The organism is Acinetobacter sp. X9 (assembly GCF_054889255.1).
The window spans coordinates 2,881,844-3,343,216 of the sequence record NZ_CM142679.1 but is presented as its reverse complement, the minus strand read 5'-3'; the positions used below and the strand labels follow the sequence as shown (position 1 = coordinate 3,343,216).

The window sequence follows — 461,373 nt, the reverse complement described above, 5'->3', positions numbered from 1 at the left end:
ATCTGATTCAAGCGATTGAATTAGGTTATGACATTGTGAAGTTCTTCCCAGCTCAACAAGCAGGTGGCGTTGAGATGCTAAAAGCATTTTATGGTCCATTTCCAAACTTGCGCTTTTGTCCGACTGGTGGAATTACGGCAGAGTCAGCGCCAGATTTCTTAAAGCAACCTAACGTGGTTTGTGTAGGTGGTTCATGGTTAACACCTAAAGCTACTGTAGCTGCCCAAGACTGGGCTGAAATTACTCGCTTGGCACAAATTGCGAGTCAGTTGAGAGCTTTGTAAATGTAGACAATATTTATAAAAAATGAAGTGCATTCTATGTGCTTTAAAGGCTGTATTGATGTGACCAGTTTGTGCTGGTCACACCTAAATATAAAAATTTAATGTCTTAACAGTAGGAATTACTGTGGTTGAAGACCCTTGTTTAGGCAGTGTGCCTAAATAATTATTCCAAGGAGAAGTGTCCCATGGAGACGGTTCAGGGTGGCATGTTACTGATCTACACTGTAATCGCGATTATTGCTTTAGTGGTCATGATCGCGAAGTTTAGAATTTATCCATTTTTAGTTCTTATTATTGTTTCACTCGGTTTAGCCTTGGCTGTTGGCATGCCAATGGGTGATATTGTTAAGTCTTATGAAGCCGGTACAGGTAAAACCTTAGGTCACCTTGCGATTGTAATCGCACTGGGAACGATGCTCGGTAAAATGATGGCCGAGTCTGGTGGTGCAGAGCGAATAGCAATTACTTTAATTAAGTGGTTTGGTGAGAAAAATATTCACTGGGCCATGATGTTTATTGCCCTTATTGTTGGCCTTCCCGTATTTTTCGAAGTAGGTTTCGTTCTACTCATTCCAATTGCATTCAACATTGCTAAACGGACAGGCAAATCTTTATTAGTTGTTGGCCTGCCAATGGTTGCAGGTTTATCGGTTGTGCATGGCTTAATTCCACCACATCCAGCAGCATTGTTGGCAGTACAGGCTTATCATGCTGATATTGGTAAAACGATTGCTTATAGTCTGATCGTTGGTGTGCCAACAGCTATTGTTGCTGGACCATTGTATGCACTTTGGATTAATAAATACGTTAAATTGCCCGAAAATAATCCGTTAGCGAAGCAGTTTATTGAAGCAGATACGAATAGAACTCGTGAGCTACCAAGCTTTGGGATTACCTTATTCACAATTATGCTGCCTGTAGTATTAATGTTGGTTGGAAGCTGGGCTGATCTGTTCTTTGCACCACAGACTTTCGCAAATGATTTGCTACGTTTTATTGGTACTTCTGATATCGCATTACTCATTGCCGTACTGGTCAGCTTTATTACCTTTGGTACGATGCAGGGCTTTAACCGTGAACAAATTGAAAAATTCTGCGGTGGATGTTTAGCTTCTATTGCAGGGATTATGTTGATTGTAGGTGCTGGTGGTGGTTTTGGCGGCATTTTGCGTGACACTGGTATTTCTAATGAGATTGTCTCTACAGCGTTGAAAGCAAACCTGTCGCCGTTATTGTTGGGTTGGTTTGTTGCAGCATTAATTCGTTTGGCAACAGGTTCTGCAACGGTGGCTATGGCTACAGCGTGTAGCATTGTTGCTCCAATTGCAGCTACGGCTGGTGTCGCAGTTAGACCAGAACTTTTAGTGCTTGCGACGGGTTCAGGTTCATTAGTTTTCTCACATGTAAATGATGCAGGATTCTGGTTAATCAAAGAATATTTCGGTATGACAGTGGGACAGACGCTCAAGACTTGGTCGGTATTGGAAACGATCATTTCAGTGTTGGGTTTATCTTTCACGCTACTGCTTAGCACTATTTTATAATTAAAGGTGAGTAATCCATGATTGTGATTGCAATGGGTGTCTGTGGAACAGGTAAAACCCTAATTGGTGAATTGTTATCAGAGCGTTTGGCTTGTGAGTTTCTTGATGGAGATACGCTTCATTCAGCTGCAAATAAAAGTAAGATGAGCCAAGGCATTCCTTTAACTGATGAAGACCGCTTGCCATGGTTACAGGCAATTCGTCAGGTCATTGAAACCAAACAAAGAGACGGTGAAACAGCTGTATTTACATGCTCATCTTTAAAGCGAATGTATCGCGATATTTTAAGAGGGCAGGATCAGAATGTTAAGTTTGTGTACCTAAAAGGCTCTTATGAGTTATTACAGCAAAGACTGGCAGAACGATCTGGTCATTTTTTTGACCCAGCGTTGCTACAAACACAGCTAGATACGTTGGAAGAACCTGATATGAATGAAGCAATTGCTATTGATATTGCTCTCACACCAGAACAAATCATTGAGCAAGTCATTCAGAAGCTAGGAATGACTGATAATGTGTGTCGGGGGTAAATTCATCTAGAAAGATTATCAATGCTTTAAGTTATTCACCTTGTGATTTACGGTTCAAGCAAGGTGAATACGGATAATAATAGTGATATTGACCCGAAAAAGACCTGATTACAGTGGACAGTTCGGGGATATATAAAAGACATACGAATAATAAGGTATTAAGAAGAATGAATCAGTTAAATAATTTACAGCATAAATTCCCAGTAGAGGACAGTATTCCTGAAAGTGTGCGTCTGCCTTCTCAAATTCATCAGCGTGTCTCACTAGTGGATGGTGAGTTGAGGTTGTGGGCTGGTGCAACCAAGAAAACATTATCTCCAATCTGGATTCAGCAGCCTGACGGTAGCCTACAGCAAGTTGAACTTGGTAGTTATCCAGTCATGGGTGAAAAAGAAAGTGATGAAGCGTTAGAGGCAGCGGTACGAGCTTACAACAATGGTCGTGGCGAATGGCCAATGATGAAGGTTGGTGAGCGCATTGCCTGTATGCAAAATTTTATTCAGCGCATGGTGGAGCAGCGAGATCTGATCATTAAGCTGATCATGTGGGAAATTGGTAAAAGCTTGGCTGATTCAGAGAAAGAGTTTGACCGTACGATTACCTATATGCGTCAAACGATAGATGCTCTGAAAGATCTGGATAATGCTAACTCTCGCTTTGTCATGGCTGAAGGTACGATTGGTCAAATTCGTCGTACCCCACTAGGTGTCGTGTTGTGTATGGGGCCATACAACTACCCACTGAATGAAACTTTTGCGACTCTAATCCCAGCCATGCTGATGGGGAATACGATCATCTTCAAACCACCTCAATTTGGGACATTGTTGTTCGAACCATTACTAGAAGCATTTCGTGACTCATTTCCAAAAGGTGTGATCAATACCATTTATGCACCAGGTTCTTTAGTGGTGCCGCATTTGCTGGCATCTGGGCAAATTAATGTGCTGGCACTGATTGGTTCTAGTAAAGTAGCTGATCACTTGAAGAAGCAACATCCTAAATCTCACCGTCTGCGTGCAATTTTGGGGTTGGATGCGAAGAATGCAGCTATTATTCTGCCGGATGCCGACTTGGATCTGACAGTGAAAGAGTGTCTGCTGGGTGCATTGTCATTTAATGGTCAGCGTTGTACCGCGCTCAAAATGCTGATGGTACATCGCTCGATAGCCGATGAATTTGTTAACCGCTTAACGACTGAATTAGCTAAACTGAAAGTGGGTATGCCATGGGAAAAAGGTGTATTTATTACTCCGTTACCAGGTATGCACCGTACAGCCTACATGACTGACGTCATTGAAGATGCTGTAGCTAAAGGGGCAAAAGTAGTTAATCCGGAAGGCGGTGAATTCTGCAAAACGATGTTCTATCCAGCTGTAGTTTATCCAGTGAGTGAGGGAATGAGGCTGTATCGCGAAGAACAGTTTGGTCCAGTGATACCGGTCTCTGTTTACGATGACATTGAAACTGTGCTGGACTATGTCACTACTTCTGATCATGGTCAGCAGGTGAGTATTTTTGGTAGCAACCCTGAGCAAATTGGTCACTTAGTTGATCCGCTGGTTCATCAGGTTTGTCGTGTGAATATCAACTGTCAATGTCAGCGTGGCCCTGATGTGTTCCCATTTGGTGGTCGTAAAGATTCTGCGGAAGGTACATTGTCTGTGCATGATGCACTTCGAGCATTCTCTATTCGTTCTATGATTGCTGCTAAACAGACAGATGACAGCAAAGGCATGTTGGCCTCTATGGTGTCTGAACACTACTCTAAATTTGTGAATACTGACTTTATTTTCTAATAAATATATGAATAAAAAAACCAGCCTGTGGGCTGGTTTTTATAGTGACTTATAACTTGAATAATAAAAAAACGCCTGAAATTGATCAGGCGTTTTCGTTTGAACCAATAGATTAATTACTGGCGAATTTGACCGTCACCTAACACAATCCATTTTTGAGAAGTTAAGCCTTCTAAGCCAACAGGACCGCGGGCATGGATTTTATCTGTAGAGATACCAATTTCTGCGCCTAAGCCATATTCAAAACCATCAGCAAAACGAGTTGAAGCATTGATTACGACTGAGCTTGAATCTACACGAGCCAAGAACTGACGAGCCAAAGTATAGTTTTCAGTCACAATGGCATCAGTGTGATGTGAACCATATTTGTTGATATGGTCAATTGCTTCATCAATACCGCTAACTACTTTGACAGCAAGAATTGGCCCTAAATATTCAGTATACCAATCTTCTTCTGTTGCAGGTTTTACAGAGGCACCCAAAATACGGCGTGTTTCTGGGCAGCCACGTAATTCAACTTGTTTTTCAGCATACAGTTCGGCAATGCGTGGTAAGAAAACGTCTGCAATTTTTTCATCAACAAGCAGTGTTTCCATCGCATTACAAACACCGTAACGATGTGTTTTTGCATTTAATGTAATTGGTAAAGCTTTTTGCAAGTCGGCCTGTGCTTCAACAAATACATGGCAGTTACCATCAAGATGTTTAATGACAGGAATACGCGCTTCGTTGGTTACGCGCTCAATTAAGCTTTTACCGCCACGTGGAACGATTACATCTACATATTCAGCCATCGTGATGAGGTGACCAACAGCTGCACGGTCAGAAGTTTCAATAACTTGTACTGAATGCTCAGGTAAACCAGCAACTTTTAAACCATGCTTAATTGCTTCTGCGATTGCTTTATTTGACTCGAGTGCTTCTGAACCACCGCGTAAAATAATGGCATTGCCTGATTTAATCGCTAAAGATGCAGCTTCAAGTGTTACGTTTGGACGTGATTCGTAAATCATACCCACTACGCCTAAAGGTACACGCATTTTTCCAATTTGAATGCCTGTGGGGCGATATGCAAGATCCGTAATTTCCCCAATTGGATCGACAAGCGCGATCACATCTTTTAAACCTTGCAACATCCCTTTAAAGCGTGCGGGCGTAAGCTCAAGACGATCAAGTAAGGCACTGTCGAGCTGATTGCTACGACCTTTATCCATGTCGATTTGATTCGCCGCCAAGATTGCTGCCTGATTATTTTCTAAAGCAGTATAAATAGCAGAGAGTGCATGATTTTTTAGTGAGGTTGAAGCACTTGTTAAAACGCGTGAGGCCTCGCGTGCTTGTTGCCCAACTTTTTGCATATATTGTTCAATTGAATCTTGCATAGCATTTTTTAATCATTTACCAATGAGTAAGATAGTAGCAGTCAAATGCGGAACAATGAATGGCTTTTTTTGAAAAATGTGACCATCATAAAAAAACATTTAAATATTTTGCAAACTATTAGCGACTTAAACAAGATGAGCGGTCATTTCAGCGATTGCGTATATTTCAGACAATTGTTTAGAATGGACTTGTGCAATACAAACTAATACAAATTTTAAAGTTTTGTGCATAAAAGATTACGTGTTCAAGAAGGAACTCTTGCAGCATAAAAAAATTACAGCAAGGAGGAAGCAAGGATATGAATTCCATTATTCAAATGGATTCGGAGATCAACCAAGCTTATGCCGGTTTTGGCTTTTTCGATATCTACCATAGAGATAGTTTTAAACAACCTGCTCGTACAACATGGATTGACGGTTGGAAAATTGAATATATGGCAATTGCCGATCCTAAAACGATTCACAAAACACCGATTGTGATTGTTGGTGGTGCTTTCCAGAATTTTAATTCTTATAAATATTGTGTTGAACAATTGTTTGAAAGTGGTCCGGTTATTTTAATTGACTTACCTTCAATGGGTGCAAATCAGCAAATTACTAATCGTGACACAGGAGTATCTGCGGGTACTTTAGAACTTCCTGATTTATCTGAAATGTTAGGACGTTGGTTAGATATCGTTGGAATACAAAAAGTTTCTGTAATGGGAATGTCTTTAGGGTCCGTGATTGCCTCTTGTTTTGCTCATCACCGTCCTGACCTGATGGATCGTATGATTTTGATGGGTGTTATGCAAAAGACCCGAAAAAGTTGGCGAATGATTTTGGAAGAATCCCTCAAACTCATGCAAGAAAACCGCATGGAAGAGTTTGGGCAAGCTGTGATTTTGTATTTAGTTAATCATGCAAAATTAGATAAAACTCGTATGTCACCAACCGCTAAAAAGTTATTTTTTAGACAAATGGCCGAGTTTACGGGGACTGAGCGAGAACGTTATGAAATTAACTGTAATCGCCTTTTGCGGTTAACAGATGTACCTACTCCCGAGTGCAAAACACTGGTAGCAGCAGGGCAGTACGATAGTTTTACTTTGCCTCATGAAAATGCCAATTTTGCTTTGCAATGTCCGGATATGGAATTTGCTCTGATTGCAAACGCTGATCATGTACCGCAACTCCAGCGTCGTAAAGAAACTATGAGTTTGTTCACTTCATTCTTGAAGGGTGAATCTATCCAAAATTTGGATGGTATTATTCCTATGACACGTGAACAAATGCAAAACATGGAGCGCCGAGGTGAAGAACGGATTTCAGTTCTTCATCCTAAAACGAAACTGAGCCACCGTGAATGTAAAACAGAAGTGCCAGTAACGATTGTGGATGTGACTTTCTTTGGGATGTATTTAAAAATGGATGATGTTTCACAGCTTGATTTTGTGAATGACCATCCACGTGATTTGGCACTGCATTTAGAAGATGAAGAAGGTCCTTTCTCGATTGAGTGTTTAATCTTTGAAGCTACTGAACAAGGAATACGTGCTTTATTTAAACATGGCAGTTTTGAGCTTGCTGATCGGTTAAGCCGTTTTATTGCTCGTCAAAAACAAGCAGCTTAATAATATAGTTATAGATGGAAGCTCGTTTATTTCGAGCTTCCATTTTTTATATTTATTATTTTATTTGCGCGTGAATAGTCCAGACTAAATCGCCTAAATGCTCTTCATGGCTATCTTGAGAAACTTGTCCAAAGAAGATTTGTGGCTGTTCAATAGTAACCTGCTCAAATTCTGTATCTTTAAAAAAGTCTTTAACTTCTTGTGGACTTTTGAAATGAAAACTAAATGAACTGCGAGACATGAGTTTAAGTAACTTACTGCTATTCCAGATAATACTGGCGAGTTTGTTCTTAATGGGTTCAGGATATAAGTCGGTTAAATAGTGGAACTTTTTAAAAGTAGCCCCATAGTGGCCAATCGATTGGATCAAGTGTTTTAATAAACCTTTATCAAAATAGTTAATCAAGCCTTCGCTGATTACAACCAATGGGCGGTTAGGGTCAAATACTTCAAATGCTTGTGCAAAAGCTTCTGTAAATAAATCAACTGATAAGATTTCAGGTGCATTTTTTTCAATTTGCTGTAACGCATTTTGTTTGGTTTGTGCCATATCGGGCAAATCAAGCTCCCGATAGGTAATCGAAGGGTAATGTTGCCTAAACCACCAGCCACGTGGCGATAATCCGCATGCTATTTCTAAAACTTGTAAATCAGGATTTTCTTGAATGAGTTGTTCTAAATGATGATCAAGCATGGTGTGGCGCTGTTTGAGCGTCGTGCGCATGCTACCGCCGACATACTTCTCTGCCCAAGATTCTATCGGATGAACCAAATAAGCTAGTGATTTGCCTTTGGTTGTAGCAAGTGCTTCATGAGAAATCCCCATTTGATACCAGATATAGCCTGTATAGTGGGCTGTAAAAGAGATGTGGCGGTGTTTTGAAAGTTGTTGTGTCATTCGTCCTGAGCTCGATTTATTGTTTTTGTGTGGTTTGACTGATGATCGAGACCATCAGTCAAATATACGTTTAACTCAATTTAGATCGAATTTTTAAACACTTCAATGGCTGTTTTGACAGCTTGCCACTCGTCGCCAAGCGACAAGGTTTCACCAATCTGAATTTGTGGGATTTGACCACGCATGCGTTCTAAGCGTTCTTGATTTGGTAGCTCTAAGTTTGCAATACCTTCAAGTGCTGTACATGCTGCACTACGGTCATTACATACCAGCCCCATGTCACACCCAGCCGCTAGAGCAGCCTGAATACGAGCATCTGCGCCACCTGCTACACATGCAGCCTGCATGCTTAAGTCATCAGAGAAAAGTACACCATCAAACTTCAAACGCTTGCGTAGAACTTCTTGAATCCAGAAAGGTGAAAAACCTGCTGGATTTGGATCAACTTGATCATAAATCACATGTGCAGGCATGAGTGCATCTAGCTGAGGCATAAGCTTAATGAAGCTTTGCATATCATGGTTGTAAATTTCGTCATAGCTACGACTGTCGATTGCAGCAGCAACATGAGAGTCAGCTTTTACTGAACCGTGACCCGGGAAGTGCTTGCCTGTATTTGCCATGCCGGCTTTTTTCATACCTTGCATAAATGCGCCTGCAAGCGGGGCAATATCATCAATATTTTTAGAGAAGCCACGGTCACCAATTACATCACTAATAGCATTCAGGTCTAAAACCGGTGCAAAACTGAAATCGATGCCGACTGCAAGAACTTCAGTTGCCATTAACCAGCCGCACTGTTCAGCTAGCTGAAGTGCTTTTTGTGGTTGAGTTAAATACAACTCCCCAAAACGGCCCATGGCTGGTAATAAGGTAAAACCTGATCTTAGGCGCTGAACTCGGCCACCTTCTTGGTCAACAGCAATCAAAATATCTGGGCGAATTTGACGCATATGGTCGGTTAAAGCACGCACTTGTTGTGGAGATTCAATATTTCGTGCAAATAAAATCATGCCACCGACTTGCGGAGCGCGTAATAGTTCAATATCTTCTTGAGTAAGTTCTGTGCCGGCGATGTCCAGCATCAATGCGCCAATCATATTGGTTCCATTTGAATTTTGATTGAAAAACAATAAGCGAATTTTGCAATGTTTTGCTACATTTTGTCAGTACAGAATATGATAAAACTACACGGTATAAACAATTTAGTTGGTTAAGATTTTGAATCTGCTTAGTTCATATCGAAAACAGAGCGTGTAAGATAGGAACACCCAAGGAAGTATTAAAAATTTATGAAACTTCAAACTATAGCTTGTGCAGTAGCGATCGCGACTGGCGGTTTATTCTTCTCTCATACGATGAATGAAGCGAGAGCGGCAACCAATACTGCTGCGGTTTCTCAATCAATCCAGCCAACGCAAGAACAGGCTTTGGTGGCTCGCCAACTGGCAACTTTAGTTGATCGTCAACATTATTTAAATATGCGTTTGGATGCGACCACATCAAATCGTATTCTGGATATGTATTTAGATAGTCTTGATCCAGATCACTCACTATTTTTAGATTCTGAAGTTCAAAATTATAAAAAACTATATGGTTCAAATTTTGGTGCTTCATTAAAAGCGGGGAATTTAACTGGACCGTTTGCAATTCATCAGCAATATCGTGAACGCTTAAAACAATTTTATGAGTTCATGTTAGCTGAGTTAAAACAACAGCAAAATTTAAAGCAGCCGAATAGCTATATTGAAGTTGATCGTGAAAAAGCACCGTATTTTAAAACGACTGCTGAGCAACAAAATCATTGGCGCAAAATGTTGGTTTCACAGTTAATCAACTTAACCATTAGCCGTGAAGAAGAGCAGGCGAAACAAAAAGCGCTTAAAGAAAATCCTTCACTTGCTGATGGTCAAGACTTAACTGGTCCAGAAGATTTAACGCCAGCTCAAACGTTAACTAAACGTTATACGCGTCAGCTTGAAAGAATTAGTCGTGTGAAAAGCGATGACGTCTTGGACAAAACATTAAATGCAATGTTGGCGACCTATGATCCACATAGTAACTATTATCCGCCAATTGATGCGATCGAACTTAATCGCCAAACTACCTTGCAACTAGAAGGTATTGGGGTGTCGATTCGTCCAGAACGTGGCAACGAAGATTACACCAAGATTGAAACCATTGTAGAAGGTGGACCTGCAAGTAAGTCTGGTCAAGTGAAATCAGGAGATCGAATCATTGGTGTCGCCCAAGAAGGCGAGAAAATGGTTGATGTGATTGGCTGGACAAGTTCTGAAATTGTTGGACTCATTCGTGGTAAACGCGGAACAAAAGTCACGCTAAAACTTCTTGGTGCTGGCGCATCAATGAGTCAGGCTCGTAATGTGACTTTAGTACGTGATGTTATTCAAGAAGAAGATGCTGGTGTTCGTTCACGCACAGTTGAAGTGACACGTGATGGCAAAAAGCATGTGTTGGGCGTAATTGAAATTCCATCATTCTATTTTGACTATCGTTCACGTCGTGCAGGTCAACAATACCGTTCAGTTTCTGAAGATACTGCAAATGCTTTTGAAGCGCTAAAAGCGAAGAAAGTAGAAGGTATTATTATTGACTTACGTAATGACCCGGGTGGCTCATTAGAAGAAGTTGCACGTATGTTGGGTCAGGTGATTAAGTCTGGTCCGGTGGTACAAATTCGTGATGGTAATGGCAACGTAAGCGTGTTTGAAGATAACGATGGCGGTCAGCAAATTTATACAGGCCCACTCGCGGTATTGGTGAACTTGGCCTCTGCGTCGGCAAGTGAAATTTACTCTGCTGCCATTCAAGATTATGAGCGCGGTATTATTATTGGTAGTACAACAACTGGTAAGGGTACAGCTCAGGTACAACTTGATACTCTGGCATATGGTCAAGCGACTTTAACTCAGCGTAAGTTCTATCGTATTACAGGTGGTAGTACACAAAATAAAGGTGTAGTGCCAGACATTAAACTCGTCGATATCTATAACGAAGAGTTTGGTGAGCGTAAATCGAAGAATGCGTTGAAGTGGGACACAATTCCTACTGCACCATTTAAGCGCGAAGGTTCTGTTCAGCCATATGTTACGAAGTTGTCTCAATTCTCTGAACAACGTGTTGGCAATGATGCTCAGTTTAAATATCTAAATAAACGTACTGCGATTGCTAAGGTAACAAGTGAGCAAAAACAAGTTGTACTTGATATTGATAAGCGCCGTGCTGAATTACTTGGTCTAGAGAAACAAACTTTAGATGCAGAGAATGAACGCCGTGCTGCAACGGGTCAAAAGCCTTTTGCAAACTGGGAGAGCTATCAAGCTTCATTAGATGCTCTAGCTGAATCTCGAGCTAAAATGAAAGCATCTCAACGTCCAGCGTTACCAGAAGAAGAAACTTTTGTTACTGAAGCTGCTAATGTACTCATGGATTATGCAAAATTGCAAAATCGCTAAGAGTTACTAGGCTTTAAGAAAAAAGCATGCTGTCATCAGTGTGCTTTTTTTATTTTTCATGTCAGTAAACTGTCATGCATTTATCATCAAAATGTCAAAAAAACTGCTTAATCTTTAAGCATGAAAATAAATACATTGATGGATGGCGCTATGCAAAGTTCATACGCGACAGCACTATTAAAACAACAGCAACTTCCTGAAAGCTTCCAATTCTTTTTTAAACAAAAGCAGCAGCTATCTAATGCACATTCATTGCATGATTTGGTGCGCCCACGTTTAAAAATTGCGATTGTGACGGAAACTTGGCCACCCGAAATCAATGGCGTGGCACTATCATTATTACAGTTATGCCAAGGTTTACAAAAACAGGGGCATAAGATTTTACTGATTCGCCCAGAGCAAAAAGCGAAATGTCATGACTTTACGCCAGAGCAAGAATGTCTGGTGATGTCGCAGGCGATTCCAAAATATCCAACTTTACAATTTGGTTGGCCACAATATTTAAAAGTATCGAAAGCTTTTGAAAAGTTTGTGCCAGATGTCGTACACATTGTGACTGAAGGGCCGTTAGGTTTAACCGCTATGCAGGCTGCTAAGGCAAAAGCAATTCCTGTTTCGAGTGGCTTCCATTCACCATTTCAAGACTTTAGTCGTTTCTTCGATTTGGCTTTTTTAGTCAAACCGATTCAAAAATACCTGTGCTGGTTTCACAATAACACTCAAGTAACTTGTGTGCCGAGTAAAGATACTCAAGAAGCATTACGAGGTTTTGGTATTACTTGTCCACTGGTTGTCGTTGGGCGTGGCGTAGATACAACAAGATTTTCACCGAAGCATCGCTCTGAAAATTTGCGAAAACAATGGGATGCTGAGGAGAATACTCGCGTTATGCTTTATGTGGGGCGTTTGTCTCCCGAAAAAGAAGTGCAAGTTCTCATTGAAAGTTATGCGAACCTAAAAACCATTCAGCCACATAAAACTAAATTAGTTATTGTGGGAGATGGCCCAGATTTTGCTCGTTTAAAGTCACTACCTGAAGCGAAGGGTGTTATCTTTACCGGAAGTCTAAGAGGTCAGGATTTGGCGGCTGCCTATGCGAGTGCAGATGTATTCGTATTTGCGAGTCAAGTTGAAACGTTTGGTAACGTAGTTTTAGAGGCAATGGCAAGCGGTTTACCAGTTATAGCGTATGATTATGCATGTGCACATCAATACTTAACACATGGTGTGAATGGCTGGTTAAGCCCACTTGGACAAAAAAACCACTTTATACAACAAATTTATCAGCTTCCTTCGGTACAACAACTTAGAGAAATGGGCGTACAAGCCTGTCATAAAGTACAGCAAAGCGGTTGGCAACTTCCGGTTCAGCAATTGGAGCAGGCATTTTATCAGGTAGTGAAGGAGCCCTCGTTGGACTTCACCTAAGTATCCTAAGATAGGAGAATGACCATGAAATTTAAGAATGCAAAAATAAAAATACTCGATTTAGACTTGAGAGGCTGTTTATATCTGAACAATTTCTCTCACTCACAGCGTGTTGCCCTTTTTTTCAAAATTATCAGTCGTGTTGGTGATGGTCCGTTTTGGTATCTAATGCTGGCAATTGTGTGGGGCATGCAAGGTATCACCTATAGCTTGCAAATTATCTACTTGTTGCTAGGTGGTTCTGTCGGCACAGCAATTTATAAATTTTTAAAACATAAGACAACGCGACCACGTCCTTATCAGGTGCATCAGGTGATTGTGCTTGGTGAAAGACCGCTTGATCACTTTAGTTTTCCATCAGGCCACACACTTCATGCAGTCATGGTGACAATTGTATTGGGTTACATCCAGCCAGTTTTGCTTGCTGCCATGTTCCCATTTATGGTGCTTGTCGCTTTGTCTCGTATGGTACTGGGTCTTCATTATCCAAGTGATGTGATTGTTGGTGCGCTAATTGGTGCAGCGGTCGCGGCTACGATTATTTTTGTGGCGCCATTATTGAACATCGCTTTATAAGCATCGGTAATTTTTATCAGCTTAAGCTATCGATTAAGTTTGTGGATTTGCTAAAGTACACAGTTCGTGATTTAGCAGATTAAACAGATAGGAGCCGCTATGGGCTTACGTTGGACAGATACCATTGATATTGCCATTGAATTGTCAGAAGCACATCCAGAAGTTGATCCGCAATGGATCCGTTTTACCGATTTACATGCATGGGTGTGCGCATTGCCAGACTTCAGTGATGACCCAAATAAATCGACAGAAGGATTGCTAGAAGGCATTCAGATGGCCTGGATAGACGAAGTTCGCTAAAAATAGTAGAAAAATCGCAACTTTTACACATTCAAAGCTGATTATTGCCTATGACATCGGTATAATGCGGCAAATTTTTTTAAAGTTTAAATCTTAAAATAAAGGAGCCACTCATGGCTATTGAACGTACTTTGTCTATCGTAAAACCTGATGCAGTGTCTAAAAACCACATCGGTGAAATTTTTGCTCGTTTTGAAAAAGCGGGTTTAAAAATTGTTGCGACTAAAATGAAACACCTTTCTCAAGCTGATGCTGAAGGTTTCTATGCTGAGCATAAAGAACGTGGTTTCTTTGGTGACTTAGTTGCATTCATGACTTCTGGTCCAGTTGTAGTATCTGTTCTTGAAGGCGAAAATGCAGTTCTTGCACACCGTGAAATCTTAGGCGCTACAAACCCTAAAGAAGCTGCTCCTGGTACGATTCGTGCTGACTTCGCTGTAAGCATCGACGAAAACGCTGCTCACGGTTCTGACTCAGTTGCTTCTGCAGAGCGTGAAATTGCTTACTTCTTTGCTGACAACGAGATCTGCCCACGCACTCGTTAATCGAAAGCATTCAAACCAGATAAGTGGTATACTACTTATCTGGTTTTTTTATTCTCTTAAGAGAATATTGTTTGATTCTTGAACAATATCTTCAGTTTTTTGACATGGTTTAGGTAAATACACATGAGTTCTGCAGTGGTCGTTTCATCTGAAAATCTTGATGGACAGCAGCAATCTTCGTCCACGCCGGTAATCCCTGCTGCCGAAAATAAAGTGAATTTACTCGGCATGTCTCGTCCTGAGTTAGAAAAATTCTTTGAAGATATTGGTGAGAAGAAGTTTCGTGCCGGACAGGTCATGAAATGGATACATCAATACTTTGTTACTGACTTTGCTGAAATGACCAATATTTCAGGCAAATTACGTGCGAAGCTTGAACAGATTTGTGAAATTAAAGCACCTGAAGTGGTTCACCGTCATTACTCAAAAGATGGTACACGTAAGTGGGTGTTTCGCGTAGGTGAGGGTGCAGGTTCTTTAGTTGAAACTGTATTAATTCCTGCCGAAGATAAAACTGGGTTACGTAAAACGCTTTGTATTTCCTCTCAAGTGGGCTGCGCATTAGATTGCTCATTTTGTTCAACAGGTAAACAAGGTTTCCAACGTGATTTAACGCCAGATGAAATTATTGGGCAACTCTGGATGGCAAACTATTCTTATATGGAAGAAGTGCCTGTTGCTGAGCGCGAACGTTCAGTGACCAATGTTGTGATGATGGGCATGGGTGAGCCATTGCTCAACTATGATGCCGTATTAAGCTCAATGCAGATTATGCTTGATGACTTTGCTTATGGCATGTCAAAACGTCGTGTGACTTTATCGACATCAGGTGTTGTACCAAAAATTGATCAGCTTGCGAAAGACATTGATGTGGCTTTAGCCATTTCTTTACATGCGCCAAACGATGAATTACGTAACGAATTAGTACCTATTAATAAAAAATATCCATTGGCTCAATTAATTGCAGCATGTCAGCGTTATATTGCCAAAGATGGTAATGAAAGTACGCGTAAACATGTGACGATTGAATATGTGATGTTAGAAGGCGTGAATGATCAGCCTGAACATGCACAGCAAATGATTAAATTATTAAAAAATTTACCAAGTAAAATTAACTTGATTCCGTTTAACCCGTTCCCGCATGCGCCATATGGTCGCTCAAGCCGAAATCGTATTATCTCGTTCCAAAAAACTTTGTCTGATGCGGGATTTGTGTGTACGATTCGTCAAACGCGTGGTGATGATATTGACGCTGCATGTGGGCAGTTAGTGGGTCAAGTGGCTGACAGAACCCGTCGTGCTGAGCAGTGGCAGAAAAAAGTCACACAGCGACAAGAGATTTTGCGTACACAAGGATAAATTGAGGGCAGGCTTTGAGTATTCCAAAGTTAAAAACGGTCTTATGTATGGGGATTGCAGTTGCATTTCTGGCAGGTGGTTGCCAGACAACGCATACGCAAAAAAAAGACCCAGAGAAAGCGGTAAAGGTGCGTACACAACTTGCTGCTGAACATATCCGTTCGGGTGACTTGGACTCAGCAAAACGAGCTCTTGATCAAGCTTTAAGTGTAGATAGCCGCGATGCTACTGCAAATATGATGATGGGTATTTTGCTACAGCAAGAAGGTAGCAAACCCAATTTAGAAAAAGCAGAACATTATTTTAAACGAGCAATTTCATCTGAACCAGATAATGCTCAAGCACATAATAATTATGGTACTTATTTATATCAAATGGAGCGTTATAATGATGCGGTTGAGCAATTTCGTATTGCTGGCGCAACATTAGGTTATGACCAACGCTATCAGGCATTAGAAAATCTGGGGCGTATTTATTTAAAATTGGGTGATGTTGCGAATGCTGAAAAAACATTCAAACAAGCACTCCTTGCTAACCGCGACTCTTATATTTCAATGTTAGAGTTAGCGGAAATTTTTTATTTGCAGCAGCAGATTCCGGCTGCTACACAAATGTATGAGCAATATGTTCGTACAGTGGGGCAGAAAAATCAGGGTGCAAGAGCACTTTGGATTGGTGTAAGAGTGGCTCGAGCCAATGCGGATAAAATGGGAATGCAAGTGTTAGTAAACCAGTTACGTGCTTTGTTCCCGGAAAGTCCAGAATATCAACGTTATTTGCAATTACAGTATAGTACTGAGGCCGTATGGAAATAAATCCTAATTCACAGCAGCCAACTGGCTCAAGCTTACCGACTTCTGCTTTAGGAAATATTCAACGTCCTGGTGAGTATTTACGTCAAATTCGAGTTGCTCAGAATAAAGAGTTAGGGCAAGTTTCTTCAGATTTAAATATGCCGGTTAAGACCTTGACCGCTTTAGAGCAAGATGACTATAAATCATTGCCGGAAGCGACTTTCATTAAGGGTTATTACCGTTCATATGCAAAATATTTGAATACGGACGCGACGGCAATTATTCAGCGTTTCGATGAGATTTATGCAAATGATACTGGGCTGTTACCAAATCATGCCTTAAATAATTCGCCAATTAAAATCATGGGTAAACTCCCGGGTTCTAATAGTGATCGTAATAAGAAATGGTTAAAGCGCGCACTTCTTGCTGTTGTAATTCTTGCTGTTGTGTCATTGCTTGTTATGGGTGTCCAAAAATGGACTTCAAAGAAAGAAGATGCTGATTTACCTAAAGTAAATCAATCGAATGTTGAAGTTTTACCTATGCAAGGGGCTACAACCTCAACCGTGGGTGACCAATTGATGTTAAACTTTAACCGACCAACTTCTGTTCATATTGTTGATGCAACAGGTAAAGTTTTGGCGACAGGTCGCCAGTCATCAACTTTAAACTTAACTGGTGAGTCTCCATTCCAGATTCGTCTTGATGATGCAACGGCTGTGTCATTAAGTCTAAACCAAGAACAGATTTCATTGTCTCCATATACGGTAAACGGTAAAGCAGAATTCCGTTTATCCCGCTAATACCATGAGTTGAGCGATACAATGATAGAGAACCCAATTAAACGTCGACCAACACGTAAAATCCGTGTTGGTTCGGTGTATGTCGGTGGCGATGCACCTATTAGTGTGCAAAGTATGACAAATACCGAAACTTGCGATGTCGATGCAACCGTTGCTCAAATCGAGCGTTGCGTTGATGCAGGTGCTGATATTATGCGTGTTTCGGTCCCATCTATGGAGGCTGCTGAGGCATTTGGTGCGATCCGTAAACGTGTTTCAGTTCCATTAGTGGCTGATATTCACTTTGACCATAGAATTGCTCTGGCAGTTGCAGACTATGGTGCAGACTGTTTACGTATTAACCCAGGTAATATCGGCTCAGATCAGAAAGTGCGTGAAGTCGTTGCTGCGGCGCGTCATCATGGCATTTCTATGCGTATTGGGGTCAATGCGGGTTCTTTAGAAAAAGATTTACAAAAGAAATATGGTGAGCCTACAGGTGAGGCGTTGCTTGAGTCAGCACTACGTCATATTGATATTTTAGATCGTCTCAACTTCCATGAATTCAAAGTCAGCGTAAAAGCATCAAATGTGTTTTTAACCATGGATGCTTATCGTTTACTTTCAAAGCAAATTGATAACCCATTACATTTAGGTGTGACTGAAGCAGGTATTTACCGTACAGGTACTGTGAAGTCAGCGATTGCCCTTGGTGGATTGTTGATGGAAGGTATTGGCGATACGATGCGTATTTCGCTTGCTGCCGAACCAGAAGATGAAATCAAGATTGGTTTTGATATTTTAAAATCGCTAGGGCTTCGTTCTAACGGTATCAACTTTATTGCTTGCCCAAGTTGCTCTCGCCAAGAATTTAATGTTATTCAGGTAATGCAAGCATTGGAAGAGCGTTTAGAAGATATTCGTACTCCGATGGATGTGTCGGTAATTGGTTGTAAAGTAAACGGCCCAGGTGAAGCAAAAGAAGCTGACATCGGGGTTGTTGGGGCTGCGCCTCGCTCATTGGTTTATCGTAATGGTGAAAAAAGCCATTTAATCGATACCGATCAATTGGTTGATGAAATCGAAACTATGGTTCGTCAACGTGTCCAAGAGCTTGAAGAAGCTAAATCTAAAGAAATTATTCGTAGTTCATCATGAGTTCAATCGTCGCAATCAAAGGTTTTAATGACATCTTGCCAACGCAAACAGTAGCGTGGAGACGTCTCGAGCAACATTTAGCATCTTTAATGGATGCTTATGGATATCAACAAATTCGTTTGCCGATCGTTGAACAAACGGGCTTGTTTAAACGTGCTATTGGTGATGCTACCGATATTGTTGAAAAAGAAATGTATACCTTTTTTGACAAAGGTAATCCACCAGAGTCATTAACCCTACGTCCGGAAGGTACAGCAGGTTGTGTTCGTGCATTGGTTGAACATAATTTGTTGCGCGGTGCTACGCCACGCGTGTGGTATATGGGACCTATGTTCCGTTATGAGAAGCCACAAAAAGGACGCTACCGTCAGTTCCACCAGTTTGGCGTGGAAACTTTCGGTGTTGCGACTCCTGATATTGATGCTGAATTGATTATGTTGACCGCTCGTTTATGGAAACGTATGGGCGTTGCTGATAAGGTTCAGCTTGAGTTAAATACTTTGGGCGAAACTGATGAGCGTACAGAGTATCGTAATGCTTTAGTTGCGTTTTTAAACGAGCATAAAGATGCGTTGGATGAAGACTCACAGCGTCGTTTAACAACAAATCCATTACGTATTTTGGATTCTAAAATTGAATCGACTCAGAAAATTTTAGAAAATGCGCCAAAATTACATGACTTCTTGAAAGAAGAAAGTTTGAATCATTTTAAGCAGTTACAAGATTATTTGACAGCTGCTGGCATCCAATTTGTCATTAATCAAAAATTGGTGCGTGGTCTGGATTACTACAATAAAACCGTTTTTGAATGGACAACAACTGCACTTGGTTCGCAAGGTACTGTATGTGCTGGTGGTCGCTACGACGGTTTAGTTGGTCAGCTAAAAGGTAAGGCCGATCAATCTGTACCTGCTGTTGGTTTTGCGATGGGTATGGAGCGTTTATTGCTTCTACTTGAGCAGGTTGAACAAGCTCAAATTATTCGTGATTGTGAAGTCTTCTTGGTTGCAGAATCTGCTTATCAAACTAAAGCTTTGATTTTAGCAGAACAATTACGTGACCAGTTAGAAGCTGCAAATAGCAGTATTCGAATCAAAACAGGTTCACAAGGCAGCATGAAGAGTCAGATGAAAAAAGCTGATCAGGCTGGAGCTGTTTACGCCATGATTTTAGGTGAGCGTGAATGGGAAGCGCAGCAGCTTGCTATCAAAGAGTTAGCAACAGCTGAGCAGTCTCAAGTTGCGCTGGCTGAGCTTGTACCATTCTTAATCGAAAAATTTACAAAATAAACTGAAACATCTGGAAAAGGACAATCACATGAGCTTAAGTGATGAAGAACAATTCGACAGCTTAAAGTCGTTCGCCAAAAAATATGGTTCTGCCATGATTAGCGGGATTCTCATTGCATTGATTGCCTTTTTTGGGTGGGAATATTGGCAAAAAAGAAATCTTGCGAGCAGCCAGACAGAAACTGCAAAAGTACAGCAGTTAATGGATGAAGCAAATGCAAGTGCTGATAATCCTAATGCTTTAACTTCGTTAACTGCATCGGCAGATAAAATCGTAAAAGATGATATCGATTCTGTTCAGGCGATACAGACTCAGTTCGTATTAGCAAAATTAGCTTATGAAAAACAAGACTATGCTGCTGCTGAAAAAGCATTGAAGAAAGTCGAAAATTCAAAAGTAAAAGATGAAGGTTTGATTCAGGTTGTAAAATTGCGTTTAGCAGATGCACAATTGGCTCAAAACAAATATGATGAAGCACTAAAAACCTTGTCTGGTAACGTCGATCCTGCGTTTAAAGCAACAGTAGAAGAGTTACGTGGTGATATCTTTGTTGCCAAGAAAGATATTGATTCTGCTAAAAAAGCGTATCAGGCAGCATGGGATTCGTTACTGGAACGTAAACAAGAACGACAAATTTTACAAATTAAACTCGAAAGTGTTGGCGTTTTAGTTGAAGATCCACAGATTGAGCGCCCAATTTTGGAAACACAGGTGGAAGAGTCTTAATGAATCAGAAATTCAAACTGCCTTTGGCAATTGCAATCGCATCAGCTGTACTGGTGGGATGTTCTAGCAACAAAGTAAAAGAAGCAAAACCAAATCCACTACCGAAATTGACTGAGTCGAAAAAGACTCTAGTACCCGTGTTTTCGCGCAGTGTTTCTTCTACTGATAAGGCAGATCCGTTACGTTTGCAGCTTGATGCAAGTGAGGGCGTGGTCTTTACACTTGATCCAAAAGGTGAAGTCGCTGCATATCGTGGCAAGCAACGCATTTGGGAGAAAAAAGTCAGCAAATTAGGCTTGAGCTCTGGTGTTGAAGCTGCTGAAGGAATTGTTGTTGTTGGCAATAGTAAAGGTCAACTTTTTGCTTTAGATCAGGCAACAGGTGAACAAAAGTGGACTGCGCAGTTATCTGGTGCACTATTAAGTCCTTCTTTAGTTCAGTCTGGACGCGTTATTACCATTGCTAATGATGGTACTGTATTTGCGCATGATGCTGGTTCAGGCCAACAAGTTTGGGCTTATAAATTACCAAATGTCCAATTTAGTTTACGTGGTCAGGCGTCACCGGTGAGTCTTGACCCGCGTACCGTATTAATCGCATCTGCGAATGCGTATGTTTATGCAATTGATACGATTAGTGGTATTCCACGTTTCCAACGCCGTGTTGCGGTAAGTGAAGGTCGTTCTGATATTCAACGTTTGATTGATATCGATGGTGATCCTACTGTTGCTGGACAGTTTATGGTAACTACAAGTTTCCAAGGGCAAGTGACTGTAACTGATCTAGCTTCGCAACGTGTAGTTTGGAGTGAAGACTCAAGCAGCACGAAGCGTCCAGAAGTTTATGACAATAAAGTATTTGTTTCATCAACTGATGGTAAGTTAACTGCTTATGATTTAACGACAGGCGAACAAGTTTGGCAAAATGATAGTTTATTAAACCGTCATTTAAGTAACCCTGTTGTGTTGGGATCGGACCTTATTGTTGGTGATTTAGATGGCGTATTACATCTTGTTGATCCTGCAACAGGTAAGTTGATTGGTCGTTCAAAAACAAGTGGTGAGGTCAATACATTACGTGTTATTGAGAACCAACTTTACGTTTCGACCAGAAAAGGCGATTTAACTATTTGGCAGAATCGTTAATTTCGTTTGCTTGTGCTAAAATAGCCGCTTAACAAATTACGCTGTTAAAAAATATCGGGGTGTTTGAATTAAATCAGTTCAAAGCCCCGTCTTTTATTATGGTCATATCTGACCTTAAAATATATCTCCTGTATTGTTTCTAATGCTCATGCCATGAGATATGGCTGGTCTTGAATTAAGGTTATTGTATGAAACCCGTTATTGCGCTCATTGGTCGTCCGAATGTCGGAAAATCAACGTTATTTAACCAGATTACCAAGAGTCGTGATGCACTTGTAGCCGACTTCGCGGGTCTGACTCGTGACCGTAAATATGGTGATGCGACTTATCAAAATAAGTCTTTCATTGTTGTTGATACTGGTGGTATCGGTGAGAGTGAAGGCGGTATCGATAACTACATGGCCGAGCAGTCAAAAACAGCGATCAACGAAGCAGATATTATTATTTTTGTGGTTGACGCTCGTGCGGGATTGTTAGCTTCTGATGAGCAAATTGCTCGTGAACTACGTACTTTAGGTAAGAAAATTTATCTTGTTGCGAACAAGGTAGATGGTGTTCATGCCGAAGCAGCTTTGGTTGAGTTCTACAAACTTGGTATGGGTGAACCATTACAAGTTGCCGCTAGCCATGGTCGTGGCGTACAGCAAATGCTGGAAGATGTACTTGCGGAAGTTCCAGAAGATGAAAACCCTGAAGAACATGACAAAGATACTGGCTTACGTTTAGCAATTATTGGTCGTCCTAACGTTGGTAAGTCAACACTGGTAAACCGTTTGCTTGGTGAAGACCGTGTAGTGGCATTTGACCAACCAGGTACAACGCGTGACTCGATTTACATTCCTTTTGAGCGTGAAGGCCGTAAATACACCTTGATTGATACAGCAGGTGTGCGTCGTAAAGGTAAGGTTGATGAAATGATTGAGAAGTTCTCAATTGTTAAAACTTTGCAAGCAATGAAAGATGCACATGTTGTCGTAGTTGTAGTTGATGCGCGTGAAGGTATTGTTGAGCAAGACTTGCATTTAATTGGCTATGCGCTTGAAGCTGGTCGTGCCATGGTTATTGCCATCAACAAATGGGATAACATGTCTGAATATGACCGCAAGCAATGTAAGCTTGATGTTGAACGTCGTTTTGACTTTATTCCATGGGCAAAAATCCATTTAATTTCTGCTTTACATGGAACTGGGGTAGGTGATTTATATCCTTCTATCCACCGTGCTTATGAGTCTGCAAACTTAAAAGTATCACCAGCTAAATTGACTCAAATTTTGAGTGATGCGACAGAAGCTCATCAACCACCAATGATTAGCGGTCGTCGTATTAAAATGCGTTATGCACATATGGGTGGTCAGAATCCACCGACTATTGTGATCCATGGTAATAAGGTTGATAAGACACCTGCCGATTATCGTCGTTATTTAGAAAACGTGTTCCGTAAAGTATATAAACTTGAAGGTACACCAGTTCGTATTGACTTTAAAACTTCTGAAAACCCGTTTGAAGGTCGTAAGAGTCAGGTTGATGAACGTACTGCTGCACGTCGCCGTCGTTATATTCAGAAATTTAAGAAAGCAGAGAAAAAATTTAACCGTTAAGTTTTTTACTGTTCAAAAACCCAAAGTTTTCTTTGGGTTTTTTTTGCAAATAAATGAGCTACTCCGAAGAGTTGTGAAAAAGTGTGAGTGATAAACGTAATTTTTTGTAAATTTTATAACGAATGCTATAATCAGCATCTTTATAAAATAATTTATATTTCGACAGAATAACGCGGCTTAGGGTTCATTTTTTAGCATGGTAACATTACATCTTGCTCAGCTTATATTTACACATGCTCAGCCTTCCTATGCGGCTCTCGACTGCATCCCAGCTATGCAGCGTAGACGTTTATCACCATTGGCTAAACTTGCTTTAAATAGTGCGCTTGGCGCATTAAATGGTAGTAAAGTCGATTATATAGTTTGGGTATCACGATATGGTGACGAGTCTAAAACGTTGAATATCTTGCAAGACGTTTTAAGTGAGCAAACACCATCACCTACACAATTCTCAACGTCTGTTCATAATGCAATTTCTGGGCTTTATTCTATTTTGTGTCAGGATGACACGCCCTCTACCAGCTTAAGCTGTTCATGGACTGAAAGTTTGATTGAGGCCTACGCTCTTTTAAAGTCAATGAAAGATATCCAGCGAGTATTAGTCGTTGCCTATGATGAACCCTTACCCAAAATTTATGCTGAGGCAGTCGATTTCCCTGCCTATGCGATGGCTGCTGTCATTACTTTAGAGCAACCTAATTTACAAATTACTGCGTGGACGCATACAGATGAAGCAGATGCTCCTGCTTTTGCTCATTTTTGGCAGGATGCTGACCAGTTAATATCTGCATTTGGGTGGAACAAATGCTAAATCTTAAAAATCTGAAACAAAAGGGTAATTATTGTTGGCGTGTAGCTGCAACTGGTTTTAGTTTTGCCAGTTTCGGGCTGGGCGGTATGGCAATTGCCACCGTCATTGCACCTGTGCTGAATGCCACGACCTCTGATTCTGAAAAGCGACAGCAACGTGCGCAAAATGTGATTAAACATAGTTTCAAAGGCTTTACCGACATGATGGTCAAACTTGGCATCATGACTTATTCGGTAGAGGGGCTGGAAAAACTACAAAATAGTCGCCAAGAGCTGGTAATTGCCAATCATCCGACTTTGATTGATGTTGTAGTACTAATTGGTATGATGCAGCAGGCTAATTGTGTCGTGAAGCAGTCTCTTTGGTCGAACCCATTTACCAAAGGACCCGTACAAAGCGCAGGTTATATTTTAAATGCAGGTTCTCAGCAGTTTGTTGAAGACTGTGTAAAGCGTCTAAAAGAAAATAATGCGGCTTCTCTTTTAATTTTTCCCGAAGGAACACGCACTGAAAAAGGGATGGCCCTAAACGAGTTCCAGCGAGGCGCAGCCAATATTGCCATTCGTGCAAATGTACCAATTCGCCCAGTAATTATTACCTGCACACCATCAACATTAACCAAGAATGAAAAATGGTATCACGTACCATCTCAACCATTTCATATCGAGGTCAAGGTATTAGATGCTGTGCAAGTATCAGATCTGTTAGATGATTTAACAGTAGGACCTAAACAAGTTCGTCAGTTAAGTCGTAGTTTTTATAAAATTTTTGATGAAGAGTTATCTTGAAATGAGCAATCTTGCTGATGAACTAAAGCAAATGATTATTGATGTTCTAGCACTAGAAGATATTACTATTGCCGATATTGATACAGAAGCTCCATTATTTGGAGAAGGTTTAGGATTAGACTCGATTGATGCACTTGAGTTGGGACTGGCTTTGAAAAAGCGTTACAACATTCATTTAAATGCAGAATCGGATGAAACCAAACAGCATTTTAAGTCAATCCAGAGCTTGGTTGCTTTAGTTGAAGCACAACAGAAGTCATAAGGAGCGTGATGATGTTATCTCAAGAGCAAGTACTAACTAAACTCCGCGAATGGATGGAAGATTTGTTTGAGATTGAACCAGAGACTGTTCAACTCGATTCGAACCTTTATTCTGATCTTGATGTGGACAGTATTGATGCGGTTGATTTAGTTGTAAAAATTAAAGAGTTAACAGGCAAGCAAGTAAAACCTGAAGACTTTAAAAATGTGAGAACCGTACTTGATGTGGTGACGGTTATTCAGAATATGACTGCTGAATGAAGTTTATTCTTAAAGGGATAATGACGGCACTTTTTGTGCTGTATCCCTTTATTGTGGGCTGGAGTTTGAGTCACGGCCAATTTGTCTGGGTGAGTGCTTTACTCATCGGGTTAGGTGTGATCAGACTTTTTAGCAAAGGCAACTCGTTATTATGGCCATTAACGGGTTTTGCCATCGTTTGCGGTAGCCTGAGTTTATTGTCACATGACCATGCTTGGCTAAAGCTATATCCAGTGGGTATGAGTTTAGGTGCATTAATTATTTTTGCGCTGACGCTCATTAAGCCGCCGTCTATGATTGAGCGCTTTGCCCGACTCGTTGAACCTGATTTACCTGCTTCTGGCGTACAGTGGACCAGACAGGTCACCAAAGTTTGGTGTGTTTTCTTTTTTTGTAATGCATTGATTGCTTTAAGCACTGTGCTTTTTACCTCAACTCAGGTTTGGGTCATTTATAATGGCTTTATTTCTTATGTGCTGATGGGCATTTTGTTCCTTGGTGAATTTATTTTGCGTAAGCGACATCAGCGTTTACATTCTTCAAATCATTAATTAAAAACTATGTATTGCCATTTTCAGAAATTCATCGATTCAGCTCAGCCACTTTGTATAGACGGTACTCTAAACTCGACCAGTTTTAATCAATTTTGGCAAGATGTGGCGGTACAAGCTGCTGCAATTGCTCAAATGGAAAATCTAACTTGGGCTTTATGGGAAGCAGATAGTTATGAATTTCTGGTTTTATTCTTTGCTGCTTTGTTAGCGAAAAAACAAATACTTTTGCCACCCAATCGAGTGCGTGAATTAGAACAGGATTTTGCAGCCCAACAGATTTATTTTTTAAAGCGTCAAGAAATTGGAGAAGTTGTTCCTTTATCTTTAACCTTAGATGATACTTTTTTAGAGCAGGCTCAACTCTATTTTTATACGTCGGGTTCAACTGGGGAACCTAAAAAAATTCCAAGAACACTTAGACAATTACTTAACGAAGTCCAAGGGTTGAGTCAGAGTTTTAGCTTTGATGAACATGCAACTGCGATTGCAACAGTTAGTCATCAACATATTTATGGATTACTGTTTAAATTATTACTACCACTTGCTACAGGTCGAAGTTTTTATAATCCTCAAATGGCATTCCCTGAAGATGTGGTACAAGCCCAAAAACAATTAGAAACAATGGGGTTAAGCAATTATTTGATCTCAAGTCCTGCTTTATTAAAACGCTGGACAACCGATGTTGTTTTACAACACTGCCAGATGGTCTTTAGTTCCGGGGGCAAACTAGAAAGTGGTGTTCGCCCTTTACTAAATCGTCCGATTATTGAAGTTTTGGGAAGTTCGGAAACTGGCGGGATTGCCCATCGCGCTAAAGATGAAGATGCTTGGACTTCATTTAGTAATGTGGCTATTCGTATTGAAGACCAACAGCTTATGGTCAAGAGTAATCATGCCTTCGAGAATGATTGGATTACCACAGGTGATGGTGCGGCATGGACAGATGCAACATGTCAGCTCTTTAAGCTGCTGGGGCGTACAGATCGAATTGTAAAACTTGAAGAAAAGCGTTTAAGTCTAGATGCGATCGAGCAAAGCATCCAAGCTTTAGATGTCGTAAAGCAATGCCATGTATTGGTATTTGAACATGAGCAACGCCAAATGTTGGGTTGTATTGTCGTTCTAACAGAACAAGCTCGTGAACAGTTACAGCAACAGGGTAAATCAGCTTTTGTTAACCATTTAAAACAACAGTTGAAAGACGGCTTGGAAACGATTGCGATTCCACGTCAGTGGCGGTTCTTAAGTCAGTTACCACAAAATACTCAGTCCAAACTCAATAAAAACTATTTGAAAACTCTATTTAAGCCTATGTTGCAACCCGTGGTGCTGTCACAGTCTCAAAATTCAGATGACTACATTTGGGAATTAGAATTTCCACCTGAGTTGGCTTGTTTTAAAGGGCATTTCCCAACACAACCCATTTATCCTGGGGTTGGGCAAATAGGCTTTTTACAACAATTTGCTAAATCAATTTGGTCTGATTTGAACTGGTGTCAGGGATATGAGCAGTTAAAATTCCAAAACCTGATTCGTCCTTATGCTGTAGTACAACTCAAGTTTTCACGAAAAGATCACAAAGTGAGTTTTGAACTACACGATTCAGAACAAATTCTGGCTTCAGGGCGATTATTATTTGCTTTGCAAACGGAAGTAGAGGGTTAAAATGCAGACCAATTACGGCTTTGTTGTTCCGGTTTATAACCATCCACATTATTTAGCAGATTTAATTTCTTATCTGGACAGTTTCCATCTACCGATTGTTTTGGTCAATGATGGAAGTGATGATGCTTGTAGCCAAATTTTAAAAGGATTGGCAGAGCAATATTCTCAAATTCATCTTATTGAACATGATGTGAATAGGGGTAAGGGACAAGCCGTAATGACTGGTTTGCGTGCAGCCTATGAGCTTGGTTTAAGCCATGCATTACAACTCGATGCCGATGGTCAACACTGCTGGGATGACATTCCAAAATTTATTGAGCAGTCTCACCAGCATCCCGATGCAATGGTGATTGGTCAGCCATACTTTGATGCCTCTATTCCTAAAAAACGCTTATATGGCCGTTACATTACTCATTTTTGGGTGTGGTTAAATAGCTTATCTTTTGAAATTAAAGATAGCATGTGCGGGTTTCGCGTATATCCGCTCGAGAGCACAATCAAGGTATTGAATAGTGCTAAATTTCAGCCACGTATGGGCTTTGATAGTGAAATTTTAGTACGTTTAAAATGGGAAAATACCCCTTTTATTAATGTACCAACGCCTGTGGTTTATCCAGAGCAGGGTATTTCTCATTTTCATGCTTGGCGAGATAACTTAGGGCTAAGCAAAGCGCATGCAACCTTGTTTATGGGCATGCTGATTCGCTTACCGAAGCTATTAAAACAAAAGCTGCAAGGTTGATTATGACAGATTCAGCTTCACCAAAATGGAACGACATTAAAGAGCGAGGTGGCATGTTGCCCCTTATGCTGATGTTGTGGTTTTACCGTTTTGGTGGACGTTGGTTATGCAAGTTGGTGATGTATTTTGTCATTATGTGGTATTGGTTATTTGCAGCCACAGCAAGACAGGCTTCTTTACTCTATTTACAAAAACTGCATCATTTTGCTGGATCACAGTCGCCGTTTAACCACCAACCAAATTGGACAAATAGCTACGCGCATTTCATGCAATTTGGTGAATGTATTTTAGATAAGATTGAGGGCTGGCTAGGTAATATTCCTGAGCAGGAACTGCAAGTTTTTGGACATGAAAACTTCTCTGAGCATTATCAAAAAGGCGCTCTAATTGTTGTTTCTCACTTTGGCAATATTGAATTGCTTCGGGCAATTAAGTCAGAGCATCCACAGAAAATTAATGTGCTGGTTTATCAAAAGCACGCGACAAAATTTAATGAGTTTTTGAAAAAAATAAATGATAAGGCAGATGTTTGTCTTTTATCAGTTGATGAGCTGGGTATTGAAACTGCCATGCTATTGCAAGACAAAATGCAGCAAGGTGAATGGGTTATTGTGGCGGCAGATCGAGTGCCTGTGCAGTCAGATCGTATACAGCATGTTGATTTTTTAGGAGAGTCAGCAGCTTTCCCGCAGGGTGCATGGATTTTAGCAAATTTACTCAAAGTGCCTGTTATTGCGGTGTTTTGTTATCGAGTACAACAGCAGTTTCAAGTGCATATTCATTCAATTGCCGAGCAAATTAATTTACCGCGTGCTAACCGTATTGAAAGTATGCAAACCATCACTAAAACGTATGTTGCCGTACTAGAACAGCATTGTCTGCGTGCGCCTTATCAATGGTTTAATTTTTATAATTTTTGGACGAAATAACATGCGTGTGTTAACCGTAGGTGAACAACCACTGAGTATTGAAGATGTCGTTTCTGTAGCCAGAGGCGAATGTCAGGTTGCTTTACCTGAAACGTCTGAGTGGCGTGAACTAATTCAGAAAGGCGCTGATTTTCTAGATCAACTCCTTGAAGAAGAAGGGGTTATCTACGGTGTGACTACGGGTTATGGTGACTCATGTTTGGTTGAAGTGCCATTACATCAGGTCAATGAACTACCGCTGCATCTTTCACGTTTTCATGGTTGTGGTTTAGGTGAAAATTTAGATGTCATCACTGCACGTGCAGTAGTTGTGACACGTTTATGTTCGTTAGCTCGTGGTTATTCTGGTGTGTCGATAGCATTACTTGAGCGCTTGGTATGGTTGCTGAACGAAAATGTAATTCCTGTCATTCCCTCTGAAGGTTCAGTCGGGGCAAGCGGGGACTTAACGCCGTTGTCTTATATTGCGGGAACTTTAGTCGGCGAGCGTGATGTGTATGTTGATGGGAATATTGTTCCAGTTGCTCATGTGTATGCTGAAAAAGGATTGCAGCCTTTAACGCTCAGACCTAAAGAAGGTTTGGCGCTCATGAACGGCACAGCGGTGATGACAGCAATTGCTTGTTTGAACTTTAAAAAAGCAGAGCAGATAGCACTTGCAAGTACTCTAATTACTGCTCTAAATGTATTGGCTTTGGAAGGTAATCCTAGTCATTTTGATGAAGTCCTGTTTGCACAGAAGCCCCATCCGGGACAGCAGCAAATTGCCAAGCAATTACGTGATTGGCTGAATAGTGAAGTACAAACAGCACATCAAAGCCCACGTTTGCAAGACCGTTATTCGCTTCGTTGTGCACCACACATTATTGGTGTATTTGAAGACTCAAAAGTATGGTTGCGTCAGTTTATTGAAAATGAGCTGAATTCAAGTAACGACAATCCACTAATTGATCCTGTAGGGATGCGTGTATTACATGGCGGTCATTTTTACGGTGGGCACATTGCACAAGCAATGGATAGCTTGAAAATTATGATCGCTAATATTGCTGATTTGATGGACAGACAGATTGCACAGCTAGTCGATCATAAAATGAATCATGGTTTACCACGTAATTTAACGGGTGCAACGGCTGAACGTTTACCATTGAATCATGGTTTTAAAGCGGTACAAATTGGGGTGTCGGCGTGGACGGCTGAAGCCTTGAAAAATACTTTGGCAGCTTCAATTTTTTCACGCTCAACTGAATGTCATAACCAAGACAAAGTCAGCATGGGTACCATTGCTGCACGTGATGCGAGCCGTGTAATTACCTTAACACAGCAAGTTATTGCAGCTCTTTGCTGTGCGAGTGTGCAGGCGATTCATCTGAAAGGTTTAACTACACAGTTAAGTCCAACATTGCAGGCATTTATGCAATGGACCTTACAAAGCTTTGCATTTGTCGAAGAAGACCGACCATTACAAACCGAATTACAACAGATTGTTGATCGTTTAGACCAACTTGAATTGTTTAATCAACCAGAATTTATGGGATAAGGTGAGCCAATGCATGCAGATGTAATCATTGAAATTCCATTTCATGATGTCGATACCATGAATGTGGTTTGGCATGGACACTATTTAAAATATTTTGAGATTGCGCGCTGTAAATTGCTCGATCAATTTCATTACAACTATATGCAGATGAAAGAATCTGGCTATGCATGGCCTGTGATTGAAAGCCATGTTCGTTATGCATACGGTATTGAGTTTGAACAAAAGATTCGGGTTCGGGCCATTTTAAAAGAATGGGAAAACCGTTTAAAAATTGATTATTTGATTTTTGATGCTGAGTCTGGGAAACGTTTAACTAAAGGTTATACCACACAGGTGGCGGTGAATATTGAAGCTCGTGAAATGTGTTTTCAATCGCCACAGGTTTTGTTTGATCGCTTGAATGCATGGTCTGAGTTTCAACCGAAGAGGAATGCGTGATGTCTCAATTCATCAAAACTTTAGGTTTAGGTACTGCTGTTTGGATGAGCAGTTTAAGTGCGGTCTATGCAGCGCCAACACAGATCACTCAAATTTTTCAGCAACTATCACAATCTCCTACGGTTCGTGCTGATTTTGAACAGCAAAAAAAATTGCCATCGTTGAATAAAACTTTTGTATCGAACGGTTCTTTGTTGTTCTCAAAATCTTATGGTGTAGCGTGGCAAATCAAACGGCCTGTGCAAGCAGATTTGATTGTTACCCCAACCAAATTGGTACAGAAAACTCAGCGTACATTTAGCCAAATACAAGTTGATCAATCGCCATATAGTTCGGTCGCGACTTTATTCTTACAGCTCATGTCTGGTAATGAACAGGCTTTGGCAAAGAATTTTAATGTGGTAAGTGCGAATTATAGTCCAGCGGGTTGGAGTATGAGCTTAACTCCGAAAAGTAGCTTGTTTAAAAAGTTATTTGTGCGTGTTGATGCTCAAGGTCAACAGTACGTTAACCAAATCGTGATTACCGAGAAAGCGAATAATTTAACGACCATTCGCTTTAGTCACCAGACTTCTCAACCGACGACTCTAACGGCTGCTGAGCATGCGATTTTCCAACTGGCAAAATAAGTTCACCGCGCTTTGGTTAATTGCTCTGCTACTGATCGCGGTGGGGCTTGGCGTGACGTGGCTGAATAAAGATATTCATATCCAAACCAATATTTTTGCGTTATTGCCTAAAGTTCAGCAAGACCCAGAACTTGCACGTACTCAGCAGTACATGAATGAGCAACTCAACAATAAAGTATTTGTGGTGGTAGATGCCAAAGATGAAGCTGCGATACAACAAGCGACTCATTTCTTAACAGCGCAGGCCAAGCAAAGCCAGTTGTGGCAACCGCTGAAGCCACAACTTGATTTTGATCAATTTGCAAAACAGTTGTATCAACATCGAGCAGGATTGTTGAGTGCTCAAGATCAAGCCTTATTGCAAAAAAAGGATTATGCTGCGCTGACTGAACAAAGTCTGATGCAGATGATGAGTCCAGGTATGCCTGTCACTGCTGAGTCACTTAAGCAAGATCCGCTATTATTGTTCCCTCGTTATGCCATGCAGTTGGCAACCCCGTCACAGCAAGATATTGAAATGGAGCAGGGCTTTGCCACAATTCATCATGAGCAAGGCATTTCTCGGCTTTTCGTATTACAGCTAACGCAAAGTCCATACAATATTGATTATCAAGAACAGACCTCTACTTGGATTGAACAAACTAAGCAAAAACTAGCGGCAATGGGATTAAAATCTCATTGGACTGGAACTATTTTATTTTCAAATTTTGGGACCCAATCGGCTAAACAGGAAATCTCAACCATTGGTGTTGGCTCAACATTAGGCTTAATCTTTCTGGTTTGGTTTGGCTTTCGCTCACTGCGGCCTTTGGCGACCGAATTTATTGCCGTTTCGACTGGAAGCTTTGTGGCGTTTGCGGTCACACATTGGATGTTTGGTGAAATTCACCTGATGACGTTAGTCTTTGGTGCGAGTCTGATAGGTGTCTGTGTTGATTTTTCATTTTATTTTATGGCAATGCAATCGCAGCATAGAAAGCTTGGTGGTTTTCAAATTTTAAAACCTCTATTACCAAGTTTGTTTATGGGCTTAATGACCACATTAGTTGCATACATCTTTTTGAGTTTTACTCCATTTCCTGGGTTCAAGCAGATTGCGGTCTTTTCAATTGTAGGATTAACTGCGGCGTGGATCAGTAGTGTACTGCTATTACCAAGATTACCTGCGCTCAATGCTCAGCCTGCTATACAAGCACTATCGTGGATTGGACAAGCACGGTTATGGTTTCAACAGTGTGCCAAAGTTCGTTATGGCTTGATTGCAGTCATTTTAGCAGTAGGTACTTCGAGTCTTTTCTATCTTAAAAGTAACGATGATATTCGTAACTTACAAGGTATGGACGCGAGCTTAAAACAGCAGGACCAAGCTGTTCGTAAGCAATTTGGCCAGCAGCAAAGTAGTGATTATTTTGTGGTGCGTGCAGCATCTGCAAATGAAATGCAGCAACAAGAGCAGCAACTGATAGGGCAATTACAACAGTTGCAAAAAAACGGAAAAATCAGTGCATTTCAAGCTTTAGGTCAATGGATTCCACCATTGGCAGAGCAGCAAAATAATCTACAACTATTAAGAAATATTCCAAAAGCGACTTTGCAGCAATATGCACAAAGTATGGGCCTAAATGTCACTGATGTTTTACAGTGGCAACAGCAACTAGCGGCACAACCGTTATTAGATTTTTCAGTATTTAAAGATCACCCTTTAGCTTTTTTACAACCTCAAGCCAATGAGCGATTAGTCATGGTGACAGGGGCAAAACAGCCTGAAGTGTTAAAGCAGCTTCAGAATGAACATATACATTTCCAACAACCGATTACCGAAATGTCGCAAATGTTTGCTGAACATCGAGTGCAGGCTCAACATCTTCTGATTTATGCCTTAATTGGCCTGGCAGTTGGTTTGGCGCTTATTTATGGACTAAGTTCGATTGTGCCTTTGGTCCTGCCAGTCAGCTTGGCTTTACTAAGCACTTTTGCTGTTCAGGCATGGTTAGGTGTCGAAATTAACCTGTTTAGTATTATGGCGACTTTTCTGATTATCGGGATTGGCGTCGACTATGCAATATTTTATCGACATGGACATGATCACCCACAAGTAGTTGGAATGGCTTTATTTTTATGTATGATGTCGACCTTACTCGGCTTTGGATTACTTTCATTTAGCCATACTTACGCAATTCATTGTTTTGGTTTAACGGTTTTATTCGGGGTTATTTTCTCGTTTATCTATGCGACTTTGTTAACGCCCGCAGATGAAAAACATATCGTGAATTTACAAGACCATTCATAATTTGAATAAATTAAAAAGGAAGTTGTGCTATGAGCACTATAGAAAAAATTGACGTCGTGATTATTGGGGCTGGGCCATCAGGTAGTTCTGCTGCTGCACTTCTTCGAAAAAAGGGCTATACCGTTACGGTCATTGAAAAACAGCATTTCCCTCGTTTTTCGATTGGTGAGTCATTGTTACCGCAGTCTATGGCGTTTTTAGAAGAGGCTGGTTTATTAGAAACAGTCCGTGAGCATGTTGAGCAATATGCTTTTCAATTTAAAAATGGGGCAGCTTTTCTACGTGGCAAACAGCGTAGTTTTTATGACTTTACAGAAAAATTTACGGATGGTCCGGGAACAACTTGGCAAGTTCGCCGTGCAGATTTTGACAATTTGCTAGCAAAGCAGGCTCAAGTTTATGGCGCAGATATACGCTTTGGACATGAAGTCTTAGATGTTGATGTTGCATCTGAACAGCCTGTACTTACAGTAATCGATGAAGAACAACAGCGTTATCAGATTCAAACTAAATTTTTGTTAGATGCGAGCGGCTTTGGTCGGATTCTGCCAAAATTATTAGATTTAGAGAGCCCATCAAATTTTCCGGTACGACGTGCGCTGTTTACCCATATTGAAGACGGAATTACAGATGACCCAGAGTTTGATCGTAATAAAATTTTAATTACTGTCCATGAAAAAGATCACCGTGCATGGTATTGGCTGATTCCATTTGCAGATGGACGAGCTTCTTTCGGTGTGGTGGCAGAACAAGACTTTTTTGATAAATACACGGTCAAAAATACTGAAGATAATGAACCTGAGGCAATGTTTAAGCGCATTTTGGCTGATGAAGCAAGCTTGTCACATGTCTTGCGCCGTGCAAAGTTTGATACACCAGTGCGGACCTTGGTGGGCTACTCAGCGAATGTAAAACATTTGGCAGACCGCAATTATGCGCTATTAGGTAATGCGGGTGAGTTTCTTGATCCAGTCTTTTCATCAGGTGTAACGATTGCTCTTAAATCTTCCAGTTTGGCTGTTCCTTTGGTTGAACGAGTTTTGCAAGGTCAGCAAGTCGACTGGTTAGAAGAATATGAAAAACCATTACGCCGTGGTATTCAGGTGTTTCGTGCCTATGTTGAATCATGGTACGAAGGTGAGTTCCAAGATGTGGTGTTTTCGCAAAATCAGAATGAAGGCATTCGCCGTATGATTTCTTCATTATTGGCTGGTTACGCGTGGGATGAACAAAACCCGATCCATAAAAATGCCAAGCGTAGACTTACCACTTTGGCAGAATATTGTCGTGAAGGCTTGGCGCAAGAACAGGTACTTGAGGGATAACCATGCAACGCAAATGGGCAACGATATTACTCAGTAGCTTTATATTTTTAAATGGTTGTCAGATCATGCCACATGCCAAAGGGCTGCAAAGTCCACTGTGGCAGGCTCAGACTTATCAAAGGCAAGATCAGGTTGAGGTTCAGTGGAAGCAGCAAAGTTTTAGCTTCTTGCTATATCAACAGCAAAAGGGCGCTGTACTAGATATGGTTGCTTTGAGCCTAACAGGTCAACAATTATTTAAGTTACAGTTTGATGGGCATCGAGTTCATGTTGAGCAGCGTATTGATCAAATGCGTTTATTGCCTTTTGAGTTTGTGGTACGTGATCTTTTGTTTGCGACATATCCTCAATTTTCACAGTTAGGGCAGCAAGCCGTAGAGATGAAACAACAAGCTGGCATGCGGGTTATTTATATCGAAAAGCAGCCTGTGTTAAAACTTAAACAGGGACAAGGAAGCATTGAATTGATTAATGAACAAGTCCCTTATACCATGACGCTGAGTTCGATTGAGAACACCTTGCAGACAGAAGAAAGCCCTACGCCATGAAACATTTACCTTCAGCAAATGCAGCTCCAATGGCAGTAGGCATACAATTTAGTGTTGGTTTATCTGCATTAGGCAGCGAACTTAATCAAATTAAACAGGCATTACAACAGCCGCAGCAAACCTTGAGTTTGCGAGATGATTTAATCGCTGATCGTGATGTTTGGGTGGGACAATATACGCATCCATTATGTTCGAGCGTACCTGATACTTTACAGTCTGTAGATTCACGTAATCTACGCTTTGCATTAACCGCATTATCTGAAATTGAAACAGAGTTAAAAGCCTATACGGCATCCTTTGAAAATAAACGTTTGGCGATTGTGGTGGGCACATCGACTTCTGGTATTGCAGATAATGAACTCTTACTTAAGCAATATTTTCAAGGGCAAACAGATCTATCGATATCACACTATCCCCAAGAAATGAGCTGTTTAGCGAAAGCATTACAGCAGTACTTAGGATGGGAAGGGCCAGCATATACGATTTCAACAGCTTGTTCTTCAAGCGCTAAAGCATTAGCCGCAGGGCAGAGATTACTTCACGCAGATTTAGCCGATGTTGTGTTAGTCGGTGGCGTCGATACCTTGTGTAAGTTGACTCTAAATGGGTTTAATAGCCTAGAAAGTTTATCTGAACATATTTGCCAACCCTGCGGTCTAAACCGTGATGGTATTAATATTGGTGAAGCCGCTGCGTTTTTTGTACTAAGTAAAGAACAAGCACCTGTCATGTTAATGGGGGCGGGTGAGTCCATGGATGCATGGCACATTTCAGCCCCGCACCCTGAAGGTAAAGGTGCCGCTTTAGCTATGCAACGTGCATTAGATATGGCACATATTTCCGCTCAAGAGGTGGGTTATATCAATTTGCATGGAACAGCAACTCCACAAAATGATGCAATGGAAATTAAGGCTGTAAGACAAGTTTTTGGGAATTACCAAGTTGCTTTAAGTAGTACAAAACATAAAACGGGACATTGTCTCGGTGCAGCGGGTGCCATAGAAGCTTTTGTTTGTGAGCAAGTTTTAAAAGATCAAAGTTGGTTGCCTTTACATCAAAGTGTTGAGATTGATCCAGATTTGGCTGACCAAAACTATGTGCAAAATGCCGAACTAAAACAGCCCATCCGCTATATCATGAGTAATTCTTTCGCTTTTGGGGGAAGTAATATTAGTCTTGTTTTTGGAGTGAAGCCCTAGTGAAACTAGATGCAATTCAATATATTCCTCATGAGCAACCGATGGTATTTATTGACCATTTAACCGAGGTTGCGGAAGGGCGAGCGCAAGCAGAACTCACGATTACGCCAGAGCTGATGTTTTGTGAAGCAGAAGGATTGCCGACATGGGCAAGTATTGAAATTATGGCACAAACAATTAGTGCTTATTCAGGCTGGCAAGGTAAGCAGTCAAAACAAGCACCAAAAGTCGGTTTTTTATTGGGAACGCGTAAGTTAAATTTACCGATCCCTTATTTCGCCTTGGGTTCTCGATTGATCATTCAAATAGAGCAACAATATTTTCATGAAGGCCTTGGGCAATTTTCCTGTGAAATTCAATATGCTGAGCACTGCATTCAGGCAACGTTAAGTGTATTTGAGCCAACAGAATCACCATTTGAATAACCACAAAGAATTAGGAATACATTGTGACAAGACGAATTTTAGTAACGGGTTCAAGTCGAGGAATTGGGAAAGCGATTGCATTACAGCTGGCAAAGGCTGGTTTTGATGTAACTGTACATGCACGTTCTCGTCAGGCAGAGGCTGAGCAAGTCGTACAAGAGATTCAAGCCTTAGGTCAAAATAGCCATTATTTAATGTTTGATGTAAATGAGCGCCAGACGGTTCAACAAATTCTAGAACAAGACGTAGAGCAGCATGGCGCTTTTTATGGGGTTGTATTAAATGCAGGTCTTACTCATGATGGTGCTTTTCCTGCGTTAACAGATCAAGATTGGGATGAAGTAATTTCGACTTCCTTAGACGGTTTCTATAATGTTTTAAAACCACTTATCATGCCAATGATTCACTTACGCAAAGGTGGCCGTATTGTCACTTTATCTTCTGTGTCTGGAATTATGGGTAATCGTGGACAGGTCAACTACAGTGCTGCAAAAGCAGGTCTAATTGGTGCGACCAAGGCTTTGGCACTCGAATTGGCGAAGCGAAAAATTACTGTGAACTGTGTAGCCCCTGGACTGATTGAAACCGAAATGGTGACAGATGAAGTCAAAGAAAATGCGCTTAAAATGATTCCGTTGCAACGCATGGGACAGGTTGATGAAGTGGCGAGCGTAGTGAAATTCTTGTGCTCAGATGAAGCCTCGTATGTAACCCGACAGGTGATCTCTGTAAATGGAGGACTCATCTGATGAAACGTGTAGTTGTGACAGGAATGGCAGGCATTACCTCTTTAGGTGAAACTGCCGATGACATCTTTGCGCGATTTGAAGCTGCTAAAAGCGGTATTCGCTACATGCCGGAGTGGGAGCAATATGTTGACCTTCGGACCAAGCTTGCTGGGCCTGTTGAAACATTTCATGTTCCAAAACATTTTAACCGTAAGGTTACCCGTGGGATGGGGCGTGTAGCGCTCATGTCTGTGGTTTGTGCCGAAACTGCTTTACAAAATGCTGGGTTGCTTGGGCATGAAATTTTATCTAGTGGCGAAGCGGGTGTTGCCTTTGGTTCTTCTGCGGGTAGCGTAGACGCCGTGGGTGAGTTTGCAAGTATGTTGCTTCACCAGAGCATGAGTAAGATTAATGCCACCACTTATATTCGCATGATGGCCCACACCAGTGCAGTGAACATGACCGTATATTTTGGCCTAAAAGGATTAACTTTACCTACCTCAAGTGCATGTACCTCTGGTTCCATGGCAATTGGGCAAGCGTATGAAGCAATCAAATATGGCAAACAACAGGTCATGATTGCGGGTGGTGCAGAGGAACTCAGTGCGGCAGGTGCGGCAGTTTTTGATGTATTGTTCGCGACCAGTGGAATGAATGATCAACCTGAAAAAACACCACGTCCTTTTGATGCTAAACGAGATGGATTGGTGATTGGTGAAGGGGCAGGGTGTTTAATTCTCGAAGAATATGAACATGCCAAAGCCCGAGGTGCTCATATTTATGCAGAAGTGATTGGTTATGGTAGCAATACCGATGGTCAACATGTCACTCGTCCTGAGTCAGAAATGATGGGGCGTTGTATGGAGTTAGCGCTTAAAGATGCATCTGTAGAGGCTAAAGACATTGCTTATGTGAATGCGCATGGTACCTCAACTGATCAGGGCGATGTGGCAGAGAGCCAAGCCACTGCAAAAGTTTTAGGCTATAAACCAATCAGCTCTTTAAAGAGTTATTTTGGACATACGCTGGGGGCGTGTGGGGCTATTGAAGCTTGGTTAAGCATCGAAATGATGAATCGTGGCCGTTTTATTCCAACTTTAAATCTAGATGAAATCGACCCGCTATGTGGTGAACTAGATTATATCGTTCAGCAGCCGAGAAATTTGGATGCTGACATTATTATGAGCAATAACTTTGCTTTTGGCGGAATTAATACTTCGCTTATTTTTAAACGTGTTAAACAATAAGGAACACAACAATGTTAAATAAAAAACTTTTATTTGTAGCAATGCTAAGTGCGGGTTTTACTGCCACTGTTCAGGCTGGAGATGAAGTACATCAGTTAAATTTTAAAGAAGCTGTAGACCGTGCAGTTGCCGATGGGACTCTGGATGGTTCTGTAAAGTTTTATTTAAAGGGTACAAAGTCTGGTGGTAAAGTTATTCAAAAAGATGCTGTGACCAATAAAAAGACCAATGGTTTTGGTAAGTCGGCAGCAACGTCTTGTGACTGGGTTTTACGTTCAGCACTGATCCAAATGCAAAACAATGCTAAAGCACAAGGGGCAAACGCCGTTACCAATATTGTGAGCTATTTTAAAGCCAATGAAACAACGAGTACGACAACTTACGATTGCTATAAAGGCACCATGATGGCGGGTGTTGCTTTAAAAGGCGATGTCGTTAAATTCTAATAATTTTAAGTAAGGTTGAGATAATGTCTAAGCGCAAAATTGAAGTCTATACACAGGCATTATCTCAGCTTCTTTTAAAGTCTAAACAAGATTTTCCAGACTTCCGTTCATTTAATCATTATAAAAAACAACAAATACAGAGTGTCAGAAATCGACTGATTGCAGAGAAACTACAATTCAATTCAATGGAATTGGAGTTTGCCAAGCATGAACATGGCAAACCTTATTTATTGAATCACACTTTGCATTTTAATCATTCACATAGTCAACAATTCTACGCTTTAGCCATGAGTGAACGGGTTAAAGATATTGGCATAGATGTTGAGGAACTAGATCGAAATGTACGCTTAGACGCTTTAGCAAAACATGCCTTTCATCCCGATGAATATGAAACATGGCTAAGCTTAGAACAAAATAGAGAATATTGGTTCAAAGTCTGGACGACAAAAGAAGCCGTTTTAAAAGCTTCAGGATTAGGTATACGTTTAGATTTAAATACACTAAATACTCAGGCACATCCTACCGATCATGGTGGGGTCTGTTCTCACCCACTTAATGGGACATTTGCCTACCAAAACTTTGTGTTCGGTAATATGATCTTAACAGTCGCATGGCGTTCAGAGTTATCTTGCCGTGGTTTTCAGTTTCCGTCTATTCAGCTTCACTCACTTGATCTTTAATAATCTAAATAGCACACATAAAAAAAACCGCGTAATACGCGGTTTTTTTATTAAAAGGAGAAGCTAAAAAATTAAGCTTGACCTTCAACAGCAGCAGCTTGAGCACGTTGCATGTTAGCTTCAAACTCGGCATCAAAGTTGATTGGAGTAAGAAGTAACTGTGGGAAGCTACCTTTAGTTACTAAATCATTTACAGCTTCACGTAAGAACGGGAACAAAATATTTGGGCAGTATGCGCCTAAAATATAAGGTAAACGCTCTTCTTCAATGTTGTCGATCAAGAAAATACCTGATTGAGTTACATCTACAATGAACGCTGTTTCGTTGTCGTTATCGGCTTGTACCACAACTTTTAAAGAAACTTCAAAGTGAGTCGGGTCAATCTTTTCTGCAGCAGAAGACAGATTGATATTAAGTTCAGGTTGCCATTGTTTTGTGAAAACCTGCGCCCCAGGAACCTCAAAAGAAATATCTTTTGTATAAATACGCTCTAAAGCTAATTGTGGTTGAACTTGTTGTTCTTCGCTCATTGTTTTTTCCTTAATATGGATGCGATGTTAAGCCAATAATTCGTCGAGTTTACCTTCACGCTCTAAAGCATAAAGTTGGTCAAAACCACCGATAAACTGATCGTTAATGAAAATTTGTGGGACAGTACGATGATTTGTGCGTTGCATTAATTCAACACGTACTTCTGGTGCTTCAACAGAAAGATTTACTTCTTTATAAGCAACACCTTTACGCTCAAGTAACTGTTTAGCACGAACACAATACGGGCATACAGAAGTTGAGTAAACAATGACATTTGCAGCCATGATAATTCTCCTTAAGCTTTTGGTTTGCTTTTAACAAGAGGTAAGCCTTGTGCTTTCCAGTTACTAATACCACCATCAAGACGATAGCTATCGTGGTGAGCAACTTTTTGCAAAGCACTTCCAGCAACTTGCCCCAAGTTGCAAATAAATACCAGTGGACGGTCACTTGCTTTTAATTCGTCAGCATGACTTGCGATTTGGCTATACGGAATATTGCGACTGCCACTAATGTGACCTTCGCGGAAATCTTTGCTATCGCGTAAGTCAATCAAAAGAGCATTTTTCGCTTTCACTAAAATACCAAGCGACTGTGGAGAAATTTTACGACCATTACGTTGACCTTCAAAAATGAAGAACAACACGATCAAGACTCCGAGCGTACCAAACAAAATGGGGTGATTCCCCATAAACTCTAACCAGCGTTCCACAAGTCACCTAAAAAAATTAAAAAACAAAATTGACCTAGAGTATAGCGTATATAGATGGTGATCAAAATCACCACTTCAAGGGCAAATAGGGCAGAAAATCAGTTTTTTTGCTGCGCTTCTTGAATCTCATCGATTAAACGCAAAAAGCTATCTAAACGTCGTGGCAAAATTTCACCCGCTTCAACGGCCTGTTTAAGCCCACAATTCTTTTCATGAGTATGTGTGCAATTACGAAATTGGCAAGATCCTAGATGTGCGGCAATGTCAGGAAAGCCCATACGAATTTTTTCTAAATCGAGATGCCAAAGCCCAAACTCACGAATTCCCGGAGAATCAATTAAGGCACCATTTTTACCGAAGTTGATTAAGCGCGTAGAGGTTGTCGTGTGTTGTCCAAGTGCAGAGTTTTCAGAAATAACATTAGTTTTTTGCTCTGCATCTGGAATGAGCACATTAATTAAAGAGCTTTTTCCTACACCTGATTGCCCTACAAATGCGACAGTTTCACCATCTAAACGCTCAGATAAAGCAGAGATATCTCCCTTCTTAGACTGACAAATCATCACTTCATAACCCAACGTTTTATATTCTTCTAATAGGGTGAGAATTGGGTCATTTTCAGTGAGTAAATCAGATTTATTGAGGACCAAAAGAGCAGGAATGTTAGCGTCTGCACAAGCAACTAAATATCGATCAATTAACGTTGGAGCTGGTTCAGGAAGCGGTGAAAATACAATCACAATCAAACTGATATTTGCTGCCACTGGTTTAACTTTGTGATAGCGGTCAGGGCGGGTAAGTAAAGATGTACGTGGGTGAATGGCTGTAATAATGCCTAAACCCGTATTTGGATCTGCCTGCCATTTAACACGATCACCAGTTACAAGTAACTCAAGATTAGTTCGAGTATGGCAACGCCAAACGCTATTGAGTTCGATCGGCTTCCAGAATGGTTCTGGTTCTCCTTCGGCAACTTGTGGTTTTTCTGGGTGATGCTCAGGTACAGAGAGGGCTTGTACTTCAAGTTGACGGCCATAGTGTTGTACAACGAGTCCATCTAGATCCTGTGAAGTATCGATCTCTTCTTGGCGAGTTTTATGCTGTTTTTCAATACGACGTTGCTGCTGTTCAGTTAAACGACGCTTACGAATTAAAGCCATTCATATCCCAAAAAAACCATTGTTTGAAGACCGCAAAAATAGCATGAAGCGGCTATAGAATTACAGCGCGGAAGCAAGAAATTTGCTACTATTGATGTTTTTACGGCATTTTAGAACGTACATTCATGAGCAGTACTTTAAATACACGATTAATTTGGATTGATCTGGAAATGACCGGATTAGATACCGATAATGACCAAATTATTGAAATCGCAACAATTATTACAGATGATCATTTAAATGTACTTGCCGAAGGTCCTGTTTTGGCTATTCATCAACCTGATCGTATTTTAAATGCAATGGATGAATGGAACACTCGTCAACATGGGCAGTCTGGTCTGATTGAACGAGTTCGTCGCAGTAAATTAACAGCTCGTGATGCTGAGTTACAAACTTTAGAATTCCTAAAAAAATGGGTGAATCCAAAAGTTTCCCCAATGTGCGGTAACTCAATCTGTCAGGACCGCCGTTTCTTACACCGTCTTATGCCTGAACTTGAGCAGTATTTCCACTATCGTAATCTTGATGTATCTACGGTAAAAGAGCTTTCAAAACGCTGGCGTCCTGAAATTATGAGTGGCCTGAAAAAGAATGCATCACATTTGGCAATGGATGATATTCGTGACTCAATTTCAGAGTTAAAATATTACCGCGAATATTTCTTTATTATGAATACAGATGGTAAAGATTGATTACGTTGTAGATGTGATATGAAAGGGAGGCTTAGGCCTCCTTTTTTATTGCATAAAGGACATTGTTACAATAATGCCGATCGCCTGATTTGGCTTTCATATTCATTTTGCTTAAAATGATGTTTTAAATTTTAATTATAAAAAGAGAGCATTTATGCAAAGTAATAACCCGATACTGACGCGCGTTGAAACGGTCAGTGACTATAGTCAACCGATGACTGTGCAAGGTGCGATTCAAAAATCTGTTATGTTGACAGTCATTGCAGCTGCTGTGGGTGTCGCTTTATTTTTCTATGCAGCCTTTACTGCAAATGTTGGTATTGCTTACGCGGCTTCAATTGTGGGTGCAATTGGTGGCTTGGTTTTAGCTTTAATTACAACGTTTAAACCAACGACCGCGCCAACATTGGCAATTCCGTATGCCTTATTTGAAGGGGCTTTTTTAGGTGGTATTTCGTTTACTTTCCAGTTGAAATACCCAGGTGTTCCACTTCAGGCTTTATTAGCAACTTTCGTTACGACTTTGGTGATGTTTGGTTTATATAAATTCCAAATTATCCGCGCAACTGAAAAGTTTAAGTCAGTTGTAATCTCTGCATCTTTAGCGATCTTTATTGTATTTATTGTGCAGATGGTCATGCGTTTAGCATTTGGTTCAAGTGTTCCTTATATTTTTGAAAGTAACTGGTTAGGCATTGGTTTTGCTGCATTCGTCGCAGTCATTGCTTCGCTTAATCTGATTTTAGATTTTGATTTAATCGAAACTAATGCAGCATATCGTGCACCAAAATTCATGGAATGGTTGTGTGGTATCGCATTACTTGCAACTTTAGTATGGATGTATATTTCTTTCTTACGTTTACTGGGCTTACTGTCTGACGACTAAGATTGCATTCATCTAGAAGTCGCTCCTCATCAGGAGCGATTTTTTTTTCGTGCGATTTTTGAAAAAAGATGCATTATGCAATTTCGAAAACCGCCGAATATTGGCATTATGCTTGAAATTGTTTTGAGTGAGATCGGCATGACACAAGGACTTTTAGCAGGTAAGCGCTTTTTGATTGCAGGCGTTGCTAGTAAATTATCAATTGCTTTTGGTATTGCACAAGCATTACACCGTGAAGGTGCAGAGCTTGCGTTTACTTATCCAAACGAAAAATTAAAAAAACGTGTGGATGAATTTGCTGAGCAATTCGGTTCTAAGCTTGTGTTTCCATGTGATGTTGCTGTTGATGCTGAAATTGATAATGCATTTGCAGAACTTGCAAAACATTGGGACGGCGTAGATGGTGTTGTGCACTCAATTGGCTTTGCACCTGCACACACGCTTGATGGTGACTTCACTGACGTGACTGACCGTGACGGTTTTAAAGTTGCTCATGACATCAGTGCATACAGCTTTATTGCAATGGCTCGTGCTGCAAAACCTTTATTACAAGCTCGCCAAGGTTGTTTGTTGACTTTGACTTACCAAGGTTCTGAGCGCGTTATGCCTAACTATAACGTTATGGGTATGGCAAAAGCTTCTTTAGAAGCTGGTGTTCGTTACTTGGCATCAAGCCTTGGTGTTGATGGTATCCGTGTAAACGCGATTTCTGCGGGTCCAATCCGTACTTTGGCTGCTTCTGGTATTAAATCTTTCCGTAAAATGTTAGATGCCAATGAAAAAGTTGCGCCGTTAAAGCGTAACGTAACGATTGAAGAAGTAGGTAACGCAGCATTATTCCTATGCTCACCTTGGGCTTCAGGTATTACTGGTGAAATTCTATATGTAGATGCTGGTTTCAATACTGTAGGTATGAGCCAATCTATGATGGATGATGAATAATTAGATTTATCTAATTAGTATAATAAAGCCGCTTTAATAGCGGCTTTATTCTTATTATCACTAAGTTTTTGAATAGGGGGGCCATTCGAAAAGGATTTTTACAGCATTAAGCCCAGTATCGCTAAAGAGTATATCTAGTAATTTTAGTTGGATGAAAAACTCTATCTTAATCAATCTTGTATAAATTTATCCTGATATTTATAATTCGATCATATCTGCGATTTGATAACCGAGATTAGTGATTCTAAATATTTCACCTTTATAGCCGCGATCTTCAATTAAATTTTCATCTTTTAGTTCTTGAAGAGCTGATTTCCAACGGGCAACCTCTCTTGGTTGTTGTGATGAAATCAAATTTTTACCATTAGTTTGAATGTCTTCACCCCCTATATATCTTAGAGACATAATAGTACCGTTGCTATCGAGACTTGCTTCTTTAAGTAATATACGAGCCTCGTTTGATAAAGTTGGAAGTGAAGTTTTAGATTTTATCACTTCAGTTTGATGTAGTAACGATTCGCTTATTTCGAATTTAAATAAAGAGTGTTCATTAATTTTAAGTTGAAGATGGCGATAAAATTTGTCTTTGAAGTCAGATTGGCTATCATAACTTTGATATAAGCCACGAGTTTGACAACTTTTTTTAAACTTACTTAATTCAGCATATTGATTTGGGTCAACTGTGTCCATTACAACAGGCTGACTGGAAAAATAAAGCATCGCTGGTTTATCAGTGGATATATGTTTTTCGATTTCCTCAACAGTGCCGCTAGCATATTCTGTGGTAGGTGTTCCAATACGTGTCCAAAAAACACCAATAAGGAAGTCACATTTATCTAAAACTTGGTTATTTATGATTTCTTGAGGAGATGCCCCCATTTCAGGAGATGAATGAGATTCCCATCCAACAGGTAATAAAACAATATTTCGTGATTTTGAATGGACAGCATTCCACTCATATATTACGTCACGAATGATAGTCCTTTCAGATGCAACATCTCCAGGAGAGGCTATCATTACATTGAATACTTTAGCTTCATAACTCATAGTTTGAACTCTTTTTGTAAATATGACTAATTGGATTTTCTATCTTATTTGGATTTATTTTATTCAGTATATAAAGCAGTGATATTAACGTTAATATATAAAATTTGATTAGCAAAATCAAAATACTATCAGCTCATCGAAAATGAACTGATAGTATTGAGTAAAACAATAGCATCTAGAGTACTACAAGTTACTGAGGAAGTTCTTTTACAGGTGAACCACCTAAAGCTTGCATGAGGGTGACATACGCGTTGTATTGGCTTTGCTTGGTTTCAACGAGGCTTAACCGTGCAGTACGTGTGGTTTGCTGAGCATCAAGAAGTGTTTTTAATGCGACAGCACCATAACGGTAACGGACTTCGGTTAAACGTTCAGTTTTTTCTGCAAGTTCAACATTACGCTCCTGTAACACTACTTGTTTGTCGAGTTCTGTACGACTCGATAAAGCATTTTCTACATCAGCAAAAGCCTGATAAAGCGTTTGACGATATTGAATAATCGCTTTTTCATAATCCAGATTGCTAATCGCGATATCTTTCTTCATATCGTTATATTGCAAAAACGGTAAGCTTAAACTTGCACCAAGCGTGAGAGCAGGGTTACGTAATAACTCCGTTAACGATGTGCTGCTTGAGCCTAGACTGCTGGTTAAGCTAATCGAAGGGTAGTAGCTCGCCTTAGTAGCATCTTTAGTTGCTAATGCTTTTCTTAAGCGTAGCTCACTTGCTTGCAAATCAGGGCGTCGCGATAAAATATCTGCAGGTAAACCAGCACCAATGGCAGGAAGAGCAGTGCGTGGTAAACGCTTTGGCTCTTGAATATTTAATTGCTGTAATGGTTCATGCAATAACACTGCAATAGCTGTTCGTGTTTCAACCAGTTGTTGTTCAATCTGGCTTAAGCTTGCTTTTTGGCTTTGTACTGATTGTTCTGCTTGAGTCAGATCTACACCTGAAACAGCACCAGCTTTATATTGAATCTGAACTAAGTCATAAAGCTTTTGAGAGGTTGCGAGACTTTGCTGAGCAGTCGCATAACGTTCATTTAAATAACCCAGTTGCCAATAGAGTTTGGCAGTGGTTGCAATTAAACTTTGCCCCGTGGCTTGTAAGTCTTGTTCAGTTGCTAAAGCTTCCCATTTACTTGCTTCGGTTTGGCGTGCAAGCTTGCCAAATAAATCAAGCTCATAGCTTACGCCAGCGTTCATTGATAGACCTTTAGCACTATCATCTCCCGAATTTAAATCGAAAGAATGCCCTGTAGAAACACTTGAACTGGTTCGTAAGTCTTGTTTGTTAGCGGTTAAGTCAGCTTGTAGACGGGCTTGCTTTAGAGCAATACCTGCAACTGCTAAATCACTATTACGTTCTAATACATTACTTACAAGTTGATTGAGCTGTGCATCGTTAAAGAGTGTCCACCAACGGTCAGAATATTGATTGGCAGACATGGTTTTTGTTTTTGCTGTGTCATACTGAAAACTACCCGGAACTTGTACTGCAGGTGTTTCATAAGGTGTTTTTACTACAGCTGCACATCCGACAAGAGAACCTGTGAGAAGAAGTGCTGTGCTGAGTTTAGTCATAGAGAAAGACATGCAATTTTCCTTATTCTCGAGATAGTGCGGCAACAGGGTCAAGTTTCGCGGCATTCTTGGCTGGTAAGAAACCGAATACGACACCAATCAGTGTTGAACAGACAAAGGCTGCAATAATAGAGGTGCTTGAATAAGCCACACTAAAGTTACCACCAGCAAATTTATTAATAAGTTGCCCAAGGCCAAGCGATAGTAAGACGCCAAGCACACCACCAATTAAACACACCAAAATTGCTTCAATCAGGAATTGCTGCAAAATATCACTTTGACGAGCACCTACGGCCATACGTACACCAATTTCTTGAGTACGTTCGGTCACCGAAACCAACATAATATTCATGACCCCGATACCACCAACGACCAATGAAATTACGGCAATTGCTGAAACGAGAAGGGTCATTGTGCTGGTTGTTTTCTCGATGGTTTGGCGGATACTATCACTGTTCATAGTGAAAATATCTTGTGCACCATGGCGCTGGGTTAATAAATTCACAATTGCATTTTCTGCGGCAGCAGTTGAATATTTGTCATTAATACGAACCACAATATTACGTACATTAGATTGTCCTAACATACGGCTCATCACGGTTGTATAAGGCATATAGACATTTAGCGTGTCATCTGAGCCCATACCGCTTGTTTGCGGTTCTACAACACCAATAATACGAGCAGGTACACTACCGAGCAGTACCACTTGACCGATTGGGTTGGTACCGTCACTAAAGAACTGTTTTTGAGTATTGGTATCAATGACCACATCCTGTGAGCGATCACGGACACTACGTTGATCAAAAGTTTGTCCATCTTTAAAGACCAAACCTTTCACATCGAAATAATCGTTACTCACACCATTAATGGTCGCATTAGCTTCATTTTGTTGATAACGCATGGTTTTGGATGTACTAACGATTGGGCTGACTGCACTAACATACGGTTGAGTCATTAACGCATCGGCATCGGCAGGCACCAAGGTTTTAAAACTTGCAGTTTTAGAGTTGTCACCAAAACCACGGCCCTGAAACACGGTAATTGTATTTGTTCCCAGACTGCTAATATTACTTAAAATTTGCTGTTGAGAGCCTTTACCTAGCGCGACAACCGTAACAACCGATGCAATACCAATAATGATCCCAAGCATGGTTAAAAAAGTACGCATGCGGTGGGCATTCATAGACAGTAAAGCCATTTGGAAGGCTTCTGATAAACGGTCTAAAGTAGAACGCCATGCAGAAATACTTTTGCCTTTCTTCTGTTTACCTTGTAAAGCAGGAGCGGCATCAGGATCAGTCTTGATTGGTTCGGCTGCTTGATCAGGAACATTAGGGCGGTCACTAATAATCTCTCCGTCACTAATCTCGATAATACGAGTCGCATTTTTTGCAACTTGCATATCATGGGTGACTAAAATAATAGTGTGACCTGCGGCATTGAGTTCACGCAAAATACGCATCACCTCAACACCACTATGAGAGTCAAGCGCCCCTGTTGGTTCATCTGCTAGAATAACGTCACCGCCATTCATCAGCGCACGGGCAATAGAAACACGTTGCTGCTGACCACCAGAAAGTTGGCTTGGTCTATTGAGTGTTTTTGTGCCCAACCCTAATTCAGTCAGTAGAGCGGTTGCACGTTGTTTACGCTCAGAAGGCGTAACACCAGCATAAACAGCTGGAACTTCTACGTTACCTTCGGCAGATAAGTCGCCCAGTAAGTGATAGCGCTGGAAAATAAAACCAAAATATTCACGGCGTAGTCGAGCCAGCTGATCTGGCTCAAGTTTACCTGTTTCTTGTCCATTAACCTTGTAACTACCACTCGTAGGTCGGTCCAAACAACCCAGAATATTCATGAGGGTTGATTTACCAGAACCAGATTGACCGACAATGGCAACTAGTTCACCTTCATAAATGGTCAGATCAATGCCTTTTAAAATTTGTATCGTGCTTTCGCCAGCAGGGAATTCCCGGACTAGATTGCTGACTTCAAGCAAAGCTTGTTTTGTCATGCTTACATTCCCATTGGGCCACTACGGCGACGGTTATTACTACTATTTGCTGATGCAGCAGAAGTATCTGCACTATCAGCAATGACAACTTGATCACCTTGTTTTAAGCCCGCAAGAACTTGCGCATTTACACGGTTGTTAATGCCAACCAAAATTTGAGTTGGTTTAGTTGTGCCATCAGCTTGTAATACACGTACAACACTTAACGTTAATTTACCTTGTTCAATTAACTGTTTTTGTTCAGCAGTCAAGTTTAGGCGTTGTAGACGAGCACCATTACCTTGAGATTTTTTAGCTGCTTCAGGTGAAGAACTTGATTTATCAGATGCTTGGCCTGATTTTCTTTGACCTGAAAATTGTTTAGAACTCAGTGCTGATGATGGAACGAGCAGGGCATTTTTAGCTGAGTTTAATACGATATAAACTTGTGCAGTCATATCAATACGCAATTTACCATCGGTATTTGGCACATCGAATAAGGCATTGTAGTAAACAGCCGAACTGGTTGTTGAGCTTGTTGTACTTGTTGATTCGCTTGAAATTGAGTCAGGAGCAGGCTCAATTTGACGTAAAGTTGCGTAGCGCTTAGTTTCATCACCTAAGGTTGTAAAGTAAACCTGTTGTCCTTTTTCAACTTTCATAATGTCAGCTTCACTGACTTGCGCCTTAATCGTCATGTTTTGTAATTTTGCAATTTTGACAATTGTTGGCGCGCTTTGGTTTGCGTTTACAGTTTGACCTTCTTCAGTCACAATCGCGACAACCGTACCATCAGTTGGAGCAACAATACGTGTGTAACCAATATTGGTTTGTGCCGTAGATTTTGTGACTTTTGCAGATTCGATTTGTGCATCTAATGCTTTAATTTGCGCCTGAGCTGTTTTATAGCTTGCCTCAGCCGATTCTAAATCTGCACGAGGCGTTGCATCTTGCGCATACATTTGTTGCTGACGGCGGTATTCAAGTTGTTTTTCATTTAAAGAAGCAACTTGTTGAAGGCGCTGCGCTTCTAAATTTTTAATATTCGCATCAGAAGTTTTTAAACTATTTTCTTGGGTGGTTGAGTCAATTTGTGCGATAAGTTGACCTTGTTTGACTTGATCGCCCAACTGTACATACATCTTTTTGACCTGACCAGATACCTGTGCACCGACACTAATCAGTTTGGTTGCATCAAGTGTACCTGTTGCAAGGACATTATTTTCAATATCTCCGCGTGTTACCTCAGCAGTAATATATTGAGGTTGCTGCTCTTTAGGCTTTAAAAATTTCCAAGCTAATACAGCAATAATGGCTATACAGACGATGATAATAACAAGTTTGATTGGCTTTATTTTTGGCATGGCGAGAGGTCGAAAAGTCTAAAATTTAATTTAGTATAAAAGCGAAATGAGGATAAAACGTGAATTTTTATGATATTTCAGGAATGAAGAAAAATGATTCGGCCGAATTATTGTATAAATAGTGTTTTCCCACATAATTCAGCAATAGCCTGCTGCATTAAATGTTGGGCATTTTCATTCGACATTCCTTTAATTGCCGCATCAACTTGCAATAGAAGGGTAGACCAGCCTAAAAACTGTTGAGGATTTAATCTTCTTAAAGCTTGTTGATATAAACCAACCTTTGTTTTCCAGATACCAAGTTGTAATGCATTATGAGGCTGCTCAAATAATTGCATCAGTAAACGCATTTCTTTGCTTAGTGTCCATAAAATCAGACTTTCTGGTTCGCCAGCAGCAATTAAATATTGAAAAATTTTAATAGATTGAGCGAGATTACCTTCTAACAGTGCGTCACTTAAATCGTAAGTGGTGTAACGAGACTGATCTTGTAAACAAGCATACAACTGTTCAATTTGAATCAGTTGTTGGTCTGGAAAAGTATCTCTTACACGCATCAAGCTATTCTTAGCTGCGAGCAGATTATGCTCATGATGCTGCATGAGCCACTGCCATGCGTCATTATCGAGTTGAATTTCAAGTTTCTCTGCTTCAGCAGATAAAATTCTTTGACGGTCTTGCGGATAGTTTGCCGTTAGGGCAACGACAACACCATTTGCTTCCACAACTTGGAAAAAAGCAGACTTTAAGCTACTACTATCTTGCTTAGGTAAAACAATTAAAAGCAGGTTAGTTTCATTATGTTGAATATAACTTTTAAGTTGTTTTAGCCCATTTGCGTCAGGCTTTATATTGCCATGTACTTCAATGGCAAGCTGCTGAGAAAATAAAGATAAGCTGTTAAGAGCGTTAAAAACATTTTTCCAGTCGCTTACACTACTAATATCGTAGCGCTGTCTTTCAACTTCTTGTTGTTGCCAACTTTTACGAAAAGCATCTAATAAATTTTGTTCCAGCAAAGGTTCTTGGCCATGTAAAATCCATGCACCCCGTGCTTCCGGAATGCGTTTTAAGGCTTGTAAATAGTCAATTTTCATTGCTGGTAAAAATAAAGATTAAGGCTGAGCTTTTGGTAAACGGTTTGCTGAAATCTGACGAGTAATTTGCTGTGCAATGTCATCAATCACAATACGTTGTAAATAAGATTCTTGCTGATTTTCGGTGTTAACCGTTGCAAGATCATACTGATAACTACGAGATGCAGTTAATGAACGTGGTTCAGTAATTTTATTACCCTGACGGTCTTCAATCTGGAAGGTTACGGTTAAGCGTAATAATACTTCTGTTAGTTTTCCATTTAAAAGCTGACGACGTGGTGTGTACTCTAAAACACGGAGTACGTAGGCATCATTATCATTGCTGAATTGAACACCATTTGCAGCTAAATAAACTTTTAACTGGGTTTCTAAATCATCAGTTTTAGCTGGTAACTCAAGGCTTAATTTTTTATAAACAAGCGGAGTTGCAGTCGGGTTGGTTCCTTTTAAATGAAATCCACACCCGACTAAGCCTGCACTAAGGCCTAAGGTCAAAACAACAGCGGCTAAACGTTTGGCAAAGTGCATGCTTGATCCTCTCATTAATAACTTTAATTAAACCACGAGGTTAACTAATTTATTTGGAACCACAATTTCTTTCTTTGTTGGTCCTGTTAAGAATTGTTGAACTTCTGGAAGGGCTTTAGCTTGAGCTAATAGATCTTCTTTAGAAATATCAACAGAAACTTCAAGTTTACCGCGAAGTTTACCGTTAACCTGTACAACAATCGTTTGCGTATTACGAGTTAATGCAGAGGCATCGACTTCAGGGAATGTTGCTTCTGTTACATCCGTACCAAACTGAGCCAATAATGTTTGACTTAAGTGCGGTGCAAATGGAGCAAGTAAAGTTAACAGTGTGGTGATCGCTTCACGTTCTACAGCAACGTCGTTGTCATCTTTTGCTTCAAACTTGTTGCTCGCATTTAACAATTCCATCAAAGCAGCAATCGCAGTATTGAATGCATGACGACGTTCGATATCATCACTTACTTTTTGAATAGTTTCGTGAGTTTTGCGACGTAAATCTTGAGCATCTTTAGACAAGTTAGCAGTATCAATCGTAGAAGCTTGATTGCCTTTTTCAAGGAAGCTTGCTACAAGGCGCCACACACGTTTTAAGAAACGGTTTGCACCTTCAACACCTGCATCAGACCATTCTAAAGATTGATCTGGTGGAGCAGCGAACATCATAAATACACGTGCTGTGTCTGCGCCGTATTGATCAATAATCGCTTGTGGGTCGATACCATTGTTTTTCGACTTAGACATTTTTTCTTGTCCGCCGATCACAACTTCTTGACCGTCACCTGAATATTTTGCAGAAAGAATACGACCTTTTTCATCGCGCTCTAACTCAATATCAGCTGGGTTAAACCAAGTTTTCTTACCATTTTCTGCTTCACGGTAGAACGTGTCTGCAAGCACCATGCCTTGAGTTAACAAGTTGGTAAATGGTTCATTACCTTGTACAACGCCTTCATCACGCATTAATTTGTGGAAGAAACGTGCATAAAGTAAGTGAAGAATCGCGTGCTCAACACCACCAATGTATTGGTTCACAGGAAGCCAGTTTTGAGCTGCTTCAGGTTTAACCATACCACCAGTGAAGTCTGGAGACGCATAGCGTGCATAGTACCAAGATGACTCTACGAAAGTATCTAAAGTATCTGTTTCACGACGTGCATCGCCGCCACAACAAGGACATTTAGTTTCATAGAATTCAGGCATTTTATTAAGCGGGTTGCCTGAACCATCTGGTACAACGTCTGTTGGTAATACAACAGGAAGTTGATCTTCAGGTACTGTGACTTGACCACAAGTATCACAGTTAATCATTGGAATTGGGCAACCCCAGTAACGTTGACGAGATACACCCCAGTCACGTAAACGGAATTGAACTTTAGAATTTGCTAAATTTTGTGGTTCTAATTTTGCAAGGAATGCATCAAAAGCAGCTTGGAATTCTAAACCGTCAAACTCGCCAGAGTTAACAAGTTTACCTTCTTTAGAACCGTACCATTCTTGCCACTCAGTTGCAGAGTAGTCTGCATCGTCAGCGCCTTTGGCATCAATTACTTGCTTAATAGGCAAGTTGAACTTGTTTGCAAATTCGAAGTCACGTTCGTCATGTGCCGGCACAGCCATGACTGCGCCAGAACCATAAGACATTAATACGTAGTTTGCGATCCAGACAGGAAGCTCTTCACCAGTTACAGGATGTTTTACAAACAAACCTGTCGCCATGCCTTTTTTCTCGGCTGTTGCCAAGTCTGCTTCTGCAACTGAACCCATGCGGCACTCTTCAATAAATGCAGCCAATTCAGAGTTGTTTTCAGCAGCTTTAAGCGCAAGAGGGTGTTCTGCTGCAACGGCAACATATGTCACGCCCATAAGCGTGTCAGCACGTGTTGTATAAACAGTTAAGCCATCAGCATAAATTCCGGTATTGGCAGATGGGAAAGTAATTTCCATGCCTGTAGAGCGACCAATCCAGTTACGTTGCATGGTCAACACTTGTTGAGGCCAACCGTCTTGTAGGGTGTCTAGGTCATCTAATAATTCTTGTGCATAGTCAGTAATACGGAAGTAGTACATTGGAATATCGCGTTTTTCAACCAATGCACCAGAACGCCATCCGCGACCATTTTCAACTTGTTCGTTTGCTAAAACAGTTTGGTCAACTGGATCCCAGTTTACTGTTGAAAGTTTACGGTAGATCAGGCCTTTTTTATAAAGCTGAACAAATAACCATTGTTCCCAGTGATAATACTCTGGTGTACAAGTTGCAAATTCACGATCCCAATCTACAGATAGACCTAATTTTTTTAATTGGTCACGCATGTAGGCAATGTTTTCAAATGTCCATTTTGCCGGAGCAACTTTATGGGCAATTGCTGCGTTTTCCGCAGGTAAACCGAATGCATCCCAACCCATAGGTTGTAATACAGTTTCACCTTTTAAACGGTAAAAACGGCTAATCACATCGCCAATTGTATAGTTACGCACATGCCCCATATGCAGCTTGCCGCTTGGGTAAGGAAACATTGACAGGATGTAACGATGTTTACCTTCGACAGTGTCGGCAACTTTAAAGACTTTACGATTTTCCCAATCTTGTTGAACTGATGGTTCAATCGTGTTTGCTTGATATTCGGGGTCAATGTGAGAAATAGTCATAGACGTAAGCTATACAACAAAAATTGATATTAAAGATTGTTGCACAGCATAGCGCAAAATCGACAAAAATGCAGTTTTGGGATGGATTTATTTTCCGTTAAAAATTAAACAAGAATAAACCTGAAAAAAGCGGGGTAATCATAAAAAAAGAAAAGTGGAAAAATCAAATAAGATGAAAAAATAGTCAGTTAAAAAATAATCATAGAAAAGTGTTTCTTTAATCTTGACTTTAGTGAATTAAACAACAAAAATGCTTCCTTTAGTTTTATATGCGATTATTTGATCACCCTTCGAATAACCGTCATGTTTTGTAATAGACATTCTCTCTAGCCGAGAGATTGATTTTACTTAAAGTATGTATATCCAGACATACTTTATTAATGTTAAAAAAGCTTATACGGCTGAAAAACAGAAATTTTTCTATTGCAACGAAAACTAGACAATATGTGTGCTATAACAGTGCAGACAATTCAATGAATGAAACACTATTTGTGCCTTCCATAAATAGTGATAAAGATTTTAGGGTGAATCACGTTGGAACTTTTATCTGGTGGTGAAATGCTCGTTCGTGCTCTTGCGGACGAAGGCGTTGAACATGTTTTTGGTTATCCAGGCGGCGCTGTATTACATATTTATGATGCGCTATTTCAACAAGACAAAATTAATCATTACCTCGTACGTCATGAACAAGCTGCTGGTCATATGGCAGATGCTTACTCGCGTGCCACAGGTAAGACTGGCGTAGTACTGGTCACTTCTGGACCTGGCGCAACTAATACTGTGACTCCAATTGCAACAGCTTATATGGACTCAATCCCAATGGTGATTTTGTCTGGCCAGGTTGCATCACATCTTATTGGTGAAGACGCTTTCCAAGAAACTGATATGGTGGGTATTTCACGTCCTATCGTGAAACACAGCTTCCAAGTTCGTCATGCAAGCGAAATTCCTGCAATTATCAAAAAAGCATTTTATATCGCAGCAAGTGGTCGCCCTGGTCCAGTTGTAGTCGATATTCCTAAAGATGCGACAAATCCTGCAGAAAAATTTGCGTACGAATATCCTGAAAAAGTGAAGATGCGTTCTTATCAGCCACCTTCACGTGGTCATTCTGGCCAAATTCGTAAAGCGATTGATGAGCTTTTAAGTGCAAAACGCCCTGTAATTTATACGGGTGGTGGTGTTGTTCAAGGTAATGCATCGGCATTATTGACTGAACTCGCGCATTTACTAGGTTATCCGGTGACTAACACACTTATGGGCCTTGGTGGCTTCCCTGGTGATGATCCACAATTCGTGGGCATGTTAGGCATGCACGGTACTTATGAAGCAAATATGGCGATGCATAATGCTGATGTCATTCTTGCAATTGGTGCGCGTTTTGATGACCGAGTAACCAATAACCCAGCAAAATTCTGTGTGAATGCTAAAGTTATTCATATTGATATTGATCCGGCGAGCATTTCAAAAACAATTATGGCGCACATTCCAATTGTAGGGGCAGTTGAGCCTGTACTTCAGGAAATGTTGACGCAATTGAAACAATTAAATGTGTCTAAGCCAAACCCTAAAGCAATTGCTGCGTGGTGGGATCAAATTAATGAATGGCGTAAAGTTCATGGCTTAAAGTTTGAAACCCCGACCGATGGCACAATGAAGCCACAGCAAGTTGTTGAAGCTTTATATAAAGTCACTAACGGTGACGCCATCATTACTTCAGATGTGGGCCAACACCAAATGTTTGGTGCGTTGTATTACAAATACAAACGTCCACGTCAATGGATTAACTCAGGCGGATTGGGCACCATGGGCGTAGGTTTACCTTATGCAATGGCTGCGAAGCTCGCTTTCCCAGATCAACAAGTTGTTTGTATTACTGGTGAAGCTTCAATTCAAATGTGTATTCAAGAGCTTTCGACGTGTAAGCAATACGGCATGAATGTGAAGATCTTGTGCTTGAATAACCGTGCTTTAGGTATGGTGAAGCAGTGGCAAGATATGAACTATGAAGGTCGTCACTCAAGCTCATACGTTGAATCATTGCCTGATTTTGGCAAGTTAATGGAAGCTTATGGTCACGTTGGTATTCAGATTGATCATGCTGATGAACTAGAGTCGAAGCTTGCTGAAGCAATGGCGATTAATGATAAATGTGTATTCATTAATGTCATGGTTGATCGCACGGAACATGTTTATCCAATGCTGATTGCAGGTCAGTCTATGAAGGATATGTGGTTAGGTAAAGGGGAGCGTACATAATGAGACATATTATTTCTGTACTCGTTGAAAACGAAGCTGGTGCGCTTTCTCGCCTTGTTGGTTTATTTAGCCAACGTGGATATAACATTGAAACACTGAATGTTGCGCCAACCGAAGATCCAACTTTGTCACGCTTAACATTAACAACTTATGGTGATGACCATAAGATTGAACAGATTACAAAGCAGCTCAATAAACTTGTTGAAGTTGTAAAAGTAGTTGATTTATCAGAAGGTTCACATATTGAGCGTGAACTGATGTTGATTAAAGTAAAAGCGTTAGGTGCTTCACGTGCTGAAATTAAGCGAACAGCGGATATTTTCCGTGCGCAGATTGTAGACGTGACACCAACGACCTATACCATTCAAATAGCAGGGACAACTGAAAAATTAGATGGTTTTATCGATGCGCTTGCAGAAAACACTATTCTAGAAGTCGTTCGTTCAGGTGTATCTGGTATCGCCCGTGGCGAAAAAGTATTAGCCATTTAATTTTTTAAAAAGTATTTTAGCGGAGAACACAAATGCAAATTTTTTACGATAAAGACTGTGACTTATCAATCATCCAAGGCAAGAAAGTAGCGATTATTGGTTACGGTTCTCAAGGTCATGCTCATGCACTTAACCTTAAAGACTCAGGCGTAGACGTAACCGTAGGTTTACGTGCAGATTCAGCTTCTTGGAAGAAAGCTGAAAATGCAGGTCTTAAAGTTGCAGAAGTTCCTGCTGCTGTTAAGCAAGCTGACCTCGTAATGATTTTGACTCCAGATGAATTTCAATCACAACTTTACCGTGACGTGATTGAGCCAAACATCAAAGAAGGCGCGACTCTTGCATTTGCTCATGGTTTCTCTGTTCTTTACAACCAAGTTGTTCCACGTAAAGATTTAGACGTAATCATGGTTGCTCCAAAAGCACCAGGTCACACTGTACGTTCAGAGTTCCAACGTGGTTCAGGTGTTCCTGACCTAATTGCAATCCACCAAGATGCTTCTGGTAATGCACGTAACGTTGCTCTTTCTTACGCTTCTGGCGTAGGTGGCGGCCGTACAGGTATTATCGAAACTTCATTCCGTGAAGAAACTGAAACTGACTTATTCGGTGAGCAAGCAGTTCTTTGTGGTGGTGCGGTTGAATTAGTAAAAATGGGCTTCGAAACTTTAGTTGAAGCTGGTTATGCACCAGAAATGGCTTACTTCGAATGTTTACACGAACTTAAATTGATCGTTGACTTAATGTTCGAGGGTGGTATTGCTGACATGAACTACTCAGTATCTAACAATGCTGAGTACGGCGAATATGTAACTGGTGTTGAAGTAATCAACGAACAATCTCGTGAAGCAATGCGTAATGCATTGAAACGTATTCAATCTGGTGAGTACGCGAAGATGTTCATCCAAGAAGGTGCGTTAAACTACCCATCTATGACTGCTCGTCGTCGTCAAAATGCTGCACATGGTATTGAAGTAACTGGTAATAAGTTGCGTGCAATGATGCCATGGATTCAAGCAAACAAAATCGTAGACAAAGAAAAGAACTAATTTTCTTTATCTAACGTTTTAAAAGAACCCTGCTTTAAGCAGGGTTCTTTATTTATACTATTTTATTTGAATATGAAAATTGCGATTAGGTCAACTTGATTAGATTAAATAAATTCTATATTTTTCATATAATTGGCTGCTTAATTTTTATTTACTTTATTGATTTATAAAGTAAAAAATACTTGACCAAAAGATAGATAATGTTATTGTTTATAACTGACTGAATAAGTCAAATTTACTAAAATTTCTTTAACATGTTTAATTGTATTTTGGGCAATGAGTTGAACAAAATAAAAAAAAGTATTGAATAATCATGGAAGTCCAATATGGGTCATGTTGATTACGATAGCACATTGATCGTCGGCTCTTTTATTGCAGCTGGCTTCATTTGTTATATTGTAATTTCCATGGAGCAGCTAATATTCAAGCAAGTCTATAAGAAATTTGAGTCCTTAATTTTATTTATTAATGGATTGCTACTCGCCTTAGCAATTAACATCGTCCATATTGTTGGTATACAAGCTTATCATCTGTTTGATGCAGCTCACTCTAATATTCCTTTAATTGCAATATCTTATGCTATTAGTGCATTGTTATCTTGCATTGCGATGTGGTTGACTTCGCGTTTTACGCTCCCTTTATTTAGACTCATTTTGAGCTCGATTATTATGGGAATCGGAATTTCAGCTTCATATTACATTAGCATGTTGGGCTGGAATATTAATGTTTATAAAAAAGATTACACTTCGTTTTTACTCTTATTTTCTGTATTAATTGCAATGAGTGGTTCAGGGCTAGCATTTTTATTAGCCTATAAATTAAAAGACACGGAACGATATCGCTTAACTTTAAAAATCGCATTTTCTGCTATGATGACCTTAAGTATTATGGGGATGCACTACACAGCGCTTATTGCAACAAATATTACTGATAAATTTGTTAGCCAATATCAGGCTGAGCATGACTTATTATTATTTACAATTATTCTAGTCACCTGTTTGGTACTCGTAGCAAGTTTTATTGTTGCAATGTTAGAGCAACGTCTTACTCAACAGAATTTAGAGCTGCGTAAGGCAAATAAAGAATTAGCTAACCTATCTATACAAGACAATTTAACCAAATTACCTAACCGCCTTTATTTAGTGGATTATGCTGAAGTATTACTTTCAGATCATCGATACAAAGACCAGAAAATTGCTTTCTTATACATTGATTTAGATCGATTTAAATCGGTGAATGATGCATTTGGACATCATGTGGGTGATCAATTACTTATTCAGATGGCGAACCGCTTACATTGGCAACTCAATGAGAAGTGTAAACTGCTTAGAATTGGCGGTGATGAGTTTTTACTTATTGCCGAAAATACAAATGCCGATGAAGCAGTTATTTTGGCTGAGAAAGTTTTACAGCTGATTCAAGAGAGTTATCAGATTTCTGGTAAAGAAATTAATATTTCTGCAAGCTTAGGAGTGGCACTATTTCCTGAGCACGGACAAAATGTTCAGGACTTACTCATGAACGCTGATGCCGCGATGCTCATGTCTAAAGAACAAGGCCGAAATACTTACACCATCTTTAGTTATTCAACCCATCAACAAGAAACGAGAAGTCAGTCAAAACTGATCAATGATCTTTATAAGGCTGTAGAAGAAAAGCAGTTCATCCTATATTACCAACCAAAATTTAATACGAATCTTGAGGTCTGTGGCGTTGAAGCATTAATCCGTTGGAATCATCCAGCTTTAGGAATACTCACACCGCATATGTTCATAGAAGGTGCAGAAAAAACGGGTTTGATCATTCCCATGGGATATTGGGCACTTGAGCAAGCTTGCCTGCAAATTCAAGAGTGGGAACGCAGTAACACCCCATTTTATCCAGTCGCAGTAAACCTATCTGCACTACAGTTCGAAAATAAAAAATTATTTAGTACACTCGAAGCATTATTGAAAAAATATCAAATTCAACCTCATCACTTAATTGTTGAGATTACTGAATCAACTGCAATGCGACATATTGATTTAAGTATTCGAGCTTGTGAGCGACTACGTGATATGGGCATTCGAGTCGCAATTGATGATTTTGGAACAGGCCATTCAAGCTTTTTATATTTAAAAGATTTACCTGTAGATGAACTTAAAATTGATCGTGGTTTTATTGTAGATTTAAAACCGGGGTCAAAAGAAGAAGTCATTTTAGAAAGTATTATTCATTTGGCCAAAAAGTTAGGTTTAACCGTAACAGCGGAAGGGGTAGAGACTCAGCAGCAAGTTGAGATTTTAACCCGTTTAGGTTGTCAGCAATTTCAGGGTTATTTATTAGGAATGCCTGTTCACGTCGATCAACTGATTGAATCTCAAGGTGCTCACTTCGCTTAATCTTTTCTATATCGATTTTTAAACCTAACATTTCCTTTTAATTTTATCTTTAAAGAACAATTAATTAAAATAAATTTATCTTCTAAAACATACCTATATATTTGTAGTAGTGAATAGTATTAGTTTCTCAGTTAGTTGAGTATTTTACATATAATAATTTATGAATATATACTGCAAGTATAAAGTAATACTAATAAGTTTATTGTTTGGGATATAAATTTCAATGTTTATAATTGATTAATATAATTTATTATTAAGTTTGTATAATAAATTTTTATTTTTTATAAAATATAGTTATTTAAATTTTTAAATATTTTAAGAGGTAGAAATCGTGGTGGAGTTTGGTTTATGCTCCACCGAATTAAAATATTGTTTATTTTTTTTAAAATGTAGAGTTCTAGCTGATTTATAGGTTATGCAGTTTCGAACTCTTGAACTGCTTCAAATTTAATAATCTTTTTAATATAAGACCATGTTTTTTTGGAGTTAATTTGTGATTTATTTATTGTGCCATCAATAATAATGCCATCAATAATGTTAAGAAAAAGACTAGTAAGTGTATGAGTATCTTTGATTTCTAATTCTAGAAATATTGTGAAAACCAATTTGTAAATCCACTCTCGATATTTATTCACTTGATCTTTAAGAGAGGGATACAATTGCATGACCTCAATGGTTGCTTTTTTAAATAAACAACCATTGAAATCATCTGTATTGATCCAGTCAATATACCAGTTAAAAATACTTTTAAGTTTAATTAATGGATCATCAATATTGCTAACTATTTGAAATAAAGAAGCTTGGACTTCTAGGTTTCTTTGGCGAAGACATTCTTCAATTAAATTTTCTTTAGAAGAAAAGTACTTATAAAAAGTCATTTTTGCAACGCCTGATTCAGCAATAATACAGTCAACTCCAATAGAGGTATAGCTTTTCTGATTAAAGAGGGAGGTGGCTGTTGTTATAATATTTTCTCTTTTTGACATCGGTTTTCCTGTCACAAATATTTTTGATTAACTTTGCTATTGTAAAGTATGAAAGCTTAAAGAAATTTTCTCTAATCATATTTAAAAAATTATATTTATTCAATATCTTGATTTGTAGTTAAAAATAAAAACAAATATTTCTAATTGGCAATATTTTACTTTTTTTAAAAATTATTAATTAATTCGTTGATTTGTTGAGTTAACAAACATAATATAAAATTGTTAAGTTTTGGTTTGTGTAATTTATTTTAGCAATTGAATGCAAAATTTAAATAAAAATAAGGCCTATAACTTAACTATAAGAACAAACTTTTTACTGAGAATGATTATGTCAAAAAAATTTGAAGACTTTAATAATCCAAGAGAAAAAGCATTGCAAGGGATGAGAAATAGTATTCCTACAAAACAATGGGAAGAAAATTTAAAATTTCTCGAACAGTTAAGAAGTAAAATTGCGGAATTACCCGTTTCTAAACATCCTGCAATTGAGGTATTAAATAATGGGTATCTCGATAAGGCGAGTTTAATTCATATTCATTTAGAATATCGTCATGCGATTGTACAAATTTTTACTGATGCTTTATTAAAGGCTCAATTTTTAACAAAACAATTGGAACCTAAACTCCACTCTGGTGCGAAGATGTATCCACGGGTATTATTAAGTTTAAATATACTTGATGAGTTTGGTTTCCGTCCTGGTTTAGGTAAAGATAATTATTATCTAGGGAATCCTGAATATGCTCACTATCCATTATATGAAGATTTACTTAATGATTATGGTTTAACAGAGCTTGATCGTCGTAACTTTAAACCATCAAAAATTTCAGATCAGGTTAGATCATTTTTAGAATCTTCTTATGATAGTTATATTAATGTCGTAGCATTATTAGCTGTTGCAGAAGAAGAAGTCATTCTTTTTAGTCCTCCATTACGTCAAGCAACCAAATTCGTAAATATCGATGTTGAAGGCGGTGGTTACTACCATGTACATGGTGTATCTACGGATGAAACATCTGAGGCCGCTGATGACGATCATGAAGATGACTTGTGGTTTGCATTAGCACAAGCAATTACAAAAGATGATTATGAAAGCTTAACCAAGCTATGTATTGATTACTGTGCTTTATGGAATGAGTTCTGGGATGCACAAATTGCCGATGTTCAATTCATTGAAGAAAAGAAATTGGCGTAAAGATTCTATTAAGTCTTGATCAAGCCCCATCTTAAACAGGTGGGCTTTTTTAATTGTAAAATTTCTAAGGAGCTAAACTACATTCTCAAAAAAGATCTAAAAAGTTTGTGAATAACTCATGGCTTATCAACAATCATTAAACAGTTCTATAAATCTGCTACAATTACGCCAATTTTTATTTTGATCGACTTTAGGTCTTTGGCACTGCAATCTCCGCAGTAGGTGTATTTCATGAGTTTTAAAGATGAGTTAGCGGCACAGGTTGCTCAACGCCGCACATTTGCCATCATTTCCCACCCCGATGCCGGTAAAACGACCATGACAGAGAAATTACTGTTATGGGGTAAAGCAATTCAGGTTGCAGGGATGGTAAAAAGCCGTAAATCTGACCGCGCAGCTACATCTGACTGGATGGAAATGGAAAAAGAGCGTGGAATTTCCATTACCACTTCTGTTATGCAGTTTCCTTATAAAGGTCACACCATTAACTTACTTGATACACCGGGACATGAAGACTTCTCTGAAGATACTTATCGTACCCTAACTGCAGTTGACTCTGCATTAATGGTGATTGATGGTGCAAAAGGTGTCGAAGAACGTACCATCAAATTGATGGAAGTTTGTCGTATGCGTGACACTCCGATCATTTCATTTGTAAACAAGATGGACCGTGAGATTCGTGAACCACTTGAGTTGCTGGATGAAATTGAGAACGTCCTCAATATTCGCTGTGTACCAATTACATGGCCATTAGGGATGGGACGTGATTTTGCTGGTGTATACAACATTCTTGAAAACAAATTGTATGTCTACAAAGCAGGCTTCGGCTCAACTATTACCGATATTGAAGTACGCGATGGTTATGACCATGCAGATATCCGTGAAAAAGTAGGTGAGCTGGCTTGGGCATCTTTTGAAGAGTCACTTGAGCTCGTACAAATGGCGAATGAACCTTTAGACCGCGAATTATTTTTACAAGGTAAACAAACTCCAGTTCTATTTGGTACAGCATTAGGTAACTTTGGTGTTGACCACGTGTTAGACGCATTTATGAATTGGGCACCAGAACCTAAAGCACATCCAACACAAGAGCGTGTTGTCGATGCTAAAGAAGAAGGTTTTTCTGGTTTCGTCTTTAAAATTCAAGCCAACATGGATCCGAAACACCGTGACCGTATTGCCTTTATGCGTATTTGCTCAGGTAAGTACGAGAAAGGTTTGAAAATGAATCATGTACGTATTGGTAAAGATGTTCGTATTAGTGATGCATTGACATTCCTTGCGGGTGAGCGTGAACATCTAGAAGAAGCGTGGCCAGGTGATATTATTGGTTTGCATAACCACGGCACAATTCAAATTGGTGATACTTTCACAAGTGGTGAAAATCTACATTTCACAGGTATTCCTCACTTCGCACCAGAGATGTTCCGTCGTGTGCGTTTGAAAGATCCATTAAAGTCAAAACAATTGCAAAAAGGTTTGAAAGAGTTGTCTGAAGAAGGCGCAACTCAGGTATTTATGCCACAAATTAGCAATGACTTGATTGTGGGCGCAGTTGGTGTGCTTCAGTTTGATGTGGTTGCTTACCGTCTGAAAGAAGAATATAAAGTTGACTGCGTGTATGAGCCTGTAAGTGTTAATACGGTTCGTTGGATTCATTGTGATGATGACAAGATTCTCAATGAATTTAAGAAAAAAGCACATGATCAGCTTTCTATCGATGGTGGTGGTCACTTAACTTATCTTGCACCAAGTCGTGTCAACTTGCAGATTATGCAAGAGCGTTGGCCTGATATTCAGTTCCGTAACACACGTGAACACTAATCTTTAAGATTTGACAGACAGCTTCGAACAGAAGCTGTTTTGTTTTGAAAAATAAGAAAGGATGATGAAATGAATTTGAATAGAAAGACAGTTATTGCACTTTTAGTTGCGGTAATCATATTACTTTTAGCTATTTGCCTTTTTGTCTGGAAAAGCTTTCAACCTTCATTATCTTCTCAAATGAAATCAGCTTCTACCCAAAATCAAAATATAGAGAAAGCGGAAGTACTACCATTTCTAAACTTGCAACAAGTAAAAGCTGATTATGCTTTGCCATTTTGTGAGAAGAAAAATTGTATTGATGTCGATATTCAAACAATAAAGACTCAAGATGCATGGCTAAATGAATGGATCGCGAAAAGTCAGGCTAAAGTAATTCAAGATCAAATTGATTTGAAAAAAGACTTAAGTTTGCAGCAAGCCATTAATGCTTATGTTAAAAAGTCTGATGAATGGCAAGATAAATATTCAAAGAATCGGGCTTATGAATTGCATCTTCATACCCGTATTGCATCGCAGCGTAACCAATATGTTTTATTGCAATTAGGACTTGATACCAAGCAGGAAGAGCTCACGATTAAAGACCGTTATTACTTTTTTGTGGCCGACCGAAAACTGCATAAGAGCTTAACTTTGTTAGATGTTTTACAAAAAGATCAACAAACTACTGTGCATCAAATGGTGCAGGTGGCCTATCAAGACTGGTTAAAAAAGCAGACTGCTGACATAAAGAAAGAAGCACCAAAAACTTTATATTGGGGGCAGGCAGATTGGTTCTTTGATGGTGAAGGCGTTGGTTTACATTATCAGGCCAACCAGATTACTAAAGAAGCGCCACAGCTCGATATTTATTTATCTAAAGAACAGACCAAAAAAATATTACAACCCGAGGTTTATGAACAAATGTTTTAAGATGGTAGCAGAATTTGCAACCTCAATTTATATGCGCTAATTTCTTAGAAAGGCATAGCGTAATCTCCTTAGAATAAAAGGCAAAATATGATGTTATCTTCTAAAGCTTCACTGCGATTAACTTTGCTTGCTTCTGCTATATTTTTGGCAGCATGCCAACCTAAAGCTGATCCTAAGGATTCTCAAGAGCAGCAGAAATCAACTGTTCAGGAACAAAAGCCAGTAGAGTTGACTTTGAAGGGTGAAACAATTCCTAGTAAGGTGGTTTTACCTGATTGTGATGGTAAAACTTGTCCAGAATTTACGGTAGAGCGTTTACAGAGTAATTTTCCTTTTATTGACAAAATTATAGATCAACAAATCTTAACTACATTAAATCAAATTTTAGAAATTGCTGAACCTGATGCTAATAGTAAGCAAACGGAACAAAAAGCAGAAGCTTCAGCGGCAGCGGGTGCAGAGCAAAAAAATAGCTTTGATGTACAGGTGCAGCGCTACGCAAATTCATTTATTGATCTAGATAATGAGTTAAAAGCTTTAAGTAGTAATCATCAGATTAATCTTTTAGTTAAACCTAAGATTTTGCAGGCTCAAGGTAAAGTTGTAACTGTAGTGCTTAATAGTAGTAGCTATTTAGGTGGGGCTCATGGCTCTGCTGCACAGCATTATTATAATTTTGATTTAAAAGAGCAAAAGCAAATTAAGCTTGAAGATTTATTACGTCCTCAGCAAAAAGCAGCTTTAGAGAAGTTAGCCCATGAAGCCTTTAAGACATGGGTGACGGACTCTAAATTGGCTGATAATGTTGCTGACTATGAACAAGCATGGCCATTTAAATTATCTAATAACTTCTTATTGGGTGAGCAAGGTTTAATCCTTCAATACGGTGAATATGAAATTGGACCATACGTGGTTGGACTCCCTCGATTAGTCATTCCTTATGACCAATTGCAAGATGTGTTGAAAGAAGAATATTTGCCACAGCCTAAAGCCAAACCAGCTTCGGCACCAGTTGCAAAAAGTAGTGGCTAATGCATTTGTTTGATACCCATACCCATTTCGATGTTGCCGATTTTGATGAAGATCGGCAGCAATTAGCACTCGAGGCTAAAAAAGTGGGTGTAGATGCTTTGGTTTTAATTGGGTTTGTGCAGTCACGTTTTGATGAGTTGGTGCAGACTCATCATCAGTTAAAAAGTTGGGAAAATGTGCCTACTTCTTATTTAGCACCAGGCTTACACCCATTTTATATTGAGCAGCATCAACCAGAGCATCTTTCTCATCTTGAACAAATCTTGCAGCAAGAAAACTGCGTGGCTGTAGGTGAAATTGGCTTAGATACTTTCTTGAAAGAACATAAGCAGCCAGATGTATATGCAAAGCAAAAACAATATTTTGCAGCTCAGTTAGAGCTTGCAACCCAATACCAAAAACCAGTGTTACTCCACATTCGAAAAGCGCATGGTGATGTGCTTGCTATATTAAAAGCTCAAAAATTTAAATTTGGCGGAATTGCTCATGCCTTTAGTGGTGGAGTAGAAGAGGCAAAGGGTCTTATTAAGCTTGGTTTTAAAATTGGTGTGACGGGGCAGATCACCAACCCGAATGCGAAAAAACTTCATACGGTTGTGCAGGCTATAGGTGCAGAGCACTTGGTGATTGAAACAGATTGTCCAGATATGACACCGCTTTGTTGTCAAACCTCAACAGAACAGCGAACTCGTAATACCCCTGTTAATTTACCTTACGTTCTACAAAGTTTGGCCGAAAATTTAAACATGCCTGAGTCAGATTTAGCTGAGTTACTGTGGAAAAACTCTCAGTCTGCTTTGAAATTATCGTAATAAAAATCAAAGATTAGAAATAGTAACTAAAACAAAACACAGCGATTAGAAAAGAAGCTTAAAGTAAGAAAACAACATGTAAAAACGTGAAAAATAACATTGCCAGACATGGGAGGATAACCCAATGGCTAAGTATAGCAATATCAATAGTTTTAATGCTTTACAGACGCTAACAGTAGGTTCCAGCAATTATCAGATTTTTAGCTTAACCCAAGCAGAGAAAACGCTAGGGGATATTGCCAAACTGCCGAAATCTTTAAAAGTATTATTGGAAAACTTATTACGGTTTGAAGATCAGCATAGCGTTAAAACGGAACACATCCATGCTTTAGCAGAATGGCTAAAAACCCGTACCTCGGATCAAGAAATTCAATATCGACCTGCACGGGTTTTAATGCAAGATTTTACGGGTGTACCAGCGGTCGTCGATTTAGCTGCAATGCGAGCAGCGATGGCGCAAGCGGGTGGTGACCTTGAAAAAATTAATCCATTATCTCCTGTAGACTTAGTCATTGACCACTCTGTCATGGTTGATTATTTTGCCGATGATCAGGCGTTTGAAGAAAACGTACAAATCGAGATGCAACGTAATGGTGAGCGATATCAATTTTTACGTTGGGGGCAGTCTGCATTTAATAACTTTAGTGTAGTGCCACCGGGTACGGGAATTTGTCATCAGGTCAATTTAGAATACTTGGCTCAAGCGGTGTGGCTAGGGGAAGATAACGGTCAAACTTTTGCTTTTCCAGATACTTTAGTGGGTACAGACTCACATACCACCATGATTAATGGTTTAGGTGTTTTAGGTTGGGGGGTAGGGGGGATTGAGGCCGAAGCGGCTATGTTGGGCCAACCGATTTCGATGCTTATTCCTGAGGTCATTGGTTTTAAACTCACAGGAAAATTACCAGAAGGGATTACGGCAACTGATTTGGTGCTGACCATTACTCAAATGCTTCGTCAGAAAGGGGTAGTGGGTAAATTTGTAGAGTTCTATGGAGATGGTTTAGCCGATTTACCACTGGCTGACCGAGCGACCATTGCCAACATGGCACCAGAGTATGGTGCGACTTGTGGCTTCTTTCCGATTGATGAAGTGACATTGGGATATTTGAAATTAACTGGTCGTCAAAGTGATCGTATTGAACTGGTTGAAGCGTATAGCAAAGCACAAGGCTTATGGCGTAACCCTGGTGATGAACCTGTTTTTACAGATACTTTAAGTTTAGATATGAGCACGGTTCAGGCAAGTCTAGCTGGTCCAAAACGTCCACAGGACAAAGTTCTTTTATCTGATGTGCCGAAAACCTTTAATGCTTTAATGGAGTTAACGCTAAAACCGGCTAAAGAAGCTAAAGAACGTTTAGAAAATGAAGGCGGTGGTGGCACAGCCGTAGAGGCAAAAAAAGCAAATATCCAGCATGAAAGTCCGTCATGTGTGATTGAAGGAAAAGAGTATCCATTAACTCATGGTGATGTTGTTATTTCAGCGATTACCTCTTGTACCAATACTTCTAACCCAAGTGTAATGCTAGCCGCAGGTTTGCTTGCAAAAAAAGCGATTGAAAAAGGCTTGCAGCGTAAACCATGGGTGAAAAGTTCACTTGCACCAGGCTCGAAGGTGGTGACGGATTATTTGCTGGCTGCTGGGCTTACACCGTATTTAGATGAGTTGGGCTATAACTTGGTGGGATATGGTTGTACAACCTGTATTGGTAACTCAGGTCCACTACCCGAACCAGTTGAAGAAGCAATCCAATGCCATGATTTAAATGTTGCATCTGTACTTTCTGGTAATCGTAATTTTGAAGGACGCGTACACCCATTAGTTAAGACAAACTGGCTTGCTTCGCCACCTTTGGTAGTCGCTTATGGTCTTGTGGGTAATATTCGTACTGATTTAACTACGCAACCTATTGGGCAGGGTAAAGATGGACAACCTGTTTACTTAAAAGATATCTGGCCAAGTCAGGCAGAAATTGATGCTGTCTTACAGAAAGTAAATACAGACATGTTCCATAAAGAATATGCTGCGGTCTTTGATGGTGATGAAAGCTGGCAAGCGATTCAGATTCCAAAAAGTAAAACCTATGAATGGGCTGATGATTCGACTTATATTCGCCACCCGCCGTTCTTTGAGGGTATTGGCGAACCTCCAAAACCAATTAAGAATATTGAACAGGCACGTATCTTGGCAGTACTTGGTGACTCGGTAACAACTGATCATATTTCACCGGCAGGTAATATCAAAAAAGACAGTCCGGCTGGCCGATATTTGCAAGAGCAAGGTGTTGAACCAAAAGACTTTAACTCTTATGGTTCTCGACGCGGTAATCACGAAGTCATGATGCGAGGTACTTTTGCCAATATTCGTATTAAAAACGAGATGCTAGGTGGTGAAGAGGGTGGTAATACCATTCATGTGCCAAGTGGTGAAAAGCTTGCTATTTATGATGCAGCAATGCGTTATCAACAAGAACATACACCGCTTGTGATTATTGCTGGTAAAGAATATGGAACAGGATCTTCACGTGATTGGGCTGCTAAAGGAACAAACTTATTAGGCGTGAAGGCTGTCATTGCCGAAAGTTTTGAGCGTATTCACCGTTCAAACTTGGTAGGTATGGGGGTGTTGCCCTTACAGTTTATTGATGGGCAAACTCGACAATCTCTTAACTTAACTGGTCATGAGGTGATATCAATTCGAGGTTTGTCGGATGGCATAGAGCCTCATCAAATTCTTGAAGTTGATGTAAAAGGGTCAAATGGAGTAGCGAGTCATTTTAATGTGTTGTGTCGAATTGATACGTTAAATGAAGTTGAGTACTTTAAGGCGGGTGGTATTTTGCATTATGTACTGCGGAATTTGATTGCTTCATAAATTGCCTAAGCTTGTACAGCCTTGTAATGAATGTGTATGAGCTAATGTTGGGTGTATAGTCATATCCTTGCTTTTTAAGGATAATGAGCTGTGATTAAAACAGCGCAAGGCAAAAATCCTTTGTCGGGCTGACGGTATGTCCTTATACCGCAGCCCAACTGAGCGGCATCCATGCCGCCTGTCACACTAGTAAACAATAGTTTAAATCTTAAGCCGTATAATTTGATTAATAATCATAAGACTTGTCGTAAGCTTAAATATTACAGTCTCAAGTTTTCTTTGATCTAAAATACACTTTCTTCTGAAAAGCAGTAAAATACTCTCCGTGTTTTATATCCCCTCAAAGAGTAGCAATGACCGATCTCCAACAAGATGAATATGACCGCCGTTTTGCAGGTGTAGCCAAAATTTATGGTGATTCATCGTTCCAGCACTATGAAAAAAGTCATGTGATGGTGATTGGTATTGGTGGTGTCGGCAGTTGGGCAGTAGAGGCTTTAGCACGTACAGGTATTGGCGAGATCACATTAGTCGATATGGACGTGGTTGCAGCATCAAATGTAAACCGTCAGTTACCTGCCATGACCTCAACTCTGGGCTGTGAAAAAGTTGAAATTATGGCGGAGCGTTGTCGCCAAATTAACCCACGTATTAAAGTTAATATTATTGATGACTTCTTAGCGCCTGAAAATGTCAAAGAGCTTTTAAACCCTGTACCAGACATTGTTTTGGACTGCATCGATGACGTTAAAGCAAAACTGGCTTTAATGCTTCATTGTCGTTTTAATAAAATTCCTTTAATAGTGTCGGGTGGAGCAGGTGGTAAGCTCGATCCACTTAAAATCCGCGTGGCGGATCTATCAAAAACAGAACAAGACCCAATGTTAGCGAAGCTACGGAGTCAGCTTCGCGCTCGAGGCATTTGTAAAAAGCCAAAAGAGAAATTTGGTATTACCTGTATTTACTCAATCGATAATCCATTTTCTAGTGCAGATGTTTGCCCATCGGCTGGGTTGCGCTGTGGTGGCTATGGTTCAGCGGTAGTGGTGACTTCAAGCTTTGCTATGATTGCTGTGGCTGAAGTTTTGAAAAAGCTTGATTTAAAGAAAGCCTAATTTAAATATTGAAAAGGCATGTGCTTATGTGAGTGCATGCCTTTTTATTTTTGAGAGAAACTATTTAATCATACAGCTCTCTATTGTCTTGCTGGGGTTGTGTAGGTAGCTGCTGATCATAAAATTTAAAGCACCATAAAATTAGAATAACGATGATGCATATTGCGAAACCTTTTAAATACTTCATAAAGAATTCAATCAAGTGAATGGTCTTAATAAAATTCTAGTCAAGGATATTCATCTAATCTAATATAGAAAATAGACCAAATGATCTAATTTTGAGATGGTTATGCTCACATTAAAACAATTCCAATATTTTATAAAAATTGTTGAAGAAGGGAGCTTTACCGCTGCTTCAGAGAAACTATTCATTGCTCAGTCTGCTTTAAGTCGGCAAATGAAGTTGTTAGAAGAAGAAATTGGTTTTCAGTTGTTTGATCGCACGGATAAAAGGGCAAAACTCACGGCAGCGGGAGAAGTGTTTTATAAGAAAATAAAAGATAATTTGCTCTACTTAAATGAAATCATTGATCTCGCCAAGAGTGTTTCGGAAGGGAAAAACCGCCAGATTAAAATTGCTCATTCGAGCAGTATTATTATGGATGATAAAAAGATTCAGATATTAAAAGAAATTAGCTTAACGCAAGAAATAAATTTTGAGATAAATACCTTGTCATCTGAGCATCAGATTTTGGCTTTACTGAATGGGGAAATTGATATTGGTTTGATTAGACCGCCAGTTCTGCATAGCCTTGAAGAAATAACGACCTTGAAACTATATGAGCAGCCATTATTTGCAGCTGTTTATATTGATCACCCTAAATTTAAAGAAACACAAAGTATCCAGATAAAAGATTTAAAAGATGAATATTTTGTTTCGACTCCACATCCTAAGCGGGGAGGTTTGAGTTATTTAGTTTCAAACTTGTGTATAGGGGCTGGCTTCTGGCCTAAAGCAGCGACGATCCAATCACGTAAGCTAAACCAATTACAGTTAGTTGCTGCAAACTTGGGTATTAGCATTGTTCCCCAAGAGTTTGAGCAAATATTACCCCAAAATGTAAAGTTGATTCCTCTAGAAAATAAGAATCTTTTATCTGAAGTGGTTTTAGCTTACAGAACTAACCAGAGTGATCTGATTCAACCTTATGTTGAGCAGATCTACCATCTGCTGGAAGTGTGAGCTGAAGTAATTATTGTGGCCCAATATGTTCACTAATAGAAAATGTATATTCCGTATCACCTTCTAATTGACGTTCCTGAGATAGGATGTCCATTTTGGGGCGCTTATGTTGGTAAAATTCCAAATTGATACAACCACTATTGTTAATCTCATAGTGAATATAGTAACGATTTGGCTCTAGAAAAAATGTTACTTCTTCAAATGAGTGCAAAGATAAAATTTTCTTCTTGTCGTGATAAATCACAGAAGGACAGTCTAGTATTCCATTTAAATATTGTTTTCGTATCACATGGATTCGAGCTTGAGGAGTCGTCTCTTTTAATAAATATTGAGGTTGGTAAATCCGTTTTTCGGGTACTTTTTTAAAAACTTCTATAATGTTTGTATCAGAGGCGGCATAAGTCATGCTAAACGATGTCAGTAAGTAAAAGCTCAGCAGTATTCTTTTCATAAAGTTCCATCATTATTTTTGATAATTACAATATGAAAATAAAGCAAAAAAGAAGCCAAGCTGGGTTTAAAACACTCGTTTGATCAGTTGTTTGAAAAAATTAAAGCAATTGAATATCTAGTTCTTAGGTAGATTACCCTAATCTATAGTAAGTATAAGTTACGCTGTCATCTTTATAGACGTCATAGCTATTTTGTTTGAAGTCAGAGACCCATTCACTTCCAGTATATCCTGCGATGTGTCCATAAACGTGGTTGCGGGTTCTGTGAATGATGTAAATGTCACCTTCTTGAGGTTCGTCGAAGGCTGGATCAATTTGTTTATAGCCAATCTTTTTGAGGGTATCGCCCCAATCTGAAGCTGCGATTGGGTGGTTTTCAACATTAGCACCAGCAGATTCGAGTGCAAGACGGATACTACGTGCGCATCTAGCTTTACTGCGTCTAGAAGTAACGCTTTCTAATTTTTCTACAAACTTTTCTACATCGATCGGTGGGTTGGTTGAAGTTTGAGTTTGATGATTATTGGGTTTCATGGTGAAAGGATAAGGGAGGCTTGGTGCGCTGTGCGATACAACAATGGCTGCCTGATTTGAATCCTGATACATGTAATTATCAGCTACTTGTCCGTCATAAATAATCATCGTGAAATCTCTACCGTGCTACCCATATCCATATTAAAAAAATCACCACCTACCTGTGGCGTTCAGAGATACTAATAGGCATATCTTAAAAGTTTTGTTTATGTTATGTAATAACGTATCTTTCTTCCAAGGGTGGCTGCCTTGGTGCGAAAAGCTACTTAGCAAAAGAGGTGATTAAAAATAGTGAAATTTAAATTATTGATATTATTATAAATAAACAATAAATCAGAACTTAAATTTGAATATTTTGCTTCAACATTTGCGAATATACTCAAAATCTAAGTCTCTGATTTAAAATGCCACATTTTCTTACAATTTAAGAAGTCGTTGTCAACTTAAACCTGCTGCTCTTTTACATACTCTTCAGTGCGAATCATAGCTGCTCGCATGTTCTGAATTGCATTTTCAACATCAACTAAAGTTTTTGCGTTTCCGCCACTTAGCGCCTGACGCCATTTACGAGCACCCGGTAAGTTTTGGAATAAACCTAAAATATGACGTGTAATGATTGAAAGGGGAGCACCTTCAGCCATGCGTTGCTCAATATAAGGCAGCATTTGTTCCATAATATCGAATCGATCTGGTGCTTCTAAATTCCAAAGTTGGCCGAACTCAGCAAGTAGGTAAGGGTTATGGTAGGCTTCACGGCCAATCATGACACCATCAACATGTTGTAAATGAGCTTGAGTTTCGGCAAAAGTTTTAATTCCGCCGTTAATTTCAATGGTTAGGTGCGGACGTTCTTGCTTTAAGCGGTATACATCTTCGTAGCGTAAAGGAGGAACTTCTCGATTTTCTTTTGGAGATAGACCTTTCAAAATAGCGATACGAGCATGCACAACGAAATATGTACAACCTGTTGCAGCGACAGTATCTACGAAATTTAGCATTTCTTCGTAAGACTGCATGTCATCGATACCAATACGGTGTTTGACTGTTACAGGAATCTTTACTGCTTTTTGCATATTGTGAATGCATTCAGCAACCAAGTCTGGCTCTGCCATTAAACATGCACCGATTTTATTGTTCTGTACGCGGTCACTTGGGCAGCCTACATTGAGGTTGACTTCGTCATAACCCCAGTCTTCAGCCATTTTTGTGCAAGTTGCAAGCTCTTGTGGGTTTGAACCGCCAAGTTGTAATACGATCGGGTGTTCTTGAGCGTTATAGTCTAAATGACGTTTTGCATCGCCAAATAAAATCGCGCCTGTAGTCACCATTTCGGTGTATAGCACAACGTTTGGGTTAAACAAGCGTGCAAAGAATCGGTAGTCCTTTGTAGTCCAGTCCATCATGGGTGCGACAGAAATACGAGGTTGTAACGATTGAAGTGATTGCATAACCAATAGCCCAAAAGTCGCTAAATTAATGAAAGGGCAGCATTATACGAGGTTTATGCTTGAATCGACAGAGGCATTTAACCGAGTAATTTATAACCACCCTTGTGTTGAATATAGGAAGATGATTTATAACAAGTTACCTTATAGGGAAACCATTTTCTTTTTTTGTAAGATCGTATTAATTACAATTAGTAGTTAGTTTAAAATAAGGCCAATAACTATCCAATTGGGAAAATTGATTTCTAATAAATTTGATTTAATTAAAAGAACAAGACACTTAATCAGCTATATAATTAACTATAATTTTTAGCACAAATTTATATATTTCATAGTAAATTTCTGACATTCAAATGCTTGCTCATATGTTAACAAGGTAGAAAAGAAGCCTATAAACTAATTACTGTTGTCCTAACAAATTAATTATTAAACTAAAAATGCAAAATTTGATCAATGTGCGCAGCATAAATTACAGTATTTGTGTAATATAAAGACCTTTATGTCTATTTTTATAATTTAGATTTAATAAATTTATGATTGTGATCGAATTATCACATAGTTTATTCGCTAAAGCGGTAATTCATTCAGTCTTAATTTCGATTTTTTATTAGACTCAAGAAATTAATAAAATTGAGCTAAATCAGCTACAAAATATAAAATTTAAGGGGAAAGATTAATGCAACAACTCATGACGGGTGCAAATCTGGCTTTGAGCTGCTCGCAAATTTATCTGAGATTTAAAACGGTATTACCATCTGATATAGGTTTGGATGTAACAGCCTATTTATTAAATTCTCAAGGTAAGGTTCGTGGTGATGCAGATATGATTTTTTATGGTCAAAAGCAGACACCAAACTGTAGTGTTAAATTGAATGAGACAACAAATAATATGTCCTATTTCGCTCAATTTAACATTAATACCCAAATATTAGATTGTGATATCAATAAGATCGCTGTGTGCGCTACGGTTGATGGTGAAGGCACATTTAATGTAATTCAGGATATTCAAGTTGAATTATGGGAAAATGATCAACTCACAGCTACAGCAACTATAAAAAGCACTGAAAAAACAGAAAAAGCGCTGATTCTGACCGAAGTTTATCGTTATAAAGATCAATGGAAGTTTCGTTTTGTGAATCAAGGATTCAATGGTGGTTTAAAACCTCTATCTGAATATTTTGGGGTTGAAATTAGTGATCACCCTACGATATCGGCACCACCAATATCAGTCCCTCTGCCGAAAATTAATTTAAGTAAAATTACTTTGGATAAAAGTAATAATAAAATTAATTTAGAAAAACAGGCGCATGGTTTTGGGGAAATTAAAATTAACCTGAATTGGAATCAGCGTTCTCAACAGGCTCAATCCAGTAGTTTCTTTAAAAAACTTCTTAATCAGAATCATGGAGTTGATCTGGATTTAGGTTGTCTATTTGAAATGCAAGATGGTACTAAATCAGTTATTCAGGCATTAGGCGATCGATTTGGTGATTTTGATCAATACCCATTTATCCAGCTCTCCGCAGATGATCGTACTGGTGCATTAAAAGAAGGCGAATGGCTCCAAATTAATGGAGAGTATTGGCAACAAATTCGTCGAGTGGTGTTATTTGCTTTTATTTACGATGGTGTACCAAATTGGGCTGAAACTGATGCAGTTGCGACGATTTATGTTCCTAATCAACCTCCAATTGAAATTCGTTTAACTGAAGGGCAGCCTTTAGGTATGTGCGGTATTCTGGAATTGATAAATCAAAGTGGTGATATTCAAGTCCAACGCCATGTGAGTTACGTTGCAGGTCATCGAGAATTGGACCAAGCATTCAGTTTTGGTTTGCGTTGGGTTGTGGGCAGTAAATAACCTTCATATTTAGATTACAGCTTAATCAAGAAAAACTTTTTATATACAAATAATTAATGATATGAGTTTTTGGTTTAGACGGGGAGAAAATACAAAATGGCTATTAGTTTAAATAAAGGTGGAAACTTATCTTTAAGTAAAACAGATCCTAATTTGGTTCGAATCCTGATTGGATTAGGATGGGATGAGCGTGTAACCGATGGCGCTGCGTTTGATTTAGATGCGAGTGCATTCTTATTAACGGTTAGTGGTAAGGTCCGCGGCGATCATGATTTTATTTTTTATAATCAACTTAAATCACAAGATGATTCAGTAGAACATACAGGTGATAACCGCTCTGGTCTGGGGGATGGAGATGATGAAACTTTACTAGTTAATCTTTCAAAAGTTGCTCCTGAAGTTGAAAAAATCGCAATTACCGTAACCATTCATGATGCTCAGGCAAGAAGTCAAAATTTTGGTCAAATTACCAATGCATTTATTCGAATAGTAAACCAAGACACGCAAGTCGAATTAGTACGTTTTGATTTGGCAGAAGATTATTCAACTGAAACCGCAATGGTATTTGGAGAAGTCTATCGTCATAACGGTGAGTGGAAGTTTAGAGCCGTAGGTCAAGGGTACTCAGGTGGGTTAGCTGCAATGTGTCAACAATATGGTATTCAAACTGGCTAAGATTATCATTTTAATAAATAAATGATGAATACTTTTTAGTTCTTTATAAAAGGAAAGAAATGAAACATTTTCGGTTCTCAATTTTTTTTACAGTGATCTGTTTGGGGGTGTCAGCATGGTGGGGGCTTACGCATGGTCCGAATGCTGGTTTTTCAATGATGCTTAAAGCCGTATTGATTACAGGTGTATTGGCAGTAATGGAAGTTTCTTTATCTTTTGATAATGCTGTCATTAATGCATCAATATTACGGAACTGGGATGAATTTTGGAAAAAGATTTTTCTTACAGTAGGGATTTTGGTTGCTGTATTTGGTATGCGCTTAGTTTTCCCCTTACTGATTGTTGGCGTAACTGCTGACATGGGAATGATTGAAGTTGCTAAGTTAGCATTAAATGATCCCAAAGCGTATTCAGAGAAATTGTTAGCTCATCATGCCGAAATTTCAGCTTTTGGCGGTATGTTCTTGCTATTGGTATTTTTAAATTTCTTGTTTGATGATGGCAAAGATACACATTGGTTCCATTGGTTAGAAGTGCATTTATCTAATTTAGCTAATATCCCTGCAATGTCGGTATTTGTTTCATTAATTGCTCTACTTATCATGTTTGCATTTGTTCCTGCAGAGGAGAAACTAGTTGTAATTGTCGCTGGTATTTGGGGCATCGTGGTCTACATTGGTGTTCAAGTCATTGGTCATTTATTGGAAAGCAGTGGTGATAACTCAGATGAGAAACAAATAGAAAACAAGTCAAGTAATCTTGTTAAAGCTGGTATTGGTGGCTTTCTTTATCTTGAAGTGTTAGATGCTTCATTTAGTTTTGACGGTGTTATTGGTGCATTTGCGATCACAAATGATGTTGTCGTTATTATGCTGGGTTTAGCAATTGGGGCCATGTTTGTCCGTTCAATGACTATTTATTTAGTTGAAAAAGGCACCTTGGAAGCCTTTATCTATTTAGAACATGGAGCGCATTATGCCATCGGAGCCTTAGCGGCAATTATGTTGTACACAGGAACTGGTGGCCATGTTCCTGAAGTTGTAACAGGTTTAATTGGTATTGCCTTCATTGCATGGGCGGTACTATCTTCAATCGCTTACACTAAAAATCAAACACAAACTTCATAAGAACTTTTAGATAGATCATCTATAGGGTGATTATCAATTTAATCATATAAACAATGAGTTGAAATTTAAAAGGAGTAACTCAAATGGCAATTAGCTTAACCAAAGGTGGTAACGTTAGTTTAACAAAAGAAGCACCTGGTATTACCAAAACAACTGTGGGTTTAGGCTGGAATCCTCGTGTGACTGATGGCGTAGCTTTTGACCTTGATGCAATTGCATTTTTAGTCAATGAAAATGGTAAGGTTCGTGCTGATAATGACTTTATTTTCTTTAATAATTTAAAATCATCTGATGGCTCTGTAGTTCACAATGGCGATAACCGCACAGGTGAAGGTCATGGGGATGACGAAACTTTAAGTGTGGACTTGAGCATGGTTCCTGCTGATGTTTCAAAAGTGATTTTTGCTGTCACAATTTATGATGGTCAAACTCGAAACCAAAACTTTGGTCAAGTTGCTAATGCTTACATCCGTGTAAGTAACAATGCTGGTGGTAGCGAAATTGCACGTTATGACTTATCTGAAGACAGTAGCACTGAAACGGCTATGATCTTTGGTGAGCTGTATAAGCATGGTAGTGAATGGAAATTCCGTGCAATTGGTCAAGGTTTTGCTGGTGGTTTAGGACCATTAGCTGCCTCGTATGGTGTTGCTGTTTAATGAATAATTGAAAGATAGTGCTTAGACACTATCTTTCTTTTTTCTATATTTATAAATGATAGAAATAGGTTATTTCTTTATATGTTAAGTCTAGTTTGTGAATAAAAATAAAATTAAATGATGTTTTTAGGGTGTCTTCTTTTTTATATGTATGTTCAATATCAAGCGAATTTTGAGTTAGATAACATTACTTCTGTGGTTGATCCACAGTATCGTTCAAGTGATATATGACATTTTATAATCAATTTGAAATACCGTGCCAAACAGTCATTCACTTTAGAATCTTAATAAGCCTAGTCATTTTAAAGTTGTTAGAAATTAAAAAAGGATCAATAAAATGGCACATTTTAGTTTAGTGGGGTCACCAGAACCATTCTTACATGTTGCAATGCACCGTGGGGATCGGATCTATTGTGAAAGCAATGCAATGGTCATGATGGAAGATGCTCTGGAGTTGAAGGGGCGGCTACAGGGAGGCTTAATGCAATCCTTATTACGTCGTTTTGCGAATGATGAGTCTTTATTCCAACAGCATATCGAAGCTGTGCGCGGAGATGGCGACTGTTTATTATCTGCATCACTAGATGGTGATATGCAAATTCTCGATGTTGGGGCAACCCAATACATATTAAGTGATGGTGCATTTGTTGCTGCACATGATTCAGTTCATGTCAAAGCAAGATTAAATAGCAGTCTTGGTGGAGCTTTTTTGGGGAGTACTGGCGGTTTTCTTGTCATGGAAACCAGTGGGCAGGGACAGGTGGTAGTTTCTGGTTGTGGAACTTTGTTTGAGATAGAAGTAGGACCGAATAAAGAGGTTGTTATTGATAATGGCCATGTAGTCTGTTGGGATTCGCGTTTAAATTATCAACTATCTGTTTCAACTTCCCAAAATAATGGTTTTCTTGGCAATTTGGTGAATAGTGTAACCAGTGGAGAAGGCATGGTATTGCGTTTTTCAGGCACTGGAAAAGTCATCATTTGTTCGAGGAACCGAGATAATTTTTTGCAATGGTTGATGTCAAAGTTAAATCGTCATCAGTCTAATTAAAAAGTAATTATTTTATAATCTTAAGAGAGATCCATAACATGGCAATTAATTTAGAAAAAGGCCAAAAAATCAGTTTGCAAAAAGCAGATGGTAGTAGTCTTCAACAAGTTTTCTTAGGGGTGGGTTGGGATATTGCAAAAAGTAAAGGATTTTTAGGTTTTGGCGGTGGTAGTAATATCGACCTTGATGCTTCTGTAATTTTGTTTGATGAAAATAAAAAAATGCTCGATGTCGTGTACTTTGGGCAACTACAAAGTAAAGATGGCAGCATTCGACATTCTGGGGACAATCTAACTGGAGCGGGGCGTGGTGATGATGAAGTAATTCGAGTCAACCTTAATCAAATCCCTCGACACGTAAAATCTTTGGTATTTACTGTTAATAGTTTCCGAGGTCAAACTTTTGAGAAAGTTGAAAATGCATTCTGCCGCTTGGTTGATCAATCAAGTAATCAGGAAATTGCAAGTTATAAACTTTCCTCACAAGGGGCGCATACTGGTCTAATTATTGCAAAAATTTATCGCCATAATGATGCATGGAAAATGCATGCAATTGGTGAAAATGCACATGGTCGGACTTTCAAAGATATTGCTCCTTATGTTTTACCTCATATTTAATTTTTAGTTTTTTAAGTCATACTTCCACCATTGTTCAAAGCAATGGTGGATTATAGAAAGATGATTTATAAAAAGTTACCTTATTGGGACACCATTTTCTTTTTTTGTAAGATCGTATCGAACATGCTAAATAAAATACAAAGAACGACTAGCCCAATCCCTGCAACACATGTCATAGTCCATCCGCCATGATTCCAAGCAAAAATCCCTAAGGCAGAGCCACCAGCTCCTCCAATAAAATAAGTCGTCATATAGATGGCATTAATACGAGATTTAGCATCTGGACGTAAACGGAAAATAATGCTCTGGTTGCTGGTATGAACGAGCGCGAGTGCTAATTGAATTAAAGCAAAGCCAATAACATAACTAGAAAGGAGGGTTTGTCCGAAATAGAAACAAAGCCAGCTCACCAAAAACAGTCCACAACCCATCCAAGTGAGTAATCGTGTGTAGCCTTGGTCGGCATATTTACCAATATAGCGTGTTGATAATGCCCCAAAGATACCGACTAGTGGGACTAGTCCGATAAATAGATCGGGCAAATGGTGTGCCGAAGTCAAAAGTAAGGCGATGGTGGAATACAGGATACTTACTGCGGCAAAGGCGAAAGCACCTGTAAGCGCTCTTAATAATAGTCGCTTTTCCTCTTTTAAGAGTTGAGCCATGGAAACAAATATTTGTCCATAATTCATTTTCATACGCAAGACATAAGGCAAGCGACTTTTTAAAGTAAATGCCAACAGAAGCATTAATACGCCGCTGACCACATAGACTACTTTCCAGTGGAAAAGGTTGGAAAATAAGCCCGCTAGACTGGTAGAGAGTAAAATTCCGACCAATAAGCCACTCATTAAAAAACCAATGATCTCGCCAGTTTTTTCGGGCTTTACGGTCATTGTGGCAAGTGGGATGAGGACTTGGGCAGCAACAGAAAACAATCCCGCTAAAACTGTACCAATCCACAACATGGGTAAGTTCACAGCAAAAGCAGATGTAAATAGACCAACTGCGCAAAGCACCATCAAAAACGGAATAGCTTTGGCTTTATTGACAATATCACCCAATGGGACAATAAAGAGTAAACCGAGAGCATAAGACACCTGAGCAAATGTCACTGTTAAAGCGGCTTGTGCTTGAGTTACAGCAAACTCTTGCTGGATAGAGTGAATTAGAGGCTGACAATAATAATTCACACCTGCACATAAACCGCATGCTGCTGCCATCAACCAAAGCAAAGGTTTATTTTGACTGATATCTTCAGGGGTAGACATGACGTTCTCTCAGTTTTATTGGGTGTATGCCGTTGCTTCAACTTCAATAAGCATGTGTTCTAGCGCAAGGCGCGGCACAGGAATAAGTGTACAGGCAGGAAAAAGATGATTTTTCCATAAATTTTGCATAATTTTAATCAAAATTTGATGTTTTTCGACCGAGTGGTCAACAACTAAAACTCTCAATACAGCAATATTGCTAAGCTCTGCATTGGCTGCTTTTAAAGCATGTTGAATATTATCAAAAACTTGGTTCGCTTGTTCTTCAAAACTTGGGCTTAATTCACCTTGGGAATTTTCGCCTCCTTGACCTGCTACATGAATAATATTCTTAAAGCTTTCCACTACAGCAACATGACTATAAGCGTTTGGCGTTGGGTTATATAAAGTTGATGGATTTATGATTTTAAAAGTTTCTTGACTCATTGGAACTCAACCGTTCATTAAAATTTAGATGAGTATCCAACCTCAACTTAAGTTGAGGTCAAGAGAATTTAATGTTTTAGTCTTTTCTTTCTGAGTGTAATCATCATGACACCGACAATATTAAGAAGGCAGCCGATCCATTGCCACATATTGAGATGTTCATTTAAAAAAGCAACGGCAAGCAAAATCGTTAAAACTGGTCCGATCGAAGCAATCATTGCAGATTGAGAGGCACCTAATCGTTCAATGCTTTGCATGAGCATAACGGTGGGTAAAACGGTAACTAAAAAGCCTAAGCCAATGCCATACCAAATTACACTAGAGGGGAGTTGTAATAGAAGTTGAATAGGTTGAGGTGTACTTAGTGCGTAATGAGTTAATGTACCGATACAAGCCACAGTTAAGGCTAACCCTGTGAAATTCCAAGAGCCAAATTTCTTAATGAGAGGTGGTGTCAGCAACAAATAGCCGGCGAAAGCCACGGCACTTGCAAATACGAAACTTGTCCCTAACCAGAAGTTGCCCTGAATTGGTGCGTTGTTGTGCTCCTGAAGCATAACCAGCACGGTTCCACCATAACTAAGAAAAATGGCAAAGAAACTTTTTACATCTAATTTTTGTTTGTAGAGTAAGCTTGATACAATGACTGTAAGCGTGGGATATAAAAATAGAATAATTCGTTCTAAAGAGGCGCTAATAAACATGAGGCCCATGAAATCGAGCCAACTTGCAAAATAGTAGCCTAATAGACCGGCAAAAATTAAAATTAGCCAATCCTTCTTTTTTATGCCCTGATTATGATGCCTGTTAAACCAGCAAATTAATAGAAAGAACGGTAAAGCGCTTAACATACGTAAAGCCATCAGGACCGTACCGTCTACTAATGGAGAAAGGGCATAAGTCTGTTTAATAAAGATTGCTTTTGTACTGAATAGAAACGCAGAGCAAAGAGCAAAAAAAGACCCGATTTGAAACGAAGATAAAGAAATTTTCATATACAGGACTGTATAAGAGAGACTATTGTCTGCAAAAAAAGAAAAACCTTCCCATATTACACCTCTAAATAAATATCGTGAATCATCAGTTCAAAATATGGGTATTTATTAAATAAATAGTGGGTGGTATTTTAAAAAAGTTCAATTAGAATCCAAATTCTGTACAAAGAATACACATGGGGGAAACATTGCAGCTTGCAATGTTTTTGACAATGAGAAATTAGCTTGAGGAACGCTCATGCAGATCGGAATCCCAACCGAAACTGTCGTCGGTGAAAATCGTGTAGCTGCTACGCCAGAGACAGTAAAGAAGTTGATTAGCGCTGGTCATAGCGTTGTGATTGAACGTGGTGCTGGTGTAAAGGCTGCGTACATTGACAGTGCTTATGAACAGGTCGGTGCAACCATTACGGATGATGCCTATACGGGTAGTCAAATTATTTTGAAAGTTCGCGCACCACAGGGCGGGGAAATTCAGAAACTTGCAGCAAATACTGCTGTTGTAGCAATGTTTGATCCTTATCGTAATACCGAGCTAGATCAGTTTGCGAATCAACAAGTGTCTGCTTTTGCTTTAGAACTGCTTCCTCGTACGCTTTCTCGTGCACAAAACATGGATGTGTTGTCTTCTCAAGCAAACTTAGCTGGTTATAAGTCAGTTTTACTTGCTGCTGCTGAATATCAACGCATGTTCCCAATGCTTATGACTGCAGCGGGTACTGTAAAGCCTGCGCGTGTTGTGATCATGGGTGTTGGGGTTGCTGGTCTTCAAGCGATTGCAACTGCAAAACGTTTAGGTGCAATTGTTGAAGCGACAGACTTACGTCCTACAGCTAAAGATCAAGTTGAGTCTTTAGGTGGTAAATGGTTAGACGTCCCAATGTCTGAAGAAGAGAAACAACGTGCAGCAGATGCCGCTAAAAATGGTTATGGATGGATGCCGGGTGAGCAATACATCAAAGACCAAGCTGCGATTGTAGATAAAGCTGTTTCTAATGCTGATATCGTGATTACTACTGCATTGTTACCAGGTCGTGATGCGCCGCGTCTGATTAAAGCTGAAACTGTTGCCAAGATGAAACCGGGCTCTGTCATTTTAGATATGGCTGTTGAAACTGGTGGTAACGTTGAAGGCTCTAAAGTTGGTGAGACTGTGTTTACAGAAAATGGCGTGAAAATTTTGGGTGTTCCAAATATTCCGGCAACTGTAGCAACAGAAGCTTCTGCATTGTATGCGCGTAACGTTTTTAATTTCGTAGAAACCTTATTCGACAAAGAGAAAAACTTTGCGATTAATCAGGAAGACGAAATCCAAAAAGCCCTATTGGTCACTCATGGCGGTCAAGTACTGCTTAAGCGTGGTTAAGGAGATTTCTCATGGTTGAAACTATTACAATTTTCGTCCTTGCCATCTTCGTAGGTTATTACGTGGTTTGGGGTGTTACGCCAGCTTTGCATACACCACTTATGGCAGTAACTAATGCGTTGTCATCTATTATTGTGGTAGGTGCGATGTTGCAAACTGTAGGTCTGCCAGTTTTAGGTGTAGATGCTAACGTTGCATTTCAAAGTGTGAATGTGGTGAGCGTACTCGGTGCGATTGCAGTATTTTTGGCAAGCATTAATATTTTCGGTGGCTTTGCAGTAACTGCACGCATGCTGGAAATGTTCAAGCCTAAGCAAAAGAAATAAGAGGGCTTTGACATGGAATTTATTCAAGCAAATGCAAACTGGTTGTACCTTGTTGGCGCAATCCTCTTTATCTTGACGCTTCGTGGCTTATCTGGTCCTAAAACAGCAATTCAAGGTAACCGTTACGGTATGATCGCAATGGCGATAGCAGTTGTAACAACCTTCTTTGTTGCGAATAACCCAGTTATTTGGATGATCGTTGGGGCAATGGTGTTAGGTGCAATCGTGGGTATTGCGCGTGCACGTACAGTGCCAATGACTCAAATGCCGGAAACTGTTGCGCTTATGCACTCATTGGTGGGTTTGGCTGCGGTATTAATTGCGATTGCTGCAATTTTACATAACAACCAACTTACTGAACTATTCGCTCAAAATGAGGCGGCTTTAACAGCAGCTGGCGTGCAGCATGCACACATGAGTAAGGTTCATTTATTTGAATTGTTTGTTGGTTGTTTCGTTGGTGCGATTACCTTTACTGCATCTGTGTTTGCGTATGGTAAATTGGCTGCGAAAAAATGGGCTAAAACAATTTCTGGTGCATGGGTTAAACCTGTTCAAGCACTTATCTTTGTTGCGATGTTGGCTTGTGGTTTCTACTTCTTTACAACTGGCAACATGACTGCTTTCTGGGCAATGACAGCACTTGCACTTGCATTTGGTTGGGTTTGGATTGCACCAGTGGGTGGTGGTGATATGCCTGTAGTGGTATCACTTCTTAACTCATTCTCTGGTTGGGCAGCGGCAGGTATTGGTTTTACTCTTGAAAACAACATGTTGATCGTTGCGGGTTCGCTTGTAGGTTCATCTGGTGCGATTCTGTCGTACATCATGTGTAAAGCAATGAACCGTTCGATCATCAATGTATTGTTTGGTGGAGCAATGGGTGGTGCAGCAGTTGCATCTGCAGATAAAGGTGAACAAGTTCAACGTAACTACCGTTCAGGTTCTGCTGATGATGCTGGCTTCTTAATGTCAAATGCGGACAGCGTTGTAATTGTACCGGGTTATGGTATGGCGCAAGGTCGTGCTCAAAATGCGGTAAAAGAGTTGTGTGAACTTTTGAAAGAACAGGGTGTAACGGTTCGCTTTGCAATCCATCCGGTTGCAGGTCGTATGCCTGGTCATATGAACGTACTACTTGCTGAAGCGGACGTAGCATATGAAGACATTTTGGAAATGGATGAGATCAACTCAGACTTCCCTGCAACTGACGTAGTACTTGTAATTGGTGCAAACGACGTTGTAAACCCAGCTGCAAAAGATGATCCAAGCTCACCAATTTATGGTATGCCGATTCTTGAAGCTCATAAAGCGCGTACAATCATGGTGATTAAGCGTTCTATGGCAACTGGTTATGCTGGTCTAGACAACGATTTGTTCTATAATGAAAAAACAATGATGATCTTTGGTGATGCTAAGAAAGTTGTTGAAGATATGACAAAAGCAATTAATGGTACAGGCCACTAAGTTGCTTTGAAATAAAAAAACCACCTTCGGGTGGTTTTTTTATTTGAGCTGGTTTTTTAAAGAAATTTTTCTACAAGATCCATCGATTGTTGATACAGGTCACGTGCCAGTTGCTGATTTTTAGCATGTGATGATTTCCAGTCTGGCATATGTGCACTCACATATTCACCATTACGGTTCTGCCATGCATCTCCAGTTGCCATTTCTGTAATGAGTTTTGCTGGAACTGAGGTTGGGACTAAGCCTAATTTCATCGCCGCATAGACAGGTTTGGGTAAGTCGCGATAAATATCAGAAGCGACACCGCCCGGATGTAATGCATTATTGGTAATTGAACTTCCGGCTAACTGTTCTGCTAATGCATTGCTGAATAGCAAATTCGCAAGCTTTGATTGACCATAATAGAACAGGGGATTGTAAAAGCCTTCTGCGCGAAATTTATTGGGTTTAATTGAACCAACCCAGTGAGCAATAGATGCAAGATGGATAATGCGCGCTTTATGAGATTGTTGTAAAACTGGGAGTAGTTTTTGAGTTAATAAAAAATGGCCTAAATAATTAACCCCAAATTGTTGCTCAAAGCCTTCACTGGTTAACTGTTTGGTTTTGGCAAATAAACCTGCATTATTAATAAGTACATCAAGGTTGCCATAGCGATCAGCAATTTCATCGGCAGCTTTTCTAGCTAATTCAAGACTATTTAAGTCGAGAGAAACGACATCGACTTGTCCTTGGTTAAGTGAGCGTAGTTTGTTTTGTGCCTCTTGCGCTTTTTGAGGATTTCGACATGCCAAAATCACATGTTGCTCTTGTTTAACAAGTTGTTCTGCTGTTGCGAAACCTATGCCTGTATTGGCACCAGTAATTAATATCTTCACTTTCTGTACTCCGGTTATGCTATTTATTGGTGGGGACTTCAAGAATTTGTATAGTGCTGTAAATTTGACAATTTGTCATGTCAAATTTAGATATATGTGATGATTGGTGTTTTGGGGAATAGGTGCGGGTATTTGAAATTAATTAAAGTTGCTGTTATATAAATAAAAAAAGCGGCTCAAAAGAGCCGCTTTTTTTAAAAGCAAAATTTTAAGCAACCGACTCTGGAGCGGTACGCCATAAGCTTTCTAAATCATAGAATTTACGAGCTGTTGGTAGCATTACGTGTACTACAACAAAGCCGAGATCAATTAAGATCCATTCTGCATCTCGTTCACCTTCAACGCCAATCGGGCGGAAACCGGCTTTTCGAGCTTCTTCTGCAACATTGTCAGCAAGTGCTTTGACATGGCGAGTAGAAGTGCCACTTGCAATTACAATAGCATCAGCGACATTGCTAATTGAGCTAACATCTAACTGGAGAATATCTTTTGCTTTTACATCAACTAAAGCGTCGTGGACGACTTTGAGGCAAGCTTGTACGTCTTTATTTGAGGTGTTCATTGCGAAATCGTGAGAATTAGACACGCTGGGCGATGGTTCTAAATTCATATAGGGTATATTTTCCTGACAATTACTCACTATCTAATATAGTGGTTTTCGTACTAAATTTCAAACAGAAGTCGTAACAGTTTATATATTTACATCATCAGAAAAGTATTTTTTCTTCCATGTAAACGACTGATTTGAACCATTTTCAGGTTTATATTCCGCTGCAATATAGTTCTGATATGAACTTTGCTTTAACCAAGAAAAAATTTGTTCATAAGGAATTTGAGCTGTATCAGGCTCATGGCGGCCCGGACAGTCCGCAAATTGAATATGTCCAATTAAGTTAATATTCTCTTGCAAACCCTCAAGTACATCTTCACCCATCATGGCCATGTGATAGCAGTCATATTGCATTTTGAGGGCAGGGTGATTGACTGCTTCTAGCATTTCTTGGCCCTGCGCAATGTTCTGCACCAAAAAGCGAGGCATATCCGTGCCATTAATCATTTCAAAAACGGGTTCTATATCATGTTCACTGAGTAAGTTGCAGGCAAGTTTTAAATTGGCTGCTAGTGTTTTTAAACAAGGAAGCAAGTCTGCATCTAGTGGTTGTTTGCCCGCTAAAATATTAACACGAGGAACGTTTAAAGCCGTGGCATAGCTAATAGCCAATTCTAATGCCTCATGGAAAGCTGTTTCTTGGCCAGGAATGCCTGCTAAACCGTTTCCACCTTGCATAAGATCACCGGTAGGCACATTAATTAAACAAAGGTTGAGGTTATAGCGTTCGAGTTGAGTTTGAATATCTGCAATAGACAATTCATAAGGGAATTGAATTTCGACATATTCAAAGCCCTGAGCATGGGCCAGAGCAAAGCGTTCAATTAAAGGAACTTCGGTAAAAATCATGGATAAATTGATTGCAAGACGACCCATACTCAAACTCCGTTTATTTTTGCTCTATTAATTGAATCATAGTAGCTAAATCTTTCTCGGCAAAGCCATTTTTTTGGTGAGTTTGTAGCTGTAATAGAGCTTTTTGTGCAACTGGGATATCTAAATTAACATTGTTAGCCAATGTTACTGCGTTGTTAAGATCCTTTGATAATGTTTGAACTTTCCACTGAACAGGTTCAAAGGTATGAGTTGCCATACGTGGGGTGAGAATTTGAAAAGGTTTTGAATCTGCAAATCCACCTGCTAAGGCTGGAGCGAGCAAAGTCGTATCTACACCCGCTCGATCTGCAAGCGCAACAGCTTCTGCAATAAGAGCACTGTTGGCTGCAACAATGAGTTGATTGCAGATTTTGGTGGCTTGGCCAGTTCCTGTGTCTCCCATTCGTGTTACACGTTGAGATAAGACATTATAAACAGGCGTTAATTCTGTAATGATTTGAGCATCACCACCTGCAAAAATAACAAGCGTGCCTTGTTCAGCACCAGCGGTTCCACCCGATACAGGTGAATCAATCCAAGTAACGTCATGCGCGGAAGCTGCTTGAGCAAGCATTTTTGTTGCAGTAACAGATAAGCTTGAGAAATCAACAATTACCTGTTTAGCTTTTAAGTTCGGCTGAATTTGTTTAAATACTGCCTCTACGGCTTTGTCATCTGCTAGACAGATTAAAATAACAGGATATTCGCCAATATTTATAAGATCTAGAGGCTGTGCGCCGATATCAATCAGTTCTTCACATGCAGAAAAGGTTCGATTCCAAACCGCAACTTGAAAGCCAGCTTGAATAAGGCGGGTTGCCATGCGGCTCCCCATAAGCCCTATACCTAAAAAAGCAATAGGGGTGTTGCGATCAAAATTCATAATCTAAGCTCTTTATTTATATTGGCGTGGTAAAAAATTAACTTCTGGATGTTTGTCTTTTTTACGAGCAAGTTTGCTATTTTTACCAAGTAATAATTTAAGTTGCCAGATTTTTTCTAGACGCAATGACTTTTCAGGTTGGTGTTCCATTGCATCAAGTACACGTTTTGCAGCAGTGAGAGCATCAGGTGAGCGTTGTAACATTTCAGTGGCAATTTCATTTGCTTTTTCTAGTGGAGAGTTGCTTAAATGAGTCACAAGACCAATTTCTTTTGCATAATTCCCATCAAAAACACGGGCTGTTAAGGTGAGTTCTTTTGCAAGGTCAACACCAATTAAGCCTTTCAATGAGCGAGTAAGTCCCATATCTGGAACTAAGCCCCAACGGCTTTCCATAATCGACATTTTAGTGTCTGGATGAGAAATGCGAATATCAGCTGCTAAGGCAAGTTGCATTCCGGCACCAAAACAATATCCTTCAAGAGCTGCAATCACAGGTACAGGTAAATTTTGCCAAATCAGGAATGCTTTCTGGAAGAGGCTTTGGCCAGGTTTAACAAGCTCCCAAATGGCAAAAGCGGAGTTTTTCGGATTATTCAGATCAGATAAATCAATTCCAGCACTAAAAACTTGTGCTTCCCCTGTCAAAATCACACAGCGGATATCTCTATCTTTTTTAATGGCTTTTGCTGTTGAAACGAGTTCTTTGAGAAGGGCAAAACTCATGGCGTTACGTTTATCAGGACGGTTTAGATAAACTGTTGCAATGCCATTATTCTTTTCAATACGTAAAAGTGCCATGAAATTCCCGCTTATTTTTTTATCGATAAGCGGAGCATAACATGGCTGTAATTTGGAAACATGACAGCTCAGTCATACCATTTGGTAGATATGCTAGTCAGGAATCACCAAGATTTGGTGGGCTGCACTTTCCACTTCTTTAACAACAAGTCCTAACTCATCAAAGCGTCTCATAACTTCTTCAATAAATCCTTCATCGGCTATACGGCGTTCTTTGCGTAGTGTTGAAATAAATTGCTCAAAATCACCTGTCACTTGTTGCAGTTTTGGAGTACCTACATAGCGGGTAGCACCATAAAGACGATGTAAAACATGCTCAAGTTGAGGGAAGTCTTCAAGCTCGATGAGCTGCTGCATTTCGTCTAGCTCAGTTGGGAAACTATCAACTAACATTTTAAGTAAATCTTGAGCAAGATCTTCTTTATTTGCTGCAAGCTGCAAACTTTGTTGCCAGTTTAGAATTTCTGGGTCTAATGCTTCTGCAACGACATGATGGTCTTTATCTAGAGCTTTTGATGTAAAGTTGTTTTTGGTCCATTGCGTTAAAATTTGGATAATTTGTTCCATTTGAATTGGCTTGGTAACATAGTCATTCATGCCTACTTTGAGGAGTTTTTGCTTTTCATCAGCAAGGGCATGCGCTGTTAATGCAATAATTGGAAGCTGCATTTCACCATCTAAAGTCGACTCTAATGAGCGAATAGCGCGAGTTGTATCAATACCTGACATAACAGGCATTTGAATATCCATGAATACTAGATCAAATGGTTTGAGTTTCTGATCGATTCGCTCTTGAATCAGATTAAGCGCTTCTTGACCGCTGAGAGCTTTAGTTGTTCTAACGTTGAGTTCGCCTAGCAAGGCTTCTAAAACAATTAAGTTAGGTAAATGGTCATCGACTGCCAGAATGTGTAAACCTTGACCATTAAAATCTTGTTGCTCCTCTTCAAAAATAGGCTGATCATTTAATAATTGAATGAGTCCGCTTCGACTTAATGGTTGATATAAAGGGCGAGCACGATATTCATTGAGCATATTTGGCTCAAGTGTCATTTGATAGCCATAGACTGCCAAATTGCCTTGATAACGACTACGGATTTCTTTTAATAACGCTTCAGTATCGCCGCTGTGATCAACAATGAGCCATGTATTATCTTTTTGATCAAGATGTTTTAAACGACTAAATAAGTCCAGAATCGATTGTGTCTCGATATGAGGAACATGATAGTTCTCAAGGTAATAACGTAAAACACTTGCTGTAGCAGGGTGGGCAAGATAAGACACCACTTGTAAATGTTCAAAGTGCGGGTGTTCAATCTCGTAATCTTCATCTACTACAAATTGTGCGGTAAACCAGAAGGTTGAACCTTTTTCTGTTGGAGCACGTTCCTGATTGTCCTCAAAGCCAATTTGGCCATGCATGAGATGAACGAGCTGTTTAGAGATCGCAAGACCTAAACCTGTACCACCAAATTGACGTGTAACGGATGCATCACCTTGCGAGAATGATTCAAATAATTTTTTACGATCTGTACCGCTTAAACCAATACCACTGTCTTGAACACTAAAATGAAGTAGGCACTGTCCGATATCATCATGCTCCATACGAACACGAACAATAATTTCGCCATCTGGAGTGAACTTAATCGCATTCGAAATCAAGTTAGTCAGAATTTGTTTGAAGCGTAAAGCATCACCAATCACTTGTTGTGGAATATTGTCGGCATAGTAAAAAGCCATAGCGATATGCTTTTGGGCAGCCAGTGGAGACAGCATATCCATGACGTCAAAGACGGCTTCTTCTAAATCAAACGGCGCTGTTTCGAGCTCTAATTTACCAGCATCAATTTTTGAGAAATCTAATACATCATTAATTAATGCCAATAAATGGGCTGATGACTTGCGAATAGTTTGCAGGTAAAGATTTTGTTCGTTATTTAGGTTTTGTTGACGAAGTAATAAATGAATAAAGCCATCAATACTGTTTAAAGGCGTTCGAAGCTCATGACTAATATTGGCAAGAAAAACCGATTTGGCTTGGTTTGAAGAAATCGCTTGGTCACGTGCTTGACGATAGGTAATGTTTTGAACTTCTAAGGTATCTAGCGTTCTGCGTAAGTCTTCTTCGGTTTGTTCGGTGTGTTCTTTTAACTCTAAAAAGCTAAAGTGCAATCGTTTAACAACGTTTGCAATATCACGCTGTAATAAGCGCAATTCACCCGTACTGTTAATGACCATATGCTGGTCCAACGTGTCTGCATTTAAACGTTGCAACTGCATGCGAATTTCGTACATCGGTGCAATCCACCGACGCGAATAAAAATTCAAGCAAAGTAAAAGTAACAGTAAGGTCATTAAGCCAGTAATGACGAGGGCAATCAAAATACGGTAACGTGCCAATTCTAGTGGCTGATTATCCATTTCAATCACAAGCCAGACAGGTGCTTTTCCGGGTGTGTCGCTAATCCGCTGTCCATAAATATTGTTGTGGTTATAAGAGATTGGACCAAAAAAATTATTTTTTTCAGTAAAGTTTGGCCAATAACGATTGTCTCGATAACCGATACTTAAATAAGTCTGACCATTGCTATCAATTAACGCAGCACGTTTTAGATTTTTTTCATTAAACATGCTTTGCATGATGTGCTGAGCATGGTCATATTCATCGGGCTGTAGTTCAACTAGGTGGTATAAATCTAGTGCGATTTGATTATAGCGGGCTAAAATTGCTGAGGCATGATGTAGCTGTTGTTGTTTTACTGAATGCGAGGTTTCAGTTAAAACCAGAAAAGCACCAACACACGTTAAAATCATAATGGGCACAAAAATAAGAGCAATCAATTGCCCATATGCGTGATTCAGACGTAAGCGTTTCGATAAGGTTTTATTGAAATTAGACATGGCTACATCAGATTTATCTCTCTGTACGGCATCTTATCACGCTTTATTTTAAAACAGACGGCATTTTATAAATGACCGAGCTTTAATCGCTTTCATGAAAAAGCATATTGAAATGGGTGCAGTACCGAGCATTTTTTCATACAATAGGCCCACCTCGATATAGGTGTTGATCATGAGTAATACACAACCTGATTTTTTAGCTGACGAATTTTTGTTAGATCACTATGTAGGTAAGACACCTCTAGTTCGTTTGCAGCGCTTGGCGTGTCACACGCAGGCAACGGTTTTAGCAAAATTGGAAGGTAATAATCCGGCAGGTTCTGTAAAAGACCGTCCAGCATATAACATGATTATGCAGGCAGAAAAACGTGGTCAAATTAAGCCAGAAGATACCTTAATTGAGGCAACCAGTGGAAACACGGGTATTGCTTTGGCTATGGTTGCGGCAATGCGCGGCTATAAAATGAAACTTATTATGCCGAACAATATGAGCCAAGAGCGTAAAGACGCAATGTTGGCTTATGGCGCAGAGCTGATTGAAGTGACACCACAGCAAGGAATGGAAGGTGCACGTGATTTAGCCTTACAAATGGAAAAAGAGGGTAAGGGGCACGTTTTAAATCAGTTTGGTAATCCTGATAATGTTGAAGCTCATTATCTAACGACTGGTCCTGAAATTTGGAAACAAACAGGTGGAAAAATTACCCATTTTGTGAGTTCAATGGGCACAACCGGTACCATTATGGGTGTTTCTAAATATTTAAAAGAACAAAACCCAGATATTCAAATTGTTGGTTTACAGCCTGCAGACGGATCAAGTATTGCCGGTATTCGCCGTTGGCCAAAAGAATACTTGCCTACTATTTTTGATAGTAGCCGTGTGGATCGTATTATTGATATTCCACAAATTGAAGCTGAAAAAACTATGCGTAAATTAGCTCGTATGGAAGGTGTTAGTGCTGGTACATCTTCAGGCGGTGCAGTTTGGGCATCAATCAAAATTGCAGAAGAAAATCCGGATGCTGTTATTGTTTGCATTATCTGTGACCGTGGCGATCGCTACTTGTCTACAGGTCTGTTTTCAGTACAGGACGATAACTCATAATTGAGAGAAATAATGCGTTTCCCTACCTTAGTTTTTGATATTGAAACTTTAACTGATTTAAAAGCGGGTGCGCATTTATATCATCTTGATTTACCTGAGGCCGATGTAGAGCAAGCATTGACGAAAATCCGTCGCCAAGAATCTGGTATGGACTTTCAGCGTTTGCCTTTACATGAAATTGTTTGTATTTCTGGCTTATGGATCGATGAGTCTGGTTTTCGATTATTTTCTTTTAGTCGAGAACAATATTCTGAAGCAGAAATTTTACAGAAATTTTTATCTATTTTTGATAAGCGCCATCCGACTCTAGTAAGCTGGAATGGTTCACAATTTGATTTACCAGTTATCCTATTTCGCGCTATGTATCATGGGCTATCTGCCCCCGGTCTGTTTGATCAAGGCGAGATTGATAGCCAGAAGCGTTTTAATAATTACCAAAACCGTTATCACCATCGCCATATAGACTTAATGGACGTTATGGCAATGTTTAATGGCCGTAATTTTCAAAAGCTTGACGATATTGCCTGTATTTTAGGTTTGCCGGGTAAGCGTGGTGAGTCGGGTTATCATGTGCCTGAATATGTTCGTAATCAACAGTGGTTAAAATTAACGAGCTATTGTGAAGGGGATGTGCTCAATACGTGGTTTATTTATTTGCGTTGGTTAGTACTAAAAGGCCAATTAAATGCAGATGAACATAACCATTGGATTAGTTCGAGTATTGAATATTTACAGACCATGCCACAGCAGGCTGATTTCCTTGAAGTATGGGAACGCACTTCAAAACATACTGAATTTACTTCTCACTATTTTAATTCTTCAGATTTTTAGGTTCATTCTTTGAAACAACAAGCCAAATCTCGCAACCTTCAACAACCAGAATATATTTTTCAGGTTGAAACACTTTCTCATGAGGGGCGGGGAATTGCGCATTATGGTTCTCATCCAGATCATCCGGCAGATAAGCATGGCAAAAAAGTTTTTATTCGTTATGCATTGCCAGGAGAAACTGTAAAAGCTCGGATTACCCATCAAGCGAAGCGTCTTGAAGAAGCTGAAATGTTGCAGTTGTTAGGAGAACCTTCATCATATCGTATCGAAGCAATTTGTCCTCATTATGGGATCTGTGGTGGATGTAGCATGCAGCATATTCACCCTGATGAACAAATCCGTTTAAAACAAAGTGTACTTCAGTCACATTTACAACATTTTGCAGGTATTCAGCCTGAACAGTGGTTAGAACCGATTCGATCTTTACAAAGCGATTATCGTCGTCGTGCTCGAATCGGTGTGCGCTATTTGCCAAAACCAGATCGCTTAATTATGGGTTTTCGCGAACATCATAGTAATCGTCTAACTTCGATTCATAGCTGTAGTGTTTTGGATAAAAACTTATCAAATAGTCTGCCTGAGTTACGCACTTTACTCCAAAGTCTAAAAGGCAAAGCACATATTGGTCATGTAGAATTAGCAAAAGGTGATCATGAAGTTTCTTTATTGGTTCGTCATGTAGAAAAATTAAACAATTTTGATGTCAACCAATTAAAGCAATTTGCGTTACACAAAGGGTGGCAATTGTATTTGCAACCTAAAGGTCCGGAAAGTATTCATCGTATTGATGATGAACAAGGTGCTTTACGTTTACATTATGCCTTGGAGAGGTTTAATGTAAATTTTGCTTTTTCGCCATTGGATTTTACTCAGGTCAATGCCACAGTAAATCAACAGATGGTTCAATTGGCATGTGAATTGCTTCAGTTGCAACCAGGTGAAAAGGTACTTGATCTATTTTGCGGTTTGGGCAATTTCTCACTCCCGTTAGCACGATGTGTTGGTGAGAGTGGTCAGGTTGTCGGTGTTGAAGGGAGTGAAGAAATGGTGCAGCGAGCAACAGCTAATGCGAAATGCAATAGTTTGGTGCAAGCAACCTTCTTTTCACAAGATTTAACAAAAGATTTTTCGCATCATTCTTGGGCAAATCAAGGATTTGATGCATTATTGATTGATCCTCCTCGTGCTGGTGCATATGAAATTATGCAGTATGTATCAAATTTTGGAGCAAAAAGAATCGTTTATGTATCATGTAATCCAGCTACACTGGCAAGGGATGCGGGTGTTTTGGTCCAATATGGTTACCAGTTAAAAAAAGCAGCAGTGATGGACATGTTTACGCATACCGAACATGTTGAATCCATTGCACTATTTGAAAAAATTCAAGAGATAAACGATTAAAAACATGAGTTACATATTGAGGAGAATGGTATGGTCACAGTACGTGAACAGTTACCTGAACAACTAACCGAGTTGTCAGAGGAAACGACTGTAGAGCATGCCGCCGAAACGCAAATCGGTTTAGCCTCATGGTTGGATCGGGTGCGTGAAATATTAGATGGGGCGGAGCTTGAACAACTTGAAAAAGTCGCTCATTTAACCCTGCAAAAAGAGTTAGATTCAACGGTTAATCATCGTTCCAATACTTTTGCTACAGGCGTTGGAATGGCCGATATTCTGGCACATCTTCACGTAGATGAAGATACTTTATCAGCAGCAATGCTTTATCGTAGTGTGCGTGAAGGCATTACCGATATAGAAGAAGTAAAACAGAAATTCGGAGAGCAAGTTTACAACCTTGTCAAAGGTACTTTGGCAATGGGTAAACTCTCAGAACTTATTGAAAAAAATAAACGGTTAGAAGATCACTTTAATAATAATCAACGAGAACATCTAAGCGGCATTTATAAAATGCTGATTTCGGTGACCGAAGATGTTCGTGTTGTTTTAATTAAACTTGCTGAACGTACTTATTCTTTGCGAGAGCTTGCAAATTCCTCTCGTGAACGCCAAGAACGTGTAGCGCGTGAAATCCTTACTATTTATTCGCCGTTGGCACATCGACTCGGTATTGCTCAGCTTAAATGGGAACTTGAAGATCTAGCGTTTCGCTATTTGGCTCCAGATCGTTATAAAGAGATTGCTTCATTACTCAATGAAAAGCGTTTAGAGCGTGAGCATTATATTCAGTTCGTCATTGACCGTTTGAAAAATGAGTTAGCGTCTTACGGCATTGAAGCTGAAATTACAGGGCGTGCAAAACACATTTATTCGATTTATCGAAAAATGAAGAGCAAAAACCTGAGCTTCGACCAACTTTATGACATTCGTGCCTTACGTGTGTTGGTCAATAGTGTGCCAGAGTGCTACCACTCTTTAGGTATCGTACATCAAATCTGGCGTCATATTCCGCACCAGTTTGATGACTATATTACCAACCCGAAAGCCAATGGTTATCGTTCTTTGCATACGGCTGTAATTGCTGAAAATAAATCTCTTGAAGTGCAAATTCGTACTCATGAGATGCATGATGAAGCAGAGTTAGGCGTATGTTCACACTTTAACTATAAAGAAGGTTCAAAGAATACCGACCATTCTTTTAACCATCGTTTGCATTCGTTACGTGCTGTTTTAGAACACTATCAAGAACGTAATGAAACGACGGTACATCAAAACGAAGATGAAACAGAAGGCTTTGACCAGTTACAAGACTTTGAAGGCTTTGAGAAGATTTATGTTTTCAGTCGTGATGGTGATATTAAAGAGTTGCCGCGTGGTTCCACAGTTTTAGATTTTGCCTATCATGTGCATACAGAAGTAGGGAATAAGTGTTATGCAGCGCGGGTCAACCAGCGTTATGTGCCACTTACCTATACTTTAAAAACGGGTGAGCAGGTTGAAATTTTAACTAAAAAAGATCGTGAACCAAACCGTGACTGGTTGGTGAACTCTCTGGGTTATATCAAAACCTCTCGTGCACGTGACAAGTTGCGTCATTGGTTTAGACAGCAAGACCGTAGTAAGAATCTTGAAGTAGGCCGAGAACTGCTTAATAAAGAGTTGGCTCGTCTTGCGATTCACCCAAAAAGTATCGACCTAAATGATTATTCATCACATTTTAATGTGAAGACTGGCGACGACATTTTGGTGAATCTGGTCAGTGGCGATATTAGCTTACATGCCCTGATTAATCAGGTGAACCGCCAAATGCATCTAGATCAGGATGAGCCTGAACTAGTACTTAAACCAACATTAAATCCACGTGCCAGCCATACGCTATCAGCACATGGCATTTTAATTGATGGTTTAGATAATGTAGAGCTGCACATCGCTCAGTGCTGTCAGCCAGTGCATGGTGAATCAATCGCTGGATATATTACTTTGAACCGTGGTGTCAGCATCCATAAAGTCATTTGCTCTGACTATCAGCGTATGATTAAGCAAGAGCCAGAGCGTGCTGTTGAAGCTGATTGGGAAATGCAGCCAACACGCGGTCAAAGCGTTCAGATTGTGGTGGAAGCTTATGATCGTCGTGGTCTGCTTAAAGACTTAACTCAAGTGATTTTCTCTGACCAAATCAATATTCGTCAGGTCAATACAATTTCTGAGGCAGATGGTATTGCTAATATGAAGTTGCTCATTGAGGTTAAAGGTTTAGCGCAGCTTTCACGTTTATTGGCTCGCCTAGAGCAGCAACCTGGAATCATTAGTGCACGACGCATGATTCAAGGTGTTTAATAAATTAAATAAAAAGGCTGTCAAATGACAGCCTTTTTATTTACCAGCGAATTGGTTTTTCGCTAGAACCTGAAGGAAGATCTGCATCTGATAATGGTGAAGAATTTACCTCATTATCAAAACTATCTTCGTTTTGAGAGTAATGATTTGATTTCAAAGATAAACCACGCAATACATCATTAACGACTTGATCTGCGAAAATTTCGGTACTAGAAGGTGGGGTATCTTGTGTGACTAAATTGCCAACATTTGCTTGTGGTGGTTGCTTAATAGAACCAGCTGCTGCAATTTTGCCTGTATTTACTTCAATTACACGCCAGTTTAATTTAATCGCATCACGTTCGGCTGGAACTGCGCCGTAAAAAGATTGACCTTGAACCGTGCGGGCTTCATTAATTCTACCAACAAGAATATAGTCTGCACCCACTTTTTGGGCAATTCTTGCCATTTCGGATGGCGCACCATCCCAAGCGAGGAATGCATTTTCGCTTGCCATCTCTTCAATATAATCTCGACTTACTAAACTTAGTTGTCGTGAATTTGCCATTTGCGTACCAATTAGATCCGCTACTTCCTGCACAAACTCATATGGGTCTTCACCCGATGCTAAGTTAAATTTTGACTCAACTACTTGAAAAGGAAAAACTGCGATTCTTCGTAAATGTTGATCAGCTACATTTGATTGATATTTACTAATATAAGCTCGAACGCGGGCTTTATAATTTTTACCTGAACCAGAAACACTAAGCACTTGAAAACGGTTAATTGCACCTGAAGACTCTGTTTGTACACTGAACACAGGTGAGCTTTTGCCTTGATATGACCAGTGGTGATCTGTCATAACCATATTAACTTCTTCAGCCATCCCCATTTGTGAACTTACTTTTGTTCCATTCACAGATTGAGCTGCTGTCAATAAAGCTTCTGCAATAGCTTGTTGCTGGGTTGGTCCACTACCTGAAGCTTCTTTCATCACTTCTTGTAACGCGGCAAAACTTGAGGTGGCAGTAAGACTTAATAGTACTGCGCAAAATATTTTTCTCATAAAGGCTCTTTTTATTCATAGAGCATAGCAATTAATAATTGCCATGCTATAAAGGATTATTTAGAAAAGCTTATAAGCCGAATGTAGATTTTTTTGCAGATTTGCGAATTTCTTTTTCACTGGTCCATTCAACGATTCCAGTTTTTAAATTCAGTAGTTTTAAAGTGAATTTATAGTAAACATCACTCTTGCCGCCCGAGTTTTTAACGATGCTAGATAAATTACCATTCAGCATATACTCAGCACCAATCTGTGAACCAGATTTTACTGCAGTACGTTTATCTACCATTCCGCTACGTTGTTGATACGCCATCTGGTCGGCTACTGCACCCACAGAAGTCATGTCTACAAAGCGGAATTTTCCTGAATTGATTAGACGGTTTTGAATTGTATCGGTAATAGACTCTGTATCGATATGTTCTTGAGATTTGTTTTTAATTTTGTCAACAAATAAAACAGGACGACGATTTTTGGTCATATCAATAATTGGTGGGAAGGCAAGCATGTCATCCACCATTTTTGTCGCAATTTGCTGTAAGTCCGTAGAACCAAAATCTTTTGTTAAAGTTTCAACAGATTGCGCATCACCATAGCTAACGGTTTGTGAAGCACAACCAGAAAAAAGTGCAGCGCTACTCATTGCTGTAATTATGAATAGTGATTTAATTTTCATTAAAATGTCCTGTATCTATCTTTAAATAATATTGTGAATTTAGGTTTAAAAACTTAATCTTTTTTCATGTAAATCAATACATCGACTGCACTAGGGTTAGGTGCAACTGACTGAACAGTTTTAACTTCACGACCTTGTAAGCTAATAGGTTTCCAAATTGCGCCTTCTGGATTAATTTCAGTTCCTTCCGCATCAAACCATACAACTTTGTATTGGAAGTCTTGGGCATAGAACCAACCATTTTTCAATGCAAGTGAAGCGCGTTTGATGTCACCTAAAGTCGTCATGTTGATTCGACTAACACCAATACGGGTAGCTAAAACAGGGTTGCTGGTCTGTGTACGAACAGTACTTTTGCCTGTTACGCTATCTGTTTTCGTTTGCATAGCATTTGGAGCTGTACAACCTGTAAAAAACGCAGATGCAATTGAGAGTAGGCTCAAATAAATTACGGCCTTTTTCATTTTGAATATCCTTTAATCATTAATGAGTAATAGCAAAACTATCGGTTAAAATTTCTTGATTTGCTTCTATGCCATGAATAAACACAGTTTGATTTGGCTTCACATCAATATTGAGTTCTTGAGTCATATAGCCATTTTTTAGTTGGATAGTATGAGTGCCTGTTGGCAAAGTGAGACGAGCAACTTGAGCATTACTTGGTAGAGTATTCCACGCACGAACATCGGCTTTTTCAGAAGCTGTGTTGTAGATGTTCCCAGCAATTTGACCAATAGCCCCTAGGTGATTCCCAAGTTCTTTTTGGACCATATATTTTGCTGTTGTGCGCGCAATTTGCGATGTCATATTGGCAGCTACATTTTCTTTTAGGGTTTTTACAGCTAATGCACCTATATCAGTTAAGGTAGAGGTGTTAGTCATAGGTCTACCATTTACAAGTACCTGAAGACTAGTAGGGCTTTTATAAGTAGAGGGGTTGTAGCTAGCAAATGAAATATTGATCAAGCCGTTTGGAGTAGGCAATGCAAATGTATTGGGTATTTTTTGAGGTACTAGGCCTTGCTCTAAGAAAATTACAACTGGATATTGTTGAGATTTTTTACCTGAAGAGATGTCTAAGCGTTTAACATCATTTTTAATGAAGTCATTAGGCTGCAATTCATAAGCTTTTTTGAAGTCAACGAGGGCATCGTTTTCTTCTCCTAATGCTTCCCAAAGAGTGGCTGCCATGTAAAATGCATAAGCATTTTGATATGTATTTTTAACTTTCCCAGCAATTGTATCTAGGCCAGCAAAAGCTTCGTCAAAGTTCTGATTATGATCGGAACCAGCTTTTTCTTTAGCTTTTTCAGCTTCCTTCGTGTGGGCGAGTTCAATTTCACGCTGAATACGTTGGGCGATACGCATTTCTACACCAGCGCTTTCTGGATTATTGAGAGCCATAAAGTTTATGGCTTGATAAACATGCGCTAAAACTTGCTCATATTCTGGGATTTTGTAAGGAATAACACTGTCATTACTCACAAGTGAGAGAGCTTTAAATCCGAGCTCTGAGGCACTAATTTTTGCTTTATTATTTCTTTGTTCTAATAGTACAAATGCAGCTTCAAAGGATTTCTTACTTTCTTCATATTGATGATTAGCTTGTTGTAAACGACCTTTTTCAAGTAGGTAGAGTGCAGCATCGCTCCCTTTAGCTTTTTTATCTAAAAATTTATGAGTTTCTTCTGGAATGGGTTGCGTGAGGTTTGCACGGAAGCTCTGAGCGGTTTGATTGTAGTCATCAAAAAAGCCAGCTTGAGCAGTAGGTAAAACACTGCTAAATAGAATAGCCAGAAAAGTTTTTTTGTGTCGTTGTGATTGCTTAATTATTGAAAAATCTGTCACAAAAAATACTCACAAGTTTACAAAAATAAACGAACTATAATTTTGTAAAGTGAGTATTTCAATAATTTTATTAACTATTAGTTTTATTTGTTCTATTGAAGAGTAAACGCAAAGCCTTATCTAATATAGCGTTAAAGGGTTTTGAAGCTTTATATTTTAAGTGTTTGTTTGTTTGATAAATAATCTAATTAAGTTTTTATAATAATTTTAATCTTAGCTTTTAAGTTTTATTTATCGCTTTAATCATAATTAATTGGATTCTTAAATTTAAATAATTGATATGTTTATTTTTTTTAATATTCATCTTTTTTATTTGAAGGTTTTTTAATTAATATATGATGGTATTTATTTTATCGGGGTTTAAAGTTTAGAATAACTTAAAAAAAACAGTGTTTTTCGATTGTTGTATTATAAGTATATATTAAATTGTTTTGGTAAAAAGCTGTCAAATGACAGCCTTTTTACTGCAAATTACTTTCTAGATAAATAAATATTGGTGAGTCGATTTAGAAATTGTGGGCTCAACGTTGAGAGTTGATAAAGCAGTTTGGTTTTTATACCCACTGGAGTGTGGGTGGGCGTCCAAAAATGAGCTTTTTTCTCTACAAGCGTAAGCACCTGCTCAGCAATATCATTTGGGGTTAAATCTATCCCCATATTCTGAATGGTGCCTGCATCCATATTGTTAACCATTGCAGTTTGGACAAATAGCGGCATCACATCTAAAACGCGAATACCATATTTTTTCCATTCCACATCTAAACCTTCAGTAATTCCGCGAACTGCAAATTTACTAGCTGAATAAGAAATCAAATCAGCTTGCCCATAAATTGCAGAGGCTGAAGAGAGGTTGATAACGCGTGCAAAAGACGCTTGCTTTAAGTAGGGTAGAGCAGCGTGACAACCATTGATTACGCCGTTTACATTAATATTTATTGTTCTTTGGTGAGCTTTAATATCAGTCGTTTCAAACGCGCCAGAATATAAAATACCTGCATTATTTACCAAAATATTAAGTTCACCAGCCCATTCGGTAAATTCTTTTAATATGTGTTGCCACTGGCTGTAATCACTTACATCTAGATAGCCGGCACGGGCATTTGGCCCTAAGTCATTTGCTAGTTCCTGAGCAAGCGATTCATTAATATCATAAATGCCTACTTTATATCCTTGTTTGTAGAATACGCGTGCAATTTCAGCCCCAATACCTTGAGCGGCACCACTAATCAGAATACTGTATCTCATCTTTTTTCTCTTTGTCAGTACAATAGTGCGACTGATTTAATCGCTTTGATTTTGATCATAACAAATTAAAATCTTAGTTTGACTGACCGACTTTTTAAACTTGAGGGTTACCATGGATAAATTGCTTAAAATCATGCAAGAGTTACGTGAAAAATGTCCGTGGGATCAACAACAAACCCCAATGTCACTGACTAAATATGCGATTGAAGAGGCGTATGAAGTCGAGGCGGCCATCCGTCAAGGTGATATTAATGAAATTAGAAATGAACTAGGCGATTTGTTATTGCAAGTTGTGTTTCAATCACAAATGTTTAGTGAGCAAGGCGCTTTTAACTTTCAAGATGTTGTTGAGGCAATAAGTGAAAAGTTAATACGCCGTCATCCCCATGTTTTTCAGGCAGATCAATTTAATAATTTAAGCCCAGAACAAGTAAGTGAGCTTTGGAAACAAATTAAGCAACAAGAAAAACAAGGCAAGCCGCAATCAAGATTAGATGAAATTAAACATGGGCCAGCCTTGTTACAAGCACAAGAAATTCAAGCAAATGTCGCTAAGGTTGGGTTTGATTTCGAAACGGTAGAAGATGCTTATGAAAAACTAGAAGAAGAGTTGGATGAGTTTAAGCAGGCCCTAAAAAATCAAAATATTGATGAAATTCAAGACGAATTTGGAGATTGCCTGTTTTCATTAGTCAATGTTGGACGTAAACTTGCGATTTCAAGTGAAACATCACTTTTATCGACAATACATAAATTTAGAAGCCGTTTTACTTTTATTGAAGATCAAGCGCAAAAACAGCAAAGAACATTAGAGGACATGACCTTGTCTGAAATGGATGAATTGTGGAATCAGGGAAAGCGGCAGTTAAAGTTAGGGGAAAAAACACATGCAGCTCAGCATGAATCTTTGGAAGAATAAGCATAACATTTTCATTGTTTTATTTTGGAGCCTGATTTCTTCAATCTTTGTTCAGGCTCAATCTTTTGATCAAAATTTTAAGGAGTGGAAGGCTAAACAGCAGATGTATGATCAGAAGTTGAGCATGCAACAAGCCTCTCATTCTAATAGTCCAAAAAGCTCAGTTATGACTGATTCGTCAGGGCAAATACACTTGAATCAAGCCAATATTGATGAGCTTCAAAAGCTAAAAGGGATTGGTGAGAAAAAGGCACAAGCGATTATAGAATACCGACAAAAGAATGGTGGCTTTAAAAATATTGATGAATTTAAAAACGTAAAGGGTATTGGTCCAGCCATTTTTGAAAAGAATAAAACGCGTTTGACTTTATAAATCATCTGTCTGTCAATTATCATTTCATGCGCAAACTACAGAGAATCAAATTGCCCTTTGTGTGCGTTAGAGCTATGATTAGCGACAACTTGTTATTTACGTCCTGACGTAGGAGACAGCGTCTTTTGCAAACCTTGCGAGCGTCAAAATGTGGTTTGTCCACAGCCCAACTTCCTTCTTCGATTTTAGATGTGATCGATAGCCTGACTAAAGCTGGCTATGAAGCTTATATTGTTGGGGGTGGTGTCCGTGATTTAATGCTAGGGCTTAATCCTAAAGATTTCGATGCAGTCACTAATGCAACACCTTCCCAGATTAAAGAAGTTTTTGGTCGACGTTGTCGAATCATTGGCCGTCGATTTGAATTAGCACATGTCTATTCAGGGCGTGAGCTTATTGAAGTTGCAACTTTCCGTGCTCCTCCAAAAAAAGCAGTCACCAGTGCTTCAGGCATGATTTTACGTGACAATAACTGGGGAACCATCGAACAAGACTTTGCTCGCCGTGACTTTTCAATCAATACGCTATATTACCAACCGCGTAAGAGTATTGTGCTTGATTTCTGCAAAGCAATTGATGATGTAAAAAATAAAACTCTACGTTTATTGGGCGATCCGGCACAGCGCTTCGAAGAAGACCCAGTGCGTATGCTGCGAACTCTACGTTTTGCAGCCAAGTTAAATTTCAAAATTGACTCAGATATTCTCAATATATTTGATGCAGAGATGACGCAACTATTGCGTGACGTCTCTCCACATCGTTTATATGATGAATCTCAGAAGCTCTTTACAATGGGACATTTGGCGCGTGTTTTGCCAATGTTGATTGAGTTTGGTGTTTGGAAACAACTCTTTGCCGATATTCAGCCTAACCTCACTCCATTTATTTTAAGAGCAGCAAAGAATACAGATCAGCGTATTCAAGTGGGTAAAACAATCAACCCTGCATTTTTCTATGCAGTCTTATTGTGGCAACCATTTTTAGAGCGTTGTGAATTTTATTTATCTAAAGGTGTGGTACCAGCTGAAGCGCGTGCACAAGCTGGTTTAGATGTCTTAAAACGTCAGGCAACACGCACTGTGATTCCTCGTTTTGCAGAAACTTTTATTCGTGAAGTTTGGGAAATGCAGACCCGTTTGCTTAATCCGAAACCACAGCAAATTGAAGCATTGGCTGGACATGCGCGTTTCCGTGCTGGTTTTGACTTCTTGTTACTTCGTGAAAAGTCAGGTGATGACACAACCCAGGGAATGGGAAGCTGGTGGGAAGCATACCAAGAAATGTCGAATGACGAAAAAGAAGCTGCAATTAGCCAGTACAATCGTCAGAAAGCTAGAAACCGTCGTAAAGCCGTTGCTGAACCTGTTGAAAACAATAAAGTTGAGACAGAAATCGAACCTTTGGTTGATATTCCTGAACCACGCAGCCGTCGTGGGAAAAAAGAACGTGCTCGACAAGAACAATCGATGGGTCGTTTCGTTGAAAAAGCCTCTGCTTCAGAAGCTGGGTTGATGGGCGACCATCCGATTTTGAAGCGTAAGCGAGTACAACGCGATTTAAGCCAAGTTATTTTTGGGCCAACGCAATGACAACGAAGACCTATATTGGTTTAGGAAGTAATTTGGGTGATTCGCGCCAAATCTTATCTGAAGCCATTGCTAAGCTTAAAACTTTAGGTGGAGTGAAAGTTTCTAAACTTTATCAAAGTCCACCTATGGGTCCTCAAGATCAACCAAATTATTTAAATGCAGTTGCAGAGCTAAATACGGATCTCATGCCTTTAGATTTGTTAGACCAGTTACAGCGATTTGAGCAAGAAGCTGGTCGTGTACGTCTTCGTCGTTGGGGAGAGCGTACCTTAGATCTGGATTTGCTTATATATGGTGATGAAAAAATTCAAAATGAGCGCTTAACTGTGCCACACATTGGAATTCTAGAGCGAGATTTCGTTGTAATTCCTTTATTAGATTTAGACGCTGATTTACATATTAACGATCAGCCACTTAAAAATTTAGAACTCATACAGCAGCCCACGCTGACTGTACTTGCTGATGAGTCTTGGGCTTAAAACCTGACTTATTACGTTCTGCAAACTCCTGTAGAGGATACCATCATGATTAGTCTAAATGACTTAAGAAAATTTAAAGCCGAAGGACGTAAGTTCTCTTGTCTAACTTGTTACGATGCGAGTATGGCAAAAGCAATGGAACTTGCTGAAATTGATACAATCTTAATTGGTGATTCTCTTGGAATGGCAATTCAAGGTCGTGACTCAACTTTACCTGTAACTGTTGAGGACATGGCTTATCATACGGCGGCGGTGCGTCGCGGTAACCAGCATGCTTTGATTATGACTGACTTACCATTTATGAGTTATGCCACCTTAAATGATGCTTTGCAAAACGCAAGAACAGTTATGCAAGCTGGTGCCCAGATGATCAAAATCGAAGGCGGCGCTTGGCTAAGTGAAACTGTACAAGTGTTAACTCGTAATGGTGTACCTGTGTGCGTACATTTAGGTTTAACTCCTCAATCTGTACACGTATTTGGCGGTTACAAATTACAAGCTAAAACACGTGAAGCAGCTGATCAACTTATTGCTGACTGTACGGCAGTGGTTGAAGCTGGCGCAGCAGTTCTATTGCTTGAATGTGTTCCTGCTCAGTTGGGACAAGAAATTGCTGAACTATTTCCAAATACACCTGTGATTGGTATTGGTGCGGGTAATGCGACTGATGGTCAGGTACTTGTAGTACAGGACATGTTGGGTTTAACTTTTGGTCGAGTTGCGCGTTTTGTCCGTAACTTTATGAAAGAACAATCTGGCGAAACAGCAATCCTAGACGCTTTTAAAGCTTTTCATACTGCTGTGCAGGATCAGTCATTTCCAGCCAAAGAACATACTTTCCACGTTGAGCTGTAATTCATGAAAACAGAAACCACCATACAAGGTCTTGCAGCTTCTTTAAATCCTGCTAGAGCTGCGCGTAAAATTATTGGTTTTGTCCCAACAATGGGAAATCTACATGAAGGACATCTCACACTTGTTCGTGAAGCGAAAAAGTTATGTGATGTTGTGGTTGTTAGTATCTTCGTAAATCCAACTCAATTTGGACCGGGTGAAGATTTTGACAACTATCCTCGTACTTTAGAACAAGATAGTCGTCTATTAGCCGATGTTGGTTGTGACATTGTTTTTGCACCATCAGTTGAGCAAATGTACGGTACTCAGCCACGTTTAACCAATATAAGTGTTAGCCAAATTACTGATGCTTTATGTGGTAGTTCACGTCCTGGGCATTTTGATGGCGTAGCTTTGGTGGTCACCAAACTCTTTAATATTGTGCAACCTAACTATGCTTTCTTTGGTCAAAAAGATTACCAACAGTTAGCAGTGATTCGTCAGTTTGTACAAGACTTAAATATCCCCCTCGAAGTAATTGGTGTGCCAATTGTTCGTGCAGCAGATGGCTTGGCTCTTAGTTCAAGAAATGGTTATTTAAGTCCAGAGCAACGTCAGGTCGCTCCGGTTATTTATCAGAGTTTAAAGCAAGCTGAGCAGCATTTACATCAAGGCAAAGATCTACAACAAGTTTTAGAAGATATCAAAACTCAGTTGACAGATAATGGGTTTGTTGTGGATTATGTCGAAGCTCGTCAGTCAAATCTGTTACCTGCTACTCAGTTTGATCGTGATATTGTGTTATTCATCGCGGCAAAATTGGGTGCAACTCGTTTGATTGATAATTTAGAAGTTGCCTTTACACCTCAATAAACAGATCAAAGGACAGCCATGCCATGAAGCGTATACTTATCGTGACAGGACAGTCTGGTTCAGGAAAATCTTCGGCGCTCCAAGTTTTAGAAGATTTGGGCTATTACTGTATTGATAATTTGCCTTTGGCATTGCTGCCCGAAATTGTAGCAAAGCTAGATCATGAAAATAATCTAGAGCAGTTGGCATTAGGTGTGGATGTTCGAAGCACTCGTGCAGATATGCAAGAGTTCGATCATGTTTTTGAGCAACTACAAAAACATGGCACAGTTGATGTGATTTATTTGACTACGCAAGATCAGGATTTGATCGCACGTTTTAGTGCATCGCGTCGCCCGCATCCATTGGCCAATCGTTTTAAAAGTCTGTTGCAATGTATTCATGAAGAAAAGCAGTTACTGCTGCCAATTCAGTTCCGCGCTACGGTTCATATTGATACAACGGATAAAAGTGTTCATGATCTAAAGCATATTTTACTGTCTAAATTGGGGCAGTCAGATAAGCTCATCGTGATATTGCAGTCATTTGGATATAAACATGGCATTCCTTTAGATGCTGATTATGTTTTTGATGTACGGCATTTACCAAATCCGCATTGGGATTTAGAATTGAGACGTTTTTCTGGTTTGGATGAGCCAGTAAGACAATTTTTAGAAGAAAGTCCGCAAGCAAACGAAATGTTTGATGATATTCTTCACTTCTTAAAAAAATGGCTTCCAGCATTTGCTGAAGGACATCGTCACTATATGACGATTTCTATCGGTTGTACTGGTGGTCAACATCGTTCCGTTTATATCGTAGATAGACTAAAACAAGCACTTGAGGCAGAATGGTCTGTTCAGGTCTTACACAGAGAAATGAAGCACTGGTCATGATAGACACAACTGTTGATGTAATTAATAAACTCGGTTTACATGCTCGTGCATCAGGAAAACTGATAGAGGTCACTACAAAATTTCGTTCGTCGATCCAAATTGGAAAAGGCGATCATTTAGTAGATGCAAAAAATATTATGTCTTTGCTGATGTTAGGTGCAGGTAAAGGGACCACTTTGCGATTGGTCATTGATGGTACCGACGAAGAGCAGGCATTAAATGAAGTACAGGCGTTATTCGCCGCAAAATTTTATGAGGCAGATTAATCGTGGCACGTCGTCCCCAACGTTATACTGAAGAAGATTTTGGCTCTTTAGAAGGACGTGCTAGTAAAACAGAACAGAAAAAAGCAGTTCAACGTATGGCTGCTTTAGGTGAGCAATTAGCACAACTTTCTGTTAAACAGATTCAAAAACTCCCAGTTGATGAACGTTTAATTGATGCGTTAATGGAAGTACAGAACATTAGTTCTTTTGAAGCTCGTCGTCGTCAGTTTCAACGTATTGGTAAATTATTGCGTAATGAAGATGAGACCGTTATTTTGTCTTATTTAACTCCGCAGCAAGGCGCAAAAAAGCAGGCGCAATTGATGCGTTGGGTTGATCGTATGATCGAACAAGGCGACCCTGCAATTAATGAATTTAGTAAAATTTATAATGCTTCGGAACGTCACACATTGCGTCAGCATGTGTTGAGAATCAACCGTGATAAGAGTCAACAAGTGAGTGAAGCAGAGCTTGAGGCATCAAAAGGTAAATTTGTGAACTATGTACAGCAAATTGCTTTATTGTCTGATCAAGGCTAAATACTCTTCCATAAAAAGCGACGCTCAAGGCGTCGCTTTTTTTATTTATACATTTTCAGCCCGTTCTTTTGCCCATTCACGTAAGATAAATTTCTGTAATTTACCTGTCGATGTTTTTGGAATTTCTGTAATAACCACATCTTTAGGCACTTTAAAGCGCGCTAATTCTTTTTGGCAATGTGCAATAATTTCTTCAGGTGTTGCTGTAGTACCCATCTTTAATTCAATAAATGCGCATGGTACTTCTTGCCAACGTGCATCGGGTTTAGCGACTACCGCAGCGGTTAATACAGCAGGGTGTTTATACAACACATCTTCTACTTCTAAAGATGAAATGTTTTCTCCACCTGAAATAATGATGTCTTTCGAACGATCAGTAATTTTTGCATAACCATCTGGGTGGCAAACGGCTAGGTCACCTGTGTGAAACCATCCGCCAGCAAAGGCTTCTTGAGTTGCTTTAGGGTTCTTTAAATAGCCTTTCATGACAATATTGCCACGGAACATGATTTCTCCCATGGTTTGACCATCATTAGGCACAGGTTCCATAGTCTCGGGGTCTAACACACGCATGCTGTCTTGCAACGGGTAGGGTACACCTTGACGGGAATGAAGTTGGGCTTGTTCAGCAATTGATAGCTCATTCCATCCGGATTGAGAAGCGCATAGAGCAGAAGGTCCATAAGTTTCTGTTAAGCCATATACATGGTTTACGTTAATCCCCATGTTTCGCATCCCTTCAATAATGGCAACAGGGGGAGCTGCCCCAGCAACCATGACTTCAACATGGTGATCAAAGCTGGTTTGTTTTTCTTTAGGTAAGTTAAGAATCATTGAAAGAACAATAGGCGCACCACAGAAATAATCAACTTTGTGTTCTGCAATCAATTGCATGACTAATTCAGGATCGACTTTGCGTAAACAAATATTGGTTCCACCACTTGCTGCTATGCTCCATGCAAAACACCAGCCATTACAATGAAAGAGGGGTAGTGTCCATAAATACACAGCACGTGGTTTCATTCCACAAGCCAAGATATTGCTTGCAGCATTAAGATAAGCCCCGCGATGATGATAGACCACACCTTTAGGATTACCTGTAGTTCCAGATGTGTAATTTAAGCTAATCGCATCCCATTCATCTTCTGGTAAATGCCAAGAGAAGTTAATGTCGCCTTGAGCGATCCATTCTTCATATTCAAAGGAACCCAAAAACTGATTTTCACCTTCGTATTCCGTATCAGCTACATCAATCACAACAATGTGTTGATTCGGAATAAGTGAGAGGGCCTCTCTTGCTAAATTCACAAATTCAGGGTCAACCAACAGTACTTTACTTTCAGCATGTTCCAACATGAAAGCGATTGTTTTTGCATCTAAACGTGTATTGAGAGTATTAAGTACCGCACCAGCCATAGGAACTGCGAAATGCGCTTCAATCATGGCTGGAATATTTGGCAATAAGACAGATACCGTATCATTTTTCTCAATTCCCAGTTGCTTGAGCTGAGATGCAAATTGACAGCAGCGCTGATAAGTTTCTTTCCATGAAATTTGACGCTTACCATGAATAATCGAAGCTTGATCTGGGTAAATATAAGCCGCACGCTCTAGGTAGCGTAGAGGTGACAATGCAACAAAGTTTGCGGGTGTGCGTGGTAACTCATCATAAGCACTAACCATGTGAAACAACTCCGTGTTCTATTTTTAATTCATTCTTTGAACATATGATTTAATATTAATCAAAGCATCTATGCTTTAGTCTTAAAGAGCGATACCCTCCAGTCAAAAAATGAGCAGAAATGCTATTTTCTTCATCTTAAACCACTTGTGTTAAACATGTTTAAAAATCATCTCAATATATTTTTTAAGTCATTTATTGCTGTTTACGCGATAAGCAAAATGTATTTATGATTTTATGGACTCAAAGGTTTTCACATTGCTTGAACAAGTGTAAAATCTTTCAGGTTTTTTAACTTTGATTTACACCGTTTTTATATTTTGAGGTTCGCCTCGATCATAATCTCGCGGTGAAATGCTCCTTCGTATAGGGCATCACTCCTTAAGGATTTTTTTATGCCAATTATCACATTGCCAAATGGCGATCAAAAGAGTTTTGATCACGCTGTATCTGTTATGGAAGTTGCCCAAAGTATTGGGCCTGGTCTAGCAAAAAATACTGTTGCTGGCCGTGTAAATGATCGCTTAGTTGATGCATGTGACTTAATTACCGAAGATTCGACCTTACAAATTATCACTCCAAAAGATGAGGAAGGTCTTGAAATTATTCGCCACTCTTGTGCACACCTTGTAGGGCATGCTGTTAAACAGCTTTTCCCGGAAGCCAAGATGGTGATTGGTCCAGTCATTGAAGAAGGTTTTTACTACGACATCTGGATGCCACGTCCTTTTACCTTGGATGATATGGCAGCTATCGAAGAGCGTATGAAAAAGCTCATCGATCAAGATTACGATGTCGTTAAAAAAATGACACCACGTGATGAAGTTATTGCTGAATTTACTGCGCGTGGCGAAGAATACAAATTACGCTTGATTGCAGACATGCCTGAAGAAACACAAATGGGCTTGTACTACCATCAAGATTATTTGGATATGTGTCGTGGTCCGCACGTACCGAATACCAAATTCTTAAAATCGTTCAAGCTCACTAAAATCTCTGGTGCATACTGGCGTGGTGATGCGAAGAACGAACAGCTTCAACGTATTTATGGTACAGCTTGGGCAGACAAAAAACAGCTCGCTGCATACATCAAACGTATCGAAGAAGCTGAAAAGCGTGACCATCGTAAAATTGGTAAAGCTTTAGACTTGTTCCATATGCAAGAAGAAGCACCGGGTATGGTGTTCTGGCATCCAAATGGCTGGACTATTTACCAAGTACTTGAACAATACATGCGTAAAGTTCAGCAAGACAACGGTTACCTTGAGATTAAAACACCACAAATTGTAGATTTTACACTGTGGGAAAAATCAGGTCATGCGGCGAACTATGCTGACAACATGTTTACAACTCATTCTGAGAATCGTAACTATGCAGTTAAGCCAATGAACTGCCCATGCCACGTGCAAGTGTTCAACCAAGGTTTGAAGTCTTACCGTGATCTACCGATTCGTTTAGCAGAGTTTGGTTCTTGTCATCGTAACGAACCATCAGGTTCTTTACACGGCATTATGCGTGTACGTGGCTTTACACAAGATGACGCACATATTTTCTGTACTAAAGAACAGATCGGTCAAGAAGTTGCTGACTTTATTAAGCTGACTTTAGAAGTTTATAAAGATTTTGGCTTTGAAGAAGTGCAAATGAAACTTTCTACACGTCCAGAAAAACGTGTCGGTGATGATGCACTTTGGGATATGGCTGAAAAATCTTTAGCAGATGCTTTAGATGCAGCGGGTCTGGAATGGGAATTACAACCTGGTGAAGGTGCGTTCTACGGTCCTAAAATTGAATTCTCATTGAAAGACTGTCTCGGACGTGTATGGCAGTGTGGTACTATTCAGTGTGACTTCAACTTGCCAGAACGCTTAGATGCATCTTATGTGACTGAAGACAATGATCGTGATCAGCCTGTGATGTTGCATCGTGCAATTCTTGGCAGTTTTGAGCGTTTTATTGGTATACTAATTGAACATTACGCTGGTTTCATGCCACCTTGGTTGTCGCCGTTACAAGCATGTGTCATGAATATTACCGACTCTCAAGCTGAAGCTTGTGGGAAAGTCGTAGCAAAACTCAAAGAAAATGGCCTTCGTGCTATTTCTGACTTGAGAAATGAAAAAATCGGATTTAAGATTCGTGAGCGTACTCTAGAGCGTATTCCTTACCTATTAGTTCTTGGTGATCGAGAAGTTGAAGAAGGTACAGTGAATGTGCGTACCCGCTCAGGAAAAAATTTAGGTACTATGTCAGTAGATGCATTCATTGACTTAGTGAAGTCTGCCGTCGCCGAACGTGGCCGGTATATTGTGGAGTAAGAAAGATTAAACAGCCTGACCGTAACCAACAACAAGGTGCAAAAAGCAACCGTCCAGCAATTAACGACGAGATCCGTGCAAAAGAAGTACGCCTCGTTGGTGCTGATGGTGAGCAAAAAGGAATTGTTTCATTAAATGAAGCACTGCGCGCTGCTGAAGAGGCAGATCTTGACCTAGTTGAGATCGTTGCAAACGCCGAGCCGCCTGTTTGTAAAATTATGGATTACAACAAGCACTTGTTTGACCTTAAGCAGAAGCAAAAAGATGCGAAGAAAAAACAGCATCAAGTGCAAGTGAAGGAAATCAAACTGCGCCCTGCAACTGATGTTGGTGATTATCAAGTTAAGCTTCGTGCTATTTTGAAATTCCTTGAAGAAGGAAACAAAGTGAAAATCACTTTACGTTTCCGTGGTCGTGAAATGGCTCACCAACAACTTGGCTTAGCTCAATTACAAAAAATTGAAGCAGATGTCGCTGAGTTTGGGGTTGTGGAACAAGCACCTAAAATGGAAGGCCGTCAAATGGGTATGTTACTTGGACCGAAAAAGAAAAAGTAATACTCAAAAAAAGCACTGCAAAAGCAGTGCTTTTTTATATCTTCATCATAATAAAAAAAGATGATTTAATTTTCTCTGTTCAGTTTTATTTAAGACAATTGCTATATCTTTTAAAAGAAATTCAATTCTTGAATTTTATGTATTTTTTAGTGTTGGAAATCTCATTGTCCCTCTTAAAACATGCTATAACGCAAGACGCAGTCATGATAACGATGAATAGGAAAATAGAATGATTGATCTATATTATTGGGGAACTCCCAATGGACATAAAATCACAATTGCCTTAGAAGAAATGGGACTGGACTACACTCTTTACCCAATCAATATTTTAGAAAATGATCAATTTCAACCAGACTTTCTGAGAATTTCTCCAAATAATAAAATTCCGGCAATTGTTGACCAAGATGGACCTCGTGGTGAGCCAATTTCAATATTTGAATCAGGTGCGATCCTGCAATATCTAGGTCGAAAAACTGGATTATTTTATCCAACTGATGAGCAAGAGCGAGTTGAAGTTGAACAATGGCTCATGTGGCAAATGGGTGGGCTAGGGCCTATGCTAGGGCAGAATCATCATTTTAACCGCTTTGCACCAGAAAAAATTCCATACGCTATAGACCGCTATGTAAATGAGACTAAGCGCTTATATGGTGTGCTGAATAAGCAGCTTATTGGTCAGAAGTTTGTTGCGGGTGAATACTCGATTGCTGATATGGCAATTTTACCTTGGATTTTGCGCTATGAATGGCAAGGTATTCAGCTAGAGGATTATCCTTATGTGCAAGAATACATTGTCCACTTGACGGCACGTCCTGCGGTACAAAAAGCGCTATCAATTAAAGTCATCTAACTTTTATTGGTCGCGTAATGAATAAAGTGAAAGGTGATTTGGTCTAATTTAATATGCTAAGTTACTTTTTACTTTTTTTGAGCGCGTTTGGGGCTGCTACATTATTACCGTTACAATCAGAAGCTGTGCTCGCCACCTTATTATTAAAAAAAGAATATTCTGCTTTCCTTCTAATTTCTATCGCCACTTTCGGAAATGTACTGGGCTCGTGTGTGAATTGGTGGCTTGGTTTAAAAATAGAGCAGTTTAAACACAAAAAGTGGTTCCCAGTTTCTGAAAAACGTTTAGAACAAGCTCAGCGTTTTTATCATAAATATGGGTTTTACTCGCTGCTTCTAAGTTGGACACCTGTGATTGGTGACCCAATTACTTTAGCTGCAGGTTTATTCAAAGAAAATTTTTGGCGCTTTTTAATTATAGTTTTGATTGCTAAAGCAGGACGCTATATTTTTATTTATTGGGTGATTACAGATTTTATTTAAAATAAAAGCATCCGAAGATGCTTTTAATAAAATGGTCTAACTAGTCTTCTGAGCTTTTGGTAATATCGACTTTAAATAGATCATTGGTTTTTAGCCAACAAAATGTCACCACTGCAAGTGTCATACAACCACCAAAAATAGTTGCTGCAATCGTTCCTAAATATTTCGCTGCTAAACCTGACTCAAATGCACCAAGCTCATTACTTGATGAAACGAACATTCCGTTTACAGCAGCAACGCGACCACGCATATTTTCTGGCGGAAAAATTTGCAAAATGGTTTGTCTAACCACAACTGAAATACTGTCACAAGCGCCTGTCATAGCCAACGCAAATAGTGATAACCACATGTTATTTGAGAAAGCGAAAAGAATCGTGAAAACACCAAATCCTGCAACAGCAAGTAGCATGTTACGCCATGCATGCTGAGTTGGTGGAAAGCGAGTCAAAGCAATCATAGTGACGAGCGCTCCAATAGATGGCGCCGCACGTAAATATCCCAGTCCTTCTGGACCGACTTTTAAGATATCTTCTGCAAAAATTGGTAATAATGCGATGACTCCACCAAATAAAACAGAAGCTAAATCAAGAGAAATTGCCCAAAGAACAATTTTAGTTTTCCAGATAAAACGGAAACCATCTCCTAAACTTTCTAAAACATTAGCAGTTTCAATTTTAGGAAAACTACGCTTATGCAATAGGTTAATTAAGATAAAACAAATACCAAGTAAAACCGCAACACTAAATAGACTTGTTTCTCGGCCTAAATAGGCAAGCATGAAACCACCAAGCATTGGCCCGATAATTACACCACTTTGCCAACCGATTGTCGTCCATGTTGCACCATTTGCGTACAGTTCACGAGGAATCAAAAATGGTTTTAAAGACGTTGCAGAGGGATTATAAAACCCACGTATAGTGCCTAAGCCAAAAATAACAGCATAAATACCCCAAGAAAGGAAATTTACGCTGATATGACCTAGACCATGCAGATGGAACAACGACCAAAGAACTAAAGGAAGAGGAACCGAGAAAAATAAACAGATCTTCATAATAATCTGTTTATTAAATCTATCTGCAAAATAGCCACCCCAAAGAGAAAGAGCAATAAAAGGAATGGCTTCTGCGAGTCCAATTAAACCTAGAGTCAGAGGGTCTTTGGTGATTTGATAGAGTGAATAGGCAACAATAATTTCTTGAATCAGGATTGCTAAAGTTAAGCAAAATTGATTAATCGTAACAATTGAGAAATCTCTGTAACGTAAGGCAGCAAATGCATCATGTTTCTGCATTAGGAATATCGTATGTTGATAATTTGATCGTATTATAAATGGAAAAAAGCACAGGCGCTTTATTTATTATTGATATTGCTGACACTGTGAAAGGTGAAAAAGTCTTTCTTTGCACTCATAAAAACAGTAACTAATAGTTTTAATTTTGCTCAGGTTGCTATAAAATACGCGCTTCCTTACCTGCAGGTCGATTTTGCAATGGTGCAATCGCGCCGAACAGGTGCCTAAAAGAGGTTACTATGGCTAAGTTAAAAACTCGCCGTGGTGCAGCTAAACGCTTCAAAGCGACTGCAAACGGTTTTAAGCGTAAACAAGCGTTCAAGCGCCACATCTTGACCAAAAAATCTGCTAAACGTATCCGTCAATTACGCGGCTGTGTAATGGTTCATGTTTCTGACATGAATTCAGTTCGTCGTATGTGCCCATACATCTAAGGAGATTATAAATGGCTCGTGTAAAACGTGGTGTAGTGGCTCATCGTCGTCACAAAAAAATTCTTGCTCGCGCTAAAGGTTACTACGGTGCTCGTTCACGCGTTTACCGCGTAGCGTTCCAAGCGGTAATCAAAGCTGGTCAATACGCTTACCGTGACCGCCGTCAAAAGAAACGTCAATTCCGTGCTCTATGGATTGCGCGTATCAATGCTGGTGCTCGTCAAAACGGTTTGTCTTACAGCCGTATGATCGATGGCTTGAAAAAAGCTCAAGTGATCATCGACCGTCGCGTATTAGCTGACATCGCTATGCATGATGCAGTAGCATTTGCTGCTTTAGCTGAAAAAGCTAAAGGCGCATTAGCTGCATAAGCTTAGAGATTCAAAGAAAGACCGCTTTTTAGCGGTCTTTTTTATTATTTATCTAAAGTCCAAAATAATAAGCCAAAGCACAAATAATAATCGTTAGAATAACCAGTTTAATAACACCTGAACCAGTGCCTTTATGGTGCTGAGACTTGAGATGCTGTGGATTTTCATTTGATTGCTCGAATGGCGAGGCTTTAACTGCAGGTACCATCTGAGCTGTCTGATAATGGTTGGCAACTTTCACAATAAGCTTGGCAAACAAATCATCAGTTTTTTGTGTAAAGTTTCTTAAATTAATGAGTTGCTCTTGGTCTAGTTCTTCTCCTAAAGGATCATTTGCAAGGCGTTTCTTTTGTTCTAAATAATTGGCTAATGCTTGTGTACGAGATAAAAGTTGATGAGCGTAATCTGCGGGATAATTCTCTGGAATTAATGCAAGTTTTGGCTCTAAGCTTTTAATATTTGTACCATCAAAAAGAGCATTTTGAAGTTCTGGCTCCTCAAAGCCTGTCGCATACTTGCTACGGAATAATTCACTATCCATAAAGTCAGCTATTTCTTGCCATGGCGGATTTTTTAAATCAGCTTCAATTTTTTTTGATAATTTTTCATTTAATTCAAAACGCCAGAAAGTTTCTAAACGAAGCTCACAGGTTTGTGAGGCAGGGGCTTCAAACTCATTATCATTGTTATACCATTCGGCAAGCTCATGGCCAAAAATCCAAGCAAATTTCTTATCATTTTGATGACTCACAATAAAATGAGTATAAGGTAAGAGCTCGACATTGCTATTTGGATTTTGTTCTTCATTGAGAAGGCTTGATAAATGTAAGCTGAGCTTTGAGGTACCTTGTTTTTTTAATGCTTCTAGCCAAACTTGAAAGTGTTGAGCGAGTAAATGCTGAGAAGCTAAGTCACGAAACTGAAAACTATGGTGGTCAAAAATATGATGTTGTCGCCATTGGGTAAAGCTTAAATTCTGACGGAGGTATTCATTACCATACGTCACAAGCGTAAGTTGTTGTTTCCAAATTTGATTGAGCGCCATAATAGTTGATCTCATTGACGATGCTACTATCTTATACGTTTTATCTTTTTGTTGCCTAATACATTTTTCATGATGGATAAACTTCATCAATTCGATGAAAAACTGTTAGAATGCAGTGTTTTATTATATTTTTTAAATTTGTTGCTTTGAGAGTTAATATGTCACTGGAAGCCCTGACCACAGAAGCGCTTGCTGCCATTGCAGCAGCTCAAGACCTTGTTGCACTTGATCAGGTGCGTGTGCAATTTACAGGGAAAAAAAGCCAGCTTGCAGAACAATCGAAAGCATTAGGGAAAATGGACCCTGAAGAACGTAAAGTACAAGGTGCTGCGATTCATGCTGTTCGAGAAACAATTAATACTGCATTAACAGAGCGTCAAGCGGCACTACAACAGGCAGCACTTGCACAAAAGCTAGCAAGTGAAACGATTGATATTACATTGCCGGGCCGTGGTCAACGTATTGGTACAGTTCATCCTGTTACTCAGGTACAAGAGCGAATTTGTCAGTTCTTCACTAAAGCTGGTTTTACAGTTGCAACTGGTCCAGAAGTTGAAGATGACTATCACAATTTCGAAGCATTAAATATTCCTGGTCACCATCCAGCACGTGCTATGCACGATACTTTCTACTTTGATGCTACTCACCTACTACGTACGCATACCTCTGGGGTACAGATTCGTACAATGGAGACGAGTGAGCCGCCAATTCGTATCGTATGTCCTGGCCGTGTTTACCGTTGTGATTCGGATCAAACGCATTCGCCAATGTTCCATCAGATCGAAGGCTTATATGTTGCTGAGAACACCAGCTTTGCTGAATTAAAAGGTTTATTGATTAACCTACTGAATGAATTTTTTGAGAAAGATTTAAAAGTACGTTTCCGCCCATCATATTTCCCATTTACAGAGCCTAGTGCAGAAGTAGATATCATGGATGAGCGTGGACGTTGGTTAGAAGTATTAGGCTGTGGCATGGTACATCCAAATGTATTGCGTGCTGCGGGTATTGATCCTGATAAATACAAAGGCTTTGCTTTTGGTTTAGGGGTAGAGCGTTTTGCAATGTTGCGTTATGGCATTAATGATTTGCGTATGTTCTATCAAAATGATGTGCGTTTCTTACGCCAATTTGCCTAACAATTTTTCAGGATTAAAAAAGGTTTATAAAGATGAAGATTAGCGAAAATTGGCTACGCACATGGGTTAACCCAGCAATTGATAGTGAGACATTGTCTGATCAGTTGACTATGCTTGGTCTTGAAGTTGATGAACTTGCACCTGTTGCTAAGCCATTTACTGGCGTCGTGGTCGGCGAAGTTTTAACAGTTGAGCAGCATCCAGATGCAGATCGTTTGCGTGTAACGACAGTTAATATTGGTTCGGGCGAGCCTTTACAAATTGTTTGTGGGGCACCGAATGTTCGTGCTGGCATGAAAGCTCCAGTTGCAACGATTGGTGCTGTATTACCAGGTGATTTCAAAATCAAAAAAGGTAAACTTCGTGGAGTTGAGTCACAAGGCATGCTTTGTGGTGCTTCTGAAATTGATCTTGAAGATAAAATCGATGGTTTGCTTGAGTTACCTGCCGATGCTCCAGTAGGGATAAACATCCGTGAATACTTAAAACTCGATGATAACGTCATCGATATCAGTATTACACCAAACCGTGGTGACTGTTTCAGTATCCGTGGTATCGCTCGTGAGATTGCAGTAATTAACCAACTGCAAATGAATGAACCTGATATTAAATCAGTTGACGCGACAATTGCTGATGAGAAGAAAGTAGTGATCAGCACTGAAGGTGCTCCACGCTATTTAGGACGTGTAATTAAAAACGTTAATGTAAAAGCTGCTACTCCTGAGTGGATGGAGCAGGCTTTAGCTCGTTCAGGAATTCGCACGCACAGTATTTTGGTTGATGTGACGAACTATGTCCTTATGGAACTGGGTCAGCCAATGCATGCTTTCGATTTAGCTAAAATCGAAGGAACTGTACATGTGCGTCAAGCTCAGCCACAAGAAAAACTACAACTTCTTAATGATCAAGAAGTTGAGTTGCAAGAAGATATAATGGTGATTGCTGATGACCAGAAAGCTTTGGCAATTGCCGGAATTATGGGTGGTTTAGCATCAAGCGTAACTGATGACACAACTGACATTTTCCTAGAAAGTGCATTCTTCGCGCCACTTGCTATTGCTGGACGTGCTCGCCGTTTTGGCTTGCATACCGATTCTTCGCAGCGTTATGAACGTGGTGTGGATTTTGAATTACCGTTAATTGCGATGAACCGTGCTTCACAGCTTATTCAAGAGTTAGCGGGTGGTGAGTTTGGTCCAATTACTGTAGCTGAAAAAACTGAAATTTTACCAAAGCGTGAAGCAATTGAACTGAAACAAGCTCAGGTAGACCAATTGTTGGGATATCAAGTGACGGCTGATTTCATTGCAGATGCTTTAACTCGACTAGGATGTGAAGTAACCGTTAAAGCTGAAGGTGAGTGGAGCGTAGTGCCTCCATCACATCGCTATGACATGGCTATTTATCAAGACTTAATTGAAGAAGTGGCACGTATTGATGGTTATGACAATATCCAAATTAGCTTACCAAGCATGGATGTTCAATTAGCTAAATATCAAGACCGATTTGAAATTGCAGAGTTACGCCAAACTATCGTGACTTTAGGCTATCAAGAAGCAATTAGTTTTAGCTTTGCTGATGCAAAACTTGAAAAACAATTGAACCCGCAAGTAAACCCGTTAATGCTAGCAAATCCAATTTCAAGTGATTTGGCTGCGATGCGTAGTACTTTGCTTTCAAGTTTAATCCCGTGCGTACAATATAATCTCAACCGTCAACAAAGTCGTGTTCGTTTCTTTGAATTAGGACTTCGTTTTGATTATCAAGATGCTAAGAGTATTGAAGATCTAAAACAGATTCCAACTTTAGCTCTAGTGGCCGTTGGCTCGCAACAACCAGAATCTTGGCATGTGAAGCCTCAACCAATGGATTTCTTTGACTTCAAGGGAGAGATTGAAGAGATTTTAGCTGCTGGTCGTGTCAAAGTTGAATATGTACGTTCAGAGCGTGAATGGTTGCATCCAGGGCAGTCTGCTGAAATTTTAGTTGATGGGCAATCAATTGGTTACTTAGGCCGTCTACACCCATCTTTAGAAAATGAGCTAGATTTAAGCACAACTTGGGTTGCTGAACTTGATCAAATAGCCGTTTTGCAATCTTATGTATCTAATTTTACAGAATTATCACGTTTTCCTTCGATTAGACGTGATATTGCGCTTTTAATCTCTGATAATATAAATGTTAGAGATATTCAGCAGTTAATCGAAAAAACTGGTGGAGAGCTTTTAGACTCTACATGGTTATTCGATGTGTATACGGGGCAGGGTGTCGAAGAAGGTAAGCGCTCATTGGCGTTTGCATTATTATGGCAACATCCTTCACGTACGCTTGAAGATGCTGAAATTAAATCTGGTATGGACAATATAATCCAAGTGTTGGAAAACACTTATCAAGCGACATTGAGGGCCTCATGACAGCATTAACTAAAGCAGACATGGCTGATCATTTAAGTGAGTTAACCAGCTTAAATCGCCGTGAAGCAAAACAAATGGTCGAGTTGTTCTTCGACGAGATTAGCCAAGCGCTTATTGCAGGGGAGCAGGTTAAGCTTTCTGGTTTTGGTAATTTCGAATTAAGAGATAAACGCGAACGCCCAGGACGTAACCCTAAGACAGGTGAAGAAATTCCAATTTCAGCACGTAGGGTAGTGACCTTCAGAGCGGGGCAGAAGTTTAGACAACGCGTTGGAAATGAGCAGATCGATTGATCTGCTTTTTTTATTTATAATTTTAAATAAACCTAGAATAAATTTTGCTTATTATTAGAAAAGTATGTTTAATCATTCATATATAAAATTTAGGCATAAAAAAAGAGGACAAAATGTCCTCTTTTTTATCTAATCTAAAATATAGATTAGTGTGCAGCAGAAGCAGCAGCTTCAGAAGCAGCAGGTGCAGAAGCAGCAGCAGCAGCAGAAGCTTCAGATGCAGCAGCATCAACAGCTTGAGAAGCAGCAGTAGAAGCTTCAGAAGCAGCAGCAGTAGCTTCAGAAGCAGCAGCTACAGCTTCAGAAGCAGCAGCAGGAGCTTCTTCTTTCTTAGAACAACCAACGAAAGCTAAAGTAGCAGCAACAGCAGCAGCAACAGCGAATTTTTTGAATAACATGGCATCACTCTCACAAAAAAGATTTGAGATTAAAAAAACCTAAGTTGGACTGTTTTGCTTTTATTATTCCTAAAACGTAGCTAGGTAACAACGCATGGAGCAGTCTAACTGGTCTGCCGCTATGCTATCACTGCAAATGCTGAAATACTACTGTCGTCTATCAAAAAAACGTATGAAAAAGAGAAAAACAGACTGTTTTTTAACAGAAAAAAACAATTAATCAGCTCGTATATATTGGAAAAGGTAGAGGTAAGCTACTAAAAAGACTAAGCTTTTTTATGCAAAAATATTTATTATCAAAAGCTTATAAATAATTTTACATAAAAATAAGCAAAATGTATTTTTGTGTAAAGCTTGTCAACCAAATAAAAAGCCACTCAAAAGAGTGGCTTTTTTGAAGGCTTAATTAGTTAAGTTGAAGCTTTACGTTTCATTTGATCAAAGAAATCATCATTTGTTTTGGTTTCTTTCATACGGTCAAGTAAGAATTCCATTGCTGCCAACTCATCCATAGGGTGAAGTAGCTTACGGAGGATCCATACTTTACGTAATTTATCTTCATCCATTAAACGCTCTTCACGACGTGTGCCAGATTTTTTGATATTCATAGCAGGGAAGACACGTTTTTCAGCAATACGGCGATCAAGCGTAATCTCTTGGTTACCTGTACCTTTGAATTCTTCATAAATTACGTCATCCATTTTACTGCCTGTTTCAATCAAAGCAGTAGAGATGATCGTAAGTGAACCACCTTCTTCGATATTACGCGCAGCACCGAAGAAACGTTTAGGGCGCTCTAATGCATGAGCGTCTACACCACCAGTTAACACTTTGCCTGATGACGGGATTACTGTGTTGTAAGCACGTGCAAGGCGAGTAATAGAGTCAAGAAGAATCACAACATCTTTTTTATGTTCAACAAGACGTTTAGCTTTTTCAATTACCATTTCTGCAACTTGTACATGGCGAGCCGGTGCTTCATCAAATGTTGAGGCAATAACTTCACCGCGAACAGTACGCTCCATTTCAGTTACTTCTTCTGGACGTTCGTCAATTAATAGAACAATCAAGAATACTTCTGGATTGTTTCTAACAATCGATTGAGCAATATTTTGAAGTAACATTGTTTTACCCGCTTTCGGCGGTGCAACAATAATAGAACGTTGGCCTTTACCAATTGGCGCAACTAAATCAACGACACGAGCAGTTAAGTCTTCTGTCGTACCATTACCTAATTCCATAACCAATTGTTCGGTCGGGAAAAGGGGAGTTAAGTTTTCAAATAAAATTTTATTTCGAGAATTTTCTGGCGTGTCATAGTTAATCTGGTTAACTTTGAGCAACGCAAAATAACGCTCACCTTCTTTTGGAGGGCGAATAGTACCTGTGATGGTATCACCTGTACGCAAGTTAAAGCGTCGGATCTGTGAAGGACTCACATAAATATCATCCGGACCTGCTAAATACGAACCTGCGGCAGAACGCAAAAAACCAAAACCATCAGAGAGAATTTCGAGAACGCCGTCACCAAAAATTTCTTCGCCATTCATTGCATGGCGTTTCAAAATGGCAAAAATAATATCTTGCTTTCTGTTACGAGCCATACCTTCCAGGCCCATAAATTCAGCAATTTTAATTAGTTCGCCGATTGGTTTTTTCTTGAGTTCAGTTAAATTCATAAGGGTCAGAATTAGGAAAGAGTAGAGTGTGGTTTAAAAAGGAGAAAAATCGCTCGCATACAAAAAAGATTATCGCAATTGTATTTACACAATAACAATTCAGAAGTCTGATTAATTGTTTCGAAGAGAAATGTGAAAAAACAATTTCTGTTGCCGAGTGGCGATCTTTATGTTTGTGTCTTGTAAGAAGCCGGACGAAGATGATTCCCTTCAGTGCCTCTTGAGCATGCAATATAAGCCAGCCTAGCTAATTTGTCAATTTATAGGCGAAAAAAATACGCTATAAAAAAGTATAGCGTATTTTCTTTTTTAGCATTTTGACTTAAACATTTTCATCAATAAAGCTAACAAGTTTAGAGCGAGGTACAGCACCAATTTGTTGAGCTACAACTTCACCATTTTTGAAAAGTAGTAAAGCAGGAATGTTACGGATGTTGTATTTCACTGCTGTATCTTCGCAAGAAGTCACATCAACTTTAACAATTTTTACTTTACCAGCATATTCACTTGATAGGTCTTCAAGAACAGGTGCGATTGCTTTACAAGGTGCACACCATCCTGCCCAGAAGTCAACAAGTACAGGGGTTTCAGCATCTAAAACATCTGCTTGGAAGTTATCATCAGTTGTATTTACAATAGTCGCAGACATGGTACGGCTCCAATTTTTAGAAAAAAGTGCTATTACAGGAGAAATTATCTCTATCAGTATTACATAGCTACTTAGTTCAATGTAAGGGTTTGGTGCTATTATTCAAGGCTTAACTAAATTTGTCTAATGGATGCTCACGATATTCATCATCGACTTGTACAATCAACTAATAAATAGAAAAATTTAAATCACAGCTAATTGTTGATGAAAATGGCTTTTCAATTGCATTCTTGTGAATTACTCTAGGCGTGAATTGTTATGGGTTTAGTTCAATAATGTCTGATTTTCTGATTGATGAAGAATTACTTGCCGCCATAGATATGGGGTCGAACAGTTTTCACCTTGCAATTGCACGGGTAGATCATGGCGAAGTTAAAAAAGTTGCTTCGATGTCAGAAAAAGTACAGCTCGCAGCTGGTTTAGATGAGAATAAAAACCTAACAGAAGCCGCTCAGCAACGAGGCTTAGCCTGCTTGGCTCGTTTTGTTGGAAGATTAAGTTCTGTTCAACCGAATCGCTTACGAATTGTAGCGACCAATGCTTTGCGTCAGGCAAAAAATGGTCATGAATTTATTCAAAAAGCGGCAGAAATTTTACCTAAACCTATCGAAATTATTGCTGGACGAGAAGAAGCACGCCTGATTTATCTTGGCGTATCGCATACCATGGCAAATGGTGGTCGACGTTTGGTTGTAGATATTGGTGGTGGTTCTACTGAGTTCATTATTGGTGAAGAGTTTGAGCCTATTTATACAGAGTCATTGCAAATGGGATGCGTGGCTTATACAAAAGCTTACTTTGCCGATGGCGAAATCACACAAAAAGCCTTTGATAAAGCAGTAGTTGCTGCCCGTAAAGAACTTTCAGCTATTGCAACAACGTATAAAATGGAAGGTTGGGATACTGTAGTTGGTTCTAGTGGAACGATTAAAGCTTGCCGCCAAATTATGGTAAATATGGGCTTGAGTGATGAACAAGAAAACGTCACTCGAGAAGGCTTATATAAACTCAAAGATAAATTACTTAAGTTTAAAAATATTTCTGAAATTGATTTTGAAGGGTTAAGAGAAGACCGACGAGCAGTTTTGCCAGCCGGATTGGCAATTTTGTACGCAGTTTTCGAAGTTTTAGAAATTGATCGTTTGGCATATTCTGATGGTGCATTACGTGAAGGAGTCATGTATGACCTATTAGGTCGTTTTAAACATGAAGATATCCGTGATCGTAGTGTACAGGCTTTGATGGGGCGTTATAACGCAGATCCAAAACAAGCAGAACGGGTTGTAAATACAGCACAGCAATTATTTGATGGTGTTGCGGAATCTCTTAATTTAACGAGTGAAGACAGTGACTTACTGCGTCGAGCTGCCTATTTGCATGAAATTGGTTTAGCGATTAGTCATGGTGGGTATCACCGTCATGGTGCTTATTTATTGCAGCATTCTGATATTCCAGGCTTCTCACAAATTGATCAAAATCACCTTTCACATTTGGTCGCTCACCACCGTCGTAAATTGCGAAATGATGTAAAAAATGAAATTTTGAAGGCTGGTGGTAATAAATTACTTTATCTATGTTTATTACTTCGCCTAGCAGTTTTACTCAACCATAGTCGAAGTGATCAGATGCTTCCTGCCATTGAACTGACCATCATAAATGATCAACAATGGCAACTTAGTGTTTCTGGTGATGCCAAACAATGGCCATTGTTAGTTGCCGACTTGCATGATGAGCAAGAGCAGTTTAAGCATTGGGACATTGAATTGAATATTCAGTCGGAAAAATTTATCGATTAAAGGGATAATATTCGACCTATGAAAAAAGCTACTCAGTCCAAAGCGTGGACAACGGTTCAAATTGCACGTCATCCTGATCGTCCGCAGTTTCTAGATTATGTCGGTGAAATCTTTACAGAGTTTGATGCCTTGCATGGTGATCGTTTGTTTGGTGACGATGGTGCGATGGTAGGTGGTCTTGCTCGTTTTGATGGTCAACCTGTGATGGTTATTGGCCAACACCGTGGTCGTAGTACCCGTGAAAAATTAAAGCACAACTTCGGTATGGCTAACCCAGAAGGTTACCGTAAATCTCAACGCCTATTAGATATGGCAGAGCGCTTTAACCTTCCGGTCTTCACATTTATTGATACTATGGGTGCTTATCCAGGTGTTGGTGCTGAAGAGCGTGGACAAGCTGAAGCAATTGCAACTAGCCTTGCTCAACTTTCAAGTTTGAAAGTTCCTGTTGTCGCAACAGTACTTGGTGAAGGCGGTTCTGGTGGTGCTTTAGGTATTGGTGTTGCTGACCGAGTAATTATGTTGTCGCATAGTATTTATTCTGTGATTTCACCAGAAGGCTGTGCATCTATTTTGTGGAAAACTGCTGAAAAAGCGGCTCAAGCAAGTGAAGCTTTAGGTTTGACAGCAGATAAATTACAATCTCTAGGTATTGTTGAATATGTAGTAGATGAAGGCGAAGGTGCTCATTTAGACCCTGAGCAAGTCATGCAAAACCTAAAAGTAGTTTTGAAGCAAGCTTTGGATGAGTTGCTACCAATGGATGCAAATGAACGATGCGAAGCACGTTATCAACGTTTAATGAAGTTTGGCAGCGAAAATTTAGGCATTGCGTCTTAAAACAGGCTCAAGAGTTTTCAGAAAATAGTACTTTTCTTATTGGATGTAGTGGTGGCATGGATTCAATGCTGCTACTACATTTGATGTCTCAAATTTTCCCTCATAAGATCCGAATAATTTACATAGATCATCAACTGCAATCAAAAAGCGCAGAGTGGGGCGAACTCGTTGCTAAACAAGCGACTCATTTAAATATTCCTTATACCATTCAAAAAGTTCAAGTTACTGACGGTAATTTGGAAGCTCAAGCACGTCAAGCGCGTTATCAAGCTTATCTACAACATTTACAAGCCAATGAAATTTTAGTGCTCGCTCATCATCAGCAAGATCAGGCTGAAACGGTAATATTGCGTTTATTGTCGGGTGCAGGTGTTGATGGGCTTGCTGCTATGCAGTCTATTGATCATCGTGTTGATATGACAATTTGGCGCCCTTTTTTGGATTTAACCCGTGAGCAGATTGCCGAGTGGACTACTCAACTTGAAATTGAGTATGTAGATGATCCTACAAATTACGATATCCATTATGATCGGGCATGGTCGCGTGAAGAACTTTGGCCATTTTTACAAAAACGATTTCCAAAAATGCAGCAAGCACTTAGTCGTACTAGCTATTTGATGCAAGACGCTTCAGAAATTTTAGAAGAAGTTTTAAAAGTTGATTTGCAAAATTGTGGTACGGACGAATGTTTGGATTTAACTCGGCTATTAAAACTATCTTCTGCTCGACAGCGCCAATTGCTTTCAGTTTGGATGAAAGGTGATGGACAATATCGGCCTGCATTTGAAATGGTTGAGCGTTTAAAAAATGAAGTAATTGATTCAAAATCTGATGCACAAGCGGCATTACACTGGAACCAGTTTTATTATGTTCGTTATCAACATCATCTTTATAGGTTGAGTAAGCAAGTTTTTCTTGCTGACAAATTAAACCCAGTTGAAACCGAGACAGAGCATTATTTTCAACTAGGGAAAATAGTGCACTGTGCTTCAGGATATTTTCAAATTACTCAAAAAAATATGGGTTTGTCTGCATCTTTATTAAATAAAAAATTAAAAATTATTCGACGCCAAGGTGGTGAAAAGGTCCATTTATATGGTCGTGTTGGGCAATGGCCATTAAAAAAAGCAATTCAAGAAGCACATATTTTGCCTTGGCTTCGTCATACAATTCAAATATTAGTCATAGATAATGTTATGCTTGGGGTTTTTACACCGAAAGGATTTTGGTTGGCTCAGTCTCCGTATTGTGAGCAAGGAGGATGGCAACCAGATTTAATTTCTTATTCTTGTAATCTGGTAAATGGCGAAGATGGTTATGACAAGTGCAGTAAATAGTAATATCTGTTTTATTGGTGGTGGTAATATGGCCCAAGCTTTGATTGGTGGGCTCATTTCAAGAGGTTTACCGCCAACACGTATTACCGTTTCAGATCCTGTTGAGCAAATACGTCAATTATTGCAAGAAAAAGAAGTCCATGTGACACAGGATAATGTAGCTGCAATTAAAAATGCTGATGTCGTTGTACTGGCAGTAAAACCACAAGTTTTGGCGACTGTTTTACGTCCTTTAAAAGGACTGTTATCAGATAAATTGGTTATTTCAATTATTGCTGGTGCTGAAATCCAAACGATATCAAACTTAATTGATAGCAATCGAATTGTTCGAGTTATGCCAAATACGCCAGCTCTAGTTCAGACGGGTGCACATGGTATCTATGCAAATGATGTAGTAGGTACTTCGGATCGTGAATTAACAAGTCAGATTTTAGCAGCCACAGGCTTAACAATTTGGGTAAACTCCGAAGCTCAAATTGATGCGGTAACAGCGGTTTCTGGCTCAGGTCCTGCATATTTCTTCTACCTCATGGAAAGTATGATCCGTGCGGGTAAAAATTTAGGACTTGATGAAAAAGTTGCAACTGCGTTGACTCTTCAAACGGCATTAGGTGCAGCTCAAATGGCAATTACGAGTTCAAACACTCCTTCTGAACTTCGTAAGAATGTGACATCGCCAAATGGCACAACTCAAGCTGCACTTGAAGTTTTTGACCGTGCACAAATCTCCCAAAATATTCAATCTGCATTGGCTGCTGCACAGAAGCGTAGTCAAGAATTGGCTCAAGAATTGAGTGACAGTGCGAAATAGCTTAAATAGGATAAGACAACTATGGGTGCAAATTCTGCGCTAATTTTTGGAATTTTAATTAATGTCGCGATTTTATTGGTCTTTTTCCGTTTTTTAATGCAATTGGCGGCAGTAAGTCCTTATAATCCTGTGGTTTTATCGACCGTAAAGGCGACTAAAATTGTTGATATTTTTGGCCGAATTTTTCCGACGGTCGCAAAAGGCCGATTTAATTTAGCTGCGTTGGTTCTTTTAATTATTTTATATTTGCTGAAAATTTTTGGCGTGATGTATCTTTCTGGTTCTATGCCAAATAGTCCGGTTCACTTAGTGATTCTGACATTTGTGACGATGATTCAGGACCTAATTCGTTTCTGCCGTTATTTAATTTTCGCGACAATTATTTTGAGTTGGGTGGTTATGTTCACTCAATCGCGTTCACCTTATATTGAAGTGATTCAAGATTTAGCTGAACCATTACTCGCGCCATTCCGTCGTTTATTGCCTAATATGGGAATGATTGACTTATCTCCAATTTTGGCGTTTTTGGCGCTTTATATTGCCGAGATATTAATGAATGAAGTTGCAAAAGTTCTTTTAACGGGGCTTTAAGTTAACGCAAAAAAAGGGCTGTTAATACAGCCCTTTTTTTATTTCTACTAATTAATGGGCATCATCCCAGTTTTGCCCTTGCCCAACTTCAACAACTAAAGGCACAGAAATTTTTACTACAGATTCCATGACAGTCGCGATTTGCTTAGAGAGCTCTTCGGCAATGTTTTGATCTGCTTCAAATACTAATTCATCGTGTACTTGAAGTAGTAGTTTGGCTTGATCTTTTGGCAAGATTTTATCGACTTCAATCATTGCGAGTTTAATGATATCAGCAGCACTACCTTGTAACGGTGCATTAATTGCAGCACGTTCGGCAGCCTTACGTACCATTACATTTCGTGCATCAATATCTGGTGTATAAAGACGACGACCTAAAATAGTTTCAACAAAACCTTGCTCTGATGCAACTTGACGTGTGCGTTGCATATATTCATAGATGCCAGGATAGCGCTGGAAGTATTGTTTGATATAGTTTTGTGACTCTTGACGTGTGAAACCTAACTGACGAATTAAACCAAACTCAGACATACCATACAGTAGACCAAAGTTTACTGCCTTAGCTTGACGACGTTGATCATTGGTCACATCTTCAATTGCAATGCCCAATACTTCTGCCGCAGTACGGCGGTGAACGTCTTGTCCATGCTGGAATGCGTGTACTAATGCTTCATCTTGAGAAAAATGAGCCATTAAACGAAGTTCAATTTGTGAGTAATCGGCTGCTAGTAAAACTCGTCCTTCTGGTGCAATGAATGCCTTACGAATTTGACGCCCAATTTGTCTACGAATTGGAATATTCTGTAAGTTAGGATCAGAAGAGGAGAGACGACCTGTTGCTGTGAGCGCTTGGTGATAACTCGTATGTACACGATGCGTGTCATTGTGAGATTGCTCAACTAAACGGTCAGTATAGGTACTTTTTAGCTTTGCTAAACCGCGATGCTCTAGAATAATTTCTGCTAAAGGATGTTCAATTTTTTCTAAAACACTTTCACTGGTGCTGTATTGCCCAGTTGCGGTTTTTTTACCGCCTTTAATTCCTAATTTATCAAATAGTATTTCGCCTACTTGTTTAGGCGAAGCAATATTAAAAGTTTCATCTGCAATTTCCATCGCTTGATTTTCAAGCCCTTCCATCGTTTTTGCAAATTCAACGCTTAATTTATCTAAGAAGGCATGATCTAGACGAATACCATCTTCTTCCATATCCGATAAAATACGGGCAACTGGCATTTCGATGTTATATAAAATATTTTCTAGCTCAGGGAATGGCTTAAGTTTGTTTGAAAGCACTTCATATAAACGATAAGTCACATGTGCATCTTCTGCAGCATAGTGAGCAGCAACTTCAATCTCAATTTGATTGAAAGTCTTTTGTTTGGCACCCTTACCAGCAATTTGTTCAAAAGTGGTGGTTAAGTGGCTTAAGTAGACACGAGCTACGTCATCCATGCCGTGACGAGTGGCTGCTGCATTCAATACATAAGATGCAAGCATGCTATCGAAATACCAGCCTTTAAGTTCTATGCCATGATTGGCAAAGATATGGGCATCATATTTAAGGTGATGCCCAATTTTTTTAACTGCTTCATTTTCTAGCACAGGCTTAATTTGAGCCAGAATTTGATCACGATCCAGTTGTTGTGGCGCATTTTCATAATTATGCGCTAATGGAACATAGTAGGCATCTTTCGCATCAAATGCGATTGAAAAACCAACCATCTCTGCAATACGGTAATCAAGGCTTGTAGTTTCTGTATCAATAGCAAAATGATCGGCATTTTGCATGCGTTGCCAGAGCTGATCCCATGCTTCTTGGGTTAAAACAGTGTGATAATTTGCAGTTCCAAGCTGGTCATCTTGACTGGTTAAGCTTGCTTGATCTTCAGTTTCTATAGATTCAGCAGGTTTAACTTCATTTTGAACAATAGTCTGTGAAGCTTGTTGTTTATAGCTTGAGCTATTTGGATTGTTTGGATGATCAAGTGACTGTAATTGGTTTCTAAACTCAAGCTCAGTATAAAGATTACGTAGAGCCTCAACATTTGGATCAGTAAGCTTTAACTCATGCCAATCGAGTTCTAAAGGAAGATCACAGACGATACTAGCTAACTGGTGGTCAAGCTTAATATTGTCTAAGTTATCTTTAATATTTTGGCTAAGTTTGCCTTTAAGTTGGTCTGCATTGGCAATAATATTGTCTAAAGTGCCATATTCAGTTAGTAACTTAGCTGCTGTTTTTGCGCCTACGCCAGGTACACCCATGATGCCATCAGACGCATCGCCCATAAGGGTTAAGTAATCAATAATTTGATTTGGCCAAACACCAAATTTTTCAAATACCCCGTCGGTATCCATTACGCGGTCTTTGAAGCTGTCTTCTAATTTTACATGGTCATTGACGAGCTGAGCCATGTCTTTATCTCCGGTTGAGATAAGTACATGATGGCCTTCGAGTACGGCACGTTTAGCGAGCGTACCGATAATGTCATCTGCTTCTGCACCCGGAAGACTATATAAAGGAATTCCTTGAGCTTTAATCAATGCATGCAAATATGGAATCTGTTGAGATAACTCTTCCGGCATGGTTGGGCGATCACCTTTATAAATAGGTGAAAGCTTGTGGCGGAAAGTTGGCTCAGGCGTATCAAAAATGACGGCCATATGTGTTGGCTGCATACGGCGCATTAATTTTTGAATGGCAGAAATTGCCCCACGTATTGCATTGGTATGTAACCCTGTAGAGGTCGTCAATGGTGGTAATGCATGATATGCACGAAATAAAAAATAGGACCCATCAACCAAGACAAATGGTGGCATTGAACAATTCCTTAATCTGAATTACGGGTATTTTACGTGAAAACGGCTATGAATGCAGGTTTATGATTTTTGCAGTATTTTGTATGTATAAATATACGCTTGTATTGGCTTGAAGTAAGATGACCTGTAATGAAGGTGTCATATTGCTAAGCCCATGTATAAAAAAGACAAACAGGGAATGATCATTGTTTTGATCGCTTTGACTTTGTTTTTAGCCATTTCAATTGGTTTTAAATTTCAGAGTGCTGTTATTGCTTTATCTATTGCACTTACTGTCATTCTAGTTCAATTACTGTCAAATCTGCATGAGCGTTTAACTCATTTAGAACAGCAGTTTTCTCGGCAGAAAACGCCACTTTATTCTATTCACATGCAAAGAACAGTGATTTATGCAGCCGCCTTGGTTGCATTAGTTGCTTATATAAATCATTGGATGTGGATTGCTGGTGGGGCTTTACTGGTTTTATTGCTATGTTTGATTCAAACCATCAGTGCATTTCATACTCGACTATTATACCTCGAGTCAGCAAAACAAACTGTTCATGTAAATGAGACCATACAAACAGAAGTTATAAATCCTGTAATAGAACAAGTTAGTTCCAATAATACAGACACGCTAGTCCCAGCAGAAACGGCACCTTTAAATCAAACAGAACAATCAGCTCATGTACAGACTGCATGGTGGCAACCAGCCGTGGATTGGATGATTCATGGCAATCCAATCTTAAGAGTTGCTGTTGCTGTGCTTATGGTTGGGGTCGTGTTGCTATTGCGTTTTGCAAGCGAGCATTGGCAACTTAGTTTAGGCGTGAAACTTGGATTTATTGCGATTGCTGGAGGTGTGTTAACGGCATTTGGGTATACATTGCAAAAGAAAAATCAGCTTTTTGCTGTGGCATTGCAAGGTGTCGGGCTGGCTGTTGTATTCCTGACACTTGTGTTCTCACATCATTTTGGTGTAATTGCCAACCTAACTACAGCGAGTATCCTGTTTACGATTTTATTAGCTATTACGGTATTCCTGAGCTTAAAACAACAAGCTATTTATTTGGCAATATTAGCACTTGGTATGGCTTATGCGGCTCCTTTAGTTATTCCGCAATATCGCCCTGATGTAACCTTCTTATTTAGCTATTACTTAGTAATTAATTTAGCAGTTGCTGCGGTTAATTTTATTCAGCCTTGGAAAATCTTAAATCAAATAGCTTTTTTTGCCACAATGTTTATTGGTGGTAGTGCAATCGCATTTTATGCAGAACCCGCAAAATTTAATACATTAGACTGGATTTTGTGGTGCCATATCGCACTGTTTATTTGGCTTAGTGTTCGTTATAGCCAAAATATATCTCGGACGTCAGCAAGTGAAAAACAAGAAGGTATTCGTTTACCTCCGCTGTTAGATGTGGGTCTTATTTTTAGTGTGCCTGTGCTGGGCTTTACGCTACATGCTTACTTAGTACATGAGTCTACACAAGCGTTGACGATTGGTGCTGCTGTCTTGGTAGGTACATATGCGCTATTAACTTTTTGGATTAAAAAAACTCATCCACAGCTTTCGGTCCTTGCAAAAAGCTTTTTCATTCTCGCGGTTGCGTTTTTTGCCTTAATTTTCCCGCTTGCAAAAGGAGCACATTGGACAGCAATTGGTTGGGTTGCTCAAGGTACGGCTTTAATTGTGTGGGGAGTAACTGAGCGCTACCGTTTAAGCCGATATATTGGTGTAGTTTTAGTTTTACTTAGCTCTATTGCACTGTTTTATCAAGTGTGGGCAAATGAAGAGTTCCCAACGCTAAGCACAAGCATCTATGCAATTGCTCAATTTATTTCTGCCTTTTATTTATTGCAATACAACAGTAAAGAGCAACGCTATTTTAGCGCAAGCATGTTTAGTAGCATTTTCTTGTGTTTAGGGATGTATGCAGGTGCTGTAGCTGGTGTAGAAATAATGACATGGTATCATCATTCTTTGAGTCCATATTTGATGTTCGCCGTAGTTCTAATAGCAATATTTAGTGCAATCGTTCACTATAAACTTCGTGTGCAATGGCAAAGTTTGCAGTTAATTTTAATTAGCCTGTTACTGTTGTTAGTTTTGGGTGAAGCGTTTGCGAGTCAAGTGTTTACGTTGTTTAAATGGGTAGACTCATTACAACAAACTACTTTCTTAGTCGCTACCATTATTCTAAGTGCCTTATTTCTTATGGCTCAACCGCAGTCGGATGAGTCTGGGTACTTAAATGTCTGGGCTGGTTTAAGCTGGTTGGCGTTAGCAATAGTTGGTTTGGTGATCTTTCCAAAAATGCCAGTTGTTGCTCTGGCTTTTATCCCTGTGGTTTATTCGCTTTGGGCGTATAAGACTCATAAAACTACATTGTTGCATCAAATTCCGGTTTGGTGTTTAAGCTTAATTTGGTTGCTAGTTGTGAGCGTTGATCGCCACTCTGCTGAGCATCTTTATTTTGTTCCTTTATTTAACTTAACTGATTTTCTTTCTATTTTAGTATTTGCAAGTCTGCTCTTTATTATTTATCAACATGCTTTTGATCAAGATAAATCATTAGAGTGGACTTTTAAAATTACAACAATTTTAGCTGGGTTATTGGTATTCAGTAGTGTGGTCGTTAGGGGCTTACATCATTATTGGGGAACGCCACTATGGGGCTTAGCAATTTGGACGAATGGTGAAGTGCAGTTAAGTTTGACATTGCTTTGGGTCATTTTGGCATTTGTATTAACTACATTCTCAAGCCGTAAAATGATTCGTCAACTCTGGTTTGTAGGTGCTGCGCTTTTAGGTATTGTGGTATTAAAGTTGATTTTGCTTGATCTATCACAAAGTGCGACATTAACTCGAGTCATTTCGTTTATTGGGGCAGGTGGAGTAATGTTAATTATTGCTTATATTGCGCCATTACCCCCGTCGTCTACCGCACAGAAGAATCAAGAGCCTAAGCTTTAGGCTCTCGTTTTAATTCTTTTTGATTGCTATATTGATCGATATCATCTTCAGCAAAAACAGTAGATGGTCGATCAATCAATCCCATTTTTGGAACAGGAATTTCGATCTGATTGTCTAAAAATCCATTTCGAATTCGTTCTTGCATCTCATCCCGAACTTTTAAAGAGTTTTCTTGTCGACACCACATTGCAAATAAAAGTTCAATCGATGATTCCCTGAATGCGGTAACCGTAACTGCGGGTTTTGGATCATCCAATACGAGTGGATAATGGGCTGCCACATCGAGTAGAACTTCACGTACTTTAATAATATCTTCGTGAAAGTTGATTGCGAGTGTAATTGGAATACGCCGTATAGGATATTTAGATAAGTTGTGTACAGGCGCACGAATAAGTTGTTCATTCGGCAAACGAATATAGACATTGTCGAGTGTAAGTAACTTGACTGAGAGCAAATCAATTGAAATGACTTCGCCTTCAATGGTATTACCACGAATGAGAGTAATCTGGATCGTATCGCCGACTTCAAATGAACCTTCACCAATCAAAAATAAACCACTAATCAAGTTGCTGGCAGATGTTTGCGATGCAAAACCGAGTGCTACAGTTAAAATACCTGCTGCACCGAGGAATACACTAAGTTTGAACCCTGCTTCTTTCAAACTTGTCATAATGAAGAGTAGGAAAATAAAATAAAAAATACCACGGCGCCATACAAGGCGTTGGTGAGCATTAAAACGTGAGCCAATGGTTCTAATAAATGTATTTGAAATAATACGAGCAAGTACAAATCCAATAAAACACAGCACAACAGCGACTAAAATTTCGCTAATACGTTCGGTATTGATATTGGTAAATATACTTGTGAGGCTATCAGCGATATCTTTTGGAATATTTGAATCAGCCATATAAACCTCTTAAAAGAATGAATCAAACATATTGAATAATGCTCCACCAGGTGAACGTGGTGGGTGAACATAGGTGACTTCACCAGCAAGAGGTGGTGTACGGTTTTCAATACGAATGCGTGCGGGACGGTCAGAGCCTTCATAATAAACTTTAATTTGAGAAGTCCATAAACGACCTGTACTTTCACTATAAAAAAGAGGCAGAGCGGTAACTGGCACATTCATACGATCAAAGCGTAATTGATGATTACTGGTGTTGTGAAAGTCAATTGGAGTAACAGCACGGAAAGCACGTGGTGTTAATAGATTCAAATCAGTACGTCCATCCACGGAAGTGGCATAACAGATTTCACCTTGCTGTGCATTAGGACCAAACCACGTATCTTTAGGCTGAATCACAGGAATCTCAAACAAAGGTTCATGCTGACTTTCAACTAAGCCTGCAATCCATAATGGTGTGCTTATATATAGAGTCCCACGTTGACCAGCTGGAATATAAATAGGATCGACAGGTTTAATAACCACAGAACGATCTGCCAGACGTGGCATCAGTAAAAATTCTGGGTTGGTCTTTCGAAACATGTATCGTTCTACTTGAACATTATGTGGAAAGGCAAAATGTGGATCGGCAATTGGGTGCCAATCTTGCTCATTATCATCTTGGAGAGACGGACGATAATATTCGATGCGCCATTCTTTTATGCCACGTGTTAAACGAAAGAGCATTGAACCGAATTGCCATGCTTTGGACTGGTTAATTTCAAAGTGCTGTTCACCCCACCATTTTAAAGAATTCTGGGGGTGAGGCTGATATTCATTATTTTCAAACAAGACGCAAAATTCCTCTACCGAGTTGTTAAACAGACTTCACGCTGTAATCTGCTTAGAGTACACTCAAAATCATCTTACTCATCATTATAAATTGTGATGCAAATATTGAAACAAATACAAGTTCCATATAGTTTTGCCAAGCGTCATGGTGTTTTATTTCGTTATGACGGTGATCAGGTATTTATTATTAGACGTCAAAATACTGAAAAAATTGCATTGCAGGAAGCAAGACGCATCTTGGGTAAGCCAGCTCATTATCAATTATGTACTGAACAAGAATTTAATACGCTCTTAAGTACGAGTTATGCAGGTGATACAGGGGAGTCACAACAAGTTGCGGCTGGTTTAGAAGATCATCCGGATTTATTGAGTTTGGCCGATCAGGTTCCTGAAACAGAAGACTTGATGGACCAGGAAGATGACGCGCCTATTGTGCGTCTGATCAATGCACTTCTCTCTGAGGCAATTCGAGTAGGGGCTTCTGATATTCATATTGAAGCTTTTGAAAAGAAACTATCTGTACGATTACGTGTAGATGGACAATTGCGTGAGATTGTACAACCACGCCGTGAGTTAGCGCCTTTATTAGTCTCGCGTATTAAAGTTATGGCGAAGCTCGATATTGCCGAAAAACGTGTACCACAAGATGGACGTATTTCTTTACGTCTTGCTGGTCGTGAAGTGGATGTGCGTGTTTCAACTTTGCCATCGTCGCATGGTGAAAGGGTCGTTATGCGGTTGCTTGATAAACAAGCGGGCCGACTCAACATGACTCACTTGGGTTTAATGGCTAGTGACTATGAGCGTTTAACTCAGTTAGTGCATCGTCCCCACGGTATTATTTTGGTCACAGGACCTACAGGTTCGGGGAAAACGACCACCTTATACGCAGCCTTGTCTGATCTAAATGACAATACTCGTAATATCTTAACTGCTGAAGATCCAATCGAATATCAACTCGAAGGCATTGGTCAAACTCAAGTGAATACCAAAGTGGATATGACATTTGCTCGTGCTTTAAAAGCAATGTTACGTCAAGATCCTGATGTGGTGATGGTGGGGGAGATTCGTGATCTGGAAACTGCTGAAATTGCAGTTCAAGCATCTTTAACAGGTCATTTGGTTTTATCAACACTGCATACCAATACCGCTATTGGTGCGGTTACTCGACTTAAAGATATGGGAATTGAGCCCTTCTTATTATCAAGCTCTTTAATTGGGGTGATTGCTCAACGCTTAGTTCGTACTTTATGTCCACATTGTATGACATGGCGTGAAGCTGATACTTTTGAAAAACAGGTTTTTCAACATATTAATAATGAACCGTTGCTGCAGTTACCTGAAGCCAAAGGGTGTGATCATTGTTCACATTTAGGTTTTAATGGACGTACAGCGATTTATGAAATCGTACCAGTTGATGAACCTATGCGCCGTCTAATTCATGGTAACGCAGCTGAATATGAATTAGAAAATCATGCTCGTGAGTATTCAGGTTCTATTCGTGATGATGGTTTGCGCAAAGTACTTGCAGGTAAAACTACACTCGAAGAAGTGCTTCGTGTAACCAATGAGGCAAGTGAAGCATAATATGTAAGATAAAAAATGCCCGATTTGATTCGGGCATTTTTTTTATATTAAAACTTATTCAGTTACAATATTAAAGGTTACATCAATATTGTTGCGAGTTGCATTTGAATATGGGCAAACAATATGAGCTGCTGCAACTAACTTTTCAGCTTCTTCACGGTCCATACCCACTAAGTAAACATTTAAAGTTACTTCGATGCTAAAACCTGTAGGAATTGGACCAATACCTACTTCACCTTCTACATAAGCGTCTTTGCTAATGTTAAATTTATCGCGGTTTGCAACAAATTTTAAAGCACCTAAAAAGCATGCTGAATAACCAGCTGCGAATAGTTGCTCTGGATTTGTTACAGCACCACCAGCACCACCCATTTCTTTAGGTACACCAAGCTGTACATCTAATACGCCGTCTGATGAAGTCGCACGGCCATCACGACCACCGGTTGCTTTAGCTTTTGCACGATAAACAACTTTTTCTAATGACATCGTTTTTATTCCTAAAATAAATTGAATACAAATATATCGTACACGACTTAATTATTTTGACAAGTATATTTTTTAAAAAAATTGCTGTTTATTTGACTAAGTTTGTACGGAGTTTAGTAAGTTGATCTTTAAGACCTAGTAGTGTTGTCATATCACATGAACTTGCTTCTAATACGCCTGCTGGAATATGAATTGCTTGATCTTTTAATTTTTTTCCTTCATCGCTCAGCGTAATAATCACTTGTCTCTCATCTTGACTTGAACGGGTACGACGAAGTAAATGCGAGGCTTCTAACTTTTTCAAGATAGGTGTGAGAGTAGATGATTCTAAAAAAAGTTTAGCTCCAATTTCTGAAACAGTCACTTCATCCTGTTCCCACAACACTAACATAACTAAATATTGGGGATAGGTGATACCCAAAGGCGCTAGTAGTTTTCTGTAGAGCTGATTAAGCGCTAAATTTGTTGAATAAATGAGGAAACATAATTGATTCTCAAGCTTTAAGTTTTGACAGTCTTGGTCCATATCTTCCTCAAAGAAACTAATATTGCTTTTGTAGTATATCGCGTTCTATTCAGTTTCTTAAATGTTCATAAGAATAGGTTATGAATAAAGTAAATTAAGGGATATAAAAAATGGAATAATTACATCAATTATTCCATAAGATAAAAATATTCTAGATGAAAGTGTTTACCACAAATCGGCAATCTTTTTCATTAAACGCGCACGATATTTAGCGGTAGGATTATTTGCATTGCGTTGTTGCTCTTGTTCATAAAAATCTTGCCATGCAGTAATCATTTCAAGCGTTGTTCCTTGTTTTTTAATCACCGAAACATCTGCTGGCTGAATATTTTCTAAACGTTGTCTTGCACCTTCTGCGCCTGTACCCCAGCCAATAATTCTTTGGCCAAAAGCAGGCAAGGGGATATTTTTAGGAGTTGCTGGAAGAATATCTGAGTTGAGCTGTGCAGCAGGCGAAACAAAATGGTTTGTTGTACCAGACTCTGCATAACAATGAATATTTGCCCCCAAGCAAAAAATGCTAAATAAGTATTTCCACATGAATAATTAAACTTTTAATAATGAATCAATTTACGGTGAGTCATCAGAGGCATTGAAGAGCGGACGAGTTCTTGTGCTGTTAAATCAAAGGGTACAGTGATTAAACCACTCCCTTTATATCCAATCATACTTAAAATTTGGCCACGACTATCTGTTGCCCCAGAGTGTCCCCAGGTTTGTCGTTTTTCACCATGCCAGCCCTGTTGTGCTGCGCCTAAAACATAACATTGGCTATCCATTGCCCGAGCTTGTAGTAAAAGCTGCCAGTGCATTTGTCCAGTTGTATAAGTAAATGCAGCAGGAGCAGTAAGAATATGAGCGCCTTGTTGTCTCAGAGTTAGAGCAAGCTCTGGAAAACGTAAGTCATAACATACCATTAAGCCAATATTGCCAAAAGGGGTAGATGTGACTACTACGTCTGTTCCAGGTTCAAAGAAACGAGACTCTTGATAACCACCGACAGCATCACCCACTTGTACATCAAATAAATGGATCTTGTCATAACGTGCTTCTGTACGCTCAGGGCTAATACAAAGACTAACCGTCCGGACTCGACCATCTTGAATGGTAGATCCATCTGGACGAAATGGACATGGTAAGGTACCGGCCACAATCCAGATTTGATATTGATGTGCTAGTTTCTCAAGCCGTTGTTGAATAGACTCAAATTGCTCAGCTGTTTCGCGTTGTTTTCCAGCTGCAAAACATACAAAGTTTTCGGGGAAAACAATCAGGCTAGCATTTTGCGCCTTACTTTGTTGAATCAACGACTCAATGACTTGAAAATTATTTTCAATATCATCTTGAGAGTTCATTTGAGCAACAGAAATAAGGGTCATATTCTAATCCGGCTTAATGTTTAAAGTCAGGCATTTTGCTTATCTGATACCTGTTCAAGCGTATCTTGTTCTTTCTGTAACTGCTTCACAAGTGGCTCAAACATATTCTGATTATTTGCATTGAGTTTCATCAATGTCTTATGTGCATCCAGAACTGTTCTTAGCATTGCATTATGAGTGATCTGTTCATCAGTTAACGTTAGTGTGCAAACGTTAGGATCGCCACAGTAATTCAAAATGACAAAAACCTGCCCTAGCCCCATACTGTTGGCTAAGGTTGTGATATCTGGATTGGTAGATAGCATCACAGCTTGAATATGATGAGTTTGTTTAAGCTTTAAACCTAGCTTAGCCAGGATGCCTAACACCGTACTATCAATAAATGTTGTTTGGGTTAAATCAACGATTGCACCAACAACATTCTCTTGCTGTTCAATTCTGTTTAAAAGTTTGTCTAGACTTATACAAGAATGGGCTCGCACTTCACCAATAAGTTTGAAAATATGCGTTCCATTTAAACTTGCATATTCAACATGACCTGTTGACATATAAATGCCATTTTCAGAGAAGGATAGAAAAATTATCACATAGTGCCATCGCAGACTCAAGAGTCCTTAAGTCGTATATTATGTAATTAATTGATTCGTAAATTAATTCATTCGACAAAGACTAAAAATGGCAATGTCATCAGCCACATGATCGGGTGCTTGGAATGATTGATTTTGCAAATGATGAACCAATTGTTGGAACTGATCATTTAAGCCGCCATCAAAAGGTTCAAGGGCCCCATCTGAGCAAACAATGAAGCGTGCTTGGTGATTTAATGTACAAACATGCTCTTCAACTTCGAGTTCATCAGTCAAGCCTAATGGGAAGCTACTTGTTGTTAGAATTTTTGGAGCTTGATTGGGTTCAAAAATGATAGGAGGAGGGTAGTGCCCAGCACTTGACCAACGAAGTGTATGTGTTTCAAGGTTTAAAATACCCACCACAATCGTAATGTGCTTTTCAATATTCTCTTGAACTAACATGCCATTTAATTTTTTTATTAATTGCCTTGGGGTTTTAGAGCGGCCATGGAAAGCTGCCATCCAAGATGTTAATAAACTACTGGTTACACCATGTCCTGAAACATCGGCAAGATAAAATAAAACTTCCTTATCATTTAATTTCCAGTAGTCATACCAATCACCGGAGAGATAAGCTGAGGGTTGGAAGAAAGTTTCGACTTGATAATTTAATAAATCAATTGGATTAGGCAGTAATCGTTTTTGCAGTTCAGCAGCCGAAGGTAAGTCACGACTATCTTGGTTACGCTTATATTGAGCATCAATTCTTGATAATGCTTTATTTAAATCGGTAGGTAGTTGATTCCATACCCAACCTGCAAGAGCACCCGCTTCCCAAGCTTGAGCTAAAGCGCTACCTTCATGTTCAAAAGCAATGACAATGGTGGGTAAATTCCATTTATATGTTAGGAAATCTTGTACATCTGCTATTGCAATGATGGTTGGATCATATAAATCTAAATCATCTATGTTAATGACTTGTAAGCCTGGCAATTTATCCAAAGCTTGCTCTAAATAAGGGATAGAGCGTGTCGGTTTAATAAAATACATAGAAGAGATGGTAGTCCTTTTATATGATCACTTTATTCATCATAGAGTATGTATGATCAAAATCAAGGTATTGCCGAACTCTTAATCCGAGCAATACCTCGATTTCATCTTTTAAGGGTTTTGATTCTCATCTGGCGTATCTTCTGAGTCATCATCAATGAAAGATACATCAGCTGAGTCACCCTTTTTCTCTGCAATTTGGAATGCTTTACGTTGGAGGTATAAATCTCGAATCATGGCGTATTGATCACCTTGTAAGGTCTGATCTAGATCCAGATATTGAGCGCGCGTATCAACCGCTTGTAACATATTACTTGACCAATAAAGACCCTCTTGATCATCCATAACATATTTTTGTGGACGTGCTTGGGCGTCTACTGCTAAACCAAAACCATCACGTAAGGTACTTGGCCCGAAAAAAGGCAACATTAGGAATGGGCCAGAAGGAACACCATAGTAACCGAGAGTTACACCAAAATTCTCTTCTTCAGTCGGTAAACCTAAACGGCTGGCAGGGTCAGCTAAACCAAGAGTAGTTAACGTATTAATTGTAAAGCGACCTAGGGTTTTTGCCGCACGACCAGGGCGACCTTGAATAAGCTGGTTAACAGCATTCCAAGGTTCTCCAAGATTTTTACGGAACTGACGATAAGAACCACGGACATCTTCTGGAGTCTTTTCTCTATATTGCACAGCAACTGGGCGTAAAAAATTTCGATCCAACATGTCGTTAAATGAGTAAATTGGACGATTTAATGATTGTAATGGGTCTTTTACAGGATCTGGTTGTGCTGCATTCGCATTAATTTTTAAATCTTTAACTTTAATATTTTTTAAATCTTTAATAATTTGTGAGCGCGTATGAGTCGGTGCTGTTTCTTCTAGTGAGCTCGCATTAGAAGATTCACTTATAGTATTTTCTTGAGCATATAAAGAGGTACAAACACCTACAGATAATACGCTTAGTAAAATTAAATTAGAATAATTCATATAATTCCTTAACCGCCAGCCAGGCTAATACTTAAATGTGCAGTTGGGTGGAGATATGTTTTAATACAAAATTGATAACCTATTATCAATGTAAAATTGATCAAATAATATAGATAAAATGCTAAAAAGCTTAAAAAGTATCCGGTTGATGATATTGATTTAAAAAAAGGGTTGCAAAGGGAATTTAATGGTCTATAATGCACATCCATCGGCGGTGATGCAGATAGAAACTTGTTGAAAAACAGTTACTTGGAATTGAGTTGGTTGCTTTAAGTGATGAATTTGATGGTAAGTTGGTTTGAGAGATAAGTTTTAAAAATATCGAAATTACCTGTTGACTTTTAAGAGATTAAGAGTAATATAGCCGACCTAGCTTGCTGGTGACGAACCAGGAAGAAGATCATTAAGAGAATTGAAGAACAACTTGTGTGGATTTTTACTGATTGATTAATCGAAATAATTTTCATTGATTGATTGGTTTAAATTACTCGAAGTTTATTTGAGCGAAATTTAAGTCAGTAATTGATGAGCCAGAATTGGTACCTTGTCTTTAAATAAGGTACAAAATGATTTTAACTGAAGAGTTTGATCATGGCTCAGATTGAACGCTGGCGGCAGGCTTAACACATGCAAGTCGAGCGGAGAGAGGTAGCTTGCTACTGATCTTAGCGGCGGACGGGTGAGTAATGCTTAGGAATCTGCCTATTAGTGGGGGACAACATTTCGAAAGGAATGCTAATACCGCATACGTCCTACGGGAGAAAGCAGGGGATCTTCGGACCTTGCGCTAATAGATGAGCCTAAGTCGGATTAGCTAGTTGGTGGGGTAAAGGCCTACCAAGGCGACGATCTGTAGCGGGTCTGAGAGGATGATCCGCCACACTGGGACTGAGACACGGCCCAGACTCCTACGGGAGGCAGCAGTGGGGAATATTGGACAATGGGCGCAAGCCTGATCCAGCCATGCCGCGTGTGTGAAGAAGGCCTTATGGTTGTAAAGCACTTTAAGCGAGGAGGAGGCTACTTTAGTTAATACCTAGAGATAGTGGACGTTACTCGCAGAATAAGCACCGGCTAACTCTGTGCCAGCAGCCGCGGTAATACAGAGGGTGCAAGCGTTAATCGGATTTACTGGGCGTAAAGCGCGCGTAGGCGGCTAATTAAGTCAAATGTGAAATCCCCGAGCTTAACTTGGGAATTGCATTCGATACTGGTTAGCTAGAGTGTGGGAGAGGATGGTAGAATTCCAGGTGTAGCGGTGAAATGCGTAGAGATCTGGAGGAATACCGATGGCGAAGGCAGCCATCTGGCCTAACACTGACGCTGAGGTGCGAAAGCATGGGGAGCAAACAGGATTAGATACCCTGGTAGTCCATGCCGTAAACGATGTCTACTAGCCGTTGGGGCCTTTGAGGCTTTAGTGGCGCAGCTAACGCGATAAGTAGACCGCCTGGGGAGTACGGTCGCAAGACTAAAACTCAAATGAATTGACGGGGGCCCGCACAAGCGGTGGAGCATGTGGTTTAATTCGATGCAACGCGAAGAACCTTACCTGGCCTTGACATAGTAAGAACTTTCCAGAGATGGATTGGTGCCTTCGGGAACTTACATACAGGTGCTGCATGGCTGTCGTCAGCTCGTGTCGTGAGATGTTGGGTTAAGTCCCGCAACGAGCGCAACCCTTTTCCTTATTTGCCAGCGAGTAATGTCGGGAACTTTAAGGATACTGCCAGTGACAAACTGGAGGAAGGCGGGGACGACGTCAAGTCATCATGGCCCTTACGGCCAGGGCTACACACGTGCTACAATGGTCGGTACAAAGGGTTGCTACCTAGCGATAGGATGCTAATCTCAAAAAGCCGATCGTAGTCCGGATTGGAGTCTGCAACTCGACTCCATGAAGTCGGAATCGCTAGTAATCGCGGATCAGAATGCCGCGGTGAATACGTTCCCGGGCCTTGTACACACCGCCCGTCACACCATGGGAGTTTGTTGCACCAGAAGTAGCTAGCCTAACTGCAAAGAGGGCGGTTACCACGGTGTGGCCGATGACTGGGGTGAAGTCGTAACAAGGTAGCCGTAGGGGAACCTGCGGCTGGATCACCTCCTTAACGAAAGATTGACGATTGGTAAGAATCCACAACAAGTTGTTCTTCATAGATGTATCTGAGGGTCTGTAGCTCAGTTGGTTAGAGCACACGCTTGATAAGCGTGGGGTCACAAGTTCAAGTCTTGTCAGACCCACCATGACTTTGACTGGTTGAAGTTATAGATAAAAGATACATGACTGATGATGTAAGCTGGGGACTTAGCTTAGTTGGTAGAGCGCCTGCTTTGCACGCAGGAGGTCAGGAGTTCGACTCTCCTAGTCTCCACCAGAACTTAAGAGAAGTTCGGATTACAGAAATTAGTAAATAGAGATTTAGATCTTGGTTTATTAACTTCTGTGATTTAAGTATCACGGTATTAAGCATGACCTGACGAAGGCGTGTTTATTCATTAACAGATTGGCAAAATTGAGTCTGAAATAAATTGTTCACTCAAGAGTTTGGATTAAGCAATTAATCTAAATGAATTGAGAACTAGCAAATTAACTGAATCAAGCGTTTTGGTATGTGAATTTAGATTGAAGCTGTACAGTGTTTAAGTACACAGACAACAGATAGTAGCGATGAAGAATCGCACGGACAACACTCACTTGTAGGTGTTGACGACTGTTTGGGGTTGTATAGTCAAGTAATTAAGTGCATGTGGTGGATGCCTTGGCAGTCAGAGGCGATGAAAGACGTGATAGCCTGCGAAAAGCTCCGGGGAGGCGGCAAATATCCTTTGATCCGGAGATTTCTGAATGGGGGAACCCACCTACTTTAAGGTAGGTATTGCAACATGAATACATAGTGTTGCAAGGCGAACGAGGGGAAGTGAAACATCTCAGTACCCTTAGGAAAAGAAATCAATTGAGATTCCCTCAGTAGCGGCGAGCGAACGGGGATCAGCCCATTAAGTTATGTGTGTTTTAGTGGAACGCTCTGGGAAGTGCGAACGTAGAGGGTGATATTCCCGTACACGAAAGGGCACACATAATGATGACGAGTAGGGCGAGGCACGTGAAACCTTGTCTGAATATGGGGGGACCATCCTCCAAGGCTAAATACTCCTGACTGACCGATAGTGAACCAGTACCGTGAGGGAAAGGCGAAAAGAACCCCTGTGAGGGGAGTGAAATAGATCCTGAAACCGCATGCATACAAGCAGTGGGAGCACCTTCGTGGTGTGACTGCGTACCTTTTGTATAATGGGTCAGCGACTTATATTCAGTAGCAAGGTTAACCGTATAGGGGAGCCGTAGGGAAACCGAGTCTTAATAGGGCGTTTAGTTGCTGGGTATAGACCCGAAACCAGGCGATCTATCCATGAGCAGGTTGAAGGTTGGGTAACACTAACTGGAGGACCGAACCCACTGTCGTTGAAAAGCCAGGGGATGACTTGTGGATAGGGGTGAAAGGCTAATCAAGCCTGGTGATAGCTGGTTCTCCCCGAAAGCTATTTAGGTAGCGCCTCGGACGAATACCATAGGGGGTAGAGCACTGTTTCGGCTAGGGGGTCATCCCGACTTACCAAACCGATGCAAACTCCGAATACCTATGAGTACTATCCGGGAGACAGACTGCGGGTGCTAACGTCCGTAGTCAAGAGGAAAACAATCCAGACCGCCAGCTAAGGCCCCAAAATCATAGTTAAGTGGGAAACGATGTGGGAAGGCATAGACAGCTAGGAGGTTGGCTTAGAAGCAGCCACCCTTTAAAGAAAGCGTAATAGCTCACTAGTCGAGTCGGCCTGCGCGGAAGATGTAACGGGGCTAAAACTATGTGCCGAAGCTGCGGATTTGACATTAGTCAAGTGGTAGGGGAGCGTTCTGTAAGCCGATGAAGGTGTATTGAGAAGTATGCTGGAGGTATCAGAAGTGCGAATGCTGACGTGAGTAACGACAAAACGGGTGAAAAACCCGTTCGCCGAAAGACCAAGGGTTCCAGTCCAACGTTAATCGGGGCTGGGTGAGTCGACCCCTAAGGCGAGGCCGAAAGGCGTAGTCGATGGGAAATTGGTTAATATTCCAATACTTCTGTGTAATGCGATGAGAGGACGGAGAAGGTTAAGTCAGCCTGGCGTTGGTTGTCCAGGTGGAAGGATGTAGGTATGTATCTTAGGCAAATCCGGGGTACTCTATACTGAGATCCGATAGCAAGCTGTACTTGTACAGTGAAGTGGCTGATACCATGCTTCCAGGAAAAGTCTCTAAGCTTCAGTTACACAGGAATCGTACCCGAAACCGACACAGGTGGTCAGGTCGAGTAGACCAAGGCGCTTGAGAGAACTCTGCTGAAGGAACTAGGCAAAATGGTACCGTAACTTCGGGAGAAGGTACGCTGTTGTTGGTGATGGAACTTGCTTCCTGAGCTGACGACAGCCGCAGAAACCAGGCCGCTGCAACTGTTTATTAAAAACATAGCACTCTGCAAACACGAAAGTGGACGTATAGGGTGTGATGCCTGCCCGGTGCTGGAAGGTTAATTGATGGGGTTAGCGTAAGCGAAGCTCTTGATCGAAGCCCCAGTAAACGGCGGCCGTAACTATAACGGTCCTAAGGTAGCGAAATTCCTTGTCGGGTAAGTTCCGACCTGCACGAATGGCATAATGATGGCGGCGCTGTCTCCAGCAGAGGCTCAGTGAAATCGAAATCGCTGTGAAGATGCAGTGTACCCGCGGCTAGACGGAAAGACCCCGTGAACCTTTACTGCAGCTTGACACTGAACTTTGACCTTACTTGTGTAGGATAGGTGGGAGGCTTTGAAGTTGGAACGCTAGTTCCAATGGAGCCGTCCTTGAAATACCACCCTGGTAATGTTGAGGTTCTAACTCTGTCCCGTTATCCGGGACGAGGACCGTGTCTGGTGGGTAGTTTGACTGGGGCGGTCTCCTCCTAAAGAGTAACGGAGGAGTACGAAGGTGCGCTCAGCGTGGTCGGAAATCACGCGTAGAGTATAAAGGCAAAAGCGCGCTTAACTGCGAGACCCACAAGTCGAGCAGGTACGAAAGTAGGTCTTAGTGATCCGGTGGTTCTGTATGGAAGGGCCATCGCTCAACGGATAAAAGGTACTCTGGGGATAACAGGCTGATACCGCCCAAGAGTTCATATCGACGGCGGTGTTTGGCACCTCGATGTCGGCTCATCTCATCCTGGGGCTGAAGCAGGTCCCAAGGGTATGGCTGTTCGCCATTTAAAGAGGTACGCGAGCTGGGTTTAGAACGTCGTGAGACAGTTCGGTCCCTATCTACCGTGGGCGCTGGAAATTTGAGAGGATCTGCTCCTAGTACGAGAGGACCAGAGTGGACGAACCTCTGGTGTACCGGTTGTGACGCCAGTCGCATCGCCGGGTAGCTATGTTCGGAAGGGATAACCGCTGAAAGCATCTAAGCGGGAAGCCTACCTCAAGATAAGATTTCCCTAGGAATTTATTCCTCTAAAGAGCCGTTCGAGACTAGGACGTTGATAGGTTGGATGTGGAAGCATAGTGATATGTGAAGCTGACCAATACTAATTGCTCGTGAGGCTTGACTATACAACACCCAAGCAGTTGTATATGAAGCATCAATCGATTCATAAATATGCAAAGCAACTTGATTTAGTTAAACACTTAGCTAAAATGAACAACGAAAAATCAGATTCAATCAGCCCATCTGTAAAGATTTGGAAAACGCAACGTATCACACAGTGAATAAAACGAAGCAAGTATCCATAAACAGTTGTGCTGGCGACCATAGCAAGAGTGAACCACCTGATCCCTTCCCGAACTCAGAAGTGAAACCTCTTAGCGCTGATGGTAGTGTGGGGTTACCCATGTGAGAGTAAGTCATCGCCAGCTCATTATTACAAACACCCCCATTCCAATGAATGGGGGTGTTTTTTTATCGTGATAAAAAATATATGTGTGGGGAATAAATATAAAATAGTAAGCTATGAGTTGAAATCTTAAAATTTAATAGAAAAAAACTATACAATCGAAGAGTAATCAATTAGACAAAATTAAAAGAGGGCTAGTTCCTCCTAATTAACTTTTTATAACAAGATTTCGTGTCTGACTTTGTATGAGAACCATGTTTGATAGAATTAATTTAATAAGATTATTTTTATAATTGGAAAAATCTCTTTTTTCTTCTACAAATTTCAGTTGGATATGTATAACAAATGGAGACTATATGTTATAAATATTGAATAGGCATGATTTTTGCTTGTTTTATGGAAAATGAAATATATGAAATTATCTGTTGGATTGAAAGTAGCGAATTCTCTATCGTTAACACCTCAATTGCAGCAGGCGATTCGTTTGTTACAACTCTCTAGTTTAGAGCTTGAACAGGAAATTCAGATTCAACTAGATAGTAATCCTTTACTTGAAAAAATAGAAGAAGAATCACTAACGGAGAGTCTGGCTGCATTAGAAAATAAAGAATCAGATGACTTAACGACTGAGCTAAATGCAGACCATTTGCCTGATGATTTACCCGTTGATACTGAGTGGGATGATGTTTATACCCATCAATCAACAGCTTTGGCTACTCCAGAATTTGAAGAACGAGAGGATAATCGCCAAGTTCAATTATCGCTAAAGGAACATATTCTAGAACAAGTTAATCTTTTGCATTTTTCTAAAATAGATCAATTAATTGCTTATTGTATTGTTGATGCATTAGATGATAAAGGGTTTTTAGATGCTGAAATTGAAGAAATAATTTTAGCGGCACAACAATTATTGAATGAAATGGATATTGAGGAAGAGATCGAAGAAGATGAGGTTTTAGTTGTCTTAAAACACATTCAACGACTTGATCCTTTAGGGATTGGTTCGCGTAATTTAGCGGAATGTTTAAAAATACAGCTAGAGTTTCTGCCCAAAGATGTTGAATATCTAAATGAGGCAAAAAATCTATTACAGTATTATGAGCTTTTGATAGCCAATGATCTTAATAAATTACTCAAACAAACTGGTTTAACGAAAGACCAATTAAAGTTTGCAATCAATCTTTTAAAAACGTTAAAACCTTATCCTGGTATGGATTTTGATAAGCAAGAATCTGATTATCAAATTCCCGATGTAGTAGTTTCAAAAAAAGATTTACATTGGCAGGTTCAGCTAAACCCAGATGTACTTCCTAAATTAAGAATTAATTCTTTTTACTCTAGTATGATTCGTAGAGCAGATCAGAGTGAGGATAATTTATATTTACGTAACCAGATGCTTGAGGCGAAAAACTTTATTAAAAGTATTGATGAAAGGCATAAAACGTTATTAAAAGTAGCTTCTTGTATCGTAGAGCATCAAAAAGCTTTTTTGGAAATAGGCCCGGAAGCGATGAAGCCGCTAGTTCTTCGAGACGTGGCAGAAGAAGTCGAATTGCATGAATCTACAGTTTCTCGTGTAACTACAAATAAATATATGCTTACGCCTCGTGGTCTATTTGAGTTGAAATATTTTTTCTCTAGCCATGTAGGAACAACAGCAGGGGGAGAGGCATCTTCCACCGCAATTCGGGCAATGATTAAGAAACTAGTCGCCAACGAAAATCCACGTAAGCCTTTGTCAGATAATGTAATTGCTACATTGTTAAAGGATGAGGGAATTGAAGTGGCTCGAAGAACGGTCGCAAAATATCGAGAATCGTTACATATTCCTTCGTCGTCTGAAAGAAAAGTCTTGATCTGAATTTTGAAGTATGGCTATTCTAGAGATTCATTATAACGAAATAATGAAATTTCATTTTCACCAAGAGAGTAACTAAAATGGTTTAATTGTTCTAAGTTTTCTTTTTGATAGCATTAAATCGTTTTAGTTCTTCTTTAGATAACCTAAAAAAGGTGAGGGATAGAATTATGCAAATAACGATTCGTGGACATCATTTAGCAATTACACCAGCTATAGAAGAAAATATTAAATCAAAATTTAATCAGTTAACAAAACACTTAGATCAGGTGAATAGTATGCAGATTAAATTAACAAAAGATCATCAAATTGATAAGCGCTCTCATAAAGGTAGTTCGAACCATGTTGCAGAGGCTATTGTAAGATTGCCGGGAATTGAGTTGTTTGCTCAGGCAACTGCTGATGATATGTATACTTCAATTAAAAAACTAACTGAAAAATTAAAAAAACAATTATTAAAATATCGGAAAATGCAGTGCACTTATTCGCAAGTTGCTGTTTCTATTTAATAAGTTTTATATAATTGAAAGAGGCTTGAAACATAGCCTCTTTTTTATTGATAAAATATAAACACGTACTGAATTCTTTGAAAAAGTTATAGTAAAATACTTCGTTTTACACCTTAGGTTGTGTCAGAGGTCTTTGCAATGAATAGTGAACAGCTCACTCAAATTTTAAAAGAAGCTTTCCCTGAAGCGGAAGTAGCGGTGAGCGGACAGGCCGGAAAATTTGACCTCCGTATTGTGGATGATCAATTTGACGGTAAGCGTACTGTTGCTCGCCAACAATTAGTTTATGCACCATTAAATACTTATATTGCAAGTGGCGAAGTTCACGCGGTGACAATTCGTGCAATGACCAAAGATGAATGGCGTAAAGCAAGCCTTTTCGGAGCTTAAATATTAATGGATAAATTTTTAATTACGGGTGGTGTTAAGCTCGACGGGGAAGTGCGCATTTCTGGGGCTAAAAATGCAGCTTTACCATTACTTGCTGCAACTATTCTTGCAGACTCTCCAATTACGATCACTAATGTTCCAAATCTTAAAGACGTAAATACTTTGGTCAAGTTGATTGGTGGGTTAGGGGTTACAATCAGCTATGAAAATGACACAGTAAAAGCTGATACCTCTACTTTAGATAATCAGTTTGCTCCTTATGAACTAGTAAAAACGATGCGTGCCTCAATTTTGGTTTTAGGACCATTATTAGCACGTTACGGTAATGCAAAAGTTTCTTTACCTGGTGGTTGTGCAATTGGATCACGTCCAGTTGATCAACATTTAAAAGCTTTAGAAGCTTTAGGTGCACATATTGAAGTTGAAAATGGTTATGTCCATGCTTCAGTTGAAGGTCGTTTAAAAGGTGGTGAAGTTGTTTTTGATATGGTTACCGTTGGCGGTACTGAAAACATCTTGATGGCTGCTGCACTAGCTGATGGTGTTACGACAATTCGTAATGCAGCTCGTGAACCTGAAATCACTGACCTTGCTCAAATGCTCATTAAAATGGGTGCTAAGATTGAAGGACTTGATACTGATACTCTTGTTGTAACAGGCGTAGAAAGTTTGCATGGCTGTGAATATGCCGTTGTAGCTGATCGTATCGAAACGGGTTCTTATTTGGCCGCTGCTGCAATTACGGGTGGTCGTGTCAAAACTACACATACCGATCCTGCATTACTTGAATCTGTTTTAGATAAGTTTGAAGAAATGGGTGCTGAAGTCACTCGTGGTGATGATTGGATCGAACTTGATATGTTAGGCAAACGCCCTAAAGCCGTAAGTTTTAGAACTTTGCCACATCCAGAGTTTCCAACAGATATGCAAGCTCAGCTTATGGCGGTAAACGCTATTGGTCGTGGATTTGCAACTATCTCTGAAACGATTTTTGAAAATCGTTTTATGCATGTTCCTGAATTGTCACGTATGGGCGCTAATATTCAGGTTGAAGGTCATGATGCTGTCGTAACTGGAGTAGAAACTTTACAGGCTGCACCTGTAATGGCAACGGATTTGCGTGCTTCGTTCTCTTTAGTTTTAGCAGCTTTAGTTGCAGAGGGAGATACCTTAATTGACCGTATCTACCATATTGACCGTGGTTATGAGCATGTCGAAGAGAAACTTCAAGGTTTAGGTGCCAAAATTAAGCGAGTAAGTTAATGAATGATGTAAGAAACGATGATCCTAATTTTGATGTGATGGGCAATTTTGATCATGGTTTGACCTTGGCACTCAGTAAAGGCCGCATCTTAAAAGAGACGTTACCTTTACTAGCTACTGCGGGTATTAATTTGCTCGAAGATCCGGAAAAGTCCCGTAAACTGATTTTTCCTACTACGCATAAGCGAGTACGTATTTTAATTCTACGTGCATCTGATGTACCTACCTATGTAGAGAATGGCGCAGCAGATCTAGGTGTAGCAGGTAAAGATGTGTTGATGGAACACGGTGCTCAGCATGTATATGAGCTACTTGACCTGAAAATCGCTAAGTGTAAATTGATGACTGCTGGTAAAGTGGGGATGGAGCGTCCAAAAGGCCGTTTAAAAATTGCCACGAAATATGTCAATCTTACACGTCAATATTATGCAAGCCTAGGTGAGCAAGTCGATGTGATCAAGCTCTATGGTTCTATGGAGCTAGCGCCTTTGGTCGGTTTGGGCGATTACATTGTGGATGTTGTTGATACGGGTAATACGCTAAGAGCGAATGGTCTTGAGCCATTAGAGGAGATTTGCAAAGTCTCTTCACGTTTAATTGTAAATAAAGCCAGTTTTAAACGTAAGCAAACTCTATTAAACCCAATCATTTCACAGCTCGAGCAAGCTGTTCAATCACGTTAAAAGCAATTTCCCATCATGCTTTTGTGATAGTTGCTTCAGATGATGCCCACAAGCGCTTAGAAAAAGAGTAAACTTGTTTTTTCTTTTTCGCCTTGTGGGTAAATTGATGCGACGTTTATCGACTCAAGATCAGAACTTCAAACAGGTTTTTGCTGAGCTTTTAGCATTTGAAACCGTGAGTGATCTTAATTTAGTGCAAACAGTAGATCAAATTATTGCTGATGTTCGTCAGCATGGTGATGATTATGTTTTAAAGCTTACTCAACAGTTCGATCGACATCCTGCGCATCAATTTTCAGATTTAGAGTTATCTCAACAACAGCTTAAAACTGCTTTTGATAATTTAAGCCCAGAAATTCGCGATGCTCTTCAGTTAGCAGCAACTCGTATTCGTACATTTCATGAAGTTCAGAAACAAGATAGCTGGACTTATGTAGATGATTTGGGCAATACATTAGGGCAAAAAGTCACGCCTCTAGACCGTGTGGGTATTTATGTGCCAGGTGGTTTAGCATCTTATCCGTCTTCAGTTTTAATGAACGCTGTGCCAGCCCACGTTGCTGGTGTACCTGAAATTATTATGGTTGTTCCTGCGCCAAACGGTGAATTAAATCCATTGGTTCTCGCGGCGGCTTACCTTGCGGGAGTTAGTCGAGTATTCACTATTGGGGGGGCGCAAGCAGTAGCGGCTCTTGCTTATGGTACTCAGACCATTCCACCTGTAGATAAAATCACTGGTCCGGGGAATCGTTTTGTAGCAGCTGCTAAACGTGCTGTGTTTGGTCAAGTCGGCATCGATATGATTGCCGGACCTTCTGAAATTTTAGTATATGCAGAAGGTGAGAATAATGCAGATTGGTTGGCTATGGATGTTTTATCACAAGCTGAACATGACACTGTGGCTCAAGCTATTTTTATAACTCCAGATGAAGCTTTGTTTAATGCAGTCGAGTTGGCAATTGAAAAGCATTTAAATGAATTGCCAAAGGCAGATATTGCAAGAACTTCGATTGAAAACCGTGGTGCTTTGGTATTAGTTAAAGACCGCGCAGAAGCAATTGAGTTAATTAATCAGGTTGCACCAGAGCATTTGGAACTGTGCTTAGATGATGCAGAAGCAATGAGTGAAGAGATTCGTCATGCTGGAGCAATTTTCATGGGACGTTATACACCTGAAGCAATCGGTGACTATTGCGCGGGTCCAAACCATGTATTGCCGACATCTGGAACTGCCCGTTTTTCTTCTCCTTTAGGCGTTTATGATTTCCAAAAACGTTCAAGCTTGATTATGTGTTCAAAAGATGGGGTTAAAACGTTAGCTAAAACAGCCGACATATTAGCTGTCCAAGAGAACTTAGATGCCCATGCACGCTCAGCTCGCTATCGTTATCAATAAGCTTATAAACCTTGTAGTTTTTTTAATTATTACTCAGGGCTGATTTTCAGCCCTTTTTTGAGATAAGACTATGACTGTATCTACAGCACAAATGCGCTTTTGGAGTCCAGAAGTTCGTGAATTAGAACCTTATGTTCCGGGTGAGCAACCTAAAATTCAGAATTTATTGAAACTCAATACGAATGAAAATCCATATCCGCCATCACCAAAAGTAGTTGAAGCGGTTCAAGCTGTTTTAACTCATCAAGCTGATGCATTACGTTTATATCCCGATCCAGATGCTACAGCTTTAAAGCAAGCAATTGCTAAACAACAGAATATTGAAGTATCTCAAGTTTTCGTTGGCAATGGCTCTGATGAAGTACTTGCTCATATTTTTAAAGCATTTTTTCTTCAAGACGAACCGATTCTTTATCCAGATATCACTTATAGCTTTTATCCAGTTTATAGTCAGTTCTTTGGAACAAAAACTAAAGAAATTCCGCTCAATGAAAATTTTGAGATTGAAGTTAAAGATTACGCGCAACCAAATGGTGGGGTTATTATTACCAACCCTAATGCTCCAACAAGTATTGCACTAGGCTTAGCCGAAATTGAACAAATTTTAAAAGCTAATCCAGATCGGGTGGTTGTCATTGATGAAGCTTATGTTGATTTCGGTGCAGAATCAGCGGTGAGTTTAGTAAATCGCTATGAAAATCTAGTTGTGTGCCAAACAACTTCAAAATCTCGCTCTCTTGCGGGTTTACGCGTTGGCTTTGCGATTGCTCAGTCTCATTTAATTGCGGCTCTTGAAGCTGTCAAAAATAGTTTTAACTCATATCCTATTGACCGTTTTGCAATTGCAGCCGCGGTAGCTTCTTTTGAAGATCAGGCTTATTTTGAGGAACAATGTCAAAAAGTTATTTCTAGTCGTGAAAAATTAGTCGATAACTTAACTGCTTTGGACTTTAAAGTTTTACCTTCTAAAGCAAACTTTATTTTTGCTTCTCACTCATCGCATGATGCAGGTCAGCTTGCCCAGCAATTGCGTGAACAAGGTATTATCGTGCGCTATTTCAATAAGCCTCGTATTAATCAATTCTTGCGAATTACTGTAGGAACTGATGAGCAAAATGAGCGTTTAGTACAGACATTAAAAGAAGATATTCTCTAAATTTTACTCTGCTGTGCTGTTCATCAAGTTCAGCATCGCAGAGACTTTATCAAGACTTTCTTGATATTCTGCTTCTGCATTTGATGCAATTGTAATACCTCCACCAGCCCATAAAGAAAGCTGATTCTGATATTGTTGGAAACTGCGGATAAGAATATTCCAGCGACCTGTTCCATCAAAATTGAAATACCCTAATGTCCCGCAATATGCACCTCTTGCTTCTTCTTCCAACTCTTCAATAATTTGCATTGCCCGAATTTTTGGGGCACCTGTGATTGAGCCTCCGGGTAAGGCTGAAAGCAACATTTGCATAGGATTGATATCGTCTTTAAGGGTCGCAACGATCTCACTTACCATGTGATGTACTTGATTAAAACTTTCAATCTCGAATAGTTTTGTCGTTTTTACAGATCCTGTATTGGCATAAATGCTCAAATCATTACGTAATAAATCGACAATCATCACGTTTTCAGCTTGGTCTTTTTGAGAGTTTTTTAAAGTTTGTTTAGAAATATAATCTTTTTCTATATTTTCATAGCGAGGCATTGTGCCTTTAATAGGTCTAGTTTTAATTTGTTTATTTTGATTAAATTCGATGAAAAGCTCGGGAGAGCAACTTAATAACTCAAAATCATCTAATTTTAAATAACCTGCATATGGAGCATTTGTAAGTTTCCATAGATCTTTAGCTTTATTTAATAAGGATCCTGAAAATTTAGCTTTAAACTCTTGGGTTAAATTAATTTGATAGCAGTCTCCAGCCTTAATATATTCTTGTATTTTATAGAAAGCATCGAGGTACTGTTTTTTAGACCATCTTGGTTGAATGGTGGTTTTTAATTCAAATATATTTTTAGAGTTATTAGAAATAAAATTATGTATTTTATTTTCAATATATGAGAATAGATCAAGAGCATCTACTTCATCACTAAAAAAATACCAGTCATTATCTATATATTTTAAAAAAGAACGATATTGGCCTATGAATAAAGAAGGTTGTATATGATTTTTACCATTAATAAATTGATGCGCACTGAAATCATAACTGATAAAGCCAATATACCCCCCCATAAAACTTGTTATAGTCTGAATATTATTTTTTGAATTAACTTCTTTAAACCGAATAAAATCTATTAATTGGTTTGGTTTTGATATATTTTTATATTCATTAAAATTTTGACGCTCAAATTCTAAATAATTTTCATCTTGAATTAGAATATATTGTTGAGGGAGAAATCCAACAATTGGATTGTTATTATCATTTAAATAAATAAGCCCATTTAATCCGTCTAATTTTTTTAAAATATCGGCAGCATTTTTACCATGTAAAGAGATTTTTTTCTTTAACTGAGACATTTTTAAATAAGAGACAGTGGTTAAGGAGAGAGTAATTAGTTTACTACAAGTTGTAGTTCATCAGTAGAAAGTCTTTTAACTGATAATCTTTTTTGCTGATAAAATGAACGAAAATTTAACTTAGGATTTATGGTTTTTAGCAGGGTTTATTAAGAAAAACTTGAGCGTACCGTTTGTCGGGTAGTTGGCAAAAAATGCACAACACTAGTTGAACAAAAATTAACGTAGATGTAATTTAGTAATTGCTAAGCAAAACTACTCAAGGATTGGAAGTTTCGGTTGCCATATAAAGAAAAATGCAACTTGAGACAATGAGAGTGGTTAAGTCAAAAAATAAATGCTCTTGGGAGAGTGCTCAATGAAAATGTTTACTAAACTTGCTTTAGTTTCTTCTTTAGCTATCAGCGCAAATGCAATGGCAATGCAGTCAATGGACGATGCTGCGCTTAGTGCTGCTACAGGTCAAGATGGTATTAATATCGGTATTGCTTTAGGTACTGACGGTATTAATATCAGTAAACTATATTTACATGATAATGATGGTTTGGGTACTGCAACAGGAATTGTAGGTGCATCAGGTACTGCGGGTGCGATCGCAATTAATGGTATCACTCTTAAACAAACAGGTACTGATCCACTTTTAAATTTAGCAATTGACACGAATGGTGCTTCTGGTACTAACGGTGCTTTCTTAAACGTTGCGGCAACGGTTGGTGCTGTTGATGTGCATGTTGGCTCAATTGGTGTGGGTACTTCTGGTACTGTAAATGAAACTACAGCAACTCGTGGTATCACTGAAACAGCGCCAACAGAAATCATTACTGGTTTAGATTTGTCTTTAGGTAAAATTACTGCAAATATTCAGTTAGGTGCCGCTCCTCAAGGTGCAATGATTAAAGTGAATTCAAGTTTGCAGGGTGGCTTAAATATCTCTAATCTTGGTATTAAAGATGCTGCTGGCGGTGGTACCATCAAACTTGACAAAATCATGGTACGTGGCGCTAATGCTACAGGTGATCTAGATGTAAATGCTGGTATTTCTGTAAAAACAACAGGACTAGAAATTAAAAACAACAGTACTCAAGCAATGAATGTATATTTACAAGGTGTACATTTGGGTACAGCTGCTTCAATTGGTGATGTCGAAGTTCAAGGCTTAAATGTTGCTAACTCTACAATTACAATTTCTGGACACTAATTTTAAAAGTCAAAAAACAAAAGCGCGTTTAATACGCGCTTTTTTTATTAAATGAAAAAAGAGGTTTTAATATAATATAATTGTTTAATTTAAAAATATTATATGAATATTATATATCTAGATAAGAAATTAATCGAAGTGAGAATTAATTAACAATTTAAATAGAGTAAAACTATACATTCATCAAAAAGATTAAAAAAAAGCTGTTTTTTACAGAAAAAAAAGGTATCTTCAACACACAGGGATGTAGAGCTATTGCTCTAAGAATAAAATGAATAAGGCCAGTTAGGCCACCAGTTAGACCAAGTGCTTATGTTAGAGATTGCTTTAGGCTCGGCATTGATATATTACTTTGCGACAGAAGCCTTCGAAATAGAAAAAAAGCCACCGGGAACTGTTTATTATACAGAAACCGCCGATTCACGTAATTTATCTTTTCGCCGTAGTCATATTGAACCAGTCACGATTAAACCAGCTGTAGAAGATCAGTTCAGAGGTATTGTTCGTCAAGCTTATGACTATAGTTGTGGTTCAGCTGCTCTTACTACACTTTTAAATGGTTATGTGGGGACGAGTTTGACTGAACAGCAGACCATGAGTGGTCTACTACAGTACGGCGAATATCAACGTATTATTGAGCGTCGAAGTTTCTCATTACTTGATATGAAGCGTTTCGTTACTGCAATTGGTTTAGAGAGTGGCGGTTATCGGGGAGAGTTTTCTGATTTAGTTAAACTTGGTCAACCTGCAATCGTTCCTATTTCATATGCTGGTTTTAAACATTTCGTCGTATATAAAGCTTATAAAGATGGAAGAGTATATGTAGCTGATCCTGCTTTAGGAAATATCAGCTTTGATGAAAATCGTTTTAAAGAAATCTGGGACAATAATACTTTATTTGTTATTTCTGTTCCTGAATCTCAGCGTAAAGATCTATTAGCATTAAAAGAAGCTGATATGCGTCATGTAGAAGATGCAACAGTCAATCGGTATGCTTTTGTTGATGTGCAGTATCCAACATTTAATTATGACCGTTTAGCAAACAAAGCTTCAACGATGCGTCGCGTCTTGGATAATGATAACCATTCTCCAACATATAATCAGCCGATAGAAACTTATATGCGTCTTTATTACAAGCGTAAATAGTCAAATTTTAATTTAGTAAAATAAATAGATTGGGTGGGAAGAAATATGAATAATCGATGGATGAAGATGAGTGTGTTGGCATTAAGTTTAATTGCCATTACAGATACACTTTATGCAGATGATCAAGTTGCAGAAGCGAGTACACAAAATAGTGTAGCTGTTCCTGAGGTGAGTACAAAGCCAGAAGTAATGCCAACAACAAATTCAGTGCAAGAACAGAAAACAGCTCCGACCACAGAGGGGGGAATCACTGAATCTGCACCTACATCAGCTACTCCAGAAGCAAATCAAGCAGCTACTGCTTTACAGAAAAAAGAAGGTGATGCGAGTCAAGAAACAAATTTACAAGAAGTATTTACTTCAAATGAGCGTCAATACTCATTAATTAAAAAAGGGGTTATTTCTTCTTATTATGACCTTGATTATACATATTATCGTGATACTCGAATTGACTTAGCTTTATCGGATAATTCTTCTCAACTCAATCGTTTACGTGTAGAAGAAGATGCAAACCACACTTTAACAAATAGTTTTACTTTTCAATATGGTGTTCTTGATAACTTAACTCTTTCAGCAACTTTACCTTTTGTTGCAAAGTCTGAAATTATTAAAGATAAAACTACTGCTGGTTTGGGTGATATTGCTTTGGGTGCTCGTTGGGAACCATTTCCTTTAAAGCAAGGACGTTTACCATTAGTTCTTTTTGGTAGCCTATCCACCAAAACGGGTGACAGTCCGTATGAGATAGGCTTAGATGAGCTCTCTACGGGTAAAGGTTATTACTCTGTAGGAGTAGGAGCAAGTACTCGTAAGTATATCGATCCCGTCGTTTTATTCGCTTCTGCATCTGCCAATTATGGTTTTAAAGAAACAGGCCTTGATCAGGCACGTGGAGGAGGAAAAAACGGAAGAAGAATTCTAACTTCATTTGATCCTGGCATTAGCGGTGGTTTCTCATTTGGTTTCGCCTACTCGTTTAACTACGATGTATCTTTAACGATGTCTTATCAGCAAAGTTTCAACATGGATGCTGAGTTTGAATTTGATAATGGTAACGAATCTTACACTTCACCAGATCAAAGTAGCGCAATGCTCTCATTTGCTCTAGGTGTACGTGTATCACCTGAAACGATTGTCAATGGTACGGTGGGTATTGGTTTAACAGAAGATGCACCAGATATTTCGCTTGGTCTATCTTTCCCGTTAGATATTTTAGGTTTTGGCAAAAAGCAAAAATAAGGAGATATTAAGGTGAAATATCCTAAATTATGTCCTTTAACGGCGGCAATTGTAATCTCCGGTTTTTCTAGCTTTGCCAATGCTCAATTAGGACAAAACCTAGCTGTTGATATTCGCTCACTCTCAATGGGGAATGCTGTAACTGCAGATCCTCCTGGCATTAGTGCAGTTCACTTTAACCCAGCAGCTTTAGCTAAAATTGACGGCTTGCAGACAGATGTACAAGGAATTTTAGCGAACTTTGATATTCAAAGAGAATACTCTGCACCACCTGGATATAACGTTTTCGGTTATTCAGATGACCCTATTGTATGTAATGATAGACCGGAGGTTTCCGTTGGTATCTGTACCGATTTCAAAGGACCTGTACGCGGTGATGTGGAATATGCCAGCTTATATGTACCCATTCTTAAAAAAATGGTTGATTTAGGTGCTGGTTATCCATTAGTTGCTCCTACAGCTGGTATAGCTTATAAACCACCAGGCTCGAAAGTCACCTATGCAACAGCAATGTATGCACCATTAGTTGCAGGTTTTGGTGCGGAAAATGGTAACCCAAGTAATTATATGGGGCAACAAGTTGCTGTAGAGCGTATTACATATTTATCTCCGTCTTTTGGTTATCAGGTAAATGACCATTTATCAATTGGTGCTTCAGTGGGTATGTCCTACAACGCGATAGCCCTAAACACTGATCTACGTTTCCCCAATGAAATGATTGGTGTACTAAGGATGGTTGATGAAGTAGTTTGTAGACCATTTAAAAATAATAAGGAATTTTTTACCGATCTAATATTATTAGGTATTTGTAATACTCAAGAAGGAATGAATCCATTTAACAAAATGGGTGCATTACAGGTTTCATTAGAGCAATCATTGAGTCCTAGCTATAACTTGGGATTGCTTTGGGAACCAACTGATGATTTTAGTTTCGGTATGGTCTATCAAAGTTCAGCTAAAATGCGATTGAAAGGTAAGTACCTAATAGATAATGCAAAAGCTCCACAGCAGCTTATTGCTGCACTTAATTCATCAACTACTGGTAGTGTTGCCTCAGGAGTCTTACAGTTACCTGGATATATCCCAAATATAGAATCTGGTTTAGTAGCAATGGATTTGGAATACCCTGCCCATTTTCAAGCAGGGATTAAATATAAATTACTGCCAGATTTACAAGTGAATTTTGATGTAGGTTGGACAGACTATTCCGCATGGGATAAATTTAAATTTGAATTTGACCGTCAGATTTCACTACTTCAAGTGGCGAGAATTCTATCTAATGAGGTAACTCCAGAATCTTTAGCATTGCCATTAAAGTTTACTTCACCTTGGAGTTGGGGGATTGGGCTAGAGTATTCTGCTACAGATCGGTTGAAATTGCGTGCTGGTTATGAACCACGTGCTAGTGCTATCCCTGATGACAAACGTAATACAATGGTCCCGATTAATAATGCACAATTGTTTGGTCTGGGAGTTGGATATCGTTTCGATACCGATACGGATTTAGATCTTTCAGTTGGTTTCTTACGCAGTCGAGACAACATACCAGCCTGTACAAGTACTTTATCTAATAAATGCGGTGTCGATAATATCTTATTAAACCCTTATGCCGGTTTAGATGTTAAAACAAATACTAAAGTTACAGTGCTTGGTTTGAGTTATAGAACAAAATGGTAAGACAATATAAATGGATGTTTCGCCCTAAACTTGCTGTCTCAATATTAAGTATTGTGATGGCAAGTATTTCTTTATCTTATGCAGATGGTTTTTATACGATTATAGGTCCAGATGGTCGTCCTATGATCGTGCCTAGTAAAAATATTGAGCAAAAAAAAGAGTCTATTTCTAAAATAGAAATAAATCCTCAAAATTCACTTAATGAGGCTGTGATTATCCCAGATCCAATAATTATTAAAGAGAAAGAGTACAGAGATTTACCGAAAAAAATAGAACAGCAAAAACAAAAGAAATTAAATACTGCACCGACTGCACCGACTGCACCGACTGCACCGACTGCACCGACTGCACCGACTGCACCGACTGCACCGACTGCACCGACTGCACCGACTGCACCGACTGCACCGACTGCACCGACTGCACCGACTGCACCCAAAGATACTAGCGAAAGTGCTATAAGTGTTAGCGAATTAAGTATCCCTGTGAAGAAAACGAAATCTCTTGAAACAGAAAAATCCCAATCAGTTCCTAATGATGAATGGAAGAAAAAGCTCACTTTAGTTCCACCACCAATAAAAAGTTCTTCTCAAGCTCCATCCTCGTCAGACTCTTTAAAAGATAAGTCTAAGTTTACAACGATTGATAATGTTGAATATGTAAATAATGAGTATCTTGAAGATCAGGAATTCAATATAGAGGGTAAAAAACGGTTTTATCTTATGCCGGATGGCCTAGGGCGAACTGAATCAATAGAACGGAAAAAAGGTGTTAGTCGGTCAACATTAGATCAGCTTTTTAATCGACACTCTCAAGATGAGCAAAGCGCTGTTGTATTAGCTTCAACATATATGCGCTTATCCTCAGAAGAATTAGAGAGGGCTTTTGAACAAGATAAATGTTTTGTTAAAGGTTATACTAAATTAATTAAGACCCTTAGTATAAATAAAGAAGTAAATTTGTGGCCGCGGAAGCCATTAAAAGAAAAATTTGAATACGAGGTCGTCAAACTAGATCCTTCTGTTCAAAATTTAAAGTTTCTATCATTTGCTGCTAGTAATGAAAATCCCCTATATTACTGGCCTTTAGTCATCTTTTTGGATGATAAAGGCTGTATCTTAGAGGGTGTAAGTGGATTCAAAAGCAGATCTTATCCTTCTACGATATTACAGCATGCATCAATTCAAGGTGTTTTAAAAGTACCTCCTTCAGCAAAATATATCATGATGACACCTTTATCCTCTGCGGTAGATGTTGAAGAAAAAGAGTTAACAAATCAGGGACAAATTCAAATTTCGGTATTACGTTAAAAAATAAGTAGGATAGCTAATGAATAAAAAAGTTTTCTGGCCTTTTGCACTGACTACATTAGCACTGATGCTAAATGGTTGTGGTGGTGGTGGTTCCAATATTAATGAAGATCCGAATTCAGGTGGTAATAATGGAAACCTAACTTCTGGTAGTTGCAAACCAAGTGTAAGTGGTAACTCGACTAGAGATTCAAATTGCTTTGAGTTTGCATTGGATTATCCAGTTGAAGGAATTAATTTTGATTGTAGTACGGCCCTCGGGCAGCATTTTGTCACTACCCTTTCACAGGGGACCGTGACGGGTACATGTAAAGTTGGTGATACTGCACGTTTCTATTTACAAGGTAAGAGCGATAAACAGATTTTCTTAGGTAGTGTGAAGCTTGATACAATAGGAAAATATACTGCTTTTGTGAATAATGGAAGTCAAAAAACATCATTACCTGTGTATTTAAGACTATTAGATTTAGCAAGTGGGATAACAGGTAAAACACCTGCGACTTTAGATAAAAATGATGAAACAATTAAAGTTGCAATTGCTTTGGTAAAAATATTCCAAAGTATTGGTTTTGAAAAAGGTGATAATCTGATTGGAGATATACAGCCTATAGAAATTACAGATGAGAAAAAGGATCTACTTACTAAGCTCTCTCAAAGCGTAACAGCAGCAGATTTTCAAAGTGGGGCGTATGCGAGTCTTTTAAAACCTTGGCTAGATGTCAGTCCAATCTCAGATGATGAAGCATATAAATTAGTAGTGCAAACAACTAATTTAAGTAATGCGGGAACTTATGAAGCTACAGATATTCTCGATGTTTTCCTATTTAGAGGATGTAATCTTAACTCATATGAAGAGTGTGAAAAAAATTCCTCTACTGCCTTGCGTGATAGTGTAAATTCAATGTACTTAGTGACAGACCGTCAAGGTTATACATTCGGTTATGGCTTACAATGGAATGGTGTTAGAAAGGATTTAACAGATCCTTTAAATCTTGTACGAAAAGTTAAACCAGTCAAAATGAATGTTAATGCCCAAAATACTTGGCTTCATCCAATCAGCAGAGAAATTCAATCAACTACACCTCTTCGTTTAAGTCTATCGGATAATCCAAATGAAGACATACAAATTTATCAAGGCAAATTATTTAATGATTATGCTATTGCAGGAAATGAATTTGTATATAAAACCTTGACGAATCTGAATACTGGAAATCCTCAACATTATGGCCGTTGGCGGCAAACTCTGGGTGGAGAAAACTATAATGGGGGAGTAGATATTTATAAAGGAAATAAGATTAGTTTTTTAGAAAGTAGTGTTTTTAAAACTGCTGGGAATGTTAAAACTGGAGAAAATTATATTTTTCCACTCTATGCAAATTTAACTTTTAATTTTGCGCAAACAGCGGCACAGCCTGTAAATTTAGGTATTGTTATTGATGAACATGGCGATATCCGAACTGATATTAAACCAAATGCCACAACTACTGATATGTCAGGGCAATGTGCCACAGTTACAGGCAACAATTTAATTGATAGTTTGGGTGTACAGCAATACCGTATTGGTACGACTGCTGCGACACTAAATGATCCGACAAACTCTGATCGCTCAGTTTATATTCGTATGATGTTAGCAAATCCAAAATTTTCGAATATTGATGGTGCGATGATTGGATTGACTTTCATTGGACCATCAGCAGGAACTGCAAAACTGAATTTATTTAATTTACTGGCAAATAAAGTAGATAATAATAGTATTAATCTTAATAATGGAGCAAAAGGGCTGGCTAGTTGGTATAACGCTCATGCAGCTGCACAAGCGAGTTATAATGCAATTGATAAAGTAATTCCAGCACCAACTGATGAAGAGAAAGCATTAGCACAACGTATTGTTGGTACAGTAACAATCAAATTAGCAGATCAGTCTATTCCAGCATGTAAAGCAATCAAAATTAAATCTTAATTAAACAAAATAAAAAGACCGCTATGCGGTCTTTTTTATGATTCAAGTGATTAACCTGTATGGTCTAAACGAGTCCCCAAAGTTTCAAGATGTGTTGGAAAAACTTGTTTCTTACGATCTTCAAAATAATGTCTTAATGTATGTTCGACACTAGGGAAGGCTAGTTCTGCCCATGGAATTTCATGCTCTTCAAACAACCGACTTTCGATGCTTTCTTCACCAGCACCAAAAATGCCATCTTTCAGCTGTGCTTTGAAAAGAACATAAATTTGACCAATACGCGGAATATTGTACATACAGTAAAGTTGTTCTATTTCTATCTCGGCTTCTGCTTCTTCACGAGTTTCACGTGCTGCACCTTGTTCCATGGTTTCAAATAATTCCATATAGCCAGCAGGTAATGTCCACAATCCATAACGAGGTTCAATCGCACGACGACAGAGTAATATTTTGTCTTCCCATAACGCTAAGGCACCGCAGATTACTTTGGGGTTTTCATAGTGAATATTTCCACAATGAGTACAAACACGGCGTACTTTATGATCACCTAAAGGAATTTTTTGTTCGGTTTTATGCCCACACGCTACACAGAAACTCATAATTATCATCGAGTATAGAGATGACTCAGCATAACTGAATTTTTAGACTTACGCATCAACTCTATTCCCTAAGTTTGATTTTCAGATATGATGCAAAGAGAGATAGAATAATAGGTGAATGGTATGGAAGAGCACTTGCTAACACAAAAGTTACAGCAAAGATTGCGCTTTTCCACCCGCATACAAGAAGCACAAGCAGCAGTACTGATTGCAATTACGAATGAGAATGATCCAAAGGTACTGCTTACACGCCGTTCAATACATATGAACAACCATGCGGGGGAAGTTTCTTTTCCGGGTGGAAAGCGTGATCCTAGTGATACTAGCAATATTGTTGTAGCGTTAAGAGAAGCTCAGGAAGAGACAGCTTTAAATCCGTTTGATGTACAGTTGTTAGGTGATTTGCCGATGCAGCGTGCAAGAAGCGGTTTGTCTGTAAAACCGATCGTTGGGCTTATTCCTCCTGAGGTCACTTTAATACCTCAGCCTACCGAAATTGATCGAATTTTCTTTGTCCCATTACAGCAACTTATCGAGACGCGTCCAACACCTTATGAAGTTCGATATGCTCATCAGTCTTTATATTTTCCAAGCTTACAGATTGATAATGAAATTATTTGGGGGTTAACTGCTCGTATGTTAGTTGCTCTGTTTAAATATGGACTAGGTTATCAAAAAGATTGGCCATTTTTACTTAACTCACCAACCTTTGGAATGCCAAAGTTTTCTCATAAAAAATAAAGATCAGGATTGATAAATTATGATGTATAGCTATCAAGGACAGCACCCAAAAGCCTTACATGAGCCATGGGATGGCTGGGTTGCTCCAACTGCAACGCTTATTGGGCAAGTAGAACTAGGCCGTCAGGTCAGTATTTGGTTTGGTGCAGTAGTTCGTGCTGATAACTGTGTAGTTCGAATTGGTGATTTTTCTAATATTCAAGAAAATTCTGTCTTACATACTGATGCTGGACTTGAGTTAAATATTGGTGAATATGTCACAGTCGGTCATAAAGTCATGCTGCATGGTTGTACGATTGGTGATAATAGTTTGATTGGTATGAACGCCGTAATTTTAAATCAGGCGGTGATTGGTAAAAATTGTATTATCGGTGCTAATGCTTTAATTCCTGAAGGGAAGATGATTCCAGATAATTCAGTAGTGATGGGTTCACCAGGCAAAATTGTCAAAACTTTAGATGAAGATGGGGCAGCGAAAATACGCTTGAGCGCATTACATTATGCTGAACACTTTAAGAGCTATGCAGATTTAAAAGAGTTTCACTTTTAAAATCTTTTAATAAGTTATTTTCTATGCCAAGCACAAGCTTGGCATTTTTATTTAGAGATAGAACAACTCGCCTATCAGAGCCGAGTGGGGTATCATAACCCTCGTTTTTAATCTGATTTAATACTAAGGTTGTGCATGAAATTGCTGGCGTTGGAAACTGCAAACGAGCAATGTTCCATTTCATTAATCGATGAAACCCAAGAACTGTTTTTTCAACTCGATACGCGGGCGAAAGCACAAACCCAGACCATTTTGCCTATGATTGAGCAGGGGCTACAACAAACAGGTCTTGAAGTTGCTGGTTTGGATGCGATTGCCTTTAGCCGTGGGCCAGGTTCTTTTAGTGGTGTTCGAATTAATGCTGCTGTTGCTCAGGCTTTAGCTTGGTCACAAGATTTACCAGTAATTCCCGTTTCTACATTGCAAGCTTTAGCACAAGCGGCATACCGACTTGAAGGTTTGGAGCAGGTGACTGCGGTGCTCGATGCACGTATGAACGAAGTTTACATTGCAAGTTTTGTTCTAGATGAACAAGGAATTATGCAGTGTATTGATGAAGAAAAATTAATGAGCTATGAGTCAGCAGCTGCTTATGCAAAACATTGCTTAATTGGTTCGGGCGCAAAGTTACTTCAAGCTGATGCAGAGCATCAAACAATCACTGCAACTGCACAGGATATTGCTTCTATTGCACGTGTCTATGCTGCACAAAAGCAATGGGTGGATGCCGAGCATGCTTTGCCAGTTTATTTACGTGATGATGCGTGGAAAAAGATAGCGGATCAGGGTAAAGCAAAATAAAGGCAGTACTCATGCATATATATTTTGAAGAAGATTTTCAAGAACAAGCACAGCACTACCAAGCTGTGCTTTGTTCTAGAGGGGTGACTGTCGATTTACAGCCAATTGAAAAGCTGAATGCGCGGTTTTTACGCTTCAATCCTGAAATTGCCCTTTGTGTAGATGAAAACGGATTATGGTTATCTGCTAATGGCATGAAAATGCAACCCGACTGGAAAGCTGAAATTCCACGTTTAAAACGTGCAAGTCTTAAATCGGAAATGATTGCCCGTGCTTGTCAGTTAGGTGAAAAGCCAGTACTGGTTGATGCAACAGCGGGTTTAGGCCATGACAGCTTACTTATGGCTTATCTAGGTGCCCAAATCCAGCTCGTTGAGCGCCATCCGATTTTATTTACTTTACTTGAAGATTCAAAAGCTCAGGCGGAACATGATCCATTTTTAAGTCAATTTATGGATCGTATTCAACTGATCTTTGCTGACTCTGGAAGCTATTTACAGCAATTACATCAAGAAGTAAAAACGGTTGATGTAGTCTATCTTGACCCGATGTTCCCACAGCGCGACCAGAATCAACAAGCAATTAAAAAACAAGCTCAAGTCAAAAAACAAATGCAGCTTTTACATCTTCTTTTACCCGAAGATGGTGAGATGGATTTGGGGGATAATTTGCTAGTTTTGGCACAGAGAGTTGCTAAACGTGTAGTCGTTAAGCGGCCACGCCATGCTATTTTCTTGGCAAATCAAGAGCCAGCTCATCAATGGCAAGGGGATGCTTGTCGTTTTGATGCGTATTTTCAGTAGGCTTATGTAAGGTTAGGTTTTATTGCTTGAATAATGCACAAATATATGTGATATAGTTCAAAAGCATGATTGCTAAAATTCTTAGCAGGCATACACTTAAGATGCCTGTCAAAAACGAAATTTTTGAAAACCTTTTATGATTGATCTTAAACCCTCCATTAACTTTTGGCATGATTTTAAAAGCAACCAAATTGCCGGAATGTGGCTGTTTTTGGGGTCAAGACGTTCTTTACAGATTGTACATCCATCTATTCTTCAGCTTATTGTTTGGGGAATTTTAGGAGGATGTACCAACTCTCTTTATAGCTGGCTTGTAGCTGGTCAAATCGGTGATTTTAATTCACAAGGTTTAATTGGTTATGCACTTTGGCCATTCATTGCCTTAATTGTTGGTATTTTCTTATCACAGCGAACTAACCAACCTCGCTTAATGCTAGTACCTGCTTTATTGTGGTTGGTTCTAGATACGAATATCTTATTAATTCAATGTTTAATTCAGTATTTGGGGTCTAACGGTTATCTCAACTTTATTCCCGATGCTATTTATAACGGAATATTGCCGAGCTTATTTGTAGCTTTATTCGTGTGGCAAAGTTTAGCAGTAATTTGGGTTTTCTCACGTGAACTCAAGTGGCCTTGGTGGGAGCGTGCACTCGTCATGGTTGCGACTATTGCAACGATGGTAGTTTGGCAACTTTCTGTAAAAGATCAACCGATTTGGAAAGTAGAAGAGTCTGCACCAACGTTTGCTGAAGATGCTTTTTATGCGCAAAGTAAACTTTTAAATGATTCTTTAGAGCAAGTTCAATATGGTGAGCTCGCCAAAAGCCATTGGTATTTTCTAGGTGTTGCTGGCGATAGTTATCAAGATGTTTTTAAATCGGAAGTGGTCCGTATTAAAGAACAGTTTGATACACGTTTCGGAACGATTGGTCGTTCGATGATGTTAGTCAATAATCCAGACACCCGCACAGAAATTCCAATTGCCTCTAAAACCAGTATTGAACTGGCGCTACGCCGTATGGGCCAGCAAATGAACCGTGATAGTGATGTCTTATTTCTATATATGACTTCACACGGTGAACAAAATCACTTCGAAATTGAAAATGCGCCATTAGATTTAGGGCAAGTAGACCCAAAATGGTTGCGTGAAACACTGGATAAATCCGGTATTCGCTGGCGTGTGATTGTTATCTCAGCCTGTTATTCAGGAAGCTTTATTCCTGCTTTACAGTCTCCTGATACCTTAATTATTACTGCATCGGCTGCTGATAAAACTTCTTTTGGGTGTAATAACGAAGCTGACTATACCTATTTTGGTCGAGCTTTCTTTGATTTGGCTATGCGAGAGCAATCGTCGATGAAAGATTCATTTAACACAGCTAAGCAAACAGTAACCAAATGGGAAGTGGCTCAAGGTGTTGAACCTTCAGAACCTCAGTGGATGATCGGTAAAAATATGGAACTTATGCTACCTCAATTGGAAAAGTATCTATTTCCTCAGCAAAATACGGGTAGTGTAGATATTGCTCAAACAAAAACAGAGGCTAAAAACGATGCAACTCCTGCAAAAAAACCGCTGCTTTGAGGGTGAGCAGCGCATATATCAATTTGAATCTTCTTATTTAAAAGGACCTGCTAAGTTTGGTGTTTATTTACCACCGGCAGCTTTAGAGGGTAAAGCTTGCTCAACTCTGTTTTACTTAGCGGGTTTAACGTGCACTGAAGAAACTTTTGCCATTAAAGCCCATGCTCAGCATATGGCAGCACAACTTAGTCTTATATTGATTACGCCAGATACTTCTCCTCGTGGAGAACAGGTTGCGGCAGGGGATCATTGGGATATAGGTCAAGGCGCAGGCTTTTATATTAATGCCACAGAAGAACCTTGGTCTGAGCATTATCAAATGGAAAGTTATTTAATTAATGAGCTATATCCACTCATTTTAAAAAGCTTTCCTGTAAACGCTCAACAAGTTGGTATCTTTGGGCACTCAATGGGTGGCCACGGCGCATTGACTTTAGCTTTTAAATATCCTGAAAAGTTTAAGTCGGTATCTGCTTTTGCTCCTATCTGTGCACCAACTGAATGTGCATGGGGAGACAAAGCCTTTAGCCATTATTTGGGTGCAGACCGCGAAAGCTGGTTGGCTCATGATGCCACAGCTTTAGTCTCAAAGAATGGTGCAATATTTAGCGAAATTTTGGTGGATCAGGGATTGGATGACCAATTTTATGAACAACTTCACCCTGAAAAATTTAAGCAAGCATGTTTAAAAGCAGGACAGCCTTTAACTTTAAGACAACATGCTGGCTATGACCATGGTTATTATTTTATTCAAACCTTTATGGATGAGCACTTACAGTTCCATGCAATCCAATTAGAAAAGGTCGCTGGCTAATTAGTGTCGCCACTCCACCTGAAACTCTTGTTGAGCCATACGGTTTAGATGATCAAGAACAACTTTTTCTAAGTGGTTGTGGTCATCTAACTGGCTATCAATAGCAACGTTTAACTGCTCTGTTTCTGGTGCAAGTGTAATCGTTGCTGTAGGCATTAAGATTTTAAAATCTTGTTCAGTTTCTTGTACTTCAAACTTGTGCTTCCAATGATTAACTAGACGTTTTGCAATGCGTTTTCCATCGTTTGTTAATAGATGAGTTGTGCTTTTCATTATCAATCCTCACATTGGTTTAATGTACCTTAACAAATTCGTTTCGCCGTTAGCATTCTATTGTTGCAACGTTACGTTGCAAGTTTGAAATGTTGTCATTTAAGCAAGGAAGGGCGGGCCAACTAGGTTCTTTTTTGTTATAATTTTCAGCCTCTCCTTAAATTTTTAGCCAGGTCATCCATCTATGTCCAAGCCTTATTTGATTGCTCCTTCTATTTTATCTGCCGATTTTGCTCGTTTAGGCGAAGATGTAGACAAAGTGTTAGCCGCAGGTGCAGATGTAGTGCATTTTGACGTTATGGATAATCACTATGTTCCAAATTTAACTTTTGGTGCAGGTGTATGTAAGGCTTTAAAAAACTATGGGATTACAGCTCCTGTTGATGTGCATCTAATGGTATCTCCAGTTGATCGTATTATTGGCGATTTCTTAGAAGCAGGCGCAGATATTATTACCTTCCACCCAGAAGCATCTCACCACATTGACCGTTCATTACAGCTTATTAAATCTGGTGGTGCTAAAGCAGGTTTGGTTTTCAACCCAGCAACGCCATTGCATTATCTAGATTATGTACTTGATAAAGTTGATCAAATTTTAATAATGAGTGTAAACCCTGGTTTTGGTGGACAAAAGTTCATTCCGATGACATTAGAAAAATTGCGTGAAGCTCGTAAAATTATCGATGCAAGTGGTCGTGATATTCGTTTAGAAGTTGATGGTGGTGTTGGCCCTGCAAATATCCGTGAAATTGCAGAAGCTGGTGCAGATATGTTTGTTGCGGGTTCCGCAATTTTTGGTCAACCCGATTATAAAGTTGTGATTGACCAAATGCGTGCAGAGCTTGCGAAAGCGGGCAGTGTAGACGCTTAAAAAGCATGTTGAACTGAGAATAAGCTTGTGGATAACTTTGTTTATAACTATATGGATAACTATGTTGATAACCGTATGGATAAGATGTTGGTAAAATAAACAAAATTAGATCAACCGTTTATTCTCTAAGCGAAATGTATGAAAAAAGAACGTTTTGGCGTTCTTTTTTTATGCGTGTTGAATATTTTATTATCTGATTTTTTATTAAGCTTTGCTAAAAAATAACCTGTGCAAAAAACGATACGGCTCTGTGTGAAAATTTTTTAGAGATAGATAAGTATAAAACTGTAAAAGTGTCATGAAAAATAAAGCTAAATTTGCTTTAATAAGATTTTAGTAAGAGATTTAGATAATTAATGACGATAAAAATTTTAGCGGTAGATATGGATGGGACTTTTCTTAATTCTAAGAAGCTGTACAACAAAGCACGTTTTTTAAAACAGTACGAACAACTTAAACAAAATAATATTCATTTCGTGGTTGCCAGTGGTAACCAACTCGCAAAGCTGATTACCTATTTTCCAGAAATTAGTCATGAAATTGCTTTTATTGCAGAAAATGGCGCGCATGTTGTAGATGCAGGGCAAGAAATAGCTTTTGCTCATTTAAGTCACCAACAATATATTGAGATTTTAAAAGCGATTGACTCCTCATATACCTCAACCATGGTGATCTGCGGGAAACAGAGTGCTTACGTGCATAGCAGCATGAACGCAGAGGACTATGCCAAAGTCGCTAGATACTTTGAAAAGCTAACAGTTATTGATGATTTTTATGCACTAGATGACTTGGTGTGTAAAATTACTTTTACTGCTCAGGAAAACGAAAGCTTTGCAATTTTTGAACATTTTCAGAAAAAAAGTTTTGTTGCAGATAAAGTATTAGTGCCCGTTTCAAGTGGTTTTGGTTTTATTGATTTGATTCTTCCAGACCAGCATAAAGCACATGGTTTGAAGCTATTGCTACAAAAATGGCAGGTTGAATCTGATCAAGTGGTTGCGATTGGTGATAACAATAATGATATTCAGATGATCAAAGCTGTCGGCTATGGATTTGCGGTTGAAAATGCAGTTGAAGCTTTGAAAGCAGTAGCCCCTTATACAACGGTAAGTAATGAACAAGAGGGTGCACTAGATGTGATTGATTTAGTCCTTCAGCATCAACCACCATTTGCTTAATTACTTTAAAACAAACAGTTAAGATTGAAAATTGTATCTATTTAAAAACTTGGTTATGCTAATGGGGTTAAGATTACTAACCGGCTCTAGGCGATAAACCACAATGGCTCTACAACACTTACGCAAGTATGCTTGGTTTGTGTTCCTAATGACTTTGGTCATTGGGTGGAGTGGTGTGTCTGTTGCTCAGACGCCTATGCAGCATGATCTTCACACTATGCCGTGTCATAGTGAAAAAACTTCGCATAAGAATATGCATGTTCAAACAGATGATCAGACTGTATGTCATCAAAATATGACACAGTCTCTTAACTCACATGGTGAGCATTGTCAGGACTGTAACCCAATTCATTGTCAAATTGTGAATTTGGCATTACAGCAAGCTGTACCAGATATTGACTCGCAATTTATTCCAATCTCGTCTCAATTTAGCAGTATTTATCAGGCTCAACATTTAGCCGGATACTGGCAAGAAATTTTACGTCCTCCAAAAGCTTAATCCTTTCTTACTTATATTTTTAGTTCAAAGGATTACAGCAATGTCTCATAAAACAATTAGCAGCCTCGTCGCTGTATTTGGTCTATTGGTTTCACCATGGACCCTCGCGGCAATTAAGGAATATCACCTTAATATTAATGAACAACAGGTCAATGTTACCGGTCAGCCGCTCAAACGAATTACCGTAAATGGAAAATTTACAGCACCACTTCTTGAGTTTGAAGAAGGGGATGAGGCTGTTATTCATGTTCATAACCAATTAAAGAATCAAGATACATCTTTGCATTGGCATGGGTTGTTACTACCAGGGTTAATGGATGGCGTACCGGGTTTCAATGGTTTTAAAGGAATCGCGCCAAACGGAGATTTTGTTTACCGCTTTAAAGTGAAACAAAACGGCACTTATTGGTATCACGCGCATAGTAAAGGCCAAGAGCAAGATGGTTTATATGGCCCGCTCGTGATTTATCCAAAAGGGAAAATACCCGTAGCTGCACATGAAAAAACTGATCGTGATTATGTGGTGATGCTTTCAGATTTTCATCATTCTTCTAGCGATAGCATTATGAAGAATTTGAAGAAATCTGCTGAGTATTATCAAAACCGCCGTGAAACCGTATCTGATGTTTTGAAGCAAGTTAAAACACAAGGCTTAAAAGTAACTTGGCAAGATCGTTCGATGTGGAATCAGATGCGGATGTTAAAAACCGATATGTCTGATGTGACGGGTTATACCTTCTTGGTTAATGGCAAGACACCTCAGCAAAACTGGACAGGTAATTTTAAAGCTGGCGATAAGGTTCGATTACGGTTTATTAACGCATCCGCAATGTCATTTTTTGATGTCAGAATTCCAAATTTGAAAATGACAGTTGTAAGTGCAGACGGGCAGTCAGTTAAGCCTGTTGCAATTGACGAGTTTCGTATTGGTACAGCCGAAACCTACGATGTCATTATAGAACCTACGCAATCAAATTATCAGATTGAAGCAGAGTCTATTGACCGCAGTGGTTTCGCTATCGGTACTTTGCACAATGAAAATACGCAAGCTGTAGGGCCAATTCAAATGCCGCAGCCGCGTCCACGTGCTTTGTTAACCATGGAAGATATGGGCATGAGTCATGGCAATGGGGCAAGTGATGAACATGCTGGCCATCAAATGAACATGCAACATGATATGTCGGCTATGCCTGAAATGAAAAAAGAAGCGAACCATGCTAATCATGATTCTACAATGATGAATATGGATCATGACATGAAAAATAAGTCATCTAGCGAACATGATCATTCCATGATGCAAATGAAGCATGACATGTCAGCGATGCCTGAAATGAAGCATGATATGCAGGCAATGTCAGCTAGCGAGCATGATCACGCTATGATGAATATGAATCATGAGATGCCTGCGCAATCTGAGAATAAGCCTAAAAAGGATGAACCCGTTTATGGCTGGGCAAATGCTTCGACACCAGCGGGTATGAAAGCACTGCAATATAGTGATTTGCAATCTTTAACACCTCAGCCAGACACGCGTGCACCAGAACGTGAATTAGTTATTCATTTAGGTGGCAACATGGAGCGTTATATCTGGACCATTAATGGCAAAAAATTTAGCGAAGCTGAGCCATTACAAGTTAAGTATGGCGAACGTATTCGCTTGAAGTTTGTGAATGACAGCATGATGGCCCACCCAATGCATTTACATGGGATGTTTATGCAATTAGAAAATGGCCAACAAGCTGAAAACTTACCAAATAAACATACTCTTATTGTTCCACCAGGAAAAACCGTTACTGCGTTATTGACAGCTGATGCCTTAGGCGAATGGGCGATTCATTGCCATTTGCTCTACCACATGAGTGCGGGAATGATGAATAAGTTGATTGTGGCTCAAGTGAATGATGGACAACAACCTGCTCAAGCTCAACCATCTGTTCAATCTGAAAATGAGAAAGGAGCTAGTCATGCGCATCACTAAGTTATTTTCTCAAATGATATATTGCGGTGCTTTCTCGAGCATATCAGTATTTACTTTTGCTCAAGAGCCTTTAACTCATGATCATTTACGCGAACACGGTGGTCAGATCTATCAAGCAACCACGATTGATACGGGATGGACTCAAAATGAAGAAGGAGAAGGTAGTTTTTCTTCTGAATTAGAAACTTGGGTGGGAACGGATGAAAATAAATTGTTCATTAAAGCCCACGTTGAAAAAGCAGAGTCAGAAGATGCTAATTATGGCGGTTCAGTACTTTATAGTCGAAATGTAGCTGACTATTGGGATGTACAGGTTGGGGTAAACTACGAGCGTTTGCAACGGGAAGATGAAAAGCAAGATCGTTGGGCAGGTGTCGTGGGTTTACATGGCATGGCACCTTACTTTTTTGAAACCGATGCATATCTTTATGCAGGTGAAGACCAGCTATGGAAGTTAAGTTTAGAAACAGAAAGGGACTTACTCTTTACCCAAAAGTTAATTGGTAAACCTTATTTAAAAGCAGATGTCGTTTTGCAAGATGAATCTCGCTATGCAAGTAAAACAGGTTTATCAAGTTTACAAGCTGGTTTTCAAACCCGTTATGAAATCAACAAAAAGGTCATGCCATTTGTTGATGTTGGTTACGGCTATGAAAAGGGTTTAAAACAAACTGCTTGGCAAACTGGAACCGACTCCGAACATGGTTGGTATTATGGGGCTGGGTTAACACTAAAATTCTAATTGCCGAACAAAAAGTAAGCTTAAACATATGCCATTGGTTTATACTAATGGCATTGTTTTTTGTGTCAGTTATGGTGCAAAGATGGCTTTAGAAAAACAAGAGAATCAAATACATTTAAGTAAAAATAGCTCTAACTGCGAATGCTCAAGCATGTCGTCTCAGGAGTGTTTCACACCTAGTGAACCTGTGACTAAAAAGAGTCAATGGGTAAGTTATTATCATATTCCTCGTATGGACTGTGTAGCCGAAGAGCAAATGGTGCGGATGGCTTTAGCCTCTTACACTGACGATATTCAAGAACTTCATTTTGATTTGCCTGCACGCCATTTAGCGATTTATCACAGTCTTCAAGCTGAAAGGATTACTCAAAGTTTACAGCGTTTGGGACTAGGAGCCGAGTTACAACAAACACAGCCACATTATGAACCTGTTGAAAAACCTAAAAAGGTTCGACCAAGTACTTCAACGAATGCAGCACAAAAACAAGTTTTACAATGGTTGTTACTGATTAATGGGGTCATGTTTGTTATTGAGTTGATGGCAGGCATTATTGCTTCATCGACAGGGTTAATCGCTGATTCGCTCGATATGTTTGCCGATGCTGCAATTTATGGCATTGCTTTATTTGTGGTGGGTAAAAATCTAAATGCGCAATTAAAGGCTGCGCATCTTTCAGGGTGGTTGCAGTTTGGCTTAGCCATGATTGTGTTAGTTGATGTACTGAGCCGTTTTATTTATGGCAGTGAACCTGTTTCAATTCTCATGATTTTAATTGGCGGATTAGCTCTTGCGTCCAACATTAGTTGTCTTTATTTAATGAGAGACCATAAGGAGAGCGGGGCACACATGAAGGCGAGTTATATCTTTTCTGCAAATGATGTCATCGTCAACTTGGGTGTCATTGTCGCTGGAATATTGGTTGCCATTACAGGTTCGCGTTATCCTGATTTAATGATTGGATTGATTATTGTTTTGTTTGTTTTAAATGGTGCACGAAAAATTTTACAGTTAAAAAATGAATAATATTTTCTGATAGAGGCAAGCTTGTGTCAGGGTTTGCCTTCATTTTTTATTTTAAAGTAAACTGAGTCCTCACATAAAGGAGGAACGACCTCCCCCATAATGGGACATCATGTCGGGACGACCTGACGCTATAAAAATTAGTGAATGTTATGGCTTGGGCTATTTTAATTTTAGCAGGTGTATTTGAAATCATTTGGGCATATTCTATGAAAATGTCCGAAGGTTTTACACGATTAACCCCTAGTGTTATTACCGTAGTTTTTATGATTTTGAGTGTGGTTCTACTTTCAATTTCAATGAAAACTTTACCTCTTGGCACTGCCTATACGGTTTGGACAGGAATTGGCGCAATTGGGTCATTTCTAGTCGGTATTTTCTTTCTTCATGAGCCTGTTGGCGCTATGCGAATGATTGCCGCTGTATTAATTGTGTCAGGTTTGGTTTTAATGAAAATTTCATCGCCGTCTTAAGAGAATAAAACTATGTTGCTGTCTTATAAGTATATCAATTCGCCTGTTGGGCAATTAAAGCTAGTTGCGAATGAAAATGCTTTGGTGGCAGTGCTCTGGGACAATGAAAATCCAAAACGTGTTCGACTGGCTGAGCTGGTCGAACAACTTGAACATCCAGTTTTATTAAAGACCGAACGACAATTACAAGAATATTTTGAAGGTAAACGCCGAGAGTTTACATTGCCACTAGATTTCGAAGGAACCGCATTTCAAAAGTTGGTCTGGTCTGCTTTACTGACCATCCCTTATGGGGAAACAAGAAGTTATAAAGATATTGCACTCCAAATTGGCAATGAAAAAGCGGTGAGAGCAGTGGGCGCGGCAAACGGTAAAAACCCAATTTCCATTATTGCACCTTGTCACCGAGTCATTGGTGCTAGTGGAGCTTTAGTTGGTTTTGCTGGTGGGCTTGATAAGAAAGATATTTTATTAAAACTAGAGCAACAATGAGCCGTTTTTGCGCTCGATTTTTTTAGTCTTTTCTACTAAGCTGTCCACTATGATATTTCATAAGGTCGGTGCTTCACTGCATTGCTTTTTTGAAATATTGATCTTATTCATAACAAACTTTGGATGTTCTAAAAATGGCTGTCGGTGACGTAACAATGCCACAAATGTATGTGGTAAAAGGTGTAAAAATTGGCTCAACAGAAGCATATGTACGTTACCAAAACCGACGAGATTTAGTCATTTTTGAGTTTGCAGAAGGCTCAAATGTTGCTGGTGTATTTACTCAAAATGCATTTTGTGCAGCACCTGTTCATGTCTCTAAAGCTCATCTTGCCGAAGGTAATCCGCGCTATTTAGTGATTAACACAGGTAATGCCAATGCGGGTACTGGACCTACAGGTTTGAAAAACGCTCAAGATACTTGCGCGAAGTTAGCGGAGCTTGCAGGAGTTAATAGCTCTGAAGTACTTCCATTTTCTACAGGTGTGATTGGTGAGCAGCTTCCAATGGAGCGTTTACTTGCTGGTCTTCAGCCTGCATTAAATAGCGTACAAGATGCTGCTTGGAATGATGCTGCAACTGGCATTATGACAACAGATACTGTGCCTAAAGGCGCATCTGAACAATTTGAACTTGATGGCATTACTTATACCATGACAGGTATTAGTAAAGGCGCCGGAATGATTCGCCCGAATATGGCAACCATGTTAAGTTTCGTGGCAACAGATGCACCTATTAGCCGTGATTTAGTACAAAAGCTACTAAAGACAACAGTTGAGCATTCATTTAACCGTATTACGATTGATGGCGATACTTCGACCAATGACTCTTGTATTTTTGTAGCAACAGGTCAGGCGGGTGGCGCTGAAATCACATCGGACAGCGATGCACGCTACGCTAAAGTGTTAGAAGTTCTTGCTCGTGTAATGAATCGTTTAGCCCAGTTAATTGTCCGTGATGGTGAAGGTGCGACGAAATTTATTACTGTTGCTGTAGAAGGCGGCGCAAATACTCAAGAATGTTGTGACATTGCATATAGCATTGCGCATTCACCACTTGTCAAAACTGCACTTTTTGCATCGGACCCGAACTGGGGACGTATTTTAGCTGCGATTGGCTATGCAGGCGTTAAAGACTTAGACGTGTCTAAAATTCAAGTGTGGTTAGACGACGTGCAAATCTGTAAAGATGGCGGCGCAGCTGAGGACTATACCGAAGAAGCGGGTGCGCGTGTTATGGCTCAAACCGAAATTACCATTCGTGTTGATTTAGGACGTGGTCAGGCCAAAGACACGGTATATACCTGTGACTTATCTTACGACTATGTCAAAATTAATGCTGATTACCGTTCTTAAATATCAGTTATAATCAAGCCTCGACAAAGAGGCTTTTTTATTAGCCCCATCTTTTGATATTAAATGATTCAATCCGTAAATCATTTAAGCAGTAACGTTATATGCGAGCAGGTATGCCAGCATGAAGGATAGAGAAGACGTTTTATGAGTGATGCGACTTTAATTGCCAACGATGCAAAAAACATTGTACAAGCGCATTTAGACCGTTTAGGTGAGCCAAAAGACAATCGCTTAAGTGAAGAAGCAAAACAACAAAAGTTTGCACAGATCGAAGCAGAGCTCAAAAAACGTGATGCTGTCCTTGTTGCTCATTACTATTGCGACCCTGAAGTACAAGAACTTGCCGAAAAAACAGGTGGATGCGTTTCTGACTCTTTAGAAATGGCCCGTTTCGGACGAGATCATGCTGCCTCTACACTGGTTGTGGCTGGTGTTAAGTTTATGGGAGAAACAGCAAAAATCTTGTCTCCTGAAAAAACAATTTTAATGCCGACACTTGAAGCAACCTGCTCACTCGATTTGGGCTGTCCTGTCGATGAGTTCACGGCATTTTGTGATCAGCACCCTGACCATACCGTAGTTGTTTATGCCAACACATCGGCTGCTGTTAAAGCACGTGCCGATTGGGTCGTGACTTCGAGCTGTGCTGTTGAAATTGTTGAACATCTAGACAGCTTAGGCGAAAAAATTATTTGGGCGCCAGATCAGCACTTAGGTCGCTATATTCAGAAAAAAACTGGTGCAGATATGTTGCTTTGGGATGGCGCATGTATTGTGCATGAAGAATTCCGCGCACGTGGTATTGCCAACATGAAAGCACTGTACCCAGACGCTGCTGTATTGGTACACCCAGAATCGCCAGAGTCGGTTGTAGAAATTGCAGATGCGGTAGGTAGTACGTCTCAACTCATTAAAGCTGCGCAGACTTTGCCAAACGAAAGACTCATTGTGGCAACAGACCGCGGTATTTTCTACAAAATGCAGCAAGCTGTACCGAATAAGATTTTAGTTGAAGCGCCAACAGCGGGTGAGGGGGCAACTTGTCGTTCATGTGCCCACTGTCCTTGGATGGCAATGAATGAACTTGACGGAATTTTAGAAGTTTTACAAAAAGGTGATCAGGAAATACACGTCGATCCAGCGCTTGCTGAACGTGCCAAAATGCCTTTAGATCGAATGTTAGCCTTTAGCGCATCGTTAAAACGTTAAAAAACCTCAAAATGCTTGTTAAATATACATTTGATAAGGATTTTTAACTTTTTTTGAGAATAGGTGTTGACGTCTGAGGGCGTCGCGCCTAGAATGCACACCGTACCGCACGATGTGCGATACAGCAAAAGCTGAGATAGATCGGAGCATAGCACAGCCTGGTAGTGCACCTGGTTTGGGACCAGGGGGTCGTAGGTTCGAATCCTACTGCTCCGACCACTTAAAATAATATTTTAAGATCGGCGAAGTATCGCATGATAAGCATCATCGGTTAAGCGCCTGTAGCTCAGTTGGATAGAGCATCCGCCTTCTAAGCGGATGGTCACAGGTTCGAATCCTGTCAGGCGCGCCATTTGGTAGCTTGGTACATAGAACTTATTTGATGGTGGATGTAGCTCAGTTGGTAGAGCCCTGGATTGTGATTCCAGTTGTCGCGGGTTCGAATCCCGTCATTCACCCCAATTTCGGAGCATAGCACAGCCTGGTAGTGCACCTGGTTTGGGACCAGGGGGTCGTAGGTTCGAATCCTACTGCTCCGACCATATTTAAAAGCATTCAAGCTTTAAAAATATCTCAAATATTGAAAAGAATTTCTTCTAGTCTTACAGATAGAAGGAATTTTTTTGTTTTTATATATTTAAATTTTAATTCATACACACTCCAATATTTGAACTTATTTATATAAGCTCTGTTATTGATATTTCTGCCTTAACTCATCTTTTTCTTGATCTGATAAAAATGCGATTTTAAGTCCATTTTCTTGAGCTGTATAAATTTGCTCAGGGCTTAAACCTGCTAGTGGGGCAGCAGTTAAATATTCATGCTGTATCTCAATGCCTTCAACTGCTGGGTCATCTGTATTAATGGTGGCAAGCACACCATGTTCTAAAAAAGTCTTTAATGGGTGTTCTGCTAAAGAAGGCACTGTGTTGGTTTGAATGTTCGAAGTCAGGCAAGATTCAATACCAATCTCATGTTTAGCCAAATAATCTAAAAGTTTTAAATCTTGAACTGCTTTAACACCATGTCCAATTCGTTCAGCACCTAATTCTTCAATGGCTTGCCAAATACTTTCGGGACCAGCAGCTTCGCCTGCATGTACTGTAATATGCCAACCTGCATCACGCGCTTTTTTAAAATGCTCAATAAATAAATTGCCCGGAAAACCAAGTTCATCTCCAGCAAGATCCAGTGCTTTAATATCATTTTTATGGGCGAGTAGGGCATTTAATTCTTTTTCGCATGCTTCCTGACCAAAAGTACGGCTCATAATACCAATTAAATTTGCTTTTACCCCGTAAGTTTGACTGCCTTCTTTTACACCAGCAATCACAGCTTCAACTACGCCTTCAAGTGGGAGCTGATGGGTCATTCCCATATAACCTGGTGAAAAACGTAGTTCTACATAGTCTAGGCCTTGTTGTGCTGCATCTTGCATGTTTTCAAAAGCAATACGTTTGCAGGCATCTAGGCTCGCTAATACTTTTACACCCCAATCGAGCTTAGATAAAAAACTTAATAAGTCTGGTTGGTTATCCATCACTTGTACGTGGGGTCGTAAAGATTCAATGTCGTAAGCAGGTAAATCTAAATTGTATTGTTGCCCCAAGTCTAAAATGGTTTGAATGCGGATGTTGCCATCAAGGTGGCGGTGTATATCTGTAAGGGGGAGCGTTTTTGTAATCATAGACTTCTTCTTATCTGTTGCTATTAATTCATCATGCCTGTTTAGGACTGCTGATAAAAGTTTGGATTTGCTATGTTTTTGTGAAAAGCGTTGAGTTGAGTTTTTTGAACTTACTATATTTGTATAAGTTTTAATTTTGATGACATTGTTCTGGCCTAAGAAGACAACGCAGTCTGTGTAAGATACGAGCACCAAGATTTTTATTGTTTTTAATTTCGCTGAGCCTATTTTTTTGTTGACTCTTCAAGAGTGGATTGGCTGAAGAATGGTCATTGGTATTTTGGCTTTTACTTGTAAATATGAATAAAGGCTTGCTAAAGACCAAACTGATAAAGCGATTAATTTATCTGTAGAAATCTATTTCTGGCAAGTAAATGAAAAAGAAGAAATAGGAAGCACTCAAATGAAGTCGGTACTTTGTCATCAAGCAAAACTACAAGTGGTGGACCAACCAAAATTAACCCCTGCTAAAGGACAGGTTTTATTGGAAGTGGTGCGATGTGGGATCTGTGGCTCTGATTTGCATATGCAGCATCACTGCGACCACATGCATGATTTGGCTGCACGTGTCGGGTTTAATGGTTTAGCGAAGTCTACAGACCCATTTGTATTGGGACATGAGTTTTGCGGCAAGGTTTTAGACTATGGCCCAAAAACACGTCACAAATTTAAAGCCGATACACTTGTTTGTGCAATGCCGCTTTTAAATGTAGATCAGCATGGTTATTTGTCTACAGGGCTTTCTCCAAATGCATCTGGTGGCTATGCAGAGCAAGTGCTGGCTCAGTCGAGCTTGATGTTTGAAGTACCTAACGGTCTAGATGCAGATAGTGCTGCCATGACTGAACCTATGGCGGTTGCATTGCATGCCGTTCGCCGTAGTCGTGTAAAAACTGGTGAACCTGCGATTGTGATTGGCTGTGGCCCTGTTGGGCTAGGTGTCATATTAATGCTTAAAGCAGCTGGGGTTAAAACTGTAGTTGCTAGCGACTTTTCACCAAACCGCCGTAAGCTTGCCGAGCAATGCGGTGCAGATATTGTGGTAGATCCTAAAGAGACGTCACCATTTGCTAACTGGAAAGAGTTTGGTTTGCTTGGCAATGTTTCTGATGCCATTAACATGGGCATGGGGCTGTTTGATAAGTTGCAAGCGACACGCTTACCGTGGTGGCATGGATGGCGCATGATTGATAAGTTAGGTGCTCTGCCAAAACGTCCTGTTATTTTTGAGTGCGTGGGCGTACCGGGTGTTTTACAGCAGATTATTGAAGGTGCACCTTTATTTTCCCGAATCGTCGGGGTGGGGGTATGCATGCAAAGTGACAAAATCGAACCCGCACTTGCAATTAATAAAGAGTTAGAAATTCAGTTCGTATTGGGCTATACACCGCTTGAGTTTCGAGATGCGCTACACATGATTGCAGAAGGTAAAGTGAATTGCTCACCGCTCATTACCGGTGTTGTTGGCCTAGAAGGGGTTACGAGTGCATTTGAAGCATTACGTGATCCTGAACAGCATGCCAAAATCTTGATTGATCCGAAGCGTAGTGGTTCAGATATTCAATTGATGAGTCATTAATTCAAAGTCATTTACGCTTAACTAAAAAGATTGTGATCTCATCAATCACAATCTTTTTTGAGTATAGTTCGCAATATTGAGCATAAATAAAACCTGCTGAGCTAATTTGTATTGCTCTTTAGTTGTTCTAGTTCTTGGTAAATCCACTCAACAAATTTTTGAATAGTCGGTGAGATATCTTGGCTCGAATGAATGAGATAGTACTTTCGGCTGCCTTTTAGTTTCTTATTGGAAACAATCACCAGTTCCTTTTTTTGTAGTTCAGACTCAATCAACATTTGTGGAATTAGAGCCATTCCCATGTCATGACTGGCGGCAACCGCAAGCATTGAAAATAACTCATGGCGTTGTCCATCAAAAGGTTTCGGGTGCTGCATCTGATGGGTTAGAAACCATTCTTGCCAAATGCTAGGCCGAGTGGTTTGTTGTAGTAGGGGAATGTTTAGTAAATCCTCGCAGCTTAAATCATAGGTATTTTCATTAATCATCACAGCATCTGGAAAATACTTCTCGATGAGCGTTAGTGAGCACACAGGTACAATTTCTTCATCCATTAAATAATGTGCTTGTATGCCGGGCCAGTGATCAATTTGCTGCTGCGTACCTGCAAAAATAGCAGCGTCAAAAATATTGTCATTAAATAAAAAGGGCTTGGTACTGGTTTCTAAGTGAACCGTAATTTCAGGGTGTTTTTGATTTAAAAGATGGAGCTTGGGTAACAACCAGCGCGTTGCAAAGGTAGGTACTACACCTAACTTTAGTGTGCCACCTAAACCTTTATGAGAAATCACATCGGCTGTACATTTCTCTAGTCCTAACAAGTAAGGTTTAATGCTTTTAAAATACTGCTGACCTGCAATGGTGAGTTCAACACCATGCCGAGTACGTATAAAGAGTTCAACGCCCAAGAAATCTTCTAACTGCTGAATTTGGCGCGAGACTGCACTTTGGGTAATACATAACTCTTGGGCAGCATAGGTATAACTTAGATGTTTTGCTGCACTTTCAAAGCAAATCAGGCCCTGAATGGATGGGATACTTCTTCGCATAAATAAATCCTTTTATTTGTCGTCATATTTCAAAACAGCATATGACCTAAATGCAGAGAGCAGAGTTTAGTATAAAAATAAGCCATTTTTAATGAAATACAACGAATTAAATATCTAAATTTAATGCATCTTATTTTAAATATGCGTAAGTCGCATATCTGCATGAACATTTATCGTTTGATTACTTCATTTTTCACGCATAACATCGAGTTAAATAAAGAAGATCAAATCAAGCAGAGGATGCGATGAATCACATGGTGACAACAAAAAAAGCAAAAGTTCAATTTAACTGGCAAGACCCATTTTTAATTGAGCAACAGCTTACCGAAGATGAGCGCATGATTCGTGATGCAGCTCATGCCTATTGCCAAGAACGTTTGCAACCACGTGTACTTGAACAATTCCGTCATGAAACAACAGATCCATCTATTTTTCGTGAAATGGGAGAGCTTGGCTTACTGGGGCCAACCATTCCTGAGCAATATGGCGGCGCGGGTTTGAACTATGTGAGTTATGGTTTGGTCGCACGTGAAATTGAATATGTCGATTCGGGTTACCGCTCTATGGCGAGCGTGCAAAGCTCATTGGTCATGGTTCCGATTCATGAATTTGGTACCGAAGAGCAAAAGCAAAAGTATTTACCTAAACTAGCTACGGGTGAATATATTGGTTGTTTTGGTTTGACAGAACCTGATCATGGCTCAGACCCGGGCAGTATGATTACCCGTGCTAAAAAAGTTGATGGTGGTTACCGTTTGACTGGCGCAAAAATGTGGATTACCAATAGTCCAATTGCCGATGTATTTGTAGTCTGGGCAAAAGAAGTTTCTGCTGAAGGCAATGTCGGTGATATTCGCGGCTTTATTTTAGAAAAGGGCTGGGAAGGTCTATCTGCACCTGCCATTCATGGCAAGGTTGGTTTACGTGCATCGATTACAGGTGAAATCGTGATGGATAACGTATTTGTACCTGAAGAGAATGCGTTCCCTGAAATTCGAGGTTTAAAAGGCCCATTTACCTGTCTAAATAGCGCCCGTTATGGTATTGCATGGGGCGCAATGGGTGCTGCCGAGTTCTGCTGGCATACTGCACATCAATACACCATGGACCGCAAACAATTTGGTCGTCCGTTGGCTGCAAATCAGTTGATTCAAAAGAAACTGGCAGATATGCAAACTGAAATTGCATTAGGCTTGCAAGTAGCTTTACGTTTTGGCCGTATGAAAGATGAAGGTATTGCATCAGTTGAAGGGACATCTTTAATTAAGCGTAATAACTGTGGAAAGGCGCTTGATATCGCTCGTATGGCGCGCGACATGATGGGTGGAAACGGCATTAGCGATGAGTTTGGTGTGGCACGTCATTTGGTTAATCTTGAAGTTGTAAATACCTATGAAGGTACACATGACGTTCATGCCTTGATTTTAGGTCGTGCACAAACAGGCATAGCCGCATTTAGTAACTAACTCATTCATTTGTAACAGATCGAGGTGTTCTTTCGAGAGCACCTTTAGGGATTTTTACGCAAAAATTTATGGAAAATGACAAGATTCATCGTAAGGATACTCATGTGAAGATGTGCCTCTGTGTACTTAAAATTAAACGTAAGATGATGAAAATATAGAAGATTAAGTCATACAGAAAACATAAGTAGGCTACCGATGACTCATTTGGGAAAATGAGGAACTAAAGATGAACAATGACGTTCAAGTAATATCGAAAGAATTAAGAAATACATTTCCAAGCAATCTTGGAACATATGAAAAGATCGGACCGAATACATGGAAATGGGCGTTGTTATTTGCCTATTTTGCAATGGTGGTCGATGGCATTGATATTATGCTGCTGTCTTATAGCTTGACCAGTTTAAAGGCAGAGTTTGGTTTAAGTACCTTTCGAGCGGGTGCCTTAGGCAGTGCTTCTTTAGCAGGTATGGGTATTGGCGGTATTTTGGGTGGTTGGGCATGTGACAAGTTTGGTCGTGTACGAACCATTGCCAACTCTGTAACCTTCTTTTCGGTAGCGACCTGTTTATTGGGCTTTACGCAAAGCTTCGAGCAATTTATGGCTTTACGTTTTATTGGTGCTTTGGGTATTGGAGCACTCTATATGGCTTGTAATACCTTAATGGCTGAATATGTGCCGACAACTTACCGTACAACGGTCTTGGGCACATTACAGACGGGTCAGACCGTAGGTTATATTGCTGCGACGTTATTAGCTGGTGCAATTATTCCAGATCATGGCTGGCGTGTTTTGTTCTTCCTGACCGTAGTGCCTGCTTTTGTTAATATTTTCCTGCAACGATTTGTGCCAGAGCCAAAATCTTGGCAGCTCACCAAAATTGAAAGCTTACAAGGCAATAGTCAACCTAAAGAAAGAGTGGTGGCTGAAAAGCCGAAAAGTGGCAGTATTTATAAGCAAATTTTTAATAACTTTAAGCACCGTAAGATGTTTCTGTTGTGGATGACCACAGCATTCTTCTTGCAATTCGGTTATTACGGTATTAACAACTGGATGCCAAGTTATTTAGAAACAGAAGTGCATATGAACTTTAAAAATTTAACCAGTTATATGGTGGGTTCATATACCGCAATGATTCTAGGAAAAATTTTAGCAGGGTATCTTGCAGACAAATTTAACCGCCGTGCTGTTTTTGTGTTTGGCACAATTGCCAGCGCCGTGTTCTTGCCAATCATTATTTTCTTTAACACCCCTGACAATATTTTGTATTTATTGATCACCTTTGGCTTCTTATATGGCATTCCATATGGTGTGAACGCGACTTATATGGCTGAAAGTTTTTCAACCGATGTGCGCGGAACAGCCATTGGCGGTGCTTATAACATTGGTCGTGTCGGGGCAGCGATTGCACCAGCCACGATTGGTTTCTTAGCATCGGGTGGAACTTTTACCATGGCCTTTATTGTGATGGGCGCTGCGTATTTTGTGGCGGGTGTATTGCCGGGATTATTTATTAAAGATCGTCAGTACGATCCGCAAAAACAATCATAAACAATGACAAGAAGGTGCGTTGAGTACCTTCTAAAAAGATAAGGGTATCGTTATGGGTGCATTACAAGGAATTCGGGTTTTAGATTTAAGTCGTGTACTTGCAGGGCCTTGGTGTGGGCAAATCTTGGCAGACCTTGGCGCGGAAGTGATTAAAATTGAACGTCCTCGAGTCGGTGATGACACCCGTATGTGGGGCCCACCATGGATGCCCGATCAAGACGGAAACATGACTCGTGAATCTGGTTATTTCCAGTGTACCAACCGCAATAAATATTCGGTTGCGGTAGACATAACCACACCTGAAGGTCAGGCTCTAATTTATGAAATTGCCAAGACTGCCGATGTCGTCATTGAAAATTATAAGACAGGCTCTTTGGCTAAATATGGTTTGGACTACGCTTCGTTAAGTGAGTTAAACCCAAATATTATTTATTGTTCGATTACGGGTTTTGGACAAGATGGTCCACGTGCAGAAGAGCCCGGCTATGATTTTATTATTCAGGGTATGTCAGGCTTAATGAGCATTACTGGTGAGCCTGATGATGTGGCAGGTGGTGGTGCGCAAAAGGTTGGAGTGGCTGTTGTAGATATTCAAACTGGTCTATATTCCACCATTGCCATTCAAGCGGCACTGATTGCACGCTCACACACGGGACGCGGTCAGTATATTGATATGTCTTTACTTGATGTACAGGTCGCGGCACTGGCAAATCAGGGAATGAATTATTTAGCTTCAGGGAAAGCCCCACAACGCATGGGTAATCAACACCCAAGTATTGTGCCGTATCAAACTTTTAAGGCTAAAGATAAAGAATTTATTATTGCGTGTGGTAACGACAAACAGTTTAAAGATTTGTGTATTGCGATTGGTTATCCAGAGTTACTCGAAAATGAAAAGTTTGTGCGCAACCAAGACCGCGTAAAATATCGAAATGAACTGATTCCTTTATTGTCGAAGCACTTTTTGCAGAAAACTGCCAAAGAATGGGTTGAGATGATTCATGCTTTAAAAGTACCCGTAGGTGTTATCAACTCTATTGAAGATGCCTTGGCTGAACCACAAATACTACATCGCAATTTGGTGGTAAACATTCCTCATCGTTTAAATGAAAACTTTCAAACGATTGGTTCACCCATCAAACTGTCTGATACTCCCGTTGAATATCATCATGCACCACCAGAACTAGGCGAACATACCGCTCAAATCCTATCGAGATTTAAAACAGTAGAAGAACTCGCCGCGTTAAAAGAGAAAGGCATTATTGATGGGAAAATTGCTTAAGCTATTGTGGTTTTTAATGTGATTCAATTTAAATGGAAACTGTGATTTGCAATAAATCACAGTTTCTCATTAGAAAATAAGACTCTTAATATTTAAAAATAAGCGGCAGCTCTGGTCTGAAATCATGACTCATTCCTTGAAGTTCATGATCAAAACTAATTTCCATTAAGTGTTCCGATCCATCAGTCACTTCAAAATTATCAAGTGTATTGAACAGTAATGAAGTAGGGTGCTTTTCAAGGTTTGGAATAGAAACCTTAATCGCGGTGATTTCTGATAAATCTTTGCTATGCACAAGTGGTTGTTGTTTGTCTTTTACAGCAAGGTCTGGTCGTGAAGCAAATGAAAGGAAGAACCACATTGGCTCAGATACAACAGAGTCTTTGGCAACATTTACTTCTAAGCTGGCTGGTAAATAGCTTGGCTTGTAAACCCAATTAGGAAATTTTGCGCCGTTATCATCTTTATTTTTAGGTCTAAAGCAAATTCCAAAAGGGGATGCGATATTATCTTGAGCACTGAGTCGTTCAAAAAGCAGAGTTGGTTTGGTGAGATCGCTTGAGGCTTCTTCTGGATTATTTAAAAAGATTAACTCAATAAAGCTATTTTTAAAGAAAAATCGTCTGTTTTCGGTACCTTGACCGGGATGCTTATTGGATGAACCTTCTGTTAGACCGAATTTTTTTAAAGTTTCAGCTTCGGGAGCGCCTGATTGTACACAAATAAAAATATGGTCCACTTCCATTTTAAGTTCTCATGCTAATGTTTATGAATATTAAATAATTGATTAATAGAGTTTTTAATGTTTGTCGCAAGTGTTTCATCGAAACCATCGACTAAAAAGCGGCTAATTAGCCCTTCAATCACCGTATAGATCAGCTCAGATAAAGCTTCACCATTGGGTATATTGCAGTTTTGTGCAATCAATACTTTAATCCATTGTTTATGGGCTTTAGAAATAGAAATAATGTCTTGATCATCTTGGTTAGATTCAGCGACAGCTCTTACAAATAAACAGCCCTTAAAAAAATCTTGTCTAAACCAGTTAGTGTGCCAATCCAGAATTTTATTGATGGCCTCTAACCCTGTTGCATCTCCCACATAGCCCAAAAGGCTTTGCTTGAATCGCTCATCACGTGCAACGAGCACAGACTTAACCAGTTGATTTTTATTTTTATAGTACGTGTACATGGTGGTTTTAGAGCAGCCAGATTCATCGCGAATCAGGTCAACGCCAACCCCGACAAAACTATTTTCATTAAATAACTTCTCGGCTGTATCTAATATTTTTAAGGCAGATTTTGACATGTGTCTTTTCCAAAAAATAAAATAGTACAGATCTGTACTATTTGAAATTTTATCTATATGCTTTTTAAAAAGCAATGTCTGTTTAAGGAATAAAACCATGTTCTCGATCTTTTATGGCAAAGAAAAACTGGCTCCGTCGCCCACTAAAGTTGATGTCTTAAGAAGCCTTGTTGGGGGGACGCTCAGTATTTTTATACTGTTGTGGTTGAGTAAGCTCACACACAATATCTTTATCATGGCCCCGTTTGGTGCAACCTGTGTATTGCTCTATACCGTGTCGCAGTCACCTTTGGCACAGCCCAGAAATATTATATTTGGGCATCTTATCTCGGCTTTTGTGGGTTTGTTTTTTCTAAAATTTGTCGGTGTTTCCATTTTTACAATTGCTTTTTCAGTGGGCTGTGCCATTGCACTCATGCAAGTGTTTAAATGCATTCATCCACCTGCTGGGGCCAATCCTTTGGTTATTTTGCTCACTGCAAGCAGCATACATTACGAGTGGAGTTTCTTAATTTTCCCTGTTTTGGTCGGTGCAGTGTCTTTAGTTTTAGTGGCGATGCTCATTAATAATATTAAAGCGAGTACGAAGTGGCCAATGTATGGCTTGGGAATTTTAAATAGTAAAAAGTAGGAAAGGTATGAAGTGTTTTGAGCTTAAAAATAATGAAAGTATTCACTATGCCAAGATAGTGAATACTTTTGAATGAAATTATGACTTCTTAGAAATACGTTCTTCGATGGCAAATTTGAGTAAAGAAGCGCTGCGGTAAAAACCGTGTGCGAACTTTCCAAATGGCATGGTAATAAAGAAGGACATGACTGTAGCTAAATGGAAAATCAATAAAAGTGCCATGTAAGGGGTATTACGAAATGCCATGAGTGCTAGCCCTGAAGCGCTAACGATAAGTAGAAGGAAAATAAAGCCTCGATCTACAGGTTTTTGCTCACGGTCACCATGCAACGGATGACGTTTAAGATTTAAATAGAGCAGGCCAGATGGTCCAACAACTAAGCCAATTCCACCCAAAGTGCCTAAAATCACAGGTAAGCTTAGGTAGGGATAAGGTGCGTGTAGGTCAAGAAAATAGTGATATAAAGTCGCTACACCTGTAGCTGCAAAGCAGAGCATAAAGCCATAAAAAGTCAGGTGATGGAACACACGGCGGATTTGTGTATAACGATCATCTTGCTCATTACAGCCTTTGCCATGTCCACCATCTAAATATTTAAGTGTTAATACGTTTTGGGTGGCTTGAACTAGGTCTGGTTTCTCAACTTTGCCATGAATGACTTTAGACGTCTGTCGCCAAAATTTACTAATCCCAATGCCGAGCAGAACAATCGCAACTGTAAAGGTCGCTCCAAACAGTAGCGCTAAAAAGTTATGCGGGAAAATCGCATAGAAATTACCTTGATAGCCTGCAAACAGGTCGGTGCCTTTGTACCACACCACAGCTAGCATGCATAAAAAGAAAATAAGTGTTAAAGCCGAGACAAAAGGAATACCTACAGACTTATAAAGTCGACCTAAAGGCTGAGGGGTCGCAAACTCTTGATAAGTTTCTAAACGTACTTGTGCCATCGCTTTAGGAATGTTTACGCCAAACTCATGCGGTGGTGCATATTGGCAAGCGTGTAAACAAGCACCACAGTTATGGCAGAGGTTTGCGAGGTAGTGAATATCGGCTTGGTTAAACTCAAGACGTTTGGTCATAGCCGCAAATACAGCGCAAAAAGACTCACAGTAGCGACAAGCATTACAAATCTGTAGGGCTCTTTGGACTTCTTGCTCGTGGTCTGAGAGCTGAACAACTGGAATTAGGGCTTTGCTATTAGCATTCATGTTCAACTCCTTGTGAAAGTGCATAGCGGGCGGCATTTTTTCCGGCAATTCGCCCAAATGTCGTTCCGATCGACATACCAACGCCTGCGGTATAACCCTGACCAAGTACGTTACCTGCCATCATTTCACCTGCGACAAACAGGTTGCGGCTTGGCTTATTGTTAAAACGTACAGCAGCATCATCTTCGACTTTTAAACCTAAATAGGTAAAGGTAATGCCGGGTTTAAGGGCATAGGCATAGAAGGGTGGCTGGTCGAGAGGAACGGCCCAATGAGTTTTGTTGGGAACAATATTTTCGGTGGTACAGTCATCTAAAACAGTATGGTTAAAGGTGCCTTGCACACAGGCTTGATTAAATTCTTCTACTGTATGGCACAAGGTTTTGGCATCTAGCCCGATTTTTTCGGCTAACTCTTGAATGCTATTTGCTTTTACACCAGCAAATACAGGGGGCATAAAGCGACCAATGGCTTTTGAATCAATAATCGAATAAGCAATTTGCTGGGGTTGTTTAGCAACAAGACGGCCCCAAATCGCATAACGTTTTGGCCAGAAGTCTTCGCCTTCATCATAAAAACGTTCGGCTTTGTTATTGACCACAATTCCCAAGGAAACGCAGTCAATACGAGTACATATACCACCGTCATATAAGGGTGCACGTGCATCTACGGCGACACAGTGCGATTGCGATGGGTCACCAATAATATCGGCACCTTGATCTATCATAAATTTAAGCAAGTTGCCTTGATTAAAGCGGGTACCACGAATAATGAAATTATCGGCAGGCCATTCGCCGTTTTCATTTTGTCCCCATGCTTCTCTTAGCCACTCCAAATTTGACTCAAAACCACCTGCGGCCAATACACAGCTTTTTGCTTTAAACACACGTCCATCTTCAGCAATTGCAGCTTCAAAATGTCCTTGATTTAACTTTAGATCTTTAATTTTTGTGTTGTATAAAATTTCGATACCAAGCTCTTGGGCACTACGGTAATACGCATTAATGAGGGCTTTACCACCACCCATAAAAAAAGCATTAGTACGTGCAACATGCAAAGCACCTGATAACGGCGGCTGAAAATTCACACCATGTTTACGCATCCAGTCGCGGCAGGTCGCCGTGCTACGAATGACCAGACGGGCTAAGTGCTCATTGGTTTTGCCTGCAGTCACTTTAAGTAGGTCTTGCCAATATTCTTCTTCGGGGTAGGCATCGACCAATACGTCTTGAGGAGCGTCATGCATGCAGCGAAGGTTACGAGTGTGTTGTGAGTTACCACCACGCCATTCTTTAGGTGCTGCCTCTATGACAAGCACAGAAGCGCCGCTTTCTTTTGCCGTGAGCGCGGCACACAGTGCGGCATTCCCACCACCAATTACAATCACATCATGCATGGATTTCTCCCTTTCTCAGCTAGGGCTAATGTAGCTTTAAAAGGAAAGGTGAAGTGAGAGGCTAAGCTTGAATGGGTGTTTAGTAAAAATAAACACTAAGCGCTTAAGTATTTATGAGTTCCGCACCGGGCCAGCGCTTTTCATTAATCAAGTTGCTTACACAGGCGCGAATCACTACTTTGGTGGCTAAAGTAGCAGGTGAGATTTCTTCTTCAGAGAGGCTAATTAAATAGTTAATGCGTTCAATGGCAGGTTCTACAACGCGTAGCAAACACAAGTCTTGCCTTGAGTTTAATGATGCACCCGCAGGTTGGATGGTTGCCATTTCGAGTTGGTTAATGCTTTCCATTAACAAATGCAGCCCATCAATTTCATATGCCACTTTAAGCTGATGAATTTTCTGTTCGAGCAACAAGCGCAGTCCATGTCGTTGACTCGGTAAAATCAGGGGGAGTTCTTTAAGCTGTGAATGATTAATGGTCTGAGTGTCGATACAGCTTTCAAGCGCGTACTGACTCAGCACTTCTTTAGGCGAGATTAAAAACATCTGTTCTTTGACTAAAGGTTGTATGGCCCACTGTGGGTCGACATCGTCACTAAAGATGATGGCAACATCGAGCTGCCTTGCATTAACTAAAGCTTTTAAGTCACCCGATAACCCTTCAATTAGACGGACTTTAATGTCGGGGTAACGGTTTCTCATGAGTTTTAAAAAGTGTGTGCCAATAACTGCTGCAACACTCGGCGAAAAACCGACGGTGACGTGGCCACTTAAACGTGAAGAATGCGCAGAGTCTACGGCATGGTCTAGGTGTCTAAGTGCCAGTTGCACTTGTTGAAAAAAAGCTAAGCCCGCAGGGGTGGGAACCGTACCCAAAGCGGTACGTTGTAAAAGGCGAATAGAAAGCTCGCTTTCTAATTTTGAGATTTGCTGGCTTAATGCAGAAGTTCCAATATCGAGATTTTTTGCAGCTTTACCCAAGCTTCCTGACTCGATCACTGCAATAAAATACTTTAATTGTTTCAGTTCCACGGCAAATACTACATTAACCTTTATGGATTAATTCTACACTGGTTTGTCGCTATAGTTTTTACTCTATTGCTTTGAGTAAACTGGCAATAGAGTAAAGGCAACATCACCTCAAGATGTTGCCTTTTAGAGCTTTTATTCTTTAACCTGCTCAAGACCCTGTTCTTCAATAATTTGTGTTGCTTGTGGCGATTTCACAAATTTAATTAACTCTTTTGCGACTTTTGCATGTTCCGAGTTTTTACCAATGCCTGCCGCAAATACCGTCACTTTTTGATACGGTGCAGGGATTGGACCGACTAATTCAACTTGACCATATTTGCCAGTAAAAGGTTTGATTTCACTAATTTGCTGGAAACCAATATCAAACTGGCCTTCAGCGATACGTTTTGCAACGCGGTCGCCTACCACTTTTTCTGCCTTACTCGAAATTACTTTGTACTCGACAGGCGGGAAGCTTGGGAAAACATCTTTTTCAAGATGCGTACCGCTCGCACTTGCTGAATAGCCGATGTGCTTGGCATTTAATAAAACTTTTTCAAATTTTTCTGCAGAGCTAATATCTGGTTTTGGTGCACCTTTAGGTACAGCCATACCAATGCTTGAATTCACTAAAGCACTTTGTGAATTGGGGTCTACATAACCCTTTTCTGCGAGCTTGCTCAGTTCAGGAGCAGCCAAGACCACCACGTCAAAACGTTCACCACGATCGAGTCGATTTGGAATTGCAGTTGGTGATGCACCCATTGATGAACCAGACGAGAGATGCACGGTATGGCCTGTTTGTTTTTCAAATAATGGAATGAGTTTTTCCATAGATGAATAAAAACCACCTGAGCTAATTACTTCGATAGTATCTGCGTTAGCAAGAGTTGAGCCTAAGCCAGCACCAGCTAGGCAAATGGTCATGAAGATAGGGGACTTTTTCATAGTATCTCGCTTTAATGACAGGAGAACACAGTACGGAGACGTAAGATCTGCCGTACTGTTCATTAAAATTTCAGGTTAAGTCGTTGTTGTTTTAAGCGCTAATTTTTGCAGGTTCAGCAATCGCGTCAGTATTTTTCTGTTTAGAACCGCGGCATAGATACAAGCTTGAGATGAGGCTACAGACCGCAGCAAGCATGAGCCAGAAAGCAGGGGTACTTGGGTTGCCTGTGTTTTCGACAAGGAAGGTACAAGCCATTGGGGTCATACCACCAAAAATAGCGGCTGCAAGGCTAAACGCTAAAGAGAAACCAACTGTACGTACACGTTTCGGCATCACTTCTGCAAGCGTTGCGACCATGGTTCCGTTGTACATACCAAAGAAGAACGAGAAGTAAGCAAGCGTAATTAGAAGGTTCGAGAAGCTAATGTTGCTCACTAACCAACTTAAAACAGGATAACTTGTAAAGAGAGCAAGTGTGGTAATGCCGACTAGTACTGGACGGCGACCAATTTTGTCTGAAAGCAAACCACCCATTGGTAACCAGAAGAAATTAGACAAACCAACAAAAACGGTTGCTAAGAGGCTGTCTGTTACTGACATTTCTAAAGTACGTTTTGCATACACTGTGGTGTAAACCGTAATAAAGTAGAAAGTGGTCGTAGTCATCGCACTCATCATCATACCTGCAAGTACGATGCGCCAGTTGCTTGCCAGTGTGCTGAAAATTTCTTTGGTCGATGGATGAGTCTTTTGCGCTTTAAAGTCTTCAGTTTCCTCTAAAGTACGACGGAACAAGAAGATTAACGGAATAATCAAACAACCGATTAAGAACGGAATACGCCAGCCCCATTCACCCACTTGAGCAGTAGTTAAAATGGTGTTGAGCCAGTAGCCAAGTAATGCAGCAAACACAACAGCAACTTGTTGGCTGCCAGACTGCCAGCTTGTGATAAACCCGCGGTTTTTATCCGTTGCAATCTCTGCGAGATAAATAGATACACCGCCAGATTCAACACCTGCCGAGAAGCCTTGTAATAGACGTCCAATCACCACCAAAATCGGAGCAATAATACCTATGGTTTCGTAACCCGGTACAAAGGTAATTAAGATGGTTCCGATGGCCATAAGACTTAAAGTAACAATAAGACCCTTACGTCGACCAACTCTGTCGACATAAGCGCCCAAGAAAATAGCGCCGAGAGGACGCATAAGAAAGCCCGCAGCAAACACGGTAAATGTCATCATTAAAGAGACATATTCATTTTCAGAGTGGAAAAATTTTGCCGCGATATAAGTGGCATAGAAACCAAAAAGAAAAAAGTCGTACTGCTCTAAAAAGTTGCCACTCGTTACATTTAATATTTTTTTAAAAGTAGCCCTACGGTTATTCACGACATCCATTGGAGACCTCCTTGGCCTGACAAAATGGAAACATTCACGATTTTCGAGGCTGGACCTAAATTGATTCAATCAATAAATCTAAAGAGCAAATGGGTTAGAAATGAGATTTAGCGAGGTCCTTTGCAGAAAATGTGATGCCTTGTTTCCAGTTCAAACTACACATCTATATTTCGACAAGCGGAAAACCACTTATCATTCGGACGAAAATGTAATCTCAAAAAGCAGGAGGGAGTGAGAGGGCAAAATTAATTAGGTATTTAATAAAATTAATGACTCTTTATAAAATAATTTCAGAACATGGCCAAATCTGGTTTTGAATCAAATCTTTCACGCAAGCCTTAATGGCTGACTTTGCAGCAAGTGCGGCAGGTGATAATTCTTCTTCGGCAAGGCTTACCAAGTAATTGATTCGTTCAACTTCAGGGTCTACTAACTTGAGTAATTGAAGCTTATGTTTGTACTCTTGTAGACAAGCGCTGCCTGGGCGGACACTGGCAAGGTCGAGATGAATTAGACTATCCATGAGTAAGTGTAGGCCATCAATTTCATAGACGACGTTAAGCTGACCAATCTTGTGCTCAAGCAACTTTCTTAAACTATGGCGCTGACGTGGTAGTACTAAAGGAAGATCTCCAATTTGTTGAGACTGAATAACGCCACTTTTGATGCAGTCGGCAAGACCGTATTTTTCAAGCACTTCCTTGCGTGCCATTAAATACATTTGCTCGCGTACCAAAGGCTGTATTGACCACTGTTTATCAATTTCATTGGTAAAAATAATCGCGATATCGAGCTGACGCGAGTTAATAGATTGAATCAGATTACCTGATAGCGTTTCCACAATCTCTAAACGAATGTCTGGGTAACGTTCAGACATTAGTTTCATTAAAGGGATACCAATCAAAGCAGTAATCGTCGGTGGAAAGCCAAGGCTGACATGTCCAGACAGTCGTGCAGAATGAGCAGCATCTACCGCGAAGTTCACTTGACGTAAAATAAGTTGAGAATGTTTTAAAAAGGCGAGACCTGCTGGAGTAGGGGTTACACCAAAGGCATTACGCTGTAATAGGCGAATGCTTAGCTCTTGTTCTAATTTACTAATTTGCTGGCTAATAGCAGAAGCACCCACATCGAGTTTTTGGGCAGCTTTACCAATACTACCTGCTTCAACCACAGTTAAAAAATATTTTATTTGTTTGATTTCCATAATAAATGTGTTCGCTCATCATCCTTGATTTAATTTGTACAGATATGAAGGATTGGGAAATCTATCATGCGCTTTAATATTAACAGCAATCCATAAAAAAGATCTTTAATTTGATATTCTAAAAATAATAAAACTATCTTTTTCAACTTTAATATTAAAATTTCTCCTCTAACTTTTAATTATTATTACGATAAATTGACCCTTAAATTTTCAGTCTCTCCCATGCTCTTTTCTTAGAATTTCAACCTATTTAATTTTACTAATGCCCCCTTTAATTTATTGGTATCACGATGTTTTCTTGATCTGTGCTTTAATCTTTTCAAATGAGAAAAGGAGAGCATTAAATGCATGATGCATTAAAAAATATGATGGATTTACAAATGATGAAGAAGAGTAACTGATTCAATAACTATTGGAAAAATATATGAGTATTTCGCTCATTTGATCAGAAGGGAAGATTGGGTAAACAGGGTTATTGATTTGAACATTAAACGTTACCCATAGCATGGATATGCAAAAGACAACACAATGGATTATTTTTTACTATCTTATTGTTATTCATCAGTATTATTTAACCGTAGCATTTCAGGATATTTTTGCAAAGGTTTTAATTCTCATTATAGATCTGGTGATTGTCCTAACTTTCCCTCTCCTTAGCTATTTCTTTCAGTCGATTGATTCGTAATTTTTATAGTAACGCTGCATTACAGAAGTTCGCTGTGAAAAGCGCATTTCAAACATAAGACCAAAACTAAAAACCGATAAGCATGATCGTGCCAAGGAGGTCGATTATGGAGATTGGTAAAAATCAAAATATGAATAGAGCAAACGTTATAAGGATGTATGTAACATGAAAAATTTAACTTTACTCGCATTAACATGCGTCAGTGTGACAATGGCTGGGTGTGGTTCAGGAAATGCTTCTAAAGAGGCGGGTCAGCCAAAACGTCCGGAATGTATAGCCCCAGCTAAGCCGGGTGGCGGGTTTGATATGACCTGTAAATTGATTCAATCTGGCTTTAAACAAACAGACCAGCTCAAAGATCCAATACGCGTAACCTATATGCCGGGTGGGGTAGGTGCCGTAGCCTATAACAAAATCGTAAACAGTGATCCTGCGAATAATAATGCCGTGGTTGCATTTTCCACTGGTTCACTCTTGAACTTAGCACAAGGAAAATTCGGACACTTCACTGAAAAAGATGTGAAATGGTTGTCTGGGGTCGCCGTCGATTATGGTCTGGTTTCGGTACATAAAGACTCGCCATTGAAAAACCTTGATGACTTGATGAAAGCACTCCGAGAAAACCCAAAAGCACTGAGCTTTGGTGGTGCCGGAAGTGTGGGTGGTCAAGACTGGATGCAAACAGCAATGTTGGCAAAAAAAGCAGGTATTAGTCCTGCCGATTTAAGATTTGTTGCACTTGAAGGCGGTGGGGAAGTGCTGACTTCATTATTGGGGCAGCATATTCAAGTTGGGGTGGGCAATATTAGTGAAGTAAGTTCATACCTAGAGTCTGGCGATATTCGGGTATTGGCAGTTTTTGCTAACAAGCGTTTAGATGGGAAGTTCTCAAAATTACCTACTGCAAAAGAGCAAGGCTATGACATTGAGTGGCCAGTGATTCGTGGTTTCTATATGGGTCCAAAGGTCAGTGATGAAGCTTATGGTTGGTGGAAAAATGCCTTCGATAAAATGATGGCTAACCAGAAATTTGACACAGTCCGTGAAAATCAGGATCTACTCCCATTTCAGCTGACAGGTGAAGAACTCAAAGCTTATGTTTATAAACAGACCGCGGAAATGCGGCAGTTATCGCAAGAATATAAATTATCACAATAACAAATCGACTGGGTTGAGAAGCTATTTTTCAGCTCAGTTTTTTTCTGAGGATAGATGATGAAATCTGAACGGATTCTTACCGCCATTATTACGGTTTGTGGGTTATTTTTGTTGATTTATGCGAGCAATTTTGAAGCCCCAATTTCCTACGATCCAGTGGGCCCTAAAGCTTTTCCTATTTTATTAATGGGCTTAATTACAGCGAGTGCAGCGTATCTCACTATTCGACCGGCCATTATGTTTGAACCCGTTGAGTTGGGATGGACAAAACATCTAGTCGTTAAGTTAGCGTTATGTGCGGTGGCTTTAACGCTATACGCATTAGTTTTTGAATGGCTCGGCTTTATTGTTGCAACCCTGTTGATGACCATTGCAGTGGGCAAACTTTTCCATGGCAAAACCATACCGGTTTTGGTGACAGGTTTGGTACTTAGCATGAGTACCTACTATATGTTTGACCGTTTCTTGGATGTGCCATTACCACTTGGATTTTTTGGTTAAGGATGACCCGATATGGATGTATTAAGTTTTTTAATGATGGGGTTTGAGGTTGCTTTACAACCACAGAATCTTTTAATTGCTTTGATTGGCGCATTTATTGGAACGATTGTTGGCTTATTACCGGGTTTAGGTCCAATTAATGGTGTGGCAATTTTATTGCCGTTTGCTTACGCTTTAGGTTTACCTGTAGATAGTGCCTTGATTTTATTGGCAGCAGTTTATTTGGGCTGTGAATATGGCGGACGTATTTCAGCGATTCTGTTAAACGTACCCGGAGATGCTGGAGCCATTATGACCACGTTAGATGGTTATCCATTGGCACAGCAAGGAAAGGCAGGAATCGCATTGTCTTTGTCATCGGTCAGTTCCTTTGTTGGAAGTACTGTTGCTTTTATTGGGATTGTATTGTTTGCACCTATATTGGCGAAATGGGCAATTGCGTTTGGTCCCGCTGAATATTTTGCTCTGATGGTCTTTGCAATTGTTTGTTTAACTGGTCTGGTCAGTACGCAGCCTTTTAAAACCTTAATTATGGCACTCATGGGCTTAGCACTTTCAACTGTGGGAATGGATGCAATTACAGGTGTATATCGCTTTACCTTTAACAGTGTGGGTTTAAGTGACGGAATTGCTTTTACTACTTTGGTTATTGGCCTATTTAGTGTAAGCGAAATCCTATTAATGCTCGAACGTACGACAATTGGTCAAGTTGCCTTAAAACAAGGAAAACGTTCTCTTTTTAATCTTAAAGAGTTCATTTTCTCGTTAGTTGCTATTATCCGCAGTTCAGTGATTGGTTTCTTCTTGGGTATTCTCCCAGGAGCAGGTGCAACCGTTGCAAGTGCAATGGCCTATACCACTGAGCGAAAAATGGCAAAGGATAGTAGCAAGTTTGGTAAAGGTGACTTACGTGGGCTTGCTGCACCAGAAAGTGCGAATAACGCAGCGGCTTGTGGTTCATTTGTACCCATGTTGACACTAGGTGTGCCGGGTTCGGGGACGACTGCGGTCATGATGGGCGCGTTGCTTATGTACAACATCGCACCAGGTCCGCAGTTATTTGTTCAGCAACCTGTATTGGTGTGGTCGCTGATTGCATCGCTTATGGTGGGTAATATCATTCTGTTGGTATTGAACTTGCCATTGGTAGGCTTCTTTGCCCGCATGCTGAGTATTCCTAATTACATTCTGATCCCGATCATCGCAAGTGTGAGTTTTGTTGGTGTATATGCTATTCATAGCAATATCTTTGACTTGCTGTTATGTATGGGCTTAGGTGTATGTGGATATATTCTCAGAAAATTTGATTTTCCCTTAGCTCCACTGATTCTTGGTTTTGTACTTGGCGAATTAATGGAATCTAATCTGCGCCGTGCACTTTCAATTTCTCAAGGGGAACTTAATGTCTTATGGAGCAGTAACATTAGTATAGGACTTTGGATCATGTCAGGATTATTATTGATCTTGCCAATCGTTCGTAAATACTTGTTTATCAAAAAGCAACAAGCTTAATAGGACAGCAATAATAGTCAGCATTGGTTGGCTATTATTGCTCTGAATTATGGAAAAAATAAGCTCAAATCTCAAAGGATTAGCAATTGCTCTGGTCGGAGCTTTAATTGCCAAATATTTGCATATTCCCTTGCCTTGGTTGCTTGGACCTTTATTGACGGCCTTATTGTTCGGTAGTGTTGGTCATCCACTTGCCTGTGATCCCCAGTGGCGACGCATAGGACAGGTCATTATTGGTATGGCTTTAGGCCTATACTTTTCACCAGCTTTAGTACAGGCAGTGGCAGCATATTGGGGCTTTATCCTCATAGGTTTGGCATGGTCACTTGTATTGGGTACGTTGCTGGCTGGATTGCAATATCGAGTTAATGCCTTGGATTGGGCAACTGCATGGTTTTCTTCTGCGATTGGCAGTGCCAGTGAAATGGTGAATATTGCAGAACGATATCAAGCTCAAGTCGATAAAGTCGTTGCTGCCCATAGTTTGAGAATTGTGATTTTGGTTGTGCTGGTTCCAATTTTTATGGAGCTTTATTTTCATGTCGAATGGACTGGTTTAAAGATACCAGTGTCGGATCAATTTAGCTTTTTTCAGGTCATCTTACTGTTTTGTCTGGCCCTGTTTGTGGGTCAGGTTTTTCAATTTTTTAATCTTTTGAATGCTTGGATTTTGGGGCCACTCGCCATTATTGGGTTATTGTCATTTTGTGGAATACTTCAGATGAAATTGCCTGAATGGTTTACTGCCTTTGGTCAAGTTTGTATTGGCTGGTCACTAGGTAGCAAATTTCCATTTAGCTTTTTAAGGAAAAATAAAAAATTTATTGGAATCACACTGATCTTCAATCTACTGGCTTTAGCGTTATCGATCAGCGTTGCTTTATTACTGGTTAATTTAAGTCATACAGAAAAACAAATCTTGATTTTAGGGCTTTCACCGGGAGGCATCGCAGAAATGTCACTGATGGCTAAAGCTCTCGGACTCGCAGTACCCATCGTCGTTTCCTTTCAACTCTCAAGATTAATTTTCGTCATTCTCACTACACGCTTTTTTTATCAATACAGTCTGCAATTGTTTTTTAAATCTAAAAAGTAAGACCTCCTATGCGGCTGAAGAGGATGTTTAGGTGGGGAATATCTACGGTTAGTGCTTACATGGTTAAGTCATGTAATGTCTTAATCTATTGACCAAAATAAGCTAAAGCGATGCTTAGTATTTATTATCGCTTTAGCAATCAAGTCCCTCTACTGAAACTTAGTAAAAAGCAAAATCACGCCTAAGACACATAAAATAGAGCCAATCACCTTATTAATCTGTACTTGTTTGGCTAACATTTTCTGTCTCAGTAGCATGGATGAAAACAGCACCGCCACCAGTGAAAACCATACAAAATGGGCCAAAGACATAAAAAAGCCATAAGCCAAAAGTATGGTTTTAGGCGTGGTTAAACTCACAATTTGCGTATAGGTACTAATCACAAATAGCGTGGTTTTTGGGTTGAGGGCGTTGGTAAAAAAGCCGTATTTTATGGCTTGCAAAGTACCTATAGTGTTTAAAGCCGCAGTGTCTAAAACTGGTTTTTGAGTAAAAGTTTTATAGCCAATGTAGATCAGGTAAAGCGCACCAATGTACTTAACAATATTCAAAATTTGTGGCGTATAAGTCATCACAAAGGCAACGGCAACTAACGTATAGGTCACATGCACCAACACGCCAAGCGATATTCCCAGTGAAGTGAACACACCTATTTTTCTGCCGTACAGATAACTATTTTTGGTGACAATCGCAAAGTCAGCTCCGGGACTTACCACTGCCAAAATCGTAATGAGAATAACCGCAATGAACTCTGCCATTATCTTGCACCCTCACTGAAAATGAGGGGGTTGATCAGTACTTTTTGGAATGTATTTGAGAGGAGAACTGTTTTATTGAGAGCTGCTATTCTTTTCGTTAGAAAGATTAGGGCTTTACATTTGTGAAGATAGATATAGATATTCAATATATTTTTCATCATCTAAAATAGGGTTTAATCAAGATGATTTTTATTTTGAACAGAAATCTAAAAATAAAAATCGATAAAAACGACTACACATTTATGAGTTTTTGGAATGTTTGAAAGAATATCACTGAATTCACTAAAATTTTTCTATTTTGTGGCGAAGTATGGCAGTGTGACTTTAGCTGCAAAGAAATTATTTGTGACGCAAAGTGCGGTCAGTAAACAGATTTATAATTTAGAAGAAGCTTTAAATACGACTTTATTCGAACGAAAAAACAAAACACTTGTGATGACCGAGCAGGGTGAAACTTTATTGAGTTGTTGCCATCAGGTGTTTGGTCAACTCGATGAATGTTTGATTCAACTCAGCCAGCCTAAAATTCACAACAAACAATTGGTTTTGTCATGTGAACCGACGCTTTCCATGAAATGGCTCATTCCACGGTTATCAAAATTTAAAAAGCTCGGTCATGATTTTGAGGTTGTGTTACTCACTGCAGGCGGTGTGGTCGACTTTGAAAAAGATAATATTGATATCGCAATTCGCCGAAATGATTTTGATTGGGGAGAGCATATCTATAGCGAAAAAATTGCCGATGAATATATCGCTCTAGTTCAAGCAACCAAGCCATCAGAAACAACCGACCTACTGATCTCGACCTCTAGACCCAATTTTTTCAAAAGCATGAGTCGCATTGTTGAATTAAAGCAGAGTTTAAAAGGCTACGCTAAAGTTGAACTCGAACATTTTTATCTATGTTTAGAAGGCTGTTTGGCGGGACTTGGCGCAACGGTCATCTCAATTTATATGATTGAAAAAGAGCTTGAGTGGAACTTACTGAAAAAAATTTCACCTGTTGTGCAAGATAATTCAGCCTATTTTTTACTTTCTCATAGCGCTTTTGAGGAAGATTCACGTAAAACCATATTTTTAGAATGGCTAAAAGCAGAGATGAATGAAAGTCAGCACACATTACTTTAGGTTGATTCTTTTTAATTTAAATTTTTACCATTAAGTATTTGAAAATAATAATTAATATTTGAAATGATTAAGGTGCTGTGTGAGCGTTGCATATTGAATTTCTGCTGTCTAAAATTCCCGAAGATGAAAAAAATTTAACTTCATACTTATTTATTAAACCCTAAACATGAATTTCACTCAGTTTGTAATGAGACTAAATCATTTTTATTCATGTTCTGATTGCGGTATAAATCTATTCATGCTCTGAAGCGCTCCAGTAATTCACTTTGATAAGACCATAAGGCACAAAACTGACAAGTCTGGAAAGTTTAAAAAGAGCAAAAAGTTTTTATTTAGGTTTTATCTCAGAAATTAGGGTACTGATCACAATGAGTAAAGAATTTACATTTACGATTAAGAGTATTTGTTTCGATGAGAACTATCGTCCAGCAGACAATACACGTATTACAACCAACTTTGCTAACTTAGCAAGAGGGATGAGCCGCGAAGAGAATTTGCGCAATACATTGCAGATGATTGACAATCGTTTCAATGCCTTAGCTCATTGGGACAACCCTAAAGGCGACCGCTATGGCGTTGAACTCGAAATCATTTCAGTTGAAATGAACATTGATGCCGAAAACCGTACCAGCGGGCTTCCTTTAATCGAAATATTGAAAACCAATATTGTTGATAAGAAAACCAATGAACGCATCGAAGGTATTGTAGGCAACAACTTCTCGTCTTATGTACGTGACTATGACTTTAGTGTGCTGTTGTTAGACCACAACAAAAATAAGTCGACTTTTAGCACGCCAGAAAAGTTTGGTGAATTGCACGGTAACTTGTTTAAGAGCTTTATTAACTCTGAAACTTACAAAGCCAACTTTAAAAAGGCACCTGTGATTTGCTTAAGCGTTTCGACGACTAAAGAGTACCACCGTACTGAAAATGAACATCCTGTTTTAGGTGTTGAATACAAGCAAGAAGACTATTCATTAACTGATGAATATTTCCAAAAAATGGGCTTAAAAGTTCGCTACTTCATGCCGCCAAATAGTGTTGCGCCGTTAGCGTTCTATTTTACAGGCGATTTGTTGAGTGATTACACCAACCTTGAGTTGATTAGTACCATTAGTACGATGGAAACATTCCAAAAGATTTACCGTCCTGAAATTTACAACGCAAATTCAGTGGCTGGAAAATCTTATCAACCAAGCTTGAAACACGAAGATTATTCACTTACTCGAATTGTGTATGACCGTGAAGAACGTAGCCGTTTGGCTATTGAGCAGGGGAAGTTTGTTGAAGAGCAATTTATCAAACCATACCAAGCGATTCTTGAGCAGTGGTCTGCTAATTACGCTCCTAATTAATCAATATACGGGTCATTGATCATGAAAAAATTATTACCAACTTCAACTGCTGGCAGCTTACCTAAACCGTCTTGGCTTGCAGAACCTGAAAAGCTTTGGTCGCCTTGGAAACTTGAAAACGAAGGTTTAGCCGAAGGTAAAAAAGACGCGTTACGTTTGGCGTTGCACGAACAACAACTTGCTGGCATCGACATTGTGAGCGATGGCGAACAAACCCGCCAACACTTTGTGACCACGTTTATTGAACACTTAAATGGCGTAGATTTTGAGAAGCGCGAAACAGTTCGTATTCGTGACCGTTACGATGCAAGCGTACCATCTGTTGTAGGGGCGGTGTCTCGTCAAAAGCCTGTGTTTGTTGAAGATGCGAAGTTTTTACGTCAGCAAACCAATCAACCAATTAAGTGGGCATTACCTGGCCCAATGACTATGATTGATACACTTTACGATGGTCACTACAAGAGTCGTGAAAAACTTGCTTGGGAATTTGCCAAAATCTTGAACCAAGAAGCGCGTGAGCTAGAAGCTGCTGGTGTAGACATTATTCAGTTTGACGAACCTGCATTTAACGTATTCTTTGACGAAGTAAATGACTGGGGCATCGCGACTTTAGAGCGTGCAATTGAAGGTCTAAAATGTGAAACTGCGGTGCACATTTGCTACGGTTACGGTATTAAAGCCAACACTGATTGGAAAAAGACACTTGGTTCAGAATGGCGTCAATACGAAGAAGCTTTCCCGAAACTTCAAACGTCTAACATTGATATCATCTCGTTAGAATGTCACAACTCACATGTGCCTATCGATTTACTCGAACTCATTCGCGGTAAAAAAGTAATGGTCGGCGCAATTGATGTCGCATCTAACCAGATTGAAACACCAGAAGAAGTGGCTAACACACTTCGTAAAGCACTTCAGTTTGTAGATGCTGACAAGCTTTACCCTTGCACAAACTGCGGCATGGCACCTCTTTCTCGTGAAGTGGCACGTGGCAAGTTAAATGCTTTAAGTGCAGGTGCAGAAATCGTTCGCCGAGAACTGACTGGTTATGATCTTACTGCTTAATATTTACCAATAAGTGGTATAAAGGGTTACTTTTTTGATGACAGTTGATAATCAAACAAGTGACCCTCATTTTACTTACTACATGTCGCTCTAATCAGAACGCATGTCGATAGTACCTTCCTGATGGAGTTGGGCGGTATAGCAAACACACAGGATAAGGTACGGTTCAATTTAGGAATAATGTCATGGTTCAAGCAACAGACTTTAGAAATGCAATGTCTTTACTCACAAGTGCAGTTAGTGTTGTGACTACGGCAGGCATGTCTGGCCGTTTTGGATTTACTGCCTCTGCTGTTTGTAGTGTGACAGACACACCACCGACATTATTGGTCTGTATGAACCAATCTGCGAGTTCGCATGCACATTTCCTAGATAACAAAATCTTAACTGTGAATGTGTTAGGCGCGCATCACGAACATATTTCAAAGGCATTTTCATCTAAGCTCACACCAGAAGAGCGCTTTAAACATGGCGCATGGATTGAGTTAGAAACGGGTTCACCTGTGTTGGATGATGCTTTGGTAAGTTTCGATTGTGAGATTGAGCAAATTCAACAAGTCGGCACACACACAATTTTTATATGTCCGATTGTGGCAATTAAACAAAGCCAACATGACCAGAGTTTGGTTTATTTTAACCGTGCTTATCACCAAGTGGGACAGACCGAGATTGTCTAAACTCACGCGTTTAGTTGTTTCTGCAATAGCGAAATGAGGGCCTAGAAACAAGCCTATTTACAAGTTGTTTCACCGGGTTCAGGCTCTCGAATTTCTAGCTTATTGTTATGTTCTACTACACAAATACGTGTATCGAAAGTTTTGTATGTATCCAAAGTAATGTCATAAACCACATTCTTTTCAAATTCTTTTAAAGGAATTTTTACACAATCCTTTTCTTCTATTGGTAACGGACCGCTTGGGTAAAACTTCTCATAAGAACTTTTATATGCGTTTTTGTTGTCAACTTTCCCCATATAAATCAAAAAACTATTATCAGTAGGATAAGAGGTTTTTGGAGGTTTATTGGTAAAGGCACATACATAATCTTGATGTAGTGTAACCTCTAATGGAAGAGGGCCTTGGCTACAACCATTCAATAAACACCCAGTGGTTAATATTAAAATGGACTTTGAAGATAGTCTTATCATTTATGTTCTCGTAAAGTTCTAAAAAATATTCAAATTCAAAAAGTAAAATTTATGAGGTTTAGCTTACCGTATCTGACTCTTTTTAAAAAATTAATAAATACAATTAAATATAATATCTAAAATAATAATTAAGTTAATCTAATGAAAAACAATAAGAAATTTAAATACTTGTCATAAAAGCTACATTGACACCACTAAACTCTCAGATTATGCTTTGCGTGCTGGCCACATTGCCAGTCGGTTTTAGCAGACCGTTCTTTGAGGACATTGAAAAAACACGTTTTTTTGATGTAGACCCACTCGTCTCCCTTTTTGTAGAGGTAGGACGGAAGGGGGACACCTTCGGGTGTGCTGGGTTCTCGAAGCCAGTCTGCTAACCCTCTTTCGTTCTGCCACCATAATTCCAAATGAATGCTTTGGCAGAACTCCCAAAATCAGGAGTTGGCTATGCACATCCATCATTTTTTGGCCCTCAGTGCCAAAAGCTATAACGACACAGCTTAAAAATTTACAGCAGCTTGAACGCCATAAGGTTTTCAGGCTTTAGTCATTTTTACTTAAAACTTAGCAAAACAAAACTTGAGATGTGCCAAGCACCGTCTTACGGCTTTGCTGTGCCTTTTTTTCTCCCAGAAAGGGCACAGGCTTTTTATCTCATTTAGAAACAACAAGAATTTATAACGGTAAAACTATGCCAACTTTAGAAAGATCTTCCAAAAAATTACAGGTTATTCAAACCGCCATCCAACTCTTTACCACGCATGGATTTCATAGTGCAGGCGTAGACCTGATTATCAAAAAATCTAAAATTCAAAAAGCCACGTTTTATAACTACTTTCACTCAAAAGAACGCCTTGTTGAAATGTGCCTAATCTTTCAAAAAAGCCGACTCAAAGAAGAAGTTCTGGCAATTGTCTACTCACACCGCTACCCAAGCGCAGCCGATAAACTTAAAGAAATTGTACGTTTACATGTCGATGTGAATAGCCTTTACCATCTTTTGTTTAAAGCGATTTTTGAATTAAAACTGCTTTATCCACGGGCTTACCGCATGGCAGTTGAATATCGAAAATGGCTACTGAAAGAAATTTTTGATTTGGTCTTTAGTCTAGAAACTAACAAACCCAAACCTGATGCCAACATGGTTTTAAACTTAATTGATGGCTTGATGCTACAGGTTTTAAGCTCTAATCGTTTGGATGAAAGGGATGTGGTGTTGGAGCGGTTTTGGGGGAGATAGAAGTTCTATTTTTAGGTGAAAGTCAATTTTAAATTGGGAAGAACTATATGGATTTAATTAACTTAAAAAGCATGAGGTAAGATTTTATAACATCATTTATAGAATATAGTCTTATTTGTGATAAATTAAAAAATTGGTTATATAAACAACATTTTACAAAATATTATAAGAGAAATATATGTTTGATTTTTCTTCTATAAAATCTATTGATGCAAGTGGACCAAGAGGTGCATTTGAAGAGCTAGTGTGTCAGATAGCGCAATTTGAAAAATTCTGTGACTCAAATACATTTAGAAGAGTTGAAGGTGCTGGTGGGGATGGTGGGATTGAGGCATATTGGTTACTAGAGAACGGAGAAAAAATTGGATATCAAGCGAAATACTTTCTTAAGAGTGGTGAGATTAGTTGGCCTCAAATCGATGGATCGGTAGAAGAAGCTTTTAGCAATCATCCTGAGTTAACTAAATATGTTATTGCTGTTGCATGTGATTTGACTGATGTAACAAGTAAAAGAGGAAAAACGGGATGGGAACATTGGGATACTTGGAGAAAACAATGGACTGATAAATATAAAAAGCTTTCTGGAGAATCAGTTGAATTCGAGATATGGACCGCAAGTGAACTATCTAGTCGATTAAAGCAGCCAGAATATACAGGGTTAGTTAAATATTTTTTTGGAAAAACCTCTTTAACTCCTGAATGGTTTAAAAATAAATTAAATGAATCTCTAGCTACTCTAGATGAACGTTACACACCAGAACACCATGTTAAGGTTGAAATTGAGATGGTATTTCAAGCCCTTTCAAGGTCTGAAATGATTTTTGATCAAGTTTATGCTTTTAAAGAAAAAATAGAAAATTGGGAGTTTTTAACCCAAGTTTTATATAAGGTAAATAATTTTACATTTGATGAGAAATTAATAACTGAAATTTATAAGCACAAGAATGAGTTTCTAAAAATTTTCGATGAAATAAATGTATTGGAATATAACCACTGGGATATAAATAAGTGGTCTAATTTAACCTCCAATTTTTTATACCTAGTAGAGCAATTAGAAAATATATTTGGATATAACTATAAGCATGAAAACTCTTATAATTTAAGACAAATTTATCAAAATCTTAGTGTTCTAGATGGAATTTTAAATGACTTTAATACTTTAATTAATAATAAATACTTTAAATGTGTCAACAGTAATGTCGCATTAATCTATGGATCAGCAGGGACGGGAAAAAGTCATCTTTTAGGAAAAAGGACATTAAGTGCACTTCAAGAAAATCATCCAGCTATTCTTTTTTTAGGCCAAGATTTTAACAATGAAGCTTTAGGTATACAGATTTCAAAAATATTAGAATTACCTAATTTTACTTTAGATGATTTTTTATCAGCAATGGATGTAGCTGGAAAAGTTAATCGCAAAAAATCACTCATTATAATTGACGCAATTAATGAAGGTGTTGGGTGTAATTTTTGGTTAAATAATTTATCTATATTTTTTAATAAGTTAAAAAAATATAATAATGTATGTTGTGTTGTTTCATGTAGAAAAGAGTATTTTCACTTAGCAGTATCTGAAAATTTAAGAAAAAGTTATCCTACTTTTGAAATAAGAGGATTTTCTACTTATGAAGAACAAGTCAGGGCAGCTAAAATATATTTAGATAAGTTTAATATTGCTAGACCAAGTACTCCTTGGTTAGCTCCTGAATTTGTTAATCCATTATTTTTAAGATCACTTTGTAATTCATTAAAGCAAAATAACCAAACAGAAATTCCTACTGGATTACAGGGCTCTTCTAAATTACTTAGATATTATTTAGAGAGTATTGCTAAATACATAGAAAATAAGGAGTCAATAACTAGTAGTTTATGGCAATTGTTCGGTCGAACTCTTAAAAACTTAGCAGGCCAAATGTTTTTAATGCGCCGTGATTATTTATCGATTGATGAATGTCATCACTTAATCAATCAAAATTTTCATCAAATCATTTTAAGAACTGAAAGTTCATGGTTAGATGTATTTTTAAATAATGGCCTCTTAAGAAATGATCCTAATCCCAATAAATTAGATGAATTTGATAACGATCATGTAGTTAGATTTACTTTTCAACGCTTTCAAGATCATTTCATGGCTGAGAAATTTATAGAAAGCCAAATAAATCCTAATAAGATGTTTGAGCATCCCGACAATCAATTCCTTTTTGAAAATGGAGTAATAAATTGGAGTTGGAGAGGACTATTTTCTGCTTTAGCATTTATCTTACCTGAAAAGCATCAAATAGAATTAGTTGATGTTCTTCCTTCTAGTGTGAATAGTGATTGGTGGGATGAATGGGATATCCAAGAATCTTTCGTTGAAAGTATTCAATGGCGTTCAAGAGATGCTTTTTTTGATAGATCACGTGAACTATTCAATAAACTCACTTATCAAGATTCAACAGATGTTTTAATCAAAATATCTACATCTGTTCATCCGTGGAATGCTGAGTTTTTGAACTCAAAGTTACTACCATTGAACATGCCTGAAAGGGATTCTTTTTGGACGGTATGGGTTAATCAACAATCTAGTGAAAGTGACTCTACAATTGGGATCCTATTAGAGTGGTGTCTAAAGGGGCAACAAAGCGGTATCAAAACTGATAATCAGTATTTTGCAGGTATAGTTCTATGTTGGTTGTTTACTTCAAGTAATAGACCAATTCGTGACAATGCAACAAAATCTTTAACACAACTACTTCGCGTAAATTCTGAGTTATTTACAAAGCTTTTAGAAAATTTTATCAAGGTTGATGATCTTTATATTCTCGAAAGACTTTTAGCCGCAGCATATGGTGCTTGTTGTATTGATAAAGATAAAGATGTAATTAACTTATACTCAAGAAAAGTTTTTGATTTAATTTTTCTCAATAATACTCCACCTTTTGGGACACTTCTTCGAGATTATGCTTTAGGTATCATTGAGTTGGGGAATTATCTGGCCTGTCTTGATGATGATATAGATTTGAAAATTGCGAGACCTCCTTACCAATCGCCAAAACCCAAATTTAATATTACTAAAAGTAAGATTGAAAGATTAGCAAGCCATGCAGGTGATAATGCTATCCTGTGGTCGGCTGGCCATAGTATGGGGGATTTTGCAAATTATGAAATTTGGCCAAGAATTCGTGATTTTATTAAAGTTCCCTTAACTAAAAAAGTCCCTTTAACTAATCGTCAGAAAATATCAAGTTTTAGTAATACTATTGAAAGCTTAGGGGGGGAAGTCTCAAAAGAGTTTAAAGAATTACAACGCATACTTAATCCCTATACCTATGGAATTTTAAGCTATAAGGATTTTTTAGAAAAGTCTTCCTCTCCCTCTGTGGAAGAGTTAGAAAAATGGGAAATAGATCAGAAACGCCAAAAAGATAAGTTTTTAAAGTTATTAGATGGTCAGTTAAAAAGTGAAGCATTAGAAATAATTCCTTTGTTATCTAGTAAGGAGAGAGACCCTTTAGAGGAAAGAGGATTTGATAAAAATCTAGTTTGTAGTTGGGTGGCTTATAGAGCTTATAGATATGGTTGGACTGCTAAAATTTTTCCTCGAGATAGAAGTATGGGGGAGCAGTCAAGACAACGTGCTTTGACAGAAAGAATAGGGAAAAAATATCAATGGTTGGCACTAGAAGAATTACTTTCCCGATTAGCTGATAATTTTTGGATAAATGAAGATTATTCGGAGAGTAGACCAACGGTATATGTCAATCCATTGTCTTTAGGATTTCAAAGAGATATTGATCCGACAATATTATTTAACTTTCAAAAAGTAGATAGTAGAAAAATTGAAAATATTTCTGAATTTTCACCTCATATAGCTTTAGAAGATATTGAGGAAGAAGACTTGCTAGAATTTCCTTTTAACAAAGATCTAGCCTTAGGTATTAATAAATTGCCCATTAGACAGTCAGAAGATGGTGAAAATTGGTTAGCACTTTATGAGTATCAAGCAGTAAAAGAAAAATATCCGGAAGGAATTGGTCAACATGGCTTGCGACGTGAAGAGTTTAGATTTCTTGTGACTGTTTTGGTGGATAAATCTCAAGCTAGTTCAGTAGCTAATTTTATTATCAACAAAGGTATTAATGGTATTGATACTTATCTTCCAGATGTAACAGACCAAGGCTATTTTTTAGAAAACCCTTGGCGAAATACATGGGACCAAAACAGATTTGAAACTTCTTCACGGAATGTACCAGAAAATGCCAGTTATACTCGATTTTTAAACAACTTTATTTGGGAATCTCATTTAGATTCATCTTTACCAGATGGTATGAATTTAAATTTACCTACGCCTTGGATTTGTCATGAACTAAATCTTAATTTTAATAGAAGTTCATTAACATGGAATGATCCTGAAGGAAATATAATTATAAGGAATATTAATATTGGGACGAATATTTGTACTTTATTAAATTATAAAGTTGCCGAAAAACTCTTTACTACTGATAAAACTTTTATATCTATCTATCTCTCTGAACGCGGAGCTTGGTTAAACGGAAGTAATAATAATGTTTCATGGGTAAGAGTTGAGGGTGTATGTTGGAAAAATGGAAAAAGAATTTTCGAGAAAACTAAAGTTGAAAATCATAGAAAACCAAACAAATAAAAATTAAATTATTTAATTCAGGAAAATAAAAATCCGACATTCAGTCGGTTTTTTATTTTTACAGGGATTAGATGTATTTTGTAAAATAGTAAATTAAATACGTTAGCCTAATACACTATTTTTACTTAATAGACAGTTAACCTAATTTCAAAAAAATCATTGAGTAAGCTAATCCCTCAGCTATATCCTTTACTAGCTGTAAAAAACTAGACATATTCTTCTCAACTTCTATAAAGAACCTTCATACTCCACATACCCATCTTCAATTGCTGGAATAATTTCGACAAATTCAAAGTAGGGTACTGTACAAAATTCAGAGTCTCGAATCGCATCAATCACAAAATAATAATCTTGCAGAGATGTCGTCTCAAACACAGCAATATCACTCGCTTTAGTACTAAACGCTTCAACGTCATACCAGCGAACTTTTACAGTCGGGTACTTCTCAAAAATAGGTTCAAGCTTTTGTGTACTAAACTCAGCCCGCTTTTCACGTGGTAAAGCCAACCAAGCAGGCAAAGCTCTTAAATGAATAAAAAAAGTATAGGTTCTAGACATAACCACTCCATGACTGGGCCGAGTTGTAGTTCAAGTGAAAAGACAGCATTTACTTGTCATATCAACGTGACTCAGTCAGTATATGAGTGATTACTCACATTAAATACTCGCATTTCGGCTCATGTCAGAAACCTTCCCAGACCCACGAAAACGCCCGCGTCAAGCACGTTCAGTGGCTACTTTTGAAGCTATTTTAGAGGCGGCTGCTCGCATTTTAGAGTCTTTAGGCTTTGCTGGATTTAACACAAATGCCGTAGCTGAACTTGCTGGCGTAAGCATTGGTAGCCTATATCAATACTTTCCATCTAAAGATGCCTTAATCGTTGAGTTAATTCGACGTGAGCGCGCCAAGCTTTCAAATTGTATTGTTGAAGTTATACAGCAAAATGATGCCGCAGACTTAAAAGAAAAATTAAAACTCGTTATACAGGCTGCTGTACAACATCAATTGAACCGTCCGCAGTTGGCACGAACTCTAGAGTTTGCTTCCGAACTCATTGGAAAAGATATTGAGGAAAGTGAGCTTCAACAAGAGCTTGAGACCATAATTTCTGACCTGTTTATACGCTCTGGCATTTCACATGCACAGATAGCCGCACAAGATGTAATTGCCTTAAGTAAAGGAATGATTAACGCGGCAGGCATAGCAGGGGAAAGTGATTTAAACCATTTACAACAGCGAGTTGAAAAGGCTGTGTTTGGTTATTTGGGTTTGTATTAAAGATTGTCATTTTATAAATGTATAGATATGAAAAAGGGCTGCTATGAGCAATCTTTCTTACAACACGTGTTGTACTAAATCATCACGTGACACATAAGTTGACATTTATGCTTATTACAAACTAAAGAGTTAGATAGCTAAGCGACAATCAGTTTCATGAAAATACGACAAATAAGCTGATATTTTTTAGGAAAATGACATATAAGATGACATTTTGATAAGTGACATATTTTGAAGCTCAATATAGTATTAGACATTGATTCTTATGATGAATTGGATAGGATGCTTCTAAAAGTTTTTTAATTTGCATAATAAGAATAATAGGAGAAAAAATGAAAAGAGGTTATTTTAATAATAAGATTAAGGATAGCATTTTTTTTAAAGAGAATTCAAAGAAGTGGGCTTTATCAATAGAGTATTCGACACCTATTTGGTATGACTTGATAATGGATGAGTGTGAAGATTATAAAGAGTTTTATAAAAAAATATTAAACGACCAAGTTGAAGCCTCAAAAGATTGTAATGAAAAAGAGTTTATTTACTTTTTCACATCTAGACCTAAAGTTAGATTTGATCTCTCACGGAAAATTAAAATTGGAAAGAATGTTGGTGAAATATTCTTAAATTTGATTATCAATTTTTCAGAAAAAAGAAAAGTTAAGGTTAATATTGATCACGATTATTGGCGAGCCTTCAAGAAAATAGTTATTAATGAAAGCTTTATAACTTTTAAGTTTGATGAAGAAGTTGAAATAACATGGCCAATTCATATTTTTTTATATGAATATAATGTCGAATTAGGTCTTGAAAGTGAAGTGCATTATATAGGGAAAACAAAAGACCCCGTAAGTCGTACAATAACTAGAGAGCATCGTGGTTATTCAGATATGCTTTATTATTTGTTGAATTTAAAAGAAAAGAGAGATATTTTTCTGAATGTTTTAATTTTTAAAGTATCAGTTTATTCTCCTCCACGTAATAGTATAGGAATAGTTTCAACAAACTCCGTACTTGATCATATTTCAAAGGAGTTGGAAATATTTGTTATTGAATATTGCCTAATTTATTATTTTAAACCATTAATTCAAAAAGGTGATATGGATACTTCTTGGAGTAAGTTTGTTAATTATTTTAGGATTTTCCAGAAAGAAGGAATAAACGCTTTATACTTTAAATTAGAGATGGAAGAAAGTACAGAATATAATAATTGGGGTACACCTAATTTAGCTGCCAAGAAAAGCCATTACTTTTCTTGGCAATTAAATGAAAGTGGACTTCAGATGGAAAGATTTTATGAAAGTAAAGATTTAAATGAGGAGGTTTTTAAAGATTTTTTTGTTTAGATATTAATTTTATTATAATTTTTTTGCTTTTAATAAACATCTTCGACCTTCCACATATAGGAATTTTGAACATACGACAAGTATAGCTGAAATACCAAGAATTGTGAGAAAGTCAGGGATGGTTAGTGATTTTTTAGTTAAAATAGTTAATAAAGCAGTTAGAATAAAGTATGTTGTTGTTGTTAGTGATGAAATAAACCATATAGAACTTTCAATGTAAATTCCAAATTTCTTTACTGAAGCAGGTATTTTTTTTGACCACGGCTCAATATCTTCTGGTAGTTGAAGAGATTTCTGTAGAGTAGAAAATAAATTTTTTAAAAAAATTAAGATTGAATTTAAACAGGTTTTTATATATCTGCGATTGTTTAATTTTTTTGATATTAAATCATCAATTTTTATTGTGATATTTATAATCTGATAAATGCTGGTGAACCAAACTACAAGCCATATAGGTGAATAAATTGTAAATAGAATGTTTGGTATATTTTTTAATATTTCAATTTGCATATTTTATTTCCTTTGTTCATGGTTAGTATTATGGTGATTATATTTTTTTATCTTTTAAAGGTTTATTTTGTGATTCTAACTGTAAGCTAATTCTTATATTTTTTAATGAATTACTATTTTGGCGCAGGATGGTGGGATACCTATTAGGATTAATATAATAAATTAAAGTCTATATATCATTTTGAAGAATATGTGTGGATAGGCCGACAGATATTTTGCAGAACAAGGTTATTTTTGAGAAGAAAGATGAAATTCTGAGTAATAAAAAAACCGCTATAGATAGCGGTTTTTTTATTTAGCAGATGCTTAAACTTACCAGCTTAACGCACCACCAGTTTGGTAGTCAGTTACGCGAGTTTCGAAGAAGTTCTTCTCTTTACGTAAGTCCATCATCTCAGACATCCACGCAAATGGATTCGTTACACCAGCAAATTGCTCTGGTAAACCTAACTGAGATAAACGACGGTTACAGATGAATTTCAAGTATTCTTCCATCATGCTTGCGTTCATACCCAATACACCGCGTGGCATTGTGTCACGTGCATATTCGATTTCAAGCATCGTACCTTCAACAATCATTTGAACCACTTCTTGTTGGAACTCGGCAGTCCAAAGGTGAGGGTTCTCAATCTTGATTTGGTTAATCATGTCGATACCAAAGTTCAAGTGCATAGATTCATCACGTAAGATGTATTGGAATTGCTCAGCAACACCGTTCATCTTGTTACGACGACCCATACTCAAAATTTGAGTAAAGCCACAGTAGAAGAAGATCCCTTCAAGAACACAGTAGAATGCGATCAAGTTACGAAGTAAACGCTGATCGTTTTCAGGTGTGCCTGTGTGGAAATTAGGATCAGTTAAAGATTGAGTATATTTCAAGCCCCAAGCTGCTTTACGTGCAACAGATGGAACTTCACGGTACATGTTGAAGACTTCGCCTTCGTCCATACCCAAAGATTCGATACAGTATTGGTAAGCGTGAGTGTGAATCGCTTCTTCAAACGCTTGACGCAAGATGTACTGACGGCATTCAGGGTTAGTAATGTGACGGTAAATCGCCAATACCAAGTTGTTTGCAACCAAAGAGTCTGCGGTCGAGAAGAAACCTAAAGAACGCATAACAATAGTACGCTCATCTTCAGTTAAGCCATTTTCAGACTTCCAAAGCGCGATGTCATGGTTCATGTTAACTTCTTGAGGCATCCAGTGGTTTGCACACCCGTCAAGATATTTCTGCCAAGCCCATTCATATTTGAATGGTACAAGTTGGTTCAAGTCCGCACGACAGTTAATCATGGCTTTGTCGTCAACTTGAACACGTTGAGCACCCATTTCTAGCTCTTCAAGGCCAGGGGCAACGTCTAAATGTTCTAGGGCTTGAGCGGCTCTAGCCACTGTATCGGAGGCAACTGTTGGTCGCACGGAATGGGTTCCAGCGGATTGTGGAGCTGCCACGCTCGGCGATGATGGCTGCGCAGTAGATACATTCTGCGAATCTGACGCTTTTTCCGATTGGACGGGCGCAGACTTGTGTTCAGGTGTAGTCGGTTTTTGCGAATCATCTTCAAAATCGTCCCAACTAAGGATAGACATTTTTGTTCTCTCTTCGTTGTATATATCTATATTTGACATCTCTTAAACGAAGATGTCCCTACTATACGCTTTTAATGTGTAAACAAAATTAAGTTTTATTGATGCATGACCAAATTTTGGGCCTTTGGTCTCTACTCACTACAACTTATTTTGTTTACGCTGCTGCTTACGTATTGTGATAAATGCGTAAACCATCGGCATATAAAAGAAAATAAAGGCAAAGATTAAAACTCCAACACCAAGCATATAGTTATGGCTGAGATGAGAAAGCATAATCTTTACCTCTTTTAAGATTGCTCTTTAGTGAAAAGAGCAATCTTATTAAATGTTATTGGCAAGCTTCACAATCAGGGTTATCGATTGAACAAGCCATTGGTACAGGAGCTGCTTGAGTAAAGCCTTCTTCTTCAACCGCTGCTTCTGGTTTCTTCGCTTCTACAACAGGGGCAGCAACCGCCGCGGCTTCAACAGTCGCAGGTTTAACTGCGTTTAAAGCACCTGTGTTGATTGTAGATTTTTCAGCAGAAGTTGCACCTAAAGCTCGGAGGTAATAAGTCGTCTTAAGACCACGTAACCATGCCATCTTGTAAGTGATGTCAAGTTTCTTACCATTTGCACCAGAGATGTAAAGGTTAAGCGACTGAGCTTGATCAATCCATTTTTGACGACGTGATGCAGCATCAACGATCCAACGTGTATCCACTTCAAACGCAGTAGCAAAGATTGCTTTTAATTCTTCAGGAATACGAGCAATTTTTTGTACTGAACCTTCAAAGTGTTTAAGGTCATTCACCATTACTGTGTCCCAAAGACCGCGTTCTTTTAATGCACGAACAAGGTATGGGTTAATAACAGTGAACTCACCAGACAAGTTAGATTTCACATATAAGTTTTGGAATGTTGGCTCAATAGACTGAGAAACACCACAAATGTTAGAGATAGTTGCAGTTGGAGCAATCGCCATCACGTTTGAGTTACGCATACCGTCTTTTTGAACTTTGGCACGTAAAGTGTCCCAGTCTAAACGTTGAGTACGGTCAACTTCGAACATGCGCTCTGGACGAGACTTCGCAACAATTTCTAAAGAGTCGATTGGAAGGATACCTTGATCCCACAATGAACCTTTGAATGTTGAGTAAGCACCACGTTCAACAGCCAAGTTGCTTGAAGTTTCAATCGCGTAGTAGCTAATTACTTCCATTGATTCATCAGCAAAATCAACAGCAGCGTCTGAACCGTAAGCAATACCCATTTCATATAGAGCATCTTGGAAGCCCATGATACCCATACCCACAGGGCGGTGTTTCAAGTTCGAGTTTTTCGCTTGTGGTACAGCGTAGTAGTTAATGTCGATCACGTTATCGAGCATACGTACAGCTGTTTTAATTGTGCGAGCTAATTTCTCACGGTCTAACACACCACCTTGAACGTGTTGTACAAGGTTGATCGAACCTAAGTTACATACTGCAATTTCGTCTTGATTTGTGTTCAAGGTAATTTCAGTACATAAGTTAGATGAGTGAACTACACCAACGTGTTGTTGTGGTGAACGTAAGTTACATACATCTTTGAATGTGATCCACGGGTGGCCAGTTTCAAACAACATAGAAAGCATTTTGCGCCATAAGTCTTTAGCACGTACTTTCTTGTGTAGCATGTTAGTTTCTTTCGCTACAGACTCATAGTAAGCATAACGCTCAGCAAATTCAGCACCAGTTAAGTCGTGCAAGTCTGGAGTTTCAGAAGGGGTAAATAATGTCCATTCACCATCTTCAAATACACGTTGCATAAACAAGTCTGGAACCCAGTTCGCAGTGTTCATGTCGTGAGTACGGCGACGGTCATCACCTGTGTTTTTACGAAGCTCTAAGAACTCTTCGATATCTAAGTGCCAAGTTTCTAGGTATGCACACACAGCACCTTTACGCTTACCACCTTGGTTTACTGCAACAGCTGTATCGTTCGCAACTTTCAAGAATGGAACAACACCCTGAGACTTACCGTTAGTACCTTTAATATAAGAGTTCAAGGCACGTACAGGTGTCCAGTCATTACCTAAACCACCAGCCCATTTAGAAAGCATTGCGTTGTCACGCATCGCGCCATAAATGTCATAAAGGTCATCGCCAATTGTTGTTAAATAACAACTTGAAAGCTGTGGACGTAATGTACCTGAGTTAAACAGGGTAGGCGTAGAAGCCATGTAGTCGAAGCTAGACAATAAGTTATAGAACTCAATTGCACGCTCTTCTTTATCTTGCTCATTGAGTGCAAGACCCATCGACACACGCATGAAGAATAATTGTGGTAATTCGAAGCGAACGCCGTTTGAGTGAATGAAGTAACGGTCAAATAAAGTCTGTAAACCTAAGTAGGTGAACTGATTAGAACGTTCTGGCTGAATTGCTGCTGATAATTTTTCTAAGTCGAAGTCAAGCAAGTCAGGTGAAAGCAAATCAAGCTCAACACCTTTTTTCAAGAATGCTTCAAGTGCATTGTTTTCTGGTGTATCTGTTGATAAGCCTAAGAACGTTAAACCAGTGCTCACTAATTCGTTACAAAGCAAACGTGCAGTCACGTAAGTGTAGTTAGGTTCTTGTTCAATACGGGTACGTGTTGCCATCATCATTGTTGTGGCAATATCACTTTCTTTTACGCCGTTATATAAGTTTTTAACGGTTTCATCGACAATGGCTTGAACGTCAATACCTTCCAAACCTTCAGCTGCCTTAGAAACAGTTGCTTGCAATGCACTTAAATCAAGTGGCTGAAGCTGACCGTTTTTGTCGGTAACTTGTAAAGTAGGGTGGTGGTTTGAGTTCGTTTGCTGACGAGCGCTAGCACGTTGTTCACGGTAAATCACATAAGCGCGGGCAACCTTTTGTTCCCCAGTACGCATTAAAGCAAGTTCTACTTGATCTTGAATTTCTTCAATATGGATCGTACCGCCCGATGGTAAACGGCGAGTAAAAGTATTTAAGACCATTTCCGTCAACTGGGTAATACGGTCGTGAATACGGCTAGAATCCGAACTCTGTTGACCTTCCACAGCAAGAAAAGCTTTACCAATCGCAACTGAAATTTTCTCTGCATCAAATGCAGCAACATCTCCAGTGCGCTTAATCACCTGAATTTGACCGGGAGTCGAAGTAATTACGCTCATGCCAGCATAGCTCCATTGTCACTTTTGTTATGTTCATAGACCGTTTGAACCGAGCAAAAAACATGCCACGATATTTGAGGGATAAACACAAGACTTAGTAGTTAAAGTTTATTTTCAACACAAGATACGGGATTTTTCATAGCAGATCAATCTTGACTTTTTAGTAATTTTTTATCTGTATGATTTGATGGGAGATAGCATAGCAAAGCTGTTAAAAAACACTTATAGATAACTTTGTGGATAACTCAAAAAAACAAACACTTAAATAAATTTAAACTAAACAGAGAAATAATTTGTTTAATATTCATACATTGGAAATATGAATAGAATATGAAATTTAATAACAATAAATAAATCTTAAAAACACGTGAAAATTCAAAGGCTAATAAAATGCAACAAAATACGATGGTCATGTATCAGTTTGGTGAACGCCTACTTGTTTACAATGTAAACGTGTGTATATTGCAAATGATAAACGAATGTATCTGCAAGATTTTTAAGATGCATGAAACGAGATTTATAGGGGCAATGATATGAGCCAAGAAGAAAAGTTACCAAAGATTCTGATCGTTGAAGATGACGAGCGCTTAGCGCGATTAACTCAAGAATATTTAATTCGCAACGGCTTGGAAGTTGGTGTAGAAACTGATGGTAACCGTGCAATTCGTCGTATTATTAGTGAACAACCAGATCTAGTAGTTTTGGATGTCATGTTGCCGGGTGCCGATGGCTTAACAGTTTGCCGTGAAGTTCGTCCACATTACCATCAACCGATTCTGATGTTGACTGCACGTACAGAAGACATGGATCAGGTACTTGGTTTGGAAATGGGCGCAGATGACTATGTTGCTAAACCGGTTCAACCACGTGTTCTTTTAGCGCGTATCCGTGCACTATTACGTCGCACAGATAAAACTGTAGAAGATGAAGTTGCTCAACGTATCGAGTTCGATGACCTTGTAATTGATAATGGCGGTCGTTCTGTAACGCTAAATGGTGAACTTGTTGACTTCACTAGCGCAGAATATGACCTATTATGGTTGCTTGCATCAAATGCTGGTCGTATCTTATCGCGTGAAGATATCTTCGAACGTTTACGTGGTATCGAATACGATGGTCAGGACCGTTCAATCGACGTCCGTATTTCACGTATTCGTCCAAAAATTGGTGATGATCCTGAAAATCCAAAGCGTATTAAAACAGTACGTAGTAAAGGTTACTTGTTCGTTAAAGAAACCAATGGGTTATAAGATCTGAATAAACTTCCTATAAGGTTGGTCGAGTGTTTAAACACAGTATATTCCTGCGAATATATGCGGGACTGGTAATTCTTGTTGTTTTGGTTGCTGTCTTTGGTTATTTGCTTGTACAAATTATCAATTATCAACGGGCACAAGAATACCGAGAATCTTTAACTGATGGTATCTCTTATGTCATTAGTGAGGGAGTCGCTCGACAACCGGGGAAACAACAGAAAATAGACTGGGTTTCAGATGCGTCAGATTTATTGGAACTTCCAATTTATTATACTGATGCAAGTAAGGTTGAGTTATCTCGTACCGAGAAAAAACGAATCGAAGCTCAAAAATCTGTTGTCCGTTACGATGCCAGTAATAGTATTGCGTATATCATTATTGGCTTACGTGATGATCCTCAGCACTTTTTATCTATAAAAGTCGACAAAATTACGGAGCGCCAAATGAAGGCTCTCCCTATTTTTGTACTGGATTATCTAATGTTTTATCCGGGGCAAGAACAAGAATATCTTGCCAAGATTCAAAAGCATTTCTCTTACCCAATTAATATCTACAATATTCAAGACGTTAATCTGGACTCTGAACAAATTGGTCGTTTACGCCAAGACCAAAGCGTCATGTTGTACAAAGACAGTGCGACAGTACGCGGTACAACCATTTCAATCGTCTCTCCAATTCCGAATCAGCCTACACGGGTTCTCGTGCTTGGACCAGTTCCGATGTTTAACTGGATGCCTTTGCAACTTTCAGCAGGGATTACTTTATTTAGCTTATTTTTGCTGAGTCTAGGTGTCTATGGGTTGATCTTGCCGCTAGAGCGTAAAATTCGCCAAGTACGTTATGCATTAAACCGTATGAAGTCTGGTGATTTGTCATTGCGTGTTCCTATTGAGGGAAGTGACGAAATGGCAAACTTGGCATCAAGTTATAACAACATGTCTGACCATATTCAGCGTTTAATCGAGGCTCAACGTGAGTTAATGAGAGCTGTATCTCATGAGCTTAGAACGCCTGTGGCTCGTATTCGCTTTGGTACAGAAATGTTGGCTGAAGAAGATGATTACAACCATCGTATGCATCAGGTCGATATGATTGATAAAGATATTGAAGCACTCAATACTTTAATTGATGAAATCATGACTTATGCAAAACTAGAGCAGGGTACGCCTTCACTAGATTTCGATGAAATTACTTTATTTGATGTGTTGGATCAGGTTGCTGTAGAAACTGAAGCTTTAAAAACGCAAAAAGAAATTGAACTGGTTGCTCCTCCACTTTATGTAAAAGTAGATGCAGAGCGTCGTTATTTACATCGTGTTGTTCAAAACTTAGTAGGTAACGCGGTTCGTTATTGCGATAATAAAGTTCGAATTACCGGTGGCATTCACAGCGATGGTATGGCCTTTGTGTGTGTTGAAGATGATGGTGCTGGTATTCCTGAACAAGACCGTCAAAGAGTATTTGAAGCTTTTGCCCGTCTAGACGATAGCCGTACACGTGCGTCGGGTGGTTATGGTTTAGGATTGTCTATCGTAAGCCGTATTGCCTATTGGTTTGGTGGTGAAATTAAAGTGGATGAAAGCCCAACCTTGGGTGGCGCTCGTTTTATTATGACATGGCCAGCAAAACGCTTTAAACAGCCTCCTTTAAAAGCCAATAAAAAAGCACCTTCATAAGGTGCTTTTTTATTGATCTATTTATAGTTGAGTCGCATCTGGTTCCAAAATAGGTTTTCCGCTTCTTAAGCTGGTTAACGCATCGGAATTAAAATCGATCAGTAACGAATTGTTTTTTGCATCAATCTGATATTTTTGAATAAGAGGTTGATCTCCATTAAGTGTTTCTATTTTATATTCATCTGCAATATGCAAAATACCTTCTAGGTTTGTTGTCGTTGACGCAAAATCCTGTCTAAATATTTCATAGACATCCCGCAAGTCAAAAATTGCATTGTTGGCATCTGGATGTTTGTGAATATAGCTTTCTATATGTCGCACCAGTAATTGTGCAAACAAGTAGTAGTTTGGTTTATGCGTATATTCTAGAGTCATGCATTTTTCTCCTTATTATCTGTTATTAGCATACATGGCAAAACACAGGTTATTGTATAAAATTCATTACACTAGATGATGAAATGAAAAAATTATAAAGAGATAAACACTCGATTACGTCCTTGGCGTTTTGCTTGATATAAAGCGTCATCTGCTTCTTTAAATAAACTTTCAATCGCTCGATGGGACGATGGGGAATATAAGCTTATCCCAATACTCACCTGTATAAAAATTGGTAATTTCCCATAAATATAAATCGGTTGCTGACTAATTTTAATTCGAATCTGTTCAGCCAGTTCAAATGCACTTTCCTTGGTGGTATCTGCAATAAAAATGGCAAACTCTTCACCTCCAAAGCGACCTAATAAATCATGAGGATGTAAAATATTTTGAATCGTGGTGACACAAGTTTGTAGCGCCCGATCACCGATTTGATGACCATAGTTGTCGTTAACTTGCTTAAAGTGGTCGACATCAAGCATGAAAAAAGCTGAGGTCTTATTTTCTTTTTGTACTTTTTCTTGAAGTAATCTGACCGACTGTAAAAACTGGCGTCGAGTCAGACTTGATGTCAGTTCATCATGTGCAATGGCGTGTTGAAGTTTTTGAATTAACTCTGAATGCAAAACACTAATACTAGAAACCGTAAGTGGGGCAATCGTCATCATAATTAACCCAATTCGGATTGAGATCGTATTACTGAAATATTCGTTTGGATAGAGCAAAAGGTAATGTCCAGAGACATGATAAATAATATAAGCACTGGTAAAGCTAGTAATGAGTGCAACAACAATAGGTTTATAGCGAATAGCACACCAGATCAGTGCAGCAATCGGGTAGAGGAGTGAACCCGGGCCAGAGTCATAATAGCTAGCAGCAATCGAAATAAGCACAGCGCCAAAAGGTAAAAGGTCGGTTGGTTGTAGGCCACGATTTCTTGAAAAGTAATGCTTAACCTGACTATATTGAGGAATGTTCAATATGATAGGTAAAAGAAGCAAGGCATTTTGCAGTTCTGAAGTGAACCAGTAACCAAACTCATCCAACAAGCCACCAATCATAAATTTGGTATTAAACATAGGCACGAAAGTTGCTGCAAACAATGCACCTACTACGCTACCTATTCCGCATAATCCAAATAAAAAAAGGTAGGAATAACCGCGATAGGCCGCCTTAATATGTTGATTAAAAAACATATAGAGCGCAAACGTAGTAACAACATAAAGAAAGTTTGATGTTGTTAAAACAAGTGTGAGAGCAAATGGAGTGCCCTGAAATAAGTCGGCAATCACATATCCTATATAGGCACCTAAAAATGCGCTTGGTCGGCGTGTGATTGGGAAACGAATAAGCAACCCGAGCAAAACCGAATTGGCAGGCCAAAAGAATGCAAGAAAACTTAAAGGGCGAGATGCGATGCCAATGAAACAACATGTCGCAATAATGAAGCTAAATAGGAGCAAAAATTTTAAAAAGGAGAGAAATGAAAATTCACGAAGTGAGTATGGCATCAGCTGCCCTTAATGATAAATACTCTTATCCAAGAGTAATAAAATATTATGCATGATTAAACATTCATCATAATTCAGAGGAGAAGCTGAATACAATAAAAAACAAACTAATATTATAAAAAAGTAAGTTATAAAAAGTTAATAAGCGCTTCAATTGTGTAAATATTCTAAAATTAAAAAATGAAAAAAATCATCATAAATAAAGAAACAATTAAATAAACCGATTATGTGCGGTGAAACCCCCCTTACAACACATAGATGAATAGTTTTGTCTAGAAAATCATCCGAAAGACTAAGACGCTTCAACTAGCATGGGAAATTAGAAATCAGGTACAATTGGCGGGATTAATTTTGTGTTTGGTGTATTTGAAGGCCAATACATACATTCTTTGTTAAATAATAGGCCTGCCAGGAGTTATCCCCGCATGAGTGCCATTACTCCATACGACTGGGCGATTATCGCCTTCGTGATCGGCGTTACATTTCTTTGCGTCTTTATGCTCACAGTTCCCTTACTCCTCGGGGGAAAATCGTGGGGACGTGCTAAGCAAGAGCAGTTTGAATCAGGTGTCGTGAGTGCTGGTGGCGCTCGCATTCGCCTGTCTGCAAAGTTCTATTTAGTTGCAATTTTCTTTGTTGTCTTCGACTTAGAGGCACTTTACCTCTATGCATGGTCTACTTCTGTGCGTGAAGTAGGGTGGTTGGGATATACCACTGTAGTGATCTTTGTCGTTGATTTATTGATTGCGCTTGTTTATGCCTTCTCTGTAGGTGCTTTAAGTTGGTCACCAGCAGATCGCCGTAAATCAGCAGGTGAAGCGGTTAAAATCGGTTCACCAACAATGAACATTGCTGAAATTACACGCTTTAATTCTATTGAAGAGCTCGTAACTGACCCTACAGGCCAGATTCCAGCTCAATCATCAGGTCGTGTTAAGTCAAAAACTACACCTGCATTGTCATCTGAAAAGGAGTAAGTCGGGATGAAATATACTCTGACCCGCGCGAATCCGGATGCTGATCAATACCCATTGCAAGAACGTCAAATTGTGACGGATCCGCTTGAAGAGGAAGTGAATAAAAACGTATTCATGACTCGTTTAGAGGATGTCTTGCATACAGCAGTAAACTGGGGACGTAAAAACTCTTTGTGGCCATTTAACTTTGGTACCTCATGTTGTTACGTCGAATATGCAACGACCTTAACAGGTGTGCATGACTTGTCACGTTTCGGTGCAGAGGTTATCCGTGCTTCACCTCGTCAGGCTGACTTGATGATTGTTGCAGGTACCTGTTTCGTAAAAATGGCACCAGTTATTCAGCGTCTGTATGAACAGATGTTAGAGCCTAAATGGGTCATTTCGATGGGTGCTTGTGCAAACTCTGGAGGTATGTACGACATCTATTCAGTAGTACAAGGTGTAGACAAAATTATTCCTGTTGACGTGTACGTCCCAGGTTGTCCGCCTCGTCCTGAAGCATTAATTCAAGCTTTAATGCTTTTACAAGACCAGATTCAATTAGAGCGACGCCCGCTTTCTGCCGTGATCGGTGATGATCTTCAGCCAGTATATAAGCCAAAGATGATGCCAGAACGTGACCGTAAGAATGCAGAGCGTATTGCCGTTAAAAACTTACGCTCTATGGATGAGATTAAATAATTTTTTGACGGTGTTTTGACATATCTAACTGATATGTTCATCGAGAAAATTGACAGAATTTGTATTAAATAGGAAGCCAAGCCAATGGCTGAAACTGACATTGCTATGCCAGAGTCAACAGCAGTTGATTCACGCCCAGCATTTGCAATCGTAGAAGAGCTCAAAACCAAATTTGGTGAGAACTTTTACGTGCAGGCGACTTTTGAAGAGTTTCCAACAGTCTGGGTCGAGCGCGCACGCGTGCAAGAAGTCCTTATGTTCCTGCGTAAAGTGGAACGTCCGTATGTAATGCTGTTTGACTTATCTGCGATGGATGAACGTTTACGTGTTCATCGTGATGGTTTACCAGCATCTGACTTCACTGTGTTCTATCATTTATTATCGCTTGAGCGTAATAGTGACATTCGTATCAAGGTTGCCTTGAACGAAAATGATCTAAACATTCCGACAGCGACAAATATCTGGCCAAATGCCAACTGGTATGAACGTGAAGCTTACGATATGTTCGGTATCAATTTCGAAGGGCATCCAATGCTCCGTCGTATTTTGTTGCCAACCTATTGGGAAGGTCATCCGCTTCGTAAAGAATATTCAGCACGTGCGACAGAATATACGCCGTACATGCAAGACAAAGCGAAACAAGACTTTGAACAAGAGCACTTACGTTTTGTACCTGAAGACTGGGGTCTTAAGCGTGGTAACGCTGATGAAGACTTCATGTTCTTGAACTTGGGTCCTAACCATCCATCTGCACATGGTGCGTTCCGTGTTGTATTGCAGTTAGATGGCGAAGAAGTGAAGGACTGTGTACCTGATATCGGTTATCACCACCGTGGTGTGGAAAAGATGGCTGAACGTCAAACATGGCATTCTTTCATTCCTTATACTGACCGTGTTGACTACTTAGGTGGTTGTGCTCAAAACATGCCGTATGTGATGGCTGTAGAGCAAATGGCAGGTATTAAAGTTCCTGAGCGTGCGCAAGTGATTCGTGTCATGTTGAACGAATTGTTCCGTATTAATAACCACTTGTTATTCTGTGGTACGGCAATTCAGGATGCCGGTGGTATGACACCAGTATTCTATATGTTCGCAGACCGTCAAAAAGTTTACGACATTGTCGAAGCAATCACGGGTTACCGTATGCATCCAGCATGGTTCCGTATTGGCGGTACAGCACACGATCTTCCAAACAACTGGCAAAAGCTTGTTAAAGAATTGCTAGAGTGGATGCCTAAACGCTTAAACGAATATTACACAGCGGCTTTGAAAAACTCTGTGTTTATTGGTCGTACGCGTAATGTTGCACAATACGATGCCAAATCTGCACTCGCATGGGGTGTAACTGGTACTGGTTTACGCGCAACAGGTATCGATTTTGACGTACGTAAATATCGTCCATACAGCGGCTATGAAAACTTCGATTTTGATGTGCCGGTTGAGTATGAAGGCGATGCATACGCACGTGTGCTTGTTCACTTCCGTGAAATTACCGAGTCGCTAAAAATTATTCAACAGTGCTTGGATAACATGCCTTCTGGTCCATACAAGGCGGATCATCCATTGGCTGTTCCACCACCGAAAGATAAGACATTACAAGATATTGAAACCTTGATTACGCACTTCTTGAGCGTTTCATGGGGTCCTGTCATGCCAGCGGGCGAGTCATCATTTATGACTGAAGTGGTTAAAGGCGCAAGTACTTACTACTTGACTTCAGATAAAGCGACCATGAGTTATCGTACTCGTATTCGTACACCGACGTTTACTCACTTACAGCAAATGCCTTCAGTGATTAACGGAAGTTTAGTATCTGACTTAATCATTTATCTGGCGACCATTGACGTGGTTATGGCTGACGTGGATCGCTAAGAGGTAACACATAATGATGATTTTGACTGATAAAAAACCACGTGTGAATGTCGAAGGGATTTTGACTGCGGAAGAAATTCACGAAATCGAACATCACATTGGTCACTATCCATACCCTCGTGCAGCCTCTTTGGATGCATTGAAGTGTGTACAGCGCCGTAATGGTTGGGTAGATGACGCTCAAATGAATGCCATCGCACAGTTGTTGTCGATGAGTGTTGCTGATTTGGAAGGTGTTGCAACATTTTACAACCGTATCTATCGCCATCCGGTAGGTCGTCACGTAATTTTGCTTTGCGACTCAATTGCTTGCTTCTTAATGGGTGCAGAAACACTTGCTGAAGCATTCCAGCGTGAATTAGGAATTCAGTATGGTCAAACGACACCAGATGGTCGTTTTACACTGCTTCCAATTTGCTGCCTAGGCAACTGCGACAAAGGCCCAACTTTAATGATTGATGAAGATACTCACGGTTTAGTCGAAGTGACATCAATTAAACAGTTATTGGAGAAGTATGTATGAATACTGAACCAAAACCAATTTATGGCGACGGTAATCCAGAAACTCATCCGCTTACTTGGCGTTTAAGTAAACAAGAAGCGGTACGTAGTGCTGATGATTACGAAGCACTTGAAGGTTATGCTGGCTTTAAAAAAGCACTGGGCATGAAACCTGCTGAAGTGTTAGACGTCATTAAAGCTGCAACTGTAAAAGGTCGTGGTGGTGCGGGTTTCCCAGCAGGTATTAAATGGTCATTGATGGCACCAAATGATGGTGGTCCACGTTATTTGATCTGTAATGCCGACGAAATGGAACCAGGTACCTTTAAAGACCGTTTGTTGATGGAAAAACTTCCACATCAATTGATCGAAGGGATGTTAATTGCGGGTTATACCTTAGAAGCAACTCAAGGTTATATCTTTATCCGTGGTGAATACATCGAAGCTGCTCAATATCTAAATGAAGCGTTAGAACAGATTCGTGCTAAAGGTTATTTAGGCGAAAATATCTTAGGTTCTGGCTGGAATTTTGATCTGCATGTACATACGGGTGCAGGGCGTTATATCTGTGGTGAAGAAACTGCATTGATTAACTCGCTTGAAGGCCGTCGTGCTAACCCACGTACTAAGCCACCGTTCCCGCAAGTTGCAGGAGCATGGGGCCGTCCGACGATTGTGAACAACGTTGAAACTTATAACAACTTGCCAGCAATCATGCTTCGTGGACCAGAGTGGTATATCGGTTTATCAGCTGGTAAATCAAAAGATCCAGGCACTAAAATTTATGGTGCATCGGGTAAAGTTAAATTCCCGGGTCTTTGGGAATTGCCATTTGGTACAACTGCGCGTGAAGTGATTGAAGATCATGCCGGTGGTATGCGTGAGGGCTTAAAGCTCAAAGCATGGTTACCAGGTGGTGCTTCAACTGACTTTTTACCAGCAGATACCATTGATTTACCAATGGATGCAGACACGATTATGAAAGCAGGTTCTCGTTTGGGAACATGTTTGTTAATGGTGGTAGATGAAACTCAATGTATGGTATCGCTCACTCGTAACTTAGAAGAGTTCTTTGCGCGTGAATCATGTGGTTTCTGTACACCATGTCGTGATGGTTTGCCATGGGCTGTTAAAGCGCTTAAAGCACTTGAATCAGGCGAAGGTAAGAAAGAAGATATCGACCATTTACAAGAACTAACTCGTAAATTATGGATCGGTAAAACTTTCTGTGCCCACGCACCAGGTGCGATGGAGCCGCTTATGGGCGCACTCAAACATTTCCGTGGTGAGTTTGAAGCGAAAGTGACGAATCGTCCTGTCGTGCAAACCAGCAACGTAGAACAAGCTTAAGGAATTCGACTATGGCTACAATTCATGTCGATGGAAAATCGTATGAAGTCAACGGCTCGGAAAACTTGCTACAAGCATGTTTGAGTCTGGGCATCGACATCCCATATTTTTGTTGGCATCCATCCTTAGGTTCGGTTGGTTCTTGCCGTCAATGTGCTGTTACGCAATATGCGAATCCAGAAGATACGCGTGGTCGTTTAGTCATGTCTTGCATGACACCAGCATCTGACAATACCTATATCTCAATTGAAGACAAAGAAGCAACGGATTTCCGTGCATCTATTGTTGAATTTTTGATGACCAACCACCCACACGACTGTCCAGTTTGTGAAGAGGGTGGTCACTGTCATTTACAAGATATGACTGTAATGACAGGTCATGACCGTCGTCGCTATCGTTTTACAAAACGTACGCATTACAACCAAGAACTTGGCTCATTCATTGCGCATGAAATGAACCGCTGTATTGCTTGTTACCGTTGTGTTCGTTACTACAAAGACTATGCGGGCGGTACAGATTTTGGCGTATATGCCAATGCATCTCGTGTTTACTTTGGTCGTCCGGAATCAGGTACTTTAGAGTCTGAATTCTCTGGTAACTTGACTGAAGTATGTCCAACAGGTGTATTCACTGATAAGACTCATTCAGAGCGTTATAACCGTAAGTGGGATATGCAGTATGCACCAAGCGTGTGTCAAGGCTGCTCTTCTGGCTGTAACATTTCTCCGGGTGAACGTTATGGTGAAATCCGTCGCGTAGAAAACCGTTTTAATGGTTCGGTTAACCAGTACTTCCTTTGTGACAAAGGTCGTTTTGGCACAGGTTATGTAAACCGTGCAGACCGTCCACGTCAGCCTCAGTTCCGTAATGGTGAAACTGTTGCAACTGTTTCTGTCGACCAAGCTCTAGATCAAGCGATTGCTAAGCTTCAAGGCAAGAAAGTTTTGGGTATTGGTTCTCCTCGCGCAAGCTTGGAATCGAACTATGCATTACGTGAGCTTGTAGGTCAGGCAAATTATTCAACTGGTATTGCACAAAAAGAGCAAAAGCTTGTTGAACTTGCTGCATCTATTATGCAAACCGAGGGTATTTACAACCCGAATATGCGTGAAATTGAAAGCTACGATGCTGTTCTGATCTTAGGTGAAGACCTAACTCAAACTGCACCTCGCATGGCATTGTCTGTTCGCCAAGCCGCGAAAAACAAAGCACGCGAAATGGCTGCAAAAACACGTACACCTGACTGGTTAGCTGAGCCTGTACAACGTATTGGGCAAGAAGCAAAATCTCCGGTTTACATTTTAGCTGCAACACAAACTCGTCTTGCTGACGTTGCAACTGGTGAAGTGGTTGCTTCTCCAAATGACATTGCACGTTTAGGCTTTGCAGTTGCTGCGGCAGTGAATGGTGAAGTTGTAAATGGTTTAGATGAAGATGCAAAAGCATTTGCTCAAACCATTGCTGACACTCTAAAAGCAGCAAACAAACCATTAATTATTGCGGGTACAAGCTTACAAGATGCTTCTATTATGGAAGCTGCAGCACAGTTGACTCAGAACCTAGGTTCTAAAGCTGGTTTAAGTCTTGTAGTTCCTGAAGTGAACTCTATGGGCTTGGCATTGTTCGGTGGTTTAAGCCTTGAACAAGCATTTGCTCAAGACTACGACACACTTGTTATTGTTGAAAATGACTTGTTCCGTCGCTTACCAGCTGCACAAGTACAAGCTGCATTAGATAAAGCTGAAACAGTAATCGTGCTTGATCACAGTGAAACTGAAACTGTAAAACAGGCTGATATCGTTCTTTCAGCAGCAAGCTTTGCAGAGGGTGATGGTACTGTTGTAAGCCAAGAAGGTCGTGCACAGCGTTTCTATCAAGTTTACGATCCAAGCTACTACAAACCTGAATACGCAATTAAAGAATCATGGCGTTGGTTACATGCCATTGAAACTGGCATTAAAGGTAAGGCTGTAGATTGGACATTACTTGACGATGTAATTGAAAGCATCGTGAAAAATGTACCAGTACTCGAAGCTATCCAAGACGTTGCGCCTGATGCAGGTTACCGTGTACATGGCTTGAAAATCGCGCGTGAACCACGTCGTTATTCAGGTCGTACAGCAATGCGTGCGCCGTTATCGGTTCATGAACCTAAACAGCCTACTGATCCAGATTCAGCATTAACATTCTCAATGGAAGGTTATGTTGGTCCGCAAAAAGCATCATCTTTAGTACCGTTTGCATGGGCTCCGGGTTGGAACTCCCCGCAATCTTGGAACAAATACCAAGATGAAGTCGGTGGTCACTTAAAAGGTGGTGATTCTGGTGTTCGTTTATTCGATCGCTTGGCAAAACGTCCTGCACGTAGCTACGTTGCTCCAGTGCCAGTAGTTGCAAATCCTGAAAGTTTCCGCTTAGTTCCAATGCACCATATTTTTGGTTCTGGCGAATTCACCATTAAAACACCTGCAATGGAAACTCGTATTCCTGAAGCTGTGTTTGCAGTGGGCGAACAAGATGCAACTCGTTTGAACCTTCAAGAAGGTCAACGCATTACAGTAAAAGCAGGCGAAACAACTGTAAGCTTGCCTGTACAAGTAATTGAATATTTACCTACAGGTTATATTGGTTACCCAGTTGGTTTAGCACCAATGGTGTCACTAGCTGAGCCTGTTTCAGTGGCTTTAGGAGTGTAATTCATGAATCAAGAAATTATACGTCAAACGCCACTTTGGGCTGAGAACTGGCCGATTGCTTACGCTGTCGTTCAAGCAGTTGTAATTTTGCTTGTTGTTGTTTTAGTTGCAGCATTGATGTCTTTTATTGAGCGTCGTTTACTTGCTTGGTGGCAAGACCGTTATGGTCCAAACCGTGTTGGTCCTGGCGGTATGTTCCAGATCGTTGCCGACATGCTCAAGATCATGTTCAAAGAAGACTGGACCCCAAAATTTGCTGACAAACTTACATTCCGTTTAGCACCAGCTGTTGCAATGGCAACAGCGGTTCTTTCGTTCATGGTAATCCCGGTGAGTCCTTCACTGGGTGTTGCCGACATGAGTATCGGTTTGTTGTTCTTCATGGCGATGGCTGGTATTGCAGTCTATGCAGTATTGTTTGGTGGTTGGGCTTCAAATAACAAATACTCGTTGCTTGGTGGTTTACGTTCAGCTGCTCAAACCATTTCTTATGAAGTGTTCTTGGGTATTTCATTGATGGGTGTGGTTGCAATTGCAGGCTCATTTAACCTTCGTGAAATTGTTGAAGCACAACGTGATGTTTGGTTTGTCATTCCGCAATTCTTAGGTTTCTTGATCTTTGTGGTTGCTGGTGTTGCGGTAACTCACCGTCATCCATTTGACCAACCAGAAGCAGAACAAGAATTGGCAGAAGGTTACCATGTTGAATATGGCGGTATGAAATGGGGTATGTTCTTCGTTGCTGAATATGTCAACGTGGTACTGATCTCTGCATTGATCGTGACTTTATTCTTTGGTGGCTGGTTAGCGCCATTCAATTTAGAAATTCCATTTGTTCCACCAGTATTCTGGTTTGTGATTAAAACAGCATTCTTTGTAATGATGTTCGTATTGGCACGTGGTTCTTTAATGCGTCCACGTTATGACCAAGTCATGAACTTTGGTTGGAAAATTTGTTTGCCATTGGCGTTGGTCAACTTGTTAGTGACTGGTGCTGTGATTCTGATGAATCAGGCCTAGGACAGCAGGGAGTACAAAATGTATAAATTTCTAGCTGGATTCGGATCAATTGTACGTACGTTACTCATGGTGTTTAGCCATGCAACGCGTAAACGTGACACGATTTTATATCCAGAAGTTCCGGCTGAACAGATTGTGCCGCCACGCTTTCGTGGTCGTATTGTATTAACGCGTGACCCTGATGGGGAAGAGCGTTGCGTAGCATGTAACCTATGTGCAGTTGCATGTCCGGTTGGCTGTATCTCACTACAAAAAGCAGAAACAGAAGATGGTCGTTGGTACCCAGAGTTTTTCCGTATCAACTTCTCGCGTTGTATTTTCTGCGGTATGTGTGAAGAAGCTTGTCCAACAACTGCGATTCAGCTCACACCAGACTTCGAGTTAGGCGAATATGTACGTCAAGACCTTGTTTATGAGAAAGAAAACTTACTCATTTCAGGTCCAGGCAAATACCCAGATTACAACTTCTACCGTGTAACGGGTATGGCAATTAACGGTAAAGAGAAAGGTCAAGCACAAAAAGAAAGTGCACCAATCGATGTACGGAGTCTATTACCATGATGTGGCCGTTTTATTTGATGGCACTCGTGGCCATCGTTTCTACGGTTCGTGTAGTGACTAACACGAACCCTGTACACGCTCTACTTAGTCTAATTGTTTCATTGCTTGCTGTTGCAGGTATTTTCATGATCGTGGGGGCGCCTTTTGCAGGTGCTCTTGAAATCATCGTTTATGCCGGAGCAATTATGGTTCTGTTTGTCTTCGTGGTGATGATGCTTAACTTAGGTCAACACACCGTTGAACAAGAACGTAAATGGCTTTCTTCAGATGCTTGGGCATATCCAGCACTCATGAGTTTCTTACTCGGCTTGCTTTTAGTTTGGATGCTTGGTGGTGAATACACCACTATTTCAGCACCGCTTGGGGCACAAGTGATTGGACCAAAAGTAGTTGGTCAAGCACTCTTTACTCACTATTTATTATTGGTTGAAGTTGCCGCGATGTTATTGCTAGCAGCCCTTGTTGCAGCATACCACTTAGGTAAACGTGAACCAGGTGCAGAAGAGGAAAAAGAATAATGGGCCAGATTCCTTTAGAACATGGTTTGATTGTTGCAACCATCCTTTTTGCACTCGGTTTTTACGGTGTAATGGTGCGACGCAACCTATTATTTATGTTAATGAGCCTTGAAATCATGATGAATGCTGCAGCATTGGCATTTGTTCTTGCGGGTAGCGTATGGGCACAACCAGATGGGCAAGTGATGTTCATCTTGATTTTGACCCTTGCAGCAGCAGAGGCATGTATCGGTCTTGCGATTGTCCTTCAGTTCTATCATCGCTTCCATCATTTGGATGTGGATGCTGCTAGTGAGATGCGCGGATGAGTTATTTATATCTAACAGTATTATTTCCGCTAATCGGTTTTATTTTATTGGCGGCAGGACGAGACAAACTCTCTGAAAATGTTGCAGCAGTTATTGGTGTAGGTTCTGTCGGTTTATCTGCATTATTTGCACTCATTGCTGGCATGGCATTTACCACGAGTGGTCAGCAAGTTTTTGTTCAAAACTTGTGGACATGGTTCAATGTTGGCGGTTTTGCGCCGGGCATTAGCTTACATTTAGATGGTTTATCTTTACTCATGATGGGCATGATCACGGGTGTTGGTTTCTTAATCCACATCTTTGCATCATGGTACATGCGTGGTGAAGAGGGTTATGCGCGTTTCTTCTCGTATTTCAACCTGTTTGTTGCAAGCATGCTTGTGCTTGTATTGGGTGACAACTTGGCGTTGTTATTCTTAGGTTGGGAAGGTGTAGGTCTTTGCTCTTACTTGCTAATCGGTTTCTATTATGCAAACCCTGCAAATGGTTGGGCTGCGATCAAAGCGTTTACAGTGACCCGCGTTGGTGACGTATTCTTGCTTATTGCTTTATTCTTGCTTTACCAACAATTTGGTACGCTGAATACTCAGTACATCGTTGAACACGCAGCAGAAGTAATGACGAAGAGTTCGTCACTTACCATCTGGACTGCATTAATGTTGTTCTTGGGTGCTGCTGGTAAGTCTGCTCAAATTCCATTGCAAACATGGTTGGCAGATGCGATGGCAGGTCCAACACCTGTTTCTGCATTAATCCACGCAGCAACAATGGTAACGGCTGGTGTGTACTTATGCTGCCGTCTATTCAGCGTATTTGAACTTGCTCCTGAAGTGATGCAATTCATTTCGGTAACTGGCGCGGTAACTTTGTTAGTTGCAGGTTTTGCTGCACTCGTTCAAACAGATATCAAACGTATCTTGGCTTACTCAACAATGAGTCAGCTTGGCTATATGTTTATGGCTGTAGGTGCGGAAGCTTATCAAGCTGGCTTGTTCCACATGTTGGCTCACGCATTCTTTAAGGCATTATTATTCTTGTCTTCTGGTGCGGTTATTTTGGCTTATCACCACGAGCAAAATATTTTCAAAATGGGTGGTTTGTTCAAACGTAACAAATTCCTGTTTGCTTGTTTCGCGATTGGTGGCGGTGCATTAGCAGCGATTCCATTCTTGACTATTGGCTTCTTCTCTAAAGATGCGATTCTTGGTGAAGTTTGGGTACAAGGTCAATCAGTTGCTTTATATCACACCTTATATTGGGTGGGTGTAGCAGGTGCATTCCTGACTTCAATCTATACATTCCGTTTAATCTGGGTTGTATTCTTTGGTCAAGAAAACACGCCTTACCATGAAATTAAAGGTGCAACTTACTGGGCTCCACTGGGTATTCTAGCTGTATTGTCTACTTTTGTTGGTGCGGTATTAAAAGCACCAGTAGCAGGTATTCTGAATACTGCAAAAATTCCTGAATTCCATGTCGCTGAACAATTTGTGGAAGGCATGCATGGGGCAGAGCACTTAGCAGTAGGTATTGCACTAGTTGGTCTAGTTGTTGGTATAGCATTATTTACATTTGCTTATGGTGCAGTGAAATCATTCGCTCAAACAAGTTTGGGTTCAGGTTTGGCACATATTTGCCGTACCGCTTTTGGTTTTGATGCATTGTATGACATCGTTTTTGTTAAACCTTATTTATTCTTCGCCAAAATCTTTGGCCGTGATCCGATTGACGGTTTGTGGTTAGTTCTTCCTGCACTCGTGAAAGGCGGAAACAGTTTTACAAGCTCACGTCAAACAGGTTCATTGCGTGAATACGCATCAAGCATGTCACTCGGTGTAGTGGTGTTATTGATGATCTTGATCGTTATTCAGGTAGTGGGGAAATAAAATGGAAAACAATTTAATTTTACCCGCGCTGATCCTTGTTCCGTTCATTGCCGGTTTTATTTGTTGGTTAGTCGATAAGCTCGACAAAACTTTGCCACGCTGGATTGCCTTAATTGGTATGCTCATTACTTTGGGCCTAGGTCTTGCACTTTGGCAAAGTGGAACTTATAGCTACGAGTTGGGTTCTAAAATCCCAACTTGGTCTGCTGAGTTCTATTTACCGTGGATTCAATCACTCGGTATTGGCATTCACTTAGCTGTGGATGGTTTATCTTTACTCATGGTGTTATTAACAGCGTTACTTGGTGTACTTGCTGTTGGTTGTTCATGGGGCGAGATTCAAAAGAACGTTGGTTTCTTCCACTTAAACCTATTATGGAGTTTAGGTGGCGTTATCGGTGTATTCTTAGCGATTGACTTGTTCTTGTTCTTCTTCTTCTGGGAGATGATGCTTGTACCAATCTACTTCTTGATTGCGTTATGGGGTCATAAAGGTTCAAACGGTCGTTCACGTGTTTACGCTGCTACTAAGTTCTTCCTTTACACGCAGATTGCCGGTCTAGTGATGTTAATCGGTATCCTAGGTCTTGTAGTTTATGGCTACATGATGACAGGCATGATCGGTTTCGATTACAACTATTTATTAGCTGTAGCTAACCATTTACCTGCAGGCCTAGCGTATGGATTCATGATCTGTTTCTTCATCGGTTTTGCGGTGAAGTTACCAGTATTCCCATTACATGGTTGGTTGCCAGATGCGCATGCTCAAGCTCCTACAGCAGGTTCTGTAGACTTAGCAGGTATCTTGATTAAAACAGCTGCGTATGGCTTGCTTCGTTTTGTTATTCCATTCTTCCCGACAGCTTCTGCACAGTTTGCAGACATTGCGATTATTTTCGGTTTGATTGGTATTTTCTACGGCGCATGGTGTGCTTACCAGCAAACTGACATGAAACGTTTACTTGCGTATACGTCGATTTCACACATGGGCTTTATCTTACTTGCAATCTATGCAGGTAATATTTTGACCTTCCAAGGTCTAATGATCATGATGTTGGCACACGGTTTGTCATCAGCTGCATTGTTCATTATGTCTGGTCAAATCTACGAACGTTTACATACACGTGATTTACGTTTAATGGGTGGTCTTCGTGGCCAGCTTCAGTACTTGCCATTTTTCTTGATGTTCTTCGTTGCTGCTCTTGTAGGTGTACCAGGTTTAGGTAACTTTATTGGTGAATTCCTGATTTTGATGGGTTCATTTAATAAATATCCTGTCTTCACGATTCTTGCTTCTATCAGCCTTGTATTTGCAGGTTTATATGGCTTGATCTTGATTCACCGTGCTTTATTTGGTGAACCAAATCCTGAACAAAAGCAACATTACACTAGTCCATTGAAAGACTTATCTGCTCGTGAAGTTGGTATTTTGATGATTTGTGCGATTGGTCTCGTTTGGCTTGGTATCTACCCACAAACATTCTTGGATGTATCTCATTCAAGCATGCAGTGGTTGGTCAATAGTTATGTGCCAGTACAAGAAGTCGTTGAAACTGTTCAGCAAACAGCTACTCAACTTGACCATGTGGAGATCCAATAATCATGAACTTCACAGTATCATTCTCTACGCTTATGCCTTTAGCTCCGGTGATGATTGTTGCTTTGACAACAATCGTCGTCATGTTGTTAATTTCTATTAAGCGTAATCATAATTTAATCGCAACAGCTTCTGTTGTTGGTTTAAACCTTGCTGCACTTTATATTTTATTTGCAGTATTTGGCGGTAAGTTTGTACCGGCAAATGTGATGGGCATGTTTATGGTTGATCCATTTACCATGTTCTATCAATTTATGATTTTGATTGCGGCATTGGCATGTTGTACTTTGTCTCATGCTTACATCGAAACTTATAAAGACAACCGCGAAGAGTTATATCTTTTGTTACTTGCTTCAGTAGCAGGTGCAATGTTGATGGTTGCAAGCTCTCACTATGCATCGTTCTTCATTAGCCTTGAGTTAATGTCGATTCCTGTATATGGCTTACTTGCTTATACTTATCAACGTAGTAACTCACTTGAAGCGGGTATTAAATACCTTGTACTTTCAGCAACAGCTTCTGCAATGTTGTTGATGGGTATGGCATATATCTATGCATATACAGGTTCGCTTTCATTCTATGATTCTGTACAGGCATTATTTGAAGCAATCAAACAGCCAATGGTGTTATTAGGTTTAGCACTTATTATCTTTGCTGTTGCATTTAAATTATCGCTTGCGCCGTTCCATAAATGGACACCGGATGTATATGCAGGTGCACCAGCGCCAATGGCAACTTTCTTAGCGACTGCTGCTAAAGTTGCAACAATTGGTTTGTTCGTACGCTATATGCTTGCTTCAGGCGCAATGATGGTGAACTCGTTAGTAACTATTTTGACGATCATTGCTGTATTGTCGATTTTAGTTGGTAACTTACTCGCTGTTCGTCAAGTTAACTTAAAACGTATTCTTGGTTATTCATCTATTGCTCACTTTGGTTATTTGTTAATTGCTTTAATTAGCATGACTTATGCGAGCTTGGGTAGCGTAACTGTATATGTGGTGTCTTATGTATTAACAACTATTGGTGCCTTTGGTGCAGTAGCGTTAATGTCTAGCCCATATAACAACGTAGATGAAGCACAAAGCCTTGCAGACTACCGTGGTTTATTCTGGCGTCGTCCAGTACTTACAGCAACTTTAACAGTCATGATGTTGTCTTTGGCTGGTATTCCATTAACAGCAGGCTTCATTGGTAAGTTCTTGGTGGTAATGGCTGCTGTAACAACTCAACACTGGTTCTTAGCTGCAATGATTATTGTGGGTAGTGGTATCGGTTTGTACTATTACTTACGTGTGATGGTTGTAATGTACATGACACCACCGGAAACTCCTCGTATTGATGCAGATGCTCATTGGGGACAAAAAGTGGGTGGTTTAATGGTATTAGCTGCTGCTGCATTAGTTATTATTTTGGGTGTTTATCCAGATCCAATGATTAATTTGGCATTAAAAGCAGAAATTTTATCTCCATTACATTTCATGCTTTCACAACAGTAATTCTGGTGTACAAAAAAGCCTCCAAATCTGGAGGCTTTTTTTTATTGAGCGTTAAAAAAAGATTATAATAAATACGTTTTTATATTTTTAGGTAACATCTGTGGCCATTCAAGAAATTCGTCACCCACTTATTCGTCATAAATTAGGCTTGTTACGCCGTGCTGACATCAGTACTAAGAATTTCCGTGAGCTTGCTCAGGAAGTGACTATGTTGTTGACTTATGAAGCAACAAAAGATTTACCAGTTGTGGATTGTGAAATTGATGGATGGGCTGGAACTGTTACTACTCAGCGTATTGCTGGTAAAAAAATAACGATTGTCCCGATTTTACGTGCTGGAATTGGTATGTTAGATGGCGTACTTAATCTAATTCCAAGCGCAAAAGTGAGTGTTTTAGGTCTTGAGCGTAATGAAGAAACATTAGAAGTTCGCACGTATTACAAAAAATTAGTTCCAGATGTGGCTAATCGTCTTGCGATGATTATTGACCCAATGCTAGCAACTGGTAATTCGTTAGTTGCTGCTATTGATGTGTTAAAGGCAAGTGGTTGTAAAGATATCCGTGTTATGGTGTTGGTTGCTGCTCCTGAAGGTGTTGCTAAAGTTGAAGCAGCTCATCCGGATGTACAAATTTATACGGCATCTATTGATAATGGCTTAAATGAACAAGGTTATATTGTTCCTGGCTTGGGTGATGCTGGCGATAAAATTTTTGGTAGTGTACAAAAAGATTAATTTTTTGAAATAGCATTAAAAAGAGACTTCATTCAACCGTATAATTTTAAAAACGGGATCGTGAGTCTCTTTTTTATTTATTGCAATGACTGGATTGGAAAAGTAGGGGAAAGATCATGAAGCAAGAGTTTTATACTGGAAGGGTAAAACAATATAACGCTGATAAAGGGTTTGGTTTTATTGAGACCACTGAAGGAGATATTTTCTTTCATATTTCTGATTTCCCTGCGTCAGAGGGCGAACCGAAAAGAAATGAAAAAGTGAGATTTCTTGCTGCAGATAATCAGGGCAAATTTAAAGCGATCAAAATTGAGCGTGTTGACCCGAATCCTGCGAAAACCAAGAAAAATAAAATTGCGGATCACAATAAAGCGATCACAAGCGAATTGCTATCAAATTTTCGACGCTAATCAATGAAAAGATCAGGTTTTAAACCTGATCTTCACAGAATTGTAAGAATGCTTTGAGGCCTGGACCCTGATATTTTTGACGGTGTACCAGCATATAAAGCGGACGGGTAAGCTGCCAGAATGGTGTATCTAAAATTACTAATTGTCCCTTTTCAATTAAAGGTTCAATGGCAAGTTTAGAAATACATGACATACCTAAACCACCAGCAACAATTTTTAAAATTGCTTCATTGTGACCTAGGGTTAAGCGAATATTCGCGTCTGGCAGATCTTGCAATATCGCATTATCAAACACTTCACGAGTTCCTGAGCCTTCTTCACGTAAAATCCATTCGACTTGAAGAAAATCATGCGCTGTTAGAGGTCTATTTAAACGTGCTAAAGGGTGATTTGGGGCACAGCAAACTGCAAGCTCATCATCACGCCAATGAATACATTGGAGTTGAGGTAAGTGACATGAGCCTTCAATTAAAGCTAAATCAAGTTGGAATTGATTGACTGCTTCAATCATTTGGCGTGTATTGCCCACTTGTAATTGCAAATGCGCTTTAGGGTGATGCTGTAAAAAGTTTGCCATTAAATCTGGCATGAGGTAATCACTAATCGTTAAAGTGGCCCCAATACGTAAATCAATGCTTTGCAATTCACCTTTTGCAGCTTGCTCAAAAGCTTCACAGCGACCTAATATTTCTAATGCTTGAGGCAATAGAAAACGACCTAAATCATTAAGCTGTAATCGTTTACCTAAACGATCAAATAGAGGCGCACCAAGACCATCCTCTAAATCGGCTAAAGCCATACTTGCTGCACTTTGCGTCAGTCTGACCGCATCACTCGCTTTGGTGACAGTTCCTTCTTGAGCGACTGCTACAAAAACAGCCAACTGGCGTAATGTCATGCGCATGTTTAAAAAGCCTTAACGTTTAAAAGTATTCATTATTTCGGCTGTCATGCTAACATGAGCGCACTATTTCATGCCACGTTGAAATCATGTCAATTGAAAAATTTAGCGTAGAAAAAGTTTTATCTGTACACCGGTGGACTCCAACTCTTTTCAGTTTCACCATGACTCGCCCTGCACATTTTAAATTTACTGCTGGGCAATTTGCACGTATTGGGCTAAAAGTTGGAGAAGAACTCGTTGTTCGTGCTTATTCGGTAGTCTCATCACCATTTGATGAAACGCTTGAGTTTTTTTCGATTGTGGTACCAGACGGTGCATTTACGTCAAATCTTCAACATTTAAAGGTAGGAGATGAGCTGTATTTAGAAAAAATACCTTATGGTTATTTGACTTTAGCTCGCTATCAACAACCTTTACCACATGATTTATGGTTATTGGCAACGGGTACAGGATTAGCTCCATTTTTATCTATGCTACAAGACTTCGATACATGGTCTAAATATCAAAAAATTAATTTGGTCTACAGTGTCCGTACCGCAGCTGAGTTAGCTTATGTTGATCGTATTCAAGAGATTGCTGAAACTTTTGGGGAAGGACATAACGGATTTAAATTTATTCCGATTATTACTCGAGATCCATCTGCGCCATTGCATGATCGTTTGCCGATTCTAATTGAAAATGGTGAATTAGAAAAATCTGCTGGTATAGAACTGAACCCTAACACGAGCCACGTCATGCTTTGCGGAAATCCGCAAATGGTAGATGACACGAAAGAGGCTTTAAAACGCCGTGGTTTGACGATGAATCGTCGAGGTGAGGGAAATATTGCGGTAGAAAATTACTGGTAATAAATTGCGGTGAAAACAACTTTATAATTAATTTTATGGATATGTTTATTAGTGGACAAACATATCCATAAATTCGCGAATTTCTGAAATTGCGCTGTCTACATCGGTTGAAAGCCAAGTTGGCTCAAAAAGACCCGCATAATGTTCCAAACGATCTTGTGGAACGACTAAGCGAACAGGACAGTCTTCTTCTAGTAAGCGCCAAGGTAAAATTGGAACATCATTGTCTAGAAAAATATTGATATTACGAATATCAACAATCATGGCATTAATGCAGTCAGGAAATGGCATGACGGAAAATTCTTCAGTACGGCGACGAAAATACTCTAAATCACCCCATTTGAGTTCATAACTTGGTTTATTAAATTCAATAATACCAATGAGATGTTCGTCTCTCGTCTGATGTATATAACATTGATGTGTGACGTCAGTGTCGAGATCAAGTGTTACGTTTTGCTGACGATACATCATAAAATAGAGCAGCTTTAAAACAAGGGGGCTTATTATAGCCTATTTTATAAAAAGTAAGCGCTAAAACATATTGTATTACAAATAGAACATTAAAGAAGCTCGAGCATAACTCGTTATTATTTTTAAATGGCTAAATATTTTTGCCTAAATTTTATACTGTTTTTATTATTTTAATAGTAGAGTTTTGCAACCGCAGACACCTTAGCATAATGCTTTTTCACACAATGCAACAAACCAAATTGCTATGATGATTATAAAGTTAATGATAAAAGAAGAGGGGAAAGAAGATGCATGATTTTTCAAAACCACCTCATGTGACGAGTCCTGAAGAAACTGCGAAAAAAAGAAGATTGCCAGTTTACATTTTAATTATTGTTGGGCTTTTTCTTATTGCACTCATCGTCTACATGGTTACTGATCACAGCAAAACACCTAAAGAAGAAGCAGCTTTTCAACATGAGGCTATACCACATGTTCTTGAGAGTCCTTCAGATTTAAATATCTATAAAGGGTAATAAGCTAACCAGTATATCTTGATAAAAAGCCTTTAGAATGTGACCTGAAGGCTTTTTTTGCAACCTTTTGCATCAATTTGTTGTATTTATGCAGAAGTGTGTTGATTACAAAATATTCAAAACATAAGGTGAGATAGACCGCATTTATTGTCATTTTTAACAACGAAAAGTGTTTTTCATAATTGATGGCACTGAAAAGAACATAACAATTGAGGACATAACAATATGAATGAATTTTTTGATGGGCCTCGCGGCGCTCAGTTTGATGCGATGTATTACTGGGATCAGTTTCATCCTATTTTAGCTGCAATCGTCATCTTACTAGTTGGCTGGATAATCGCTTTATTAGTTGCGGCAGGTGTAAAAAAACTTCTGCAAAAAGTAAATACCAATGCAAAATTATCTTCAGCAACTGGACGTGCTCCAAACATAGAAGGCCTTATTTCAAAAGTCGTATTCTGGTTTATTCTAATCTTAGCTGTGGTCGCAGCTCTCAATGTACTTAACATTAGTGGAGTTAGTGGCCCGTTCAGTAATATGGTAAATCAGGTACTCGTCTATATTCCAAATATTATTGCTGCTGTTGTGGTGGGTTTTATTGGTTGGATCGTTGCTCGACTGGTGCGAGCAGGGGTGACCAATGTTTTATCCCGAACTCAACTCGATGATAAGTTAAGCAGTGAAGTGGGTGTAGGTGGAATTAGCCAGAATATTGGTGAAATTCTTTACTGGCTTGTATTGTTACTTTTCCTTCCGATTGTTCTTTCAATATTAGGATTAACAGGCTTACTGATTCCAGTTCAAAATATGGTAAATGATGCCGTAGCATTCTTGCCAAATATCTTTATTGCTGGTGTTATCGTTTTTGTTGGTTATATCTTGGCAAAAATTGTACGCGGTATTGTTGAAGGTTTAGTAAATAGCTTAGGTGTTCAGGCTCAAGCTGAAAAAATTGGTCTTTTCAAAAGCTCTAACGTAGGCAAATTCTTAGGTTCATTTGTTTTCGCAATCATCATTATTACAACATTGATTGTAGCGTTTGAAGCTTTAGGCATTGAGACAATTTCTCAGCCAGCAACAGCAATGCTTAATGAGATCTTGCAGGCGATTCCAAACATTATTGCTGCTGGTTTAATTCTACTGGTTGCTTATATTGTTTCTCGTTTTGTTGGCCGCTTAGTTGCTGAATTAATTGCAGGTACAGGTGTTGATGAAATTCCTGCAAAGTTAGATGTACAACGCTTTTTAGGTCAAACTAAAGTTTCTAATGCAGTTGGCTGGCTAATTGTATTCTTTACTATGCTATTTGCAGTTTCTGAAGCTGCGGATCGTCTTGGTTTCGATCAAATTAGTGGTCTAATCGCAATGTTTATCCATTTCGGTGCAAACATTCTATTGGGCGCTGTAATCTTGGTTATTGGTTTCTGGCTTGCCAATGTTGTGGCGAACGTGGTTCAACGCGGCGAATATAATAGCTCGCGTTGGTTAGGTAGTTTAGTTCGTGTGTTAATTATTGGTCTCGTACTTGCGCTTGGTTTAAGAGCGATGGGTATTGCAGATTCAATCGTTAATCTTGCATTTGGTTTGACTCTAGGCGCAGTTGCAGTTGCTTTCGCTCTTGCATTTGGTTTAGGTGGTCGCCAACCAGCAGAAAGACTGTTGAGTGATTTGTTAGATAAAGCTAAAAAAGAAGCGAATGAACCGAATCCGCTTTATCAACCACCGTCTACTACCACAACGAGCAGCCCATCTGCTGGTAGCTCATCTGCAACTACGAGTTCGTCAACATCTACAGTTGCACCAACGACTACAACTTCACCGTCAACAGTTTCATCTGATGCAAAACCTGCTGACTCTGCACAAGTAAATCCAGCAGAACCACCAGTAAACAAACCGTTTGGATCTACTGGAGAAAATGACGAAATTTAGTAAGTAAAACTAATTTTCAGATAAACCGTACAAAAAATCTTTGATTTTTGTGATAAGTTCGACCACTCTATATTGAGTGGTCGAACTTTTTTTGGGCCATTATAAAAAGAAATAAGTGAGGAAAATACGATGAAGAAACCAGGTCGTTTTTTAGCACCGATTGTCATTGCGGGAATTACCGTAGGTTTTTTAGCAAGTGCTTATAAATTTGTGTTTAACAAATCTAATTCATCAAAACAGGCAACAACTCATACGCGTAATTCTGAAAAATCTTCAAATGATTCGAAAGCGTCAAATTAGCTTATTCATCATTTAAACGTATTGTGCTGCTGCATAAGCGGAAGACCAAGCCCATTGGAAGTTATAGCCTCCTAAATGGCCAGTTACATCAAGTACTTCGCCAATAAAAAATAATCCTTTTTGCTTTTTACTTTCCATGGTTTTGGAAGATACTTCGGTTGTATCAATTCCACCTAAAGTAACTTCGGCAGTACGATACCCTTCTGTACCTGATGGTTTGACAGTAAAGCCGTGTAACTGTTCGGCAATATGATCTAGCTGTGCATCACTGATATTACCAATCGCTGTTTCGCTCTGCTCTGACCATATAAGTTGTTGTAGCTCTTGGATAATACTTTTCGCAGTAAACTCACTAAGAAGGGTGCGCAATAGAACTTTAGGTTGTGCTTTCTTTTTATCTTTTAAATAAGTTGCTAAATCTTGGCTTGGGAAAAAGTCAATTTTAAAACTTTCGCCAGTATTCCAATAGTTTGAAAGCTGTAGGGAACTTGGTCCACTCAAGCCGCGATGCGTAAACAATAATGCTTCAGTAAAACTATTTTTCGAGTTACTTAGAGTCACATCTAAAGCATTGCCACTTAGGCGTGTAGTAACTTCTTTAATATGATCTGAAAAAGTAAATGGGACTAATCCTGCGCGAGTTGGATAAACTTGATGTCCAAACTTTTGTGCCAGTTCATAGCCAAATCCAGAACCACCCAAAGTTGGAATGGATAAACCACCTGTAGCAACCACTAATGACTCACAGCTAAATCGGCCTTGGTTTGTGTGTACAGTAAAACCGCCTTTTTCTAATGGATCAATCTGTACAGCTTCACATTGAGTTCGGATATCAACGTTATTGGTTTTATCACATTCACTCACTAGCATCTCTAAAATTTCTTTAGCGCCGTTTAGCGTGAATAATTGCCCGTGTTTCCGTTCTTCATAAGCAATTTTATAATCACATACCAGCCCAATAAAGTCCCAGTTGCTATAACGTGACAGGGCAGAAATAACGAAGTGCGAATTATGAGAAATATAGTTGTCAGGCTCTACATACAGGTTGGTAAAGTTACACTTGCCGCCGCCCGACATTAAAATCTTTTTACCAATTTTATTGGCTTTTTCTAAAACTAAAACCGAGCGCCCTCGTTTAGCAGCATGTGCAGCCAACATGAGTCCAGAAGCACCTGCACCTAAGACAATGACATCGACATGACTGTTAGACATAAGAGATTCTCGATTAATCGTGAAAATTTAAAAGGGGCATATACTATCATGCCGAGCCTTAGTCATGCTAAAGACATTTACTGCTATGCGGAGTAATGTGCACTAAAAGCTAATAAGTTATTGATGTGATTTATTTCTTATATCTGCCTGTAAACCACCAGAATGAATTGCCAGAATGCGAGTTCCTTCAGAAAAGTAATTATTCTTTATAAGATCAAACAGACCAAACATCATCTTTCCCGTATAGATCGGTTCAAGTGGTACCGCATGCTGCTCTTCAAAACTTTCTATAAACGCCAATAACTCGGGTGAAGTTTTTGCATACCCACCACAGCAGTATGCATCTGTCACAGACCAGTTCTGTTTTTTGGTCCACTGCCGAATTTCTTGTTGTAAAAAGTCACCTTTTAAAGCCGAAAATCCTAAGACTTTTTGATCGGCTGAACTCCTTTCAATAAGACCCGAAATCGTTCCGCCAGTTCCTACTGCACAGCAAATCACATCATAGTTTTGCAAATCGCTTTGACTGATAATTTCCTGACAACCTTGAACTGCCAGTTCATTGGTACCGCCTTCAGGAATAATGAAAGTTTCAGGAAATTGGTGCTGTAATTGTTGAAGATAGTTTGCATCTTCTCGTAAGCGATATTCATTGCGTGAGACAAAATGTAGATGCATTCCTAAACTTTGAGCTTTTGCTAAGGTTGGATTCAGAGGTTTGTCAGCTAACTCTTCACCACGAATAATTCCAATACTTCTTAAGCCAAAAAGATGAGCTGCATACGCAGTTGCGGCAATATGGTTGGAATAAGCGCCACCAAAAGTCAAAATGCTCGATAAACCTTGTTGTTTTGCGGCAAGCAAATTGTATTTTAATTTGAAAAATTTATTACCTGAGATTTGGGGATGAATTAAATCTAGCCGCTTAATGTCGAGATGAACTAAAGAGGGGAGTTCAATGTGCTGATAGGAAACAGGTTGGGCAATGTGATCAAACATTAGAAATTGAGAAAAATAATGATTGATCACATTGTAGCTTTTTAAAGAGGTTTTTAAAAAGCTGATTAAGAGCTTGTATCGACAGAAGTAATTACTGACATGCCAGGGCGTAAGTGTTCCATTCCTTCTTGATTTGGATCTATGGTGATACGCACGGCAATTCTTTGAACCACTTTGGTAAAGTTTCCTGTTGCATTGTCAGGCTTTAACACACTGAACTCGGAACCCGCAGCTGGTGAGATCTGCTCAACATGTCCTGTAAATTTTTTGTGTTTCATGGCATCGACTGTAAACCACGCTTTTTGTCCAACTCGCATATTGGCAATTTGGGTTTCTTTAAAGTTGGCAATCACCCAAGTTTGCTGTGGAATCAGATAGAGTAACTGTGATCCTGCGGCCACATATTGCCCAACACGAGGGTTCACCTCACCAAGTTGACCATCCATTGGAGCAACAATAACGCTATAGTCTTTGGTAGTTTGTGCCTGATCTAGTTGTGCCTTAGCACTGGAAACTTGTGCTTCTAAGCCAGCTTCTGCAACCTGCGCCGTTTTAAGTGCTTCTTTGGCAACTAAAACATTGGCTTCTGCCTGCTTCAGTGCTGCAAGGTTATTTTCAGCATCTGCTGCGGCTTTATCTTGCTCAGATTTAGATGCTGCTCCACTATTTCCTAACTGTTGATATCGTCTAAGTTGTGCTAAAGAAAGCTCATATTGAGCCCTAACTTGTTCAACTTTAGCCTGTGCAGCCACAATATCAGCTTGTTTTTGAGCAATAGACTGTGTCTGATTGGCTAAAGTATTTTTAGCTTGTTCAACTCCAGAAGCCGCTTGCGCTACTTTTTGGTCGTAAGTGGTTGCATCAATATGCATTAATACTTGACCCTTTTTAACGTGGTCAAAGTCCTTAACTAATACATCTTTAACATAGCCATTAATTTGCGACGATAAAATCGTTGTTTTACCTTTAACATAACTATTGTCAGTTTGCTGAACGCTTGTTGCGAAAGGTCCGATTCTCCATGCCCACAAAATCACTAAAATACCGACAATGAGCACAACTAGCATCCATAATAAAGTTGAGCGTTTTGTGGGAATCAGTTTACTCGCAGGTGCCGGTTCATTAGATGGAGCGGGAGCTGCTTGAGGTGGAGCTTGTTCTGGCTTGTTTTGATCATCTGACATATATCAATCTCAATTTCTATTTCATCAATAAAGAAGCCATTAAGGACGGCTAATTCCTCTGCGTTGTAGATATTTGCTACGTGCAATATTAAATCCACCCCACAAGAGGAGTGCGATAGCAAAAATACCGTTTAATGCAATAACGTCATTGTAGGCACGTACTTGCGCTTCACGAGTGACCACTTGATTAAGTGAACGCATGGATTGAGCTGTTTGTAATACTGGGTCAGTAGTCGTAACTGATGCGCTGCGTTGATATGTAGAGAGCCTTTGAGCAACTAGAGGGTCTGCTTGTTCTAAATCTTTAATAATCTCGACTTGATAGTTCTGCGTGCGGTGTTGTTGATAGGTCGAGAAGAAAGAAGACCCCACAAGACCACCAAAGGTTTGAGTTGCAGAGAACAGCACAATAAAAGTCACCACATACGAAGGGCCTTTAGCCAATGTTTGCGCAAAGCCAATCAGGAGCAATGGTCCAATAAATAAACCACCTGCAAAGCCTACTAAAAACTGACTTGCAAAGAAGTTAACAGGTCGGACATCACTGGTTAAGTGATAATCTAATCCACACGCGACTAAAATTAAAAATTCTGCAAAAAGTAAGTGGAAGATAATCCGTTCGCGTGAAAAAGTCAGTGCGCTAAAAAGTGTTCCGCTTAAAATCCCTATCAATATGACCACATAGAGTGGAACAAATTGGTCAGGACCCATTCCCATGGTTTTTAAGAAATTAACAGCTGCGTAGCTTTGTTCTGACATTAAAAGTCGAATAGCAAAGGCACCAAAAATGAAGCGTAGGGTCGAAGCGGCACCTAACCAGCGTGTCATAATTAATGGATTGGCACGATAGTGTTCATAGAGCAACCCCAAAACAACTAAACTAAAACCTGCAATTAAGACGTAAGCAAGCCATTCACTGTTAAACCACCATAAAATTGGACCTTGCGTGAGCACAATACACAAGCAGGCAAAACCTGGAGCCAATAAAGCAAATGTAAAGAAATCCTGCTTCTCAAAAACATAAATTCTTAAGCTTCGCGGTAATTTCAATGAAACGACCATGGCTAAACAACAAAGTGCTAAGCCGAGCTCAAAGGTATATAGAACAGACCAACTGTCTGTATTTACAAGAAATGGAGAAATAATCCAGGCGAGGGGAACACCTAACTGCTGAAAACCAAAGGCAATATATATACCTTTTGCCATGTCTGCTTTTTTAAAAGCTTGCATGGTGTAATACATACCTAAAGAGCTTAATGGCGCACCAGCTAAACCTGCCACAACTCGAGCGAATAGTGCCATTTCATAGGTATGCACAAAAATATGTAATACCAAAACCGCAATAAAAATCACGAGTCCTATTTCTGAAAACACTCTCAAACCATACTGTTGCCGGGCTTTAAATAAAATCAGGTTTGAACTGACATTTGCCATGACATAAGCAGCAGGCAACCAAGCCGCTTCGGAAGGAGTTAGACCATACTCACCTTGGATTAAAGGTAAATTTGCCGTAATAAAACCATTACTTAAGCTTGCCGAAAGGGCGATAAATAAACCAATAAAAAAGTAAATAAACCGCTTAGGTACAGAGTGTGCAATAGCTGCTGGTGAACCAGGTAAAGTCGGTTGCTCTTCTGGGGTCCAGTCGGGTGGTGTTTCTAAGTAACGAGGCGTTTTACTCATTCTATCCCTCGAATTTTTTGTATTTGAATACCATGAAATAGTAATTCAATTGCTCGTTTTGCTAAGCGAGTCTGTTCTTCTGGCTCATGTCCTTGAAATGAAGAACCCAACATTGCTGTGACCATTGCATAGTCATCGGCGGTCAGATCAGCTCGGCACAATTTTTGTTCTATCGCATTTTCAATCAGTGGGTTAAGTGCATTATTTCGCCGTTCATAAATTTTTAACATAATTGGATCTTGTCGATCAATCACTCTCCAAAAATCTTGCAAAATTGCGAGTTTGGGAAGTTGCCCAATATGTCCTTCAATTAAACGAAATAAACCATCCTCGAATTGTTGAAAATGAGCTGCTTTTTGCTCTAGCTGTGTAATCGCACGTTCTAAAAGTGCACTAATTAAAGCTTTTCGATCACAAAAGTTACGGTAGAACGTCGCTCTGCCTACACCAGCGTGGTCAATCACAACTTGTAAGGGAACATTAATACCATGAATACGAAAACATTCTTCGGCTGCATTGAGTAATTCATCCCGATTATGGGCAGCAATTTTTTGACGTTTACTCATGTCATCGGTTTGGGGGAGTTCTAAAGGTTATATATTTAACGGACATTTTTGTCCGTTGTGAAGATTTAAATTGTAAAAACATGAAAATTCAATTTTCATCATTTATATCTTCGCCATTTTTATATGTGTCACAAAAAGCTGTTAGAATACCGCGCAATTGCGTGATGCTAGGTCAATACAATGTTTGAGTCCCTTATTCCTCTTTTTTCAATTGCGATGGCATTGATGCTTGGAGCAATAAGTCCTGGGCCAAGCTTTATTTATGTTGCACAAAATTCAATTTCTAAATCACGTAAACATGGGTTGTTTACCGCTTTAGGGACGGGGACAGGTGCAGCACTTTTTGGTCTATTAGCAGTTATGGGATTGCAAGCAGTTTTATTAGCGGTGCCTTCTGCTTATCTAATTTTAAAAATTGGTGGTGGTCTATATTTACTTTGGCTGGCCTTTAAAATTATTAAACATGCTAAAGAACCAATTGCGGTGGAAAACGATGGCAAATCGAAAATGACCTATAAACAGGCATATCGATATGGCTTAATTACCCAGTTAAGTAATCCAAAAATCGCAGTTGTATTAGCCAGCGTATTTACGGCTTTACTACCAAAAGAAATCCCAAATTATTACTATGTGGCATTACCAGTGATTTGTTTTATGATTGATGCTGGATGGTATTCATGTGTTGCGATGCTGTTATCTTCAGAGAAGCCTCGAAAAATGTACTTAAAAGCAAAAACAGGGGTGGATCGAGTTGCTGGAAGTATTGTGACTTTATTGGGTTTAAAATTAATTTTCTTCAAATGATTATTCTTTAATTAAAATATCTACAAAATCCAAAGCCAGCTGTTTATAGTCTGGCTTTATTTTCGCGTAAAATATATACAAATTGAAATATCTTTTTTAGCACTTAAATACTTTAAAAGTGGTAACTTAATAAATAAAACAAAAAGAAATGAGGATCACGTTATGAAAAAACTAATGGTGAGCATTTCTGTAGTTTTTCTCATCTTAACTACAGGATGTGAGATGAGAACGATGAGTAAGCAACAACCGGCAAATGAGCGGGCCATGAGTATTGCTGGTTCTCCAGTTCACGAAAAGGACTATAAGATTTCCGATTTACATGCCAACAATCATGAGCAATCTAATTATTAAGTTACTTGCTGGATGTGCAACTTACTGTATTTTGAATATGGTAAATGCATGTGAGCCTGCTTCTTTAGATTGGGAGCTTTTTCAAGAGAAATATGATTTAAATCATGATGGCATGTATAGCCTAAAAGAGTTTCAACGTGTTGAAGACTTTTATCCCTATAACTGGCCGAGTGATAAGCGTTTTCAAGGTGAAAACAAGCAGACAGAGCTATTTCATTATTTAGATGAAAATAAGAATGGCTATTTAACAAATGAAGAGTTGGGAAATATACACGTTTTATTTAATAACCCTTGCGAAGGGTGGCCGTGGTCCTAATTTAGTAAGCCTCTTTTAAACCTATTCAAAGTCCTTAAAAACAAAAAAGCTCCCAATTTAGGGAGCTTTTTTTGAAAGCAGATTAAGAAACTTTATCGCCAGGTTTCGCACCGCTGTCTGGAGAAATAATGAAAATACCTTCACCATTTCCGGCAGCAAGTACCATGCCGTTTGAAATACCAAAACGCATTTTTCGTGGTGCAAGGTTAGCAACCATAACAACCAATTTACCTTTTAGGTCTTCTGGTGTGTATTGACTACGAATACCACTAAATACATTGCGTGGTTCAGCTTCACCAACGTCTAAAGTAAGTTGTAGTAGTTTATCTGAACCTTCAACTGTACCTGCTTCAATGACCTGAGCAACACGCAAGTCAACTTTTAAGAAGTCTTCGATACCGATAATTTCAGCTTCACCCACTGCTGGAGCAGGGGCAGCTTTTTTCTCGGCAACTTTGTCCTTTTTCGCCGTTGCTTTAGTTGCTTCTGAAGCAGAAGCACCTAAAGACTCTTTAGAAGCATCAACCATAGCTGCAACAGCTTTTGGATCAACACGCTGCATAAGCGGTTGGAACTGCGCAATCTCATGGCTTACAAGAATTTGTTTGCGTGACTCGAAATCGAAACTTTCAAGTTTTAAGAAATCTTGAACTTGTTGAGCTAAAGTTGGCAGAACTGGAGCCAAGTACACCGCTAATTGACGGAATAAGTTGATACCCACAGAGCAGACGTCAAGAACTTGTTGCTGTTGACCTTCTTGTTTAGCAAGTGCCCAAGGCTTTTTCTCATCAATATATTGGTTTGCACGGTCAGCTAGTGCCATAATTTCACGGATCGCCGTAGAGAATTCACGTGCTTCATATGCAGCAGCGATTGAATCGCCAGCATCAATAAAACTTTGTACTAAATCAGTTTCTGCACATTGAGCAGATAACGTATTGTTAAAGCTGCTGTTAATGAATTTCGCACAACGGCTAGCAATATTAACGACTTTACCGACTAAGTCTGAATTTACTTTTTGAACAAAGTCATCAAGATTTAAGTCAGAGTCTTCAACTTTATCTGAAAGCTTAGATGCAAAGTAGTAGCGTAAATATTCTGGGTTTAAATGCTGTAAGTAAGTCTCGGCCTTAATGAAAGTACCACGTGACTTAGACATTTTTTGTCCATTTACAGTCAAGAAACCATTTACAAAAAGACCAGTTGGAGTGCGATAGTTCGCACCTTCAAGCATTGCAGGCCAGAATAAAGCATGGAAATAAACAATGTCTTTCCCAATAAAATGATAAACATCGTTTTGACTGTCTTTTTTCCAGAAATCATCAAAGTTTAAATCGGGGCGTTTAGTTTTGATGTAGTTTTCAAAACTAGACATATAACCAATTGGGGCATCTACCCATACGTAGAAATATTTATTTGGTGCGTCTGGAATTTCAAAGCCAAAATATGGTGCATCACGAGAAATATCCCAGTCTGCTAAACCAGCTTCAAACCATTCATCTAACTTGTTCGCAATTGAAAGAGGTAAACGACCTTCATCACGCGTCCATTTTTGTAAATATTCAGAGAAGTTTGGAAGCTTGAAGAAATAGTGATCTGATGATTTTTCAACTGGTGTTGCGCCACTTAATGTTGAACGTGGATTAAGTAACTCAGTTGCATTATAAGTCGTACCACACACTTCACATGAGTCGCCGTATTGATCTTCTGACTTACATTTTGGGCATGTACCTTTAATGAAACGGTCAGACAAGAACATCCCTTTTTCTGGGTCAAATAATTGAGTTACAGGACGGACTGCAATATTTCCAGCTTCACGGTTTTTAATGTAGATATCTGTTGAACGTGCTTTGTTTGCATCGCTATGCGTTGAATCGTAATGATCGAAATGTACGCCAAAACCGTCAAAATCACGGATGTGTTCTTTTTGAACATTCGCAATTTGCTCTTCTGGGCTAATACCATTTGCTTCGGCACGTAGCATAATTGCTGTACCGTGAGCATCATCCGCACATACATAAGTCACATCATGACCCATTGCTCGCATGGCACGAACCCAGATATCTGCCTGGATGTAACCGAGTAAATGACCCATATGAATTGGACCATTAGCATAAGGGAGGGCATTAGTGACTAAAATTTTACGCACGGATTTCATTCTCTCATTCGTATTTATAAGGTGGAAGATTTTAACTGATGCACGGAGATAAGCAAAGATTAATAATCTCCAGCTTGGCATAAGCGATTTCTATTAAAATGGATTTTGGTCAGGCATGGTTTCTCTTTAGAACAGATAAACAAATCAAAAAATATTTGAATCTTCCTGTATTGTCTTTGTTTCAAATTGCAGTTACGGTCAGAAAATAAGCCATAACGATGTATAACTAATAACTTATTCAGGTAATTTTTTAATTAACTATGAGGATAACAACGATGACTACAGAAAATAAATTAGATGAATTAAAGGCAAAAGCGGCTGATGCAAAAGTACAAGGTGAAAAAGCTTTGGACGATTTAAAGGAAAATGTAAAAGAGAAGCAAGCTGCTGGTAAAGAAGCAGTTGAAGATAAGGTAGACCAATTAAAGGCAAAAGCAGCTGATGCGAAAGTACAAGGTGAAAAAGCTTTGGACGATTTAAAGGAAAATGTAAAAGAGAAGCAAGCTTCTGGTAAAGAGGCTCTTGAAGAAAAAGCAACTGATTTAAAAGGTAAACTTGAGGATGCTCAGCATAGTCTACAAGATAAGTTTGATCACTTGCGTACAGAAGCAGCTCATAAACTTGACGATGCTAAAGCCAAAGCTGCGGAATTAAAGGAAGAGGCTGCTACAAAATTGGATGAGTTGAAAACACAAGCAACCGCAAAACTTGATGAGTTGAAGAAAACTGCAACCGATAAACTCAATAAATTAAAGAATCATGATTCTGCTGAATAAGCTGATTTAAACTAAAATCTGCACTCCTTACCTAAAAGATGAGATCTGAAGTGAGTAATTATTCATCCCAAGGTGAGCGAGTGTGGAGCAATACTGTTACACTATCTCCATTAAGCTGTAATGATCTGTTTTTGGAGTAAACAATATGTCTTGGCTTTCTTCATTAAAGTCCGTTTTTTCACCCGCACAAGAAGTGAAAGAAGATGAAATCCAAACCGTACTCCAAAATTATTTATTACCGCATTCAAAAGATGCTTTAAAGGAGCGCATTAGTCAGCTTCAAGTTCAGGGTCGTATATTACAACTCACTATAAATACATTTCCTGATGAAAAAGAGCATTTGCAGCAAATCCATGATGATTTAGCTGGTGCATTAGAAAAGTGCGGTATTGAAGAACTTAATTTACACGTGGTGCAACAGAAGCGCCCTACACAAGAAAGTTCAAATTTACCTCCTGTGCTTGATGCCTCGCCGAAATCAGAACCAGATCCAAATAATCCACCGATTCAAAAAGCCGCTCCGCAACAGAGAGATGTTCCACTTCATCCTCGCATTAAGAATGTTATTTTAGTTTCATCTGGTAAAGGTGGGGTGGGTAAATCGACAACTACGGTTAATTTGGCGCTTGCCTTACAAAAAATGGGACTTAAGGTTGGGGTATTAGATGCTGACATCTATGGTCCAAGTATTCCCACAATGCTAGGAAACGCTGGCAAAACTCCACTTATTGAAAGTGAAAATTTTGTACCTTTAGATGCTTATGGTATGGCTGTGCTTTCTATTGGACATTTAACTGGTGATAACAACACACCTGTTGCATGGCGTGGACCAAAGGCAACAGGCGCTTTAATGCAACTGTTTAATCAAACGCTTTGGCCTGATTTAGATGTACTCATGATTGATATGCCACCAGGTACTGGTGATATTCAGCTTACGCTTGCACAGCGTATTCCGGTTACAGGCTCCATCATTGTGACTACTCCACAAAATGTTGCCTTGCTTGATGCGACCAAAGGAATTGAATTATTTAATAAAGTGGGTATTCCAGTATTAGGTGTTGTCGAAAACATGTCGACTCATATTTGCTCAAACTGTGGTCATGAAGAGCAAATTTTTGGTATCGGTGGTGGTGATAAGCTTTCCGAGCAATACCATATTCCATTGTTAGGCCGTTTGCCTCTAAATGCTCAAATACGTGAACATGCTGATCAGGGTAAACCGAGCGTTGTGGCAATGGATGATGCGGCTGATAGTTATATTGAGATTGCTAAAGCAGTCTGGCAGCAGATTGAAAAAATCCCTCAACGCACACGTGATGATAAGCGTATTTTCTAATTTATTAAAACCCGGCTTTAAGTCGGGTTTTTTATCATCTGATTAAAATAAAAAATTAAATTACTGAATCCTAATAACAAAGCTGAACTTGAAATTGGCATGTAGATTGCTACCTTACACTTTTTAAAAAGAAAGGTTAAAAAATGCAATTTAAGTATAGTTTGGGCGTAATCAGTTTATGTAGCGCTTTATTTTTAGTTGGATGTAACGATGACAACTCATCTGTTTCACAAACACCAACAGTTCAGGAACAAAAACAGAAGTTACAGCCGATCATTATTCAGGGTGCTTTGCCAGTAGAATCGGAAAAAATGGCTTCAAAATTAGAGAATAAGACTATTGAAGAAATTGGTGGGTGGAAATTCTGGAAGGGTACCTATAACGGTTATCCAATGATTATTTCTAAAACTCGCATGGGTATGAGTAACTCTGCTGCAGCAACTGCTCTAGCGATTGAGCGTTATAAACCGATTGCGATCATTAATCAGGGAACCTCAGGTGGACATGATCCTGATTTGCACGTTTACGATATTGTTTTAGGAAAATATACAACCAATATTGGTGCATTTAGAACACCTAAACAGCCAGTGGGCGGTGGTTCAGACTCACTCACATGGGTTGAGGCTTTTGATGTTTTGCCAACTCAAGAATCAAATCCAGAACCGATTGCAATACGCAAATTTGAAGGTGACCAAGAGTTGTTAATGGCAGCACATAAAGTCCGTTATGATAAAGGTGATGTGGTTGAAGGAACGATTGGTTCAGCAGATGTCTGGAATAATGAGCTAGATCGTATTCAATTTTTCCATCAACGTTATGGTACTTCTGTTGAAGAAATGGAAGCGGCTTCTGTTGCACAAATTGCAAGCCAGTTTAATGTTCCTTTCCTAGGCATTCGAATCTTATCTAATAATATTACCAATAACGGAGCTTATGACCCTGGTACAGGAGAGGCTTGCCAAGAATATGTGCTTAGTGTGGCCGAAGAATATATGAAATCAAAACTACCGAAATAATGATTTAAACTTATGCAAGAAGAGTGAAGCTTTTATAAAACCTCTTCTTGCTTCTTTTGATGATGTCTACTTTTCCAGTTTTTAACAACCATCCAGCGCCAGAAAATTTCTGTGCATATATATAAAATAACCGCAAATACAAAAGCTTCTACAACAAGTCCAGTCATCAAGATTTTCGCAAGACTAAAATCAATGTGGCCATGGCCGAAATGAGTAATCCAACGAGAAATCTGATGCAATACACCTAGCAGCATTTCTTTGTTAATCATATGCACATGAAAAATATGAGCACCAAACCAAAATCCAATATATAGAATAGGAACTAATGTAAGCGGGTTACTTAACCAAGCGAGCATCAAGCTAATTGGTAAATTTACTTCAAATAGTAATACCGCCATCACAATAAATACGCTGTGAAAAGGAATAGGCAGTAAACCAAAAAAAGTTCCAACAAAAACAGCTCGGGTGATTGATTTTCGATTGACATACCAAAGCACAGGATTAAGGGTCTTTTTACCAAAAATCCTTAGAAATTTCATATTTGAAACTTTCTCGGGGGAGGGAAGCCAAGATTGAAAAAAATGCTTTGCCATAATCATTAAGGGTAGTAAAGCGCGATGCTCTATATAAAAAATCAGAAACAATATATGAATTGAAACTTATTAAAAGCTTAAAATTTAAACTTACCATTACTATATATTTTTTATTATAAAGACTTTTGATGGAAAAATAGACTTAAAATAAAAATACTTATGTTACTTAATGCGTAATCTATTTGAAAAGCATCACAACTGACCGTAAAGTTTTCTTCTCTAATTTTTGAAATAATTTTATAAATATTTGTTTTTATATACTTTATTTTAATTTTGAAAATAATTTGAAATACTTTGTCTTACAATTACCTTTTGCCTTGTGACAGGATATCTATTAATCTGAGATGACTATATTGTGAGGTCATTCAATGATTTCATGGCTTTTTATTGGCTTAGTAGCCACAATTTTACTTACTCCAGGCCCAACCAATACACTACTCGCTTCTTCAGGGGTACAAGTGGGTTTAAGGAAGTCAGTAAAACTTATTCCAGCAGAAGTTTTGGGTTATGTCATCTCTATTTCTGCATGGGGAATGCTGATTGGAAAAGTGTCTAGCACACTACCAATTCTGCCGCCTATTCTAAAGCTATTGAGCGCTTGCTATATTATTTTCTTAGCCATCAAGTTATGGCATACGGCAAATCAAGAAGTTGAATTAAATCAGCCAACGATTCGTGCTCGTGAGTTATTCTGCGCCACTTTATTAAACCCAAAAGCATTACTGTTTGCCTCAGCAATTTTCCCAGTAGCTGCATGGAGTAATTTTCATATTTATTTAATTCATATGATGGCTTACTTGGCACTTATTACCCCAATTGCATTGTTCTGGATTTTTTTGGGATCGGTTTTAGCATCTAAGAAAGTGGGTTGGTTAAATCAAACTAACTTGCAAAAAACTGCCTCGCTTGTTTTGGTCAGCTTTTCAATTCCAATTAGTTATTCTGCTTTACTGAACCTTTAAATGTACCGCTGAGCTATTCTTATTTGTTTGAGTAGCTTTGTGTTGTTTTCATAATTGGTTTTTTAAGTTAAAGTACGTCGAAATCAATGAATTTACCTTTTGGATAGAAAATACATGGCCATTAAGTCTGATCGTTGGATTCGCGAAATGAGCGAAAAACACGGCATGATTGAACCTTATGCAGAGAATCAAGTCCGTTTTGATAAAAATGGTGAAAAGTTGATTTCCTACGGGGTCTCTAGCTATGGTTATGATGTACGCTGTGCCCGTGAATTCAAGGTTTTTACAAACGTACATTCTGCAATTGTCGATCCAAAGAATTTTGATGACAAAAGTTTTATCGATATTGAGTCTGACGTTTGTATTATTCCGCCAAACTCATTTGCTCTAGCGCGTACAATTGAATATTTCCGTATACCTCGCAATGTGTTAACAGTGTGCTTAGGTAAATCGACCTACGCTCGTTGCGGTATTATTGTAAATGTGACTCCATTAGAACCTGAATGGGAAGGTCACGTTACGTTAGAATTTTCAAATACGACAAATTTACCTGCACGTATTTATGCTGGGGAAGGCGTAGCACAAATGCTATTCTTTGAAAGTGATGAAGTATGTGAAACCTCTTATAAAGATCGTGGTGGTAAATACCAAGGTCAAACAGGTGTTACGCTTCCCAAAACCTAATGTTTCCTCGATGAAAAGATTTTAAAAATAATGGGTCACTGAGGTGGCCCAATTTTATAAATAAAATTTTTATGAGAAGCGTTTATCGGAATTATGATAAACGACAGTTTCCTTTTGTAGAAAATGATATAAAATGATCAATAATTGATTTGTTTTTTTGTTCTGCATCACAGAATTTAAAAGCAAATATGATTGATATAGGCTCTCTTTGATAATGTTTAGTTAAATACATTATCAAATGTAGATAGGCCAAATAAAAAGAAATTAAACAGGATTAAGCCCCCACGGATACGGAGGTCGGCCATGCGACAGTTTACGTCACTTCGAGTAGCACTTTTGACACTCGGAAGCTTATGTTTTTCTTCAGCTTACGCTGCTTCTACACTAGTCCCTATGTCAGATTCGGAACTATCAGCAACTCGGGGCCAAGCCTTGATGAGTATGTCTTATATTGCGCCTACGGACTCTGCAAACTTAGAAAAATTGCGTGATAGTAATAGCAATGTGGGTTTTTATAAATTAGGTTTAGATGCTGATGTCGAAATTAATACTAATATACGCAAGCTTCAATTAGGGTGTGGCGGTGTTAATGGTACTGGAGCATGTGATATTGATATTGATAACTTAAGTTTGAGTGGTATTTCTGATACAAATGATGGCCGCGCTAGTTCATCTGCAAAAATAACTAATCCATTTATTGAATTTGCAATTAAAAATCCTAATAGTACTTCGTTACGCGAAGTAACTGGGATGCGAGTAAGTGCAGAGGCTATCGAAGGTTTATTAACTTTTGGTACTGAAAATGGACCAACTAAAAGTGGTATTAATTCTTTAAGTGGTTATATGGAGGTTGCTCAAGCTGGAGGTACAGTTAAAGTAAATCCTGTAAGTGGTTTGAGACCAGCTGATGTGAATAATACTCAAATTTCTGGTGAAGCTTGTGGGTATCTAGCTTGTGTACCTTTTAAGACATATGACTATACATTGAATTTAACGACAGATGCAGCTGGCAACTCAACTGATAAATTGACTGGTACTTTAGTTCTACCTCAGCAAACAATTACTGGTAAACGTATTTCTGTAGCGCCATTAAAAGCCACAGCAACGGTAAGTGGTATTAATGTATCAGGTAATATTAAGGCTATGGCGGCAGGAATTTTAAATTTAGATAAATCTGTTACAGGTTCTATTAATAATTTAACTGTGAATGTTGATATTTCAGAAGATTTGGGATTTTTCCACAAAGCTAACTTAAATGGTTCCCCTGTTTCATTATCGCTTCAGGGAAATGATATACGTTGGCCTGGTTCTAAATCGATAGCGCAGCGAGGCTGGTGGTTAGAACTTTCAAATCCAATTGATATTGGAGATATTACTCCGGTCGATTCTGTAAGTATTGCAAATAAAACAATTGAAGAGACTTTAGCACTTGTAAGTGAGAAATTAAGTACGGGTACAAGAGGCGATACAAAAGTAGACTGCGGTGCTGTAGGTCTTTTAAGTTGTATTGGTGGTAGCACGATTAATATTGGCAACTTAAATTTAGCAGGTGCAACTCCAGTACAGATGTCATTAAGCAATTTGGTTTTAAAAAATCAAAGTTTCGCACCTAACTGTCATGGAGCAAATGTAAAATTTTGCTAAAAGTTTAAACTATTTCATTCATCGGAAATTTAGATTTTTATGCCTTTTTTTTTGCATTTGTGCAAATATTGCACATAATGGAAATGTGGAAAAGTTGGCAATATCTTTTAGATTTGTCTCTTTGCATAAGGTGAAAAGGAGAAATTCACCTGACCTCAAGGATTGTTAAAGAAAAATAAATATGGTGCACGGCATCGTATAAAACAGGAAGGTCAAGATGACTACACTTAATTATACGGTAAGGTTTCAAAAAACCGTTTTGGCAAGTTTAATTGGGCTTTGTATAAGCCAACCTAGTTTCGCGCTCGAAGAACTTTCTGATGCGGGCTTAAGTGAAACTACAGGTGAAGGTATTGCTATCTTGCCACAGAATACTTATATGGTATTTCGTGGTGCAGGTGCAAATGAAACCTCAAGTCAGATTTTAACTGATCGTACTAAAGATACAGGTTATATCAATTACGTACCTGTTGGTCCTTTAAGTATGACAGCTGCTGATACTAATAAAAATGGTTCGATTGATTCTGGCGACCGTGCAGTAGGTAAAGCTGATATTTTTCTTTATGGCTTGGCACTTTCTAAATCTGATAATGATATAAATACTCGCCTTGCTTCTACTGATGCAGCTGCTGCAATCTCAAGCTGGGGTACTGCTGTTAACCCTTGGATTTTCAAAGTTGCGACTGAAAACTCAGTGCCGAATTTTAGTGCTAATAATTGTACAGGTGCGACTGATCCAACATGTCAGGTAACTTACTTAGCTTTAGAAGCCCCTTTATATGAAGTCGGAACGAAGGATTCTGCAGGTATTGACGCTTATAAGCTAAAACTAGGCTTATGGACAGATATTTTTGTCCGAAATCCCAATAAAATAAATGGTGCGTCAGATCAATTTAATTATGGTGATGCAAATGGTTTGATCGGCACAAGTACAGATGCAAGCCGTGCAAACCGTCTTCGTTTACAAGGAGTGTGGAATAACTTTAGTTTAAACGGCAGTCGTTTACAGCTTTTCCAGACACTAGGTGGAGCGACATCTGCAGGAGGAATGAGCCCCTTCTACAATAATACTTTAGGCTTTGCTGGAGTAGTACGTTTAAATAGTGGGGATGCCTCTAATTTAAGAGCAACGATTACTTCAAATACTCCTACATCAGCAGTTGGACCATGGGTAAATCGCTATAGCACCCAATATACTGGGGCACCAAGTAATAACTCGCCAAGTTCAGACTGGTTATATCGTATTCGTAGCCAGACTACGACTGTTACATCAACTGGTTCATGGACTGCACCAACTGACAATGCAATGAGTAATGTGTTACGTTTAAGCACACGTGAATCTGGTACTGGGCAGGGTAATTTGGTAACCCCTGCAATTAATGGGGGAATTGCCCCAACTTTTGATGCGAATGAAGGTTTATACCTCTATAACCCGAATATTAACCTTGTGTTGGGCTCTTTATATCAACCATTGGTTTTAAGCTCGGATGGTAAAAACTTTAGTTTAGAACTAGCTCGTATTCCGAATAAACCTGAAATTTATAAGAAAATCTATACTGACTATACTGGAACTGATAGTAGTTATCTCGGTTCTACTTGTAATATTTATCAATGTGGCACTAATTTAACATTGGGTGGTAAAAGTTATCAGGGTTCTAGCGCAACGCATAGTAGTATTTCAATAGGATCGACTGTTTATAATGCGGCGAATAATACCTTAGAGGCATTTAAAGGGAATAGTACTCAAGATGCAGTCGGCATTTCATTTGGAAAATTGCCAACAGGTACAGTTGCCGCTACCACACAAACTAAAAACTTTTATCAACTACAAAATCAAGAACGTCGAGCGGGTAGTTATACATGTAGTTTAATTTTTACTTGTTATGATACTTGGCAATATCGTACAGCAACAGGCTGGACTGGAAATGCGGGTTCAGGATTAAAATTTGATTCTCAAGGAGCGAATTGGGCTAATATTGATAGTACTTCTTATTATAACCCGACAGTAAATAATACAGGTTATACCACTACAGATGCGGGTAATGGTGCACAATATGTTGTACCAAATGGTACGCCTTTACCTGATGCACTTTATAACAATGGACGTTGGTCTACAACCACGCCTAATGCTGACTTGAATACATATAAATTATCCAGTTCACAAATTAGTTCTTCGATTAGTAATAACATGGGTTCTGCTGTCATTGACGGTGTTTTAATCCAACACTTGAAACTGACAACTAAAGGTCTATAAGAGGAGGAGAATGCTATGAAAAAAATAAGTACTTTAATCCTCGCTCTTTGTGCAACGGTCACTCATGCAGAGCTACAAACTTTAGATAATGAAGCATTACAGGCCATAAATGGTCAAGCGGGTGCTGATTTATCTTTAATGCTCAATTTAAACCAAACAGCTAACGGTGTATTTGACAATGGTAGTGGTGGTGTCTGTGAGAGCGTAGAGTTTTGCCATCTTGGCTTGGCAATTAATAAGCGTTTTGTACAAGCAGATGCAACGAAACCAAGTGGTTGGGCCGAAAATAGTGATAGTGGTAATAAACTTTGGCTCGTATTTAAAGGCGTACAAGGTACTTTAAATATTCAAAAGATGGGTTTGGATGGCGCTGATTTAAAGTATTTGGATAAAAATAATACTGAAATGATTAAGCCTGCTATTCAGCTTAGTTTTAGTGCGGCACAGCCAATTTTAATTCGTAACTTTGGTTTTAATGCTTTATCAATTGAGCAAGATAACTTTACCAGCTCAACAACAGCGCAAGGTTCCAGTGCAAATATGTATGATTATGCATATTTCAAAAAACCAACTTATGCAGCGACTGCTAATAGTGCAAACCAGCAAGTTGCTACTGCAACACCATCGGCGTATGACCATGGACGTGAAACTGGTTTTATGGGCTTGATGATGAATGGGAATTTGGCTATCCAAGGAAAAGTCATGGTCTTTAGCTGTGATGGCAGCCATCCTCGTTGTTAAGGGTTAATGTAGATTTCAAAGGAACTGAAGTGATGAAAAAAAATAAAGAAAATCACAGCTCAAAGTTTATTTTAAACGCATTAACAACCAGCATATTGTTAGTGAGCGGACATGTTTTTGCGTTAGAAGCTTTAACTGATGCTGACTTGAGTGCTGTTAATGGACAAGATGGGATTTCGATTCAAACGACGTTTAATGAAATCAATATTGATAATGCTTACTGGGATGACCATGCAGGTACACCTATTAGTGCAGATCAGGTCTTAAGAGCTCAAGCGAGCGGGATAAAAGTACAAAAAAGTAATGCATCTAGTCAGCCTTTAAATACAAATTACCGTTTAGATGTAGGGAGTAACCCAACTACGGGTAAAACTGGACTCGACTTTTCTATGCAAAGCAGTCCATCACTTATTACTGTAAATAGCGTTAAAGTTTGTAATAGTTCAGCTACATGCTCGCCAACTTTAGGGCAGTTGGCTATTCAAACGACCTCTCCTTTAAATTTGGCACTTACAACCCAAGATGGGCTATTTAATGCAAATAGCCAGTCAAGCATGACGCTTGGTATTAATAATGCCAATATTTATCTAGGGCAAGTGGATGCACGCAGTCAGCTAAATCAATTAATTTTAAGAAATTTTAACTTTAATTTTGTTGGTAAAGGGGCCATGTTGATTGACCCAACGCGTGGCGTGGTTTTACAGACGAATACTGGAACTAACGTTGCTAGTGTAGGGCAAACTCCAAATAGTACCTATGGCTATGTTGATTTTAACCGTGTAGCAGATTCAGCTTCTGGTCTAACAGCAGGCACATATGTAGATAGTAGTGGAAAAGTAACTAATTCAGGCCTGAATATTGAGGTCATGTTAAGTTCTAATGTCGATAAAACTAACCCTTATGCTTTAGATGCAACCAATAGCCCCCAAAATGCGAAAGGCTTGATTCGTTTAGGTGCTAGCGGACGTATGGTAAATAGTTATTTACAAGTCCGTGGTATGGATGGTACGTCAGATAGCACAATATTAGGCACTGCAAATACCGCTACGGGCACGGGCTCAAGTAATAGTATTTTAGGTAACTCTGGAATTGCCTTTCGTATGAAGGGGGAGTTCACTAAAGATAATGATTCGATGTTAGGTTCAGATGGCAAAGCAACTACCTTAGAAATTGGTGGAGCAGGTTTAAATGCTTATGGTTTTGAGTTCGGTAATTTAACGGGGCTTAATTCAGCTACACGCGGTTATTTTGATAGTGGAAATATTTATTTAAATCTTGCTGATACAAAAACGTTATTGATGCCAAACAACGCGACTTTAAATGCAATTCGTTTAGGGTCGGGTACTTTAACGACAGCTGCGGATTATCAACATAACATTCACCGTGATACGGTCACTAATCCGTTTAGCTTAATTCTTGCGATGCGTGGAGCAGAGTTTCAAGCATTTTCAAGACGAGGTCGTTTTACGACAAGTGCAAATGTTGCTGCTGCCAATCAGTTTGCAGACAATGGTGCAAATAACCAGTGGGGCTTGGCATTACCTTTTTATAACTTAAATGCCAATGCTGCTGTATATGGTTTAGATGCGCCGGCAAATAGTGCTTATTACTATACAAAAGATGCAAATGATAAGCCTGTTCGAAATGTCGTGGCCCCATCTGGAACGACTTCGCGTTTGGGTTTTGGTATTGCTGCTGGAACTACGGGACGTGATGCGACTGGAACCAAAACAACCTCAATTTTATTAATTGATGGCTCTCCAAATGCTAATAATGGTGGTAGTCCTACTGATTATTACATGGGCTTACGTAATATCGATATGTTCCTCAAAGGTAATGGAAGTATTGGTTTAGAAAATGGCAGTCTTAATATTAGTTTAAAAGAGATGCTACTTGCTTTATCAACAGAAATTGCAGCTGGTTATTTACCAGGGGCTAAATATAAAACTTGTCCAGCGACAGGTTCATGCACTTCACCTATCGATAATTTTGCCAAAAATAATGATGTGTTATTTGGTCTAAAACTCCGTTTAGGTGGCGATCTTAACTTATCAATTGTGCCAAATAGTTCAATTGCTAATGGTAGTGCTTTAACAGTACTCGGCGATTTCACTATGCCTGCCACAGCAACTGGAAATACAGTCCAAATTAGTGATCCAATTGATGGTTCTGCCATTGGTTTTGATAATATTACCGGAAAGTTAGCGTTTAATACTGCTTTGGTAGTGGGTAAAGATACAACAAGTGGTTTAGGTAAAGTTGGCGTAAATACGGCTGTTTATTTTAACCCGGATAAGAGTATTGATGGCGCATTACGTGTCAAGGATATTAATTTCTATCCGCCTTCAACAGGAGCTGGAGCACGTTTAGGTGAGCTTGCGATTACGGGGGGGCGTTTAAATAGTAACTTTAGTATTGTGCCTAGAAATGGGGCCTTTAACTGATGAATAAAAGTGACGATTATCGTCACTTTTTTATAGAAATTTTATTTTAGTGTGATTGGATTTGCATTCGTCGGGTTATAGAGATAATTGCTTTGTACTTGAATATTATTCTGATAGTCTGAACAAATAATAAGCGTTTGTCTCTTAAGGATTAGAGCGACATGAAGAATAAAAATATAGGGTTCTGGCTGCTACTTGCCAGTAGTTCAAGTGTTTTTGCAATGCAGCCTTTGGATGATCAAAGCCTTGCAGCAGCGACGGGCCAAAATGGCTTAACTTTAGGAATTCAGGCCGATAAAGTTAAATTTAACCAGGTCGCACTCATTGATACTAACGGTATTACTTCAACTTCTTATAACAGTAAGGCTGGTTTTGTCATTGCTGGAAACTCTACTAATCCAGTTCCTGGTATAGAGTTTATTAAAGCCGCTGTATCGGGTAATCCTTCTTTTAATATTGCAATGGACGCAGATGCTGGGGGTGGAAATCCTTTTTTAAATTTAGCTATATCTATGGGGAATGATGTAAACGGAATTCGACTTTTACCTTTTTCAGTTTATTTAGCCCCAAGTACATCTTTATCTAGCCCATCCGATTATGCATTAACAAGTTATGCACCAAAATCAATTTTTAGTTCGGGAACGACAGTAAATACGGGTGTAAAAGAAATCATTCGCTCTAGTGGAAATCTTGATATTAACTTTGTACAAACCAATAAACCCCGTTTAAACATTCAACTGGGTCATGCGGCCCAGTCTGTTATGGTTAAATTTGGTGGGGCAATTCAATCTATTTGTTCTGCTGCTACGGGTTGTCCAATTACTTTAGTGTCCGATAATACAGGTGCTACATTTGGGTTTAAGTTTGCAGGAACAAATACCTCAACTGGTTTTGTATTAGATGGTTTTTATGCAGGAGTTGATCCAACTGGATTAACTTTTGGGAATACAGGCGCATCTAGCAAATTTGATGCTTCACTTAATAATGTCACTTTAGGGAATATGGGTACTCAAAATACAACAACGTTTAATAATTTATCTAATGGTTCTATGGGGAGTTTTGGTGTCACTGGCGTTTCTGTAACTGACTTTAAAATGAAAGTAAGCGGCTTTTAAAAAAGAATAATAGCTTAACCTGAAATACGAAAGAGGGCAGTTGTGAAAACAATCGCCCTCTTTTTTAAGGTTATAGCGAGTTAAATAGTATCTGATCTGGTGTGTGCTAATTGTTGAACAATTTCATCTAAAGCTTTAATACGTTTCACTTGGTCCCATAATTCTTTCGCTTGAGGATAGGCTTTGGTCATCATGCCTAACCACTGCTTATAACGACCAACCATCCCAATTTCTGTTTTTGCTTGACCATTTAAAAAGCGAATTTGTAAATCAACAAGTTGTTCCCAACTAAATAACGCTTCATCCATATTTTGGCGAATGCATTGGGTTAAATCTGGAGTCGTTACCGCACCACGGCCAATCATTAAGTCTTCACAACCAGACTGTTGCTGACAAGCTCTAGCATCAGCATTGGTCCAGATTTCACCGTTAGCAATGACATTAATTTTTAAAGCTTCTTTAATAGGTAGAATTTTTTCCCAATAAGCTGGTGGCGTATAGCCATCTGCTTTAGTTCGAGCGTGTACAGTTAACCAGCTTGCACCTGCATCTTCAACAGCGTGGGCATTTTCCATCGTATGGTTTTCATCGAGGTAACCTAAACGCATTTTTGCTGAAACAGGAATATGAGCAGGTACCGCATCTCTCACTGCTTTAATCAGCAGATGTACCACGTCTGGTTCATCAAGAAGGACTGAACCACCACGATGTCGATTAACGGTTTTTGCAGGGCAACCAAAATTAAGGTCGATTGCAGGTGCACCCAATTCAACAACTTTTGCTGCATTTGCTGCCAGCATATCTGGATTATTACCTAGAAACTGAACATGAACAGGGGTACCGGCTGCCGTTTTACCATCATTTTTTAGTTCAGGACAAAAACTATAATAGATGTGGTCTGGCAAAATACTGTCTGTAACGCGAATAAATTCGGTCACACACCAGTCGAAATCACCAACAGATGTGAGTGTATCCCGCATGATCGGGTCAGTTAAACCTTCCATTGGAGCGAGTATGAGTTTCACAGTCTGTGTCACCTGAGTAAAACGAAAACAGCGTTATACGGGATATGCATAACGCTGTCTAGTATCGATTAAATTTTAATTTCTCTAGCGCCCTAAGATCATCTCAAGTACAAATTTACTGCCGATAAATCCGATCGCTAAAAGTACAAAACCCATTAAGGTAAAACGAATTGCTTTTTGGCCTCTCCAGCCAAGTTTGTAATGGCCGATCAGTAATGAGCCATAGATAAACCAAGAAATAATACTAAATACGGTTTTATGAGCGAGATGCTGAGCAAAGAAGCTATCAATTGTTAAAAAACCAAATGTAAGCGCAATCGTTAATAAAATAAAACCAGTAATGATCAGATCAAATAATAAAGATTCCATCGCCTGAATTGGCGGGAGTAAGTTGACCCAGAAACGTTTTTTTTGTTTCTTTTTAAGTTCACGATTTTGGAACCACATTAAAATCGCATGTATGGTTGCCATCAGTAAAACTGCATAGGCAGAAAGCGAAAGAATGATATGAGTATCAAGTCCTAACGAATGCTGTTCAATAAATTGATCTGGTCGACTAAAGGCAAACCCTAAAATAAGACCAATAGCTGCGACAGGAATGCCTAACAAATTTAACGGCAGAATAGGGCGAAAAGTACTAAAAATTAAGCTTAACAATAACATAAGCCCCGATGTAAAAGACATCAGGTTAAATACATCGTAGTTAATTCCTGCTGGTGTAAGCATGGCATCGCATAAAACTGTGCCGTGCAGTACTAATGCCAAGATAGTAACAAAAGCAAATAACCATGAGTTTGGTTCACGTTTTGACATTAAACGAATAAACAGATACCAGAAAGAAGTGGTATATGCGATGAGTGCCAAAATTGTATAAACCAAGGGGAGGCTAATCATGTCAAACCTTTTTCAGGATTAATTCATCTATATAAGATATAAATTCGCTGCGAACTAAAGTATCCTATAGCATTCTATGCATAAATTTTCTATTTCGAGAAAGATTTTTTTGCAACTAGCCATTTTAAGCGGATTTTGCAATGTTTGATACCTTAACAGAACGACTCACACAGAGTTTAAGAAATGTTACTGGCTCAGGGCAGCTGACCGAAGACAATATTAAAGATACCTTACGTGAAGTACGTATGGCACTTCTTGAAGCCGATGTCGCGTTACCTGTAACTCGTGAATTTATCGCGAAAGTTAAGGAAGAGGCATTGGGCCAAGAAGTGATGACTCAGTTATCACCAGGCCAGGCATTTGTAAAAATTGTCTATGACGAACTCACCAAGATGATGGGTGAGGCGAATGAAACACTTGATTTAAGTGCGAAACCTCCTGTTGTAGTATTACTTGCTGGTTTACAAGGTGCAGGTAAAACCACAACTGCTGCCAAGCTGGCACGTTTCTTAAAAGAACGTCAAAAGAAAAAAGTAATGACTGTTTCTGCCGACGTTTACCGTCCGGCAGCAATTAAACAGTTAGAAACTGTTTCAAATGAAGTTGGTGCAGGCTTTATTCCTTCAGATCCTTCTGAAAAGCCAATTGATATTGTTAATCGTGCAATTGAACAGGCAAAAATCCAGTTTGCTGATGTATTGATTGTCGATACGGCAGGCCGTCTACATGTCGATGCAGACATGATGGACGAAATTAAAGAATTACATGCAGCAGTTAAGCCGACTGAAACTTTGTTTGTGGTTGATGCCATGACAGGTCAGGATGCTGCAAATACAGCAAAAGCATTTAATGATGCTTTAGCACTTACTGGCGTGATTCTTACTAAAACTGATGGTGATGCACGTGGTGGTGCAGCGCTTTCTGTGCGTGCCATTACTGGTAAGCCAATCAAGTTCTTGGGTATGGGCGAGAAGCTTGATGCCTTAGAACCATTCCATCCGGATCGTGTTGCTCAACGTATTTTAGGCATGGGTGACGTACTTTCTTTAGTCGAAGAAGTTGAACGTAAAATCGACAAAGAAAAAGCCGAAAAAATGGCGAAAAAATTGCAAAAAGGCGGTAGCTTCAACTTTGAAGATATGCTGATGCAATTTGAACAAATGAAAAAAATGGGCGGCATGATGGGCTTCTTAGACAAGTTGCCTGGCATGAGCGGTGCAGGAATTCAGCAAGCAATTGAGCAAGCGAACCCTGAAAAACAAGTTAAGAAGATGGAAGCTATTATCCAGTCAATGACTGTTAAAGAGCGCCGTAATCCGGACTTAATGAACCCAAGTCGTAAAAAACGTATTGCAGCAGGTTGCGGTATGGATGTTGCTGAAGTGAATAAACTTATCAAGCAACAAGCACAAATGGCCAAAATGATGAAGAAGTTTGCCAATCCATCTGGTATGAGCAAAATGATGCGTTCATTAGGCAATATGCAAAAGCAATTTGGCGGTGGCGGTGGCGGAATGGGTCCACTGTTTGGTAACAACGACCAAAAGAAATAAATCTATAAAATAAAAGGCGCATATAGCGCCTTTTATTTTGTTCTGTATTTTAGTCTTTAGGATAATGGGCAATATATTGCTGTAATCCTTTGAGTAAAAGATCGGTTTCTACCACAGGCTCATATTTTTGTAAGAACTTGGCAAATAGTGTTGCATCACCACCAGTCAGCAGTAGCTTTTTAGGAGATTGCTGCATAATATTTTCAATGGTACTAATCAGGCCTAATAAAATACCGTGATGTACTGCATCTACAGTGTTATTGCCCGGATTTAGGTTATCAAAAGCTGAGTCTGGAATTTTAATACCCTTGGTATTTTGAATAAGAGCATCTCGCTGCAAATACAAATTAGGCAGGATGTAACCTCCTAAATGCTGTTTACCTTGAGTTAGGTCAATTGTGAGCGCTGTTCCGCAACCAATAATGCAATAGTTTTCATCTGTCTGAGCTACAGCTAACACTTGTAACCAGCGGTCAATTCCAAGCTGGCTCGGAACTTCATAACCACACTGTAAGCCTGCATATTCAGAGTGAACTTTCGCAAAAACTACTGGAATTTCAAGCCATTTTAAAATCTGCTGAATACGTTGATTATTCTCGGTATCGAGTACCGAAGAAATCCCGATTCGATGCAGGCCTTGATGCTTAAAGTGTTGAATTAACCCAAGTAATAAATCGGCAGGAGACTGTAAATGTAGCTCAGCTGCATGTTCAATAGTTTGCTGATTTTCAGTAATCCAATACTTTAAACGGGTGTTCCCGATATCAAGCCATAAACTTTTCATGGAAGAACACCTGTTTATTGATTCACTTGCGGTCTTAAGCGACCTTGATAAAACTGTTGAGGTTCAGGAGTTTCAAGAATTACTGCACCTTCATTGGAGATTCCAACAAAACGACCATGTACCAGTCCCTGACTATGTTCGAACTGAACTAGCTGATTAATCCATGCCGCGTGATGGTTAAAACGTCCCGCTAAATTGTAGCAGCCATGATCAAACCAGCGAGCAGCATTTTGAATGGCAACATAAAGCTCTGAAATTAACTCAAGACGACCCATTTGATCTAGACCTAAATCCTCTAAAGAGGTAATTGGTTGATCACTATCAGTCACTGGTGGTGTTTTTAAATTAATCCCTACACCTACAATAGCCTGATGCTGAGACAGTGGTTCGACTAAAATTCCACCCCATTTACCCTGAGCACTATATAAATCGTTTGGCCATTTCACTTGCAGATTAAGAGCTTGTAACTGGGGGATTTGCAAAATATTCAGAGCAACTTCAAGTGCTAAGCGACCATCTAAGGGTGTTCGAGTTTGCACCAATGTGCTTAAATAAATGTTTCCTTCAGGTGAAATCCATTGCCGTTGATGTTGACCTCGCCCTTGAGTTTGTTGAGCACTGCAAACCAAGCCCGTTGTAATGCCTTTTTGGGCAATTTCACGAATATCATCATTGGTCGAAGTTGTGGTTGCTTTTAATAAAACCACTTCTGGAAGCTGGTTTTTTGCGCTTAAAAGTTGTTGTAGTTGGCGAGTCTCTAAATCCATGTTGAATATGAGCAGAGTGGTAAAACATTTATGGAGTTAATCATATATTTACTCATTGGCGCAATTGCTGGTTTTACTGCCGGATTGTTTGGAGTCGGTGGTGGACTAATTATTGTACCAATCCTCTATGTGGTTTTTACCCAGTTACACTATGATCCAGCGTTAATCATGCATATTGCAGTCGGAACATCGCTTGCAACCATTATTGTGACGTCTTTTAGTTCTGTTTCAGCTCATCATAAAAAGGGTGCAGTACTTTGGCCTGTTTTTCGTAATTTAGCGCCTGGACTGGTGTTGGGCTCATTTTTAGGGGCGGGTATTGCTGACCTGATGTCTGGCCAGCATTTGCAACTTCTTATTGGTATTTTTGCGGTTGTGATGGCCTATAGGATGTTTAAAGGAGCACATGTAGTTGTTGATCCAACGCGTCAGCTCCCTTCAACCCCTATGCAATTCATGGCGGGTGGAGGCATTGGTATTGCCTCTGCAATTTTTGGAATTGGGGGAGGAAGTTTAACCGTTCCATACTTAAACCGTCATGGCGTGGTCATGCAAAAAGCAGTCGCGACTTCTGCCGCTTGCGGTTTACCAATTGCGGTTGCTGGAGCGATTGGCTTTATGTGGTTTGGTGCAAAAGAACAAATCTCAGTGCCTAACACGATTGGTTATGTACATATCTATGCGTTTATTGGCATTAGTGTCATGAGTTTTGTCACAGCGAAGTTTGGAGCAAAGGTTGCTCATGCGTTGTCGCCGCAGATGTTAAAAAAATGTTTTGCTTGCCTGTTAGTGGTGGTAGGCAGTTATTTTATTTATAAAGGCATTATGCACTAGAGACTAAAATCTTAAATTTATAAGACAGTGGTGTAAAAGCTTGAATTTTTAGGAATTCGAGCTTTTTTTATTCATAGAATATAAGAGCGCTCCAAGCTTTTATTCATCTGATTTTGGTGTTGTTTTTAAATGAGTTGGCTTAAAATGCAATAAAATTGTCAGACAATGACATAGTTTTTAATCGATGGGATCAGTTAAAAACAAGGATGCGAAAGAAAAGCATGGATTAATGCATATAAAAAGTAGCGGGTGATTTATGAATCTCGAAGAGACAGAAAGTCTTTCTGAGCAAATTGTCAAATATATTAGCGAACAGATCATTAGTGGCGAGCTAGTAGAAGGCGAACGTATTCAAGAACTACGTATTGCCAAAGAACTTGACGTTAGCCGAGGATCAGTTCGTGAAGCATTGTTATTATTAGAGCGTACTCATTTAATTGAGATATTTCCACGCCGTGGGGCAATTGTTTCAGAAATGTCTGCACAACAAGTTAAAGCGTTGTTTGATACAAATATGATGTTATTGGGGCATATTGTACAACGCATGAGCGAAACATGGCGTGCGCATGAAGCAGATCAATTACAGTTGCTATTAGAGCAACTTCTTGAGCATGTCAAAGCAGGTGATATCGAAAAATTTTATGATGGGGTCTTCCAATATCTAGCTGAACAGCAAGATATGGTGGGTAATCCTTATCTAATGAAATTTTATAAAGAGTTATTACCATCATTACGTCGTAGTTATTTTTTGACCTTAAATACCTCTAAGAGGGAACTACAAGAAGCATTTGCATTATTTAAACTCGTGACTGATGCAATTTTAATCCGAAAATCACAACAAGCCGCTTTATTTATGGAAGATTTTTGTCGACACTTACGTAACCTTGTGTTGGAATCGCTGACACGAATGAAACAGATTGAATTGGCTTGGGCAAGACGCTCACGCCGCTAGTTAGGGCATTATGCGTTTAAGCAGTTTAAAACTTTCCGGCTTTAAATCTTTTGCAGATAGTACAACCTTAAATTTTAAGGCGAACCGCACAGCAGTGGTTGGTCCAAATGGTTGTGGCAAATCCAATGTAATCGATGCAATCCGCTGGGTGATGGGGGAGTCAAACGCTCGTCAGCTCCGTGGTGGTAGCATGCAAGATGTTATTTTTACGGGGACTTCCAAACGTAAGCCCGTTGGTGTGGCCAGTGTTGAGCTACGCTTTGATAATACTTATGGAAAGTTAGGTGGATCGTATAATGCTTATAATGAGTTAGCTGTTCGCCGTCAGGTCACTCGTGAAGGTAAGTCAGAATATTTCTTGAATGGTACACGTTGTCGCCGCCGTGATATTACCGATATTTTCTTGGGAACAGGCTTAGGACCACGTTCATATGCGGTCATTGAGCAAGGCATGATTAACCGCTTAGTTGATGCCAAGCCTGAAGAAATGCGTGTGTTCATTGAGGAAGCCGCGGGTGTTTCTCGTTATCAGGCTCGTCGCCGTGAAACTTTGCAGCATCTTGAACATACAGAGCAAAATCTTTCACGCTTAGACGATATTGCACTAGAGTTAAAATCGCAGCTTAAAACGCTTAAACGCCAGTCAGAAGCAGCAGTTCAATATAAAACGTTAGAAAGCCAGATTCGGACCCTAAAAATTGAAATTTTGTCCTTTCAGGCAGATAAAAGTGTACGCCTACAAGAAGAATATACCGTTCAAATGAATGAACTGGGTGAAACTTTTAAATTGGTTCGCTCAGAATTAAGTACAATTGAACATGATTTAGAAGCAACCAGTGCTTTATTTCAGAGACTTATTCAGCAATCTTCACCGCTACAACAAGAATGGCAACAAGCTGAAAAGAAACTATCTGAGCTGAAAATGACTCTTGAACAAAAACAGAGTCTATACCAGCAAAATAGTACCACTCTCGTTCAGTTAGAGCAGCAAAGATTCCAAACTAAAGAACGTTTACAGCTTTCTGAATTGCAACTCGAAACACTGAATAATCAGCTAGAAGAACAAACAGAAGCTTTAACTAGAGTCGAGCATACAGCGACGGAGGCTGAACAAAACTTTGCTGATTTACAATCTCAGCAAAAACAAGCACAACAACAGTTTGAACAAATAAAAGCTCAGGTTGAAAAACAACAGCAGCAAAAAATGCAGATGTCAGCTCAAATTGAACAGTTGGGTAAAAATGTTCAGCGCATTGAGCAGCAAAAAGAAACTTTGCAACATCAAGCAAACCAAATTCAATCGCATGTTCATGAAGATGAGCAGGGTGAGCTTGAGCAACTGCAACAACAGTTGCGTAGTGAAATTTCGACGCTTGAAACTGAAATTGAGCAATATGTGCAGCATATTGAACAAGCTCAACAAGCGCATCAGGTAAATAAAAACCAGCAGCAAACACTAAAAACAGAAATCCAAGTTTTATTATCAGAGCAGAAAAACTTAAGCCAGCTTGTTGCTAAACAAAGTCCAAAGCAAAACCAAGATACGTTACGTTTAATGCAAGCTCTAGAGTTAACAGAGCAGGGCAAACCGCATGCGCAGATTGTTGAGAAGTTTTTAGCAAAATGGTTACAAGCTCATATTCTTGAGACCGAACAAGTCTTTCAAGAAGGAGTTGCCCGCCAGTTAAAACCTTCAGAGCAAATAAGTAAATTTAAAGGGAACTTGGCTTGTTTAAATGAGTGGATTGCATCGCCACAACTATCAATCTTTTCAAATGTAGCGATTGCACAAGATTTGACTCAAGCTTTAAATGAGCAAAAGCAATTGCAACATGGTCAGTCTGTTTTGACTTTAGATGGCTATCATGTCGGGCAGGATTGGGTGATTGCTCTTATGTATGATGACGAAAGCCAAAGTGCACAAGGTATGCTGAGCCACCGTATTCGTCTAGACGAAATTGAACAAGCTCTTGAAAAGCAACAACCTGAATTACAAACATTAGATCAAATCGTAGTTCAGCAAAAAGATGAGTTAGCGCACTTACAGTCAGGTGTGCAGCACAAACAGCAAGTTGTGAAACAAAAGCAAAAAGACTTACAACAGCTTGATGTGCAAATTGCCAAGCAACAAACCGCAGCACAAGCATTTTTACTGCAAAAACAGCAATTAAAAGATCAACTTGGTCAGTTAGACATGCAGCTTGAAGAAGATGCAATGCAAAAAGACGATCTTGAAATTGATTTGCATGCATTAGCAATCAAGCTTGAAACCATTTTACCTGACTATAAAACTTTGCAATTTCGGGTAGAAGAATTAACGGAACAGCTAGACGAAAAGCAACAAGCCCTGCAACATCAGCAACAAGAACGTGAAATTTTACGCCGTAATAGTACTCAGACTACTCAACAGGTTGAGTTGCTTGAAAAAGATATCTCGTTCTTGCAAAGTCAATATCAGCAAATTGCAGCTCAAATGGAGCAAGCGAAAAAGTTTGTTGACCCTATTCAATTAGAGCTACCGAATCTTGAGTCAGAGTTTCAGCAACAATTTGCTCAAACTGAAAAGTTGCAAAAGAACTGGAATGAATGGCAGCTTGAACTCAATAGTGTGCAGGAAAAACAGCAGACTTTGACCGATCAGCGTCATCAATATCAACAAAAAGATGAGCAGCTTAGAGAACAACTTGAACAGAAACGATTGGCATGGCAAGCAGCCAAGTCAGATCGTGAGCATTATCAAGAGCAGCTTAAAGAGCTAAATGCCGAACTCCAAAAAGGCTTACAAATAGATTTAACCGAGCACCAGCAGAAACTGGAAAAAGTACAGAAACAGTTTGAAAAAATTGGAGCGGTTAACCTTGCCGCTTCACAAGAGTTTGAAGAAGTTTCTCAGCGTTTTGATGAGCTGAGTCACCAGATTCAAGATTTGGAAAATACGGTAACTCAACTAAAAGATGCGATGAAAAGCATTGACCAAGAAACCCGTAAGCTGTTTATGACAACTTTTGATCAAATCAATCAGGAGTTGCAAAACCTGTTTCCAAAGGTTTTTAATGGTGGTGAGGCGAGTTTAAGTCTTGAAGATGATTGGCAATCTGGTGTTAAACTGATGGCAAGGCCACCGGGTAAGAAAAATAGTTCTCTAGCATTACTTTCCGGTGGAGAAAAGGCTTTAACAGCGTTAGCATTAGTATTTGCGATTTTTAGATTAAATCCGGCACCGTTTTGTGTACTAGATGAAGTGGACGCACCACTTGATGATGCGAATGTTCAGAGATATTGTAATTTGGTAAAAGAACTTTCTGAACATGTACAATTCATTTACATTACACATAATAAGCTGGCGATGACCATGGCAACTGATTTGTTGGGTGTGACCATGCCTGAACCGGGTACATCAAAATTAGTCACTGTCGATTTAGAACAGGCAAAAGAATACGGGTTAGTTTCGGAGTCATAGAATGGAAATCAATACGATTATTGGCATCGTTGTTGCCATTATAATTATGCTAATTGGCTTAAAAATGATTTTAAAAAAGCCAAACCATGCTGAACCCTCATTAGACAGTGATTTGCATATTAACCCTGATAGTAATCAACCGGTTATACCTAGGCACGTGAGAGATCAGCTTGAGAAAACTGAAGCTGAATCTGTAGCGGTGACTAGTGCAGAGCGAGTAGAACCGACTTTAAGCGAAGCTGCGCCGTCTCAAGTACCTGAAACAAAACAGTCAGAAATTGAGACCGTAGAACCCGCTAAAGCAATTCAAACTGAACAAACTCAAGCAGTTGTTGAAAACGCTTCTGTAGAAGAAATTAAATCTGAACAAACAGTACCAAGCTCTACCATTCATAAAGATGGTTCAGTTGAGTTGGTTGATACAGTTTCTGTTAAACCGGAAGCTGAAGCTTTAGCAAAAGAAAATCTGGAAGCTGAAAGCGAAAAAACTGAGCCTGAGTTGAGTTTAAACCCGAATATTGAAACTGCCGAAATTGCTGAGTTTGAAGGCGAGAGTAATATTCTGGATGTGCATTTACATGAACAGCAACGTTATGATGATGAAAGTGCATTAGCGATGGCTGAACAGATTATTGCGCTAAATGTGTATCCAAACCCTCGTCGTGCATTGTCTGGCGATAAAGCGCTTAAAGTGCTGTTAAAATATGGTTTACGCTATGGTGAAATGTCTTGCTTCCATCGTTATGAAAATACCGATGAGCCAAGTGTACTCATGTTCTCTGTATTACGTATGACAGACAATGGACCAGCTGGGTTTGATCTTGAAACGCTATCTACTGAACAAGTTCAAGGGTTAGCATTTTTCCTTGCGCTTCCAAACAGTAAAGCCGTGACTGGTTTTGACATGATGGCGAGTATTGCAGGTTTAATCGCTCGTGAAATTGATGGCAAAGTTTACGATGAGAATAATCTTGAATTTACGCCACAGTTAAAAGAGCACTGGCGTCATCATGTGATTGATTATCGTCCGGCACAGGCGACCGCCTAGTTTTAATTTTTTACATTCGTTGCGATAATTGCAACATATCTAGTCGCAGCTCAGGGTGGAGAAATTTCCACCCTTTTTTATGGTGAATAACATAATGGCAACAACTTCCGTGATCGAACAGATGCGTCAGCTTATTCAACTGATTGCAAAGCATAACCATGCCTACTATGTCATGGATCAGCCGACAATCTCGGATAGTGAATATGATCATTTATTTCACCAGTTAAAAGCTTTAGAAGAGCAATATCCTGACCTTGTTCAATCAGATTCACCGACTACAAAAGTAGGTGGACAAGCACTCTCTAAATTTCAAAGTGTGACTCATGTAGTTCCGATGCTTTCTTTGGGGAATGTTTTTAATCAGGAAGACTTATTCGCATTTGCACGCCGTGTTGAAGAGCGTTTGCCTAATCAAAAAGTACAATACGAAGTCGAACTAAAACTTGATGGTCTTGCGATTTCTCTTTGGTATGAAAATGGTGTGTTAATACGTGGCGTTACACGTGGTGACGGAGAAACCGGGGAGGACATTACCCAGAACGTTAAAACGATTCGTAATTTGCCTAAAGTGTTACATTCAGATCACTTTGAAATTCCACGTTTGCTGGAAGTTCGTGGTGAAGTACTTATGCCAAAGTCTGGTTTTGAAAAACTCAATGCTGAACAGGAAGCCAAAGGCGATAAAACATTTGCGAATCCGCGTAATGCAGCAGCTGGTAGTTTAAGACAGCTCGATCCTAATATTGCTGCGGCTCGACCTTTAGCATTTTATGCTTACGGCATCGCTCAATGTGAACCTAATCATGGCTTAACTACCATGCATGACAGTCTGCAATGGCTCACAAAACTTGGATTTGAAATTGCTGAACGTCAATATCTGTGTAATTCAATTCAAGAAGTACAGCATCGTTATGAGCAAATCCAGCAAGAGCGTTCGGATTTACAAGTTGAAATTGATGGGATGGTTGTAAAGGTTGATGACTTAAAGCAACAGCAACAACTTGGTTTTTTAAGTCGTGAACCACGCTGGGCAACTGCTTATAAATTCCCTGCACAAGCTGCATTAACTACGGTTGATCAGATTGATTGGCAAGTAGGGCGTACCGGTACTTTGACTCCAGTAGCGCGTTTAAACCCTGTATTTGTGGGGGGGGTTACGGTTTCCAATGTAACTTTACACAATATTGGTGAAATCCATCGTCTTGATGTACGTGTTGGTGACACGGTGAGTGTTTATCGTACTGGCGATGTTATTCCTAAAGTAGAAAAAGTTTGGCCAGAGTTCCGTCCTGTTGATGCCGAAATTGTACATTTACCTGAAAACTGTCCTGTTTGTGCTTCACCAGTTGTAATGCCTGAAGGGGAAGCTTTAGCACGTTGTTCTGGTGGACTGTACTGTGCTGCACAGCGTATTGAAGCGATTCGTCACTTCGTATCACGTAAAGCTCTGGATATTGAAGGCCTAGGCGATCGTTGGGTAGAGTCTTTATTACACCTCGATTTGCTCAAAGATGTTGCCGATATTTACCATTTGCACGAACACCGAGAAACTTTACTCGGGATTGAAAAAATGGGCGAAAAATCGGTACAAAATCTGATTGATGCGATTGAAGCTAGTAAAAAGACAACGCTTGCGCGTTTTATTTATGCTTTAGGAATTCGTGGAGTAGGTGAAACAACAGCTCGGATGTTAGCCAATACTTTCCAAACTTTGGAAGCGCTTAAAGCTGCTGATGTTGAAGCTTTAAAGAAAACACCAGATGTTGGTGATATTACTGCAGAATGGATTGCTGACTTTTTCTTGGCACCGCACAACATTGAAGTGCTTGATCGCTTAATTGCTGCGGGTATTCATTGGGATGCACCGACTGCACCAACACGACAGCCATTAAATGGCGAAAGCTGGGTGTTAACGGGCACATTAGAGCAAATGACGCGTGATCAGGCAACTCAAATGCTACAAGCATTAGGTGCGCGTGTAAGCGGTAGTGTATCGAGTAAAACCAAATGTGTTGTTGCGGGTGAGAAGGCTGGTTCGAAATTAGAAAAAGCAGCAAAACTAGGTATTGCTGTTATGAATGAGACTGATTTCTTATCACTTATGGCGAGCTACGGGCAGACTTTAAGCGAATAGATCTACCGAAATAAGAACCATTGATTTTAGTTACAAATTTATAAATTGATGGTTTGAGCCATATTTTAACGCTTGTCTGAACTTATAAATTGGACAAGCGTTTCTTTTTGCAGAGGAAATTTAAATAACTTAAACTGCAAATGCGTATGTTTCTCATTTTAATTTGATAAAAATCATAAACTTAACCATTTTTTGTTTTGCAATCACTTTTAAGATTGCCCATAATAGTTCTCATACGATAGGAGATTTATTATGCGTGGCAATCCAGAAGTCATAGACTATTTAAATATGCTCATTGGCGGAGAATTGGCTGCCCGTGATCAATATCTAATCCATTCTCGTATGTATGAAGATTGGGGTTTAAATAAAATTTATGAACGTATTGATCATGAGATGCAAGAAGAAGCTTCTCATGCTGATGCGATCATTCGCCGTGTATTGTTTTTAGGTGCTAAGCCAAATATGCACCGTGAAGATATCAATGTTGGTACAGACGTTGTATCTTGCTTAAAAGCTGATTTGGCGCTTGAATATCATGTTCGTGAAAAGTTAGCGACAGGTATCAAACTTTGCGAAGAGAAGGGCGATTACATTAGCCGTGATATGTTGCGTCAACAATTATCAGATACTGAAGAAGACCATACATACTGGTTAGAAAAGCAATTACGTTTAATTGAGTTGATTGGCTTACAAAACTATATTCAATCTCAAATTTAATAAAAAGACCCAGCTAAGGCTGGGTTTTTTTTATTGCTTCATTTTAATGAAATGAAGTCTTGACTTGGATGTTAATTTTGTCAAACTGAACATATTCAAAGTCTTACTATATAAGGCTTTGGCAGTTACAAAAAAGTCAGAAAAATTGTATCGCACCCCCTGTTTTTTTTATGAAATTGTTTATAATTTCGCCAATAAAACCCTTGCCTAGAAATTTAATGAGGCAAGGGTTTTTCTATGGAAAATCGGTTGGTATGGATCGCCAATGATTTTATGGTGAGTTCGCGAAATATGTTATTTACCAAACCTGCTGTTTTAGATACAGCTACTCTCCTAAGCACACAGCGTCTTGCAACACGACTAAGCTTTTTTAGCTTAGGTTTTGCGACTGCAGCTTGGGCACCTCTTATTCCTTTTGCACAGCAGCGTTTAAACCTAAATCATGCCGATTTTGGTTTACTTTTGCTTTGTATGGGTATTGGGTCAATGATTGCTATGCCTGCGACTGGTGCTTTAGTAAAGCGCTGGGGATGTCGTCCGTTAATTGCTTTGGCATTGATGTTGTTAATGGTTTTATTGCCTAGCCTTACGATGTGGAGCAGCATTGTGACGATGGCCGTAGCATTGTTTATTTTTGGATCGGCGGCAGGATGTCTTGGAGTAGCTATCAATTTACAGGCAGTAGTTGTTGAAAAACATAGTGTGCGAGCTCTTATGTCTAGTTTCCATGGAATGTGCAGTCTTGGTGGCTTAACGGGCGCTATGCTTGTGACAGCATTATTGGCAGTAGGGCTTTCACCCTTAATGAGTACGTTATCAGTCGTTATGATTTTGCTTGTTATTGGTGGCGTTGCGATTCCATCTTGTTTAACGTCTTTTGAACAGGATGAAAAGCCACTTGAAGATACCACTCAAGCGCCCAAAAAACTTTATCGTCCTGATGGCATTATTCTGCTTATTGGTATGATGTGTTTTATCGCCTTTTTATCAGAAGGTGCAGCAATGGACTGGGGTGGTATTTATTTAACAAGTAAATATCAGCTTAATCCTGCTTTTGCTGGTTTAGCTTACACTTTCTTTGCGCTTAGCATGACGACTGGTCGTTTTGCAGGTCATATCTTGCTTAAGCAATGGGGTGAAAAAAATATTGTGACTTATAGTGCAATTGGAGCCGCTATTGGTATGGCTGTTATTGTAACGGCACCAGTGTGGCAAGTGGTTGTATTGGGTTATGCACTGTTAGGATTAGGTTGTTCTAATATTGTACCAGTGATGTTTTCTCGTGTTGGTCGACAAAACAATATGCCTAAAGCAGCAGCACTTTCTTTAGTATCAACAATTGCCTATACCGGTTCATTAAGTGGACCAGCTTTAATCGGTTTAATTGGGGAATGGACTGGTTTAAGTACAGTTTTAACAGGCGTCGCTGTATTACTATTTATTATTGCTTTACTTAACCGCTTTACATTAGTAAAGACAAATTAATTTATAAATAATAATCACCAAATAGCGAACATCGAGAAATTGAATTTCTCGATGTTCTTTTATTCAGATTTATAAAACCTGATAAATAGATTGATAATTATCTTGTAATAATCGCTGAGGCTTCATTAGTAAAGTTGGTGTCTTTTCTAAATCATCCAAGAAATTATTTCGCCAATTGGTAAGATCAGATGATGTTAATCCCTCTATCAATTGTTGATAACGATTAATACGCTCAGCTTTAGACATTTCTAAAGCCATTTTTAAAGTATCCATCATTGCCGCTCTATCTTGTGGGTCAACAATCAAGGCTTGAGACATCTGCTCAGCAGCACCAGCATATTTAGATAAAATGAGCACACCTGGATTTTCTGGGTCTTGAGCCGCAATATATTCTTTAGCTACTAGATTCATCCCATCACGTAGTGAACTGATCCAACAAATATCTGAATGACGATAAATGTGCATGAGATTATGGTGTTGTACCGTGTCATAGCAGCAATCTACAGGTCTCCAGTCTTCATGCGCAAACTCTTCGTTAATTAACTCCAGCTTGGTTTTAAAACGTTGATATAAGCGTTGATAAGCTGGAATATCGGTACGAGAAGGGATCGCCACTTGAAGATGTCGAACTAAGCCATGATATTCAGGGCTGGTTTCCAAAAAGGTTGCAAATGCATTAAATCTTTCGAGTAAACCTTTTGAATAATCAATACGATCAACTCCAATAATAGTTTTTTGACGTGGTATTTCTTCAAAATTAAACACCGAAGAGGTAGCCAAATCTTGCTGGGCTTGTTTTTGTATAAGTTCAGGCTGAACACCAATTGGGTATGATTTAATTAATATTTGACGTTTTTTATAGCTAATACTGTTGCTTTGAATTTTTTGAGCTTCGAGTAAATTCAGACAAGTCTGCATGCAGGCATTTTGGTCAATCTGAGTTTGTAAGCCAATAACATCATATTGACTCAAGTCTTGAATTAACTCACGGGCTACCGGAATTTTGTGCCAGATATTCAGACTGGCAAAAGGAATATGTAAGAAGAAACCAATTTTGTTTTGCATGCCTAATTCACGGCAATAGCGAGCCACACTAAAAAAGTGGTAATCGTGCACCCAAATAAGATCTTCAGGCTGAGCAAGCTCTTTTAGCTTTTGAGCAAATAAGCGATTAACCTTTTGATAGGTATTATATTCTTCTGCATCATATTCAATCAGATCATCTCTATGATGCATTGCTGGCCACAAAACTTTGTTAGCGAAACCACAATAATATTGGGCATATTGCTGATGAGTGAGGGGGCAGGTAATGTAGTCAATTCCTTGAGAATAAGCCTGCTCAAATTCTGGCGCTTCGCTATCGGTAATTTGCTGCCCATTCCAGCCTAACCAGATGCCGTTACTATCATTTAGTGCATCTTGTACAGCTACAGCAAGACCACCTGCTGAAGCTTTACCCGATGGCATACTTATTCTGTTCGATAATACGATTAATTTAGACATAATTTTTCTCCATTCTGATTTTGGCTATTTTTGACATATAAGCTTTTTATTCTGTTTTGAAATAAAAGAAGAAAATCCGCGACATTATCAATATCTTTTAATCTATATTTTGCTTGTGTTTCACCCAGACCTACTTTAATACTAAGGCCAGATTGCTGATTAATGTAAGTGAAACCAGATTCATCTGTTAAATCATCACCTATAAAAATAGGTAGTACAGCAGATAAATCAAGATGATTTAATATAGTTTCAATTGCTATACCTTTATCAGCTTGGTTTGGAATTAATTCAACAACAAATTTCCCTCTATTTATTTTTAAGTGGGGGTAATTTAAATTAATTCTCTGCATAATATTAATAGCTTTATTTTCTAAATTAGGATTTTTACGATAATGTAAGGCAATAGAATATCCTTTATCCTCAATTAATAATTCGGGATATTTATCACAATTTTTGGTAATATCTTGTTTTAAATTTTTGAAGTTAATACTGCTTAAATCTGGTCGAATATAATTTCCTGAATCAAAATAAATATCTAAACCATGTAAACCAGCAATTGGAACTTCAATAGGATGTAGTAGTTTGCTTGCTGTATCTACATCACGACCTGTTATAGCAATAACAGGTATATTTAATTTAGTAATTTTTTTTATAACGTCTAATGTAGTTTGTGGAATAAAACTATGCTCAGGATTAATTTGAAAGGGTGCTAATGTGCCATCAATATCCAAAAACAAGCAGTAATTTTTATCTAAAGATAAGTTATTTATAATATCGTAGGGTGTAACAAAAGATGTATTTTTTTCTCTCCCATCAGATATTGTGCTTTGACTGTTCATATTAGCCTTCCTAATACTTTTTGATCAATAATTAATCTTCTAGCATTAAAATGAATTGGTGAGTCATTTTTTTTAATAAAAAAACATAAGTATTAACATTAATTACATTGCATAATGGATTTATAGGCGAAGTGTGGAGTATGTTGTTTTTTGATTGGCTTCAATGTTTAGATAATTAAATTTTTGTATATTTACTATGAATAATGCGGGTCTTACTTATCAATATATTTCAGAATATTAACTCATTATAAATGCTTAATTCTATGCTCTAAAATTTACCCTTTATATTGATTTTAAAAGATATTTTAAATCGATATTATTATATAATCTTTATAAAATCGGCTTTGGACAGGCATATGAAGTTACAAAATAAAATTTTATTAATTACAGGTTGGGGAGTAGGAGTGGAGCCTTTGCAGTCCCTTAAATTGCAATTGGAAAAAGCTGGCTATCAAACACAACTTATTAATATTTTTAATATTTTAGATGGTAAGTATCGTGCCCAGCTTGATTTAGTTGCTGAGGTTGATGTAGTAATAGGTTGGTCTTTAGGTGGACAGTTAGCAACTCAACTGGTTAATACTTTTTATGAACAAACAGGGCAAACTAAAACTTTAATTACGCTCGCTTCAAATCCTTGTTTTGTTACCAACGATAATTGGCAGACTGCTATGCCTGCTGATGTGTTTAGTCAATTTAAGACTTCTTTTTTACAAAACCCGCAAGCCACTTTAAAGCGTTTTTATTATTTAATTACACTCGGTTCCTCTCAGGCTAAACAAGATTGGATAAGCATGCAAAACATAGCAAATCCGCCTTCAAGTGAATTGCTATCAGAAGGTTTGCAAATGCTTGAGCAACTAAATTTGGTAAATAACTTAAAAAACTATCTAGGTCCGCAGCTTCATGTATTTGCCGAGCAAGATAATGTCATTCCTTGCAAAATTATTGAAAATTTCAAGGATATCGCGACAGAAAACATGAGTTATAAAGTATTAGAAGGCGCTACTCATGCTTTTCCATACCTAGAAGTAGATCGAACAATTGAAGAAATCTGCCAATTTTTAACAATTCATCAGCAAAGTTAATAAGCTTTGGTTGATCTCGCAATTTTCTTTCATTCTTAACAGGTTTAACATGTGCTAAATGAAAGATTTAATTGCTGTAAAAGGGTATAGAGGATGACCGATAATTTTGATTTGGAACATATTTGGCATCCATATACCTCAATGACCCAACCTTTACCAACGTTTAAGGTTAAACGTGCTTATGGGGCAACGATTGAACTAGATGATGGTAAGACTTTAATTGATGGTATGTCGTCATGGTGGTGTGCAATTCACGGCTATAATCACCCTGAACTCAATCAGGCAGTGACAGATCAATTACAGAACATGTCGCATATCATGTTTGGTGGTTTAACTCACGATCCTGCAATTGAACTTGGAAAAATTCTTTTAAAAATTACGCCGCCAAGTCTCGATAAAATTTTCTATGCAGATTCAGGTTCGGTAGCCGTTGAAGTTGCTTTGAAAATGGCTGTGCAATTCTGGACAGCACAAGGCCAACCACAAAAAACAAATTTTATTACTACACGTTCCGGTTATCACGGTGATACATGGAATGCGATGTCTGTTTGTGATCCTGTTACAGGTATGCATCAGATTTTTGGTACAAGTTTACCGAACCGTCTTTTTGTAGCAGCTCCGCAAACCAAATTTCATGAAGAGTGGAACCAAGAAGATATTGCTGAGCTAGAACAAGCTATTCAGCAAAATCATGAAAACCTTGCTGCACTGATTATTGAGCCGATTGTTCAAGGTGCAGGGGGGATGCGTTTTTATCATCCTGAATATTTACGTCAGGCGAAAGCACTTTGTGAACAATATAATCTGTTATTAATTTTTGATGAAATTGCGACTGGTTTTGGTCGTACGGGTAAGCTTTTTGCTTGGGAACATGCACAAGTTGAGCCAGACATTATGTGTATAGGTAAAGGACTAACAGGCGGCTACATGACGTTATCTGCTACCTTAACGACAAAGCATGTTGCAGAAACCATTAGTCGCGGTGAGGCTGGGGTATTTATGCACGGCCCAACTTTTATGGCCAATCCACTTGCTTGCGCGGTCGCTTTAAAAAGTACTCAATTATTAATTGAGCAAGATTGGCAGGCCAATATTGAGCGTATTGAGCAACAGCTTAGCCAATATTTAAAGCCTTTAAGTCAGCTTGATTATGTTGCCGATGTGCGAGTGCTGGGGGCAATTGGTGTAGTAGAACTCACCTTTAATGTTGATATGAAAACCTTACAGCAACAATTTGTAGACCGCGGAATCTGGATCCGTCCTTTTGGAAAATTAGTTTATGTGATGCCACCGTATGTCATCACGCATCAAGAGTTAAGCGATTTGCTCGAACAATTGGTTGAAGTTGTTCAAACGATGCAGGGAGCGAATTAAGATGTCATTGCTTGATCATTTTTCTGCCGAATTGGATGAGTTAAAGCAACAAGGTAACTTTAGACAATTTACCCAAAATGTGCAGCACGGACGTTTTATTACGATTCAAAATAAAACGATGCTCAACTTAGCTTCAAATGACTATCTTGGGTTGGCGGCTGATATCAATCTTCGTCAAGAGTTTTTAGATAGCTTTCCAATCGAGCGTAGCTATTTTAGTTCTTCATCTTCACGTCTATTAACGGGAAATTTTGAGGAATATGAACAATTAGAAAATAGCCTAAGTCAAGCATTTAGCGGTCGAGCGGCACTATTATTTAATAGTGGCTACCATATGAATATTGGTATTTTGCCAGCTGTTGCTGATAGTAAAACTTTAATATTGGCGGATAAGTTAGTTCATGCCAGTATGATTGACGGTATACGTTTGTCTGGCGCTCAGTATGTGCGTTATCGACATAATGATTTACAACACTTGGAACAACTCCTCCAGAAATATCATGATGATGACAAGATTGAACGAATCATTGTGGTCACAGAAAGTATTTTTAGTATGGACGGTGATGAGACGGATTTAGCCGCTTTAGTTCAGCTAAAAAAACGTTTTGCTAAAACTATGTTATATGTCGATGAAGCGCATTCAATTGGGGTTCGTGGTCAGCAAGGCTTAGGATGTGCTGAACAATATAATGTGATTCAGGAAATTGATTTTCTGGTCGGTACATTAGGCAAAGCATTAGCGGCGGTCGGTGGTTACATTATTTGTGATCCAATTATTAAAGATTATCTCATTAATAAAATGCGCCCACTTATTTTTAGTACTGCACAGCCTCCGATTGTTATGGCATGGGCAAACTTTATTTTTCAAAAAGTATTAGTCTCTCAATCTCAGCGTGAGCACTTAAAAAATATTAGCCAATATCTTCAACAAGCTGTTGTGCAAAAGGGTTATGTAAGCCCATCGACCAGCCATATTATTCCAGTCATTGTTGGAGAAAGTCAGGCTGCGATCGATAAAGCGAAATACGTTCAGGAAAGTGGTTTTTATGCTATGCCTGTGCGTCCACCAACAGTACCTAAAAACAGTTCGCGTTTGCGTATTTCTTTAACGTCAATGGTGCAGCAACATGAACTTGAAGAATTGGTGAGTTTTCTGTGAGTTTGAATAAAAACTTAGTTGCCCAGCGTTTTGCCAAAGCAGGGCAAAGCTATTCAGAACATGCAATTGTTCAAAAACAGATTTGCCAAAATTTAACAGGTTTAGTTCAGCAGTTCTGCCCACGTACGATGTCGCGTGTCTTTGAAATTGGTTGTGGTTCTGGCAATTTAACTCATCTTCTTACTACATATTTTCAGTTTGAAGAGTTAATTTTGAATGATCTATATGCAGATGTGCAGCAACACTTTAGTCATCAAGAAAATTTAAAATGGTTGATTGGGGATGTTGAAACTTTAGATTTTCCCCAGCAGCTCGATATGATTGTTTCAGGTTCAGCTTTACAGTGGATGCAAGATTTACCGCACTTGCTCAAACGTTGTAATGAAGCTTTAACTGAGCGAGGTTGGTTATGCTTTTCAACATTCGGCTCTCAGAATTTAATAGAAATTAAAGAGCTAACAGGACAAGGTTTAAGTTATTGGTCAGTTGAAAATTGGAATAGTGCCTTAACTCAGGCTGGTTTTGAGATTTTGCATTTGTCAGAGTCAGAAACGCAACTCTATTTCGATTCACCTAAAGACGTGTTACAGCATTTAAAAGCAACAGGTGTAACAGCAACTGCTCAGCATCGTTGGACTAAGCAAACTTTACAACAGTTTTATCAAGATTATGATCGGTTTAAGTATGCCGAAGGATATTCCCTAACGTATCATCCGATTTATTGTATTGCTCGGAGAATGAAGTAAATGAGTGGCCAGATCTATTTTGTGAGTGGGATTGATACCGAAATTGGTAAAACCTACGCGACAGGTTTTTTAGCAAAATTATGGACTGAGCAGGGTAAAAAAGTGATTACCCAAAAACTCATTCAAACAGGTAATGCTGATATTTCTGAGGATATTGAAAAGCATCGTGAAATTATGGGGCAGGGCTGGTTCCAAGAAGATCATGACAAGCTAACCATGCCTGAAATCTTCAGTTATCCTGCTTCACCTCATCTTGCAACACGTCTTGATAACCGAGAAATTGATTTTCCAAAAATTGAAGATGCGACCAAAACATTGGCGGAGCGTTTTGAAATCGTATTGTTGGAAGGTGCGGGAGGTTTAATGGTGCCATTAACCACTAGTCTGCTGACCATTGATTACGTCGCTCAGCATCAGTTTCCCGTTATTTTAGTAACATCGGGCCGTTTAGGAAGTATTAACCATACTTTGCTTAGTCTTGAAGCACTTAAGTCTCGTGGACTGAAGTTGCATGCCTTGGTTTATAACCTAAAAGATGAATCAAAAGATCCATTAATTTCTCAAGATACTTCAAATTATTTGAAAGATTATTTAGCTATTCATTTTCCTGAAGCTGAATGGATTGAACTGGCAAAAATGAATTAAGTTAAACGGCTATAAAAAACCGCTCTAATTTGAGCGGTCTTTTTACATCTTTTTAATAGCTTAGAATTTCTTCGAACCGCGGTTAAAACCAGTCGATTTACGTTGATTCCCTGTGTTAACAGGAGCTTCTTTTTCATCATCACGACGTTGTTGACGTAAGTATCCGCCACGACGTGCTGCCATTGGTTTTTCAGTCATACGATCAGTACGACGTTTTGCCATACCAAATAAACCTGTACCTTGACGTGGTTTTAACTCAACCGATTTGGCTAAGTTGTCGATGTCAGTTTTGTCGAGTTCCATCCAGCGACCAGTACGTAATTCGCGCGGTAAAATAACTGTACCGTAGCGTGTACGTAATAAACGGCTGACTTTAAGATCTTGCGATTCAAAAATACGACGTACTTCGCGGTTACGACCTTCTTTTACTACAACTTGGTACCAGCGGTTAATACCTTCACCACCAATTTCAGAGAATGATTCGAATTTGGCAGGGCCATCTTCGAGCTCTACTCCGTTGAGCATGTTTTGGCGTAGTTTTGGCGTTACTTCACCCATTACTCGAACAGCATATTCACGTTCGATTTCATTAGATGGGTGCATTAAGCGGTTAGCAAGTTCACCATCATTTGTGAATAGTAATAAACCAGTACTGTTAATATCCAGACGACCTACCATGACCCAGCGGTCATTGGCAATTTGTGGTAAATGATCAAATACGGTTGGGCGTTTTTCAGGGTCATTACGTGAACAGATTTCACCCTCAGGCTTATAATAAATCAGTACGCGACGACGAATTTCGTCTTCAATCTGAAACTGAACTTTACGGCCATCAATGCGTAATTCATCGCCTGGTTCAATGCGCTCACCGACTTGGGCAACACGACCGTTTACACTCACGCGTCCTGCGGCAATAACCTCTTCCATATATCGGCGGGAACCTAATCCGATTCGCGCTAATACTTTTTGCAATTTTTCACTCATGACAGCACAACCTTAGACATAATGATCAACAGTCCACCTCTTTATGATTTCGGTGCATTTGCATCGAGAGCCATAAAGGCTTCCTTGGCGTTCTGTAGGGGAGGCAATTGGCCTAGAGAGGCTAGACCAAAAGCATTCAGAAACTGAGGCGTTGTAATTAGCAACGCAGGTCTTCCGGGTAAATCTCTAAAACCGGCTTCTTTAATCCAGTTCCAGTCAAATAGTGTTCTAAGAATCTGACTATTATTAGATACACCACGAATTTGTTCAATATCAGCTCGGGTAACCGGTTGATGATAAGCAATGACAGCCAGGGTTTCTAGTAATGAAGGCGACAGTTTTGTTGGTCGCTCTGGCCAAATTTGCGCAATAATACTACGATATTTAGATCTTACCTGAAAGCGAAACCCTTGTGCTGTTTCAATCAGCTCAATAGACCGACCATGTTGCAATAGCGCGAGCTGTTGCAAAAGCTGACGAAGCTGTTGTTTATTATATTGATTGTTAAATGCTTCTTTTAAGCGGGCAATTGAAACAGGCGCTTCACTGGCAAAGATAATTGCTTCAAGTTGTAGTAAGACTTCATGATGTATGTCAGCTAATGACAAATCACTATTATTTTGTTCAAAACTACTCATATTGAAGATCCTTGAATTGCTAACGGGGCTTCAATACCAGTGGCAATAATTTTAATTTTCTGTTGGCGAGTCAATTCTAAAACTGCCATAAATGTAACAACCATTCCCATACGACCTTGCTGGGGATTGAGTAATTCTTTAAAACTTAACACGTCACCAGACTCTAATTTCTCTTCAATATATGCAATACGTTCTTCGAGTAAAACAGGTTCTTGAGCGACAACATGGGTAATAGGTTCGGGGCGATTAAATACACAGAACAACGCATCATGTAGCGCTGAGATATCGTAACCTTCATAAACAGGAGAGATATGTCCCAAGCTTACATTGGCACTAAATGTATCGCGTTCAAGAATTGGCATTTGACCTAAACGCTCAGCTGCTTGCTTAATGCGTAGATAGGTTTCAAGACGATCAATAAGCTCCTGCTTAGGATCTTTTTCAATGCTTATAATTGTAGGTTTTGGTAGAAGTAGGCGAGATTTTAGGTCAGCTAATAGAGCAGCCATCACCATATAATCTGCTGTCAACTCGATATTTAAAGACTTCATACTATCCATATAGGCTAAATATTGAGTCGCTATAGGAGCAATATCGAGTTGAATTAAATCGAAGCCATTTTTCTGAATCAGATAAATTAAAAAATCTAATGGACCTTCAAACCGCTCGAGCAAAATCTCAAATGCAGCTGGAGGTATATAGAGATCTTCTGGAATTTTGTCATGCCACTCATCTAAAACACGGATGTGTGGAGCGTCTTCCATGGATTGATGAAGTGATTGATTCATTACGATTATAAGCCACGCGAATTTTCAAAAGCATGAGACTTGTTATTCAAGTCCTAGACAGCTGTAAGTAGAAGAACAGCAGATAGTGAAAATCATTCTAAATGAATTGTGTCTTTTAATAAATTACTTAACGACTAAAGTGTAAAAAAAATCCAAAATAAATAAAGAGTATTTTTTTGAGTGATAATACTTTTTTTTAAACTATTGGTAAAAAAGTAAGTGCTTATTCAAAAGCACTTACATCGCCAACACCACGGCGGATAATTTCAGGATGTTCGCCCGATAAATCAACGATACTTGTACTGGTCAAGGTACCAAAACCACCGTCAATAAATACATCAATTCGTTTATCTAACTGATTTTCAATATCATAAGGGTCATCTAGAGGGTCTTCTTGACCCGGTAAAATTAATGTACTGGTGAGTAGCGGCTCACCAAGTTCTTGTAATAAAGCCTGACAAATCGGGTTGCTTGGAATACGTAAACCAATCGTTTTCTTTTTAGGGTGCATCAATCTACGAGGAACTTCACTTGTTGCAGGTAAAATGAACGTAGTAATAGCTGGTGTGTTCGCTTTCAATAAACGATATGTCGCATTATCAACTTTTGCATAAGTTGCAATATCAGATAAGTCACAGCACATAATGGCATATTGATGTTTAGGTCCTAAGCCACGAATCTGTGCAATACGTTCCATGGCATTTTTATTACCGATTTGACACCCAATTGCATAGGCAGCATCGGTAGGGTAGACCACAACATCTCCTGCTCGGATACGTTCAACCGCTTGGGAAATGAGGCGTTGCTGTGGATTTTCAGGATGTACATGTAAATGCATCATATTTTAGAGACTCCATCACGCCAGTGTTAAAAATAATTATTAGGCTTTTTAAATAACCTAGGCAAGCAATTAACGTAGTTTTTTTGTCAATTAATCAAGGAGTTCACGTTTAAATTCATTTAATTGTAAAGGTGTACCTGAACGTGTGCATTGGCAAATAAAACCAATAAATGCTGCTGCGTCACGGGGTAGCTTAGCTTCACCCGAAAAGTAACGTTGCACTTGAGCATAAACATTATCTTTAAATAGTTTGCCATCTCCGCTATCACCTGTAAGGTTATCGAGAGATACTCTAAATTTTCTGCCAAAAGATTGTGCAAATAACCATTCAATGGCTTGAGGCTTAATTTCTACTTGTTCAAATAAACTTTGCTGTTCTTGGGTACGACCATCAGGGGCATACCAATATCCTAAATCTGGTAATAGACGTCTTTTTTCACCTGCAATAGACCAATGACTAATTTCATGCAAAGCACTATTAAAGAAACCGTGAGCAAATTGGATCTTGGCTGGTTCTTTATTTGTCGCTGGGAAATATTCAGGTTCAAAATCACCACGAACTAATGTCACATTATGGTGGGAAAACCAGTGATTAAAGTGTAAAATAAGCCAATCAACTTGCTCAGACTCCGATTTTGAGCTTGACCATGGTGAGAGTTGCACTAGGTCAGGTACAAAGGTTTTCTGATGAGTTGAATGGGTGCAAACGAGTAATGAAGTGTTAACTTCAGGTTGCGGCTGCAACAGGTGCATTGCTTAATTTACCCCGAGTTCTGTCTAAAGAAGTGCAAAATTGTATCTTAATCTTTGACAGAGTACCGATGAATTTGTAGAATTGCCGCCTTAATTATGTCAGCAAATACCTTTCCGGCACAGATTGAGCCGTTTAAATGGGCTGAACAAGGCTTTACATGGTCAGGTCAACTGCCCTTGTCTCGCTTTGCTCGTATCGCTCGTGAAGCTGTTGGATCAATTGATAACCAATTGATCAACATAGACTGTAAGCTATCAATGGATGCATATCATCGCATTGTGTGGATGGACGGTCACATGGACACGAAAGTTCCAATGGAGTGCCAACGTTGTTTGGAACCTGTTGAAATGCCTCTTGTCTTAGACTTCCATATTGCATTAGTGGATGATGAGTCACTGATAGAGCGCTTGGATGAGGATGCTGATTTCATCGTTTTAGGTGAAAGTGAGTCTTCGACAAAAGGCGATTATGATACGCCTGCCTCGATTAACTTACTCGCATTACTAGAAGATGAACTGTTATTGTTGATGCCTTTATCTCCCAAGCATGATGCTTGTGAACATAAACATCAACCTACCATTCAGAATGTTGTCGAAGAAAAACGGGATAATCCGTTTGATGTTTTGGCAGGTTTGAAGGGTAAACTTAACTCATAATTTGTGTTATAATTATGAGATAAGACAACTGAATTTGTTCTGATCCATTTTTTCGATCTTTGTAAGGAGCCATCATGGCCGTTCAGCAAAACCGTAAAAGTCGCTCTCGCCGTGACATGCGCCGTTCACATGACGCTTTAACCGAGAATGCATTAACAGTAGACCAAGCAACTGGTGAAACTCATCGTCGTCACCACGTGACTAAAGACGGTTTCTACCGTGGTCGTCAATTATTCGCTAAAGCAGCTGATGCTGAATAATTGCATGATATGCATTAAGCGTGATGCTTAAGTATAGAAAAAATGGGAGCGAAAGCTCCCTTTTTTTGTTGTTTTTCGCAATTATAAATATATAAATAACGTGTTAAATTTCCGCTCCAGAAATGAGTGAAAACCCAAAAAAGGATTTCTTATGTCTGCTAAACGTCTTGAACAAGTAGCTTTAGCCACAAAAACTGCATTTGTGTTTCCTGGTCAAGGTTCACAAAAAGTCGGTATGCTTGCTGAACTAGCAGAACAGTTTAGTGGGGTCGGGCAAACTTTTGCAGAAGCTTCAGATGCTCTTGGATTTGATCTTTGGCATATTGCGCAAAGTGGCGAAGGTCTCGACCAAACAGAAAATACCCAACCTGTGTTATTAACTGCCAGTATCGCTTTATGGCGTGTATGGCTTGATTTAGGTGGTCTGGCACCTAAATACCTTGCAGGACATTCACTAGGTGAATACAGTGCATTGGTAGCTGCAGGCTCTATGAGCTTGGCAGATGCTGTTAAATTAGTTAACTTGCGTGGCAAGCTCATGCAAAGTGCTGTACCTCAGGGTCAAGGGGCTATGGCTGCAATCCTTGGTTTGGCTGATGAGAAAGTGGTTGAACTTTGTCAAACCGTGAGTGCATCAGGTGAAGGTTCTGTAGAAGCTGCAAACTATAATTCACAAGGTCAAGTTGTGATTGCAGGAAGTACAGCTTCTGTACAAGAAGTTATGGCTTTGGCAAAAGAGCAGTCAGCTAAAGCAATTGCTTTACCAGTGTCAGTTCCTTCTCATTGTTCGTTGATGAAACCTGCCGCTGAGAAATTTGCAGAAGCTTTGGAACAAACTGCCATTGAGCTACCTACCATTCCTGTAATACAAAATGTCAACGCGGGAATAGCTACCGATGTTGCTCAATTGCGTCAGGCATTAACTGCACAATTGTACCAATCAGTACAATGGACACGTACCATGCAGTCTCTACAAGACCAAGGTATTCAATACATTGTTGAGTGTGGTCCAGGTACAGTATTGAGTAACCTCGCAAAGCGTTTACCAAATATTGAAAAAGCTTTTTCTATTGATAGTAAGAGCAAAATGGAAGATGCCCTAAATGCTGTTTTAGTGGCAGAAGGAAAAATTGCATGACACAAGAACGCAAAGTTGCATTAGTGACGGGCGCGAGTCGGGGTATTGGCGCTGCCATTGCCCAGCAACTTATTCAAGACGGTTATTTTGTTGTAGGTACTGCGACTTCTGAATCTGGTGCACAAAAGTTAAGTGATAGCTTTGGTGAACAAGGTGCAGGTTTGGCACTCGACGTGCGTAATCTCGATGAGATTGAAGCAGTCGTTTCTCATATTGAACAGAACTATGGTCCTGTACTTGTTTTAGTTAACAATGCAGGTATTACGAAAGACAATTTGTTGCTTCGTATGTCTGAAGATGATTGGGATGACATTCTCAACATTCACCTTAAAGCAGTTTATCGTTTATCTAAACGTGTGCTTAAGGGTATGACGAAGGCACGTTTTGGTCGAATTATTAATATCAGTTCTGTTGTAGCTCACTTTGCAAACCCAGGCCAAGCGAACTATTCCGCTGCTAAAGCAGGTATTGAAGCATTCAGCCGTAGCCTTGCAAAAGAGATGGGTAGCCGCCAAATTACTGTAAACAGTGTGGCGCCAGGCTTTATTGCAACAGAAATGACAGATGCACTTAGTGAAGACATTCGCAAAAAAATGAGTGATCAAGTGGCTTTAAATCGCTTAGGTGAGCCACAAGATATCGCAAATGCGGTGAGTTTCCTTGCAAGTGATAAAGCAGGTTACATTACCGGTACGGTATTACATGTAAATGGTGGTTTATACATGGCCTAACGCCGATGTATAAACTTTTAAAAATTTTTATATTCAATTAAACTAGTGGCAAATTAAACGCCACAAGCAATGAGGAGAATTCCTGTGAGCGATATCGAACAACGCGTTAAACAAGCGGTTGCAGAACAACTTGGTCTTAAAGCTGAAGAGATTAAAAACGAAGCATCTTTTATGGATGACTTAGGTGCTGACTCTTTAGATTTAGTTGAACTTGTTATGTCTTTCGAAAACGACTTCGACATCACTATTCCTGATGAAGATTCTAACGAAATCACTACAGTTCAATCTGCAATTGACTATGTAACTAAAAAACTTGGTTAATTCGCATATTGCTGAATAAAAAGAAGGCCACCGTAAGGTGGCTTTTTTTATTTTAGAAAAAAATTAAGAGATACATATTTTTACAAGATCAACCTCAATTGATAGCAGAGGTATAACTTTTTTGAAGTATAACAATAAAGGTCAGTTTAATGACTTTACTATAAACAATAATATGAGGACTAAAAGATGGGTCTTTTTGATTTTGTAAAAGGTATTGGCAAGAAAAATACCGCACCAGCAGAACCACAACCAGCTCCAGCAACACCAGCAGAGCCTTCTGCACAAGAAGTTGCAAATAAATTATTAGGTTTAATTAAAAGTTTGGGCTTAGGGGTAGAAGGCTTATCTGTAACCTATAACGGTACTACTGATACTGCAATTATTAAAGGGCAGGTAAAAAGCCAAGCAGATAAAGAGAAAATTATTCTTATTGTTGGAAACATTGATCATGTGGCTCAAGTAGATGACCAGATGACAGTGGCAACTCCTGAACCAGAAAGTAAATTTTATACAGTGAAATCTGGTGACAACCTTTCAAAAATTGCGAAAGAAGTTTACGGTGATGCAAATCAATATCCAAAAATCTTTGAAGCAAATAAACCAATGTTAAAAGATCCTGATGAGATTTTCCCGGGGCAAGTTTTACGTATTCCTCAATAATCGAGGTTAATAAAAAAGGCGCTTTAAGCGCCTTTTTTGTGCTTTTAAAAACGCTTTGGAATCTTTTGTCCGTTTGGTACAGGGATGTCTGCATTTTTTAAAACACCGAATAACCATGTTTCAGCATGCTGTACTGCAATTTTTAAAGAATCACCTAAAGCTAAACGGCCAGCGATAAAGCTAGCTAAAGAACAACCTGAGCCGTGATATTCACCTTCAAGGCGAGGACAGCTACTACTCGCTGCTAGTTCACCATCGATATATAAACTATTTTTAATATGATCTGGTGTATCTTCGTGTCCACCTTTCACTAGAACAGCTTTAGCACCCATTTCAAAAAGCTTTTGAGTGGCTTGATCTAAATCAGTAATACCTGTTAGAGCACGTAATTCAACGGTATTTGGAGTAATAATTGTGGCTAGAGGAATAAGTTCAACGAACGCTTTAACGAGAGTTGCCTGATCACCTAAAGAGCCGCCACTGTTTGCGACTAAAACAGGATCAAGTACATATTGATAGTCAGGATGAGCACGTAAAAATTCAGCTAGTGCCGCAATATTATCTGTTGTGCCAAGCATGCCTGACTTAACACATTTAATGGGTAAGTCACCTACAACTGCATTTGCTTGTGCTAATAAGAGTTCTTTTGAGGTTGCTTCGAAGCCAAATACTTGTTGTGAGTTCTGAATGGTGAGGGCAGTACATGCAATTGCTGCATGGGCACCACTTTGTCCAATTGCTTCGATATCGGCTTGTAAACCTGCACCACCTGAAGGGTCTAAACCCGAGAAACAAAGTACGGTTGGACGCACGGTTATTTCCTTTTCAATTTAAATTTACGTTAGTATAAGAGAGTTTGATTAAACTCTCGACCAATTGAATTAAATACTTTACTGGGTTAGTGATTGAATGGCTATAAAACATATTTTGATTGATTTAGATGGAACCTTAACAGACCCAAAAGTTGGAATCCATACTTCAATTCGCTATGCAATGGAGAAATTAGGCTATCCATTGGCTGCCGATTTAGATATTGACTGGACAATTGGCCCACCACTAAAGCCATCACTCGCAAAATTATTAGCTACTCAAGATGATGCTTTAGCTGAACAAGCTTTACTTGCTTATCGCGAGCGTTTTTCGGTGGTTGGCCTGTTCGAAAATGAAGTATATCCATCTGTTGCAAAAACGCTTAGCGCTTTAAAAAAAGAAGGATATCGTTTATTTGTTGCAACTGCTAAACCAACGATTTATGCAAAACGTATCTTGGACCATTTTGAATTAAGCCAATACTTTGTACATATCTATGGGAGTGAGTTAACGGGTGAGCGCACTAATAAAGCTGATCTTATCCATTATATTCTTGAGCATGAGCAACTAAATCCTGAAGAGTGTTTAATGGTCGGTGACCGTCAATATGACGTTTTGGGTGCTCGTCATAACGGTATTGAGGCGGTAGCGGTGACGTATGGTTACGGAACAGCAGAGGAACTTGCTCAAGCACAGCCAAAAGCAATGATTAAGCAATTCTCTGAACTTTTAGACTATGTTGAAGAACTGGCAACACAAAAGAAAGTTTCTTAAATATACGTAAGTTTTAATTTGAAGGTTTGGCTTTGATCTAAAGCCAAACCTTTTTTATTTAAATACCATGTTGCTGGCGGTATTGAACAAGTTCTTCAATCGTAATCACCGTTAAGTGATGAGTTTGAGCATATGCTAAAACTTGAATGCCCGATGCCATCGTGCCATCTGGATTGGTTAATTCACATAATACGCCAGCGGGTTTAAGCCCAGCTAGTCTTGCTAGATCAATTGTTCCCTCAGTATGACCTCGACGAGTAAGGACTCCACCATTACGTGCACGTAATGGGAAAACGTGACCCGGACGATTTAAGTCACTTGCAACAGCACCATCTTTAATAGCGGTTTGAATAGTTGTTACACGGTCTTTAGCAGAAACACCAGTGGTAACGCCTTGAGCTGCCTCAATGGTCACTGTAAAAGCGGTATGAAACTGGCTCGAGTTTTGAGAAACCATTGGTGGTAGTTCTAGATGGTCTGCTAGCTCTTCTGTAAGGCATAAACATACGATACCCGAGCCATCACGAATCATGCGTGCCATTGTTTCTACCGTTAAAGTTTCGGCTGCAACAATTAAATCTGCTTCATTTTCGCGATCAAAGTCGTCCATAACCAAGACAGGCTTGCCTTGACGGATATCTTCTAATGCTTGTTGAATGCGTTGCTCAGCAGGAGAGAGGGCTGAGAAAAAAAGTTCTGGTTGAATTAAGCTAGACATAATGAAACGCTCTCGTAAAAATACGGTTGAACATTTCAGGACTGATGTAAAAACAGGCTGGCACTGAAATAAAACGGATTTATCCCAGTTCGTCGTCTTCTTTCATCCGGACTATACCGTCGGCTTTGGAGTTTCACCAAATCTGCTCAAATTACACAATTTAAGCTCGTGGGCTTGTTAATCTATTTATAAAAATTAACTTTACCACCGGTGGGGAATTGCACCCCGCCCTGAAGCGATGGGTTTTATTATAGCGCGCTTGATAGAATTGGCTAGATGCTTTTATAGAATGCTAAGTTTCTTTATGAATAAGCATTTTCATAAATCGAAATAGGCTTTTTAACAAGAGCTTACTTGTTGATATGAAAATGGAATGCTATGTTTTTTATAGAAAATTATAAATAAAATAGGTGTTTCATGCAGATAAGAGACTATTATCCTCTAACCAATAGCTCATTTATTCAGCATCTCCATATTTTCAGTTATGTATTTATGGCAGTAAGTATCCTTTATTTAATTGCTGCCAACTGGTTTATGCTTCCAAACAGTATTCAACTCGCGATCCCGCCCGTTATATTAGTTGTCACAGCTTGGTTCAGCATAAAAGATACATTAAGTGATGGGGTTAGGCAGACCTTACATAGCGTTAGTGGTTTGATGATAGGTTTAAGCTTGGCTGTAATTGGACAGGTTTATCAAACTGGTGCAGACAGTTATTTGCTTTTTTTAATTTGGACATTGCTTTTACTGCCGTGGTTATATCGACCGAATATTGGAATCTTTGCTTTAATTTGTATTACCAGTCAACTTACACTTTTTTTATTTTTTAAACAGACTTTCTGGTCTGAAAAGTTTCCTTATTTATATTTAATCGCTCTAAATTTATTAAGCCTTATTGAGTTTTGGGTATGTATAAAGAAATATCGTGCTTTACGATTTGTCTTTATCGCTTGGTTCGCCGTTATTTCGATTATTGGAATGATTCAATATTTATCGAATGAGAATATTCCTTATCTAATTTCTGCCTTCTTTTCCGGAATAGTCGTTTTTTATTATTTCTTCAAAAAAGATGATCAGCTATGTGCTAGTTTGATGGCAGCTGTTCTTGGTGTGACTGCAACGATATGGCTTGTAGATGGGATTAATAACCTATTTAAAGACTCTAATGAGTTCATATTTTTATTGATTGCAGGCATTATTTTTATTTGGTTTGCGCTGATCAGCTATCTTTTAATAAAAATTTTTCGTCAAAGTCGCTTTTATGTCATTCCATTGGCAATTGGTGCTTGGCTTGCTGGCTTGTCACTTGCAGCTTTTACGCTGGTGTTTTGGGAAGCTATTTCTTTAGTTGTTGGAGTTGTTTTTGTTGGATTGGCGTTTATTCTTTTAAAGAAATCACAAAGCTATTTCTTTCGGCAATTTGCCTATTGTTTGTTTATCAGTGGGCAGACCGCTTTCTTGTTTCATCTTGGTTCAGAAACAGATCAAATTCTATGGGTTTTAATTGCACAGATTTTTATTCTATGTATTAGTTATTTTCTTAAACCACATTGGTTCTTCATTTTAATTCAAATGCTTGCTACGTATGGCATAGCTTTTATCTATTTGCTACAACTGGACCATTCATTATGGTCAATACATTCTACTCAGACTTATTTAAATTTAACTTTGCTCAGTTACTTGGTTTTTAGTTTGGTGCTCTTACCTAAGAGAGAATCAATAGCCCTATACGAGCGTAGTATTTTTTTATGCGTGCTGGTCGTAATTCTTGTAGCTTCTTTTTTCAATACTTTTATGGGGTTGGTACCAGAAAATTCGATAGATCAGCAGTTATGGGTTTTATATTTGCTACCTGTTGTCTGGTTACTTTGCTTTAGTGTTCTTCATTTATATCGACAACTTAAGGCACTCACTTTTTTCGCCTTTTTAATATTTGGTGTGTTCCTTATTGTGTTGGGATATTTTGAAATTTTCATCCTGCTTATTATTTTAACGTGGGCATTAAAAAAGAAAGATTATATTGTGTATGGAGTGAGCTTAACAGTATTCGTTTTTGTGTTCTGGCAGCTCTATTACAACCTACAAATAACTTTTCTAGCTAAGAGTGCATCTATTTTTATTTCGGGTATTGTTTTGTTGGCTCTGTCTTGGTTACTTCAATGTGAAAATAAAAATGATCTTGTTAAAGGAGAGAAAGAATGAAAAAGTATTTTTCTCTTATTCTTGCATTAGCCACCATATTATTTTTTGCAGGTTTAGTGGCGGAAAATGAATGGCATTTGCACCATAGTAAAAGTATTTTCATCGAGCTTAAGCCAGTTGATCCTCGTTCAATTTTACAAGGTGACTATATGGCACTGGCTTATGAATTACATTTACAATCTCTTAAAGCTGTTGCAGGAAGTGAAGGTGAGGCTCTGGAACAGGTGATTTTTAATCGCTCTTCCGTTCCCGCAAAAATTATTTTGGATTCACAAAATCGCGTAGTTCGTACCATTTTAGATATCAATAATTCATTTGCTGGGCAGAGGTTAATTTTAAAAAATCCTGAAAATCGTTTGCAGGCTTTATATCCTGCCTCTCGCAGTTTCTTGTTTGCAGAAGGCTTGGCTCAATGTTATGAAAAAGCCAAATATGCTGAATTTAAGGTAAATCCTGAAGGAGAGGCGATATTGTTCGAATTACGAGGAGAGCAGCTTCAACCATTAAATTGTGAAAAACAAAAGAACTGGTGGGAAGGAACTATTAAGGATTTATAAAATAATAAAAGCCCGTCAATGCGGGCTTTTTATTCTTAAAATAAATTAGGCAACTTGAACAGGAATGCAATTCGCTGTGTGGTTGACTGTATTATTTGGATTAGCATATACCAAACGTGGTTTATGAATATTTGCTTCAGCTTCAGTAAAATCACCAAATGTAGCAATAATTACTAAATCGCCAACGTCTGCTTGATGTGCAGCACCGCCGTTTACTGAAATAATTCCAGAGTTATCTTCACCACGAATCGCATAAGTTGTGAAGCGTTTGCCATTGGTTACATTCCAAACATGAATTTCTTCATATTCACGAATACCAGCTAAGTCCATCAATACGCCATCAATTGCACAAGAACCTTCATAGTGAAGTTCAGCATGGGTTACAACTGCACGGTGAATTTTGCATTTTAATAAACGAGATAGCATGGCTAGCGTCTCCTGAGTAGACCTAAGATGTAGATCTTATGGTGAAATCTTTAGCTTTAGCGGTTGGCAAAGTGGCTGATGCGCATTTTGCTCCTAAAAAAGCAAGATAGCAAGCATGATTGTTCAACAATTTAAGTGGGTTTATATGCATTAATTTGATTCATGGCCTGTGGAACTTGTCCTTGAACAAGTAGCTTCACTTTAGAAAGGGCATGATCAATTGCTGCATCCATCAGACTTTGTTCACTACTTGGTGCTTTTCCAAGTACGTGACCTGAAACTTTCTCTTTCGAGCCAGGATGTCCGATACCAATACGTAAACGGTGAAAATTTGGACCAATATGAGGGACAATGTCACGTAAACCGTTATGACCACCGTGTCCACCGCCTGTTTTAAGACGAATTACACCTGGGTTCATATCAAGTTCATCATGAGCAATCAAAATTGCTTCGGGAGCAATTTGATAAAATTTTGCAAATGGAACTACACTTTGTCCAGAACGGTTCATAAATGTAGTGGGTAGAAGTAGACGGACATCGTGTCCTTCTATATTACCACGTCCACTGATTCCGTGAAATTTCGGATCATTTTTTAATGTAATGCCATATTTGTCTGCAAGCTGTTCAATGAACCAAAAACCTGCATTATGGCGGGTTTGGGCATATTCTGAACCAGGATTGCCCAAACCAACAATTAGCGAAATATTTGACACTAATCTACGCCTTTAAACACTTATGCGCGTTTGAAGTCAGCGTGCATAGGAGTGTTTTTAGATGGGTGACGTTGTAACGCTTGGATTTTAACGTTTTCAACTTTGTCGCCCACTTTGATTTCTACAACTTCTTCAAAGAAAGCATTGCTTTCTAAAGCTTTTACAAGCTCACGAAGTTCTAAAGTAACAGTTACAGGCTCAGCGTTGCCACCATAAATGATAGCTGGAATTAAAGCTTCGCGACGAAGGCGGCGGCTCGCACCTTTCCCTTGTTTGTCTTCAGCACGCGCTTGAGCGTTTAATACGAAGTTTGCCATGAGTAAATCCTCATTAAAGTTTAAAAGACTAAACTTGCGACCAGTTTAGTGATAGAAAACCCCAGCCAAGGCTAGGGTTTATAAAAAGCTGCAATATTATAAACTATCGAACATTGCACTGATAGACTCTTCGTTATTAATACGACGAATCGTTTCAGCAACCATGCTAGCAACAGAAACCTGACGGATCTTGCCTAAGGTCAATGCTTCTTCAGAAAGAGGAATGGTATCAGTCACAACCAGTTCATCAATAACTGAATTACGTAAGTTTTCAATAGCCTTTCCTGATAGTACAGGGTGAGTTGCGTATGCAACTACACGACGTGCACCAAATTGCTTAAGCGCATCAGCTGCTTTACACAATGTACCAGCAGTATCGACCATATCGTCTACGATAACGCAATCACGATCTTTTACGTCACCAATTAAGTGCATAACTTGCGACTCATTGGCTTTTTGACGACGTTTATCAATAATTGCTAAATCGATGTCACCCATCTGTTTGGCAACAGCACGAGCACGTACTACACCACCAACGTCAGGAGAAACCACCATAAGGTTGTCATGTTGTTGTTGACGTAAGTCAGCAAGCAAAGCAGGAGTACCGTAGATGTTGTCGACTGGAATATCGAAGAAACCTTGAATTTGGTCAGCATGTAAGTCGATCATCACAACACGGTCAATACCAACAGTGGTAAGCATGTCTGCGACAACTTTAGCTGTAATCGGCACACGTGCAGAACGTGGACGACGGTCTTGGCGAGCATAACCAAAATAAGGGATAACAGCGGTAATACGACCAGCACTTGCACGACGCAAAGCATCTGCCATAACCAAGATTTCCATAAGGTTATCATTGGTAGGGGCACAAGTAGGCTGAACGATAAATACGTCTTTACCACGAACATTTTCAGTAATTTCTACTGAAATTTCTCCATCAGAAAAGTGACCGACTGATGCAGCACCTAGAGGGATATGTAAGTGACTTACGACTTTTTGAGCGAACTGTGGATGAGCATTTCCACTAAAAACGACAAGATTGGGCATGAAGCACCCTTGGCGGTTGGTATGTAATGAAATAGATGGCAGGGGCGGCTGGATTCGAACCAACGGATGCCGAGATCAAAACCCGGTGCCTTACCACTTGGCGACGCCCCTAATGCGGCAGAACTTTAATATTTTTGCAATGCAATGTCAAGATTAATCAACAAAAAGCATAGCAATTAAGTCTGTCTTTAAAATAAGAGAATGGCAGGGGCGGCTGGATTCGAACCAACGGATGCCGAGATCAAAACCCGGTGCCTTACCACTTGGCGACGCCCCTAAATTCGATGATATATGATGGCAGGGGCGGCTGGATTCGAACCAACGGATGCCGAGATCAAAACCCGGTGCCTTACCACTTGGCGACGCCCCTAATATAATCATCATTACAGGTGAGGTTGGCAGGGGCGGCTGGATTCGAACCAACGGATGCCGAGATCAAAACCCGGTGCCTTACCACTTGGCGACGCCCCTAACATGTAACCTTAAAATGATTAAGAGGAGATTCTTTTAAACTATTTACCAAGTAAGATTTACATGGTGAATGCTTAAGAATTTCATCAATATTCATTTCATTCGTTACTTCAATAAAAACACAAGCACCTGTACCTGTAAGCTTTGCTTGACCAAATTGATCTAAATATTGCATTGCTTCTTCTACTTCAGGGTATAACTGTCGAGCCAGTGGCTCAAAGTTATTTCCAAAATTAGAAGGTTCTAACTGATAGGCGCAAAATTTAGTGGTCTTAGAGTCTCTTGTCAATGTTTTTTGTGAAAAAAGCAATTGAGTGCTGATAAAACAATCAGGTTTTAAAATAATGAACTGTTTTTGATCTAAGTCTATGAATGATAAATGTTCACCGATGCCTTCAGCCCATGCATTTTTACCATAAATAAAAATTGGAACATCAGCACCGAGCTTAACACCGTAGTTCGCAAGTTGTTCTTGCTCTAGACCACATTCCCATAATTGATTTAACACAATAAGCGTTGTGGCGGCATTAGATGAACCGCCGCCTAGACCCGCACCCATTGGAATATTTTTTTCAATTTTGATGTGCAAGCCACAAAATTTTTTCGCATGTGGTTTTAGTATTTGAGCTGCCCGATAAATCAAGTTTTCTTCAGCTCGAACTTCATTTAACCCATCGATTTTGATTTCTTCGCCCAAAGTCGGTGTAAAGATCATCCAATCATATAAATCAATCAGTTGGAAAATGGTTTGTAACTCATGGTAACCATTTTCACGTCGGCCTGTAATATGTAAAAACAGGTTGAGCTTAGCAGGGGAAGGAACTCGAATCATAGATTTATATAATTAGACTTAGCGGTTTTGGATGACCATTGTAATACGGTTTTCTTTATCTTCAGCAAGAGCTTGCTTTAAAACCAGTTTGTTCGGCAAATTTTGTTCACCATCGTAACTGAAATTAACCGTCCAGCCATCTTCAACCAGTTGGCTCACTCGATTTGCAGCGTCTTTAGTAATTTGAGCATTTAGCGTTGCTGGTTTGGCTAAAATCCAGCTCGTTAAGTGCGTAATTGGTGCTTGCCAACCCGTTGCACGTTCTAAAAGTTCTTCTGGAGAGGCTGCGCTAATAAGTCCTGTTTTAGAGCTGTTTAAAGTTACTTCGCCCGGTTTACCCTGAATTTGGGTTTTTCCAACGCCTAAAATACCGCTTAATTCGATATCAAAATTATCTTGCTGTTGAAGCCAGGTAAAAAAAGCACTACCGGTTTGCTGTGGTGTACGAACCCCTATCTTACCTTGCAAATTAAAGTGTTTTTCGTCTTGAACTTGTTGGGTAACCGCAGGTTTTGGTTGAGTAAAATGCTGACAACCGGTTAGAAATAATACACTTGATCCACAGATCGCTGTGCACAGTTGGGCAAATTTGCTCATATATTTAACTCTTTTTTGCAGATGTAGGTAAAATTAACGCATCAAGCTGTTGTAATTGTGGATCATTGGCATGTTTTTGTTTCAGTTGTTGTAACACTGCGCTAAATTGCGTGAGTGACCCTTGCATATACAAAGCTTTAGCATAACGAACGCCAATATTTATATTATGGCTAAGTTCATACGCTTTGCCTAAGGCTTCCGCCGCAGCTTCATAATCGTTCTGTAAAAATGCAATATAGCCTAGCGTATCAAGAATTGAGGCCTGTTCAGGCGCATATTCTAATGCTTGCTCTGCATACTGACGTGCTTCTTTTAAACGGCGGTTTTGCAGTGCCAGTGTATAAGCATATGCATTTAGATACGTTGGGCTGTTGGGTTCAAGTTGTAATAATTGTTTTAATGTTTTGTCCAGCTTGTCACGGTCCGTATATGGATCAAGTAATAAAACTTCCGCATAAATTAGTTCTGGGTCGTCGGGTAGGTTTTTAATTGCTTCATCTAATAGATTTAGTGCAGCTTTTTTATTGCCCATTTTCTTTAAGATTTCAGCTTGGGCTTGATATAAGAAACTTGCATGTTGAGGATAATTTACTCGTTCTTGAGTAAGGAACCGTAAAGCATCGTGTAAGTTTTCTTGTTTATCATATATTGCGATCAAATTTCGTCTCGATACCACATATAAACTGCCATCAACTAAACGATAGTATGCTTTTGCAGTTTCATAATGCTGTTTACGCTCTGCATTAATGGCTAAGTAGTAATACGCTTCATTTTGGTATTTTGCCGAGTTTCGTAGGTCAACAAGATATTGTTCTGCTTTGTCATATTGCTTTAAATCAATACTCGTTAAGCCTGCAATAAATAAGGCTTCTTCAGCTTTAGGGTTGGTTTCTATAATCTTTTCAAGTTTTTCTAACGCAAGCTGAGATTGGTTAATTTGTATGAGATAGCGGATTTCAGCTAATCGAATATCTAAATTTTTCTTATTTTTACGACTCGACTTTGCATACCATTTAAGCGCACCTTCTTGATCGCTGAGAGCAATAAGTAAGTTTGCTTTCATTAAAATAAAGCTCGTTACTTTAGGGCGTCGACGTAATGCTTTGTTAATGTTGGTTAGCGCAGTTTGTAATTGGCCATTTTGAGCTTCTAAATTGGCGATGAGTGCTAAAATAGAAGGGTTATCTTTTTCTGCGCTAGAACGTAAAGCTGTTAATAATACTTCTCGATCTTGCGCATTTTCTGGAGCAATGCTAGCTAAAATTTGTTCTAAATCGGCAGTGGGATCTATCTTTAAAATTTTATCTAATGTCTCAGCAGCAAGCTGATATTCGTGCGTTTTTAAAGCAATGTGTGACAAATAAAATAAAGCTGGTACATCTTTAGGCTCTTGAGCTACCCAATGAGTAGCAATATTTAACGCAGCTTGTAAATCATTATATTCAAGCGCAACGTCTAAAGCTCTCTGCTTAATTGATGTAGAGTTGCTTTTAATTGCGAGCACTGTGTAATTATGCAAAGCGTTTGGAATATCGTCATAAGCTAGAGCAAATTCAGCGACCATCGTTTGCTCTAGTGCCTGATCAAATGAATGCACGGCATAGGTCTCTTGCACAGGACGTGCATAGACATACGAGGACATGCTACCTAACAACAAGAATGTGGTAGAATACTGTCTTATCGAAGCACCGTTAAAATTAATACGGCTATTCATTTGACGCAATTTTTATTGATCCAAAGTAATGCTTTTTATGACACCGATGTTGCACAATAGCATAAATTTAGCGAAATGATGATCTGATATGTCTTTCTTTGCATTGGGTGTCAACCATCAAACAGCTTCTGTAGAACTCCGCGAACAAATTGCTTTCAATGCAGAGCGATTAAGTCGTTTGCTTGCCGAACAACGCCATCACCAAAACTTAAAGGATTTGGTGGTCGTCTCGACCTGTAACCGTACAGAAGTTTATGCCATGGCAGAAAACGCCGAAAGCCTTCTAAAATGGTTAGCCGATGCCAATAATATTGATGTAAAGCAGTTAATTCATCATGTTTATCGTTACGAGAATACGCAGGCCATTACACATTTAATGCGAGTGGCGAGTGGTCTAGACTCTCTCATGCTTGGTGAGCCACAAATTTTAGGGCAGGTTAAAAGCGCTTTGGCATTGTCTAAAGAAGCTCAAACAGTCTCTCCTGAATTAAATAGGGTTTTTGAATACGCTTTCTATGCTGCCAAACGTGTACGTTCCGAAACTGCGGTAGGTAGTCATGCTGTTTCAATGGGTTATGCGGTTGCACAACTGGCTTTACAGGTTTTTAGTAAGCCTGAAAAACTTACCGTAATGGTTGTTGCTGCGGGTGAAATGAATAGCTTGGTTGCTAAGCACTTGGCTGAAATGGGTGTAGCGAAGATTATTATTTGTAATCGTAGCCGTGAGCGTGCTGACCAGCTGGCTCAGGAGATTGCACATCAGGTTGAAGTTGAAATTATTGAGTTTTCAGCATTAGCAGAAAATTTATATCGTGCTGATGTCGTGTCGAGCTGTACTGGTAGTTTATATCAAGTTATTGCTTATTCTGATGTTAAGGCCGCATTGAAAAAACGTCGCTACCAACAAATGTTAATGGTTGATTTAGCGGTACCACGTGATATAGATCCTAAAGTTGAAGCACTTGATGGGGTCTATTTATATGGTGTTGATGATTTACAAAGTGTGATTGATGAGAACCTTGCCCAACGTCGTCAGGCGGCTGTTGAAGCAGAGGTCATGGTTAATCAATTAGCTACTCAGCTTATTACGCATCAAAAGGTTAAAGAGGCGGGTAGTACAATTCATGCTTACCGCCAGCACAGTGAAGAGATTAGTCAACAAGAGCTTACACATGCGTTAGAAGCTTTGCATCATGGTGAGAATGCCGAACAGGTGTTACAGCAATTTGCTCACCGTTTGACGCAAAAACTTATGCATCCCACATCTATCTTGTTACGTGAAGCTGCTAAAGCAGAAAATCCTGATTATTTTGAATGGTTACAACAGCATTTACAGGATGTATTTGATCATGAGCGTAAGCCAAAACATTAAGACAGCAACTTTAAGCTAATTTGTTTTGTTAATTCATTCAATTGTTGTCTTAGATTTCTTGATTCAATTAAAGAAATCGGTGATTTCAGCTTCTGACGTAAATATCTTTCTTGCAGACTTAGCGAATATTCTTTAGCTAACTTATCAGCTACTTCAGGTGCCTGTGTTAATGCCTGAATATTTGTTCTTTGCATAATATCGGCGATTTCATGACAGTAACTACTACACGCACCAAGCACATAATAAGTTGCCAACTCTTGATCATCCGGTAAATCATCAAAAATACGATTTAAGATTGCCAGTACTTTGGCTAATAATTCATCTTGGTGAATATAAGCCCGTAATCCTTCAAAATGAATATAAAGAAAAGGATGATGCATTAAAATTGCAATCGCAAAGTCTTCATCTTTTGTATGGATGTTAAATGAGAGCGAGGCATCGTGGCTGATTTGTGGGGTAAAACGTTTACCTAGTCCGAGTTTTTCACGGAAAGATTGAGTAAGTAAGTAACGGAAAGAACCTTGTTTTGGCAATAACTCGGTGAGTTCTCTGAGTTCTCCCATGACTAAGCTTTTCCCTTCAGGCGTACTGATATCGTGTTGACCTGTTAAGTGCGCAAACACGAAATCGGACAGAAGAGGGGCTTGTTGTAATAGTTTTTGGAAATTCTCGAGTCCTTCTCGACGGATGAGAGAGTCGGGGTCGTGATCATTGGGTAGAACAAAAAATTTAAGTTCACGACCATCATTGAGAAGGGGTAAAGCAATTTCTAAAGTTCTACGTGCAGCTTTTTGACCTGCTGCATCGCCATCAAAAGCAATCGTAATACGACTATTTTGTTTGAATAGAATATTAAGGTGCTCAGTATTACTTGCGGTCCCTAACGTTGCCACAGCTCCAGTAATGCCATATTGCTGAAGCGCAATGACATCCATATAACCTTCGACCATTAACCAATCACTGGATTTAAGCTTTCTTCCTTCATAAAGTCCGTAAAGTAGCTGATTTTTATGAAAGACTTCTGAGTCTGGCGAGTTAATGTACTTAGGTTTAATTTCGTCATTTAAGGCACGCCCACCAAAACCAACCACTCGGCCTTTAGGGTCGCGAATTGGGAAAATGACGCGGTCACGTAACAAATCAAAATCACGCCCATTATCACTTGAGCGGATAAGTCCGAGTTGTTTTAAACCGTCAATATCATAAGGAAAAGCTTTTTCTAGATGTTGCCAGTCTTCTGGAGCATAGCCTAAGCGCCAAAATTGAATCGTCTGATTGGTTAGTCCACGCTGTTTAAAGTAATTTTTTGCCTTTTGACTATGAGGTAATTGTTGTTCATAGAACTGAGCAACATTTTCCAGTAAGTCATATAAATTACCTTCTTGAACTGGTTCATCAAAGCTAAACGGCTGTTCGAACTGAGCAAAAGGGTCATCAAAAAATACTGGTTCAAGTGTGTTGTAGCTTTCATCCGATGGCCGCTGTGGAGTTACAAGTTCTGCCGTATTTGTTTTAGTAACGGGTGGCTTTGTAACCTGACGGGTATAAGATAGTTTTTTATTTTCAGTATTATCTTTAGGTAATTCAATTCCGGTACTACTCGATAACTCTTTCATTACCTCAATAAAGTTTCGGTTATCGATATCCATAAGAAAACGGATTGCATTTCCGTTAGCCTGACAACCAAAGCAGTGATAATACTGCTTGTCACGGTAAACATGGAATGATGGCGTTTTTTCTTGATGAAAAGGGCAACAGCCGGAATATGTACGTCCGGTTTTTTTCAATTTCACACGTTGACCAATCAGATCGACAATATCTGTGCGATCTAGAATTTGATCAATCGTATGTTGTGGAATTGCCATAATTCAGATAACCGTATTAAAACTTGATGAGACAGTGAGTCAGAATATTCTGACATGATGAATCGAGATATGCCCAATAAATATTTTAATATTTTATAAAAACAAACAGGCAAGTGATATCACTTGCCTGTTTGTTGATGTTTTTTAAAGCTTAAACTTATTGAGCAGCGTCATCCGCACCTTGTGTTGCCTCATCTGATTGAACATCAGTTGAAGCTTCAGTAGAGGTTACAGCTGGTGCAACAGTTGTATTTTCTGCTGCTTGTGACTCAGGTTTGTCTAATAAACCGAAGCTTAAACGGTTTGTCCAACTACGTTCAGACTTAGGAGCTTCAACAGGTGTTTGTTCTGGTGCTTCAGTTTCTTCTTTATCTGAATTACCAATTAAACCAAAACTAACACGGTTGAGGAAACCACGTTTTGGAGCTTCTGCTTCAGTTGTGCTCTCTGGCGTTGCAGCAGTCGATTCACGACCGAAAATACCTAAAGTTGCACGGTTGATCCAGTTACCTTCTTTACGAGCAGCACGCATGTTAACTGTGCCGTCTTTTTTCACCAAGCTTGGATAATTAAGTTTTAAAACTTCAATATATTGTTGCGAAGTAGCTTTATCACCTAACTTGTCATAGCTATATGCCAAAGTGGCTAAAGCTTCTGGAATTTGAGGTGTTTGTGGATAGTGTTCAATCACCCATTGCGAACGTTCTGCAGCGGCGATCCAAGCTTTACGCTTAACGTTGAAGCGAGCGGCAGTCATTTCATTTTCAGCAAGTTCTTGCCCAATGAATTTCATACGCTGAGCAGCATCAACAGAATATTGGCTACTTGGGAAACGACGAATTAAATCAACAAAGTTTTGATACGCAACTTTTAAATAACTCACATCACGATGTGACTGTTGCAAAGAGGTATAACGCATCAAACTGTCGTAGTTTTGCTCCATATTGGCAACAGCACGAACATAATAAGCATAATCCACATTTGGATGTTGAGGATTTAAACGAATAAAACGTTCTGCTAAGGCAATGGTGCCTTCATAATCTTTTTGTTTAAATTTCGAATATAGAAGTTCAAGTTGTGCTTGTTGAGCGTATTGTCCAGTCGGATAATAAGTATCGATTGCCTCTAAAGACTTGGTCGCATCAAGATATTGACCACGGTCAAGCGACTTTTGGGCCTTTTCGAAGTAAGCTTGTTCACTAGATTGAGGGCCAGTATCGACCACTTCTTTTTTACTTGGATTGCTGCTACAGCCCACAAATGCAGACGCTACGCCTAAAGATAAGGCAAGCATCGTAATTTTATAACGTGGTAGCGACATAAAAACTCCTCTGTTATGTTGGGCAATGAGCTACAATTGCGCTATTAAACCACTTTTATCTCAATGATCAAATGACTTCAGCACAATCTTCAAACACAAACTTCTCTGAAACCGACTTCAATTTACTTGAAGATTCTGAGGATGCAGATAACCATACTTCTGATACAACTGCAACACGTTTATCGTTGCAAGTTCAGCTAGATGAAACCTATCTGGGACAACGTATCGATCAGGTAGCAGCCTTGGTATGGAGCGAGTTTTCACGTGAAAAGCTCAAGCAATGGTTGAAAGATGGCCATCTGTTGGTGAATGGTAACATTGTCAAGCCTAAACACCGTTGTGAAGGAACTGAGCTGCTTACGCTCGAAGTAGAGCTCGAAGCCCAGACGACGAGTCAACCTGAAAATATTCCACTTAATATTGTCTATGAAGACGATGATATTTTAGTTATTAATAAGCCGGTAGGCATGGTAGTACATCCAGGAGCAGGCAATAGTTCTGGAACTTTAGTGAATGCTTTGCTTTACCATTTCCCAAAATTGGCAGAACTTTCGCGCGCTGGTTTAGTACACCGTATTGATAAAGATACCAGCGGTTTACTGGTGGTTGCTAAAACTCTAGAGGCCCAATTTTCTTTAAGTAAACAGTTGGCAAATAAAACGGTTTACCGTGTATATGATTTGGTTGTTTATGGAAATATTATTGCTGGCGGCACGATTGATGAACCAATCAAACGCCACCCAGTTGATCGTGTAAAAATGGCAATTTTACCGGGTGGGCGAGATGCAGTAACTCATTACAATGTAAAAGAACGTTTTAAAGATTTTACCCGTGTACAAGCTCGCCTTGAAACAGGACGAACACATCAGATCCGTGTGCATTTTAGTTACATTGGTTATGGCTTAGTTGGTGATCAGGTTTATATGAACCGTGTGCGTGTGCCAGCTGGTGCATCTGAGCTGCTCATTGAAACTTTACGTGGTTTTAAACGTCAGGCATTGCACGCAGCTAAATTGGGCTTAAAACACCCTCGTACTGGTGAAGAAATGCTATTTGAAGCGCCGTGGCCTGAAGATTTCACACATTTAGTGAATGTGTTACGTTCAGAAAACGCTGCATATTAAGGACGTGCATATGGAATTTGTTCAAGGTTTACCTCAAGGCGTATTTGTAGGGCAGACACGTGTTCAGCATCCTTTGGCATTGCCAACAGGTCAGGTTGAGTTATCTGGCTTTAATCTGGCTTTACATGTCAAAGATGAGCCACAGCGTGTTCAACAGCATCGAATGATATTGTTAGATGAGTTTGCGAAATTTGGTGTTAAAAAAATGACATGGATGACCCAAACGCATAGTACGATTTGCCATACTGTAAATGAACAAATTCCTTTTAAAGCTTTAATCGGCGATGGTTTGGTCACCCAAACAAAAGGTCATGCTTTAATGATGATGACGGCTGATTGTTTACCTGTCGTGTTGGGAAATGCCGAAGGAACCGAAGTCGCTAATTTGCATGCTGGTTGGCGTGGTTTAGCAGGTGGCATTATTGAAAATACAGTTACGGCTATGCAAAATCCTCCAACTTGGGCATGGTTAGGAGCTGCAATTAGTCAACCTTGTTTTGAAATTGGGGCTGAAGTAAAAGCTGCCTTTTGTGATAAATATCCAGAGTTGGAAACAGCTTTTGTTGAAGGCGTGGCTCCAAATAAATTTCATGCAGACTTATATGCTATTGCATGCTTTATTTTGCAAAGTCTAGGTGTGCAACAAGTCTTGGGCGGAGATCAATGCTCTTATCAACAGGATGAAGAGTATTTTTCTTATCGTCGTGATGCGAAGACAGGGCGTATGGCTACGTTTGTTTTTATGTAAGTTTTGATCACCGCCTTAAATGACTCTCTTATTTTATATTCATTAAAAAATAAGAGAGTTTTTTATTTAACTCGAAAATATTTCTATAGTATGCGGTAGTGAAAGCCTTATATTTCATATTTATAGATGAAGGTTTAGCAAGCGTTAATAAAATGATAAAATAGAAAAAATCGCTCAAAATTTTAAACTTATGTCTTTGCCTGAAAAACATCTCTCTATTGTCTACCACAGTCCATATGGTCATACCGCGAAGGTAGCTTCCGCTATTGCTGCTGGTGCAGAGGTGATGGGTGTAAAAGTACATTTAATGAATATTGAACATATTGATTGGGATGCACTTGATGCATCGCATGGTATTATTTTTGGTTCACCTACCTATATGGGAAGTATGACGGCCGACTTTAAAAAGTTTATGGACAGTACTTCTAAACGTTGGAAAAATCGTTTATGGCAAGGCAAGCTTGCAGCTGGCTTTGCAAACTCAGGTGGTCTAAGCGGCGATAAATTGGCTGTATTACAACAATTAAATATTTTTGCGATGCAACATGGCATGCTTTGGTCAGGTTTACCTTTAATGACGACTGGGCATAGTGAAAAAGATTTAAATCGATTATCGAGCTGTTTAGGTTTAATGACGCAGTCAGATAATGCACCTGTTGAAATTACTCCTCCACAAGGCGATTTAGATACAGCTAAATGGTTTGGCGAATATATTGCTGGACTCTTATATAGATTAAATTAATAAAATTCAAAATGTAAAAAAGCCTCTAAAGAAGAGGCTTTTTATTTAATTACTTATGAAATATACGAGCTTTATCACGCTGCCAATCGCGATCTTTTTCAGTCGCACGTTTGTCGTGAAGCTGTTTACCCTTCACAAGTGCGATTTCAAGTTTAACCAAGTGACCTTTCCAGTAACATGCCAAAGGAACACATGAGTAACCTTTTTGGTTAACTGAACCTGTTAGCTTTTCTAGTTCTCGGCGTGATAATAATAATTTACGTGTACGTGTAGCTTCAGGTACTACATGAGTAGATGCTGAAAGGAGCGGTTGAATTTGTGCACCAAATAAAAACGCTTCACCATTCTTAAAAATGACATAACTTTCTGTCAAACTCATGCGACCAGCACGTAAAGACTTTACTTCCCAACCTAGTAAAGACATACCAGCTTCAAATTTTTCTTCGATAAAATAATCATGGCGGGCACGTTTGTTTTGTGCGATGGTTCCGCCATTATGTTTCTTTACTACTGTTGCTTTCGCCATAATTCAAACTTCCACAATTATGCCTATTGTGCCGTAAACTGATGCCAAGGTGAAGTTTTTTCCTACACGTCAATATTTCGCCTGATGTATAACTTTTGCTAAAATAGGTTCACAATACAATTAGAGTACTAGCGGATGTCTAAAACGCGTGTAATTTATCCTGGAACATTTGACCCCATCACGAATGGACATGTTGATTTAGTTACTAGAGCATCAAGAATGTTTGATGAGGTTGTAGTAGCAATTGCAATTGGACATCATAAAAACCCTTTGTTTAGTCTAGAAGAGAGAGTTGAACTGGCCCAAACTTCATTAAGCCATTTATCAAATGTTGAATTTGTCGGCTTTGATGGGCTGCTAGTTAATTTTTTCAAAGAGCAGAAGGCAACAGCAGTACTTCGTGGTTTAAGAGCAGTTTCTGATTTTGAATATGAATTTCAACTTGCCAATATGAACCGTCAACTTGACCCACATTTTGAAGCAGTATTTTTAACGCCATCTGAGCAGTATTCATTTATTTCTTCGACATTGATTCGGGAAATTGCTCGTTTAAAAGGGGATGTAACCAAGTTTGTTCCGCAAGCTGTGGTTGAGGCCTTTGAACGTAAACATCAACAAGGTTGGTAAAGTGTCGTTATATATCACCGATGAATGCATAAACTGTGATGTTTGTGAACCAGTTTGCCCAAATGAAGCTATTTTCATGGGTGAAGTGATTTACGAAATTCATCCAGATTTATGCACTGAATGCGTTGGTCATCATGACCAGCCGCAATGTCAGTTATTTTGTCCAGTAGACTGTATTCCTAAAGATCCGCAGCATGTTGAAACGGAAGAACAGCTATTAGACAAATATAAAAGATTAATTGCTCAAAAAAGCACAAGCAATTAGTAAATAAATTTGTTAATATGCGCCCCTGAGGTGAGCTGGATGGTCGCTGCTGTGGAGGTCTTCGTGACTGAAGCAGGGGAGGAAAGTCCGGGCTTCATAGGGCAGGGTGCCAGGTAACGCCTGGGCGGTGAAAGCCGACGGAAAGTGCAGCAGAGAGTAGACCGCCTCATTCGTGAGGTAAGGGTGAAAGGGTGCGGTAAGAGCGCACCGCGTGTCTGGTAACAGTTCACGGCATGGTAAACCCCACCAGAAGCAAGACCAAATAGGAATCCTGAGGTACGGCCCGTACTGGATTCGGGTAGGTCGCTTGAGCGTATGAGTGATTGTACGCCTAGAGGAATGACCATCCTCGACAGAACCCGGCTTATAGGCTCACTTCACCTCATTTTATTTAAAATTTTTCTTGACGTGCGTTAAAGAAGTTAAGATAATGCGCGCACAGTTTTCGGCTATGTAGCTCAGTTGGTTAGAGCACCGCACTCATAATGCGGGGGTCACAAGTTCAAGTCTCGTCATAGCCACCATTTTATAGACCACGCTCCTGCGTGGTCTTTTTTTATGCTCATTTTTTGATTAAACACAGTTTGTGAAGACCGACTTTATAGTTGTGGCATTGTTTGTCTAGACCAATTTCTTCATGTTCTTATAACACTTAACAAGGATGTTGAAGACATGAAAAGGTCATTATTATTTTTAGGAATTTTAAGTTTAACTGCGGGAGTAGAGGCTTCTGCGGCTGATTTGAGTTGGGGAGATCCAACTTTAGATTCGGGTCAATTTAAAGTGTCTGGCGCAGTACGTTCTCGTTATTTACATAAAGATTATGTGGTTGATGCAAATGAAGGGTCCCAAAATGATGATTGGCGGTTAACTGATATTAAATTAGTATTAGGTTATGAAAATCCAGATTGGATTGCAGGTGCGGATGCCCGTTGTTATCAATATGATCGCTTGTGTGATGCGATTTTTCTAAAAAAAGCTTGGGTAGGTTATAAATTATCTGATCAGCAGAGAATCACGGCAGGTTTGCAACCCGTTGATTTTGGCTTTGGCGAATTTTGGGGAAGTAGCTATTACGAAACTCTTTTAAATACTGTCGGTTTAGAAGATATCGATAATCTGGGGATTAAATATAAATTTGCAGATGATAAATATAATTTGACCCTAGGATTCTATCCCACTGATGGCGGAAATTATAAGGGAACTTCAAAGGACTCAAGCAGATACAGTGGTAACTTTGTGGAAGCTGATGATTTAACCACAGGTACTAATATCGAAGAAAAGAATATGTGGATTGCTCGAGGATCTAGAAAATTTGAGCTTGATAAAGCTCAAAAATTTTCGACCGAGTTAGGTGGTTCAGTTTGGTATTCTGATTTAGAAAATAAAAGAACAGACGAAGATGGACACCGCAAATCATGGAACGTTTTTGCTCAAACACAATATCAAGCATGGCAATGGATGTTCTTAGCGGGCAAGCAAGATGTCACGAATGGCGACGATTTATTCCCTAATAGTTCAACGATTGGTGCGTTCGACTATCCATATCAAGTTGCTAATAAAGGCAAATATCTGGTCAATGAAATCAACTATACCTTTGCTCAGCCATTTCACAAACTTGAAAATATTAAACCTTATATCTCTCATAGCCGCTTCTTTAAAGATGAGAATGGTTATAAAGACTCTGAACGCTTAATTGCAGGGGTTTATTTTAATTACAAAGCCATTGGTATTCAGGGTGAATACATTATGAGTAAAAATGATCCAATGGTTGGTGGTGGGGCTGATGGCCTTGCACAAGGTAGCAGTAATGATTGGGATAAATTATTTTATCTTTCAATCGGATATTATTTTTAAAATTTAAAAGCGATTTATTGCCCTAAGTGAATACACTTCACTTAGGGCTTTTTTATAGAAAGACTTTTTCAGGTGGTGGATCTCGTTTGACAGCTGGTGAAATGAGTTGTCCACGACTTAGGTTTTGTACATGCTGTAAACGATTGAGCAATTCGTTTTGAATAAACAAAATGCAGGTTTGTAATTTAGATGAGCTTTTGAGTCGTGATGGATAAACTGCCCAAACATCTGCATCTTGCCAATATTCGGGCAAAATGTGTTGGAGTTGACCTGTAATTAATTCATCTGCAACATCCCAAATTGATCGGAAAATAATCCCGTGGCCTTCTATGGCAAGTTGATGAATAATTTCGCCGTTATTCGAAACAAAACGTGGTTTGATATGCACTGAGACATCTTCAGAAGCATGCCTAAATTTCCATAACACAGATGATTGATCGCGTTCACTAATTGTCAAACAATCATGTGTTTGCAAATCTTCAATGCTGTCTGGTACGCCGTGTTTAAGTAAATAACTCGGCGCCGCACATAAAATCCGAAAATTGGAAGCTAACTTCTTCGCAATCATATTTGGTGCAATTTCATTACCAATTCTAATATCCAAATCAATACTGTGTTGAATCAGGTCTTTGGTATTGTCGATGGTGTCAAAATGAATTTGGAGCTTTGGATAAAGCATCATTAATTTAGACAGAATTGGTGCAATATGCTTTCTGCCAAAACCAAAGCTACTAATAATATCCATACGACCCGTGGGTGTACTGAGTGGGTTGTTCACTAGTTCACAGACTTCATCAAATTCTTCAAGAATATTTGAAACTCTCTCAAGAATGAGTTTGCCATCTTCTGTCAGGCTAACATGACGTGTGCTGCGATGAAAAAGTTTGCAGCTTAAGGTGTTTTCTAAAATATTAATTCGCTTGCTAATAAAAGCTGGCGATGTCCCGAGTTCCTCAGCAGATTCGACAAAACTTTTTAGTTTGGCGACTGTGCAAAAAACCTTTAAATCCGATAGGTTAGGTAGATTATTCACGATCCGTGTCCATTGGAGTGATAGTTCTGTTGTTGATCATTTTTGCTTAAAACATCATGTTTAAGCCATACAAGGATATTAGTCGAAGGTGTGAAGGAAGCTTATGGCAAAAAGATATAAAGTTGCCACGATTGCAGGCGATGGCATTGGTTTAGAAGTTCTACCAGAAGGCATTAAGGTTGTAAAGGCAGCAGCAGAGAAGCATGGTATTGAGCTTCAGTTAGATGCTTTCGATTGGGCAAGCTGCGATTACTACCTTGAGCACGGCAAAATGATGCCAGATGACTGGTTTGAAACTTTGCAGGGCTACGATGCAATTTATTTTGGCGCTGTAGGCTGGCCAGATAAAGTACCTGACCATATTTCACTTTGGGGGTCGTTGCTCCAGTTCCGTCGCGGTTTTGACCAATATGTGAATTTACGTCCAGTGCGCTTAATGCCGGGTGTTAAATGTCCCTTAGTAGGTAAAAAACCAGGCGATATCGACTTCTACGTGGTCCGTGAAAACAGTGAAGGTGAATATTCAGCCATTGGTGGTAAGGCTTTTGAAGGAACAGATCGAGAGTTTGTTTTACAAGAAGCTGTATTTACGCGTCATGGTGTAGATCGCATTTTGCGTTATGCATTTGAGTTTGCAAATCAGCGTGACGCGAAAAAAATTACAGCAGCGACCAAGTCTAATGGTATTGCGGTCAGCATGCCCTATTGGGATGAACGTGTGGATGCGATGGCAAAACAATATCCACAAATTCAGGCTGATAAGCAGCACGTTGATATTTTAGCAGCTCGTTTTGTTTTACAACCTGAACGCTTTGATGTGGTTGTTGCATCGAATTTATTTGGCGACATTCTTTCCGATTTAGGCCCTGCATGTACAGGAACTATTGGTTTGGCTGCTTCGGCAAATTTAAACCCAGAAAGAAAATTCCCATCATTGTTTGAACCTGTACATGGTTCAGCACCAGATATTTACGGTAAACAAATTGCCAATCCAATCGCTGCGATTTGGTCGGGTGCCATGATGTTCGAATTCTTTGGTGAAGAAGACGAACGTTGCATTCAAGCAGGTCAGGACATTATGCAGGCGATTGAGCATGTATTAATTAATGGGCCAAAGACAGCCGATATCGGCGGTCAGGCAAAAACTTATGAGGTAGGAGATGCAATTGCATCGTGTGTAGCCCAAATTAAAATGGACGTGTTCGCTATGGAATAACGCCATCCAAAAATGGATGTATGGATATGGATAATCAAAACACAAAAATTTATACGGATAAAGTTCTTGCTGTAACCAGTTTACTGTTTGTATTTATTTCAGTTGCTGGTTTGGCGATTTATTCGCAAGAGTCGATCAAGATCGCTGCAACATGGATGCAGTGGACGACATCGGTATTTACCACCCCAGTATTACTGTTTGCTTTTTTAGCCATTATTTTTACTTTTGGTCTAGCTTTTAGTAAATACGGCAAAATCAAACTAGGTGAAGGAAAGCCTCAATACACCACGATGTCATGGATTTTTATGTTCATCTTGTCAGGTATCGGGTCTTCTACATTGTACTGGGGCTTTTTGGATTGGGCTTACTATTATCAAACTCCGGGTTTGAGCTTACCGCCTGAGTCAGCAGAAGCATTGAAATATAGCGTGGCTTACTCGTTTTTTCACTCAGGTTTAAGTGCATGGGCAATTTATGCTTTGGCATCAATTTCTTTGTGCTACAGCTACCATGTTAGAAAAAACAAAGGCTTAAGTTTGGCTTCAGTGATTGAAGCGGTAACAGGCTTTAAATCAACAGGTGTGGTTGGGCGTTTAGTCGACTTAATGTTCTTGCTTTGCATGTTTGGTGCATTAACGATTTCGTTGGTACTCACTGCTGTGACATTTACCAATATTTTGTCTCAGCTCACAGGTATCCCAAATACTTTTATGACTAAGGTCATCATTATTTTGGGTGTTTCGGTTCTGTTTGCACTTAGTTCGTATGTAGGTATGGATAAAGGCATGCAACGTTTAAGTCACATGGTGTGTTTAGGCGTGGTGTTATTTGCGATTTATGTACTGTGCTTTGGTCCAACTCAATTCATTTTGAATAATTCATTAATGAGTTTCGGGTTAATGGCAACCAACTTTGTTGATATGAGTCTGTTTACCGACCCAATGGGCGATGGCAAGTTTACTCGTGAATGGACTGTTTTCTACTGGTTATGGTGGATTTCATATGCACCGGGTGTGGCACTCTTTGTAACGCGTGTTTCTAAAGGCCGTACTATTAAAGAAGTGATCTTTGCCATGGTGATTGGCGGCAGTGTTGGTCTTTGGTTTATCTTTGGTGTGTTTGAAAACTACAGCGTTTATAGCTTTATTCATGGGGCTGTAAATGTACCGCAAATCTTAAGCCAACAGGGTGGTGAGGTTGCAATTGGACAATTGCTCAGCCTATTACCTGCTGGAAAGCTGATGATGTGGATTTTTCTCGGCATTATGGTGGTGTTCTTGGCAGCACATATGGATGCGGTCGGATATGCAGTTTCAGCAACATGTACACGCGGTTTAAGTGAAGGGCAAGATCCATCGCCAAATGCCCGTCTGTTCTGGTGTGTCATGCTGACTTTGGTTCCGATTGCCATGATCTTTAGTAAAGCACCTTTAGACACCATGAAAACGGCAACTATTGTGACGGCTTTACCATTCATCGTGATTATTCTGATTCAGACCTATGGCTTAGTGAAATGGTTGATTCAGGATTATGCCAAAGTCCCATCACATTTAATTGAGCAACAAGGTTATGATGATGCGGAAATTGGTTTAAACCAGGCTCAAGATGAACATGCAAAACGGATGCAGCTAGAGCTTGCAAGCTCAATCAAACTGGACAGAAAAACCAGCTAGAGGGAACGGTAATGACTACATGTGAACAGACTACGTATGCCTTAAGTGAAGAAATGCAAAGCCTTGTGTATTGGAGCAGCATTTATTCACCAGCAGATGCAGATATTGACTCAGTCCGCGCGGCCTATGACGCGATGTGTCGACACTACACTTTGCCTCGTGATGGCAAGATTGAAGTCGAAGATAGAGTTGTTGCAAATGCGGAGCATTCAGTGCCTGTTCGCATCTATTCACCAAAAACTAACCGACCTGAAGCTGGTTGGCCATGTGTATTGTATTTACATGGTGGCGGTTGGATGGTGGGTGGCCTCGATTCACATGAGTTTATTACCAGTTATTTATGTCAGGACTTAAATGCAGTTGTCATTGGTGTGGATTACCGCATGGCACCAGAGCATCGCTTTCCGGCAGCTTTTGAAGATTGTTTAGCAGTTTATCAATGGCTTAAAGAGTATGGTTCTGATTGGCAGATTGATAGCGGAAATATCGTTCTAGCAGGCGATAGCGCAGGCGGTAACTTAGCAGCTGCCCTAGCAGTGCATCTACAGCATAGTGGTTTGCAAGCTCAAGGTCTGGCATTGGTTTATCCGTGTTTAACTACAGCGCTTGATACACCAGCCGCACAAAAGCATGCACATGCGCCGTTACTCACAACGGAAGATATGCATTTTTATTTAAAGGAATATGCACCTAACTCTCAAGATTGGCAGGATTTACGTCTAGCACCTTTATTGGCAACTGATTTTTCAGATATGCCTACAAGTTTTGTCACGGTTGCAGAGTATGACCCTTTAAGTGATGACGGTTATTTCTTTACTCAAAAATTGGAACAAGCAGGTATCCCTAACGAGTTCCATTTAGGCAAAGGTTTATTGCATGGCAGTTTACGTCTTATGCGTGATTGTCCTGAAGTTCAACAGTTATATCAAAACATGCTGAGTGCGATACGCCGCATGTTTGGCAGTGTCGAAAAGATATCAATTTAATATCGAGTCATTTGGACGAAAAGAATTTAATGGAGTAAAACATGAGTGCAGTTGAAAAATTACCTGAAGATTTTTGTGCAAACCCAGATGTTGCATGGACTTTCCCTAAAGTTTTCTATACTTCATCGCAAGTTTTTGAGCATGAGAAAGAAGCAATCTTTGCTAAAAGCTGGATTTGTGTTGCACATGGCAGTGAATTGGCACAACCGAATGATTATATTACCCGTAAAGTAATTGGTGAAAATATTGTCATCATTCGTGGTAAAGATAGCGTTTTACGTGCTTTTTATAATGTATGTCCGCACCGTGGTCACGAACTTTTAAGTGGCAGTGGTAAAGCAAAAAATGTAATTACCTGCCCATACCATGCTTGGACTTTTAAGCTAGACGGTAGCTTAGCCTTGGCGCGTAACTGTGACCACGTTGAATCTTTCGATAAAGAAAACTCAAGCATGGTGCCTTTAAAAGTTGAGGAATATGCAGGATTTGTTTTCATTAACATGGATGAAAATGCGACTTGTGTAGAAGACCAACTTCCGGAATTTGCTGAGCGTTTAAATCAAGCATGTAGCGTAATTAAAGATTTGAAACTGGCAGCACGTTTTGTGACAGAAACTCCAGCAAACTGGAAAGTGATTGTTGATAACTATCTAGAGTGCTATCACTGTGGACCAGCGCATCCAGGTTTTGCTGACTCCGTACAAGTTGATAAATATTGGCATACCACACATCAAAACTGGACACTACAGTACGGTTTTGCACGTTCATCTGAGAAGTCATTCAAGCTTGATCCATCAGTAACAGATCCTGAGTTTCATGGTTTCTGGACTTGGCCTTGCACGATGTTCAACGTACCACCGGGCAGCAATTTCATGACGGTGATCTATGAGTTTCCAGTAGATGCAGAAACGACTTTGCAGCATTACGATATTTACTTCACGAACGAAGAGCTCACTCAAGATCAGAAAGATTTGATTGAGTGGTATCGTAATGTATTCCGTCCTGAAGATTTGAACTTGGTCGAAAGCGTACAACGTGGTTTGAAATCACGTGGTTATCGTGGTCAAGGCCGTATTATGACTGATAAGCAACGCTCAGGGATTAGTGAGCATGGTATTGCCTACTTCCAACATCTTGTAGCGCAGCATCACAAATAAAACAAATGGATTTATTCAGGTGTAAAGATGACTTACACCTGATTCTTCAGTTAGGAAGATGATATGTCGAGTTTACAAAGTACTGAATTATTTCAGCAACAAGCCTACATTAATGGGCAATGGTTAGCTGCACAGTCAAATGCAACAGTTCCAGTGACTAACCCAGCTACAGGCGAAGAAATTGGCACAATTCCAAATATGGGAGCGGCTGAGGCGACTCAAGCAGTCGAGGCTGCTTATACTGCATTACAGAGTTGGAAAGCTTTAACGGCTCAAAACCGTGCAGATATTTTATTGGCTTGGTACAAACTGGTTCTCGATCATACTGATGAACTTGCTCTCATTATGACTATTGAACAAGGTAAACCTTTGGCAGAAGCGAAAGGTGAGGTGCGTTATGCTGCATCATTTATTCAATGGTTTGCCGAAGAAGGCAAGCGTATTTATGGTGATGTGATTCCAACCGTCAATAACCAGCAGCGTTTTATTATTAGTAAAGAACCTGTGGGTGTGGTGGCTGCGATTACGCCGTGGAATTTCCCAATCGCCATGATTACCCGTAAAGCAGCACCGGCTTTAGCAGCTGGATGTACGGTCGTGATTAAGCCAGCGAATGAAACGCCTTATTGTGCTTTAGCGATTGCGAAGCTTGCAGAAAAAGCAGGTATTCCGGCTGGTGTGATTAACGTCGTTACAGGTAAATCACAAGAAATTGGTTCGGTATTTACTTCACATGAAAAAGTGAAAAAATTGACCTTTACTGGCTCAACTCCAGTAGGGCGTTTATTGATGCAGCAGTGCTCAAGTACCATTAAAAAATTAGCGCTTGAGTTGGGCGGAAATGCTCCACTGATTGTGTTTGATGACGCCGATTTAGATAAAGCTGTACAAGGTGCGATTTTTGCCAAGTTCCGTAATGCAGGCCAGACCTGTGTTTGTGCTAACCGCATTTATGTACATGACAATATTTATCAAGCTTTTGCCGAGAAGTTTGTACAAGAAGTACAAAAGTTTAAAGTTGGTAATGGGCTAGAAGATGGTGTTCAAATTGGCCCATTAATTAATGAAAAAGCAGTGTTAAAAGCACAGCAATTGATTGATGATGCAGTCAGTAAAGGTGCTAAGGTTGCTTGCGGCGGGAAACAACATGCTTTGGGACAAACCTTTTATGAGCCATCAGTTCTAACGAACGTTGACCGTACAATGGAAATTATCCAAGAAGAAATTTTTGGTCCAGTTGCGCCCCTTATTCGCTTTACAGATGAAGCAGACGTCGTGGCTCAGGCAAATGACACCATTTTCGGTTTGGCAGCTTACGTTTACAGCGAAAATATTTCACGTTTATGGCGAGTGTCAGAACAACTTGAATATGGAATGGTCGGTATGAATGCCACAGCAATTTCAAATGAAGTTGTACCATTTGGTGGTGTAAAACAATCAGGCGTCGGGCGTGAAGGCTCAAAGTATGGTCTTGAAGAGTTCATGACCATTAAATACATGTGTTTAGGGCTTTAAGGATAAGCCCTAACAACAAGAATATGCGGTAAAAGAAGGATTCTAATATGGCTAGTCATTATGAAATGTTCCCGGCAGTTGTTACTCATGTGGAGCAGCTAACCCCTTTAATCAAACGGTTTACGTTCAAACGTCAAGATGGGCAGAACTTTCCTCGATTTAGTGGGGGAAGCCATATTATTGTCAAAATGAATGAGCAACTTTCAAATGCTTACTCATTGATGAGTTGTACGCAAGATCTATCGACTTACCAAGTCTGTGTTCGTAAAGATGTGGAAGGTAAGGGTGGTTCGGTTTTTATGCATGATCAATGTAATGAAGGCTGTGAAATTCAGATTTCAGAACCAAAAAATTTATTTCCATTAGCGGAAACAGGCAATAAACATATTTTAATCGCAGGTGGTATTGGTATTACACCATTCTTGCCACAAATGGATGAGCTTGCAGCACGCGGTGCTGAGTTTGAGCTACATTATGCTTATCGCTCACCTGAACACGCGGCTTTATTAGATGAGTTAAAACAGAAACATCCTGATCATGTGTTTAGTTATGTTGACTCAGAAGGTTGCGCATTAAATTTGGATGAACTGATTTCATCACAACCTAAAGGCACGCATGTCTATGTCTGTGGACCGAAACCCATGATTGATGCTGTGATTGATTGCTGTAATAAGCATCGTTACCGCGATGAGTATATCCACTGGGAACAATTTGCTTCAACAGTTCCAGAAGATGGTGAAGCGTTTACGGTAGTACTTGCTAAGTCTAATCAGGAAATTGAAGTACAAAGTAACCAGACTATTTTACAAGCCATCGAGACATTAAATATTGATGTGGAATGTCTATGCCGAGAAGGGGTTTGTGGTACATGTGAAACCGCTATCTTAGAAGGTGAAGCAGATCACTTTGATCAATACTTAAGTGATGCAGAAAAGGCTTCACAAAAGAGTATGATGATTTGTGTGTCGAGAGCTAAAGGTAAAAAACTAGTATTAGATCTTTAATATATTTCTGTGGCCGATCAATTGTTTAAAGTAAAAAATGCTAAAAAAAAGAACAAATAATGATGATCTGAATCTTATTTGTTCAATTGATGGGCATTAAGGGTTTTTACCTATTGACCTGCTATACAGAACTATAGATAATGCGCACACAGTTTACGGCTATGTAGCTCAGTTGGTTAGAGCACCGCACTCATAATGCGGGGGTCACAAGTTCAAGTCTCGTCATAGCCACCATTTTAAAAACCACGCTCCTGCGTGGTTTCTTTTTATCTATTTTTTACTCATTAAAATGTTTTTCAATCATATCGAGTGTTTTTGAGCTTTGATAAAAAGGAGCTAAAAGCGCTTGAAGTAATGGTTCTAAAATACCGTGTTCATTAAAGGCATCCATAACCTTCGGATAAAAACGTAAAGCTTCTGTTTGTAAGTCGCTTTCGGTTAATCCAATCTCACTTAATACTTCAAATAAACTCTGATCTTTATAAAAGTCATAAAAAACTTCGACACCATACAAAATCAGATCTTGCATAAATTGTGACTGGCGTAATTCTTTCCAGTATTCGTAAATTAAAACAAAAAACTCTTCAACATCGAGAGGAGTGAGCTGTTTCATAAATTCATACATTTTTTTATGTCTAATATCTTCCCAAACATGACGTACTAGGCTTTCTAAATCTTCACTCGATAAAAGACTTAATTCTGTAAGTTGCTCATGAATAAAACTGGCAATCCAAGTTTCAAGTTTATGCTCGAGGCGTTGTTGTTGTAAAAAAGAGAATTTTTTGAGCTTATGTTGCCATTCAAAATGGTAGTCATCTATTCTAGATGCAGTTAGAAGTTTTGGTAATTTTTGTTCTAGAGTTGAGGTTGCAATATATTGGCAAAGCTGTTGTACAGAAGGGCTAGTTCTTAAAAACTGATTGAGATAATGAGGAATATGCTCCATTTCTAAAAATTTAGAAAGCCACATTTCAAATTGGTGGTCAGAGACCAAGTCTTGTAACTGAATTGGAGACTTCATAGCAGATAAATAAATACGCTGCGCGATTTCCCCAATAAACTCAAGTAAACCGGCACCTAGCTGCATTTCAAAAGCATAGCGTTTCACAACGGCTTGTAGTTGTTCTAAATCAACAACCTCATGTAGCTTGATTTCGTCAGCATGTTGCATAAATAACTGAATGAACTGCTGGAAATAAATAGGTGAGTTTTCTATAGATAATTGTTTTTTGAAAAATTCCACCTGCTCAAGCAAAAGTGCTTGAGCAAGTGCTGTAGTTTTTGATGAGTTTTTCTGCTCAGTCATTCGCTGTCCAACCGTTGACAATCGGATAACGTCGTTCGCGACTAAATGCACGAGAGGTAATTCTCGGGCCAATCGCACCTTGACGACGTTTGTATTCATTACGATCAACTAAACGGATGACTTTTTCAACAACTTCTTTATCAAAACCTTTGGCAATAATATCGGCCTGACCTAAATCTTCTTCAATGTATGCGTAAAGGATGGCATCTAATACATCATATGCTGGTAAAGAGTCTTGGTCTTTTTGATCTGGGCGAAGTTCTGCAGAAGGTGGGCGGGTAATCACACGCTCAGGAATCACAGGGGTTTCGCTTAAGCTGTTACGGTATTTTGCTAATTCAAATACGATAGTTTTATAAACATCTTTTAGAACCGCAAAGCCACCAACCATATCGCCATAAAGCGTACAGTAGCCAACTGAAAGTTCAGATTTATTTCCTGTAGAAAGGACTAAATTACCAAACTTGTTTGATAAGCCCATAAGCAATGTGCCACGAGCACGCGCTTGTAAATTTTCTTCCGTTGCGTCAGCTGGTGAATTACCAAAGAAAGGATACAAGGTTTGCATGAAGCTATTTACGATTGAGTGAATTTCAGCAATACCGAAAGTCACACCCATACGGCGAGCTTGTTCAGCCGCATCTTCTACACTAATTTGAGAAGTATAAGTATAAGGCATCATTACAGCTTGCACTTTTTCTGCACCGATTGCATCAACAGCAATCGCAAGTGTAAGGGCAGAGTCGATACCACCAGAAAGACCCAGAATCACACCTGGGAAGCCTGAGCGCTCTACATAGTCACGAGTTGCCATGACTAAACCTTGATAGATTTCTGCAAATGTTTCTAATGCAGGAGCAGATTCAGTGACTTTAAATAACTTTGTATCACGATCAAATTCAGCAATATAAATGTCTTCTTTAAAGCTTGGTGCTTGTAAAGCAATTTCACCATTTTGATTGCTGACAAAACTTGTACCATCAAAAATTAAATCGTCTTGTCCGCCCACTTGGTTAACGTAAACAATATTTAGATGAAGTTGTTTGGCAAGTTCACTTAAGGTCTGTATACGGTGTTGTGGTTTGCCGACTTCATATGGTGATGAGTTGAGTACAAGAACTGTATCAACATTTAATTGGCTCAACTGTTTAACCGTATTAATTGACCAGATATCTTCACAGATTAATACACCAAACTTATGCCCAAGATATTCAAAAACTAAGTGCTGATGGCCTTTTTGGAAATAGCGTTTTTCATCAAAGACGCCATAGTTTGGTAAATTGTGTTTGTTAAAAACACCCAAAACTTGACCGTCTTTCATGACAGCAGCAGAATTATAACGTTGACCATCTTCTGTCTGGTTTACGAACCCGAAAACCATAACAATATCTTTAACTTCGGCAAGTTGTGCAAAAGCCTTTTGCATACGTTTATTTAAATTTGGACGTAACAATAGATCTTCAGCTGGATAACCAATAACAGAAAGCTCGGGAAAAATAATCAGGTCAGCGTCTTGTTTTTTCGCCTGATTTACTTGCTCAATCATCTTTTGGGTGTTTGAGTCAATATTGCCAATATGCGGAGAAAACTGAGCAAGGGCAACTTTAAAACTTTTCATTCAAACCTAATCCTAGATCATAACGAATATAGATACACACAGTGTTGATTTTTATGGATATAATTTTTCAACGATGTGTATGATACGATAGTAAACAATTAAAATAGTAAACAAAAATGTCAAGATCAATAATATATACCAATCCCATATTTTCTGCGTAAAAATAACGAGATTTTCTGTATAGAATAGAAACAGGCTTCATTATTTTTATTGTTTGTATACTGCCTTATCACAAGCTAATTTGGAATAAGTCTGTTCTATTTTTTTCAATAATTTGAATTGAATAAGCGCACTTTTATAGTTTAGATAAGTATTTCTGATTTATAAGAATTCTCATTTACATTACGCAAAAAATGTTACGTTCAAAGCGAGATTGATTATTTAGTTACAAATGAAGTCGAGGTGAACAGATAATATTTGGGATTTTTCCAGAGCAAATGTCGCGCGCAATTTCGCCTTGCTGTTCAATATTATACGTACTAAATACCTTGTCAGGGTGATAGGTATATTTGTAGGGATTGTAACTTTTAAAGCTGAGGTAATAGGCTGATTGTAATAAAGCACCTTTAAAGAGTACATGAATGCCTTTTTGATATTGCATGACGTGTGTGAGTTCGTGAATGAAAATACCCTGCATAAACTTAGACTCTAGAGCGTAATTTTCACTGTAATCAGCAGGATTGACATAAATATTCCCATTGGGAGCCATAAAAATACCGCAACTCTGCCAAGGGAGGTAGCGCGTAGCAATAATTTTAGGCCGTTCACAATCAAGCATGTCACCGAAAACCATTTGCGCTAATATTTTTTCTTGAGCAGTCAAATGTCTAATCGGATATTTTTTTAAGTGACGGAAAATAAAAAGGGTAATAAGAATAAATGGTGTATGGATTAAGCGTTTAAAGGCATTAAAAGTTAGCATAGCTTTGCCATTAAATGAGTTCATCTATTTCTTTAGCATAGTATAGATCATGTGTTGCTAAATAAAGAGGTAGGGTATTGATTAATTTTATAGTTCTGTTTTGAAAAATATAATTGTTTGAATAGATTGTGCATTTTATTAGGATGAATAAAAGAATTCTTGGATAAGAAAAGCAAAAGCCCCAGTTAAAACTGAGGCTTTACAACAACTAAAATCACAACAGCAAATAAAATTAAGGTTGGCATTTCATTAAAGAATCGCCAGAACTTGTGTGATTTATAGTGAGCATTTCCGATGAGCTTTTTACGATAATAGCCACATACCAAATGATAAATCACTAATAAAGCCACTAATCCAACTTTGAGGTAAAACCAAGTCGCTTGATGGTAATGTCGAGTTGCATCACCCCACTCTACAAGGAAATGGGCGGTAATTAATGTAGCAATCATCGAAGGCCACATAATTCCACGATACAACTTGCGTTCCATTACCTCAAAGCGTTGATGACTTGCAGCATCTTCACTCATAGCATGATAAACATATAGACGTGGTAAGTAGAACAAAGCAGCGAACCAGCAAACCACGGCAATAATATGTAATGCTTTTACCCACAAAAAAGCATCAGAAGGTGCATCCATCGATAATCCTAGGTGGGATTATGCATCCCACTTCTTGAAAATAAGGCAAGCGTTAACACCGCCAAAGCCAAAACTGTTACTCATTACAGTATTCAATTTTGCATCACGTTTTTCAAGTACGATATCGAAAGGTTTTGCGCCTTCATCAAGTTCAGTCACGTTGATGTTTGGTGCAATAAAGTCATTTTGCATCATTAGCACAGAGTAAATAGCTTCCTGTACACCAGCCGCACCCAAGCTATGACCTGTCATAGATTTGGTTGAGCTAAGAGGAGGTACGTTACCTTCACCAAATGCACGTTCCATTGCTTTAAGTTCTGTAATGTCACCCGCTGGTGTAGAAGTACCATGTGTATTTACATAGTCAATTTTCTCTACGCCATGTTGCTTAGCTTCTTCAAGTGCCATTAATACACAACGTGTAGCACCTTCACCACTTGGAGCAACCATGTCCGCGCCATCACTGTTCGCAGCATAACCTACTACTTCAGCTAAAATGTTCGCACCACGTGCTTGCGCGTGCTCAAGTGATTCAAGTACTACGAAACCACCACCGCCAGCAATAACGAAGCCGTCACGGTCTGCTGAATATGGGCGAGATGCTGTTTCTGGAGAGTCGTTATATTTCGAGCAAAGTGCGCCCATTGCATCAAACAATAAACTTTGAGACCAGTGATCTTCTTCACCGCCACCAGCAAGCATAAGGTCTTGTTTGCCAAGTTGAATTAAGTTGTACGCATAACCAATTGCATCTGCAGAAGTTGCGCAAGCACTTGTAATAGTATGTGAAATACCTTGTAGCTTAAATGCAACACCTACGTTTGCGGTAATGGTGTTTGACATGTTACGTGGCACGAAGAATGGACCCACTTTACGTGCGCCTTTAGTCTCTAATAATTCTGTCATTTCAACAACAGAAGCAGTTGAGCCACCACCTGAACCACCTGCAATACCATAACGTGGATTACCAGCAAGTTGTTCAGGAGTAAGGCCTGCATGTTCAACTGCAGCTACAGCAGCGTTGTATGCATACATCGCACATACGCCCATGAAGCGTTTTAATTTACGGTCGATATTATCAAAGTCTTGTTCTGCAGCAGCGCTGACATGACTTTTAAAATTGAGTTCAGCATAAGTTGGGTTAAAACGTGTCCCGGAGATTCCATTTTGAAGTGAATGAGTAACTGCTTCTAAAGAGTTACCGATACATGAGTTAATACCCATACCAGTGATTACAACACGTTTCATCTACAGGTCCCTTTATGGTGATATTTAAGAGTCTATCGTGTTCAACAGCTATGAAAATGAATAGGAGAATATAGCTGTAAGAAAACGGGACTCATGTTTTTCGTTGTTAACATGATAGCAGAAAGGATTTTTATTTCTTATGGCAAATCTTTATGACAATTTTACATTTAAAAAAAATAACCAAATACATAGTATGTTGCATTTGGGGTTAACTAAAATACACACATTCAAGTTGAGATAAATCCACATTCCACCTAGTATTTATCTCTAATTAGATAAATTAAAAAATCGAGGTACTTGATGACAAAATTTAATAATAATCAATCTGACAATTTGTTTTCTCAGGTCTTCGGAGTGGCTAAAAAGCTCAGTTCTACAGGATTGAGTATCTTGCAACAGAACCAATCAGGTGACGTCAGTAAGGTAATTGAACCAGTCCCAACTGGAAAAACTGTTGAAGGTAGATCGAGAACAAAAAGCCCATTTGAAGTTGAGCAATATGAAAGTCCTCAACAAATGCTAAGAGAACATTTACCAAAAGTCACACGTCAGGTATTTGGTCGACATTTTAAAAAAGTAAATGGTGTTGCTACATTTCTTTCGCCAGATTGGGATGAAAAAATCTCAGGCCATTTATTTAATTGGTTAAATGACTTTAGTTCAAAAAGTACCTTAACTGAAAAAATCCTAGAAGAAGCCGGTGCTAAAGATTTATTTGAATTAACTAAAGATACAGGTCGTTCTCAACGTCTAAGTCAGGCACTTATAGAACAAAACAAGCTCATTGCGACTGTACAAGGTGCAATTACAGGTGTATCAGGTGTTGTTGGTGCAGCTGTAGATATTCCAGTTTCATTAGTTTTGGTTTTAAGAACTATTTACCAGACAGGAAGGTCACATGGCTTTGATCTGCTGGAGGTAGCAGACCAAGATGTTGTTGAGTTTATTTTTAAAGAAGTTGACATTAGCCTGATCGCAGAGAAACAAACTCTCTTGTTGGCTTTAAAAACATTACGAAATATGTTGGAAACTCAAGATATTCATCAATTTCAGCAAGTATTAGGTTCAACCACAGATATAGATACTTTAAAGAACTGGTTAATAGATGAAGAAGGGGAGTTTAAATGGGAATGGTTAAATCGTATTCCTAAACTTTCAGCTTTTGGTAAGTTTACCCCAGTTGCAGGCGCTGTTTTAAGTGCAGTATATAGCTGGAAATTACAAGAAGATGTAGGACATAAAGCTCAGGCAATTTTTGGAGCTGCAAGGCATTATTTAAACGAACATCCAAGTGAGCATTTATCTCCGTTACAGGCTTATTATGCTGCGGTTACACTCATTCAAAAAGCAAGCCCAAGACTTTTAAATGTAGGCGAAGATGGCAACATTCATGCTGCTCATCATCATAAAGTAGAAAATCACGAGGTAATCTCGAAAGTATCTATTGTGTTAAAACCTACAGAAAGCGAAAAAAGTGAAGAGAAAGTTCAGGAAAATGTTCATAAGGGCTTAGAAGAACTTGCTGATAAACATGTGACAGAACATGAGCATACTGAGCAAAAGCCTGCTCTAACACCAGAGGATGATGACGAGATATTGGAAGATAAAAAATACTCTTAACAATACGCTTACAAAGTGAAGGTTTAAAAAGTAAAAATAGCCTCTATTTAAATTTGTAAATCGTGCTGTCAAACATTGATATGGTCAACATTTGGTAAGTATTGCCGTGTTGACCATTTTTGCATCTTGGCTTACAATTATGTGCCCTTAAAAAGAGGTATTTTCTTTTTAAGGTTTTTTAATAACGGGAGAATTGCCATATGGCAACAACGAATCAGTTGATCCGTAAGGGTCGTACGACTTTGGTTGAAAAATCCAAAGTTCCTGCGTTGAAGGCTTGTCCACAACGTCGTGGTGTTTGTACACGTGTTTATACAACTACACCTAAAAAACCTAACTCAGCTATGCGTAAGGTTTGCCGTGTTCGCTTAACTTCAGGTTTTGAAGTATCTAGCTACATCGGTGGTGAAGGCCATAACTTACAAGAGCACAGTGTTGTTCTTATCCGTGGTGGTCGTGTTAAAGACTTACCGGGTGTACGTTACCATACCGTTCGTGGTTCATTAGACTGTGCTGGTGTTAAAGATCGTAATCAATCACGTTCTAAATACGGTACTAAGCGTCCTAAGAAGTAATTCTAGGAAACTAGTCGAATAAGCCCTTTAGCGTTTCGCTTGTTTGAATTCTTCATAGATTTGTAATTCAAGCGACGTATAGTAAGGCCAGCGTCGTGTACATGACACTTGTACAAACTGCTGGATCATCCTGAAGTGTCATATTATTAGGTGTATTAAAATGCCAAGACGTCGCGTAGTCGCTGCTCGTGAGATCCTTCCAGATCCAAAATTTAGCAGCCAAACAATCGCTAAATTCATGAACCACGTAATGCAAGATGGTAAAAAATCTATTGCAGAAAGTATCGTTTACGGTGCTTTAGAACGCGTTCAAGAAAAAAACAAAGTAGACCCAGTTGAATTTTTCGAGACTACTCTTGAAAAAGTTCGTCCTATGGTTGAAGTAAAAGCACGCCGTGTTGGTGGTGCTACTTATCAAGTACCTATGGAAGTGCGCCCATCCCGTCGTACTGCCTTAGCTATGCGTTGGTTAGTAGATGCTGCTGCTAAGCGTTCTGAAAAAACGATGGCTTTACGTCTTGCTGGTGAGTTGCTTGATGCAGCTGAAGGTAAAGGTGCAGCAATCAAAAAACGTGAAGATGTGCACCGTATGGCTGAAGCTAACAAAGCCTTCTCTCACTACCGTTTCTAAGCGGATAAAACAGGCCTTATTCAGGAGAATATTCATGCGTACAGCAGCTCGATTCAACATTGCTCTCTATCAAAGTGGGGGCTTTGCAGGTATTTAAGTTGCCTGTTTGGATATTCGCGCGCATCAATTTAATTGGTGCGTCCTGTTTTAAATATAACATTTAGGAATGTAGACATCATGGCTCGCCAAACCCCAATTACTCGTTACCGTAACATCGGTATTTCTGCGCACATTGACGCAGGTAAAACAACTACAACTGAACGTATTTTGTTCTACACAGGTGTATCTCACAAAATTGGTGAAGTACACGACGGTGCAGCAACAATGGACTGGATGGAACAAGAGCAAGAGCGTGGTATTACAATTACCTCTGCTGCTACGACTTGTTTCTGGTCTGGTATGGGTAACCAATTCGAACAACACCGTATCAACGTAATTGACACCCCGGGACACGTAGACTTCACAATCGAAGTTGAACGTTCTATGCGTGTTCTTGACGGTGCGTGCATGGTTTACTGTGCTGTAGGTGGTGTACAACCTCAGTCTGAAACTGTATGGCGTCAAGCGAACAAATATAAAGTGCCTCGTTTAGCATTCGTGAACAAGATGGACCGTACTGGTGCAAACTTCTTCCGTGCTGTTGAGCAAGTTAAAACTCGTTTAGGTGGTAATCCTGTTCCTATCGTTGTGCCAATTGGCGCTGAAGATACATTCCAGGGTGTTGTTGACCTTATCGAAATGAAAGCGATTATCTGGGATGAAGCATCTCAAGGTATGAAGTTTGAATATGCTGATATCCCAGCTGACCTAGTTGATACGTCTAACGAATGGCGTACAAAAATGGTTGAAGCTGCGGCTGAAGCTTCTGAAGAATTAATGGACAAGTACCTAGAAGAAGGTGATCTTTCTAAAGAAGACATCATCGCTGGTTTACGTGCTCGTACATTAGCTTCTGAAATTCAAGTAATGCTTTGTGGTTCTGCGTTCAAGAACAAAGGTGTTCAACGTATGTTGGATGCTGTAATTGAATTCTTACCATCACCTACAGAAGTTAAAGCGATCGAAGGTATCCTTGACGACAAAGACGAAACTAAAGCGTCTCGTGAAGCATCTGACGAAGCTCCGTTCTCTGCGCTTGCGTTCAAAATCATGAACGACAAATTCGTAGGTAACTTAACATTCGTACGTGTTTACTCTGGTGTTCTTAAACAAGGTGATCCGGTTTATAACCCAGTTAAAGCTAAGCGTGAACGTATCGGTCGTATCGTGCAAATGCATGCGAACGAACGTCAAGATCTTGATGAAATCCGTGCAGGTGATATCGCAGCGTGTGTAGGTCTTAAAGACGTTACAACTGGTGATACATTATGTGATGAGAAAAACATCATTACTCTTGAGCGTATGGAATTCCCAGAGCCAGTAATTTCATTGGCTGTTGAACCAAAAACTAAAGCAGACCAAGAAAAAATGTCTATCGCTTTAGGTCGTTTGGCTAAAGAAGATCCATCGTTCCGTGTTCGTACAGACGAAGAATCTGGTCAGACAATTATTGCTGGTATGGGTGAACTTCACCTTGACATCATTGTTGACCGTATGAAGCGTGAATTCGGTGTTGAAGCTAACATTGGTAAACCAATGGTTGCTTACCGTGAAACGATCAAAAAGTCTGTTGAACAAGAAGGTAAGTTCGTACGTCAAACTGGTGGTAAAGGTAAGTTTGGTCACGTATATGTACGTCTTGAACCGCTTGATGTTGAAGAAGCTGGTAAAGAATACCAATTCGTTGAAGAAGTTGTTGGTGGTGTAGTACCTAAAGAATTCTTTGGCGCGGTTGACAAAGGTATTCAAGAACGTATGAAGAATGGTGTATTGGCTGGTTACCCTGTTGTTGGTATTAAAGCGACATTATTCGACGGTTCTTACCATGACGTCGACTCTGACGAATTATCGTTCAAAATGGCAGGTTCTTATGCCTTCCGTGATGGTTTCATGAAAGCGGATCCTATCCTTCTTGAACCTATCATGAAAGTTGAAGTAGAAACTCCAGAAGACTACATGGGCGATATCATGGGTGACTTAAACCGTCGTCGTGGTATGGTTCAAGGTATGGACGATCTTCCTGGTGGAACAAAAGCAATTCGTGCAGAAGTTCCTCTTGCTGAGATGTTTGGTTACGCGACTCAAATGCGTTCTATGTCTCAAGGTCGTGCGACTTACTCTATGGAATTTGCTAAATATGCTGAAACTCCACGTAACGTGGCTGAAGGCATCATCGCTAAATTCCAAGCTGGCGGTAAAAAAGGTGACGACGAGTAATCTTTCGATTACTATAAGCCCAAACTAATTTCTTAGTTAAAAACCAAGTGCTCATGGGGTGACCCTCCATGAGTAGTTTATAAAGGAAGATCATCATGGCTAAAGCCAAGTTTGAACGTAATAAGCCACACGTAAACGTGGGCACAATCGGTCACGTTGACCATGGTAAAACAACTTTAACTGCTGCGATTGCAACAATTTGTGCAAAAACTTACGGCGGTGAAGCGAAAGATTACTCACAAATCGACTCAGCACCTGAAGAAAAAGCACGTGGTATTACAATTAATACTTCACACGTAGAATACGATTCTCCAATTCGTCACTACGCGCACGTTGACTGCCCGGGCCACGCCGATTACGTTAAAAACATGATTACTGGTGCTGCTCAGATGGACGGCGCGATCCTTGTGTGTGCTGCGACTGACGGTCCAATGCCACAAACTCGTGAACACATCCTTCTTTCTCGTCAGGTTGGTGTACCTTACATCATCGTATTCTTAAACAAGTGTGACCTTGTTGATGATGAAGAATTACTTGAATTAGTAGAAATGGAAGTTCGTGAACTTCTTTCTACTTATGACTTCCCTGGTGATGACACTCCAGTTATCCGTGGTTCTGCGCTTAAAGCGTTGGAAGGCGATGCTGGTCAATATGGTGAGTCTTCAGTTCTTGCTCTTGTTGAAGCGCTTGACTCTTACATTCCAGAACCAGAACGTGCTATCGACAAAGCATTCTTAATGCCAATCGAAGACGTATTCTCAATTTCTGGTCGTGGTACTGTAGTAACAGGCCGTGTAGAAGCTGGTATCGTTAAAGTTGGTGAAGAAGTAGAGATCGTTGGTATTAAAGATACAGTTAAAACAACTGTAACTGGCGTAGAAATGTTCCGTAAACTTCTTGACGAAGGCCGTGCAGGTGAGAACTGTGGTATCTTACTTCGTGGTACTAAGCGTGAAGACGTACAACGTGGTCAAGTACTTGCTAAACCAGGTACAATCAAGCCGCACACTAAATTCGACGCAGAAGTATACGTACTTTCTAAAGAAGAAGGTGGTCGTCACACTCCATTCTTAAATGGTTACCGTCCACAGTTCTACTTCCGTACAACTGACGTAACTGGTGCAATCCAATTACAAGACGGCGTTGAAATGGTTATGCCAGGCGACAACGTTGAAATGTCAGTAGAATTAATCCACCCAATCGCAATGGACCCAGGTCTACGTTTTGCGATCCGTGAAGGTGGTCGTACTGTAGGTGCTGGTGTTGTTGCGAAAGTAACTGCATAATCACTTTCAGTGAAAAAAAGCGCTCTTTTTAGAGCGCTTTTTTTATATTTAATTGTCTAACAATCACTATAAAGGCTGGCCCTAACTGATATTTCAATGTCCTTATTTCCCCTTAATCCTTTTTATTAAATTTGTATGATAAGAATCAAGAAAACGAACAATAAAGTTTGAGTAACTAGGGTTACTTACTAAGGAGCTTTGGGTATGAATGCTAAAGTGAATATTACGAATCGTGCAGGTGCAAGCTTTCCAGTACGTCGTATGAATTTTGACTTTAATGATGTACCAGAATATTGGATGAATGGTTCTGCTGGACTCACACACTTTATGACTGCATTGTCAGCACTGTTTCCCGCTGGTGAGAAATTCTTTATAGATAGTGTAAGAGCAGTACGTTATCACCCAGCTATTAAAGATGATGAAGCGCTCCAAAAAGAAATTAGTGCTTTCATTGGGCAAGAAGCAATGCATACTCAAGAGCATGTAAACTTCAATGCTTCTGCTCAAAAGTTTGGTCATGATGTAGAAACGTTAGAGAAGTTTACCGATACGGCAATTCAAACAGCCATTAAAACTTTTGTAAAACTTGTCAAACCTTTCGGTATGACAAAAGAAATGGTTGACTTGACTGCTACAACGGCTCTTGAGCATTTTACCGCTACTATTGCGTCGCAATTATTGGTCAATAAGCACATTCAAGAGCTTATGACAGATGAGACAATGTCAACAATGTGGTATTGGCATGCGATTGAAGAAAATGAGCATAAAGCCGTAGCTTATGATGTGTACGAAGGTGTGTTTGGTAAAGGCATAAAAGCTTATGCGTTACGAACCAGTTCTTTAGTGTTTGCTATGACTTTAATCTTTTTGATTCAGTCATCCTTTGTGCTTCGTTTATTAAAGCAAGATAACAAGTTGAATTTAGATGAACTATTAGTAATTTATAAATACGGATATAGCCCATCTAAAGGTATTATTAGTGGTATGGCTAAAGAAATGTTAGCTTACTTTAAACCTGGCTTTCATCCAAATGATCTAGATACCGTTGGACTATTGAAAACATGGAAAGCAAAATTAGGTTTATAGATTTAATTCATGATTTATAAAGGGCCGATAGTAGCCCTTTTTTATTTTTCTATAACTATATTAAAGAGATCGTGGAGCAAATATTGCACCTTTATGTGTCTATGAATGACCTCATCTGATATTTCTCTGTCCTCATCTGCACTTAATTGGTACATCGAAAGACGTATGATTATAAATATTAAGAAAATAAATAAAGTTATATGTGAATTAGCTATTCACTTAAAAGGAGTCTGAGATGAATGCTAAGGTAAATATTTCCAATCGTGCTGGCGCTAGTTTCCCTGTGCGTCGTATGGATTTTGAATTTGCTCAGGTCCCACGTTATTGGGCAAATTATGATGCAGCATTAACACATTTTATGACAGCATTATCGGCCCTTTTTCCAGAAGGTGAGCAGTTCTTTGTAAATAGTACGCGTGCTGTTCGAAATGATCCAAAGCTTGCTGATTCAGATCTTCAAAAAGAAATTAGTGCTTTTATTGGTCAAGAAGCGATGCACTCCAAAGAGCATTTAGCATTTAATGCTTCAGCACAGGCTTATGGTTATGATGTGCGTCATATGGAAAAGCAAACAGGAAAAGTCATTAAGATGGGTACAGCTGTTGTAACCAAATTAATGAAACCTTTTGGCTATACCAAAGAAATGATTGATTTGACTGGAACATGTGCACTAGAACATTTTACATCGACCATTGCAGCTGAACTTTTACAAAACCCTGAAATTCAGGCCATGTTCCAAGACGACACTATGTATCATTTGTGGATGTGGCATGCAGTTGAAGAAAATGAACATAAAGCTGTCGCATTTGATGTGTATACCAGTATGTATGGACAAGGTCCGAAAGCTTATTTTATGCGTTCAACAGCCTTAATTATTGCAATGGCATTAATCTTCGCAACGCAGTCTTATTTTACTGCTAAGTTACTTAAAACTGATGATAAATTAACTTGGAAAGATACGAAGTACATGCTTAAGTTCATGTATGGTCGTAAAGGTTTTATGACTCGTCAAATTCCAGAGTTACTTGATTTTTTAAGACCAAAATTTCATCCAAATGATTCGGATACCACAGCATTGCTAGCAACTTGGCGTGAAAAATTAGGTCTTTAAAAAATACAGAAAAAAGGGACAACTCAATTGTCCTTTTTTTTGCTCGTTTTTTCGTGGGAAGTTTTTATAATACGCACTACTTTAGAATCTTCATTGCGTTGAAACTCATGATTCGTATTATGCAAAACACTGATGTGGATATTGTCGTTCAAATTGAAAAATCAGTACAAACACATCCGTGGTCAAGACAGCAATTTATTGAATCTTTGAATTCTTATCAATGTACAGTGATTGAGTCACAAAACAGAGTGGTTGGGTTTTGTATTTTACAGCCTGTTTTAGATGAAGCTAATTTGTTACTCATGGCAGTTGACCCTAAAATGCAAGGGCAGGGTTTAGGATATGAGTTATTAAGTGCATCAATTGAAAAATTAGAAAATCAGCCAGTACAAATCTTTTTAGAAGTTCGTGAAAGTAATAAAGCCGCTATTGGTTTATATGAAAAAACAGGCTTTCACCAAATTGATCTGCGTCGCAATTATTATCCTACCCAAGATGGTGGGCGGGAACATGCGGTCATTATGGTAAAAACCTGTACAGATGATTTCGCATCTTTATTTAATGATTAAATTATTCCATTCAGAAGGTAACGTAGTCATAAGAGATGTACCTAGCTGTTGAATTTCTTCTGGTGATAATGACCTGTTTAAACGGCGCCATTGCCCATCGAGCAGAAGTTCTAAAGGGGTATATTGCGATTTATAGTTCATTTTGGCTGAATGAGGCACCCAATAGCCTAAGTAGAGATATTCTAAACCGAGCGATTTCACATATTCAATTTGGTTAAGAATAGAGTAAACACCAAGTGATCTACGATGCTCATCGGGATCAAAGAATGTATAGACAGCCGATAGTCCATCATCCATTAAATCACAAGTAGAAACGCTAATGAGCCGATTGTCTTTCCAAAGCTCAAGAAAAAAACTATCTGTGCAGCTATGTACTAAAAACTTTTCAAACTGATCTAAGCTCGGCGGAAACATATCACCATCTGCATGGCGTTCATTAATATAGCGTTCGTATAAATCATAATGAATTTGGGCTGCTTGTCGCGTAGGCAGAACAGTCATGGTGAGATCTTGATTTCGTTTCCATGCTTTTTTTTGCATGCTGTTCATTTGGAAATCGGCAACTGGAACACGACAAGACAAACATTGTCGACATAAGTGACATTCAGGGCGATAAACAAAGTCGCCACTACGGCGAAAGCCTAAACGAGAAAGTTCTGAAAGAGTGACCACATCAATCCGATGGATGGGGTCTAAAAATACCATGCGTGCAGATTTATTTTCTAAGTAGCTGCAATCATGAGGTGGAGTAATATAATACTGCAGATCATTTAAAAGGGACTTCGGGTGATATGATTTCATGATTGGTCCCTCCTGTTATCATTCCATTAATTTTGCATCTAATGCTATTGTTTTACTTGAAAATACACGTTCTTGATACTTTTTCCAATTGATAGAGGGGTGAATAATTACATCTTGTAACGATTTTAAGTAGTCTTGACGAGAAAGTGTACTGGCTCCCAGACTAATTAGGTGACTATTGACGAGTTGGCAGTCTATCCATGGTAGCTGATTTTCTTGTCCTATGAGCATTAATGTATAAAAAGCCATTTTTGAAACATCGGTTTCATTGCTAAACATTGACTCACCGAAACACCCTTTACCAATCGTAACACCATATAAACCTCCTACAAGATCCTCTTGTTGCCATACTTCAATACTGTAACCATAACCAGCATTAAACATCTCACAGTAGCCTTGAATAATATCTTCACTAATCCATGTTTCGTCTGCATAACTTCTTGGCAAAGAGCAAGAGCGAATAACTTGTTCAAAGGCATGATTAACAGTAATTGCATAGTCATGTTTTTTCATATTTCTCAGTAATGACTTGCTGGGCTTGTAGTTTTGGGGGTAAATCACGCAACGAGGTTCTGGGCTCCACCAACAAATCGGCTCATCTTCATTAAACCAAGGAAAAAGACCATGGGTGTAAGCTTCAAATAGTGTAGAAGGGGAGAGGTCTGCTCCAATACAAATTAAACCATGCCCATCTGGGTCAGCTTCAATCGGGTCAGGAAAAATGAATTGAGAAAGTGGAAGTGTATTCATAAAAATAAAATAAGATGAGCTTTAAGGTTATGCTATAAAAATTAATATATGTCAGCTAGTCATTATTCTAAAAAAACAGCCGTTATGAGAACGGCTGTTTTTAAACTCTAGAAATCTATTAATTAAAGATTATCTAGATATTTTTCAGCATCTAGAGCCGCCATACAGCCAGACCCAGCAGAAGTAATTGCTTGGCGATAAATGCTGTCAGCGACGTCACCAGCAGCAAAAACACCAGCTACAGAAGTTGCTGTTGCATTACCAGACGTGCCACTTTGTACTTGGATGTAGCCATCACGTAAGTTTAATTGGCCTTCAAACATTCCAGTGTTTGGCTTGTGGCCAATTGCTACGAATAGACCATGAACCTCTACGTCTTGCTTAGAGTCATCTTGAGTTGATTTAAGGCGAACACTGGTTACACCAGTATTGTCACCCAATACTTCTTCAACTTCGTGATTCCAAATAATGCTGATTTTGCCTTCTTTTTCTTTGGCAAATAAGTGATCTTGCAAAATCTTTTCAGAACGTAAAGTATCACGGCGATGTACTAACGTTACATGTGAAGCAATATTTGATAAATAAAGTGCTTCTTCAACAGCAGTGTTACCACCACCAACAACCATTACTTTTTGGTTTTTGTAGAAGAAACCATCACATGTTGCACATGCGCTTACGCCTTGACCCATAAAGTTTTGTTCAGACTCTAGACCAAGATATTGAGCTGTAGCACCAGTTGCAATAATTAAAGCGTCACATGTGTACTCTTCCATGTCACCTTTTAAAACGAAAGGACGTACATTTAAGTCCACTTCGTTAATATGGTCATAGACGAGTTCTGTACCAAAGCGTTCAGCATGTGCTTGCATACGATCCATTAATGCAGGACCTGTTAAACCTTCAGGATCGCCCGGCCAGTTGTCAACTTCGGTTGTTGTTGTAAGTTGCCCACCTAGTTGTAAACCTGCAATTAAAGTAGGTTTAAGGTTTGCACGCGCTGCATATACTGCTGCACTATAGCCCGCAGGGCCAGAACCGAGAATAATTAACCGAGAATGACGAGCACTCATTGAGGGTATCCTTATTTATTTCGAGAATTTTGAAAATTATACGTGAATTTGCCGATCAATAGCGTTAAATCAATGTGGATAATATTGATCAGGTCAATCGAATTAAGTTATATAACAATATAGAAGTGCCTTATGTTAACAACAACTGTAAAGAATCATGCACCTTTTTTGTAAGAACAGGTGCATAATATAAAGTTCATTCGTTGAAGATCTAAAATGTAGTTCTTCACATCTCTAAACCAATAATTAAATGGGTTACAGGACAGTATATGACTGCGGTGTCAAGTGTTTATGCACAGCGCTTATTGATGACATTATTCTTGGTTTCTTTTGGTATTTATATGTTTCTGGCAACAGTAACATATACACCATTTGACCCGGGCTGGATGCATATTTCCAGTGATACTCAGCAAGTATCCAATGCAAGTGGTATTGCTGGCGCATGGATTGCAGATTTGCTGTTTGGTTTTTTAGGATGGGCAAGTTTGCTTATTCCAATTTTCCTTTTCATTGAAGCAATTCAGGTTTGGTGGCCACGTAGTTTCCTAAACCGCCCATTTCGTTATGCTGCACAATTCTTCTTAATTCTAGTTGTATCTAGCTTACTTTATTTACATTGGAATGTGCCGGCAGATACTTTAGATAATGCAGCTGGGGGAATTATTGGTTATGAGTTAGGTCAAAGCCTATCTCAATTGTTAACAATTTACGGTGCGACCTTATTTTTACTGGTTTTCGGGGTGGTGTTGTTTACTCTTGCATTTGGGGTGCAATGGAGTAAAACATGGGTTACGCTCAAAGCGACACCAAGTTATTTACAAGATTTATTTTATAAGAACGTATCTCCGAATGAATCGGATTATGACTTAACAACTCAACCTGCCAACAAAGCAGCCGCGGTTAAAGTTGCTGATAATGCAGAGACGAATGCGAATGCTTCAGATGAGAAAGAAGCATCAGTTCAATCTGAATCAACTCAACCGCAATCTACCACAACGCGACATGATGCGGTTGCTGAGCGCTTATTTGCAGATGTGCTAGCGAAAGAGCAGAGCCGACCTGAACCTGTTGCAGATACACCAGTTGCAAATACTCAGAACTTTGAGCATACGCTTGAACAGGCCCATAAACTTGAACGAGATAGCCAACGTTTAGTTGCGACTGGCGAAGTATGGCGTGCTTTACAGCGTGATGATGCGAGTCATAAGCAAGAAATTGATGCGCTTTTAAGAGCTGCTGATGATTCGACAGAGACAGAGCAAGTTCCTACTCATGAGCAATTTCAGCAAACAATTTCTCAAGTAAATCAAAATCAACCATCATCTAAACAAGACTTACATGGTCTTGATTGGAATGATGATGAGATTTTTGATGAGTTGCTTGCCGCGGTTCCAAACAGTAAAACTGCAACAGATGTGCATACACCATTTGTTCAAGATCACCATGTAGAAGCCGAACCAACTTCGCAATCTGTTAATATTGCGAATGAAACATCTTCAAATATTTCAAATTTAAATCAATCACCTAAAAATTTAGCAAACGAACAAGTCTTTGAAGATTTTGATGATTTATTAATAGATGAAGACATTGCTCCAGCTGAACCTGTAAGAGCAAGTAGTTATGCGCAATCTTCAGCATTTGTAAAAGCTCCTATCCAAACGACTATTCAGGCCGACAAACTTTCAAAAGAAGAGTTTATCGAAGCTTGGCAGGAGACTGCTGGAAAACCGCAGGAAAATGCTGATTTTGATGAAGACGATTTCGATTTTGATGCACCGTTAACAGATGCATCAGGTCGCCCAATGTCTCGTGCAATGCAAGTTGCTAAGAAGCGTTTGGATTTGCCAACTTTACCGGGCCTTGACCTACTTGATAAGGTCGATCCAAATAAGAAAGTCAACTTTACTGAAGAACAACTTTCACGTTTGTCTGAATTGCTTGAAATTAAATTGCAAGAATTTAACGTTAAAGCACAGGTGGTAGAGGCTCAACCAGGACCAGTTGTGACTCGCTTTGAGTTAGATTTGGCGCCGGGTGTTAAAGCTTCTAAGGTAACGAATATCTCACGTGACTTGGCACGTTCAATGTCGATGGCATCCGTACGTGTGGTCGAAGTTATTCCTGGTAAACCATACATTGGTATTGAAGTGCCAAACAGTGCCCGTGAAATGGTACGTTTGATTGAGTTATTGGAAACACCAACATATCGCGACCCAAGTGCATTAATTAGTATGGCGATGGGTAAAGATATTTCAGGTAATCCTGTACTCACTGATTTAGCGAAAGCACCACATATGTTGGTTGCTGGTACGACAGGTTCTGGTAAATCGGTTGCGGTCAACTCGATGATTTTATCGATGTTACTTAAATATACGCCTGACCAATTACGTTTAATTTTAATCGATCCAAAACAATTAGAACTTGCAAACTATAATGATATTCCACATTTATTAACTCCAGTCGTTACTGACATGAAAGATGCGGTAAGTGCTTTGAACTGGTGTGTGAATGAAATGGAACGTCGTTATAAGCTTATGTCGTTCTTAAAAATTCGTAAATTAAGTGACTACAACCGTAAAGTTGAAGAAGCGATTGCGAATGGTGAAGACTTAATTGATCCGACTTGGAAACCAAGTGATTCTGCGACACAAGAACGTGCACCTCGTTTAACGCCATTACCATCTATTGTCATTGTTGCGGATGAGTTCGCCGACATGATTATGCAAGTGGGTAAAAAAGCAGAAGAAATGATTACCCGTTTGGCGCAAAAATCTCGTGCTGCTGGTATTCACCTCTTGCTTGCAACTCAACGCCCATCTGTTGATGTTATTACCGGTTTGATTAAAGCCAATATTCCAACGCGTGTAGCACTACGTGTAAACAGTAAAATTGACTCACGTACTATTTTGGATGCTGGTGGTGCAGAAGACTTGTTAGGTCATGGTGATATGCTGTTCTTAGGCCCTGGTAAAATTGAGCCGGAACGTGTGCATGGTGCTTTCATTAGTGATGATGAAGTAAACCGTATTTGTGATGCTTGGCGTGAACGTGGCGAGCCAGATTATATTGATGAAATCTTGACTCCATTTGATGAAGAGCCAGCGTCACGTGGCTTTGAAGAGGGTGAGGGCGGTTCTGACCGAGATGCTCTTTATGATCAATGTGTGTCATTCGTATTAGAAACTCGAAAAGCGTCTACATCTTCGCTACAGCGTAAATTTAGCCTTGGTTATAACCGTGCTGCTCGTATTATTGATCAAATGGAAGAGAACGGCATTGTGAGCTCAATGGGTCCTAATGGTAAACGGGATATTCTAGTTTAAGACAATACAATTTAAGCCTCTTCGGAGGCTTTTTTATAACTTAAATAAAAGTGAACCTATTTATAAGTGACTTAAAGATTTTATCGTTTAGTAAAAAGTGCTAATGTATTTTCCCTAAATAAATAACAATGAATTAAATCAGGAGAAAGACATGTTATTAGCTCTGATTACGTTAGCCTTTATTCACTTTTGTGCACTTATCACTCCTGGGCCTGATTTTTTTCTTGTATCTCAAACCGCCATTAGTCGATCTCGTAAAGACGCTATGCTGGTCGTTGCTGGTATAACGGCAGGTGTTATGTTTTGGGCGTGCTTGGCACTGATGGGGCTAAATCTTATCTTTGAAAAAATGGCTTGGTTAAAGCAAGGTTTGCTCATTGCTGGTGGCTTATATCTATGTTGGTTGGGCTATCAGATGCTACGTTCAGCTTTTTCAAAAAATCAGCAAGAGGGCAATGTTGCTGTTGAACTTCCCAAAGCACCTTACTTATTTTTTATTAAAGGTTTGATAACCAATTTATCAAATCCGAAAGCTGTTATTTATTTTGGTAGTGTTTTCTCTTTATTTTTAGCTAATCCTCAACTTGATCAAGTTCACTGGCTACTCTTTATTATTGTCACAGTCGAGACAATTTTATGGTTCTGCTTTGTGACTTTTATTTTCTCGTTACCAAGTTTTAGAGCAGCTTATCGTAATTTTTCAAAATGGATTGATGGTATTTCGGGTGGTATTTTTACCGTATTTGGTATTTTCCTGATTGGTAATCGATAAGTTTAGATAAGAAAAAAGCCTCTTTAAGAGGCTTTTTATTTTAAGCAAACTTTGCTAGAACTTCTAAAAATGGTGCTGATTGACGCGGAAACTTAGCAATTACATCATGGATGCGTTGGCCTTCAGGGTCTTTGGCATTAATATCGCGTCCGTCCGCAATAAATTGCTTTAAAAGACGCTCATAGTCTGTTGGGCGCATATGTTTGAATGCATGGTAGAGCACATGAAAATCTGCATTCACACCACTTGGAGGAAGTTGGTTGAGGTAGGCAAAAACACGCTCATCGGACCATTCTTCATTGAAAGTTGCTGGCTGTGATAATGCCATGACAATCTCCTCATTTTAAAAAAGGCAAAATAACTTGCGTTATTTTGCCTTGATTCTGATTTATTGAATAGTCAGAAATAGAATTATCGTTCTTCAGGTAAATTGATATTCATTTCTAACATTTCGATATTAGCTTCAGAGCGAACTTGCATTTGGATATGCTGTTCACCTACACCGCTAACATAACGACTAACCACTTGCATGATTTCTTTTTTCATCTGATCAATTTTGTCTTGGCTTAAACGGCGGCCTAAACCTTGTTCAGAAGCAACAATAACTTTCAAACGATCTTTGGCAGTTTGAGCACTTGATGGTTTTTCTTCGCTGCTAAATAATTTACTCCAGAATCCTGCCATATCTACGCTCCAAATAGTCGTGCTAACCAGCCTTTAGGTTGAGCTGTGATGTGTCGATAAGGACGGTCTTCGCCAAGGAAGCGTGCAACCAAATCATCATACCCCTGACCAGCTTTAGTTTCTGAATACAGAATAACTGGCTTACCTTCGTTTGATGCTTGTAATACACTTGGACATTCTGGAATAACACCTAATGTCGGTACGCGTAAAATATCTTTAGAAATATCATCAATTGTCAGCATTTCCTGACGGTCAGCACGTTCTGGGTTAAAACGTGTAATACATAAATGTTTACGTATACGCCCTTCGTTGTGTTCAACTTTCTTGGTTTTGCTATCTAACATACCAATAATACGGTCAGAGTCACGTACTGAAGAGATTTCAGGGTTTGTTACAATGATTGCTTCATCTGCATGATACATGGCTAAAATTGCGCCACGCTCGATCCCTGCAGGTGAGTCACAAATGATGTAATCAAACTCTTGAGATAACTCATCAATAACTCGAGCAACACCTTCGTCGCTCAACGCATCTTTATCACGTGTTTGTGAAGCCGGTAAAATATAAAGGTTTTCGATATCTTTATCGCGAATAAGGGCTTGTTGCAGACGTGCTTCATTATTAATAACATTAACGAAATCATATACAACACGACGCTCACAACCCATAATCAAATCAAGGTTACGTAAGCCTACATCAAAATCAATCACAACAGTTTTATGACCACGAAGGGCTAAACCTGTTGCAAAAGATGCGCTCGTTGTAGTTTTACCTACACCACCTTTGCCTGATGTTACGACAACAATTTTGGCCACCGAATCCACTCCTATTATGGTCATACACCCTTAAAAGGGCTGTTTTTTGGTGATTTGCTTAATAAATTAAAGTTCTAGAGCTTCAAATTCAAGCTCTTGCTTTTCATTTAAATAAATATGTACTGGTTTTTTTACCACATGTTTAGGGATATCATCTGCGACACAATACGTTCCGGCAATGGAAACGAGCTCAGCCTCTAAAGATTGGCAAAAAATGCGTGCAGCTGCGTGCCCGCCCGCACCAGCAATGACTCTACCACGAACTGTGCCATAAATATGTATATTTCCTGAAGCGATCACCTCGGAACCACTATTCATGCCAGCCTTTAAAATAATATCGCCGTTATCTTGTACAAGGGATTGGCCTGTACGCAAAATTTCATCATGATAAGAGGTAATATGAGCGACCGCTATCTTGTTTAGTGGTTTTTTTGTTTCTGCTGAAGACGAGGCAGGAGCTGTAGCAGGTTTTTCCACAATAGCCACTTGTTCAGCTGTCGCTTTAATGCGTTGTAATGGTTGATCTGCCGGTAAAACAGGGAATTGAATAGCGCGAGCCTCATCTCCTAAAATACCGTCGATTACCGCCATTGGTTGTAAACCCAAGCTCACCAGAAGTTGAATCAATGCAATTAACTCTTGCTCAACTGTACTGTCAATAATCACTAAAGTTCCTTGATAGGAACCTTCATTTAAAATATTTGATAATTGCTGGCGGATCACATCATGATCATTGGTATCGAAGGTTATCCTGCTAAAGTTAACCATTCTGCCGGTAATCCGTATATCAGCCATAAGTCTTCCTTCAAGGCGTTAAACGAGCTGTAATATCGTTAAGTTTATTGTAAATAGGGCAAATGCTAGAACAATTCGTGCCAATTCTCTAGCGTGATTCATAAAAAATTAAATAAATGCTTATTCTTTGATTCGATCATACTCCGCAAGGGTTTGTTGCCATTGTTTGACCTTGACTTGTTTACGTACAGACTCCAGTGTCTCGAACACGACAGATTCAACCAATTGCTCAAGCTGACGATTATTAATATTGATTTCACTTACTCTTTGAGAAATTAATTGATAAGTAGGGTTCGGACTATTTGGTGAGCCCTCAATTAAAGGTTCAATTAAACCTGCACTAATATTTTCACCTAATCTTTGACCAATGCTTTGAATTTGCTGTTCAATGCGGCCCCCGACTAAAGGAATTAATCGTAATAATTGAGTTAGCTCAGGCGTATCAATAATGGCTTGATCTACAATTTTGCCCACACCTTTTGTAATGGCAGGTTTTTGTTCTTTTAAAGCGGTGGCTAAAGATTCTTGTAATAATGCAGTTAGAGCAACAGTAAATTGCTCACGATGATGATTAACCAAGTCGTGAATAATCTGTTTATGGCTAGAACTTGTTTCAAGTTCATATCTAATACCATCAATCACGGTAATTACAACGCGGTCAGATAATTCTTCCATTACGACGCGATAATAAAATAGCCCAGTTTTCCGCCAGCTTTCCGGAACAACTGGATAGCCCAACTCATGTAAACGGTAAGCAATAATCCCAGCGCGGAATAAACGTAAAAAACGGAGCTGAGGAATAATAGCTAAAATTTCATACCAGTGAATAAAAGGAAAAAAGAACCAACGCTTATGGTGCTTATTGATGATCGCAATAGCCCAGCGTACAAGCAGCTCAATAATTAAAAAACCAATAAACCAAGCTTCTGACGTAATCACCCAAGGATGTAGTGAAGTACGATAAAAGCTGAGTACTTGGGGCAAGTGAATATGTTCAAAGAACCATGCCCCAATACTGCTCATTAAAAAGAAATTAGTCGCAAGACAGAACAAGTTAAAAATGATAATAAACACCATAAAGATGTCGTAGACCAAAAACAGCTTAAATGAAAGGCTGTTTGGGTCTACATGATGGTATTTCGTTTTTTTCCCAGAACTGTTTTGCATAATAACGGGTGCTTTCTTAAATATTTGCAGTGGTATATTGAGACTTCATTTGCTCAATAAGTTGATCTTTTTCGGTCCAAATGTCATGAACCCATTGCTGAAAACGTTCACGATAAGCCGCATCATCTTCATAATTGCCGCCAAGTACCCAGTCTGGAATTTCAATTTTACGTAAGTTAACCGCAATTTTAGAAACATCCCCAAGCCAGAAATCGCTATATCCCGGTACGCCATCAGGATAGACGATGGTCATATCAACTAGGGCATCGATTTTGTCACCCAAGATGTTTAATGCAAGCGCCAAGCCACCTGCTTTGGGTTTAAGTAAATGCTTATATGGCGATTTTTGCTGGTCATGTTTTTCTTGAGTAAAACGAGTACCTTCCAAATAATTTAATAGGGTGAAGGGCTGACTTAAAAGCTGCTCACAAGCTTTACGTGCTTCCATCATGTCACGGTCTTTAAGTTCAGGATTCTTCGCGATCTGTTCTTTAGTGTGACGCTTCATCATTGGGAAGCCTAAAATTTTAAATGCTTGCCCAACAAAAGGAATAAAGATGAGTTCCCATTTAGTAAAGAAACGGGTAAGGGGCATACGGGTTAAACCAAAATATTGATTTACAGTCGTGTCTACCCAACTTTGATGATTACAGGTCATTAAATAACGACCTTGCATATTCAGATCAAGTCCTTCATCAATGGTAATGTCCCATTTTAGATTGGGTAGAACATGGTCAATGAGCCAATTATTTACCCCTAACCAGCTATTTGTAATTTGAATATTAGTTTCATCTATTTTTGATGATTTTTTTAATAGTTTGGTCAGACCTAATGCAAGAACAGGAGGACCATGAAAAAAAGTACTTCCTGTAATGACTGTACCTACAGTGAGTCCACGTGTAATTTTTTTTAGCGCAGATTGTTTATTGGGTGCAGTTGACATATAAAAGACCCCGAATGTCTCAAATCCATAGAAAAGTTGTTCAACTATAACTGTCATAATATGAAATACAACGTTATCTTAGACAACAATGAAGAAATTGTGATGAGCTAGCATCTTAAAGTGCATCAAAATATTACAAAAACATAACTAAACTGTTTATTATTAACAAAATATCAATGTTTTATACTTCCTTTTTGTTTCATTATTCATTCAGACAACAAAACACACAAAGTGAGGAGGCATGCAATGCGTGCATTAGTTATTTCAACAGTGGTAGGGGCAGCAGTAGTTCTTTCTGGTTGTCAAACAACTGGTAATAATCTTGGTGGCGTTGAATACGATAAAGCCGCATTAGGTACTTTAATTGGTGCAGCAGCTGGTTATGGTATTTCTAAATCAAATGCAAACTCTAGCCGTCAAAACAACCGTGCTGCGGCAATTGGTGCAGTTCTTGGTGCTGCTGGTGGTGTATACCTTGACCAAAAAGAGAAAAAATTACGTCAACAAATGGCGGGTACTGGTGTAGACGTTGGCCGTAACCCAGATGGTTCTGTTCAATTGATCATGCCTGGTAGCATTACTTTTGATACAAACAAATCAAACATCAAGCCAAACTTCTACGCAACTTTGAACAAAGTGGCTCAAACTTTGGCTGAAGATAACAAGAGTGCAATTCTTGTAACTGGTTATACTGATAACACTGGTAATGACTCTATCAACATTCCATTATCACAAGCACGCGCTCAATCAGTACGTAGTTATTTAGCTAGCCAAGGCGTATCTGCTAGCCGTATCGACGCGCAAGGTTATGGTTCATCTAACCCGATCGCAGATAACTCAACTGCATCTGGCCGTGAACAAAACCGCCGTGTAGAAATCAGCATTTATGCTAAACAATAAGATCTAGTTTATTGTTTCAAAAACCACCTTCGGGTGGTTTTTTTATGGGTGCAGTACAAGAAATAATCACGACATTCTGCGGCGCATAAATTGCATTATTAGACATCATTTATACATATCCGTAGATTTACTATTGGGATTCTAAAAAAGAGATGACTATAATCATGCTCGAAAAATTAAGAGGTAATACACGATGTCATCTGCCAGTCAATTGAACAACAAGCAAGAAGAAGCCATGAAATATACTCAGGGCCCTTTATTGGTGCTTGCTGGCGCTGGTTCAGGTAAAACATCGGTTATTACGCGTAAAATTGCCTATTTGGTGCAACATTGCCGTATTCCTGCACATCGTATAACCGCGATGACCTTCACAAACAAAGCTGCGCGTGAAATGAAAGAGCGTGTGACCAAGCTTTTGTCGCGTGAAGAAGCAAAAGGTTTATCCGTCTCTACCTTCCATACTTTTGGTTTAAACCTTTTACGTTTAGAACTTAAAAATTTACCTTTAAAAGCTAATTTTTCGATTTTAGATGCAGACGACTGTAAACGTATTTTGATGGATCTCATGCATCGCGATAATTTATCGGGTGCAGAGAGTAAAGAATTAATTGCCAAGGCAATGAAGAAAATTTCAGATTGGAAAAACGATCTGATTTTGCCGGAACAAGCACATTCGACTTGTGAAACACCAGAAGATGTCCAGTTTGCACATCTCTATCAACTTTATGAACGTAATCTACGTGCCTACAATGCTGTCGATTTTGATGACCTCATTGTTATGCCAACACGTTTATTGCAAGAAAATGCAGAAGTACGTGACAAATGGCAAAACCGCGTTCGCTATTTATTGGTTGATGAGTATCAAGATACCAATACGGCTCAGTATATTTTGGTCAAACTTTTAGTTGGGGTAATGGGGCAGTTTACCGCGGTAGGTGATGATGACCAGTCGATTTACGCATGGCGTGGCGCTAAGCCTGAAAATATGGCATTGCTTAAACAAGATTTCCCAAATCTACATATTATTAAGCTTGAGCAAAATTACCGTTCGACCAGCCGTATTTTAAAAGCAGCAAACTGTGTGATTCAAAATAACCCACATATTTTTGACAAAAAATTGTGGAGTGATAAAGGGCATGGGGAAGTCATCCGAATCATTACATGTCGTAATGATGACGATGAAGCAGAGCGCGTGGTAAAAGACTTACTGACTCATAAGCTAATGAACGGTAAGAACTGGAAAGATTATGCTGTGTTGTATCGCGGAAACTTTCAGGCACGTGTGTTAGAAACCCAGCTTCGTCAAATGCAAATTCCCTATAAACTCTCTGGCGGTACATCGTTCTTCGCGCGTGCAGAAATTAAAGACGTGATGAGTTATTTGCGTCTTATTATTAACCCAGAAGACGATAGTGCTTTCTTACGAATTATTAATACGCCTAAACGTGCGATTGGCCCTGTTACTCTAGAGAAACTAGGTTTATTCTCACAAGAAAATAATTTGTCTTTACTCGGTGCTTCTGCTGACCAGCGTTTAAGCATGGTGCTTCCTAAAAAGGCAGAAACACAGCTTCATGAGTTTGCTGACTTTATTGCGACATTTACTCGTGAATTGTTAGAAGATGATGAGCCAGTGCCTAAAGTTCGTCAAATGATGAATGAAGCAGGTTATATGGATTACGTTCGAGAACAGTCAGCAACACCTGCACAAGAGAAAAGTAAGCTCGATAACATCGAGAACTTATTTACCAGCATTCAAAATCTGATTAATCGTGCTGAAGATGTTGATGAAAAGAATATTGAAAGTGTTATCCGAAAACTAGTTTTGCTCGATCTGTTAGAACAGCAGCAGGAAGAAGAAGATACAGACAAAGTTAACCTTCTTACTTTGCATGCAGCAAAAGGTCTGGAATTCCCATATGTGTACATTATGGGACTTGAAGAAGAACTATTGCCTCACAAGAACTCGATTGCAGCAGAAACCATTGAGGAAGAGCGCCGTCTCATGTACGTGGGAATTACACGTGCACGCCAAGGTTTAACGTTAACTTTAGCGGAACAGCGCAAAAATGGCGGACAGATGAAACAAATGACGCCTAGCCGTTTCCTTGATGAGCTTCCACAAGATGAGCTCGAGTGGTTAGGGCGTAAAAAGAAAATTGCGGCTAATGTTGACCCTAAAGAACAGGCTCAACAATATCTGGCAAATTTAAAAGCTTTATTAAAGCGTTAATTTTTTTAATTTTTAGGAAATCCCATGAAAGTTCAAGTGAAATTGCTCGATCCGCGTTTAGGTAAAGAATGGCCTTTACCTTCATATGCAACAGCAGGTTCAGCGGGTTTAGATTTACGTGCCTGTTTAGATGAAGCAATTGATATTGAACCAGGACAAACTGTTTTAGTTAAAACAGGTATGGCAATTTATATTCATGATGTAAATTTTGCTGGTTTAATTTTACCGCGTTCAGGTTTAGGTCATAAACACGGTATCGTGCTTGGCAACTTAGTTGGTTTGATTGATTCGGATTATCAAGGTGAATTGATGGTTTCAGTTTGGAACCGTGGTCAAACTACATTCCGTTTAGAACCAGGTGAGCGCTTGGCACAGTACGTTTTAGTGCCAGTCGTACAAGCTGAATTTGAGCAAGTAGAAGAATTTGAAGAAACTTTACGTGGCGCTGGTGGCTTTGGTCATACAGGTAAACAGTAAGTTTTTCTAAAATATTAACGAAAATCAAACGCCTGTTGAACAGGCGTTTCTTTTTATATCTTGAATGTTACAATGGATTATATTACAACACGCTTTACTCATATTCTTTTAACTTTTTTAGCAAACAAACCTTTCAAAAATTTTGAATAATCTATGTTTTTGCGATAGATCGAATTGATCTTTAAATAGAAGATACGCTATGAATGTAAGACACTCATTTCCAAAAAGTATTTTTCGTGCTTACGATATTAGAGGCAAACTTTCTTACTTAACCACGGACGTTGTCCGTTCAATTGCCTACGGATTGGCACAACAATACAAACAAGCAAAACAAACTCAATTAGTGATTGGCTATGATGCCCGTCTCACAAGCCCAGCCTATGCACACTTAATTGAAGAAATTTTAATAGAACAAGGTTTAAAAGTGACCAATATTGGTTGCTGTTCATCACCAATGATGTACTACATTGCACGAGATTTTGGTGGCAATGGCATTATGGTGACAGCAAGTCATAACCCAAAATCTGATAATGGTATTAAGTGGATTTTAAAAGGCGAACCGCCGTCTCCGGAAATGATTCAACAGGTGGGTGAAGAAGCCCAAACTTATGTACCAAGCCATTCAATTTCTGTACTTGAGTTAACCTTACCGCAATTTAAAGCTGAATTTTGCCAGCAATACCAACAAGCCATTTTTAAAGATATTCAGTTAAAACGTCCTTTAAAAGTTGTTTTAGATGGTTTGCATGGTTCAGCTGGGCATTGTTCAAAACTAATCTTAGAAAAAATGGGTTGTGAAGTCATTGCTTTACGCACTAATCCAAATGGAGAGTTTCCAGATCACGCACCAGATCCATCACATGCAGCTCATTTGATTAGCTTGCGAAAAGCCGTGGTCGAGCAGCAGGCTGATATTGGTATTGCTTTGGATGGTGATGGAGACCGCGTTGTTTTAGTTGATGAAAAAGCACAGATATTGACCGCAGACCGCTTATTATCGCTTTTTGCCCAAATGTGCCTTGAGCAGCACCCAGAGCAAGAAATTGTTTTTGATGTGAAATGTTCGCGTATGGTTCAAGAAACTGTCGAGAAACTCGGCGGAAAAGCAAAAATGATCCGCACGGGAAGTAGTTTCCTAAGGGCTTATTTATCTCAGTCGAATGGACGTGCCATTTTTGGTGGAGAATATGCAGGTCATTATGTGTTTAATGATGGCCGTGGTTTTGGCTACGACGATGGTTTGTATGCTGCATTACGTGTAATGGAGTATTTTACCCAATCTAATGCCGCTACAATTTCTGAATTATTTGCTCCATATCCAGAAAGATGTTGTACAGAAGATACCTATATTGGTACTTATCAGTCTGATCCAAAGTATGTATTACAAGATATTGAGATTTTAAGTCATCGCTTAGGGGCACGTATTAGTAAAATTGATGGCGTACGTCTTGATTTTGATGATGGTTTTGGCATTATTCGAGCATCAAATACTGGTGAATACTTTACAGTACGATTTGATGCAGATAATCCTTTACGATTAAAGGAAATCCAGCAAAAATTTGTAGATATGTTGCAAGAACACTATCCGCAAATTGCACAAGAACTTTCAGAGGCCTAAGTAAGGAGAGGCGTAATGCCACAACATCAGCATATCGGTGTCGACAAAGCAAAAATCTTGATTGAAGCTTTGCCGTATATTCAACGTTTTACTGGTAAAACGCTGGTGGTGAAATACGGTGGCAACGCAATGACTGATCCGGAGCTTGAAAGTTCATTTGCCCGAGACATCGTTTTACTTAAAACTGTAGGATTAAATCCGATTGTTGTTCACGGTGGTGGGCCACAAGTGGATTCATTCTTAAAGCAGTTAGGCCGTGAATCTGACCGTATTGACGGTATGCGTGTAACTGATGCTGCAACCATGGAAGTGGTTGAAATGGTGTTGGGCGGCAGTGTAAATAAATCAATCGTTAACCTGATTAATAAACACGGTGGACGTGCGATTGGTTTAACGGGTAAAGATGGTAATTTACTTCGTGCCCGCAAATTGCTTATGGAAAAGCAAGAAGAAGATGGTTCTATCAAACATATCGACTTGGGTATGGTTGGTGAAGTGTCAGGCGTTAAAACAGATGTATTGGAAATGTTCACCCAAAGTGACTTTATTCCAGTTATTGCGCCATTAGGTGTAGATGAAGAAGGCAATACTTATAATATTAACGCTGATTTAGTTGCAGGTAAGGTTGCAGAAGCATTAGGCGCTGAAAAATTAATTTTGCTCACCAATATTAGCGGTGTGCTTGATGAAAATAAAAATCTGTTAACTGGCCTTACGACACAAGAAGTTGATCGCCTCATTGAAACAGGTGTGATCTATGGCGGTATGATTCCTAAGGTAGGCTGTGCGCTTGATGCTGTTAAAGGCGGCGTTGTGAGTGCGCATATTGTTGACGGTCGCGTGCCACATGCAACATTACTTGAAATCTTCACTGATCATGGTGTTGGAACGCTGATTTCTAACCGCACTAAAACAGCTTAAGAAATCCGTTATTCTCAATAAAAAGATCATCCTAGGTGGTCTTTTTTTATACCATCTTGATTTGGTCATTTTTTTGTCATGAGCTTTGACTAGTGTAGGGGGTGTCACTAGGAGCGTTCATTATGCTGGAAAAATTTAATCAATATCGCCAAACCTGGACTTTACCTTTAAATCGTCATAAAGCAATAAATCAGACGCAATTTCGTTTTGAGTGGGTTGATAATTTAAAAGAATTACAAGATGTACAACGGTTTCGTGCACAGCAATTTAGTCAACAATTCGGAATCAAGTTTGAAGATAACTTAGACCAAGATATTTACGATTTTGGTTGTGAACATGCGGTCTTGCGTGAAAAGTGGACTGGAGAAATTGTAGCGTATACGCGTCTAAAACTATTTCAAGGCCATGAAATAGCACAGAGTTATAGTGCACATGAGTTTGATATTGTTCCTCAGCTTTCCCATCTTCCAAATGTGTTAGAAATAGGCCGTACTTGTGTACATCCTCGCTTTCGTAATGGTAAAGCGTTATCTATGCTGTGGTTAAACCTTGCACCGAAAGTGCTATGGTCAATGCGTGCTAAATATTTAATGGGCTGTGTCAGCATTCATTTACAAGATAATTTGGCTAGAGCGTACTACACGCATCGCCAGATTCAGCAGTTACCAGAAAGTAAAACGATTGATATCCGTTCGAAAAAAATCTATGAACCTGAATATCCTGAGTTTAGCTTCCCACAAGATGAACGTATGCCAAAGCTATTCCAAATGTATCTGAGCATGCAGTCAAAACTATCGAAACAGGCTTTTTTTGATGAAGAGTTTAACTGTTTGGATTATTTTGTATTTCTTGAGGTGAATAAAGTCGCGACCTCATTTGTGATGAATAAAATGGTGCAGCGTTAATCATATTTCCTATTTTGTAATAGCCAGCACATATTGAGATTTGCAAGCACTTTTACTCTCATGCACAATAGAGCAGATGGGGTAATTAGAAGTAGTTTAAAAAGCGATATGTGCCAGCTATTAGGAATGAATTGTGCAACACCAACGGATATTACTTTTTCCTTCCGTGGTTTTTCACAACGGGCAGGAATTACCTCAGATCATAGTGATGGATTTGGCATCGCATTTTTCGAAGATAAGGCATGCCGTTTATTCGTTGATAACCAATCGGCAGTTGAGTCTCCAATTGCCGATCTCGTTCGTAATTATCCTATTAAATCACGTAATGTGATCGCACATATCCGCAAAGCTACTCAAGGTAAAATCACTTTAGAAAACTCTCATCCCTTTATTCGAGAGTTGTGGGGGCGACACTGGATTTTTGCCCATAATGGTGATTTACATGATTTTAATCCGCCGTTAAGTGGACGTTTCACACCAGTAGGTAATACCGATAGTGAGCGTGCATTTTGTTATTTGCTCGATCAACTCGTTGAAGCTTTTGGTTATGAAGAGCCGAGTCTTGAACAAATCTTTGAAGTATTAGAAAAAATTTCTCCACAAATTGCGGAATACGGCACATTTAATTATTGTCTATCTAATGGCAAAGCATTATTTAGTTATGCTATTACTAAATTACATTGGCTCGTTCGTGAATATCCATTTAATCATGCTCATTTAATTGACTTAGATGTTGAAGTCGATTTTAGTCAGGTAACCACCCCAGAAGACCGTGTGGCAGTAATAACAACTGAACCTTTAACACATAATGAAAATTGGACAGCGTACCAACCTGGTGAAATGATTTTATTTCAACATGGTCAACCAATTAAAAAGGCTATTACCTTTGTAGAAAGATTAAAGTGCGAACAGGAAAATCCTGAACTTAAACGTATTACGCGTGCAGATCAGTATTAATATAAAATACATTTAAAATATATGAATAAGGATATTTATATATTTTTATCATTTAACAATTAAATAGTTTGTTTAAAAAATACTTTATTATTTTAGTTGGTTAATTTTAATTAAATATTTTAAAAACAATAACTTGAGTTGAATATAATTTTTATATGCTAAAGCCGACAAAATAGGTTTGTTTTTATTTATATTCTTTAAATATATCATGGAGTTTATGCAACGATCATTAATCATCATTGGGGAGATGTATGAAAATGAAATGGGCTTCAGAATATAATACGGGTATTGATGTTATTGATGAGCAACATAAACGAATACTTGATTATATTAATGAAATTGATGATGTAAAAGATGACGAAGACAGACGTCGTATTAAAGATGTTCTAGACAATATTATCGATTATACACAATCACATTTTACTTTCGAAGAAAGTTTGCAAGAGGAAGCTGATTATAAATATCGTGTACCTCATAAACGTGTACATGATTTGTTTATTAAAAAAATAGAGCTATATCGTGAACGTTTTGAAATGGGTCACACGATTGAAGCAGAATTACAAGAAATTTTGGCTAAATGGTTAATTAATCATATTCAACATGATGATGCCGATTATGTAGGAGCAGTAAAAGAAAATATGATGGGAATTATTAGAGAAAAAGAAAAGAAAAAAGGGAAAAACTGGTTTGCTCGGTTTTTCTCATAACCTGAAATAAAAATAACTCATAATTTCAGTTAGCGCGGCAAACTATCGTTTCGGTAGTTTGCTTTTTTTATTGAGCAAACTTTGATTTTCAAGCATGACACGGGCAAAATATCTCTAGTCTTTTTCAAGGAATGCATAATGCAGGACATACCTATGTCACGATGGTTATCGCCCCTGATGGCGTTTTGCTTATCTTTCATCATTATGGCGACATTGGCACCCACAATGGGAATCCAGATTGATCGTCAACTCGATTTCTGGTTATTGTGGTTAGGCACAATGTTGTTATTGGCACTACCAGTTTGTTATTTGGAAATTGCTTTAGCAAAACGGTCGAAGACTACAGCCTTAAATGCTTTATCAAGTTTAACTCGTGAAGCAGATAGTTCCCCAAAATGGCGTTTGGTTGGCTGGCTTGCGGTTATTTTTATTCCATTTTTAGCTGGTAATGTATTAAGTACAACTGGCAATTTACTGACTACACAACTTAATAATAGTGTTTCAGGGCAACTTGTTTTTGCTGGCCTTGCTGTTGTGGCCCTCATTTTATCCTTTATTCCACGTCAGATTTTAATCTTACTGATGACGATTGGTGTAATTGCTTCTCTTGTTTTAGCTAACGCGATGGGAACGACTTTACAGCCTTGGCACTGGACCAATGTTGAGTTTAAAGAATGGGGTAATGCGACTGTACTTGCACTTGTTGCAAGTGGATTAGGCTTAGGGCTTTACTGGCAAAATAGTGTAGGTGCTGTTCAGTCGCAAGAAGGCGCAACGAAAACTGTTCTTCCAATTTGGTTAGCTCAGTTAATTGCTGTGATTGCCTTTGGTTTCTTTTCTTTACAAGCACAGCTTCCTGTTTTTACTTGGATCTTTACCGCAGTAATGACCACAGCGTTATTTGTGCAATTGGCTAGAGAGCAGCTTGCTCAGCGTCAGCTTATGCCTATTTTACAGTGGGTGATTATTGTTGTAGCGATTGCTGTTTGGGCTGTGCCTGAGCTTCATAACATCTTTACGCTGATTTTGATGCTTTGGGGATTACTCATTTGCCTGATCTATGCCATTTTTGCTGGCTGGATTATGAAAATTAGCCATTTGCGTAAATCTATGAATTTTAGCAATGAGTTGTTTTATAACTTATGGCGCATTGCGGTACGTATTGTATTGCCGCTTTCAATTGTGATTGCCATGATTGCGGTAATTGGACAAATTATCTGATGGAAAAAGCTCAGCAAGTGTGGGTTGCTTATGCAGCTCCAGAGCAACAGTTTTTAGTTGCTATTCCATTTGAAGCTGGTATGACTGCATTACAAGCAGTTGAGACGAGTGGTTTGCAGACACAGTTCAGTTTGCCTGAGCCATTACAACTTGGCATCTTTGGTGCAAAAGTTGAAGCACATACGATTTTGCAAGCTGGTGATCGAGTTGAGGTTTATCGACCTTTAACGATCAATCCCAAAGATATACGTCGTAAACGCGCTGAGAAAAACCCTGTGGGGCGATATATTAAAAGTAATCGCTTTAAGCAATAAGCCCCATAAACAAAACCCCTCAAAGTATTTCACTTGAGGGGTTTATTTTTATTAGAAAAAACGATTATAGTGGTGGTGCAGTTAAAATCGCTTCTTTAGAAGCAGGTAAACCTGGTTGCGATTCTGGAATAGTTTCTAAACCTTCAATTTTAGTTACAGTACCAGTTCCATCAAAGTAAATTTTTAAATGCTGACCATGTGCTGCGGGGATTTTAGCTTTTTTAGCATAAGTTCCCGGGATATAGTTGTAAATGTAGTCCCAACGTAGAGGATTTAGAGGATCAGTCACTGTTGGACTACCAAGCAAAAAACGCACTTGCTGGAAATTCATGCCGACTTGTACTTGAGAGGCTTGAGCTTTGGTCAATGGAGTCCCTTGAGGAATATCAACCTTATACACACCAAAGATTGAACAACCAGCAAGGAGTGAAGTGACTAATAACGTCAGCACGAGTTTTTGCATTTTGCTACACTATCCCAATAAATTATGATGCATTTGATCAAAGGATAGATCATACTTCATCTAAATTCTATTGCCTATTCCAACTTGAGATTTGTTGAGAGACCTTTTTTCATGCCTATTTCCAATCAAGATTTGCGCAAAGCTGGACTTAAAGTTACCCTTCCTCGAATTAAGATTTTGGAATTATTAGAAAATTCAAAACAACATCATCTTAGCGCTGAAGATATTTACAAGACTTTGTTAGAACAAGGGGAAGATGTCGGCCTTGCGACAGTTTACCGTGTGTTAACACAATTTGAAGCTGCGGGTATCATTCAGCGCCACCATTTTGAAAACAATCATTCTGTTTTTGAAATTATGCAAGAAGATCACCACGATCATTTGGTTTGCCATAATTGCAACAAAGTTATTGAATTTACTAATGATATTATCGAGAAAGAACAGCATGCTGTAGCAGAGCAACATGGGTTTACCTTAACGGGTCACTCATTAAATCTCTACGGTTACTGTAACGAACCTGAATGTCAGGAAGTGCTGCGCAAGAAATAATCGTTTTCACACAAAGAAAACAAATAAAAAAGGAAGGTTACGTTTAACCTTCCTTTTTTTATGAAGAAATTACTGTCGGTCGAAGGTTAAATGCTGATTTGTGCCTGCAATTTGATCAGGACTTTCTTCAGCAAGCTTAATTGTTAAACGTAAATCGTTTGGTGAGTCGGCATGTTTTAATGCATCTTTGTAGGTAATTTGGCCTGACTTATAAAGATCAAACAGTGCTTGGTCAAAAGTTTGCATACCGAGTTCACGTGAGCGTTTCATTAAATCTTTAATTTCATGAATTTCGCCTTTGCGAATATAGTCTGAAATTAGTGGTGAGTTAATGAGAATCTCAATCGCTGCACGGCGCGAATTACCATCAGGCGTTGGAATAAGTTGCTGTGCAATCATGGCCTTTAAGTTAAGTGATAAATCCATGTAGAGCTGGCTATGACGGTCACTTTCAAAGAAGTGAATAATACGGTCAAGTGCTTGGTTGGCGTTGTTCGCATGCATTGTGGCTAATACAAGGTGACCTGTTTCGGCGAAGCCAATCGCGTAGTCCATAACTTCACGAGAGCGAATCTCACCAATCAAGATTACATCGGGTGCTTGTCGCAAAGTATTCTTTAAGGCAATTTCAAATGAGTCTGTATCAATTCCGACTTCACGTTGAGTAATGATGCAGCCAGCGTGTTCATGAATAAACTCAATCGGGTCTTCAATGGTAATGATATGACCTTTAGAGTTATGGTTCCGATAGCTAATCATTGAAGCCAAAGATGTCGATTTACCTGTACCTGTTGCCCCTACAAAAATAATGATGCCGCGTTTGGTCATCGATAAATCTTTAAGCACAGGTGGTAATTGCAAGTCATCAATTGAAGGAATTTTAGTTTCAATTCGACGTAATACCATGCCTGGCATGTCGCGTTGCTGAAAAGCACTGACACGAAAGCGGGCAGTTTTATCACGGTTCATAATCGCAAAGTTACATTCACGAGTCTCAGCAAATTCTTTGCGTTGTTTTTCACTCATGATGGAATGTAATAGTTGTCCAATAATTTCGCCTGAAAGACTATTTTTTGAAATGGGAACAATTTGCCCGTTAATCTTCATCGATGGTGCAACGCCATCTGTAATAAAGAGGTCGGATGATTTTTTTTCAACCATGAGGTTGAGTAGGTCATTAAAATCCATATTTATTCTCTAGTTATTTTTATAGGAATGATTCTGGCTGTTTAGCAGCAGTACGAGCCGTTTGTGGGCTGATCACACCGCGAGACACCAGATTTTTTAAGCTTTGGTCGAGGGTGGTCATGCCATGATTTGCGCCAGTCTGAATAGCTGAGTACATTTGCGCGACTTTATTTTCACGAATTAGGTTACGAATGGCAGGAATACCAATCATGATTTCATGAGCTGCGACACGTCCGCCGCCATTCTTTTTAAGCAGGGTTTGTGAAATTACAGCCTGTAATGATTCAGAGAGCATGGCACGAACCATATCTTTTTCTTCGGCAGGGAATACGTCAATCACACGGTCAATGGTTTTCGCAGCAGAAGTGGTATGCAGCGTGCCAAACACCAAATGACCTGTTTCGGCAGCGGTAAGCGCTAAACGAATAGTCTCAAGGTCACGCATCTCACCGACCAAAATAATATCTGGGTCTTCACGCAGTGCTGAACGTAGCGCCTCATTAAAGCCGTGTGTATCACGATGCACTTCACGTTGGTTAATCAAACATTTCTTAGATTGGTGTACAAATTCGATAGGGTCTTCAACCGTTAGAATGTGGTCATAACGATTTTCGTTGATGTAGTCCATCATCGCTGCAAGCGTCGTTGATTTACCCGAACCTGTTGGACCTGTCACCAGTACAATCCCGCGAGGATAGTCACAAATGTCTTTAAAGATTTGTCCTAAGCCTAAATCTTCCATGGTGAGTACTTTGGACGGAATGGTACGAAACACTGCACCCGCACCACGGTTTTGGTTAAATGCGTTTACACGGAAACGAGCAACGTTGGGCACTTCAAAAGAAAAGTCGGTTTCGAGTTTTTCTTCGTAGTCACGACGCTGTTTATCATTCATGATGTCGTAGACCAAACGATGAACATCTTTATGATCTAGAGCAGGTAAGTTAATGCGACGGACTTCACCATCAACGCGAATCATTGGTGGCATGCCAGCAGATAGGTGTAAATCGGACGCGCCATTTTTCACAGAGAAGGCGAGTAGCTCTGTAATATCCATAATTTCCCCAAGTAAATCAAAATATGTCATTATTTTGTAGAATAATATACGGCTTTCACCGAGGCTTACCAACACCTCGCTTTAGGTGAAAAGCAAAAAAGTTTTTTGAAAATGAGAACCTTGTCAATGAATTACCTGCAAGATGCGCGTCAGCACGTATTACAGCAAATCCAAAGTGCTTGTGAACATGCTCAACGTGCGCCTGAAACTGTGCAACTTTTAGCCGTATCAAAAACACATCCAAGTGAAAGTTTGCGTGAAATGTATGCAGCAGGACAAAGAGCATTTGGCGAAAACTATTTGCAAGAAGCTTTGGAAAAAATCGAAGCTTTACACGACTTAGACATTGAATGGCATTTTATTGGTCATGTTCAACGCAACAAGACGAAGCATTTGGCCGAGAAATTTGATTGGGTACATGGTGTAGATCGTTTAATTATTGCCGAGCGCCTATCTAACCAGCGTGGTGATGATCAATCTGCGCTTAATATTTGTTTGCAAGTGAATATTGATGGGCAAGACAGTAAAGATGGCTGTGTACCAGATGAAGTTGCCGAGTTAGTTGGTCAAATGAGTCAACTACCGAAAATCAGGTTACGTGGCTTAATGGTCATTCCAGCGCCTGACAATACTGCCGCTTTTGCAGATGCTAAAGCCTTGTTTGATGCTGTGAAAGACCAACATACGCACCCAGAAGACTGGGACACTTTAAGTATGGGAATGTCGAGTGATTTAGATGCTGCAATTGCGGCTGGTTCAACTATGGTACGTGTAGGAACGGCGTTGTTTGGTGCTAGAGACTATTCTCAAAAAGGGTGATGTAAGCTTTATCTTACAGAAATTGCGGCCTTTTGCGGCTATGGCAGACAATGCTTTTTTCGTATTATGAACTCATCAGGAAACAGGATGTTTCTAAGAATAACAATAAACAGTGATGAATGGATGCATACAGGTACGACAGGAGTTATACCAACGCAGAATCTAAAAAAGCCCCGACAGGATGTCGGGGCTTTTTAGTTTTAACCTACTATTTCAATGGTACTTGCACCTGCACCGAGTGGTTTTACCTGAATTTGTACAGGAATACGCTCATGCATTTCTTGAATGTGTGAGATGAGAATGACTTGGCGTCCCTGATTTTGCAATTGGTCTAAAGCATTCATCACCATGTGCAAAGATGAGGCGTCTAAAGTACCAAAGCCTTCATCAATAAACAGCGATTCAATTTTCATTGAACCCGAGGCCATATTGGCAATCGCTAAAGACAACGCAAGGGCAGTTAAGAACGACTCACCGCCAGATAAAGAAGCAACAGAGCGGGTTTCTCCATCCATGTCATGGTCAATAATCGCAAGACTTAGAGACTGATCTAGGCGTTTTAGTGTATAGCGTTGAGACAGCATTGCCAGTTGCTGGTTGGCATGTTCCACTAAAATATCTAGGTGATATTGCTGGGCATAGTCGCGGAACTCTTTACCTTTTGCATCACCAATCAAGCCTGAAATTTTGCTCCAGCGATGTTCTTCTTGCTGAATATTTTGAATTTGCTCGGCGTATTGTTGCTGTTTAGCCAGATTTTGCTGGTGCACTTCGAGCTTAAGCTTAAGCCGATCACGTACTTCAAGCTGGGCTTTAAGCTCTGCAATATTGTCTTGAATAAGGCTAACAAGCTTTTCATATTCAATATCTGGCTGAGTGTGTAAGTGCTCGCTTAATTGCTCTTGCATGGTCTTAAGGGCAGAAGAGGCTTCACTTAATAAACGCTCGGCATGATTAAGACGGTTACGAATATCTTGCTCTTGGGCTGAATTAATCTGTATGAGCGCCGTAAGATCAGTTGCCTGAAAATCAGCATGGGCTTTTAACCAGTTTTGAATTTGCCCATCAATTTGCTGCTGGTACTCCGCAGTGTGTTGATGTTGATGCTTGAGCTGATCGAGCGCCTGTTTTTGCTGCTCAAAGTGCTGTCTGGTTTGTTCAAAACGTTGTTTAGCCTCGTGATACGCCGTTTGTTGTTGCTGACGTTTAACGTCATGCTCAATTAGCCATTCGTGTGGTTTAATATCGGTACGGCCCGTCATTTGTTGAATGAGCGACACCGCTTTTTCATTATTTTGTTGGCCTTTAAGCGTAATCTCTTTGAGATTTTGATCGATCTCATCAATTTGCTTGGCCATTTGTTCAAAGTTAGCAGTCAACATTTTAAGTTCTTGTTGCTGCTGTTCAAAACGCAGTGAAAGCTGTTCTTGTTGCTCAAGCTGCTTAGCGCGTGCATCAAGAATAGTCCAAGTCTGCTTAGCCGTTTGGCTACTCGACTGCTGCCATGCGTGCTGTTCGGCTTCAGATAAACACTCAAGAATATGTTGAACTTGTTGTTGCCATTGCTGTGCCGTATTGAGCAAGCTTTCATTGCGCTGAATAGATTGAACCAGTTGATTGTGATGTCTAATCGCTTGGGTTAAACGTAAGTTTTCTGAGTCAAATGAACTTATGGCAGTTTGCGCGGCTTGTCTAAGCTCATTAAGTGTTTGCAAGATTTGTTCAGGAGCTTGATTAAGCTCAATATGTAACTGATTGAGCTTAAACGTTTGCTCAAGCTCTTGCTGCAAGCTTGATTGTTTTGTTTGAAGTTGAGCTAGATATTTCTGAACTTGCTCAAGCTCGGCACGGCATTGGGTAAGTGAATGTTGCTGGGTTTGCCATGCATTAAATTTAGTTTGCTCGAGTGCAACAGCTTGCTGCTCTTGTTGTTGCTGCAAATCGAACAAGGCCTTGGAGACTGCACTGTCATCAACACGATAGGGATGATGTGTACTTCCGCACACTAGACAAGCTTCACCTTCTTTAAGATTGGCACGTAACTGCTCAATATTTTCAGTGTGTAGTAAACGCTGCTGTTGCAGGATGTGCTGTAACTTTTCACGTTCAGTTTTTGCTGTTTGGTAGTCTTGTTCAGCTAACTGGCAAACGGTTTTAAGCTGTTCTTCTTGCGCGGAGGTTTGAGTATGTTTTTCGTTGAATTGTTGAAGCTCAGCATATAGCTCATGATAAATTTTTATTTTTTGCTGAATCAGATCTAACTGAGTGATTTGAGCAAGTTTCTGATCTTTATCTTTACGCTGTTGCTCAAGTTTTAACTCAATTTGTTCAACTGTGCCGAGTGAAGCTGTGAGTTGTTCGAGTTCACTTTTAGCTTCCGATAATTTTTGGCGGGCAAGGGTAGGATTGCCAAGCTGTTGTTCAATTGCTTCGTAATTTTGAATAAATTGCCCAAGCTGATGTAGATGTGCTGAAAGGCCTTTGTCTAATACAGCATATTGCTGAGTCTGAGTAAGCTGCTGTTGTAGATGAACTTGGTTCTGCTCAAGCTGTGTAATATGCTGTTGCACAATGTTTTGCTGCTGTTGCAATGGACCGAGTTTTTGCTCAAATACATTTTTCTTTTCTTTGCACTTTTTATATTCATCGGCAATAAAAGCACGTTCTTGAATGGACTGTCGAACTTGATTTAAAGCTTGTTGATGTTGCTGCTCAAAATCGAGTGTCTGTTTGAGCTGTTGTTCTGCAACTTGATATTGTTTTTGTCCCGTTTCAAAAATTTGTACTAAATCATTAAACTTGGTTTGTGCTTGCTGAATTTGCGGCTCAAGTTGTTGTAGGGCTTGTAAATTTTGAGCTTGCTGAAAAACTTGTGGGCGTATTTCAGAGAAAACTTCGAGTCGTTTTAATTGCTCACGCTCACCAGCCAATTGTTGATGATGATTTTGCTGGGTTTGAAACTGTTGTTGTTTAGCTTGAACTTCTTGTTCAAGTTTTGCTTTACGTTCAAACCATTGTTGCTGTTTGTCTAAAACATTTTTTTGTTGTTCTAACTGTTGATGGTTTTGCTCGGCTTGCTGATATTGTTCGGTAAAAGCCGCAATATCTTCATCAGACAAAATTTCGATATGGCCTAAAAACTCTTCAAGCTGTTTACGCTGCTTTGCAATATCAGCCGTTTTGCGAAAAGCCAGTTCACCAATTTTAGCGAAAATGCTGGAGTTGGTCAGGTACTCGAGTAACTCACCGCGTTCACTGTCTCGTGCTTTTAAAAACGCGGTCACCTCTGACTGAGCAAGTAGTACAGCACGAGTAAACTGTTCAAAAGAAAGCTGGGTAATTTGTTTAACTTTTTCATCAACCGCTTTGGCTTTGTCGGCAAGTACTACACCATCTGTTAGACATTTTAAATGGCGTTGTACGCTTTGTAATTTACCATTTGGGTTTTCACGCGCACGCTTAATTTCCCAGCGTGCCAAATAGCGTTTTTGATCTTGTGCAATAAAGCAAAGCTCAGCAAAACCATGTCCTGTACCACGGCGTAAGACAGTTAAAGGTGAGTTAGTGAGTAACTCAGAACCATCGACATCTTTTAATTTGCCGTCGCTGTCTTTAAGGCGAGGAACCCGATTAAACAAAGCCAGACACATCGCATCTAAAATGGTTGACTTACCTGCGCCTGTTTTTCCTACAATTGCAATAAGACCTGCATGGGCGAGAGGTGCGCTTTCAAAATCAATAAAGTGTTCATCAGAAAGAGATGCCAGATTTTTTATTCGAATGGATAAAATTTTCATGACATATCCTTAAGGTGTTGCATCATTTTCAAGATGTTTTTGTGCTTCTTGTACTAGACTTAGAAAATCTTTTAAGACCGAATCATCGGAGCTGTAACCTTGTTTTTCCCAAATATTTTGAAAGAGCTTTTCTGGTGTTGGCGGTTCAAGTGCGATTTGCTGAGTGGTATTTGAATCAGCCGCATCTTTATTCACATATTGACGTGAAATACGTACTAAACGATAGCGGTCAGGGGGTAAGGCCGCTTCAAACTGCTGACGTAAATTAGGCTGCGGCGGCGTTAAACTATAATATTCAATATCGACATATTCACGGTGGTCAATATTTTCAATCACGCCGTGAGGCAAGGCTTTGAGTTGTTGCAGCACTTCGTTTAACTCACCACGAATGCGGTGCAATTGTATGCAACGTGGAATTTCGACAGCTTCAAATTGTAAACGGTTGTCTGTCTCTTGAGCTGGGTCAACTTTGACCTCAACTACTTGGTGCTTATAGTTAATTTCACTAAAAGAAAGCGGAATGGGTGAACCGCTATAACGAATGTGTGGCTGACCTACTTTTTGTGGTTTATGTAGATGTCCTAAAGCGACATAGTCGACAGCATCTTCAAATAAAGTCGTTGAAAGTGCCTCTTCGTTACCAATAATAATTGGGCGTTCAGAGTCAGATGTTTCCCCATCTTGCATATGAGCATGTGACATCAAAATTAGGGCTTGGTCTGGTGTCTTGCGACGTTTGGCTTCAGCAATGAGCTGCTGGTGCAGATAGGCAATCGCATTTTTGCTATTGGTGGTATGTTCGTTAAAGCCCGTAATTTCGGCCGAACGTAAAAAAGGCAGGGCAAGGCACCACGCCACAATCTCTTGATTTTGATTATAAATAGGTAAAAGTAGTCGATCGAGATCTAGAGTTTTATTTTCATTCCAGCGAACCACACCCACAGTTTTTGCATTGTATTTTTCTAAAAGCGGTTCAACCTGTTCAATACGATAGCCTGAGTCATGATTACCTGCAATCATGAGTGTTTGCATGTGCGGTGCAATACGATGTGCATCTGCTAAAAATTGGTAGAGTTGTTTTTGTGCTTGTGAACCCGGGTTAATGACATCAAAAATATCGCCAGCAATAAGCAGGGCATGTGGTTGTTTTTCTTGAATTTGAGTGAGCAACCAACTTAAAAATTGTTGGTGTTCGTAGTGTCGTGAGTGATTATAAAAAAACTGCCCCAAATGCCAGTCAGAAGTATGTAGAAAATGTACGGACATAGAAACAGACATCAAGCCAAAATAAACACAGATACGTTAGCATAAATTGGCAGGAGATTTTATCAAGACATTTTAAAGTGCTCGTTATTTAAGCTCGCAATGAAACCTGAATTAAATTGTTCACTTTAAACGCTGCTTTGTTACTATCAGGTCAAACCATGAACTTTGAGAACAAAATGGCTATTCATAAATACGAAGTAAAAATACAGTGGGAAGGCAATACGGGTACAGGCACTTCATCTTATCGTTCTTATAAACGAGACTTTAGTATTCAGCATCCGCAAAAGGCCACAATTCAAGGTTCATCAGACCCTGCCTATTTCGGCGATGTGACCAGATGGAACCCTGAAGATTTATTGGTTGCATCAGCTTCAGCTTGCCATAAACTTTGGTATTTACATCTGTGTGCAGTCAACCATATTCATGTGCTGAGTTATGTCGACAAAGCACTTGGCTTTATGGAAGATGCAGATCCAGTTAAACGTGGTCACTTTACCCAAATTATTTTAAGACCAAAGATTGTTTTGGAAAAAGGTGCCGATCAAGAGCTTGCAGCAAAACTGCATGAAGAAGCACATCACGAATGCATGATTGCCAATTCGGTAAATTTTCCAATTACATGTGAAGCCAGCTTTAGCTTTGCCGAATAATTAATATGAAATAGCCACCGTTAAAAAGGCGGTGGCTATACATTAAAAAATAATTAAAGTGGTTAAATAAAATCTTTAAGCTGCATTTTCATCGACTTGAAAAATACCAAAAACGTTGTGGTCTAAATCGACAAAATAGCCATGCCAAGCACGACCAGGAATAGCGAATTTATCCATCGCCACAATACCACCTTGCGCTAAAATTTTTGCAGCCACTTCATCAAAGTTTTCCACCTGAACCGAACAGGTAAATGCATTGGTGCCATATTCCATTGGAGGTGTTTGAGCGGGGCGTTTTAATAGTCCCCCCATAATTGAAGGCGTTTCGATACGGTAATATTCAATTGGTAGGCTTTCATCGAGTTTAAATTGCCAACCAAACACAGCTTGATAAAACTGTGCATCGCGGGCAGGGTTTGAAGACTGGATTTCAAAATAGGCAATAGTGTTCATATTATTTAAATCATATTTTTATGGTGTAAAAAGTATAGGCATAGCCTTTATAGGCACGAAAGCACTATTGTGTATGGTGAGCGTAAAATAAATGAAAGTGCTAGAAAATAAAAACCGACGATTCGAGTGATGAGAGAATCGTCGGTCAAAAACTTCATCAAGGGTTTCGGCTGCTAACAAAACCTAATCCGAAGGAAGGAAAGAGTCGTAATGAAAGGTCACCGAAACAATTTTGCGGATGCCGTGCAAAGGAAGTATTCGGTTGCTGCGACCTTATTACCCTATATAACGTCAAGAGATTCGAATTGGTTGACAGAAAAATGAAAAAAAATCGAAAAAAATTTATAATTATTTTTTGAACCCATAAATTAGGCAAAAATATGACCAAATTACGTTCTTACTTTCTCTGGTTTTTTGCTTTATGCATTGTGCTCACCTTAATTGTAGGTGTGGTTGCAGCACTATTACCAGCGAGTGTAGGTGGTATTTTAACAGCCGTTCCATATTTAGGCGCAATGATTTTTGTCTTATTTAAATTTTTAAAGAAAGAACGCCGTGCCCCAACTGTACCAGAAAAAAAGAAATTTACTTTGGGTTTTACCCTGATTTTTTGGGGCTATAACTTGTGTGGTGTTTTATTTGGTCTGTTTTTATTTGCCAGAAAAGACCCTGAGATTTTGCAGAACTTTATGCTTTACCTCAAACAGCCTCAGTTTTTAAGCATTATGGTGATTATGCTTTTAATGTTAGCTATTCCGCTTTATTTAATTACCTACTGGTTTTATGGCAAGCAGGCACAGCGAATGGCTGACAAAATGTTTAACGTGTAATAGATCACTACGAAAACTCATACGATTAAATATAAATGAGTCTTATACAATTAAATAAAACTTGAATCCTCAGCTTAGGAGGAAATATGAATAAGAATGTATTAATCACGGGTGCCAGTGGTTTTATTGGCACGCATTTAATTAAGTTCCTGCTGCAAAAAAATTATAACGTGATTGCTGTGACACGGCAGGCTGGAAAGGCATCTGACCATCCTGCCTTGCAGTGGGTGCAAAAGTTTGAAGATATTTCGACACGTCAAATTGACTATGTGGTGAATTTGGCAGGCGCAAATATTGGTGAGAAACGCTGGACCGAGTCACGTAAAAAACAACTCATTGAAAGCCGTGTAAATACGACCCGAAAACTGTATGCATGGCTCAAGCAGTCTGAAATTTTTCCGGAAGTAATTGTGTCTGGTTCTGCAATTGGTTATTACGGAATAGATGATCAAGAAAAGTGGGCAGAAGTGTGTACTGAACAAAGTTCACCACAGCCTATTTTTATGTCCGAGCTTTGCCAAGAGTGGGAGCGAGCAGCTTTAGCAGATCCTCAACAAAATACTAAAATTATTCGCTTAGGTGTGGTGTTTGGGCAGGGCGGTGGCATTTTGCCTAAAATGTTGCTTCCTATTCGACTCAATTTAGTCGGTCAAATTGGTCACGGTCGTCAGCCTGTGGTTTGGGTACATATTGAAGATGTATTAAACGCAATTGAGTTTATATTTAAACATCCTCAATCTGCTCAAATTCACAATGTCGTGGCACCAGAAAATGTGACTCAAAAGGTATTTGTTGAACAAGCTGCTGCGGTACTCAATAAGAAACCATTGTTGTCAGCACCAAGCACGGTTTTTCGCTGTTTGTTAGCGGAACAGTCGCAATTGATTTTGAATGGGCAATACGTTAAACCGGCTACCTTACAAGCAGAAGGATTTGTGTTTACTTATCCTCAGTTAAAAATGGCTTTAGAAAATATACTCGCCTCAGGCTAAGATTTTATTTTGCAAACGCTCTGGAGAATATGCTTTGGCATCAACTAATGTCGGTTGACCCAGCATAAGTTGACGGAGCAATTGCGCAGAACCTGCACCCATACACAAACCATTTCTAAAGTGACCAAAGTTTGCCCATAGGTTGTCCATTTCAGGCATTTTGCCAATGTATGGAACGCCATTTGGTGAACTTGGTCTGAGGCCTGCCCAACGATGTACGATCGGGAAATCGGCCAGTTCAGGCACCATTTCTAAACATGCTTCTAAAATATTGTGCTGAGTCGTTTCATCGGTAGAGGTGTCAAAACCACGATGTGCCATGCTTGATCCACACACAATATGACCGTCCATACGTGGAATCAAATACATGACTCGATTCATACACATGGTCGGTAGCCAGTGAGCAGGGGTTTTAAATAACAGCATCTGACCTTGAACAGGTTCGACTGGAATATCGAGTTGTAATTGTGAGTTCCAGTAATGGCTCCAAGCGCCCGAAGTTATTACAAAATGGTCTGCTGTATGTTTTCGACCATCTTCAGTTTGGAGCGCTTGTATCACATCGCCCTGTTGAATCAGTTTTTTAACAGCAGTGTGTTCGAAAAACTCAACTTTTGGATGTTGTTTTAAATAGCGAATCAGTGACTGTAAAACGCGTGGGTTGCGAATATTAGACAGTTCAGGGAAATAAATGGCTTCTTGAAACTGATCGGAAATATGTGGATTAACTTGCTCTAGCGCATCTCGCTGTAAATATTCACAGCGCTGCATCGGTTCTTGATGCTGCTCGGCGTAGGAAAGTCCAACGTCAAAATCTTCTTCATCAAAAATCAGCATGCCTGTGTCATGAATTTCAAAATCAATCCCTGTAACAGGGTAGAGCTTTTGGTTCCATGCTTGATAAGAGGCTTTGCCAAATTGAGCAAGTTGGTTCACTGCATGCACATAGCGCCACGGGTACATCGGAGAGAGAATACCTCCGCCAGCCCAAGAGGCTGCTTGACCCGCTTGTTGTTGATCAAAAATGCTGATGGTACAGCCTTGTTCAACCAACTCCAGCGCAGACATTAATCCACTTATGCCCGCACCAATGATTGCAATATGCATGCAGTGTTATCCTTTCTCTGCGAACTTAGTTCATTTCCTTGAGTTTTTCGGCAGCGGTTTCTGCAAAGTAAGTCCAGATTCCGTCTGCACCAGCGCGGCGGCAGCACATGAGTGATTCTAAAATGACTGAGTCTGATAACCAGCCATTTTGAATTGCGCCAGCTAACATCGCGTATTCGCCACTCACTTGGTAAATGAATGTAGGAACACCAAAGGTATCTTTCACTTCACGTACCACATCCAGATATGGCATGCCCGGTTTTACAATCACCATGTCGGCGCCTTCTTGAATATCAAGTGCGATTTCATGTAAAGCTTCGGCACGGTTGGCAAAGTCCATCTGGTAGTTATATTTATTACCACCTTTTAGGTTGGATGCAGAGCCAACAGCATCGCGGAATGGGCCATAGAAGCTAGACGCATATTTCGCAGAGTAGGCCATAATGTTGGTATAGATGTGACCATTAGCTTCTAAAGCCTGACGAATTGCGCCAATACGGCCATCCATCATGTCACTTGGTGCAATTACTTCGGCACCTGCTTCTGCGTGACTTAAGGCTTGTTTAATCAAGCATTCTACAGTCTCGTCATTTAGCACATAGCCTGTTTCATCAATAATGCCGTCTTGACCATGAGTCGTGTATGGGTCGAGGGCACCATCGGTAATTAACACCATTTCTGGTAATTCTTTTTTAAGCAAACGACAAGTGGTTTGTACTAAACCATCTTCACGCCATGCAGCTTCTGCGGTGAGGCTTTTATCTTCTTGCGGGGTAACTGGAAAAAGAGCCAGTTTTGATACGCCCAATTCCAGAAGTCTTTCAGCTTTTTTCAGTAACAAATCTGCCGACAAACGCTGAATGTTCGGCATACTTGGAATATCTTGGGTCTGATTTTGTCCCGGTAATACAAATACTGGATAAATCAAGTGATTGGTAGTGAGCTGTGTTTCGCTGACCATCGCACGCAACTGGTCATTTTTACGGATACGGCGCATGCGAGTGGCTGGAAATGCAGGACGATTGAACGTATAAGTCATAACAATCTCGATGTTCGGTATTACACTAGGATAGGTTGGCGGATATTCCATTACTGTCAACCGACTGCTGTATTGTAGCCCCATAATGCTGTATTTGTACAAAATTATGGGCGTTTATCATGCTTTTAAATTTAGGCAACATATGAGTGAAGAAAAGAAAAATTGGACTGGGAACATCCATTTAGGTGCAAAAACAGACCTGACTGTGGTTCTCAACCAATTATGTAAGGCGTTTAATAGCTCTCCTTTTTTTAAGCATAGTGGAATGATTATGCGTGTGGTGGACGGGCACATTGAAGGCTATATTGAGATGCAACCCAACCTGATTGGCAATTTGGCATTTCAGATTTTGCATGGCGGTGTTGCTGCAACTTTGCTCGATAGTATTGGTGGAATTGTGGCAATGGAACACCTCTATCGCCGCTCAACTCCCGAAACTTTAACTGAAACCATTAAGCAAGTGTCGCGTTTGGCAACAGTCGACATGCGTGTAGATTATTTAGCACCGGGGCGTGGTAAATATTTTATTGCACGTGCCGAAGTATTACGTTTAGGTCGTAAGGGCTGCACCATGCGCATGACCATGGTCAATGATGAAGATAAAGCGATTGCTGCCGGCATTGCTTCATATGCCTATTAAGCAATGAATTGAACCCTTTGAAAGCGCCAAGTGCGCTTTTTTTAGTGTATAAAAAGCAGAAATTTTTACAAAAACTTTGAGATAAACATTAATTTAATTAGAACGAACGCATGAGTTATAAATTTTTATTCTCATATTATGAGGTTTTAGCGTTAAAATTAGCTCCTTTGACAATGCGGTATGTCTTGTTTATAGAAAAATAAAAACTCTATAACAAGGTGTAGTGCGAGATTGATGGCAAAGCCAACTCATCTTTAGGAACATACCATGACTGATGCACAAAGCAATGTACAAGAAACAGTGCCAACAACATCTGCCTCGGATGAAAACAATCAAAACAAGCGCAAAAAATTTCTTGGTTTTTTTGCGCTGATTTTGTTGATCGCCGCTATTTTGTATGCAATCTGGGCATTATTTTTAAATAATTCCGTGAGTACGGATAATGCCTATGTCGGTGCAGAAACCGCGCAAATTACTTCAATGGTAAGCGGACAGGTCGCTCAGGTTGTCGTAAAAGATACCCAAACGGTACATCGTGGTGACGTGCTGGTTCGTATTGATGACCGTGATGCCAAAATTGCATTAGCTCAAGCTGAGGCAGAACTTGCCAAAGCAAAACGCCAATACAAACAAACTGCGGCAAACAGTAGTTCTTTAAACTCTCAAGTTGTGGTGCGTGCTGACGAAATTAACAGTGCCAAAGCACAAGTTGCTCAAGCACAGGCAGACTATGACAAAGCTGCTTTAGAACTCAACCGCCGTGCACAGCTTGCTGCCTCTGGTGCAGTGTCTAAAGAAGAACTGACTAAAGCACAAAGTGCAGTTGAAACAGCCAAAGCAGGGCTAGAGCTTGCTAAAGCTGGTTTAGCGCAAGCCTCTTCGAGCCGTAAAGCTGCCGAAAGTACTTTAGCTGCAAATGAAGCGTTAATTCAGGGTGTAAGCGAAACTTCGACACCTGATGTACAAGTTGCACAAGCACATGTTGAACAAGCTCAGCTTGATTTGGAACGTACCGTGATTCGTGCGCCAGTCGATGGTGTGGTTACGCGTCGTAATATTCAAGTCGGTCAACGTGTTGCACCGGGCACCAGCATGATGATGATTGTGCCGCTCAATGATTTATATGTAGATGCGAACTTCAAAGAAAGTCAGTTGAAAAAAGTCCGTCCGGGTCAGGAAGTCACGCTGACTTCAGATTTATATGGTGATGACGTTGAATATCACGGCAAAGTGATGGGCTTCTCTGGTGGTACAGGCTCTGCCTTTGCCTTAATTCCGGCTCAAAACGCAACAGGAAACTGGATTAAAGTGGTTCAACGCTTACCGGTTCGTATTGCACTTGACCCAAAAGAACTTGCTGAACACCCACTGCGTGTTGGCTTGTCGATGGAAGCAAAAGTCGACTTATCTGCGAAGTAAACGCTTATGAAAACGCAAACACCTTTTGCCGAACTAAGCGGTGGCCGTTTAATACTGGCAGCGTTTGTTATTGCCTTGTCGAACTTTATGGTCGTGCTCGATACGACCATTGCCAACGTATCTGTACCGCACATTACCGGTAACCTTGCCGTTTCAAGTACACAAGGGACATGGGTTGTTACGTCGTATGCTGTTGCAGAAGCGATTTGTGTACCTTTAACAGGTTGGCTTGCAGGTCGCTTTGGAACCGTTCGGGTTTTTATTTTTGGCCTGATTGGTTTTACCATTTTTTCTTTTCTGTGCGGCCTAGCAAACTCGTTAGGGATGCTGGTATTTTTCCGTATTGGACAAGGTCTTTGCGGTGGCCCACTCATGCCACTCAGCCAAACCTTGCTGATGCGTATTTTCCCTCAAGAAAAACATGCGCAGGCGATGGGCCTATGGGCCATGACTACCGTCGTTGGACCAATTTTAGGACCAATTTTGGGTGGTCTGATTAGTGATAATCTGTCTTGGCACTGGATTTTCTTTATTAACTTACCGGTTGGTATTATTTGTGTTTTAGCGGCAATGCGCTTGTTAAGAGTGGCTGAAACAGAAACGGTTTCTTTAAGAATCGACACGGTCGGTTTAGGTCTGTTAATTCTGTGGATTGGTGCGCTACAGCTCATGCTTGACTTAGGGCACGAACGAGATTGGTTTAACAGCACCAGCATTATCGTTTTGGCTTTAACTGCCGCCATTGGCTTTGTGGTGTTCCTCATATGGGAGCTCACCGACAAACACCCCGTCGTAGATGTGAAAGTCTTTAGGCATAGGGGCTTTGCTATTTCGGTACTGGCCTTGTCGCTCGGCTTTGGAGCATTCTTTGGCAGCATTGTACTGATTCCGCAGTGGCTGCAAATGAACCTTTCCTACACTGCGACATGGGCCGGATATTTAACCGCAACCATGGGCTTTGGTAGTTTGACCATGTCACCGATTGTGGCAAAGCTCTCGACCAAACATGACCCACGCGCACTGGCAAGTTTTGGTTTGATTTTGTTGGGTGCTGTTACCTTAATGCGAGCATTCTGGACCACAGATGCCGACTTTATGGCGTTGGCTTGGCCGCAAATCTTACAAGGTTTTGCTGTGCCATTTTTCTTTATTCCACTGTCGAATATTGCACTCGGTTCGGTACTCCAGCAAGAAATTGCATCCGCTGCGGGTCTTATGAACTTCTTAAGAACCATGGCAGGGGCGATTGGTGCTTCAATTGCAGTGACCGTGTGGGACGACCATGCCAAAGTTGCACGCAGTGAAATGGTGTCAAACCTTCATACGACTGAAGTGCAAAACACACTTTTGCAAAATGGTTTTACGGCTGACTCGACCTTAGGAATTATTTCAAACCTTGTCGATAAAGAAGCGATTACCATGTCGGCAAACCATGTATTTTTGCTATTTGCGATGGTGTTTGTCTTTGCGGGACTTGTCATTTGGCTGTGTCCAAAACCCAAACAGGTCAGCGGTATGCCTTCTCACTAAGCACCAAAAAGCATCTCTTCGGAGGTGCTTTTTTTAGGCCAACTACAAAATGAGTGAGTTTATAAATAGGAAATTTTGCCTGTATTTAAAGAAATAAAGCATGTCAGAATTGGGCAAATCAGTTATAAAAGAGTGTGATAACAAGCAAGGAGACATCGCACAGAGCACAAAATAAACACCCTCAATCATTTAATAATATTAAAACTTTATTTTTATCAAAGATTAAAAAACTGAAGACCTGAAAACAAAGAAGCTTGCATGGCAATTGCATGGATAGGCAGGCGTATATATTGGAGTTATCACGTGAATAAAAGATATTCATTTTTGTTCAGTAGTTTATTAGCAGTCGGTTTATTACAAGGATGTGGAGATGATTCCTCGTCAGATCAGCCCAAGGATGATTCAAATACAACCCCACCCAATTTAATTGTAGATAATGACCCGACCAGTTGTAGCAAACTGGCACAAGACGGTTCAAGCGTGGTGGTCGGTTCAAACCAAAATGGTGACCCAGCCGCGCCAGAGGGTGCATCGGGTTATAGACTCGGTAACACGGTTAAATACGCAGATAAATATATGGTGGTGGCAAACACACCACTTGCGGTAAAAGCGGGCTGTGATGTTTTAAGAGCAGGCGGTAGTGCAGTCGATGCAGCCGTAGCAGTACAAGCCGTGCTTGGTTTGGTCGAGCCACAGTCGAGTACCATTGCTGGTAGCGGTTTTATGATGTATTACGATGCCAAAACCAAACAAGTCACTGCCTATGATGGTCGTGAAACCGCACCTGCTGCAGCCAACGAATTTTATTTAATTCGCCAAGATATATATGACCCCAATTCACCTCCGCCTGTACCAAGTGCGCGCCGTAGTGGTCGCTCGATTGGCGTGCCGGGTGTGATGCGTTTGCTTGAACAAGCACAAAAAGAGCATGGCAAGCTTGAATGGAAACAGCTTTTTGGTGAAGCGATTAGTTTGGCTGACAACGGTTTCCGCATACCGGGGCGTTTGGCAGATGCCATTGCAAGTAATGCAAACAGCTTAGCGCTTGATGCAAATGCAATGGCAACCTATTTTCATTCAGATGGTTCACCACGTAAAGTCGGTGAGACCATGACTAATAAGGCTTATGTAAAAACCCTAGAAGCCCTTGCTGTACAAGGGGCAAATGCGTTGCACACTGGTCCAATTGCCCAAGCGATTGTGGAAAAAGCTGCACAACCATTTGGGGATGACCCAGCAAAAACTCCAATTACCCCAAGCTTAATGACCTTGCAGGATTTATCGAACTATCAGGTGAAAAAACGCGACCCGATTTGTACGACGTACCGTGACCGTTACTATGTATGTACCATGCCACCTCCATCTTCGGGAGGGATTGCAGTTGCACAGACGCTAGGTATTTTAGAAAACTTTGATATGTCGCTTTATCCACCTAAAAACCCTGAAAATGAAGGCGGTGTGCCCGATGTGATGGGCGTACATTTTGTGTCTGAAGCAGAGCGTTTGGCCTACGCCGACCGTGACAAATATGTGGCAGACACCGACTTTGTCGCTTTACCAGCACAGGGTATACCAAGTTTTATTGATAAAAATTACCTGAAACAACGTGCCGCACTGATTAACCCGAACCAGAGTATGGGCGTTGCACCAGCAGGTAATTTCAATACAGCAGCAGGTGTGGATACCACTGTTGAACATGGCACAACTCAGTTCACGATTGTAGATGCCTATGGCAATGTGGTTTCAATGACATCGACTGTTGAATCGAGCATGGGTTCTTTCCACATGGTGGATGGTTTCTTGCTGTCAAACCAGTTAACTGACTTTAGCGCGAACCCTTATGACAGCACTGGGGCGCTAGTTGCCAACCGTGTAGAAGGCGGCAAACGCCCACGTAGTACTATGGCACCAACCTTAGTGTTTAAAGGCACCACGCCAGATGAGTTTTATATGGCAACAGGTTCACCAGGTGGCGGTACCATCATTCAATATGTGGTTAAAACATTGGTGGGAGCATTGGACTGGAACTTAAATGCACAGCAGGCCACTTCACTTGTTAACTTTGGTGCGACCAATAGTAAAAACACCAATGTAGATAGCTCGAATGTGCAGCTTTCTTTAGTTGACCTGATTGAAGGTTTAAAAGCAAAAGGGCATGGCATCTCTAACACTGCGCAAACCAGTGGTATTTCAACGATTATGAAAGTAAATATAAATAATCAAAGTAAATACGCAGGTGGGGTAGACCCACGCCGTGAAGGGATTGTCTTAGGTAATGGAGCCTTATAGACCACACTTTAAAAAAAGCTGTCATTTTTGGCAGCTTTTTTATGAGGGGCCTTGAAAAAAACAAAAGGCTCTCCATTATTTAAATATGTTCATCAGTAGCAGACTGTTGATAAATTGCACAGCATTTTATTTTAGTTATGCTATGATGTTCAGACATTCATGGGGATGTTATTGGCTTCGACGCCGGTGATGAAACTCATAGATGCATGCCGAGAGCGCATTTTCTCTCGTAAATAAAATTTGCATTTTAATAGTCGCAAACGACGAAACTTACGCTCTAGCTGCCTAAGGGCAGTTTGTCCGCTTCCTAGAATACTTGTGGTTTAGGAACCCGACCGTAGCGCACGCACACAAGTCCGTATAGAGTCAAGCCTCGGGGCTTTATACCAAACTTAGAGGATCGCAACTTGTACCCTGTTCGTCGGGTCACTTGGTGTTAAAACAATAGACGATATCTAAGCATGTAGTATTCTCGAGCGTAGTGCTGGCGGACGCGGGTTCAACTCCCGCCATCTCCACCAAAATTCGTGAAAAGCCCTGGAACGTAAGTTTCGGGGTTTTTTATTGGAAAATATTTTATTAAAAAAATTTAAAGTAAGTACAATGCGATTCTTATTTTCTTGAATATAAAAACTTTAATTAGGTGTGTAATGCAAAATAATTTCGTTCAACAACTTCATACATTACCAGAGATTTTTGAGGGGAATTTTTTTTGTATCCCAGACTATCAGCGAGGGTATGCATGGGATGAAAAGCAGATTGATGAATTATTGAAAGATATTGATCATCTTCTTTTGGATACTTCAGCCGTTAGGCACTATACAGGTACACTTGTTTTATCACTGAATAAAGATCAGTCTAATCAATATCATATTGTAGATGGGCAACAGCGATTGACTACCTTAGTTATTTTTTTTAAATGTATTTCTCTAGTTGCTGATAAAGTTGAAAAAGAAAGAATTACCGTCAAATATCTAATACGAGGTGCTATAGGAAATGACCAATTTGTATTAAAGCTAAATACGGATACTCGGAAATTTTTTGAAAAAGTAGTATTGGCTGATGCTAATTTGGAAAATTGCCCAATTACATTAGAGTCACATGAGCGGCTATTAAACGCTCGTAATTTGATTGTCAAATGGTTAGATCAACAGACGTCTTCAGGGGTTTCCATTGAGCAGATTCTAAATATTTTAGAAGATAGATTAGGATTTTTAGTTTACTCACCAGTAGAAGATGCCGAAACAGGTATCATGTTTGAAGTTATTAATAACAGAGGCAAACAGCTCAGCGAATTAGAGAAAGTTAAAAATTATTTAATCTATTGTTCTATAAAGCTCTCAGCTTTGTCATTAAGAGATGAAATTACAGAACATTGGTCTGATATTTTACAATCATTGAATAAAGCCAAGAAAACATCACCAGCTGAAGAAAGTTCATTTTTAAGATATTGTTTAGTCGTTTTTTTTAAAATGAATAAAACTGATAGTCAATATGGGTATGATGTTCTTAAGGATAGAATAAAAATAGATCAATTTTTGCAGTCCAGTGAAAAGAAAAAACAAACAATAACCAAACTACAAGAGTTTATTCAGTTTTTAAAATTAGCTGCAAAGTGGTATGAACACCTTTATGCTCCTAATTATGTCGGTTTAGACAAGACCATAAAACCACTTATTGAAAACATTAGAGCTCAAAATGTCCATGCTTCAATCATGCCTTTATTCCTAGCACTGGTACTAAAAAATAAAGGAAAAGGAGAGATTCTTGAACGTCATCTTCAATTATTGGAAAAATTAAATTTTCGAGTCTACATTGCAAACGGTATGACATCGAGAAAAGATACAGGTCAGGGTGACTTATATCAGTATGCGAGTAGATACTACTATGGGAATTTGTTAGACAGCTCTATTGCAGTGGAAAATAGAGTAGTTGGAAAAACAACACTAACAAATGATGACCAAGCATTGGAATATTTACTGGTTAGTTTTACTCAAAAACGTGCGCATGATGGTTGGTTCGAAGCCTCATTTTATTTGGATGGTAAGAGTTCTTTTGATTTTTATGGGTGGAGAGGACTTCGCTACTTTTTAATGAACTATGAATCTTTTTTACAACCTAATAAGACTATCAATATAGATAAGATTTTAAAGAGTAGATCATCTGGTAAAACCAATGATTATTTGTCGGTAGAGCATTTGTGGGCGACAGAGAATAGAAATTTTGAGGGGCAAAATTGTAGAGAAGTTGATCGTTATCAAAAAAGAAGACTTGGCAATTTCGTTTTACTTGAACTCCGTTTAAATATTCAAGGTACTAATGATGATGCATGGATCAAAGCAGATCGATATCTTGAAGGGTTTGAACAAGAAGCTCCAACAGATTTATATCATGTACGACTAGCAGGAAAAAGTGTTCGGAAAACCTTTAACATTATGAGTGATGTCAAGAAAACCATTAATTATTATTCTGATTTTTATAGTGAAATTATTGCTGAACAGGAAGAGCGTTACATTAAGTTTGCGATGAAAAGATGGTCGTTAAAGGGGTATATTGGTTATAAAAGACATCACGAAGAATTGGAAAATTAAAAATTTTTATTTTGCAGTACGATAAAAAGTGCAAAATATATTTGCATTAACAAAGGAAGCATCGTATAGTAACTTCATGCAGTAAAGAGCTCAGTACGAGCTCTACTGCATGATTTGAAAAGTTGAGATTTGGCGATCAGATAACTTTTCAAAACAAAACTCGCTAATCACAGGAGACTTTGTTAAACAGATTATATCTGAAAAATAACAAAGTACTCCAAGTTTATTAAAAGGAAAAACTATGGAGACGAAATTAAAAAATATTGCTGAAATTTATACAGGCTTTACTCAACGCCCTCCTGAAAAATCAGTAAATACTTTTGATTTAAAAACGATTCAAATTAAAGATTTAACCAAGGAGCAAGTCATCATTTTAGATGATCAACTGGTTGATCTTGAGTGGTCTTATGATTCGAAGCCACAATATTTAAAGCATAATTCACTCATTGTTGTTGCACGTGGAGAACCACGAGTATATGTATTCAAAGGTCAGCAAGTGGATCAGGTTGCTGTGAGTAACCAATTTATTGTAGTGAATTTGAATGTTGATAACATCAAACCCGAATTTTTAGCTTGGTACTTTAATCATTCACAAGCAATGCGATCTTATTTTGAAATGAATAGTCGAGGATCATTGCTCATGATGCTCAGTATTTCGACTTTAAAAGAAGCGGAAATAGTTATTCCTTCTATGTTTCAACAAGAAGAGATTCTTCGACTTGCCGAAGAAGCACACAATGAAGCTTTAATATTCAAACAATTGACAGCTTTAAGAGCTGAATACAATCAAGCGAAGAGCGAACAAATTTTAGTGCAAGCCCAAGTGGCGCAATAAACCGAATTTTTGGAATTGGAGAAATGAAATGTCAAATGAAGTAAATCAACACCCACAGCACTCTAAACTTGTTGGATTAGTTTGGAGTATCGCTAATATTATTCGTGGACCTTATCGTCCACCGCAGTATCGTCGTGTGATGTTGCCGTTAATTGTATTAGGGCGTTTTGATGCAATTCTTGCACCGTATGCAGATGAGATGAAAGCAAGCTATGAAAAAGCTGTGGCGAATTTGCAGGATAAAGCCCCGAATGTCTTTTTACAAAAGCAGTTGAGCCAAATTGCGGATAAAGATCGTAAGCAAAATCTTTATAACATCAGTGGTTTTAATCTACAAAAACTGTTGGATGATCCAGATCAATTTACGGCAAATTTAACAAAGTATATTGATGGTTTTTCACCTAAAGCAAAGGATATTTTTGCCAAGTTTGAATTTGCTAAAGAAATTGAAAAACTTGATGATGCCAACCGTCTATATAAAGTCTTCCAAGAATTTCGTAATGGTTTGGTAGAGTCAGGTTTAAGCCTTGCACCTAGTAGCGTGAGTAACTTACAAATGGGCTACCTATTTGAAGAGTTAGTACGTAAATTTAATGAACAGGCAAATGAGGAAGCAGGGGATCACTTTACTCCTCGTGAAGTGATTGAATTAATGGTGAACTTAATCTTTGAAGAAGATCAGGACGAACTTGTTAAAGCAGGCGTACACCGCAGTATTTACGACCCTACGGCAGGTACAGGTGGGATGTTATCGGAGTCTGAAAAATTTCTTAAGAAATACAATGACAGGATTAGTCTTGATATGTATGGGCAGGAATATAACCCTGAGTCATATGCGATTTGTTGCTCTGATTTATTGATTAAAGATGAACCTGCTGAAAATATTGTTTATGGTGATACGCTTGGTGTGAAAAATGCCAAAGAAAAAGATGGTTATGTCCCGCATGATGGTCATGCAGATAAAGACTTTCACTATATGTTTTCAAATCCTCCTTTTGGTGTGGAATGGAAAAACCAAAAAGACTTTATTGATGACGAAGAGAAGCAAGGATTTTCAGGTCGCTTTGGAGCAGGCTTACCACGGATCAATGATGGATCGTTGTTGTTTGCTCAACACATGATTTCTAAAATGAAAGCTTCGCCTGAAGATGGTGGTGAAGGTTCACGTATTGCCGTGGTATTTAATGGTTCGCCATTATTTACAGGTGATGCAGGCAGTGGTGAAAGTAATATTCGTCGTTGGATTATCGAAAATGATTGGCTTGAAGCGATTATCGCTTTACCTGATCAGATGTTCTATAACACAGGTATTTATACTTATGTTTGGATTATTTCGAACAAAAAATCTGAACAGCGTAAAGGTAAAGTACAGCTCATTGATGGTACAGCACATTATCAAAAGATGGCGAAGAGCTTAGGCAACAAGCGTAATGAATTATCTAAAGCACATATTGCTGAACTGACTAAGTTTTATTCGAAATTTAAAGATCAAGACACGAGTGCATTGATTCAAAACAAAGCTGGTGAGGCAAAGGTGTGTTCAAAGATTTTTAATAATCAAGATTTTGGTTATTTAAAGCTGACTGTTGAACGCCCATTACGTTTGAACTTTATGATTTCTGCTGAACGTATTGCTTTGTTAGATGAACAATCTGCATTTGAAAACTTGGCAAAGAGTAAGAAAGTAAAAGATACTGCTGAAATTTCGAAGGAAGAGCAAACAGGTCGTTTACAACAGGAAGAGATTAAAAAGGTACTTATTGCAAAAATTTCTGATCAGGTTTGGAAAAACCGAGATGCGTTCTTAAAAGTACTCGATCCAATTCTAAAAGGATTAACCTTTAAACTTGGCGCACCTGTGAAGAAAGCGATTTTAGAAGCTTTATCTGAGCGTGATCAAACTGCCGATATATGTAAAGACACTAAAGGTAATATCGAGCCTGATACTCAGTTGCGTGATACAGAGCTTGTTTCATTCCCTGACAATTTGACTTTACCTTTGCCTGTGAACTATGACAAAGAGCCTGACTTATCTAAGTTATTGCCATTGGTTAAAGCGCATTGTGACGCTTATTTAAAAGCGGAAGTTTTACCGCATGTGGCCGATGCATGGATTGATTATAGTAAAACTAAAGTAGGTTATGAAATTCCAATTAACCGTCATTTTTACGTATATGAACCACCACGCCCATTGGAAGAAATTAAGGCGGAGATTGTTCAGCTTGAGCAGGAGATTATGCAGATGTTAGGAGGTTTGTCTGCATGAGTCAGTTACCACGTTACGAAAGTTATAAGGATAGTGGCGTACAATGGTTAGGGGAAATCCCTAACCATTGGAAAGCTACACGTATCAAGTTTTTAGGGGATATTGTTTTAGGATTAACCTACTCTCCCGAAGATGTAACCACAAGTGAAAGCGGGACTTTAGTTTTAAGGTCTTCTAATGTACAAAATGGGATGCTAAAACTAGATGATAATGTCTATGTGGAAAAAAGCATTCCCAAAAAAATGGTAACAACAGATCAAGATATTTTAATCTGTTCTCGAAATGGTAGTCGTGCATTAATTGGTAAGTGTGCATTAATTGAAGGCGAAGGTGTCGGGCAAGCTTTTGGTGCATTTATGACAGTACTTCGATCACCATATCGAAAGTATTTATATTATGTTCTTAGTTCGGATCTTTTTAAATTTCAAATTGGTAGCTTTTTAACTTCTACAATTAATCAACTTACTACTTACGCTTTAGGTAATTTTGAAATTGCATTTCCACCATTGGAAGAGCAAAAAGTTATTACTGACTACCTAGATAAAAGTCTCGCCCAAGTTGATGCACTGATTGCCAAGCAAGAAACCTTATTGGAAAAATTGGCTGAACAACGTGTGGCTTTGATTTCTCATGCGATGACTAAGGGCTTAAATCCTGATGTGGAAATGAAAGAGAGTGCTATTAGCACATTAGGTGAAATTCCTTTACATTGGGGAATCATCAAAAATAAATTTATTTTTGATTTTTCCAAAGGCTTGACTATCACAAAAGAGAATTTAGTTGATGAGGGGATTCCTTGTGTGAGTTATGGTGAGGTGCATTCTAAATTTGGTTTTGAAGTTGATCCTAATAAGCATCAATTAAAATGTGTACCTGAAACTTATATAGAAAGTGATGAAAATTCTTTACTTAAGTATGGTGACTTCATTTTTGCGGATACATCTGAAGATGTGAAAGGGTCAGGTAATTTTACCTATTTAAATAGCAATATTCCTACTTTTGCTGGCTACCATACGATTATTGCTAAAATGAGTAAGCTTAATAATCCAAGATTTTTAGCTTATATACTTGATACTGAAGAGCACCGTAATCAGATTCGTATGCTGATTAAAGGTGTAAAAGTATTTAGTATCACTCAAGCGATTTTGAAAAATACTTTTGTATGGTTACCACCAATTGAAGAACAAAATCAGATAGTTGATTATTTAGATCAAGAGGTTGAGAAATATCAACAAATTGGTCAAAGATATGAATTAACAATCAAAAGATTAAAAGAATACCGTTCAACCCTAATTACCCAAGTAGTTACAGGGAAGATCGATGTCCGAAATCTTAAAGTAAACTAAAAAAACATTGGGTCGTATTTTTTTGGGGGAAATGCCATGCATAGCGAATATTATTTTGAACAAGCCATCGAACAAAGCTTAACAACGGATGGAGGCTATGAAAAAGGTAACCCGAAAGACTATGACTCAAGAATTGCTCTATTTCCTAAAGATGTCGTTGCCTTTATTCAGGCAACACAACCAAAAACTTGGGAAAAAATTCATAATTCGTGTAAGGAAGAAACGGAAACTCGTATTGTTAATGATTTAGCACATGCCTTAGATACCGAAGGTGCATTGTCAGTTTTACGCCAAGGCTTTAAATGCTTTGGTAAAAAAATAAAAATGGCATACTTTGCACCCAATACTAGTATTAATAAAACTACCCAAGAACAATATGATGCCAATGTCCTTAAATGTACACGTCAGCTCCATACGGAATTTAATGAAATTCCAGATATGGTACTTTCATTGAATGGGATTCCATTGATCACGCTTGAACTTAAAAATGAGTTTTCAGCATCGGGTTGGAATGTTGAAGATGCCAAAATTCAATTCAAGAAAGATCGCAATGCAAAAGGACGTTTATTTGAATTTAAAAAACGTACTCTGGTTCATTTTGCAGTAGATACGTGTGAAGTCTATATGACAACGAAGTTGGATGGTGAAAATACCTTCTTTCTTCCTTTTAATAAAGGATTTATAAATGAAAAAGGTGAAATAGAAGCTGGAAATCCAACAGTAAATGGCGATGTAAAAACACACTATCTATGGACTGAAACCTTAGCTCGCCATAGCTTTATGGAAATTTTTGCTCGTTTTATGCATTTGAGTATAGAAACTAAAAAAATTAGAACTGAGTCAGGTTTTCGATATATCGAAAAAGAAACTATGATTTTCCCACGATACCATCAATTAGATGCTGTGCGTAAACTCACAAAACACAGTAAAGCCAATGGTTCAGGTCATAACTATTTAGTTTGGCATTCAGCAGGTTCAGGTAAATCAAATACTATTGCCTGGCTCGCCCATCAATTAGCATCGATGCACAATGCTGATGATCAGAAAGTTTTTAATTCAATTATTGTGATTACTGACCGTATTGTACTTGATCGTCAATTACAAGAAACGATTGCACAGTTTGAGCATAAAGATGGTGTGGTACAAAAGATTGATGAGAATACATTACAGCTTACCAATGCATTAGCTTCAAATGTACCAATCATAATTACCACAATCCAAAAATTTCCATACATTATGCAGTCAATTCGCACCCAAGCGAAAAAAGGAATTAATGTTGATTTAAGCACAGAGGGTAAGCGTTTCGCTGTTATCGTTGATGAGGCTCATAGTTCACAAACTGGCGAAACAGCAATGGAATTACGTAAAATTTTAAATAAGGATGGGATTGAATCTGCGATTGCTCAAGAATTTTTAGATGATGACGAAGAAGATGAAAGCGAATTAACTGATGATGTGAAAAAGCGTTTATTTGCAGAAGCCTCAAAGCGTAGTCGCCAACCCAATTTAAGTTTTTTTGCATTTACTGCTACGCCTAAATGGAAAACGCTAGCTTGCTTTGATGAAGCGGGTGATAGCGGAGAAGCTCCATTTCATCATTACAGTATGAAACAAGCAATTCAGGAAGGCTTTATTTTAGATGTCTTGGCAAACTACACCACTTATGGGCAGTACTATAAATTAATCAAAATTGCTGACAATGATCCTGAACTGGCAAAAAATAAAACTAAAGCTTTAATGGCACGTTTTGTTTCAATGCATCCGAGCGTGATTGCTCAGAAAGTAGAAATCATCGTAGAACATTTTAGAACAGTCACGATGCATCGAATTGGTGGTCGTGCCAAAGCTATGGTTGTTACGAATTCCCGTGAACAAGCAGTACGTTATAAATTGGCGTTTGATGAGTATATTAAAGAAAATAAATACACTGGAATTAAGTCTTTAGTTGCATTTTCAGGGAAACTTGAAGTTGATGGGTTGGAATATACCGAACCCAAAATGAATGGTTTTAAAGAAACAGAGCTTCCAGATCAATTTGATACTGATGATTATCAAGTGCTATTGGTCGCTGAAAAGTATCAAACAGGTTTTGATCAGCCTTTACTACACAGCATGTTTGTAGATAAGAAGTTATCTGGAATTCAAGCGGTACAAACTTTATCTCGTTTGAACCGCTGTGCTTATGGCAAAGAAGATACTTTCGTGTTGGACTTTGTGAATACTCATGAGGATATTTATAAAGCATTTAAGCCATATTACGAGTTGACTGAACTAGGTGATATTCCAGACGAGCAAAAGTTGAATAAGCTTGGGCATGATTTAGACCAATGGAAATTTTATTTCGAAGCAGATTTAAATGAGTTTGCAAATATTTGGTTTAAGGATCGGAGCAAGCTAACAGGGCATGAGCATAAGCAGTTGAATAGTATCATTGATCGTGCTGTTGATAAATATAAGAAAATTCATCCTGAAGATCTTGTACATCAACAAGCACAACAAAAGCTATTTAAAAGCCAATTACAAAGCTATTTAAATTTATATCTGTTTGTCTCACAAATCATGGACTTTACAGATTCAGAACATGAGCAACGTTATGCGTATTTAAAAGCTTTACTACAAAAGTTGCCTAAAGGTTCTAAGGAAAATGAAGTCGATTTATCTAAAATTGTTGAACTTCAGTTTTATCGATTGCAGAAAATAAGTGAGAATAGTATCGATTTGGGGCAGGGTGAAACGAATGCCTTAAAAGGTTCAACGGATGTTGGAACAGGACAGGCAGAATCTACGGATAATGTATCGCATTTGATTGATGAGTTAAATGAGGCATTCGGTACAGACTTTACAATAGCTGATCAATTGTTCTTTGATCAGATTGAGCAAGCAGCTATCGAAAATGAAGAAATTGTACAGGCAGTGAATGCAAACTCTTTAGATAGTTTTACTGAGTATCTATCTGGGAAGTTAATTGACCTCTTCCTTACTCGACTTGCTGGGAATGAAGAAGTTTGTAATAAAGTAATGAGTACAGAAGAATTAAGGAAAAAAGTCGCTAAACGATTGGCAAAACATATTTATGTTCGTACTAAGAAGAATATTTCATAGTAAGGAAAGAGAAATGGGGCAAGGTAAAAGTGTTAAATTGTTTTTGGCTGATGGAACACCTAATGGGATTTTAACAGCCGAAATTATTAACTGGACAGGACATGTGCTTTCTGCCCCTCGTAGTAAATTAGCTGAGTTGATCCAGCGTGATGAATGTACAAAAACAGGTATATATTTCCTCATTAGCCATGATCCAGAAAATCCATTATATCCAAGAGTGTATATTGGGGAGTCGGATGATGTGGCTAATCGTTTAAAACAACATAACCGAACAGAAGAGAGTGGGGGAAAAGATTTCTGGGAAAAGGTTTGTCTAATTACAAGTAAAGACCAAAATCTAACTAAAGCTCATATCAAATATCTTGAAAGTCGTCTGATGGATATTGCTAAACAGAATGGACAATGTCAGCTCGAAAATAGTACAGCACATAGTTATAGCCGTTTACCAGAGTCGGATATTGCTGATATGGAGTTTTTTTTAGAGCAAATACAAATTGTTTTGCCTGTATTAGGCTACGATTTCCTCAAAGATTTAAAAAGACCTAGCTATCAACAATACTTATCAAAAACGCATAGTTTTGTAGAACCTGAGATTGATAAAACAGCAAACTTTTATTTATCTAGCCGTGAAGTAGATGCTAAAGCACAAGAGATAGACGGAGAGTTTTTTGTTTTAAAAGGCTCACAAGTTCGAAAAGAGGTTTCTCAACCTAACTATACATATATGAAGAATTTACGTCCTACGTTATTTGAAAAAGGGATAATTGATCCTGAAGGTTTTGTCTTTACTCAAGATTATATGTTTACTAGTCCTTCTGCTGCATCCGCAGTTATACTTGGGAGAGCTTCTAATGGAAGAACAGCATGGAGAGAAGTAAACACAAATTTAACATATGCTGAGTGGCAACAAAAACAAGTAGATAGTGCATAAATTTAGATATTAGAAAAGTTTAATTTAATTAATTTTTGCTAATTACCAGTCCTTTTTAACACACAGAACTTTACTTTTATATTGATCTGAAGTGATACAAGTATATTGCAATATGCAAGGGACACAGGTATTCAAAAGGAGGCAATTAGCTAACAATATGTGAAGACATACTCTGAAATTTGGGGAAATTTCAAAAGATGATTACTCCGCTGGGGAGCGGTTTAAGAAAAGGGTAATCATCGATTCTTAAATAATTTATAAGATTTGGTTAGATCAAATGAACAACTTAATAACGAGATGTGTAAATAATCTGGGGCAGTGGAATGAAGTTGCGCTGACAGTGACTAAAGCTATAGTTGCAATAGGAGTGTTGTGTTTAGTTGCATATCTTTTAACAATTGGCTATATCCCATCGGAAATTAGCTTTGGTGATACACTGATTTTTTTACTAATTTTTGTCGCATGTTCAATTGTTTATAGTATTTTGAGCATGGTCTTGTTTTTATTTGGCATGTCTTTAATGCCAATAATATACTTCATATTAAAATTAGCTAATAAATACTTACCACCTCATGAACAATTCAGAGATGACTTACCCTTTCCAAAGATTAGTATTAGTACATTCTGTGTATCACTTTATTTCATATATATACTTAATGGTTTATTTTTAGCATATTGGCAAGTAAGTCTTTATGTGGGTATTACGGCAAGTTTGATAGCTTTTCTTTATTATGCTTTTTACGTTAATCGCCGAGATATCCATATTTTCACTAAAAAGTTCAAAAACATAGAGGAAATTCTTGAGGACACTGAGGCAAGTGAGCATCTAAAAACATTTGCAAAAGAAAAGCTAAAAAGATTAGAAACCTCTAAAAAAAATTGCTTACAAATGGCTCTTTTTCTTATCGCGATTCCTATAGTTTATATGTTCCCATTTGCTGATATTGGTAAGCTGTTTCTTCATTACACTATGCAAAATACTGGTGTAAGAATAGAAAAGGCGACGTTATACATCAAGGCCCCTTATGCCAATTTAATTGAATTACCAAAAATGACCACTAAAGAACTAAGCCAAAACCAAATTTTTATTTTTAAGGATATGAAAGTTCCATTTCAAGGAATCGGCAAAAACACTTTAGTCTCTTACAAAGTGAAAGATATTGAAAAGCAATTAGTGATTCCTAATGAATATATTACTGTAGAGCGAACTCAGAAGGTCGATAAGTAAAGTTATATCTCAGTCATTATTAATCAATTGGTTTCCTACCCCCAAGGCCCCCATGCCACAACAGAACTTTAATTTTTTGCGCTGATTTAAAGTCATCCACCGTTGCGGCACAGAGATAAGGGAGCTAAGCCAAACGCTTAACCCATGTCTTTTTTATCGCACCGCCGCATTACACTAAAAAAAGTAGGGGCAAAGTCCTGTGGGAGAGCAGGACTTTGCAAACTGACATGTTCTAACCGTTGCATGAGCTGAGGCGAATACACTTGTTCAAGCCGTTGGTAAATACAGTCGCAACTGGCTTGGGTGTGCCCACCCGACAGGCAAATTTTTTCAAAATCCTGCTGCGTGCGAAGGTCACAACCCGAAACGCTGTAATCGCCGACAACGAGGCCTAGAACCAAAATAGTTTTATAAAATTTCATATTATTCTCGTGATGATTTGGGGATATCTCAATGAGAAAAAATAAACCGTTATATTTTAAGTTTTAAAATCATTTTTAAAGGCAATAGTTAACCCGCCTATAAAAGCAATAAAATAAAATGACTTAAATTTTAAAATAAAAATAATTTATAGATTTAAAACTTTAGATAATAGAAAACCTAAATTTTAAATAAATAAAAAGTTTATAAGGGAGAGGGGATAAGTTTATATCGTGGCATGGTCAACTCCTTAAAATGTATGGAGCTCTACCACCAAAAATCACCGTCAATTGATTATGGTGGTAGAACGAAAGGGGGTTAGCAGACTGGGATCCAAGGAACCAGCACGCGCGAGCGCGTCCCCCTCCCGTCCTACCGCAAAGAAAAGGGACGCAAGGGTCTAACGACTTATAGTGGAACTATAACCCGCCATGGATCTACGGTCTGCTAAAACCGACTGGCAATGTAGGCCAGCGGGACCATAATAATCATAAGTTTTTAATAGGTCAATTCAATTTAAATAAAATATTATAAAAATTTTAAATATAAATTTATATTTTAATTAAACTCAAAAGTTAATATCTCTAAAGCTATAAATTAATAAAAATAATAAAGCTAAACTAAACGTTTAGCCTGCTCTTAAAATGTATAACGGTAATTAATAAATACACGGTGTTGGTCCCAATCTTTACGGGTCATACCATTTATTTTTTCACCTAGGTTTGCATTTTCAAACTTTGACTCATAATGCAAAAATGAATAACGCACATCTAAGTTTTTCACCCACGGCAAGGCATAACTCACCGTAAAGTCAAAGTATCGCTCTTTACCTTCAATATCACTGCTGATATTACTTTGGTGAGCACCAAAGCCATAAATGTACTTCGCCTCGGTTTTCAAACCTTTCACGTAGTCTTTCCAGTTATATTTCAAGCGAAGGGCAACAGCGGTTTCATCGTTATTGGTAAAGTCAGGGCCAATGGTTGCAGAGGTCGGAAACGGGTTAGTGCCGTGATCTTGCGTTAAAACCGAATTACGGGCGGAGTGCACGGCAAAGTTATCTTCAATCCAAAAACCATCAAACTTTGAAACGGCAATGCCACCTTCGAGGTTATTTCTGGCCACATTTACATCGACAAAATAACCATTGCCACGGTTGTTAATGTCTTGGCCTTTGACACAGTCCAGCTCGGTTTCGGCACCGCATTTAAAAAGCTTACCATCATCACGCGAGAAAAAAGCACCTGTGTTGAATGTCCATACAAGGCCATGCAAGGGCAACTTATATTGAGCAATCACCCCATACTTTTTTAAATAATCTTTGCTATTTAAATACTCGGCATTCACGCTCCAGTTGTTGTACTGATATTTGGCACCCAGTAAACCGACATAATCAATGCGCTCGTCATTTTCAGTGACCAGTTTTTCAAATGAGTCCATGCTGCGCGGTTTCCAGCGGTCATAGTAAGCAATGTAAGTCTGTAGCTGATCATTCAGTTGAAACTGACCACTTGCCCTTGAAAAAGTGTCAGGCACTGCGCGGTTATTGGTGCTTTTAAGTAACAGCGAGTCTTGCAATTGGCGACCTAATTTAATTTCCCCTTTATCGCCGAGTTTTGCCTTGATATAGAGCTGCCCTAAAGTTGCAAAGTTTTGGTCGAGCTTGCCGTTATTTTCGACCTCTAAAAGCTGAGCGCTAGGCTTGCCAGAGTCAAATAACTTGGTGACTGCATAGAGTGAGCTATCCACCCCAAGCCAGTCCCACATGTACGGAGACTGATAATTTAACTCAAGCCCTAAGGCACTTTGTTCATATTCACTCGATGAAGGCGAAGGGTTAGCAAGTGTGGGGTGGGCAGTGCCTTCATCATTCCAGTAACGGGTGTTGAGTTTTAATTCTAACTTGCCAAATTCTTGAGGAAGCTCTGCATACGCATTGCTTACACTGCCTAAACCAATACAGCCCCATAGCAAATATTTATTCATTTTAAATTCCTTTTTTAAGCATGAATAAGCCCTTTGCCTAACGCTGGGTTAGGCAAGCTTTTTATGAAATGGATGAATTAAGGAGAGAGTTTTTCGAGCACTTGGCCTTTGGTTTCAATGGCAAACAAGAAGGTTACAAGCCCACCAATCAGCGCCACAACGGCAAGCACACTAAACACATATTGAATGCCGTAACCACCAACCACGAGGCCCACCATAACAGGCCCAATTGCAGAGCCGGCACGAAGCCAAGCAGTACTAAAACCAATGCCCATCGCACGTAGGCGAGTAGGGTAAAGTTCAGCAGCGTAAAGGTATAAAGAGAATGAAATCGTCTGCAAAATGGCATAGCTAATCGTTGCGAAAATTACAACTTCCATTGCCGATTTTGCGCCTAAAACCGAGAGGCTCATGAGTGGAATAATCGCCAAGAAAAACGCTGCACTGTACCAAGGACGGCGGCCGACTTTATCAATCATTAACGCACAGATAATAGAGGCAATCACACCCACGCCTGAAGTAATCCAGCCATAACCTAAACTGGTTTGCAGTGACAGGCCAAAGTGTTGTTTGTAAAGAGATGGCAGCCAAGTCACCATGGCATTGTTCACCATATATACGCAAAACCACATGCCCCACAGGGTAAAGGTACGTTTACGGTAAATGCCACGGAACAGCTCACGCCAGTCGGTTTTTGCCATGCCTTGCGGATTAATTTCTTTAACCACAGGTTCAGCCAAAGTTTTACCGCTTTTAATGGCACCGTCTTCAAAGCTTTTAACCACTTGATCGGCTTCTTTAAAACGACCTTTTGAAGCAAGCCAGCGAGGTGACTCAGGCAAGAAAAACCGTAAAGGAATGACCAGTAAAGATGGAACTAGGCCCACAATAAACATGACTTTCCAGCCGTAAATTGGCATCAGAAAAAATGCCGCCATGCCTGCAAACATAAGACCGAGAGGGAATAAAACTTCATAGAGCAAGAAAAACTTACCACGCTTTTCTGCACCAATAAACTCATTAATATAGGCACTCGCAACAGGTACTTCGCCGCCTGTTCCCACACCTTGTAAGAAACGGAAAATTAACAGCGACATTCCGCTCCACGCAAACAGACAAGAAATGTCCATTGCCACAAACAGTAAAATGGTAAAAGACAGCACTTTTAAACGACCGACTTTTTCGGCAAGAGAACCAAAGAAGATCGCACCGACCAGTTGCCCGACATAGCCCGCGGCAATGATCGCCCCGACATAGGCAGGCGTCAGGTGCCATTCGGTAATGAGTTGGGGTAAAGCAAAGGCAATCGCAAGAACAGTATAAGCGTCAAAAAAGGTCGCGATACCAATGGTAATTCGCATAAATTGCAATCGTCCAGTGACGGGTAGTCGTTCAAGTCTTGCAATAATTTCCGCATTTTTTTGATGATGACTAATTTGTTCTACATCCGCTAGATTTGTCATCTTCTATCTCCTTATTACTACATTCCTCGTAGTTTTGTTGTTCTATTTCGCACTACCTGTTCACCACAGTTTGCATGCTTTTTATTATTATTTTTAAGAGACATGCCCGATGTTTGGCCTCAGGCAGCGTACAGGAAAAAAAGGCTAGCGTACATGCTAGCCCGAATAGAATTTAAGCAACGGCTTGGGTTAAATTGACCTTGCCAATTCCGGCTTGACGCATCGCATCATGAATTTCTTGCTCAGCACCATCTGCAAGTGGAAGCAGTGGCGAACGCACAGTGGCATGGTCCAAAATTCCGCGAGCAACCAGTGCATGTTTAAGCGCGACCGTGCCTTCCATGTGTGAACCACGGTGATAAACGTTGAGAGTCACTGGTAATAATTGATCGTGAATAGCACGTGCTTTGGCATAATCTTTAGCTTTGCCTGCTTTAATCATTTCAATTAAAAGTTCAGGAGCAATGTTGCCATAGCCAACCAAAGCGCCGTCTACATCAAACATGGTGTGAAGCAAATATTCATCGTGGCACGTCAACACTTGTAAGTCTGGGCGTTCACGGCGAATAATCGGAATTTCGACATCCCAGCGGCGCATATTACGCACACCATTTTTCATGGCAAATACGCCTGGCTGTGCAGAAATATCGAGTAGAGTCTCTAGGTCGTAAGTGGCCTTTGTTGCATCTGGATATTGGAATAAAATAGATGGTAAACCACTTTCTTCATAAATCGCTTTATAGCGGTCTTGCGGTGCGCCTTTTTGATAGCCAAAACGCAACCAGCCATGTGAAGGGTAAATCAAACCTGCCGAAGCACCCGCACTCACTGCACGTTTTGCTTCTTCTGCTGCAACCGAAGTACCTTCGAGTGTAATCCCTGCGATTACCGGAATTTTGTCATCTACCGATTTAACAAAGCTTTCGATGACCTGCATTTGTTCTTTTTGCGACAAGAATGTTCCTTCACCTGCATGCCCAAGAACAACCAAGCCTTTCACACCATCAATACTGCCTAACCATGAACCTAAACGTTGAATTGCATTATGGTCTACTTGTCCGTCACGGGTAAAAGGAGTTACAGGTGCTGGGGTTAATCCACGTAAATCTAAACTCATAATCGTACTTCCTATACAGTGTAATTAAATATTCTCTGGTTCTTAATCTGACTTAAATCGTGTTGTAGAGAACATGATTGGAGTATAGAAATAGGTGAGCTATGTAGGAATTACCAATTCTTGAATTTCAGTTATACTGAAAATGTATAGCTCAAAATGCTGCTTATTTACGATTTAGGAAGAATCGATGAATTATGAATTATGGAAAATATTTTTAGATGCGGTGGAACTCGGTAGCTTAAGCAAAGTCGCGATGCTGCATAACACCAACCAACCGCAAATTAGTCGGCAAATGAATGAACTTGAAGCGCAGTGTGGTGGCCGTTTGTTTAACCGAACCGGACGCGGCGTCGAACTCACCGATTTAGGCCAGCATTTACTTCCTAAAATTCGTTCATGGCTAAACGTGACCGACCAACTGAATAATGAAATTTTGCACTCGACCGATACCCCGATCGGGACGGTTCGTATTGCCAGTTTGCCGTCTACTGCACATCCGTTGTTATCGACCCTGTATAAAGTGCTTCAAGAGAAATATCCCCTAATTAAACTGTCGGTGCGTGAAGGGCAAGGCGTGCATTTAGAAAAATGGCTTGAAGATGGCAGCGTCGATTTAGCTATTCTCTATCGGTTTAACCCAACGCCTAAACAGGGCGATGTTTATCTTAGCCAAGCCGATACTTACTTGGTCGGCTGCGAAGGTGATGCGCTTACTCAGGCAAAAGAAGTCGAATTTAAAGAAGTAAGTGAGTTACCGCTAGTCACGTTTTGCAGGCCAAGTAACTGGCGCAATTTTTTAGACCACATGGCCTATGAAAATGGGGTAGAACTAAATATTGTGTTTGAAGCTGACTCGATTAGTTTGCAAACCCATTTGGTTTCCGAGTCTCGCATGTATACCATGCTGGGGCCACAAGCGTTAAAGAAGGCTAGCCAATACACCTCAATTCAAGCTGCGAAAATTATTAACCCCGCACTCAAGCGTTATATTTCTTTGTCTATTTCTAAGCACGGCTATTTAACGCCTGCGTGTAAGGCAGTGATGGAAGAAATTAGGAATTTGGCTGATTTGCTTTAATCAACCCATAACTTTATGACTGGCACTGTTGCATAGTACGCCTCATGGATTTTATAAAATCACGTGGTATCTCAGGGCTTTGTAAACTCAAACTTCCAAGTTTATGCATGAGCTTAGGGGAGTATTGACGTTCTAAACGATGATAAATGCATGTACAGCTTGCACGGCTATGACCAGCCGCAATACATTTCAAATAGAAATCACGATGAGGACTGTTTTTTTGACCCGCGAAGGCAACAGATACAAATAATAATCCGCCTAAAAAAACTAAAAAATTATAAAGTGACATATATCTACTCGTGATTGTTGTTATTGATTATCCATATTTTGGCATAACTTTTTCAGATCCAAAACCAGTTGATGTCAACTAGCGGCTTCATCATAGTTAGAACAGTTTTGGAGGTCAAATTGATTTGACATTAAAATTTCTAACTGAATACGTCATGTAGGTTTTAGAAATGTATAAATATTATTAAGTAAAAATAATATGTCTTACACATCATAATTATAAATAAGACAAGAAAATTATTTTAAAATAACTTTTAAATACAAAAATATTATTCTATTTATTCTGTTGATTATATTTAAGTTTATTAAAAATCTATAAGCTTCTTTGTTTGAGTGCATTGTATCTATTTGTTAAAATAAAATGGATCATTTGTGGTTAAAATAACAGTGTTAAATAATATCTTTGATTTCTTAGACAAAATTGGTTTTGCTTCACAAAAACGGGCACTGCATATTTATCTTGCCAATCCTGAAATAAATAGTCAGGTTTTTTTACAACGTATTGATGGTTTTCATGCAATTAATGAAGGTCTCTCTGCGGAGCTTATTTGTTTATCAACGGATCCTTATATTTCTTTAAAGAAGTTTATAGGTTGTCAGGTTGCAGTAGAACAAGTAACAGATTCGGGTAAATTATTTAGAACAACAGGAATTATCACAGGGGCGAGTCAAGGGCAAAGCGATGGCGCTCTTTGTCTATATAAACTGACTATGCAAGATGCGACCAGTTTATGGCACAAACGACGTAATAGTCGGGTGTTTATGAACAAAAGTGCGGTAGAAATAATTGAGATTATTTTTAAAGAATGGCAAAACAAAAGCCCCTTATTTGCCGCTAGTTTACAAATAGATAGCAGTGGCTTAACGAAGAATTATGATGTTCGCCCTTTTTCTATGCAGTCAAATGAAAGTGATTATGCATATTTAACCCGTCTTATGCGGGAAGAAGGTATCAACTGGTTAATTGATGAATCAGAGGCTATGGTTTTGAGCAATAGCCAGACGATTGAGCCTCAAAAATTACGTCTTATTGATCATAATCACGAGTATAAAATCTTAGAGCGCCGAGCTATTCGCTATCATAGAAGCAATGCAACTGAACAAAATGACAGTATTACCAGTTTTATTGCACAAAGACAGTTGCAACCCACGGCAATCCATCTTCAACGTTGGCAAGCAGATAATTTAAATCAAGAAGATGCAAGTGGCAGTGTTTTAAGTGCACATCAACATAGTTCACAGCGTGATAATGAAAGTTTAAGTCTTGAACAGGCATGGACAATGTCACCTGCTTGGATTGCGGATCTAAATGGAGAAGATCAGGCAACTACTTCAAGCAATAGTCAGATTGAAAAACTAAATAAACAATTAAATCAATATCAAGCTTTACAGGCAAAATATTTTATTGCTCAAAGTAGTGTACGAGATGCTCAAGTTGGCTATTGGTTTCAGTTAAATGAACACCCTGAACTTGAAAGAAATCATGAAATTTCTGATAAAGAATTTTTGATTTTAAGTAAGCGGTTTTATAACCAGAATAATCTGCCTAAAGATATACGTGATCAAGTTGAGCAACTATTAAGTTTGAGCCATTGGCAAGTCAGTCATGATCGAGCGCAAGAAAGACAAGCCAATGAACTCATGGTTGTACGCCGCTATATTGATATTGTTCCAGAGTTTGAGCCATTAATACATCGCCCCTCGGCCCATGTGCAACGAGCCAAAGTAGTGGGTTTAGATGGAGAAGAAATTCATGTAGATGAATGGGGCCGTATCAAGGTTCGTTTTTTATTTACCCGTACCGATGATCATCAACATGATGGAGGTGCAGGAAGTAATGACAATGATACTGACTCGGCTTGGGTGGATGTATTAACGCCATGGGCAGGGGAAGGATACGGTGCTCGCTTTTTGCCACGAGTGGGTGAAATCGTTGTAATAGACTTTTTTGATGGAAATATTGATCGTCCATTTGTTACAGGCCGAATTCATGAAGGGCAACGGTCACCCACAAAATTTGATATTAAAGGTCAGCTACCCGATACCAAAAAGTTAAGTGGTATTCGCTCTAAAGAGGTAGGTGGGTCTGGATTTAACCAACTTCGTTTTGATGATACGACTGGGCAAATTAGTACTCAACTCCACAGTAGTCATGGGGCGAGTCAGTTAAATCTAGGTAACTTAAGTCATCCTAAAGACAGCGCTACAAGCGAAGGTCGGGGAGAAGGCTTTGAACTTAGAACTGATCAATGGGGAGCTGTACGCGCAGGTGACGGTTTACTGATTTCAACATATAAACAAAAAAATGCAGCTCATGATGCGCTTAATATAGAGCAGACAATTGCTGATTTAAAAACACATAAAGAATGGAATACAGTTCTAGAAGATAATGTAAAAGAACATAAAGTCATGGCATTAGATGCTTTAGCGACATTGACAAAAAGTATTGAGGCTTTAGAGGCAGCAGGTAAAGAGACAGAAGTACAAACGTTAAAAGAAGCGATTATTATTCTAACGAGTCCAGCAGATATTACCTTAAACTCATCTAAAAATATTCTTCTTCAAAGTCAGTCAAATACTCATATTTCAGCTAAAGAAAATATTAATTTGATGAGTGATCAAAATACGGTTTTAGCAAGTCAAAAGAAACTAAGTCTTTTTTCTTATGAAGACCTTATGCAAATTATTAGTGCCAAAGGAAAGTTAGAAATACAAACTCATGAAAAATCAATTGAAATGATTGCGAATGAGGTTGTTAAAATTTTGTCTGTTAAATCCAATATTGAACTCACTTCGCCAGAAGAAATTACTTTAACTGCTAAAGAATCCCAAATCAAAATCAATGGAAGTGGTGTATTTATTACCACTACTGGAAAATTTGAGGTTAAAGCAGGGCAGCATGTCTTTTTGAGTGGTGCAAAGGCTGACTTACCAAAACTAACGTGGTCATTTAAAGAGAAAACTGCAAGTTGTATGAAGAACGCGAGTGAATCACATGAAGCCTTCATTGGTTTTGAGGGATAGTCATGGAAATTTTTACTCAATCGCCAGATTTTTTGGAAAATATATTTGCACCTACAGAAGAGATTGATGAAAGCTTTTATTATTTTTTAATTGATAGTAGTTCTTTTTCAGGTGTGGATAGCTTTTGTAAGGATTTTCCATTTGATGGCGGGCAGAAAATAAACCTCTACTCAGATTTTTCTGAAAATCTACAAGAAAATGGAGCACTACTTTATTCTTTTACTCACGAAGAATGTATTAAAAATATTGAGCTAATTAAAAACATTAGAGACCAAGGTGGGCTAAATTTCTTCAATTCTTATTTTGAAATTGAACAAATTAAAGAACATCTTGATGAACTTATGGAAATTAAGCAACCTAATGGAAAAAGTGCTTTATTTCGATTTCAAGACAATTTTGCTTTTCATGCAACGGTAAGTGTATTAAATGAATTGAAATGGAGAAAAATATTATCCTTTAAAATTAACTATTGGATTTGGCAAAATATTGATAATACTTTTCATCGTTTAGATAATTTTCCAACCAATCACTCCATTCTTACTACATTAAGTTTTTCAGAAGATGAGTTTAAAGACATCAATATTAACCTTAAGCCAATGCGATTAATGCCTCTATTAAAAGAATATGATGAAAATTTAAAAGAGTTACCTTTTTATCAGCTCTATGAAATAGCAATAAACTTGCTTAAAGAGGCTAAAAAACAACAGTTGATCAGTTTTGAAGATGAAATTTTATTTAGTACTTTATATCACAAATTTGGAACATTCCTTCTTGCTGAAGGGCCTTTTAAAAAAGCTTTAAATAAAACTCAAATGACAGCAATGAGTTTTCAAAAAACGACTGATGAAATTGATTTAGAAGAGCTAGACGATTGGTATAAAAGATATCAAGAAGTTCAAGTCTAAATATATTTATTACAGAGATAATACATTGATAAACCCTTTAAAAATATTATGTTGTGCAGCCATACTCCCACTCATGGTTGCCTGTCAGGCCGAAACGGTCGATTTAACATTTATGGTTTATAACTATAGTACTGAGGGGCTTGGAGAAATTCAAGTCAACGGTCAGGGTAGTACGATTGCTGATGCGGCTGAACGTTTAGGTAGTATTGGGGAAGCAGGAACTGCTTGTTGTGTTCATTTACTGGCAAACAGTGATGCTGCCGATGTAAGCTTTTATACGGATATGGGTGAAGGCTACAAGCAGTACCATATTAAAGTTCCCGTAGAAAACCTCAAAGACACTCCCCAATCATATGCAGTTTTACATTATTTCCCAAATAATACAGGGGTAATAGAGGTTTCAATGCGTAGACCAAGTTTCCGTAAGGATTTATTTGATAAAGCACTGGGGAATAAAGCAAAAAATATTCAGTTAGATTCTCCAACAATGTGGAGTACGATTCCTGAAAATGAAGCAGCCCGAATAGAGTATCCAGATTAAATATGACAAATTGGAATGAAATAATGAAGAATATTTTTAAATTAGTGCTGTCAGCAGCAATACTTCCGCTCATGGTTGCCTGTCAAGCCGAAACGGTCGATTTAACATTTATGGTTTATAACTATAGTACGGAGGGGCTTGGCGAAATTCAGGTCAATGGTAAAGGAAGTACTATTGCTGATGGAGCAGAACGATTAGGTAGTGTAGGTGGTTCAGGATCAGCTTGTTGTGTTCATTTAGTGGCAAACAGTAATACTGCCGATGTAAGTTTTTATACCGATCGGGGGGATGGCTATAAACAGTACCATATTAAAGTTCCTGTAGAAAACCTGAAAGACACTCCACGTTCATATGCAGTTTTACATTATTTTCCAAATAATACTGGGGTCATAGAAGTGACTATGCGTTGGCCAAGTTTTAGAAAAGATTTATTTGATAAAGCACTTGGGGATAAAGCAAAAAAAGTGACTTTAAGTTCACCTCAGATGTGGAACAAGATTCCTGAGAATGAAGCAGCCCGTATCCAATTTCCTGATTAAAAAATTTTAAAATATCAAGACAACGACTATGACTCAAGCAATACAAAATGAAACTCGTTCTGTTAGAGATATGCTTATAGCAGCTAAAGTTTTAGCAAAAGATGGTAAGGCTACAGAAAGCCCATGCAAAACTTGTCGCGTACCAGTTTGGGTTAGTTTCTTTTTTGATGGTACAGGAAATAATAAAGATGCTGATGCAGCAACTTTAAATCAGACCAATGTTGTGGCCCTTTTTGAAGCACACAAACAAGAACCAGAAAAAGGAATACAAAAATTTTATTATGAAGGTTTAGGTACTCAGTATAAGTTTGATAAATATTCAGTAGTGGACACAGGCAAAATCGCTGCTGCTGCACGAGGGTTACAGGGTAAAAAAATTGATATTACTGATGCTGAGTGGCGTAAACAAGGTTACAGTGAAAGTGGAAAGGGTATACAAGGAGCTTTGGGTTTAGGTGTTGCATTAGGTATACAACAACGCTTACAGAAAGCTATTTTTGAGTTAGTCGATTATTTAGAAAGAATTTATCAAAAAAATGGTATTACTGAAATTAATCTTTCTGCTTTTGGGTTCTCACGTGGTGCAACAGAAGCTCGTATTTTTATGAACTGGTTACAGCATGCACCGAATGTAACTACCCAAGGAGCAGGCAGTGGTAAAAAATTGTTTTATAGAGGTAAACCTATAAAAATAAAGTTTTTAGGCATTTTTGACACAGTAGAGTCAATTGGTAATGCTGGGCAAAATAAAAATCCTGAGTTATATAGAACACGTATTGAAGACTATATAGAGCATAGTATGCACTTGGTCGCGTCTCTTGAAATGCGGCAGTCTTTTCCTTTAACTCCCACAGGTAAACCTACGGCAAATACTGTAAAAGGGCTTATTCATGACCAAAAGGTTTACCCTGGTGTACATTCTAATGTGGGAGGCGGTTATATGCCTATGGAACAGGCACGTATTTTAGGTTTGTCTCGTATTACTTTACATGCTATGTATAACCGTGCCTGTGCTTATGGATTAAAATTTTTTACCCTGAATGAATTAAGTGCTTCCAAGCAACGTAAAATAGTTTTTACAAGATTTTATGCTTTTGATTCCAAATGGCAACAAGATTTAAATAATTTTATGGGATATGTCAAAGGAGGAACCTCTTTTGAACAGCAAATGCAGAGCCAAATAGCGTTATATCATCAATGGATACGCGAAGGTGGATATGCTCGTTTTATTCATCGTAAAACGAGAGAGCGAATAGGGCGAAAAGAAAAAATTACTGCCATAACAAAACTCAATGATGGCTTGTTTGAAAATATTCGTCAGGCCCTAAATGTTTATGTACCAGAAGGCGCAAGACCGTATGATGTGATAAAAGGCAGAGATCGCAAAAGTACTTTACCAAAAGAAGTGATTTACTATTTTGAAAATTATGTTTGTGATTCAGTAGGCGGTTTTATTGCTGAGGCCAGTGACTTCCAAGCAATTCTCAATGATGGTAAAGCACCTAATTATTTTATCCCTAGAGGAATTGTTCGACCTACTTAATCCAATAAAGCAATTTGTATTATTCCTAAACAAGAAATACCGCAAAATCAGTTTATTGATGCTTATAAACAAGCTCAACAGACAGATAACTTTTTAAATGCATCTTAGTGATGCATTTAAAATACCTTAGCTTTAAAAATAAAAAGTCCAATTGCATTGTATCTTTTTTAAATACACTCTGACTTAAAATGAACAGCTAGGTTTTTACATAAAGATCTGTTGTTATTAAAGATCGAAATTTATATTAAATTTCTGACAAAAATTTCTAATTAAAAAACCAATATTTGATAGGAAGTGTAATGCCTGATACCTCAATGCAACAAGAGAAACAAAGTACATGGGCGATATGTCGAGATCCTGTTTTACTCACTATGGTGGGTGGGGCAATTGATACTATTGGTTTTATTGCATTGTTTGGCTTTTTCACCGCGCATGTGACGGGAAACTTAGTGTTGGCAGGGGCAGCATGGGTTAAAGGTGGCTCGGGTTTATGGATTAAGCTCGCAGCAATTCCACTATTTATTTTGACTGTTGTCATTACCAAATTGTTGATTGACCGCAGTCAGGCCAAGCACAAAACGCTGTCTTATTTATTTTTATTTGAAGCAATTTTTCTATGTGCCTTTATGGTGGCAGGGCTTTACTTCGAGCCATTTAAAAATCCAGATGCACTAACAGTTGCAGTAACAGGAGGACTGGGCTTAATTGCTTTAGCTATTCGTAATACTTCAAGCAAAACCCTTATTAAAAATATTAGCCCAAGCACCATGATGACAGGCAACACTACCCAGCTTGGGATTGATATTGCCAACTTACTTAAAAACAATAATGCAGCTAATCGGGCAAGTTTTCTAAAAAGTGCCAGTATTGTAATTGGTTTTGTGATTGGTGCTTTCTTGGGAGCGATCCTCTATGTCTATTTTGATTTCTGGAGTGTAGCGCCGTTTATCTTACCCATTTTGTATTTCTCTTATTTAGCTTCACAGCAAAAGTTCAACCAAGCTTGATTTAAAAAAATAACAAATTAGCCTGAATTAAAATGAGTTCAGGCTTTTTTTTGAAATAAAGGAAGACGAAAGCGGAGTCGAAATTGTTCGTTCACTGCTTTACAGGCATAATGACCAGATGGGGAATACATTCGATTAAGGAAGGCACAATGACAAAGTCTTACCATTATTCATTCATAACAATAATGGCTTTGCTCAGTGGTTGTCAGGTCATTCATTTAAAAGAAAGTAATTTAAGCAATGCTTTAAAAAGTAAGAATGAAAGTATTCTGACCGACGGTACCTTAAGTCATCAAACCCAAAACTTACTGTATTTGGTCAAAGAAGATGAAAAAACTTGCCTACAAAATTTTGATGATTGTTTAAAGAAAATTCAGAGCCTGTCCGAAAATAGTAGCCGAGAAGAACGCTATGCTGCGCTGAGTGAAATTTACTTGGCAAAAGCTTTAGATGTCGGGCGTAGTAGCCAGTGTCATGTTATTAATAAAAGTAACAGTTGCGTTGAGCAAGAGTTAGCGCTGTTCGATAAAAGCTTACGCTATAGTTATGTCTATTTATTTGACTCTGAAGAGTCGCCGTTCGATCGGGTATTTGACCATCGCCAAAATCAGGTACGTATTTTTTATAACGTCGCCTTGTCAAAACTCATGACCACGTATTTTAATCATTTAAATACGCATCGTTTTCCACCACTGCTGAAAGCAGATGGGCATGAGTACCATGTCAATTTTGACCACGCGTTAGATGTACAAAAAATTGAAGTCGATACTTTTCGCTCCAGCTATAACATGAACTTTTCTGGTTTTAATACCGTTAACCGTAAGGATGGTTTGGGGGCAGAGTTTATTGTTGGGCGTAAAGAAAATGATGTAAATCACGGCTTCATTTTAGACCCCGATAATTTTTATGCTCACCAAGCCAACCCTAATATTCATTTACCACGCTTCTTTCCAGCCACTGCTATTGCATACCCAAAACAAAAAGCCACAGCCGATCAGGTCATTGCTGGGGCAGAGTTAGAAATTTCAATGTTCGATCCATATCGACAAGACCGTGTAAAAATTGAAGGTGTGGACTATCCACTGACTGCAAACTATTCGGCTCCTTATGGGCTTTGGTTGTCGAAATATAATTTAGGTGCGGCAGGTTATTGGTCTTTAATTAATAAAGAAGCCAATTTAATCATGCCGCATTTATATATGCTGGAGCCCTTTAACCCGAATAAGAAAATTATTGTGTTTGTTCATGGTTTAGCAAGTAGCCCAGAGGCATGGGTGAGCCTAACCAATGACATTATGGGCGATGCTGAATTAAGGAAAAACTATCAGGTTTGGCAGGTGTTTTATTCAACCAATATGCCGATTTTTGAAAGTCGTTTTCAGATTTATTCATTGTTGAATCAGGCTTTTCAAACCATTGCGAAAGACAGTTATGCGGCACACGATGCAGTGTTGGTCGGACATAGTATGGGCGGCGTGATTAGCCGTTTATTGGTGAGTAATGCTGATGTTTCAGAGCAAGCCATGCAAAAAATGAATGAAGCGCAGTTAAATCGTTTAAAAGAAAATCCGATCATTCGTGAGCGTTTTCAGTTCAAGGCTTTGCCATATTTTAATCGAGTTGTTTTTGTTTCGGCACCGCATCATGGTACAGACTACGCTGATCGATGGTTTACCCAAATTGCCCGCCGTATTATTCGTTTACCGGCTGACTTTTTTATTGCGGTCGAAATGAGAGATGAGAAAAATACCAAACTCAGAAAAGGCTTAATTGAAAATGGGGCGAGTAATTTAAGTCGCTCTTCTAACTTTATGCAGTTGACTCAAGCCATTCAACCATCGCCCCAAGTGGTCTATCACTCGATTATGGGCAATATTAACGGGACAACAGAAAAGTTAAAAAGCAGTGATGGGATTGTGCCTTATCAAAGTTCACATTTGGGGGGGGAGCAGTCAGAGCTGATTATTAAAGGTGGCCATTCAATTCAAAATAGCCCAGAGGCAATTTTAGAATTACGCCGTATTTTACGATTGCATTTAAAGCAGTCGCAGCCTTCAAAATAGAAATTTTTGTTTTTAGAAAACCACTGCTGAACTAGGTCAACAGTGGTTGAAATAATTAATTTAACTGATTTTGTTTGAGCGATTTTTTATGCTCAAAGTAGCTGATTGAAAAAATAACCAAGCCGACCAAATACAACACACCAGACAACAGCAGTAAGTCTAAACCTGCTGCATAGAGTAACCAAAGTGCATAGATTGAAGCGACACTTGCAATCGCAATATGCGGTGTGCGTTTATGGCGAATGGATTCTTTAAGGTAAAAAGCTGACACCAGAAAATAAGGCAGCAAAATCATGACCGATGAAATCAATAAAAGTTGAGTGTAATTTTTATTGAAAAAATACACGGCAATTAAAGACCCTTGTACCACAAGCGTCGTCAACCAAAGTGATGAAATCGGTACATTATTTTGATTATTCTTTAAAAATAATTTCGGGAAAGCACCATTTTTTGCAGCTAAAAAGGGAATTTCAGTGGCAAATAAGGTCCAGCTTAAATAAGATGATGCAACCGAAATAATCAAGCCGATGGTAATAATGATGGTACCCGGCAAGCCGATCAGTTGCTGTAAAATGGTCGCCATAGATGGGTTATGCATGCCTGCAAGCGCTTCGCGACTTGCCACACCATAAGCCAACACTGTCACCATCACGTAAAAACTTAATGCCAGCAAAACACCTAAAATAGTGGCTTTACCAATATCATGACGTTTTTTTGCACGCGATGATAAAACTACAGCACCTTCAATACCGGTAAATACCCAAAGGGTAATCAGCATCAGGTCTTTCACTTGCTGCCAAAGTGGAACTTGCAAAGAAAAGTCATGTAAGTTGAGTTTGAATAAATCAAACTTAAAGGCAATGAAGGTAAAGAAGATGAAAACCACCATTGGAATAATTTTGGCAATGGTTGCCAGTAAATTCACAATCGCAGCTTCTTTAATGCCTCGACTCACTAACCAGTGCACCAGCCATACAAAAATGCTTGAGCCAATCAGTGAATAGAGCGTATTACCTTCACCAAAAATAATATGGTCTTTGCTGTCGGTAAACATGCCGACGCCTGAAAAGGCAATCACCACATAACCGACAATACCAATGGTAGTACATAACCAATAGCCCCACGCCGAGCAAAACCCGATCAGGTTTCCAAAGCCTTCGCGTGCATAGTTATAAATACCGCCGTCAAGGTCTGGTCGTTGACGCGTTAAATGCAACAATGAGAGAGCCAAGAAAATAATGCCGACTCCGGTAATGAGCCATGCAACAAGAAGGGCAGAGCCGTTGGCGACTTGAGCCATATTTTGGGGAAGACTAAATACGCCTGACCCCACCATAGAACTAAAGACCAGCGCTGTAAGAGACAATAATCCGATTTTGGCAGCAGACATGGCATTTATTCTTTAAAAAATTGAGAAAGTTCAGCAATGTGTTCTGGTCCGATACCACAACAACCACCCACTAAACTTGCACCTGCTTGCTGCCATTGTTTAGCAAAACCAAGATAAGCTGGAGCGTCTAAGTCTTTACGAATTTCATCCAGACCATCATTGGCAGTAGCACTTTCATCTTGCGGTGGGAAAGCATTGGCATAAGCACCAATTTGTACAGACTCAGGAATAAGTCCTTTAATTTCATTAATTGCTTGCAAGATCACTTCAGGTTGGCAGCAGTTAAACAACACTGCTTTGGCATTTGATTGTTTGATGAACTCAGCCACTTGTTGCATATTTTCGCCTGAACGAAGTAATGCTTGTTCTTGTTTAATCTCATCTTGCAGCGTAAATGACACCCAATAGTCTTTACCATCTTGTGGCAATAATGCATGGACTGTTTCAACTTCTTTTAAGCAAGATTGGGTTTCAGCGAGCCAGAAATCTACTTCTGGTGCCAATGTGTTAATGATCGGCTCAGCAAGGTTTTTAGCTTGTTCAGGTTGGAACAAGTCTGCACGGTAAGAGCCAAATAACGGCGGTAAGCAGCCTGCGATTTTGACATTTTTGCCGCTTTCTTTAACTGCATTTTTTGCTTGTTCAATTGCAACTTGAATTAAACGCACGCCGTCAGTTTCAAAGCGTTCTTGTCCAATATGAAAAGGCACAACAGCATAGTTATTAGTCGTAATAACTTCTGAACCCGCGTTAATAAAATCGAGATGTACTTCTTTTACTGTTTCTGGTGCTTCAATGAGTGCAAGCGCAGACCACTCTGGTTGACGAAACGGAGCGCCACGACGGGCCAATTCACGGCCTAAACCGCCATCTAAAATCTTCATAAATTACAACATAAAGGGAGAAAAAATATTTGAGTTAATCTAGCGTGTAGATGGATTGTGTTCAATCGCGAATATGCTCGATATATTTCTAAATAAATTAGATTGTTATGAATATTTTTTCTTAAGAGGATTTCTGTAGACGATGTTCAGTTTTACTGATGAACTTCACGTGAAAAAGATGAGGTATTTATTTGAACACATTGAATAAAAAATGATCTTATAACGCGCCAAATTGCTGCCAACTTTCGCCAGTGTGCTGCGTTTTATAATACGCTTTAAGTTGTTCAAGTTGCATAAAATGTATGCCTGACCAAATCAATAAACTAATGAATAATAAAACCTTAGATAAGCTGCGAACTTTTTCTAGGCGAGCAAAAGCTAACAGTACAAAAAATAAGGCAGGTAAAAATATAAAGAATTGAGCAGGGGAGAAAAATAAATGAGCTGTACTGAAATATAACGCCGCTGCACTGATGAGCAGATTTAAAACAGAACATAGCTTTTGATATTTACCGAGCTTAAATGCATACGCGGTGATGGCAAGTAGTACGGCTGAGCTGATGTAAATTGCTGTACCACCAATCATCCATATATAAAAACCGCTTAGGAAAAGATAAGCCAGCAACAAAAAAAGCACGAGCTTAAAACCAAATGACAAAAGGCGAGGTGATGATCTTAAAGGCGTCATAGCGAATCTAAATATCTCAGCTGAGGTCTTAAAAAACAAAAGGACGAATCGAAATTCATCCTTTTGGAATTTTATTTATACATCGTCAAACTTAGTTTGCTTTTGCAACTGGGGCAGCAGCAGTTTCATCGTTTGCAGCTTTGAACGGAGATGTATAGTTCAAGCCAAGCGTAGAACTTGTGTACTGGCGAACTTTATCGAGTAACACAGGATCTTTGCTTAAGTCTTGTTTATAAGACACTACAATTTCATGAAGCTTCTGGTTCCACTTACCTTCAGTTTGCTGAGGGAAAGCTTTTTCAAGCAAGTTAAGCATAATGTATGGAGAAGTCGAAGCACCCGGAGACGCGCCTAACAATGCAGTTACAGCACCATCTTTAGACGCAAAGATTTCTGTACCGAATTGAAGCGTTGCAGGTTTACCCGGTTCTTTTTTGATGATCTGAACACGTTGACCACCTTGGCTTAAACGCCAGTCTTCAGCTTTTGCATCTGGGTAGTACTTACGAAGTTCATTGAGACGGTCTTCATCTGACATCATGACTTGGCTAACCAAGTATTTAACAAGATCAAGGTTCTCTAAACCAACAGTCGTCATTGGTAAAACGTTGTTTTTGTTGGTTGATGCAAGTAAATCAAGCTGAGAACCATTTTTCAGGAACTTGTTTGAATACGTTGCAAATGGTCCAAACAATACATATTTTTTACCGTCGATATAACGTGTATCAATATGTGGTACAGACATTGGAGGCGCACCAAGTTCAGCACGGCCATATACTTTCGCTGTGTGTTCAGCAGTAATTTTTGGGTTGTCAGTAATTAAGAACTCACCACCCACAGGGAAGCCAGCATATTGTTTAGCTTCTGGTAAACCAGTAAGTTGCAATAATTTAACTGCTGCACCACCTGCACCGATAAATACAAAACGTGTTTTAACGTGATCTACTTTACCAGTTTTCAAATTTTTGAAAGACACAGTCCAAGTTTTGTCATCATTTTGGCTGATGCCAGTCACTTCAGTTGATGTCTGTAATTTGAAATTTGGGTTTTGATTTAAATGACCCACTAATTGTTTAGTGATTGAACCATAGTTTACGTCAGAGCCAACATCCATACGGGTCGCGGCAACTTTTTGACTTGGATCACGGTCATTCATGACTAAAGGTGCCCATTGTTTAATCACAGCAGGGTCTTCAGTAAATTTCATACCTTTGAACAACGGGCTTTGAATCATGGCAGCATAACGTTTTTCTAAGAATTGAACGTTATCGCCCCAAACGAAAGCAATATGCGGAACTGGATTAATGAATGATTTCGGTTCAGCTAAAACGCCTTGTTTTACCTGATATGACCAGAACTGTTTAGCAACTTCAAATTGAGAAGCAACTTTTTCAGCTTTGGCAATTTCCATCTTACCGTTTTTCTCTTCGGTATAGTTCATTTCCATAAAGCCAGAGTGGCCTGTTCCGGCATTGTTAAAGCCGTTTGAACTTTCTTGAGCAACTTGGTCAAGACGCTCAAACATACGAATTTGCCAGTTTGGTTCAAGCTCAGTTAAATAAGTACCAAGAGTAGCACTCATGATGCCGCCGCCAACAAGAACAGCATCAACTACTGGCTCATCTTTTGCAGTTTCAACTTGTTTTGACGTTGTTGGTCTAAACAAGAATGCAATACCTGCAATTAAAATAAGAATGATTAATACCAGAAGGTATTTCAAAAACTTTTTCATGTAAGGGGGACCTTAAAATAAGTTATTTGAGTCACTTAAGGTGTGAGGAAACCTAGACAGCGTATCCAGACAAAAAGGATATAAATGCGAAAGTAAACTCTCTAAAACAGAGAGTCTTGAAAAAAATAAAAATTACTTGGGATTATCGCAAACACTCTATATTTTAGACTAATTTTGCATTGACAAGACAATTTTTATAATAAATGGGGTTCATCAAAATCATAAATATGATTTATATTTAACCAAATTGAGCTTTGATAAGACAATTTAAGTTGATTGATATTGTATAAATATTTGAAATTTAAATAATAATTTTGATTTGATTAAAGTTAAATCAATTGAAGAATATTTGCCTATAAAAATCGATTAATTTTTATTTCATACCATATTTATGTAAATAAGCTCTTCGCAGGCGCTTATTTTCTGTCATACATAGTTCTTATTAATATTGATTCTATAAAGATTAAATTAAGGGCATATCTCTGCATAAGAAATATGCCCTTTCAGATTTTATGATGCTACATAGAACGGTGCAGTTGAACGTGGTAATGCTTCACGTCCACGAATTTGGTCTGCAATTTTCTCGGCAATCATGATGGTGGTTGCATTTAAGTTACCAGTAATAATCAGCGGCATAATTGAGGCATCAACAACACGTAAACCCTTCATACCGTGTACACGACCTTGACTATCTACAACAGCCATTTCATCTTCACCCATCTTACAGCTACAAGACGGATGGTAAGCTGTTTCTGCATGGTTACGAACAAAGTCGTCAAGCTCTGCATCGGTTTGCAAATGTTTGCCCGGACTAATTTCTTCACCACGATATGGATCAAGCGCAGGTTGCTGCATGATTTCACGAGTGATTCGGATTGCATCACGGAACTCGCGCCAGTCTTGTTCGGTCGACATGTAGTTAAACAAGATACTTGGATGCTCAAACGGATCTTTTGATTTAAGTTTGATTCGACCACGTGAAGGCGAACGCATTGAACCTACATGAGCTTGGAAACCATGTTCTTTCACTGCATTACTACCGTTGTAGTTAATGGCAACTGGCAAGAAATGGTATTGGATGTTTGGCCATGTAAACTCATCAGAACTACGGATAAATCCGCCTGCTTCAAACTGGTTACTTGCACCAATACCTGTGCCGTTAAATAGCCACTCGGCACCAATCGCAGGTTGGTTATACCATTTTAAAGCAGGGTATAAAGAAACGGGTTGCTTACATTTATACTGTAAGTACATTTCTAGATGGTCTTGCAGGTTTTCACCTACACCCGGCAAATCATGAACCACATCGATGTCCATTGATTTTAAGAAGGTACTTTGACCCACACCTGAGCGCTGTAAAATTTGTGGTGACGCAATTGCGCCTGCGCAAAGTAATACTTCGCGTTTAACCAAGGCACGTTGTAAGTTGTTTTGGTCAGCACCAATAATGTATTCAACACCAATCGCTTGCTTTTGATTAAACAAGATTTTATTGGTTGTAGCATGGGTCAAGATAGTGAGGTTTGGACGACCTTTTGCCATATCTAAATAACCGCGTGCAGTGCTTGAGCGACGACCTTTAGGGGTTACCGTACGGTCCATTGGACCAAAGCCTTCTTGTTGGTAACCGTTTAAGTCATCAGTACGCGGGTAACCTGCCTGTACACCTGCTTCAACCATGGCATGGAACAGTACATTGTTGCCATTTTTAGGTGTAGCAACGGATACTGGACCGCTATCACCATGGTAGTCGTTGCCACCAATGTCACGGGTTTCGGCTTTTTTGTAGTAAGGCAAACAGTCAGCATAAGACCAGTTTTCAAGGCCTTTATGAGTTGACCATTGCTCTAAATCCATTGCGTTACCGCGGATATAGCACATGCCGTTAATTAAAGATGAACCACCTAAACCTTTACCACGACCACATTCCATACGACGGTTATTCATGTGTGGCTCAGGGTCGGTTAAGTAAGCCCAGTTATAGCGACGGCCTTGAAGAGGGTAGGCCAAAGCTGCCGGCATTTGTGTACGGAAATCCAAGCGATAATCTGGTCCACCCGCTTCTAAGAGTAAAACAGTGGTATCTTTGTCTTCAGTAAGACGCGCAGCGAGTACATTTCCGGCAGATCCTGCGCCAATAATAATGTAATCATATTCTTTAATATTCATAACTATCCTTTTTTTACTAACAGTTTGCCTGAGCAATCTATAAAGACTGCTCGGCATATGTGATTTAGGTTGAAGTGTTTAAAGCGATGGAGGCATTAAAAAATGCTTTGATAATCACCAAGTTCAACTTGAATAGATTTGATACGAGTATAGTGCCCAAGCGTAGTTAAGCCATTTTCACGGCCTACACCAGATTGTTTATAGCCACCGACTGGCATCTCGGCAGGCGATTCGCCCCAAGTGTTAATCCAGCAAATACCAGCTTCAATTTGGTGAATAATGCGATGAGCACGGCTGATGTCTTGAGTAACAACGCCAGCAGCTAAACCAAAGGTGGTATCGTTGGCACGGCGGATGACTTCTTCTTCAGTTTCATAGCTTAAGATGCTCATGACAGGTCCAAAAATTTCTTCTTGAACAATCGCCATCTGGTCAGTGCAGTCGCTAAATACTGTCGGTAGTACATAAGCGCCTTTGGCAAGTTCGCCCTCAGTTGCGCGGCCACCGCCAATTAACACTTTAGCGCCTTGTTGTTTGCCTGACTCAATGAAAGACAACACTTTTTCCATATGAGGGAAGCTAGTGAGCGGTCCGAAGTTTGTGTCTTCAGCCATTGGATCGCCAATGCGAATACGTTTTACACGCTCTACAACAGCTTTTTCAAAGTCGGCTAAAAGTGATTTTGGAACAAATACGCGTGTACCGTTAGTACATACCTGACCTGAGCTAAAGAAGTTTGCCATAACGGCAATATCTGCGGCACGGTTCAGGTCAGCATCTTCACAAATAATCAGTGGAGATTTACCACCGAGTTCCATAGTCACTTCTTTAAGCGTAGAGCCCGCAGCACTTGCCATGACTTTTTTGCCAGTTTCCACACCACCAGTGAATGAGATTTTTTCAATCACAGGATGTTCAGTAAGCCACTGACCAATTTCACGGCCAGCGCCTTGAACCACGTTAAATACACCGTCTGGTAAGCCAGCTTCTGTATAGATTTCTGCAAGTTTAAATGCAGTGAGTGGAGTGGTTTCACTTGGTTTGAAAATCATGGCATTGCCGGCAGCAAGGGCAGGGGCAGATTTCCATAGAGCAATTTGAATTGGATAGTTCCAAGCCCCAATACCGGCAACTACGCCTAAAGGTTCACGGCGTGTATAAAAGAAACTTGATTCGCGAAGCGGAACTTGGTCACCCTGAATGGCGGTTGCAAGTCCTGCGTAGTATTCGAGTACATCTGCGCCAGTCACAATATCGACTGTAGATGTTTCGCTAAAAGCTTTACCTGTGTCGAGTGTTTCAAGACGGGCAAGCTCATCATTACGTTCACGAAGAATGTCGACAGCACGACGTAAAATACGTGAACGTTCCATGGCAGTCATGGCAGCCCAGATTTTTTGTCCTTGTTGGGCACTTTGTACAGCGGCTTCAATATCTTGTTCAGAAGCTTGTTGAAGAGTCGCGATTGTCTCGCCGTTGGCAGGGTTAATACTATTAAATGTTTTACCACTGGTTGCTTTAACGTAGCGTCCATGGATATACAATTGATGAACTTGTACATCACTCATTTTGTCTCTCCTGCAAAGGCTTGTTCGCAAATTGCAATTGCGTTTGTACATAATCGTAAGCAATGGAACGAGCAAGATTGCTGTCAAATTCGTTATGACGGCTTAAACTGCCTCGTAACCATAATCCATCAATCAATGCTGCCAAACCTCTAGCGGCAACACTGGCCTGTTGTTCATCCATTAACTTAAGAAAATAAAACTTTAAGTTGGAGTACAGGCGTTGATCATTAATCTTTTGCAAGCGGCTTAAGTCTGGTACATGCATACTTGCTGACCAAAAGTCCAACCAGACCCGCATTGCTTTTTCATTGACCTGACTAATGTCAAAGTTAGAGTCGATAATGGCCTTAATTTGGCTCTCTGGATGCGAATCTGCTTCTGCTCTGTACTGTTCGGTTTTACGACGCAGAACATTTAACATTTCTTGCATACAGGTATTTATCAACCCCTGTTTGTCGCCAAAGTAATGGCTGACAATGCCGGTCGACAGCTCGGCTTTTTTTGCAATTTGTGCAATGGTGGTATTGGATAACCCCACTTCATAAATTACGTCGAGTGCAGCGTTCATGATTTCTTCACGTCGCACATGTTCTGGTTTTACTCTGCGTTTTGTCATGGTTGTCCACATCAGCACTTTTATGGGTGCTTAAAATTCAACATGTTAACTTGCAGAGCATCATAGCACTTTTTTATCATACTTGTTATTGATTGAACGTTCAATCAATAACAAGTATGATATGTAAAAATCAATGAATTTTTGAACATGCTTCTAAAAAGAAAGAAGTGAAATCAAAGGTTCTAAAGGATAGGATGATGCGCATAAGTACATTACTTATCACGTTATTTTGAGAAAAATACACCGATTGCAAGGAGCAATAAGATGGTGTTGAAAAGTGATGGATATTCTTCAGACCATATTCGGTTAAATCGTTTCGTATTTTGGAGTTCAGCCATCAGTATCGGCATTTTTGGCCTACTTTTTGTGCTGTTTCCAGAAAAAAGTCAGTTTTGGTTGACCTATGTACAAGAGCAAGTAAATCACTTTTTCGGGTGGTATTACATGTTGGTTATTGTGCTGTGTCTGGGCTTTGTCGCTTGGCTCGCTTTTTCAAAAGTAGGACAGATTCCTTTAGGAAAAGATGACGACAAACCTGAGTTTAGTTATTTGGCTTGGACTTCAATGCTGTTTTCGGCAGGGATTGGTATTGCGCTACTTTATTATGGTGTGGCCGAACCTGTTGACCATTTTTTAAGACCACCAGAAGGTGAGGCAGGAACGATTCAAGCAGCCCGTAATGCGATGACGTATAGCTTTTTGCATTGGGGGATTCATGGCTGGGTGCTCTATGCATTGCTCGGAGTTACTTTAGGTTATTTTGCTTTCAGACAAAACTTACCATTGGCACTTCGCTCGGCGCTTTACCCAATTTTTGGAGAGCGAGTGCATGGCTTGGTGGGTGATTTTGTCGATGGCTTTGGGATTTTAGCGACGGTCATTTCCTTGGTCACCAACTTGGGAATTGGAGCGCTGGTGCTTGTATCGGGCATTTGTTATTTACTGCCGCAAATTCCGGATAACTCAGCGACCTTAATTACTGCCGTGCTCATCATGATGTTCGTTGCCACAATTACGACAGTGGTGGGTATTGAAAAAGGTTTGGCATGGTTGTCGCGTATTAATTTACGTTTGCTATATGCTTTACTTTTATTTGTATTTTTAACAGGTCCGACAAACCATTTATTAAATGGTCTGGTGCAAAATACGGGCGATTATCTCAATAATTTTATTGGTAAAAGTTTTGATATGTATTTATACAATCAAAAAGCCAGTGGCTGGTTGGGTTCGTGGACTGTATTTTATTGGGCTTGGTGGATTGCTTGGGCGCCTTTTGTCGGTATGTTTATTGCCCGCATTTCAAAAGGACGTACCATTCGTGAAGTAGTATTAGGTGTATGCCTGATTCCACTCGGCTTTACACTGGCTTGGATCTCGGTTTTTGGAAACACTGCAATTTATTTAATCTTGCAGCAAAAACAGAAAGTATTAGGTGATATGGTCTTAACTGATCCAGCATTATCTTTATTTAAATTACTCGAATATCTGCCGTTTAATCCTTACGTTGCGGGTATTGTTGTTGTAATTTGTTTCGTTTTATTTTTGACACCAGTTGGCTCTGGTACACTAATGATCGCTAATTTGTCCTCAAAAGGGGGCACCAATGATAGTGATTCACCGATCTGGTTACGCGTCTTTTGGTCTGTGGTAATTACCATTGTAAGTATTGGCTTGCTATTAGCCGGTAGTTTTAACTCCATGCAAAGTGCTGTGGTGTTATGTGGTTTACCATTTTCAGTCATTATTTTGCTTTATATGTTTGGTTTAGCCAAAGCGTTAAAGCAAGATGATTTTGACCCTCAATTAGTGAAAAAACAGTTAGCTGTTTCAAAAGACATTTCAGTCCCATCGAATTGTGACCAGAATAAAGTGACCGAGGTTTTATAACCTCAATCGATCACATCTATATATTATTTTTTTGCGTTTAAAGTCGTCTTTTCATTGTTTTAAATAAGAGTGAAAAGACGAAATTAAATATTTTGTTTTTATTTTATTCCTTGAGGATTGTATGGCAACAGATAATCCAAGAGCAGTTGATGATTTAACATTATCTAAATCTAAAAAAGACCCGCTCAACCGTGTGGTTTTTTATTTTTCAGCTGTACTTATTTTAATTTTTTCTCTCGTCACGTTTTTGTTCAACGATTTTGCAAATCGAGTCATGAATGCCGTGCTTCAGTGGGTAACTTCAACCTTTGGTTGGTATTATCTGCTGGCTGCAACACTATATATGGCCTTCGTGATTTTCATTGCTTGCTCAAGATATGGCAGTATCAAATTAGGACCTAAGCATTCCAAGCCTGAGTTTAGTTTACTCAGTTGGTCTGCCATGCTGTTCTCGGCGGGTATTGGTATCGACCTCATGTTCTTCTCGGTCGCTGAACCACTATCTCATTACATGCAACCTCCGGTCGGAGCAGGGCAAACCTATGAAGCAGCACGCCAAAGTATGGTTTGGACATTGTTTCACTATGGTTTAACTGGCTGGTGTATGTATGCCTTGATTGGTATGTCATTGGGATATTTCAGCTATCGTTATAATTTGCCGCTTACCATTCGTTCTGCACTTTATCCAATCTTTGGACAAAGAATTAATGGGGCAATTGGGCATAGTGTTGATACAGCTGCCGTGATCGGGACAATTTTTGGTATTGCGACGACCTGCGGGATTGGAGTAGTACAGCTGAATTATGGCCTACATGTGTTATTGGGGTTACCAGAAAATATCTGGATGCAATTTATCCTGATTGCTGTTGCGGTGGGTATTAGCGTTATTTCGGTGACATCCGGCGTCAATAAAGGCCTGCGGATTTTATCTGAAATCAATATTTATGTTTCGGTCGGGTTATTGCTGTTTATTTTATTCTTGGGAAATACCGAGTTTTTACTCAATGCCCTTGTCCAAAATATTGGTGACTATTTAACTCGTTTCCCTGCTTTAGCATTACAAAGTTTTGCTTTTGAACAGCCTAAAGAGTGGATGAGTAGTTGGACTTTCTTCTTCTGGGCGTGGTGGATTGCTTGGTCTCCATTTGTAGGACTCTTTCTGGCACGTATCTCAAGAGGGCGTACCATTCGTGAGTTTGTATGCGGTACCTTAATTATTCCACTTCTATTTACACTCACATGGTTATCTATTTTTGGTAATAGCGCACTGCACAGTGTTATTTTTGAAGGCAACCAAACCTTAGCAGCAACGGTGTTAGCAAATCCGGCTCATGGTTTTTATGACCTGTTAGCACAATATCCGGGCTTTACCTTTATCGCTTCAATTGCCACCGTAACTGGGCTTTTGTTCTACGTGACTTCTGCCGATTCGGGAGCGCTGGTTTTAGGTAACTTCACGACTAAACTTACTAATATCGATAATGATGCTCCACGTTGGCTAAGCGTTTTTTGGGCTGTGGCGATTGGTTTACTCACATTAGCCATGCTCATGACCAACGGCATTACCGCCTTACAAAACGCAACTATTATTATGGGGTTGCCGTTTAGTTTTGTGATGTTTCTTGTGATGGCAGGGCTTTATAAGTCCCTCAGACTTGAAGATTACAGGCATGCTAGTCGCAGTATGAATGCAGCGCCAGTCGTAGGGAACGTTGATATTCTGAACTGGAAACAGCGTTTAACTCGAGTGATGCATCATCCGGGAACCACTGAAACACACCGCATGCTAGATACGGTGTGTTTGCCAGCTGTTCAGGCTGTTGCTGATGAGTTGATTAAGCAGGGTATGAATGTGGACGTGCAGCAAACCCCGCTTGAAGATGAAGATACGCTTTACCATCTAGATCTCACTATCCATTTGGAAGAAGAGCAAAACTTTGTTTATCAGATCTGGCCTGTACGCTATAGCGCGCCGAACTTTAGCCAGCGTGTAAAACGAGGCAAACAGTTCTATTTCCGACTTGAAACCTATCTTTATGATGGCTCTCAAGATAACGATCTGGTCGGTTACAGTAAAGAACAGGTCATTAACGATATTTTAGATAAATATGAAAGACATATGACGTTCTTACATATTAATCGTATTAGTCCCGGGAATCGTCCATTGTTCCCAGATCCACAAGCTTAAGAGGAAAATGCATGGCTTCTCCTTATCTACATTCTTTTGCTTTATTTTTCTCGTTGCTCAATCCATTTTTAATGAGCATTTATATGATTGGCCTGATCCGCCATTCAGAAGCCAAGGTGTTTAATAAAGCACTGATTCAGGGAAGTTTGATTGCTTTTGTCGTGTTCATGCTATTTGCATGGGGCGGCGAAACAATTTTTAGTAAATATCTGAATGTACGTTTTGAAGCCTTTCAGATTTTTGGAGGCCTTATCTTTTTGGTGATTGGCTACCGCTATGTGTTTCAGGGTGCCGACACCATTGGAGAAATGCGTGGTGCTCCAGAACATCTGGCTGGCACCATTGCCATGCCGTTTATGATCGGGCCAGGGACTATTAGCGCTGCGGTAGTCACAGGAATTGAAATGTCAATTGGTGAGGCAGCGCTAGTAATTGCCTTCACCTTGTTTTTAACTTGCAGTATTTTGATTTTGATGAAATTTTCACATGATCATTTACGCTATAAACATGCCAAACATATTGACCGTTATTTTGATATTGTCGGGCGTTTATCTGCTTTATTAATTGGTACGATCGCCATTGATATGATTATTAATGGTGTAACAGGCGTCATTAATAAAGTTTAGCAAGTCACTCATAAGAACCTGCTATGCCATTGAACATGGAATAAAATGGCATAGCATCTTCTAAAAAATTCTAAGATAAATAAAACAGCTTTAAAAAATAACTTTAAAAATAGTGCCTTAAAAAATTAAATTTTTAAAAACAATCAAAGATATTAAAAAATACGATGCTATGTTATGGATTTAAGCATGTTTTTTTTGTGAATTATCAACCATAATGTTGACTGAGCTTGTTTTAAGACAGAGTTGAGCTATGCCTACATTAGATGAAATGACCACAGCAACTGATGATCAGTCTGAATTGACGATGTCAGTTTTGATGACGCCTGATATGGCAAATTTTTCAGGTAATGTTCATGGTGGTACGATTCTAAAACTACTAGACCAAGTCGCTTATGCTTGCGCAAGTCGTTATTCGGGTGGCTACGTGGTGACTTTATCTGTAGATAAAGTAAATTTTAAAGAACCTATTTATGTAGGTGAGTTGGTAACCTTCTTGGCAAGTGTGAACCATGTAGGTCGTACTTCAATGGAAGTCGGTATCCGTGTTGAAGCACAAAATATCCAGAAGCGGACAGTGCGCCATACCAATAGCTGTTATTTCACGATGGTTGCTGTTGATGAACAGGGCAAGCCATGTGAAGTACCTCAATTAAATCTAAATACAGAATGGAAGCGTTGCCGCTTTGAAGCTGCTGAGCATCGTAAGGTTTTACGTCTTCAAGAAAATCACAACCCATCTTGTAGCATGTATAAGAAAACTTCTTAAAAAAGATTGAATTAAAAAAGGATCGAACCGCAGCATGGTTCGATCCTTTTTCTTCTTTACCAAAATTCAGCGTCCATTTTTCATTTCAGTAAAATTATCTCTGAGCTTGGAGGAGAATGCTGAGAGAATTAACGAGTTGCAGGAGCAGCTTCAGAAGCAGAACCTACAGCATCAGATGCAGCATTTGCAGTGTTTGCTTGTTCTTGAGTTGAAACAACAACTTTTTCTTCACCAGCAGCGTTATGTGCTTGGTCGTGCTTAGAAGCAGCAAAAGTTGAAGCAGCAGTTAAAGCAAGTGTAGTAGCGAGTAAAGTTTTAGCTAATTTCATTTTATGGCATCCTTAAATTTCATTTAAAAATAAATTAAACCTAATCGTTCATACATACCTGAAACCTGTATGGCTGAATGACTAAGCTAGGACACATGCTAAGCCGAGGTTGGTATTACATCAATTAACTTAACAATCTATTACGGCTATCTTAACAATATGAAATATACGGGTCATTTATGTGAGCAATCTGTAAAATAAAGGGACTTAAATACACCTTAAAATGTGAAAAAATATTTCTTATCGAGTAAAAAAAAGCCAACTCTGTTACGTAAACCTAACACTCTGGCATGAATTGTGAATATGTTTGAATAGGATATTTCGTTTGAATTGTAGAGGTTAAAAGTTAATTTAGATAATTGATGAGATGCCTGTCACAAATTGAGAGCTTTAGCCTGATAATTGAAAAGTATATCTTCAAAGTGAAAAATCATTTTCATGGGATTTAAACAGTGATATACCTTTCTTAGTTTTTTATACCTTGTTGATTTGAGCCGCTTGTGAAACTGATAGCCCCAAAAACTGTTCCCACCCATATTATTTCTGGTTTTTTAGGGGCAGGAAAAACCACATTATTACAGCATTTATTAAGCCAAAAGCCTAAAGATGAGGTTTGGGCTGTATTAATGAATGAATTTGGGCAAATTGGAGTAGACCAACAACTCTTACCTCAAGATGAAGGATATGCAGTCAAAGAGCTATTGGGTGGTTGTTTATGTTGTAGCAGTCAATTGCCGATGCATATTGCTTTAGCCCGTCTATTGAGTGAACAAAAGCCAGATCGACTCTTTATTGAGCCGACTGGACTTGGACATCCTTCTCAGTTATTTGACCAACTGACTGAACCTCATTGGCAAAGTAGTTTAGCTATGCGAGCACTGATTACGGTGGTAGATGGCAGTCGTTTGCACGATACCAATTGGGTTAAACAAAACCTTTATGAAGATCAGTTAAAAGCTGCCCAAATTGTGGTGGTATCACATACAGATGTGATGACTTTTGAAGATGATCAAGCGCTTGAGTTATTAAAAGACGAATACCAGCCTTATCACCAAGAGTGGATTAAAATTGAACATGGTCAGTTAGCGTTAAATAAAATTGATAGAGCTGCTCGTTTAACTGAGCGTTCTATACAACCTTTACTTAAACTTCAAAAGCAAATGACTGAAACCGAAGTTGCAAAGGAAATTAATCAATTACCTTATCATTATGTCGAGTCGGCACAAGGTTATATTGTGGCAGGTTGGAAGTTGCCTAAACGCTGGAAATTCGAGTTTTATGCTTTGCTAGATTTATTATGTGCACAGCAAGACTGGCTTCGAATTAAGGGAATTTTTAACACAGATCAAGGGTGGAAAGTTTTTAACTTTAATCCTGATCAGTTTAATTATAAGTCTGGTGAACAGGGCATTGATAACCGTATTGAAATCATTAGCGAACATAACCATGATTGGTTAGCTTTTGAAACAGCATTACTTGCCTGTCAGCTTGAAGAATAGAGAACATTAAACCAAAGATGATTTAATGTTCTCATAATGGATTTAAGGTTTTGTATCTAACACAGCTTTAGCTTGAGCATGATCAATATCTTTTTCCCAATGAGCAATCACTACGGTCGCGACACAGTTACCGATTAAGTTGGTACAGGCACGAATAATTCCAATAAACCAGTCGACTGAAAGGAGAAGTACTAAGCCAATTGCAGGGAGGCTGGGTATCACTGAAAGTGTGGCTGCAAGAATAACTAAAGCCGAGCCGGGAATACCGTGAGCGCCTTTAGATGTAATGAGCGAAACTAGCAAAATAGCTAGTAAGTCATGCATAGACAAATCAATATTGCAGGCTTGCGCAATAAAGATCACCCCTAAAGTTAAGTAAATTGAAAACCCGTCTAGATTAAATGAATAACCAGTTGGAATAACCAAACCGACAGTTGAATCTTTGATTCCCAAGTTTTTGAGTTTTTTCATAATTTGTGGAAGAACAGAGTCAGAAGAAGCTGTACCTAAAACAATAGCGAGTTCATCTTTAAAATAGCCCACAAATTTGAAAATGTTGAGACCAGCAAGTTTTAAAATCGAACCTAAAACAATAACGACAAATAAAATGCAGGTTGCATAAAACAGTAAGACTAAATAACCCAATTGTAAGAGTGAATCTAAACCAAATTTGGCAGTCGTATAAGCCACTGAACCGAATACACCAATTGGAGCTAAACGAATAATGAGCCCCATAATTTTAAAGAAGACTTCTGAAAAAGCTTCAAGTGCTTGACGTACCAGCTCTGCTAAATGTTTAGGAATTAAAAGTAGGGAAACACCAAATAAAATAGCGATCAATAAAACCTGTAAAATATCGCCGTTTGCAAAAGCAGCAGTGAAGGTTTTTGGAATAATATTGAGTAGAAATTCCGAACCTGTATGCATCTCGTGGGCACGTTCGGTATAGGTACTTAAATCTTTTGCATCTAAATGGCTAATATCGATATTCATACCGACGCCCGGTTTAAATACATAGGCCACAATAATGCCTAAAATTAAGGCAATAGTAGTAACCACTTCAAAATAAAGAATGGTTTTTGCACCGACTTTGCCCATTTTTTTTATGTCATTTGCACCATAGATTCCCAGTACAACAACACAAAACACAATTGGTGCAATAAGCATCTTAATTAAAGAAATAAAACCATCACCTAATGGCTTGAGAGATAGGGAGAAATCATGGAAACCGATTCCAACTGCAACTCCAAGGAATAGAGCACAAAGAACCTGTAAAAATAAACTACGCTTGAGCTTTAGCCACATAAGTCATCAATTTTAGCAAGAGGAAAATATATCTCTCTAAAGCAAAAAGCCGGCCAACTATAACTTGAGGGGAGCGTTTTGGAAGAATATGCAAATTTCACATGACTATGCTTTGGATTGTTCAGTTTTTTTATAATTTCTTATCCAAAATCGAGTATCCTTAGCGCCAAATTTTGGGACATATTAATCATGGCGCTTAAAGCAACAATTTATAAGGCAGACTTGAATATTGCCAATATGGATGACCATATTTATGGTGATTATCAACTGACGCTTGCCTTGCATCCTTCGGAAACTTTAGAACGCTTAATGGTTCGTTTGATGGCCTTTGCTCGTTTCGCAAGTGATGAGCTTGAGTTTACTAAAGACCTTTTTGAAACTGACGAGCCCGCGTTATGGCAAAAAGATTTAACGGGTCAGTTAGAAACATGGATTGAAGTTGGTTTGCCATCTGAAGATAAAGTCAAAAAAGCCAGTGCACGTTGTAAAACAGTGGTGATTGTTGTTTATGGCACACAAGTCGAAGACTGGTGGAAACGAAACAGTAAAATTAAAACGTTAAGTAACGTTCAGGTTTGGCAAATTGCCCCTCAAAGTACAGTAGAGCTAGAGCAACTGTGTGAACGTACGATGCAGCTTCAATTAAATGTCATGGACAACGAGTGGACGCTTTTAGGTGAAAAGGGTCAAGCAAATGTTGTGTGGACACAGTTACAGTAACACAGAAAAGCGCAACAAATTCTACAGATTCAGTTGGTACACTAATGTACCAACTGCGATTTTAAAGATTCAGATTAAAGGGTAAACCATGTCAAATGAATTAGAAATTATCGATTTAAAAGTAGGCGAGGGTAAAGAGGCTGTTAAAGGCGCTTTAATCACGACTCACTATACAGGTTGGTTAGAAGATGGCACAAAATTCGATTCTTCAATTGACCGCGGTAATTATTTTGAATGCGTAATTGGCACAGGTCGTGTAATTAAAGGCTGGGACCAAGGCATTATGGGAATGAAAGTTGGCGGCAAGCGTAAACTCATCGTACCTGCTCATTTAGCTTATGGCGAGCGTAAAATGGGAAAGATTATTCCTGCTAATTCTAATTTAATTTTTGAAATTGAATTATTTGATGTCAAAACTCGTGACTAGTGAAAATTTAAAGCCCTTTAGGGGGCTTTCTTGTTTATATGAGCTTTAAATATAAATACATTATTAATTTATATTTTAGCTTTTTGAATATTTAAGATTATTTTCAGATTATTTGATTATAAATGCTGACTGAAAAACTGTTCATTTGCAGGCAGTGTGATATTAAGACCAAATTTCAAAAAGTTTGTGGCTTAACATCAAATTTCACATAAATAATCTATATTGATATTGAGACGCTATTTCATGACTATCCGCTTTGCATCTCCTTTGTTGAACATATCACTTGGCTTGGCCTTGGCAGGTTTGTCAGGCATGGCATTAGCTAAACCACCTAAACTGGACGCTTCAACACTTACGGTGATTGGTTATCATGAAATTACCGATACTAAAAATGCCTTAATTCCTCAATATGCAGTGACCACTCAACAATTTACACAGCACGTTGACTGGCTACAAAAAAACGGATTCCATTTTATTACGGTTGATCAGTTGATCCGTGCTCATCAGGGTAAGGCTCAACTGCCTACAAAACCAGTTTTATTAACTGTAGATGATGGTTATCAATCTTTCTATCAAAATGCTTATCCAGTCATTAAAGCTAAAAAAATTCCGGTTGTTCTTGCTGTTGTAGGTTCATGGTTAGAACCAAAAGCAGGGCAGAAAGTTGATTTTTCAGGGGAAGAAATCCCACGTGACAAAATCTTAAGCTGGGGTGAGCTGAAAGAGATGCAAGATAGTGGTTTTGTAGAAATTGCAAGCCATAGCTATCATTTACACCGCGGTATTACAGGCAACCCGCAAGGTAACTCTGAACCTGCTGCAACAACTCGTTTTTATGATGTTAAAACTCAAACCTATGAGAACGATGAACAATATCAATCACGTATCTATAATGATTTAAAGAAAAATAACGAGCTACTCAAAGCGCATGGCTTACGTTCACCACGTATTATGGTGTGGCCATATGGTCGCTATAATATGCAAACTGTCCAAATTGCGAAAAAATTGGGTATGCCAGTGACTATTACACTGGATGATGGGGCTGATCACGCAAAACAATCTCTACAAAATATGAGCCGTATTTTGGTAGAAGGCGATATGACGACTGATGATTTGGCTCAAGAAATTAAAAATCGTGAATTGAATTTAACGGATAACAACCGTCCGCAAAAAATTATGCATGTCGATCTGGACTATATTTATGACCCGGATCCGAAACAGCAAGAACGTAATTTAGGTCATTTGTTAGACCGAATTAATGCGATGGGTGTAAATACTGTCTATTTACAAGCATTTTCAGATCCAGATGCGAATGGCTCTGCTGATATGGTGTATTTCCCGAACCGTCACATTCCAATGCGTGCTGACTTGTTTAACCGTGTTGCATGGCAAATTCAAACGCGTACGCCTGTGAGTCGTATTTATGCGTGGATGCCTTTATTGGCATGGGAACTACCAAAAACTGATCCAGTTTCTAAAGACTTAGTTGTGACAGAACAGGCAAAATCTGGTGAACACCTCAACATGGGGTATATCCGTTTAAGTCCGTTCTCAGCAGACGCACGCCAAACTATTCGTGAGATTTATCAAGATTTGGCTAAGTCATCTTCATTTAACGGAATTTTATTCCATGATGATGTCACCTTATCTGACTATGAAGATGCAAGCCCAGAAGCATTAAAAGCCTATGCAAAACAAGGCTTGCCAACAGATTTGGCAAAAATCCGTGATAACGATCAAGATTTGCAAAAATGGACTGCATATAAGACAAAATATCTAGATGATTTTGCAATGCAACTCGTTGATGACGTGCGACAATATGAACCGTTCTTGCTCACCGCACGTAACTTATACGCGCAAGTTGCTTTAAAACCATACGCAGAAAACTGGTATTCACAATCGCTTGAAGAGTCATTAAAACGTTATGACTTTACGGCTATTATGGCAATGCCTTATATGGAACAGGTAGATAATGCCGATCAGTTCTATAAAGATATGGTTGATCGCGTGAAACAATATCCAAATGGCATTAAGAAAACCGTTTTTGAATTACAGGCAACTGACTGGCGTAAAAACGAAAAGGTACCTTCAACTGAAATGGCTGCAACAATTCATTCTCTTTATCAGCAAGGTGTAATGCATGTCGGATATTACCCAGATGACCCAATTAAAGATCATCCGGATGTGGACACTATGCATAAAGCATTTGCTGAAAAATCATCTCGTCTTGTGCCGTAGTTGAGGCTAAAACATGACAATCTTTGCTGCAATATGGTCGCATGCCTTAAAATTCGTTTTCTATTATCCATTATTCATGTCGTATTTATGGATGATTGGCGCGATCATTTTCTATTGGAAAGAACGTCAGGCTCCGCCTTACGATCAACCTGCTCCATTAGAGAGTTATCCAAAAGTCGCTGTATTAATTCCTTGTTTTAATGAAGGGGATAATGCAGAAGAAACCATTAGCCATGCATTAAAACTGGACTATCCTCATTTTGAAGTGATTGCGATTAATGATGGTAGCTCGGACAATACTGGTGAGGTACTCGACCGTTTAGCAGCACAACATGAAAAACTACGTGTTGTTCATTTGGCTCAAAACCAAGGTAAAGCGATGGGGCTGCAAGCCGGAAGCTTAATGACCGATGCCGAGTTTTTAATTGGTATTGATGGTGATGCTTTACTTGATCCTCATGCAGCAAAGTGGATGATTCGTCATTTTCAGGAAAATCCAACAGTTGCAGCTGTGACGGGTAACCCACGTATCCGTACTCGCTCAACTTTATTAGGGCGTATTCAGGTCGGTGAGTTTTCTTCGATTGTCGGCATGATTAAACGTGCACAACGTACCTTTGGACGCTTATTTACCGTATCTGGTGTGATTACCGCTTTTCGTAAGAGCGCTGTTCATCAAGTGGATTATTGGTCACCAAATATGTTGACTGAAGATATCGATATTACGTGGAAATTGCAGCGTGCAGGCTGGGACATTCGTTTTGAGCCAAATGCCTTGGTCTGGATTTTAATGCCTGAAACTTTAAACGGTTTGTGGAAACAACGTTTACGTTGGGCTATGGGCGGGGCACAGGTATTAATTAAAAATATTGATGTGTTCACTAAGCCAAAACTAAATTTTTTATGGCCATTAATGTTTGAGCTTTGCTTAACCTTAGTTTGGTCATATTTAATGCTCGCGATGGCTTTATTATGGTTGGTACATTTTATTTTACCTGTCCCTGCTTTAGCCGTTGTGAGCTCTCCATTTTTACCGTATGGTAGCGGTATTTTATTGGGGGCAACTTGTCTCATTCAGTTTGCTTTAAGCAAATGGATGGATAGTCGTTATGAACCACATCTAGGAAAAAACTATTTCTGGATGATCTGGTATCCATTGGTCTTTTGGCTAATCACCATCTCGGCAACTATTGTGGCATTTCCAAAAGTTTTAAAACGTGGAGATGAGAAACGTGCGCGTTGGGTGAGCCCGGATCGGGGCATTCGTGGATGAAATGCAAGAGTCATGAGATTTTAAAGATCGTGCTGTATTGATGTCTGGGGAAAACCGCAGCACTTCGTTAGGTAAATAGAGAAATGAAGACAAATTCGTTGATTATTGATTTACGCCGTCAATTACCATGGCATAAACGCTATGCTTCTACAACAAGCACGGCCATGATGTGGGCGGTTTGGTTGTTGCTGTGGCGTCCATTTGTACTGATCTGGGTATTGGCTGAACTCCAAAAAACACATTTAGTTCACCGTTTGTTTAGTGCCTTTGGTTTGGGCATTGAACATGGCATTACTGCGTTAATTGCTTGTGCAATTTGCTTATTGTTGTGGAGTCATGTGCTGCCTGAGCATCGTGTTGGCGGTAATGCGCTTAAAGCAAAACAGACAGATGATTATGCGCGCTATTTTGATTTACCTGAACATGAAATTGAGCAGGGACGTAGTCAGAAAATTACAGTCGTTCACCATGATGAATTAGGTAAAATCATTAGAGTTGAATAAAGCATATTAATGAAAAAAAAGCCCGCATCATGTGGGCTTTTTTTTACACTAATTTCAGTATATCTATAAGTTTTAAACTGTAGAGTGCAGTGCTTGTGCAGGTATTATTTACCTTTGAAAACAGGAGGTCTTTTTTGCAACATGGCAAATACACCTTCTTGAACATCTTCTGTGGTGAGCAATGGTTGAAGATGGTTTTGCAATTGCTTAAAGGCAACCTCATAACCTTCGTTAATAGCTTCGCGAGCAGAGGCGAGAGTCGCTTTTACAGCAAGAGGAGCAGCTTGCGAAACATGTTCAGCAAGTTCTATTGCACGGTTGAGCTGAGAGCCTTCTGGGCATATTTCGGTAATCAGGTTCATGTCAAATGCTGCTTTTGCATCGAAAGAGTCACCAGTGAGTAAATAACGCATGGCTTTGGCCCAGCCTGCGGCTTGAGTAAAACGGGCGGTTGCTCCGCCAAAAGGTAAGATGCCACGTTGGACTTCCATTTGAGCAAATTGTGTGTTTTTACTCGCAATCGTAATATCTGCGTTAAGAAATAGTTCTATACCAGCGGTATAACAATAACCTTGTACCGCTACTATCAAAGGTTTACTGAGCTTTTGGCCGATTGTGCCCCAAGGGTTAATCTCATTTTCACTAAAATCAAAAACACCTGTAGCGAGTTTAGGTTGTAACTCAACTAGGTCTAAACCAGCTGTAAAATGATCGCCATGAGCAAAAATAACCGCGCAGCGCAGGGCATCATTATTTTCATATTCAGTGAGTGCTAGTGATAAGTCTTTGATCATGTGACTATCAAAAGCATTACGTTTTGCTGCCCGATCTAGACCAATTAAAAAAATATGCCCGCGAGTTTCACGGCTGACTTTTCCTTCTTGATTTGACATATTGTCATGCTCTTTATTCGTCTTTAATCATGTTTTAAACAATCGTTTAAAAACTAGCAAATAGAAATTGTTAGTAACTTGATCAGTATTTGTTTTGTCTGTGTATTGAGATAAATCGATAGCATTAGAAAAGAGTAAAACCTCAGACAACTTTAATTTCCATCATTTATTTAAATTAGCAGTTTGCTTAGCTTTATATTTTTCTCATAATACCTCGTCAAATTGATCTCAATAAGCAGCTGTTTTATGTCACCTCTAGAAATCTTTGCGGTCTTGATTAGCCTGATTGGAGTCGGATTAACGGTAATCCGTAATATGTGGTGTTGGCTGTTTAATTTCTTTGCCTTTGTTTTATATGCGTATTTGTTTTACGAATTTAAGCTATATGGCGAAACGATTTTGCAGTTCTTTTTTATGGTGGTAAATTTTTATGGCTTTTACTACTGGCTTAAAGGAAAGCAGCAAGATCACGATATTCGTATAGAGCCAATAGCTCCTAAAGTTGCAATTTTTCAAATGATCATTGCCGCGGTAGGTGGTTTACTTTTTGGTTTGATACTTAAAAACTTTACCGATGCAGCGGTGCCTATGCTCGACTCACAGCTTGCCGCATTTAGTTTGCTCGCAACGTATTGGACCAGCCGAAAACATATTGCGACTTGGATACTTTGGGTATTTGTCGACATTATTTATGTCGGGATGTTCATTTATAAAGATTTATTTTTAACAGCCGCTTTGTATGCAGCATTTGTATTGATGGCAGCTTATGGTTGGTATCAATGGGAAAAGGTTAAAAAGAAACAGCTTTTAGCCTCTAACCAGCTTTAATTTGGAGAGCGATCATGTTGTTGAGCTTAGAGGTTTATAAACAACAACAGTTTGATCAAATGGCTGAAAAAATAATGGTCAAGCCAAAAGAATATTGTGAATTTAATTCTGTATCTGATTTTTATAACGCTGCGTGGCTCAACGGTTTTCCACAAGGTACTCAGGTCTCTGCGACAGGTTTAGATGATGGTGCTGAAGAGTTTTATGCAGTTATTCAGTTTAAACAACAGTATTTAAGATTTGATATTAAAGAAAATAATTCGACAATTATCTTTAAGGATATGAATGGGAACGTTTTAAAAAGTAACTTTTGATTTATAAAATAAAATCTAAAAAAAGCGACTTAACGTCGCTTTTTTTTAATAAATAAATTTGGAAATTTTATTCGCTGTTTCAACAACTAGGTTTGCGATATCTTCTTTAAATGTTCTTTCATCGTAAGTGGTAATTGGACAACTTACAGAGATAACAGCGACCATTTTACCGTTTGACTGTTTAAAAATAGGCGCCGCGCAGGCTGCCATATCGTGATTGTAATGACCCCAGCTCACCATGGTTTTTTGAGTTTTTACGTATGAAAGCCTTTGCAATAAAGCTTTTAAATTGGTTGGCGTCAGTTCAGAGAAGCTGTCCCAATCGCTAAAATTGCGGTAACGCTGACGTACTTCAGTTTCAGGTAAATCAGATAAAAGCATTTGACCAATGACGGTTGCATGGGCAGGCCAGCGAGTTCCTAAACTAATGTTGCTCGTGAAGGTTCCCATAGACTGGATATTATTTACAAAGACAATATGAGTACCTTCTAAAATAGAAAGATGTACAGCGAGTTTGGTTTGGTCACGTAGTTCTTTCATTAAAGGTGTCGATAAATCGAGTAATGAAAGTTTAGATAAACTGTTAAAACCAAGTTCCATGACTTTGGAATCGAGTGCATAAGTTTTTTGAGATGCTTTTCTTAAATAGCCACAAGATTCGAGTGTATAAATCAGGCGAAATGCACTAGAACGGTTCACTTCTAAAATTTCAGCAATTTCTGTAATGGTCATTTCTTGCGCTTGTTGATTAAATGCTTGCAAGATAGCTAAACCCCGTACAAGTCCGGGAACTAAATATCGGTCATCATTTTTTGTTGTTTCCGATTCGTGCGAATCTTCTTCAATTGCTATGCTCATTCGTGTCATTTTCCTATAAATAAAACATGATTCAATTTGGGGCATGCTGCTTTATTTTATAACTATTGTAATTGTTAAAAATGCATAAAACAATTTTTATATTTAAAACTTTGTTTCCTTCTTGAAACGTAACAAAATATTTAAAAATTAGTAAACTAATGAATTTTATATTTATTTTTACTTTGACAAAAAATGATCAAGGGGATTATGCTTAGCTTGTGTTTTGAAAATCAAATTATGTTTTGTATATAAAACAAAATGAGGACGCAAGGTATGAGTTGGATCTCAGTTTGTCAGCAGGGTGACGTTAGCGAAGATGAGCCGAAAGCCATCGAAATTGAAGGGAAAAAAATAGGCGTATTTTTCGTCGATGAAAATTACTTTGCTATCGAAAATGTTTGCCCTCATGCGTATGCCTTATTAACCGAAGGATTTATCGAAGATCAGACTGTTGAATGTCCATTGCACGAAGCAATTTTTGACATTCAAACAGGTGAGCTAAAAAGTGGGCCAGGGTGTAGAAACCTATGTACGTACCCAGTTCGTGTTGAAGGACAGGATATTCAAATTCAACTCTAGTCCTCACATGTACAAGGAAGCAGAACAATGAAGACATTTAATGAAAAGTTGGCAAGCTGGATTCATGCAACGCCGGCAACCGAAGCAGGTATCAACAATATTCAAATTCCAGGTCAATCTGAATTGTTGGTTTGGCAGACACGTTATAAAGAGCCAACTCTCTATGAACAGGATTTTGTAAAAAACTTGATTCAGGCATTTTCTGCGGGCGCAACAGAGTTAGATGACGTTGTTTCTGCACTTAATCAACAGGGTTTCCGCTGTGAATCTGGTGATGAATGGACTTCTGCAAGCTTTACAGAAGAAATGCAACGTTTAGGTTATTGATTCAGGGAAGAATAAAATGAACGCAATCGTATCAACTTCACAAAGCGCTGAAGAATATTTAGAACTTGGTTTACGTGACCAATGGCATCCGGTTTTGGCAAGTTGGGAAGTCGCTGCTAATCCAGTCGGTATTACCCGTTTAGGCGAAAATATCGTGGTTTGGCGTGATGCCGAAGGTCAGGTTCATGCACTTGAAGATCGCTGTCCACACCGCGGTGCTCGTCTTTCCCTAGGTTGGAACTTGGGTGACCGAGTTGCTTGCTGGTATCACGGTGTTGAAGTTCGTGCTGATGGTGTAGTTGCTGATGTGCCAGCGGTTCATGAATGTCCAATGACCGGCACTAAATGTTTAAAGAACTATCCTGTCATTGAGCAACATGGCGCAATCTTTATCTGGTTTGGTATTGATGCAAATGAACAACCAGCACCGCTTGAGTTCCCAGAGCAACTTGCGAGTGAAGAATGGAGTGCGTTCCTTTGCCAAGCAGACTGGAAAGTAAACCATCAATACGCGATTGATAATGTGATGGACCCAATGCATGGGACCTATTTACACGCGACATCGCACTCGATGGCAGATGGTGAACGTACTGCAGAGATGAAGCACCGCACGACCGATAATGGCTTTGTTTTTGAAAAAGAAGGTCAAACAGGTGTGAACTTTGACTGGGTTGAATATGGTTCAACAGGTGCAAGCTGGTTACGTCTTTCAATTCCATACCGCAAACAATTTGGCCCAGGTGGTGAATTTTGGATTGTGGGTTATGCAACGCCAATTGATGCCAACAATACTCGCGTATTTTTCTGGCGCTGCCGTAAGGTGAGTGGTTGGCAACGTAATGTATGGCGCTTCCTATATCGCAATCATTTAGAACAGTTGCATTGGGATGTATTGGAACAAGACCGAATTATTTTAGAAAATCTTGCGCCAAATGCGCGTGAAAAAGAATTCCTCTATCAACACGATGTTGGTCTTGCTCGTTTACGCCGTTTAATGAAAAAAGAAGCTGAGAAGCAATTAAAGAAAATTGCTGCACTAAATGCATCAAACCGTATCGAGATGCAGGAAGAAGCTCATGGCTAATGTAGCGTTGTTGCAAGGCAAAAAAGTTTTAGTGACTGGTGCTGCGCGTGGTTTAGGTAGAGATTTCGCTCAAGCGATTGCCGAGGCAGGTGCTGAAGTTGTGATGGCAGATATTTTGTCTGAATTGGTGCAACAAGAAGCACAAGCGTTACAACAACAAGGACTAAACGTTCATGCTGTCACCGTTGACCTTGCCAATGCAGACTCTATTGAAAATGCGGTTGCAAAAAGCGTGGAAGTATTACAAGGACTAGATGGCCTTGTGAACTGTGCGGCACTGGCGACCAATGTCGGTGGAAAAAATATGATTGATTACGATCCTGAACTTTGGGATCGGGTCATGAATATTAATGTGAAAGGCACATGGCTGATTAGTAAGGCATGCGTTCCCCATTTAAAGCAATCGGCTGCAGGCAAGATCATTAATGTTGCTTCCGATACAGCACTTTGGGGCGCACCGAATCTAATGGCTTATGTTGCAAGTAAAGGTGCAATTGTTGCCATGACGCGTTCAATGGCAAGAGAGTTGGGACAATCTAATATTTGTGTCAATACATTGTCACCGGGCCTTACTCTGGTTGAAGCAACCGAGTATGTGCCTCAAGAACGTCATGATTTATATGTCAACGGAAGAGCGATTCAACGTCAGCAACTTCCACAAGATTTAAATGGAACAGCATTGTATCTACTGTCGGATTTGTCCTCTTTTGTGACAGGTCAAAATATTCCGGTCAATGGCGGTTTTGTCTTTAACTAAGGAGTAGTCAAATGATTACAGGGATCGAGATTTTAAAGTTTGGAGTTGAAGATAGAGCCGCTTCAAACAAGTTTTTGGCAGATTTTGGTTTAAGCCAAAGTACTTCGGATATTGAAGGTACTGATCTTTACCAAACCCAAAATGGTAGCAAGATTTATCTATTTAATTGTGATGATGAGCGTTTGCCGACTGCTATTGAACAAGGTTCAACTTTACGTGAAGTTACGTGGGGCGTTGATAGTGCTCAAGACCTTGAAGACTTGGCAGCTCGTTTGGCCGATGTAGAAGGTTTTAAACGTACTGAAAATACAGTTGAGTGTATTGACCCAAATGGCATGACCATTCGTTTTGAACAAAGTTTTGTTAAAGAAGTACCTGAACTTAAAACGGAAGGTATTAACCAATACGGCAACATTCAACGTGTGAATGCAGCAAGTCCTGTTTATGAAAAAGGTCAACCTGTTGCGATTGGACATGTGGTGTTCTTCACACCGGATTTGGCAACAACTGAAAACTTCTATATTGAAAAAGTAGGCTTTCATTTATCTGATGCTTACAAAAATCGCGGTGCATTCTTACGTTGCCGCGGTGAAGGTTATCACCATGATTTATTCTTGCTCAGTGTTCCAAATAAACCTGCTGGCTTAAATCACGTTGCATTTGTCGTTCGTGATATCCATGAAGTGATTGGGGGCGGTTTAAATATGAATCGTTCGGAGTGGTCAACCTTTATTGGACCAGGACGTCATCCAATTTCTTCTGCTTATTTCTGGTACGTCAACTCACCATTAGGTGGTGCATTTGAATACTACACCAACGATGATTATTTGACAGAAGAATGGCAACCACGTGTAGAAGAACATCGTCTAGAGCTTTTCACTGAATGGGCGATTGAGGGTGGTCTTGATGACACAACCCGCCGTCAGGTGAAGCCTGTTTAACAGGTATTGCTTTACAAGGAAGATGGCTATGGAAAAGATCGTAATTGTAGGTGCCGGACAGGCAGCGGGTTGGGCAGTAAGTACCTTGCGTCAAAATGGGTATGTGGGTGAAATTCACGTGGTTTCAAATGAAGATCAAGTGTTTTATGAGCGTCCGCCACTGTCTAAGCAAGTACTTTCAAAAGAAGCAACTTATGAAAGTTTGAATCTGTTCTCTCCTGAACAGGTTCAAGAGTTCAACGTTCAATGGCATAAACCGGAAATTGCGACAAAAGTCGATCGTGAGCAAAAACAGGTTCATTTAGAAAGTGGTCAGATTTTGCCGTATGACAAATTGTTGATTGCAACAGGAAGCCGTGCACGTGTACCCGTCAATACATGGCAGTTCATTCCAAATGTTGTGACTTTACGCAATGTGCATGACTGTGAACGTTTGGCTGAAATTTTAAAGAATGCAAAAAATGTCGCTGTGATTGGCGGTGGCTGGATTGGTTTAGAAATTGCTGCAACTGCACGTAAGCAAGGTAAAGATGTTCATATTTTTGAATATGGCGACCGTTTATGTGCAAGAAGTGTGAGTCCTGAAGTCTCTGCATTTTTAAAAAATATACATGAAACCCAAGGCACAAAAATTCACTTAGATAGTAAGAGCCTTCATTTGGTTGAAGCACCTAATCAAAAAGTTGAAGTGGTGAACCATCCTCAAAATAGTCAGTTGTTTGACTGTGTTGTAGTAGGTGCAGGCGCTGAAATTGCCAAAGAGTTAGGTGTACATGCTGGTCTCGATGTGAAAGATGGCATTGTGGTGAATTGTTTTGGGCAAACCTCGGATCAAAACATTTATGCCGCAGGTGATGTCGCGATTCATCCGGGCTTGGGTTATTGCATTCAGTCTTGGGCAAATGCACAAAATCAGGCAATTGCAGCAGCAAAGTCGATGCTCGGCATTGAAACTGAATATAGCGATATTCCATGGCTTTGGTCAGATCAATATCACTTTAATATCCAGATTTTAGGTACGTATCAACCTGAAAAAACGAAGGAAGTAGTCATTCGCCAAGGCGGTGAAGATCAGGTGAGCTATTTATATCTGGACCATGAAAATCGTTTGCTCAACATGATTGCCATTAATGATTCTAAACTGGTCAAACTGGCAAAACGTTGGATGCAAGCCAACACCGTTTTAGATCCAAAACTATTAGCAGATGCTGAATTTAATGTCATGAAGTTAAAACCGTAAACATTAAATCTGGTTCTCATTACCAAATCGAAGGAATGACACATGAGTAATGAAGAAAAAAGTGGATTGAAGCATTGGGTACCTGCTTTTGTCCTTATGGTGTGTGTGGTACTGGCGTTTTTCGACAAGATTAGTATTGCGGTTTTATTTTCAGATCCTCATTTTCAAAGTGCAATGGGAATTGCTGAAGATAAGGCCAAGCTCGGATGGCTCATGACAAGTTTTTTACTTGCTTATGGTTTTTCATCAGTCTTTCTAAGCTTTTTGGGTGACATCTTTAACCCAAAGAAAATGCTGTTCTGGAGCGTAACGTCGTGGGGCGTACTCATGTTCTGTATGGGGTTCACCACCAGTTATTCAGGCATGTTGGTTTTACGTGTACTGCTTGGTTTAGCAGAAGGCCCGTTATTTGCCTTGGCATACACCATTGTTAAGCAGACTTATACGGACCGTCAGCAGGCACGTGCTTCTACCATGTTCTTACTTGGAACACCGATAGGTGCATTTCTTGGGTTCCCGATCACTGCAAATGTTTTAGCTCACCACGACTGGCACACCACTTTTTTTGTGATGGCTGCGCTAACCCTGATTGCGATTTTTAGCATTGTTTTTGGTCTGCGTAACTTGCAGCTCAAGAAAACTGTCGAAATTGAGGGCGAGAGTAAACGCACTAATTTCAAAGGTCACATTACTAATACTAAATTGCTGCTCAGCAACAGCGCATTCTGGTTGGTTTGTCTCTTTAACATTGCGTTGATGACGTATTTGTGGGGCTTAAACAGCTGGGTTCCTTCTTACTTAATGCAAGACAAAGGATTCAATCTCAAAGAGTTTGGGATGTATTCAAGCTTTCCATTCATTGCCATGTTAATTGGCGAAATTATCGGTGCGTTTTTATCTGACAAGTTAGGCCGCCGCGCAATTCAAGTATTTAGCGGTTTATTACTCGCGGGCATCTTCATGTATGTGATGGTCATTATGACCCAACCATTATTGATTATTGCTGCCATGTCTTTAAGTGCTATGGCATGGGGTTTTGGAGTAGCAGCTGTATTTGCTCTGCTTGCAAGAGTCACGACCTCAAATGTAGGGGCGACTGCGGGTGGAATATTTAATGGTTTAGGTAATTTTGCAAGTGCAATTGCGCCTGTTCTTATCGGTTACATCGTGATGCAAACACACAGTTTTAATTTAGGAATTACCTTCTTGGCTGCTGTCGCTGTCATTGGGTCGTTGTTCTTGGTTCCTCTTTTAAAACGTTATTAATTCACTGTATAGGAGTTTAAAAAATGACTACACAACAATTCGAATCGTGGGCACAACCAGAGGGTGCTTCTTTAGAAGATTGGTTAAACACACGTATTGCTCGCTTTGAGACACGTAAATATGACTTCGATGCTTTGAAGTTCCAAGCAGATTACGACCCGAAATATCGCCGTGCACAAATGCGTTACATGGGTACGGGTGCAACAGGTGTTGCAAATGATGGTAACACCGTTCCAGCAGAAAACTTCACGTTTTCAACCATGGTTCTACCACCACAGTGTGAAGGCCCTTTACACATTCATCACGATGTTGAAGAAGTTTTCTTTATGCTCCGCGGCGAAATTGATTTGTTCATTGAGCACAACGGCGAAAAATTTGAAACCCGTTTAAAAGAGCGTGATCTGATTTCAATTCCACCGGGAATCTACCGTGGTCTGTTTAACCCAGGTCAAGAAGATGCCTTGATGTGTGTGATGTTAGGAACAGGTAAACCAACCATTCCGAACTATCCACCAGAGCATCCATTGTCTCAAATCAAACGTTAATTGTTTGATGAAGTGAATGAAAGGAACGAATTGAAAATGATGACACTCATTGAAAAGTTAGCAGAATTTCCGGTGAAAACCGTTACTGTTCAAGGCCAGCAGCAAGCCTATCGGGAAGCCGGTCAGGGTGAGTACCTTGTGCTGTTGCATGGCATTAGTTCAGGTTCTGCTTCATGGGTAAACCAACTTGAAGTGCTGTCTCATCATTTTCATGTCATTGCCTGGGATGCACCGGGCTATGGCAAATCAGATGAACTTTTAACTGATCAGCCCAATGCTACTGACTACGCAAAGCGTTTGGCAGCATTGTTAGATGTTTTAAAAATTGAAAAAGCAATTGTGGTCGGACACTCATTAGGTGCCTTACAGGCCAGTGCATTTGCTGCACTTTACCCAGAGCGAGTGGAACATTTAGTTGTTGCTAACTTGGCACAAGGCTATCAACGCCACGATGAACAAACACAAATTCAGGTTTTTGAAAAAAGACCAAAAATGTTGAAAGAACTAGGCGCTAAAGGAATGGCTGAAAGCCGTGGACCTCATTTGATTTATAAACAAGAGCCACAAGCCTTAGCTTTAGTTTCAGAGGTGATGCAGCAGCTGACCCTAAAAGGTTTCACCCATGCATCGTACTTACTGGCATATGACGAAATACGTAATTACTTAACCCATTTAAAAGTCCCATGCACAGTCATTGCAGGGCAGCAAGATCAAATCACTCCTGCGTTAGGTATACAAGAGCTTGCTCAGGAATTGCAGTTGGAACAGCGCTTCGTCATAGAAGATGCAGGACATTTAAGTTATGTCGACCAACCGCAAGCATTTAACCAAATTATGTTGACGATTCAGGAACAATCGTAAGAGAGATTAAGGATTATGAGCTTCCAAGTTGAAGGAAAAGTTGCAGTTGTTACCGGTGGCTCATCTGGGATTGGGCTGGCTGCTGTTGAAATACTGGTTGCAGAGGGTGCAAAAGTTGCTTGGTGTGGTCGCGATGAAGAGCGTTTAAATGCTTCAAAGCACTATATTTTAGAAAAATTTCCACATGCCAATATTTTTACCAAAGCATGCAATGTATTGAAAAAAGAAGAAGTTCAGCAATTTGCCAAAGAGGTCAAACTCAATTTGGGCAATGTGGATATGCTGATTAACAATGCTGGACAAGGCCGTGTTTCAAATTTTGAAAATACACAAGATGAAGACTGGATGAAAGAAATTGAGCTGAAATATTTCAGTGTTTTACATCCGGTACGGGCTTTTCTTGACGACTTAAAACAGTCGGCAAATGCCTCAATTACCAATGTGAACTCGTTACTGGCATTGCAACCGGAACCGCACATGATTGCGACTTCATCTGCACGCGCTGCACTGTTGAATTTAACCCATTCGTTGGCGCATGAGTTTACTCAATATGGTGTTCGCGTGAATTCAATTTTACTCGGAATGGTCGAATCTGCGCAGTGGAAACGCCGTTATGAAACCCGTTCAGATTTAAATCTGTCATGGGAAGAATGGACAGGCAATATCGCAAAAAATCGTGGCATTCCTATGCAGCGTTTAGGCCGTCCAGAAGAGCCTGCACGTGCTTTAGTTTTCTTGGCATCACCATTGGCATCTTACACCACAGGTTCGGCAATAGATGTCTCAGGTGGTTTTAACAAACATTTATAAATATTAGGTGCTGTCATGAAAAAGTTGATGATGATTGGTTTTGGCGCAATGGCAGCAGAAGTGTATGCCCACTTGCCTCAAGATCTGCAACTCAAATGGATTGTCGTGCCATCTCGCAGCATTGAAAAAGTGCAGTCACAAGTCTCTTCTGACATTCAAGTGATTTCAGATATTGAGCAATGTGATGGTACCCCAGACTATGTCATTGAGGTGGCAGGTCAAGCAGCAGTAAAAGAGCATGCTCAAAAAGTTTTAGCGAAAGGCTGGACCATTGGTCTGATTTCGGTGGGTACTTTGGCTGATAACGAGTTTTTAATTCAGCTTAAACAAACTGCCGAAAAAAATGATGCCCATCTGCATTTACTGGCAGGGGCTATCGCAGGTATTGACGGTATTTCTGCAGCCAAAGAAGGTGGTTTGCAAAAAGTCACTTACAAAGGCTGTAAAAGTCCAAAAAGCTGGAAGGGTAGTTATGCAGAGCAATTGGTCGATCTAGACCATGTTGCTGAAGCTACAGTCTTTTTCACAGGAACTGCGCGTGAAGCTGCCATGAAATTTCCAGCTAATGCCAACGTTGCAGCAACCATTGCACTTGCAGGACTTGGTATGGATGAAACCATGGTTGAGTTAACTGTTGATCCAACCATCAACAAAAACAAACACACTATTGTGGCAGAAGGTGGCTTTGGGCAAATGACTATTGAACTGGTGGGCGTGCCGTTACCAAGTAACCCAAAAACATCAACTTTGGCTGCGCTTAGCGTGATTCGTGCTTGTCGCAACAGTGTAGAAGCAATACAGATTTAAGAAGGATTTGATCATGGCAAAGGAAATTTATATTGCAGGTGAATGGCGATTAGGCAGTGGTGCAGTCATTCAAAGCCTGTTTCCGGCAGATCAGTCGGTAAACGCTGAGCTTTCAACAGCAACGCTTGAAGAGGTAAATGAAGCAATTGAAAAAGCAGATCAGGCTTGGCGTGAACCGAGTTGGAGAAACAGTTTGCCGCATGAGCGTGCACGTATTCTCTATAAAGTTGCAGACATTATTGAAGCGCGTGTAGATGAATTAGCCAAATTACAAACACGTGATAATGGTAAGCCTTTAACCGAAACTCGTGGCTTAGTGATGAGCGCGGCGGCAACTGCACGTTATGTTGCTGCGGCATGTGAAACGTTGAACGATGAGCTCACCACTCAACGTGCTCCAGACTTTATGACCATGAGCGTGCATGAACCTGTAGGTGTTGTGGCAGCCATTACCCCTTGGAACTCTCCAATTGCGAGTGAAGTTCAAAAGCTTGCTCCAGCTTTGGCAGCAGGAAATGCCGTGGTGTTAAAACCAGCAGAAGCAACTTCACTGATTGCTTTAGAGCTTGCCAAAATTTTTGAAGAGGCTGGTTTACCAAAAGGCTTACTCAGTGTGTTAGTGGGGCGTGGTTCTGTGATTGGTGATGCTATTGTTCAGCACCCATTGGTTCGTAAAATTTCTTTTACAGGTGGAACAACCACAGGTCGTCATTTGGCACACATTGCCGCTGACAAACTCATTACCACTTCGCTTGAGTTAGGTGGTAAGTCACCAACCATCGTTTTGCCAGATGCAGATGTCGAACTGGCAGCTAAAGGTGTCGCGTACGGTATTTTTAGCTCGGCAGGCCAAGCGTGTATCGCAGGTTCTCGCTTGTTTATTCATAGCAGTCTTTACGATCAGTTTTTAACGCGTTTGGTTGAAATAACCAAAGGCTTACGTGTAGGCCATCCAGAACAAGCTGGTGTGCATTTAGGTCCATTGGTCAATGACAAACATTTGCAGTCAGTTGATCGCTATGTGCAACTTGCTAAAAGCGAAGGTGGTCAGGTTCTGATTGGTGGTGAGGCACTTACGACTGGTGACTATGCCAAAGGAAGCTATTACTTACCCACCATTATCACGGGCTTAAATAACAGTGCTCAAACCTGTCAGGAAGAAATTTTTGGCCCTGTTTTAGTCGTTATGAAATATGACAACGAGCAAGATTTAATTGCCCAAGCCAATGACAGTTGTTTTGGCCTTGCTGCAGGTATCTGGACTGAAAGCTATCGCAAAGCTTGGCGTATTGCACGTGCCTTAGAAGTGGGAACGGTATGGATTAATACCTACAAAAAATTCTCGATTAGTGCGCCGTTTGGTGGCTTTAAAGACAGTGGAATCGGACGCGAAAAAGGCCGTTTGGGCATTTTATCGTACATGCAACAAAAGAGTATTTATATGGGGCTGAATGAACAGCCTAACCCTTGGTGCGATTAATAAATTCAAGGACTGAAAACAAATTTTGAGGAATAGACATGACTGAACGTGTAAATGTAGGCGAAGCAATCGTAAGAGTTTTAGAAGCGCACCAAGTTGATAGTATTTATGGTGTTATTTCCATCCACAATTTACCTATTGCCGATGCAGTAGGGCGCCGTGAAAAAATGCGCTTTGTCGCAGCTCGTGGTGAAGCGGGTGCGGTTACTATGGCAGATGCACACTCACGCTTTAAAGGCCTAGGTGTAGCGTTAACCAGTACGGGTGCTGGTGCAGGTAATGCGGTAGGTTCACTGATTGAAGCAATGAATGCGGGTAGCCCTGTATTGCATTTAACAGGTCAAGTTGAGCGTGAATATCTCGACCGTGATGCAAGTTTCATCCATGAAACTAAAGACCAACTTACATTCTTGCGCGCATCAAGCAAAGCGGCGTTCCGTATTACCAGCCCAGACAATGCTGTTGGTGTAATACGTGAAGCCATCCGTGTTGCAACTACAGTTCCAATGGGGCCAGTAAGTGTTGAGCTACCAATTGATGTACAAGCAGCCGAAATTGATTTGCCACTTAACTTAGGGCCAGTCAAAGCACTTGAGTTACCACAGGCAGAGCAAGCTGAAATTGACCATCTTGTCAGTGAAATCAAAAAAGCAAAACGTCCAATTTTCTGGATTGGCGGTGGAACTTTAAATAGCGTTGCCGAAGTTAAAGCAATTGCAGATTTAGGTATTCCTGTTGTGTCATCTACACATGGTCGTGGGGTGTTGGCAGATGATCATCCACGTAGTTTAGGTGCTTTTCATAACTCTGCAGGTGTTGAGCAGTTATTAAAAGATGCCGACTTGATGGTTGTAGTGGGTTCTCGTTTACGTAGTAATGAAACAAAAACTTATTCGGTTGAGTTCCCTGAAAACATTATTCAGGTAGATGCCAACCCAGTGGCTCAGCAACGTAATTACAAAATCCGCAACTTCATTTGTGGCGATGCCAAAGATGTCTTAACACGTGTGTTGGAACAGCTTCAGGGGACTTCAAAAGTTGATGCTGATTACGATGCTGCTGTAGTAGCGGCTAAACAGGCTGCAATTGATGCGCTGCGTAAGCAAATCGACCAATATGCTTTAATTTGTGATCACTTACGTGCAGCTTTACCTCAAGATGGCATTTTTGTACGTGACATCACCATGTCGGGTAGTACATGGGGCAGTCGTTTATTCCCTGTACAAGCACCAAACCAAAACATCCACTCACTCGCGGGTGCAATTGGTTTAGGCCTTGCAACAGCAATCGGTGCTTCAGTTGCTAACCCTGATAAAAAAGTAATTGGTTTAGTCGGCGATGGCGGCTTAATGCTGGGTATTGGTGAAATTGCAACTATGGTGCAAGAAAACACCAACATGGTCTTAATGATTATGAATGACGGTGGTTATGGTGTAATGCGTGGCATTCAAAATAACTACTTTGGTGGTCGTCAGTATTTCAATGAATTGCATACACCAGACTACAAACTCCTTGGCGAATCAATGGGTGTGAAAAGCTGGAAAGTCGGTAATGCAGATGAGTTTAAAACGGTTATTCAAGA

Annotated in this window: 419 protein-coding genes, 12 tRNA genes, 3 rRNA genes, 2 other RNA genes, 2 pseudogenes and 1 riboswitch (2 of these 439 only partly in view); of the genes and pseudogenes, 292 read left to right on the top strand and 146 right to left on the bottom strand. The window is 39.4% G+C overall.

What is annotated here, in order from left to right; genetic code table 11:
- The 4 genes from eda to ACYU0V_RS15905 form a co-directional block, all read left to right on the top strand.
- Positions 1-284: the 3' end of a bifunctional 4-hydroxy-2-oxoglutarate aldolase/2-dehydro-3-deoxy-phosphogluconate aldolase gene (gene eda, locus ACYU0V_RS15920; RefSeq protein ID WP_009390833.1), read on the top strand. 346 nt of this gene lie to the left of the window's left edge; only the last 284 of its 630 coding nucleotides appear in the window; its start codon lies beyond the left edge, outside the window; the stop codon is at positions 282-284.
- 185 nt (positions 285-469) lie between these two features.
- On the top strand, positions 470-1,828 hold the full coding sequence (locus ACYU0V_RS15915) for a GntT/GntP/DsdX family permease (protein WP_002115035.1): 1,359 nt from the start codon (positions 470-472) through the stop codon (positions 1,826-1,828).
- Positions 1,829-1,845: 17 nt separating this feature from the next.
- Positions 1,846-2,358, top strand: coding sequence for a gluconokinase (locus ACYU0V_RS15910; protein ID WP_130127805.1), 513 nt, complete (start codon positions 1,846-1,848; stop codon positions 2,356-2,358).
- A 167-nt stretch (positions 2,359-2,525) separates the two neighbouring features.
- Positions 2,526-4,154, top strand: coding sequence for an NADP-dependent glyceraldehyde-3-phosphate dehydrogenase (locus tag ACYU0V_RS15905; RefSeq protein WP_461848204.1), 1,629 nt, complete (start codon positions 2,526-2,528; stop codon positions 4,152-4,154).
- A 116-nt stretch (positions 4,155-4,270) separates the two neighbouring features.
- Here ACYU0V_RS15905 and ACYU0V_RS15900 read toward each other — a convergent pair whose 3' ends face one another.
- Positions 4,271-5,536, bottom strand: coding sequence for a glutamate-5-semialdehyde dehydrogenase (locus tag ACYU0V_RS15900; protein WP_044101247.1), 1,266 nt, complete (start codon positions 5,534-5,536; stop codon positions 4,271-4,273).
- A gap of 299 nt (positions 5,537-5,835) precedes the next feature.
- Here ACYU0V_RS15900 and ACYU0V_RS15895 point away from each other — a divergent pair, with 299 nt between their 5' ends.
- Positions 5,836-7,149, top strand: a complete 1,314-nt coding sequence (locus tag ACYU0V_RS15895) for an alpha/beta fold hydrolase (RefSeq protein ID WP_461848202.1) — start codon at positions 5,836-5,838, stop codon at positions 7,147-7,149.
- 55 nt (positions 7,150-7,204) lie between these two features.
- On the opposite strand, the gene ACYU0V_RS15890 is transcribed toward ACYU0V_RS15895, so the two are convergent.
- On the bottom strand, positions 7,205-8,047 hold the full coding sequence (locus ACYU0V_RS15890) for a class I SAM-dependent methyltransferase (protein ID WP_461848201.1): 843 nt from the start codon (positions 8,045-8,047) through the stop codon (positions 7,205-7,207).
- Between the two features lie 80 nt (positions 8,048-8,127).
- Complete coding sequence (nagZ, locus tag ACYU0V_RS15885; protein ID WP_069122368.1) at positions 8,128-9,147, bottom strand: beta-N-acetylhexosaminidase; 1,020 nt, start codon at positions 9,145-9,147, stop codon at positions 8,128-8,130.
- A 192-nt stretch (positions 9,148-9,339) separates the two neighbouring features.
- On the opposite strand from nagZ, the gene ACYU0V_RS15880 reads away from it, so the two are divergent.
- From ACYU0V_RS15880 to ACYU0V_RS15720, 33 genes are all read left to right on the top strand, one after another.
- Positions 9,340-11,523, top strand: coding sequence for a carboxy terminal-processing peptidase (locus ACYU0V_RS15880; protein WP_002114787.1), 2,184 nt, complete (start codon positions 9,340-9,342; stop codon positions 11,521-11,523).
- A gap of 138 nt (positions 11,524-11,661) precedes the next feature.
- Positions 11,662-12,951 carry a glycosyltransferase family 4 protein gene (locus ACYU0V_RS15875; protein WP_461849961.1) on the top strand — a complete coding sequence of 430 codons (1,290 nt, stop codon included), beginning with the start codon at positions 11,662-11,664 and terminating at the stop codon, positions 12,949-12,951.
- 24 nt (positions 12,952-12,975) lie between these two features.
- Positions 12,976-13,527: a phosphatase PAP2 family protein gene (locus ACYU0V_RS15870; protein ID WP_017482038.1), complete on the top strand. Its 552-nt coding sequence runs from the start codon at positions 12,976-12,978 to the stop codon at positions 13,525-13,527.
- A 99-nt stretch (positions 13,528-13,626) separates the two neighbouring features.
- Complete coding sequence (iscX, locus tag ACYU0V_RS15865; protein ID WP_004698764.1) at positions 13,627-13,827, top strand: Fe-S cluster assembly protein IscX; 201 nt, start codon at positions 13,627-13,629, stop codon at positions 13,825-13,827.
- 113 nt (positions 13,828-13,940) lie between these two features.
- Positions 13,941-14,372, top strand: coding sequence for a nucleoside-diphosphate kinase (gene ndk, locus ACYU0V_RS15860; RefSeq protein ID WP_000963851.1), 432 nt, complete (start codon positions 13,941-13,943; stop codon positions 14,370-14,372).
- A 123-nt stretch (positions 14,373-14,495) separates the two neighbouring features.
- Complete coding sequence (rlmN, locus tag ACYU0V_RS15855; protein ID WP_002115097.1) at positions 14,496-15,731, top strand: dual-specificity RNA methyltransferase RlmN; 1,236 nt, start codon at positions 14,496-14,498, stop codon at positions 15,729-15,731.
- Positions 15,732-15,745: 14 nt separating this feature from the next.
- Entirely contained in the window at positions 15,746-16,546 is an 801-nt protein-coding gene (gene pilW / locus ACYU0V_RS15850) for a type IV pilus biogenesis/stability protein PilW (protein WP_212823832.1), read from the top strand.
- Entirely contained in the window at positions 16,537-17,328 is a 792-nt protein-coding gene (locus ACYU0V_RS15845; RefSeq protein WP_262440106.1) for a helix-turn-helix domain-containing protein, read from the top strand. The genes pilW and ACYU0V_RS15845 overlap by 10 nt, the downstream gene beginning before the upstream one ends.
- Positions 17,329-17,349: 21 nt before the next feature.
- Positions 17,350-18,465, top strand: a complete 1,116-nt coding sequence (gene ispG, locus ACYU0V_RS15840) for a flavodoxin-dependent (E)-4-hydroxy-3-methylbut-2-enyl-diphosphate synthase (protein WP_002115078.1) — start codon at positions 17,350-17,352, stop codon at positions 18,463-18,465.
- The gene (gene hisS / locus ACYU0V_RS15835) at positions 18,462-19,754 is read left to right on the top strand and encodes a histidine--tRNA ligase (RefSeq protein WP_461848200.1); all 1,293 of its coding nucleotides are present in this window, start codon (positions 18,462-18,464) and stop codon (positions 19,752-19,754) included. Before ispG ends, hisS begins: the two co-directional genes overlap by 4 nt.
- A gap of 28 nt (positions 19,755-19,782) precedes the next feature.
- Complete coding sequence (locus ACYU0V_RS15830) at positions 19,783-20,481, top strand: YfgM family protein (protein WP_206236570.1); 699 nt, start codon at positions 19,783-19,785, stop codon at positions 20,479-20,481.
- Positions 20,481-21,626 (top strand): outer membrane protein assembly factor BamB, encoded by a 1,146-nt coding sequence (bamB, locus tag ACYU0V_RS15825; protein ID WP_461848199.1) that lies wholly within the window; start codon positions 20,481-20,483, stop codon positions 21,624-21,626. The genes ACYU0V_RS15830 and bamB overlap by 1 nt, the downstream gene beginning before the upstream one ends.
- Positions 21,627-21,814: 188 nt before the next feature.
- Positions 21,815-23,224 carry a ribosome biogenesis GTPase Der gene (der, locus tag ACYU0V_RS15820; RefSeq protein WP_005066184.1) on the top strand — a complete coding sequence of 470 codons (1,410 nt, stop codon included), beginning with the start codon at positions 21,815-21,817 and terminating at the stop codon, positions 23,222-23,224.
- Positions 23,225-23,420: 196 nt separating this feature from the next.
- Positions 23,421-24,035: a beta-ketoacyl synthase chain length factor gene (locus ACYU0V_RS15815; protein ID WP_461848198.1), complete on the top strand. Its 615-nt coding sequence runs from the start codon at positions 23,421-23,423 to the stop codon at positions 24,033-24,035.
- Entirely contained in the window at positions 24,020-24,823 is an 804-nt protein-coding gene (locus ACYU0V_RS15810) for a lysophospholipid acyltransferase family protein (RefSeq protein ID WP_461848196.1), read from the top strand. Before ACYU0V_RS15815 ends, ACYU0V_RS15810 begins: the two co-directional genes overlap by 16 nt.
- Before the next feature lies 1 nt (position 24,824).
- Entirely contained in the window at positions 24,825-25,085 is a 261-nt protein-coding gene (locus ACYU0V_RS15805) for a phosphopantetheine-binding protein (RefSeq protein WP_000067033.1), read from the top strand.
- A gap of 5 nt (positions 25,086-25,090) precedes the next feature.
- Positions 25,091-25,345 (top strand): acyl carrier protein, encoded by a 255-nt coding sequence (locus ACYU0V_RS15800; RefSeq protein WP_001987856.1) that lies wholly within the window; start codon positions 25,091-25,093, stop codon positions 25,343-25,345.
- The gene (locus ACYU0V_RS15795) at positions 25,342-25,896 is read left to right on the top strand and encodes a COG4648 family protein (protein ID WP_000668777.1); all 555 of its coding nucleotides are present in this window, start codon (positions 25,342-25,344) and stop codon (positions 25,894-25,896) included. Before ACYU0V_RS15800 ends, ACYU0V_RS15795 begins: the two co-directional genes overlap by 4 nt.
- Positions 25,897-25,905: 9 nt before the next feature.
- Complete coding sequence (locus ACYU0V_RS15790; protein WP_461848193.1) at positions 25,906-27,564, top strand: AMP-binding protein; 1,659 nt, start codon at positions 25,906-25,908, stop codon at positions 27,562-27,564.
- Between the two features lies 1 nt (position 27,565).
- Complete coding sequence (locus ACYU0V_RS15785) at positions 27,566-28,306, top strand: glycosyltransferase family 2 protein (protein ID WP_078220129.1); 741 nt, start codon at positions 27,566-27,568, stop codon at positions 28,304-28,306.
- A 2-nt stretch (positions 28,307-28,308) separates the two neighbouring features.
- A complete protein-coding gene (locus ACYU0V_RS15780) occupies positions 28,309-29,235 on the top strand; it encodes an LpxL/LpxP family acyltransferase (protein ID WP_461848191.1) in 927 nt (308 codons plus the stop codon).
- Between the two features lies 1 nt (position 29,236).
- A complete protein-coding gene (locus ACYU0V_RS15775; protein ID WP_461848190.1) occupies positions 29,237-30,772 on the top strand; it encodes an HAL/PAL/TAL family ammonia-lyase in 1,536 nt (511 codons plus the stop codon).
- Between the two features lie 9 nt (positions 30,773-30,781).
- Positions 30,782-31,210, top strand: coding sequence for an acyl-CoA thioesterase (locus ACYU0V_RS15770; RefSeq protein ID WP_000542808.1), 429 nt, complete (start codon positions 30,782-30,784; stop codon positions 31,208-31,210).
- Positions 31,210-31,839, top strand: a complete 630-nt coding sequence (locus ACYU0V_RS15765; protein ID WP_239968884.1) for a LolA family protein — start codon at positions 31,210-31,212, stop codon at positions 31,837-31,839. The genes ACYU0V_RS15770 and ACYU0V_RS15765 overlap by 1 nt, the downstream gene beginning before the upstream one ends.
- A complete protein-coding gene (locus tag ACYU0V_RS15760) occupies positions 31,814-34,129 on the top strand; it encodes an MMPL family transporter (RefSeq protein WP_461848186.1) in 2,316 nt (771 codons plus the stop codon). Before ACYU0V_RS15765 ends, ACYU0V_RS15760 begins: the two co-directional genes overlap by 26 nt.
- A gap of 29 nt (positions 34,130-34,158) precedes the next feature.
- A complete protein-coding gene (locus ACYU0V_RS15755) occupies positions 34,159-35,454 on the top strand; it encodes an NAD(P)/FAD-dependent oxidoreductase (protein WP_057069993.1) in 1,296 nt (431 codons plus the stop codon).
- Positions 35,455-35,456: 2 nt separating this feature from the next.
- Positions 35,457-36,002 carry a DUF3261 domain-containing protein gene (locus tag ACYU0V_RS15750; protein WP_461848185.1) on the top strand — a complete coding sequence of 182 codons (546 nt, stop codon included), beginning with the start codon at positions 35,457-35,459 and terminating at the stop codon, positions 36,000-36,002.
- The gene (locus tag ACYU0V_RS15745; RefSeq protein ID WP_461848184.1) at positions 35,999-37,201 is read left to right on the top strand and encodes a beta-ketoacyl-[acyl-carrier-protein] synthase family protein; all 1,203 of its coding nucleotides are present in this window, start codon (positions 35,999-36,001) and stop codon (positions 37,199-37,201) included. Before ACYU0V_RS15750 ends, ACYU0V_RS15745 begins: the two co-directional genes overlap by 4 nt.
- Positions 37,201-37,626, top strand: coding sequence for an ApeP family dehydratase (locus ACYU0V_RS15740; RefSeq protein ID WP_461848182.1), 426 nt, complete (start codon positions 37,201-37,203; stop codon positions 37,624-37,626). Before ACYU0V_RS15745 ends, ACYU0V_RS15740 begins: the two co-directional genes overlap by 1 nt.
- A gap of 23 nt (positions 37,627-37,649) precedes the next feature.
- Positions 37,650-38,375 (top strand): 3-ketoacyl-ACP reductase FabG2, encoded by a 726-nt coding sequence (locus tag ACYU0V_RS15735; protein ID WP_151283446.1) that lies wholly within the window; start codon positions 37,650-37,652, stop codon positions 38,373-38,375.
- Positions 38,375-39,601 carry a beta-ketoacyl-ACP synthase gene (locus ACYU0V_RS15730; protein ID WP_014208361.1) on the top strand — a complete coding sequence of 409 codons (1,227 nt, stop codon included), beginning with the start codon at positions 38,375-38,377 and terminating at the stop codon, positions 39,599-39,601. Before ACYU0V_RS15735 ends, ACYU0V_RS15730 begins: the two co-directional genes overlap by 1 nt.
- A gap of 11 nt (positions 39,602-39,612) precedes the next feature.
- Complete coding sequence (locus ACYU0V_RS15725; protein ID WP_016144319.1) at positions 39,613-40,047, top strand: hypothetical protein; 435 nt, start codon at positions 39,613-39,615, stop codon at positions 40,045-40,047.
- A gap of 23 nt (positions 40,048-40,070) precedes the next feature.
- Positions 40,071-40,727 carry a 4'-phosphopantetheinyl transferase family protein gene (locus tag ACYU0V_RS15720; RefSeq protein WP_461848179.1) on the top strand — a complete coding sequence of 219 codons (657 nt, stop codon included), beginning with the start codon at positions 40,071-40,073 and terminating at the stop codon, positions 40,725-40,727.
- 71 nt (positions 40,728-40,798) lie between these two features.
- Here ACYU0V_RS15720 and secB read toward each other — a convergent pair whose 3' ends face one another.
- From secB to rsgA, 4 genes are all read right to left on the bottom strand, one after another.
- Positions 40,799-41,257, bottom strand: a complete 459-nt coding sequence (gene secB, locus ACYU0V_RS15715; RefSeq protein ID WP_002115005.1) for a protein-export chaperone SecB — start codon at positions 41,255-41,257, stop codon at positions 40,799-40,801.
- Positions 41,258-41,284: 27 nt separating this feature from the next.
- Positions 41,285-41,542 (bottom strand): glutaredoxin 3, encoded by a 258-nt coding sequence (gene grxC / locus ACYU0V_RS15710; RefSeq protein ID WP_002114715.1) that lies wholly within the window; start codon positions 41,540-41,542, stop codon positions 41,285-41,287.
- An 11-nt stretch (positions 41,543-41,553) separates the two neighbouring features.
- Positions 41,554-41,970 carry a rhodanese-like domain-containing protein gene (locus ACYU0V_RS15705; RefSeq protein WP_000443006.1) on the bottom strand — a complete coding sequence of 139 codons (417 nt, stop codon included), beginning with the start codon at positions 41,968-41,970 and terminating at the stop codon, positions 41,554-41,556.
- 98 nt (positions 41,971-42,068) lie between these two features.
- Entirely contained in the window at positions 42,069-43,130 is a 1,062-nt protein-coding gene (gene rsgA, locus ACYU0V_RS15700) for a ribosome small subunit-dependent GTPase A (RefSeq protein WP_005066188.1), read from the bottom strand.
- A 125-nt stretch (positions 43,131-43,255) separates the two neighbouring features.
- Here rsgA and orn point away from each other — a divergent pair, with 125 nt between their 5' ends.
- From orn to ACYU0V_RS15685, 3 genes are all read left to right on the top strand, one after another.
- Positions 43,256-43,822: an oligoribonuclease gene (gene orn, locus ACYU0V_RS15695; RefSeq protein ID WP_000099436.1), complete on the top strand. Its 567-nt coding sequence runs from the start codon at positions 43,256-43,258 to the stop codon at positions 43,820-43,822.
- 154 nt (positions 43,823-43,976) lie between these two features.
- On the top strand, positions 43,977-44,708 hold the full coding sequence (locus tag ACYU0V_RS15690; protein WP_004794670.1) for a Bax inhibitor-1/YccA family protein: 732 nt from the start codon (positions 43,977-43,979) through the stop codon (positions 44,706-44,708).
- 138 nt (positions 44,709-44,846) lie between these two features.
- Positions 44,847-45,650, top strand: a complete 804-nt coding sequence (locus ACYU0V_RS15685) for an enoyl-ACP reductase FabI (RefSeq protein WP_023274323.1) — start codon at positions 44,847-44,849, stop codon at positions 45,648-45,650.
- A 198-nt stretch (positions 45,651-45,848) separates the two neighbouring features.
- Here ACYU0V_RS15685 and ACYU0V_RS15680 read toward each other — a convergent pair whose 3' ends face one another.
- The 7 genes from ACYU0V_RS15680 to leuS form a co-directional block, all read right to left on the bottom strand.
- Complete coding sequence (locus ACYU0V_RS15680) at positions 45,849-46,697, bottom strand: DUF4062 domain-containing protein (protein ID WP_199984150.1); 849 nt, start codon at positions 46,695-46,697, stop codon at positions 45,849-45,851.
- A gap of 190 nt (positions 46,698-46,887) precedes the next feature.
- Complete coding sequence (locus ACYU0V_RS15675; protein ID WP_461849960.1) at positions 46,888-48,282, bottom strand: efflux transporter outer membrane subunit; 1,395 nt, start codon at positions 48,280-48,282, stop codon at positions 46,888-46,890.
- Positions 48,283-48,304: 22 nt separating this feature from the next.
- Positions 48,305-50,299, bottom strand: a complete 1,995-nt coding sequence (locus ACYU0V_RS15670; protein WP_063098099.1) for a MacB family efflux pump subunit — start codon at positions 50,297-50,299, stop codon at positions 48,305-48,307.
- Between the two features lie 2 nt (positions 50,300-50,301).
- Positions 50,302-51,642 carry a MacA family efflux pump subunit gene (locus ACYU0V_RS15665; RefSeq protein ID WP_461848169.1) on the bottom strand — a complete coding sequence of 447 codons (1,341 nt, stop codon included), beginning with the start codon at positions 51,640-51,642 and terminating at the stop codon, positions 50,302-50,304.
- A gap of 107 nt (positions 51,643-51,749) precedes the next feature.
- Positions 51,750-52,739, bottom strand: coding sequence for a DNA polymerase III subunit delta (gene holA, locus ACYU0V_RS15660; RefSeq protein ID WP_017398822.1), 990 nt, complete (start codon positions 52,737-52,739; stop codon positions 51,750-51,752).
- An 18-nt stretch (positions 52,740-52,757) separates the two neighbouring features.
- On the bottom strand, positions 52,758-53,267 hold the full coding sequence (locus ACYU0V_RS15655; protein WP_002115142.1) for an LPS-assembly lipoprotein LptE: 510 nt from the start codon (positions 53,265-53,267) through the stop codon (positions 52,758-52,760).
- 27 nt (positions 53,268-53,294) lie between these two features.
- Positions 53,295-55,919, bottom strand: a complete 2,625-nt coding sequence (gene leuS, locus ACYU0V_RS15650; protein ID WP_461848167.1) for a leucine--tRNA ligase — start codon at positions 55,917-55,919, stop codon at positions 53,295-53,297.
- A 534-nt stretch (positions 55,920-56,453) separates the two neighbouring features.
- Between leuS and ACYU0V_RS15645 the strand changes: the two genes are divergently transcribed.
- The 4 genes from ACYU0V_RS15645 (at position 56,454) to ACYU0V_RS15630 (ending at position 62,099) form a co-directional block, all read left to right on the top strand.
- Entirely contained in the window at positions 56,454-58,178 is a 1,725-nt protein-coding gene (locus ACYU0V_RS15645; RefSeq protein ID WP_213688887.1) for an acetolactate synthase 3 large subunit, read from the top strand.
- The gene (gene ilvN / locus ACYU0V_RS15640) at positions 58,178-58,669 is read left to right on the top strand and encodes an acetolactate synthase small subunit (protein WP_002114824.1); all 492 of its coding nucleotides are present in this window, start codon (positions 58,178-58,180) and stop codon (positions 58,667-58,669) included. Before ACYU0V_RS15645 ends, ilvN begins: the two co-directional genes overlap by 1 nt.
- Before the next feature lie 32 nt (positions 58,670-58,701).
- Positions 58,702-59,718, top strand: a complete 1,017-nt coding sequence (gene ilvC, locus ACYU0V_RS15635; protein WP_002115094.1) for a ketol-acid reductoisomerase — start codon at positions 58,702-58,704, stop codon at positions 59,716-59,718.
- 326 nt (positions 59,719-60,044) lie between these two features.
- Positions 60,045-62,099 (top strand): bifunctional diguanylate cyclase/phosphodiesterase, encoded by a 2,055-nt coding sequence (locus ACYU0V_RS15630; RefSeq protein WP_104074988.1) that lies wholly within the window; start codon positions 60,045-60,047, stop codon positions 62,097-62,099.
- A 413-nt stretch (positions 62,100-62,512) separates the two neighbouring features.
- Here the strand turns inward: ACYU0V_RS15630 and ACYU0V_RS15625 are convergent, their stop codons facing one another.
- Positions 62,513-63,085 carry a TetR/AcrR family transcriptional regulator gene (locus tag ACYU0V_RS15625; protein WP_151283441.1) on the bottom strand — a complete coding sequence of 191 codons (573 nt, stop codon included), beginning with the start codon at positions 63,083-63,085 and terminating at the stop codon, positions 62,513-62,515.
- 328 nt (positions 63,086-63,413) lie between these two features.
- On the opposite strand from ACYU0V_RS15625, the gene ACYU0V_RS15620 reads away from it, so the two are divergent.
- The 7 genes from ACYU0V_RS15620 to ACYU0V_RS15590 all read left to right on the top strand — a co-directional run bounded on the left by ACYU0V_RS15620 (position 63,414) and on the right by ACYU0V_RS15590 (position 72,853).
- On the top strand, positions 63,414-64,277 hold the full coding sequence (locus tag ACYU0V_RS15620) for a hypothetical protein (protein ID WP_063098104.1): 864 nt from the start codon (positions 63,414-63,416) through the stop codon (positions 64,275-64,277).
- Positions 64,278-64,508: 231 nt separating this feature from the next.
- On the top strand, positions 64,509-66,101 hold the full coding sequence (locus tag ACYU0V_RS15615; RefSeq protein WP_005066204.1) for a peptide chain release factor 3: 1,593 nt from the start codon (positions 64,509-64,511) through the stop codon (positions 66,099-66,101).
- Positions 66,102-66,170: 69 nt separating this feature from the next.
- The gene (locus ACYU0V_RS15610) at positions 66,171-67,013 is read left to right on the top strand and encodes a hypothetical protein (protein ID WP_461848163.1); all 843 of its coding nucleotides are present in this window, start codon (positions 66,171-66,173) and stop codon (positions 67,011-67,013) included.
- A 90-nt stretch (positions 67,014-67,103) separates the two neighbouring features.
- Positions 67,104-68,045, top strand: a complete 942-nt coding sequence (locus ACYU0V_RS15605) for an RsiV family protein (protein ID WP_461849958.1) — start codon at positions 67,104-67,106, stop codon at positions 68,043-68,045.
- Entirely contained in the window at positions 68,045-68,857 is an 813-nt protein-coding gene (locus ACYU0V_RS15600) for a TatD family hydrolase (protein WP_461848161.1), read from the top strand. Before ACYU0V_RS15605 ends, ACYU0V_RS15600 begins: the two co-directional genes overlap by 1 nt.
- 124 nt (positions 68,858-68,981) lie before the next feature.
- Entirely contained in the window at positions 68,982-71,738 is a 2,757-nt protein-coding gene (acnA, locus tag ACYU0V_RS15595; RefSeq protein ID WP_461848159.1) for an aconitate hydratase AcnA, read from the top strand.
- A gap of 353 nt (positions 71,739-72,091) precedes the next feature.
- Positions 72,092-72,853 (top strand): tRNA threonylcarbamoyladenosine dehydratase, encoded by a 762-nt coding sequence (locus tag ACYU0V_RS15590; protein WP_461848158.1) that lies wholly within the window; start codon positions 72,092-72,094, stop codon positions 72,851-72,853.
- Between the two features lie 64 nt (positions 72,854-72,917).
- On the opposite strand, the gene ACYU0V_RS15585 is transcribed toward ACYU0V_RS15590, so the two are convergent.
- A complete protein-coding gene (locus tag ACYU0V_RS15585) occupies positions 72,918-73,040 on the bottom strand; it encodes a hypothetical protein (protein ID WP_461848157.1) in 123 nt (40 codons plus the stop codon).
- Between the two features lie 96 nt (positions 73,041-73,136).
- On the opposite strand from ACYU0V_RS15585, the gene ACYU0V_RS15580 reads away from it, so the two are divergent.
- Positions 73,137-74,036, top strand: a complete 900-nt coding sequence (locus tag ACYU0V_RS15580; protein WP_461848155.1) for a LysR family transcriptional regulator — start codon at positions 73,137-73,139, stop codon at positions 74,034-74,036.
- Positions 74,037-74,046: 10 nt separating this feature from the next.
- Here ACYU0V_RS15580 and ACYU0V_RS15575 read toward each other — a convergent pair whose 3' ends face one another.
- The 3 genes from ACYU0V_RS15575 to dusA form a co-directional block, all read right to left on the bottom strand.
- Complete coding sequence (locus ACYU0V_RS15575) at positions 74,047-74,442, bottom strand: hypothetical protein (protein WP_461849957.1); 396 nt, start codon at positions 74,440-74,442, stop codon at positions 74,047-74,049.
- A 178-nt stretch (positions 74,443-74,620) separates the two neighbouring features.
- A complete protein-coding gene (locus ACYU0V_RS15570; RefSeq protein ID WP_014208378.1) occupies positions 74,621-75,130 on the bottom strand; it encodes a hypothetical protein in 510 nt (169 codons plus the stop codon).
- Between the two features lie 335 nt (positions 75,131-75,465).
- Complete coding sequence (dusA, locus tag ACYU0V_RS15565; protein WP_461848153.1) at positions 75,466-76,470, bottom strand: tRNA dihydrouridine(20/20a) synthase DusA; 1,005 nt, start codon at positions 76,468-76,470, stop codon at positions 75,466-75,468.
- Positions 76,471-77,143: 673 nt separating this feature from the next.
- Here dusA and ACYU0V_RS15560 point away from each other — a divergent pair.
- From ACYU0V_RS15560 to ACYU0V_RS15535, 6 genes are all read left to right on the top strand, one after another.
- Positions 77,144-78,328: a TerD family protein gene (locus ACYU0V_RS15560; protein ID WP_347746129.1), complete on the top strand. Its 1,185-nt coding sequence runs from the start codon at positions 77,144-77,146 to the stop codon at positions 78,326-78,328.
- Positions 78,329-78,424: 96 nt separating this feature from the next.
- The gene (locus tag ACYU0V_RS15555; RefSeq protein WP_317808381.1) at positions 78,425-79,003 is read left to right on the top strand and encodes a TerD family protein; all 579 of its coding nucleotides are present in this window, start codon (positions 78,425-78,427) and stop codon (positions 79,001-79,003) included.
- A gap of 59 nt (positions 79,004-79,062) precedes the next feature.
- The gene (locus tag ACYU0V_RS15550; RefSeq protein ID WP_461848150.1) at positions 79,063-80,130 is read left to right on the top strand and encodes a DUF475 domain-containing protein; all 1,068 of its coding nucleotides are present in this window, start codon (positions 79,063-79,065) and stop codon (positions 80,128-80,130) included.
- Positions 80,131-80,213: 83 nt separating this feature from the next.
- The gene (locus ACYU0V_RS15545) at positions 80,214-80,789 is read left to right on the top strand and encodes a TerD family protein (protein WP_068565079.1); all 576 of its coding nucleotides are present in this window, start codon (positions 80,214-80,216) and stop codon (positions 80,787-80,789) included.
- 337 nt (positions 80,790-81,126) lie between these two features.
- Complete coding sequence (locus tag ACYU0V_RS15540; protein ID WP_317808378.1) at positions 81,127-81,840, top strand: TIGR00266 family protein; 714 nt, start codon at positions 81,127-81,129, stop codon at positions 81,838-81,840.
- 38 nt (positions 81,841-81,878) lie between these two features.
- Positions 81,879-82,457 carry a TerD family protein gene (locus ACYU0V_RS15535; RefSeq protein WP_461848148.1) on the top strand — a complete coding sequence of 193 codons (579 nt, stop codon included), beginning with the start codon at positions 81,879-81,881 and terminating at the stop codon, positions 82,455-82,457.
- Positions 82,458-82,537: 80 nt separating this feature from the next.
- On the opposite strand, the gene ACYU0V_RS15530 is transcribed toward ACYU0V_RS15535, so the two are convergent.
- The 3 genes from ACYU0V_RS15530 to ACYU0V_RS15520 form a co-directional block, all read right to left on the bottom strand.
- Entirely contained in the window at positions 82,538-83,728 is a 1,191-nt protein-coding gene (locus tag ACYU0V_RS15530; RefSeq protein WP_461848146.1) for an MFS transporter, read from the bottom strand.
- A gap of 15 nt (positions 83,729-83,743) precedes the next feature.
- Complete coding sequence (locus ACYU0V_RS15525) at positions 83,744-84,154, bottom strand: RidA family protein (RefSeq protein WP_347746133.1); 411 nt, start codon at positions 84,152-84,154, stop codon at positions 83,744-83,746.
- 68 nt (positions 84,155-84,222) lie between these two features.
- Positions 84,223-85,149 carry a DMT family transporter gene (locus tag ACYU0V_RS15520; RefSeq protein WP_025464147.1) on the bottom strand — a complete coding sequence of 309 codons (927 nt, stop codon included), beginning with the start codon at positions 85,147-85,149 and terminating at the stop codon, positions 84,223-84,225.
- Positions 85,150-85,387: 238 nt separating this feature from the next.
- On the opposite strand from ACYU0V_RS15520, the gene ACYU0V_RS15515 reads away from it, so the two are divergent.
- From ACYU0V_RS15515 to ACYU0V_RS15505, 3 genes are read left to right on the top strand one after another with little or no spacing between them, the layout of a single operon-like run.
- Entirely contained in the window at positions 85,388-86,515 is a 1,128-nt protein-coding gene (locus ACYU0V_RS15515) for a Re/Si-specific NAD(P)(+) transhydrogenase subunit alpha (protein WP_161282882.1), read from the top strand.
- An 11-nt stretch (positions 86,516-86,526) separates the two neighbouring features.
- The gene (locus ACYU0V_RS15510; RefSeq protein WP_000230434.1) at positions 86,527-86,841 is read left to right on the top strand and encodes a proton-translocating transhydrogenase family protein; all 315 of its coding nucleotides are present in this window, start codon (positions 86,527-86,529) and stop codon (positions 86,839-86,841) included.
- Positions 86,842-86,853: 12 nt separating this feature from the next.
- Complete coding sequence (locus ACYU0V_RS15505) at positions 86,854-88,308, top strand: NAD(P)(+) transhydrogenase (Re/Si-specific) subunit beta (RefSeq protein ID WP_005079030.1); 1,455 nt, start codon at positions 86,854-86,856, stop codon at positions 88,306-88,308.
- A 56-nt stretch (positions 88,309-88,364) separates the two neighbouring features.
- On the opposite strand, the gene ACYU0V_RS15500 is transcribed toward ACYU0V_RS15505, so the two are convergent.
- The 6 genes from ACYU0V_RS15500 to ACYU0V_RS15475 form a co-directional block, all read right to left on the bottom strand.
- Complete coding sequence (locus ACYU0V_RS15500) at positions 88,365-89,186, bottom strand: SDR family NAD(P)-dependent oxidoreductase (RefSeq protein WP_274862197.1); 822 nt, start codon at positions 89,184-89,186, stop codon at positions 88,365-88,367.
- Positions 89,187-89,394: 208 nt separating this feature from the next.
- Positions 89,395-89,796 (bottom strand): ribosome silencing factor, encoded by a 402-nt coding sequence (gene rsfS / locus ACYU0V_RS15495; RefSeq protein WP_001047580.1) that lies wholly within the window; start codon positions 89,794-89,796, stop codon positions 89,395-89,397.
- A gap of 81 nt (positions 89,797-89,877) precedes the next feature.
- On the bottom strand, positions 89,878-90,672 hold the full coding sequence (locus ACYU0V_RS15490; protein WP_461848143.1) for a hydroxypyruvate isomerase family protein: 795 nt from the start codon (positions 90,670-90,672) through the stop codon (positions 89,878-89,880).
- A 13-nt stretch (positions 90,673-90,685) separates the two neighbouring features.
- Complete coding sequence (locus ACYU0V_RS15485; protein WP_039764274.1) at positions 90,686-91,555, bottom strand: NAD(P)-dependent oxidoreductase; 870 nt, start codon at positions 91,553-91,555, stop codon at positions 90,686-90,688.
- 12 nt (positions 91,556-91,567) lie between these two features.
- On the bottom strand, positions 91,568-92,356 hold the full coding sequence (locus ACYU0V_RS15480) for a crotonase/enoyl-CoA hydratase family protein (RefSeq protein ID WP_461848141.1): 789 nt from the start codon (positions 92,354-92,356) through the stop codon (positions 91,568-91,570).
- 93 nt (positions 92,357-92,449) lie between these two features.
- Positions 92,450-95,257 (bottom strand): GacS-like sensor histidine kinase, encoded by a 2,808-nt coding sequence (locus ACYU0V_RS15475; protein ID WP_019767977.1) that lies wholly within the window; start codon positions 95,255-95,257, stop codon positions 92,450-92,452.
- A gap of 172 nt (positions 95,258-95,429) precedes the next feature.
- On the opposite strand from ACYU0V_RS15475, the gene cysM reads away from it, so the two are divergent.
- Genes cysM through ACYU0V_RS15455 form a run of 4 tightly spaced genes read left to right on the top strand, consistent with a single transcriptional unit; the run spans position 95,430 to position 100,931 of the window.
- A complete protein-coding gene (gene cysM / locus ACYU0V_RS15470; RefSeq protein ID WP_461848139.1) occupies positions 95,430-96,362 on the top strand; it encodes a cysteine synthase CysM in 933 nt (310 codons plus the stop codon).
- A gap of 12 nt (positions 96,363-96,374) precedes the next feature.
- A complete protein-coding gene (locus ACYU0V_RS15465; RefSeq protein ID WP_005066255.1) occupies positions 96,375-97,193 on the top strand; it encodes a 3'-5' exonuclease in 819 nt (272 codons plus the stop codon).
- A gap of 9 nt (positions 97,194-97,202) precedes the next feature.
- On the top strand, positions 97,203-98,594 hold the full coding sequence (rlmD, locus tag ACYU0V_RS15460) for a 23S rRNA (uracil(1939)-C(5))-methyltransferase RlmD (protein WP_033849292.1): 1,392 nt from the start codon (positions 97,203-97,205) through the stop codon (positions 98,592-98,594).
- A 30-nt stretch (positions 98,595-98,624) separates the two neighbouring features.
- Positions 98,625-100,931, top strand: a complete 2,307-nt coding sequence (locus ACYU0V_RS15455; RefSeq protein WP_017482389.1) for a RelA/SpoT family protein — start codon at positions 98,625-98,627, stop codon at positions 100,929-100,931.
- Between the two features lie 40 nt (positions 100,932-100,971).
- Here ACYU0V_RS15455 and ACYU0V_RS15450 read toward each other — a convergent pair whose 3' ends face one another.
- From ACYU0V_RS15450 to ACYU0V_RS15430, 5 genes are all read right to left on the bottom strand, one after another.
- On the bottom strand, positions 100,972-101,976 hold the full coding sequence (locus ACYU0V_RS15450; protein WP_170247673.1) for a CsgG/HfaB family protein: 1,005 nt from the start codon (positions 101,974-101,976) through the stop codon (positions 100,972-100,974).
- Positions 101,977-102,046: 70 nt separating this feature from the next.
- Positions 102,047-102,649: a penicillin-binding protein activator LpoB gene (lpoB, locus tag ACYU0V_RS15445; protein ID WP_063098120.1), complete on the bottom strand. Its 603-nt coding sequence runs from the start codon at positions 102,647-102,649 to the stop codon at positions 102,047-102,049.
- A 53-nt stretch (positions 102,650-102,702) separates the two neighbouring features.
- Positions 102,703-103,113: a YcfL family protein gene (locus ACYU0V_RS15440; protein ID WP_063098121.1), complete on the bottom strand. Its 411-nt coding sequence runs from the start codon at positions 103,111-103,113 to the stop codon at positions 102,703-102,705.
- Between the two features lie 19 nt (positions 103,114-103,132).
- On the bottom strand, positions 103,133-104,446 hold the full coding sequence (locus ACYU0V_RS15435; protein ID WP_228308313.1) for a COG3014 family protein: 1,314 nt from the start codon (positions 104,444-104,446) through the stop codon (positions 103,133-103,135).
- Positions 104,447-104,968: 522 nt separating this feature from the next.
- Positions 104,969-105,742 carry an SDR family oxidoreductase gene (locus ACYU0V_RS15430; protein WP_044099459.1) on the bottom strand — a complete coding sequence of 258 codons (774 nt, stop codon included), beginning with the start codon at positions 105,740-105,742 and terminating at the stop codon, positions 104,969-104,971.
- Between the two features lie 112 nt (positions 105,743-105,854).
- On the opposite strand from ACYU0V_RS15430, the gene mazG reads away from it, so the two are divergent.
- The 9 genes from mazG to yjgA all read left to right on the top strand — a co-directional run bounded on the left by mazG (position 105,855) and on the right by yjgA (position 112,489).
- Complete coding sequence (gene mazG / locus ACYU0V_RS15425) at positions 105,855-106,661, top strand: nucleoside triphosphate pyrophosphohydrolase (RefSeq protein ID WP_461848135.1); 807 nt, start codon at positions 105,855-105,857, stop codon at positions 106,659-106,661.
- Entirely contained in the window at positions 106,630-107,034 is a 405-nt protein-coding gene (locus ACYU0V_RS15420) for a ComEA family DNA-binding protein (RefSeq protein ID WP_213688857.1), read from the top strand. The genes mazG and ACYU0V_RS15420 overlap by 32 nt, the downstream gene beginning before the upstream one ends.
- A 125-nt stretch (positions 107,035-107,159) precedes the next feature.
- Positions 107,160-108,623, top strand: a complete 1,464-nt coding sequence (pcnB, locus tag ACYU0V_RS15415) for a polynucleotide adenylyltransferase PcnB (protein WP_461848133.1) — start codon at positions 107,160-107,162, stop codon at positions 108,621-108,623.
- Positions 108,620-109,102: a 2-amino-4-hydroxy-6-hydroxymethyldihydropteridine diphosphokinase gene (gene folK, locus ACYU0V_RS15410; RefSeq protein WP_014208398.1), complete on the top strand. Its 483-nt coding sequence runs from the start codon at positions 108,620-108,622 to the stop codon at positions 109,100-109,102. Before pcnB ends, folK begins: the two co-directional genes overlap by 4 nt.
- A 45-nt stretch (positions 109,103-109,147) precedes the next feature.
- Entirely contained in the window at positions 109,148-109,957 is an 810-nt protein-coding gene (gene panB / locus ACYU0V_RS15405; RefSeq protein WP_213688855.1) for a 3-methyl-2-oxobutanoate hydroxymethyltransferase, read from the top strand.
- A 3-nt stretch (positions 109,958-109,960) separates the two neighbouring features.
- Entirely contained in the window at positions 109,961-110,809 is an 849-nt protein-coding gene (gene panC / locus ACYU0V_RS15400; RefSeq protein WP_063098126.1) for a pantoate--beta-alanine ligase, read from the top strand.
- 23 nt (positions 110,810-110,832) lie between these two features.
- Positions 110,833-111,684 carry an RNase adapter RapZ gene (rapZ, locus tag ACYU0V_RS15395; RefSeq protein ID WP_342063329.1) on the top strand — a complete coding sequence of 284 codons (852 nt, stop codon included), beginning with the start codon at positions 110,833-110,835 and terminating at the stop codon, positions 111,682-111,684.
- Positions 111,681-111,950: an HPr family phosphocarrier protein gene (locus ACYU0V_RS15390; RefSeq protein ID WP_000567533.1), complete on the top strand. Its 270-nt coding sequence runs from the start codon at positions 111,681-111,683 to the stop codon at positions 111,948-111,950. Before rapZ ends, ACYU0V_RS15390 begins: the two co-directional genes overlap by 4 nt.
- 2 nt (positions 111,951-111,952) lie before the next feature.
- Complete coding sequence (yjgA, locus tag ACYU0V_RS15385) at positions 111,953-112,489, top strand: ribosome biogenesis factor YjgA (protein WP_002117241.1); 537 nt, start codon at positions 111,953-111,955, stop codon at positions 112,487-112,489.
- Between the two features lie 45 nt (positions 112,490-112,534).
- Here the strand turns inward: yjgA and ACYU0V_RS15380 are convergent, their stop codons facing one another.
- A complete protein-coding gene (locus ACYU0V_RS15380; RefSeq protein WP_342063328.1) occupies positions 112,535-114,172 on the bottom strand; it encodes an acyl-CoA synthetase in 1,638 nt (545 codons plus the stop codon).
- A 393-nt stretch (positions 114,173-114,565) separates the two neighbouring features.
- On the opposite strand from ACYU0V_RS15380, the gene thrS reads away from it, so the two are divergent.
- The 4 genes from thrS to ACYU0V_RS15360 all read left to right on the top strand — a co-directional run bounded on the left by thrS (position 114,566) and on the right by ACYU0V_RS15360 (position 118,377).
- Positions 114,566-116,488, top strand: coding sequence for a threonine--tRNA ligase (thrS, locus tag ACYU0V_RS15375; protein WP_461848128.1), 1,923 nt, complete (start codon positions 114,566-114,568; stop codon positions 116,486-116,488).
- Between the two features lie 5 nt (positions 116,489-116,493).
- Positions 116,494-117,045 (top strand): translation initiation factor IF-3, encoded by a 552-nt coding sequence (infC, locus tag ACYU0V_RS15370; RefSeq protein WP_075383312.1) that lies wholly within the window; start codon positions 116,494-116,496, stop codon positions 117,043-117,045.
- Between the two features lie 229 nt (positions 117,046-117,274).
- A complete protein-coding gene (locus ACYU0V_RS15365; RefSeq protein WP_461848126.1) occupies positions 117,275-117,895 on the top strand; it encodes a glutathione S-transferase N-terminal domain-containing protein in 621 nt (206 codons plus the stop codon).
- A gap of 53 nt (positions 117,896-117,948) precedes the next feature.
- The gene (locus tag ACYU0V_RS15360) at positions 117,949-118,377 is read left to right on the top strand and encodes a YqaA family protein (protein ID WP_017387622.1); all 429 of its coding nucleotides are present in this window, start codon (positions 117,949-117,951) and stop codon (positions 118,375-118,377) included.
- A gap of 40 nt (positions 118,378-118,417) precedes the next feature.
- Here the strand turns inward: ACYU0V_RS15360 and nreB are convergent, their stop codons facing one another.
- Complete coding sequence (gene nreB, locus ACYU0V_RS15355; protein WP_032056076.1) at positions 118,418-119,668, bottom strand: nickel resistance MFS transporter NreB; 1,251 nt, start codon at positions 119,666-119,668, stop codon at positions 118,418-118,420.
- Between the two features lie 38 nt (positions 119,669-119,706).
- On the opposite strand from nreB, the pseudogene ACYU0V_RS15350 reads away from it, so the two are divergent.
- The 3 genes and pseudogenes from ACYU0V_RS15350 (at position 119,707) to rplT (ending at position 120,473) form a co-directional block, all read left to right on the top strand.
- Positions 119,707-119,896 (top strand): annotated as a pseudogene (locus ACYU0V_RS15350) (hypothetical protein).
- A gap of 11 nt (positions 119,897-119,907) precedes the next feature.
- Complete coding sequence (gene rpmI / locus ACYU0V_RS15345; protein ID WP_002054552.1) at positions 119,908-120,102, top strand: 50S ribosomal protein L35; 195 nt, start codon at positions 119,908-119,910, stop codon at positions 120,100-120,102.
- An 11-nt stretch (positions 120,103-120,113) separates the two neighbouring features.
- Positions 120,114-120,473 carry a 50S ribosomal protein L20 gene (gene rplT / locus ACYU0V_RS15340; RefSeq protein ID WP_000124858.1) on the top strand — a complete coding sequence of 120 codons (360 nt, stop codon included), beginning with the start codon at positions 120,114-120,116 and terminating at the stop codon, positions 120,471-120,473.
- Between the two features lie 52 nt (positions 120,474-120,525).
- Here the strand turns inward: rplT and ACYU0V_RS15335 are convergent, their stop codons facing one another.
- Positions 120,526-121,518: a hypothetical protein gene (locus tag ACYU0V_RS15335; protein WP_347746261.1), complete on the bottom strand. Its 993-nt coding sequence runs from the start codon at positions 121,516-121,518 to the stop codon at positions 120,526-120,528.
- A 158-nt stretch (positions 121,519-121,676) separates the two neighbouring features.
- Between ACYU0V_RS15335 and pheS the strand changes: the two genes are divergently transcribed.
- The 3 genes from pheS to ACYU0V_RS15320 are packed head-to-tail and all read left to right on the top strand — an operon-like array spanning position 121,677 to position 125,364.
- The gene (gene pheS, locus ACYU0V_RS15330) at positions 121,677-122,657 is read left to right on the top strand and encodes a phenylalanine--tRNA ligase subunit alpha (protein ID WP_002117277.1); all 981 of its coding nucleotides are present in this window, start codon (positions 121,677-121,679) and stop codon (positions 122,655-122,657) included.
- A 32-nt stretch (positions 122,658-122,689) separates the two neighbouring features.
- Positions 122,690-125,071, top strand: a complete 2,382-nt coding sequence (gene pheT / locus ACYU0V_RS15325) for a phenylalanine--tRNA ligase subunit beta (protein ID WP_347746144.1) — start codon at positions 122,690-122,692, stop codon at positions 125,069-125,071.
- Positions 125,068-125,364, top strand: a complete 297-nt coding sequence (locus tag ACYU0V_RS15320; RefSeq protein WP_000126166.1) for an integration host factor subunit alpha — start codon at positions 125,068-125,070, stop codon at positions 125,362-125,364. The genes pheT and ACYU0V_RS15320 overlap by 4 nt, the downstream gene beginning before the upstream one ends.
- Positions 125,365-125,510: 146 nt before the next feature.
- Here ACYU0V_RS15320 and ACYU0V_RS15315 read toward each other — a convergent pair whose 3' ends face one another.
- Entirely contained in the window at positions 125,511-125,762 is a 252-nt protein-coding gene (locus tag ACYU0V_RS15315) for a hypothetical protein (RefSeq protein ID WP_199997446.1), read from the bottom strand.
- A gap of 94 nt (positions 125,763-125,856) precedes the next feature.
- Between ACYU0V_RS15315 and ACYU0V_RS15310 the strand changes: the two genes are divergently transcribed.
- Positions 125,857-125,982, top strand: a complete 126-nt coding sequence (locus tag ACYU0V_RS15310) for a hypothetical protein (protein WP_002117184.1) — start codon at positions 125,857-125,859, stop codon at positions 125,980-125,982.
- Between the two features lie 190 nt (positions 125,983-126,172).
- On the opposite strand, the gene rho is transcribed toward ACYU0V_RS15310, so the two are convergent.
- The gene (rho, locus tag ACYU0V_RS15305; protein WP_002117304.1) at positions 126,173-127,441 is read right to left on the bottom strand and encodes a transcription termination factor Rho; all 1,269 of its coding nucleotides are present in this window, start codon (positions 127,439-127,441) and stop codon (positions 126,173-126,175) included.
- 322 nt (positions 127,442-127,763) lie between these two features.
- Positions 127,764-128,090: a thioredoxin gene (gene trxA / locus ACYU0V_RS15300; protein WP_002054512.1), complete on the bottom strand. Its 327-nt coding sequence runs from the start codon at positions 128,088-128,090 to the stop codon at positions 127,764-127,766.
- A 275-nt stretch (positions 128,091-128,365) separates the two neighbouring features.
- On the opposite strand from trxA, the gene ppx reads away from it, so the two are divergent.
- The 5 genes from ppx to ACYU0V_RS15275 are packed head-to-tail and all read left to right on the top strand — an operon-like array spanning position 128,366 to position 133,465.
- Positions 128,366-129,886, top strand: a complete 1,521-nt coding sequence (gene ppx / locus ACYU0V_RS15295; protein ID WP_014208409.1) for an exopolyphosphatase — start codon at positions 128,366-128,368, stop codon at positions 129,884-129,886.
- Between the two features lie 18 nt (positions 129,887-129,904).
- The gene (locus ACYU0V_RS15290; RefSeq protein ID WP_005066304.1) at positions 129,905-130,726 is read left to right on the top strand and encodes an acetyl-CoA carboxylase carboxyltransferase subunit alpha; all 822 of its coding nucleotides are present in this window, start codon (positions 129,905-129,907) and stop codon (positions 130,724-130,726) included.
- 56 nt (positions 130,727-130,782) lie between these two features.
- Positions 130,783-132,063 carry a tRNA lysidine(34) synthetase TilS gene (gene tilS, locus ACYU0V_RS15285; RefSeq protein ID WP_461849956.1) on the top strand — a complete coding sequence of 427 codons (1,281 nt, stop codon included), beginning with the start codon at positions 130,783-130,785 and terminating at the stop codon, positions 132,061-132,063.
- Positions 132,038-132,874 (top strand): pyrroline-5-carboxylate reductase, encoded by an 837-nt coding sequence (proC, locus tag ACYU0V_RS15280; RefSeq protein ID WP_005804294.1) that lies wholly within the window; start codon positions 132,038-132,040, stop codon positions 132,872-132,874. The genes tilS and proC overlap by 26 nt, the downstream gene beginning before the upstream one ends.
- A gap of 21 nt (positions 132,875-132,895) precedes the next feature.
- Entirely contained in the window at positions 132,896-133,465 is a 570-nt protein-coding gene (locus tag ACYU0V_RS15275; RefSeq protein WP_000501183.1) for a YggT family protein, read from the top strand.
- 51 nt (positions 133,466-133,516) lie between these two features.
- Here the strand turns inward: ACYU0V_RS15275 and polA are convergent, their stop codons facing one another.
- Positions 133,517-136,288, bottom strand: coding sequence for a DNA polymerase I (polA, locus tag ACYU0V_RS15270; protein ID WP_461848116.1), 2,772 nt, complete (start codon positions 136,286-136,288; stop codon positions 133,517-133,519).
- 154 nt (positions 136,289-136,442) lie between these two features.
- Here polA and ACYU0V_RS15265 point away from each other — a divergent pair, with 154 nt between their 5' ends.
- The gene (locus tag ACYU0V_RS15265) at positions 136,443-139,247 is read left to right on the top strand and encodes a DUF2339 domain-containing protein (RefSeq protein ID WP_461848115.1); all 2,805 of its coding nucleotides are present in this window, start codon (positions 136,443-136,445) and stop codon (positions 139,245-139,247) included.
- Here ACYU0V_RS15265 and ACYU0V_RS15260 read toward each other — a convergent pair.
- Together ACYU0V_RS15260 and ACYU0V_RS15255 are read right to left on the bottom strand one after the other, a co-directional pair.
- Positions 139,237-140,154: a mechanosensitive ion channel family protein gene (locus tag ACYU0V_RS15260; protein WP_461848113.1), complete on the bottom strand. Its 918-nt coding sequence runs from the start codon at positions 140,152-140,154 to the stop codon at positions 139,237-139,239. The genes ACYU0V_RS15265 and ACYU0V_RS15260 overlap by 11 nt on opposite strands.
- 9 nt (positions 140,155-140,163) lie before the next feature.
- Complete coding sequence (locus ACYU0V_RS15255; RefSeq protein ID WP_086264989.1) at positions 140,164-140,985, bottom strand: hypothetical protein; 822 nt, start codon at positions 140,983-140,985, stop codon at positions 140,164-140,166.
- 96 nt (positions 140,986-141,081) lie between these two features.
- Here ACYU0V_RS15255 and gspE point away from each other — a divergent pair, with 96 nt between their 5' ends.
- A complete protein-coding gene (gspE, locus tag ACYU0V_RS15250) occupies positions 141,082-142,572 on the top strand; it encodes a type II secretion system ATPase GspE (protein WP_461848112.1) in 1,491 nt (496 codons plus the stop codon).
- Positions 142,573-142,626: 54 nt separating this feature from the next.
- Here the strand turns inward: gspE and ACYU0V_RS15245 are convergent, their stop codons facing one another.
- From ACYU0V_RS15245 to ACYU0V_RS15215, 7 genes are all read right to left on the bottom strand, one after another.
- A complete protein-coding gene (locus tag ACYU0V_RS15245) occupies positions 142,627-143,058 on the bottom strand; it encodes an organic hydroperoxide resistance protein (protein ID WP_002117290.1) in 432 nt (143 codons plus the stop codon).
- A gap of 88 nt (positions 143,059-143,146) precedes the next feature.
- The gene (locus tag ACYU0V_RS15240) at positions 143,147-143,584 is read right to left on the bottom strand and encodes a MarR family winged helix-turn-helix transcriptional regulator (protein WP_461848110.1); all 438 of its coding nucleotides are present in this window, start codon (positions 143,582-143,584) and stop codon (positions 143,147-143,149) included.
- Positions 143,585-143,749: 165 nt separating this feature from the next.
- A complete protein-coding gene (locus tag ACYU0V_RS15235; protein ID WP_461848109.1) occupies positions 143,750-144,124 on the bottom strand; it encodes a DUF4951 domain-containing protein in 375 nt (124 codons plus the stop codon).
- 14 nt (positions 144,125-144,138) lie between these two features.
- Positions 144,139-144,963 carry a carbon-nitrogen hydrolase family protein gene (locus ACYU0V_RS15230; RefSeq protein ID WP_461848108.1) on the bottom strand — a complete coding sequence of 275 codons (825 nt, stop codon included), beginning with the start codon at positions 144,961-144,963 and terminating at the stop codon, positions 144,139-144,141.
- 26 nt (positions 144,964-144,989) lie between these two features.
- On the bottom strand, positions 144,990-145,511 hold the full coding sequence (gigB, locus tag ACYU0V_RS15225) for an anti-anti-sigma factor GigB (protein ID WP_002117273.1): 522 nt from the start codon (positions 145,509-145,511) through the stop codon (positions 144,990-144,992).
- A gap of 102 nt (positions 145,512-145,613) precedes the next feature.
- The gene (gigA, locus tag ACYU0V_RS15220) at positions 145,614-146,582 is read right to left on the bottom strand and encodes an RsbU family protein phosphatase GigA (RefSeq protein ID WP_461848106.1); all 969 of its coding nucleotides are present in this window, start codon (positions 146,580-146,582) and stop codon (positions 145,614-145,616) included.
- Between the two features lie 111 nt (positions 146,583-146,693).
- Positions 146,694-147,572, bottom strand: coding sequence for an MlaA family lipoprotein (locus ACYU0V_RS15215; protein WP_228722600.1), 879 nt, complete (start codon positions 147,570-147,572; stop codon positions 146,694-146,696).
- A gap of 573 nt (positions 147,573-148,145) precedes the next feature.
- On the opposite strand from ACYU0V_RS15215, the gene ACYU0V_RS15210 reads away from it, so the two are divergent.
- The 13 genes from ACYU0V_RS15210 (at position 148,146) to hisC (ending at position 160,729) form a co-directional block, all read left to right on the top strand.
- A 16S ribosomal RNA gene (locus ACYU0V_RS15210) occupies positions 148,146-149,683 on the top strand.
- A 59-nt stretch (positions 149,684-149,742) separates the two neighbouring features.
- Positions 149,743-149,819, top strand: a tRNA-Ile gene (locus ACYU0V_RS15205).
- 55 nt (positions 149,820-149,874) lie between these two features.
- A tRNA-Ala gene (locus ACYU0V_RS15200) sits at positions 149,875-149,950 on the top strand.
- Positions 149,951-150,302: 352 nt separating this feature from the next.
- Positions 150,303-153,193 (top strand): 23S ribosomal RNA (locus ACYU0V_RS15195).
- Between the two features lie 21 nt (positions 153,194-153,214).
- A complete protein-coding gene (locus tag ACYU0V_RS15190; RefSeq protein WP_447512500.1) occupies positions 153,215-153,349 on the top strand; it encodes a hypothetical protein in 135 nt (44 codons plus the stop codon).
- A 32-nt stretch (positions 153,350-153,381) separates the two neighbouring features.
- Positions 153,382-153,496, top strand: a 5S ribosomal RNA gene (gene rrf, locus ACYU0V_RS15185).
- The 16S, 23S and 5S rRNA genes sit together here with 2 tRNA genes alongside, the layout of an rRNA operon.
- Before the next feature lie 390 nt (positions 153,497-153,886).
- Entirely contained in the window at positions 153,887-155,335 is a 1,449-nt protein-coding gene (locus ACYU0V_RS15180) for an RNA polymerase factor sigma-54 (protein WP_016803219.1), read from the top strand.
- A 167-nt stretch (positions 155,336-155,502) separates the two neighbouring features.
- Positions 155,503-155,841 carry a ribosome hibernation-promoting factor, HPF/YfiA family gene (hpf, locus tag ACYU0V_RS15175; protein WP_005071251.1) on the top strand — a complete coding sequence of 113 codons (339 nt, stop codon included), beginning with the start codon at positions 155,503-155,505 and terminating at the stop codon, positions 155,839-155,841.
- 138 nt (positions 155,842-155,979) lie between these two features.
- The gene (gene ibaG, locus ACYU0V_RS15170; RefSeq protein WP_002115399.1) at positions 155,980-156,231 is read left to right on the top strand and encodes a BolA family iron metabolism protein IbaG; all 252 of its coding nucleotides are present in this window, start codon (positions 155,980-155,982) and stop codon (positions 156,229-156,231) included.
- Positions 156,232-156,237: 6 nt separating this feature from the next.
- Positions 156,238-157,494 carry a UDP-N-acetylglucosamine 1-carboxyvinyltransferase gene (gene murA, locus ACYU0V_RS15165; protein ID WP_199993488.1) on the top strand — a complete coding sequence of 419 codons (1,257 nt, stop codon included), beginning with the start codon at positions 156,238-156,240 and terminating at the stop codon, positions 157,492-157,494.
- Complete coding sequence (hisG, locus tag ACYU0V_RS15160) at positions 157,494-158,177, top strand: ATP phosphoribosyltransferase (protein WP_461848102.1); 684 nt, start codon at positions 157,494-157,496, stop codon at positions 158,175-158,177. The genes murA and hisG overlap by 1 nt, the downstream gene beginning before the upstream one ends.
- Before the next feature lie 106 nt (positions 158,178-158,283).
- Positions 158,284-159,573 carry a histidinol dehydrogenase gene (hisD, locus tag ACYU0V_RS15155; protein ID WP_461848100.1) on the top strand — a complete coding sequence of 430 codons (1,290 nt, stop codon included), beginning with the start codon at positions 158,284-158,286 and terminating at the stop codon, positions 159,571-159,573.
- A 70-nt stretch (positions 159,574-159,643) separates the two neighbouring features.
- Positions 159,644-160,729 carry a histidinol-phosphate transaminase gene (gene hisC, locus ACYU0V_RS15150; RefSeq protein ID WP_461848099.1) on the top strand — a complete coding sequence of 362 codons (1,086 nt, stop codon included), beginning with the start codon at positions 159,644-159,646 and terminating at the stop codon, positions 160,727-160,729.
- A gap of 3 nt (positions 160,730-160,732) precedes the next feature.
- On the opposite strand, the gene ACYU0V_RS15145 is transcribed toward hisC, so the two are convergent.
- Positions 160,733-162,085: an anthranilate synthase component I family protein gene (locus ACYU0V_RS15145; RefSeq protein WP_461848097.1), complete on the bottom strand. Its 1,353-nt coding sequence runs from the start codon at positions 162,083-162,085 to the stop codon at positions 160,733-160,735.
- A 358-nt stretch (positions 162,086-162,443) separates the two neighbouring features.
- Here ACYU0V_RS15145 and filA point away from each other — a divergent pair, with 358 nt between their 5' ends.
- From filA to filF, 6 genes are all read left to right on the top strand, one after another.
- Positions 162,444-163,283, top strand: coding sequence for a putative pilus system protein FilA (gene filA / locus ACYU0V_RS15140; RefSeq protein ID WP_060466201.1), 840 nt, complete (start codon positions 162,444-162,446; stop codon positions 163,281-163,283).
- A 312-nt stretch (positions 163,284-163,595) separates the two neighbouring features.
- Positions 163,596-164,429: a putative pilus system C39 family peptidase FilB gene (gene filB / locus ACYU0V_RS15135; RefSeq protein ID WP_060466200.1), complete on the top strand. Its 834-nt coding sequence runs from the start codon at positions 163,596-163,598 to the stop codon at positions 164,427-164,429.
- Positions 164,430-164,474: 45 nt separating this feature from the next.
- Positions 164,475-165,668 carry a putative pilus system protein FilC gene (filC, locus tag ACYU0V_RS15130; RefSeq protein ID WP_068564831.1) on the top strand — a complete coding sequence of 398 codons (1,194 nt, stop codon included), beginning with the start codon at positions 164,475-164,477 and terminating at the stop codon, positions 165,666-165,668.
- A gap of 12 nt (positions 165,669-165,680) precedes the next feature.
- Positions 165,681-167,345 (top strand): putative pilus system OmpP1/FadL family transporter FilD, encoded by a 1,665-nt coding sequence (gene filD, locus ACYU0V_RS15125; protein WP_069124124.1) that lies wholly within the window; start codon positions 165,681-165,683, stop codon positions 167,343-167,345.
- On the top strand, positions 167,339-168,652 hold the full coding sequence (gene filE / locus ACYU0V_RS15120) for a putative pilus assembly protein FilE (RefSeq protein ID WP_461848094.1): 1,314 nt from the start codon (positions 167,339-167,341) through the stop codon (positions 168,650-168,652). The genes filD and filE overlap by 7 nt, the downstream gene beginning before the upstream one ends.
- 19 nt (positions 168,653-168,671) lie before the next feature.
- Positions 168,672-170,612: a putative pilus system protein FilF gene (gene filF, locus ACYU0V_RS15115; protein ID WP_069124127.1), complete on the top strand. Its 1,941-nt coding sequence runs from the start codon at positions 168,672-168,674 to the stop codon at positions 170,610-170,612.
- Between the two features lie 50 nt (positions 170,613-170,662).
- Here the strand turns inward: filF and ACYU0V_RS15110 are convergent, their stop codons facing one another.
- Complete coding sequence (locus ACYU0V_RS15110) at positions 170,663-171,211, bottom strand: NUDIX hydrolase (RefSeq protein ID WP_461848092.1); 549 nt, start codon at positions 171,209-171,211, stop codon at positions 170,663-170,665.
- 114 nt (positions 171,212-171,325) lie between these two features.
- On the opposite strand from ACYU0V_RS15110, the gene ACYU0V_RS15105 reads away from it, so the two are divergent.
- From ACYU0V_RS15105 to fghA, 6 genes are all read left to right on the top strand, one after another.
- Entirely contained in the window at positions 171,326-171,952 is a 627-nt protein-coding gene (locus ACYU0V_RS15105; RefSeq protein ID WP_014208431.1) for a CoA pyrophosphatase, read from the top strand.
- A 22-nt stretch (positions 171,953-171,974) separates the two neighbouring features.
- Complete coding sequence (locus tag ACYU0V_RS15100) at positions 171,975-172,502, top strand: gamma carbonic anhydrase family protein (RefSeq protein WP_284087015.1); 528 nt, start codon at positions 171,975-171,977, stop codon at positions 172,500-172,502.
- 135 nt (positions 172,503-172,637) lie between these two features.
- Positions 172,638-173,303: a tRNA (adenosine(37)-N6)-threonylcarbamoyltransferase complex dimerization subunit type 1 TsaB gene (tsaB, locus tag ACYU0V_RS15095; RefSeq protein ID WP_104075470.1), complete on the top strand. Its 666-nt coding sequence runs from the start codon at positions 172,638-172,640 to the stop codon at positions 173,301-173,303.
- Positions 173,304-173,314: 11 nt separating this feature from the next.
- Entirely contained in the window at positions 173,315-174,106 is a 792-nt protein-coding gene (locus tag ACYU0V_RS15090) for a class I SAM-dependent methyltransferase (protein WP_104075471.1), read from the top strand.
- Between the two features lie 136 nt (positions 174,107-174,242).
- Positions 174,243-175,694 carry a C13 family peptidase gene (locus tag ACYU0V_RS15085; protein ID WP_016144399.1) on the top strand — a complete coding sequence of 484 codons (1,452 nt, stop codon included), beginning with the start codon at positions 174,243-174,245 and terminating at the stop codon, positions 175,692-175,694.
- Positions 175,663-176,508: an S-formylglutathione hydrolase gene (fghA, locus tag ACYU0V_RS15080; protein WP_461848090.1), complete on the top strand. Its 846-nt coding sequence runs from the start codon at positions 175,663-175,665 to the stop codon at positions 176,506-176,508. The genes ACYU0V_RS15085 and fghA overlap by 32 nt, the downstream gene beginning before the upstream one ends.
- Here fghA and ACYU0V_RS15075 read toward each other — a convergent pair whose 3' ends face one another.
- Positions 176,509-176,781: a DUF2218 domain-containing protein gene (locus tag ACYU0V_RS15075; RefSeq protein ID WP_063098155.1), complete on the bottom strand. Its 273-nt coding sequence runs from the start codon at positions 176,779-176,781 to the stop codon at positions 176,509-176,511.
- A 184-nt stretch (positions 176,782-176,965) separates the two neighbouring features.
- Here ACYU0V_RS15075 and rpe point away from each other — a divergent pair, with 184 nt between their 5' ends.
- From rpe to ACYU0V_RS15005, 14 genes are all read left to right on the top strand, one after another.
- Positions 176,966-177,652: a ribulose-phosphate 3-epimerase gene (gene rpe / locus ACYU0V_RS15070; RefSeq protein ID WP_461848088.1), complete on the top strand. Its 687-nt coding sequence runs from the start codon at positions 176,966-176,968 to the stop codon at positions 177,650-177,652.
- Positions 177,653-178,008: 356 nt separating this feature from the next.
- Positions 178,009-178,830, top strand: a complete 822-nt coding sequence (locus ACYU0V_RS15065) for a Cof-type HAD-IIB family hydrolase (protein ID WP_461848087.1) — start codon at positions 178,009-178,011, stop codon at positions 178,828-178,830.
- A 103-nt stretch (positions 178,831-178,933) separates the two neighbouring features.
- Positions 178,934-179,329, top strand: a complete 396-nt coding sequence (locus tag ACYU0V_RS15060; protein WP_347747011.1) for a hypothetical protein — start codon at positions 178,934-178,936, stop codon at positions 179,327-179,329.
- A 40-nt stretch (positions 179,330-179,369) separates the two neighbouring features.
- Positions 179,370-181,307, top strand: coding sequence for a copper resistance system multicopper oxidase (locus ACYU0V_RS15055; protein WP_461848085.1), 1,938 nt, complete (start codon positions 179,370-179,372; stop codon positions 181,305-181,307).
- Positions 181,294-182,049 (top strand): copper resistance protein B, encoded by a 756-nt coding sequence (locus ACYU0V_RS15050; RefSeq protein ID WP_461848084.1) that lies wholly within the window; start codon positions 181,294-181,296, stop codon positions 182,047-182,049. Before ACYU0V_RS15055 ends, ACYU0V_RS15050 begins: the two co-directional genes overlap by 14 nt.
- A 28-nt stretch (positions 182,050-182,077) precedes the next feature.
- Positions 182,078-183,073, top strand: coding sequence for a cation transporter (locus tag ACYU0V_RS15045; RefSeq protein ID WP_461848083.1), 996 nt, complete (start codon positions 182,078-182,080; stop codon positions 183,071-183,073).
- A gap of 149 nt (positions 183,074-183,222) precedes the next feature.
- Positions 183,223-183,543, top strand: a complete 321-nt coding sequence (locus tag ACYU0V_RS15040) for a DMT family transporter (protein WP_032056956.1) — start codon at positions 183,223-183,225, stop codon at positions 183,541-183,543.
- Positions 183,544-183,555: 12 nt separating this feature from the next.
- Positions 183,556-184,035, top strand: coding sequence for a methylated-DNA--[protein]-cysteine S-methyltransferase (locus ACYU0V_RS15035; protein ID WP_461848080.1), 480 nt, complete (start codon positions 183,556-183,558; stop codon positions 184,033-184,035).
- 134 nt (positions 184,036-184,169) lie between these two features.
- A complete protein-coding gene (argJ, locus tag ACYU0V_RS15030; RefSeq protein ID WP_069141825.1) occupies positions 184,170-185,390 on the top strand; it encodes a bifunctional glutamate N-acetyltransferase/amino-acid acetyltransferase ArgJ in 1,221 nt (406 codons plus the stop codon).
- Between the two features lie 144 nt (positions 185,391-185,534).
- Positions 185,535-186,599: a quinolinate synthase NadA gene (gene nadA / locus ACYU0V_RS15025; RefSeq protein ID WP_002115913.1), complete on the top strand. Its 1,065-nt coding sequence runs from the start codon at positions 185,535-185,537 to the stop codon at positions 186,597-186,599.
- 142 nt (positions 186,600-186,741) lie between these two features.
- Positions 186,742-186,818: transfer RNA gene (locus ACYU0V_RS15020), tRNA-Pro, on the top strand.
- Positions 186,819-186,874: 56 nt separating this feature from the next.
- Positions 186,875-186,951 (top strand) — tRNA-Arg (locus ACYU0V_RS15015).
- A gap of 33 nt (positions 186,952-186,984) precedes the next feature.
- Positions 186,985-187,060: transfer RNA gene (locus tag ACYU0V_RS15010), tRNA-His, on the top strand.
- 4 nt (positions 187,061-187,064) lie between these two features.
- Positions 187,065-187,141, top strand: a tRNA-Pro gene (locus tag ACYU0V_RS15005).
- Positions 187,142-187,290: 149 nt separating this feature from the next.
- On the opposite strand, the gene add is transcribed toward ACYU0V_RS15005, so the two are convergent.
- The gene (gene add, locus ACYU0V_RS15000) at positions 187,291-188,286 is read right to left on the bottom strand and encodes an adenosine deaminase (RefSeq protein WP_202744758.1); all 996 of its coding nucleotides are present in this window, start codon (positions 188,284-188,286) and stop codon (positions 187,291-187,293) included.
- Positions 188,287-188,689: 403 nt separating this feature from the next.
- On the opposite strand from add, the gene ACYU0V_RS14995 reads away from it, so the two are divergent.
- A complete protein-coding gene (locus ACYU0V_RS14995) occupies positions 188,690-189,865 on the top strand; it encodes a zinc-binding dehydrogenase (RefSeq protein ID WP_032004334.1) in 1,176 nt (391 codons plus the stop codon).
- Between the two features lie 101 nt (positions 189,866-189,966).
- Here ACYU0V_RS14995 and ACYU0V_RS14990 read toward each other — a convergent pair whose 3' ends face one another.
- Positions 189,967-190,914: a LysR substrate-binding domain-containing protein gene (locus tag ACYU0V_RS14990; protein WP_461848078.1), complete on the bottom strand. Its 948-nt coding sequence runs from the start codon at positions 190,912-190,914 to the stop codon at positions 189,967-189,969.
- Positions 190,915-191,159: 245 nt separating this feature from the next.
- Between ACYU0V_RS14990 and ACYU0V_RS14985 the strand changes: the two genes are divergently transcribed.
- The 3 genes from ACYU0V_RS14985 to ACYU0V_RS14975 all read left to right on the top strand — a co-directional run bounded on the left by ACYU0V_RS14985 (position 191,160) and on the right by ACYU0V_RS14975 (position 195,211).
- Positions 191,160-192,380, top strand: coding sequence for an acyl-CoA dehydrogenase (locus ACYU0V_RS14985; protein ID WP_002055095.1), 1,221 nt, complete (start codon positions 191,160-191,162; stop codon positions 192,378-192,380).
- Positions 192,381-192,606: 226 nt separating this feature from the next.
- Complete coding sequence (locus ACYU0V_RS14980) at positions 192,607-193,929, top strand: MFS transporter (RefSeq protein ID WP_461848076.1); 1,323 nt, start codon at positions 192,607-192,609, stop codon at positions 193,927-193,929.
- 52 nt (positions 193,930-193,981) lie between these two features.
- The gene (locus tag ACYU0V_RS14975) at positions 193,982-195,211 is read left to right on the top strand and encodes a CaiB/BaiF CoA transferase family protein (RefSeq protein ID WP_461848074.1); all 1,230 of its coding nucleotides are present in this window, start codon (positions 193,982-193,984) and stop codon (positions 195,209-195,211) included.
- A gap of 85 nt (positions 195,212-195,296) precedes the next feature.
- On the opposite strand, the gene ACYU0V_RS14970 is transcribed toward ACYU0V_RS14975, so the two are convergent.
- Both ACYU0V_RS14970 and ACYU0V_RS14965 read right to left on the bottom strand, forming a co-directional pair.
- A complete protein-coding gene (locus ACYU0V_RS14970) occupies positions 195,297-195,956 on the bottom strand; it encodes a VOC family protein (protein WP_461848072.1) in 660 nt (219 codons plus the stop codon).
- A 14-nt stretch (positions 195,957-195,970) separates the two neighbouring features.
- Positions 195,971-196,519, bottom strand: a complete 549-nt coding sequence (locus ACYU0V_RS14965) for a TetR/AcrR family transcriptional regulator (protein WP_130625939.1) — start codon at positions 196,517-196,519, stop codon at positions 195,971-195,973.
- Positions 196,520-196,616: 97 nt separating this feature from the next.
- On the opposite strand from ACYU0V_RS14965, the gene ACYU0V_RS14960 reads away from it, so the two are divergent.
- The gene (locus tag ACYU0V_RS14960; protein ID WP_032004328.1) at positions 196,617-197,150 is read left to right on the top strand and encodes an HPP family protein; all 534 of its coding nucleotides are present in this window, start codon (positions 196,617-196,619) and stop codon (positions 197,148-197,150) included.
- A gap of 78 nt (positions 197,151-197,228) precedes the next feature.
- Here the strand turns inward: ACYU0V_RS14960 and tcuB are convergent, their stop codons facing one another.
- The 6 genes from tcuB to ACYU0V_RS14930 form a co-directional block, all read right to left on the bottom strand.
- Positions 197,229-198,362: a tricarballylate utilization 4Fe-4S protein TcuB gene (gene tcuB, locus ACYU0V_RS14955; RefSeq protein ID WP_325795370.1), complete on the bottom strand. Its 1,134-nt coding sequence runs from the start codon at positions 198,360-198,362 to the stop codon at positions 197,229-197,231.
- Positions 198,352-199,758, bottom strand: a complete 1,407-nt coding sequence (tcuA, locus tag ACYU0V_RS14950; RefSeq protein WP_447511947.1) for an FAD-dependent tricarballylate dehydrogenase TcuA — start codon at positions 199,756-199,758, stop codon at positions 198,352-198,354. Before tcuA ends, tcuB begins: the two co-directional genes overlap by 11 nt.
- A 103-nt stretch (positions 199,759-199,861) precedes the next feature.
- Complete coding sequence (locus tag ACYU0V_RS14945; RefSeq protein WP_213688823.1) at positions 199,862-200,791, bottom strand: LysR family transcriptional regulator; 930 nt, start codon at positions 200,789-200,791, stop codon at positions 199,862-199,864.
- Between the two features lie 132 nt (positions 200,792-200,923).
- Positions 200,924-201,718 (bottom strand): substrate-binding domain-containing protein, encoded by a 795-nt coding sequence (locus ACYU0V_RS14940; protein ID WP_057085133.1) that lies wholly within the window; start codon positions 201,716-201,718, stop codon positions 200,924-200,926.
- 91 nt (positions 201,719-201,809) lie between these two features.
- Complete coding sequence (tcuC, locus tag ACYU0V_RS14935; RefSeq protein ID WP_014208455.1) at positions 201,810-203,120, bottom strand: MFS transporter; 1,311 nt, start codon at positions 203,118-203,120, stop codon at positions 201,810-201,812.
- 277 nt (positions 203,121-203,397) lie between these two features.
- Positions 203,398-204,327, bottom strand: coding sequence for a LysR family transcriptional regulator (locus ACYU0V_RS14930; protein ID WP_017481268.1), 930 nt, complete (start codon positions 204,325-204,327; stop codon positions 203,398-203,400).
- Positions 204,328-205,118: 791 nt separating this feature from the next.
- Here ACYU0V_RS14930 and ACYU0V_RS14925 point away from each other — a divergent pair.
- From ACYU0V_RS14925 to ACYU0V_RS14910, 4 genes and pseudogenes are all read left to right on the top strand, one after another.
- Positions 205,119-206,170 (top strand): annotated as a pseudogene (locus tag ACYU0V_RS14925) (Bug family tripartite tricarboxylate transporter substrate binding protein).
- A 54-nt stretch (positions 206,171-206,224) separates the two neighbouring features.
- The gene (locus ACYU0V_RS14920) at positions 206,225-206,671 is read left to right on the top strand and encodes a tripartite tricarboxylate transporter TctB family protein (protein WP_005803309.1); all 447 of its coding nucleotides are present in this window, start codon (positions 206,225-206,227) and stop codon (positions 206,669-206,671) included.
- A 12-nt stretch (positions 206,672-206,683) separates the two neighbouring features.
- On the top strand, positions 206,684-208,183 hold the full coding sequence (locus tag ACYU0V_RS14915; protein WP_130121930.1) for a tripartite tricarboxylate transporter permease: 1,500 nt from the start codon (positions 206,684-206,686) through the stop codon (positions 208,181-208,183).
- Positions 208,184-208,232: 49 nt separating this feature from the next.
- Positions 208,233-209,279: an AbrB family transcriptional regulator gene (locus ACYU0V_RS14910; RefSeq protein ID WP_213688821.1), complete on the top strand. Its 1,047-nt coding sequence runs from the start codon at positions 208,233-208,235 to the stop codon at positions 209,277-209,279.
- A 149-nt stretch (positions 209,280-209,428) separates the two neighbouring features.
- On the opposite strand, the gene ACYU0V_RS14905 is transcribed toward ACYU0V_RS14910, so the two are convergent.
- Positions 209,429-210,037: a LysE family translocator gene (locus ACYU0V_RS14905; protein ID WP_039767082.1), complete on the bottom strand. Its 609-nt coding sequence runs from the start codon at positions 210,035-210,037 to the stop codon at positions 209,429-209,431.
- A gap of 255 nt (positions 210,038-210,292) precedes the next feature.
- Between ACYU0V_RS14905 and ACYU0V_RS14900 the strand changes: the two genes are divergently transcribed.
- From ACYU0V_RS14900 to ACYU0V_RS14885, 4 genes are all read left to right on the top strand, one after another.
- Positions 210,293-211,165, top strand: coding sequence for a LysR family transcriptional regulator (locus tag ACYU0V_RS14900; protein WP_461848069.1), 873 nt, complete (start codon positions 210,293-210,295; stop codon positions 211,163-211,165).
- Positions 211,166-211,533: 368 nt separating this feature from the next.
- Positions 211,534-212,520, top strand: a complete 987-nt coding sequence (locus ACYU0V_RS14895) for a DUF1852 domain-containing protein (RefSeq protein WP_000031350.1) — start codon at positions 211,534-211,536, stop codon at positions 212,518-212,520.
- 21 nt (positions 212,521-212,541) lie between these two features.
- Positions 212,542-213,585: a methionine synthase gene (locus ACYU0V_RS14890; RefSeq protein WP_017400049.1), complete on the top strand. Its 1,044-nt coding sequence runs from the start codon at positions 212,542-212,544 to the stop codon at positions 213,583-213,585.
- 185 nt (positions 213,586-213,770) lie between these two features.
- On the top strand, positions 213,771-214,262 hold the full coding sequence (locus ACYU0V_RS14885) for a flavin reductase (protein ID WP_000249487.1): 492 nt from the start codon (positions 213,771-213,773) through the stop codon (positions 214,260-214,262).
- Positions 214,263-214,315: 53 nt separating this feature from the next.
- On the opposite strand, the gene ACYU0V_RS14880 is transcribed toward ACYU0V_RS14885, so the two are convergent.
- Complete coding sequence (locus ACYU0V_RS14880; protein WP_151302789.1) at positions 214,316-214,732, bottom strand: NF045616 family extracytoplasmic (lipo)protein; 417 nt, start codon at positions 214,730-214,732, stop codon at positions 214,316-214,318.
- A 691-nt stretch (positions 214,733-215,423) separates the two neighbouring features.
- On the opposite strand from ACYU0V_RS14880, the gene ACYU0V_RS14875 reads away from it, so the two are divergent.
- Together ACYU0V_RS14875 and ACYU0V_RS14870 are read left to right on the top strand one after the other, a co-directional pair.
- Entirely contained in the window at positions 215,424-215,972 is a 549-nt protein-coding gene (locus ACYU0V_RS14875; protein WP_461848066.1) for a TetR/AcrR family transcriptional regulator, read from the top strand.
- Positions 215,973-216,150: 178 nt separating this feature from the next.
- Positions 216,151-220,617 (top strand): NACHT domain-containing protein, encoded by a 4,467-nt coding sequence (locus tag ACYU0V_RS14870; protein WP_461848064.1) that lies wholly within the window; start codon positions 216,151-216,153, stop codon positions 220,615-220,617.
- Positions 220,618-220,845: 228 nt separating this feature from the next.
- Here ACYU0V_RS14870 and ACYU0V_RS14865 read toward each other — a convergent pair whose 3' ends face one another.
- Complete coding sequence (locus tag ACYU0V_RS14865; protein ID WP_000091893.1) at positions 220,846-221,175, bottom strand: darcynin family protein; 330 nt, start codon at positions 221,173-221,175, stop codon at positions 220,846-220,848.
- 121 nt (positions 221,176-221,296) lie between these two features.
- Between ACYU0V_RS14865 and ACYU0V_RS14860 the strand changes: the two genes are divergently transcribed.
- Together ACYU0V_RS14860 and ACYU0V_RS14855 are read left to right on the top strand one after the other, a co-directional pair.
- Complete coding sequence (locus ACYU0V_RS14860; protein ID WP_461848063.1) at positions 221,297-221,896, top strand: TetR/AcrR family transcriptional regulator; 600 nt, start codon at positions 221,297-221,299, stop codon at positions 221,894-221,896.
- 332 nt (positions 221,897-222,228) lie between these two features.
- Positions 222,229-223,239 carry a hypothetical protein gene (locus ACYU0V_RS14855; protein WP_461848061.1) on the top strand — a complete coding sequence of 337 codons (1,011 nt, stop codon included), beginning with the start codon at positions 222,229-222,231 and terminating at the stop codon, positions 223,237-223,239.
- A 12-nt stretch (positions 223,240-223,251) separates the two neighbouring features.
- Here ACYU0V_RS14855 and ACYU0V_RS14850 read toward each other — a convergent pair whose 3' ends face one another.
- From ACYU0V_RS14850 to ACYU0V_RS14835, 4 genes are all read right to left on the bottom strand, one after another.
- On the bottom strand, positions 223,252-223,749 hold the full coding sequence (locus ACYU0V_RS14850) for a hypothetical protein (protein ID WP_461848059.1): 498 nt from the start codon (positions 223,747-223,749) through the stop codon (positions 223,252-223,254).
- Positions 223,750-224,061: 312 nt separating this feature from the next.
- Positions 224,062-225,345 (bottom strand): ribonucleotide-diphosphate reductase subunit beta, encoded by a 1,284-nt coding sequence (locus ACYU0V_RS14845; RefSeq protein WP_005803276.1) that lies wholly within the window; start codon positions 225,343-225,345, stop codon positions 224,062-224,064.
- Between the two features lie 138 nt (positions 225,346-225,483).
- A complete protein-coding gene (locus tag ACYU0V_RS14840) occupies positions 225,484-225,618 on the bottom strand; it encodes a hypothetical protein (protein WP_002120013.1) in 135 nt (44 codons plus the stop codon).
- Positions 225,619-225,673: 55 nt separating this feature from the next.
- Positions 225,674-228,508: a ribonucleoside-diphosphate reductase subunit alpha gene (locus tag ACYU0V_RS14835; RefSeq protein ID WP_002120003.1), complete on the bottom strand. Its 2,835-nt coding sequence runs from the start codon at positions 228,506-228,508 to the stop codon at positions 225,674-225,676.
- 354 nt (positions 228,509-228,862) lie between these two features.
- Between ACYU0V_RS14835 and ACYU0V_RS14830 the strand changes: the two genes are divergently transcribed.
- Genes ACYU0V_RS14830 through bfmS form a run of 3 tightly spaced genes read left to right on the top strand, consistent with a single transcriptional unit; the run spans position 228,863 to position 231,440 of the window.
- Complete coding sequence (locus ACYU0V_RS14830) at positions 228,863-229,045, top strand: hypothetical protein (RefSeq protein WP_031944149.1); 183 nt, start codon at positions 228,863-228,865, stop codon at positions 229,043-229,045.
- On the top strand, positions 229,042-229,758 hold the full coding sequence (bfmR, locus tag ACYU0V_RS14825) for a response regulator transcription factor BfmR (protein ID WP_000076440.1): 717 nt from the start codon (positions 229,042-229,044) through the stop codon (positions 229,756-229,758). Before ACYU0V_RS14830 ends, bfmR begins: the two co-directional genes overlap by 4 nt.
- A 32-nt stretch (positions 229,759-229,790) precedes the next feature.
- Positions 229,791-231,440: a sensor histidine kinase BfmS gene (bfmS, locus tag ACYU0V_RS14820; protein WP_461848053.1), complete on the top strand. Its 1,650-nt coding sequence runs from the start codon at positions 229,791-229,793 to the stop codon at positions 231,438-231,440.
- A 21-nt stretch (positions 231,441-231,461) separates the two neighbouring features.
- On the opposite strand, the gene ACYU0V_RS14815 is transcribed toward bfmS, so the two are convergent.
- The gene (locus ACYU0V_RS14815) at positions 231,462-231,815 is read right to left on the bottom strand and encodes a hypothetical protein (protein WP_002120022.1); all 354 of its coding nucleotides are present in this window, start codon (positions 231,813-231,815) and stop codon (positions 231,462-231,464) included.
- Positions 231,816-231,907: 92 nt separating this feature from the next.
- Positions 231,908-233,326 carry a sensor domain-containing diguanylate cyclase gene (locus ACYU0V_RS14810; protein WP_461848051.1) on the bottom strand — a complete coding sequence of 473 codons (1,419 nt, stop codon included), beginning with the start codon at positions 233,324-233,326 and terminating at the stop codon, positions 231,908-231,910.
- Positions 233,327-233,751: 425 nt separating this feature from the next.
- Between ACYU0V_RS14810 and ndhC the strand changes: the two genes are divergently transcribed.
- The 15 genes from ndhC (at position 233,752) to ACYU0V_RS14735 (ending at position 249,941) form a co-directional block, all read left to right on the top strand.
- On the top strand, positions 233,752-234,303 hold the full coding sequence (ndhC, locus tag ACYU0V_RS14805; protein ID WP_002120061.1) for an NADH-quinone oxidoreductase subunit A: 552 nt from the start codon (positions 233,752-233,754) through the stop codon (positions 234,301-234,303).
- 6 nt (positions 234,304-234,309) lie between these two features.
- Positions 234,310-234,987, top strand: a complete 678-nt coding sequence (locus tag ACYU0V_RS14800) for a NuoB/complex I 20 kDa subunit family protein (RefSeq protein WP_002120034.1) — start codon at positions 234,310-234,312, stop codon at positions 234,985-234,987.
- Between the two features lie 84 nt (positions 234,988-235,071).
- Positions 235,072-236,859 (top strand): NADH-quinone oxidoreductase subunit C/D, encoded by a 1,788-nt coding sequence (nuoC, locus tag ACYU0V_RS14795; protein WP_002120052.1) that lies wholly within the window; start codon positions 235,072-235,074, stop codon positions 236,857-236,859.
- A 13-nt stretch (positions 236,860-236,872) separates the two neighbouring features.
- Entirely contained in the window at positions 236,873-237,382 is a 510-nt protein-coding gene (nuoE, locus tag ACYU0V_RS14790; protein WP_002120040.1) for an NADH-quinone oxidoreductase subunit NuoE, read from the top strand.
- Positions 237,379-238,710, top strand: coding sequence for an NADH-quinone oxidoreductase subunit NuoF (gene nuoF / locus ACYU0V_RS14785; RefSeq protein ID WP_170248418.1), 1,332 nt, complete (start codon positions 237,379-237,381; stop codon positions 238,708-238,710). The genes nuoE and nuoF overlap by 4 nt, the downstream gene beginning before the upstream one ends.
- Before the next feature lie 11 nt (positions 238,711-238,721).
- Complete coding sequence (nuoG, locus tag ACYU0V_RS14780; RefSeq protein ID WP_461848046.1) at positions 238,722-241,406, top strand: NADH-quinone oxidoreductase subunit NuoG; 2,685 nt, start codon at positions 238,722-238,724, stop codon at positions 241,404-241,406.
- Between the two features lie 3 nt (positions 241,407-241,409).
- Positions 241,410-242,426 (top strand): NADH-quinone oxidoreductase subunit NuoH, encoded by a 1,017-nt coding sequence (gene nuoH, locus ACYU0V_RS14775; protein ID WP_004703499.1) that lies wholly within the window; start codon positions 241,410-241,412, stop codon positions 242,424-242,426.
- A gap of 18 nt (positions 242,427-242,444) precedes the next feature.
- A complete protein-coding gene (gene nuoI, locus ACYU0V_RS14770; RefSeq protein WP_002120012.1) occupies positions 242,445-242,987 on the top strand; it encodes an NADH-quinone oxidoreductase subunit NuoI in 543 nt (180 codons plus the stop codon).
- Positions 242,987-243,505: an NADH-quinone oxidoreductase subunit J gene (gene nuoJ / locus ACYU0V_RS14765; protein ID WP_014205902.1), complete on the top strand. Its 519-nt coding sequence runs from the start codon at positions 242,987-242,989 to the stop codon at positions 243,503-243,505. Before nuoI ends, nuoJ begins: the two co-directional genes overlap by 1 nt.
- Positions 243,505-243,813, top strand: a complete 309-nt coding sequence (gene nuoK / locus ACYU0V_RS14760) for an NADH-quinone oxidoreductase subunit NuoK (protein WP_000529822.1) — start codon at positions 243,505-243,507, stop codon at positions 243,811-243,813. Before nuoJ ends, nuoK begins: the two co-directional genes overlap by 1 nt.
- Positions 243,810-245,699, top strand: coding sequence for an NADH-quinone oxidoreductase subunit L (gene nuoL / locus ACYU0V_RS14755; protein WP_002120008.1), 1,890 nt, complete (start codon positions 243,810-243,812; stop codon positions 245,697-245,699). The genes nuoK and nuoL overlap by 4 nt, the downstream gene beginning before the upstream one ends.
- A 1-nt stretch (position 245,700) precedes the next feature.
- Complete coding sequence (gene nuoM, locus ACYU0V_RS14750) at positions 245,701-247,299, top strand: NADH-quinone oxidoreductase subunit M (RefSeq protein ID WP_002120006.1); 1,599 nt, start codon at positions 245,701-245,703, stop codon at positions 247,297-247,299.
- A gap of 2 nt (positions 247,300-247,301) precedes the next feature.
- Positions 247,302-248,795 carry an NADH-quinone oxidoreductase subunit NuoN gene (gene nuoN / locus ACYU0V_RS14745; RefSeq protein WP_002120035.1) on the top strand — a complete coding sequence of 498 codons (1,494 nt, stop codon included), beginning with the start codon at positions 247,302-247,304 and terminating at the stop codon, positions 248,793-248,795.
- A gap of 100 nt (positions 248,796-248,895) precedes the next feature.
- Complete coding sequence (gene upp, locus ACYU0V_RS14740; protein WP_002120045.1) at positions 248,896-249,531, top strand: uracil phosphoribosyltransferase; 636 nt, start codon at positions 248,896-248,898, stop codon at positions 249,529-249,531.
- A gap of 116 nt (positions 249,532-249,647) precedes the next feature.
- Positions 249,648-249,941, top strand: a complete 294-nt coding sequence (locus ACYU0V_RS14735; RefSeq protein WP_016144454.1) for a cold shock domain-containing protein — start codon at positions 249,648-249,650, stop codon at positions 249,939-249,941.
- A 19-nt stretch (positions 249,942-249,960) separates the two neighbouring features.
- Here the strand turns inward: ACYU0V_RS14735 and gigC are convergent, their stop codons facing one another.
- On the bottom strand, positions 249,961-250,845 hold the full coding sequence (gene gigC, locus ACYU0V_RS14730; RefSeq protein WP_002120024.1) for a LysR family transcriptional regulator GigC: 885 nt from the start codon (positions 250,843-250,845) through the stop codon (positions 249,961-249,963).
- An 86-nt stretch (positions 250,846-250,931) separates the two neighbouring features.
- Here gigC and ACYU0V_RS14725 point away from each other — a divergent pair, with 86 nt between their 5' ends.
- On the top strand, positions 250,932-251,693 hold the full coding sequence (locus tag ACYU0V_RS14725) for a ferredoxin--NADP reductase (protein ID WP_017399772.1): 762 nt from the start codon (positions 250,932-250,934) through the stop codon (positions 251,691-251,693).
- Between the two features lie 48 nt (positions 251,694-251,741).
- Here ACYU0V_RS14725 and ACYU0V_RS14720 read toward each other — a convergent pair whose 3' ends face one another.
- Positions 251,742-252,161 (bottom strand): hypothetical protein, encoded by a 420-nt coding sequence (locus ACYU0V_RS14720; protein WP_014205905.1) that lies wholly within the window; start codon positions 252,159-252,161, stop codon positions 251,742-251,744.
- 290 nt (positions 252,162-252,451) lie between these two features.
- On the opposite strand from ACYU0V_RS14720, the gene ACYU0V_RS14715 reads away from it, so the two are divergent.
- The 3 genes from ACYU0V_RS14715 (at position 252,452) to ACYU0V_RS14705 (ending at position 254,908) form a co-directional block, all read left to right on the top strand.
- Positions 252,452-252,679 (top strand): hypothetical protein, encoded by a 228-nt coding sequence (locus ACYU0V_RS14715; protein ID WP_126645179.1) that lies wholly within the window; start codon positions 252,452-252,454, stop codon positions 252,677-252,679.
- 225 nt (positions 252,680-252,904) lie between these two features.
- On the top strand, positions 252,905-254,608 hold the full coding sequence (locus ACYU0V_RS14710; protein ID WP_017481287.1) for a mechanosensitive ion channel: 1,704 nt from the start codon (positions 252,905-252,907) through the stop codon (positions 254,606-254,608).
- Between the two features lie 129 nt (positions 254,609-254,737).
- On the top strand, positions 254,738-254,908 hold the full coding sequence (locus ACYU0V_RS14705; RefSeq protein WP_002120038.1) for a hypothetical protein: 171 nt from the start codon (positions 254,738-254,740) through the stop codon (positions 254,906-254,908).
- 12 nt (positions 254,909-254,920) lie between these two features.
- Here ACYU0V_RS14705 and ACYU0V_RS14700 read toward each other — a convergent pair whose 3' ends face one another.
- The 5 genes from ACYU0V_RS14700 to ACYU0V_RS14680 all read right to left on the bottom strand — a co-directional run bounded on the left by ACYU0V_RS14700 (position 254,921) and on the right by ACYU0V_RS14680 (position 260,552).
- Positions 254,921-256,120: a BaiN/RdsA family NAD(P)/FAD-dependent oxidoreductase gene (locus ACYU0V_RS14700; protein ID WP_461848039.1), complete on the bottom strand. Its 1,200-nt coding sequence runs from the start codon at positions 256,118-256,120 to the stop codon at positions 254,921-254,923.
- Positions 256,121-256,237: 117 nt separating this feature from the next.
- Positions 256,238-257,119 carry a 1-aminocyclopropane-1-carboxylate deaminase/D-cysteine desulfhydrase gene (locus ACYU0V_RS14695; RefSeq protein WP_199114107.1) on the bottom strand — a complete coding sequence of 294 codons (882 nt, stop codon included), beginning with the start codon at positions 257,117-257,119 and terminating at the stop codon, positions 256,238-256,240.
- A gap of 65 nt (positions 257,120-257,184) precedes the next feature.
- Positions 257,185-258,303 carry an HlyD family secretion protein gene (locus tag ACYU0V_RS14690; protein ID WP_417889366.1) on the bottom strand — a complete coding sequence of 373 codons (1,119 nt, stop codon included), beginning with the start codon at positions 258,301-258,303 and terminating at the stop codon, positions 257,185-257,187.
- A gap of 39 nt (positions 258,304-258,342) precedes the next feature.
- Entirely contained in the window at positions 258,343-259,986 is a 1,644-nt protein-coding gene (locus ACYU0V_RS14685; protein WP_199114103.1) for an MFS transporter, read from the bottom strand.
- The gene (locus tag ACYU0V_RS14680) at positions 259,983-260,552 is read right to left on the bottom strand and encodes a TetR/AcrR family transcriptional regulator (RefSeq protein WP_002120318.1); all 570 of its coding nucleotides are present in this window, start codon (positions 260,550-260,552) and stop codon (positions 259,983-259,985) included. Before ACYU0V_RS14680 ends, ACYU0V_RS14685 begins: the two co-directional genes overlap by 4 nt.
- 180 nt (positions 260,553-260,732) lie before the next feature.
- On the opposite strand from ACYU0V_RS14680, the gene ACYU0V_RS14675 reads away from it, so the two are divergent.
- The 3 genes from ACYU0V_RS14675 (at position 260,733) to ACYU0V_RS14665 (ending at position 262,023) form a co-directional block, all read left to right on the top strand.
- Entirely contained in the window at positions 260,733-261,356 is a 624-nt protein-coding gene (locus ACYU0V_RS14675) for a LysE family translocator (RefSeq protein ID WP_068565957.1), read from the top strand.
- Positions 261,357-261,518: 162 nt separating this feature from the next.
- Positions 261,519-261,707, top strand: coding sequence for an NF038215 family lipoprotein (locus ACYU0V_RS14670; protein ID WP_068565954.1), 189 nt, complete (start codon positions 261,519-261,521; stop codon positions 261,705-261,707).
- On the top strand, positions 261,676-262,023 hold the full coding sequence (locus tag ACYU0V_RS14665) for an EF-hand domain-containing protein (protein WP_081309825.1): 348 nt from the start codon (positions 261,676-261,678) through the stop codon (positions 262,021-262,023). The genes ACYU0V_RS14670 and ACYU0V_RS14665 overlap by 32 nt, the downstream gene beginning before the upstream one ends.
- A gap of 82 nt (positions 262,024-262,105) precedes the next feature.
- Here the strand turns inward: ACYU0V_RS14665 and metG are convergent, their stop codons facing one another.
- Complete coding sequence (metG, locus tag ACYU0V_RS14660) at positions 262,106-264,172, bottom strand: methionine--tRNA ligase (RefSeq protein ID WP_461849954.1); 2,067 nt, start codon at positions 264,170-264,172, stop codon at positions 262,106-262,108.
- A gap of 284 nt (positions 264,173-264,456) precedes the next feature.
- Here metG and ACYU0V_RS14655 point away from each other — a divergent pair, with 284 nt between their 5' ends.
- From ACYU0V_RS14655 to ACYU0V_RS14645, 3 genes are all read left to right on the top strand, one after another.
- Positions 264,457-264,957: a hypothetical protein gene (locus tag ACYU0V_RS14655; protein ID WP_017386611.1), complete on the top strand. Its 501-nt coding sequence runs from the start codon at positions 264,457-264,459 to the stop codon at positions 264,955-264,957.
- 145 nt (positions 264,958-265,102) lie between these two features.
- Positions 265,103-266,293: an iron-sulfur cluster carrier protein ApbC gene (gene apbC / locus ACYU0V_RS14650; protein WP_005071039.1), complete on the top strand. Its 1,191-nt coding sequence runs from the start codon at positions 265,103-265,105 to the stop codon at positions 266,291-266,293.
- 143 nt (positions 266,294-266,436) lie between these two features.
- Positions 266,437-267,309, top strand: coding sequence for a 5'-methylthioadenosine/S-adenosylhomocysteine nucleosidase (locus ACYU0V_RS14645; protein ID WP_461848036.1), 873 nt, complete (start codon positions 266,437-266,439; stop codon positions 267,307-267,309).
- A 32-nt stretch (positions 267,310-267,341) separates the two neighbouring features.
- On the opposite strand, the gene ACYU0V_RS14640 is transcribed toward ACYU0V_RS14645, so the two are convergent.
- Positions 267,342-267,908, bottom strand: a complete 567-nt coding sequence (locus ACYU0V_RS14640) for a DUF2062 domain-containing protein (protein WP_016802582.1) — start codon at positions 267,906-267,908, stop codon at positions 267,342-267,344.
- A 362-nt stretch (positions 267,909-268,270) separates the two neighbouring features.
- On the opposite strand from ACYU0V_RS14640, the gene ACYU0V_RS14635 reads away from it, so the two are divergent.
- The 7 genes from ACYU0V_RS14635 (at position 268,271) to ACYU0V_RS14605 (ending at position 277,746) form a co-directional block, all read left to right on the top strand.
- A complete protein-coding gene (locus ACYU0V_RS14635; RefSeq protein ID WP_206236741.1) occupies positions 268,271-268,864 on the top strand; it encodes a LysE family translocator in 594 nt (197 codons plus the stop codon).
- Between the two features lie 114 nt (positions 268,865-268,978).
- Positions 268,979-269,548 carry a dCTP deaminase gene (gene dcd, locus ACYU0V_RS14630; protein ID WP_002120290.1) on the top strand — a complete coding sequence of 190 codons (570 nt, stop codon included), beginning with the start codon at positions 268,979-268,981 and terminating at the stop codon, positions 269,546-269,548.
- Positions 269,549-269,851: 303 nt separating this feature from the next.
- Positions 269,852-271,192: a hypothetical protein gene (locus tag ACYU0V_RS14625; protein ID WP_060466141.1), complete on the top strand. Its 1,341-nt coding sequence runs from the start codon at positions 269,852-269,854 to the stop codon at positions 271,190-271,192.
- A 217-nt stretch (positions 271,193-271,409) separates the two neighbouring features.
- Positions 271,410-273,446, top strand: coding sequence for a hypothetical protein (locus ACYU0V_RS14620; protein WP_060466140.1), 2,037 nt, complete (start codon positions 271,410-271,412; stop codon positions 273,444-273,446).
- A gap of 15 nt (positions 273,447-273,461) precedes the next feature.
- Entirely contained in the window at positions 273,462-274,187 is a 726-nt protein-coding gene (locus ACYU0V_RS14615) for a DUF6160 family protein (RefSeq protein ID WP_347747065.1), read from the top strand.
- Between the two features lie 32 nt (positions 274,188-274,219).
- Positions 274,220-276,631, top strand: a complete 2,412-nt coding sequence (locus tag ACYU0V_RS14610) for a DUF6160 family protein (protein ID WP_227061980.1) — start codon at positions 274,220-274,222, stop codon at positions 276,629-276,631.
- Between the two features lie 161 nt (positions 276,632-276,792).
- On the top strand, positions 276,793-277,746 hold the full coding sequence (locus ACYU0V_RS14605; RefSeq protein WP_461848033.1) for a DUF6160 family protein: 954 nt from the start codon (positions 276,793-276,795) through the stop codon (positions 277,744-277,746).
- A gap of 80 nt (positions 277,747-277,826) precedes the next feature.
- Here ACYU0V_RS14605 and ACYU0V_RS14600 read toward each other — a convergent pair whose 3' ends face one another.
- Both ACYU0V_RS14600 and ACYU0V_RS14595 read right to left on the bottom strand, forming a co-directional pair.
- A complete protein-coding gene (locus ACYU0V_RS14600; protein ID WP_213069700.1) occupies positions 277,827-278,771 on the bottom strand; it encodes a tRNA dihydrouridine synthase in 945 nt (314 codons plus the stop codon).
- An 84-nt stretch (positions 278,772-278,855) separates the two neighbouring features.
- Positions 278,856-279,665: a cytochrome C assembly family protein gene (locus tag ACYU0V_RS14595; RefSeq protein ID WP_002120294.1), complete on the bottom strand. Its 810-nt coding sequence runs from the start codon at positions 279,663-279,665 to the stop codon at positions 278,856-278,858.
- 140 nt (positions 279,666-279,805) lie between these two features.
- Between ACYU0V_RS14595 and ffh the strand changes: the two genes are divergently transcribed.
- Positions 279,806-281,218 carry a signal recognition particle protein gene (gene ffh, locus ACYU0V_RS14590; RefSeq protein ID WP_002120334.1) on the top strand — a complete coding sequence of 471 codons (1,413 nt, stop codon included), beginning with the start codon at positions 279,806-279,808 and terminating at the stop codon, positions 281,216-281,218.
- A 49-nt stretch (positions 281,219-281,267) separates the two neighbouring features.
- Here ffh and ACYU0V_RS14585 read toward each other — a convergent pair whose 3' ends face one another.
- Together ACYU0V_RS14585 and ACYU0V_RS14580 are read right to left on the bottom strand one after the other, a co-directional pair.
- On the bottom strand, positions 281,268-282,002 hold the full coding sequence (locus tag ACYU0V_RS14585) for a pantothenate kinase (protein ID WP_064785587.1): 735 nt from the start codon (positions 282,000-282,002) through the stop codon (positions 281,268-281,270).
- A 14-nt stretch (positions 282,003-282,016) separates the two neighbouring features.
- A complete protein-coding gene (locus tag ACYU0V_RS14580) occupies positions 282,017-282,769 on the bottom strand; it encodes a biotin--[acetyl-CoA-carboxylase] ligase (RefSeq protein ID WP_068526716.1) in 753 nt (250 codons plus the stop codon).
- Positions 282,770-282,799: 30 nt separating this feature from the next.
- Between ACYU0V_RS14580 and ACYU0V_RS14575 the strand changes: the two genes are divergently transcribed.
- The 7 genes from ACYU0V_RS14575 (at position 282,800) to ACYU0V_RS14545 (ending at position 293,399) form a co-directional block, all read left to right on the top strand.
- Entirely contained in the window at positions 282,800-283,603 is an 804-nt protein-coding gene (locus ACYU0V_RS14575) for a sulfite exporter TauE/SafE family protein (RefSeq protein WP_461848031.1), read from the top strand.
- 256 nt (positions 283,604-283,859) lie between these two features.
- The gene (locus ACYU0V_RS14570; protein ID WP_016144478.1) at positions 283,860-284,555 is read left to right on the top strand and encodes a GntR family transcriptional regulator; all 696 of its coding nucleotides are present in this window, start codon (positions 283,860-283,862) and stop codon (positions 284,553-284,555) included.
- A 10-nt stretch (positions 284,556-284,565) separates the two neighbouring features.
- Positions 284,566-288,015 carry a chromosome segregation protein SMC gene (gene smc, locus ACYU0V_RS14565; protein WP_461848029.1) on the top strand — a complete coding sequence of 1,150 codons (3,450 nt, stop codon included), beginning with the start codon at positions 284,566-284,568 and terminating at the stop codon, positions 288,013-288,015.
- Between the two features lies 1 nt (position 288,016).
- On the top strand, positions 288,017-289,063 hold the full coding sequence (locus ACYU0V_RS14560; RefSeq protein ID WP_017399785.1) for a cell division protein ZipA C-terminal FtsZ-binding domain-containing protein: 1,047 nt from the start codon (positions 288,017-288,019) through the stop codon (positions 289,061-289,063).
- 94 nt (positions 289,064-289,157) lie between these two features.
- Positions 289,158-291,197 (top strand): NAD-dependent DNA ligase LigA, encoded by a 2,040-nt coding sequence (ligA, locus tag ACYU0V_RS14555; protein ID WP_461848027.1) that lies wholly within the window; start codon positions 289,158-289,160, stop codon positions 291,195-291,197.
- A gap of 252 nt (positions 291,198-291,449) precedes the next feature.
- The gene (gene ftn, locus ACYU0V_RS14550) at positions 291,450-291,914 is read left to right on the top strand and encodes a heteropolymeric bacterioferritin subunit Ftn (protein WP_001214863.1); all 465 of its coding nucleotides are present in this window, start codon (positions 291,450-291,452) and stop codon (positions 291,912-291,914) included.
- 291 nt (positions 291,915-292,205) lie between these two features.
- Entirely contained in the window at positions 292,206-293,399 is a 1,194-nt protein-coding gene (locus ACYU0V_RS14545) for an MFS transporter (protein WP_081403856.1), read from the top strand.
- A gap of 69 nt (positions 293,400-293,468) precedes the next feature.
- Here the strand turns inward: ACYU0V_RS14545 and ACYU0V_RS14540 are convergent, their stop codons facing one another.
- Both ACYU0V_RS14540 and otsB read right to left on the bottom strand, forming a co-directional pair.
- Positions 293,469-294,902 carry an alpha,alpha-trehalose-phosphate synthase (UDP-forming) gene (locus ACYU0V_RS14540; protein WP_069124200.1) on the bottom strand — a complete coding sequence of 478 codons (1,434 nt, stop codon included), beginning with the start codon at positions 294,900-294,902 and terminating at the stop codon, positions 293,469-293,471.
- Positions 294,890-295,741 (bottom strand): trehalose-phosphatase, encoded by an 852-nt coding sequence (gene otsB, locus ACYU0V_RS14535; RefSeq protein ID WP_461848024.1) that lies wholly within the window; start codon positions 295,739-295,741, stop codon positions 294,890-294,892. Before otsB ends, ACYU0V_RS14540 begins: the two co-directional genes overlap by 13 nt.
- 356 nt (positions 295,742-296,097) lie before the next feature.
- On the opposite strand from otsB, the gene ACYU0V_RS14530 reads away from it, so the two are divergent.
- From ACYU0V_RS14530 to bioD, 5 genes are all read left to right on the top strand, one after another.
- Positions 296,098-296,829, top strand: a complete 732-nt coding sequence (locus ACYU0V_RS14530) for an alpha/beta hydrolase family protein (protein WP_174724539.1) — start codon at positions 296,098-296,100, stop codon at positions 296,827-296,829.
- A 93-nt stretch (positions 296,830-296,922) separates the two neighbouring features.
- Positions 296,923-298,203 carry an adenosylmethionine--8-amino-7-oxononanoate transaminase gene (bioA, locus tag ACYU0V_RS14525; RefSeq protein WP_039756369.1) on the top strand — a complete coding sequence of 427 codons (1,281 nt, stop codon included), beginning with the start codon at positions 296,923-296,925 and terminating at the stop codon, positions 298,201-298,203.
- A 1-nt stretch (position 298,204) separates the two neighbouring features.
- A complete protein-coding gene (locus tag ACYU0V_RS14520) occupies positions 298,205-299,362 on the top strand; it encodes an 8-amino-7-oxononanoate synthase (RefSeq protein ID WP_417889340.1) in 1,158 nt (385 codons plus the stop codon).
- Positions 299,359-300,108 (top strand): malonyl-ACP O-methyltransferase BioC, encoded by a 750-nt coding sequence (bioC, locus tag ACYU0V_RS14515; protein WP_461848023.1) that lies wholly within the window; start codon positions 299,359-299,361, stop codon positions 300,106-300,108. Before ACYU0V_RS14520 ends, bioC begins: the two co-directional genes overlap by 4 nt.
- Positions 300,109-300,753 (top strand): dethiobiotin synthase, encoded by a 645-nt coding sequence (bioD, locus tag ACYU0V_RS14510; RefSeq protein WP_347747081.1) that lies wholly within the window; start codon positions 300,109-300,111, stop codon positions 300,751-300,753. It abuts the gene before it with no gap.
- A gap of 60 nt (positions 300,754-300,813) precedes the next feature.
- Here bioD and rluB read toward each other — a convergent pair whose 3' ends face one another.
- The 5 genes from rluB to ACYU0V_RS14485 form a co-directional block, all read right to left on the bottom strand.
- The gene (gene rluB / locus ACYU0V_RS14505; RefSeq protein WP_461848022.1) at positions 300,814-301,737 is read right to left on the bottom strand and encodes a 23S rRNA pseudouridine(2605) synthase RluB; all 924 of its coding nucleotides are present in this window, start codon (positions 301,735-301,737) and stop codon (positions 300,814-300,816) included.
- A 41-nt stretch (positions 301,738-301,778) separates the two neighbouring features.
- Positions 301,779-302,375, bottom strand: coding sequence for an SMC-Scp complex subunit ScpB (gene scpB, locus ACYU0V_RS14500; RefSeq protein ID WP_002120355.1), 597 nt, complete (start codon positions 302,373-302,375; stop codon positions 301,779-301,781).
- On the bottom strand, positions 302,372-303,163 hold the full coding sequence (locus ACYU0V_RS14495) for a segregation and condensation protein A (protein WP_017387236.1): 792 nt from the start codon (positions 303,161-303,163) through the stop codon (positions 302,372-302,374). Before ACYU0V_RS14495 ends, scpB begins: the two co-directional genes overlap by 4 nt.
- A gap of 223 nt (positions 303,164-303,386) precedes the next feature.
- The gene (locus ACYU0V_RS14490; RefSeq protein ID WP_016144492.1) at positions 303,387-304,004 is read right to left on the bottom strand and encodes an L-threonylcarbamoyladenylate synthase; all 618 of its coding nucleotides are present in this window, start codon (positions 304,002-304,004) and stop codon (positions 303,387-303,389) included.
- 90 nt (positions 304,005-304,094) lie between these two features.
- Positions 304,095-304,757: an elongation factor P hydroxylase gene (locus tag ACYU0V_RS14485; protein ID WP_005803226.1), complete on the bottom strand. Its 663-nt coding sequence runs from the start codon at positions 304,755-304,757 to the stop codon at positions 304,095-304,097.
- Between the two features lie 96 nt (positions 304,758-304,853).
- Between ACYU0V_RS14485 and ACYU0V_RS14480 the strand changes: the two genes are divergently transcribed.
- The 6 genes from ACYU0V_RS14480 to lysM all read left to right on the top strand — a co-directional run bounded on the left by ACYU0V_RS14480 (position 304,854) and on the right by lysM (position 308,524).
- Positions 304,854-305,414, top strand: a complete 561-nt coding sequence (locus tag ACYU0V_RS14480) for a YceD family protein (protein WP_002120393.1) — start codon at positions 304,854-304,856, stop codon at positions 305,412-305,414.
- Between the two features lie 74 nt (positions 305,415-305,488).
- Positions 305,489-305,674 carry a 50S ribosomal protein L32 gene (gene rpmF / locus ACYU0V_RS14475; RefSeq protein ID WP_000290730.1) on the top strand — a complete coding sequence of 62 codons (186 nt, stop codon included), beginning with the start codon at positions 305,489-305,491 and terminating at the stop codon, positions 305,672-305,674.
- A 151-nt stretch (positions 305,675-305,825) separates the two neighbouring features.
- Entirely contained in the window at positions 305,826-306,812 is a 987-nt protein-coding gene (gene fabD, locus ACYU0V_RS14470; protein ID WP_002120357.1) for an ACP S-malonyltransferase, read from the top strand.
- On the top strand, positions 306,809-307,543 hold the full coding sequence (fabG, locus tag ACYU0V_RS14465) for a 3-oxoacyl-ACP reductase FabG (RefSeq protein ID WP_002120395.1): 735 nt from the start codon (positions 306,809-306,811) through the stop codon (positions 307,541-307,543). The genes fabD and fabG overlap by 4 nt, the downstream gene beginning before the upstream one ends.
- An 84-nt stretch (positions 307,544-307,627) precedes the next feature.
- Positions 307,628-307,864 carry an acyl carrier protein gene (gene acpP / locus ACYU0V_RS14460; RefSeq protein ID WP_001279871.1) on the top strand — a complete coding sequence of 79 codons (237 nt, stop codon included), beginning with the start codon at positions 307,628-307,630 and terminating at the stop codon, positions 307,862-307,864.
- A 186-nt stretch (positions 307,865-308,050) separates the two neighbouring features.
- Positions 308,051-308,524 (top strand): peptidoglycan-binding protein LysM, encoded by a 474-nt coding sequence (gene lysM, locus ACYU0V_RS14455; protein WP_002120434.1) that lies wholly within the window; start codon positions 308,051-308,053, stop codon positions 308,522-308,524.
- A 44-nt stretch (positions 308,525-308,568) separates the two neighbouring features.
- Here lysM and ACYU0V_RS14450 read toward each other — a convergent pair whose 3' ends face one another.
- Complete coding sequence (locus ACYU0V_RS14450; RefSeq protein ID WP_461848011.1) at positions 308,569-309,336, bottom strand: hydroxymethylpyrimidine/phosphomethylpyrimidine kinase; 768 nt, start codon at positions 309,334-309,336, stop codon at positions 308,569-308,571.
- 97 nt (positions 309,337-309,433) lie between these two features.
- Between ACYU0V_RS14450 and ACYU0V_RS14445 the strand changes: the two genes are divergently transcribed.
- Positions 309,434-310,108 carry an HAD-IA family hydrolase gene (locus ACYU0V_RS14445; RefSeq protein WP_133481979.1) on the top strand — a complete coding sequence of 225 codons (675 nt, stop codon included), beginning with the start codon at positions 309,434-309,436 and terminating at the stop codon, positions 310,106-310,108.
- A 58-nt stretch (positions 310,109-310,166) separates the two neighbouring features.
- On the opposite strand, the gene ribB is transcribed toward ACYU0V_RS14445, so the two are convergent.
- A complete protein-coding gene (ribB, locus tag ACYU0V_RS14440; RefSeq protein ID WP_005070969.1) occupies positions 310,167-310,826 on the bottom strand; it encodes a 3,4-dihydroxy-2-butanone-4-phosphate synthase in 660 nt (219 codons plus the stop codon).
- A 90-nt stretch (positions 310,827-310,916) separates the two neighbouring features.
- A riboswitch (FMN riboswitch) is annotated at positions 310,917-311,067 on the bottom strand.
- A 176-nt stretch (positions 311,068-311,243) separates the two neighbouring features.
- Between ribB and ACYU0V_RS14435 the strand changes: the two genes are divergently transcribed.
- Both ACYU0V_RS14435 and ACYU0V_RS14430 read left to right on the top strand, forming a co-directional pair.
- A complete protein-coding gene (locus ACYU0V_RS14435) occupies positions 311,244-313,028 on the top strand; it encodes a DUF2157 domain-containing protein (protein ID WP_461848009.1) in 1,785 nt (594 codons plus the stop codon).
- Positions 313,025-313,585 carry a GDYXXLXY domain-containing protein gene (locus ACYU0V_RS14430; protein ID WP_461848007.1) on the top strand — a complete coding sequence of 187 codons (561 nt, stop codon included), beginning with the start codon at positions 313,025-313,027 and terminating at the stop codon, positions 313,583-313,585. The genes ACYU0V_RS14435 and ACYU0V_RS14430 overlap by 4 nt, the downstream gene beginning before the upstream one ends.
- A gap of 45 nt (positions 313,586-313,630) precedes the next feature.
- Here ACYU0V_RS14430 and panD read toward each other — a convergent pair whose 3' ends face one another.
- From panD to ACYU0V_RS14375, 11 genes are all read right to left on the bottom strand, one after another.
- Positions 313,631-314,011 (bottom strand): aspartate 1-decarboxylase, encoded by a 381-nt coding sequence (gene panD / locus ACYU0V_RS14425; protein ID WP_002120296.1) that lies wholly within the window; start codon positions 314,009-314,011, stop codon positions 313,631-313,633.
- 131 nt (positions 314,012-314,142) lie between these two features.
- The gene (gene pth, locus ACYU0V_RS14420) at positions 314,143-314,724 is read right to left on the bottom strand and encodes an aminoacyl-tRNA hydrolase (RefSeq protein ID WP_002120328.1); all 582 of its coding nucleotides are present in this window, start codon (positions 314,722-314,724) and stop codon (positions 314,143-314,145) included.
- Between the two features lie 20 nt (positions 314,725-314,744).
- The gene (rplY, locus tag ACYU0V_RS14415) at positions 314,745-315,041 is read right to left on the bottom strand and encodes a 50S ribosomal protein L25 (protein WP_002120443.1); all 297 of its coding nucleotides are present in this window, start codon (positions 315,039-315,041) and stop codon (positions 314,745-314,747) included.
- Positions 315,042-315,137: 96 nt separating this feature from the next.
- Positions 315,138-316,088: a ribose-phosphate pyrophosphokinase gene (locus ACYU0V_RS14410; protein ID WP_002120445.1), complete on the bottom strand. Its 951-nt coding sequence runs from the start codon at positions 316,086-316,088 to the stop codon at positions 315,138-315,140.
- Between the two features lie 36 nt (positions 316,089-316,124).
- A tRNA-Gln gene (locus tag ACYU0V_RS14405) sits at positions 316,125-316,199 on the bottom strand.
- A gap of 91 nt (positions 316,200-316,290) precedes the next feature.
- Positions 316,291-316,365, bottom strand: a tRNA-Gln gene (locus tag ACYU0V_RS14400).
- A gap of 18 nt (positions 316,366-316,383) precedes the next feature.
- Positions 316,384-316,458: transfer RNA gene (locus ACYU0V_RS14395), tRNA-Gln, on the bottom strand.
- Positions 316,459-316,484: 26 nt separating this feature from the next.
- Positions 316,485-316,559 (bottom strand) — tRNA-Gln (locus ACYU0V_RS14390).
- On the bottom strand, positions 316,558-317,391 hold the full coding sequence (gene ispE / locus ACYU0V_RS14385; protein ID WP_461848005.1) for a 4-(cytidine 5'-diphospho)-2-C-methyl-D-erythritol kinase: 834 nt from the start codon (positions 317,389-317,391) through the stop codon (positions 316,558-316,560). The genes ACYU0V_RS14390 and ispE overlap by 2 nt, the downstream gene beginning before the upstream one ends.
- 18 nt (positions 317,392-317,409) lie before the next feature.
- Complete coding sequence (gene lolB, locus ACYU0V_RS14380) at positions 317,410-317,988, bottom strand: lipoprotein insertase outer membrane protein LolB (RefSeq protein WP_420283337.1); 579 nt, start codon at positions 317,986-317,988, stop codon at positions 317,410-317,412.
- Between the two features lie 4 nt (positions 317,989-317,992).
- Positions 317,993-319,702 (bottom strand): tetratricopeptide repeat protein, encoded by a 1,710-nt coding sequence (locus tag ACYU0V_RS14375; RefSeq protein WP_005070953.1) that lies wholly within the window; start codon positions 319,700-319,702, stop codon positions 317,993-317,995.
- An 88-nt stretch (positions 319,703-319,790) separates the two neighbouring features.
- On the opposite strand from ACYU0V_RS14375, the gene hemA reads away from it, so the two are divergent.
- Entirely contained in the window at positions 319,791-321,074 is a 1,284-nt protein-coding gene (gene hemA, locus ACYU0V_RS14370; protein ID WP_461848003.1) for a glutamyl-tRNA reductase, read from the top strand.
- On the opposite strand, the gene ACYU0V_RS14365 is transcribed toward hemA, so the two are convergent.
- On the bottom strand, positions 321,071-322,939 hold the full coding sequence (locus ACYU0V_RS14365) for a DNA primase (RefSeq protein ID WP_262442507.1): 1,869 nt from the start codon (positions 322,937-322,939) through the stop codon (positions 321,071-321,073). The two genes, hemA and ACYU0V_RS14365, sit on opposite strands and share 4 nt — an antisense overlap.
- A gap of 157 nt (positions 322,940-323,096) precedes the next feature.
- Positions 323,097-324,260 (bottom strand): outer membrane protein assembly factor BamD, encoded by a 1,164-nt coding sequence (locus ACYU0V_RS14360; protein WP_032005748.1) that lies wholly within the window; start codon positions 324,258-324,260, stop codon positions 323,097-323,099.
- Positions 324,261-324,331: 71 nt separating this feature from the next.
- Between ACYU0V_RS14360 and rluD the strand changes: the two genes are divergently transcribed.
- From rluD to ACYU0V_RS14345, 3 genes are all read left to right on the top strand, one after another.
- Entirely contained in the window at positions 324,332-325,384 is a 1,053-nt protein-coding gene (gene rluD, locus ACYU0V_RS14355) for a 23S rRNA pseudouridine(1911/1915/1917) synthase RluD (RefSeq protein WP_262442508.1), read from the top strand.
- A 10-nt stretch (positions 325,385-325,394) separates the two neighbouring features.
- Positions 325,395-326,132, top strand: coding sequence for a peptidoglycan editing factor PgeF (gene pgeF, locus ACYU0V_RS14350; protein WP_461848002.1), 738 nt, complete (start codon positions 325,395-325,397; stop codon positions 326,130-326,132).
- Between the two features lie 190 nt (positions 326,133-326,322).
- Positions 326,323-326,874 (top strand): flavodoxin family protein, encoded by a 552-nt coding sequence (locus tag ACYU0V_RS14345; protein ID WP_325792560.1) that lies wholly within the window; start codon positions 326,323-326,325, stop codon positions 326,872-326,874.
- A gap of 49 nt (positions 326,875-326,923) precedes the next feature.
- Here the strand turns inward: ACYU0V_RS14345 and smpB are convergent, their stop codons facing one another.
- Positions 326,924-327,400 (bottom strand): SsrA-binding protein SmpB, encoded by a 477-nt coding sequence (gene smpB / locus ACYU0V_RS14340; protein ID WP_002120348.1) that lies wholly within the window; start codon positions 327,398-327,400, stop codon positions 326,924-326,926.
- 135 nt (positions 327,401-327,535) lie between these two features.
- Here smpB and coaD point away from each other — a divergent pair, with 135 nt between their 5' ends.
- The 5 genes from coaD to ACYU0V_RS14315 all read left to right on the top strand — a co-directional run bounded on the left by coaD (position 327,536) and on the right by ACYU0V_RS14315 (position 330,149).
- A complete protein-coding gene (gene coaD, locus ACYU0V_RS14335; RefSeq protein WP_005070938.1) occupies positions 327,536-328,027 on the top strand; it encodes a pantetheine-phosphate adenylyltransferase in 492 nt (163 codons plus the stop codon).
- Position 328,028: 1 nt separating this feature from the next.
- The gene (locus ACYU0V_RS14330) at positions 328,029-328,292 is read left to right on the top strand and encodes a YfhL family 4Fe-4S dicluster ferredoxin (RefSeq protein ID WP_086266024.1); all 264 of its coding nucleotides are present in this window, start codon (positions 328,029-328,031) and stop codon (positions 328,290-328,292) included.
- A 27-nt stretch (positions 328,293-328,319) separates the two neighbouring features.
- Positions 328,320-328,675: RNase P RNA component class A (rnpB, locus tag ACYU0V_RS14325), an RNA gene on the top strand.
- Positions 328,676-328,739: 64 nt separating this feature from the next.
- A tRNA-Met gene (locus ACYU0V_RS14320) sits at positions 328,740-328,816 on the top strand.
- 148 nt (positions 328,817-328,964) lie between these two features.
- Positions 328,965-330,149 carry a porin gene (locus ACYU0V_RS14315; protein WP_461847999.1) on the top strand — a complete coding sequence of 395 codons (1,185 nt, stop codon included), beginning with the start codon at positions 328,965-328,967 and terminating at the stop codon, positions 330,147-330,149.
- Positions 330,150-330,201: 52 nt separating this feature from the next.
- Here the strand turns inward: ACYU0V_RS14315 and ACYU0V_RS14310 are convergent, their stop codons facing one another.
- Positions 330,202-331,182 carry a LysR family transcriptional regulator gene (locus tag ACYU0V_RS14310; RefSeq protein WP_057076700.1) on the bottom strand — a complete coding sequence of 327 codons (981 nt, stop codon included), beginning with the start codon at positions 331,180-331,182 and terminating at the stop codon, positions 330,202-330,204.
- Positions 331,183-331,285: 103 nt separating this feature from the next.
- On the opposite strand from ACYU0V_RS14310, the gene ACYU0V_RS14305 reads away from it, so the two are divergent.
- From ACYU0V_RS14305 to ACYU0V_RS14275, 7 genes are all read left to right on the top strand, one after another.
- Positions 331,286-332,398: a tartrate dehydrogenase gene (locus tag ACYU0V_RS14305; RefSeq protein WP_126645151.1), complete on the top strand. Its 1,113-nt coding sequence runs from the start codon at positions 331,286-331,288 to the stop codon at positions 332,396-332,398.
- 20 nt (positions 332,399-332,418) lie between these two features.
- A complete protein-coding gene (locus ACYU0V_RS14300; RefSeq protein ID WP_002120258.1) occupies positions 332,419-334,071 on the top strand; it encodes a BCCT family carnitine transporter in 1,653 nt (550 codons plus the stop codon).
- Positions 334,072-334,082: 11 nt separating this feature from the next.
- On the top strand, positions 334,083-335,057 hold the full coding sequence (locus ACYU0V_RS14295) for an alpha/beta hydrolase (protein WP_461847996.1): 975 nt from the start codon (positions 334,083-334,085) through the stop codon (positions 335,055-335,057).
- A 41-nt stretch (positions 335,058-335,098) separates the two neighbouring features.
- Positions 335,099-336,214: a carnitine monooxygenase subunit alpha gene (gene cntA, locus ACYU0V_RS14290; protein WP_002120432.1), complete on the top strand. Its 1,116-nt coding sequence runs from the start codon at positions 335,099-335,101 to the stop codon at positions 336,212-336,214.
- A gap of 63 nt (positions 336,215-336,277) precedes the next feature.
- A complete protein-coding gene (locus ACYU0V_RS14285) occupies positions 336,278-337,729 on the top strand; it encodes an NAD-dependent succinate-semialdehyde dehydrogenase (protein ID WP_461847995.1) in 1,452 nt (483 codons plus the stop codon).
- 47 nt (positions 337,730-337,776) lie between these two features.
- The gene (gene cntB, locus ACYU0V_RS14280; RefSeq protein WP_461847994.1) at positions 337,777-338,733 is read left to right on the top strand and encodes a carnitine monooxygenase, reductase subunit CntB; all 957 of its coding nucleotides are present in this window, start codon (positions 337,777-337,779) and stop codon (positions 338,731-338,733) included.
- A gap of 157 nt (positions 338,734-338,890) precedes the next feature.
- A tRNA-Met gene (locus ACYU0V_RS14275) sits at positions 338,891-338,967 on the top strand.
- A 43-nt stretch (positions 338,968-339,010) separates the two neighbouring features.
- On the opposite strand, the gene ACYU0V_RS14270 is transcribed toward ACYU0V_RS14275, so the two are convergent.
- From ACYU0V_RS14270 to ACYU0V_RS14250, 5 genes are all read right to left on the bottom strand, one after another.
- A complete protein-coding gene (locus tag ACYU0V_RS14270; RefSeq protein WP_005070922.1) occupies positions 339,011-340,039 on the bottom strand; it encodes a hypothetical protein in 1,029 nt (342 codons plus the stop codon).
- The gene (locus tag ACYU0V_RS14265; protein ID WP_461847992.1) at positions 340,032-341,657 is read right to left on the bottom strand and encodes an NAD+ synthase; all 1,626 of its coding nucleotides are present in this window, start codon (positions 341,655-341,657) and stop codon (positions 340,032-340,034) included. The genes ACYU0V_RS14270 and ACYU0V_RS14265 overlap by 8 nt, the downstream gene beginning before the upstream one ends.
- 385 nt (positions 341,658-342,042) lie before the next feature.
- Entirely contained in the window at positions 342,043-342,603 is a 561-nt protein-coding gene (locus tag ACYU0V_RS14260; protein WP_461847991.1) for a hypothetical protein, read from the bottom strand.
- Between the two features lie 161 nt (positions 342,604-342,764).
- Positions 342,765-343,217 (bottom strand): protoporphyrinogen oxidase HemJ, encoded by a 453-nt coding sequence (gene hemJ, locus ACYU0V_RS14255; RefSeq protein WP_002120291.1) that lies wholly within the window; start codon positions 343,215-343,217, stop codon positions 342,765-342,767.
- 18 nt (positions 343,218-343,235) lie between these two features.
- Complete coding sequence (locus ACYU0V_RS14250) at positions 343,236-344,465, bottom strand: beta-ketoacyl synthase N-terminal-like domain-containing protein (RefSeq protein WP_002120440.1); 1,230 nt, start codon at positions 344,463-344,465, stop codon at positions 343,236-343,238.
- Positions 344,466-344,765: 300 nt separating this feature from the next.
- Between ACYU0V_RS14250 and ACYU0V_RS14245 the strand changes: the two genes are divergently transcribed.
- The 8 genes from ACYU0V_RS14245 to rimI all read left to right on the top strand — a co-directional run bounded on the left by ACYU0V_RS14245 (position 344,766) and on the right by rimI (position 353,659).
- Positions 344,766-346,085, top strand: coding sequence for an EcsC family protein (locus ACYU0V_RS14245; RefSeq protein ID WP_461847989.1), 1,320 nt, complete (start codon positions 344,766-344,768; stop codon positions 346,083-346,085).
- Between the two features lie 200 nt (positions 346,086-346,285).
- Positions 346,286-346,660: a 30S ribosomal protein S12 gene (gene rpsL, locus ACYU0V_RS14240; protein ID WP_002050319.1), complete on the top strand. Its 375-nt coding sequence runs from the start codon at positions 346,286-346,288 to the stop codon at positions 346,658-346,660.
- Positions 346,661-346,820: 160 nt separating this feature from the next.
- Positions 346,821-347,291 (top strand): 30S ribosomal protein S7, encoded by a 471-nt coding sequence (gene rpsG, locus ACYU0V_RS14235; RefSeq protein WP_001138055.1) that lies wholly within the window; start codon positions 346,821-346,823, stop codon positions 347,289-347,291.
- A 177-nt stretch (positions 347,292-347,468) separates the two neighbouring features.
- Complete coding sequence (fusA, locus tag ACYU0V_RS14230; RefSeq protein WP_002120436.1) at positions 347,469-349,607, top strand: elongation factor G; 2,139 nt, start codon at positions 347,469-347,471, stop codon at positions 349,605-349,607.
- Between the two features lie 95 nt (positions 349,608-349,702).
- Positions 349,703-350,893, top strand: coding sequence for an elongation factor Tu (tuf, locus tag ACYU0V_RS14225; RefSeq protein ID WP_005065785.1), 1,191 nt, complete (start codon positions 349,703-349,705; stop codon positions 350,891-350,893).
- Positions 350,894-351,097: 204 nt separating this feature from the next.
- On the top strand, positions 351,098-351,979 hold the full coding sequence (locus ACYU0V_RS14220; protein WP_068563781.1) for a metal-dependent hydrolase: 882 nt from the start codon (positions 351,098-351,100) through the stop codon (positions 351,977-351,979).
- A 235-nt stretch (positions 351,980-352,214) separates the two neighbouring features.
- Positions 352,215-353,090, top strand: a complete 876-nt coding sequence (locus ACYU0V_RS14215; protein WP_005075295.1) for a metal-dependent hydrolase — start codon at positions 352,215-352,217, stop codon at positions 353,088-353,090.
- A 107-nt stretch (positions 353,091-353,197) separates the two neighbouring features.
- Entirely contained in the window at positions 353,198-353,659 is a 462-nt protein-coding gene (gene rimI, locus ACYU0V_RS14210; RefSeq protein WP_002121701.1) for a ribosomal protein S18-alanine N-acetyltransferase, read from the top strand.
- Here the strand turns inward: rimI and ACYU0V_RS14205 are convergent.
- The 3 genes from ACYU0V_RS14205 to trxB all read right to left on the bottom strand — a co-directional run bounded on the left by ACYU0V_RS14205 (position 353,645) and on the right by trxB (position 356,280).
- Positions 353,645-354,460 (bottom strand): arginyltransferase, encoded by an 816-nt coding sequence (locus tag ACYU0V_RS14205; protein ID WP_004703325.1) that lies wholly within the window; start codon positions 354,458-354,460, stop codon positions 353,645-353,647. The genes rimI and ACYU0V_RS14205 overlap by 15 nt on opposite strands.
- Before the next feature lie 18 nt (positions 354,461-354,478).
- A complete protein-coding gene (aat, locus tag ACYU0V_RS14200; RefSeq protein ID WP_002121697.1) occupies positions 354,479-355,210 on the bottom strand; it encodes a leucyl/phenylalanyl-tRNA--protein transferase in 732 nt (243 codons plus the stop codon).
- A gap of 122 nt (positions 355,211-355,332) precedes the next feature.
- Positions 355,333-356,280 (bottom strand): thioredoxin-disulfide reductase, encoded by a 948-nt coding sequence (gene trxB, locus ACYU0V_RS14195; RefSeq protein ID WP_002121722.1) that lies wholly within the window; start codon positions 356,278-356,280, stop codon positions 355,333-355,335.
- 269 nt (positions 356,281-356,549) lie between these two features.
- Between trxB and ACYU0V_RS14190 the strand changes: the two genes are divergently transcribed.
- Entirely contained in the window at positions 356,550-359,603 is a 3,054-nt protein-coding gene (locus ACYU0V_RS14190; RefSeq protein WP_063098236.1) for a DNA translocase FtsK, read from the top strand.
- Between the two features lie 151 nt (positions 359,604-359,754).
- Positions 359,755-360,375 (top strand): threonine export protein RhtC, encoded by a 621-nt coding sequence (gene rhtC, locus ACYU0V_RS14185; RefSeq protein ID WP_031947563.1) that lies wholly within the window; start codon positions 359,755-359,757, stop codon positions 360,373-360,375.
- Between the two features lie 40 nt (positions 360,376-360,415).
- Here the strand turns inward: rhtC and ACYU0V_RS14180 are convergent, their stop codons facing one another.
- From ACYU0V_RS14180 to ACYU0V_RS14155, 6 genes are all read right to left on the bottom strand, one after another.
- On the bottom strand, positions 360,416-360,703 hold the full coding sequence (locus tag ACYU0V_RS14180; RefSeq protein WP_005070896.1) for a PA4642 family protein: 288 nt from the start codon (positions 360,701-360,703) through the stop codon (positions 360,416-360,418).
- An 83-nt stretch (positions 360,704-360,786) separates the two neighbouring features.
- Positions 360,787-361,059, bottom strand: a complete 273-nt coding sequence (minE, locus tag ACYU0V_RS14175) for a cell division topological specificity factor MinE (RefSeq protein ID WP_000896934.1) — start codon at positions 361,057-361,059, stop codon at positions 360,787-360,789.
- 2 nt (positions 361,060-361,061) lie between these two features.
- Positions 361,062-361,874, bottom strand: a complete 813-nt coding sequence (gene minD, locus ACYU0V_RS14170; protein ID WP_002121719.1) for a septum site-determining protein MinD — start codon at positions 361,872-361,874, stop codon at positions 361,062-361,064.
- A 66-nt stretch (positions 361,875-361,940) separates the two neighbouring features.
- Positions 361,941-362,669 (bottom strand): septum site-determining protein MinC, encoded by a 729-nt coding sequence (gene minC, locus ACYU0V_RS14165; RefSeq protein ID WP_005075304.1) that lies wholly within the window; start codon positions 362,667-362,669, stop codon positions 361,941-361,943.
- Between the two features lie 120 nt (positions 362,670-362,789).
- Positions 362,790-363,836, bottom strand: coding sequence for a hypothetical protein (locus ACYU0V_RS14160; RefSeq protein ID WP_039756890.1), 1,047 nt, complete (start codon positions 363,834-363,836; stop codon positions 362,790-362,792).
- Positions 363,837-363,852: 16 nt separating this feature from the next.
- A complete protein-coding gene (locus ACYU0V_RS14155) occupies positions 363,853-364,779 on the bottom strand; it encodes an acyltransferase (RefSeq protein WP_005803140.1) in 927 nt (308 codons plus the stop codon).
- Positions 364,780-365,025: 246 nt separating this feature from the next.
- Between ACYU0V_RS14155 and ACYU0V_RS14150 the strand changes: the two genes are divergently transcribed.
- From ACYU0V_RS14150 to ACYU0V_RS14105, 10 genes are all read left to right on the top strand, one after another.
- Positions 365,026-365,679 carry an OmpA family lipoprotein gene (locus ACYU0V_RS14150; RefSeq protein ID WP_005070886.1) on the top strand — a complete coding sequence of 218 codons (654 nt, stop codon included), beginning with the start codon at positions 365,026-365,028 and terminating at the stop codon, positions 365,677-365,679.
- Positions 365,680-365,872: 193 nt separating this feature from the next.
- A complete protein-coding gene (locus ACYU0V_RS14145; RefSeq protein ID WP_005070868.1) occupies positions 365,873-367,912 on the top strand; it encodes a UvrD-helicase domain-containing protein in 2,040 nt (679 codons plus the stop codon).
- A 24-nt stretch (positions 367,913-367,936) separates the two neighbouring features.
- A complete protein-coding gene (gene dut / locus ACYU0V_RS14140) occupies positions 367,937-368,389 on the top strand; it encodes a dUTP diphosphatase (protein ID WP_002121799.1) in 453 nt (150 codons plus the stop codon).
- Positions 368,390-368,588: 199 nt separating this feature from the next.
- Positions 368,589-370,007: a phosphomannomutase/phosphoglucomutase gene (locus ACYU0V_RS14135; RefSeq protein WP_086400215.1), complete on the top strand. Its 1,419-nt coding sequence runs from the start codon at positions 368,589-368,591 to the stop codon at positions 370,005-370,007.
- 15 nt (positions 370,008-370,022) lie between these two features.
- Positions 370,023-370,928 carry an acetylglutamate kinase gene (argB, locus tag ACYU0V_RS14130; RefSeq protein WP_057068395.1) on the top strand — a complete coding sequence of 302 codons (906 nt, stop codon included), beginning with the start codon at positions 370,023-370,025 and terminating at the stop codon, positions 370,926-370,928.
- Between the two features lie 122 nt (positions 370,929-371,050).
- A complete protein-coding gene (locus ACYU0V_RS14125) occupies positions 371,051-371,833 on the top strand; it encodes a GNAT family N-acetyltransferase (protein WP_002121744.1) in 783 nt (260 codons plus the stop codon).
- A 108-nt stretch (positions 371,834-371,941) separates the two neighbouring features.
- Positions 371,942-372,790, top strand: coding sequence for a class II glutamine amidotransferase (locus tag ACYU0V_RS14120; RefSeq protein ID WP_461849952.1), 849 nt, complete (start codon positions 371,942-371,944; stop codon positions 372,788-372,790).
- Positions 372,791-373,041: 251 nt separating this feature from the next.
- Positions 373,042-373,497, top strand: coding sequence for a bacteriohemerythrin (locus ACYU0V_RS14115; RefSeq protein ID WP_000782976.1), 456 nt, complete (start codon positions 373,042-373,044; stop codon positions 373,495-373,497).
- 153 nt (positions 373,498-373,650) lie between these two features.
- Complete coding sequence (locus ACYU0V_RS14110) at positions 373,651-374,718, top strand: hypothetical protein (protein WP_141690931.1); 1,068 nt, start codon at positions 373,651-373,653, stop codon at positions 374,716-374,718.
- Positions 374,718-375,032 carry an RnfH family protein gene (locus ACYU0V_RS14105; RefSeq protein ID WP_199992736.1) on the top strand — a complete coding sequence of 105 codons (315 nt, stop codon included), beginning with the start codon at positions 374,718-374,720 and terminating at the stop codon, positions 375,030-375,032. The genes ACYU0V_RS14110 and ACYU0V_RS14105 overlap by 1 nt, the downstream gene beginning before the upstream one ends.
- Positions 375,033-375,096: 64 nt before the next feature.
- Here ACYU0V_RS14105 and ACYU0V_RS14100 read toward each other — a convergent pair whose 3' ends face one another.
- Positions 375,097-375,495, bottom strand: coding sequence for an outer membrane protein assembly factor BamE (locus tag ACYU0V_RS14100; protein ID WP_002121740.1), 399 nt, complete (start codon positions 375,493-375,495; stop codon positions 375,097-375,099).
- A 111-nt stretch (positions 375,496-375,606) separates the two neighbouring features.
- On the opposite strand from ACYU0V_RS14100, the gene fur reads away from it, so the two are divergent.
- A complete protein-coding gene (fur, locus tag ACYU0V_RS14095) occupies positions 375,607-376,044 on the top strand; it encodes a ferric iron uptake transcriptional regulator (protein WP_016141990.1) in 438 nt (145 codons plus the stop codon).
- A gap of 69 nt (positions 376,045-376,113) precedes the next feature.
- Here the strand turns inward: fur and ACYU0V_RS14090 are convergent, their stop codons facing one another.
- Both ACYU0V_RS14090 and ACYU0V_RS14085 read right to left on the bottom strand, forming a co-directional pair.
- The gene (locus ACYU0V_RS14090) at positions 376,114-377,232 is read right to left on the bottom strand and encodes a PilT/PilU family type 4a pilus ATPase (RefSeq protein ID WP_032037409.1); all 1,119 of its coding nucleotides are present in this window, start codon (positions 377,230-377,232) and stop codon (positions 376,114-376,116) included.
- Between the two features lie 19 nt (positions 377,233-377,251).
- Positions 377,252-378,289, bottom strand: coding sequence for a type IV pilus twitching motility protein PilT (locus ACYU0V_RS14085; protein WP_002121749.1), 1,038 nt, complete (start codon positions 378,287-378,289; stop codon positions 377,252-377,254).
- Positions 378,290-378,415: 126 nt separating this feature from the next.
- Between ACYU0V_RS14085 and ACYU0V_RS14080 the strand changes: the two genes are divergently transcribed.
- Complete coding sequence (locus ACYU0V_RS14080; protein ID WP_461847964.1) at positions 378,416-379,108, top strand: YggS family pyridoxal phosphate-dependent enzyme; 693 nt, start codon at positions 378,416-378,418, stop codon at positions 379,106-379,108.
- Positions 379,109-379,308: 200 nt separating this feature from the next.
- Here the strand turns inward: ACYU0V_RS14080 and ACYU0V_RS14075 are convergent, their stop codons facing one another.
- Complete coding sequence (locus ACYU0V_RS14075; protein WP_461847962.1) at positions 379,309-382,905, bottom strand: AAA family ATPase; 3,597 nt, start codon at positions 382,903-382,905, stop codon at positions 379,309-379,311.
- 9 nt (positions 382,906-382,914) lie between these two features.
- Positions 382,915-384,183: an exonuclease SbcCD subunit D C-terminal domain-containing protein gene (locus tag ACYU0V_RS14070; protein ID WP_461847961.1), complete on the bottom strand. Its 1,269-nt coding sequence runs from the start codon at positions 384,181-384,183 to the stop codon at positions 382,915-382,917.
- A 164-nt stretch (positions 384,184-384,347) separates the two neighbouring features.
- Between ACYU0V_RS14070 and ACYU0V_RS14065 the strand changes: the two genes are divergently transcribed.
- Positions 384,348-384,821 carry an OsmC family protein gene (locus ACYU0V_RS14065; RefSeq protein WP_461847959.1) on the top strand — a complete coding sequence of 158 codons (474 nt, stop codon included), beginning with the start codon at positions 384,348-384,350 and terminating at the stop codon, positions 384,819-384,821.
- 75 nt (positions 384,822-384,896) lie between these two features.
- Here ACYU0V_RS14065 and ACYU0V_RS14060 read toward each other — a convergent pair whose 3' ends face one another.
- Positions 384,897-385,274, bottom strand: coding sequence for a VOC family protein (locus tag ACYU0V_RS14060; RefSeq protein ID WP_001091952.1), 378 nt, complete (start codon positions 385,272-385,274; stop codon positions 384,897-384,899).
- 380 nt (positions 385,275-385,654) lie between these two features.
- Between ACYU0V_RS14060 and ACYU0V_RS14055 the strand changes: the two genes are divergently transcribed.
- A complete protein-coding gene (locus tag ACYU0V_RS14055) occupies positions 385,655-386,104 on the top strand; it encodes an ABZJ_00895 family protein (RefSeq protein ID WP_199992732.1) in 450 nt (149 codons plus the stop codon).
- Positions 386,105-386,190: 86 nt separating this feature from the next.
- Positions 386,191-387,096 carry a TIGR01777 family oxidoreductase gene (locus ACYU0V_RS14050; RefSeq protein ID WP_461847956.1) on the top strand — a complete coding sequence of 302 codons (906 nt, stop codon included), beginning with the start codon at positions 386,191-386,193 and terminating at the stop codon, positions 387,094-387,096.
- On the opposite strand, the gene ACYU0V_RS14045 is transcribed toward ACYU0V_RS14050, so the two are convergent.
- Positions 387,088-388,203: an NAD(P)/FAD-dependent oxidoreductase gene (locus tag ACYU0V_RS14045; RefSeq protein ID WP_461847955.1), complete on the bottom strand. Its 1,116-nt coding sequence runs from the start codon at positions 388,201-388,203 to the stop codon at positions 387,088-387,090. The two genes, ACYU0V_RS14050 and ACYU0V_RS14045, sit on opposite strands and share 9 nt — an antisense overlap.
- A 25-nt stretch (positions 388,204-388,228) precedes the next feature.
- A complete protein-coding gene (gene hemB, locus ACYU0V_RS14040; protein ID WP_004748084.1) occupies positions 388,229-389,242 on the bottom strand; it encodes a porphobilinogen synthase in 1,014 nt (337 codons plus the stop codon).
- A 142-nt stretch (positions 389,243-389,384) separates the two neighbouring features.
- On the opposite strand from hemB, the gene ACYU0V_RS14035 reads away from it, so the two are divergent.
- The 12 genes from ACYU0V_RS14035 to ACYU0V_RS13980 all read left to right on the top strand — a co-directional run bounded on the left by ACYU0V_RS14035 (position 389,385) and on the right by ACYU0V_RS13980 (position 407,419).
- Positions 389,385-389,882: a thioesterase family protein gene (locus ACYU0V_RS14035; RefSeq protein ID WP_002121786.1), complete on the top strand. Its 498-nt coding sequence runs from the start codon at positions 389,385-389,387 to the stop codon at positions 389,880-389,882.
- A 267-nt stretch (positions 389,883-390,149) separates the two neighbouring features.
- Positions 390,150-391,301 carry an EmrA/EmrK family multidrug efflux transporter periplasmic adaptor subunit gene (locus ACYU0V_RS14030; RefSeq protein ID WP_005070833.1) on the top strand — a complete coding sequence of 384 codons (1,152 nt, stop codon included), beginning with the start codon at positions 390,150-390,152 and terminating at the stop codon, positions 391,299-391,301.
- Between the two features lie 6 nt (positions 391,302-391,307).
- Complete coding sequence (locus tag ACYU0V_RS14025) at positions 391,308-392,831, top strand: DHA2 family efflux MFS transporter permease subunit (protein ID WP_069031124.1); 1,524 nt, start codon at positions 391,308-391,310, stop codon at positions 392,829-392,831.
- Between the two features lie 303 nt (positions 392,832-393,134).
- Complete coding sequence (locus ACYU0V_RS14020; protein WP_461847952.1) at positions 393,135-395,120, top strand: gamma-glutamyltransferase family protein; 1,986 nt, start codon at positions 393,135-393,137, stop codon at positions 395,118-395,120.
- Between the two features lie 161 nt (positions 395,121-395,281).
- Positions 395,282-395,641, top strand: a transfer-messenger RNA (tmRNA) gene (ssrA, locus tag ACYU0V_RS14015).
- A gap of 129 nt (positions 395,642-395,770) precedes the next feature.
- Positions 395,771-397,711, top strand: a complete 1,941-nt coding sequence (locus ACYU0V_RS14010; RefSeq protein ID WP_461847950.1) for a DUF262 domain-containing protein — start codon at positions 395,771-395,773, stop codon at positions 397,709-397,711.
- A 241-nt stretch (positions 397,712-397,952) separates the two neighbouring features.
- Positions 397,953-398,546, top strand: a complete 594-nt coding sequence (locus ACYU0V_RS14005; protein WP_461847948.1) for a restriction endonuclease subunit S — start codon at positions 397,953-397,955, stop codon at positions 398,544-398,546.
- Between the two features lie 28 nt (positions 398,547-398,574).
- On the top strand, positions 398,575-400,812 hold the full coding sequence (locus ACYU0V_RS14000; RefSeq protein ID WP_461847947.1) for a type I restriction-modification system subunit M: 2,238 nt from the start codon (positions 398,575-398,577) through the stop codon (positions 400,810-400,812).
- Entirely contained in the window at positions 400,809-402,158 is a 1,350-nt protein-coding gene (locus tag ACYU0V_RS13995; RefSeq protein WP_461847946.1) for a restriction endonuclease subunit S, read from the top strand. Before ACYU0V_RS14000 ends, ACYU0V_RS13995 begins: the two co-directional genes overlap by 4 nt.
- A gap of 36 nt (positions 402,159-402,194) precedes the next feature.
- Positions 402,195-405,260 carry a type I restriction endonuclease subunit R gene (locus ACYU0V_RS13990; protein WP_461847945.1) on the top strand — a complete coding sequence of 1,022 codons (3,066 nt, stop codon included), beginning with the start codon at positions 402,195-402,197 and terminating at the stop codon, positions 405,258-405,260.
- A 13-nt stretch (positions 405,261-405,273) separates the two neighbouring features.
- Positions 405,274-406,191 (top strand): GIY-YIG nuclease family protein, encoded by a 918-nt coding sequence (locus tag ACYU0V_RS13985; RefSeq protein WP_461847943.1) that lies wholly within the window; start codon positions 405,274-405,276, stop codon positions 406,189-406,191.
- Between the two features lie 277 nt (positions 406,192-406,468).
- On the top strand, positions 406,469-407,419 hold the full coding sequence (locus ACYU0V_RS13980) for a hypothetical protein (RefSeq protein ID WP_461847941.1): 951 nt from the start codon (positions 406,469-406,471) through the stop codon (positions 407,417-407,419).
- A gap of 137 nt (positions 407,420-407,556) precedes the next feature.
- Here ACYU0V_RS13980 and ACYU0V_RS13975 read toward each other — a convergent pair whose 3' ends face one another.
- The 4 genes from ACYU0V_RS13975 to ACYU0V_RS13960 form a co-directional block, all read right to left on the bottom strand.
- Entirely contained in the window at positions 407,557-407,841 is a 285-nt protein-coding gene (locus ACYU0V_RS13975) for a hypothetical protein (RefSeq protein WP_461847939.1), read from the bottom strand.
- A gap of 637 nt (positions 407,842-408,478) precedes the next feature.
- On the bottom strand, positions 408,479-409,825 hold the full coding sequence (locus ACYU0V_RS13970) for an OprD family outer membrane porin (protein ID WP_461847938.1): 1,347 nt from the start codon (positions 409,823-409,825) through the stop codon (positions 408,479-408,481).
- Positions 409,826-409,902: 77 nt separating this feature from the next.
- Complete coding sequence (locus ACYU0V_RS13965; protein WP_000182794.1) at positions 409,903-411,288, bottom strand: MFS transporter; 1,386 nt, start codon at positions 411,286-411,288, stop codon at positions 409,903-409,905.
- 172 nt (positions 411,289-411,460) lie between these two features.
- The gene (locus ACYU0V_RS13960; protein WP_461847935.1) at positions 411,461-412,405 is read right to left on the bottom strand and encodes a dihydrodipicolinate synthase family protein; all 945 of its coding nucleotides are present in this window, start codon (positions 412,403-412,405) and stop codon (positions 411,461-411,463) included.
- 187 nt (positions 412,406-412,592) lie between these two features.
- Between ACYU0V_RS13960 and ACYU0V_RS13955 the strand changes: the two genes are divergently transcribed.
- Positions 412,593-413,483, top strand: coding sequence for a LysR family transcriptional regulator (locus tag ACYU0V_RS13955; RefSeq protein ID WP_069122436.1), 891 nt, complete (start codon positions 412,593-412,595; stop codon positions 413,481-413,483).
- Positions 413,484-413,496: 13 nt separating this feature from the next.
- Here ACYU0V_RS13955 and ACYU0V_RS13950 read toward each other — a convergent pair whose 3' ends face one another.
- A complete protein-coding gene (locus tag ACYU0V_RS13950; RefSeq protein ID WP_461847933.1) occupies positions 413,497-413,772 on the bottom strand; it encodes a hypothetical protein in 276 nt (91 codons plus the stop codon).
- 386 nt (positions 413,773-414,158) lie between these two features.
- On the opposite strand from ACYU0V_RS13950, the gene ACYU0V_RS13945 reads away from it, so the two are divergent.
- From ACYU0V_RS13945 to ACYU0V_RS13915, 7 genes are all read left to right on the top strand, one after another.
- Entirely contained in the window at positions 414,159-416,795 is a 2,637-nt protein-coding gene (locus tag ACYU0V_RS13945; protein WP_461849950.1) for a type VI secretion system Vgr family protein, read from the top strand.
- A 2-nt stretch (positions 416,796-416,797) separates the two neighbouring features.
- Positions 416,798-417,700 (top strand): DUF4123 domain-containing protein, encoded by a 903-nt coding sequence (locus tag ACYU0V_RS13940; protein WP_373883350.1) that lies wholly within the window; start codon positions 416,798-416,800, stop codon positions 417,698-417,700.
- 25 nt (positions 417,701-417,725) lie between these two features.
- Positions 417,726-418,241 carry a hypothetical protein gene (locus ACYU0V_RS13935; RefSeq protein ID WP_419369530.1) on the top strand — a complete coding sequence of 172 codons (516 nt, stop codon included), beginning with the start codon at positions 417,726-417,728 and terminating at the stop codon, positions 418,239-418,241.
- 23 nt (positions 418,242-418,264) lie between these two features.
- Positions 418,265-418,780, top strand: coding sequence for a hypothetical protein (locus ACYU0V_RS13930; protein ID WP_419369529.1), 516 nt, complete (start codon positions 418,265-418,267; stop codon positions 418,778-418,780).
- 28 nt (positions 418,781-418,808) lie between these two features.
- On the top strand, positions 418,809-420,323 hold the full coding sequence (locus tag ACYU0V_RS13925) for a T6SS phospholipase effector Tle1-like catalytic domain-containing protein (RefSeq protein ID WP_342063263.1): 1,515 nt from the start codon (positions 418,809-418,811) through the stop codon (positions 420,321-420,323).
- 299 nt (positions 420,324-420,622) lie between these two features.
- Positions 420,623-421,330 carry a YoaK family protein gene (locus ACYU0V_RS13920; protein ID WP_151283381.1) on the top strand — a complete coding sequence of 236 codons (708 nt, stop codon included), beginning with the start codon at positions 420,623-420,625 and terminating at the stop codon, positions 421,328-421,330.
- A gap of 149 nt (positions 421,331-421,479) precedes the next feature.
- Positions 421,480-423,393 (top strand): esterase/lipase family protein, encoded by a 1,914-nt coding sequence (locus ACYU0V_RS13915; protein ID WP_342063262.1) that lies wholly within the window; start codon positions 421,480-421,482, stop codon positions 423,391-423,393.
- 55 nt (positions 423,394-423,448) lie between these two features.
- Here ACYU0V_RS13915 and ACYU0V_RS13910 read toward each other — a convergent pair whose 3' ends face one another.
- The 7 genes from ACYU0V_RS13910 to betI all read right to left on the bottom strand — a co-directional run bounded on the left by ACYU0V_RS13910 (position 423,449) and on the right by betI (position 432,440).
- Positions 423,449-424,783, bottom strand: coding sequence for a basic amino acid/polyamine antiporter (locus tag ACYU0V_RS13910; protein WP_461847927.1), 1,335 nt, complete (start codon positions 424,781-424,783; stop codon positions 423,449-423,451).
- Between the two features lie 5 nt (positions 424,784-424,788).
- On the bottom strand, positions 424,789-425,667 hold the full coding sequence (locus ACYU0V_RS13905) for a homocysteine S-methyltransferase family protein (protein ID WP_461847925.1): 879 nt from the start codon (positions 425,665-425,667) through the stop codon (positions 424,789-424,791).
- 217 nt (positions 425,668-425,884) lie between these two features.
- Positions 425,885-426,355 carry a hypothetical protein gene (locus ACYU0V_RS13900; RefSeq protein ID WP_461847923.1) on the bottom strand — a complete coding sequence of 157 codons (471 nt, stop codon included), beginning with the start codon at positions 426,353-426,355 and terminating at the stop codon, positions 425,885-425,887.
- A gap of 91 nt (positions 426,356-426,446) precedes the next feature.
- The gene (mqo, locus tag ACYU0V_RS13895) at positions 426,447-428,087 is read right to left on the bottom strand and encodes a malate dehydrogenase (quinone) (protein WP_068930621.1); all 1,641 of its coding nucleotides are present in this window, start codon (positions 428,085-428,087) and stop codon (positions 426,447-426,449) included.
- Between the two features lie 510 nt (positions 428,088-428,597).
- Positions 428,598-430,256 carry a choline dehydrogenase gene (betA, locus tag ACYU0V_RS13890; RefSeq protein ID WP_461847921.1) on the bottom strand — a complete coding sequence of 553 codons (1,659 nt, stop codon included), beginning with the start codon at positions 430,254-430,256 and terminating at the stop codon, positions 428,598-428,600.
- Positions 430,257-430,351: 95 nt separating this feature from the next.
- Positions 430,352-431,824 carry a betaine-aldehyde dehydrogenase gene (gene betB, locus ACYU0V_RS13885; protein WP_064784314.1) on the bottom strand — a complete coding sequence of 491 codons (1,473 nt, stop codon included), beginning with the start codon at positions 431,822-431,824 and terminating at the stop codon, positions 430,352-430,354.
- Positions 431,817-432,440, bottom strand: a complete 624-nt coding sequence (betI, locus tag ACYU0V_RS13880) for a transcriptional regulator BetI (protein WP_005070763.1) — start codon at positions 432,438-432,440, stop codon at positions 431,817-431,819. Before betI ends, betB begins: the two co-directional genes overlap by 8 nt.
- Positions 432,441-432,704: 264 nt before the next feature.
- On the opposite strand from betI, the gene ACYU0V_RS13875 reads away from it, so the two are divergent.
- The 4 genes from ACYU0V_RS13875 to ACYU0V_RS13860 all read left to right on the top strand — a co-directional run bounded on the left by ACYU0V_RS13875 (position 432,705) and on the right by ACYU0V_RS13860 (position 437,907).
- Positions 432,705-434,327: a BCCT family transporter gene (locus tag ACYU0V_RS13875; RefSeq protein WP_005070761.1), complete on the top strand. Its 1,623-nt coding sequence runs from the start codon at positions 432,705-432,707 to the stop codon at positions 434,325-434,327.
- Positions 434,328-434,448: 121 nt separating this feature from the next.
- Positions 434,449-436,515: a choline transporter gene (locus ACYU0V_RS13870; RefSeq protein WP_033848536.1), complete on the top strand. Its 2,067-nt coding sequence runs from the start codon at positions 434,449-434,451 to the stop codon at positions 436,513-436,515.
- An 11-nt stretch (positions 436,516-436,526) separates the two neighbouring features.
- Positions 436,527-437,141 carry a MarC family protein gene (locus tag ACYU0V_RS13865; protein ID WP_002117499.1) on the top strand — a complete coding sequence of 205 codons (615 nt, stop codon included), beginning with the start codon at positions 436,527-436,529 and terminating at the stop codon, positions 437,139-437,141.
- A gap of 250 nt (positions 437,142-437,391) precedes the next feature.
- Positions 437,392-437,907, top strand: a complete 516-nt coding sequence (locus ACYU0V_RS13860) for an acyl-CoA thioesterase (RefSeq protein ID WP_005070756.1) — start codon at positions 437,392-437,394, stop codon at positions 437,905-437,907.
- Positions 437,908-438,035: 128 nt separating this feature from the next.
- Here the strand turns inward: ACYU0V_RS13860 and ACYU0V_RS13855 are convergent, their stop codons facing one another.
- Positions 438,036-438,236: a hypothetical protein gene (locus tag ACYU0V_RS13855; RefSeq protein ID WP_032005829.1), complete on the bottom strand. Its 201-nt coding sequence runs from the start codon at positions 438,234-438,236 to the stop codon at positions 438,036-438,038.
- Positions 438,237-438,736: 500 nt separating this feature from the next.
- Here ACYU0V_RS13855 and ACYU0V_RS13850 point away from each other — a divergent pair, with 500 nt between their 5' ends.
- Complete coding sequence (locus tag ACYU0V_RS13850) at positions 438,737-439,735, top strand: CobW family GTP-binding protein (RefSeq protein WP_199992709.1); 999 nt, start codon at positions 438,737-438,739, stop codon at positions 439,733-439,735.
- Positions 439,736-439,777: 42 nt separating this feature from the next.
- Here the strand turns inward: ACYU0V_RS13850 and dctA are convergent, their stop codons facing one another.
- Positions 439,778-441,040, bottom strand: a complete 1,263-nt coding sequence (dctA, locus tag ACYU0V_RS13845) for a C4-dicarboxylate transporter DctA (protein ID WP_033848541.1) — start codon at positions 441,038-441,040, stop codon at positions 439,778-439,780.
- Positions 441,041-441,229: 189 nt separating this feature from the next.
- On the opposite strand from dctA, the gene ACYU0V_RS13840 reads away from it, so the two are divergent.
- The 5 genes from ACYU0V_RS13840 (at position 441,230) to pgaD (ending at position 446,201) form a co-directional block, all read left to right on the top strand.
- On the top strand, positions 441,230-441,760 hold the full coding sequence (locus ACYU0V_RS13840; RefSeq protein WP_086354995.1) for a YaeQ family protein: 531 nt from the start codon (positions 441,230-441,232) through the stop codon (positions 441,758-441,760).
- 88 nt (positions 441,761-441,848) lie between these two features.
- A complete protein-coding gene (locus ACYU0V_RS13835) occupies positions 441,849-442,187 on the top strand; it encodes an FKBP-type peptidyl-prolyl cis-trans isomerase (RefSeq protein ID WP_002117532.1) in 339 nt (112 codons plus the stop codon).
- 243 nt (positions 442,188-442,430) lie between these two features.
- Positions 442,431-444,425, top strand: a complete 1,995-nt coding sequence (gene pgaB, locus ACYU0V_RS13830; protein WP_199992707.1) for a poly-beta-1,6-N-acetyl-D-glucosamine N-deacetylase PgaB — start codon at positions 442,431-442,433, stop codon at positions 444,423-444,425.
- 13 nt (positions 444,426-444,438) lie between these two features.
- Positions 444,439-445,698, top strand: coding sequence for a poly-beta-1,6-N-acetyl-D-glucosamine synthase (gene pgaC / locus ACYU0V_RS13825; protein WP_002117710.1), 1,260 nt, complete (start codon positions 444,439-444,441; stop codon positions 445,696-445,698).
- Between the two features lie 83 nt (positions 445,699-445,781).
- Positions 445,782-446,201: a poly-beta-1,6-N-acetyl-D-glucosamine biosynthesis protein PgaD gene (gene pgaD, locus ACYU0V_RS13820; RefSeq protein ID WP_044100554.1), complete on the top strand. Its 420-nt coding sequence runs from the start codon at positions 445,782-445,784 to the stop codon at positions 446,199-446,201.
- A gap of 104 nt (positions 446,202-446,305) precedes the next feature.
- Here the strand turns inward: pgaD and ACYU0V_RS13815 are convergent, their stop codons facing one another.
- Positions 446,306-447,094: a crotonase/enoyl-CoA hydratase family protein gene (locus ACYU0V_RS13815; protein ID WP_202744669.1), complete on the bottom strand. Its 789-nt coding sequence runs from the start codon at positions 447,092-447,094 to the stop codon at positions 446,306-446,308.
- Positions 447,095-447,340: 246 nt separating this feature from the next.
- Between ACYU0V_RS13815 and pnuC the strand changes: the two genes are divergently transcribed.
- Positions 447,341-447,922: a nicotinamide riboside transporter PnuC gene (pnuC, locus tag ACYU0V_RS13810; protein WP_005075405.1), complete on the top strand. Its 582-nt coding sequence runs from the start codon at positions 447,341-447,343 to the stop codon at positions 447,920-447,922.
- 14 nt (positions 447,923-447,936) lie between these two features.
- Positions 447,937-448,236 (top strand): hypothetical protein, encoded by a 300-nt coding sequence (locus ACYU0V_RS13805; RefSeq protein ID WP_057068459.1) that lies wholly within the window; start codon positions 447,937-447,939, stop codon positions 448,234-448,236.
- Between the two features lie 45 nt (positions 448,237-448,281).
- On the opposite strand, the gene ACYU0V_RS13800 is transcribed toward ACYU0V_RS13805, so the two are convergent.
- On the bottom strand, positions 448,282-449,094 hold the full coding sequence (locus ACYU0V_RS13800; RefSeq protein WP_005803024.1) for an IclR family transcriptional regulator: 813 nt from the start codon (positions 449,092-449,094) through the stop codon (positions 448,282-448,284).
- 273 nt (positions 449,095-449,367) lie between these two features.
- Between ACYU0V_RS13800 and ACYU0V_RS13795 the strand changes: the two genes are divergently transcribed.
- The 13 genes in view from ACYU0V_RS13795 to ACYU0V_RS13735 are tightly spaced (at most 42 nt apart) and all read left to right on the top strand, a layout consistent with a single transcriptional unit that may run on beyond the window.
- A complete protein-coding gene (locus tag ACYU0V_RS13795; RefSeq protein ID WP_002117586.1) occupies positions 449,368-449,673 on the top strand; it encodes a non-heme iron oxygenase ferredoxin subunit in 306 nt (101 codons plus the stop codon).
- 27 nt (positions 449,674-449,700) lie between these two features.
- A complete protein-coding gene (locus ACYU0V_RS13790) occupies positions 449,701-450,000 on the top strand; it encodes a recombinase-like helix-turn-helix domain-containing protein (RefSeq protein ID WP_005070730.1) in 300 nt (99 codons plus the stop codon).
- 16 nt (positions 450,001-450,016) lie between these two features.
- Complete coding sequence (locus tag ACYU0V_RS13785) at positions 450,017-451,084, top strand: aromatic ring-hydroxylating oxygenase subunit alpha (RefSeq protein WP_005070727.1); 1,068 nt, start codon at positions 450,017-450,019, stop codon at positions 451,082-451,084.
- Positions 451,077-451,841, top strand: coding sequence for an SDR family oxidoreductase (locus tag ACYU0V_RS13780; RefSeq protein WP_151283376.1), 765 nt, complete (start codon positions 451,077-451,079; stop codon positions 451,839-451,841). The genes ACYU0V_RS13785 and ACYU0V_RS13780 overlap by 8 nt, the downstream gene beginning before the upstream one ends.
- Before the next feature lie 11 nt (positions 451,842-451,852).
- Complete coding sequence (locus ACYU0V_RS13775) at positions 451,853-452,782, top strand: VOC family protein (protein ID WP_069037295.1); 930 nt, start codon at positions 451,853-451,855, stop codon at positions 452,780-452,782.
- Positions 452,783-452,810: 28 nt separating this feature from the next.
- Positions 452,811-454,022, top strand: coding sequence for an NAD(P)/FAD-dependent oxidoreductase (locus ACYU0V_RS13770; RefSeq protein ID WP_046813284.1), 1,212 nt, complete (start codon positions 452,811-452,813; stop codon positions 454,020-454,022).
- Between the two features lie 42 nt (positions 454,023-454,064).
- The gene (locus ACYU0V_RS13765; RefSeq protein WP_461847907.1) at positions 454,065-455,288 is read left to right on the top strand and encodes an MFS transporter; all 1,224 of its coding nucleotides are present in this window, start codon (positions 454,065-454,067) and stop codon (positions 455,286-455,288) included.
- Positions 455,289-455,311: 23 nt separating this feature from the next.
- The gene (locus ACYU0V_RS13760; RefSeq protein WP_002117566.1) at positions 455,312-455,833 is read left to right on the top strand and encodes a cupin domain-containing protein; all 522 of its coding nucleotides are present in this window, start codon (positions 455,312-455,314) and stop codon (positions 455,831-455,833) included.
- A gap of 36 nt (positions 455,834-455,869) precedes the next feature.
- Complete coding sequence (locus ACYU0V_RS13755; protein ID WP_005803013.1) at positions 455,870-456,694, top strand: alpha/beta fold hydrolase; 825 nt, start codon at positions 455,870-455,872, stop codon at positions 456,692-456,694.
- A gap of 15 nt (positions 456,695-456,709) precedes the next feature.
- Complete coding sequence (locus ACYU0V_RS13750) at positions 456,710-457,504, top strand: SDR family oxidoreductase (RefSeq protein ID WP_000009973.1); 795 nt, start codon at positions 456,710-456,712, stop codon at positions 457,502-457,504.
- A 15-nt stretch (positions 457,505-457,519) separates the two neighbouring features.
- A complete protein-coding gene (locus ACYU0V_RS13745; protein ID WP_057077353.1) occupies positions 457,520-458,311 on the top strand; it encodes an aspartate dehydrogenase in 792 nt (263 codons plus the stop codon).
- A gap of 13 nt (positions 458,312-458,324) precedes the next feature.
- Positions 458,325-459,791: an aldehyde dehydrogenase gene (locus tag ACYU0V_RS13740; protein WP_461847898.1), complete on the top strand. Its 1,467-nt coding sequence runs from the start codon at positions 458,325-458,327 to the stop codon at positions 459,789-459,791.
- A gap of 38 nt (positions 459,792-459,829) precedes the next feature.
- Positions 459,830-461,373: the 5' portion of a thiamine pyrophosphate-binding protein gene (locus ACYU0V_RS13735; RefSeq protein WP_461847896.1), read on the top strand. It continues 97 nt past the right edge of the window; 1,544 of the gene's 1,641 nt are visible here — the first part of the coding sequence; its start codon is at positions 459,830-459,832; the stop codon falls past the right edge of the window.

Bases quoted from the DNA above. Each gene is read 5' to 3' on its own strand.
- ACYU0V_RS15915 (WP_002115035.1), top strand. From the start codon at position 470: ATGGAGACGGTTCAGGGTGGCATGTTACTGATCTACACTGTAATCGCG.
- ACYU0V_RS15910 (WP_130127805.1), top strand. From the start codon at position 1,846: ATGATTGTGATTGCAATGGGTGTCTGTGGAACAGGTAAAACCCTAATT.
- ACYU0V_RS15905 (WP_461848204.1), top strand. From the start codon at position 2,526: ATGAATCAGTTAAATAATTTACAGCATAAATTCCCAGTAGAGGACAGT.
- ACYU0V_RS15900 (WP_044101247.1), bottom strand. From the start codon at position 5,536: ATGCAAGATTCAATTGAACAATATATGCAAAAAGTTGGGCAACAAGCA.
- ACYU0V_RS15895 (WP_461848202.1), top strand. From the start codon at position 5,836: ATGAATTCCATTATTCAAATGGATTCGGAGATCAACCAAGCTTATGCC.
- ACYU0V_RS15890 (WP_461848201.1), bottom strand. From the start codon at position 8,047: ATGACACAACAACTTTCAAAACACCGCCACATCTCTTTTACAGCCCAC.
- nagZ (WP_069122368.1), bottom strand. From the start codon at position 9,147: ATGATTGGCGCATTGATGCTGGACATCGCCGGCACAGAACTTACTCAA.
- ACYU0V_RS15880 (WP_002114787.1), top strand. From the start codon at position 9,340: ATGAAACTTCAAACTATAGCTTGTGCAGTAGCGATCGCGACTGGCGGT.
- ACYU0V_RS15875 (WP_461849961.1), top strand. From the start codon at position 11,662: ATGGATGGCGCTATGCAAAGTTCATACGCGACAGCACTATTAAAACAA.
- ACYU0V_RS15870 (WP_017482038.1), top strand. From the start codon at position 12,976: ATGAAATTTAAGAATGCAAAAATAAAAATACTCGATTTAGACTTGAGA.
- iscX (WP_004698764.1), top strand. From the start codon at position 13,627: ATGGGCTTACGTTGGACAGATACCATTGATATTGCCATTGAATTGTCA.
- ndk (WP_000963851.1), top strand. From the start codon at position 13,941: ATGGCTATTGAACGTACTTTGTCTATCGTAAAACCTGATGCAGTGTCT.
- rlmN (WP_002115097.1), top strand. From the start codon at position 14,496: ATGAGTTCTGCAGTGGTCGTTTCATCTGAAAATCTTGATGGACAGCAG.
- ACYU0V_RS15845 (WP_262440106.1), top strand. From the start codon at position 16,537: ATGGAAATAAATCCTAATTCACAGCAGCCAACTGGCTCAAGCTTACCG.
- ispG (WP_002115078.1), top strand. From the start codon at position 17,350: ATGATAGAGAACCCAATTAAACGTCGACCAACACGTAAAATCCGTGTT.
- hisS (WP_461848200.1), top strand. From the start codon at position 18,462: ATGAGTTCAATCGTCGCAATCAAAGGTTTTAATGACATCTTGCCAACG.
- ACYU0V_RS15830 (WP_206236570.1), top strand. From the start codon at position 19,783: ATGAGCTTAAGTGATGAAGAACAATTCGACAGCTTAAAGTCGTTCGCC.
- bamB (WP_461848199.1), top strand. From the start codon at position 20,481: ATGAATCAGAAATTCAAACTGCCTTTGGCAATTGCAATCGCATCAGCT.
- der (WP_005066184.1), top strand. From the start codon at position 21,815: ATGAAACCCGTTATTGCGCTCATTGGTCGTCCGAATGTCGGAAAATCA.
- ACYU0V_RS15815 (WP_461848198.1), top strand. From the start codon at position 23,421: ATGGTAACATTACATCTTGCTCAGCTTATATTTACACATGCTCAGCCT.
- ACYU0V_RS15805 (WP_000067033.1), top strand. From the start codon at position 24,825: ATGAGCAATCTTGCTGATGAACTAAAGCAAATGATTATTGATGTTCTA.
- ACYU0V_RS15795 (WP_000668777.1), top strand. From the start codon at position 25,342: ATGAAGTTTATTCTTAAAGGGATAATGACGGCACTTTTTGTGCTGTAT.
- ACYU0V_RS15790 (WP_461848193.1), top strand. From the start codon at position 25,906: ATGTATTGCCATTTTCAGAAATTCATCGATTCAGCTCAGCCACTTTGT.
- ACYU0V_RS15785 (WP_078220129.1), top strand. From the start codon at position 27,566: ATGCAGACCAATTACGGCTTTGTTGTTCCGGTTTATAACCATCCACAT.
- ACYU0V_RS15780 (WP_461848191.1), top strand. From the start codon at position 28,309: ATGACAGATTCAGCTTCACCAAAATGGAACGACATTAAAGAGCGAGGT.
- ACYU0V_RS15775 (WP_461848190.1), top strand. From the start codon at position 29,237: ATGCGTGTGTTAACCGTAGGTGAACAACCACTGAGTATTGAAGATGTC.
- ACYU0V_RS15770 (WP_000542808.1), top strand. From the start codon at position 30,782: ATGCATGCAGATGTAATCATTGAAATTCCATTTCATGATGTCGATACC.
- ACYU0V_RS15765 (WP_239968884.1), top strand. From the start codon at position 31,210: ATGTCTCAATTCATCAAAACTTTAGGTTTAGGTACTGCTGTTTGGATG.
- ACYU0V_RS15760 (WP_461848186.1), top strand. From the start codon at position 31,814: ATGCGATTTTCCAACTGGCAAAATAAGTTCACCGCGCTTTGGTTAATT.
- ACYU0V_RS15755 (WP_057069993.1), top strand. From the start codon at position 34,159: ATGAGCACTATAGAAAAAATTGACGTCGTGATTATTGGGGCTGGGCCA.
- ACYU0V_RS15750 (WP_461848185.1), top strand. From the start codon at position 35,457: ATGCAACGCAAATGGGCAACGATATTACTCAGTAGCTTTATATTTTTA.
- ACYU0V_RS15745 (WP_461848184.1), top strand. From the start codon at position 35,999: ATGAAACATTTACCTTCAGCAAATGCAGCTCCAATGGCAGTAGGCATA.
- ACYU0V_RS15730 (WP_014208361.1), top strand. From the start codon at position 38,375: ATGAAACGTGTAGTTGTGACAGGAATGGCAGGCATTACCTCTTTAGGT.
- ACYU0V_RS15725 (WP_016144319.1), top strand. From the start codon at position 39,613: ATGTTAAATAAAAAACTTTTATTTGTAGCAATGCTAAGTGCGGGTTTT.
- ACYU0V_RS15720 (WP_461848179.1), top strand. From the start codon at position 40,071: ATGTCTAAGCGCAAAATTGAAGTCTATACACAGGCATTATCTCAGCTT.
- secB (WP_002115005.1), bottom strand. From the start codon at position 41,257: ATGAGCGAAGAACAACAAGTTCAACCACAATTAGCTTTAGAGCGTATT.
- grxC (WP_002114715.1), bottom strand. From the start codon at position 41,542: ATGGCTGCAAATGTCATTGTTTACTCAACTTCTGTATGCCCGTATTGT.
- rsgA (WP_005066188.1), bottom strand. From the start codon at position 43,130: ATGGCTTTAATTCGTAAGCGTCGTTTAACTGAACAGCAGCAACGTCGT.
- orn (WP_000099436.1), top strand. From the start codon at position 43,256: ATGAGCAGTACTTTAAATACACGATTAATTTGGATTGATCTGGAAATG.
- ACYU0V_RS15690 (WP_004794670.1), top strand. From the start codon at position 43,977: ATGCAAAGTAATAACCCGATACTGACGCGCGTTGAAACGGTCAGTGAC.
- ACYU0V_RS15685 (WP_023274323.1), top strand. From the start codon at position 44,847: ATGACACAAGGACTTTTAGCAGGTAAGCGCTTTTTGATTGCAGGCGTT.
- ACYU0V_RS15680 (WP_199984150.1), bottom strand. From the start codon at position 46,697: ATGAGTTATGAAGCTAAAGTATTCAATGTAATGATAGCCTCTCCTGGA.
- ACYU0V_RS15675 (WP_461849960.1), bottom strand. From the start codon at position 48,282: ATGACTAAACTCAGCACAGCACTTCTTCTCACAGGTTCTCTTGTCGGA.
- ACYU0V_RS15670 (WP_063098099.1), bottom strand. From the start codon at position 50,299: ATGACAAAACAAGCTTTGCTTGAAGTCAGCAATCTAGTCCGGGAATTC.
- ACYU0V_RS15665 (WP_461848169.1), bottom strand. From the start codon at position 51,642: ATGCCAAAAATAAAGCCAATCAAACTTGTTATTATCATCGTCTGTATA.
- holA (WP_017398822.1), bottom strand. From the start codon at position 52,739: ATGAAAATTGACTATTTACAAGCCTTAAAACGCATTCCGGAAGCACGG.
- ACYU0V_RS15655 (WP_002115142.1), bottom strand. From the start codon at position 53,267: ATGCACTTTGCCAAACGTTTAGCCGCTGTTGTTTTGACCTTAGGCCTT.
- leuS (WP_461848167.1), bottom strand. From the start codon at position 55,919: ATGACTATTTCTCACATTGACCCCGAATATCAAGCAAACACGATTGAA.
- ilvN (WP_002114824.1), top strand. From the start codon at position 58,178: ATGAGACATATTATTTCTGTACTCGTTGAAAACGAAGCTGGTGCGCTT.
- ilvC (WP_002115094.1), top strand. From the start codon at position 58,702: ATGCAAATTTTTTACGATAAAGACTGTGACTTATCAATCATCCAAGGC.
- ACYU0V_RS15630 (WP_104074988.1), top strand. From the start codon at position 60,045: ATGGGTCATGTTGATTACGATAGCACATTGATCGTCGGCTCTTTTATT.
- ACYU0V_RS15625 (WP_151283441.1), bottom strand. From the start codon at position 63,085: ATGTCAAAAAGAGAAAATATTATAACAACAGCCACCTCCCTCTTTAAT.
- ACYU0V_RS15620 (WP_063098104.1), top strand. From the start codon at position 63,414: ATGTCAAAAAAATTTGAAGACTTTAATAATCCAAGAGAAAAAGCATTG.
- ACYU0V_RS15615 (WP_005066204.1), top strand. From the start codon at position 64,509: ATGAGTTTTAAAGATGAGTTAGCGGCACAGGTTGCTCAACGCCGCACA.
- ACYU0V_RS15610 (WP_461848163.1), top strand. From the start codon at position 66,171: ATGAATTTGAATAGAAAGACAGTTATTGCACTTTTAGTTGCGGTAATC.
- ACYU0V_RS15605 (WP_461849958.1), top strand. From the start codon at position 67,104: ATGTTATCTTCTAAAGCTTCACTGCGATTAACTTTGCTTGCTTCTGCT.
- ACYU0V_RS15600 (WP_461848161.1), top strand. From the start codon at position 68,045: ATGCATTTGTTTGATACCCATACCCATTTCGATGTTGCCGATTTTGAT.
- acnA (WP_461848159.1), top strand. From the start codon at position 68,982: ATGGCTAAGTATAGCAATATCAATAGTTTTAATGCTTTACAGACGCTA.
- ACYU0V_RS15590 (WP_461848158.1), top strand. From the start codon at position 72,092: ATGACCGATCTCCAACAAGATGAATATGACCGCCGTTTTGCAGGTGTA.
- ACYU0V_RS15585 (WP_461848157.1), bottom strand. From the start codon at position 73,040: ATGAAGTATTTAAAAGGTTTCGCAATATGCATCATCGTTATTCTAATT.
- ACYU0V_RS15580 (WP_461848155.1), top strand. From the start codon at position 73,137: ATGGTTATGCTCACATTAAAACAATTCCAATATTTTATAAAAATTGTT.
- ACYU0V_RS15575 (WP_461849957.1), bottom strand. From the start codon at position 74,442: ATGACTTATGCCGCCTCTGATACAAACATTATAGAAGTTTTTAAAAAA.
- ACYU0V_RS15570 (WP_014208378.1), bottom strand. From the start codon at position 75,130: ATGATTATTTATGACGGACAAGTAGCTGATAATTACATGTATCAGGAT.
- dusA (WP_461848153.1), bottom strand. From the start codon at position 76,470: ATGCAATCACTTCAATCGTTACAACCTCGTATTTCTGTCGCACCCATG.
- ACYU0V_RS15560 (WP_347746129.1), top strand. From the start codon at position 77,144: ATGCAACAACTCATGACGGGTGCAAATCTGGCTTTGAGCTGCTCGCAA.
- ACYU0V_RS15555 (WP_317808381.1), top strand. From the start codon at position 78,425: ATGGCTATTAGTTTAAATAAAGGTGGAAACTTATCTTTAAGTAAAACA.
- ACYU0V_RS15550 (WP_461848150.1), top strand. From the start codon at position 79,063: ATGAAACATTTTCGGTTCTCAATTTTTTTTACAGTGATCTGTTTGGGG.
- ACYU0V_RS15545 (WP_068565079.1), top strand. From the start codon at position 80,214: ATGGCAATTAGCTTAACCAAAGGTGGTAACGTTAGTTTAACAAAAGAA.
- ACYU0V_RS15540 (WP_317808378.1), top strand. From the start codon at position 81,127: ATGGCACATTTTAGTTTAGTGGGGTCACCAGAACCATTCTTACATGTT.
- ACYU0V_RS15535 (WP_461848148.1), top strand. From the start codon at position 81,879: ATGGCAATTAATTTAGAAAAAGGCCAAAAAATCAGTTTGCAAAAAGCA.
- ACYU0V_RS15530 (WP_461848146.1), bottom strand. From the start codon at position 83,728: ATGTCTACCCCTGAAGATATCAGTCAAAATAAACCTTTGCTTTGGTTG.
- ACYU0V_RS15525 (WP_347746133.1), bottom strand. From the start codon at position 84,154: ATGAGTCAAGAAACTTTTAAAATCATAAATCCATCAACTTTATATAAC.
- ACYU0V_RS15520 (WP_025464147.1), bottom strand. From the start codon at position 85,149: ATGAAAATTTCTTTATCTTCGTTTCAAATCGGGTCTTTTTTTGCTCTT.
- ACYU0V_RS15515 (WP_161282882.1), top strand. From the start codon at position 85,388: ATGCAGATCGGAATCCCAACCGAAACTGTCGTCGGTGAAAATCGTGTA.
- ACYU0V_RS15510 (WP_000230434.1), top strand. From the start codon at position 86,527: ATGGTTGAAACTATTACAATTTTCGTCCTTGCCATCTTCGTAGGTTAT.
- ACYU0V_RS15505 (WP_005079030.1), top strand. From the start codon at position 86,854: ATGGAATTTATTCAAGCAAATGCAAACTGGTTGTACCTTGTTGGCGCA.
- rsfS (WP_001047580.1), bottom strand. From the start codon at position 89,796: ATGAATTTAGAACCATCGCCCAGCGTGTCTAATTCTCACGATTTCGCA.
- ACYU0V_RS15490 (WP_461848143.1), bottom strand. From the start codon at position 90,672: ATGGGTCGTCTTGCAATCAATTTATCCATGATTTTTACCGAAGTTCCT.
- ACYU0V_RS15485 (WP_039764274.1), bottom strand. From the start codon at position 91,555: ATGAATTTTGATCGCAACACCCCTATTGCTTTTTTAGGTATAGGGCTT.
- ACYU0V_RS15480 (WP_461848141.1), bottom strand. From the start codon at position 92,356: ATGGCACTTTTACGTATTGAAAAGAATAATGGCATTGCAACAGTTTAT.
- ACYU0V_RS15475 (WP_019767977.1), bottom strand. From the start codon at position 95,257: ATGTCTAATTTCAATAAAACCTTATCGAAACGCTTACGTCTGAATCAC.
- cysM (WP_461848139.1), top strand. From the start codon at position 95,430: ATGAGTAATACACAACCTGATTTTTTAGCTGACGAATTTTTGTTAGAT.
- ACYU0V_RS15465 (WP_005066255.1), top strand. From the start codon at position 96,375: ATGCGTTTCCCTACCTTAGTTTTTGATATTGAAACTTTAACTGATTTA.
- ACYU0V_RS15455 (WP_017482389.1), top strand. From the start codon at position 98,625: ATGGTCACAGTACGTGAACAGTTACCTGAACAACTAACCGAGTTGTCA.
- ACYU0V_RS15450 (WP_170247673.1), bottom strand. From the start codon at position 101,976: ATGAGAAAAATATTTTGCGCAGTACTATTAAGTCTTACTGCCACCTCA.
- lpoB (WP_063098120.1), bottom strand. From the start codon at position 102,649: ATGAAAATTAAATCACTATTCATAATTACAGCAATGAGTAGCGCTGCA.
- ACYU0V_RS15440 (WP_063098121.1), bottom strand. From the start codon at position 103,113: ATGAAAAAGGCCGTAATTTATTTGAGCCTACTCTCAATTGCATCTGCG.
- ACYU0V_RS15430 (WP_044099459.1), bottom strand. From the start codon at position 105,742: ATGAGATACAGTATTCTGATTAGTGGTGCCGCTCAAGGTATTGGGGCT.
- mazG (WP_461848135.1), top strand. From the start codon at position 105,855: ATGGATAAATTGCTTAAAATCATGCAAGAGTTACGTGAAAAATGTCCG.
- ACYU0V_RS15420 (WP_213688857.1), top strand. From the start codon at position 106,630: ATGCAGCTCAGCATGAATCTTTGGAAGAATAAGCATAACATTTTCATT.
- folK (WP_014208398.1), top strand. From the start codon at position 108,620: ATGACAACGAAGACCTATATTGGTTTAGGAAGTAATTTGGGTGATTCG.
- panB (WP_213688855.1), top strand. From the start codon at position 109,148: ATGATTAGTCTAAATGACTTAAGAAAATTTAAAGCCGAAGGACGTAAG.
- panC (WP_063098126.1), top strand. From the start codon at position 109,961: ATGAAAACAGAAACCACCATACAAGGTCTTGCAGCTTCTTTAAATCCT.
- rapZ (WP_342063329.1), top strand. From the start codon at position 110,833: ATGAAGCGTATACTTATCGTGACAGGACAGTCTGGTTCAGGAAAATCT.
- ACYU0V_RS15390 (WP_000567533.1), top strand. From the start codon at position 111,681: ATGATAGACACAACTGTTGATGTAATTAATAAACTCGGTTTACATGCT.
- ACYU0V_RS15380 (WP_342063328.1), bottom strand. From the start codon at position 114,172: ATGGTTAGTGCTTATGATGAGTTACCACGCACACCCGCAAACTTTGTT.
- thrS (WP_461848128.1), top strand. From the start codon at position 114,566: ATGCCAATTATCACATTGCCAAATGGCGATCAAAAGAGTTTTGATCAC.
- ACYU0V_RS15365 (WP_461848126.1), top strand. From the start codon at position 117,275: ATGATTGATCTATATTATTGGGGAACTCCCAATGGACATAAAATCACA.
- ACYU0V_RS15360 (WP_017387622.1), top strand. From the start codon at position 117,949: ATGCTAAGTTACTTTTTACTTTTTTTGAGCGCGTTTGGGGCTGCTACA.
- nreB (WP_032056076.1), bottom strand. From the start codon at position 119,668: ATGCAGAAACATGATGCATTTGCTGCCTTACGTTACAGAGATTTCTCA.
- rpmI (WP_002054552.1), top strand. From the start codon at position 119,908: ATGGCTAAGTTAAAAACTCGCCGTGGTGCAGCTAAACGCTTCAAAGCG.
- rplT (WP_000124858.1), top strand. From the start codon at position 120,114: ATGGCTCGTGTAAAACGTGGTGTAGTGGCTCATCGTCGTCACAAAAAA.
- ACYU0V_RS15335 (WP_347746261.1), bottom strand. From the start codon at position 121,518: ATGGCGCTCAATCAAATTTGGAAACAACAACTTACGCTTGTGACGTAT.
- pheS (WP_002117277.1), top strand. From the start codon at position 121,677: ATGTCACTGGAAGCCCTGACCACAGAAGCGCTTGCTGCCATTGCAGCA.
- pheT (WP_347746144.1), top strand. From the start codon at position 122,690: ATGAAGATTAGCGAAAATTGGCTACGCACATGGGTTAACCCAGCAATT.
- ACYU0V_RS15320 (WP_000126166.1), top strand. From the start codon at position 125,068: ATGACAGCATTAACTAAAGCAGACATGGCTGATCATTTAAGTGAGTTA.
- ACYU0V_RS15315 (WP_199997446.1), bottom strand. From the start codon at position 125,762: ATGTTATTCAAAAAATTCGCTGTTGCTGCTGCTGTTGCTGCTACTTTA.
- ACYU0V_RS15310 (WP_002117184.1), top strand. From the start codon at position 125,857: ATGGAGCAGTCTAACTGGTCTGCCGCTATGCTATCACTGCAAATGCTG.
- rho (WP_002117304.1), bottom strand. From the start codon at position 127,441: ATGAATTTAACTGAACTCAAGAAAAAACCAATCGGCGAACTAATTAAA.
- trxA (WP_002054512.1), bottom strand. From the start codon at position 128,090: ATGTCTGCGACTATTGTAAATACAACTGATGATAACTTCCAAGCAGAT.
- ppx (WP_014208409.1), top strand. From the start codon at position 128,366: ATGTCTGATTTTCTGATTGATGAAGAATTACTTGCCGCCATAGATATG.
- ACYU0V_RS15290 (WP_005066304.1), top strand. From the start codon at position 129,905: ATGAAAAAAGCTACTCAGTCCAAAGCGTGGACAACGGTTCAAATTGCA.
- tilS (WP_461849956.1), top strand. From the start codon at position 130,783: ATGGATTCAATGCTGCTACTACATTTGATGTCTCAAATTTTCCCTCAT.
- proC (WP_005804294.1), top strand. From the start codon at position 132,038: ATGGTTATGACAAGTGCAGTAAATAGTAATATCTGTTTTATTGGTGGT.
- ACYU0V_RS15275 (WP_000501183.1), top strand. From the start codon at position 132,896: ATGGGTGCAAATTCTGCGCTAATTTTTGGAATTTTAATTAATGTCGCG.
- polA (WP_461848116.1), bottom strand. From the start codon at position 136,288: ATGCCACCATTTGTCTTGGTTGATGGGTCCTATTTTTTATTTCGTGCA.
- ACYU0V_RS15265 (WP_461848115.1), top strand. From the start codon at position 136,443: ATGTATAAAAAAGACAAACAGGGAATGATCATTGTTTTGATCGCTTTG.
- ACYU0V_RS15260 (WP_461848113.1), bottom strand. From the start codon at position 140,154: ATGGCTGATTCAAATATTCCAAAAGATATCGCTGATAGCCTCACAAGT.
- gspE (WP_461848112.1), top strand. From the start codon at position 141,082: ATGCAAATATTGAAACAAATACAAGTTCCATATAGTTTTGCCAAGCGT.
- ACYU0V_RS15245 (WP_002117290.1), bottom strand. From the start codon at position 143,058: ATGTCATTAGAAAAAGTTGTTTATCGTGCAAAAGCTAAAGCAACCGGT.
- ACYU0V_RS15240 (WP_461848110.1), bottom strand. From the start codon at position 143,584: ATGGACCAAGACTGTCAAAACTTAAAGCTTGAGAATCAATTATGTTTC.
- ACYU0V_RS15235 (WP_461848109.1), bottom strand. From the start codon at position 144,124: ATGTGGAAATACTTATTTAGCATTTTTTGCTTGGGGGCAAATATTCAT.
- ACYU0V_RS15230 (WP_461848108.1), bottom strand. From the start codon at position 144,963: ATGACCCTTATTTCTGTTGCTCAAATGAACTCTCAAGATGATATTGAA.
- gigB (WP_002117273.1), bottom strand. From the start codon at position 145,511: ATGTCAACAGGTCATGTTGAATATGCAAGTTTAAATGGAACGCATATT.
- gigA (WP_461848106.1), bottom strand. From the start codon at position 146,582: ATGTATTTTATTAAACCGACACGCTCTATCCCTTATTTAGAGCAAGCT.
- ACYU0V_RS15215 (WP_228722600.1), bottom strand. From the start codon at position 147,572: ATGAATTATTCTAATTTAATTTTACTAAGCGTATTATCTGTAGGTGTT.
- ACYU0V_RS15190 (WP_447512500.1), top strand. From the start codon at position 153,215: ATGAAGCATCAATCGATTCATAAATATGCAAAGCAACTTGATTTAGTT.
- ACYU0V_RS15180 (WP_016803219.1), top strand. From the start codon at position 153,887: ATGAAATTATCTGTTGGATTGAAAGTAGCGAATTCTCTATCGTTAACA.
- hpf (WP_005071251.1), top strand. From the start codon at position 155,503: ATGCAAATAACGATTCGTGGACATCATTTAGCAATTACACCAGCTATA.
- ibaG (WP_002115399.1), top strand. From the start codon at position 155,980: ATGAATAGTGAACAGCTCACTCAAATTTTAAAAGAAGCTTTCCCTGAA.
- murA (WP_199993488.1), top strand. From the start codon at position 156,238: ATGGATAAATTTTTAATTACGGGTGGTGTTAAGCTCGACGGGGAAGTG.
- hisG (WP_461848102.1), top strand. From the start codon at position 157,494: ATGAATGATGTAAGAAACGATGATCCTAATTTTGATGTGATGGGCAAT.
- hisD (WP_461848100.1), top strand. From the start codon at position 158,284: ATGCGACGTTTATCGACTCAAGATCAGAACTTCAAACAGGTTTTTGCT.
- hisC (WP_461848099.1), top strand. From the start codon at position 159,644: ATGACTGTATCTACAGCACAAATGCGCTTTTGGAGTCCAGAAGTTCGT.
- ACYU0V_RS15145 (WP_461848097.1), bottom strand. From the start codon at position 162,085: ATGTCTCAGTTAAAGAAAAAAATCTCTTTACATGGTAAAAATGCTGCC.
- filA (WP_060466201.1), top strand. From the start codon at position 162,444: ATGAAAATGTTTACTAAACTTGCTTTAGTTTCTTCTTTAGCTATCAGC.
- filB (WP_060466200.1), top strand. From the start codon at position 163,596: ATGTTAGAGATTGCTTTAGGCTCGGCATTGATATATTACTTTGCGACA.
- filC (WP_068564831.1), top strand. From the start codon at position 164,475: ATGAATAATCGATGGATGAAGATGAGTGTGTTGGCATTAAGTTTAATT.
- filE (WP_461848094.1), top strand. From the start codon at position 167,339: ATGGTAAGACAATATAAATGGATGTTTCGCCCTAAACTTGCTGTCTCA.
- filF (WP_069124127.1), top strand. From the start codon at position 168,672: ATGAATAAAAAAGTTTTCTGGCCTTTTGCACTGACTACATTAGCACTG.
- ACYU0V_RS15110 (WP_461848092.1), bottom strand. From the start codon at position 171,211: ATGAGTTTCTGTGTAGCGTGTGGGCATAAAACCGAACAAAAAATTCCT.
- ACYU0V_RS15100 (WP_284087015.1), top strand. From the start codon at position 171,975: ATGTATAGCTATCAAGGACAGCACCCAAAAGCCTTACATGAGCCATGG.
- tsaB (WP_104075470.1), top strand. From the start codon at position 172,638: ATGAAATTGCTGGCGTTGGAAACTGCAAACGAGCAATGTTCCATTTCA.
- ACYU0V_RS15090 (WP_104075471.1), top strand. From the start codon at position 173,315: ATGCATATATATTTTGAAGAAGATTTTCAAGAACAAGCACAGCACTAC.
- ACYU0V_RS15085 (WP_016144399.1), top strand. From the start codon at position 174,243: ATGATTGATCTTAAACCCTCCATTAACTTTTGGCATGATTTTAAAAGC.
- fghA (WP_461848090.1), top strand. From the start codon at position 175,663: ATGCAACTCCTGCAAAAAAACCGCTGCTTTGAGGGTGAGCAGCGCATA.
- ACYU0V_RS15075 (WP_063098155.1), bottom strand. From the start codon at position 176,781: ATGAAAAGCACAACTCATCTATTAACAAACGATGGAAAACGCATTGCA.
- rpe (WP_461848088.1), top strand. From the start codon at position 176,966: ATGTCCAAGCCTTATTTGATTGCTCCTTCTATTTTATCTGCCGATTTT.
- ACYU0V_RS15065 (WP_461848087.1), top strand. From the start codon at position 178,009: ATGACGATAAAAATTTTAGCGGTAGATATGGATGGGACTTTTCTTAAT.
- ACYU0V_RS15060 (WP_347747011.1), top strand. From the start codon at position 178,934: ATGGCTCTACAACACTTACGCAAGTATGCTTGGTTTGTGTTCCTAATG.
- ACYU0V_RS15055 (WP_461848085.1), top strand. From the start codon at position 179,370: ATGTCTCATAAAACAATTAGCAGCCTCGTCGCTGTATTTGGTCTATTG.
- ACYU0V_RS15050 (WP_461848084.1), top strand. From the start codon at position 181,294: ATGCGCATCACTAAGTTATTTTCTCAAATGATATATTGCGGTGCTTTC.
- ACYU0V_RS15045 (WP_461848083.1), top strand. From the start codon at position 182,078: ATGCCATTGGTTTATACTAATGGCATTGTTTTTTGTGTCAGTTATGGT.
- ACYU0V_RS15040 (WP_032056956.1), top strand. From the start codon at position 183,223: ATGGCTTGGGCTATTTTAATTTTAGCAGGTGTATTTGAAATCATTTGG.
- ACYU0V_RS15035 (WP_461848080.1), top strand. From the start codon at position 183,556: ATGTTGCTGTCTTATAAGTATATCAATTCGCCTGTTGGGCAATTAAAG.
- argJ (WP_069141825.1), top strand. From the start codon at position 184,170: ATGGCTGTCGGTGACGTAACAATGCCACAAATGTATGTGGTAAAAGGT.
- nadA (WP_002115913.1), top strand. From the start codon at position 185,535: ATGAGTGATGCGACTTTAATTGCCAACGATGCAAAAAACATTGTACAA.
- add (WP_202744758.1), bottom strand. From the start codon at position 188,286: ATGATTACAAAAACGCTCCCCCTTACAGATATACACCGCCACCTTGAT.
- ACYU0V_RS14995 (WP_032004334.1), top strand. From the start codon at position 188,690: ATGAAGTCGGTACTTTGTCATCAAGCAAAACTACAAGTGGTGGACCAA.
- ACYU0V_RS14990 (WP_461848078.1), bottom strand. From the start codon at position 190,914: ATGCGAAGAAGTATCCCATCCATTCAGGGCCTGATTTGCTTTGAAAGT.
- ACYU0V_RS14985 (WP_002055095.1), top strand. From the start codon at position 191,160: ATGAATCACATGGTGACAACAAAAAAAGCAAAAGTTCAATTTAACTGG.
- ACYU0V_RS14980 (WP_461848076.1), top strand. From the start codon at position 192,607: ATGAACAATGACGTTCAAGTAATATCGAAAGAATTAAGAAATACATTT.
- ACYU0V_RS14975 (WP_461848074.1), top strand. From the start codon at position 193,982: ATGGGTGCATTACAAGGAATTCGGGTTTTAGATTTAAGTCGTGTACTT.
- ACYU0V_RS14970 (WP_461848072.1), bottom strand. From the start codon at position 195,956: ATGGAAGTGGACCATATTTTTATTTGTGTACAATCAGGCGCTCCCGAA.
- ACYU0V_RS14965 (WP_130625939.1), bottom strand. From the start codon at position 196,519: ATGTCAAAATCTGCCTTAAAAATATTAGATACAGCCGAGAAGTTATTT.
- ACYU0V_RS14960 (WP_032004328.1), top strand. From the start codon at position 196,617: ATGTTCTCGATCTTTTATGGCAAAGAAAAACTGGCTCCGTCGCCCACT.
- tcuB (WP_325795370.1), bottom strand. From the start codon at position 198,362: ATGAATGCTAATAGCAAAGCCCTAATTCCAGTTGTTCAGCTCTCAGAC.
- tcuA (WP_447511947.1), bottom strand. From the start codon at position 199,758: ATGCATGATGTGATTGTAATTGGTGGTGGGAATGCCGCACTGTGTGCC.
- ACYU0V_RS14940 (WP_057085133.1), bottom strand. From the start codon at position 201,718: ATGAAAAAGTCCCCTATCTTCATGACCATTTGCCTAGCTGGTGCTGGC.
- tcuC (WP_014208455.1), bottom strand. From the start codon at position 203,120: ATGGATGTCGTGAATAACCGTAGGGCTACTTTTAAAAAAATATTAAAT.
- ACYU0V_RS14930 (WP_017481268.1), bottom strand. From the start codon at position 204,327: ATGGAAATCAAACAAATAAAATATTTTTTAACTGTGGTTGAAGCAGGT.
- ACYU0V_RS14920 (WP_005803309.1), top strand. From the start codon at position 206,225: ATGATGAAATCTGAACGGATTCTTACCGCCATTATTACGGTTTGTGGG.
- ACYU0V_RS14915 (WP_130121930.1), top strand. From the start codon at position 206,684: ATGGATGTATTAAGTTTTTTAATGATGGGGTTTGAGGTTGCTTTACAA.
- ACYU0V_RS14910 (WP_213688821.1), top strand. From the start codon at position 208,233: ATGGAAAAAATAAGCTCAAATCTCAAAGGATTAGCAATTGCTCTGGTC.
- ACYU0V_RS14905 (WP_039767082.1), bottom strand. From the start codon at position 210,037: ATGGCAGAGTTCATTGCGGTTATTCTCATTACGATTTTGGCAGTGGTA.
- ACYU0V_RS14900 (WP_461848069.1), top strand. From the start codon at position 210,293: ATGTTTGAAAGAATATCACTGAATTCACTAAAATTTTTCTATTTTGTG.
- ACYU0V_RS14895 (WP_000031350.1), top strand. From the start codon at position 211,534: ATGAGTAAAGAATTTACATTTACGATTAAGAGTATTTGTTTCGATGAG.
- ACYU0V_RS14890 (WP_017400049.1), top strand. From the start codon at position 212,542: ATGAAAAAATTATTACCAACTTCAACTGCTGGCAGCTTACCTAAACCG.
- ACYU0V_RS14885 (WP_000249487.1), top strand. From the start codon at position 213,771: ATGGTTCAAGCAACAGACTTTAGAAATGCAATGTCTTTACTCACAAGT.
- ACYU0V_RS14880 (WP_151302789.1), bottom strand. From the start codon at position 214,732: ATGATAAGACTATCTTCAAAGTCCATTTTAATATTAACCACTGGGTGT.
- ACYU0V_RS14875 (WP_461848066.1), top strand. From the start codon at position 215,424: ATGCCAACTTTAGAAAGATCTTCCAAAAAATTACAGGTTATTCAAACC.
- ACYU0V_RS14870 (WP_461848064.1), top strand. From the start codon at position 216,151: ATGTTTGATTTTTCTTCTATAAAATCTATTGATGCAAGTGGACCAAGA.
- ACYU0V_RS14865 (WP_000091893.1), bottom strand. From the start codon at position 221,175: ATGTCTAGAACCTATACTTTTTTTATTCATTTAAGAGCTTTGCCTGCT.
- ACYU0V_RS14860 (WP_461848063.1), top strand. From the start codon at position 221,297: ATGTCAGAAACCTTCCCAGACCCACGAAAACGCCCGCGTCAAGCACGT.
- ACYU0V_RS14855 (WP_461848061.1), top strand. From the start codon at position 222,229: ATGAAAAGAGGTTATTTTAATAATAAGATTAAGGATAGCATTTTTTTT.
- ACYU0V_RS14850 (WP_461848059.1), bottom strand. From the start codon at position 223,749: ATGCAAATTGAAATATTAAAAAATATACCAAACATTCTATTTACAATT.
- ACYU0V_RS14845 (WP_005803276.1), bottom strand. From the start codon at position 225,345: ATGTCTATCCTTAGTTGGGACGATTTTGAAGATGATTCGCAAAAACCG.
- ACYU0V_RS14840 (WP_002120013.1), bottom strand. From the start codon at position 225,618: ATGCTTTCTCATCTCAGCCATAACTATATGCTTGGTGTTGGAGTTTTA.
- ACYU0V_RS14835 (WP_002120003.1), bottom strand. From the start codon at position 228,508: ATGAGCGTAATTACTTCGACTCCCGGTCAAATTCAGGTGATTAAGCGC.
- bfmR (WP_000076440.1), top strand. From the start codon at position 229,042: ATGAGCCAAGAAGAAAAGTTACCAAAGATTCTGATCGTTGAAGATGAC.
- ACYU0V_RS14815 (WP_002120022.1), bottom strand. From the start codon at position 231,815: ATGACTCTAGAATATACGCATAAACCAAACTACTACTTGTTTGCACAA.
- ACYU0V_RS14810 (WP_461848051.1), bottom strand. From the start codon at position 233,326: ATGCCATACTCACTTCGTGAATTTTCATTTCTCTCCTTTTTAAAATTT.
- ndhC (WP_002120061.1), top strand. From the start codon at position 233,752: ATGAGTGCCATTACTCCATACGACTGGGCGATTATCGCCTTCGTGATC.
- ACYU0V_RS14800 (WP_002120034.1), top strand. From the start codon at position 234,310: ATGAAATATACTCTGACCCGCGCGAATCCGGATGCTGATCAATACCCA.
- nuoC (WP_002120052.1), top strand. From the start codon at position 235,072: ATGGCTGAAACTGACATTGCTATGCCAGAGTCAACAGCAGTTGATTCA.
- nuoE (WP_002120040.1), top strand. From the start codon at position 236,873: ATGATGATTTTGACTGATAAAAAACCACGTGTGAATGTCGAAGGGATT.
- nuoF (WP_170248418.1), top strand. From the start codon at position 237,379: ATGAATACTGAACCAAAACCAATTTATGGCGACGGTAATCCAGAAACT.
- nuoG (WP_461848046.1), top strand. From the start codon at position 238,722: ATGGCTACAATTCATGTCGATGGAAAATCGTATGAAGTCAACGGCTCG.
- nuoH (WP_004703499.1), top strand. From the start codon at position 241,410: ATGAATCAAGAAATTATACGTCAAACGCCACTTTGGGCTGAGAACTGG.
- nuoI (WP_002120012.1), top strand. From the start codon at position 242,445: ATGTATAAATTTCTAGCTGGATTCGGATCAATTGTACGTACGTTACTC.
- nuoJ (WP_014205902.1), top strand. From the start codon at position 242,987: ATGTGGCCGTTTTATTTGATGGCACTCGTGGCCATCGTTTCTACGGTT.
- nuoK (WP_000529822.1), top strand. From the start codon at position 243,505: ATGGGCCAGATTCCTTTAGAACATGGTTTGATTGTTGCAACCATCCTT.
- nuoL (WP_002120008.1), top strand. From the start codon at position 243,810: ATGAGTTATTTATATCTAACAGTATTATTTCCGCTAATCGGTTTTATT.
- nuoM (WP_002120006.1), top strand. From the start codon at position 245,701: ATGGAAAACAATTTAATTTTACCCGCGCTGATCCTTGTTCCGTTCATT.
- nuoN (WP_002120035.1), top strand. From the start codon at position 247,302: ATGAACTTCACAGTATCATTCTCTACGCTTATGCCTTTAGCTCCGGTG.
- ACYU0V_RS14735 (WP_016144454.1), top strand. From the start codon at position 249,648: ATGAAGCAAGAGTTTTATACTGGAAGGGTAAAACAATATAACGCTGAT.
- gigC (WP_002120024.1), bottom strand. From the start codon at position 250,845: ATGCGCATGACATTACGCCAGTTGGCTGTTTTTGTAGCAGTCGCTCAA.
- ACYU0V_RS14725 (WP_017399772.1), top strand. From the start codon at position 250,932: ATGTCAATTGAAAAATTTAGCGTAGAAAAAGTTTTATCTGTACACCGG.
- ACYU0V_RS14720 (WP_014205905.1), bottom strand. From the start codon at position 252,161: ATGTATCGTCAGCAAAACGTAACACTTGATCTCGACACTGACGTCACA.
- ACYU0V_RS14715 (WP_126645179.1), top strand. From the start codon at position 252,452: ATGCATGATTTTTCAAAACCACCTCATGTGACGAGTCCTGAAGAAACT.
- ACYU0V_RS14710 (WP_017481287.1), top strand. From the start codon at position 252,905: ATGAATGAATTTTTTGATGGGCCTCGCGGCGCTCAGTTTGATGCGATG.
- ACYU0V_RS14705 (WP_002120038.1), top strand. From the start codon at position 254,738: ATGAAGAAACCAGGTCGTTTTTTAGCACCGATTGTCATTGCGGGAATT.
- ACYU0V_RS14700 (WP_461848039.1), bottom strand. From the start codon at position 256,120: ATGTCTAACAGTCATGTCGATGTCATTGTCTTAGGTGCAGGTGCTTCT.
- ACYU0V_RS14695 (WP_199114107.1), bottom strand. From the start codon at position 257,119: ATGTTTGATCACATTGCCCAACCTGTTTCCTATCAGCACATTGAACTC.
- ACYU0V_RS14690 (WP_417889366.1), bottom strand. From the start codon at position 258,303: ATGTCAGATGATCAAAACAAGCCAGAACAAGCTCCACCTCAAGCAGCT.
- ACYU0V_RS14685 (WP_199114103.1), bottom strand. From the start codon at position 259,986: ATGAGTAAAACGCCTCGTTACTTAGAAACACCACCCGACTGGACCCCA.
- ACYU0V_RS14680 (WP_002120318.1), bottom strand. From the start codon at position 260,552: ATGAGTAAACGTCAAAAAATTGCTGCCCATAATCGGGATGAATTACTC.
- ACYU0V_RS14675 (WP_068565957.1), top strand. From the start codon at position 260,733: ATGTTTGAGTCCCTTATTCCTCTTTTTTCAATTGCGATGGCATTGATG.
- ACYU0V_RS14670 (WP_068565954.1), top strand. From the start codon at position 261,519: ATGAAAAAACTAATGGTGAGCATTTCTGTAGTTTTTCTCATCTTAACT.
- ACYU0V_RS14665 (WP_081309825.1), top strand. From the start codon at position 261,676: ATGCCAACAATCATGAGCAATCTAATTATTAAGTTACTTGCTGGATGT.
- ACYU0V_RS14655 (WP_017386611.1), top strand. From the start codon at position 264,457: ATGACTACAGAAAATAAATTAGATGAATTAAAGGCAAAAGCGGCTGAT.
- apbC (WP_005071039.1), top strand. From the start codon at position 265,103: ATGTCTTGGCTTTCTTCATTAAAGTCCGTTTTTTCACCCGCACAAGAA.
- ACYU0V_RS14645 (WP_461848036.1), top strand. From the start codon at position 266,437: ATGCAATTTAAGTATAGTTTGGGCGTAATCAGTTTATGTAGCGCTTTA.
- ACYU0V_RS14640 (WP_016802582.1), bottom strand. From the start codon at position 267,908: ATGATTATGGCAAAGCATTTTTTTCAATCTTGGCTTCCCTCCCCCGAG.
- ACYU0V_RS14635 (WP_206236741.1), top strand. From the start codon at position 268,271: ATGATTTCATGGCTTTTTATTGGCTTAGTAGCCACAATTTTACTTACT.
- dcd (WP_002120290.1), top strand. From the start codon at position 268,979: ATGGCCATTAAGTCTGATCGTTGGATTCGCGAAATGAGCGAAAAACAC.
- ACYU0V_RS14625 (WP_060466141.1), top strand. From the start codon at position 269,852: ATGCGACAGTTTACGTCACTTCGAGTAGCACTTTTGACACTCGGAAGC.
- ACYU0V_RS14620 (WP_060466140.1), top strand. From the start codon at position 271,410: ATGACTACACTTAATTATACGGTAAGGTTTCAAAAAACCGTTTTGGCA.
- ACYU0V_RS14615 (WP_347747065.1), top strand. From the start codon at position 273,462: ATGAAAAAAATAAGTACTTTAATCCTCGCTCTTTGTGCAACGGTCACT.
- ACYU0V_RS14610 (WP_227061980.1), top strand. From the start codon at position 274,220: ATGAAAAAAAATAAAGAAAATCACAGCTCAAAGTTTATTTTAAACGCA.
- ACYU0V_RS14605 (WP_461848033.1), top strand. From the start codon at position 276,793: ATGAAGAATAAAAATATAGGGTTCTGGCTGCTACTTGCCAGTAGTTCA.
- ACYU0V_RS14595 (WP_002120294.1), bottom strand. From the start codon at position 279,665: ATGATTAGCCTCCCCTTGGTTTATACAATTTTGGCACTCATCGCATAT.
- ffh (WP_002120334.1), top strand. From the start codon at position 279,806: ATGTTTGATACCTTAACAGAACGACTCACACAGAGTTTAAGAAATGTT.
- ACYU0V_RS14585 (WP_064785587.1), bottom strand. From the start codon at position 282,002: ATGAAAAGTTTATGGCTTGATATCGGGAACACCCGTTTAAAGTATTGG.
- ACYU0V_RS14580 (WP_068526716.1), bottom strand. From the start codon at position 282,769: ATGGATTTAGAGACTCGCCAACTACAACAACTTTTAAGCGCAAAAAAC.
- ACYU0V_RS14575 (WP_461848031.1), top strand. From the start codon at position 282,800: ATGGAGTTAATCATATATTTACTCATTGGCGCAATTGCTGGTTTTACT.
- ACYU0V_RS14570 (WP_016144478.1), top strand. From the start codon at position 283,860: ATGAATCTCGAAGAGACAGAAAGTCTTTCTGAGCAAATTGTCAAATAT.
- smc (WP_461848029.1), top strand. From the start codon at position 284,566: ATGCGTTTAAGCAGTTTAAAACTTTCCGGCTTTAAATCTTTTGCAGAT.
- ACYU0V_RS14560 (WP_017399785.1), top strand. From the start codon at position 288,017: ATGGAAATCAATACGATTATTGGCATCGTTGTTGCCATTATAATTATG.
- ligA (WP_461848027.1), top strand. From the start codon at position 289,158: ATGGCAACAACTTCCGTGATCGAACAGATGCGTCAGCTTATTCAACTG.
- ftn (WP_001214863.1), top strand. From the start codon at position 291,450: ATGCGTGGCAATCCAGAAGTCATAGACTATTTAAATATGCTCATTGGC.
- ACYU0V_RS14545 (WP_081403856.1), top strand. From the start codon at position 292,206: ATGTTATTTACCAAACCTGCTGTTTTAGATACAGCTACTCTCCTAAGC.
- ACYU0V_RS14540 (WP_069124200.1), bottom strand. From the start codon at position 294,902: ATGTCTAAATTAATCGTATTATCGAACAGAATAAGTATGCCATCGGGT.
- otsB (WP_461848024.1), bottom strand. From the start codon at position 295,741: ATGAACAGTCAAAGCACAATATCTGATGGGAGAGAAAAAAATACATCT.
- ACYU0V_RS14530 (WP_174724539.1), top strand. From the start codon at position 296,098: ATGAAGTTACAAAATAAAATTTTATTAATTACAGGTTGGGGAGTAGGA.
- bioA (WP_039756369.1), top strand. From the start codon at position 296,923: ATGACCGATAATTTTGATTTGGAACATATTTGGCATCCATATACCTCA.
- ACYU0V_RS14520 (WP_417889340.1), top strand. From the start codon at position 298,205: ATGTCATTGCTTGATCATTTTTCTGCCGAATTGGATGAGTTAAAGCAA.
- bioD (WP_347747081.1), top strand. From the start codon at position 300,109: ATGAGTGGCCAGATCTATTTTGTGAGTGGGATTGATACCGAAATTGGT.
- rluB (WP_461848022.1), bottom strand. From the start codon at position 301,737: ATGAGTGAAAAATTGCAAAAAGTATTAGCGCGAATCGGATTAGGTTCC.
- scpB (WP_002120355.1), bottom strand. From the start codon at position 302,375: ATGAGTAGTTTTGAACAAAATAATAGTGATTTGTCATTAGCTGACATA.
- ACYU0V_RS14495 (WP_017387236.1), bottom strand. From the start codon at position 303,163: ATGAATCAATCACTTCATCAATCCATGGAAGACGCTCCACACATCCGT.
- ACYU0V_RS14490 (WP_016144492.1), bottom strand. From the start codon at position 304,004: ATGATGCATTTACATGTACATCCTGAAAATCCACAGCAACGCCTCATT.
- ACYU0V_RS14485 (WP_005803226.1), bottom strand. From the start codon at position 304,757: ATGCACCTGTTGCAGCCGCAACCTGAAGTTAACACTTCATTACTCGTT.
- ACYU0V_RS14480 (WP_002120393.1), top strand. From the start codon at position 304,854: ATGTCAGCAAATACCTTTCCGGCACAGATTGAGCCGTTTAAATGGGCT.
- rpmF (WP_000290730.1), top strand. From the start codon at position 305,489: ATGGCCGTTCAGCAAAACCGTAAAAGTCGCTCTCGCCGTGACATGCGC.
- fabD (WP_002120357.1), top strand. From the start codon at position 305,826: ATGTCTGCTAAACGTCTTGAACAAGTAGCTTTAGCCACAAAAACTGCA.
- fabG (WP_002120395.1), top strand. From the start codon at position 306,809: ATGACACAAGAACGCAAAGTTGCATTAGTGACGGGCGCGAGTCGGGGT.
- lysM (WP_002120434.1), top strand. From the start codon at position 308,051: ATGGGTCTTTTTGATTTTGTAAAAGGTATTGGCAAGAAAAATACCGCA.
- ACYU0V_RS14445 (WP_133481979.1), top strand. From the start codon at position 309,434: ATGGCTATAAAACATATTTTGATTGATTTAGATGGAACCTTAACAGAC.
- ribB (WP_005070969.1), bottom strand. From the start codon at position 310,826: ATGTCTAGCTTAATTCAACCAGAACTTTTTTTCTCAGCCCTCTCTCCT.
- ACYU0V_RS14435 (WP_461848009.1), top strand. From the start codon at position 311,244: ATGCAGATAAGAGACTATTATCCTCTAACCAATAGCTCATTTATTCAG.
- ACYU0V_RS14430 (WP_461848007.1), top strand. From the start codon at position 313,025: ATGAAAAAGTATTTTTCTCTTATTCTTGCATTAGCCACCATATTATTT.
- panD (WP_002120296.1), bottom strand. From the start codon at position 314,011: ATGCTATCTCGTTTATTAAAATGCAAAATTCACCGTGCAGTTGTAACC.
- rplY (WP_002120443.1), bottom strand. From the start codon at position 315,041: ATGGCAAACTTCGTATTAAACGCTCAAGCGCGTGCTGAAGACAAACAA.
- ACYU0V_RS14410 (WP_002120445.1), bottom strand. From the start codon at position 316,088: ATGCCCAATCTTGTCGTTTTTAGTGGAAATGCTCATCCACAGTTCGCT.
- ispE (WP_461848005.1), bottom strand. From the start codon at position 317,391: ATGATTCGAGTTCCTTCCCCTGCTAAGCTCAACCTGTTTTTACATATT.
- lolB (WP_420283337.1), bottom strand. From the start codon at position 317,988: ATGAGCAAATTTGCCCAACTGTGCACAGCGATCTGTGGATCAAGTGTA.
- ACYU0V_RS14375 (WP_005070953.1), bottom strand. From the start codon at position 319,702: ATGAATAGCCGTATTAATTTTAACGGTGCTTCGATAAGACAGTATTCT.
- hemA (WP_461848003.1), top strand. From the start codon at position 319,791: ATGTCTTTCTTTGCATTGGGTGTCAACCATCAAACAGCTTCTGTAGAA.
- ACYU0V_RS14365 (WP_262442507.1), bottom strand. From the start codon at position 322,939: ATGGCAATTCCACAACATACGATTGATCAAATTCTAGATCGCACAGAT.
- ACYU0V_RS14360 (WP_032005748.1), bottom strand. From the start codon at position 324,260: ATGTCGCTACCACGTTATAAAATTACGATGCTTGCCTTATCTTTAGGC.
- rluD (WP_262442508.1), top strand. From the start codon at position 324,332: ATGACTTCAGCACAATCTTCAAACACAAACTTCTCTGAAACCGACTTC.
- pgeF (WP_461848002.1), top strand. From the start codon at position 325,395: ATGGAATTTGTTCAAGGTTTACCTCAAGGCGTATTTGTAGGGCAGACA.
- ACYU0V_RS14345 (WP_325792560.1), top strand. From the start codon at position 326,323: ATGTCTTTGCCTGAAAAACATCTCTCTATTGTCTACCACAGTCCATAT.
- smpB (WP_002120348.1), bottom strand. From the start codon at position 327,400: ATGGCGAAAGCAACAGTAGTAAAGAAACATAATGGCGGAACCATCGCA.
- coaD (WP_005070938.1), top strand. From the start codon at position 327,536: ATGTCTAAAACGCGTGTAATTTATCCTGGAACATTTGACCCCATCACG.
- ACYU0V_RS14315 (WP_461847999.1), top strand. From the start codon at position 328,965: ATGAAAAGGTCATTATTATTTTTAGGAATTTTAAGTTTAACTGCGGGA.
- ACYU0V_RS14305 (WP_126645151.1), top strand. From the start codon at position 331,286: ATGGCAAAAAGATATAAAGTTGCCACGATTGCAGGCGATGGCATTGGT.
- ACYU0V_RS14300 (WP_002120258.1), top strand. From the start codon at position 332,419: ATGGATATGGATAATCAAAACACAAAAATTTATACGGATAAAGTTCTT.
- ACYU0V_RS14295 (WP_461847996.1), top strand. From the start codon at position 334,083: ATGACTACATGTGAACAGACTACGTATGCCTTAAGTGAAGAAATGCAA.
- cntA (WP_002120432.1), top strand. From the start codon at position 335,099: ATGAGTGCAGTTGAAAAATTACCTGAAGATTTTTGTGCAAACCCAGAT.
- ACYU0V_RS14285 (WP_461847995.1), top strand. From the start codon at position 336,278: ATGTCGAGTTTACAAAGTACTGAATTATTTCAGCAACAAGCCTACATT.
- cntB (WP_461847994.1), top strand. From the start codon at position 337,777: ATGGCTAGTCATTATGAAATGTTCCCGGCAGTTGTTACTCATGTGGAG.
- ACYU0V_RS14270 (WP_005070922.1), bottom strand. From the start codon at position 340,039: ATGACTGAGCAGAAAAACTCATCAAAAACTACAGCACTTGCTCAAGCA.
- ACYU0V_RS14265 (WP_461847992.1), bottom strand. From the start codon at position 341,657: ATGAAAAGTTTTAAAGTTGCCCTTGCTCAGTTTTCTCCGCATATTGGC.
- ACYU0V_RS14260 (WP_461847991.1), bottom strand. From the start codon at position 342,603: ATGAACTCATTTAATGGCAAAGCTATGCTAACTTTTAATGCCTTTAAA.
- hemJ (WP_002120291.1), bottom strand. From the start codon at position 343,217: ATGGATGCACCTTCTGATGCTTTTTTGTGGGTAAAAGCATTACATATT.
- ACYU0V_RS14250 (WP_002120440.1), bottom strand. From the start codon at position 344,465: ATGAAACGTGTTGTAATCACTGGTATGGGTATTAACTCATGTATCGGT.
- ACYU0V_RS14245 (WP_461847989.1), top strand. From the start codon at position 344,766: ATGACAAAATTTAATAATAATCAATCTGACAATTTGTTTTCTCAGGTC.
- rpsL (WP_002050319.1), top strand. From the start codon at position 346,286: ATGGCAACAACGAATCAGTTGATCCGTAAGGGTCGTACGACTTTGGTT.
- rpsG (WP_001138055.1), top strand. From the start codon at position 346,821: ATGCCAAGACGTCGCGTAGTCGCTGCTCGTGAGATCCTTCCAGATCCA.
- fusA (WP_002120436.1), top strand. From the start codon at position 347,469: ATGGCTCGCCAAACCCCAATTACTCGTTACCGTAACATCGGTATTTCT.
- tuf (WP_005065785.1), top strand. From the start codon at position 349,703: ATGGCTAAAGCCAAGTTTGAACGTAATAAGCCACACGTAAACGTGGGC.
- ACYU0V_RS14220 (WP_068563781.1), top strand. From the start codon at position 351,098: ATGAATGCTAAAGTGAATATTACGAATCGTGCAGGTGCAAGCTTTCCA.
- ACYU0V_RS14215 (WP_005075295.1), top strand. From the start codon at position 352,215: ATGAATGCTAAGGTAAATATTTCCAATCGTGCTGGCGCTAGTTTCCCT.
- rimI (WP_002121701.1), top strand. From the start codon at position 353,198: ATGATTCGTATTATGCAAAACACTGATGTGGATATTGTCGTTCAAATT.
- ACYU0V_RS14205 (WP_004703325.1), bottom strand. From the start codon at position 354,460: ATGAAATCATATCACCCGAAGTCCCTTTTAAATGATCTGCAGTATTAT.
- aat (WP_002121697.1), bottom strand. From the start codon at position 355,210: ATGAATACACTTCCACTTTCTCAATTCATTTTTCCTGACCCGATTGAA.
- trxB (WP_002121722.1), bottom strand. From the start codon at position 356,280: ATGAGTGCTCGTCATTCTCGGTTAATTATTCTCGGTTCTGGCCCTGCG.
- ACYU0V_RS14190 (WP_063098236.1), top strand. From the start codon at position 356,550: ATGACTGCGGTGTCAAGTGTTTATGCACAGCGCTTATTGATGACATTA.
- rhtC (WP_031947563.1), top strand. From the start codon at position 359,755: ATGTTATTAGCTCTGATTACGTTAGCCTTTATTCACTTTTGTGCACTT.
- ACYU0V_RS14180 (WP_005070896.1), bottom strand. From the start codon at position 360,703: ATGGCATTATCACAGCCAGCAACTTTCAATGAAGAATGGTCCGATGAG.
- minE (WP_000896934.1), bottom strand. From the start codon at position 361,059: ATGGCAGGATTCTGGAGTAAATTATTTAGCAGCGAAGAAAAACCATCA.
- minC (WP_005075304.1), bottom strand. From the start codon at position 362,669: ATGGCTGATATACGGATTACCGGCAGAATGGTTAACTTTAGCAGGATA.
- ACYU0V_RS14160 (WP_039756890.1), bottom strand. From the start codon at position 363,836: ATGCAAAACAGTTCTGGGAAAAAAACGAAATACCATCATGTAGACCCA.
- ACYU0V_RS14155 (WP_005803140.1), bottom strand. From the start codon at position 364,779: ATGTCAACTGCACCCAATAAACAATCTGCGCTAAAAAAAATTACACGT.
- ACYU0V_RS14150 (WP_005070886.1), top strand. From the start codon at position 365,026: ATGCGTGCATTAGTTATTTCAACAGTGGTAGGGGCAGCAGTAGTTCTT.
- ACYU0V_RS14145 (WP_005070868.1), top strand. From the start codon at position 365,873: ATGTCATCTGCCAGTCAATTGAACAACAAGCAAGAAGAAGCCATGAAA.
- dut (WP_002121799.1), top strand. From the start codon at position 367,937: ATGAAAGTTCAAGTGAAATTGCTCGATCCGCGTTTAGGTAAAGAATGG.
- ACYU0V_RS14135 (WP_086400215.1), top strand. From the start codon at position 368,589: ATGAATGTAAGACACTCATTTCCAAAAAGTATTTTTCGTGCTTACGAT.
- argB (WP_057068395.1), top strand. From the start codon at position 370,023: ATGCCACAACATCAGCATATCGGTGTCGACAAAGCAAAAATCTTGATT.
- ACYU0V_RS14125 (WP_002121744.1), top strand. From the start codon at position 371,051: ATGCTGGAAAAATTTAATCAATATCGCCAAACCTGGACTTTACCTTTA.
- ACYU0V_RS14120 (WP_461849952.1), top strand. From the start codon at position 371,942: ATGTGCCAGCTATTAGGAATGAATTGTGCAACACCAACGGATATTACT.
- ACYU0V_RS14115 (WP_000782976.1), top strand. From the start codon at position 373,042: ATGAAAATGAAATGGGCTTCAGAATATAATACGGGTATTGATGTTATT.
- ACYU0V_RS14110 (WP_141690931.1), top strand. From the start codon at position 373,651: ATGTCACGATGGTTATCGCCCCTGATGGCGTTTTGCTTATCTTTCATC.
- ACYU0V_RS14105 (WP_199992736.1), top strand. From the start codon at position 374,718: ATGGAAAAAGCTCAGCAAGTGTGGGTTGCTTATGCAGCTCCAGAGCAA.
- ACYU0V_RS14100 (WP_002121740.1), bottom strand. From the start codon at position 375,495: ATGCAAAAACTCGTGCTGACGTTATTAGTCACTTCACTCCTTGCTGGT.
- fur (WP_016141990.1), top strand. From the start codon at position 375,607: ATGCCTATTTCCAATCAAGATTTGCGCAAAGCTGGACTTAAAGTTACC.
- ACYU0V_RS14090 (WP_032037409.1), bottom strand. From the start codon at position 377,232: ATGGATTTTAATGACCTACTCAACCTCATGGTTGAAAAAAAATCATCC.
- ACYU0V_RS14085 (WP_002121749.1), bottom strand. From the start codon at position 378,289: ATGGATATTACAGAGCTACTCGCCTTCTCTGTGAAAAATGGCGCGTCC.
- ACYU0V_RS14080 (WP_461847964.1), top strand. From the start codon at position 378,416: ATGAATTACCTGCAAGATGCGCGTCAGCACGTATTACAGCAAATCCAA.
- ACYU0V_RS14075 (WP_461847962.1), bottom strand. From the start codon at position 382,905: ATGAAAATTTTATCCATTCGAATAAAAAATCTGGCATCTCTTTCTGAT.
- ACYU0V_RS14070 (WP_461847961.1), bottom strand. From the start codon at position 384,183: ATGTCTGTTTCTATGTCCGTACATTTTCTACATACTTCTGACTGGCAT.
- ACYU0V_RS14065 (WP_461847959.1), top strand. From the start codon at position 384,348: ATGGCTATTCATAAATACGAAGTAAAAATACAGTGGGAAGGCAATACG.
- ACYU0V_RS14060 (WP_001091952.1), bottom strand. From the start codon at position 385,274: ATGAACACTATTGCCTATTTTGAAATCCAGTCTTCAAACCCTGCCCGC.
- ACYU0V_RS14055 (WP_199992732.1), top strand. From the start codon at position 385,655: ATGACCAAATTACGTTCTTACTTTCTCTGGTTTTTTGCTTTATGCATT.
- ACYU0V_RS14050 (WP_461847956.1), top strand. From the start codon at position 386,191: ATGAATAAGAATGTATTAATCACGGGTGCCAGTGGTTTTATTGGCACG.
- ACYU0V_RS14045 (WP_461847955.1), bottom strand. From the start codon at position 388,203: ATGCATATTGCAATCATTGGTGCGGGCATAAGTGGATTAATGTCTGCG.
- hemB (WP_004748084.1), bottom strand. From the start codon at position 389,242: ATGACTTATACGTTCAATCGTCCTGCATTTCCAGCCACTCGCATGCGC.
- ACYU0V_RS14035 (WP_002121786.1), top strand. From the start codon at position 389,385: ATGAGTGAAGAAAAGAAAAATTGGACTGGGAACATCCATTTAGGTGCA.
- ACYU0V_RS14030 (WP_005070833.1), top strand. From the start codon at position 390,150: ATGACTGATGCACAAAGCAATGTACAAGAAACAGTGCCAACAACATCT.
- ACYU0V_RS14025 (WP_069031124.1), top strand. From the start codon at position 391,308: ATGAAAACGCAAACACCTTTTGCCGAACTAAGCGGTGGCCGTTTAATA.
- ACYU0V_RS14010 (WP_461847950.1), top strand. From the start codon at position 395,771: ATGCAAAATAATTTCGTTCAACAACTTCATACATTACCAGAGATTTTT.
- ACYU0V_RS14005 (WP_461847948.1), top strand. From the start codon at position 397,953: ATGGAGACGAAATTAAAAAATATTGCTGAAATTTATACAGGCTTTACT.
- ACYU0V_RS14000 (WP_461847947.1), top strand. From the start codon at position 398,575: ATGTCAAATGAAGTAAATCAACACCCACAGCACTCTAAACTTGTTGGA.
- ACYU0V_RS13995 (WP_461847946.1), top strand. From the start codon at position 400,809: ATGAGTCAGTTACCACGTTACGAAAGTTATAAGGATAGTGGCGTACAA.
- ACYU0V_RS13990 (WP_461847945.1), top strand. From the start codon at position 402,195: ATGCATAGCGAATATTATTTTGAACAAGCCATCGAACAAAGCTTAACA.
- ACYU0V_RS13985 (WP_461847943.1), top strand. From the start codon at position 405,274: ATGGGGCAAGGTAAAAGTGTTAAATTGTTTTTGGCTGATGGAACACCT.
- ACYU0V_RS13980 (WP_461847941.1), top strand. From the start codon at position 406,469: ATGAACAACTTAATAACGAGATGTGTAAATAATCTGGGGCAGTGGAAT.
- ACYU0V_RS13975 (WP_461847939.1), bottom strand. From the start codon at position 407,841: ATGAAATTTTATAAAACTATTTTGGTTCTAGGCCTCGTTGTCGGCGAT.
- ACYU0V_RS13970 (WP_461847938.1), bottom strand. From the start codon at position 409,825: ATGAATAAATATTTGCTATGGGGCTGTATTGGTTTAGGCAGTGTAAGC.
- ACYU0V_RS13965 (WP_000182794.1), bottom strand. From the start codon at position 411,288: ATGACAAATCTAGCGGATGTAGAACAAATTAGTCATCATCAAAAAAAT.
- ACYU0V_RS13960 (WP_461847935.1), bottom strand. From the start codon at position 412,405: ATGAGTTTAGATTTACGTGGATTAACCCCAGCACCTGTAACTCCTTTT.
- ACYU0V_RS13955 (WP_069122436.1), top strand. From the start codon at position 412,593: ATGAATTATGAATTATGGAAAATATTTTTAGATGCGGTGGAACTCGGT.
- ACYU0V_RS13950 (WP_461847933.1), bottom strand. From the start codon at position 413,772: ATGTCACTTTATAATTTTTTAGTTTTTTTAGGCGGATTATTATTTGTA.
- ACYU0V_RS13940 (WP_373883350.1), top strand. From the start codon at position 416,798: ATGGAAATTTTTACTCAATCGCCAGATTTTTTGGAAAATATATTTGCA.
- ACYU0V_RS13930 (WP_419369529.1), top strand. From the start codon at position 418,265: ATGAAGAATATTTTTAAATTAGTGCTGTCAGCAGCAATACTTCCGCTC.
- ACYU0V_RS13925 (WP_342063263.1), top strand. From the start codon at position 418,809: ATGACTCAAGCAATACAAAATGAAACTCGTTCTGTTAGAGATATGCTT.
- ACYU0V_RS13920 (WP_151283381.1), top strand. From the start codon at position 420,623: ATGCCTGATACCTCAATGCAACAAGAGAAACAAAGTACATGGGCGATA.
- ACYU0V_RS13915 (WP_342063262.1), top strand. From the start codon at position 421,480: ATGACAAAGTCTTACCATTATTCATTCATAACAATAATGGCTTTGCTC.
- ACYU0V_RS13910 (WP_461847927.1), bottom strand. From the start codon at position 424,783: ATGTCTGCTGCCAAAATCGGATTATTGTCTCTTACAGCGCTGGTCTTT.
- ACYU0V_RS13905 (WP_461847925.1), bottom strand. From the start codon at position 425,667: ATGAAGATTTTAGATGGCGGTTTAGGCCGTGAATTGGCCCGTCGTGGC.
- ACYU0V_RS13900 (WP_461847923.1), bottom strand. From the start codon at position 426,355: ATGACGCCTTTAAGATCATCACCTCGCCTTTTGTCATTTGGTTTTAAG.
- mqo (WP_068930621.1), bottom strand. From the start codon at position 428,087: ATGAAAAAGTTTTTGAAATACCTTCTGGTATTAATCATTCTTATTTTA.
- betA (WP_461847921.1), bottom strand. From the start codon at position 430,256: ATGAATATTAAAGAATATGATTACATTATTATTGGCGCAGGATCTGCC.
- betB (WP_064784314.1), bottom strand. From the start codon at position 431,824: ATGAGTGATGTACAAGTTCATCAATTGTATATCCATGGACGCTACGTT.
- betI (WP_005070763.1), bottom strand. From the start codon at position 432,440: ATGACAAAACGCAGAGTAAAACCAGAACATGTGCGACGTGAAGAAATC.
- ACYU0V_RS13875 (WP_005070761.1), top strand. From the start codon at position 432,705: ATGGTGTTGAAAAGTGATGGATATTCTTCAGACCATATTCGGTTAAAT.
- ACYU0V_RS13870 (WP_033848536.1), top strand. From the start codon at position 434,449: ATGGCAACAGATAATCCAAGAGCAGTTGATGATTTAACATTATCTAAA.
- ACYU0V_RS13865 (WP_002117499.1), top strand. From the start codon at position 436,527: ATGGCTTCTCCTTATCTACATTCTTTTGCTTTATTTTTCTCGTTGCTC.
- ACYU0V_RS13860 (WP_005070756.1), top strand. From the start codon at position 437,392: ATGCCTACATTAGATGAAATGACCACAGCAACTGATGATCAGTCTGAA.
- ACYU0V_RS13855 (WP_032005829.1), bottom strand. From the start codon at position 438,236: ATGAAATTAGCTAAAACTTTACTCGCTACTACACTTGCTTTAACTGCT.
- dctA (WP_033848541.1), bottom strand. From the start codon at position 441,040: ATGTGGCTAAAGCTCAAGCGTAGTTTATTTTTACAGGTTCTTTGTGCT.
- ACYU0V_RS13840 (WP_086354995.1), top strand. From the start codon at position 441,230: ATGGCGCTTAAAGCAACAATTTATAAGGCAGACTTGAATATTGCCAAT.
- ACYU0V_RS13835 (WP_002117532.1), top strand. From the start codon at position 441,849: ATGTCAAATGAATTAGAAATTATCGATTTAAAAGTAGGCGAGGGTAAA.
- pgaB (WP_199992707.1), top strand. From the start codon at position 442,431: ATGACTATCCGCTTTGCATCTCCTTTGTTGAACATATCACTTGGCTTG.
- pgaC (WP_002117710.1), top strand. From the start codon at position 444,439: ATGACAATCTTTGCTGCAATATGGTCGCATGCCTTAAAATTCGTTTTC.
- pgaD (WP_044100554.1), top strand. From the start codon at position 445,782: ATGAAGACAAATTCGTTGATTATTGATTTACGCCGTCAATTACCATGG.
- ACYU0V_RS13815 (WP_202744669.1), bottom strand. From the start codon at position 447,094: ATGTCAAATCAAGAAGGAAAAGTCAGCCGTGAAACTCGCGGGCATATT.
- pnuC (WP_005075405.1), top strand. From the start codon at position 447,341: ATGTCACCTCTAGAAATCTTTGCGGTCTTGATTAGCCTGATTGGAGTC.
- ACYU0V_RS13805 (WP_057068459.1), top strand. From the start codon at position 447,937: ATGTTGTTGAGCTTAGAGGTTTATAAACAACAACAGTTTGATCAAATG.
- ACYU0V_RS13800 (WP_005803024.1), bottom strand. From the start codon at position 449,094: ATGAGCATAGCAATTGAAGAAGATTCGCACGAATCGGAAACAACAAAA.
- ACYU0V_RS13795 (WP_002117586.1), top strand. From the start codon at position 449,368: ATGAGTTGGATCTCAGTTTGTCAGCAGGGTGACGTTAGCGAAGATGAG.
- ACYU0V_RS13790 (WP_005070730.1), top strand. From the start codon at position 449,701: ATGAAGACATTTAATGAAAAGTTGGCAAGCTGGATTCATGCAACGCCG.
- ACYU0V_RS13785 (WP_005070727.1), top strand. From the start codon at position 450,017: ATGAACGCAATCGTATCAACTTCACAAAGCGCTGAAGAATATTTAGAA.
- ACYU0V_RS13780 (WP_151283376.1), top strand. From the start codon at position 451,077: ATGGCTAATGTAGCGTTGTTGCAAGGCAAAAAAGTTTTAGTGACTGGT.
- ACYU0V_RS13775 (WP_069037295.1), top strand. From the start codon at position 451,853: ATGATTACAGGGATCGAGATTTTAAAGTTTGGAGTTGAAGATAGAGCC.
- ACYU0V_RS13770 (WP_046813284.1), top strand. From the start codon at position 452,811: ATGGAAAAGATCGTAATTGTAGGTGCCGGACAGGCAGCGGGTTGGGCA.
- ACYU0V_RS13765 (WP_461847907.1), top strand. From the start codon at position 454,065: ATGAGTAATGAAGAAAAAAGTGGATTGAAGCATTGGGTACCTGCTTTT.
- ACYU0V_RS13760 (WP_002117566.1), top strand. From the start codon at position 455,312: ATGACTACACAACAATTCGAATCGTGGGCACAACCAGAGGGTGCTTCT.
- ACYU0V_RS13755 (WP_005803013.1), top strand. From the start codon at position 455,870: ATGATGACACTCATTGAAAAGTTAGCAGAATTTCCGGTGAAAACCGTT.
- ACYU0V_RS13750 (WP_000009973.1), top strand. From the start codon at position 456,710: ATGAGCTTCCAAGTTGAAGGAAAAGTTGCAGTTGTTACCGGTGGCTCA.
- ACYU0V_RS13745 (WP_057077353.1), top strand. From the start codon at position 457,520: ATGAAAAAGTTGATGATGATTGGTTTTGGCGCAATGGCAGCAGAAGTG.
- ACYU0V_RS13740 (WP_461847898.1), top strand. From the start codon at position 458,325: ATGGCAAAGGAAATTTATATTGCAGGTGAATGGCGATTAGGCAGTGGT.